The organism is Micromonospora sp. DSM 45708 (genome assembly GCF_039566955.1).
Lineage (GTDB): Bacteria > Actinomycetota > Actinomycetes > Mycobacteriales > Micromonosporaceae > Micromonospora.
This window is the reverse complement of sequence record NZ_CP154796.1, coordinates 2331867-2791685: the sequence shown is the minus strand read 5'-3', so window position 1 is coordinate 2791685 and position 459819 is coordinate 2331867. Positions and strand designations below refer to the sequence as shown.

Below are 459819 nucleotides of genomic sequence, written 5' to 3'. Positions count from 1 at the left end.
CCCGGGCCGGCTCGTGCACGTCCACGAAGCGCAGGTTGGTCCGCAGCTTGCGGACCGCCTCGGCGCGGACCGAGGTGGCCGCGTCACCGACGATCAGCGGGGCGGCCTTCGCGCCGGCCTCGAACGGGATCTCGCCCAGCAGCGGGCTGCCGGTCACCCGCTGCAACGCCACGGCGTCGCGCATCCGTACGTCGGCCATGCCGCGCAGCACGGCCAGCGCGGCGCCGGCCAGCAGGCCGAGCAGCCCGCCCAGGGCCAGGTTGCGCGCCGGTCGCGGCGAGACCGGGCTGGAGGTGACCCGCGGTCCGCTGACCATTTCGATCTTGATGGGCGGCGCCTTGCCGTCCGGCGGGGTCTCCACCTTGCGCACCAGCTCGACGAACTTGGCCGAGAGCGTCTCGGTGGTCTTGAGCGCCCGGTTCTGGTCGGTGTCGGTGAACGTCGCCCGCAGCAGCACCGTGCCGGTCGTGGTGGACGTGTTGATCCGGCTGCGCACCTGGTCGGCGGTGAGCCCGAGTGGCGCGTCCGCGACCACGCTCTGCGCCAGCCGGTCGCTGGTGAGCAGGTCGCCGTAGGACTTCACCCGCTGCTGGAGGAAGAGGCTGCCCTGGTAGGCGTCGGTGACCCCCTGGCTGGGCGTGGTGACGAAGAAGGTCACCGAGGCCTGGTACCGCGGCGCCGCACGGACCGTCAGGAAGGCGGCGGCAGCCACGGCGAGCATCACCGTGACCAGCACGATCCACCAGTGGCGTCGAACCAGGCGCAGGTAGCCGACAACGTTCATTCCGCATCCCCTCCCGACACGCCGGTCTGCCGATGAAACTGCACGAAAGCCCCCTAAAAGCCCCAGTAGCCGTGCCAGGATCGAATCGCCCATTCACCACGTTAGGTGACCAGACGAATGTAAACGACTGGACATGCACGGACGACGCAAACCCGCTCATTCCAGATGGACGCAGAGGGCAACCATGGAACGTGAAGCCACCACCGCGCCGGACGCCGTGCGACCCCACGGCAGGGCCACCCACCGCGCCGCCACTCTCTCCCTGTTAACGCTGGACACGGCCGCCTGGTGCGGAGGATTTCTCGGCGCCGCCTGGACCCGCTACGAGTTCGACCTGACCACCGCCGCGACCGGTCGCGTCCTCACCGTCGCGCTCGCCTGCGCCGCGCTCTACGCGCTGCTCACGCTGCTGCGCTCCCGGCTCTACGGGCGCTATCCGATCGGCAGCGCCGGAGACGCCCGCGGGCTGGCCGGCACCGTCGCGATCACCGCCGCGGTCACGCTCGCCGGCGTGCTGCCCTGGACCGAGCGGCCGGTCCCGGCGACCACCCCGCTCGTCGGCGGCGCCGTCGCGTTGGTGCTGATGGCGGCCGGTCGCGGACTGTGGCGGTTCCACGCCGACCGGCACCGCCCGGCGGCGCGGCACGCCGACCGGTGCCTGGTCTACGGCGTGGACGCGGCCAGCGAACGGCTGGTCCGCGTGCTGCTGCACGACCCGGACAGCAGCTACCGGCCGGTGGGTCTGCTCGACGACGCCCCGGAGAGCCGCGGGCTCCGGCTGGAGGGGCTGCGCGTGCTCGGCGGGCGGGAGCAGGTCGGCGCCGTGGTCCGGGCCACCCAGGCCCGTACCGTCATCTTCTCCATGACCGGCGGCGACCCGCAGCTACTGCGCGACGTGCGCACCCGCACGCTGGAGGCCGGAGCCACGTTCAAGGTCCTGCCCCCGGTCCGCGAGGTGCTCGACCGCCCGGTCGACGCCACCGCCGTCCGCGATCTCCAGCTCACCGACCTGCTCGGCCGCGCCCACCGGGTGTCCGAGCTGACCGTCGAACGCGGCGGCCTCGCCGGCCGGCGGGTGCTGGTCACCGGCGCCGGCGGCTCGATCGGCTCGGAGCTGTGCCGGCAGATCGCCCGCTGCGAGCCGGACGAGCTGATGATGCTCGACCGGGACGAGTCGGCGCTGCACGCGCTCCAGATGTCCCTGCACGGTCGGGCGCTGCTGGACGGCCCCGAACTGATCCTGGCCGACATCCGGGACGCCGAGGGCATCTCCCGGGTGATCGCCGACCGGCAGCCCGACGTGGTGTTCCACGCGGCGGCGCTGAAGCACCTGACCCTGCTCCAGCGGCACCCCGGCGAGGCGATCAAGACCAACATCTGGGGCACCCTGAACGTGCTGGAGGCGTGCCGGGACGTCGCCGAGTTCGTCAACATCTCCACCGACAAGGCGGCCAACCCGACAAGCGTCCTCGGCTACTCCAAGCGGATCACCGAGCGGCTCACCGCCCACCTGGCCGCGCAGCTCGGCGGCACCTACCTGAGCGTCCGGTTCGGCAACGTGCTCAGCAGCCGGGGGTCGGTGCTGACCGCGTTCCAGGCGCAGATCCGGGCCGGCGTGCCGATCACCGTCACCCACCCGGACGTGACCCGCTACTTCATGACCGTGCAGGAAGCCGTCCACCTGGTCCTGCAGGCCGCCACCATCGGCCGCGGCGGCGAGGCGCTGGTGCTCGACATGGGCGAGCCGGTCCGGATCGCGGACGTGGCGCGGCGGCTGTCCGCCGAGGCGGACCACCCGGTGAACATCGTCTTCACCGGGCTCAGGCCGGGCGAGAAGCTGCACGAGCACCTCTTCGGCGCCGACGAGTCGGACAGCCGGCCGTTGCACCCGTTGATCTCCCACGTGCCGGTGCCCCCGCTGGACCCGGACGAGATGCGCTCGCTGGACCCGTACGCCGACCCGGACGAGCTGATCAAACGGATGGCGGCGTTCTGCGAGACGGTCGGCGCGGTCCTGCCGGCGCTGCCCGGCCAGCGCTGACCCGCCGCCGGCGGTGCGTGGGGCGGCGCCCCGGCCCCGCTCCGCTCGCCGCCGCTCCGGCGGACCGATAGGGTGGGCGACGGTGTGCCGGGAAGCCTGGTCGGCGATGGATCCACCGACCCCTGCTCCCGGACGGACACCGCATGCCCCATCACGCCCCGCGCTCCTCCCGCCTGCTGGAACGCCGCTCCTGGCCGGAAGCCCGCTTCCTGGCCGACGTGCTGCGCACCGAGACGGTCGGTGGCGGGCTGCTGCTGCTCGGCGCGGTCCTCGCCCTGGTCTGGGCGAACTCGCCGTGGCGCGCCGCCTACGCCGCGCTGGGCGACTGGGTGCCCTGGCCCGGCGGCGCGGCGCTGCACCTCGACCTGGGCCTGGCCTCCTGGGCCGCCGACGGGCTGCTGGCGATCTTCTTCTTCGTGGTCGGCCTGGAACTCAAACGTGAGTTCGTCGCCGGGGACCTGCGGGACCCCCGGCGGGCCGCGTTGCCGGTGGTCGCCGCCGTCGGCGGCATGGTGGTGCCGGCGCTCGTCTACCTGGCGGTGACCGCGGGCGCCGGTGGCGCGGGACTGCGCGGCTGGGCGATCCCCACCGCCACCGACATCGCGTTCGCGCTCGCCGTGCTGGCCGTGATCGGCTCGCACCTGCCGGCGGGGCTGCGGGCCTTCCTGCTCACCCTCGCGGTCGTCGACGACCTGCTGGCCATCACCGTCATCGCGGTGTTCTACACCGCCGAATTCCACCCGCTGCCGCTGCTCGGGGCGCTGCTGCCGATCGCCGGGTTCGCGCTGCTGGTGCAGCGGCGGCGCACCTGGTGGTGGGCGCTGATCCCGCTGGCGGTGACCGCCTGGGTGCTGGTGCACGCCTCCGGCGTGCACGCCACGGTGGCGGGCGTGCTGCTCGGCTTCACCGTGCCGGTCCTGGCCGGGCGGCGCGGTGAGCCTGGGCTCGCCGAACGGCTGGAGCACCGCTGGCGGCCGATCTCCGCCGGCCTCGCCGTACCGGTCTTCGCGTTCTTCGCCGCCGGGGTCCCGCTGGTCGACGTGGACCTCGGCGCGGTCGTCCGGGACCCGGTCGTGCTCGGCGTGGCCGGCGGCCTGGTGCTGGGCAAGGTGATCGGCGTGTTCGGCTCGACGTTCCTGCTCGCCCGGTTCACCCGTGCCGAACTGGACGAGGAGATCACCTGGGCGGACCTGGTCGGGCTGGCGTTGCTGGCCGGCATCGGGTTCACCGTGTCCCTGCTCATCGGGGAGCTGGCGTTCGGCCCGGGGAGCCCCGAGGACGAGCGGGTCAAGGCCGCGGTGCTGGCCGGTTCGCTGATCTCCGCCGCCCTGGCCGCCGTGGTGCTGCTCCGGCGCAACCGGGTGCACCGCCGGATCAGTGAACGGGAGAGCCGGGACGACGACGGCGACGGCATCCCGGACGTCTACCAGGAACGGCCGGCCTGACCCGCACGCGCCGGCCGCCGCCCCGGTCGGGGCGGCGGCCGGCGTACGACGGCGATCAGCGGCGCCGCTCGGCGGGGCGGTCGGCGTCCTCGGTCTCCTCCAGCGCGTCGGCGAACGGCTCGGTGAGGTCGTCACCCGGAACCGCGACCCGCTCGGCGCGGTCCTGCTCGTCCGCGCGACCGCCGGCCGGTGGCTCCGGCGCCGTGGCGCCCCCGGCGAAGCCGTACTCGTTGGGCTCGTCGTGCCTGCTCATGCGCGGAACCTCCCGGTCGTCCGTTTCGGTGGTGTGCCGGGCGGCGCACGTCGCACCGCCGCGGCGTCACCTCCGGTACTTACCCATCGTGGTGATTCCTGATCATCCGAGCGCCGCTCAGCTCAGCTCCCGGATTGCCTCGAAGACCAGCCAGAGACCACAGATGGCGAACAGCACGGCCGCGCCGTACCGGATGGTCCGCTCCGGCAGGTGCCGGCCGAGCATCCGGCCCACCAGGATCGCCAGCGCGTCCGCCGCGACCATGCCGAGCGTGGACCCGAGCCAGGTCCCGAACCAGCCGTACTTGGTGGCCAGCGTGATGGTCGCGAGCATGGTCTTGTCACCCAGCTCGGCCAGGAAGAACGCCACGCCGACCGCGATGATCGCCGACTTGTTGCTGCGTTCGGCCTTCCGCTTCTCCTCCTCGGTGAGCTTGTCGCCGCGCAGCGTCCAGGCGCCGAAGCCGAGGAACGCCAGACCGGCGATGAGCGAGATCCAGCCCGTGGGCAGCACGCTGTTGAGGCCGACCCCGATGGCCACCGAGGCCAGGTGGACGATCGCGGTGGCGATGGTGATGCCGATGAGCACCGGCACCGGACGGAAGCGCGTGGCGAACGTCAGCGCCATGAGCTGGGACTTGTCACCCAGCTCGGCGACGAAGATGACGCCGAAGCTGACCACCAGCGCGACGAGGAAACCCTCCATGTGAACCTTCCCGATCAAGCCGGGAGGAGAGACAGGGGCACCCTCGACCCGGCTGCGACAGCCTGAGTCGAAGGTCTCGCCCGCCCCGGGGACCGGGGCCGCGTGGCCGGATGCGGAACGCACCAGTGTGTCGACCACGACATTGGGGGCTACTCCCCTTCGCGCCGACCAGCCTAGCCGATCACCGCCGGCCCCGGTCGCCGGGTGTGACAGGGGTCGCGCCGGCCCTCACGCCGCCTGGGCCAGGCTCACCCCGAACAACCCGTCCGGGTCGGTCCAGAACGCCTGCCGCGCGAACCCGGCGCGGTCCAGCTCGGCGGCGATGCCCGCCGGCCGGAACTTGGCCGAGACCTCGGTGCGCAACTCCTCCCCGGCGGCGAACGCGACGTCGGTGTCCAGCACCCGCACCCGGGTCGGACGCTCGGCGCGCAGCCGCATCTCGATCCACTCCCGGTCCGGGTCCCAGACCGCCACGTGGCGGAACGCCGCGACGTCGAAGTCCGCGCCCAGCTCCCGGTTGATCACCCGCAGCACGTTGCGGTTGAACTCGGCGGTCACGCCGGCGGCGTCGTCGTAGGCCGGGACGATCACCCCCGGGTCCTTCACCAGGTCGGTGCCGATCAGCAGCCAGTCACCGGCCTCCAGCGCCGCGCGCATGGCGGTGAGGAACCCGGCCCGCTCCGCCGGCAGCAGGTTGCCGATCGTGCCGCCGAGGAACGCCACCAGGCGTCGGCCGCCGGTGGGCAACCGGTCCAGGTGGCGGGTGAAGTCGCCGACGATGCCCCGCACCCGCAGCCCCGGGTACGCGGCGGCGATCTGCTCGGTGGACCCGCGCAACGCGCTGACCGAGACGTCCAGCGGCACGAACGTGCCCAGGTCGCCGTGCCGGGTGAACGCGTCCAGCAGCAGCCGGGTCTTCTCCGACGAGCCGGAACCCAGCTCGATCAGCGTCTTCGCGCCGGTCATCGCCGCGACGTCGTCCGCGTGCGCGGCCAGCACCGCCCGCTCGGCCCGGGTCGGGTAGTACTCCGGCAGGCGGGTGATCTCCTCGAACAGCTCGCTGCCCCGGGCGTCGTAGAACCACTTCGGCGGCAGCCACTTCGGCGACGCGGTCAACCCGACCCGGACGTCCTCCCGCAGCGCCCGGTCGAGGTCCTGCTCCTCCAGGTGGATCTCCAGCGGCTCCGCGCCCATCAGGTGTCCTCTCTGCCATCGGTGGATGAGATCGCTGCGGCCGTGGCCAGCTCGTGGACGTCCAGCCCGGCCGCCGTGGCCAGCACCAGCCGCCCGTCCGGCACCGCCTGCCAGCCGGGGTCGTCGTCGAACGGTTCGGAGGCCAGCAGCACCGAACCCGGGCCGCGCCGCACCGACAACGCGTGCCCGGCCACGCTTGCCGCCACCGTGACGCCGTCGGTGAGCAGCAGGTTCAGCCGCGAGCCGGGCGCCGCGGCGGCCACCGCCGCGACGGTGTCGGCCACCGCGTCGCCGAGCGCCGCGCCGGCCCGCAGCCGATGCCGGACCAGCGCCCAGACCACCGCCGAGTCGGTCGGCACCTCCAGCGTGAGCAGGTCACGGACGGGCAGCCCGGCGGCGAGCGGGACGAGGCTGTCCGGCCAGCCCCGGACCACGCCGTTGTGGCTGAACAACCAGCGCCCCTCCGCGAACGGCGCGGCGGCGGTCTCGTGCAGCGGCATGCCGACCGTCGCCGAACGGACGGCGGCCAGCACCGCCCGGGCGGACGTCACGGCGGCCAGCTCCGGCAGCGTCGTGTCACTCCACATCGGCTGGGCCCGCCGGTAGCGGACCGGGTCGGCGCCGTCCGGGTACCAGCCGACGCCGAAGCCGTCGGCGTTGATGGTGCCGCCGCCGCGCATGTCACGCGGCGCCCAGGACTGCCGCAGCAGCCCGTACGGCGGTTCGTGCAGCAGGCTCCGCAGGGTGACCGGGGGGCCGAGATAGGCGAGGTGACGGCACATCCGGCCGGTTCACTCCCCCTGGCCGGCGTCGCGGGCGCAGCGGAAACCGCTGAAGATCTGCCGCCGGATCGGATAGTCCCAGTTGCGGAACGTGCCCCGGCACGCCGACCGGTCGGTGCCGAACGAGCCGCCGCGCAGCACCCGGTGGTCGGCGCCGAAGAAGACCTCCGAGTATTCCCGGTACGGGAACGCGGTGAAGCCGGGATACCCACGGAACGTGCTGGCGGTCCACTCCCAGACGTCGCCGACGAGCTGGTGCACGCCCAGCGGCGAGGCGCCCTCCGGGTAGGCGCCCACCGGCGCCGGCCACAGGTGCCGCTGGCCCAGGTTGGCGTGCGCGGTCCCCGGGTCCTCGTCGCCCCACGGGTAGCGGCGGGAGCGGCCGGTCGCCGGGTCCCACCGGGCCGCCTTCTCCCACTCCGCCTCGGTGGGCAGCCGCTTGCCGGCCCAGGCCGCGTACGCCTGCGCCTCGTACCAGCAGACGTGCACCACCGGCTCGTCGTCCCGCACCGCCGACCAGCGGCCGAACCGGCGGTATGCCCAGCCGTCACCGTCGCGCCGCCAGTGCAGCGGCGCGCTCAGCCCGGCCTCGACCCGGTGTTGCCAGCCGGCCTCGCTCCACCAGCGCGGCTGGTCGTACCCGCCGTCGGCGATGAACGCGCGGTACTGCCCGTTGGTGACCGGCGCCGCGTCGATGCGGTACGCGGGCAGGTCCACCGTGTGCGCCGGGCGCTCGTTGTCCAGCGCCCAGGGGTCGGTGGAGGTGCCCATGGTGAACGGCCCGGCCGGCACCAGCACCTCGCCGCCGACGCCGACGCGCGGTTCCGGTGGCGGTGGCGCGTGCAGCACCGGGGCGCCGGCGCGCAGCTGGTGGGTGGCGAGCATCGTCTCGTCGTGCTGCTGCTCGTGCTGCACGATCATGCCGAACGCGAAGCCCTCCTCGACCAGCCGGCGGTCGGTGAACCGGATGCCGTCCAGCAGGTCGTACACCTTGTCCCGGACCGTCCGCACGTACGCGCGGGCCTCGGCCGGGGGCAGCAGCGGCAGCGACGGACGGTCCTTGCGGGGCTGCTTGAACGCGTCGTAGAGGTCGTCGATGTCGCGGCGCACCGGCTCGCGCCCCCCGACGTCGCGCACCAGCCACAGCTCCTCCTGGTTGCCGACGTGCGCCAGGTCCCAGACCAGCGGCGACATCAGAGTGGAGTGCTGCCGGACCAGGTCGTCGTCGTCCACCGCGTCGGTCAGCAGCGCGGTGCGGGCACGGGTGCGTTCCAGCTCGGCCGCGATCCGGACGCGCAGCCGCTCGGCGTCCGTACCCGGTCGCTCGGTCGTGGTCACCGCTGTCCCCTCTCCGCGGCGGCGTGCCGCCGCCGGATCGCTCGGTGCGTCTCGTCGTACAGGCCGGCCGGCAGGTCCAGCGCCGGCAGGGCGGCCAGGGCCAGGTCGAACAGGGCCACCGCGGCGGTGGCCAGCGCGGGGTCGGCCAGCCCGTGCCGGGCCGCGTCGTGCCACCGGTCGGCGACCGGACCGGCCGCGGCGAGCGCGTCGCCCGTGGTCGTCCGGTCGGCGAACAGCGCCGCCAGCACCGCCAGCGGCACCGTCCAGGCCCGGCCCGGCTGGGCGTCCAGGTAGCGCAGTTCCAGGTAGCCGCGTGGGCGTACCGGCGGGAAGAGCGTGCTGACGTGGTACTCCAGGTCGTCGGTGGTGGGTGGGCGGGGCAGCGCGCCGGCCAGCCAGTCGGTGAAGGTGACGTCCGCCGGCGGGGTCCAGTCCGGTCCGTCGCCGCGGACGCACAGCAGCGGCGCGGCGAGCGCGTAGTCGGTCCAGGCCGCCACCGGGTCACGGTCGGCATCGGCCGGCGACCAGACCGGACGGGTACGCGCCGGATCGATCGCCAGCCAGGCGGCCATCCGCGCGGACACCCAACCGGTGGGCCGGCCGGCGTGCCGGTCGGCGGTGGCGAACGCGGCCAGCAGCGGCGGCCCGACGGCGTGCGCGGCGGCCCAGCGCTGGGCGACCTGGTCGGGCTCACCGGCGTCCAGGCAGACCTGGAGCCCGGCCGTGCTGTACATCATCGCCCGCCCGGCCGGTCCACGCCTGTCGAAGACGTCCCGCATCGCGCGGTAGCGGGCGGTCTCCACGGCCGGTCGGGGCGGACGCCACGGGTCCATGCCGGTACGGCCCAGCACGAGGCCGGCGGCGTCCAGTCGGGTGCGTAGCTGCGTGACGTCGGCCTCGGTGGCCAGGATGAGCGCGGCGACCGACGGTCGCGGCGGGGTGGAGATCTCCACCTGCCCGCCGGGCTCCACGGTCACGGTGCCGCCGCGCCGGAGCTCGTCGGTCGGGCTGGTGGGGTCGAGGGTGACGGGGCTGTGCCGTCCCAACGCTGCGCGCAGTCGCTCACGGTCGACCGGTCGGGTCGGGTCCGCGGCGTCGTGCACGGTCCATTCCAGTTCGACGCCGGTGAGCGTGGGTGGGCCGGTCTTGAAGCAGATGCGGGCCAGGTGCCCGCGGGCCGCGGCCTCGTCCCCCAGGACGGTGGCGCGATCCAGTTCCGGCGACATCACCATGTGGCGGCTCCTCTCCCCGGGGGTGGGCGACCACACCGTCGCCCTGGGCCCGGCCGGTACGGCGCGGGTCCGCGCGTCCTCCATCCTCTGTCTAGCAGACCGAATCCGCGCGCCCGGGGAGATGAATATTTGTCCGGAATCTGGTTGCGCCGGGCGGCTCAGTCCTGGTCGCCCGGCCCGGGCTTCCGCTCGTTGTCCGCCGACTTCTTCGGCGCCGCCGGCGTCTTCGGGGACGGATCCGCCGGCGTCTTCGGGGACGCCGCCTTCGGGGACGGCGCCGCCGGCACCAGCGTCCGGCAGTAGCTTTCCACCCGCTCGGGCCCGCCCGCGGCGGCCACCAGGTCGGCGAAGCCCGGGGTGGTGAGCGCTCTGGCCCGTTGCCGCTCCGGCTTGGCCAGCCAGGCGCGGCAGTGACCGACGAGCGCGCCGTCGACCGGCGGCGGCACGGCGGACCGGCTCCCGGACGGCGTCACGGGCGACGACGCCGCACCGGAGGTCGCGCCGGACGAACCGGTGGGCGCCGACCGCGACGGCACGGCGGCGGTCGGGGCGGGATCCGCCGTGGTCGGGGTCGGCGGTACCACCGGTGCCGGGCTCCGGTCCAGCCGCACGGCGGCGAACGCCACCCCGGCGACCGCGGTGGCGGCGAGCCCGGACAGCGCGGCGACGACGCGGAGCCGACGACGCGGACGGGACGCCGGAGCCGGCGCGACGACCGCCGGCGTGGCCCGGGCGGCCCGGAAGGCGGCGAGCGCCCGTTCCTCGCCGTCGAGTTCGCCCGGGGTGGCCGGGGCCGTCGCGGCGGCGAGCAGCCGGGTCAGCGGGTCGGCGTCGGTCGGCGGCACGGCGTGCGCGGTGTCGAGCAGCCGGTCGGATTCCGCCCGGTCGGCGGGCCGGTCGGACCGGCGAGATGTCATGCCGTCTCCCCTCACGTCAGCCCTCCGCCGGCTCGGCCTCGGGCGCGTGCGGCACCTGGCTGTCGGTACGGGGCCGGGGCAGGACCGCGCCCGGCGGGTCCTCCGGCGCGGCGCGCTCCAGCAGCGCGGCCAGCCGGCGCAGCCCGCGGTGCGCCGCCGTGCGCACGGCGCCGGCCCGCCGGCCCAGCACCCGCCCGGCGGTCTCCGCGTCGAGGCCGATGACGGCCCGCAGCATCACCGCCTCGGCCTCGGCCGGTGGCAGCGTACGGATCAGCGCCAGCGCGCTCTCGGTGCCGAGGGCCTCGCCGGCCCGGTCGGCGGTGTCGGCGTCCCCGGCCAGGTCGTTGAGGGCCTGCACGGGCACCGGGACCACGGGCCGGCGCCGTTGTCGCCGCAGGTGGTCCATGGCCCGGTTCCGGGCGATGGTGACCGACCAGGCGCGGAACTCGCCGCCGGTGAACGAGGGCAGGTCCCGGGAGATCTGGAGCCAGGTTTCCGAGGCCACGTCCTCGGCGTCGCCCCCCACCAGCGTGGTCAGGTAACGCAGCAGGGCCGGTTGCAGGCTGCGGTAGAGGAATCGGAACGCCTCCTCGTCGCCGGCCTGGGCCGCGGTGACCGCCTCGTTCAGCTCTCTGGTCACGGTCGCCACCCGGACCCCGCGGGCGCGGGGCGGGCATCCGTCGACGCGGCAGACCACACCGCCATCCGCACCCCCGGCCCCCGCTGAACTGATCGGCGCCGGGCCGAGCCCGGGACGCACGTTGGACGCTGCCGCGCGGTACGGCCGGCGGCGGGACATACCGTACCGGCGTCGCGGGGTGGGCGGGAGCCGGGCCGACGCCAGGGGCGCGACCGGACGGCGGCAAGGAACGGACGGGCCAAAAAAACGAGAGAAATGTCTATCGCCGGTGGCGGCGTGTCGGTGTAACGGACGCCACCATCGCGTCGCTGCCCCCTGCGGAACGGGGGCGCGCCCGCGCCCGGCAGAGCGGACAGCCGCCGGTAGATCGGCATTTTCTGGCCCATCGTACCCGGCCGGTCACGGTCAGCCCACCGCCGCCACGGCCCTCGATCGTTCGGCCGACCGGGGCGGGGCCGCTCGCCGCCGGGCATCGGAGAGATCGCCGGAAATACTCCGCGACCGCTGTGGGTACGGTATGGAGATGCTCACCTCCGACGTCGTACTCAGCGGTCGGTACCGCCTGGATGACCGTGTCGCCACCGGCGGCATGGGCGACGTCTGGCGGGCCAAGGACCTGGTGCTCGGCCGCCAGGTGGCGGTCAAGGTGCTGCTTCCCGCGCTGGTCCGTGACCCGGACTTCATCGCCCGGTTCCGCTCCGAGGCGCGGATCATGGCGTCGCTGCGCCACCCCGGTGTGGTCCAGGTCTTCGACTGCGGCGAGGACGAGCTGCCCGACGGCAGCCGGGCCGACTACCTGGTCATGGAGTTCGTCGCCGGCGAGCCGCTGTCCCGGCGGATCGAGGACGCCGGCCACCTCGAGGTCGCCGAGACCATGTCGATCGTCGCGCAGGTGGCCCAGGCGCTGCACGGGGCGCACGGCCGGGGCATCGTCCACCGCGACGTCAAGCCGAGCAACCTGCTCGTGCAGGACGACGGCACCGTGGTCCTGGTCGACTTCGGCGTGGCCCGCTCGACCAACGTCACCAGCATCACCAGCACCAACGCGGTGCCCGGCACCGCCCTCTACATGGCGCCCGAGCAGGCCGCCGGCCGGCCGGTCACCGGCGCGACCGACGTCTACGCGCTCGGCGCGGTGGCCTACTGCTGCCTGACCGGCAGCCCGCCGTTCACCGGCGACAACCCGCTCCAGGTCGCCGTGCGCCACCTCGACGACGAGCCGCCGGAGCTGCCGGCGGAGATCCCGGCGCCGGTCCGCGAGCTGGTGGCCCGGGCGCTGGCGAAGGACCCCGCCGACCGCTACCCGAGCGCCGCGGCGATGGCCGACGCGGCCCGGGCGGCGCGTACCGACTCGCCCACCGCGACGGTGCCGGCGGCGCTGCGCGGCGCGGCCGGGCCGGGGCACACCCGCGACGAGCAGCCGGTGACCCGGCCGGCGGCCGTGGTCGCGCCGCCGCGCCGCCCCGGCCGGCGCGGCGCGCTGGTCGGCGCGGCGGGCGCGGTGCTGGTGGCGGTGACCGCCCTGGGCGCGCTGCTGGCCGCCGCCCGGGAAGCGGACGCGCCGGCCACCCGGATCGACTCCACCCGGCCCGCGGTGGCGCCGAGCAACTCGGTCGCGGACACCGCGGTCACCGGGGGGCCGTCGGCGGACGACGAGGACTACACCTACCGTCCGGTCGGTCCGAACGAGCGGCCCTCGGCCTCGACCTCGGTGACGCCGAGCGCCTCGCCCAGCGCGTCGACCGAGCCGAGCCCGTCGCGCACGCCGTCGACGGCGCCGACCGCGCCGAGCACCGCGCCGACCACCAGCTCGCCCCCGGTCGAGACCACCGCGCCGACCGAGACCACCACCACGACGACCGCCCCGGCCGACGGCGGCGGTGACGCGGGCGGGCAGCCGGTCGGCCGCCCCTGATCCACCACCGTCCCGGCGGGCCGGTCCCCCCACGCCGACCGGCTCGCCGGATGCCGGTGGTCAGTCCGCGCCGAGCGCCGCCACCACCGGCCGGGCCAGCGCGCGCCGGGCCGGCAGGACGGAGGCGAGCAGCGCGGCCAGCACCGCCACCGCCACGATCAGCCCGAGCCGCCCCCACGGCAGCACCACGGTGAAGTCGCCACCGACGCGGGCCACCACCGCCATCGCGCCGGCCGCGACGGCGATGCCCAGCGCGACGCCGAGCACGGTGCCGACCAGCGCGGTGAGCACCGCCTCGACCGCGAGCGCCGCCCGCATCCCGGCGCGGCTCAGGCCGACCGCGCGTAGCACGGCGGTCTCCCGGGTCCGCTCCACCACCGACAGGCTCAGCGTGTTGGCGACCCCCACCAGCGAGATGACCACCGCCAGGCCGAGCAGCGCCGTCACGAAGCCCAGCACCAGATCGACGGTGCCGGTGAGCATCCGCTTGTAGGCGGCCTGGTCCAACACGTTGACCGTCGGATAGCGGGTCACCACCGACTCCACGACGGACCGGGCGACGTCCGGGCTCACCCCGTCCGCCGGGTCGACCTCGGCCAGGTAGCCGCGCTCGGCGGGGAACAGGCCGCGGAAGTCGCCGTCCACCAGGTCCACCACGTGCCCGGCCGGCACCGGGCTGCCGGCCGACGCCGGCCGGTCGTCCGCCACCACCGCGGCGACCCGGAACGGCCGGCCGGCCACGGTGACCGTCGCGCCGACCGTCCAGCCGCGGGCGGCGGCCAGCTCGCGGTGCACCAGCACCGAGCCCGGCCCGAACGCGCCCGGATCGCCGGCGTCCACGGCGGACAACGTCCGCCCGACCAGCGCCGGGTGCGCGGCCCGCACCTCGACGCCGTCGGTCACCCGGCTGCGCTGCTCGTGCACCACGCCCAGTTCCGGCCGGGCGGCCAGCTCGTCGACGAGCCCGGCCGGCAGCTCCCCACCGATGCCGGTGACCAGGAAGTCCACCCCGACCCGGGCGTCCACCGCGCGCTCGATGCCGACCTTGACGCTGCCGGCGCCGACCACGAACGACGAGACCAGCCCGATCCCGATGACCATGGCCGTGGCGGTGGCCGCGACCCGGCGCGGGTTGCGCACCGCGTTCGCCACGGCCAGCGCCGCCGGGGCGCCGACCAGCGCGCCCAGCGGCGCGCCCAGCACCCGGACCAGCGCCGGCACCAGGACCGGACCGAACGCCACGATGCCGCCGAAGGCCAGCAGTCCACCGGCCGCCACCAGCGGCACCTGCCCGGTGGCCCCGGCGCCGAGCAGCGCCGCCACGCCGGCGGCGAGCACCAGCGCCCCGACCGCGAGGCGGACCCGGCCGGCCGGGCGGGCCGGCCGGGTCGCCGCGTCGGTCAACGCGGCCACCGGCGCGACCCGGGTGCCCTGCCAGGCCGGCAGCGCGGCGGACAGCACGGTGAGCAGCACGCCCAACCCGAGCGAGAGCAGCACCGTGCGGGCCGTCACGGTGATCCCGCCGGCCACCGGCGCCCCGGCGCCGCCCAGCAGCGCGCCCAGCGCGGCGGACAGCGCCGTGCCGGCCAGCACGCCGACCGCCGAGGCGAGCAGCCCGGTCAGCGCCGCCTCGGCCAGCGTGGCGCGGTAGACCTGTCCCCGGGTCGCGCCGACCAGCCGGAGCAGCGCGGTGCGCCGGGAGCGTTGGGCGAGCACGATGGCGAAGGTGTTGGCGATCACGAAGCCGGCCACCACCACCGCCACCGCCGCGAACGTGCCCAGCAGCAGCTCGAACTGCCGCAGGTCACGGACCGCGTCGGCGACCGCCGCGTCGAGCACGGCCGCGCGGTCCCGGACCGGCACGCCCGGCCCCACCACGGCCCGGACCCGGTCGGCCAACGCCGCGACGTCCACCCCGGGCCGGGCGGCGACCATGATCCGCCCATATCCGCGCCCGTCGCCGACGGTGAGGGCGTCCGCGCCGGTCAGGCCGATGAACGGGCCGCCGACGTCGCGGGTGGTGTCGGCCACGTCGACGGCGCCGACAAGCGTGTACGGCCGCGCCGCGCCGCTCGCGCCGCCGATCCGGACCGGTGCGCCGAGCACGAACCGCTGCCCGGCGACGGTCCGCTCGTCGAGCACCAGCTCACCCGCGCGCTGCGGCAGCCGCCCGGCGACCACGTCGTACGACTGAAGGGCCGGTTCGGTGGGGATGGCGGCGAGGACCGCGTACCCGAGCACGGGCCGGCCGTCCGCGCCGACCACTCCGGCGGTGCCGGTCAGCTCCCCCGCGGCGGCGGCCACCCCGTCGACCCGGCGGACCCGGTCGACCAGGGCCGGCGGCAGGGGCCGGGAGCCGGCGTACGCGGCCAGGTCGGTGTGCCTGTCGAACGCGCCGGCCCGCTCGTACGCCCCGGCCCGCATGCCGTCGGTGAGCATGAGCGTGCCGGCGACGAACGCGACACCGAGCACGATCGCCAGCGAGGAGAGCAGCAGGCGCAGGCCCTCGGCGCGTACCTGGCGCAGGGTCAGCCGCAGCATCCCGTTCACCGCCCCACCGGCGCCACGGCCGGGTCGAGCCGGCCGAGCGCGTCGCGGACCTGGCCGGTGGTCGGCCGGTGCAGTTCGTCGACGAGCCGGCCGTCGGCCAGAAAGACCACCCGGTCGGCGTACGCCGCGGCGGCCGGGTCGTGGGTGACCATGACGACGGTCTGGCCGAGCATGTCCACCGCCTCGCGCAGCAGCCGCAGCACCTCGGCGCCGGAGCGGGAGTCGAGGTTGCCGGTCGGCTCGTCGGCGAAGATCACCCAGGGGCGGGTGACCAGCGCCCGGGCCACCGCGACCCGCTGCTGCTGGCCGCCGCTGAGCTCGGCCGGCCGGTGACCGAGGCGGTCGGTCAGCCCGACCGCGGCCACCACCTGCCGCAGCCAGGCCGGGTCGGGCCGCCGGCCGGCGATGGCCAGCGGCAGCACGACGTTCTCCTCGGCGGTCAGCGTGGGCAGCAGGTTGAACCGCTGGAAGACGAAACCGATCCGGTCCCGCCGCAGCCGGGTGAGCCGACGGTCGTCGAGCCGGGCCAGGTCCGCCTCGCCGATGCGGACCGTGCCGGCCGACGGCCGGTCCAGGCCGGCGAGGCAGTGCAGCAGCGTCGACTTGCCGGAGCCGGAGGGGCCCATCACGGCGGTGAACCGGGCGGCGGCCAGGTCGAGGTCGAGGCCGTCCAGGGCGACGACGCGGGACTGCCCGACGCCGTACTCCTTGCGCAGGTCACGGGCGGCGAGCGCGACGCCGGTGGTAGGGGTTGCGGGCAACGTGGTGCTCCTGTCGGACGCGGTCTGGTGACCCTTCCGACGCTATGGCCGGCACCCCGGCGCTGATCTCCACCGGCGTGCTCGACCTCGGTACGCCTGCGGTCGCCCCGCCCGGGCGGTCCGGTACGACCCGAGGCGTACGCCGGGTCAGCCGCCGGGCGTCACCAGCCCGCTCTCGTACGCCAGCACGACGGCCTGGACCCGGTCGCGGAGCTGGAGCTTGGCCAGGATCCGGCCGACGTGGGTCTTCACGGTCGCCTCGGCGACGTGCACCCGGGCGGCGATCTCGGCGTTGGACAGCCCCTGCGCCACGAGCAGCAGCACCTCCCGTTCGCGCTCGGTGAGCTGGGTCAGCCGCGGGTCCTCGGTCGGGTCCGGGCCGAGCTGCCCGGCGAACCGGTCGAGCAGCCGCCGGGTGATCGACGGCGCGACCACCGAGTCGCCCTCGGCGACCACCCGGATCGCGGCCAGCAACTCCTCCGGCGGCACGTTCTTGAGCAGGAAGCCGCTCGCCCCGGCGCGCAGCGCGGCGAACGCGTCCGCCTCGGTGTCGAACGTGGTGAGCACCAGCACGCGCGGCCGGCCCCCGTCCGACCGGGCGCAGATCCGCCGGGTCGCCTCCACCCCGTCCATGGTGGGCATGCGCAGGTCCATCACCACCACGTCGACCTCGACCCGCTCCAGCACCCGCAGCGCGTCCGCGCCGTCGATGGCCTCGCCGACCACCGTCAGGTCCGGTTGGGAGTCGAGCACCATCCGGAAGCCGGCGCGCACCAGCGCCTGGTCGTCGACGATCATCACCCGCACGGTCATGCCGCCGTGCTCCCTTCCTCCGTGCCGGCCGCCGCGGGCAGCGGCAGCCGGGCCTCCACCCGCCATCCGCCGGCCAGCGTGGGGCCGGCGGCGAGGCTGCCGTCGTACACCCCGACCCGTTCCCGCATGCCGACCAGGCCGTGCCCGCCGGACGGCGCCGGCCGGACCACCGGGCGACCGCGCCCGTCGTCGACGGCCCGGACCGCGACGGCGTCGGCGGCCCAGTCGAGCGTCAGCTCGACCGACGCGCCCACGCCGGCGTGCTTGAGCGCGTTGGTCAGGCTCTCCTGCACCACCCGGTAGACGGTCAGCTCCAGGCCGGGCGGCAACGCCACCGGCGTGCCGGCGCCGCCGCAGTCGATCCGGAGCCCGGCGGCGCGGAACCGGTCGAGCAACGCGGGCAGCTCGACCAGCGCGGGACGCCGGTGCGCCGGCTCGTCCGCCATCGCGGCCGGTTCCGGCCGGCTGGGTTCCCGGAGTACGCCGACCAGCCGCCGCATCTCCTCCAGCGCCTGCCGGCCGGTGTCCGCCACCACCTTGGCCGCCTCGCGCGCGGTCGCCGGGTCCCGGTCCAGCGTGAACCGCACACCGTCCGCCTGCACGATCATGACGGCCATGCTGTGCGCGACCACGTCGTGCAGCTCGCGGGCGATCCGGGTGCGTTCCTCGGCCACCGCGGCCCGTGACTCGGCCTCCCGCTCGCGTTCGGCCGTCGCGGCGCGCTCCTCCAGGCTGAGCACGTAGAGCCGCCGGGTGCGGACGTTCAGCCCGACCAGCCAGACCGCGCCGGTGACCAGGCCGTAGTAGAGCGCGCCCGCCCACCAGGGCGACGGCCCGGGCCAGGAGAGCGCGGAGAGCAGCACGCCGATCGCGGCGCCGATCCCGGCCAGGATGCCGTCGGAGGACCGGTCGGCGTACTTGACCACGCTGTAGAGCGCGATCAGCACGCCGATGTCGTAGCCCAGCGGCCCCCAGCCGACGATCACCTGGGCCAGCGCGAGCGCGGCCACCACGACGGCGACCGCGGACGGGTGGGTGCGCCGGAAGAACAACGCCGCCGCCATCGCCACGCCGACCGCGAACGCCGGCCTGCCGCCCTGCTCGGCCAGGAGGCCGAGCACGGCGAACACGACGACCAGCCCGGAGACGGCGGCGTCGAACGCGACGCCGCGCACCGGACGGCCGAGGATCAGGCGGTCCACGGTCACCCAGCGTACGGGGCGGGCCGGCCGTGCTGCCGGGCCCGGTCAGCGGGTGAGGAGGGCCCGCATGCGGGTGATCTCGGTCGACTGCTCGACGGCCACCGCGTTGGCGAACTCCTGCATGGCCTGGTCCGCGCCGACCTTGAGCAGGTCGGTGGACATCACCACCGCGCCCTGGTGGTGGGCGGTCATCATCTGCACGAAGAGGCGGTCGAACGCCGCGCCCCGGGCGGCGGTGAGCTGCCGCATCGCCTCGGCGGACTGCATCCCGCGCATGGTGGCGTGGTCGTGCCCGGTGACCTCGGCGGGCAGGTCGCGGGTGCTGAGCCAGGCCCGCAGCACGCCGACCTCCGGCCCCTGGGCGGCCCGGATCCGGTCGGCGACGGCGCGGATCCGGGGGTCGGCGGCCCGGTCGGGGGCGAGCGTCGCCATCTCCAGCGCCTGCTCGTGGTGCGGGATCATCATCCGGACGTACCAGACGTCGAGGCCGTTGAACCGCGGCGCCGCGTTGCGGACCTGCCCGCCGTCGTGGGTGGCGGCCGGCTCGCCCGGGCGTCCCGGCACCAGCACCGGCGGCGCCGAGCCGGTGGCGGCCGGCGTGGTCGGGGCGGCGGCGGCCGGGCTGGGCCGCGCCGCCGCCGGACGGGTGTCGTCGCGCCCGGCCAGCGCCAGGCCGCCGAGCACCAGGAGCGCGACGAGCGCTGTGACGGGAAGCCACACGCGTGCCTGCCGGCCGGTCATACGAGCCTCCCTCCGGTCGAGGTGACAGCGATCCTATCCGGAGCGTAAAGTTCCTCGATGTGACCGGCGTCACATTGATGACGGTCGCCGATCGGTAAGGTGTGGCGAATCATCATCCCCTTTCGAAGGGTGTTGCCGATGATCAACATCCATATGTCCCGTGTCCGTACCGTCAGCCTCGCCGCCGCCGGCCTGCTGCTCGCCGGCGTGGTCGCCGCGCCGCCGAGCAGCGCCCAGGAACTCCCCCGCGCCCAGGCGGCGCCGGCCACCGCGGACAACGTCGTCCCCGGTGTCGACGAGATCTCCAGCAGCCCCAACCTGCGCCAGGTGGCCAACCTGCCGAAGCAGGCGCCGTTCGACACCACTGCCGCCCTGGGCACCGACATCGCCTTCCAGGGCCGGTACGCGTTCGTCGGCAACTACGACGGCTTCGTCATCTACGACGTGTCGCGGCCGAGCCGGCCGTCGATCGTGTCGCAGGTGCTCTGCCCCGGCTCGCAGAACGACATCTCGGTCAGCGGCGACCTGCTGTTCGTGTCGACCGACTCGTCCCGCACCGACGACTCGTGCGCCAGCACCGCCCAGCCCGCCTCCGTGAAGGAGTCCTGGGAGGGCATCAAGATCTTCGACATCCGCGACAAGCGCAACCCGCGCTACATCAAGTCGGTGGAGACGGCGTGCGGCTCGCACACCCACACGCTGGTGCCCGGCAAGGACCGGCGCGACGTCTACCTGTACGTCTCGTCGTACAGCCCCCGGGCCGAGTTCCCCGACTGCCAGCCGCCGCACGACTCCATCTCCATCGTCAAGGTGCCGGTGAAGAGTCCCACCTCGGCCTCGGTGGTCGCCACGCCGAACCTCTTCCCGGACGGCGGCTACCCGGGCATCCCGGGCGAGAAGTCCGCCACCACCGGATGCCACGACATCACCGCGTACCCGTCAAAGGACCTGGCCGCCGGCGCCTGCATGGGTGACGGCATCCTGCTCGACATCAAGAACCGGGAAGCGCCGCGCGTGATCGAGCGGGTCACCGACACCGAGAACTTCGCGTTCTGGCACTCGGCCACGTTCAACAACGCCGGCACCAAGGTCGTCTTCACCGACGAGCTGGGTGGCGGCGGCGCGGCGACCTGCAACGAGGTGGTCGGGCCGAACCGCGGCGCGGACGCCATCTACGACATCACCGGCCGCGGTGACGCCCGCAAGCTGGCGTTCCGCAGCTACTACAAGATCCCCCGCGTCAACGCGGACACCGAGAACTGCGTGGCGCACAACGGCTCGCTGATCCCGGTGCCCGGCCGCGACATCATGGTCCAGGCGTGGTACCAGGGCGGCATCTCGGTGTGGGACTTCACCGACTCCCGCACGCCCAAGGAGATCGCCTACTGGGAGCGCGGCCCGCTGGACGCCACCCAGTTGCGCACCGGCGGCTCCTGGTCGGCCTACTGGTACAACGGCCACATCTACTCCAGCGACATCCAGAAGGGACTGGACGTGCTGGAGCTGCGCGACCCGCGTACCTGGCTGGCCCAGCTGGTCCGGGTGCCCGAGCTGAACGCGCAGACCCAGGCGGGTTACCTGAGCTGGTGACCTGACGACGGCCGCACCGGGCCCGGCATCCCCGAGGGATGCCGGGCCCGACCATGTGAGGGGACCCGGCACCATGACCATCGACCAGCGGACCGCCGTACCGACGGACGCGCAGATCCGGGCGTTGCACGAGCGGCACGCGCCGACGGAGGAAGCGTTCCACCTCGTCTGGACGCACTGCCGGATCGTGTGCGAGGTGGCGGAGCAACTGCTGGAGCGGCACGACGCGGGCCTGGACGTCGCCCTGGTGCGGGCCGGCAGCCTGCTGCACGACATCGGCGTCTACCGCCTCCACGACGCCGCCGGCCGGTTCGACCGGGCGAACTACGTCCGGCACGGCGTGCTGGGCCACGCGTTGCTGCGGGAGGCGGGTCTGCCCGAGACGCTCGGCCGGTTCTGCTCCCGGCACACCGGGGTGGGGATCACCCGCGAGGACGTGCTCCGGCAGCGGCTCCCGCTCCCGGTCGCGGACTGGACACCGGTCACCGGCGAGGAGGTGCTGGTGATGTACGCGGACAAGTTCCACAGCAAGACGACCCCGCCGACGTTCGTCTCCGCCACCTCGTACTCGGCAGCCGTACGGCGCTTCGGCGCGGACAAGGTCGCCCGGTTCGCGGCGCTCGTCGAGCGGTTCGGCGAGCCGGACCTGGCGGTGCTCGCCCGCCGGCACGGGCACCCGGCCGGCTAGCTCATCGGCAGCCGGTAGTCGCGCACGCCGCCGCCCGCGGTCACCAGCCGCACCTCGCCGCTGCGCAGCCCGTACGTCACCGACCAGCGGGTGTGCGACTGGCGGACCGCGTCGAGCAGGCGCAGCGCGCCGGCGGAGTCGATTTTCCCGCCGGCCCGGTCCAGCTCCCGGGCCAGCACGCCGTACCGGTGGTCCTGGCGCAGCTCCCGATCCGGCACGCCGACGGCGGGCACGTTGGTCAGCGCCTGCCAGGGACCCCGACGCCGGTCGACGCGCAGTTTCCCGTCGACGAACTCGACCACCGCGGACGCCCCGGTGGCGTCCGCGAGCAGGTAGTGCAGCGGCGGGCCACCGTCGAAGTCGAGGTTGTACCGCTCGAACACGGCGACCGCCTCGTCCACCGTGGCCGCCGCGTCGAGCACCAGGCGCAGGATGCGCACCGAGCCGACGGTGGGCCGCCCGGCCACCGGCTCGGCCCGCGCGCCGTCGTCGGCGGCGAGCCCCACGGCGAGACCACGCTCGTTCATCCCGTCGAACGGCAGCAGCGGCGCGTCGAGCAGCCGTCGGTCACCGGCCGGGTCGGCGGGGACGCCCAGGTAGGAGATGTCCACAAGTGAGATCGAGGCGTACCCGTCCGGCGGGTCGGTGCGCAGCACCAGCGCCGGGTTCGGCTGCCAGTCGAAGTTGCGGGCGAACAGCGGCCGGTCCCGGTCGGCGAGCGCGGCGAACAGCGAGCAGCCGAACGGGCTCGGCGGCGTGCTGTCGGCCACCCCGGCGGTCGGGTCGTAGTCGCCGACGTAGGTCATCTCGTACAGCGGCAGGTCGTCGACCTTGCGCAGGCTGGCCAGCGTGCGCTCGGCCTGGCCCGGGTCCTGGCGGGACGCGGTCGGCGTGCCGGCGTCGGCCGGGCCGGCCGGTGGGCGGCTCTCCCCGCAGCCGGTGCCGAGCAGCAGCAGTGCGAGACCGGTGGCGATGAGCGTCCTCCGCATGCCCGCGACGCTAGAAGAGGGACGCCCGGATGTCCATCACGGGCCGGGGCGGGAATCCGGGCCGGACGCGGAGGGCCACGCCGTCGGCGCAGGCCCGCGTCCACGCGCAGCCCGGGCAGGCGCCGGAAGAGGGGCGCCGCCCGGGGCCCCGGTGGTCAGCACCCCATCTCGGCCTCGTACGCCCGCCGGTACCGGCGACGGGTCGAGGGCGCGAGGCAGAGGTGCCAGGCCTGTCCCTCGTCGACCACGTTGATCTCGCCGGCCTCCTGCCGGCCGAGCAGCAGCCCGGCCAGGGCGGTACGCGCGCCGAACCGCTCGTACCAGTCCAGCTCGACGTCGGCCGCCCAGCCCAGGCAGTGCCCGCTGGGCACCATGGCGGCGTACCCCAGGCGGCGCAGCCGGTACTGGTGCTCGGCGCTGCGCGCCAGGCTGGTGACCCAGAGCGGCGGCGTGCCGGGGCGGGTGACCGTGGCGAACTCGCGGGCCAGGTCGTTGAGGAAGGCGACCAGCTCGCGGCGGGACCGGCGGAACAGCAGGCCGGCGGTGCGCGGGCCGGCGTCCGGACGGACCCGTCGCCGGAGCGCGTGCAGCCCGCGCCCCAGCACCGTGGCGGGCTGCTCGCGGTAGCGGAACTCCAGCAGCCCGCGGCGGCGCAGCCACTCCAGGTCGACCAGCTCGGTGCTGGTGCGCACCTGGTCGTCGGTGCGGAACGTCGGGCTGTCCCGCCACCACAGCACGTCGATGCGAGACAGCAGGAAGATCCGGACCAGGGCGGTCAGGTCGTGCGCCGAGCCGCGCGCGTCGGGTTGGTGGCGGGCCATCTCCAACAGCAGCGTCTCCCGCGCGCCGACCAGTCCCTGCGGGGTGGCGGCCAGGACCGCGGCGATGGCCGGCTCGCGCAGCCGCTGGTCGAGCAGCACCTGCCGGGCGGTGACCGAGGGCGCGTCCGCCAACGCGCCCACCTCGACCAGCAGGTCCGCCACCGCCATCCGGTAGGCGGCCAGGTCGGGCCCGGCGCCCCGCCGGTCGCCGGCCGGCAGTCGGCGGGTGGGAGCGGGCGATGCGGCGGTGGGGCCGGGCTGGCGACCGGGGCTACGGCTGGGCACTCGCATGTCTCCGTCCCCTCTCCTCGGGACACGGCGCAACTGAGTCTGCACCACACGTAATCACTCGCGGCGGGACCGCCGGGGGCAATGCGCCCACTCTCCTCCGAACGGTTCTTTACAACGTTGTATCCAGCGCTGTACAAACGTGTGCACCGCAGTGACCTCCGTCTACTCCGAGGCAGGCCCGATGCGACACCTCCACCGCGGCGGCGTGCTCGCCGCCGTACTCACCCTTGTGCTCGCCGGCGCGGCGCCCGCGCCCGCCGCCGGGCCCGACCGCTACGCGAACCCGGTCTCCGCCGGATTCGCCGACACCTTCGCCGACCCGGTCGTGGTCCGCGGCGACGACGGAACCTGGTACGCCTTCGGCACCTCCGACCCGCTGCGCGAGGGAGAGGGCCGGGCCCACCGGGTGCCCATCGCCCGCTCCGCCGACCTGGTCGACTGGAGTTACGTGGGGGACGCGTTCGACGCCGACCAGCGGCCCGCCTACGCCGCGGCCGGCTCCGCGTTCTGGGCGCCCGACGTGCGCCGGATCGGCGGACGCTGGGTGATGTACATGACCGTCACCGACACCACCGTCTCGGACGACACGTTCGACACCGCGGTCGGCGTGGCCACCGCGCCGAGCCCGGCCGGGCCCTGGACGTTCGTCGACACGCCGGTGGTCGCCCCGCGCCCCGGCGCCGGTGGCGGCTACCTGTGGACCATCGACCCGAGTCAGCTCACCGGCGCCGACGGCCGCTCCTACCTCTACTACGGCAGCTACTACGGCGGCATCTCGGTCACCGAACTGTCCCCCGACGGGCTGCGCGCGGTCGGCACGTCGACCCCGGTCGCGGTCGACAACAAGTTCGAGGGCGCCTACGCGCTGCGCCGCGACGGCTGGTACTACCTCTTCGCCTCCACCGCGAACTGCTGCGCCGGCCCCGCCACCGGCTACTCCGTCCAGGTCGGCCGCGCCCGTGACCCGCGCGGCCCGTTCGTCGACCGGGAGGGCCAACGCCTCGACGTCTCCCGGGCCGGCGGCACGCCGGTGCTGACCCAGAACGGCAACCGGTGGATCGGCACCGGTCACAACGCGGTGCTCACCGACCTGTCCGGACAGGACTGGATCGCCTACCACGCCATCGACCGGGCCGACCCGTACCTGGACGAGCCGTTCGGCGTCAACGAGCGGCCGATGCTGCTGGACCGCCTCGACTGGGTGGACGGATGGCCCACCGTCAACGCCGGCGCCGGCCCGTCCGACGGCGCCCGCCCCGCGCCGGTCACCAGCGGTCGCGTCGACGCCCGTTTCGGCACCGCCGACCTGGGTGACTGGCGGACCGAGTCCGGCTCGTGGCGGGCCGCCGGCGGCGTGCTGACCGGCACCGGGACGCTCGCCTCGCGTACCGGGACCGGCGGTGACCTGCGGGTCGAGACCGACCTGCGGCTGACCGGCGCGACCACGGCCGGGCTGCGGCTCGGCACGGTGGATGTCCGGGCCGGCGACGGACGGCTCACCGCGGGCGGGGCCGCCGTCGCGCTGCCCGCCGGCACCGACCTGCGCGACCGGCACAACCTCGCCGTCGAGGTACGCGGCCAGCAGCTCGTCGCCACGCTCAGCCCGTCCCGGCTCGGCGACCCGGTCGCCCGAGTGTCGCTGCGGCTTGCCCGGCCGGTGACCGGCCGACTGGCGCTGCGCGCCGAGGGCGGCCCGGCCGAGTTCGACAACGTCAGCGCCGCCCGCCTGTACCGCCCGGTCCGGCACGAGGTCGCCCCGCCCCGGGTCGGCCCGGTGCTGCGCGGCTACTCCGACGAGTTCTCGGGCGGCCTCGACCCGGCCTGGCGGTGGGTACGCCAGGACCCGGCCGCGACCGTGTCCGACGGCGCGCTGCGCTGGCCGGTCCAGGACGCCGACCTCTCCGGCACCGGCAACACCGCCGGGGTGCTGCTGCGCGACGCGCCGACCGGTGACTACCTCGCCGAGACCAAGGTGACGCTCGACCTGGGCGAGGAGAGCGTCCGCAACTACCAGCAGGCCGGCCTCGTCGCGTACGTCGACGACGACCGGTTCGCCCGGCTGACCCAGGTGGCCATCTGGAACACCCGGCAGGTCGAGTTCGGCTACGAGCTGCCCTTCGCCGGCCAGCCGGTCTACGGCGGCAGCATCGTCGGTACCCCGGGCACCACGACCTGGCTGCGCCTGGCCCACCACGTCGACCGGGTCACCGGCGAGCACGAGTTCCGCGCCGGCTCCAGCCGGGACGGGAAGCACTGGACGTGGGGCGCGGTGTGGACGTTCCCGGCCGACACGACGCCGCGGATCGGCCTCGTCGCCCACGGCGGCGCGACGCCGTCGGTGACGGCGGAGTTCGACTACCTCCGCTTCCACCGCTGACCGCCTCCGGGGCCGCCCCGGACCGGGGCGGCCCCGGGCTCAGCCGCCGGGTCGCGGGCAGATGGCGGTCAGCTCGGTGACGGTGCGGGTGTCGCCGTCATAGCTGCGGGCGGCCACGAACGCCCCGGCCGCGCGGTCCGCGCCGGCGACCGCCCGGGCGCGGCGGCGGTCCGCCCCCCGGAAGCGCAGCGCCAGGCTCAGGTGCGGCACCCAGCGACCGGGCAGGTGCCACGGGTGCGGGCCGGGCGCCCCGGCGAGCACGTCCCAGACCGCGCCGTGCAGCGCGATCAGCTGCGGCGTCGGACGGACCAGCCAGACCAGCGGCGCGCTGCCGTCGAGCACCGCCACCCGGTCGAGCCGCACGGACAGCGGCAACGCGGCGTCACAGAGATCGGCGAGGCGCTGCTCCACGCCGGGCGGGAACTCGTCGACCGAGGCGAGCGTCAGGTGCGGCCGGTTCGTCGGGTGCGTGTTGCGGGCGAGGCTGGGCAGGCCGGCGGCGGCGAGCCGGCTCCAGGCTGCCCGCACCGTGGCGTCCAGCTCGGGTGAGCAGAGCAGTTCCACCGTCCGCACGGGATCAGGCTAGTCCCCGAGGGGAGGCCGGAACGCCCCGTACCCGATGGCCGGACCGCACGTGTCACAGCCAACCGGCCTCCCGGGCCCGCCGGACCGCCTCGGACCGGTCGGCGGCGCCGAGCTTCTGCACGCAGGCGCTCAGGTGGTTGCGGACGGTCCCGGCGGCCAGGTGGGTCCGGCGGGCGATCACCGCGACCGGGGTGCCCAGTTCGGCCAGCCGGAGCGTCTCCAGCTCGCGCGGCGTCAACGGGCACGCGGGCAGCGTCAGCGCGTCGGCGGCGAGCGCCGGGTCGACGTAGCGCGCGCCGGAGTGCACCCGGCGGATCACGTCGGCCAGCGCGCCGCCGGGAGCGCCCTTGGCGAGGAAGCCGCGCGCCCCGGCGGCCAGCGCCGGCCGGAGCTGGGCGGGCCGACCGTGACCGGTGAGGATCACCGGGGCGCAACCGGGCAGCAGGCGGGTCAGTTCGGCGGCGACCGCCAGGCCGCCGGGCGGCGGCATCTCCAGGTCCAGCACGGCGACGTCCGGGCGGTGGGCCAGCGCGGCGGCCAGGGCGGCCCGCCCGTCGGCGGCGTGCGCCACCACCTCGATGTCCGGTTCCAGGTCGAGCAGCGCGGCCAGCGCGAGCCGGATCAGCTCCTCGTCGTCGGCCAGCAGCACCCGGATCACGGCGTCACCGGCACGGTCGCCACCAGGCTGAACACGCCGTTCTCGGCGGACGCCCGGACCCGGCCACCGGCGGGGGCCAGCCGGTCGGCCAGGCCGCGCAGGCCGCCGCTGAGCCGGTCCGGGCCCGCGCCGAGGACGCCGTCGTTGCGGACGGTCACCGTCACCAGGCGGTCCGCCCGGACGATCTCGATCCGGCACCAGCCGGCCCGGCTGTGCCGCAGCACGTTCGTGCCGGCCTCCCGGACCACGGCGGCCAGGTCGGCGGCGAGCGGGCCGGGCAGGTCGGCGTCCGGCGGCACCACCGTGCAGCGCACCCCGCTGGAGCGCAGCACCTCCCCCACCGCGACCGCCTGCTCGGCCAGGTCGACGGCGCGGTAGCCGTGCACGGCCGCGCGGACCCGGGTCAACGCGGACGCGGCGAGCCGCCGCGCCTCCGCCGCCTCCCGGCCGGCCCGGGCGGCGTCCACCGGCGCCAGCCGCTCGGCCAGCTCCGCCTTCAGCGCGATCACGGTGAGGTCGTGGCCGAGCAGGTCGTGCACGTCGCGGGCGAAACGCAGCCGCTCCTCGGCGGCGGCGAGCCGGGCCCCGGCGGCCTGCCCCTGCCGGGCCTCGACCAGGAGGTCCCAGAACCACACCTGGACCCAGGTGAGCCCCGCGATCCCGGCACCCACCCCGCCGGTGACCAGCAGCGCCGTGGGCAGCGGCCCACCGGTCCCGGCGGGTGACCGCGGCGGCGACGGCGACCACCCCGACCGCCGCGACGCCCGCCACCGACGGCCGGAACAGCAGCGGCGCCATGCCCACCAACGACGCGCCCAACCAGGCCCAGGTGGGCCAGACGCCGGCCGCCACCGGGCCGACCAGCGGAAGGCTGAGCAGCGCGGCCACCACCAGCGCGACGTGCCGGCGACGCCGGGCCGCGGTGGCCAGCCACGGGGTGACCGCCGCGTGCAGCACCGCCACCTGGGCGACCGTGAAGCCGAGCAGCCCCACCACGCCGAGCGCCGCCCGCAGCGGGTCCGGCTCCCGGGCCAGGCCGACGGCGGGCAGCAGCACCGTGGTCCACACGTTCGTGGCCAGCGACAGCAGGGTGACCCGTCGGGCCCGGCGCAGCCACTGGTCCGCCGAATCGACCGTCATGCCCGCCGATCCTAGGGCCCGGACCCGCCGGTCGGCCCGGCCGAACGTCACGGCCGACCCGTGCGTTGCGCACGGTTCCCCGGTGACGGATGCGTCTGCCCCGGTGCGCCCGCCGCGGGCAGGGTCGGGGCATGACGGAGATGACGGTGGACGTACCCCGGTCGCGGGCCGGGTGGACGCGGGCCCGGCACCTGGCCGGGATGGTCGTGGCGATGGTGGCCGGCATGGTGCTGCTCGGCCCGCTGTGGCAGGCGGGCGGGCAGGCGTTCGGCGGCGCGGACGTGCTGGCCCGGCCGGACGTGGCCACGCTGGTGATGGCGACGGACATGTCGCTGGGCATGGTCGCCTGGATGTGGCACCGCGGCCACCGGTGGACCGCCACGCTGGAGATGACGGCGGCCATGTCCGTGCCGGTTCTCCTGCTGCTCCCGCCCTGGTGGGCCGGCCTGGTCGACGACCACGTGCTGATGCTCGGCGGGCACCTGCTGATGCTGCCGGCGATGGTGCTGGTGGGGCTGCGGCACGATCCCGCGCCCGTCGCCGCGCCGCGCCGGCATCCGGTGGCGACGGCCGTGGCGCGACGCTGGCCGGCCGGGCTGGCGCTGCTCATGACGGCCGACCTGTGGTTCGCGCCGAAGGCGGTCCCGCCCTGGACGCTGCTGGTGCTTCCGGCCGGCTACCTGGTCCTCGGCACCTGCCGGCGGCAGTGGGCCGACCGGCGGCAGCTCGCGGTCCAGCTCGCCGGGCTGGCCGGCTGGGGCGGGCTCGCGGTCGTGGCGACGGTCGCGCCGGCGGGCGTCGCCGGGGTGCTGGTCGGCCTGGGGTGGCTCGGGCACGCCGGCTGGGACGTCCGGCACCACCGCACCGGCCGGGTGGTCCCCCGCGGGTACGCGCAGTGGTGCGCCGTGCTGGACGTCGCGGTGGGGATCACCACGCTGCTGGCGGTCCTGTCCCGGTGACCCGGCCGGGGCACGGGCCCGGCCGGGTCACCCGGAGGGGACGGCCCGGGGTGGCGCGGCGAACGTTTGCGCCGGTCGCCGCGACCCGCCTCGGGGGGTGATGAAAGGCTTGCCACATGGACGCCGCACCGACCCCGACCGACCCCGCCATTCCCGCCCACGCCGAGGACGCCACCGCCTTCGCGGATCTCGGGCTGCGCACCGAGCTGCTGGGCGCGCTGGCCGCGCTCGGCTACGAGGAGCCGACCCCGATCCAGCGCGAGGCCATCCCGCCGTTGCTGGCCGGCCAGGACCTGCTGGGGCAGGCGGCGACCGGCACCGGCAAGACCGCCGCGTTCGCGCTGCCGCTGTTGCAGCGGATGCCGGCGACCCGCCCGGACGGGGACCCGGTGTCGCTGGTGCTGGTGCCGACGCGGGAGCTGGCCGTGCAGGTCTCCGAGGCGTTCCACCGCTACGGCAAGGAACTGGGCGCCCGGGTGCTGCCGATCTACGGCGGGCAGCCGATCGGCCGGCAGTTGCGGGCCCTCGACCACGGGGTGGACGTGGTGGTGGCGACGCCCGGCCGGGCGCTGGACCACATCGCCCGGGGCACGCTGCGGCTGGGCTCGCTGGCCACGGTGGTGCTGGACGAGGCGGACGAGATGCTCGACATGGGCTTCGCCGAGGACATCGAGGCGATCCTGGAGCACGCCCCCGCCGGCCGGCAGACGGTGCTCTTCTCGGCCACCATGCCGGCCCGCATCGACGGACTGGCCCGGCAGCACCTGACCGACCCGGTGCGGATCCGGATCGAGCGCGAGCGCCAGGTGGCCGGCGAGGCGCCGCGGGTGCGGCAGAGCGCCTACATCGTGGCGCGGGCGCACAAGCCGGCCGCGCTGGGCCGGGTGCTGGACGTCGAGTCGCCCACCGCGGCGATCGTGTTCTGCCGCAGCCGCGAGGAGGTGGACCGGCTCACCGAGACGATGAACGGTCGGGGCTACCGGGCCGAGGCGCTGCACGGCGGGATGAGCCAGGAGCAGCGGGACCGGGTGATGGGCCGGCTGCGCGCCGGCACCGCGGACCTGCTGGTCGCCACCGACGTGGCGGCCCGCGGGCTGGACGTCGAGCAGCTCACCCACGTGGTGAACTACGACGTCCCGTCCGCGCCGGAGGCGTACGTGCACCGGATCGGCCGGGTGGGCCGGGCCGGCCGGGAGGGCGTGGCGATCACGCTCGCCGAGCCGCGCGAGCACCGGATGCTGAAGACGATCGAGCGGGTCACCGGCCAGCGGATCACGGTGGACAAGATCCCGACGGTGGCCGACCTGCGCACCCGGCGGTTCGAGCTGACCCAGGCCGCGGTGCGGGAGTCGCTGCTCGAGGACGACCTGGAGCCGTTCCGGGCGGTCGTCGAGTCGCTGACCGACGAGTTCGACCTGATGGAGGTCGCGCTCGCCGCGGTGCGGTTGGCGCACGAGGCCACGCTGCCCGGCACCGCCGACGAGGAGGAGATCCCGCAGGTCGCGGTCCGTCCGAACCGGGAGGGTCGGCCCGGGTCCGAGAGTCGGGACCGGCGCGGTGGCGTACGCTCCCGCGCCGCCGGCACGGCCCAGGTCTTCATCGGGTTGGGCCGACGGGCCGGGGTACGGCCGCAGGACCTGGTCGGCGCGATCACCGGGGAGACCCGGGTGAGCGGGCGGGACATCGGCTCGATCGAGATCGCGGACCGGTTCTCGCTGGTGGAGGTGCCGCAGGGCATGGCCGACGAGGTGATCCAGGGTCTGCGGGGCAGCACCATCAAGGGGCGCAAGGCCACCGTCCGGCGGGACCGGGACGGTGAGGGCGACGGTGGCGGCGAACGCCGCTTCGATCCCCGGGACCGGCGCGACCGCCGGTAGGCGGCGGCCCACCGCGCCGGCTCGGCCCGACGGCGGCCCGGACGATCCAGCCGGACTCATCTCGCGTTGCGGACCACGAACCCCGCCGCCCGACGGGGCGACGGGGGTTCGTGGGGACCGGTCAGGCCGCGGCGAGCGGCTGACCGCCGAGGCTCTCCGCGTCGACCTCGGCCGGACGCAGCGCCAGCGCGAGCACGTCCGCCACGTCGGCGAGCGGGTGCACGGTCAGCGCCTCACGCACCTCGGCCGGCAGGTCGTCCAGGTCCGGCTCGTTGCGCTTCGGGATGATCACCTCGGTCAGGCCGGCCCGGTGCGCGGCGAGCAGCTTCTGCTTCACGCCGCCGATGGGCAGCACCCGGCCGGAGAGCGTCACCTCGCCGGTCATCCCGAACTCGGGCCGGACCGGCCGGCCGGTGGCCAGGGACGCCAGCGCGGTGACCATGGTGATGCCGGCGCTGGGGCCGTCCTTCGGCACCGCGCCCGCCGGGAAGTGCACGTGGATCCGCCGCCCGGCGAGGGCGTTCGGGTCGATGCCGAGGCGTCGTCCGTTGGAGCGCAGGTAGGAGAGCGCGATGTGCGCCGACTCCTTCATGACGTCCCCGAGCTGACCGGTGAGGGTCAGACCCGGTTCGCCCTCCATGCTGGTGGCCTCGATGAAGAGCACGTCCCCGCCGGCGCCGGTGACGGCCAGGCCGGTCGCCACGCCGGGCACGGCCGTGCGCTCGGCGGACTCCGGGGTGAACCTGGGCCGGCCCAGGTAGCGAACCAGGTTGCCGGTGTCGACACGGACCGGGGCCGGGTCGGACGCCAACGCCACCGTCACCTTGCGCAGGATCTTCGCCAGCGCGCGTTCGAGCTGCCGGACGCCGGCCTCCCGGGTGTGCTCCCCGGCGATCAGCGCCAGCGCCTCGTCGGCGACGGTCACCTCGTCGGCGGTCAGCCCGGCCCGCTCCCGCTGCCGGGGCAGCAGGTGGTCCCGGGCGATGGCCACCTTCTCGTCCTCGGTGTACCCGTCGAGCGTGACGAGTTCCATCCGGTCCAGCAGCGGGCCGGGGATGCTCTCCACCACGTTGGCGGTGGCGAGGAACAGCACGTCGGACAGGTCGAGGTCGACCTCGAGGTAGTGGTCGCGGAAGGTGTGGTTCTGTGCCGGGTCGAGCACCTCCAGCAGGGCCGCCGCCGGGTCGCCGGCATAACCGACGGCCAGCTTGTCGACCTCGTCGAGCAGCACGACCGGGTTCATCGAGCCGGCCTCGCGCAGCGCCCGCACGATGCGGCCGGGCAGCGCGCCGACGTAGGTGCGCCGGTGACCGCGGATCTCGGCCTCGTCCCGGACCCCGCCGAGCGAGACGCGGACGAAGGTGCGGCCGAGCGCCCGGGCCACGGACTCGCCCAGGCTGGTCTTGCCGACGCCGGGCGGGCCGGCCAGGGCGAGCACCGCGCCGGAGCCGCGTCCGCCGACCACACCGAGGTTGCGCTCCGCGCGGCGGTTGCGCACCGCGAGGTACTCCAGGATGCGGTCCTTCACGTCGGCCAGGCCGGCGTGGTCCGCGTCGAGCACCGCCCGGGCCGCGGCCAGGTCGGTGTGGTCCTCGGTACGCGTGTTCCACGGCATCTCCAGGACCGTGTCCAGCCAGGTACGGATCCAGCCCGCCTCGGGTGAGGCGTCGCTGGCCCGCTCCAGCTTGCCGACCTCGCGCAGCGCCGCCTCGCGAACCGTGTCCGGCAGGTCGGCCGACTCGACCCGGGCGCGGTAGTCGGCGGAGCCGTCCGGCTCGTCCTCGCCGAGTTCCTTGCGGATCGCGGCGAGCTGCTGCCGGAGCAGGAACTCCCGCTGGGACTTCTCCAGCCCCTCGCGGACGTCGGTGTTGATCTGCTCGGTGACCTCCTGCTCGGCCAGGTGCTCCTTCACCCAGCCGACCAGCAGCTCCAGCCGGGCGGTGACGTCCGGCGCGGCGAGCAGTTCGGTCTTCTGCGCCAGGCTGAGCCAGGGCGCGTAGCCGGCCGAGTCGGCCAGCTCGGAGAGGTCGGTCATCCGCTCCATGGCGTCGATGACCTGCCAGGCGCCGCGCTGCTGGAGCACCGAGGTCATCAGCGCCCGGTACTCGCGGGCCAGCTCGCGGGCGCGGCCGGCCGGAGCGGGCTCGTCGAGGGTCGTCGCCTCGACCCAGAGGGCCGCGCCGGGACCGGGCACGCCGGAGCCGATGCGGGCGCGGGCGATGCCGCGCACCACGGCCGCCGGCTCACCGCTGGGCAGCCGGCCCACCTTCTCGATGGTGGCGACCACGCCGACGGAGCCGTACTCGCCGTCGATGCGGGGCACCGCCAGCAACGTCTTGTCGCCGGTGGCGCGGGCCGCGTCGACCGCGGCCTGGGTGGTCGGGTCGAGGGTCACCGGGACGACCATCCCGGGCAGCAGGACGGCGTCGGTCAGGGGAAGTACCGGAAGAGTTGCCATCGAACACCTGCCATCACGTTGGTTGAGCGTGTCTGACTCAAGTAACAAACCGTGGCCCTTGTTCCAGCATGTGACCCACGCCACGTCCGTCCACCGTCGGCCCTATTGCCGGTCCATCGTTTACACGACCCGCCGAATGCAAAGTGTCGGTTATTGTTGCGGAATTACCACCAGGTAGGCCAAACTCTTAGCCACACCCCGCCCGACACAGGGAGTAATGGCGATGGCAAGGAAAGTAATCACCGTTCTGACGGACGACCTCGACGGCGGAAAGGCCGATCGGACCGTCGAGTTCAGCCTGGACGGCGTGGCATACACGATCGACGTCTCCGACGAGAACGCGGGTGTCCTGCGTAAAGCGCTGGACCCGTACATCAACGCTGGCCGGCGCATCGGCCGCGGACCCGTCGACGCCGGCCGCGCGGCCCGACGCACCACCCGGCCGAGCACCTCGGGAATGGACCGCGAGCAGAACCGCGCCATCCGCGAATGGGCCGCCAAGAACGGCTACGAGATTTCCGAGCGCGGACGCATCCCGGTCTCCGTGGTGGAGGCGTACAAGAGCCGCTGAGGCCTGCGGTTCACCGTCGGGCGCCACGGGGCCACGCTGGGAATCAGCGGGGCCCCGACCGACTTTCTTGGTCGACAATTTTCATCCCGCAGCATCAGCACGGCATCAACTTTCTCGGCGCGCCGGTGCGTACCCCCGGCCGCCGCGGATGCCCACCGGCGACGACCGGTCCGGCGCGCGGGTCCCGTGGCCGGTACCGGGGCCGCCGCCCGAGCGGCCCGGCCCGGCCCGCCACACCGTCCGCCGGCACCGGCATGCCAACCGCCGGGCGGTCGGGCGTGTCACCCCTGCGGCGTGCTTCCGTGCCGGGCGGCGAGCGACGTGCCGCGCGGCCGACGCGATAGCACCAACGACCCAGTTCGAGCGGCCCCACCGACGCCAGCGCCCGACAAACCGGCCGGAGCCGCCCGGGGGTGTGCCCGGGCGGCTCCGGCCGTCGGCGTACGGGTCAGTTGACCTGGATGCGCACCACGTCGATGGCGGGGGTCTGGTTCGCCCGCTCCATCATCGGGATCCGGTGCGAGCCGTCACCGGCCCAGACCGAGCACTGGGCCAGGCCCGAGTCCGGCAGGCCCGGGATCTGGATCAGCACGTCGTCCGGCTGGTTACCGCCCCGGCCGTCCTCGGTGGCGACGAAGAAGGCCGGCACATCCTGCGGGTTCGGGGGCTGCCGGGTGCTGCCGAGCATCCGGCAGGCGGTGTGGAAGTGGCCGCGGACCAGGCCCTGGTCGTTGAGCAGCGAGCTCTCCAGGTAGTACCCGCCCTGCCCGGCGGCGAGGAAACGGTCCCGCACCAGGTTCTTCGTGGTGACCCGGAGCGTGAACGGCTGGTTGCGCTGCACCTGGTTGGGGAACTGCGTGATGAGCAGCGACGGGTTGTTCGCCGCGGCGCCTACCTCGCCGAACGCGGTGCTCACGCAGCGGTTGCCGTTCTGGAAGCCGTCGTGCGGCTGGAGGCGGCTGTCGGCGCAGTCCTTGGCCAGCACGTTCAAGCCGTTGTTGCCCCCGTTGTTCTGGCCGCCGCCGTTGTTGTTCCCGCCGTTGTTGTTGCCGCCGTTCTGGCCGCCGGTGTTCCCGCCGTTCTGGCCACCGTTGTTGTTGCCGCCGTTGTTGGCCCCGCCGTTGTTGCCGCCGTTCTGCGCGTTGTCGGCCAGGGCGCACGGCGCGAGCTTGTCCAGGCCCTGCGGACGCTGGCCGCCCCGCCCGATGGCGGTGGCGATCCGGTTCAGCGTCGCGGTCCGCTTGTCGGCGAGCGGCCGGAGGATCGCGTTGTTGATGAAGTCGCCACCGTTGCGGCCGTCCGCCGCGAGCCGCCGGTTCGCCTCAGCGATCTGGCTGTCCAGCAGGGCGAGGTTGCGGTCCACCTCGGCGCGCGCCCGGGCGGGCACCTGCGGCAGCTTGCTCTTGACGTCCGGGCAGGTCACGGTCGGGGTCCCGGCGCCGGCGCCGCCCCCCTTCGTCTGCTGGCACTCGGCCGCCGACATCTGGCCGTCACCCCAGTGGTTACGGACCCAACGGCCGTTCTGCCAGGTCCGGGTGGTGCTGCCCTGGCCGCCCGGAGCGGTCGCACCCGCACTCGGGGCCACGCAGGACGCCGAGGCGGCGCGGGTGGTCGTCCGCCGGTCCTGGGCGGACGAGATCTGGGTGACGGCGACGATGCCGCCGAAGACCGCGAGCGTGCCGACCACGGCCAGCACCCGCTTGCTCCGCGCGTTACCGGATGACCGGCGCGCCCGTGTGGACCTGCGCATCGAATTGCTCTCCTTCTCGATCCGGTAGTTGACTGGTGATCCCGGGCGGAATTCTTCGGGGTGAGATCACTGCGACGTCGGAGTCGCGCGTCAATGGCCGACGGTGCCCTTTCCGCACCGTCTCCGCGCCGTCCGGGCGCGGCGGCAGATCTGCGTCCATTCCCGCTTAGGTACGGAGCGTCGACGGCGAAGGTTCAACCGGAGATCAGAAAAAATCGGCGGACCGGACGGCGGCCGGAACGGGTCGGTCAGTCGACGCAGAGGTGGTCGAAGGCGAAGCCGCCGTCGAAGGACTCGCGCCGGGCGGCGAGGCGGCGTACCTGCTCGCGCAGTTCCGTCCGGTCCACCAGGGACGGCTCGTCGGCGGCCGGGGCACGTAGCCGCTCCCCCAGCGCCGTCACGGCCAGATCCTCGGCCAGCCGACCCGGGTCCACCCCGCACGAGAAGCCCCGGGACGTCAGCCGCACCCGCTCCACCCGGCAGCGACCGGGCCGCACCTCGACCCAGCTCCAGCCCTCGGCCGGGCCACCGGTCCACCGCACGTGCAGGCCGCGCACGATCGGGTCGGCGAGCCGGCCCGCCACGTACGCCTGGACCGCGTCGGCACGGGCCACCGCGCCGAGGTCGTTGACCGGGCCGCGCCGGCCGTCCGGCAGCCGGCCCTCGATGTCGCGGAACCCGACCGTGTCCCCGCTGTCCGGCCCGGTGCCGGCCGCGTAGGCGCGGGCGTCGAGCACGTACTCGACGAACCGGCGGACCTGCTCGCCGCCGAGCGTCGGTGACTCGACCCGCAGCAGCGGCAGGCCCACGGCGTCGCAGACCGCGTCGGTCAGCCGTTCGGCGCGACGGGCGGGCGACCCGTCCGGCGCGGGCGCGGCGAACCGCACGGCGAACCGTGGCCGGCCGGTGTCGGCGGCGCACACCACCAGGTCGAGGCCGGTCCGGCCGGCGGTGCTCCACTGGCTGCCGGTGACGCCCGGCGGCCGGCCCTGGACCAGTTCACCGAGCCGCCGGTCGGCGTACCCGACGTGGCCGGCGCGGGACAGTCGCGGTGGCGTGGCGGGCGGGATCGGCCGCAGCCAGGAGGCGGCCACGCTGCCGGTGCTGGTCATCTCGCACAATCCGTCCGTCGCTCGGTCGACGTCCGAGTGTATGGCGTCGATCATGGCGATCGCCTCGGCGGTGCGGCGGAATCCGGGCACCCGTCGGGCGGTGCGCGGTCGGGGCGGGCCCTCTAGGCTCGGCGGGTGCACAGCGGACGGACCCCGGAGCGATTCACCAAACGCAGCCTCGTCGCCGTATCCCACGCCATCGAACGTGCGGCGCTGGCCGAGGCGGAGGACGGCCCGTTGGTCGTGTTCGCGCTGTTCCAACGGCTGCCGTACTTCGCCCGGGAGCGGGAGATCTACCGACGGATCGCCGACCGGGCCGCCGCCACGGTGGTCGCCATGGTCGGCGGCCCACCGCCGGACCTGCCCGACCGGGTGTACGGCGTGGCGCTGGACGAGGCGGAGGAACTGGCGCGGGAGTGGAGCGTGGTGGCGCTGACCCCACGCTTCGGCGGCACGCTGGTCGCGTACGACCGGGCCGAGGTCGCGCCCGCGCCGACGTTGGAGGCCGGCCGGCTCTTCGACGGCCGCTGGGGATTCCGCCGCGACGCGGCGCTGCACGAGGTCATCCGGCTGCGCGAACAACTCGCCGAGCGGCTGCCCGGCCCGGCCCGCGCCGCGCTCGACGAGGCCATCGCCCGGGTACGGGACATCCCGGCCGGCCCGGGTGAGTCCCGGGCCGAGGCGGCGCTGCGGCTGCTGGCCCGGCGTGGCGACCGGAGCACGCGACCGGTCGAGCCGACGGACGGGATGCTCGACGAGCCCGCCCTGCGCCGGTGGACCGGCGCCGACGGGGTGACCGCCTCCGGCACGCTGCCGGTGGCGCTGGTCGGCCTGCGGGTCGACGAGCCGGCCGGCGCACCGGAACGCTTCGGCCGGCGCAGCACCGCCCGGGAGAGCCAGGCCGTGCTCGGCGCGGTCACCGGCGTGCTGCGACCGGTGGACCGGGCGGTGCGCGTCGCCGACAACGAGTTCCACCTCGTCCTGCCCGCGCTCGGCGAGCCGGAGGCGTTGGAGGTGGTGGGCCGGCTGCACGAGGCGATCTCGGCGTTGGCCCGGTCGTACCCGTTCGTCGCGTACACGATGCACGCCGCGGTCGCGGTGACCACCCGACGGCCGCTGCCGACGGCGGACCTGCGGGCCGCCGTGGAGTGGGCGGTGCGGGAGGGGGTGCCGGTGGCGGGCCTGCCGCCGGAGCCCGCGCCGGCCGGCGCCCGCTGACCGGTCGGCGGGCGCGGCGGCCACGGCCGTCGGGACGAGGGGAGCACGTCGTGCGGGTGGTGTCGCTGGTGCCGTCGCTGACCGAGGCGGTCGCGGCGACCCGGCCGGAGGTGCTGGTCGGCGCCACCGACTGGTGCACGCACCCGGCGGGGCTGGACGTCCCCCGCGTCGGCGGGACGAAATATCCCGACCTGGATCGCGTTCTCGCCCTCGCGCCCGATCTGGTGCTGCTCAACGAGGAGGAGAACCGGCTGGCCGACGCGGAGGCGCTGCGCGCGGCCGGCGTGCCGGTACGGGTCACGTTCCCGCGTACCGTGCCGGAGGCGCTCGACCAGCTCGGCGCGCTGGTCGAGGCGCTCGGCGTGCCGGCCGAACCGTCCTGGCTGCGGGCGGCCCGCCGGGCCTGGGCCGCGCCGCCCGTCCCCGAGCACGTCCGGACCGCGGTGGTGCCGGTGTGGCGCCGCCCGTGGGTGGTGCTGGGCCGGGACACGTTCGCCGGGGACGTGCTGCGCCGGCTCGGCGTGGCCAACGCCTGGGCCGACGACGCCGAACGCTATCCCCGCCCGACGCTCGACGCGCTGCGCGCCCGGTCGCCGGAGCTGGTGGTGCTGCCGGACGAGCCGTACCGGTTCACCATCGACGACGGGCCGGAGGCGTTCCCCGGGGTGCCGTCGGCGCTGGTGTCCGGCCGGCACCTCACCTGGTACGGCCCGTCGCTGGCCGAGGCGCCGGCACTGCTCGCCGCGCAGCTCGCCACGCCGGTCTGAGGCGGCACCCCGGTCAGGCGACCGGGGTGGCGTGCACCGGGTCCAGCTCCATCAGGGTGGTGTCGTCCACGTCGTACCCGACGGCGTTGTGCACCGCGACCACGCCGGCGACCTGACCGGCCAGCCGGCCGGCGAGTTCGACGGCGCTGCGGCGGTCCAGCCGCCCGTCCAGGGTGACCTCGCCGCCGCTCACCTGGACCGTGACCAGGCCGTCCCGGACGGCGAGCACCCGACGCAGCACCTCCTGGACCACGTCCTCGCGGATTTCCGCGTCGGTGCGCAGGTGCACCCGGAGCAGGTCGCCACGGGTCACGATGCCGGCGAGCCGGCCGAGGTCGTCGAGGACCGGCAGCCGCTTGACCGCCTCCCGGTCCATCAACCGGGCCGTGGCCGGCAGCGACGCCCGCTCGTGGGTGGTGACCGCCGGCGCGGTCATCAGGTCGCGGTAGGGCGTATCCGCGCCCACCGTCGCGACGTCCCTGGTCATCACGTCGGCCACCTGCCATGTCCTCATCACGACCTCCTCGCACCGGGCCTCCACCGGCGACGCTAGGCCGCCGGTGGACGGCGCGGCAGAGGCGGTGGACCGGTCGCGGGCGGGTCGACCGGACCGGGTCGGGACGGGACCAAGGACCCGGTCCGGAGGGCCCCGACGGCCCTGCTCCCGATCACCGGGCGGGAGTGGAATGGAACTGCCACCGGGAAGCGCGGTGCGAGGCACAGAAGGGACGTGGACACCATGACCGCGACAATCGAGCGGACCCCCGCCGACACCATCGCTCCGGCGGTCGAGACCCCCCGCCAGAAGGCCACCCGGTACGTCTGGGCCGGGCTGCGGATCGCCCTCGGCTGGATCTTCCTCTGGGCGTTCCTGGACAAGATGTTCGGCCTGGGCCACGAGACTCCGGGGAAGAACGCCTGGATCAACGGTGGCAGCCCGACCAAGGGCTTCCTCGGCTTCGGCGTGGCCGGCCCGTTCGAGGGCGTCTACCACGACATCGCCGGCGCGGCCTGGGCGGACTGGCTGTTCATGCTCGGCCTGGTCGGCATCGGTGTGGCCCTGCTGCTCGGCATCGGCACCCGGATCGCCGCCGTCGCCGGTGGGCTGCTCCTGGTGCTGATGTGGACGGCGGTGCTGCCCCCGCAGAACAACCCCTTCCTGGACGACCACCTCATCTACGCGGGTCTGCTCGCCGGCCTGGCCCTGGTGGGCGCCGGCAACACCCTCGGCCTCGGCCGGACCTGGGCGAAGCTCCCCCTGGTCCAGCGCTTCCCCTGGCTGAGGTGAGCGCGGGTCGCGCGAGGCGGGCGTCGCCGGCAGGCGGCGCCCGCCTCGTCGTGCGTCCCGGCTCCGGTCGGCGGCGCGGCCCCCGGGTGGGTACCGGCGCGTATCGGCCGGTCGCGATCCGGCAGGATCGACGGTGACCACACCGTCAGCACCGAGGAGACCCGCTCATGGAGAAGCCCGAGGTTGGCCCGATCGAGGGCACGCCGCCCGCCGATCTCGTCATCGAGGACATCACGGTCGGCGACGGCCCGGAGGCGCGCGCCGGCCAACTGGCCAGCGTGCACTACGTGGGCGTGGCCCACTCCACCGGCCGCGAGTTCGACGCGTCGTGGAACCGGGGTGAGACGTTCGAGTTCCCGCTCGGCGGCGGCCAGGTCATCGCCGGCTGGGACCAGGGCGTGGTCGGCATGAAGGTGGGTGGCCGGCGGCGGCTCACCATCCCGCCGCACCTGGGCTACGGCGCCCGGGGCGCCGGCGGCGCGATCAAGCCGAACGAGACGCTGGTCTTCGTGGTGGACCTGCTCGGCGTGCGCTGAGCCTTCCACCGGCCACCGGGCCGTCGGCGGGATGCCGGCGGCCCGGTCCCGCGGACCGTCTCACACGTCGCGCCGGGCGGTCAGGCCGCGACGCAGGTCAGCAACTCCCTCGCGGAGCCCGACCGGCGCACCGGGACGACCCGGTGCAGGCCGGTCACCCGCAGCACCCGGGCGACCACCGGCTCAGGATCGACGAGCACCAGCTCACCGCCGCGCGCCCGGACCCGCAGGTGCGCCGCGGCCAGCGTGCGCACCCCGGCGGCGGAGAGCAACCGCACGCCGGACAGGTCGACCCGCACCACCGGCCGCGCCGGCGCCGCCCACAGCGCGGCCCGGAACGCCGCCACGGTGGCGATGTCGATCTCGCCCACCGGGCGCAGCTCGACCACGTGGTCGAGCACCTCCGTCGCCACGTGGAAGCGGTCGTCTGTCATACCGGCAAACCTACCCTCGCCCACCGACAGTTTCCGCTGCTCGGCACCAGGGTTCCGGGTAGCGCCCGGGTGCCGACCCCGAGCCGTCTCAGGGGCATCCCGCAGCCGCCCGCCGGCCGGGTCGAGCGGCCCGCCGGACGTTCCCGGCCAGCTCGGGGCGGGCCGGCGGACCGGACACGCCGGAGCGGACTCCCCCGCGCGGCGCCGGCCGGGCCACAATGAGTCGATGGCCGTTCCCCGCCCGCGCGTCCCCCTGCTGATCCGCCCGGTCCGCGAGCCGGCCACCGTGCCGCCGCCGCTGGCCGGGGCCTGGGCCGCCGCCGACACCCGGCTGGACCGGGCCGACCTGCTGCCGCTGCCCGAGGGGGGACACGGCCCGGAGGACGTGGTGATCGACACCGGGGGGCGGGCGGTCAGCGGCGACGAGGACGGCCGGCTGTGGTGGTGGCCGGCGGACGCGCCGGCCGGCACCCGCCCGACGCTGCTCGCCGAGACCGGCGGCCGGCCGCTCGGCATCGAGCTGGACCCGGTCGACGGCGGGCTGTTGGTCTGCGACGCGTACCGGGGGCTGCTGCGGGTCGACCCGGCCGGGACGGTGCACGAGCTGACCGGCACCGCGCCGCCGGTGCACCTGGCGGACAACGCCGCGGTCGCCCGGGACGGCACCGTGTTCTTCACCGACAGCTCCGACCGGTTCCCGCTCTCGCACTGGAAGCGGGACCTGCTGGAGCACCGGCCCAACGGGCGGGTGCTGGCGTACGACAGGCGCACCGGGCGCACCGACGTGGTGGCCGACGGGCTCTACTTCCCCAACGGGCTGGCGCTCACCCCGGACGAGTCGGCGCTGATGCTGGTCGAGACCGCCACCCATCGGCTGCTGCGGGTGGAGTTGCCGACCGGGCGGGCCACCGTGCTGGCCGACCTGCCGGCGTACCCGGACAATGTCTCCGCCGTCGGCGACGGGACGTACTGGATCGCGCTGCCCAGTCCCCGACTGCCGATCATGGAACGGTTGCTGCCCCATCCCCGGGTCCGGCAGCTCGTCGCGCTGCTGCCCGGGGCGGTGCAGCCGCAGCCGCGCCGCTACGGGCTGGTGGCGCTGGTCGACGGCGCCGGGCGGGTGCTGCGGACGCTGCACGGACCCAGCGGCACGTACCCGATGGTGACCGGCGTCCGGCAGCACGGCCGGCAGCTCTGGCTGGGCAGCCTGACCGCGACCGGCGTGGCCCGCGTCGACCTGGACTGACGTCGGCGTGGGGCCGGCCCACGCGGACGCGGGCCGGCCCGTGGCCGTTCCTCCCCGGTTCAGCCGCCGCTGTTGCTCGCCGACGGGGTGGGCGCGGGCGCCGACCCGCCGGCCACCGCGCCCGGGTGCGGCGTCGGGCTGCGTGTGGGCTTCAACCCCGCCGGTACGGGCAGCGCGCTGCCCTTGGCGAACTCGTCCCAGCTCACGTTCCAGGCGGTGAAGCCGTTGCCCTGCTGGAGCTTCACCTCGGTGCCCTTGACGGTCACCAGGTCACCGACCTGCGTGACCCCCATCAGCCAGTCCGCCCCGGCCGCGGAGACGTTGGTGCAGCCGTGTGAGGTGTTGTTGTAGCCCTGCTCCCCCTCCGACCACGGCGCCGAGTGGATGAACTCGCCGCCCCAGGTCAGACGCTGGGCGTCGTCCACGTCGACCACGTAGCCGCCGTCCGGCTCACCCCGGGTGTCGAACGTGGTGTGCTCGTGCTTCTCCATGATCACCATGGTGCCGCTGGAACTCGGCGTGCTCGGCTTGCCGAGGCTGACCGGCAACTTCCGGAGCACCTTGCCGTCCTGGTAGACCGTCATCTGCTTGGTGGCGTTGTCGATGTCGAGCGACACCTGCCGGCCCACCTTCGCGGTCACCACGCGGTCGGCGTCGCCGACCGCCTCCTTCCCGATCGGCAGCCCCTCCAGCGCGCTGCGCACGCTGATCCGGGTGCCGGGCTTCCAGTGGTCCGGCGCCCGGTACTCGGCCTGCTTGCCGTCCGCCATCCACGACCAGGTGCCCGGCTGCGGCGGGTCGGTCCGCACGAACAGCCGCCGCTGCACGTCCGCCCGCGCCTGTTCCGGAATGGGCGGATCGAAACCGAGTACGACCGGCATCGCCGTCCCGTACGTCTGCTTGTCCTGGAGATACAATTCGCTCGTGACGGCCGGTTTGGTGGATTTGGCCATGGTCGTGAACGTCGTCTTCTGCGTCGTGGTCTTCCCGGAATCGCCGGTCACGGTCACCTCGGCCGTGTACGTCCGGGAATTCGCCAGCGGCTGGTCCGGCACCCAGCCGGATCCGTCCTCCCGCGCCTGGGCCGGCACCGGGTGGCCCTTGTCGTCGGTCAGCTTGACGCCGGTCACCTTGCCGTTGCTGACCCTCGCGCCCACCTCCGCGCTGATCGGCACGTCGCGGGCCCGGTCGACAGGCGTCACCGTGACCGACGGCGGTGCCGCCCCGGCCTGCTTCACCACCGACTTCGGGCCGGCGGTGCACGCGCCGACCGCGAGCGGCGCAACCGCGACGGTCATCGCGAAAAGTGTCAGTCGCCGCCTCACAAACATATTCCGTCCCCCATTTCGGCACCCCCTCGCCCACATTCTGTAGGCCCACCGTCACGGTGTTGCGCCTTCGGCGGAATTGCTCGGAAACGGCTGCGCGAAATGGGTGGGCGGCTGCCGGATCGGGAGCCCACGTGCCCGACGACCGGTATCGGCCGGCACGGGAGCCGCAACAGATTCTGGTACGACATGGGCGTGACGGTGCCGGCGACTCGGACGGTCCGGCGCCGGCGCGGATCGGACGGCCGCAGCCCCGGGTAGGGGCTGCGGCCGTCCGGCTCAGACGTTCGCGACCAGCAGGGCGGGGCGTTCGACGCAGTCGGCCACGTGGCGCAGGAAGCCACCGGCCACGCCACCGTCGCAGACCCGGTGGTCGAAGGTGAGGCTGAGCTGGGTCACCTTGCGGACCGCGAGCTGCCCGTCGACCACCCACGGCTTGTCCACGATCCGGCCGACGCCGAGCAGCGCCGCCTCCGGATGGTTGATGATCGGCGTCGAGCCGTCCACCCCGAACACGCCGTAGTTGTTGAGCGTGAACGTGCCGCCGGTCAACCGGGCCGGGGGCAGCGTGCCGGCGCGGGCCGCCGCCGTGGTCTCGGCGAGCGCGGCGGCCAGCTCCCCGGTGGTCAGCCGCTGGGCGTCGCGCAGCACCGGCACCACCAGCCCCCGGTCCGTCTGCGCGGCGATGCCCAGGTGCACGCCGGCGGACTGCACGATCCGCTGACCCTCGGTGTCGACGCGCGCGTTGAGCTGGGGGTACCTCCGTAGTCCGCTGAGGCAGATCCGGGCGAACAGGGCCAGGATGCTCACCGGCGCGTCCGGGGTGGCGGCGTTGATCGCGGCCCGGGTCTCCAGCAACCCGGTGGCGTCCACGTCGACCCAGATGGTCACCTCGGGGATCTCCCGGCGGCTCCGGGAGAGCTTGTCGGCGATCACCTTGCGGATGCCGGTGAGCGGGACGACCACGTCGCCGTCGTCGGCCGGGACGAGCCCGACGTGCGCGTCCGGCACGGCCGCCAGCCGGGCGACCGGAGCCGCCGCCGGGGTGGCCAGAGCCGTTTCCACGTCCACCCGTCGGATCACGCCGCCCGGCCCGGTGCCACGTACCGACGCCAGATCGACCCCGTGCTCCCTGGCCAGCCGCCGCACGATCGGCGAGATGACCAGCGGCGCCGGAGCCGGGCCGCCGGTCCGCGCCGGATCGGGCGTCCGGTCCGGCGACGCGGGCGGGCCGGCCGGGACCGACGAGCCGGCCACCGTCCCGGGGTCGGTCCCGTCCGGCGAGCCGACCGCGGGACCGGGGCCGGGCTGCGCCGCGGCCGGTGTGCCGGGTTCGGGGGCGAGCGCCAGGCGGGGCCGGCGACGCCGCCGGCCCGGGCCGCCGTGCCCGGTGCCGTACCCGATCAGGACGTTGCCCGAGCCGGCCCGCTCCTCCTCGCGGTAGGTGGCGTGCGGGTCGGGCGCGTCGTCGCCGTCGAGCGGGGCGATGGTGATCAGCGGCTGGCCGACCGGACGGACCTCACCCGCCGCGCCGTGCAGCGCGACGACCCGTCCGGCGTACGGGCAGGGCACGTCGACGACGGCCTTGGCGGTTTCCACCTCGACCACGCTCTGGTCCACGGTGACCACGTCGCCGACCGCGACCCGCCACTCGACGATCTCCGCCTCGCTGAGCCCCTCGCCCAGGTCGGGCAGGAGGAAGTCGCGGGTTCCCACGGTGGCGGTCACGCCGTGCTTGCCGGGCAAGCCCTCACGGCCCTCGCTCCGCTCGGTGCGTTCACTCATGCCGTGCCGACCGGGCATGCCCTCACGGCCCTCGCTCCGCTCGGTGCGTTCGCTCATGCCGCCACCCACCGGGAGTCGGGCTGGTCGTCCCACTGCAACCGGGCCACGGTGTCCAGCACCCGGTCCACCGAGGGCAGGTGGGTGTGCTCCAGCATCGGCGCCGGGTAGGGGATGTCCAGCCCGGACACCCGCAGCACCGGCGCGTGCAGCGCGTGGAAGCAGCGCTCCTGCACCCGGGCGGCGATCTCGGCGCCGACGCCGGCGAAGCCCTGCGCCTCCTGGATCACCACGCAGCGGCCGGTGCGGCGCACCGACGCGGTCACCGTGGCGTCGTCGAACGGCACGATGCTGCGCACGTCGACCACCTCCAGGTCCCAGCCCTCCTCGCGGGCCGCCTCGGCGGCGGCCAGCGCCACCGGCACCGCCGGGCCGTACGCGACGAGCGTCGCGTCGGTGCCCGGCCGGCGCACCACGGCGGTGCCGATCGGCGCGGTGCGCGCCGGCAGCTCCACCTCCGCGCTTCCGAAGTAGAGCTTCTTCGGCTCCAGGAACACCACCGGGTCCGGGTCGTCGATGGCGGCACGCAGCAGCGAGTACGCGTCGTCGACGGTCGCCGGCGTGACCACCTTCAGGCCGGGGGTGTGCGCGTAGTACGCCTCGGACGAGTCGCAGTGGTGCTCCACGCCGCCGATGCCGCCGGCGTACGGGACCCGGATGACGATCGGCACGCTGAGCGCGCCGCGGGTGCGGTTGCGCAGCTTCGCCACGTGCGAGGCGATCTGCTCGAACGCCGGGTACGCGAACGCGTCGAACTGCATCTCGACCACCGGCCGCAGCCCGGACATGGCCAGACCGACCGCGAAGCCGACGATGCCGGCCTCGGCGAGCGGGGTGTCGAAGCACCGCTTGTCGCCGAAGCGGGCCTGCAACCCGTCGGTGATCCGGAAGACGCCGCCGAGCTGGCCGACGTCCTCGCCGAAGACGAGCACCCGCTCGTCGTCGAGCATCGCGTCGGCGAGCGCGGCGTTGAGCGCCTTCGCCATGGTCACGGTGGCCATCAGGCGTCCCCCTCCTCGTCGCGGGCCGCGGCCAGCTCGGCCCGGACCAGTTCCCGCTGCTCGACGAGTTGCGGCGTCGGCTCGGCGTAGACGTGGTCGAAGAGGCTGAGCGGGTCCACGGTCGGCTGGGAGTCCATCCGGCGGCGCAGCGCGGCGGCGTACGCCTCGGCCTCCTCGGCGACCGCCGCGACCGCGGCGTCGTCGAGCACGCCCCGGGCCCGCAGGTACGCCTCCAGCCGGGCGATCGGGTCGCGGTCGCGCCACGCCTCGACCTCGTCGGCGTCCCGGTAGCGGGTCTGGTCGTCGGCGTTGGTGTGCGGTTCCATCCGGTAGGTGTGCGCCTCGACCAGGTACGGGCCCTTGCCGGCGCGGGCGTGCCCGACGGCGCGGTTCAGCACCGCCAGCACGGCCACCGGGTCGTTGCCGTCGACCTGCTCGCTGGGCACGCCGTAGCCGACGCCCTTGTACGCCAGGCTCGGCGCGGCGGTCTGCCGGGACAGCGGCACGCTGATGGCGTACTTGTTGTTCTGCACCAGGAAGACGACCGGCGCCTTGAACACGGCCGCGAAGTTGATCCCCTCGTGGAAGTCGCCCTCGCTGGTGGCGCCGTCGCCGATGAACGTCAGCGCCACGGTGTCCCGCCCCTGGTACGACTCGCCGTAGGCGAGACCGGCGGCGTGCACGCACTGGGTGGCGAGCGGGGTGCACTGCGGCGCGGTACGGGTGACGGCCGGGTCGTACCCGCAGTGCCAGTCGCCGCGCAGCAGCGTGAGCACCTCGACCGGGTCGAGGCCGCGGGCGGTCAGCGCCATCGACTCCCGGTAGGTGGGGAAGACCCAGTCGGAGTCGCGCAGCGCGAGCACGCCGCCGACCTGGCACGCCTCCTGGCCGCGCGCGGACGGGTAGACGGCCAGCCGGCCCTGCTTGGTCAGGGCGGTGGCCTGGGTGTCGAAGCGACGGCCGACGACCATCCGGCGGTACATCTCGTGCAGCGTCTCGACCGGCGGCGCCGGGTAGTCGTCGCGGGCCGGCAGCGCGGTGCCGTCCGGGTCGAGCAGCCGGACCGGCTCGGGCCGTGGCAGCAGGCCGGCCGACGGGTCGGGTGCGGCCGGGGTGGCCGGTCGGCGGGTACGCGGGGATGCCCTGCGGACCGCCTGGGGTGTGGTCGTCACGGCGGGGACCTCCTGGACGTGTGGTGGCCCTATGCTCCTGCTCATGGATGATTGACTCAACATCCGCGATGAACGCGGGACGGATGGCACGGGAGGATGAGCGGAGTGAGCCAGGAGACCGGCGCCACAGCGGGCACGGCGACCGGAACGGGACGTTCGGTCGGGCCGCTCGACGAGGTCGACCGGCGGATCCTGCGCGAACTGGTGGCGGACGCCCGGCTCTCCATCCGGACGCTGGCCGAACGCGTGCACGTCTCGCGCACCAACGCGTACGCCCGGGTGGAGCGGCTGCTGCGCGACGGCGTGCTGACCGGCTTCACCGCGCGGGTGGCGCCGGAGCCGGCCGGGCTGGGCACGTCGGCGTACATCGCGCTGACCATCGAGCAGAACACCTGGCGGGAGGTCTCCGCCGAGCTGGCCCAGGTGCGTTACATCGAGCACGCGGCGCTGCTCAGTGGCGAGCACGACGTGCTGGCGCTGGTCCGCGCGCCGGACAACGCCACGCTGCGGGACGTGGTGCTGGACCGGGTGCAGAGCATCGCCGGCGTGCTCTCCACCCGCACCTGGCTGGTCTTCGAGGAGTTCGACGGGACGCTGAGCCCCTGGGCCTGACGGCTCAACGCTCCGGCGGCGGCTCCAGGCCCTCCCGGTCGGCCAGTTCCAGCAGCGGTTCCAGCGAGTGCCGGCGAGCGTCCAGGCCGGCGTGCGGGTCGCCCCGGTCGGCGAAGCGGGCCGGCATGCTGAGCACGTCGAAGTCCTCCGGCCGGGCGTCGTCCAGCTCGGCCCAGTCCAGCGGCGCCGAGACCAGCGCCCGGGGCGTGGGCCGGATCGAGTACGCCGACGTCATGGTGTGGTCGCGGGCCATCTGGTTGTAGTCGACGAAGACCGGCCGGTCCCGCTGGTCCCGCCACCAGGTGGTGGTGACCAGGTCCGGCCGCCGGCGCTGCATCTCGAGGCCGAGCGCCAGCACCGCCCGCCGGCACTCCCCGAAGCTCCAGCGCGGCTCGATCGACAGGTAGACGTGCAGGCCCCGACCGCCGGTGGTCTTCGGGTAGCCCTCCAGGCCCAGCTCGGCGAGGAACGCCCGCACCTCGTGGGCCACCGGCACCACCTGGGCGAACTCCACCCCGGGCATCGGGTCCAGGTCGATGCGCAGCTGGTCGGGGTGCTCCACGTCGGCCTTCGACACCGGCCACGGGTGGAACCGCAGCGTGCCCAGGTTCGCCGCCCAGATCACCACCGCCAACTCGCTCGGCGCCACCTCGTCGGCGGTCCGTCCGCTGGGGAACGTGATGTGCGCGGTGCGCACCCAGTCGGGCGCGCCGGCCGGCAGCCGCTTCTGGTAGAACGCGTCGCCTTTGTTGGTCTGCCGGGTGGCGATCGTCGCGCCCTCGAACACGCCGCGCGGCCAGCGTTCCAGCATGGTGGGCCGGTCCCGCAGCGCGCGCAGGACGCCGTCACCGACGGCGAGGAAGTAGCGCACCACGTCCAGCTTGGTCAGCCCGCGCTCGGGAAAGTAGGGCTTGTCGGGGTTGGAGACGCGGACCAGCCGCTCCCCCACCCGGATCTCCTCGGCCGCCGCGGTCGCCACGCAGACCACCGTAGGGCACCGACCGGCGTCGCGCGGGCAACTGCTCAGGTGATCAGCGGGGCCGGTGCGGTTACCGGGCGCGGGGCCCGGGTACCGGGAGCCGCATGGCGGAGTTGGCGGCACTCTGGATCGTGCGGCACGGCGAGAGCACCGCGAACGTCGCGGCCACCGCGGCCGAGACGTCCGGCGCCGAGCTGATCGACCTCACCCACCGGGACGCGGACGTGCCGCTGTCGCCCACCGGCGAGGAACAGGCCCGGGCGACCGGCCGGTGGCTGGCCGGCCTGCCCGCGGAGCGCCGGCCCGCGGTGGCGGTGGTGTCGCCGTACCTGCGCGCGGTGCGCACCGCCGAGCTGGCGCTGGCCGGCACCGGGGTGCCGATGAGCCGCGACGAGCGGCTGCGCGACCGGGAGCTGGGCATCCTCGACGGGCTCACCGGGCACGGCGTGCGCCGACGCCACCCGCAGGAGGCGCGGCGACGGGACCGGCTCGGCAAGTTCTACTACCGGCCGCCCGGCGGCGAGTCCTGGACCGACGTGGCGCTGCGGCTCCGGACCCTCCTCGGTGACCTGCGCCGCGACCACGAGGGCGGCCGGGTGCTGCTGTTCGGCCACGACGCGCTGGTCTTCCTGCTCCGCTACCTGGTGGAGGGGCTCACCGAGGCGGAGCTGATGGCGCTCACCCGCGAGCACGTGATCGCCAACTGCTCGGTCACCGGCTGGCGGGCCGACGGCGCCGGCCGGCTCGCGCCGGAGATGTTCAACGACGTGACCCACCTGCACCGGCAGGGGGCGCGGCCCACCAGGGAGGACGAGATCCATGCCGAGCCGGTCTGACGTGATCACCCCCGCGCTGCTGCGGGACTGGGCGCTGCCCGTGCCCTCCGGCGGCAAGGAGGCGCGCGGCACGGTGCTGGTGGTCGGCGGGTCCCGGTTCACGCCGGGGGCGGTGCTGCTGGCCGGCGTCGCCGCGCTGCGCGCCGGCGCCGGCGTGCTCCAGCTCGCCGCCCCCGAGTCCACCGCCACCGCGCTGAGCATCCAGGTCCCGGAGGCACTGGTAATCGGCCTGCCGGAAACCGGCGAGGGTGCGGTCCGGGGCGACCCCGGCGACGTGCTGGGCGGCCTGGTCGCCGACGCGGACGTGGTGGCGGTCGGCCCCGGGCTGACCGACATCGACGCCACCCGGGAGCTGCTGCGCCTGGTGCTCGACGCGGCCGGCCGGGAGACGGCCCTGGTGCTCGACGCGTACGCGCTCGGCGCGCTCAGCCACGAGCCGGACCTGCTGGTCGGCTCCGGCCGCAGGGTGGTGCTCACGCCGAACCTCACCGAGGCCCGTCACCTGCTCGGCCGTGACCCCGGCGACGACCTGGACGCCGAGGCGGTGGAGCTGGCCGGCCGGTACGACGCGGTGGTCTCGCTGTACGGGCACATCGCCACCCCGGACGGCCGGGCCTGGCGGGAGGAGAGCGGCGACGCCGGGCTGGGCACCTCCGGCAGCGGCGACGTGCGGGCCGGGCTGCTGGCCGGGCTGCTCTCCCGCGGCGCCGACCCGGCGCAGGCCGCGTGCTGGGCGGCGTTCGCGCACGCGGTCAGCGGGCAGCGGCTGGTGCCCCGCTACGGCCGGATCGGCTTCCTGGCCCGTGAGCTGCTCGACGAGATCCCGTACACGATCGCGACGGTCTGACGGCCGACACCCGGCGACGGGGGTGTGTGTAACACCACACGGCGTTCCGGCGCTGGTCCGGTGAAGGGCGCGCAGTCTGCCCGCCCTCCACCGGATCGGCCCCCTGGGAGTACGTGTGAACAACCTTCGTCGCAAGACACTGGCCGCCGCGTCCGCGGTGACGCTCGGTGCCGGTCTCGCCGTCACCGGCGGCCTGGCGCCGGCGGCAGCCGCCGGACCGGAGACCTCCTACCTGGTCCTCGCCCCGCAGGGCGCCACCACCGGCAAGGCCGCCGCCCGGGTGGCCGCCGCCGACGGCACCGTGGTGGCCAGCTATGACCAGATCGGCGTGCTCGTCGCCCGCTCGACCAACCCGGACTTCGCCGCCCGGGTGGCCGGCGCGGGCGTCGAGTCGGTCGCCTCCACCGCCGGCCTGGGCACCGCCCTCGACGAGGGCGAGACCGTCGAGGTCTCGGCGGCGCAGCTCGCCGACGCCACCGGCGACCCCACCAAGGAACCGCTCTACGGCCAGCAGTGGGACATGGACATGATCCACGTCCCGCAGGCACACGCGGTGACCACCGGCCGCCCGGACGTCGTCGTCGGCGTCCTGGACAGCGGCATCTCCAGCACCCACCCGGACCTGGCGACCCAGATCGCCAAGGACAAGAGCACGTCCTGTGTCGGCGGCGTCACCGACACCACCGAGGCGGCGTGGAACCCGACCAACAGCGACCACGGCACGCACGTGGCCGGCACCATCGCCGCGGCGATCAACGGCGTCGGTGTCACCGGCGTCGCGCCGGGGGTCAAGGTGGCCGCCGTCAAGGTGGTCAACAACGACGGCTACATCTTCCCGGAGGCCGCGGTCTGCGGGTTCCTCTGGGCGGCCGACCACGGGATGCGGCTGACCAACAACAGCTACTACATCGACCCGTGGGAGCTGAACTGCCGCAACGACGCGCGGCAGCGCCCGGTGTGGCAGGCCGTGCAGCGGGCGATCCGCTACTCGCAGTCCAAGGGCGTGCTGAACGTGGCGTCCGCCGGTAACTCGAACTACGACCTCGCCCACAAGATCACCGACACCGGCAGCCCGAACAACGGGACGCCGGAGGAGCGCGAGAACCTCACCAACGCCTGCCTCGACCTGCCGGCCGAGGCGCCCGGCGTGGTGACCGTCGCCGCGGTGGGCCCGACCGGCGCGAAGAGCTACTACTCCTCGTACGGGCAGGGCGTGATCGACGTGACGGCGCCGGGTGGCGACACCCGGTTCCGGACCCAGGGCGCGCGCTCCACGTCGACCGACGGCATCCTGTCGACCACCTTCAACACCGTCACCCGCACCAACGGGTGGGGCTACAAGCAGGGCACGTCGATGTCCGGCCCGCACGCCACCGGCGTCGCGGCGCTGGCGCTGTCGGCGCACCCGGGCATGACCCCGGGTCAGCTGTCGTCGTTCCTGGAGCGCACGGCGACCGCCCAGCCCTGCCCGGCGGGCGTCTACAACCCGGTCCCGCTGATCCCGACGGGCCCGAACGCCTACGACGCGACCTGCTCCGGCGGGGCGCGTAACGGGTTCTACGGCGCCGGCGTCGTCGACGCGTACGCCGCGGTGAAGTAACCCGCCGCACCCACGGACCGGGCCCGGCGCGATCGCCGGGCCCGGTCTGTTTGTCCTGGTCGGACGCCGGGTAGGGGGGCATCATCAGTCGACCTAGGAGGTAACCCGGTGTCCACCGACGCGATCGTCCTGCTCAAGGAGGACCACAAGGAGATCCGCCGCCTGTTCACGGCGTTCCAGGATGCCGAGGACGGGCCGGCGAGCCGGCGCGGGAAGATCGTCACGCAGATCCTCGAGGCGCTGACGGTGCACACCTACCTGGAGAACGAGGTGATGTACCCGGAGGTCCGCAAACTGGTGCCGGACGTCGAGGACGACATCCTCGAGTCGTACGAGGAGCACCACGTGGCGGACGTGCTCTGCCTCGAGCTGGCCGCCATGGACGCCGACGACGAGCGGTTCGTCGCCAAGACGACGGTGCTGATCGAGAACGTGCTGCACCACGTCGAGGAGGAGGAGCAGGAGTGGTTCCCGAAGGTGCGCGAGGCGCTCGGCCGTAACCAGCTCCAGGAGATCGGCCAGCGCATGCTGGACCTGCGGCCGACGGCGCCGAAGACGCCGACCGCCCCGAAGGCGCTGAAGAAGGCGCGGGACGCCGTGGACGCCTGACGCGCAGGTGAGAAGGGGCCCCTGCTCGACGCGAGGCGTCAAGGAGGGGCCCGTCCTTACACCCGGGCCGGCCGAGCCCCGCAGGTCCGGTCCGGGGCGGACCGCTAGGATCGGCACGGGCCGTGACTGGCGCGTGGAGATGGAGCACCATCGGGGAGCGGCCTCGTCATGAGGACGCCTGCCGAGCGCCTGGGCCTTCCGCACGTCACCAGGAGGTCGCATGTCGCACAACGCCGAGTCCACCGCCTTCCGCAGCGCGCTGGAGGTGATCCGCGCCGTCGAGCCGCGGGTGGCGGACGCCATCGGGGCGGAGCTGGCCGACCAGCGCGAGTCGCTGAAGTTGATCGCCAGTGAGAACTACGCCTCCCCCGCGACGCTGCTGGCCATGGGGAACTGGTTCAGCGACAAGTACGCCGAGGGCACCGTCGGGCGCCGCTTCTACGCCGGCTGCCAGAACGTGGACACCGTCGAGGCGCTCGCCGCCGAGCACGCCCGGGAGCTGTTCGGGGCCGCCCACGCGTACGTGCAGCCGCATTCCGGCATCGACGCCAACCTGGTCGCGTTCTGGGCGATCCTGGCCGACCGGGTCGAGTCCCCCGCGCTGCGCAAGGCGCAGGTCCGGCACGTCAACGACCTGACCGAGGCGGACTGGTTCGCGTTGCGCCGGGAGCTGGGCGACCAGCGGATGCTGGGCATGTCGCTGGACGCCGGCGGCCACCTCACCCACGGGTTCCGGCCGAACATCTCCGGCAAGATGTTCGACCAGCGCAGCTACGGCACCGACCCGGCCACCGGGCTGGTCGACTACGACCGGGTCGCCGAGGCGGCCCGGGAGTTCCGGCCGCTGGTCCTGGTCGCCGGCTACTCGGCGTACCCGCGGAAGGTCAACTTCCGGATCATGCGGGAGATCGCCGACGAGGTCGGCGCCACGTTCATGGTCGACATGGCGCACTTCGCCGGCCTGGTCGCCGGCAAGGTCTTCACCGGCGACTTCGACCCGGTGCCGCACGCGCACATCGTCACCACCACCACGCACAAGTCGCTGCGCGGGCCGCGCGGCGGCATGGTGCTCTGCGGCCCGGAGCTGGCCGACCAGGTCGACCGCGGCTGCCCGATGGTGCTCGGCGGCCCGCTGCCGCACGTGATGGCCGCCAAGGCGGTCGCGCTGGCCGAGGCGCGGCGTCCCGACTTCGCCGACTACGCCCAGCGGATCGTGGACAACGCGCAGGCGCTCGCCGACGGGCTGCTGAGCCGGGGCGCGACGCTGGTCACCGGTGGCACCGACAACCACCTGGTGCTCATCGACGTCTCCGGCTACGGCCTGACCGGCCGGCAGGCCGAGCAGGCGCTGCTGGACTCCGGCATCGTGACCAACCGCAACGCCGTGCCGCAGGACCCGAACGGCGCGTGGTACACCTCCGGCATCCGGATCGGCACGCCGGCGCTGACCACCCGGGGGCTGGGCGCCGCCGAGATGGACGCGACCGCCGAGCTGATCCACACCGTGCTCACCCGGACCACCGCCGGCACCGGCCCGGACGGCGGCCCGTCGAAGGCGAAGTACGTGCTGGACCCGGCGGTGGCCGAGCAGGTCGGCAAGCAGGCCGCCGACCTGCTCACCCCGTTCCCGCTCTACCCCGAGGTCACCCTGGGCTGAGCCGCTGTCATCCGGCAGGGGCCGGCACCCGGCGCGGGTGCCGGCCCCTGCCGTCAGCGCAGCGGGCGCTTGAGGTGGTAGCGGTGCACCTCGGTGCTGCCCTGCACGTTGTTCACGTCCTCGGCGGCGGTCACCAGCTCCCAGCCCTCGCGGCCGACCCGGTTGAGATGCGCGACCGCGGTGTCGCCGTACGCGGTGACGTCGGTGCGGGACCCGTCCGGGCCGTACCAGACGAACGAGACGTGGAAATTCCGGCCCTGCCCCTGATAGCGGCGGACCAGCAACGCGTACTCCCAGGCAACCATCCGTCCATTATCAACGGACAGCGGGTCGCCGGGGAACACGGGTGGTGCCGGAACCGCGACCCTGCGGCGTCAGGCCGGTGCGCCCACCGCGGCCGTGGTGTCCGCGACCAGCGCCGCGAGCCGGTCCAGGCCCACGTCGATCTGCGCCGGGGTGACCGCGCTCACCGACAGTCGCAGCGCGTTCACCGGCGTGCCGGCGTCGTAGAAGTGCGCCATCGGCGTCCAGAGCACGCCGTACTCGCGGGCCGAGCGGTGCAGCAGCGCGTCGTCGACCGGGAACGGCACGGTGACCACCACGAAGAAGCCACCGGCCGGCACGGTCCAGCGCACCGGCCCGCCGGCCGGGAAGCGGCGGGCCAGGCCGTCGACCAGGTGGCGCAGGTTGCGGGCGTACGCGGCCCGCTCCCGGACGTTCGCGGCCACCAGCGAGCAGTCGTGCGCCAGCAGCGCGCCACCGATCACCGCCTGGCTGATCGGCGACGTGTTGACCGTGACCATGCTCTTGATCTTGGCGAGCTGGTCGGCGAGCGGACCCACCGTGCCGTCCGCGCCCCCCACCCGCTGGTCGGCGACCACGTAGCCGACCCGGGCGCCGGGCAGCACCGTCTTGGCGAACGAACCGAGATAGACCACCCGGCGCGCGGTGTCCAGCGCCTTGAGCGTGGGGCGACGGTCCACGCCGGCGGCCGGGAACAGGCCGTACGGGTTGTCCTCGATCAGCAGCAGCTCCTCCTCGGCGGCCAGGTCGAGCAGCCGGCGGCGCTGCGCGGTGTCCATGCTCACGCCGGACGGGTTCGCGAAGTCCGGCATCACGTAGCAGGCGCGCGGGCGCAACCCCTCGGCGCGGGCCCGGCGCACCCCGGCCCGCAGGTCGGCCAGGTCGACGCCGTCCGCGCCACCGGCCACCGGACGTACCGGCAGGTCGACCAGGCGGGCCGCGCCGGTCAGCCCGACGTACGTGGGCGCCACCGCGAACAGCACGTCGGCCGGGTCGGCCCGCAACGCGCGCAGCACCAGGAACATCGCCTCCTGGCAGCCGACCGTCACCACGATCGTCTCCGGGTCGACGGTGAACCCCTCGTCGACGGCGAGGTGGCGGGCGATCAGGTGGTGCACGATGCCCTTGGTCCGCCCGTACTGCAACAGCGTCCGGTCCACCTGGGCCGGGCTCAGCCCCAGGTCGTCGGCGAGGTGCGCCCGGAACCGGTCCAGGTGGCCGGGCAGCAGCGCCGAGTCGAAGAACTCCTCGTACGGCCGACCGGCGGCCAGCGACACCGCGTCGGGATAGTGCTGCGCCACCTCGTTGAGGAAGTTCATCGAGTTCAACGCCGGGTCACCGACGCTGCCGTGCAGCGCCTCGACGGTCAGGTCCACCGGTTCCACGTCAGGCTCCGATCCGAGTACGCAGCCGCCGGGCCGAGGCCGGGTCGGGGCAGCCGCTGAGGATGAGCGCGTCCCGCAGCTCGGCGGCGAGCAGCGCCAGGGCGGCCTCCGCGCCGGCCCGGCCGCCGGCCGCGAGCGCCCAGAGCAGCGGCCGGCCGACCAGCACGCCGGCCGCGCCGAGCGCGAGCGCGCGCAGCACGTCGACGCCGCCGCGGATACCGCTGTCCAGCAGCACCGCGCACCGCTCCCCCACCGCGTCGACCACCTCCGGCAGCACACTCACGCTGGCCGGGGCGGCGTCGAGCTGCCGGCCGCCGTGGTTGGAGACCACCACCGCGTCCACGCCGGCGTCCGCCGCGCGGACCGCGTCGCGCGCGTCCAGGATGCCCTTGACCAGCAACGGCACCGGGGTACGCGCGCGCAGCCAGGCCAGGTCCGCCCAGCTCACCGCCGGCGCGAAGACCGCGCCGGTGTGCACCGCCACCGCCGAGACGCCGGGCGTGCCCCGGTGGGCCAGGTCGTCCCGACCGCCGGGCAGGTTGGCGGCGGTGACGTGCGCCGGCAGCGTGAAGCCGTTGCGCACGTCGCGCAGGCGCCGGCCGAGCACCGGCACGTCCACGGTGAGCAGCACCGCCGCGCAGCCCGCGCCCAGCGCCCGGTCGAGCAGGTCCGCCACCAGGCCCCGGTCGCGCAGCCAGTAGAGCTGGAACCACACCGTCCCGCCGGCCGCGGCGACCTCCTCGATCGGCGTGCTGGACAACGTGCTGGCCACGTAGGGCACGCCCGCCGCGCCGGCCGCCGCCGCGAGCGCCGGCTCGCCGTCGGCGTGCAGCAACCGCTGGTACGCCATCGGCGCGACCGCCACCGGCAGCGCGGCCCGGCCCCCGGGCAGCGCCGCCTCGGTGCTCGGGACGTCCACGCCGGCCAGCATCCGGGGCAGCACGGCCACCCGGTCCAGCGCGGCCCGGTTGGCGGCCAGCGCGGTCTCGGCGCCGCTGCCGCCGTCGACGAAGTCCCACACGTCGGCCGGGAGCACCGCCCGGGCCAGCCCGGCGAAGTCGGCCAGGCTGGCCGGCGGCACGAAGGCCGGCCCGGCCACCGGGGTCGGCGGGTCGACGCTCCGCTCAGCCATGGACGCCGGCACCCGTCGCGCTCGCGGCCGGATCTCCGCCGACCGGTGTCGAACCGGCCGACCAGCCGACGGCCGAGGCCCGACCGGCCGACTCCCCCGCCGTCGACGCCGGACCCGCCGACCCGCCGCCCGCCGACGCCGGACCGGCCGGGTCGAGGTCGAAGCGCCGGCGCAGGAACGCGGCCACCCGGTCCTGGGCATCGCGGCCGGCGTCGAACACGCCGGGCATGGCGAAGAAGCCGTGGATCATGCCCGGGTAGTCGGCCGTCTCGGTCGGCACGCCGGCCCCGCCCAGCCGCTCGGCGTACCGCGCGCCCTCGGCCCGCAGCGGGTCGTTCCCGGCGGTGACGACAAGCGCCGGCGGCAGGCCGGACAGGTCCTCGGCGAGCAGCGGCGAGGCCAGCGGATCGGACGCGTCCGCCGGATCGGTGAGGTAGTGGCCGCGGTACCACGCCACCGAGTGCCGGTTGAACAGCAACGGGTCCTCGTCGTCGGCCGGGCGCCGGCCGGGACGCTGGTCGGTGTTCGGGTAGACCAGCACCTGGGCGGCGAGCCGGGGCCCGCCGTCGGCGCGGGCCAGCAGCGTCACCGCGGCGGCCAGGTTGCCGCCGGCGCTGTCCCCGCCGACCGCCAGCCGGCCCGCGTCGATCCGGAACTCGTCGGGGTGCGTGGCCAGGTGACGCAGCGCGGCGTGGCAGTCCTGGACCGCGGCCGGGAACGGGTGCTCGGGGGCGAGCCGGTAGCCGACGGTCACGGTCTGACAGCCGGCGAGGTTGACCAGCCGGCGGCAGATCCCGTCGGCGGTGTCCACGCTGCCCAGCGTCCAGCCGCCGCCGAAGAACCAGACCAGCGTGGGCAGCGGACCGTCGCCGGCCGGCCGGTGCACCCGCACCGGCAGCGGCCCGGCCGGGCCGGGCACCTGGGTGTCGCGTACCTCGGCGACCGGCTCGACCGCGCCGGCGCCGGCGCGGATCGCGGCGAGGTCGGCGGCGCGGGCCTCGGCGAGGGTCTGGGTGTAGAGCGGCACGACGCCGGCTGCCGCCCGCGCGGCCCGCCACGCGACCACCTGCGGATCGAGCGTCATCCGGCCTCCCCGGTGGTGACGAAGAGCTTGTCGATGCCGCGCAGGAAGAGGCTACCGCTGTAGCTGTACGGCTGGGTGACCGCGAGCCGGGGGAAGCGGGCGAACAGCCGGGGCAGCGCGAGCCGGCCCTCCAGCTTCGAGACCGCGGAGCCGAGGCAGAAGTGCAGTCCGACGCCGAAGGCCAGCGACGGTGGACCGTCCCGGTACGGGTCGAAGCGGTCCGGATCGGGGAAGCGCGCCGGGTCCCGGTTCGCGGCGGCGATCAGCAGCAGCACGTTGTCGTCGCGGGCGACCGGCACGCCGTCCAGGTCGGCGTCGGCCGGCGCGGAACGGGCCAGGAAGTGCACCGGGCTCTCCATCCGCAGCACCTCGTCCACGCAGCCACGGGCGAGCGCGTCGTTCCCGGGCAGCGCGGCGGTCACCTCCGGATGGGCGAGCAGCAGCGGCAGGCCGTTGCTGAACATGTAGACGGTGGTGACGAAGCTGGCGTTGAACAACACGATCAGGTTGCTGATCAGCTCGTCCTCGGTGAGGTCGACGCCGCCCGCGTCGAGCACCTCGACCAGCCCGCTGATCAGGTCCTCGCCGGGGGCCCGGCGGCGGTGGGCGATCAGGTCCCGGTAGTAGGCCCGCAGCTCCTCGGCGGCCTGGTTGGCCCGGGTCAGCCGCTCCGGCGTCTTGCCGGCGACGTCCATGTACTCGTCGATCCAGTCGACCCGCTGCCGGTACCAGGCCAGATCGGCGGCGGGCAGACCGATGAACTCGGCCATCACCAGCGCCGGGACCGGGTACGCGAAGTCGGCGACGAAGTCCACCTCGGTGCCGTCCGCGCCGGCCTCGGCCATCGCGTCCAGGCGTTCGGTGACGATCCGCACCACCACCGGCTCCAACGCGCCCAGCCGGCGCGGGGTGAACGTCTTGGCGAACACCGCGCGCATCCGGGTGTGGTCCGGCGGGTTGACGAACATCATCGAGGTCAGGAAGGTACGCAGGATCTCCTGCTCCTCCCAGCCGGGCGGAAAGCCCTTGTACCACCCCGGATCGCGCAGGATCCCGTCGACCACGTCGTACCCGCCGGCGACGGCGGTGACGGTGCTGTGCTCGGCACGGGTGGGAATGGCGTTGATCGGCCCGTGCACGTGCAGGTCCGTGTAGAAGGGATAGGGGTTCTGCCGGCCCTGTTCGCTGTACAGGCCGGTCAGGATCTCGCTGACATCCACGGCGGTTCTTCCTCCCCAGGAAAAGGCGGCGGGGGCGGCCGCCGTGTCGACGCCGCCCCCGCCCGGTGTCACAGCCCGAGCAGCCGCAGGGGGACGGCGTTCGCCATCGCCTGCGCGCCCGCGTCGTTCGGGTGGATGTGGTCCCCGGCGTCGTACGCCGGCAGCAGCCGGCTGGGCTGCGCCGGGTCACGCAGCACGGCGTCGAAGTCGAGCACGCCGTCGAACTCGGCCCGGCCGGCCCCACGCAGCCAGGTGTTGACGGCGTTGCGGGTGGCGTCCTTCTCCTCGGTCCACACGCCCGGCCCGCCGTTGCCCTCGTACGGGGTGATGGTGCCGACCAGGCTGGTCAGCCCGCGCGCCTTGACCTGCTGGTTGAGCTGGCGCAGCGAGGCGATGATCGCCTCGGCGCTGTCGCCGTTCATCCAGATGTCGTTGATGCCCAGGTGGGTGATGACGGTCCGGACGCCGGTCTGCGGGAACACGTCCTCGTTCAGCCGGGCCAGCGCGTTCGGGCCCAGCTCGTAGTAGCCGGGGAACCCGCCCGCGCCGGGCTCCGGGCCCTCGTGGTTGAGCCGGTTGCCGGCCAGGCTGAGGTTGAGCACGCCCGGCGTACGGACCTCCGGGCGGGCCTCGATCAGCCGCGCGGCGAGCAGATCCGGCCAGCGCTTGTCGGCGTTGACCGTGCTGCCGTTGCCGTCGCCGATGGAGTCGCCGAGCACCACCACCGAGCCCGGCGCGACCTTGCGCTCCACGTCGATGCCGGAGAGGAACATCCAGCAGCAGTTCGGCTTGATGGTGAAGCCGGCGCCGCCGGCCGCGGTGGTCAGGTCCGTGGCGCCGATGAAGTTGGTGACCCGGGACTGGCCGTGGAACGTGACCGGTCCGGTGAGCACCGGGAAGTACAGGGTGACCACCAGGTCCTCCTGCTCGGCCACCGGGTAGGCAAGCGCGTCGCTGAGCAGTTCGGCGCCCTTGTTGATGGTCGCCGACGTGCCGCCGGAAAACGTCAGTTCCCGGACGCTGGCCGGGTCGACGTCGGACAGGTCGTCGACGGTTGCGGTGTTCGGCCGGGCGACCGTGGCGTGCCCGACCTTGACGGCCTGCTCGCCGTAGAGGTTGGTGAGCCGGACCCGCAGGCGCGGGCCGCCCACCGTGGTCTGCACCGTCATCCGGATGCTCTGGTCGTTGAGGCCGGTGTTGGTCAGCCCCACGGTGTTCCCTCGGGTCACCGCGGCGGCCCAGCTCCCCGCCCACTCGGCGCGCCCGTGCCCGGCGCGGTCGGTGTCGGTGGGGCCGGCGCTCGCGGTGACCGCCGGGGTGCCGGCGATCAGCAGCGTTGCGGCGGAAGCTATGACGTGCCATCTCTTCGGGGTCGGCATCGATCCTCCATGTTCGCCCAACCCCGGGCGCGGCGCGGTCGGCGCCACCTGCCCGGGCGATGGACCGGAAACTAGCCGCCGCTGGTGACGAGCGTCAATCAACCTGATCGACATGATCAAATGCCCACGGGATGCCGGGCCCCGACGTTCGGCTCTGTCCGCCGTGGACCGCCGCTGCCTAGGCTCGGAACCGGCGGCGGTGCGGTCGCCGACCCGGCACCCGCCGTCCGAGTACCGGCCCTGACCCGGGCCGGGCGCCGCTCGCGGACGATGATGGGGGCTGCCCGATGACCGACCGGCCGAACTACGTGCACGAGGCGCTGGAGTTGTTCGCCGGGTTCGGCGACCGGGAGGCGCTGGTCGGCGGTGACCGCCGGCTCACCTACCCGCAGGTCGCCGCCGAGGTGCGCGGCCTGGCCGCCGCGCTGCGCCGGCACGGCGTACGCCCCGGCGCGGCGGTGCTGGTGATGCTCGGCAACACGATCGAGGGTCCGCTGCTGCACCTCGCGCTGCACCTGCTCGGCTGCCGCGCCATGTGGGTCGCCCCGGTCACCTCCCGCCGCGAGATCGACGAGTTCGTCGCGCTGGCCGCGCCGGAGGTGTTCGTGCACGATCCCCGCGATCCGGAGTCCGGGCAGGTCGCGGCCGGCCTGGTCGGCGTACCGGTGCTCTGTCTCGGCCCCGGCGGCGCCGGACCGGACCTCACCGCGGACGGCGACGCCGACGACCCGACCGACCTGCCGGCCTCCGGGCCCGCGCCGGAGTCGTTCCTCCAGACCAGCGGCACCACCGGCACGCCCAAGCTGGTGCACCACCGGGAGAGCTTCTACCGGCAGGTGCTGGCGCTCGCGGCCGGCATCCGGGCCGCCGGGATCCCGCTGCTGCGGCACCTGTCACACTCCCCGATGTGGCTGGCCAGCGGCCAGATCACCACGCTTGTCAACCTGTTCACCGGCGGGGTGCTGTTCCTGCGCGAGCGGTGGGACCCGGCGGCGTTCATCGCGACCGTGGACGCCGAGCGGCTGACCTCCACGTTCGTCACCCCGCCGATGCTCTACGAGGTGCTCGACCATCCCGACCTGCCGGGCGCCGACTTCTCCGCGATGGTCATGTTCAACGTGGGCGCCGGACCCGCCGCGCCCGCCCGGCTGCGCCAGGCGATCGCCCGGTTCGGCCCGTGCCTGCGCATCGTCTACGGGCTCAGCGAGGCGGTGGTGATCTGCGCGCTGCCCGGGCTCACCGACGATCCGGAGCACCCGGAGCGGCTGCGCTCCTGCGGCCGGCCGTACGGGGACGTGACGGTCGAGATCCGCGACGCCGACGGGCGGGTGCTGCCGGCCGGCGTCGACGGTGAGGTGTGGGCCCGCACGAAGCTGAGCTTCGTCGGCTACCACGGCCAGCCGGAGCTGACCGCCGAGACGCTCGTCGACGGCTGGGTCCGCACCCGCGACATCGGGCACCTCGACGACGACGGCTACCTCTACCTGGTCGACCGGTTGCAGGACCGGATCCTCACCCGGCAGCGGAGCTGGCCGATCTACTCCCGCCCGATCGAGGACGTGCTCGCCGGCCACCCCGAGGTCCGCGCCGCCGCGGTGATCGGGGTGCCGGACCCGGTGGCCGGGGAGCTGCCGCACGCGTACGTGGTGCCGGCGCCGGGCGCGTCGGTCACCGGCGACGACCTGATCGCGCTGGTCACCCGGGAACTGAGCGAGACCTGGGCGCCCGGCGCGGTGGAGTTCGTCGACGCGTTGCCGCTGAACCGGTCCGCGAAGGTCGACAAACGCGCGCTGCGGGTCCGGTACGCACAGACGCACCCGGCCGACGCGGACCCGATCGGCAGTCCGGCGTGAACCCGCGCCGGGAGTTGTACACCCTGGTCGGCGCCGACCTGCTGTCCAACCTCGGCACCCGGATCTCGGTGGTGGCCATCCCCTGGCTGGTGCTGGAGACCACCGGCAGCCCGACCCGGATGGGCCTGGTGGCCGCCGCGGAGACGCTGCCGTACATGCTCTCCAGCGCGCTGGCCACCCCGTGGGCGGACCGGTTCGGCGTCCGCCGGACCTCGGTCTTCGTGGACGCGGCCAGCGCGGTCGCGATGGCGGTGGTGGCGCTCGCGCCCTGGCTCGGCTTCGGCACGCTGCTGGTGCTGGTGGCGATCGCCGGCGGGCTGCGCGGCATCGGGGACCGGGTCAAGCACGTGCTGTTCAAGCCGGCCGCCGAGCGGGCCGGGGTGCCGCTGATCCGGCTCACCTCCGCCTACGACGGGCTGGCGCGGGGCATGACGCTCTTCGGCGCGGTGCTGGGTGGACTGCTCATCGACTGGGTGGGGCTGACGCCGGCGATCTGGGTCGACGCGGCCACGTTCGCGGTCTGCGCGCTGCTGATCGGCGTGCTGGTCCGGCCGCCCGCGCCGACACAGCCGGCGCCCCGGGAGCCGTACCTGCGGGCGCTGCGCGGCGGCTTCGCGTACCTGCGCACCGACCGGACGCTGCTGATCATGCTGACCGTGGTCTCGGTGTCCAACATGTTCGCCAACGCCAGCGTCGCGGTCTGGATCCCGCTCTGGGTCAACCAGGTGCTCGGCGACCCGGCCGGGTTCGGGCTGCTGCTGGGCGTCTTCTCGGCCGGGGCGCTGCTGGGCAACCTGCTGTTCACGCTGGTCGGCACGCGGCTGCCCGGTCAGGCGGTGTTCGCGCTGGGGTTGGCGCTCAGCGGCGCGCCCCGACTGCTGGCGCTGGCGCTCAGCGACGACCTGGTGGTGGTGCTGGTGGTGACGTTCCTGTCCGGGATCGGGATCGCGGCGGTGAATCCGCTGCTCGGCGCCGCGCTCTACCAACGGGTGCCGGCGGCGTTGCAGACCCGGGTGCTGGGTATCTCCGGCTCGGTGGCGTTCCTCGGCCTGCCGGTGGGCGCGCTGCTCGGCGGCTGGTCGGTGGCGCTGCTCGACCTGACCCCGGCGCTGCTGGCGATGTCGGTGGCCTGCCTGGTGCTCACCGTGGCGCCGCTGCTGTTCCTGCGGTCCGGCGCCGGCCGGTCGGCGCCGGAACCGGTCGCCCCCACGCCGGCCTGACCGGCGAGGCCGGTGGGTGGGTCGAGCGCGGTCGCGCGCGCTCGGGGCCGCCCCCGCCATGCGCGAACCGCTACTCTCTGGCTGCCACGGGCGAGGTCCGCGGCGGTGAACGGGGGAAGTCGAGAGTGCACCGGCGCGGCGGCGCTCCGGTGTGTCCTGCGCCTGGCGCAGCGGACGGTCAACACCGTCCAGTGGTCGACGTCTCTCCCGGCTCGTCGGCAGGTGCGGCGGGCCGGTGGCCTGGCCAGTGCTCGAAGGACGGGAAAGAGGAGTATGAGCGTCATCCGAAAGCGTCGCACCCGGAACGCGGCGGCGTTTGTCGTCGTGGCCCTGACGACGAGCTTGGTCAGCGGCGGGGCCGCCCGGGCGGTCAGCGGCGTCAGCCCGGTGCCGGAGGGCAGCTACGCGTTCACCGCGAAGATCCAGAACGACCTGCGGGCCTGCTCCGCGGTGCTGGTCGAGCCAACCTGGGTGATCACCACCGCGAGCTGCCTCGCGGAGCCCGGCCAGCCGCTCGTCGCCGGCCCGCCCACCCGGCGCACCACCGTCACGGTCGGCAGGACGGACCTGAGCACCACCGCCGGGCACGTCCTCGCCGTCACGGCCGTGCTCCCCCACCCGACCCGCAACGTCGCGCTCGCCCAGTTGGAGAAGCCGGCGGACGGGGTGCCGCCGGTCACCATCGGCGCGTCCGCCGCCCAGGGCGAGGAGCTGCTGGCCGCGGGCTTCGGCCGTACCGCGACCGAGTGGGTGCCGGACAAGCTGCACGCCGGCACGTTCACGGTCACCGGCGTCACCGCCGACGCGCTCACCGTCGACGGCAGCGCCTCCGCCGCCAGCCTGTGCAAGGGCGACGCCGGTGGCCCGCTGCTGCGCACCGGCACCGGCCAGCCGCAGGTGGTCGCCCTGCACGACAGCTCCTGGCAGGGCGGTTGCCTGGCCGAGACCGACACCCGGCGCACCGCCACCGAGGTGCGGGTGGACGGCCTCGCCCCGTGGATCGCCGCGAGCACCAGGAACAACTACGTGGCGCTCTCCCCCGGCGCGCTCCTGCTGGACACCCGCAACGCCACCGGCGCGCCCGCCGGGCTCCGCGGCGCGGACAGCACCACCGACTTCCCCGTGCTCGGCGTCGGCGGGGTCCCCACGACGGGGGTGTCCGCCGTCCTGGTCGACGTGACCGCGGTCAGCCCGACCGCCAACACGTTCCTGACGATGTTCCCGCAGGGTTCCGCCCGGCCGGCCACGTCGTCGCTCAACGCCTCGATCGGTGAGGTCATCTCGACGACCCAGATCGTGCGGCCGGGTCCGGACGGCCGCGTCGCGGTCCACAATCGCGCCGGTACCGTCCACATCGTCGTCGAGGTGCACGGCTACTTCACCACCGGGGCGGGCGGCGGGCTGGTCGCCGTGCCGCACAACCGGGTGGTCGACACCCGGGACGGGACCGGCACCACCGTGGGGAAGATCCCGAACAACGGCGCCAAGACGTTCACGTTCACCGGCGACGTCGTGCCGAGCGGTGCGACGAGCGTGTTCCTGGACGTCGCCGTGGTCGGCTCGACCGGTGCCGGCTTCCTCCGCGCCCACCCCGAGGGCGGCACCGACGGGACCAGCGCCCTCGACTACGTCGGCGGGGTCACCTCGCAGGGCATCGCGGTCAAACTCTCGTCCGCCGGAAAGGCCACCTTCGTCAACCGGGGGCCGGCGGTCGACCTGGTGATCTCCGTGCAGGGCTACGTGACCGCCGACCCGACGCGCGGCGCCGACCTGCGGACCGCACCGGCGATCCAGGTCGTGGACACCCGGGCCGACAGCGGCACGCCGATCAGGGCACGGGGTGACCTGTTCGTCAACCTGGCCGACCCGGTGGGCGTCTCGCCCGACGCGGTGGGCGGTGCCCTGCTCTCCGTCACCGTGGTGGGTCCGACCGGCTCGGGTTACCTGACCGTCGAGTCGGGCGAGGGCCCGTTCGCGTCCACTCCCGAGGGACCGGTCGTGACCAGCCAGTCGGTGGCGAACTTCGCCGCCGGCCAGCTCCCCCGCACCACGATGGTGCTGGTCAGGGTGAACGACAACGATCTGCGCAGCGCGACCAGGAACGTCCGGGTACTGAACGTCAGCGGCGGCACGGTGCACGTCATCGTCACGCTGCACGGCTGGTTCAACCGGCCGCCGGCCGCCGGCGCCTGAGCCGACGGCACGACCCCACTCCGCCGCCCCGACCGTCCGACCGGTCGGGGCGGCGGAGCGCTTTCCCCGCCACGACCGCTCGGCTAGCCTCCCGGTCATGTCATCGACGTTGACCGAGGCCACGGATCCCTGGTGCCTGCGCCCCGGCGAGGCCACCGACCTGCTGCGCGACCATCCGTGGCACCGGTTCGTGGTGCTCGGCGACAGCGTCGCGGAGGGCCTGTGCGAGCCGCTCGACGGCTACCCGGACGTGCAGTGGGCCGACCGGGTCGCGGCCGAACTTCGGGCCGTGCGGCCGGAGCTGGCATACCTCAACCTGGGGCGGCGCGGGCTGCGGGCGCACGAGGTGCGGGCCACGCAACTGGCCGACGCGCTGGCGTTCGGACCGGACCTGGCGCTGGTGGTGTGCGGTGGCAACGACGCGTTCCGGCCCGGCTACGACCCCGACGCGGTGGACGTGGAGCTGGCCGCGATCATCACCGCGTTACGTGACGCCGGGGCGGACGTGATCACGGTGGGCATGTTCGACGTCTCGCACAGCCCTGCGGTGCGGGACACGCTACGGGCCGGGCTGGGCGCGCGGATGCGCCGGCTGGCTCGGCACACCCGCGCGGTGGCCGAGCGCCTCGGCACGCTGCACGTGCACCTCACCGACCATCCGCTGGTCGCCGACCCGTCGCTGTACAGCGGCGACGGCCGGCACGGCAGCGCCCGCAGCGACGCCGTCGCCACCGCCGAGACCCTCCGCGTGCTCGCCACCCACCACACCCGGCGCGCACCCGCCGCGGACGGGTCGCGACCCGGACCGGTCGCCGGCGACTGACCGACTGGGCGTCATGGCCGCCCCTGACCTCCGTCCCGGGCGTGGCGCCGACCCATCAGCTCGCACCGCCGGGGCCGGGCCGTCGGGCTGTCGGATCGCCGGCCCGCCGGCAGGGCGACGCTCGCCGCTGGTGGCGGGCCGGTTCCGCGAATACGGCCCGGCCGGATGATCGACTTCCGCTGCCCGGCTCTGCCCACGTGACACCAACGGGCGCTGCGGGGTTGGCCGACCCCGCGCCGCACGGTCCTCGCCGCCGGCGACGGTCAGGCGTACGAGCGCCTTACGAGCTGAGGGCGTAAACGACTCAGAACTGCGTGACCCGCGACCCGCAGCGACCTGCCCGATGCCCTCGCAACCCGCGACACTCGTGCTCTCCAACCACGCCGGACCGGAATCAGAGTCCACGGCTCGGTGATCAAGGAGTTGGCGTCGGGTTCACCGGTGCGCGGGGACACGAACTCCTTGATCACGTCATCGGGGCGGGGCAGGGCGGGGCAGGGGGCGGGGGCGGGGGTTAGGGGTGGTGGGCGGGGGTCAGGAGGCCGGTGAGCAGGGCGCGCAGGGTACGGGTGAACAGGTCGCCGTCGGGCGGTGTGGTGGCTGCGCCGGCGAACGCGGCGGCCAGATGGGGGTACGCCGCCATGTCCACGTGGTCGAACGTGACCGCGCCTGTCGCCGCCGCGCTGCGGGCGAAGAGCGAGACGACGCCGGTGACCATGGCGATCGCCTCGAACTTCGCGGCGGCCCCGGCCGGCACCGGTTGCAGGATGCGCAGGCAGGCGTCGAAGTGGGCGAGCGTGTTCGGCCCGGGCGTGGCGCGCCGGCCGAGCGCGTCGGCCAGCCACGGGTGGCGCCGGTGCAGCGCGAGCTGGCGGCGGGCCAGCAGCAGGAACTGGTCGACCCAGCCGCCGCCGTCGGTCGGGTAGGGCCGCAGCTCCCCCACGCACCTGTCGACCATCAGGTCCAGCAGGTCGTCGCGGGACGACAGGTGCCGGTAGAGCGAGCCGGCGGCCATGTCGAGCGCGCCGGCCACCGCCCGCATCGACACGGCGTCCAGCCCGCCGGTGTCGGCGAGCGCGACCGCCGCGGCGGCGATCTCGTCCCGGCTGTGCGTCGGGGTGGGCCCGCGGCTGCCGCGTGGCGGCCGGGTCCAGATCGACGGTCCGGTGGATCCGCCGTCGGCCGGGTTCGGGGATGCGCCGCTCACCACCCCACTGTAAACTGCAAACAGCGTTCGCAGTTTCAGGGGGTCGGAGAGGAGCGGTCATGCAACGGATCACGGCGGCGGACGGCGCGGAGATCGTCCTGCACTCCAGGGGCACCGGGCCGGGGCTCGTGGTGGTGCACGGCGGCGGGGTGACGATCGCGGAGTACCGTCGACTGGCCGCGCGACTCGCCGAGCGGTTCACCGTGCACCTCTACAACCGCCGGGGGCGGGCGGACGCCCCAGCCCGGCGCGAGCCGTACTCGGTGGAGCAGGAGATCGACGACCTCGGCGCGGTGCTCGCGCACACCGGCACCCGATGGGCGGTCGGGCACAGCTACGGCGCGTTCATCGTGCTACGCGCCGCGCTGCGACTGCCGCTGGAACGGATCGCGGTCTACGACGCCCCGCTGCGACTGGCCGGGCACGGCATGCCGATGGCGTTCCTCGAACCGGCCGAGGCGGCCGTCCGGGCCGGACGGACCGCCCGGGCGCTGGCCATCGTGGGCGCCGGCGTCGACCCGCAGAACCCGGCGTCGCGGCTGCCGCTGCCGGTCCGGACCGCGATCACCCGACTCTTCCTGCGTACCGAGGTCGGGCGCACCATGGGCGCACTGGTCGGGATGACGCTCGCCGAGTCACGCCAGATCCTGGCGCACGACGGGCCGGCCGAGCAGTACGCCGGCGTCACCGCCGACACGCTCCTGATCAGCGGCGCCCGGGCCGCGCCGTTCTTCACCGAGACCAACGAACTGCTGGCCGCCGTCCTCCCGCACGCCCGCACGCTGCGCGTGCCCGGCAGCGCCCACAACGGCATCGCCGTGGCGCCGCCCGCCCTGGTCACCCCCCTGACCGCCTTCTTCACCACCCCCGGCGATCATGAGGTTGGCGGCGACACGTCCGACGCCGGGCACCGCTAACTTCATGATCACCGGGGTGGGAGTCGGTCAGTCGGTGAGCAGGATGCCGGACATCAGGACGCCCCGGGCCAGGTTGAGGACGCCCTCGCAGCCCGGGTAGCCGACCCTGGCCAGGGCACCGGAGGCGGTGCGGTCGAACAGGTACGGCGCGAGGCTGTACGGGACGTCGGCGGTGACCGTCTCGCCGGTCTCGACCCGCACGAAGTCCATCGCCACCCGGTCCGCCTCGTGGTAGCGCTGGAGGATGTGTCCGCCCGCGTCGATCGCGGCCCGCACCCCGTCCTCCCAGGCCACCGCGCTCAACTCCGGCCCGATGAGTACGCCGTGCCCGGCCGACCCGCCGGCCGGCTTGGCGACCAGGTCGGCCTGCGCGGCCAGCGCGTGGTCCAGGTGGTCGGCGGTGAGCGCGACGGTGTGCGGCACGTACCGGCGGACCAGCACCCGGTCGGGCTCCGGCAGCAGGTCCAGGTCGGCCCAGAGCCAGGCGTAGTTCAGCTTGTTGCTGAGCAGCCAGGCCGCACTGCTGACGAACATCGGCAGCGTGCCGGCCGCCAGCGCGCCGGCCACCGCGTCCAGGCCGGCGCTGGGCGTGACCCGGTTCGGCACGAACAGCCGGAACAGCGCGTCCACCGGGGCGCCGTCGACCACCAGCCGCCGCTCGGCGTCCAGCGTGGCGACGGCGACCGGCGCGATCACCAGGTCGATGCCGAACGGCCGGGCCTGGTCGACGAGCGGCGAGAGGATCCGGATGAACGTCTCCGGGTCGTCCAGCCCCGGATACTCCGCCTGGAAGTCCATCAGCAGCGCCACCCGTGCGCCGTCGGGCAGCCCGAGCGTGTCCCGGATGGCGACGAACCGCTGATCCAGCAGGGACGGCGCGGGCCGCGCCCGGTCGAGCAGGCCGGCGTCGCGGTACAGCTCCGCGTACCGCTGGATCACGGTGTCGGCGTCGAAGCCGCCGCCGAGGCTGCTGTCGATGTTGTACTCCACGATGCAGGGCACGCCGCCGGAGAACAGCACGTCCGGCCGGTACGCGGCCAGCAGCCCGTCGTGCAGTTCCTCGTCCGGGTCGAGCAGCCGGGTCTCCCCCTCCGGCACGTCGAGCAGCCGACGAAGCTCACCGGCGGTGCCGGCCCGCCGCCGGCACGCCTGGAGGATGAGCTGGGCGATCCGGTCGCAGACCTCGTTCAGCTCGCGGAACGCGTCCGCGGTGAGCACCGGCGGGCGGGCCAGCCGCCACTGCGTGTTGTAGGTGGCCCGGCCGTGGAAGATCTTCTCCCAGGCGCCGGCGCCGGCCGTCACCATGGCCGACCGGGTGGACTCGGGCAGGTCGGTCCACGCCGCGCCCAGCGGCGGCCACGGGTAGTTCGGGTCCATCGTTCATCCGTCCTTGAGGGTCAGTTGGATGGCGGCGGTGAGCTGGTCCCGGCCGGGCTGCACGGCCCGGTCCAGGGCCGGCGCGAACGGCAGCACCGCGCCGTCGGGCCGGGTGACCCGCCTCGGCGGGGCGGCCAGCCGGACCCGCTCCACCACTGTCGCGATGATCTCCCCGGCGATGCCGCAGGAGCGGTTGCCGTCGTCGACCACGACGAGGCGTCCGGTACGGCTCACCGACCCGACGAGTCCGTCCCAGTCGAACGGGTACAGCGTGCGCGGGTCGAAGACCTCCACCGACGCCTGGCCGGCCAACTCGTCGGCGACCGCGAGCGCGTCGTGCACCAGGTGCCCGACCGCGACCACCGTGACGTCGTCGCCGGCCCGGCGGACCACGCCCCGGCCCAGCGGCACCGGCGCCGGCTCGGTCACGTCCTCCCGCAACTCCAGGGCCCCGGCCGGGGCGAAGACCACCACCGGGTCGTCGCAGCGGATCGCGGAGACCAGCAGCCCGTACGCGTCGGCCGGGGTGGCCGGCACCACGGTGGTCACTCCGGCGTGGGCGAACAGCGCGTACGGGTGGTCGGAGTGCTGCCCGGCCCAACCGGTGCGGGAACCGGAGCCGGGCACCAGGTAGGTGACCGGCACCGCGCACTGGCCGCCGGTCATCAGCGGGAACTTGTGCGCGTGGTTGACGATCTGCTCGAAGACCAGGAACAGCAGCGACGGGATCTGGAACTCGACCACCGGGCGGGCCCCGGCCAGCGCCGCCCCGGTGGCGAAGCTGGTGAACGCCTGCTCCGACAGCGGGGTGTCGCGCACCCGCTCCGGGCCGAACTTCTTCACCAGGCCGGTGGTGACGTTCGCGGCGGCCACCCGGATGTCCTCGCCGAGCACCACCACCGACTCGTCGCGGGTCATCTCGTCGGCGAGCGCCCGGGTGAGCGCCCTACGGTAGGAGAGCCGGGGCATCAGCCACCTCCGGTCCGGGCGGTCAGCCCGCTGGCGTACAGGTGGTCGAGGGCGGTCGCCGGGTCCGGGTGCGGGCCGGCCAGCGCGAAGTCGACGGCGGCGGCCAGCACCGCCTCGACGGAGGCGTCGATCTCGGCCCGCGCCGCCGGGTCCAGCCGCGCACCGGCGATCTCGACCGGGTCGCGGGAGCGGCCGTCGGCCACCTCCTGCGGCGGCCGGTAGTCGAGGCGTACCCGGTGTTCGAACGTGTGGTGGGCGTCGAACCGGTAGGTGTGCGCCTCGATCAGCTCGGGCCCGCCGCCGGCGCGCATCCGCGCGACTGCGGCGGCGGCGGCCTCGCGTACCGTCTCCGGGTCCTGGCCGTCGACGGCGGTCGCCGGCATGCCGAACGCCTCGGCCCGCCCGGCGATCGTGCCGGCCACCGCGCCGGCGACCGGCATGGTGGTGGCGTAGCCGTTGTTCTCGCAGACGAACAGCACCGGCACCCGCCAGAGCGCGGCCAGGTTGAACGCCTCCAGCAGCATCCCCTCGTTGACCGCGCCGTCGCCGAAGAACGTGGCGCCGACCAGGTCGGCGCCGCGCCGCCGGCGCTCCCACACCGCTCCGGTGAGGATCGCGCCGGCGGCCCCGACGATGGCGTTGGCGCCGAGCACGCCGACCCCGAAGTCGGCGGCGTGCATCGACCCGCCGCGGCCCCGGTTGAGCCCGGTGACCCGGCCGCACAGCTCGGCCAGCATCCGGGCCGGGTCGGCGCCCTTGGCCAGCACGTGCCCGTGGCCACGGTGGGTGCCGGTGACCAGGTCGCCGGCCTCCAGCGCCGCGCACACCCCGGCGGCGATCCCCTCCTGGCCCAGGTACGGGTGGATGCCGCCGACGATCTCCCCGGCGTCGACCAGCTCGATCGCGCGTTCCTCGAAGCGGCGGATCAGCCGGACCGTCCGGTAGAGCGCGGCCGGGTCGGGGCCGGTCACGCCGGACGGCCCTCCTTGATCGCGGCGAGGATGTCGTCCCAGAGCCGGGCCCGGGCGGCCAGCGCGTCGTTCACCGTGTCCGCGCACTCCTGCCACTTGGTGTCGTCGTCGCCGCACAGGTCGGCGAGCATCTGCATGGCCATCGGGGTGTGCTGCTCGCCGTCGACCTCGATGTGCCGCTCCAGGTAGTCGACGAACGTGTTCAGCCGGTTGCTGCGCTCGTTGACGGCGACGACCTGGGTGAACATCTCCGGGATGAGATCCTCCCGGCCGAACGCGAACGCCGCCGCCTGGCAGTGCACCGGCGTGGTCTCGATGATCCGCCAGGTGGTGCCCGCGAACGCCGCCGACGGCGCCGGCACCCCGGCCTCGCCGAACGCCTCGGTGACCGGCCGTCCGGCGCGCAGCAGGTCGACAAGCTTCTCCACCGCGCCGGTGTCCGCGCCGGCCTCGGTCATGCCGCGCACGTAGAGCTCGAAGTGGCTGATGTAGCCCTCACCCAGCTCGTCGCTCTCCTCGACCATGACGATGTCGTTGATCAGGCGGCGGCTGCCGGTCGGGCCGGTCGGGATCCACGGGACCGTGACGCAGGTGAGCTGGCGCTGCAACGACTTCAGCAGGGACATGAAGTCCCAGACCGCGAAGACGTGGTGCTCCATGAACGTGACGAGCGCCTCGTGCGTGTCCAGGTTGGCGTAGAGCGGGTGGTTGACCACCACGTCGCGGCGTTCGGTCACCGCCCGCTCCAGCCGCTCGATCCCCGGGTGCGTCTTCCCCCAGTCGTACCGTGACATTGTCAGCCTCCCTGCTGGGCGCGGTCGCGCCAGATGACCGGGCAGTAATCGGGGTCCGCGTAGTCCGGCCGGCCCTCGTGGGTGCGGCGGACCAGCACGTCGTGGTTGTACGCGGCGAGCGTGCCGTCGGAGAGCGGATACTCCCGCCAGGCGTTGTCGCCGTCCTGCAAATGCAGCGAGATCGCCCGTCGGGGGCGTCCGCTGACGTTCGCACCGCTGCCGTGGTAGGTGCGGCAGTGGTGGAAGCTCATGTGTCCCTTGGGGATCACCATGGGGATCTTGCGGATCTCGGCGTGGTTGAACGCCGCGTTCTCGGCCAGCATCGCCTCCAACTGGCTGCGGTCCCGGTCGGCGAAGTGCCGCACCACCGTGTCGTCCGCGCCGATCTCCCGCCACCGGTGCGAGCCGTCCACCATGGTGATGGTGCCCATCTCCTCGCCGCAGTCGTGGAACGGGATGAACGCGGTGAGCATGCGCTCCGACGACGAGGACGCCCAGTAGTGCTTGTCGAAGTGCCAGGGCACGATGTTCGACGGCTCGCCGGCGATCGGCGGCTTCCAGATCAGCGTCGACTGGAAGATCCGGATCTCGGTGGCCCGGGCCAGCCGGGCCGCGACCGCCCCGATCAGCGGCTTGCGCAGGATGCGGGAGATCCCGTCGTGCTCGTGGTGGACGTAGTCGTTGTGCCGCTGCACGTCGCCGCGCGACGGCTCCCAGTAGGCCAGCTTCGGCGGGCGCGCCGGCAACCGCCGGTCGCGTTCCCCGGCGTAGTAGCGGTCGGTCGCCGCCACCAACTCGTCCACCTCGTCGTCGGTGAACAGCTTCTTCGACAGGTACCAGCCGTGCTCGGCGTAGTGCCGGACGTCGTCGTCGGAGGGCAGCAGCGCCTCCTCCTCGGCGGTCAGCCCGGGATCGATGGTGGTCATGCCGAGCCGGCCGGGCATGGCCTCACGGCCCTCGCTTCGCTCGGTGCGTTCACTCATGCCGTCACCCCTCCGGCCGCGACGACGGGGGTCGCCCCCGCCGCGGCCAGTTCACGTTCCTTGGCCTCGTAGAGCGCCTTGATGTTGCCGCTGCCGAAGGTGCGCGCCCCGCGCCGCTCGATGACCTCCAGGAAGAGCGTGCGACGCACGTGCATCGACTCGGTGAAGATCTGCAGGAGCTGGCCGTCGTGGTCGGAGTCGACCAGGATGCTCAGCTCGCGCAGCCGGTCCACCGGCGCGTCCAGCCGGCCGACCCGCTGTTCCAGGTCGTCGTAGTAGGCGCCCGGGGTGCGGGCGAAGCGCACCCCCCGGCCGGCGAGCGCGCCGACCGTGGCGACGATGTCGTCGGTGCGCAGCCCCAGGTGCTGCACGCCGGCGCCGGCGTGCCAGCGCAGGAAGTCCTCGATCTGGCCCGGACGCGCGCCGGTGTCCGGTTCCAGCAGTACCAGCGTGACCTGCCCGGACCGGCTCTGCACCACCTTGGAGTTCATCGCCTGCCCGGCGACCTCGACGTGCTCGGTGAAGATGTGCGCGAAGTCGAACACCTTCTCGTAGTGCGCCACGGTGGCGTCGAGCTGCCCGGGCGGCACGCAGACCGCCAGGTGGTCGACCTCGGCCAGCAGCGCGTCCCCGTCCGGCGCGGCGACCGGTTCGATCGCGCCGGGCAGGAACACGCCGCGGTCGCCGCGCCGCTCGACGAGGCGGTGCAGCACGTCGCCGAAGCCGCCGACCTCCGCGATCACCACCTCGGCGTCCGCGCCGGTGTAGGCGCGCGGCGGGGTCACCCCGGTCGCGCCGCGGGCCACCAGCTCCGCGTACGCCCCGGCGGCGTCGTCGACCGCGAGCGCGACCACGGCGATGCCGTCGCCGTGCCGGTGCACGTACGTGGCGGCCGGGTGCTCGGCGGACAGGCCGGTGGTCAGCAGCAGCCGGATGCCGGCCTGCGCCAGCAGCAGGGAACGCTGCCCGGCCAGCCCGGTCTCCGGTCCGCCCTGGCCGCGCAGCCGGAACCCGATCGCGGTGTCGAAGTAGAAGGCCGCCTGCCGGGCGTCCCCCACGTAAAGCTCCAGATGGTCTATGCCGTTGATGTGCATGGGCTTCCCCCTGTTCCCCCCGTGGTAGCGACCCGGGCACGTCGCCCGGGAATGGAGTCCGGTCAGTCCGCGTCCGGGGTGGCGATCCGGCGCAGCAGCAGGCTGACGTTCTGGCCGCCGAACCCGAACGAGTTCGTCAGCGCGTGGTCGGTCCGGGTGGGCCGGGGCACGGCGCGGACGTGGTCCGCCTCGCACTCCGGGTCCGGGTCGTCCAGGTGGTAGGTGGGTGGGAGCAGGCCGCGCCGCAACGCCAGCGCGGTGGCCGCGGCCTCCAGCACGCCGGACGCGCCGAGCAGGTGCCCGGTCAGCGCCTTGGTGGAGCTGACCGGCACGCCGCCGACGCCGAACACGTCGGCCAGCGCGACCGTCTCGGCGACGTCGCCGAGCTTCGTGCCGGTGCCGTGCGCGTTGACGTAGCCGACGTCCGCCGGCCCGATCCCGCCGGCGGCGAGGGCCCGGCGCATGCACGCGGCGGCGCCGGCGCCGTCCGGCCGTGGCGCGGTCGGGTGGTACGCGTCGGTGTTGGTGCCGTAGCCGGCGACCTCGGCGTAGCCGGTGACGCCCCGGGCGGCGGCGTGCCCGGCCCGCTCCAGCACCAGCAGCGCCGCGCCCTCGGCGAGCACGAACCCGTTGCGGCGCTTGTCGAACGGCCGGCTGGCCTCGGTGGGCTCGTCCCAGCCGCGGGCCAGCGCCCGGGCGTTGCCGAACGTGTCGGCGAACGTGCCGAACAGCGGCGCTTCGCTGGCCCCGCAGACCACCACGTCGGCCTCGTCGGCGCGGATCAGGCGTACCCCGTCGGCGACGGCCTGAGCGCCGGAGGCGCAGGCCGTGCCCACCGACGAGCTGTAGCCGCGGATGCCGTGCGCGATGGCGATCCGGGCCGACGGCATGTTCGGCAGGATCCCGGTGAGCAGGTACGGGCTGACCGCCGCCCGGCCGCGTTCGGCCCGGGCCACGATCTGGCGTTCCAGCGTGGACATGCCGCCGACCCCGCCGACGATCACCGCGATCCGCTCCGGGTCGACGTCGCGCCCCACCTCGATGCCGGCGTCGGTGAGCGCCTCGGCGGCGGTGAGCAGCGCGAGCAGCACGACCCGGTCGAGCACCTTCGTCTCCGGTCCGGAGGCGACGCTGCGCGGGTCGATGTCCGGCAGCACCCCGGCCACCTCCAGGCTGTCCCGCGCCGGGTGCCCCTCGGGGGGCCGGCGCAGGCCGGAGCGGCCGGTGAGCAGCGCGTCGAACGTGTCCGTCACGCCGCGACCGGCCGGCGTGAACAGCCCCATGCCGGTGATCACGGCGGTCATGACGGCGCCTCGGTCAGGTAGCGCTCGCGCAGCGCCACCTTGCGGACCTTGCCGGTCACGGTGACCGGGATGTCCTCGGCGCGCACCGGCACCACCCGGCGCAGCGTGGCGGCCACGTCGGGCCCGAGCGCCGCGCGGATGCGGGCGGTGCGGTCCTCGCCCGGGTCGGCGCCGGCCGCCAGCTCCAGCAGCACGTCGGTCGTCACCTGGTCGCCGTCGGCGACGATGACCACCGTGCAGTCGGTCACGTCGGCGCAGGCGGCGAGGATCCGCTCCTCGGACAGCGCGGTGAAGAAGCGCTTCCCGCCCGCCACCTCGACCGAGTCGACCGCCCGGTCCAGGTGGTAGTAGCGGCCGTCGTCGTCGGCGTACACCAGGTCGCCGGTGAGGTACCAGCCGCGCAGCCGGAACCGGTAGGTGGTGACCGAGTCGTTCCAGTAGCCGCGGAACAACGACGGCGAGTCGATGCCCAGCCAGCCGACCTGCCCGGCGGGCAGCTCGTTGCCGTCCGCGTCGAGCACGGCCACCCGCGCGAACCGGTACGGGCGGCCGACGCAGCGGCCGTAGCGGTCGGTGTCCACGGTGTGCGTGATGTGGAACATCGAGTGGCCCATCTCGCTGGAGCCCAGCCCGTCGATGAAGACCGAGCCGGGCACCCGGGTCACCCCGTCGCGGGTCACCACGTCCCGCGAGCCGACCGCGACCAGCCGGCGCACGTGCGGCTCGTGCGAGCAGTCACCGGTGTTGAACCACAGCCGTACCGAGTCCAGGTCGTAGCCGGACAGGTCGAAGCGGGCCAGTTCGGCCCAGGTCATCGAGAAGCCGAAGACGCCGTCCGGCCGCCACCGCTGGATCGCGTCGAGCACCCGTTCGCCGCCCTGCTCGGAGAGCAGGTACATCTGCGCCCGGTTGCCCAGCGCCTGGTTGACCATGAGCACGGTGGCGGTGTGCGGGGCGGGCAACGCGTTGAGGATCCGGGTGGTGCCCTGGGCCTGCGGCATGGACAGCAGGTGCCGGGTGGCGGCGAAGAGGCTGGCGTGCGAGTGCAGCACCGCCTTCGGCACGCCGGTGGTGCCGGAGGTGTGCGTGATCACGATCGGGTCCTCGGGGTGGTGCCGGTAGTGCGCGGGCGCGGCGGCCGGGTCGCCGGCACCGGCGTGCGCCGGCTCACCGAGCAGCGGGGCGCCCAGGTCGTGTCCGGCCAGCGCGGCGGCGTGGTCGGCGTCGGCGAGCACGCCGGCGGCGCGCAGCCGGCGGATGTACTCGGCGGCGATCTCCGGGCGCAGCCGGCCGTTCATCAGCGCCGGGATGGCGCCGAGGCGGGTCAGCGCCAGGAACGACAGCACCATGTCGGCGGCGGTGCCGGCCCAGACCGCGACCGGGTCGCGCGGCTTCACCCCGCGTTCGTGCAGCCAGGCCGCCCGGGCGGTGACCATCCGGTCGAGTTCGCCGAGGGTCAGCGGGGTCTCGGCCGGGTGGCCGTCGACAGCGGTGTCGAAGGTGAGCCCCGGCCCGTCCGGGTCGGCGCCGTGGGCCAGCACCCGGGCGAGCACGTTGCCCGCGCCCAGTTCGGTGTCGGCGGCGAGCACGCCGCGTAGACCTTTCGTCCTCATTGAGGTGTCTCCTCCCCCAGCAGCACCGCGGTCGCCTCGCCCGGCGCTCCGTCCGGTGCCGGTTCGATCAGGATCAGCAACGCCTGCGCGGCGTCGCCGTCGTGGCACAGCAGGTCCACCTCGGCCTCGCCCTCGGCCCGTGGGTCCCCGGTCGGGCTCAGGCACACCACCGGCCCGTCCAGTCCCCAGCGCGCCGCCACGTGCCCGGCCACGCTGTTCGGCACCGACTGGAAGAAGAACAGCGGACCGACCCGCCCGCCGCCGGCCACCGTCTCCCGCACGTGCGCCGCCCCGGCCGTGTCGCCGCCGGCGCTGACCAGCACCACCGCCGTCCGGTTGTCGGCCGGCAACGGCCCGGAGCCGTACCGCCGCCCGAGGCACCGCTCGGCGACGGCCACCACCAGCGGATGGAAGGGCGAGTGCACGAACCCCGGCACCCCGGGCGGCGCGCCGTCCCCGTCCTCCGGCCAGCGCGCCTCGGCCAGCACCGCCCACACCGACTGCCCCGCGGTCACGGGGCACCCACCAGCAGTGCGGTGTTGGCGCCGCCGAAGGCGGCGTTGAGGGTCAGCGCGTACGGGGTCGGGGCGGGCCGGGGGGCGTCGCGGATGACGTCGAGCGGGCAGTCCGGGTCCGGGGCCAGCCAGCCGGCGGTGGGTGGCAGCTTGCCGTGCCCCAGCGCCAGCACGGTGACCACCAGTTCGAGCAGCCCGGACGCCTCCAGCGCGTGCCCGTGCACCGACTTGGTGGCGCTGACCGGCAGCCGCCGGGCGAGGTCGCCGAAGACCCGGGTCAGCGCCGCCGCCTCCGAGGCGTCGCTGAACGGCGTGCCGGTGGCGTTGGCGTTGACGTAACCGACCGCGTCCGGGGGCAGCCCGGCACGGCGCAGCGCCGACTCGACCGCCCGGGCCAGCCCGAGCCCGCCCGGATGCGGCTGGCAGGCGTGGTAGGCGTCCCCGGCCCGGCCCCAGCCGGCCACCGTGGCCAGCGTCGGCGCGCCCCGGCGGGCGGCGACGTCGGCCGACTCCAGCACCACCGCGGCCACCCCGTCACCGAGCAGCAGCCCCTTCCGGCCGGCGCTGAACGGGCGTACCGCCCCGTCGGCGGCGAGCGCCCGGCCGGCGTCGAAGAGCGCGTACTGGTCGGGTTCGACCAGATAGCCGGCCGCGACCACGACCCGTTCCAGGTCGCCGCGCCGGATCAGCGCGGCGGCGTCGGCGACCGCGGTGCTCGCCGAGACGCAGGCGCTGGTGTAGACCCGGGTGGGCCCGCCGAGGCCGCAGCGGTCGGCCAGGTGACCGGCGAGCGCCGGCACCGGTGGCCCGAGCCGCCCGCCGTCCGCCGCGCCGGGCACGTCCGACGCTTCCGCCGGCCGCCCGGGTACGGGCAGCGAGTGCGGCCCGCCGTGGGTGGCCAGGAACAGCGCCGTGCCCGCCCGGTCGGCCGGGTCCAGCCCGGCGGCCCGGCCGGCGCGGTCGACCGCGTCGGCCAGCTCGTCGGCGAGCGTGCCGACCTCCGGCAGGGTGGCCGCCACGGTGACCCGGCGGCCGGTGGTGTCGAAGCGGCGCACCGGGCGGAACGCCGGGGCGCCGGTGAGCACCCCGGACAGCAGCGCGTCGGCGCCCCTACCGAGGGCGCTGACCGCGTGCATGCCGATGATCCGTACGGGGCCCCGCTCAGCCATCTGCGGGAGCGGTCAGCGAGGCGCGGAACACGGTCAACGCGTCGTCGACGGTGCGGACGCCGGCGACCTGGTCGTCGGTCAGGTCCAGCCGGCGGTCGAACCGCTGCTCGACGAGGTGCACCAGCCAGGCCAGTTCCATCGAGCCGAGCCGGTCCGGCACCTGGTCGGCGGGCTTCGAGGTCAGTTCGGCGAGCATGTCCACCAGGTCAGCTCGCCCCAGGTCGGGCTGACCGGACATCAGGAGTTGTCGCTGTTCGTGGCCGCCCGGTCGGCGACCATGGTGGTGAACTCGCCGACCGTCATCAGGGCCAGCTTCTCCGACTCGTCGTCGGCGAACTTCAGCCCGTACCGGTCCTCGACCCGGACGGCGAGGTCGGCCAGCGCCAACGACTCCAGATCGACGCCGGAGGGGCCGAGGGTGGTGCCGTCGTCGAGGTCCTCGACGTCGTAGTTCATGTCGGCGAGCTGGTCGATGACGAAGGTGCGGACCTCGTCGCGCATGGGTGGGACCTCATTTCCGTGTAACCAGTTACCGGTGCCCGGTCGGGACACCGTGTCCGGGTGGTCCGGCCGTGCCGCCGGCGTCCAGCGGGAGCTGACGCGGCGGCTGCTCCGGCGCACGGGTGGCGCGCCGACCGGCCGGTCCGGGGCGGGGATCGGGGTGGGCCGGGCGCCCGGCGGACGCCCGGTGGGGGTGGTGCTCGCGCAGCGGGCCGGTCACGTGGCCGCGTCCCGCAGCGCCGGGGCGGAACGGACCAGCTTGCCGGTGGTGGTGCGGGGCAACTGGTCGAGCAGGTGCAGGGCGCGGGGCCGTTTGAAGCCGGCCAGCCGCTCGGCGATCAGGCGGTCCAGCGTCTCCTCGGTCGTCGCGCCGTCGGTCTGCACGTAGGCGCTGATCCCGTCGTCCCAGACCACCACCGCGGCGGTCACCCCGGGCAGGCCGGCGACGGTGGCCTCCACCTCGGTCAGGTCGACCTTCAGGCCACCCACCGACACCTGCGAGTCGAGCCGGCCCCGGATCGTCACCAAGCCGGTCGCCGGGTCGACCACGCCGGCGTCGCGGGTGTGCAGCCAGCCGTCGGCCCAGCGGGTCGGGTCGGCGAGCCCGACGTACGGGTTCGCCGGGCAGCTCACCCACAGCTCGCCGTCCTGCTCCCGGACCCGGATGCCCGGGGCCGGCGCGATGGCGGGACGGTTCCGCCCGTACAGGTCGGTGCCGATGACACCGACCTCGGTCATCCCGTACATGTTGCCCAGCGGGACGCCGTAGCGGTCGGTGAAGGCCCGGGCCACCGCGGCGGGCACCAGCTCGCCGCCGGTGGTCATGCGCGCGAACTGGAGCAACGGGCCGGAGGGCACGGTGGAGGCGAGCAGCCCGATGTGGAACGGCACACCGAGCACGGTGGCCGGGGTGTCCTGGGCGGCGATCGCGGCGAGCACGGCGTCGCCGCTGAGCCGTTCCGGCGGGCACAGCTCGACGCCGGCGTGCAGACCGTAGAGCAGGCCGCCGACCAGGCCGAGCACGTGCACCATGCTGGGCAGCAGGATGATGCGCTCGCCGGGCCGCGCCACCCCGTCGATCTCGGTGTAGCGGCGGACCTCGGCGACCAGGTCGGCGGCGGTGCGGCCGATCACCTTGGACGGGCCGGTGGAGCCGGAGCTGAGCTGGATCACCGCGTGCGGGCTGCCAGCCGGACGGTCGGAGTACGCGGTGACGCCGGCGGTGACGTCGACGAAGACGCGCAGCGCGCCGCCGCCGGAGCGCACCGGCGCGACCACCACCTGCGGGGTGAGCCGGCGCAGCGCCCGGTCGACCTCGTGGTCGGTGAGCCGGTGGTCGAGCAGCACGGCCTGGGCGCCGGCGCGCCAGGTGGCCAGCAGGTGCGCCACGTACGCCAGCGACGGGGGCAGGCGCAGCGCGACCGCGCCGCCGGCGCGCAGCCCGGCCTCGGCCAGCCGGGCCTGCGCCTCGCCGACCAGCCGGCGCAGCGTGCCCCGGTCGACCGGGTCGGGCAGGCGGAGACAGACGTCGCTGTCCCGCCCGGCGAGCAGGATGTCGTCCACCCAGCCCGTCGTCGATACGGCATCTTGCGCCCCGGTCACGACCCGCCACCGCCCAGCCTGAAGATGGGCGGGAACCCGCCCGAGAAGAATGCCCTTCGCGTTTGCTTCCCGGAACACTACGAGGGCCTTCTCGGCATCACCAGATGCAAATGGCTAGATCCAAAACAGCGGCTGGGTGGATTGCTCAGGCTCGATCGGACAGGCAGGATCGGGCGCACGCCGGCACAGTGGCCCGCCGGCCGCGCCGCCGTGCGCGACCGCCGCCGCGGAGCGCGGGGCGGGTCAGCGCTCCACTGTCGGCGGCGGCGCGGCGCCGCGCAGCACCAGCGCGCTGTTGAACCCGTCGAAGCCGCGCGCCCCGACCAGCGCGATCCGGCTGCGCGGCCGGCGCGGTTCCCGCAGGTACGTCAGCTCGCACCCGGGCGCGGGCTCGTCCGGGCCGACGGAGGCGGGCAGCACGCCGCGCTGGAACGCGAGCAGCGCGGTGGCCGCGTCCAACGCCGACCCGCCCTGGTGGGCCCGGCCGGTCAGCGGCTTCTGCGTGGTCACCGGCGGGGTCCGGTCGCCGAACACGGCGCGCAGCGCGGTCGCCTCGGCCCGGTCGTACGCCGGCACCCCGAGCGCGTCCGGCCAGATCACGTCCACGTCGTGCGGACGGACCGCGGCCCGGTCCAGGGCCAGCCGCAGCGCGCGGGCGTAGTGGGTCGGGTCGGGGCCGGCCTCGACGTCGGTCGGGGCGGCGTCGTGGGTGGCCGCCCAGCCGGTGATCTCCCCGTAGATGCGGGCGCCCCGGTCCAGCGCGTGGCCCAGTTCCTCCACCACGAACACCGCGCCGCCCTCGGCCGGCACGTAACCGCTCGCCGCGGCGTCGAACGGCCGGTACGCGCGCGCCGGGTCGGCGACGTCGCTGAGCAGGCCGGAGCGGAGCTGGCAGGCGAGCGCGTACGGGCTCAGCGGGCACTCGGTCGCGCCGGCGATCACCACCGGCGTGCCGCGCCGGACGGTACGCACCGCGTGCGCCAGGCTGTCCAGCCCACCGGCCGACTCGGAGACGGTGACGCCGGACGGCCCCTTGAACTGGTGGCGGATGGACAGTTGCCCCACGCTGGCGGCGTAGAACCAGGCGATCGACTGGTACGCCCCGACGGTGCGGGTCGACCCGCCCCAGAGCCGTTGCAGCTCCCGCTGGCCGAACAGGTTGCCGCCGGACGAGCTGGCCAGCGTCACCGCCCAGCGGTACGGGTCGGGCGAGACCTCCGGCAGCCCGGCGTCGGCCAGCGCCAGCCCGGTGGCGACGAACCCGAGGTGCGTCCAACGGTCGGTCTGCACCCGGGCCCGGGTGCCGACGAACCCGGTCGGGTCGAAGTCGGCCACCTCGCCGGCCACCCGGGTCGGGTAGCCGGCCGGGTCGAACAGCGTGATCGGGCCGGTACGCCGGGTGCCGGCGAGCACGGTGGCCCAGTGCGCGTCCGCGCCGACGCCGCTGGGCGCGACCACGCCGATGCCGGTCACCACCGCCCGGGCCGTCACGGTGTCGTCCTTGTTCGCGACTGCGGGGCTCGCAAACCCGGCTCACTCCTCACGCTCACGATGCCGTCCTTGTTCCGCGACCGCGGGGCTCGCAAACCCGGCTCACTCCTCGCGCTCACGATGGGGTCACCGCCAGTCGGCGGAACACCATCGCGGACTGGAAGCCGCCGAAGCCGCTGCCCACCGAGAGCGCCACGTCCACCGGCACCTCGCGGGCCTCGTTCGGCACGTAGTCCAGGTCGCACTCCGGGTCGCGGGTGACCCAGTTGGCCGTCGGCGGAACGACGCCGTACTCGATGGCCATGGCGCAGGCGGCCATCTCGATCGAGCCGATCGCGCCGAGCGAGTGCCCCACCATCGACTTGATCGAGCTGATCGGCACCCGGTACGCCGCCGGGCCGAGCGCCCGCTTGAACGCGGCGGTCTCGTGCCTGTCGTTCTGCCGGGTGCCGGAGCCGTGCGCGCTGACGTACGACACGGCCGACGGGGCGAGCCGGGCCTGACGCAGCGCGTCGGTGATGGCGACCGCCATCTCCGCGCCGTCCGGGCGCAGGCCGGTCATGTGGAAGCCGTTGCTGCGGCTGGCGTAGCCGGCCACCTCGCAGTAGACATGCGCGCCCCGGCGCCGGGCGTGCTCCGCCTCCTCCAGCACCAGCACGGCCGCGCCCTCGGCGAGGACGAACCCGTGCCGGTCGGCGTCGAACGGCCGGGACGCGTGCTCCGGGTCGTCGTTGTCCGGGCTGGTGGCCCCGATGGCGTCGAACGAGGCCACGGTGACCGGGGAGATCGGCGAGTCGGCGGCCCCGGCCAGCACCACGTCCGCCTCGCCGTCGGCGACGAGCTGGTGGGCGTACCCGATCGCGTCGATGCCGGAGGTGCAGCCGGTGGAGATCACCTGGGCCGGGCCGTGCAGGCCGTGCCGGCAGGCCACGTCCGCGGCCAGGCTGCTGGGCACCAGCGCCTGGTAGAGGTACGGCCCGCCGAGCGCGTGGTCGACCAGCCAGTGCCGTCCGGAGTCGCTGACCCGGACGTACTCCTGCTCCAGCGCCATGGTGCCGCCGACGGCGGTGCCGAGCACCACGCCGGCCCGCTCGCGCTCGGTGTCGGTGAGCGTCAGGCCGCTGTCGGCGAGCGCCTCGGCGGAGCAGGCGAGCGCGAACTGCACGTACCGGTCGGCGCGCTGCCGCTCGGCGAGCGTGATCCCGGCGGCGTCCGGGTCGAAGTCGCACTCGGCGGCGATCTGCGAGCGGAACGGCGACGGGTCGAAGAAGCTGATCCGCCGGGTGGCGGTCCGCCCCTCGGTGATCGTCTTCCAGAACCGGTCGCGGGTGGCGCCGCCGGGCGCCACCACCCCGACGCCGGTGACCACGGTGCGCCGGCCGGTCACGACGGCTCCCGTGGCGGTGGGGCGGCGCTCTCGGTGTCGACGTGGCCGAGTTCCGGGCGGGGGGCGAGCGGGCCGAGGTGGAAGACCACCTCGGCCGGCTCGTCGCCGGTGTTGCGCAGCCGGTGCCGGACGTCCTTCGGCACGTACAGCGCCTCCCCGGCGGCCACCGGGACCGGCTGGTCGTCCAGGTCGACGGTGATCGCGCCGCGCGCCACGTAGAGGAACTCCTCGCTGTACGGGTGGTAGTGCTCGGCGATCCGCTCCCCCGACGCGAGCACGGCCACCCCCATGAACCCCGAGGTGCTGCCGACGGTCTTCGGGCCGAGCAGCACCCGCAGCTCGCCGCCGCGCCGCCGGTCGGCGGGGACGTCGTGGACGGAGACCCGGGCGGTGGTGGTGTCGGTCATCGCGCGCCTCCCGCGTACGCCCGCTCGATCTTGTCCTTGATCACGGCGAGCTGGATCGCGCTGTTGGTGTTGATCCGCGCGGTCATGCCGGCGTTGTCGACCGGCGCGGTGGGCTTCATGGCGAAGTCCTGCGTCCAGGTCATCCGCGTGCCGCCGGGGATCTCCTCGTAGCGCCAGTGGATGCGCATGTACTCGAACGGCCCGGTCTCCACCCGCCGGGCGTGCACCTGGCGGGTGGTCGGGTCGGCGGTGCGTTCGCTGACCCAGCTCCACGCCACCCCGTTCTCGTCCGGGTGCATGGTGAGCCGGAAGCGGACCGTGTCGCCGTCGCGGTGCAGGATCTCGACCACCGCGTACTCGGTGAACAGCTCGGTCCACCGGGCCACGTCGTTGGTGACGTCCCAGACCAGCGGCAGCGGCGCGAGGACGTCCACCGCGTTCTCGGTGTGCCCCGGCGGGTCCGCGCGGCGGGCGACCAGGTCGGCGACGCCGGCGATGCTGAGCGCGCCGGCCTGCTCGGGGATCTTCACCCGCCACCTGTCGGCCACCACCGCGGCGAGTTCGAGCAACGCCAGCGAGTCCATGCCCAGCTCCTCCAGACTCGCCGCCGGTGTGGTGGCGGCGGCGGCGGGGTCCAGGCCGCAGTGCGTCACCAGGATGTCGGTGATCTCGCTGGTGAGTGGTCGGTCGGGGGCGACGGTCATGGGTTCCTCCAGGTGGTCGGGCCGGTGGCGGGAACGGCGGGAACGGGGGTACGGCCGGCCCGGTCGATCCCGGGACGCGGATCGGGCACGGCGGCCCGCACCGCCGGTGTGCCGCCGCTGTCACTGCCGGCGATGCTGTCGCCGGCGGCGATGCTGTCGCTGCCGGCGATGCTGCCGCTGGCGGCGATGCTGCCGCTGCCGGCGATGCTGCCGCTGCCGGCGATGCTGCCGCTGCCGGCGGTGCTGTCGCTGTCGCCGGTGCTGTCGTGGTTCGGGGCGAGCAGGCGCTCGACCAGCGCGGTGGTGTGCCGGGCGGCCCGGAACGCCGGGTCGCGCAGCACCCGCCGGCCGAACGGGATGGTGGTCCGCACGCCGGGGCCGGCCACGTCGAACTCGGCCAGCGCGCGGTCGAGCCGGTCCAGCGCGGCCGTCCGGTCCGGTGCCCAGACCGCCACCTTGGCCAGCAGCGAGTCGTAGTGCGGGCTGACCAGGTAGCCGGCGTGCCCGTGGGTGTCGACCCGGGTGAACGGGCCACCCGGCGGCCGGAACCGGTCCAGCCGGCCGGGGGCGGGCGCGAAGTCGCGGTCCGGGTCCTCCACGTTGACCCGGCACTCGATCGCCACCCCGTGCAGCCGCACGTCGGACTGCCGCAGCCGCAGCGGCGTGCCGGCGGCCACGTGCAACTGCTCCTGCACCAGGTCGACACCGGTGACCATCTCGGTGACCGGATGCTCCACCTGGATCCGGCAGTTGATCTCCAGGAAGTGCGCGCGTTCCGCGTCGTCCACCAGGAACTCGACGGTGCCGGCACCGGTGAAGCCGACCGACAGCGCGCCGCGCAGCGCGACCTCGGCGAGCGTGTCCAGGGTGGACGGCCGCAACGCGGGCGCCGGCGCCTCCTCGATCAGTTTCTGGTGCCGGCGCTGCACCGAGCAGTCCCGGGTGCCCAGGTGCACGCCGTTGCCGTGGTTGTCGCAGAGCACCTGCACCTCGACGTGGCGGGCGTCGGAGAGGTACCGCTCGACGTACACCCGGTCGTCGCCGAAGGCGACCTGCGCGGCGGCGCGGGTGCGGGCGTACGCCCGGGGCAGCTCGGCGGCGGAGCGCACCACCGTCATGCCGCGTCCGCCACCGCCGGCCGCGGCCTTGACGATCACCGGGTAGCCGACCTCGGCGGCCACCGCCTGGGCCTCGGCGACGGTCGGCAGCGTGCGCACGCTGCCCGGCGGCAGCGGCAGGCCGGCCCGGCTCATCAGCGCGCGGGCGGTGGACTTGTCCGCCAGCGCGGCCATCACCTGCGGTGGCGGACCGACGAAGACCAGCCCGTTCTGCGCGCAGATCTCGGCGAAGTCGGCGTCCTCGGAGAGGAAGCCGTAGCCGGGATGGACGGCCTGTGCGCCGGTCTGCCGGGCCGCCTCGACGATCGCCGCGGCGTTGAGGTAGCTGCGGCGGCTGGCCGCCGGCCCGATCCGGACCGCCTCGTCGGCCAGCCGGACCGGCAGCGAGTCGGCGTCGGCGCTGGAGTGCGCCACCACGGTCCGCACGCCCATCTCCCGGCAGGCGCGCAGCACCCGTAGCGCGATCTCCCCGCGGTTGGCGATCAGCACCTTGTCGAACATCAGGCGTCCTGTCCGGTCACCGGGTCGAGGGCGATCAGCGGCTGGTCGTACTCGACCGGCTTGCCGTCCTCGACGAGCACCTCGACCACCCGACCGGCCTGGCCGGCGGTCACCTCGTTCATCAGCTTCATCGCCTCCACGATGCCGATCACCTGACCCGGCCGGACCAGGTCGCCGACCGCGACGAACGGCATCGCGCCGGGCTCGGGGGCGCGGTAGAACGTGCCCACCACGGGTGCCCGCACGGTCGGCCGCTCGGCCCCGGGCGTCACCTGCGCGACGGTGCGCGGCACCGGCTCACCGGCCGGGTCCCCGCCGGTGCGCGGCGTCGGCGGCACCGGGTCGTGCCACTCCACCTCCAGCGCCGCGTCGCCGCTGCGCAGCCGCACCCGGCGTACCGGACCGGCCAGGTCGGCGACCAGCTTGCGGGCCTGCCGGCGCAGCCCGTCCAGCACCTGCTCGGCCCCGGCGTCCGCCATCACGCCACCTCCGGCCGGCCGTCGACGGCTGCCGGCGCGATCCGGCCCGCCGGCTCGGCGGCGTGGCCCGGTGCGGTCACGGCCGACGGCTCGGCGGCGTACGCCGGTGCGGTCGCCTGTCCCCGTTCCGCACCGGTCCCGGTCGCCGGCTCGGCGGAGCGGGCCGCGCCGAAGCGGCGGAACCGCTGCCGGCGGCGGCGTACCAGCGTGGCCGGCGGCACCGTGAGCAGCGGGGCGAGGTTCGCCGCGACCGCCCGGCCGAGCAGCTCGGCCGCGCCCGCCGGGTCGCCGTGCGCGGCCGGGTACGGCTCCGGCACCAGTTCGTCGACCACGCCGAGCCGGCACAGGTCGGCGCCGGTGAGCCGCAGCGCCCGGGCGGCCTGCGGGGCGGCGGCGCTGTCCGGCCAGAGGATCGCGGCGCAGCCCTCCGGGCTGATCACCGAGTAGACGGCGTGCTCCAGCATGAGCACCCGGTCGGCGACGGCGAGAGCCAGCGCGCCGCCGCTGCCGCCCTCGCCGGTGACCACCGCGACGACCGGGGTGGGCAGCACGCTCAGCGCGAGGATGTTCTCCGCGATCGCCGCGGCCTGGCCCTGCTGCTCGGCGGCCACCCCCGGGTCGGCGCCCGGCGTGTCCACGAGCGTCACCACGGGCAGCCGCAGCCGGGCCGCGAGGCGCATCAGCCGCAGCGCCTTGCGGTGCCCGGCCGGGCTGGCCATGCCGAAGTTCCGGGCCACCAGCTCGGCGGTGGTGTGTCCCTTCTGGTGGCCGATCACCATCACCGGCCGGCCGTCGAGCCGGGCGACGCCGCCGACGATCGCCGGGCAGTCCGCGCCCAGCCGGTCGCCGTGCAGCTCGACGAAGCCGTCGAATGCGGTCTCCAGGTAGTCGAGCGTGGTCGGTCGGCCGGGGTGCCGCGCGGTGCGTACCGTCTCCCACGGATCACGGGCCGGCCGGGCGACGGCCGGTGACCCGGCGGCGGCCGGACGCGGCGCCGGGGTGGGGGGCCGGCGGGCGGCCCCGGCGGCGGCGAGCAGCGCGGCCAGCCGCCCCCGCAGCGCGTGCCGGGGCACCACCATGTCGACCTGTCCGTGCCGGAGCAGGTACTCGGCGGTCTGGAAACCCTCCGGCAGCACGGCGCCGGTGACCTGGCGGATCACCCGGGGGCCGGCGAAGCCGAGCCGGGCGCCACTCTCCGCGAGCACCATGTCGGTGTTGGTGGCGAACGAGGCGGCCACCCCGCCGTACGTGGGATCGGTGACCACGCTGACCGTCAGCAGGCCCGCCTCGCGCAGCCCGGCCAACGCCTGGCTGACGGTGGCCATCTGCATCAGCGCCAGCGCGCCCTCCTGCATCCGCGCCCCGCCGGACGCGGTGACCAGCACCAGCGGAACGCCGTCGGCCAGCGCCCGCTCGGCGGTCCGGGTGATCAGCTCGCCAACCGCGCAGCCGAGGCTGCCGCCGAGGAAGCGGAAGTCCATCACCGCCAGCGCCACCGGATGCCCGCCCAGCCGCGCGGTGCCGCAGAGCACGGCCTCGTCCAGGCCGGTGCCCGCGCGGGCCGCGCCGAGCCGGTGCGGGTACGGCAACGCGTCGACGAAGTTGATCGGGTCGACCCGCACCGCCCGGTCCGGCAGCGGGACGAACGAGTCCGGGTCGACGAGCTGCGCCACCCGGTCCGGCGCGTCCAGTCGCGCGTGTGCGCCACACTCCGGGCAGACGTCCAGGTTGCGGCGCAGCCGCTTGCGGTAGAGCAGCGAGGCGCAGCCGTCGCACCGGGACCAGAGCTGCTCGTCGCGGGGCGCGGTGGTGGTCATGACCGCCGCCCGGCGTCGTACCGGTAGAAGCAGTGCGCCATCGCGTCGCGGGGCGAGCGCCAGGTCGGCAGGTACGGCGAGATGTAGGGCCGCAGCCGCTCGCTGATCCGGACGAACTCGGGATGCCCGCGGGCGTCCTCCACCGCGCCCTGCGCCGGTGTCTCCGTCTCCAGCAGGTGCACGTAGAGGTCGTGCAGCCGGTAGAGGGACCGGTGCCGCACGCCGACCAGGCCGGGCAGCTCGGTCGCGTCGGACTCGGCGAAGATCTCGGCGACCCGGTCCTCGGCGGTGGGCACCACCTTCGCGACGATGAGCGAACGGTCCATTCGCGGCCTCCCCTGGTGCGTCCCGGTGCGCGGCGGACCGGTCACGCCGCACGGATGACCCACGGTGCCGCGCGTGCCGTCAACCGGGCGTCAACCGGGCCCCATCGGGCGGCAAAAATGGTGACGCTGCGTTGACGCAACCTGTGCGTCAGCTATGTGAAGATCGACTGACGCTCTCCATTGGCGACACTTATTCGCAGATCACAGGCCACTTACGAATCCGTTACGGAGGGTCAACGAAGCCCTCGGCCGTTGACTCAGAGTAACAGACGGGGATATTCTCCGTTCCGGTCGACCCGGCCACGGACACCACATCCGGCGACCGCGGCGGAGACGTTCCGACATCGGCGTCGCGGGCGGAAGATCCGGGCAGACAGGACGGTCGGGACTCAGGGTTCCGGTGCTGGGGGGTGCGCCGTGTCCGGTGGATCGAGGATGCCGACGGCGGGAGATCCCACCCCCCGCGTGTCGTTGCACCTGCTCGGTGGTTTCCAACTGCTGCACGACGGCGTGCCGGTGGTGGTGCCCCGCGGGCTGCAACGGGTCATCGCGCTCATCGGGCTGCGCCCGGCCGCGACCCGTAGCCACCTCGCCGGGCTGCTCTGGCCGGAGACCCCCGAGGAACGGGCGCTCTCGTCGCTGCGTACCGCGCTGTGGCGCCTCCGCCAGGACCCGTGCTGCCCGCTGCGCGCCGACGGCGACACGGTCCGCCTCGGACCCACCGTCCACCTCGACGTGGACGAGCTGGTCGAGGCCGCCGCCCGGGTCCGCGACGGCGTGGCGCCCCGCGGCGCCGCCGGCACCGGCCGGCACGACCTGCTCCCCGGCTGGTACGACGACTGGGTGCTGCTGGAACGCGAACGACTGCGCCAGCTACGCCTGCACATGCTGGAGGAACTCGCCGGCAACCACCTCACCGCCGGCCGCCACGGCGAGGCGCTCGAGGCGGCGCTGGAGGCGATGGCCGCCGAGCCGCTGCGCGAGACACCGCACCGCCTGGTCGTCCGCATCCACCTGGCCGAGGGCAACGCGTTCGAGGCGGTGCACGCGTTCTACGTCTACCGGGACCTGCTCCTGCGCGAGCTGCGCCTGGAACCCTCCCCGGCCATGACGGCCCTGCTCGACGACACGCTCGCGCCGATCCGCCGGGCCAGCCGGCCGGATCCGCCGCCGCGACCCGGCGGCCGGAGCACCGCCGCCGTGCCGCGCGGCCCGACGCCGCACCCGCGCGGCACGACGTCACCACCCCCATCACTGCCCAGGGGTACGCCGTGACGGCGAGGTGACACCCGCGCCGGCATCGTGGGACCCGCGACCGCCGCCGTCCGGCCGGTGGTCCACGCGGCAACAGGGCGACGGAAGGGGTCTGCGATGAGTCGACTGTTGGTGGTCAGCCGGATCGTGCCCGGATCACAGGGCCGGGTGGCCCAGATCTTCGCCGAGTCCGACGCGACCGAGCTGCCCCGGCTCACCGGGGTCCGGCACCGGTCGCTGTACTACCTCCACGACCTGTGCGTCCATCTCATGGAGACCGTCGACGTCGCCCCGGACCCGACGGCCGACCTGCGCGACCACCCGCTCTATCAGCGCGTCAACGAACGGCTCTCCGCGCACACCACGCCGTACCTGCCGACCTGGCACTCGCCCCGCGACGCCGTGGCCGGCTGCTTCTACAGCTGGGACACCGCCGACGCCCCCACGCCCGACCGGATCCACTGACCGGACCGGGCCCCGGACGGGGCACCCCGGGACCGCGCACGGCACCAGGTCCCGGGGTGCCTCCCGCACCCACGGTCATCCTCCGGCCACCCGCCGGCAGGATCGATCCCACCGTCGACGCCCCACCGCCGACCTGCCTGTCGTGCCGCGCGCACGTGTGCAAAGCTGCCCCGAGCTTTCTCGCGACCGTCGTGCACGTACATAGAAGGAGGTTGGCCATGCCGTCGAGCTTCGGGCAGTGGCTGCTCGTGATCCTGGCCCTGCTCATCGGACTGGGCGTCGGCTGGCTGGTGAGCGGCCGGCGGGCCGGCGCCGGCGCCCCGACGCCCACCGTGGACAACACCACCGCCCCGGCCCCGGTGACCGCCACCGTCGACGAGCCGCAGCCGGCCGCCGTGGTCGACGAGACGCCGGCCGCCGCCGCCGTGACCGACCGACCGACCCCGGCCGACACGGATGCCCCCGCCCCCGCGACCGTCGCCGACGCCGACGCCGACGCCGACGCCGCGACTGTCGAGTCCGAGCCGGTCGTGGCCACCGCTGCCGGTTCCGCCGACGAGCCGGTGACCGTCCCGACGCCCGCCACCTCGACGGAGCCGACGACGGCCGACGAGCCGACGACGGTGACGCGGGTGGACGCCGTTGAGCCGGCCCTCGACGCGGCGACGCCGGAACCGGCCGACACCGCTACCGCGCTGACCGAGCCCGTCGGCGCCACGACCGGGCCCGTCACCACCGAGCCCGTCACCACCGAGCCGGAGCCCGTCACCACCGAGCCGGAGCCCGTCGCTGCCGAGCCCGAGCCTGTCGCCGCCACGCCCGCACCCGTCGCCGTCACGCCGGCGGCCGTCACCGAGCCCGTCGGCACCACGGCCGCGCCCGTCACCGCCGCGACCGAGCCGGAGCCCGCGGCGGACGAGCCGGCCGTCGCGCCGGTCGTGCCGGCGCCCCGGGCCTCGGTCGAGAACGACGCGCCGACGCGGGCCGACACCGATGCGCCGGACGACTTCCGCCGCATCCAGGGCATCGGGCCGAAGCTGGCCGCCGCCCTCCAGGACGCCGGCATCCGCACCTACGGTCAGCTGGCCGGGCTGGACGAGGCCGCGTTGCGCGAGACCGTGAAGGCCGCCGGCCTGCGCGCCGCGCCCGGCCTGGCCACGTGGCCGCAGCAGGCCAAGGTGCTGGCCGGCGCCCGCGCCGAGGCCGACAGGGTGCTGCCGGCCAGCGCCGAGTAGTCCGTACCGTTGCGGGCCGGTGGTGACCGATCGTCGCCACCGGCCCGACGTGCTGGTGGTCCTGATGTTCGGCGCGCTGCTGACGACCGCCGCCATCCCGGAGGCTGGTCTTCGCCGGCAGGTACGTGGCGATCCATCTCGGACGCTGCCTGTTCCTCCTGCCGGCGGGTTCCGCGACATCCCCAGACCCGCCGCCGGACCATCCGGGTCTTCGTCTGGTCCGCGGTGTCGGCGGTGCCCTGGCTGGTCGGCGCGGTCGCGGCGCACGGCGCCGCCCGGACGTGGTTCTGGGCCTCGGCGCTGGCCGTCGACTACGTCGGGTTCCGGCTGGCCTACCCGGTGCCCGGCCTGGGGCCGGTGCCAGAGGCCCGGCGCAACGTGACCGCCGAGCACCTCGCCGAGCGCCACCAGCAGTTCTTCACCATCGCGCTTGGCGACGCGGTGCTGGTCTCCGGCACCCTGTTCAGCCTGCACCACTCCGGCGTACGCCTCCGTCGACGCCATGCTGGTGCTGGCCGCAGTGGCCGGGGCCGACCACCGGCGCAGCCGGGGTCGCCCGCCGGAGGAGCCGGCGCCACCGCACCGAGTCACCGGGCCGGTAATCGGAATCGGCCGTACCGGGACCGGGACGCCGTTTGGCGGATCACCCGCGCGGGGTACATGCCCTCCACCTCGAATCCACCACAACCCCGTGGAGGCAACTGATGCGCGGCACCTCGATAGTCGGCGTCCTGGTCGTGATCTGGCTCATCATCGGCGCGATCGCCGCCGGCCAGCGCGGCTACTACGGCAACGACGACACCAACTGCGCGGAGGCGGGCACGATCCTGGTCACCATCGTCGCCGGCCCGTTGAACTACATCGGCGCCAACCCGAAGATCGACTGCAAGCTTCCGGAGCCGTCCAAGTAGGTCCGCCGCACGTCGCACTCTCCCGGCCCGCGCCCGCTCGGCGAGCGCGGGCCGTTTCGTGCCCCGGGCGACGCCGCTCTCCCCCGCTATGCCGTCCTAGGAGGCTGGGTTTTCGGCGCGGGCGTGAGAAGGGTTGCCCTCTCGACCGGAGGCGTTCACCGGGGCCCCTCCTTCAACCTCAACCGCCGACGTGGATGCCGGGCCGGCGGGTGGGGTCCGGCTCGGACTTGCGGATGATCTCCCGGACCACCGGCGGCGTGTCACCGCGCCCCAGGATCAGGTAGCGCAGCAGGTGGGCGATCGGGTTCCCCTCCGACCACTCGAAGTGGCAGTGCGGGCGGACCCCGGTGGCGTCGCGCAGCGCGAGCAGGATCGCCGCGATGGCGTTCGGCGCGGCCGGGCTGCGGGCCCGCAGGATCCGGTACCCGCCGATCTCCACCCCGTGCACCCGCAGCACGTGGCTGAACTGCGACGGGTCGCTGACGTCGATCTCCAGGAAGATCACGTCGGCGGCGCCGGGAACCGGATTCATCGACCGCTGCGCCCGTTCCTTGACCCGGTACTCCTTCACCGACCCGCTCTGCCGCTTGTTGGCGATGACGTGCAGCCGCCCGTCCCGGGCGACGGACTCGTCGACGAACCGGCGGGCCGGGCCGTCGAACTCGATCCGCTCGGCGCGCAGCTCGGTGGTCCGGGTGACCCGGGAGATCAACGAGACCGCGACGATCCCGGCGATGAAGAAGCCGGAGATGGTGATGCCGTCCGGCTTCGCCACCACGTTCTCCGCGAGCGCGTACAGCAGCACGGTGGTGAGCAGCGCGAACCCGGCCGCGGCGAGCCGGTGCCGGGCACGCGCCGCCGAGATGGTCACCGCGATCGCGCCGGAGACCATCATGGCCAGGATGCCGGTGGCGTACGCGCCGGCCTGGGCGTTGACGTCGGCGGAGAACGCGACCGTGATGGCGATGCTGATCGCGGTGTAGACCAGCACCACCGGACGGACCGCCCGGCCCCACTCCGGCGCCATCCCGTACGACGGTAGGTAGCGGGGCACGATGTTGATCAACCCGGCCATCGCCGAGGCGCCCGCGAACCAGAGGATGAGCACGCTGCTGACGTCGTAGACGGTGCCGAACACCTCGCCGAGGCGCTCGTGGGCGAGGAACGCCAGCGCCCGCCCGTTGGCCGCCCCGCCCGGGGCGAACGCCGCCGGCGGGATCAGCACCGTGGTGACGAACGTGGTGGCGACCAGGTAGACCGACATGATCAGCGCGGCGGTGGTGAGCAGCCGACGGGTGCTGCGGATCCGGGCGGCGAGCCGGCGCTCCGGGTCGGCACCGTCGCCCCGGACCAGCGGCATCATGCTCACCCCGGTCTCGAAGCCGGAGAGCCCCAGCACCAGCAGCGGGAACGCGAGCACGCTGGTGGCCAGCACATCGCCGGCACCGCCGACCCGGGTCAGCCGACTGGTCCAGTCGGTGAGCAGCCCCGGGTCGGCGGCGACCTCGGCGAGCCCGGCGACCACCACCACCGCGTTCAACGCCAGGAAGACCGCCACCAGCGGGATGGCGACCTGCACCGCCTCGCTGAACCCGAGCAGGAAGACGCCGCCGAGCACCAGCAGCAACACCACCGTCACCAGCACCGCGGCGGTGGTGCCGTGCGGGAACGACGCGGGCAGCACCGGGTTCTCCAGCAGGTGCACGCTGGCGTCGGCGGCGGAGAGCGTGATCGTGATGATCCAGGAGGTGGCCACGAAGCCGAGCAGCACCAGCACGAAGATCTTGCCGCGCCAGAACGGCAGCAACCGCTCCAGCATGGCCACCGAGCCCTGCCCGTGCGGGCTCTCCCGGGCCACCCGCCGGTACATCGGCAGCATGCCGAGCAGCGTCAGCGCCACGATGAGCAGGGTGGCCAGCGGGCTGAGCGCGCCGGCCGCGACCGCGGCGATGCCGGGCAGGTAGGACAGGGTGGAGAAGTAGTCGACGCCGGTCAGGCACATCACCTGCCACCACGGGTGGGCCCGCGCCTGGTGCTCCCCGACCTCCGGGCCGACCGGCTCGACCCGGTGCTGGAACAGCCAGCGGTGCAGCCGGTCGGCCGGGGCCGCCGGCCGGGCCGGCGCGGCCACCCGCTCCGGCAGCGCGCCCCGGGCACGGCCGGCCCGGTCGTCGGGCTCGGCGTGCCGGCCGGCCCGGGCCGCGGCGGCGGCGTGCGCCTCGCGGCGGCGGTCCCGCGTACGCCGGGGCTGCTCCCCGTCCCGTGCCTGCGCCATGACCCGACGGTAGGCGGTACCCGGGTCGCGCCCCGGCGGAATGCCGGATCGGGGGAACGGACGAACCGGACGGCGTCCCCGCGTCCCGCGCCCGGACGGCGGGACGCGGGGACCCCCCGTCCCGGCTACTGCAGGAACGCCCCGAGGGGCGACAGCAGCAGCCGGCCGAGCAGCGCGGCGTTGTCGTCCAGCCGCGTCCGCTCACACTCACGGGCGTCCGGGTCGTGGCGGCAGTGCCAGATCTTCTGCGCGTTGCGCCACGCCACGTTGCGGGTGTACTCCACCAGCTCGCCCTGGTACCAGTCGTCGATGTCGCCGTTCACCATGTCGATCATGAGCTGCCAGTGGTCCAGGTAGCCCCGGCGCAGCTCCGGGATCCGCTCGGCGAAGATCTTGTTGATCTCCAGGTAGTCGTGGTGCTGGTCGCTGCCGTCGACCGGCTCGGACTCCAGGCTCTCCAGCGTCGTCACCAGCGCGAACGGCAGGTCGTAGTTGATGTGCGCGTTCACCCCGGCGGCGGCCGACGGCAGCGGCCGGGCGTCCGGGCCACGCATCCGCTTGAACAGGCACGACCAGGCCCGCGGCGTGCTCGGGCTGGAGTCGGTCCAGAACCGCAGCGCCTCGAAGTAGCGGGCGGCGAACTCCACGTCGAGCCGGGCCAGGAACGCCGGATCGACGAAGCGGTCCTCGTACAGACCGTCGAGCACCGTGCTGGTGATCACCAGGTAGAGCCGGTTGAAGTCGGCGAGCGGGCAGCTCGCCTCCAACGGCGGGAGCCGGACCAGCAGGTCCTGCAACTTGGTGAGATGGTCGACGACCGCCGGCACGTCGGCGGGGTGGTCGGCGAGCAACCCGACGATGTCCTGGTGCACGGGACCCCAGACCGGTTCGGTCATCTCTCCTCCACGATGGTCGGCGCCCCCACGACGCCATCCGATTCCGCGGGACAGCCTGCCAGCCGCGGTACGTGGGTGGGATCAGTAGAACGACGTATTGCCGGCGTCCGTCTATCCCGGACGGTTACGCAGGAAGATGGCGCTGGCCTGCACCCGCGTCCGGACCTGGAGCTTGTCGAAGATGTGCGACACGTGCACGCCGATGGTCCGCTCGCTGATGAACAGCCGCTGGCCGATCTCCTTGTTCGTCAGCCCCTCGGCGACCGCGGCGAGCACCTCCCGCTCGCGCGCGGTCAGCACCGCCAGCTCGTCCACCGCGGGCACGACGGGCGCCGCGCGTGGCCGGGGCACCGGCGCCGGCGCGTCGTCCAGGGTGACCCGGGCCCGACCGGCCAGGGTACGGATCTCCGCGCTGAGCGGCACCGCGCCGAGCGCCTGCGCCGTCGCGTGCGCCTGGCGCAACAGCTTGCCGGCCGTCGCCATCCGGCTGCGTCGGGACAGCAGCGCCTCGGCCTGCCGCAGGCGGGAGTACGCCGCCGGGTAGGGATGGTGGCGCCGGTCCCACTCGGTGGCGGAACGGCCCCACAGCTCCGGATCGCCCCGACCGTCGTCGAGCCGGCTCAGCTCGGCGTCGCAGAGCGCCAGGAAACCGTCCGCGACGTACCGCACCGGGGCGCCCGCCTGTGCGCTCTTGCGGGTCACCCGGTCGACCACCTCGCGCAGCCGGCGCACCGCGTTCGGGTCCACCTCGACCGTCCGGCTGGCCGCCGCCTCCGCCTCGGCCCGCAGCCCGTGCCAGGCCAGCGTGGCCAGCACGATGACGTCGTCGGAGCGGCTCTCGGTCAGGCCCCGCTGGACGGCCTGCCGGGCCAGGTCGTGCCGACCCTGCCACATGGCCAGCCCGGCGCGCAGGATGAGCATCGGCAGCACGTGCCGGGCGCCGCCGCCGGCCAGCACCGTGGCGACCGCCTCCAGGTCACGGTCGGAGGCCTCCACGTCGCCGTACCCGACGGAGAGCCGGCACCGGGCGAGCAGCAGCTCGACCGCGTCCGCGCCGGACGGCCGGTGCCGCAGCGCGGCGGCGACGACCTTCTCCGCCTCGGCCCACTGCCCGACCCGGAACAACCCGTTCGTCGCCACGGCCAGCAGCCGGGTCTCCCAGGTGCGGCCGAGGCCCAGCTCGGCGACGCGCTCGGCGCCGCGGCGGGCCACCACGACGCCCTCCTCCAGGATGTTGAGCGGCCCGGTGAGCAGCTCCGCCAGGTGCAGGTACGCGCAGGCCACGTCCTCCGGCCGGCCGGAGGACTCGGCGGTCTCCAGCGCCCGGCGCATCACCGCCAGCCCGTCCGCCGGGTCCCCCAGGAAGGCCTCGCTGAAGCCGAGCGCGGAGCTGGCCAGCACCACCTCGGAGGCGCAACCGGGCACGCCGGCGGCCAGCTCGAGCGCCTCCCGGGCCTGCTCGCCGGCCTCGGCGTAGCGCCCCAGGTGCAGCAGCAGCTCGGCCCGGCGGGCGGCGGCGGTGCACCGCTCGTGCGGCGTGCAGTCGGTGGAGGCGAGCACCCGCCGGTACTCCTCCTCGGCCGGCGCGGACCGACCGGCGGCGGCCAGGTAGCGGGCCCGCCGGATGTGCAGCGCGCAGATCTGCGGGCCCGCCGGATCGGCCGCCAGCTCCGCCAGCAGGGTCAGCGCCCGGGCGTGTTCGCCGCTGTGGTGCGCGGCCTCCGCGGCGTGGCTGAGCAGCTCGGCGCGGTCCACCTCGACGGGTTCCGGCCGACCGCCGTCGGACGGCACCACGGCCGGCGTGGCCGCCAGCGTCAACGCGGTGGACCAGTGCCGGTGCGCCTCGGCGTACCCGTGCAGCCGTTCCGCCTCGCGGGCCGCGGCCATCGCCGCCGGCAGCGCCCGGGCCGGCTCGCCGGCCTGCCGCCAGTGGTGGGCCAGCCGGGCCTGGTGCAGCTCGGCCGGGGCGGCGGTGAGCGCCTCGGCGTAGCGGCGGTGCAGCGCGGCCCGCTCGGCGGGCAGCAGCTCGTCGGCCAGGATCTCGGCGACCAGCCGGTGCCGAAGCCGGTAGCCGTCGTCGGCGCCGACCAGCAGGCGGTGCGCCACCGCCTCGCGCACCGCGTCGAGCAGCTCGTCCTCGGGCAACCGGACCACCTGCGCCAGCAGCCAGTGCTCGACCGGCTCGACGCCGGCGGCGACCGCCTGCACCACGGCGTGCGCCGGCTGGGGCAGCGCATCGACCCGGCCCAGGAAGACCTCGCGCAGCGTGTCGGAGAGGCCGTCGCGGCCGTCCCGCCGGTCGCGGGCCAGCTCCTCCACCACGAACGGGTTGCCGCCGCTGCGCTGCCACATCTGGTCGGCGGCCTCCGGTGGCAGTGGCGCGCCGACGATCGCGGCGGCCAGCTCGTCCGTGCCGGCCCGGTCCAGCGGGAGCAGGTCGACCACCTGGACGGAGCGCAACCGGCGCAGCTCGGCGAGCACCCGGCGCAGCGGGTGCGCGCCCCGCAGCGACTCCGCGCGGATCGCGGCCAGCACGGACAGTTGCAGGTCGCCCAGGCCGGCGAGCAGATAGAGCAGGAGCTGGCGGGTGCTCCGGTCGACCCACTGGAGGTCGTCGAGGACCAGCACCAGCGGCCGGCCGCCGGCCACCAGGTGCAGCCCCTGGGCGACCCGTTCCAGCAGCGCGCCGGCACCGTCCGGGCCGGGGGTCTCCTCGTCGAACACCTGCAACAGCCCCCGGACCGCCGAGGTGGTGCGCGCCTCGGCCAGATCGGCGTCGAGCCGCCGCAGCGCCTGGCGCACCGGGTGCAGTGGCGAGGCGTCACCGATGTCGAGACAGGAGCCGGTCAGCACCAGCGCGCCGGCCTGCCGCACCTGCTCACCGACCTCGCTCAGCATCCGGGTCTTGCCCACCCCGCTCTCGCCGGTGAGGAAGACCGCCGCGGTGTGCCCCGGGGCGACGTCGTCGAGCAGCGCCGAGCGCAGCGTCGCCACGGTCCCGGCGCGGCCGACGAGCGGTGCGGTGTCCACGTCGCTGGCCATGGAACGCAGCCTAGTCACAGGTCCCCGCACCGTTCTACGGCCTCAGGGGCCCACTCGTACTCCTCGCGTCGACAACACGACTAACGGTTGCGCGTGGTCGACATACGTCGTCCTACCGATCCCCCGAGGGCCCGGTGGTGAAAGTGTCCGGAGGTCGTCGGGCACCGGACCAGGGAAAGGGTGGGTGCAATGGTGATCACCACGCCCGTGGCGAGTCGGGAAGCCGCCCGCGCGGCGCACTGGCCGGTACCGGAGGAGCGCCGCACCGTCACGGTGCTCTTCGTCGACATCGTCGGCTCGACCGGCCTGGTGGAACGGCTCGACCCGGAGGACGTGCGGACGCTGCAACGGGTCTACTTCGGCACCGTGTCCGGCGTGCTGCGCCGGTGGCGGGGCGTGGTGGAGAAGTACGTCGGCGACGCCGTGATGGCGCTGTTCGGCGCGCCAGACTGCGACGGCTTCGACGCGTACCGGGCGGTGCGGGCCGGGCTGGAGATCCAGGCGGCGCTGGACCGGCGGTCGCCGGTCGACGCCCGGCTGCGGGTGCGGGTCGGCGTGGCGACCGGCGAGGTGCTGGTGGACCTGACCGGCGCCCGCGACGGCGGTCACGGCGCGGCCAGCGGCGCGGTGATCACCACCGCCGCCCGGCTCCAGGAGTACGCGCCGCCGGGCGGCGTGGTCGTCTGCCCGGTCACCCGGCGGGCGGTCGCCGGCCTGGTGGAGCAGCGTCCACTCGCCACCGTGACGATGGCCGGCAAGACGCTGCCGCTGGACGTCTGGCGGGTGACCGGGGTGTCCCCGTACCGGCCGGCCCGACACCGTGGCCCGCTGGTGGGCCGCCGGCGCGAACTGGCCGGCGCGGCCGACGCGGTGACCCGGGCGCTGCGCGAGCGCCGTCCACGGTGGATCACCGTGAGCGGGCCGCCCGGCAGTGGCCGCAGCCGACTGCTGCACGAACTGACCCGCGCCGTGACGCAGGTGGACGGCACGGCGGTGCGCTGGTGCGTGGCGCACTGCCCCCCGTACCCGGACGGGGACCTCGCGCCCCTGGCCGACCTGGTCCGCGCGCTGCTCGCACCGGGCGCGACCGGCCGGCCGGCCACCGTACGCGCGCTGCCCGGCTCGGCCCCGGGCGCCGCCGGGTGGGCCGCGACCAGCCCCGCGCTGGCCGCGTTCCTCGCCGCGCCGCGCGACGCCACGGCGGCGGCGCGGGCCGTGGTGGCCGTCCGCGAACTGCTGCTCGACCGGGCCGCCGGGAGCCCGGTGGTGGTGGCGGTGGACGACCTGGACCGGGCCGCGCCGGCGCTGCACCGGTTCCTGGGCCAGTTGTTCACCGCGGCCGGCGACCGGGGGCTGGCGCTCGCGGTGGTCACCACCCACGGCTCCGGCCGCGCCGACCCCCGGCCGGCGCCGGCCGCCCGCCCGTCGCGGATCTGGCTGCCGCCGCTGGGCGCGCGGGACACCGGCCGCCTGCTGCGGCACCTGCTGGACCGGGCCGGCCGGCCCGCCGCGCTGGCCGCCGCGCTGCTGCCGCTGGTCGGCGGCAACCCGGCCGTCGCGAGCGCCTACGCCGTGGGGGACGAACCAGCCGGGGTGCCCGCCCCGGTCCGCCGGCTGGTGGACGCCCGGTTGGACCGGCTGGACGGCGCGCAGCGCGCGGTGCTGATGGCGGGCGCGGTGGTCGGCGGCACGCTCGCCGCGTCGACCGTCGAGCGGATGCTCGCCTGGCCGGCCGGGCAGGCCGGACCGGTGCTGCGCGCGCTGGCCGCGGCCGGCCTGCTCCGCCGCGCCGGCACGGTCCCGGTCCCCGGCCCGGGAGCCGGCGGGGACGCCGGCACCGGTTCCACCGCGCCGAACGGCGCGCGCGGATGGACCGGTTCGGACACCGGAGCGGGTGGGGGCGGTCGGCGCACCGACGTCCACCCGCGCGGCAGGGGCGGCGCGTACGGCTGGACGATCGTCGAGCCGGTGGTGGCCCGGGTGGCCGCGCACCGGTTGCCGCGGGCGGTGCGGGCGGACTTCGTCCGCCGACTGACCGGCGGTGCACCGGTGACGGCGATCCGCACCGGCGGAACCGTCGCCATCCGGTCCGGCGCCGCCGTCGGCCCGGGGACCGGCGCGGGCGTCGCCGCCCGACCTGACATCGGGACGGAGTCCGGCAGCGGGCGGGGGGCCCGCAGCCGGACCGGCGCCGGCGTCGGGTGGGGGGCCCGCACCGCACCGGGGGCCGCCGTGGGGACGAGGGCCGCCACCGGCACAGGGGTGGTCGTCGACACAGGGGCCGCCGTCGGCTCGGGGACCGACGTCGCGGACAGGGGGGTCGGCGGTCGTCGGGGCGTCGGCGTGGGGCGCCAGCGGGCCGATCGGCCCGACGAGGCTCCCGCCGCGCGCCCACCGGCGCCGGTAGGGACCGGCGTCCCCGGACGGGGCGCCGAGGAGCGGGCGACCTGTCCGCTCGGGGCGGGACGGTCGCGCCGGTCGGGTGGAGGGGCCCGACCGGCGCCCGTCCCGCCGCCCGGGCCGGACGGGGCCGGCGCCCGCCGGTCGGCGGCACAACGATCGGGGTACGCCGACCCGGCCGTGACCCGGGCCGAACCGTCGAGGACGACCACCCGGCAACGGGACGCCCCGGTCGACGCCACGGTTGACGGCGGGCGACGGGACGCCCCGGTCGACGGCGGGCGACGGAGCGCCCCGGTCGACGGCGGGCGGAACGGGCCGGGTTCCCCGACACGGATCAGGCCGGTCGGCGCGGCTCGGACCGCGCCGACCGGCCGGGCACCCGGCCCGCCCGGACGAGCGGAGCCCAACCGGCGGACAGCGGCGTCGCCCGACGCCACGCTCGGGTTGGCCGCCTGACGGGTCGCGCCCGGGTCGGAGCGGGCACGGGGCCACTCCGGCCCGGGCGGCGACCGGACACGGCCGCACCCGGCCGGCGACGGCTCGTCGGGCGGGTCAGTACGGGGCGAGGAACGTGCGGACCCGCTGCTCGGCCACGGCGGCGGCCGGCGCGTCGAAGTCGGGCGAGTCCGGGTCGGTGAACAGGTGCCCGGAGCCCGGGTAGCGGTGCACGACCACCTCCGCGCCGGCCGCGGTCATCGCCTGCCGCCACTCGTCCACGTCGGCCGGCGGCTCGTACTCGTCGGGGTCGGCGAGGTGCAGCCGCACCGGCAGCCCGGGACGCACCGAGTCCGGCCCGCCGCCGGTGCCGTGCATCAGCAGCAGCGCCGCCGCCCGGGGCCGCTCGGCCAGCAGCGCGCCGGCGATGCCGGCCCCCATCGAGAATCCGGCCAGCACGGTCTCGGCGGGCAGCGCGGCGACCGCCCGGCGGGCGCGGTCCAGCACCGTCCCGTGGCCGATCGTGCCGAGCAGGGCGAAACCCGCCTCCACCGTCGCCGCGGCCGGCGCCTCGTACAGGTCGGGGGTGGTCACCAGGTGTCCGGCGGCGCGCAGCCGGTCGGCGGCGGCCAGCACGGCGGGCCGCAACCCGTGGACGGAGTGCAGGAGCAGTACGTGGGCCATCCGCCCATCGTCGCGGGTACGGGCGCGGGCCGGCGGCGGCGCGCCGGGTCAGTCGCGGGCGATGACCCGGCTGCGCCCCCGGAACTCGGCCACCACCTCGTCGCCGCGTCGCACGGTGACGTCGTAGATGCCGCTGCGGCCGTGCCGGACCCGCTCGGTGGCGTACGCCTCCAGCACGTCGCCCTCGCGCACCGGGCGCAGGAAGCTGATCTCGCCGCCGGCGGCCACGGTGGCCGGGCCGTGGCTGTTGCAGGCCAGCGCGAACGCGGTGTCGGCGAGCAGGAAAACGAAACCGCCGTGGCCGATCGCATGGCCGTTGAGCATCGCCGGGGTGACCCGCATCCGGGCCACCGCCGCGCCGTCGCCGGCTGAGACCAGCTCGACGCCGAGCCCCTTCGAGGCCACGTCGGCGTCGAACATGTCGTGGGCCGCGGTACGCCCGCCGTGGTCCGTCATGTCAGCGCTCCCGCCGCTGGTCGACGATGCGGCGCATCTTGCCCATCGAGCGCTCCACCCCGTCCGGCTCGATCACCCGGACCGCCACGGAGACCCCGATGGTGTTCTTGACCTGCTCGACCAGGGCCGCTCCGGCCCGCTCCGCGTCGGCCACGGCGGCGTCGGCGCGGCGCTCGACGTGGACGGTGAGGGTGTCCAGCCGTCCCTGCCGGTCGAGTACGCACTGGAAGTGCGGCGACAGCGCGGGGGCGCGCAGGATCAGCTCCTCGATCTGGGTCGGGAAGACGTTCACCCCCCGGACGATCATCATGTCGTCGGTGCGCCCGGTGACCTTCTCGATCCGCCGCATGGCGCGGGCCGTGCCGGGCAGCAGCCGGGTGAGGTCGCGGGTGCGGTAGCGGATCACCGGCATGGCTTCCTTGGTCAGCGACGTGAGCACCAGTTCACCCCGCTCGCCGTCGGGCAGCACGGCACCGGTCACCGGGTCGATGATCTCCGGGTAGAAGTGGTCCTCCCACAGGTGCAGGCCGTCCTTGGTCTCCACGCACTCGACCGCCACGCCGGGGCCCATCACCTCGGACAGGCCGTAGATGTCCAGCGCGTGCAGGTCCAGCCGCTGTTCCAGCTCCCGACGCATGTCCTCGGTCCACGGCTCGGCCCCGAAGATGCCCACCCGCAGCGAGGTGGCGCGCGGGTCGACGCCCTGGCGTTCCATCTCGTCCACGATGGCCAGCATGTAGCTGGGGGTGACCATGATGACCTCCGGTTCGAGGTCACGGATCAGCATGACCTGCCGTTCGGTCATGCCGCCGGACACCGGGATGACCGTGCACCCCAGCTCCTCGGCGCCGTAGTGCGCGCCCAGGCCGCCGGTGAACAGGCCGTACCCGTACGCGACGTGCACCCGGTCGCCGCGCCGGCCGCCGGCGGCCCGGATCGAGCGCGCCATCAGCGTGGCCCAGGTGTCCAGGTCGGCGCGGGTGTAGCCGACCACGGTGGGGCGTCCGGTGGTGCCGGAGGAGGCGTGCAGCCGGGCGATCCGCTCGCGGGGCACGGCGAACATGCCGAACGGGTAGTTCTCCCGCAGCTCGGCCTTGGCGGTGAACGGGAAGCGGGCCAGGTCGCCCAGGTCGCGGACGTCGTCGGGGTGCGCGCCGGCGGCGTCGAACGCGCGCCGGTAGTGGGGCACGTGCGCGTACGCGTGCCGCAGCGAGTGGCGCAACCGGTCCAGTTGGAGCGCCCGCAGCTCGTCGACGCCGATCCGCTCGACGGGATCCAGCTCGTCCGGACGAGGGGTGCGGTCCTGCACGGTTGCCTCCTGCGCGACAGGCCCGACGCCGCCGCGCCGGGCGGGAACCCGCTCACCGTACGCCCGTACGGCCCTACCTGCCAGGTCAACGCACCTCCCCCGCCGATCTTGCGGTTGCCGCCCGCCGCCCGGACGGCCGGTACCGCAAGATCGCCGAGGAGGCGCGGGGGGTGGGATTATGCTCGGGCTGGTGGGAGCACCGTGACACGACCGCCCGAGTCCCGCGTCGATCCGGACGTCGATCTCCGGGTACCCGCCGACCGGACGGAGCTGACCGCGCACCGGGCGGCGGTGCTCGGCGTGATCGCCGCCGGCGGCGTGCTCGGCGCGCTGGCCCGCGCCGGCGCGCAGGCCGCCGCGCCGCACCCGCCCACCGGGCTCCCCTGGGCCACGTTCGGCGTCAACGTCACCGGCTGCCTGCTGATCGGCGTGCTGATGGCGGTGCTCACCGCCCGACCGGCCGGGCCGCTGGTCCGGCCGTTCCTCGGCGTCGGGGTGCTCGGCGGGTTCACCACGTTCTCCGCGTACGCGGTCGACGCGCAACGCCTGGTGACGGCCGGCACGCCGGGCACGGCGCTGGTCTACCTGGCCGCGACCGTGCTCGCCGCGCTGCTGGCGGTCGCCGCCGGGGACGTGGTGACCGGCCGGCTGCTGGCCGCCCGGCGCGGGGAGGCCCGGTGACCGTCCTGTGGATCGTGCTCGGCGCGGCGCTCGGCGCCCCGCTGCGCTACCTCACCGACCGGGCGGTGCAGGCCCGGCACGACTCGGCGTTCCCGTGGGGCACGCTGACCGTCAACGTGGCCGGCTCGCTGCTGCTCGGCGCGGTGCTGGCGGTGCCGGCCGACCCCGCGGTGACCGCGCTGGTCGGCACCGGCTTCTGCGGCGCGCTGACCACCTGGTCCACGCTCAGCTACGAGACGCTGCGGCTGGCCCGCACCGGCGCGCGTCTCCACGCGTACGCGAATGTGCTGCTCAGCGTGGTCGCCGGGCTCGGCGCGGCTTTCGTCGGGTACGCGCTGGCCGCCGTGTTCACCGGCTGACGGGGCAGCCGGTGGGGGGCGGGCGGCGATAGCATCCCGCCATGGAGCTGCGCCACCTGGCCGACCGGGTCTGGTTGTTCCCCGGTGACCCCGACCCGGGCGCGGTCCGGCCCGCCGTGGCGGTGGTCGCCGACGATCGCGGCAGCGTGCTCGTCGACGCCGGTCACAGCCCCGCGCACGCCCGGGAGATCCGGGCCGGGATCGCCGCCGCCCGCCTGCCGGAGCCCCGTTGGCTGGTCTACACCCATCACCACTGGGACCACGTCTGGGGCGCCTGCGCCTGGCCGGGCGTGGAGATCGTCGGGCACGAGGCCGGTGTCGCCCCGCTGCGCGCCGAGGCGGCCCGCCCGTGGAGCCACCGGCACCTGCGGGACCGGGTCCGCGCCGAGCCCCGGCTCGGGCCCAGCTACCGGGCCCGGGCGCTCGCCGTGGACGACTGGGACGGCTTCGCGGTGCTGCCGCCGTCCCGCACGTTCACCGACGAGCTGATGCTGCCCACCGGCGTGGTGCTGCGGCACGTCGGTGGTGGGCACGCGCCCGACTCGACGGTGGTGCTGGTGCCGGACTCCCGGGTGCTGCTGCTCGGCGACTGCTGGTACCCGCCCCCGCTGCACGAGCGCACCCCGACCGACGGGCCGGATCTGGAGCTGGCCCGCAGCCTGCTCTCCGAACACGTCGAGTGGTACGTCTCCGCGCACGACGAGCCGCTGCGCCGGGACGAGGCCCACGCCGCGCTCGGCGGGTGAGCGGGTGTCCCGCCACGCACCCGGTCAGCGCGCGTGACGTTCCGGGTGCGCCCGGTTCCAGGCCCGCATCCGCTCAGGGTAGCCGGTGCGGGCCGCCTCGTAGAGCGGCACCGCGTGCCGGCGGGCGATGGTGCCGGCGACCCGGGGCGAGCCGGTGCGGCGGCGGATCCACTCGCCGTCGTGGGCGATGGCGACCACCGTGGTGTCGGTGGCCGTGGTTTCCGGCTCCAGGTAGAACTCGACCCCGCACCGGCTGGTCACGAACGCCTCCAGCTGCGCCAGGTCCTCCCGGTTCGCCTCGCGGTCGAGCTTCGTCGGCGTTGTCGGGTCGGCGGCCCGTCGGCTGAACCAGCCCATTCCCGCCCCCTCTCCTCGGCGTCGGGTCCAGTGCAGCACGCGCGCCTGGCAGGGGCCTGGGAGCGGAGTGGGAGTCGGCTGAGCCGCGCTCAGCGGGCCGGCCGGTCGGCCCCGGCCGGCGTGCGGAGCACCGGCACCAGCGCGAGCGTGGGCAGCAGGAGCAGCGGCACCAGGCCGAGCGCGTTCAGCACGCCGAGGTGGTCGCCGAGGAAGCCGAGCAGCGGCGGCCCGGCGAGGAACGCGGTGTAGCCGATCACCGCGACCACGCTGACCCGGGCCGGGGCCTTCTCCTCGTCGTCGGCGGCGGCGCTCATCCCGACCGGGAACCCGAGCGACGCGCCGATCCCCCACAGCGCCACGCCGACCACGGCCAGCGGACCGGAGCCGGCCAGCACGGCCAGGGCGGCGCCGGCGGCGGCCAGCCCGATGGTGCCGAACAGCACCGGCACCCGTCCCCAGCGGTCGATGGCGATCGTGCCGAGGGTCCGGCCCAGCGTCATGCCGACCACGAACACCCCGAACACGGCGGCGCCGACCGCCTCGTCGACGCCGTACCCGTCGACGAACGCCACCGCCAACCAGTCGTTGGCGCTGCCCTCGGTGAACGCCATGACCAGCACCAGCAGGCCGACCAGCAGGGTGCGCGGCTCCCGCCAGGCGGCCAGCAGCGCCCGCCGCCGGGCCGCCGACTCGCCCGCGTCGGTCGACTCGGCCGGCGCGGACAGGAACGCCCGCGCGCCGAGCAGCGTGCCGGCCAGGATCAGCACCGCCAGGACCGGCAGGTGCACCTCGATCGGTACGCCGAGCCGGGCCGCTCCCGCGCCGAGCCCGGCCCCGGCCACCGAGCCGAGACTCCAGGCGGCGTGGAAGCGGGGCATGATCGTACGGCCGAGCCGCTTCTCCACCGCCGCGCCCTCGACGTTCATCGCCACGTCGCACAGGCCGGAGCCGAAGCCGAACGCGGCGATCCCGAGCCCGACGCCGACCGCCCAGCCGGCCAGGCCGGTGGTGAGACCGGCGACCGTCATGCCGAGCGCGACCAGCACGGTCGCCACCACCACCGTGCGGGCCGGGCCGATCCGCTGGGTGACCAGACCGGCGGCGGGCATGGCCAGCAGCGCGCCCACCGACATGCAGAGCAGCAGCAGGCCGAGCCGGCCCGGGCTGAATCCGAGCGCCTCCCGGACCGCCGGCACCCGGGAGAACCAGCTGGCCACCGCGAGTCCGTTGAGGGCGAAGACGACGGCGACGCCGGTGCGGGCGGCCAGCACCGGCCGGGAAGCCGGTGGCCGTGACGCGGCCGGCGCGTCGAGGGTGTTGCTCACGGTGCGGTCGTCCCTTCCCCGGATGGTCCGACGACCATCGCACACCTGAGAGCGCTACCACCACAAGCGCTCCCACCCCTTACCGTTCCCGACCCGGACCGGGCATGATGCGCATATGGGTACGCCGACCACACGACCCGCCACGCTCGACGACGTGGCCCGGGCCGCCGGGGTGTCCCGGGCCACCGCCTCCCGGGTGCTCGGTGGCTACGGGTTCGCCTCCGCGCAGGCCCGGGCCCGGGTGGGCGCCGCCGCCGACCAGCTCGGCTACGTGCCGGACGTCACCGCCCGGGCGCTGGTGCGCGGCGCCGGGGTCCGGCTGGTGGTGGCCGTGGTGGGCCGGGACGACGCGGTCTTCGACGACCCGTACGTGCACCGGGTGGTGAGCGCCGCGTCGCGGGTGTGCGCGCCGCACGGGATCGGGGTGGCGCTGGAGTGGCTGCCGCTGGACGACCCGTCCGGCCTGGGCCGGCTCGGCGCGGACCGGGGCGTCTGCGGGGTGATCCTGGTCAACACGACCCGGGCGGCGCTGGACGCGGTGCCGGCCCGGCTGCGCGGCCGGGTCGCCTCGATCGGCCAGGGGTCGGACACCGTGCCCTCGTTCGACGTGGACAACGCGGCCGGCGCCGGCGCGGTGCTGCGCCACCTGTACGCCACCGGCCGCCGCCGTATCGTCATGGTGACCGGCCTGCGCTGGTTGACCTGCGCGGAGCGGTCGGTGACCGCGTACCGGGAGCTGATGCGGGAGGCGGGGTCGCCGGAGCGGCTGGTGACCGGCGACTTCACCGCGGCCCGGGGCGGCGCGGCGGCGCTGGCGGCGCTGCGCCGGTGGCCGGACCTGGACGCGGTCTTCGCGGCCAGCGACGCCACCGCGTTCGGGGTGATCGCCGCGTTGCGCGGGCACGGCCTGCGGGTGCCGCACGACGTGGCGGTGGCCGGCTTCGACGACCTGCCGTACGCGGCGATGAGCAGCCCGGCGCTGACCACCGCGACCCACCCGGTCGACCGGATCGCCGCCGCCGCGGCCACCGCCGTGCTGACCCGGGCGCCGGTCGCGCCGAGCACCGCTTTCGCGTCGACGCTGGTGACCCGGGAGAGCGCCTGAGCGGTGGCGGTCAGCGCTCCGGCCCGGTGACCGCCGCGTCGACCCGGCCGAGCACCGTCGCGTCGTCGTCCACACCCACGCCGCGCAGCAGGTCGATGGCGGTGGCCCGGACCGGCCCGATGATCAGCGCGAGCGGCAGCGTCGGACCGGCGGCGAAGAGCCGGCCGACCGACCGCACCGCCGCCAGCGCCGCCGTGTCCGCCCGGGCGGCGTGCCCGTCGGCGACCTCCTCCTGCCCGCCCAGGTCGGCGGCGAGCGCGTCGCCGGCCGCGCGGACGGCGTCGGCCAGCGTGCGGACGGCGGCGCCCAGGTCGGTCGGGACGGGCGCGTCGCCGCGGGTGACCGTGACCGCGGCCCGGGCCAGCACGCGCACGTTGCGCACCGCGTAGTCGATCTGCCGGATCGAACCGGCCACGGAGCGCAGCCGGCCGAGGTGCCGGCGACGCCGGACATTCAGCCGGAGCGCCTCGCCGGCGGCCTGGACCGCGTCCCGCAGGCGGTCCACCCCGGCGTCGGCCTGCCGGGCCCGTTCCAGCGCGGCCAGCGCGGCCTCGTCGTCGGCGTGGTCGAGCGCGTCGGCGATCTCGTCGAGCACGCCGGCCAGCTCCGCGAACGTGTGCCGGAACTCGGCCACCAGCGGGGCGAGCGGCCGACGGGCGTCGACGAGCTGACTGGCGACCACCGCCACCGCGCCGCCGATCAGCGCGTCGACGAACCGGAACGGGATCAGCGCCTCGGTCGGCGGCGAGACCACCACCAGGTAGAGCGCGGAGACCGCGGCCTGCACCACGGTGACCGAGCTGGCCCCGACCGCCACCGCCAGCGCGACGGTGAGCAGGATGACGGTGAACACCGTCCAGGTGGTGCGGGGACCCAGCGCCTGCACCACCAGGTCGGCGACGAGCACGCCGGCGGCCACGCCGAGCACCACCTCGACCGCCCGGCGCATCCGCTGGCCCCGCGCCTGACCGAGCACGATCAGCGCGGCGGCGGGCGCGAAGAACGGCTGCGGGTGCCCGACCAACCGGGTGGCGAGCATCCAGGCGACGGTGGCGGCGAGCGTCGCCTCGACCACCGGCAACCAGCCCCGCCGCAGCCGCCCGGCCGCCGCCCGCACCGCCGCCGCGCTCCGCCGCCGGCCACCGCGTACCCCGCCCATCCCGCCTCCCGTCCCACCCGGCCCCTATCCTGCGGGACCGGCCCGCATCCCGCGTCGCGATCTTGCGGTTCCGGCCCGCGCTTCGGGTCGTTCACCCGGTTTGTCGGGGCGGAACCCGCAAGATCGACGCATCGGGTGTGGTCGACCCTGGGCGACGCGGGAGCGGCCCGGCCGGCGCGCCGGCCGGGCCGCTGGTGGTCGCGGGCATTCCGGTCTTCTGGATCACGTCGGCGGAGCCGGCGCCGGGAAAGGCGGAGTGACAACCTTTCAGGATATCGATCGCGTACGTTTTCGGGGTCGTCCGAAGGGGAGCGGGGGCCGGTAAGATCGGCGACAAATCGGCGGCTGATCGCTGACTGCCGAGCCCGCCCCGACCGCCCACACTGAACGCATGAATACGAGACTCCGCCGCAGCCGGGCATTCCGCCTCGCGGTGTGTCTCGCCCTCGTGGCGACGCTGAGCGGATGCATGCAGCTCCACCTCGGGTTGACCGTGAGCACCGACGACACGGTCTCCGGCCAGCTCCTGCTGACCGCCGAGAAGTCCGTGCTCACGCAGCGCAACCCGGACGTCGCGGCGGCCTTCGCCGAACTGCGGCAGAACATTCCCACGCTTCCCGCCGGCACGGAGAGCCGATACGAGGACGCCAACTTCTACGGCATCCAGATCACCTACCGGAAAACACCGCTGTCACAATTCACCAGCGAGAGCGTGAATCTTGTCCGGGACGGCGATCTCTATCGCTTCTCCCTTCCGCTGGACCCGAAGAAATACGGCGGAAAGGTGGCCGAACAGGATCCACGGAATCAGCAGGCCTTCATGACCTTGATGGCGTTCGAGATCTCCGTGACGTTTCCCGGTCGGGTGCTCGACAGCAACGGCACGGTCAACGGACGCTCGGTGAGCTGGAAGGTCGTCGCCAACCAGCCCAAGCCGGCCGAGTTGCGGGCCGTCGCCGAGGCGCCGCCACCGCCGGCCACCACCGCTGCCGCCGCCGTGACCGGTGACGGTTCCCTGCCCTGGCTGCCGCTGGTCGCCGGCGCGGTCGCGCTGCTGCTGGTCGTCGCCGTGGTGATCGTCCTGCTGCTGCGCCGTTCCCGGGGCGGCCCGGCGGTCCCGGCGGAAACGCCGTCCGCACCCGCCCCCGCGCCGGCCGGACCGACCGCGCCGACGCCCCCGGCCGACCGGCCGACCTGAGTCTCCCGGCCGCGCCGGCCGGCCCGGGACCTCCCGGCCGCGCCGGCCGCCCGGTTCCCACCAACCGCGCCGACGACCTCCGGGCCGACGGGCCGCGACCGACCGACCGGCGGCACCCCGCCGGTGCGCCACCACCGACCGGGGCGGGCACCCGTGACCGCCGCACCATCCCACCCGAGACCGCACCACCGCACCGTCGAAAAGGGGGATCGCCGTGAACGATCTCTTCACCTGGGCCGCCCTGGGCAGCCTCACCGGCGCCAGCGCCGCCACCCTGCTCGCCACCAACGTCATCGGCGGCCTCATCGGGCCGAGCGGCGACAAGGCGCGCAAGTGGATCGCACTGGGCTTCGCGCTCCTGCTGTCGTACCTGACCGCCGCGTTCGCCGACGCCGCCGGTCCGGAGAAGTGGATCATCGCGTTCTTCAACGGTCTGGTCGTCTTCTCCGCCGCGCTCGGCGTCAACCAGCTGCCCCCGGGCAACCGGCAGGCGACGCCCACCCAGCTCGCCCAGGGGCGCGAGCCCCGCTTCGTCCGCTCCTGGGTCTGAGAGAGGTGACCGTCATGGTCTTCGGCATCCTCAGCGCCGCCGCGCAGATCGTCTTCGGCGCGGTGCTCGGGCAGGCCGCCGCCGGCACCGTCGGCCTGCTGGTCGGCGCCGTCGTCGGGCTGCTCGTCGGCGCGCCCTTCGGCTGGGCGACCGCCTCGGCCGGCACCTACGGCGCCGACGCGAAGGGCGTCCTCCGCTTCGTGGTCGACCACACCTGGAGCCTGCTCAACACGTTCGCCGGGGCGCTCTACCTGGCCCTGCACCTGGTCGTCGGCCACCAGCTCGACCGGGCCGCCTCGGCCGGCAGCGGCCGGGTCAACGTGGTCGAGGGCGTCTCGCCCCGCTACGCCACCACCATCGGCACGGTCTGCGCCGGGTCCAGCCCCGGCATCCAACGGCACGAGGACGTGCACGTGTTCCAGGCCCGGCTGCTCGGCCCGCTCTACCTGCCACTGGTCGCGCTCAACTACGTGCTGTTCACCGTCGCCCCGGTGTGGCTGCTCTGGCACGACCACACCAACGCGCCGATCAACCGCTTCACCCGCTACTTCGAGATCGGCGTCTACCCGCACGTCTGGAACGAGGCCATCGCGTACCGGATCCAGGGGACGCCGCCGCGATGACCGGCGCCATCGAGGCGGCCGTCGCGGACGTCGCGGCCTGGCTGACCGGGACGGCGGGTGAGCCCGTCCCGGTCGGCCCGCCCCACGACGACCCGGCCGGCGGGCTCACGGTCTGGCCGCTGGAGCTGCGGCCGGCCCGGCAGACCGCGGCCGGCGGCGCGGCGCGCGAGCCGTACCGCTTCGTGGTCCGGCTGCTGGTCAGCGGCGGCGGGCCGGCGGCGGTGCCGGCGCTGGACCGGGTGCTCGCCGCCGCCACCAGCGGGACCGGCCGGGCGGAGCTGGTGCTGGCCGCCGGCGACCCGGCGCTGTGGCGGGCGTTCGGCGTGCCGCCCCGGCCGGCGCTGCTGCTCGACGTGCCGGCCCGGATCGACCGGCCGGCGCCGACCGCGCCGCCGGTGCGCCAGCCGCTGCGGCTACGGCAGCTCGGCATGCGCACGCTCGACGGCCGGGTGGTCGGGCCGCAGGACCAGCCGCTCGCCGCGATGCGGGTGGAGCTGGTCGGCACCGCGCAGGCCACCGAGACCGACACCGCCGGCCGGTTCCGGCTGGTCGGCGTGCCGCACGATCCCGACACCCCGAACCGTCCGGTACGGATCCGGCTGATCGGTCGGGGGCGCGTGCACACCGCCGAGTTCGACCCGGCCGCCGACGCCCTGATCGTCGTGCCCGCCCCCGCCTGACTCCGAGGAGGACCGATGCCCACCTACTTCTCCCCCGGCATCTACGTCGAGGAGGTGCCCTCCGGGGCCCGCCCCATCGGCCCGGTCGGCACCAGCACGGCCGCTTTCGTCGGGGTCGCGCCGGACCGCACCGCCCACGTCGACCGCCCGCTGGCGGTCAACAGCTGGACCGAGTTCCTGCGGCTCTACGCCGACGGCGAGCACCTGGAGAGCACCCCGCTGGCCCGGGCCGTCTTCGGCTTCCTGGACAACGGCGGCACCCGGTGCTGGGTGGTCAACGTCGGCGAGGGCGGCCAACTCACCGGCACCGGTGGGCGGCGCGGCGGCCTGCAACTGCTGGAGGCGATCGACGAGATCGCCATCCTGGCCGCGCCCGGCTACCACGACCCGGTGTCGCACGAGGCGCTGATCAGCACCGCCGAGCGGCTGCGCACCATGGTGGCGATCTGCGACCCGCCGCCCGAGGTCACCGACGTCTCCCGGCTCACCCGGGTCGCCACGCCCGGCAAGCCCACCACCGGCAAACCCGCCGAGGGTACGCCGAAGGACAGTGACGACGACGCGCCCGGCACCGGCGGCGACCGGCCCCGGCAGTCCGACTTCGCCACCTTCTACTTCCCCTGGATCCGGGTCCGCGACCCGCTCGGCGGCGACCTGGTGCTCACCCCGCCGAGCGGGCACGTGGCCGGCATCTGGGCCCGCACGGACGCGCTGCGCGGCGTGCACAAGGCGCCGGCCAACGAGCCGGTACGCGGCGCGGTGGACCTGGCGTACCGGGTGACCCGGCCGGAGCACGACGTGCTCAACCCCAAGGGCGTCAACGTGATCCGGTTCTTCGCCGGCGAGGGCATCCGCCTCTGGGGCGCCCGTACGCTCGCCGCCGAGGCCAGCGAGTGGCGCTACCTGAACGTGCGGCGGCTCGCCATCTCCATCGAGCAGGCCATCGCCAACGGCACCCGGTGGATGGTGTTCGAGCCGAACGACTTCACGCTGTGGCGCTCCATCCGGCGCGACATCGGCGCGTTCCTGACCCGGGTGTGGCGTGACGGCGCGCTGCTCGGCCGCACGCCGGAGGAGGCGTTCTTCGTCAAGTGCGACGAGGAGACCAACTCGGCCGACGTGCGCGACGCCGGGATGGTGGTGGCGCACATCGGCATCGCGGTGGTCAAGCCCGCCGAGTTCGTGGTGTTCAAGCTGAGCCAGTGGGCCGGCGGCACCGAGACCGAGACGATCGGAGGCTGACATGCCGACCACGGCCACCCCGCAGCCGGGCGCGCCCGTCGACCCGTACCGGGCGTACCACTTCAAGCTGCTCATCAACGGCATCACCAACGGGCACTTCACCGAGGTCAGCGGCTTCGAGGTGGCGATACCGTCGCTGGCGTACCGGGAGGCCGGCAACGAGCGCATCCGCGCCGTCCCCGGGCAGGTCGAGTACGCCCCGGTGACGCTCCACTTCGGCCTGACCAACGCCCGGGAGCTGTGGGACTGGGTGAACGCGGCGGCGAAGGGCACGGTCAACCGGCGCAACGTCTCCGTGGTGCTGCTCGACCCGGCCGGCACCGCCGAGGTGCTGCGTTGGAACATGATCAACGCCTGGCCGACCCGGTGGCGGGGCGCCCACCTGAACACCCTCTCCCAGGAGATCGCCATCGAGGCGCTGACCCTGGCGTACGAGGGCCTGGAGCTGGAGTCCGGCAGTGCGACCGCCCCGGCGACCGCGTGACCGGCTGGCCCGCGCGCTGCGGGCCACCGCCGACCGCCTCACGGACCCGCCGCCCGCCGCCCGCCGGGCGCCCACCGTGCCGTCGGCGGCCCTGCCGTCGCGCCGCCCCGGCGAGCCGCCCGAGCACTGGCTCCGCCTGGTGGCCGCCCACGCCCCCGGCCTTCTCCGGGACCTCCCCCACCCCGCGCCCCCCGGCGATGATCAAGGAGTTGGCGTCGGTTCCGACCGCGCGACCGACCCGAACTCCTTGATCACCGACCGTGCCGCGTGGGCCGGGACGGGGTGGGGCCGGGTGTGGCGGGGGTGGCGGGGGTGGCGGGCACGCCTGACCGGCGGCGTCGACTCCCGGCGGCTCGGCTCGGCGGGATCTCGGTACGAAATGGCCCCCCTGCGGGCCGCTTCCTACCAAGATCTTCAGGGCCTCTCGAATGTTGGGACGGGCATCCCGTCCCGTGGCAGCACGGGGGGCGGTGGACGGTGGCCCCACGGCTTACCTTTCGCGGCGGACATCGGCTCCGACACGGACGGCGAGACGGCGTGGACCGACCGGGAGTCGTACCCCGCTCCGAGTGAGGCGAACGCCGGACCGGGCCGGGAGCCGACGGGCCGGGGTCCGGCCGGCACGCAACCGACGGGCCGGGGCTTGCCGCCGGCCTGGGCCGACCCGACCCGGGCCGCGTCCCGGGCCACGTCCGGGGCGGTGTCCTCCGGCCTCACGGCGGATGCCGGATCCCGCGCTGCCGGATTCCGCGCTGCCGGATTCCGCGCTGCCGGATTCCGCGCTGCCGGATTCCGCGCTGCCGGATTCCGCGCTGCCGGATTCCGGGCTACCGGGTCAGCCGCACCTGACGCGGCGGCTTCCGGAGCCTCAGCGGCATTCGGCGGCGGCGCCCCGACACGTCCCGGCACACCGAGGCGCGACGATGCCGCACAATCGGCCGCCACCGGATGGCCGGGTGACACCGGATGGCCGGGTGACACCGGATGGCCGGGTGACACCGCAGGCTCGGCCGGCGCACCGGAACGGAGCAGCGCGCCGGGACACGCCACATCGAGCAACGGCGGCACGCCCGGTCACGACGGCATCCCCGGGTCGAGCGCCGCAGCCGGGTCGGCCCGCGCGGCCGGGTCGACCGGGGCCGACCGGTCGGGGCGGCGAGCACGGCGTGCGGGATGGCCCGACCAGGACACGGACCGGGTGGACGGACCCGGTGGGAGCGGGCCGGACTGGTCGCGGGCGCCGGGCCGACACGCGGCGGCCGGCTCCCGTCGTGGCGGCCGGGAGCCGGGCGACGCCACCGCCGGACCCGCGGAGGCGGCGCGTCCGCTCTCCCGCACACCGCAGAGATCGGTCGACGGGCCCGACCCGGTACGCGGCGGCGGGTATCCGGTGCCGCTGTCGTGGCGGGGACCGCACCCGGCGACGGGGCCGACGGCGCACGACGCGGACCTGCGCCGTCCGGTCGACCCGTGGCCGGCCCTGCCGGACGGGACCGGCGCGGGCCGGGCCGGCGCGGGGCGACCGTCCGGGGTGGGGCGGCCGGCCGGTGCGAGCGGGACGACCGAAGCGGGCACGGCACACCGGAGCCCGTGGCCGGCGCTGCCGGACGAGCCGTCGCCCCGGGCGTCGGCCGCGCGGGGCGCCCTGTTCCGGGACGCCCGGCTGGACCGGGAACAGGCGGGTGGCTGATGGAGCGCGTCGCCTTCCTCGTGGACGAGTCCGGCACCCGGGTCGACTGCCTGCTCAACCCGGAGAGCGTGCAGGTCACCCGGCTGGCCGGGGTACGCCCGCGCGGCGGGCCGGACGGGTCGCTCACCGGCGCCGGCCTGGCCGACGACCCGCTCGTCTTCACCGGCGGCGGGCGCACCGAGCTGGTGCTGGACCTGCTCTTCGACATCGACTTCGTGGAGTCCCCGGCCCGTCCCGACGACGTCCGCGCGCTGACCCGCCCGCTGTGGATGCTCGCCGAGAACTCGGCGGTCGAGCACGGCTGGCCGCGCCCGCCGCTGGTCCGGCTGGTCTGGGGCAAGACCTGGAACGTGCCGGGCGTGATCGCGGCGATCGCGGAACGCTTCGACGCGTTCACGCTCACCGGCACGCCCCGGCGGTCCTGGCTGCGGCTGCGGCTGGTCCGGGTGGCGGAGAGCGCCGAGGCGGCCCAGGCCGGCTTCGAGGCGGAGCTGGCCGCCGCGAGCACCCCGACCGTGACGCCCGGGTCGGCGGTGGTGGCCGCCGCGGACGGCGCGGCCGAGCCGGGCTGGTCGGGGGTGCGCTTCGACCTGCTCGCCCACGACGCGTTGGGTTCCCCGCTGCGGTGGCGGCTGCTCGCCGAACACAACCGGATCACCGACCCGCTCACGGTGCCGGCCGGCACCGTGCTGGCGGTGCCGGCGGGCGGCGTCACCGCGCCGCCGCCGGACGCCACCACGACGGGAGGTGCGCCGTGACCGGGCCCGGCGCGACCACCCCGGGGGCATGCCACGCCACGACCGGGAGCGTGCGGTGAGCCGGGCGGCGGCGGTGAGCGTGGACGGCCGGCCGCTGGCCGACCCGGCGCGGCTGCGCGGGGTCCGGGTCGCCGCCCGGCTGGACCGGCCGACGCAGTGCGAGCTGGTGCTGGCCACCGCGCCCGGCGCGGGCGCCCTCGACCCACCGGTACGCCCCGGCGCGACGCTCGACGTCCGCCTCGACGGCCACCCGGACGCGTTGTTCACCGGCGAGGTGACCGCCGTCGAGGTGGAGTACGCGGGCGACGGCGCCGCGTTGCTGCGGATCCGGGCGTACGACCCGCTGCACCGGCTGCGCAAACGGCAGGAGCTGCGGGTGTTCGAGTCGGTGACGGCCGCCGAGCTGGCCGGGGCGCTGTGCGCGGGGCTGGGACTGGAGGTGGTCGCCGAGGCCGACGGGCCGCGCCTGGACCGGCTGCTCCAGCACCGGCACACCGACCTGGAGCTGCTGTGCGAGGTGGCCGGGCGGGCCGGCCTGCATCTGGGCGTGGACGGCGACCGGCTGCGGCTGCTCACCCTCGACGGCCACGGCGAGCCGGTGCCGCTGACGCTCGGCGGGACCGTGCACGCGCTGCGGATCACCGAGAACCTGGACCGGGCCGGCGCGGAGTGTGCGGCGCTGGGCTGGCACCCGCAGCGCGCCGAGCCGCTCGGGCAGCGGGCCGGCGAGGCGCGCAGCGGGCGGCGGATCCCGCTGCGCCCGGAGCCGGGCGACGTCGGCGCGGGCGGGGTGCGTACCGCGGTGGACCAGCCGGGGCGCAGCGACGACGAGTTGGCCGCGCTGGCCCAGGCCGGGTTGGACGCGCGGGTCGCCGCGCTGGTCACGGTCGAGGGCACGGCCGAGGGCGACCCGGCGTTGCGGCCGGGCCGCCGGATCGCGCTGGCCGGCGTCCCGGAGCCGGTGGCCGGCGTGTACGTGCTGACCGAGGTGGTGCACACGGTGGACGCGGACGGGCACCTGACCCGGTTCTCCACCGTCCCGCCCGAGCCGCCGCCGGTCGCGACGCCGCCGGCGGCGACCGTCACGCTCGGCACGGTCACCGCCGTCGACGATCCGGACGGGCTGGGCCGGGCCCGGGTGACGCTGCCCGCGTACGGGGACCTGGACGCCGGCTGGCTCGCCGTGCTGTGTCCGGGCGCCGGCCGGGGCAAGGGGATCGTCGCGCTGCCCGACCCGGAGGACACCGTGCTGGTGGCGTTGCCGGGCGGCGAGCCGGCCTCGGGCGTGGTGCTCGGCTCGCTGTTCGGCGCGGTCGAGCCGTACGACGCGGGGATCGTCTCCGGCCGGTCCCGCCGCTGGTCGATGCGGACCGGCACCGGCCAGTCCATCGTGATCGACGACGACGGGCGCACGCTGCGGCTGGCCACCGACGCGGGCAGCTTCATCGAGCTGCGTCCCGAGCTGACCACCGTGCACGCCGCCGGTGACCTGGTGCTCTCCGCGCCGGGCCGGGCGATGGTGGTGCGCGCGAGGACCGTCGACTTCCTGCACGCCCCGGCGGTCGAGGACGCCGAGACCGCCGCCGCCCAGGCCCGTACGCTCGCCCGCGCCTCCGGAGGTGGCTGATGCGCTGGATCCACCGCGACTCGCTGATCACCTGCGGCCACGACGGGCGGGTGGCGAACCGCCCGTCGCAGCACTGGGTCACCGTGCGGGGCGTGCCGGTGCTGGTGCGGCCCGACCCGGAGGGGCGCGGCGTCACCGCCTGCCCGAACTACGGCCCGACGGTCAAACCGTGCCTGCACACGATGACCGTGACCGTGGGCTACAGCGCCTGGGTGCGGGTGGACCGGCAGCCGGTGGTGCTGTCGCACCTGGACGGCCTCACCGACGGCACGCCGCCGGGGACCGTGCACCACCAGGTCCGCGACCCGCGGCAGATGTTCCTGGGGGCGGACCGGTGAGGGCGTTCCGGTTCGTCGGCGCCGGCTTCGACGCCGGCCGCGCCGGCGGCCTCGCGTTGACCGCGGCCGGCGGGCTCGCCATGACCGAGGGCGACGAGGCGGTACGCCAGGCGCTGTGCCTGCTGCTGTCCACCACGCCGGGTGAGCGGCTGATGCGTCCCGGGTACGGGTCGCGGCTGCACCGGCTGGTCTTCGCGCCGAACGACGACACCACCGCCGGCCTGGCCATCCACTATGTCCGGCAGGCGATCCGGCGCTGGGAGCCGCGGGTGGAGGTGCTCGACGTGGACGCCGGCCCGGACCGGGACGACCCGTGGCGCCTGGTGATCCGGTTGGACTACCGGGTGCGGGCCAGCCTCTCCCCCGGCCAGCTCGTGTTCTCCGTCGACCTGCTGCCGCCCGACGACGAGCCCGGCGACGACCCGGGCGACCGGCCCGCCGGCCGGCCCGGTGAGGAGATCACGCCATGACGCTGCCGGTGCCGCACCTGGACGACCGCGCCTTCCTCGACCTGGTCACCGAGGCCCGGGAACGGATCCGCCGCTCCTGCCCGGACTGGACCGACCTGTCCGCGCACGACCCGGGGATGGCGTTGCTGGAGGCGTTCGCCTACCTGACCGAGGTGATGATCTACCGGCTGAACCAGTTGCCGGAGAAGGCGTACGTGGCGTTCCTGAACCTGCTCGGCGCGACCCGGCACCCGCCGGCGGCGGCCTGGGCGGACGTGCGCCTCACCCGCACCGGCCCCGATCGCGGCCCGGTGCGGGTGCCGGCCGGCACCCGGGTCGCCGCCGCCCGCGGCGCCGACCCCCGGCCGGTCGTCTTCGTGACCACCGAACCGGCCCTGCTGCCCGCCGGCGAGACCGAGGTGACGGTATGCGTGCACCACTGCGAGCCGGTCGAGGCCGAGCTGCTGGGCACCGGCACCGGCCAACCGGGGCAGGCGTTCCGGGCCGCCCGCGCGCCGCTGACCCGCACCACCGAGGCGCTGGACCTGCTGCTCGGCGTGGAGGTGCCGGCCGGCTCGGTGGAGCTGGGCGCCGCGGCGCGCGAGCACGAGGGGCGCACGTACGAGATCTGGCGGCCGGTGGACAGCTTCGCCGGCGTCGGCCCGCAGGCCAAGGTCTACCTGGTCGACCGCGCCTGCGGGGTGGTCACGTTCGCCCCCGCGCTGGACCTGCGCCCGGAGGCCGGAGAGCCGGCCGGGGCGGACGCCGCAGGTCCGGCCGGCCCGGCCGTCGAGGGGGCGGCCGGGGCGGCGACGGCGGTGGCCGAGGTGACCACGGTGGCGGCGGTGCCGCCGGCCGGGCGGCAGGTGCGGCTCTGGTACCGGTGCGGCGGCGGGCCGGCCGGGAACGTGGCCGCCGGCGTGCTGACCAGCCTGCGCGACCCGCTGCCGGGGCTGCGGGTGACGAACCCGCTCCCGGCCACCGGCGGCCGGGAGCTGGAGGCGCTGGAGTCGGTGCTGGCCCGCGGGCCGTACGAGTTCTTCGCCCAGCAGCGCGCGGTCACCGCACGCGACTTCGAGGTCCTCGCCACCGGCTCCGGCGCGGTGGCACGGGCGCGGGCGTTCACCCGGGCCGCCGTCTACAGCTTCGCCCGGCCGGGCGAGGTGGAGGTGGTGCTGGTGCCGTACGTGCCGGCGGCGGCCCGCCCCGGCGGCCGGCTGCCGGTGGCGGTGCTGCGCGAGCACGAGGTGGAGGAGGCACGCCGCCGGGTCGAGGCCGACCTGGAGCGCCGCCGCGCGCTGGGCACGGCGGTGCGGGCCGGCTGGGCCCGCTACAAGGCGGTCTCGGTCCGGGCCCGGGTGGTGGTGCGCCGCGAGGAGGACGTCGACGCGGTCCGCCGCCGCATCCACGACCGGCTGCACCAGACGCTCAGCCCGCTGCCGACGCCGCTCAACCCGACCGGCTGGGCGTTCGGCGAGCCGCTGCGCGCGTCGAACGTCTACCGGATGCTGGAGCACGCCGAGCCGGGCGTGCGGTACGTCGAGTCGGTGCGGTTCGTGGTCGACGAGGCGCCGGACGCGCAGGTCCGGACCGTCGCGGTGGACCGGTACCAGCCGGACACCTGGTACGCCGGGCGTGGGCCGGTGCTGTTCCGCTCGACCGACGCGGGCGCGGGCTGGGAGCCGGCCGGCCGGTTCGACGACGAGACGGTGGTCCGGGTGGCGCCCGCGCCCGCCCCGGTCCGCCCCGGCGTGGTGCCCCGGGCCGGTTCGGTGGCGGTGGTGACCGCCCGCGACGCCGGTGGCTCCCGGGTGCGGCTGAGCACCGACCTGGGCGAGACGTGGACGCTGCTCACCGACCTCGACTCCGGCGTGCGGGACCTGGCCTGGATCGACCGGGACGGCTCCGGCGCGCTGCTGCTGGCCACCGACGCCGGCCTGTACGAGGTGCCGCTGCTGCCCGGCGCGGTGCCGTTGCAGATCCTGGTCGACCCGGCCGACGCCGACCGCGGCTTCTACGCGGTGAGCTCGTTCGTCTCCGAGCGCGGCGCGCCCGGCGTGGCGGTCGCCGCGCAGGCCGGCTTCGGCGTCTACCTGTCCGTCGCGGCCGGCCGCCCCGGCACGTTCACCCACGTCGGCCTGGCCAACGTGGACAACCGGGTGCTGGCCGTGCAGTACGACGGCCCGGCCACGCTGCTGTGGTGCGGCGCGGGCGAGCCCGACCCGAAGAAGCCCGGCCAGGGCGCCCACCGCACCCGGCTGTTCGAGTCCGACGTGCAGTGGCAGTCGATGTCCGCCGGTTGGATCGGCGGCACCTGCCGGGACCTGGCGTTCAGCGGTCCGATGGCGTTGGCGGCCACGCAGAGCGGCGGCGTGGTGCGGCTGGACACCCTCGCCGGGCAGCCGCAGTGGCGGCCGGTGATGGTCAACTGCGGGCTGCCGCTGCGGGACCGGACCCGGTTCTCGCCGGTGGACGCCATCGCCGCCACCGCGCCGGCCGACCCGTCCGGCGCCGGGCGGCTGGTCCTGGCCGGCGGTGAGCGCGGCGTGTACCGCAGCGGCGACGGCGAGGACTGGGTGGCCAGCGCCAACCAGTCCACCGCCGACGTGGTCACCGTTCCCGGCACCTGGCTGCTCTGCTCCGGCGAGCACGACATCGAGGTGGTGCGGCAGGATGCGCCGAACGGCGATTGAGCGGCTGCTGCCGGCCGCGTACCAGCGGGCCGCCGGCCCGGGCAGCGTGCTGGGCGCGCTGCTGGACGTGATGGAGGCGCTGCACGCCCCGGACGAGGCGGTGCTCGCCGACGTCGACGCGCTGTTCGGGCCGTACCGGACGCCGGACGGGTTCGTGGCGTACCTGACCCGCTGGGTGGCGATGGATCACGTGGTCGCCGCGCCGCGCGTCGACGCGCCGCTGCCGCTGCCGCTGGGCCGGCTGCGGGACCTGGTCGCGCACGGCGCGCTGCTGGCCCGCTGGCGGGGCACCCCGTACGGGATGCGCACCGCGCTGGAGCTGGCCACCGGGGTGACCGGGTTCGTGCTGGACGAGCCGGCGGACCGGCCGTTCCACCTGGTGGTGCGGGTGCCGACGGCCGCCGCGGACCGGCTGGCGCTGATCGGCCGGATCGTCGAGGCGGAGAAACCGGCCGCGGTCACCGTCGAGGTGGTCGGCCCCGCCGACGACCCACCCCCGCCCGGGCCGGTACGCGCGGCCGGCCGGGCGCACGTGCCCCCACCCCCGCCCCACGAGCCGCCCGAGGAGCCGTCATGACCACCGAATGGACAGTCGTCGCCGCCGCCGGACAGTTCACCCTGGACGCCCGCAACGCCGGGGAGCTGACCTTCACCGTGTCGAACCCGGGACCGGCGCCGGACACCGTGGTGTTCGACGTGGCGCCCGGCGAGGGCAGCCAGCGGGCCTGGTTCACGGTGACCGAGCCGCAGCGGGTGGTGCCCGGCCAGGGATCGGTGTCGGTGCTGGTCCGGCTCGCGGTGCCGCCCGGCACCCCGCCCCGGCGGTACGACATGACCGGGTTCGCGTACTCGGCGAACACCGCCCCGGAGGAGAGTTCCCGGTCCAGCGGCCGGGTGACGTACGACGTGCGGGCGGTCGCGCCGCCGAAGCGTACGCCGTGGCCGTGGTTGGCCGCCGCGGCGGTGCTGCTGCTGGTGGTGACCGGCGTGGCGGTCTGGCTGGTGACCCGCCCGGAACAGACGTCGCCGCCGCGGCCGGCGGCGGTGACCGTGGAGGCGGAGACGCTGGTGGCCGCCGCCGAGGTCCGGTCCACCACCGCCGCGAAGGCCGAGGTGGTGGCGCAGGAGAACTGCTGCGACGTGACGTGGTCCGGCGACGCGCAACTGTTCTTTCTGGGCCGGGCGGTCGGCGACCGGGTGACCGTGCCGGTGGACCTGCCGGCGGACGGCACCTGGCGGTTCTCCACGGTGCGCACCACCTCGTTCGACTACGCGAACACCATCTGGCTGGTCGACGGCCGGCAGGTGGGTGACACGTTCCTCGGCTTCACGCCGACCGTGGTGCGCACCGACGACGTGGAGGTGGGCACGCTGGAGCTGACCCGGGGCACGCACCGGCTGACGCTGGTGGCGGTGAGCCGGACCCAGGGCACCGACCGCTACTTCGCCGGCGTCGACCAGATCCGGTTCACCCCGGTCGGCCGAGCATGAGCGGTCGGCAGAAGCTGCTGGTGGTCGCGCTGGCCGGGCTGCTGGTGGTGCTCTACGTGGTGGCGGTGGCCGGGCGGCCCGACGGCCCCGGTGACCCGGCTGCCGGGGCGGGACCACTGGCCCGGCTGGGACGCGGCGCCGGCACGGTGGACCCGGCGACGGTGGGCGTGGCGTGCGGGCCGCCGGCCACCGACCCGACCACCACCGCCGACGGGGTGGTGGTCGCGTTCGGCGCCACCTGCCGGCTGCGCGTCGCCGACCCGGGCGCGCTGCGCACGCTGGTGCTGCGCGGCGCGACGCCGTTCGAGGTGACCGCCCGCGCGCCCGGCGACGCGGACGTCACGGTCACCGACGAGGTCACGCCGGGGCCGGACGGCGCGACGGTGGCGACGGTGGCGGTGGACCGGGAGACCGAGGTGCTCCTGCGGTGCCCGGGAGGTGGCGGGTGCACGGTCACGCTCGCCCGGTCCTGACCGGGCCCGACCGCCGGGAGGCGCGACATGGGTGAGCTGCGGAAGCCGTTCCTGCTGCTGGCGCTGCTGGCGGTGGCGCTGGTGGTGGGCGTGGAGCTGGGCGCGGCGGCGCTGACCGGCGGCGGGGACGCGGGCGCCGCGCTGCGGGACAGCGCCGGCGGGCTCGGCGTCGAGCTGGGCGACGTCGGCGCGGTGGCCGAGCCGTCCGGCCGGGGCACCGGCTACCTGGCGCTGATCGACGTGGTGGCGCTCTGGACCACCGGGCTGTTCGCGCTGAGCCTGGTGCTGCCCGACCGGGTCCAGGGCCGGGTGCAGGGCGCGGCCACGCTGGTCTTCTCGGTGGTGCTGCTGGTGGTGTCGCTGGTGCTGCTGGTCGTCGCGTTCGTCGAGCTGACGGTGATGGTCTCGCTGTTCCTGGCGGTCCCGTTCGGCACGCTGGCGTACCTCGCGGTGTGGGGGTTCTTCCCGGTCGGCGACGCGGCCGTGCTGCTCGGGCTGGCGCTGCTGCTCAAGCTGGTCTGGGCCGGGCTGCTGCTGGCCGCACAGCCGCGCTTCCTGCGCAACAGGGGGCTGGTGCTGCTGGCGTCGACCACGCTGCTGTGCACCGTGGTGTTGCAGTTCCTGCACGGCCTGGTGCCGGTGATCCTGGTCAGCGTCGTCGACGACCTGGGCGCGGTGGTCTTCGCGGTGGTGGCGGTCATCTGGGCGCTGGTGCTGCTGGTCGGCTCGATCCCGGCGATCGTCAAGGCGGTGCGGACCACCGTGACGACGTCCGGCCGCACCGTCAGCTGACCGGGTCGCCGGTGGCGAGCGCGGCCAGGCGTGGGAGCTGCGCCGGGTCGGTGAGCGCCGAGCCGACCGCCACCACGCGTACGCCGGCGGCCAGGAAGTCGCCCGCGTTGCCGGCGTCGATGCCGCCGGTGGCCACGAACCGCGCCTCCGGCAGCGGCCCGGCGACCGCCCGGAACCAGGCCGGGCCGAGGCTGACCGCCGGAAACGCCTTGAGCCAGACCAGGCCGTGGTCGAGCGCCCGCTGCGCCTCGGTCGGGGTGGCCACGCCGGGCAGGTGCGGGATGCCGTAGCCGCGCGCCGTGTCCGCGACGGTCAGGTCCAGGCCGGGGGCGACGGTGAACGCCGCCCCGGCGCTCATCGCCTGGCGGACCTGGGCCGGGGTGCGGACCGTGCCGGCGCCGACGAGCCGGTCCCGGCGCCGTCCGGCGGTGACCGCGGCGCGCAGCGCGGGCACCGCCCCCGGGGTACGGATCGGGACCTCCACCACGCCGATGCCGAGATCCCAGGCCAGCTCCGCGAGCCGGACCGTCTCCTCCGGCGGCAGGTCGCGCAGGATCACCATGACCCGCCCGTCGCCGAACAGCGGTGCGAAGTCGTGCTCGATCATGTGCCGCTCCCTTCGTCGCGGCGCCTCGCCGGCACCGCCCAGTCCCGGTCCGTCAACGCCAGCGCCCGGGCGATCCCGGCCGGATCGGGCGGCGGCGCGGTGTCGCCCGACGCGGCCAGCACCGGCGCGGCGGTGAGATGACCCAACCGCAGGCAGGCGCGCAGGTCGAGATCGCGCAGCAGCCCGGCGAGGAAGCCGGCGGCGAACGCGTCCCCGGCGCCGACCGGCTCCACCACGTCCACCGGGGGCGTCGGCACGAAGACCGCCGGCCCGGTACGCGGCAGCGCGGTCGCGCCGACCGGCCCGTCCTTGACCACCACCAACTCCGGTCCGGGCAGCAGGTCGCGGACGGCGGCCGGGTCGGCGCTGCCCCAGAGCGTCGCCGCCTCGTCCAGCCCGACGAGCACCACGTCGGCGCGGTCGGCCAGGTCCCGCAGCACCGGGGCGGCCCGGTCGGCGGGCCAGAGCGCGGGGCGGTGGTTCACGTCGAACGTGGTCCGGGCGCCGGGCAGCGCCCGCCCGGTCAGCGCGTACGCGAGCAGCTCCCGGCAGGAGTCGGAGAGCGCGGCGGTGATCCCGGACAGGTGCAGCAGCCGCACCCCGGCCAGCCGCGGGTCGGTCAGGTCCGGCACGCCGAGCCGGCTCGCCGCGGATCCGGCGCGGTGGTAGTGGACCCGGGTGCCGGCCGGGCCAGGGTCCTTGAGGTAGACGCCGGTCGGCGCGGCCGGGTCGACGGTGACCGCGCGGACGTCCACCCCGGCGGCGGCGATCTCGGCGACCACCCGGCGGCCGAACGGGTCGTCGCCGACCCGGCTGACCCAGGCGGCGCGGTGGCCGAGCCGGGCCAGTCCCATGGCCACGTTGGACTCCGCGCCGCCGACGCCGACCGCCAGCCGGTCGGCGTGCTCCAGCGGCCCGCCGTCGTCGGGCGCGAGCACCACCATGGTCTCCCCCACGCAGGCGACCTCCGGTCCGCTCACGGCACGGCCTCCAGCCGCCGCTCGACCTCGGCCCGGTCCAGGTGGCCGTCGACGACGAGCACCCGGTGCCGGTTGCGGCGGGGTCGGTCGGCGGCGACCACCGCCGGCCGGTCGAACGCGTACGCGACGCAGACGCCCGGGTACATCGCGGTACGGACGAACCACCTGTCGCCCGGCCCCAGCCCGCTGAACACCAGCGTGTACGCGCCGCCGCCCGGCGCGGTGCCGGACAGCGCCAGCCAGGGCGCGGCCGAGCCGTTGACCGCCTCCTCGCCGGCCGCGTCCGCGGTGCACACCCGGGGTTCCGGGCCGCCGGCCGCCCGCCAGAAGAAGCCGCCGTAGCCGGCGCCGCCGGGGCGGCCGTTGGTGGCCGGGCTGCCCAGGTGGACGTCGGCGCCGGTGGCGGACGTGAGGGTGGCGGACAGGTCGAGCCACCAGGCGTCGTCCCCGGCCGGCGCGGCGGTGAGCCGGCGGTGCTCGCGCAGCAGCGTCCGGCCGTCGGCGTCCCGCCAGTCGAGGTCGTGGTCGAGCCGGTCGGCGGTCCGGTCCCGCCAGCCGGTGTGGGCGATGACGCCGTGGTCGTCGCGCCAGGTGTAGCCGGTGCCGCGCACGTACGTCCGGCCGCCCCAGAGGTTGGCGCCGGCCACGTCCTGCACGGCGAGGGACGCGCCGAGGTGCCACACGTGGTCGGCCGGGAGCGCGTCGGTGACCGGGGTGCCGGCGCGGGTCCGCACCGGGTGCAGGTAGGGCCGGGGGCCGTGGCGCGGGTCGAGGTCGGGGCGGACCACGTAGCGGGCCACCTCGACCCCGGCCACGACCAGGCGCTCCTCGCCGGGCTCGGCGTCGACGGCGGGTCCCGCCGCGGCGGCGTGGGGGCCGGCGGTCACGACGCCGCCGGCCCGAGCGTGGCGGGACGGGCGTCCGGCGGTTCCGGCGCACGCGCCCGGCGTCGGGCGTCCACCGCGTGCAGCGCGGCGAGGGCGTACCCGCCGAGGATCGGCACCGCCACCGGGGTGACCAGCGCGGCGAGCAGCGCGGCGAGCCCGCCGATCCCGGCCGCGGCGGCCCAGGCGCCGGGGTGCCGCGCGCAGGTGCGCGCCGTCGACCGGGCGGCGGGTCGCCAGCCCCGGCCCCCGGTGCGTCCGACCGCGACGGCGACCAGGCCGGCGTACCCGAGCAGCGCCGCGACCACGACGGCGGTGACCGCCAGGGCGGGCCCGCCGCCGGGCACCCGGCCGGTGGCCAGCGCCAGCAGGTCGACGGCGAGCAGCGCGGCGACCGCGAGCACGACGGCGCTGACCGCCGTGCCGGCGGGTACCGCGCGGCCGAACCGGGTCAGGTTGGTCCGGGCCGGCGGCCAGCTCCCGGTGACGGCCCGGTCGTGCAGCGCGGCGGAGGCGGTGGCGACGGCCGGGGCGAGCGTGAGCACCGGCAGCGACGCCACCGCCACGGCGAGGCCGAGCAGCGCCAGGTCGGCCGCCTCGGCCACGGTGTCCCGCCAGTCCCGGCGGGGGGCCTCGGCGTTCATCCCTTCAGCCCGCTGGTGTTGATGCCCTCGACCAGCATCCGCTGGAACGCGAGGAAGAACAGGAACACCGGCAGCAGGGACAGCACCGACATGGCGAACATCGGGCCGACCGCGCTCTGGCTGGTCGAGTCGATGAACAGGGTCAGCGCCACCGGGACGGTGTAGTCCTCCAGCGTGGACAGGTAGACCAGTTGCCGGAAGAAGTCGTTCCAGGTCCAGATGAACGAGAAGATCGCGGTGGTGACCAGCGCGGGGCGGCTCAGCGGCAGGATCACGTGCCGGAAGACGCCGTACGGCGACGCGCCGTCGATCTTGGCGGCCTCGTCCAGCTCGCGGGGGATGCCGCGCATGAACTGCACCATGAGGAAGACGAAGAACGCCTCGGTGGCCAGGAAGTGCGGGATGAGCAGCGGCAGGTACGGCCAGTCGCCGCCGACCAGGCCGAGGCTGCGGAACAGGATGTACTGCGGCACGATCAGCACGTGCCCGGGCAGCAGCAGGGTGCCGATCATGACGGTGAACCACGCCTTGCGCAGCCGGAACCGCAACCGCCCCAGGGCGTACGCGGCCAGCAGGCAGGACAGCGCGTTGCCGACCACGGTGAGCAGACTGACCAAGGCGCTGTTCAGGAAGAACCGGCCGAAGCTGACGTCGAAGTTCGTCCAGCCCTCGGCGTAGTTGCCGGGGGTGAACTCCTCCGGCAACAGGCCGATGTTGTTGACGATCTCGGCCGGTGACTTGACCGAGGTGCCGAGCATCCAGATCAGCGGATAGAGCACCACCGCCACGATCGCCACGAGCACCAGCAGGCGCAGCGCCTGCCGGTTGCCCGTCCGGTGGCGGGCCGGGGCGGCGGTCACGAGTCGTCTCCGTCCGAGTAGTGCACCCAGAACCGGCCGGTGCTGAAGAGCACGGCCGTGATGAGCGCGATGGCCAGCAGGAACACCCAGGCCATCGCCGAGGCGTAGCCCATCTCCAGGTCGGTGAAGCCGGCGATGTAGAGCTTGAGCGTGTACATCAGCGTGGAGTCGACCGGGCCGCCGGTGCCGTTGCTGAGCACGAACGCGGCGGTGAAGCCCTGGAAGCCGTGGATGGTCTCCAGCACCAGGTTGAAGAAGATCACCGGGGAGAGCATGGGCAGGGTGACGGCGCGGAACTTGCGCCAGGCGCCGGCGCCGTCGACCGAGGCCGCCTCGTACAGCTCGACGGGGACCTGCTTGAGCCCGGCCAGGAAGATCACCATGGGCGCGCCGAACTGCCAGATCGCCAGCACCATCAGCGTCTGGAGCGCCCAGTCCGGGTCGGCGACCCAGGGCAGCCCCTCGACGCCGAAGAGCGCGAGGAACGAGTTGAACGCGCCGTCCCGGTTGAACATGTTCACCCAGACGATGGCCAGCGCGACGCTGCCGCCGAGCAGCGACGGCAGGTAGAACAGACCCCGGAACAGTCCGACGCCGCGCCAGGTGCGGTTGAGCAGCAGTGCCACGCCGAGCGCGGCGGCCAGCTTCAGCGGCACGGCGACCAGCGCGAACGTCAGCGTGACGCGCACCGCGTGCCAGTACGACGGGTCGGCGGTGAACATCCGCTCGTAGTTGGCCAGCCCGACCCAGCGCACCTCGGACAGCGGGGTGAGGATGTCGTAGTCGGTGAAGCTCAGCCAGAGCGAGAGCAGCATGGGAAGCGCCGTGATGCCCATCAGTCCGATGAGCCAGGGCGAGAGGAAGACGTACCCTGCCAGGCCCTCGCCGAGCCGGGCCCGGCCGGCCCCGCGCCGCGTGGGGCGGGGGCCGACCGGTCCGGTTCGTGGGCTCCGGCCGGGCGCCGTGGTGAGGGCCACGGATCCGGATCCTTTCCGTCGAGGGGTCAGGCGATCGCGGCTTTGCAGGCGGTGACGAACTGCTCCGCCGCCTGGGCCGGGGTGGCGCGGCCGTACTGGGCGTTCTCGGCGGCCTTGGTCAGCTCGGACTTGACCTTGCTGTGTCCCTTGATCGGGACCTGCGGGGACGGACCGAACTTCTGCGCCAGGTCGGACTCGACCTGGATGGACTGCTTCATGGCCGGGTCGGTGGCGCTCTCACTGACCTTGGCCCGCAGGTCCATGTTCGACGGCAGGCCCCGGTCGGTGCCGAGCAGCGCGACCGCCTCCGGGTCGTTGTTCAGGAAGTTGATCACGTCGACCGCGACGTCGCGGTGCTTGCTGCCCTTGAACACCGACCAGTACATGGAGGCGCGGGCCCACTGGGCGCTCGGGTCACCCGGGTAGGCGACCACGCCCAGCTCGTCCTTGGTGTTCTTCTTCAGGTCCGGCATCTGGTTCGCCCAGACCCAGGAGGTGGCCGCCTTGCCGGTGACCACGAGCTGCTTGGTGATGTCGGTGGCGTTGCCCTGGTGGATGACGTCGGCGGTCGGGGTGGCGCCGGAGTCGCGGGCGCCCTTCCACAGCTCGAACCACTTCGTCACGTCCTCGACCGTGAAGCCGAGTTCCTTGCCCTTGTACAGGTCCTTGCCCTGCTGGCGCAGCCAGACCCAGAGCGCCTTGTAGTCGGCGCTCGGGTCCTGGGTGCCGGGGACCTTCGTCTTCTTCGCCACCTGCTCCGCCCAGGCGATGTGCTCCTCCCAGCTCATCCCGGTGGTCGGCTCCGGCAGCCCGTTCTTCGTCAGCAGCGTCTTGTTGTAGACCAGGCCCTGGGTGTTCTCCCCGGCGGCCACCCCGGCGAGCTTGCCGTCGACGACGCCGTACTCCAGCAGGCTCTTCGGGAACTTCGACACGTCGAGCTTGCCGGAGTCGCGGTAGCTGCCCAGGTCGAGTGTGGTGCTGCGACCGGCGTACTCGGCCAGGTAGTTGTCGTCGATCTGGAACAGGTCGGGCGGGTTGCCGCCGGCGGTCAGCGTGGCGAGCTTGTCGAAGTAGCCCTGGTTGGCCTGCCAGGTCTTCTCGAACGTCACGTCGGGGTGCTTCTTCGTGTAGAGGGCGAGGGCGTCCTCGGTGAGCTTGGCCCGGGCCTCGCCACCCCACCAGAAGACGGAGAGCTTGACCGGGCCGCCGTCACCGGCGGCGTCGTCGTCGCCGCAGCCGGCCGCGCCCAGCGCGAGCGGCGCGGCCAGCGCGACGGCGGCGAGACCACGGACGAATCGACGTCGGGACAGGAGGGTACGGTGGGTCCGCCCGGCGGGTGCGCCGGCGGTGGGGGACGTTGCGGGGTGCATCTGCGCTCACTCCTCGGCTGTGGGAGGCGACGACGTCACCGGTGGCCGTCCACGGGTCGCCCGGGTCCGCACCGCTATGCGGGCCCGGGCCACCTGCTCAGGCCCCGGCGCCGTCCCGACCGGGCTCGGGAACGGGCCCGGTCGAGTCGCGAACGACCAGTACGGTCTGGAGCATTACCTGTGCGGTGGTGCGACGGTCGCCGGCCGACGCGCCCCGGCCCCGCACGCCACGCGGCGCGTCGGAGTCGAGTTGCAGCAGCATGTCGACGGCCGTCCGGCCGGCGGCCGCGGTCGGCGTGGCCACCGTCGTCAACTTGGGGCGGGTGAGCCGGCTCAGCGCGATGTCGTCGACGCCGACCACGCTGACGTCCTGGGGCACCCGCAGCCCCAGCGCGTCCAGCCCTTCGATCAGGCCGATCGCCATCAGGTCGTTGTAGGCGAGCACGGCGGTGACGCCGCTGCGGCGTACCTGGTCGGCGAGCGCGCCGCCGCCGGTCTCGGTGGGTTGGTTGGGGCCGAGCAGGGTCAGCTCGGCGCCGCCGCCCCGGGCGGCTGCCGAGGCGGCCCGGCGCATCTCCCGGGCGGTCCAGGAGCCGCGCGGGCCGCCGAGCAGCGCGATCCGCCGGTGGCCGAGGCCGAGCAGGTGCTCGATCGCGGACCGGGCGCCCTGCCCGACGTCCATCATCACGCAGGGCAGGCCGGCGACCTGGCGGTTTATCACCACCACCGGGACCTCGCGGCTGACCTGCTCGATCAGGCTGTTGCTCATCCGGGGGCTGCACAGCAGCACGCCGTCGACCTGCTTGGCGAGCGCGTGGACCAGGTCCTCCTCGGCGACCACGTCCTCGTTGGTGTCGGCCACGAACACGTGGTAGTCGCGGTGCCGGGCCTGCCCCTCCGCGGCCTTGATCAGCGGCGGGAAGAACGGGTTGGCGATGTCGGCCACGATCAGGCCGATGTTGTGCGTCCGGCCGGTGATCAGGGCCCGGGCGGCCCGGTTGGGCCGGTAGCCGAGGTCCTCCGCACAGGCCAGCACCCGGACCCGGGTCTCCGGGTTGACCAGGTGCGGGGCCGAGAACGTGCGGGAGACGGTGGAGATGTGCACGCCGGAGGCCCGGGCGACGTCCCGGATGGTGGCTGGCACGGCGGGCTCCCTCGTCCGATGTGGTGGGGGTCACGGGTGTCGCCAATTAATGCAAACGGTTGCGCCGGTGTCAACGGTCCATTGTTACGGCTCGATTGCGGTACCGCTCCCGGGGAGTGCATAAAAACGCACCAATGCGGATTGATAGGGCGGGATGTCCATCGACCGTTGACGTCGTATCGGCCGGCGTGGTTTCTTCGGCTGCAAACCTTTGCATAACCGCGGGAGGCCGACGTCATGTCACCACCGGCCCGGAAACGGGTCCGCCACGCCCTGGTCGGCGCCGGGGCGCGCGCCGAGATGTTCGTCCGCGCGCTCGCGCTCGACCACGCCGACACCGCCGAACTGGTCGCCCTGGCCGACGTCAACCAGACCCGGATGGACGCGCACAACCGCTGGCTCGCCGAGCTCGGCCACCCGACGGTGCCCACGTACGCCGCCGGCGACTTCGCCGCCATGCTGGCGAAGGAGCGGGTCGACGTGGTGCTGGTGACGAGCGTCGACGTCACCCACGACGAGTACGTGACCGCCGCGCTGCGGGCCGGCTGCGACGTGGTCACCGAGAAGCCGATGACTGTCGACGCGCCCCGCTGCCGGCGCATCCTGGACGCGGTCGCGGAGACCGGCCGGCAGGTCACCGTCGCGTTCAACTACCGCTACAACCCGCTGCACGAGCAGCTCCGCCGGCTGCTCGCCGACGGCGCGGTCGGCGAGATCGGCTCGGTGCACTTCGAGTGGCTGCTGGACGTGCGGCACGGCGCCGACTACTTCCGCCGCTGGCACCGGGACAAGGCCACCTCCGGCGGCCTGCTCGTGCACAAGGCCAGCCACCACTTCGACCTGGTCAACTGGTGGCTGGACGCCCGACCGGTCGAGGTGTACGCGGCCGGCCGGCTGTTCTTCTACGGCGAGACCGGCCGCCGGCACGGCTACGCCCGCGACTACGAGCGGGCGCACGGCGCCCCCGCCGCCGACGACGACCCGTTCGCGCTGCGGCTGGCCGAGCACCCCCGGCTGCGCGAGCTGTACCTCGACGCCGAGGCCGAGGACGGCTACCACCGCGACCGCAACGTGTTCGCCCCCGGCGTGACCATCGAGGACGACCTCGCGGTGCTGGCCCGCTACTCCACCGGCGCGACCATGACCTACCACCTCACCGCGTACGCGCCCTGGGAGGGCTACCGGGTGATGGTCAACGGCAGCCGGGGCCGCCTCGAACTGGAGGTCACCGAGAGCGACCACGTCAGCCCCGGCGGCGCGTCCGCGCTCAAGGGCGCCGCGCTGCACGGCGACGAGGCCGCGGTGGAACGCGGCGCGGCCCGGCTCACGCTGCGACCGTTCTGGGCGCCGCCGGTGGAGATCGGAGTGGAGGGCTGGACCCGGCGCGGGCACGGCGGCGCGGACGCCCGGATGACCCGGGTGCTGCTCGGCGGCGAACCCGATCCGCTCGGCCGCGCCGCCACCGCGTACGACGGCGCGCTCGCACTGCTCACCGGCCTGGCCGCCAACCGCTCGCTGGAGACCGGCGCGCCCGTCCGGGTCGCCGACCTGCTCACCCTGCCCTGACCGAGGAGCCCGCTTCCGTGCCGATCATCTCCCCCAGCGATCTGCTGCTGCCCGCCGAGCCCGGCCAACGCGCGCTGGCCCGCGAGCTGTACGCCCTGGCGGCCACGCAGCCGATCATCTCCCCGCACGGGCACGTCGACCCGGCGCTGCTGGCCGAGGACCGCCCGTTCCCCGACCCGGCCCGGCTGCTGATCGTGCCCGACCACTACCTGACCCGGATGCTGCTCAGCCAGGGCGTGCCGCCGGCCGAGCTGGGCGTGCCGAGCGTCGACGGCAGCCCGGTCGAGACCGACGGGCGGACCATCTGGCGGCGCTTCGCCGCGCACTGGCACCTGTTCCGGGGCACGCCGTCGCGGCTGTGGCTGGAGCAGACGTTCCGGAACGTGTTCGACGTGGACACGCCGCTGGGCCCGGCCACCGCCGACACCGTCTACGACGCGCTCGCCGCCCGCCTCGCCGAGCCGGCGTTCCGGCCCCGGGAGCTGTTCACCCGCTTCGGCATCGAGGTGCTCGCCACCACCGAGTCGCCCCTGGACGACCTGGGCCGGCACGCCAAGCTCGCCGCCGACGGCTGGGGCGGGCCGGGCGGGCGGGTGGTCACCACGTTCCGCCCGGACGACGTGGTGGACATGGAGTTCGACGGCTGGGCGGCCAACGTGGACCGGCTCGCCGACGTCTCCGGCGAGGACACCGGCACGTACGCCGGCTACCTGGCCGCGCTGCGGCGGCGCCGGGCGGCGTTCATCGCGGCCGGCGCGACCTCGTCCGACCACGGGCACCCGACCGCGCGTACCCTCGCGCTCGACCCCGCGCAGGCGGCGGCGCTGTACGACAAGGGCCGGCGCGGCCTCGCCGACGCGGGCGACGCGGAGGCGTTCCGGGCGCACATGCTGCTGGAGTTCGCCCGGATGTCGCTCGACGACGGCCTGGTGATGCAGTTGCACCCGGGCGCGGTGCGCAACCACAACCGCTGGCTGCACGCCCGGCACGGCCGCGACGTCGGCGGCGACGTGCCGCAGGCCACCGACTACGTGCACGGGCTCGCGCCGCTGCTGGACGCGCACGGCAACGACCCGCGGCTGACCGTGGTGCTCTACACGCTCGACGAGGACACGTTCACCCGGGAGCTGGCGCCGCTCGCCGGCGGCTACGCCGCGCTGCGGCTCGGCGCGCCCTGGTGGTTCCTCGACTCGCCGGAGGTGCTGCGGCGGTTCCGGGAGGCGGTCACCGAGACCGCCGGCTTCTACAACACCGCCGGGTTCGTCGACGACACCCGCGCGTTCTGCTCCATCCCGGTCCGCCACGACGTGGCCCGCCGGGTCGACGCCGGTTTCCTGGCCCGCCTGGTCGCCGAGCACCGGCTGGACGGCGACGAGGCCGCCGAGACCATCGTCGACCTGGCGTACCGGCTGCCCAAGCAGGTCTTCAAGTTCTCCGGAGGGCGCTCATGACCAGGATCGTCGACGTCACGGTGCACGACGTGCGCTTCCCCACCGCCGCCAGCGGCGACGGCTCGGACGCGATCAACCGGGGCGACTACTCGGCCACGTACGTGGAGCTGACCACCGACGGCGGGCCGACCGGTGCCGGGTTCACGTTCACCAACGGCCGGGGCAACGAGATCACCTGCGCGGCGGTGCGGGCGCTCGCCCACCACGTACGCGGGCGCACGGTCGCCGAGATCGCCGCCGAGCCGGTGGCGTTCTGGCGCTCGCTCACCGCCGACGTGCAACTGCGCTGGCTCGGCCCGGAGAAGGGGGTGATCCACATGGCCACCGGCGCGCTCGTCAACGCGGTCTGGGACCTGCGCGCCAAGCTGGCCGGCAAGCCGATGTGGCGGTTCCTCGCCGAGATGCCCACCGACGAGCTGGTGGCCACCGTCGACTTCCACCACATCACCGACGCGCTCACCCCGGACGAGGCGGCGGCCATCCTCGACAAGGGCCGCGACGGGCTCGGCGACCGGCTCGCCGGGCTGGAGCGCGACGGCTTCCCCTCGTACACCACGTCGGTGGGCTGGCTCGGCTACCCGGACGAGCAGGTGCGCGCGCTGACCCGCGACGCGTACGCCCGGGGGTGGCGGGCGATGAAGATGAAGGTCGGCGGCCGGCTCGACGACGACCTGCGGCGGGGGAGGATCATCCGGGCCGAGATCGGCCCGGACGCGTTGCTGATGATGGACGCCAACCAGGTCTGGGACGTCGACGAGGCGATCGCCGCGATGCGGGTGCTGGTCGAGGTCGACCCGTACTGGATCGAGGAGCCCACTCACGCCGACGACGTGCTCGGCCACGCCCGGATCGCCCGCGCGGTGACCGAGCTGTCCGGCGGCCGGTGCCGCGTCGCCACCGGCGAGGTCGCGGCCAACCGGGTCATCTTCAAGCAGTTGCTCCAGGCCGAGGCGATCGGCGTGATGCAGGTCGACGCGTGCCGGGTCGGCGGCGTCGACGAGGTGCTCGCCGAGCTGCTGCTGGCGGCGAAGTTCGGGGTGCCGGTCTGCCCGCACGCCGGCGGCGTGGGGCTCTGCGAGTACGTGCAGCACCTCGCGGTCTTCGACCACCTGCGGGTGAGCACCGGCCTGGACGGCCGGATGGTCGAGTACGTGGACCACCTGCACGAGCACTTCGTCGACCCGGTCCGCACCCGCGGCGGGCGTTACCTGCTGCCCACCGCGCCCGGCTACAGCGCCGCCATGCGGCCGGAGTCGATCGCGGAGTTCCGCTTCCCGGAGGGACCGGCATGGCGCTGACCGTCGACACCGGCCGGCTCGGCCTGGCCACGCTGCGCCGGCTGCCCGAGGCGAGCCGGCCGCTGCTGCGCCCCGGCACCGTGCCGGCCGGCATCGTCCATCTCGGGCTCGGCGCGTTCCACCGGGCCCACCAGGCCGTGCACACCGAGGCGGCGGTCGGCGCGGCCGGCGGCGACTGGGGCATCGTCGGCGTCGCGCCGCGCAGCACCGACGTGGTCGAGGCGCTGGCCGCGCAGGACGCGCTGTTCAGCGTCACCACGCTGGCCGCCGACGGCGCGTCGACCCGGGTGGTCGGCGCGCTGGCCGGGGTACGGCACGCCGCCGCCGACCCGGAAGCGGTGGTGCGCCTGCTCGCCGACCCGGCGATCCGGGTGGTCACGCTGACCGTCACCGAGAAGGCCTACCAGCTCGACCCGGTGACCGGCGCGCTGACCGCCGACGCGGAACTGACCGCCGACCTGACCACCGACCGGCCGCCGCGCACCGTGCCGGGGCTGCTGGTACGCGGGCTGCTCGCCCGCGCCGCCGCCGACGCCGGGCCGCTGGCGCTGGTGAGCTGCGACAACCTGCCCGCCAACGGGCGCCGGCTGCGCTCGCTCGTCGACCAGTGCCTGGCGCTGGCCCGGGTGCCGGACGCGACGCTGGACCGGGTGGCGGCGCAGGTCACCTGCCCCGGCACCATGGTCGACCGGATCGTGCCGGCCAGCACCGACGAGACCCGGGAGACCGCGCGGCGCGCGCTCGGCGTGACCGACCTGGCGGCGGTCGCGGCCGAGCCGTGGTCGCAGTGGGTGATCGAGGACGACTTCCCCGGCGGCCGGCCCGCCTGGGAGCGGGCCGGCGCGGTCCTCACCGACGACGCCGGCCCGTGGGAGCGGCTGAAGCTGCGCGCGCTCAACGGCGTGCACTCGGCCACCGCGTACCTGGGCGCCCTCGCGGGCGCGGAGACGGTGCTCGACGCGCTGGCGCTGCCGCATCTGGACGCGGTGCTGCGCCGGCTGGTCGCCGAGGAGATCGCGCCGAGTTTCACCCCGCCGCCCGGCGTCTCCGTGCCCGAGTACGGGGAGCAGGTGCTCGCCCGGTTCGGCAACCCGGCGATCCGCTACCGCACCGCACAGGTCGCCTCGGACGGCTCGCAGAAGTTGCCGCAGCGGGTGCTGCACACGGCCGTCGACCTGCGGGCGGGCGGCCGGTCGGCGCGGTGGAGCGCGCTGGTGGTGGCCGCCTGGCTGCGGTTCCTGCACGGCCACACCGACGACGGTCGGCCGCTGCCGCTGGACGACCCGCTCGCCGACCGGCTGCGCGCGGCATTGGCCGCCGGTCGGCACACCCCGGCCGGCGTGGTCGACGCGGTCTTCGCGGTCCGCGAGGTCTTCCCCGCCGAGCTGGCCGCCGACGAGGAGTTCCGGGCGGACGTGACGGGCTGGCTGACCGCGCTGGACCGGCACGGCGTGCGGGCCACACTGGCCGGTGCGCGGTGACCGGCGGTCCGCCGCGCGCGGACGCGCGGGCCGGCGGCGGCACACCGACGGGTGTCCGGTGAGCGGCGACGCGCCGCCGCGGGTGGCGCTGGTCGGCGCGAACGGGCACGGCCGCTGGCACCGGCGGGTGATCGCCGCGCTGCACGGCGCCGGCCGGCTGCGGCTGGTCGCGCTGGTCGACGTGCGGCCCCCGGAGGAGGAACCGGACGCGCCGACGCCGCCGGGGACCGGGATCTTCACCGACCACCGGGCGATGCTGGCCGCGTCCCGCCCGGACGTGGTGGTGGTGTGCACGCCGCCGCACACCCACCTGCCGATCGCACGCGACGTGCTCGCCGCCGGCGCGGACCTGCTGCTGGAGAAGCCGCCGGTGCTCGACCTGGCCGAGCACCGGGCGCTTGTCGACGCGGCCACCGCCGCCCGCCGGGCCGTGCAGGTCAACTTCCAGGCGCTCGGCTCGGCGGCGCTGGCCGAGCTGACCGGCGCGCTGGCCGCCGGGCGGCTCGGCCCGGTCACCGGCATCGCCACCGTGGCGGCCTGGCAGCGTCCCGACGCCTACTACGCCCGCTCCCCGTGGGCCGGCCGGCGGTCGGTGGACGGCCGGCCGGCGCTCGACGGCGCGCTGGCCAACCCGCTCGCGCACGCGCTGATGCAGTGCCTGGCGGTGGCCGAGGCGGTGACCGGAGCGCCGGTGCGGCCGGCCCGGATCGAGGTGGAGCGCTACCGGGTCCGTCCGATCGAGGTGGACGACACCACGGTGCTGCGGCTGACCCCCGACGCCGGCCCGCCGGTGCTGGCCGCGCTCACGCTGGCCGCCGAGGAGCACGTCGCCGGTGACGTGCTGGTCACCGGCGAGCGGGGACGGGCGGTGCTGGAGTACCCGACCGACCGGCTGCGCCTGCCCGGCGACGCCCGCCCGCGGGCCGTGCCCGGCCGGGTCGGGCTGCTGGCGAACCTGCTGGACCACCGCGCCGTCGGGGTGCCGCTGATCGCGCCGCTGGCGCGTACCGGGCCGTTCACCGAGGTGCTGGACGCGCTGCGGGACGCACCCGCGCCGACGCTGCTCCACGGTGACCTGGTGCGCACCGTGGGCGACGGCCCGGAACGGGTGCGGGTGCTCCGGGGCGTCAACGCGGTGCTGCGGGACGCGGCGGAGACCGGCGTGCTGCCGTCCGAGGCGGGCGTGCCGTGGGCGGTCCGGCCGTACCTGGTGGACCTCGGTGTCGACATCCCTGACAGACAGGACGGAACACGTCATGCGTAGAAGAACGATCACCGCCGCGATCCTCGCCGCCGCGCTCGCGGTCACCACCCCCGGGCCGGCGTCGGCCGCCCCCGCCGGGCAGTGGTCGTCCCGCGCGGCGGAGCCGATCGGCCGCCAGGAGCCGGCGGCGAAGCTGCTCGGCCGTCAGGCGTTGCCGGCGAACGACGGCTGGGCCGCCGAGGGCGCCGGCACCACCGGCGGCGGGGCCGCCACCGCGGACCGGGTACGGGTGGTGCGTACCCGCGCCGAGCTGGTCGCCGCGCTCGGCGGCGACAACGCCACCAACGCCGCCGACGCCACTCCCAAGATCGTGTACGTGGCCGGCCCGATCGACGGCTTCGAAGGGCCCGACGGCACGCCGCTGAGCTGCGCCGACCTGGCCGACGCGGAGTACTCGCTGCCGGCCTACCTGGCCGCGTACGACCCGGCGGTCTGGGGCCGGGTGGACCCGAGCGGCCCGTTGGAGGCGGCCCGGGTCCGGTCGGTGGCCGCCCAGACCCGGCAGACGCAGATCAACGTCGGGTCCAACACCACCATCGTCGGGCTGCGCGGCGCCCGGCTCACCGGGCTGACGCTGATGATCGACCGGGTCGCCAACGTGATCGTGCGCAACATGGAGCTGGCCGACGCGCGGGACTGCTTCCCGGCCTGGTCCCCCACCGACGGCGAGGCCGGCAACTGGAACTCGCAGTACGACCAGATCTCGGTGCGGCGCAGCGAGCACGTCTGGGTGGACCACAACACGTTCACCGACGGCGACAACCCGGACGGCGCGCAGCCGAGCTACTTCGGCCGGCCCTACCAGGTGCACGACGGCTCGCTCGACGTCACGCACACCGCCAGCCTGGTCACCGCGTCCTGGAACCGGTTCGTCGGGCGGGACAAGCTGATGCTGATCGGCTCCTCGAACACGGTCGGCCCGGACGTCGACCGGCTCAAGGTCAGCGTGCACCACAACCTGTTCGACGGGGACCTCCAGCGGCTGCCCCGGGTGCGGTTCGGTCAGGTGGACGTGCACGAGAACCACTACCGGCTCGGCGGCCCGGGCTTCGAGTACGCCCTCGGCGTCGGCGTCCGGTCCGCCATCGTCGCGGAGCACAACTTCTTCACGCTGGCCGACGACGTCGACCCGGCGGACCTCATCCACGACTGGGGCGGCACCGCGCTCACCGAGCGCGGGAGCTGGGTGCGGCAGGGCGACGGCCGGGCCCGGCCGGTGGACCTGCTGGCCGCGTACAACGCCGCGCACGACCCGGACCTGGGCGGCGACGCCGGCTGGACGCCCACCCTGCGCGCCGCGCCGCCGCTGCCGACGCCGCTGGTCCCGCTGGTCGTCGGCGCGTGGGCGGGCGCCGGCCGGCTCCCGCTCTGACCGCTCCCCCACCCGCGACCCGGGCCGGCGTCCGCTCCCGACGGACGCCGGCCCGGCGACGTCCGTCGGGGTGTCGGCTGACACGCCGGCCCCGATGCGAGATGATCACCTCGACGGACCCGCCGTCGGTGGCATGAACCGACGGTCACCGGGGACAAGAGGGTGAGAAGCGGGCGGTGACAGCGCGAGTGGACGCCCAGGCCCGGAGACGGGCACGGGACGGAGGCCGGACGTGACGGGTGGGACATCCGGCCGGGTCCTCACCATCGACCTGCCGGCCGACCCCGGCCGGCTCGCGCCCACCCGGGAGCGGCTGCGCGGCTGGCTGCACGCGCACGGCATCGGCGAGTGGGACGTCGAGACGGTGCTGATCGCCACCGGGGAGGCCTGCGCCAACGCGATCGAGCACGGCTACCGGTTCGCCCCGGAGGGAATCACCACGCTCCGGGTCGAGCTGCGCGACGACCGCCTGGAGATCGAGGTACGCGACCGCGGCGTCTGGCGGCCGGCCGACAGCGGCGACGACAGCGACCGGGGCCGGGGGCGGTTGATCATGGCGCGGGTGATGGACGAGGCGACCATCGTCGGCACGCCGGAGGGCACCTGCGTACGCCTGGTCAAGCGGCTCACCGGTGGCGGCGTCGGCCAGCCGACATCCACGGCGAGCGAAGATCAGCTATAAGGGACGCATGGAGTTCCCCGCGTACCTCGCCACCATGCCGATGCATGCGATCACCGAGATCCATGGTGAACCCGGCCTGCTGGCCCGCTTCCGGCTGGAGGTCGCCGCGTTCGACGACGCGGCGCGCGACCGGTTGACCGAGGCGCTGGACCTCGCCGCCGACCTGCACCGCGACGACCGGCGGGTCCGCGAGCCGTACCTGAACCACCTGCTGCGGGTGGCGATCCGGCTGATGCACCACTACCAGGTGCGGGACGTGGACGTGATCGTCGCGGGGCTGCTGCACGACGCGGTCGAGGACCACCCGGTCGAGCTGGCCGGCCCGGCGGTGGACGGTGACGTGACGACCGCGGCGTTGGCCACGCTCGCCGAGCGGTTCGGCCCGCGGGTGGCGCGGCTGGTCGCGGCGGTCACCAATCCGGCGTACGACCCGGACCGGGACCGGGACGCGCAGTACCGGGAACACGTGGCGGCCAGCCTGGACCGGGAGCCCTGGGCGCGGGTGATCAAGGTGTCCGACTTCACCGACAACGGCGTCGGCGTGATCCACACGGTGGGTCCGAAGGTGCCCCGGTCGGCCGCCAAGTACCGCCCGCTGGTGCCGGTCTTCCGGGAGCTGATCGCGCGCCCGGACACGCCGCTGTCGGCGCCGGTCAAGCGGCACATCTTCGCTCAACTCGACCTCGCCGAGGAGCGCTTCAGCGCCATCCTCGACACCCCGACCTGACCCACCCCCACCCCACCCCACCCCAGGCACGGCCTCTTTCCCGGAAAGTGTGGCCATTCCCGGCGGATCAGCCACTCTTTCCCAGAAAGCGCGAACCGGAGGGGGTGGGGGCGCGGGGCGGGCGGGGCGGGTCAGGTGGGTTCGGGGGCGCCGAGGGCGGCGGCGACCCTGGCGCGCAGCGCGGGCAGCCGCTCCGGGTGCTCGCGCAGCACCACCCGCAGGGTGGCGTGACCGCCGGCGGCTGCCGCGCCGAGCACGTCGAGCAGCGTGCCGAGTTGTGCGGGCGGCTCGTCGGCGAGCAGGTGCGCCGCGTCCCGGACGACGAGGGTGAGCGGCCCGGAGTCGATCCGGTCGGCCAGGGCGTCGGCGAGGGCGTCCCAGTTGCGGCCGTACCAGTCGGGCAGCGGCAGCGCCTCGGCCAGCGTCTCGTGCAGGGCCGCCCGGGTGCGGGTGGCCGGGCCGGAGACCGGCACACCGGCCGGCTCGGGCGCCGGCCCGGCGTCGAGCGTGAGCCAGGCCGGCGGCTGCGGGGACGCTGCGCCCATCGGTCCGTCCTTTCCGACCGTGGGGGGCGGGGGGGGGGGGCCGGCCCCGACGGGAAATCAGAGTCGGTAGAAGTTGGCGTAGTGGTCGGGTGAGAACCAGGTCGTCCCGGTGCTCCTGTTCACCACGATCCGGTACGCGTCGCGGGCGGCGTTGCAGGCGCGCGGGTAGACGTCGTACTCGTAGTAGGTGGCGTTGGTGGGCAGTTGGCCCTCGCGGTTGTAGAACTGGCCGCCGGCGAAGTTGCACTGTCCGCCGCTCCACGAGTACCAGCCCCGGCTGGTCGGGAAGCTCTTCGCCGACCAGCCGGAGCGGGCCGTACGGGCATCCGCGCAGCGGGACAGCGTGCACGAGCTGTAGACGGCGGCCTCGGCGGGCTCGGCGAGTCGGGTGGAGACCGTGGCGGGGGCCACGAGCGCGACGGCGGCCATGGCGGTGACCAGGGCGGACGCGGCGAGGGCGCGGCGTACGCGGGTGACGGCGGCGCGGAACGGGGTCAAGGGATCCTCCTTGAGCGAGCCGACAGGGCATCGACCAACATCATTGGCTGGTCGGCGCTCAGTCTGCCGAGGATCCTGCCCGACGTACAGTCCCCGGCCGGCGACCGGGCCCCGAATGCCGGGTGAACACGCGGTGGCGGGTGCGGACGGGACGGCGAACCGACCCGCCCGCACCCGCCGCGTGCTCAGTGCGCGAACGCCTGGAACTCGGCGATCCGCACGTTCTGCGCCTGCGGGCTGGCCGTCGCGCAGTCGGTCGCCGCCCGCGGGTCGGCGTCCTGCTCACCGGCGTAGTCCGGCGCGCCGGTGCACTGGTTGGTCAGCACCTCGACGCGCAGGTGGGTGGCCCGGGTGCGGGGGATGTCGAACGAACGCAGGATCAGCTCCGGCGCCCGGGGGCGCGGCGCCACCGCCGGGAAGGCGTCCGGCCGGCTCGTGAACACCGGCCGGAAGTCGGCCGCGTCGGCGCAGGTCACCGTGCCGCTGGCCGTGCACGCCAGCACCCGGAACTGCCGCACCGCGGAGTACCGGCTCTGGGTGCCGGCGTCCGGGTCCCCGGCCACCGGCGGGCGCAGCATCGCGCTGACCTGCACCCGGCGTACCTGCTGGAGACCGCCGGCCAGGTCGACGGTGACCTGCCGGCCGGCCACCGGCGCGCCGAGCGAGGCCCAGTTGGTGGCCTCGTCGTCGTCCGCGACCGAGGTCAGGTTGATGCCGTCGCCGGCGACCGTCGCGCCCGCCGCCGTGGAGGCCAGGTTGGGCGTCAGCAACACCGACAGCGTGCGGTTCTGGCCGGCCCGGACCGTCACCGGGCCGATCCGGGTGTGCCCGTGACCGGGCGCCCGGACCACGAACTCGTACGTGCCGGGCACCAGGTCCACCCGGTCGGTCAGCGGGGTGGCCGCGTCGGTGTCCGCGACCGGCACCGCCCGCGCCTGGTAGCGCCCGACGAACAGCTGCGCGCCCGCCACCGGTCCACGGTCGCCGAGCGGCAGGAGCCGCAGCGAGCCCTCCGAGGCGTACGGCGAGGTGAAGCCCGGCGTCGGATCGGCGTCGGCGTTGCCGACGCTGGCCGCGGTCTCGCCGAGGCCACGCGCGGCGAACGCGTTCCAGAGCAGGTCCTGGTTGGCCCCGCCGAAGCGGATCCGGTCGGCGGCGAGCATCGCGTCCCGGGCGTCGACCATGCTGACCTGGCTGACCGCCATCAGCAGGAACGAGTCGACGACGAGCTGGATCCAGCGCCGGTTGCCCGGGCAGGCCGTCACGTCGCGGGCCCCGGTCGCGCACGCCTTCTGCACGGCCGGCGTGCCGGCGCCCCAGCGGCGCATCATGGCCGCCCGGATGTCGGTGTTGGTGGCGCTCCACACCTCGCCGGACGCGTGCACCTGGAGGCCGGTCACGTCGTAGTCGACCGACGAGTAGTTGAGCGGGCTGGCGCTCATGTTGTAGTTGCGGATGCCCGCGTTCGGGTCCTGGGTGGTGTACTCGCCGATGGTGAAGCCACGCCGGCCGGGCGCGGCGTACCCGTGCTCGTAGAGGTACTCCATGGCGAGCTGGTCCGACCAGCTCTCGCTCATGCCCTGCGGGGAGCTGACGCCCGCGCTCGGGCCGGCGATCATGCGGTTGGTGACCGCGTGGCCGTACTCGTGGGCGATCACCGACATGTCGAAGTCACCGTCCACGCAGGGCGCGTAGAACGAGCCGGCGACCGGCTGCCACAGGTACATGTTGGTGGTCGGCGCGACGCCGTCCGGCGGGGTGATCTGGTTGGCGTTGTTGCGGGCCGGGAACGTCGGCGGGCCGCCGCTGACGCCGCCGGCCTGCGCGTTGCCCTGCTCGGCGTCGCCGCCGAGACCGCCCCGGCCGAGGTTGTCCTGTTGCAGGTTCCAGGTCTCCTCGGTGAAGCCCAGGTGGTAGGTCCAGTCGTGCATCCGGTTGTGCATCCCGAACAGGTTCGCGCGGGCCGCGTCGATGTCGTTCGCCTGCGGCGAGGTGAACACCTCCGGGTCGCAGCGCCGCTCCTGCCACTGGTTCGTCCACGGGTACGCGTAGACGCGGTCCGGTCGCGGCGTGGCGGTCTCGGTGCCGACGCTGAACGGGTCGTTGCTGAACCAGTTCTGCACCGCGATCGCGTTGTTGCCCTTCGTCGTGGTGGTGGACGCCCCGGTGCCCGGGTCCACGTCCCACGCCGGGTGTCCCGGCACGCCGACCACCTCGCGGCAGCCGGCCGCCGGCGCGGCACACCAGCGCACCCGGGTGTCGACGGAGGACCTGTCGACGCGCGGCGAGTTCGGGAACACGTCCCAGGACGCGTGGTCCGCGTCCTGGTCGATCAGGTCCTCGCGGACCAGCACGCCGCCGTCGCGGGCGTCCACGTAGGTGGAGTAGGCGGCCGGGTCCGCGCCGGTGGTGTCCGCGCCCAGCACGACCTCCCAGGCCGCGCGCGGCCCCCGGTCCGCGGTGGGCACCGCGACCAACGAGGTACGCAGGACCCGCGCGTCGGCGCGGCCGGCGTCCGCGATGGCGGCCCTGCGGGCCTGCGCGGCGTCGATCGTGGCCGGCGCCGGCGCCCCGGCGTCACGGGCCAGTGACGAGCTGACGTGCCAGACCGCTCCGTCGCGTACGCCGATCGCCAGCATGCCGTCGACGGCGGCCGGCAGGCCCCCGAAGCGCTGCCGGAACAGCACTGTCGCGCCCGCCCCCATCGGCGCCACGGTCAACTGCTCCAGCGCGGCGGCGGCCTCGGCGGTCAGCCCGAGCACGTCGGAGTTCGCCGCGACGTAGGCGCGGGCGGCGGCGGCCGGGTCGGCGGGCAGTCCGGTGGCGAGCGGCTTGCCGGTCGAGGTGAGCGTGGCCGGCGTACCGAAGTCGGTCCAGCGGACCCGCGCGCCCAGCGCGGCGACCCGGTCCCGCTGCCGCGCGGTGACGGCGACGCGTCCCGTCCGGTTGTCGGTGGCCTTGGTGTCGTGCCGGTCCCCCGGCAGGTGGTCGGGTACGGCCCCGGTGCGGGCCTGGTCCCGGGGTGCGGCCTGACCGCCGGCTCCGGCGGTCAGGACCATGCCGGCTGCCATGAGCAGCGCGGTGGTCCCCGTCAACGCACGCGATGGTGTGCGCACGGTCCCTCCTGTCATCGTCGAACGGCGATGTCCGTTCCGCCATCCGACCAGGATGATCGACCGGCCGACACCCGCCGAACATCCATTAATGGCAGTGCGTCGATGCCTGTGGGTGCCGGTCAGCGCGGCTGCTGGCCGATCAGGGTGCAGACGGCCAGGTACACCTCTCGACGGCGGATCTGGTCCTTCCGCTCGACCACGAACACGAGGTCGCCCCGGCGGGTCCGCAGCAGGACGCCCGGGAGCATGTTGGACGCCCCCAGGAGGCGGCTCACCGGATGCCTGACGTTGCGGTCGGCGACGGCTCCCGCGATCCCGGTCATGTGGAACTCGTCCTCGCGCACCGACAGGACGTCGCCGGCGGCGAACCGGTCCGTCACCAGCCGCCCGCCGGCCATCAGGCTGCGCGTCACGACGAGGTGCTCGGCGAAGACCCGCATCACCGCGTGGATCCGGCTGGCGTCGGGGCGGGCACCGAGGCCGGCGGTGAACCCCTCGAACGTCACGAGCGGCGCCCCGTCCCCACCTCCGGGGGCGGTTCGCAGTTTCCGCTTGCCCCGACGGGCCGCCATGACGCCGAGCAGGATCGGAGCACCTCCGATCAGCAGACACAGCAGGAATCCGAGCGCGGGACTGTTCCGGCTCATGGGTGTTCCCCTCTCCCCCGACGACGGAACGGAACCTGATCCGACCACGAGGGACGGTCGGCGGGATCGGTTGCCGGGCCGCAATCAACGGTGCGGACGCCCGCCACCGCGCCTGATCGGCCGAGTCGAGCGACCTTGACGGCGACTCGGCCCGCCCGATCAGGCGGCCCTGACGACCGTGTCCGGGCGCCGAGGACCGTCAGGCAGACGGACGGGCTCGATCGTTGGAGTCTGCCGGCCGGCCCGGTTCTCGGTCCCGCGGGCTGCGGGACGCCAAGGCCGCCGGTTGCGGTCGACCAGGTTTCGGGAGCAGGTGCGAGGTTTCCCCACACGCTCATCGATCCCCCGCCCGCCGATTCCGTCCGGCTGACCACGCTATCGCTGGTTTCCCGAGGTGCGATCACCGGGACGCGAAGCCGATCGGACGGCGGCGTACGCCTCCGGGTCGAGGCGTTGCACGGGAACGCACAGCGCAATTCCGAAGAACGTGCCGGCAACGATGGTCCCTTATCGTGCCCGCATGATGATCCCGACCGAACCGATCGGCAGCATCCCCCGCTCGCCCGAGCTGCTGGCCGCCGCCGCTGACCACGCGGCCGGCCGGATCGGCGCCGACGAACTCGGGACGCGGTACGACGAGGCGGTGCGGGACACGATCACGAGGCTGGTGGCGCTCGGGTCGCCGGTGGTGACCGACGGCGAGCAGCGCAAGCCCAGCTTCGCGACGTACCCGCTCGCCGGGCTCACCAACGTGGCGCCCGACGGCGTCGTGATCCCGTTCGCGGACGGCCACACCCGGCAGCTGCCGAGGCTGACCGAGGGGCCGTTCCGGTACGCGGTGCGGTCGGTGGAGTACCTGCGAGGCGCGCAGCGGTACGCGACGGTGCCGGTCAAGCAGGCCGTCATCGCGCCGTCCGCGCTGAGCCTGCTGTACCCGGCGGACGGCATCGCCGGGTACGACCGGGAGGCGTTCCTCGACGACCTCGTCAACGAGGCCGAGGCGGACATCCGTGCGGCGCTCGACGCCGGCGCGGACTCGGTTCAGCTCGACTTCACCGAGGGCCGGCTGTCGGTGAAGCTCGATCCGTCCAAGGGGTTACTTGAGTCGTTCGTGGCGCTCAACAACCGGGTACTCGACCGGTTCACTGACGCGCAGCGGGCACGGATCGGGGTACACACCTGCCCGGGCGGCGACCGCGACTCGACGCACAGCCTCGACGTGGACTACGCCGAACTCCTGCCGAGCCTGTTCGCGCTCAACGCGGGCCGGTTCTACGTGCAGCTCGCGAGCGAGCCGGACCCGAAGCGGGTACTGGCAACGATCGCGGCGCACGCCCGGCCCGGACAACGAGTTTTCGTCGGCGTCACGGACCCGATCGACCCGCAGGTCGAGACTCCCGCGCAGGTGCGCGACCGGGTACTCCTGGCCGCCGAGCACCTTGGGCCCGAGCGGCTGGGTACGTGCGACGACTGCGGGTTCGCGCCGTTCGGCGATGACGTGTCGACGTCTCGGGAGACGGCATTCGCGAAGGTACGGGCCCGGATCGAGGGCACGGCCCTGGCCGCGGAGAGGCTCTGACCGTCCGCGACGGTCCGCACCGAACTCTCCGCGAACAGGACCGGATTCCCGGTCAGTCCTGCGTGCAGGCGAACAGCGTCCAGGCGTCGACCTCGGTCGGGTTGAGCGGCCGGGCCCCCGGAAGGTAGGCGGACAGGTCCCGGAAATCAGCGGTCGCGTTGTGGACGCACACCGCGAGCGCGCCGTCGAGCAGGTCACGTACGGCCTGCGCCTCGGGCGCGGTCACGTCCTCCAGCAGCGGACTCCACACGTCGAGCGTGAACACCACGTGGCAGGCGCCCTGGTCGGCCTTCACCACGCAGTAGTAGCGCCCGGTGTCGGCCAGTCGGTTGCGGATGTTCGCCCAGCTCATCGCGCCGGAGATGTCGGCGACGTCCGCGCCGGGCGCGCACGCCATCTGGAAGAACCAGCGGGTCGGGTCGCCCTGGACCACCGCGCCGTAGACCAGGACCAGCCCGCCGTGGTGGTACACCACGAAACCCTGCACGTCGGGAGTGAGGGTGAGGAAGTCCGGCGTCCACACCCGGTCGTACTGCCGCTCCGCGAGCGACCTGAGGAATTCGATGGTCCGTCCGGCGGCCCGGCGAGCTTCCACGCCCATGCGTTCAGTCCCTCCCCGCGCCCGGCCCGGCGGACGTCGGCTTGTCGGCACGCAACCCCGCCATGACGGTGGTGACCGGCACGGCTCCGGCGATCAGCATTCGCCCCCCACGGGAATGACCGCAGCCGTCGGTGGCGCCCCACCACCGAGCGGTTTGCGGAAGCCTCACGCTACGAAGCGCGACGTAGCGGAATCAAGACATCACCCTGAGATCACCGTCTGGTTTGGACGGTCGGTCCCGTGGACGGGACCGACCGCATTGGGAACGTTAACAGATTCGGCGGCAAGTCCCGTCGATCGGACTACGCGACACGTCGTCCGATCGGACGAACGCGAGCGACGGGTCGCCCGCGCGGCTGCCCACTCCGGCCGTACCCGGTTGTTAGGTTGACTCCGAGACACCCCCTCACCCGACCGACCCGCCGCCCCACGACGGCCGGGCGGCCGGCTGTCGCCCGGCGGAGAGGGGTGCGATGACCGCGATGCCATCGGGCGCCGACCCGACCGGCCGGCGACCGACGCCCGGCGCACCTGTCGACGGCTGGCGGCGACGCTGGGCCGGACGGGCCCGGACGCTCGGCGACGCGGCGCGTCGGCGCGGCCGACGGTTCTGGGCCGGCGCGCAGCCCACACTGCGGCACCTGTGGTGGACCGAGGAGCCGGCGACGCCGGTGACCACCATCGACCGGCGGCGACCGGAGCCGCTGGTGGTGCCGGCCCAGGGCCAGGTCTACGTGTTCGGGGTCCGGGCCACCTTCACCTGGTCGTCGGAGACCGCCCGGCCGGAACTGTTCGGCTGGTACGTCGACTATTTTCAGCCGCAGGCGACGCAGCGGCTGCACCGGCTGGCGGTCCGCTGCGCGGCGGAGGTGCCGCCGCACCGTCCGCGCGACCTGCTCGTCGCGCTGACCGCGGCGCTCGCCGAGCACGATCCACCACCCTGGGCGTACGCGCGGGGCGACGTGACGTTCACCTGCGAGCCGGACGTGACCGTGCATCTGGACGAGCGGGTCCGCCGGCTGCTCCAGCCGTACTGGGAGCAGCGCATCGCGCTGGAGTGCGAACGCGACCTGGCCCGCCGACGCGCCGAGTACGCCGAGGAACGCCACCGGCGCGACCCGCCCCCACCCGACGCGCCGGAGCGACCGCCCGGCAGCACGGGGCGCGCCGCGGCCCGACCCGCGCCGCCCCGACGCGGCCCACGGCCGGACGCCCCGGCGGAGATGTTCATGCCGCTGGACCCCCTGCTGCCCCCGCCCACCCCACGCCCGGCCCCGGGTCAACGCTCCCACCCACCCCACGCCGAGAACCCACCCCCGAGCCCTGAGCCCTGACCCCACCCCCAGCGATCTTGCACTTGCGGCCCCGGGAAAGTCGGACTTGCTCTGATATGGGAGGGCAGCAACTGCAAGATCAACGAAGGCCAGGGACGGGGCGGGGCGGGGCGGGGGTTCAGCCGACCAGGGTGGCGTAGCGGCCCTGGTGGTCGAGCAGGGTGGTGTGGGTGCCGGACTCGACGATGCGGCCGTGGTCGAGCACGGCGATCCGGTCGGCGTCGCGCACGGTGGAGAGGCGGTGCGCGATGGTCACCACGGTCCGGCCCCGGGCCAGCTCGTCCAGGGCCCGCTGCACCGCGCGCTCGGTCTCGGTGTCCAGCGCGCTTGTCGCCTCGTCGAGCACCAGGATCCGTGGGTCGCGCAGCAGCGTCCGGGCGATGGCCAGGCGCTGCTGCTCGCCGCCGGAGAAGCGGTGGCCACGGGAGCCGACCATGGTGTCGTACCCGTCGGGCAGCGCGGCGATCAGGTCGTGGATGCGGGCGGCGCGGGCGGCGGCCTCGATGTCGGCGTCGGTGGCGTCCGGCCGGGCGTACCGCAGGTTGTCGCGCACGGTGGCGTGCAGCAGGTACGTCTCCTGGCTGACCACGCCCACGACGGCGGCCAGGTCGGCCAGGCGCAGGTCGCGCAGGTCGACGCCGTCGATGGTGATCCGTCCGGCGTCCGGGTCGTGCAGGCGGCTGATCAGGGCCGCGAGGGTGCTCTTGCCGGAGCCGGTCTCGCCGACCAGGGCCAGGCTGGTGCCGGCCGGGACGTCCAGGGTGACGCCGGCCAGCGCGGCGGTGTCGCTGCCGGGGTAGCTGAACGTGACGTCCTCGACGCGCAGGTGGCCGCGGACCGTGGCCGGGTCCAGCGGCGTCGGGCGGGTCGGCTCGGCGACCTCCACCGGCAGGTCGAGGTATTCGAAGATGCGGGCGAACAGCGCGAGCGAGGCGGTCAGCGTGACGCCGACGTTGAGCAGGCCCATCAGCGGGCGGAACAGGTTGCCCTGCAACGCGGTGAACGCGACGAGCGTGCCGATGGTGAGCGTGCCGGCGGTGCCGGGCAGGCCGGCGCCGAGGTAGATCACGGCGGGGATGGCGGCGAAGACCACGGTCATGGCGGCCATCCGCCAGCGGCCGGCCAGTTCGGAGCGCAGTTCCAGGTCGACCAGGCGGGCCGAGGAGGCGGTGAACCGGTCGACAAGCGCGGCGCCGGTGCCGAGCGTCTTGGCCAGTCGGACACCGCTGACCGACAGCCCTTCCTCGATGGTCACGGTGAGGTCGGCCAGTTCGCGCTGGCGCCGGGCGGTGATCTCGCGGCGCAGCCGGGCGACCCGGCGGGTGAGCCAGAGCGCGGGCGGCAGCACGATCACCGAGACGAGCGTCAGTCGCCAGCTCAGTGCCACCATCGCCACGGTGGTGGCGACCACGGTGGTGAGGTTGGCGGCGATCGAGGTGGCGGTGGAGGTGACCACCGACTGCATGCCGCCGATGTCGTTGGTGATGCGCGACTGCACCTCGCCGGTGCGGGTGCGCACGAAGAAGCCGATCGACTGCCGCTGGAGGTGGGCGAAGACGTCGGTGCGCAGCCGGTGCATGACCTCCTGGCCGACGCGGGTGGAGATCCAGGTCTGGACGACGCCGAGCACGGCGGTGACGGCGGCCACCGCGATCATGGCCGCGACCAGCCAGGCCAGCAGCGTCAGGTCGCGGTCGGGCAGGGCCCGGTCGATCACGGTACGCAGCAGGAACGGCGAGGCCATCGCGATGATCGACGACGCCACGATGATCGCCACCACGGCGGCGAGCGGGCCGCGGTGGGCGGTGAAGAGGCCGCCGATGCGGCGTAGCGACACGTCGCGGGCCTGGGCCTTCTCGGCGGGGGACGCGGTTCGGCCGGCTCCGCGGCCGTCGGGGATGCGATCCAAGGGGGTGCTCCTTCGTCGGGTAATGCTGAGGTTACCTCATCATGAGGGAACAACCCGATCGGCTGTTACCGTATTCCGGGTGAGCGGCAGCGACGAGGAGAGCCTGGCCGAGGCGTTCTGGGCGGTGGCCCGGCGGCTGCGCCACCAGACCAAGGGCGCGCTGGAGCCGTGGGAGGTCAGCCCGGGGCAGGCGCGGGCGCTCGGCGTGCTGCTGCGGCACGGCGCGTTACGCCCCGGCGCGCTCGCCGAGCACCTGCACATCGCGCCCCGCTCGGCCACCGAGGTGGTCGACGGCCTCCAGGAGCGCGGCCTGGTCGAGCGGCGGCCCGACCCGGGCGACCGGCGGGCCACGCTTGTCGCGCCCACCGCCGCGGGCGAACGGGTCGGCGCCGCCATCCGGGCGGCCCGGGCCACCGAGGCGGAACGGTTCTTCGGCGTGCTCGACCCGGGCGACCGGGCGGAGCTGACCCGCATCCTGCGCCGGCTGCGCGACGGGTAGCGTCACCCGCCGGCCCTGCCCACGCGCCGACGCCGCCCGCCGGCCCGGCTACCGACGCCGCCCGCCGGCCCCGGCTACCGACGCCGCCCGCCGGCCCCGGCTACCGACGCCGCCCGCCGGCCCCGGCTACCGACGCCGCCCGCCGGCCCCGGCTACCGATGCCGGCCGCGGTGGCGACGCAGCCGGCCGACCGTGGCGCTACCCGGCGAGCCGGTCGCGGCGCCGGCGCAGGAACGCCCGTTCCGCGTCGTTGCCGGTGCCGGCGATCGCCGCGTCGTACGCGGCCCGCGCCTCGGCCGGCCGGTCGAGGCGGCGCAGCAGGTCGGCCCGGACGACGTGCCACACGTGGTACCGGGCCAGGTCGAGCCGGTCCACCTCGGCCAGGGCGGCGGCCGGTCCGCGTACCTCGGCCAGCGCGACCGCCCGGTTGAGCGCCACCACCGGCCCCGGCGCGCACGCCGTCAACCGGTCGTAGAGCGCGAGGATCTGACCCCAGTCGGTGGCGGCGGCGGTGGCCGCGTCCGCGTGCACCGCGTTGATCGCGGCCTGGATCTGGTACGGGCCGGGCCGGTCCCGCCGCAGGCAGCGGCGCACCAGGTCCTGACCCTCGACGACAAGCGTCCGGTCCCACCGGCTGCGGTCCTGTTCCGGCAGCGTCACCGGCACCCCGTCCGGGCCGGTGCGGGCGGCCCGCCGCGCCTCGGTGAGCAGCATCAGCGCGAGCAGTCCGAGCGCCTCCGGCTCGTCCGGCATCAGCGTCACCAGCAGCCGGCCCAGCCGGATCGCCTCGGCGCCCAGCTCGACGCGGCCCAGGTGCTCCCCCGCGCTGGCCGTGTGCCCCTCGTTGAAGATCAGGTAGACCACGGCCAGCACCCCGCGCAGCCGGTCCGGCAGGTCGGCGTCGCGGGGCACCCGGTACGGGATCCCGGCGTCCCGGATCTTGGCCTTGGCCCGGACCAGGCGCTGCGCCATGGTCGGCTCCGGCACCAGGAAGGCCCGCGCGATCTCGGCGGTGCGCAGGCCGCCGAGCAGACGCAACGTCAACGCCACCCGGGCGGCCGGGCCGAGCGCCGGGTGGCAGCAGGTGAAGATCAGCCGCAGCCGGTCGTCGGGCACGGGTCCCTCCTCGGCGGGCGGGTCGGCGGCGTACAGCAGCGCGGCCTGGGCGTGCCGGGCGGCGCGGGTGGACTCGCGACGCAGCCGGTCGATCGCCCGGTTGCGGGCGGTGGTGACGATCCAGCCGGCCGGGCTCGGCGGCGGCCCGTCGACGGCCCAGCGGCGCACCGCGACGGCGAACGCGTCCTGGACCGCCTCCTCGGCGAGGTCGATGTCGCCGAGGAGACGGACCAGGACGGCCACCGCGCGGCCGTACTCGGCCCGGAAGACGCGTTCGACAGCGGTCATCCCTCGCCCTGGAACGGCCGGACCTCGATCGGCAGCGTGGTGGCGCGGGCGTAGCGGCGGCCCCAGTCGAGCGCCGCGTCCAGGTCGGGCGCGCGGATGATGGTGACGCCGCCCAGGTACTCCTTGCCCTCGACGAACGGCCCGTCGGTGACCAGCACGTCGTCGCCGGTTGCCCGCAGCACGGTGGCGGTCTCCGGCGCGTGCAGGCCGTCGCCGAACACCCAGCACCCGGCGTCGCGCAGCTCCCGGCCGATGGCCTCGACCTCGCGCATCACAACCCGGCCAGGAACGCCGGGTCCGGGCGCTGCGCGCCGGCCGGCTGGTACATGCTGATCAGGTACTGCTTCACGGGTTCCTCCTCCGCACCGGCGACCCCTGTCGCCCTCCACCCTTCACACGAACGGCGGACGCCGGTCTCGACACGCCGGGCGCGCGGGATTCCGGCCCGGATCCGGGTATGCCCGGCCGTGGGCGACGGCCGGGTGATCGTGGTGGGGGCGGGGTTCTCCGGGTTGGCCTGCGCGCTCGCGGTCGAGGCGGCCGGCGCGCAGCCGCTGCTGCTGGAGGCCCGGGACCGGGTGGGCGGCCGGACGCTGAGCCGACCGCTGCCCGACGGTGGCTGGCTCGACCTCGGCGCGCAGTGGATCGGCCCCACCCAGGACCGGATGTACGCGCTGGTCGCCGCGTACGGCCTGGAGACGTTCCCGTCGCCGGCCCGGGGCGCGACGACGCTGGTGCTGGACGGTCGGCCGGTGGCCGGACCGCCGGCCGGCCTGGCCGGGCTGCTCGACACGCTGGACGCGCTGGCGACCGGGGTCGATCCGGTCGCGCCGTGGCGGGCCGCCGGGGCGGCGGAGTGGGACCGGAGCACGCTCGGCGGCTGGCTCGCCGCCACCGCGCCCGACCCGGTCACCGCCCGGTACGCCGGCCGCCTGCTGGCCGGTGGGCTGCTGGCCGCCTCGCCGGGCGAGGTGTCGCTGTTGCAGATGCTGTTCTACCTGCGCAGCGGCGGCGGCGTCGGGTCGCTGCTCGGCATGGCCGGCGGCGCCCAGCAGGACCGGATCGTCGGCGGGCCGGCGGCGCTGGCGCAGCGGATGGCCGCCGCGCTGCCGCCGGATCGGCTGCGCCTCGACGCGCCGGTGGACGCGATCGCCCAGGACGCCACCGGCGTACGGGTCCTCGCCGGCGGTCAGGTGCACCACGGCGACGCGGTGGTGGTCGCGGTGGCCCCGGCGCTGGCCGGCCGGATCCGGTACGACCCGCCGCTGCCGGCGCTGCGCGACGGGCTGACCCAGCGGATGCCGATGGGCGCGGCGGTCAAGGTGCACGCGCGCTATCCGGAGCCGTTCTGGCGGGCCGACGGCCGCTCCGGGGTGGCCACCACGGACACCGGGCCGCTCACCGAGACGGTGGACAACTCGCTGCCCGGCTCGCCGGGCGGGGTGCTCACCGCGTTCAGCTACGGCGCGCAGGCCCGGGCGCTGCGTCGGCTGTCGGACGGGGCGCGCCGGGCCGCGTTGCGGGACGCGCTGGCCACGCTGTTCGGCCCGGCCGCCGCCGACCCGGTGGACCTCGTCGAGTACGACTGGTCGGCCGACCCGTGGACCCGGGGCTGCTTCTGCGGCATGGTGACGCCCGGCTCCTGGTGTGACTACGGCCCGGAGCTGCGGGCGCCGGTGGGCCGGGTGCACTGGGCCGGGACGGAGACCGCGACCCGGTGGAGCGGCTATCTGGAGGGCGCGGTGACCGCCGGCGAGCGCGCCGCCGCCGAGGCGCTCGGCACCCTCGACTGAACCCGAAATTCAAAGAAAATCTTCGATGCGTCTCTTGAAAAGTTTCTCCACCCTGTGACCTAATGTTGACAGTTCCTTTCGGTACTCCCGCCGCCGCGAGGCGGCAACCCCCAGGGAGGAAAGATGCACCGTCACCTGCGATCGGCGCTGCGCGCGGCCGGCGCCGCCCTGCTCGCCACCGTCACCGCCGCCGCCGCGGCCCTGATCGGCGCCGCGCCCGCCCACGCCGCCCCGGCCGGGCTGCCCGGCATGGACGTCTCCAGCTACCAGGGCAACGTGAACTGGTCCGGCGCCTGGGCCAACGGCGCCCGGTTCGCGTACGTCAAGGCGACCGAGGGCACCTACTACACCAACGCCTACTTCGCCCAGCAGTACAACGGCTCCTACAACGTCGGGATGATCCGCGGGGCCTACCACTTCGCCCGTCCGGACACCACCACCGGCGCGACCCAGGCGAACTACTTCGTCGACCACGGCGGCGGCTGGTCGCGGGACGGCAAGACGCTGCCCGGCGCGCTCGACATCGAGTACAACCCGTACGGCGCCACCTGCTACGGGCTGAGCCAGGCGTCGATGCGGAGCTGGATCGCCTCGTTCGTCAACCAGTACTACGCCCGGACCGGACGGTGGGCCACCATCTACACCACCACCGACTGGTGGAGCACCTGCACCGGCAACACGTCGCAGTTCGCGGCCAACAACCCACTGTGGATCGCGCGGTACTCCAGCAGCGTCGGCACGCTGCCGGCCGGCTGGGGCACGTACTCGTTCTGGCAGTGGTCCTCCTCCGGCGTGTTCCCGGGTGACCAGAACGTCTGGAACGGCACGCTGGACCGGCTCCGCGTGCTGGCCTGCAACGGCACCTGCTGACCCCACCGGCGGGGCGGGTCGCTGCGGCCCGCCCCGCCGCCGTGTCCGAACCCGACGAGGAGGCCCCGATGTCCGTTCCTCTCCCCCGGCGGGCCGTGCTGCGCGGCGCGGTCCTGCTCGGCGCCGCCGCCGGCGCCGGCGCGCTGACCCAGGTCGGCGCCGACCGCGACGCCCGGGCCGCCGCCACCCGGGTCGACCAGCCGACGATCGCCAACTGCGCGACCTGGAGCGCCCGCCCCCCGTCGTCGCCGGTGAGCGTGGTGCAGAGCCGACCCAACAAGATCATCATTCATCACACCGCGTTCCCGAACACCACCGACTACAGCCTCGCCCAGGCCTACCGGAACTCCCGCGACATCCAGAACCTGCACATGGACAGCAACGGCTGGCTCGACTCCGGGCAGCACTTCACCAACAGCCGGGGCGGCTACCTGACCGAGGGCCGGCACGGCAGCCTGTACGGGCTGCTGCACGGGCAGAGCATGGTGCAGGGCGCGCACTGCGTCGGGCAGAACAGTCAGGCCATCGGCATCGAGAACGACGGCATCTACCTCGACGTGCAGCCGCCGCAGGCGCTCTGGGACAGCCTGGTCTGGTTCTGCGCGTTCACCTGCCAGCAGTACGGCATCGCGCCCACCGAGATCTACGGGCACAAGGACTTCAACTCCACGCAGTGCCCCGGCCTGCTGCACGACCGGCTGCCCGAGCTGCGGCGTACCGTCGCCAGCCGACTCGGCGCCTGACGGTCCCACGCGGGGCGCCCGGGTGCGACGGGCGTCCCGCGTCACGGCATCGGCGGCGTCCGGCCCGCTCCGACGCCGGTGTCGCCGTCGGGGCGGGCTGTCGGCCCCGGCGGCGCGGCCGGTGCCGAGGCCGCCGTCGCACCCGCCGGACCAGCAGCGCGCAGGTCGATGAGAGTTCGACGAGAATGCAGTCCTCGCTTATATAAGCACGATCTGATATAAAGAGGTCGTGCACGCCTTCGACGTCCTCGGCGACCCGGTGCGCCGCCGCATCCTGGAGCTGCTCGCCGACGGCGAGCAGCCGGCCGGCGCACTCGGCGAGACGGTGCGGCGCGAGTTCGGCATCAGCCAGCCGGCGGTCTCCCAGCACCTCAAGGTGCTCCGCGAACACGGCTTCACCGTCGTGCGCGCCGAGGGCACCCGCCGGCTCTACGCGGTGGACCCCGGCCCGCTGCGCGAGATCGACGCGTGGCTGGCCGGGTTCCGCCGCTTCTGGACGCCGCCGCTGGCGGCGCTCGCCACCGAGCTGGCCCGGGGCCGCCGCGAACGGCGGCTGCGCGAGGACGATTCCGACGACGAGAGGACCAACCCATGATCGACGTGACCGGGCAGATCAGCGCCGTCGAGCGCCGGATCGGCGACCGTACGCTCCCCGCCGGGCAGGCGCGGGTGCTCACCATCAGCCAGACGTACGACGCGCCGGTGGCCGACGTCTTCGACGCCTGCACCAATCCGGAGCGCATCCCCCGCTGGTTCCTGCCGGTCTCCGGCGAGCTGAGCCCCGGTGGCCGGTACCGGCTGGAGGGCAACGCCGAGGGCACCGTGCAGCGGTGCGACCCGCCGCACGGCTTCGCCGCCACCTGGGAGTTCGGCGGGGAGGTCAGTTGGATCGAGGTGCGCCTGAGCGACGCCGGCGCCGGCCGTACCCGCTTCGAGCTGGAGCACGTCGCCCACGTCGACGACCAGCGGTGGGCCGAGTACGGCCCGGGCGCCGTCGGCATCGGCTGGGACCTCGCACTGGTCGGGCTCGCCTCCCACCTCGGCGCCGAACACGTGCCGGCCGGCGCCGGCGTCGACCCCGCGGCGGCGGCCGGGTGGATGGGCTCCGACGAGGGCCGCCGGTTCGTCACCGAGTCCGGCGCACGGTGGACGGCGGCCAGCGTGGACGCCGGCACCCCGGCCGACCAGGCGCGCGGCGCGGGCGAGCGGGTCGTGGCCTTCTACACCGGCGCCGCCACCCCGTGACCGGCGTGCGGAATGTCGGTGGGGGCGGGCAGGATGCGGGGCATGCCGATCCGATCCGTCGCCGACCTGACCGCCGTGCTCGACGCCGGCCAGCCGGTGAGATACCTGCACTTCTGGGGGCACCGGCCGCAGCGTGACGGCAGCGTCGGCGCCGGCTGCCTGAGCCAGTGGTGGCCGGCGGCGTTCACCGTGGACGGTCGCGAGTTCGCCACCGCCGAGCACTGGATGATGTGGCACAAGGCCACCCTCTTCGACGACCACGAGGTCGCCGCGCGGGTGCTCACCGCCACGCACCCGCACCGGGCCAAGGCGCTCGGCCGGCAGGTGCGCGGCTTCGACGAGGCCACCTGGGCGGCCCGCCGCCGGGAGATCGTGGTGGCCGGCAGCGTGGCCAAGTTCGGCCAGCACGACCCGTTGCGGCGGTTCCTGCTCGGCACCGGCGACCGGGTGCTGGTGGAGGCGAGCCCGACGGATCGGGTCTGGGGCATCGGCCTGACCGCCGACGATCCGCGCGCCGCCGACCCGGCGACCTGGCGGGGCGAGAACCTGCTCGGCTTCGCCCTGATGCAGGCACGCGAGCAGTTGGCCGGCCCGGCGTGACGGCGGCCGGACCGACCCCGACGCCGAGGTCCGCCGGGACGCGCCGCCGGGCGGCGCGTCCCGGCGGCCCGCGGGTAACGTGCGCGGCGTGACCGCGTACTCGCACTGCTCGTTCTGCGGCGCGGCCTACCCGGCGGGCGCCGGGTGGCCACGCGTCTGCCGGGCCTGCGGCGAGACGGTGTGGCGCAACCCGCTGCCGGTGGCGGTGGCGGTGCAGCCGGTCCGCACGCCCGACGGGCTCGGCGTGGTGGCCGTCCGCCGGGACATCGAGCCGGCCCGCGGCGAGCTCGCGCTGCCCGGCGGCTTCATCGAGTACGGCGAGGAGTGGGACGAGGCGCTGGTGCGGGAGCTGCGCGAGGAGACCGGGCTGCTCGCCGAGGCCGGCGAGGCGCGGCTGTTCGCGGTGCACGGCGCGCCGGCCGGCGGCGCCATGATGGTCTTCGGCGTGCTGCCCGAGCGGCCGGTCGGCGACCTGCCGCCGTCCGCGCCGACCGAGGAGGCCACCGAGTGGCTGGTGCTCGTCGAGCCGGTCGAGCTGGCGTTCTCCACGCACACCCGGGTCCTCGCCGACTTCCTGGCCGGCCGGCACCCGCGCTGACGCCACGTTCACGAGCGTCCGCCGTGGCGGTCAGCCCCGGGCCGGCACCGGTCGGGGTGCGAACGGCACGCCGACCGACGCCTCGACGGTCGGCTCGCCGTCCGGGTGCCGCCACAGCCCCCGTCGGCGCAGGATCGGCAGCACGCCCTCGCCGAACCAGTACGCCTCCTCCAGGTGCGGGTGGCCGGAGAGGATGAACTCGTCGATGCCGAGCGCGTGGTACTCGGCGATCCGGTCGGCGACCTCGGTGTGGCTGCCGACCAGCGCGGTGCCCGCGCCGCCCCGGACCAGCCCCACCCCGGCCCACAGGTTGGGCGCGATCTCCAGCCCGTCGCGGGAGCCGCCGTGCAGGTCCAGCATCCGTCGCTGGCCCTCGGACTCGCTGCGCCGCAGCCCCTCCTGCACGGCCCGGATGTCGTCCTCGGCGATGCCGTCGAGCAGGCGGCGGGCCTGCGCCCACGCCTCGTCGGCGGTGTCCCGGCTGATCACGTGCAGCCGGATGCCGTACCGCAGCTCGCGGCCGGCGGTGGTGGCCAGCCCACGGATCCAGTCCAGCTTGCCGGCCACCTGCGCGGGCGGCTCGCCCCAGGTCAGGTAGACGTCACTGTGTCGGGCCGCCACCGGCCCGGCGGCGGCAGACGACCCACCGAAGTAGACCGGCGGCACCGGGTCCGGCAGCCGGCCCAGCCGGGCGCCGGAGACGCGGAGGTGGGCGCCGTCGTGGTCAACCGTCTCGCCACGCCACAACGCGCGCACCACGTGCAGGAACTCGTCGGTACGCGCGTACCGGGCGTCCTTGTCGAGGAAGTCGCCGTACGCCCGCTGTTCGGTGGACTCGCCGCCGGTGACCACGTTGAGCAGCAGCCGGCCGCCGGAGAGCCGCTGGAAGGTGGAGGCCATCTGCGCGGCGAGCGTGGGTGAGAGCAGGCCGGGCCGGAACGCCACGAGGAACCTCAGCCGCTCGGTCACCTGGGTGAGCATGGCGGTGGTCAGCCAGGCGTCCTCGCACCAGGCGCCGGTGGGGGTCAGCGCGCCGACGAAGCCGAGCTGTTCGGCGCTGCGGGCGATCTGGCCGAGGTAGGCCACGTCGGCTTGGCGCACACCCCCGGCGGTGCCCACCGGCACGCCGTGCCCACCGCCCACGATGTCCCGGCTGTCGCCGTAGGTCGGCAGGAACCAGTGGAAGGTGAGCGACATGGTGGCCTCCGGCGCGGGTCGGGCGGGCCGTCTCCTGAGGGATGGGACGACCGCGCCGACAGACTACCCATAAAACCTATCGGGTTGGTAGGTTGCTGACGCCCGCCGACGTGCCGGGCCCCACCCCTCCCGAGGAGTCGTCATGCGTACCCCGTCGAGACCCCGCCGCCGGGTGACCGCGCTGCTCACCACGCTCGTGCTGCTCGTCGCCGCGACGCTGACCGGCTGCGGGGGCGAAGCCGCCGACGCCCGCGACGGCGACGGCGGACCGCTGCGGATCGGCTACCAACGCTTCGGCGGACTCAGCCTGGTCAAGGCGCGCGGCACCGCGCGCAACGTCACCTGGTCGCTGTTCGAGAGCGGCCCGGCGCTCACCGAGGCGCTCAAGGCCGGCTCCATCGACATCGGGCAGGTCGGCGAGGCCCCACCGGTCTTCGCCGCCGCCGGGAAGATCCCGTTCTCCGTGATCGGCACGTCCGAGCCCATCCCGCGGGGCGAGGCGGTGCTGGTCAAGGCGGACAGCCCGTACCGGAGCTTCGCCGACCTGCGCGGGCGGACCGTCGCGCTGAACAAGGGCTCCAACGTGCACTGGCTGCTGGTGAAGCTGCTGGAGGCGAACCGGATGACGCTCGCCGACCTCAACGTGAAGTACCTCAAGCCGGCCGAGGGACGACCCGCGTTCGACAACGGGCAGGTCGACGCGTGGATCATCTGGGATCCCTACTTCGCGCTGGCCGAGCGGCCCGGCGTGCGGGTGCTCGCCGACGCCACCGGCCTGGCCGGCAACCGGGAGTACGTGCTGGCCGCGCCCGACGCGGTGCAGCACCGCACCGACGACGTCCGGGCCTTCCTGGACACCTACCGCGAGACCACCGACTGGGGCATCGCCCACCCGGCGGAGCGGGCCGCCGTGCTCGCCCCCGAGCTGAAGATCCCGCTGGACGTAACCACCCGGGCGCTGGCCCGCAGCGCCACGCCGCTCGCGCCGGTCAACCCGGACATCGGCCGCGAGTTGCAGGCCATCGCGGACAGCTTCGTGGCGCTGAAGCTGGTGCCGGGACCGGTGGACATCGCCGGCCGGGTGGACGACCGGTTCACCGAGGCGTTCCGGTGACCGGCCCGGCGCTGGCCGAGGCGCCCACCCCGGTCGTACCGTCGCCGGCGCCCCGACGACCGCGCGCCCGCACCGCTCGGCGGTGGTGGCGGCTGGTCAGTCCGGTCGTGCTGGTGCTCGGCTGGGAGGTCGCCGCGCGGGCCGGCCTGCTTTCCCCGGAGAAGCTGCCGGCGCCGAGCACGGTGCTGGCCACCGGCGCGCGGCTGGTCGCCGACGGCACACTCGGCGTGCACCTGCTCGACTCGCTCACCCGCGCCGCGCTCGGCCTGCTCATCGGCGGCGGCCTGGCGCTGGTGCTCGGCGCCGCGGCCGGGCTGCTGCGGCTCGGCGACGACCTGGTCGACCCGCCGGTGCAGATGGCCCGGATGCTGCCGCACCTGGGCCTGGTCCCGCTGCTCATCATCTGGGTCGGCATCGGCGAGTCGCTGAAGGTCACGCTGGTCGCGCTCGGCGCGTTCTTCCCGATCTACTTCAACCTGTACGCCGGCATCCGCGACATCGACGAGCGCCTCGTCGAGGCGGCCCGCACCTGCGGCCTGGGCGCCGCCGCCCGGCTGCGGCACGTGGTGCTGCCGGGCGCGCTGCCCGCGCTCTTCCTCGGGCTGCGGCTGGCCATCGGCGCGGCCTGGCTGAGCCTCGTCGTCGGCGAGCAGGTCAACGCCCAGACCGGCGTCGGCTTCCTGATGATGGAGGCCCGCGAGTTCAGCCAGACCGACGTGGTCGTGCTCGGCCTGCTCGTCTACGCGCTGCTGGGCCTGGCCTCGGACCTGCTCATCCGGTACGCGGAGCGGAGGACGCTGACGTGGCGACGCGGGTTGCGCGCGACCTGACCGGGCCGGTGCTCACCGCACGCGCGGTGACCCGGTCCTTCGGCCCCGCCGTGGTGCTGGCCGGGGTCGACCTCACCGTCGCCACCGGAGAGACGGTGGCGCTGCTCGGCGGCAGCGGCTCCGGCAAGAGCACGCTGCTGCGCGTGCTCGCCGGGCTGGACGACGACGCCGGCGGCACGCACCTGGTGCACGGCGCCGCCGCGGTGGTGTTCCAGGAGCACCGGCTGCTGCCCTGGAAGCGGGTGGCCGACAACGTCGCGCTCGGTCTCACCGGCCGGGACGTCGGCGCCCGGGTGGACCGCGCGCTGGCCGAGGTCGGGCTCGCCGACCGGGGCCGGGCCTGGCCGGCCGAGCTGTCCGGCGGGCAGGCGCAGCGCGTCGCGGTGGCGCGGGCGCTGGTCCGGGAACCGGACCTGCTGCTGCTCGACGAGCCGTTCGGCGCGTTGGACGCGCTGACCCGGCTGCGCATGCAGGGGCTGCTGCGCCGGCTGCGCGCGCAGCACGGCTTCGCCGCGCTGCTGGTCACCCACGACGTTGAGGAGGCGCTGCTGCTCGCCGACCGCGTCCTGCTGCTCGACGGGGGCGTGATCGCCGAGGAGGTCCCGGTGGACCTCGGCCCCGCCCCGCGCCCCGACGACCCGGCCCTCGGCGCGCTGCGCCGCCGGCTGCTCGACCGCCTCGGCGTCCCCACCTCCTGACCATGATGGAGCCTCGATGACCCGCTGGACCCCGGACCCGACCTTCTATCCCTCCCCCACGCTGGCCGCCGCCGCGCCCGCCGAGAAGCTGGCGTACGTGGCCGCGTTCGACCGCGCCGGGCAGCAACCGGACGCCATCGCGGTGCTGGACACCGACCCGGACTCCGACACGTACGGTCGGGTGGTCGGCTGGACCGAGCTGCCGCACACCGGCGACGAGCTGCACCACTTCGGGTGGAACGCGTGCAGCAGCGCGCTCTGCCCGACCGCCCCGCACCCGCACGTGGAACGCCGCTACCTGATCGTGCCCGGCCTGCGCTCGTCCCGCATCCACGTGCTGGACACCAAACCGGACCCGCGCCGACCCGAGCTGGTCAAGGTGATCGAGGCGAAGGAGCTGGGCGAGCGGGCCGGCTACTCCCGCCCGCACACGGTGCACTGCGGGCCGGACGGCATCTACGTCTCCGCGCTCGGGGGCGCCGACGGCGAGGAGGGGCCGGGCGGCATCGCGGTGCTCGACCACACCACCTTCGAGGTACGCGGCGCGTGGGAGGCCGACCGGGGGCCGCAGTTCCTGGCGTACGACTTCTGGTGGCACTACACGCAGGACGTGCTGGTCACCAGCGAGTGGGGCACCCCGTCGATGATCGAGGACGGCATCGTCGGTGAGCTGCTGCTGGGCCGTCGCTACGGGCACGCGCTGCACTTCTGGGACCTGGCGAAGCGCCGGCACGTGCAACGCGTCGACCTCGGCGACGCGTACCAGATGCCGCTGGAGCTGCGCCCCGCGCACGACCCGACGAGGTCGTACGGCTTCGTCGGCGTGGTGATCAGCGTCGAGGACCTGTCCGCCTCGATCTGGCTGTGGCACCGCGACGGCGACGCCTGGGCGGTGACCAAGGTGATCGACATCCCGGCCGAGCCGGCCGACGCGGACGACCTGCCCGAGCTGCTCAAACCGTTCGGGGCGGTGCCGCCGCTGGTCACCGACATCGACCTGTCGGTGGACGACCGGTTCCTGCACGTCTCCTGCTGGGGCACCGGCGAGCTGGTCCGCTACGACGTCAGCGACCCGTTCCACCCGGTGCGGGTCGGCTCGGTACGGCTGGGCGGCATCGTGAACCGCACCCCGCATCCGGCGTTTCCGGACGAGCCGCTCGCCGGCGGCCCGCAGATGGTCGAGATCAGCCGCGACGGTCGCCGCGTCTACGTCAGCAACTCGCTCTACGGGGCGTGGGACGACCAGTTCTATCCCGACGGGGTGGGCGCCTGGGTGGCGAAGCTGGACGTCGACGAGGAGCACGGTGGCCTCGTGCCCGACCCGCGGTTCTTTCCGCGCGGGGAGGAGTTCCGCGGCCGGCGGGTGCACCAGACCCGGTTGCAGGGCGGCGACGCCTCGTCCGACTCGTACTGCTTCCCGTGACCGGCGCGACCTGGGCGGCACTGGCCGGCCTCGGCGCGTTCCACGGCCTGAACCCGGCGATGGGCTGGCTGTTCGCGGTGGCCCGGGGCCTTCAGGAGCGTCGTCGGGCCGCGTTGCTGGCCGCCCTGCCGCCGATCGCGGCCGGGCACCTGGCGTCGGTGGCGGTGGTCGCCGCGCTGGTCAGCGCCACCCGCTCGGTGACGGCCGGCACGGCGGTCACGGTCGGCGGCGGCGTGCTGCTGGTCGGGTTCGGGCTGTGGCGGCTGCTGTCCGACCGGCACTTCCGCTGGGCCGGAATGCGGCTGTCGGCGGCCCAGCTCACCGCCTGGTCGTTCCTGATGTCGGCGGCGCACGGCGCGGGCCTGATGCTGCTGCCGGTGCTGCTCGCCGAGCCGGCGGTCGGCGGCGGGCCGCACGCCGGGCACCTGGCCGCCGCGCCGGCCGGCGCGCTGACCGGGCTCGCCGCGGCGGCCGTGCACACCGGGGCCATGCTCGGTGTCGCGCTGGCGGTCGCGCTGCTGGTGTACGAGGTGCTCGGCGTGGGCGTGCTGCGCCGGGCCTGGTTCAACGTCGACCGGCTGTGGGCCGGCGTACTGGTGGCGGCCGGTGTGGTGACCCTGCTCGGCGCAACCTGACGCAAGTCCTACTGATTTAATAGGAAAGGCAGCGTCGCCCAGCCCCGGAGGTCACCCCGTGAGCCGTTTTCCGTCCCCCGCCGAAGTCGTCCACGACGCCGAACGGAGCCGGCAGTGGCTCGCCGGTGCGGCGCACGGCGCGGGCGTCGACCGCGACGCGCTGCGGGAGCTGGGCGCGGCGATGGCCGCGGTCACCGCCGCCGCCGCGGAGCGCGAGCCGGTCGCGCTGACCGCCGTCCCGGTCGGCGTCGACCCGCCGATCGCCAAGCCGCTGCCGCCGGAGCTGCTGCGGCGGTTGGACACCAACGCCGAGATGCGCTGGTCGGCGATGGCCGGCCAGGGATACGTGGTCCCGACCGACCGCTTCTTCGTCCGCAACCACACCGTGACCCCGCGGCTCGACCCGGCCACCTGGCGACTGTCGTTGTTCGGCGACGGGCTGCACGGCGCACCGACCCGGACCGCGCCGGTGGAGTTCAGCCTCGACGAGCTGCGCCGGCTGCCGGCCGAGGAGAGCACCGCGCTGGTCGAGTGCGCCGGCAACGGGCGACGGTTCTTCGCCGCCCAGCAGGGCGAGCCGGCCCCGGGCGTGGCCTGGGGGCTGGGCGGCGTGGGGGTGGCCCGCTGGCGCGGCGTCCGGCTCGGCACGGTGCTGCGCCGGGCCGGCCTGCGCGACGACGCGGTGGACGTGATGCCCGAGGGCCTCGACCCGCACTACGTCACCGGCGGGATCGACCTGGGCCGGGTCCGCCGGCCGCTGCCGGTCGCCAAGGCGCTCGACGACGTGCTGCTGGCGTACGAGATGAACGGCGCGCCGCTGCCGGCCGACCACGGTTTCCCGGTGCGGGTGGTGGTCCCCGGCTGGATCGGCATCTCCTCGATCAAGTGGGTGGGGCCGGTGGAGGTCTCCACCACGCCGCTGTTCTCACCGTGGAACACCCAGTTCTACCGCCTGTTCGGCCCCGGCCACCCCGCCGACGGCACCCTGCTGGGCGCGCAGCCGGTGAAGAGCGCGTTCGAGCTCGCCTGGGACGCCCGGGTGCCGGCCGGCGCGGAGCTGCTGCTGCGCGGCCGGTCCTGGTCCGGCAACGGCCCGATCGAACGGGTCGAGGTGGACACCGGCGACGGGTGGCGCGCGGCCGACCTGGTGGCCGCCGACCGGGGCGGCCCCTGGCAGCGCTGGACCGTCCGCTGGCGCCCACCGACCGCCGGCCGGCACACGCTGCGCGCCCGCGCCACCGACCGCACCGGCGCCGGCCAGCCCGAGCGGGCCGACCCGAACACGCTGGCCTACCTCTTCGACGCCGTGGTGGCGCATCCGGTCACGGCGTGCTGACGACCAGGTAGCCCGGCGGGACGGTGTCGGTCAACCACACCCCGTTCGCCGACCGGTAGAACAGGTATCCGTGGTCGGCCATGGTGGCGGCGTCGACCGTGAGCACGACCACCGCGCCGGAGCGCCGCGCGCCGACCCGCCGGGCCGTCGCCACGTCCGGCGACAGGTGTACGTGGTGCCGGCGCCCCCGCCGCAGCCCCTCGGCCCGGATCGCGTCCAGCACCCCGTCGGCGGTGCCGTGGTAGAGCCGGCCGGGCGGCGACGCCGGCGTCAGGCCGAGGTCGACCGGGACCGAGTGGCCCTGGTTGGCGCGGATCCGGTCGGCCCCGTCCGGGCCGGGCGCCACCGCGAAGCGCTGCTTGTCGTTGTCGGCGACCACGGCGTCCAGCTCGACGCGGCTGATCCGCATCGCGGCGAGCAGGTCGGTGACCGGCACCCAGCCGGCCCGGTCGAGCGCCAGGCCGAACCGGTCGGGACGGTGACGCAACGCCAACGACATCCGCCTGCTCACCCGGACCAGATCACGGTGCTCCATCCGGACAGTGTGGGCGCTCGGCCGCACCGCGTCGACCGGGTTCGGCGGACGGCGGCGAGGGTTCAGCGGACGGCGGCCGACTTCGGGTCGGCCATCAGGCCGGTGGCGTCCACCACCTCGAAGTCGCTGCCGCGCAGGCGGTCCAGCGCGTGCAACGCGTCGTTGTCCCAGCGCGGATCCGGTGCGCCGGAGACGTACCAGGCCGAGCCGTGGTCGGCCACGATCAACCCGTGGCGGCGCATCGCCTCGGCCACCGTCCGGGCCTGCCGGGGCAGCCCGGACAAGTCGACCGAGCGCTTGAGCCGCAGCCGTTGACCGAGCTGCGGCAACGCGGGGTCGGTGGCCGACGAGGCGGAGTGACCGGCTGGCCACGTCCAACCGGTCCGGGTACGCGGCACGGTCACCCGGATCGCGTGGTCGATCCGACCGGCGGCCACCTCCTCGTAGCGGACCAGCCCGGCGAGCACGGACAGCCCGGCGGCATCGGCGGAGGTCCAGCCGGCCGGCCGCATCCGATTCGCCCGCAGGTCGAAGACCGCGCCCGAGCCGGCCCGCCAGCCGGCGTCGGAGCGGTGCGCGTCGAACAGCTCGTACGCGCGGCAGGCCGCCCGGTCCCAGACGATCACGTGCCGGTCGCCGGTGCCGGCCGGGCCGCCCTCGACCTTCGCGTCGGGCGGGATCGGGTACGGCCCCGGGTCGCTCTCGTCGGCGTACCCGAAGGTGACCGGGACCTTCCGCTGCCCGGCCGCGACGACGGTGACCGGGATGCCGACCGGCGCACCCGCCCACTGCCCGGAGCCGAAGTCGGCGTGCACCGTCGCGCCGGCCCCGATCGCGCCGATCATCGCGCTGGACCGGGCGTGCACGGGCAGCCGGGAGACGTCGGCGTGCCAGACGTTGTCGGCCGGGAACACGGTGCACGGGCGGGCCGGGGCGCTCGGCCGGTCGCCGATCCCGGCCCGGGCGGCCGGCACGGGCGACGGTGCTGTCGAGGCGGACGGCGCACCCGGCGTCACGCCGGCGGACCCGGGCGCGGCGGTGGACGCGGCGGGATCGGCCCCGGACGCGGAGCAGCCGGCGGTGAACAGGGCCAGCACGACGACGGCGACGCGGCGGGGGCGGGGGCGGGGCATCCCGACGATCCTGCCCCACGCGTGAGCTGGAGGTCAACGCTCGACGGCCGGCTCGACGGTGCCGGCCAGGTAACCGGCCGCCTGTAGCTCGAACAGCTGCCGGTAGGGGCCGTCGGAGGCCATCAGCGTGCCGTGGTCGCCCTGCTGGACGAGGCGACCGTGATCCAGCACGAAGATCCGATCGGCGTGCCGCACGTTGGCCAGCCGGTGGGTGATCAGCACGACGGCCCGTTCCGGGTGCCGCCGCAGGTGCGCGAAGAGGGCGTGCTCGGCGCGCGCGTCCAGCGCGGCGGAGGGCTCGTCGCAGATCAGCAGCCGGGCGTCGCGGTAGAGGCTGCGGGCGGCCACCAGCCGCTGCCACTGCCCGCCCGACAGGTCCTGACCGTCCTTGAACTGCCGGTCCAGCAGCGTGTCGTACCCGAACGGCAGCTCGCTGATCATGTCGTGCGCGGCGGCGTCCCGGGCGGCGGCCTCCACGGTGGGACCGGGCCGCCCGCCCCGGTCGTGGCGACCGACCCGGATGTTCTGCCGAGCGGTGAACGGGAACTTCCACCAGTCCTGGCTCATCACCGCGACCTGGGCGGCGACCTGGCGCGGGTCCAGCTCGGCGATGTCCACCCCGTCCCAGCGGATGGTGCCGTCGGTGGGCCGGTAGAGGCCGGCGATCAGCTTGGCCAGCGTGGTCTTGCCGGAGCCGTTCTCCCCCACCAGCGCGACCACCTCGCCGCGCCGGACCGTGAGGCTGACCTCGTCGACGGCGACGCCCTCGGTGTCCGGGTACCGCAGGCTGACCCGGTCGAGCTCCATGCGGTCGAACCCGTCGACCGGCCGCTCGCCACCGGCCGGGACCCGCCGGTCGGCCCGGTCGAGGAAGTCCCGGTAGTCCTGGTAGTAGAGGGCGTCCTCGTAGAGCGAGTTGGTGGCGAAGATCGCGGTGCGCAGGCTGCCACGCGCGGACTGGAGGGCGAGCAGCGCGGTGGCCGCCGCCGCGAGCGCCACCACGCCCCCCATGAGCAACGCGCCCAGCACGAGGTAGAGCCCGAACGTGGCGATTCCGGTGGCGGACAGGCCGACGCCCCGGGTGATCGTCTGAGCCCGGGCCAGACGCAGCTCGGCCCGGGTCTCCAGACGCGTCATCAGGCGGTACTCCGAGAGCAGGAAGTCGCGCATCTGGTAGGCGCGGATCTCGGCCGCCGTGTGCCGGTTGGCCATCAGGTCGGCGAGCATCCACTTGCGGCGGCGCCGGGTGATCCGGGCGAGCCAGTCGACGTGCTGCCGGCGGGCCATCCGCACCGCCGTCACCGCCTCCGGCGCGGCGGCGACGAGCAGGCAGGGCAGCAGCGACGGGTGGATGACGGCCACCGCGACGGCGGTGGCCACCACCCCCACCACGCCGGTGACCAGGTTGACCGTGTCGTCGACCAGGGACCCGGCCTCGGCCAGCCCGCGGTCGCGGGCGCGGTCCATCTCCTCGGCGAACCCGGCGTCGTCGAAAGCGGCCAGCTCGACCGCGGAGGTGGTCTCGAACAGCCGCCGCTCCACCGCGTAGTTGATCTGCGGGATGAGCCGGGCCTGCGCCCATCCGGCCGCGACGGTCAGCGCGCCCCGCGTGGTGACGGCCGCCGCGGCCAGCACCAGGGCGGGCAGCGCCGCCCGGATCCGGGCCGGCGTCGGACCGGCCGCGAAAAGCTGCTGGAGCACCCCCGTGGTGGCGAGCAGGCCGAGCGTGGTGAGCACCCCGGCGGCCACGTTGAGGCCGAGCGACGCCGCGGTGTCCCGGCGGCTGGTCGCCCAGGCCAGACCGACCGCCTCGCGGACCAGCGCGGGCAGCCGACGGGCCACCGACCAGAAGCCGGTGTGGGCCAGCTCGGTGGCCCGGTGCATCCAGTGCGGATCGACCAGCTCCGGCAGCGCCGACTCACCGGCCGGCTCGTCCGGGTCGGACGGGGGACGAGGGTGGACCACTCCTGGCATGGCACCTCCCACACGGGGACCGGGCAGCAGGATATTACTTTCGGCAATCGACAGGTGTCAGCCGGTGACCGGCGTGTCGAACGGACGTTCCAGGCTCGTGTCGGGCTCGACGCGGCGTGGGACGCGCCCACCAGGTGGGCGATGTCGGGTCGCGTCGCGGTAACCGGCCCCGGATGGCAGGCTGGTGGGGTCGCCGGCGAAGGCCCGCCGACCGCCCGTCGTGAAGGAGAAGATCGACCCGATGGCTGTGGACGTCACCACCACCGACGAATGGCAGGCGCTGCGCAAGCACGCCGAGGCGATGCGCGCCACCCACCTGCGCGACCTCTTCGCCGCCGACGGGCAGCGGGGCGAGCGGCTCACCGGCGAGGTCGCCGACCTGTACGTGGACTACAGCAAGAACCTGGTCACCGACGAGACGGTCGCGTTGCTCACCGCGCTCGCCGAGCGGGTCGGCCTCGCCGACCGGATCACGGCCATGTTCGCCGGCCGACACATCAACGTCACCGAGGACCGGGCCGTGCTGCACACCGCGCTGCGCCTGCCCCGGGACGCCACGCTGCGCGTGGACGGCCAGGACGTCGTCGCCGACGTGCACGCCGTGCTGGACCGGATGTCGGCGTTCGCCGACCGGGTGCGCTCCGGCGGGTGGCGCGGCCACACCGGCGAGCGGATCACCACCGTGGTCAACATCGGCATCGGCGGTTCCGACCTCGGCCCGGTGATGGCGTACGAGGCGTTGAAGGCGTACCGGGACGCGGGGATCAGCTGCCGGTTCGTGTCCAACATCGACCCGACCGACATCCACGACAAGACCGCCGACCTGGACCCGGCCCGCACGTTGTTCGTGGTGGTCTCGAAGACGTTCTCCACCCAGGAGACGCTGGCCAACGCCGACCAGGCACGACGCTGGCTGCTCGCCGGCCTGGACGCCGACGACGACGCCGTCGCCCGGCACTTCGTCGCGGTCAGCACCAACGAGCAGCGGGTCCGCGACTTCGGCATCGACCCGGAGAACATGTTCGGCTTCTGGGACTGGGTGGGTGGCCGGTACTCGCTGCCGTCGGCGGTCGGGCTGTCGGTGATGCTGGCGATCGGCCCGGACCGGTTCCGCGAGATGCTGGCCGGCTACCACGCCGTCGACGAGCACTTCCGCTCCACCCCGGTCGAGCGCAACGTGCCGGCGCTGCTCGGGTTGCTCAACGTCTGGTACACGGACTTCCTCGGCGCGGAGACCCACGCCGTGCTGCCGTACGCGCAGTACCTGCACCGGTTCCCGGCCTACCTCCAGCAGCTCACCATGGAGAGCAACGGCAAGTCGGTACGCGTCGACGGCTCGCCGGCCACGTACCCGACCGGGGAGATCTTCTGGGGCGAGCCCGGCACCAACGGTCAACACGCCTTCTACCAGCTCATCCACCAGGGCACCCGGCTGATCCCGGCGGACTTCATCGCGTTCAGCCGACCCAACCACGACCTCGGCGACATGCACGACCTGTTCATGTCGAACTTCTTCGCCCAGACCGCCGCGCTGGCCTTCGGACGGACCCGCGAGCAGGTGGAGGCCGAGGGCACCGCGGCCGAGGTGGTGCCGCACCGGGTGATGGCGGGCAACCACCCGACCACCTCGATCCTGGCCCCGAAGCTCACCCCGGCGACACTGGGCCAGCTCATCGCGCTCTACGAGCACATCGTCTTCACCGAGGCCGCGGTCTGGGACATCAACGCCTTCGACCAGTGGGGCGTGGAGTTGGGCAAGGTGATGGCCAACCAGCTCGCGCCGAAGCTCACCGGGGCGGACCCGGACCTGGCCGAGGTGGACACCTCCACCGCGGAGCTGATCCGCCGCTACCGCGCCGAGCGCGGCCGGAGCTGACCTCCACCGACGACGCCCGGGTGGCCCCGACCGCCCGGGCGTCGTCGTGACCTGCGGCTACGCGCACCCGCCATTCGGTTGCACCGAATTGCTCGACTGCTTACTCCCCGACAGTGGCCACATTTTGCCTCGTCTCGCCTTGACCCCTCGTGCCGGCCGCCGCAACCATGGACGAGCCGACGTCGATTCGCAGTTTCGACGACGGCGCGGCGGACCACCCGAGCAGTGGACGCCGGTTCGCAACGGGGGCTCGACGGGGAACAGCTTTCCGCACGTCACCGGTCCGGACGGCATTCCGGACGTGCTGACGCGCGCCCATTTCTCCCGCACCCGTGATCCGTTGCGGAACGGCATTGCCGCCGCCATTCGACAACGGATCACGACGGGGGAAATCGTGGATCAGATCCTGTACTGGAACGAGGTGGCCCTGGAGGCGAACCGGGTCACCCACACCACGGGCGACGCCACCGAGGCGCAGTCGCAGGGGCCGGTGGGCAGCGCCCGCGCGCTGGCCGTCGTCCACCTGGCCATGCACGACGCGTACGTCGGTCTCACCGGGGCGTACGAGCCGTGGCTGGGCGACCGGCTGCCGGAGCCACCGGCCGACGCCGACCCGGACAGCGCCGTCGCGGCGGCGGCCCGGACCACGCTGGCCGCCCTCCACCCGGCGCAGCGGGCGTTCTTCGAGTCTCGGCACCTCGCCGCGGGCCTGGTCGCCGGCAAGCACGACGCGGCCGGGCACGCCTACGGCCGGCGGGTCGCCGAGGAGGTGCTGCGGCTGCGGGCCGCCGACCCCGGTCTCGGCGAGGACGGCTACGTGCCGTCGCTGGCGCGTCAGCACCACCGCGTCGACCCGGACAACCCGGGGCAGGGCTATCACGCGCCCTTCTACGGCGCGCGGTCACACTGCTTCGCGGTGACCACCCGCCACCAGCTCGACGCACCGCCACGCCCGGGTGACCGGGCGTACGAGCGGGCGCTGCGCCAGGTACGCGGCAAGGGCATCGCGCCGCACCTGACCGGCACGCTGCCGGACCGGCTGCCGCGCCGCACCGCCGCCGAGACCGCCGTCGGGCTGTTCTGGGCCTACGACGGCGCCCGTGGCATCGGCACCCCGCCCCGGTTCTACAACCAGATCGTCCGCGCCGTCGCCCGGGCCCAGGGCAACGACACGGCCCGCAACGCGCGGCTCTTCGCGCTCGTCAACGCCGCGATGGCCGACGCCGGCATCCTCTGCTGGACGGAGAAGTACCGCCACGACCTGTGGCGTCCGGTGCTCGGCATCCGGGAGCACGACAGTTCGCTGGGGCCGACCGCCACCGGTGACGCCGCACTCGACCCGGCCGGGGACATCGGCTGGTTGCCGCTGGGCGCGCCGAACACCAACAGCGTCGGGGAGAAGAACCGGACGCCGAACTTCCCGGCGTACCCCTCCGGCCACGCCACGTTCGGCGCGGCGGCGTTGCAGACGGTGCGCCGGTTCTACGGGCGGGGCGGGCGCGGCGCGGACGACCTCGCCGACGGGCTGGAGTTCGTCTCGGACGAGCTGAACGGCGTCAACGTGGACAACACCGGTGCCGTCCGGCCGCGTTGGGCCCGCCGCTTCCCGGACGGGTTGTGGCAGATGATCGAGGAGAACGGCCTGAGCCGGGTGTACCTGGGCGTGCACTGGTCGTTCGACGCGTTCGCGCTGGACGACGACGGCCGGGTCGACCTCGGGCAGAACGTCGGCGGGGTGCGCCTCGGCCTGGAGGTGGCCGACGACCTCGCCGCGCACGGGCTGCGCGCCGGCGCCGCCGCCGGCCCGGTCGCGCCCTGACCCGGCCCGGCAGCCCCGAACCACACCGGGGAAACCCGGACCGGGCCGTCGGACATGGACCGGCCGGATGGACCTGGACCGCGGCGGCCATCGAGCCGCCGTTCGGACAGCCGTCGTGCCGCGCGCCACGGGGGGTGCGCGCGGCACGGCGGCGCCGCCGAGGTCGGACGCCGCGCTCCCGGGCGGACCGGCGTTCCCGGGGCGGCGTTCCCGGGCGGACCGGCGTTCCCGGGGCGGACGTGTGGTGCGGACGATCCGGGCGACGGCGCGCGTGGCGCCCGGGCCGCGGGCGTCGGTCGAGCCGGCCGGTCAGGGGCGCAGCAGGTCGGCGTGGGCGGCCCTGAGACGGGTGAGCGCCGCGTCGCCGGCCGGCGCGCGCCGATCCAGCTCGGCCCACGCCTCGGCGAGCGCGTCGGTGAGGGCGCGCAGCTCGGCGGCGTGCCGCCGGCTGGACTGCCGGTGCAGCTCCTCCAGGCGGCGGGCCCAGCCGGCGCTGATCGCGGCGACCCGCTCCGCGTCGGCCCGGGCCTGGGCCCCGGTGCGGGCGGCCGGGGCGGGCACGATCGCGGCGATCGGGCGGGGGTCGCCGTCACGGGTGACGACGGTGACGGTGTCGGTCAGCTCGGCGAGGGAGACGAGTTGGGTGAGCCGGGTGCGGACCTCGCGCAGCGGCAGGGCGCGCGGCTGGGGGGACCGGTCGGCCAGTGCGGGGACAGCCATGGACACATGTTGACGTCCGGGTACGACAAGAACCCGCTCAGGCGGTCCACTCCGGCGCCAGCACCGACCAGACCTCCATGTCGGCGCGGCCCTCCGGCACCGGCGCGGCGCCCCGGAGCACACCGTCACGTCGCATGCCGAGCCGGCGGGCCACCGCGACGCTGCGCTCGTTGCCGGCCCGGGTCACCCACTCGACGCGGTGGATGCCGCGCTCCCGGACCGCCCAGTCGATGACCACCCGGGCGGCCCGGGTGACCAGGCCCTGGCCCTGGGCCTCCGCCTCCAGCCAGCAGCCGGCCTCGCACACCCCACGGGCGGCGCTCAGCGACACCAGCAGCACGCCGCCGACGAGCGTGCCGCGCTGCCAGATGCCCCAGATCCCGCCGTCGTCGCGGGCCCACCGGTCGGCGTACGCCTGGAGGACCCGACGGGCCGACTCGGCGTCGGTGGCCACGAAGGACGCGCCGACCCAGGGTGCGATGTGCTCCCGGCAGCGGTCGAGGTTGGCGAGGAACTCGTCGGCGTGCCAGGGCTGCAACGGTCGCAGCTCGGCGTCGTCGGTCAGGGCAAGCGCGAACATCCGTGCAACCTACCCGGTCGGGCGGGCGGCCCGCCCGCCGGTTTCGCCGCTCAGGGCCGCATCTCGTACGCGCCGGCCAGGTCGGCCACCCGCTGCCACACCCGGGCCGTGCGGTCGGCGTCGACCACCGGGCGGCGGACGTGGGCGAGCGCCCAGGCGGCCTGCTCGTCGGTGGTGGCCGGCTTGCCGTGCAGCTCGGTGGCGTAGCCGGAGAAGTCCCGGACCAGCACGTCGAAGATCTCGCCGAGCAGGTCCGGATCGAGGCCGGTCAGCTCCGCCTGTTCCAGGACGAGCTGCCCGTAGACCACGAGCGCGAAGAGCTGGCCGATGGTGAGCAGGAAGTCCAGGTCGCGCTGCTGCGTCTCGTCCGGCGCGTGTGCGGCGAGCAGCGCGACCAGGCCGTCGGCCTGCTCCCGGAACCGGGCCACGGTGGGCAGGTGGGCGTGCGCGTCGTACGCGGCGCGCCAGTCGTGGAAGCGGATCGCGCCGAGGCCACGGGCCGGGCCCTGCCGGAACAGGAACGCGTCGTCGGTCGCGTCGCGCCGGGTCGGCACCGCCGGGTGGGGCTGCGGCCGGAACAGATAGTTCGGCATGAACTTGAGGATCAGCGCCAGGTTGACGTGCACGGTGCCCTCCAGCTTCGGCAGGCCACGGATGTCCTTGGCGGCCTTGTCGAAGTAGGTGTCGGCCTCGAAACCCTTGGCGGCGATGACGTCCCAGAGCAGGTCGATCACCTTCTCGCCCTCGGTGGTGACCTTCATCTTGGTCATCGGGTTGAACAGCAGGTACCGCCGGTCGTCCGGGCCGGCCGAGCGGAAGTAGTCGACCGCCCGGTCGCTGAACAGCTTCATCGCGACCAGCCGGGCGTACGCGTCGGTCAGCTCGCGGCGCACGTGCGGGAAGTCGGTGACCCGCCGGCCGTAGAGCACCCGGCCGTGGGCGTGGGTGACCGCCTCGTACATGGCGTGCTCGCAGATGCCGACGGACGCGGTGCAGAGGTTGAACTTACCGACGTTGACCGTGTTGAGCGCGGCGTCGAACGCGGCCGGGCCGGTGTGCAGCACGTCCTCGGCGCGCACCGGGTAGTCCTCCAGCCGGAACTCGGAGACGTACATCTGGGCGGCGACCACGTTGCGGACCAGCCGGTACGCCGGGTGCCGGCTGTCGGCGGCGAAGAACACGTACCCCTCGGGGCCTTCGACGTCGGCGCGCCGGCCGAAGACCGAGACCAGGCCGGCGACGTTGCCGTTGCCGATGTAGTACTTGCCGCCGGTGGCCCGGAAGCCGCCCGCGTCGTCGGGGGTGAGCAGCATGTCGGTGGCGTAGATGTCGGCGCCGTGCGGCCGTTCGGAGAGGCCGAACGCCATCACGTGGCCCTGGTCGAGCAGCTCGGCGGCGCGGGCCCGGGCGGCGGCGTTGCCGCTCTGCCACACCGGCCCGAGGCCGAGCACGGTGACCTGCCAGGTGTACCAGTAGCCGAGCCCGTAGAAGCCGAGGATCTCGCTGAGCGCCGCGTTGCGGGCGGTGTCCCAGCGCTTGTCGGCGTCGCCGCCGCCGTCGGCGGACGGGGTGAGGAACGTGGCGAAGAGCCCTTCCCGGGCGGCGAAGTCGAGGAAGTCGGCGTACCACTCGCGGGCGTGGTAGCTCTCGACGAGCGCGCGCTTGCCCCGCGTCTCGAACCAGTCGATCGTGGCCCGCAGCAGCCGGCGTGACGTGTCGTCCAGGTCGGCGGGGTCGTAGCGGTGCGGGTGGAACAGCAGCGGGTCGCTCACGTGGCGGGCCTTTCCGGGTCGGGGTCGAGGGCGCGGAGGGTGGCCAGGACGTCGTCCAGCCAGGTCAGCACCATCCGCTCGTACGCGATGCCGCCGCGCAGCACCACGTGCTGGAGCGCCGCGCGGGCGTCGGGTGCGACGGCGTCCGGGAAGTCGCGGCGTTCGCCGGCCAGGTAGCCGGCGAGGACGCCCTCGTGGTCGGCGCGGTAGCGCTCGACCTCGGCGACCAGGGTGGCGCGGCCGGCGGCGTCGTCGAACGCGGCGCCGCGGATCTTGACGGCCAGTTCGTGCCGGACCGCCTCCGGGCGCACCGGGGCGTGCAGCCAGCCGACGAGCGCGGCCCGGCCGGCCGGGGTGACCGACCAGACCGTCTTGTCCGGCAGGCCCTCCTGGCCGACCTCGACGCCGGTGATCCGGTCGTCCCCGGCCATCTGCTTGAGCACACGGTAGATCTGCTGGTGGGTGGCGGTCCAGAAGCGGCCGATCGAGCGGTCGAAGCGACGTGCCAGCTCGTAGCCGGAGGCGGGTTGCTCCAGCAGCGAGACGAGGATGGCGTGCTCCAGCGACATGCCGGCCATCTTGCTATGCACTTTGTTGCATAGCAAGACCCTAGCCGGGCAGGTACTCCCGCACGGCGGCGAACTGCGCCACGGTCAGGTAGGAGGGGTTCGACGCCTGCGGCTGCCGGAAGACCTCCGCGCCGGCCAGCCGGAGGTCGGCCCGCAGCACGGCACGGCGCACCCGGAACGGCTCGTCGAGGACGGTCAGGTCCAGCGGCAGCGTCCACGGCCCGCCCGGCTCCCCCGGACGCGGCACGCCGGCCACCCGGCCCACGCCCCACACGCCGTACGGCGCCCGGCCCCGACTGCCGCTGGCCCAGAACACCACCGGCTGGCCGGCGCGCATCAGCCGGACCCGGTAGCCGGGACGCACGCACCAGCCGGTCACCCGCGGATCGGCGGCGAACCGGGCGGCCAGGTCCACCTTCTCCGCGTTGCCCTTGATCAGCCAGGCGCCGAGATCGTCGAGGGTCACCCGCGGGGAGGTCATCCGGCCATTCTGCGTCCCGGCGGCCGGAGCCGCCCGGTAAGGCACGGCCGTGAGGGTGGTCATAACGGCTGGACGACCGGCGCACCGGTGCTGCTAGCCTTTCGGCAGGTCATGAGCGCCAGCGTCAAGCCCCGGCTCGCTGGCCGGCAACCCTCCGCCACGGTGGGGTGCTCCGGGTGAGGACCAGGCGCCGGCGACAGCCGGCGCAAGCGTGGCCTGGCACCCAGGTCAGCACCAACCGGCCAGGGAGACCCGATGTTCGCACCGCCCCTCGTTCCGACCCGCCTCATGCTGGTCACGCGCCGCCACGTCGACCTGATGCGGGTGTGCAGCGACCGCTGTCGCGACGCGCGCTGAACGAGCGCTCCACCCTTCCCCGATCCACCCCTTCCGGCTCCGCCGTGCCCGGCGGCGCCGGCACCGGCACGCGTCCCGCGTGTCCATCCACACTGGAGAGAGATCGTGCGTATCCGTACCGCCCTGACCCGCGTCGCCGCGCTCGGCGCCGCCGCCGCGCTCGCCGCCACCGCGCTGACCGCCTGCGGCGGCGGTGACGCCGCCGACCGGACCCACAACCCGTACGGCCTGCTCCAGCCCGGTGTGATCCGGGCCGGCACGCTCACCGACGCCCCGCCGAACGTCTACCTCAAGGACGGCGAGTTCACCGGCTTCGACAACGACCTGCTGCGCGCCGTCGCCGGCAAGGTCGGCCTGACGGTGGAGTTCGTCGGCACCGACTTCTCCGCCCTGCTCTCCCAGGTGAACAACCGCAAGTTCGACGTGGGCAGCTCCTCGATCACGGTCACCGAGGCGCGGAAGAAGACCGTCGACTTCGGCAACGGCTACGACTTCGGCTACTTCGGCCTGGACGTGCCGGCCGGCTCCGCGATCACCGGCTTCGACCAGCTCGCCGGCAAGCGCGTGGTGGTGGTCCAGGGCACCGTGCAGGACGACTTCGCCACGAGGCAGAACCTCGACCCGGTGCGCGTGCCCGACTACAACGGTGCGGTCAACCAGCTCAAGGCCGGCACCGCCGACGCCTGGATCGCCCCGGCCGAGATCGGTGACAAGTCCGCCGCCGACAGCAACGGCCGGATCAGGGTCGCCGCCAAGCAGCTCAGCCCGGCCCCGACCGCGTACGCGGTGGCGAAGGGCAACGACAGGCTGCGGGAGGCGCTGAACAAGGGCCTCGACGAGGTGATCGCGGACGGCACCTGGAGCCGCCTCCAGGAGCAGTACTACCCGGGCCGGCCGATCCCGGCCGACTTCACGCCCGGCAGCGGCTCGGTGGCGGCGCCCTCGCCGTCGGCCGCCTCCTGAGCGGACAGCCGGATTCGAGCGGGGCGGACGGAGGAACGATGGATCCACTGCGCACCCTCTGGGAGACGTTCTTCGACGGGGACTCGATGCGCGAGGCGCTGCCCGAGATGCTGACCGTCGGGCTGCCCAACACGCTGATCCTGGCGGTCTCCGCCGCCCTGCTCGGCTCGGTGCTGGGCATGCTGCTGGCGGTCGCCGGCATCTCGCGTACCCGCTGGTTGCGGTGGCCGGCCCGGGTCTACACCGACGTGTTCCGCGGCCTGCCGGCCGCGGCCACGATCCTGCTCATCGGCGTCGGTCTGGCGCCGCTGGGCATGGAGGTCTGGGGGCCCAACCCCTACCCGCTCGGCGTGCTGGCGCTGTCGCTGATCGCCGCCGCCTATCTCGGCGAGATCTTCCGGGCCGGCATCCTGAGCGTGGAGGCCGCCCAGTTGGAGGGCGCCCGGGCGCTCGGCTTCTCCTGGGCCGAGTCGATGCGGCTGGTGATCATTCCGCAGGGCGTACGCCGGGTCCTGCCCGCCTGGGTCAACCAGCTCATCGCGTTGATCAAGGATTCCAGCCTGGTCTACTTCCTCGGCCTGCTGGCCAGCCAGCGGGAGCTGTTCCGGATCGGCCAGGACTACGCGGCGAACACCGGCAACCAGTCCGCGCTGCTGCTGGCCGGCCTGTTCTACCTGCTGCTGACCGTGCCGCTGACACACGCCGTCAACTGGCTGGACCGGCGGCTGCGCCAGGGCCGCCCGGCCGCCCCGCCACCCGAGCCCGACACCGACCTGACGCCGGCCGGCGTCACCCCGAACGGAAGGGACCCGCGATGAGCACGGACACCGTCACCTCGGTCAGCCTCGCCGTCCGCGACGTGCACCTGGCGTTCGGCGCGCACCGGGTGCTGCGCGGGGCGGACCTGGACGTGGCCCGGGGCGGCACGGCGTGCGTGATCGGACCGTCCGGCTCCGGGAAGTCCACCCTGCTGCGCGCCGTCAACCGGCTGATCGAGCCGGACCGGGGCGACGTGCTGCTGGACGGGCGCAGCGTGCTGCGCGACGACCCGGACGCGCTGCGGCAGCGGATCGGCATGGTGTTCCAGCAGTTCAACCTCTTCCCCCACCTGAGCGTGCTGCGCAACGTCACGCTCGCGCTGCGGAAGCTGAAGAAACTCGACCAGGACGAGGCGGTGGCGGTGGCCCGGGCCCAGCTCGACCTGGTCGGGCTCGCCGCGAAGGCCGACGCCCGGCCGGCGCAACTCTCCGGCGGTCAGCAGCAGCGCGTGGCCATCGCCCGCGCGCTCGCGCTGCGCCCGCAGGTGATGCTCTTCGACGAGGCCACCTCGGCGCTGGACCCGGAGCTGGTCAAGGGCGTGCTCGCGGTGATGGCGGATCTCGCCGCCGCCGGCATGACCATGGTGGTGGTCACGCACGAGATGGGCTTCGCCCGCACCGTCGCCGACACGGTCGCGTTCATGGACGCCGGTGTGGTGCTGGAGGCCGGGCCGCCGGCCGCCGTGTTCGAGGCGCCTGAGCATCCCCGGCTGCGGCGGTTCCTGTCCCAGGTGCTCTGATCAGCCCTTGACGGCGCCGATCAGCACCCCCTTGATGAAGTGCCGCTGGATGAACGGGTAGACCGCGACGATCGGCGCGACGGTCAGCACCACCACCGCCATCTTGATCGCCTCGGTCGGCGGCATGGTCACCCCGCTGGCCGCGCCGGAGGTGTGCGGCGCCTGCCCGGCCAGCAGGTAGCTCTGCAACACCCGCTGGATCGGGTACATGTCGTTGCGGTCGATGAACAGCAGCGCGTCGAACCAGACGTTCCAGTAGCCGACCGCGTAGAAGAGCCCGACCACGGCGACGACCGCGCGGGACAGCGGCAGCACGATGCGGCCCAGCGTCCGGAAGTCACTGGCCCCGTCGATGCGCGCGCTGTCCAGCAGCTCCTGCGGGATGCCCTGGAAGAAGCCGCGCACCACCACCAGGTTGAACACGCTGATCGCGGACGGCAGCACCAGCGCCCAGATGGTGTCCTTGAGCCCGAGCCCGGTGACCACCAGGTAGCGCGGCACGAGCGGCGGGTAGACCAGGAACGGGATCAGGAAGTACGCCAGCAGCCAGCGGTGCCCCAGCGTGCCCGGCCGGGACAACCCGTACGCGGCCAGCACGGTGACGGTCAGCGCGATCGCGGTGCCGCAGACGGTGACCAGCGTGCTGATCCACAGTGCCCGGGTGACCGCGCCGCCGGCGAAGATGGTGGCGTAGGCCGAGGTGTCGATGCCCTTCGGCACCACCACCAGGCCGCCCGCGTCGGCGATCGTCCGGCGCGACGAGAGGCTGGTCACCAGGACCACCCAGAGCGGGAAGAGGACGCCGAGCACCAGCAGGGTGAGCAGGGTGGCCTTGAGCGCCTGGCCGACGCGGGTGGGGCGTTCCTCCCACACCGGGCGGTGGGGCCGCGCGCGCGGCGGCCGTCGGATGATCACGGTCATGACTTCGAGTAGATCCCTCGTTCGCCGAGCAGGTGCGCCACCCGGTTCGCGGCCAGGATCAGCACCAGGCCGACGACGGCCTTGAACAGGCCGGCCGCCGCGCCGTAGCCGTAGTTCCCGGTGGCGATGGAGAAGTGGTAGACGAAGGTGTCGAGCACCTCGGCGGCCTGCCGGCCGACCGCGTCGCGTTGCAGCAGGAACTGTTCGAAGCCGACCGAGAGCGCGTCACCGAGGCGCAGGATCAGCAGCAGCACGATCACCGGACGCAGGCCGGGCAGCGTGATGTGCCAGAGCCGTCGCCACCGGCCGGCGCCGTCCGCGGCGGCGGCCTCGTAGAGGCTCTGGTCGATGGTGGACAGCGCGGCGAGGAACACGATGGTGCCCCAGCCCACGTCCTTCCAGACCGCCTCGGCGGTGACCAGGACGATGAACGTGTCCGGGTTGGTCATCACGTTCCACGGCTGCACACCGGCGTCGCGCATGGTCTGGGCCAGCAGCCCCGCGCCGCCGAGCATGGCGACGAAGAAGCTGATCACCAGCACCCAGCTGAAGAAGTGCGGCAGGTAGACGATGGTCTGGACGAGGCCGCGCAGCCGGCTGGAGAGCAGGTTGTGCAGCATCACCGCGAGCAGGATCGGCAGCGGGAAGAAGAACACGAGCTGGAACCCGGTGATGGCGAGCGTGTTGCGGAACGCGTCCCAGAACGCCGGGTCGTCGAAGAGGAGCTGGAACTGGCCGAAGCCGATCCAGTTGCTGTGCGTGAACGCCTGCCACGGATTGTCGCCCAGGTACGGGTTGTAGTCCTGGAACGCGATGACGTTGCCGGCGATCGGCAGGTAGCTGAAGATCAGCAACACCAGGAAGCCGGGCGCCACCATGGCCAGCAACTGCCAGTCGCGGCGCAGCCGGCTGCCCAGCGGCACCCGGCGACGGCGGGGCGTGCGGGCCGGTGCGACCGGGTCGTCGGGTCGGGCCCGCTCGGGCCCGACCGCGACGGCCGGCTCGCTCACTTGGCCGCCTTGGGCAGCGAGTCGGCGAGCAGCTTGCGGGCTTCCTCGCCGCCGTTGGTCTTCCACTCCGCGACGATGGCGTCCACGTCGCCGAGCGGGCGTCGACCGCGCAGCACGTCGGTGAACTTGTCCTCCGTCGGCACCTGGTTGGCCTTGTAGGCGGCCGGCATCTCCAGCTTGACCCCGGCCCAGGGGTTGCGCTCCAGGAACTTGACCATCTGGTTGGAGTAGTTCAGCACGTCCGGCACGTAGCGGGGGGTGTCCGGGTACGGCCCGATGGTGGGGTTGCGACCGCTGATGAAGAAGTACTGGTTGGCGATCTCCTTGAACGCCAGGTCGGTCTTGACCGGCCCGTTCGGCGACTTGGTGTGGTGCTTGCCCTCGACGCCGAAGTCCCGGAGCTGGGCCTCCTGGCTGCCCAGCGGCGCGGAGCACCAGTTGATGACGCGCAGCAGCTCCTGGACCCGCTCCTTGCCGAGGCCCTTCCTGACGAAGGTGAACGAGATGGGCTTGTCCTCGCCCCAGACCAGCGGGTCGCCGCCGGTGGCGGAGAAGATCGGCACCGGCTGGATGTTCAACTTCGGGTTGGTCTTCTGGTGCTCGGCCTGGGCGCCCTGCCAGAAGCCGATGCCGTCCTGCTTGAACACGATGGCGCCGTTCTTGGCGAACAACTGCTTGGCGTCCGCGCCGCGGCTGGCCACGATGTCCGGGTGGACCAGGCCGTCCTTGTAGATCTTGGCCATCACCTCGAGCGCCTGGCGGAACTCCGGCGTCTCGTACTTGAACTCCGGCGTCCCGTCGGAGCGCAGCCGCCACCCCTGGTTGGCGCCGGGCACCCGGTGGAACATCTGGATCATGGCGAAGACGTCGTCGAAGGCCCACACCTTGCGAGCCGGGTCGGTGACCTGCCTGGCCGCGGTCAGCAGCTCCTCGAGGTTGGTCGGCACCCCCAGGCCGCGCGCGTCGAGCAGGTCCTTGCGGGCGAACAGCGCCCAGGGGAACGGCCCGTCCGTGGGATTGGGCACGGACATCAGCCGCTCGTTCCACACCGCCTGGCGCCAGGCCCCGGTCGGGAAGCTGGCCAGCATCGGGTACGCGTTCGCGGCGTCGCCCCGGAGGTGGTCGGTGAGGTCCTCGAAGAGCGCCTTGATCGCCTCGGCGAAGCGCGGGATCTTCTCCACCTCCCAGCTCGGCACGCAGAGCAGCTCCGGCACGTCGCGGGCGCTGAGCATGGCGTTGAGCTTGTCGGCGTAGGTGGCGCCGTCCTGGATGGTGAAGTTGACCGGCGTGCCCAGCTCGGCGTTGACGGCCTGGAGGTAGGCGCTCTGCGCGATGCCGGGCGGCGCCGGGCCCCAGGCGGGCGTCATCGCGGTGATCTGCTTGCCGCTGGTGCCGGGCCTGTCGGTGATGGCGTCGACCAGGGTCGCCGGGTAGCTGGTGTATCCGTCGGGCACCGGGCGGGTGCCGACGATGTCGGGCTTGATGGCGCCGGGCGGGTCCTTTCGCGTCGGCAGCAGGCCGGAGACGGCGTCGAGCTGCTGTGCGGCGCCGGAGCCGGCGGGCTTCTCGGAGCATCCGGCGAGCAGCGGGCCGCCGGCGGTGGCGGCCACGCCGAGGCCGACCAGGCCGAGGAAGCGGCGGCGGGAGGCGCCCGGATCGGTGTGGTGCACGCTCATCGATACCCCTTCGGGAGGGATGGATTCGTATGGATGAGCAACAAACTAATCTCGACCGTGAGCTTGCACAAGAGCGAACCGGAGCGGCGGTGGTCAGGCCTGGCAGCGGTCGGAGAGCGCGTAACGGGTGAGCACCACGTCGCCGATCTGGCGTACCTCGATCACCCGGGCCCGGCGGCCCGGATGCCAGGGGAAGCGGCCCTCCCCGACGAACCGGGGCGCCCGGCCGTCCCCCACGAAGAACGGCGCGACCACCAGGTGCAGTTCGTCGGCGAGACCGGCGGTGAGGAACTGGCGGTGCATCGTGCCGCCGCCCTCCACCATCAACCGGCCGACCCCGCGCCCGGCCAGGTCGGCGACGACCGCCTCCGGGGTGACCGGCTCACCGGCGTCGACCACAGTGGCCACCGCGCCGACCTGCTCCCGGGCCTTGTCCACCACCCCGCTCGGACAGTAGACCAGCTTGACGCCGTCGCCGACGGTGAAGAAGCGGGCCACCGGGTCGAGGTCGCCGCTGCCGGTGACCGTCACCTTCACCGGGGACGGGGGCAGGCCCCGCGCCACCCGCTCGGCACGCCGCCGATCGCTGCGCACCAGCAACCGGGGATCGTCCCGGCGGACCGTGGCCGCGCCCACCATGATCGCGTCGCACCCGGCCCGCGTCGCGTCGACCCGGTCCAGGTCGTCGTCGTTGGAGAGCAGCAACCGCTCCGTGGTCGCGTCGTCGATGTAGCCGTCGATCGACATCGCGCAGCTCAGCAGCACGAACGGGCGGGTGGTCACGGCACGAACGGCAGGTCGAGGGCGTGGTCGGCGCGGGTGACCTTGGCCGCCAGGTAGTCGGCGTTCGCCGGGGACAGGTGCACGCCGGTGACCACCCGGTCGGCCACCGCGACGCCCAGCCCGTCGAGCTGTGCCGCCTTGTCCGGGTTGTTGCTCAGCAGGGCCACCCGGTCCACGCCCAGCGCGGCGAGCATCTGCGCGGCCACCGTGTAGTCCCGCTCGTCGGCGCCGCGACCGAGCGCCAGGTTCGCCTCGTACGTGTCCAGGCCGTCGTCCTGGAGGGCGTACGCGTCGAGCTTGGCGTACAGGCCGATGCCCCGCCCCTCCTGACGCAGGTAGAGCAGGTAGCCACCGGCCTCGGCGATGCGCTCGACCGCCTCGCGCAACTGCGGGCCGCAGTCGCAGCGCTGGCTGCCGAACACGTCACCGGTCAGGCACTCGCTGTGCGGGCGGACCAGCGGCGGGTCGGCCTCGGCGTACCCGCCGAGCCCGAACGCCAGGTGCTCCCGGCCGTCCACCAGGCCGTGGAACGTGTGCACCAGGGCGGTGGTGGCGTATCCGTCGGGGAACCGAAGCGGGACCGTGACCCGGGTCCGGACCGTCGCGCTGGGCAGGGTTTCGTCCATGGTTCTCCTCCGTCCGGTCGCCGGGCTGACCGACGACGCAACCTCGCACCTCACCGTAGGCGGGATCACCGACAGTTGCCGGTCGGGCGCAGTAGCAGCACCACGGCACCGGGGAGGCTGGCCACCAGCACCAGCGCGCCGTAGACGGTGCCGGTGGCCACGCCCTGCGCGGCGGTCAGGCCGGCCGCCGCGAACGCCCAGGCGGCGACGCCCTCACGCGGACCGAAACCGCCCACGTTGAGCGGCAGGGCCATGGCCAGCAACGCGAGCAGGGTCAGCGGCAGCAGGCGGGACAGCGGCGCGTCGGCCCCCGCGGTGCGGGCCGCCACCACGAACGTGGCCAGGTGGCCGGCGAACACCACGGTCGAGGCGATCACCACACCGGCCCAGGTCCGCGGCGCCAGCAGCCCGGAGCGCACGTCGGCCAGCGCGGTACGCGCCGCCCGGGCGACGCGGGACGCCCCCGAGCGGGGCACCGCGCGGGCCGCCAGCACCAGCGCCACCGCGGTCACCACCCCGACGGCGGCCAGCGCCGGCAGGTACCGGCGGACCGGGGACGGGAACGCGGCCAGCACCCCCACCGCGATGACCACCTGCACCACCTGGCCGGCGGCGCGCTCCCAGACCACCGCGCGGACCCCCCGGGCCACGTCCCCGGCGTCCCGGCCGTGCCGGACCGCCCGGTGCACGTCGCCGAGCACGCCGCCGGGCAGGGTGGAGTTGAGGAAGATCGCCCGGTAGCAGTGCGCCACCGCGGCGCGCATCGGCAGCCGTACGCCCAGCCCGCCGGCCACCAGCGACCAGCGCCAGGCGCCGCTCACGGTGGTGACCACGCCGATGCCGAGCGCGGCGGCGAGCGCCGGCGCGTCGATCAGCCGCAGCCCGGCCAGGAACGGGCCGGTGCCCACGAAGGCGACCAGCGCGGCGAGCACGGCCAGCCCGGCGGCCGGCCGCAACCAGGCCCGGCGGGTCCAGGCCCAGCGCACCCGGGCCGGGCGCGGCCGGACCGGTACGGGCGCGGCGACGGCGACATGTGACAAACGGTCCTCCCTCGTTCCCACCGGATGTCACGTGTCGGCGGGCCGTTCGGTTCAGCCGGCGAGCAGGTCGGCGTGGTGCAGCGCCACCTCGACCCGGCCGGCGGCGGCCTCGGCGAGCCGCCACTCGGTATACGTCCGCGCGGGGCCGATCAGATGCGGGCGTTCCTCGACGGCCGCGTCCACCCAACCGGTCAGCCACTCGGCGGTCAGCGCGGCCTGCTCCGGCCCGAGCCGCCACGGGGTGGACCGCACCGTCACCTCGACGCCGCGCCGTTCGAACGCGGCCACGGTGGCGTCCACCGCGTCCGGCCCGAGCAGGGCCCGCCCGTCGACGGTCCGTCGCTGGTGGGCGTTGAACGCGTCGGCCAGCTCGGCGTCGAGCGGATCCGCCGGGGTGAACTCCGCGCGGCCGGACACGGTGAGCGCGAACAGCGTCGGCCGACCGGCGCAGGCGTCCGCCATCCGGTCGATCTCCTCGGCGGTGAGCATGTCCAGCAGCGCCGACGCGGTGACCAGGTGGGCGTCGGCCAGGTCGGCGCGGGTCAGCCGGGTGATGTCCGAGCCACGGGTGGTCACCGTGACCGCTGCGCCGTCGGCGGCGGTGAGCCCGCCGCCGGTGGCCAGCGCCAGCAGGTGCGCGTCACGTTCGTGCAGCACCCAGTGCTGCGGGCCGGGCAGCCGGGGGGCGAGCCAGCGGGCCATCGAGCCGGTGCCGCTGCCCAGGTCGTGCACGACCAGCGGACGTCCGGCGGGCAGCCGGTCGCGGGCCGCGTCGGCCAGCTCGACCGAGCGGGCGACCGCGTCGGCGGGCTCGCGCAGTCGCAGCCAGTCCGCGAAGTCGGGCGGGAGTGAGGTGGTCATGCCGCGGTCGCCTCCTTCAGCGCCGTCGCCAGCCGGTCCACGGTGACCGGCCAGCCGGTGAGGGTGTCCCGCCGCTGCCGGGCGGCGTGGCGCAGCCGGTCCCGCAGGCCGGGGTCGGTGAGCCAGCGGCGCAGCGCGTCGGCGGTCGGACCCGGGTCCTCCGGTGGCACCAGCAGGCCGGGCCGGTCGCCGCCGGGGGCGTACCCGAGCGTGGCCGGCAGGCCGCCGGTGTCGCTGGCCAGCACCGGTACGCCCCGGGCCAGCGCCTCGGTCACCACCATGCCGTACGTCTCCCGCCGGGAGGGCTGGACCAGCAGATCGGCGGCGGCGTACGCGCCGGCCAGCTCCGTCGTGGCGCGCGGGCCGAGCAGGCGGACCCGGTCGGCCAGCCCGGCCCCGGTGAGCTGCCGGCGCAGCCGGGCCACGAACGCCGGGTCCCGGTCGAGCGGGCCGATCCAGTCGCAGGTCCAGTCCAGCCCGGCGACCCCGGCGAGCGCGGCGGCCAGCACGTCGTGGCCCTTGACCGGGGTGACCGCCGCGACGCAGAGCAACCGGCCACCGCCGGGCGTGCCGGGGGCGACCGGCGCCGGGTCGACGCCGGGCGGCGCGACCGTCACCCGACCGGGGTCGAGCGGGTACCGGTCGAGCAGCCGCCGGCGGGTCCACTCGCTGGTGGCGACCACCGCGGTCGCCGCGTCGAGGGCCCGCCGCTCGGCCTCGTCCTCGATCGGCAGGTGCACCAGCACCACCAGACGCAGGCGCGCGGCGTGCGGGGCGAGCACGTCCGGCACGGTCGAGGCGACCAGGCCGTCGAGCAGCACTGTCGCGCCGCCGGGCAGCCCGGCGAGCAGCCCGGCCAGCGCGGACCGCTCCCGGTCCCCCGGGTGCGGCCAACGGCCCGGCACCGGGTGCTCACGCACGGTCCAGCCGAGCGCCGCCAGCCCCCGGCAGGCGTGCCGGTCGTAGGCGTTGCCGCCGCTGGGGTTCGCCGGATCGTCGATGTCGCCCGGCAGCACCACGTGAACGGCGGTCATCCGGTCACAGCGACCGCTCGTAGCTCGCCCAGGCGACGTGCGACTCGTGCAGCGTCACGGTGATCCCGGCCAGTTCCCGGGCCCCCTCCCCCAGCCGGCCGGCGTGCACCGCGTCGGCGAGCCGGTCGGCGACGGTGCGGGCGAGCACCTCGGTGGTGGTGTTCACCCCGGCGAAGGCCGGCTCGTCGTCCAGGTTGCGGTAGGTCAGCTCGCCGAGCACGGCCCTGAGCTGCTCGGTGGCCAGGCCGATGTCGACCACGATCCCGTCGGCGTCGAGCTCCGGCCGGCGGAACGTGGCGTCGACGACGAAGGTCGCGCCGTGCAGCCGCTGGGCCGGGCCGAACACGTCGCCGCGGAAGCTGTGGGCGACCATCATGTGGTCCCGGACGGTCACGCTGAACACGTTCACTCCTCGCCGTAGGTGATGAGATGACAGAGCGCCGGCAGCTCACCCGAGGCGAGCCGGTCCAGCACGTCGGGCAGGTCGGTGAACCGGGACCGGCCGGTGAGCAGCGCGTCGAAGGCCGGGTCGGTCAGCAGGTCCAGGGCGACGGCGAGCCGGTCGGCGTAGCTGCGGTCGGCACGCCGGGGCGAGACGGTGCCGACCTGACTGCTGCGGATGCCGAGCCGTCGGGAGTGGAACGCGCCGCCGAGGGCGAGGGTGACCGGGCGGTCGCCGTACCAGCTCAGCTCCAGCACGGTGCCCTCCGGGCGGAGCAGCTCCAGGCCGCGTTGCAGCCCGTCGGCGCTGGCGCTGGCGTGCACCACCAGGTCACGCTCGCCGGTCGCGTCGGCGGGCGAGGCGAAGTCGACACCGAGCGCCTCGGCGACCCGGGCCTTTCCCGGGTCGGCGTCGACCAGCTCGACCCGGACGCCGGGAAAGCGGGCCAGCAGCGCGGTCACGCTGCACCCGACCATTCCCCCGCCGATCACGGTGACCCGGTCGCCGACCAGCGGCGCGGCGTCCCAGAGCGCGTTCACCGCGGTCTCCACGGTGCCGGCCAGCACCGCACGGGCCGCCGGCACGCCGTCCGGCACGACCACCACCGACCCGGCCGGGACCACGTACGCGGTCTGGTGCGGGTACAGGCAGAACACGGTCCGCCCGCGCAGCTCCGCCGGGCCGGCCTCGACCGTGCCGACGTTCAGGTAGCCGTACTTGACCGGCGCCGGGAAGTCGCCGTCCTGGAACGGCGCGCGCATGGCGGCGTGCTGGTCGGTGGGGACCCGGCCGGTGAAGACGAGCGTCTCGGTGCCCCGGCTGACGCCGGTGAACCGGGTGCGGACCAGCACCTCACCGGCGCCGGGCGGGTCGAGGCGGACCGGCCGGATCTCGCCCTCACCGGGCGCGCGGAGCCAGAACGCGTGGGCGTCGACGGTCATGGATCCTCCTCGTCTCCCGCACTTCGACCGAGTTGTCGATCATAGACACGGGAGCGGGGCGGCCAGGGTTCGAACCGCCCGGCCCCACCGGCCGCTCAGGCGGCCCGCCGCTGCTTCCCGGCCGGCCGGCCGTCCGACCCGCCGTGGTCGGCGCGACGGCTGGCGTCCCCGGCCAGGCGCATCGCCCGGCGGGCGACGGTCAGCGGCTCGCAGGGCGCCGGAACGCCGGCGCAGAGCAGGCTGGAGCACCGGCCGCCGGCGTCCGGCCGGTGCGCGGCGGCGACGTCGTACGCGCTGCGCCACAGCAACGGGTCGGTGACGCCGCGTGGCAGGACGGCGTCCTGACTGGACCTGGTCCGGATCGTGTCGGGCACCGGTGTTCCCCTTCCGTCGTCACTCCCGGTATCAGTGACCCGGTGAGTCGACGTCAAACCTCTCACCTGCGTGCCTGTGCCGGCCAGCAATACATCTCACGTCCCGGTCGGGGCGAGCGGGAGCCGGCGAGCCCGCGTCGCCGGTGGCCGGGTGCTCCGGGTCGTGCCGGGCGCGGTGTCCGTGGCCCCATCAGTCGGCGCCCGCCTGTCCGGCCCGGGGGAGCTTGCCCTGCCAGGGCCAGCGGCCGTCCAGCTCCACCTCCAGCGAGAAGCTGAGGAACGTCCGGACCGCCACGATCAGGGCCAGCACGCCCACGCTGGTGAAGGTGGGCGACACCGCGACCGTACGGATGATGTCGCCGCCGACCAGGAACTCCAGGCCGAGCAGGATGGCCCGGCCGACCCCCTGCCGGTACGCCCGGTAGTGCGCCACCACCTGCCGGGTACGACCGCAGCGCACCGCGAACACCACCGTGGCGACCGTGACGCCCACCGCGATGACCAGTACCCCGATCAGGTCCAGCAACGCGCCGATGTGCTGAATGATCTCCTTGGTCGGCACCCGACACCCCCGTACGCCTCGGTCCCAGCCTGGCGTACGGGGGTGCGGCGGAGGGCGGTTTCCGGCCGGCTCAGTCCTGCGCGCGCCAGCGGTAGAAGACGGTGGCCACCTGGTCCTGCGGGCCGTGGCAGAGGTCCGGCCGGTACGGCTCGACGTACGGGCCGAGCTCCCGCCGCACCTTGTCGAACGTCGGCGTGTCGGCGTGCTGGTCGCGGGTGGCCTCGGCCGCCGAGGACTCCTGCTCCAGCAGGTGCACGTAGACGTCGTCGATCGAGTAGAGCCAGCGCCCGGTGACGCCCAGCTCGGCCGGGAGCGATCCGGCGTCGGACTCGGCGAACACGCGGGCCACGTCCGGCTCGGCGCCCGGCTTGATCCGTCCGACGATCACGGTCAGCGTGGTGTCGTCCGGCGGCTCCCCCTCCGGCGCCCAGTGGTAGAACTCCTTGGCCACCGAGTCCGACGGGTTCTTCCAGTACCGCGGGTACGGCGTCACGTACGGGCCGATCTCCTCGGCGATCTTCTGGAACGCGGGCAGCCCGCGGGTCTGCCCGGAGATCCTCGGGTCCTGCTCGCGCTCGATCACGTGCAGGTACAGGTCGTGGTGCGACAGCAGGTACCGGCCGATGACGCCGAGATCCTGCGGTCGGGTGATCTGGTCGTAGTGACCGAAGACGTTGCCGACGATCTCGTCGCTGCCGGGGACCATGTGGCAGACGATCACGTTCCGGAAGACCATGACGTGCTCCTTGGCTGGGTGGGCGGGCTAGGCGGAGAAGGTGACCGGCAGTTCCAGCAGGCCGCGGAAGGGCGAGGCGGCGGGCAGCCGGCGCACCTCGGCGAGCGGCACGGCGAGCCGCAACCCGGGCAGCCGGCGCAGCAGCGCGGAGAGCGCGAGCAGCGCCTCCATCCGGGCCAGTGAGACGCCCAGGCAGTAGTGCACGCCGTGGCCGAAGCCGAGGTGCGGCCCCCGGACCCGGCGCAGGTCGAGCCGGTCCGGATCGGTGAAGTGGGCCGGGTCGTGGTTCGCCGCGTTGATCGCCACCCCGACGATCGACCCGCGCGGGATGCGTACCCCCTGGTACTCGACGTCCTCGGTGGCGACGCGCGGGCTGGCCACCGGCAGCGGGCCGTCGAACCGCAGCAGTTCCTCGATCGCGGTGGGCAGCAGGCGCGGCGTGCTGCGCAGCAGTTCCCACTGCTCGGGGTGGGTGAGCAGGGCCAGCACCGCGTTGCCGAGGAAGTCGGCGGTGGTCTGGTGGCCGGCGAACAGCAGCAGGAACGTGGTGGTCACCAGCTCCGCCTCGGACAGCGTCCGGTCCCGGTCGACGGCCCGCACCAGCTCGCCGATGATGTCGTCGGCCGGGTCGTCGCGCTTGTCCCGGACCAGGTCGGTCAGGTAGTGGTGCAGCTGCGCCTGGGCCTGCTGCACCGCCGCGCGTTCCTCCTCCGGCGGCCGGCGGGTCGAGCCGGAGGTGCGGATGACCTGGGTCCAGTCGAGCACCCGGTCGTGGTCGGCCGGCGGCACGCCGAGCAGCTCGCAGATGACCGTCATCGGCAGCGGGATGGCGAACTCCCGCATCAGGTCCGCCTCGCCGCGCGGCACGATCTTGTCGATCAGGGCGTCGACGACGGTGGCCACCCGCGGTCGCAGCGCCTCGATCCGCCGCGGCGCGAACGCCTGCGACACCACGCGGCGCAGCCGGGTGTGCTCGGGCGGATCGGAGTTGAGCATGTTGCGGTTCAGCCCCTCCGAGTTCGGGCCGAAGATCCGCAGGAAGTGCCGGTCCGGGCCGTAGAGGTCCTTGGACAGCCGCGGGTCGGTCAACGCCGCGCGCGCGTCGTCGAAGCGGGTGATCAGCCAGGAGTCGAAGCGCGGCGACCCCACCGGGCAGACCGGCCGCTGCGCGCGCAGCCGGGCGAAGGTGGGATAGGGATCGGCCGCGAACGCGTCCGTGTACAGTTCGCCGGCCGGTACCACATCCTCGGTCATCGGGCCTCCTCTGGCTCGCCGGTCACGCTGTGCAGGACCTGGTAGGTGTGCCGTTCCGCGGACTCGCGCAGCTCCCGGACCACGCGCAGCAGCCGGTCGCGGTGCGCGCTGCGGCCGAACGCGTCCAGCCGCTCCCGATCGGCCCAGTCGCTGATCACCAGATAGCTGCGCGGGTCGTCGGCGTCGCGGACCAGGTCCTGGTGCAGACAGCCGTCAAGCGCGCGGATCTCCTCGGCGGCGGTGCGCCACTCCGCCTCGAACCGCTCCTCGCAGCCCTCCCGGGTCCGCATCGCCAGCACCGTCCGGACCCGGCTCACCGGAGACCGCCGAACACCAGGCCCAGGTGCTTGCGGAGCGCGTCGGGGTCGACCGGGGCGCCCCGGAACCCGACGTGGCCGTCCGGGCGGATCAGGTAGAGCCCGGTGCCGGCCAGGCCGTACCCGGCGCGGAACCGCCGGTCGGCGTCGCGCAGCACCGGCGGGTCGGCCAGGTGCGGTTCGGCGACGTCCGGGTCGAGCAGCAGGTACGCGTCCAGCTCCCCGCCGGCCTGCCGCCGGGCGTCGGCGCAGAGGTCGGCGAAGCCGGCCAGCTCCGCCGCGGTGGCCGTGGCATCGGCGTAGAGCAGCAGCGTGTGCCCGGTGCCCCGGGTCAGGTCCCGCAACCGCAGCGGGTGGCCGACGCCGCGCCGCCGCAGTCCCTCGACGTCCGGCGCGCGGTCACCGGGGCGGGGTGCGTCGCCGAGCGCGGCCGGGTCGGCGACGGTCTCCCCGACCAGCGGGCTGCCGGCGTAGCTGAGCAGCAGGGACATCTCCTGGAGGAACTGCCGTTCCAGGTCGGCGCGGTCCAGCTCCTCGGTGCCCGCCATCCGCACCGCGCGGCCGACGATCTCCTCGCCCTCGGGCCGCCGCTCGGCCTCGTAGCTGTCCAGCAGTCCGGGGGCGGCGTGCCCGCGGACCGCCAGGGCCAGCTTCCAGGCCAGGTTCCAGGCGTCCTGGATGCCGGTGTTCATGCCCTGGCCGCCGGCCGGTGGGTGCAGGTGGGCGGCGTCGCCGGCGACGAAGACCCGACCGTGCCGGTAGCGGTCGACGATGCCGTGACTGATCCGGAACACCGACGACCAGCGCAGGTTCGTCGCCCGGGTGCCGGGCGGGGCGAGCCGGTCGAGGGCGGCCTGCACGTCGTCGAGCGTCGGCGAGGCGAGTTCCTCGCTGAAGCCGGGCGGGGCGTCCTGCCCACCGGTCTGCGCGAAGAACCGGGGCGGGGCGAGGGTGGCGATCCGGTACCGGCGCTCGCCGCGCAGCGGGACACAGACCAGCATCCCGTCCATCTGTCCGTCGGTGGTGTGCAGGAACCGCAGCAGGTGCCCGTCCGGCATGTCCCAGTCCACGTCCACGTCGACGAGCATGAACAGTTGCGGGAAGCGGCCGAGCCCGCCGGTGAAGGTGAGGCCGAGCCGCTCCCGGACCCGGCTGTGCGCGCCGTCGCAACCGACCAGGTACGCCGCGCGGACGGTCTCGGTGCCGCCGTCGGCGGTGCGGACGGTGGCGGTCACGCCGTCGGTGTCCTGGGTGAAGTCGACCAGTTCGGCGCCGCGCCGGGGGCGCACCCCGAGCGTGGCCAGCCGCTCGGTGAGGATCCGTTCGGTCTCGTACTGCGGCAGGCCGAGGTGGGCGTACGGCAGGCCGGGCAGCTCCCAGCTCATCCGGTGCGTCTGGACGCCGTTGACGAAGACCGTGTTGCCGGTGAGCCAGATGCCGGCGTCCATCGCCTCCCGGACGACGCCCTGCTCCTCCCAGATCTCCATGGTGCGGCAGTGCACGCCGATCGCCTTGTCGGCCTGGTCGGGCGGGGTCGCCAGCCGGTCGATCACCCGGCAGTCGACGCCGCGTCGGGCCAGCTCGACGGCGGCGGTGAGCCCGGTGGGGCCCGCGCCGACGACCAGTACGTCCGTTGTCCTCTGCACGTCGGCCTCCGTGTCCGTGGTGTGGTGTCGCCGGTCGTCCACGTCGGGCACGACGTGGAAGAGACGGCGTCGGATGTCGAGAAGGAACGGCGCGATCGGCCCGGCCTGCGTCGAGGCGTGCGCCGGGTCGGCGATCCAGTCGAGGAACCCGGCCGCGTCGTCCCATTCGGCGAAGATGTGGTGCACGTCCGACCCGGGTTCGCGGAGCAGCCGTTCACGCCGGTAGCCCGGCACGGCCGCCATCCGACGCACCACCTCGGGGTAGCCCCGGTGGAACTCGGCGAGGCGGGCGCACGGGACGACCAGCTCCACGTCGACGTAGACCGGCCCGTCACCGTCGGTGTCCTCGGTCATCGTCGGATAGTCGGGCGGGCCGCCCGCCTCGGTCAGCGGCCGGAGCAGCTCGGCCAGGCGCGCCGCCACCGGCCCGTCCCGGTACGCGCGCAGCGCCGCCTCGTCGGCCCACTCGGTGACCACGACGAAGCCGTACGGGTCCAGGGCGTCGCGCAGCAGCTCGTGCCGGAGGCTGCCGGGCAACGCGCTGAGCTGTCCGGCGACCGTCTCCCACGCCGGCCCCACGGCGGGCTCGCACCCGGGGCGCGCACGTCTGAAGAGCATCGTCCTGACCATGCCGCCCCCTCGCGCCGTGTCGCCTCGTGCCGCGACCCTGCCGCAGGTCGCGTCAACCAGCCGTCACGGGCGCCGGTCGGGGTGTCGTCGTCCGGTGACGCCCCGGGGACGGTGCGCCCGCTCCTACCGGTCCGCCTCGGTGCGCGGCCTCGTCGCCGGCGACCAGGTCACGTCGTAGCGCGGGACGGACACCGCCTCGGCGAACGCGGTCGCGGCGGCGGGCGAGTCGGCGATGCGCCAGTCCGCCTCCTTGTCCACCTCGAACCAGATCAGCCCGATCAGGTTCCGGTAGCGGGGCAGCGAGCCGAAGGTCTCGCGGATCCACCGTGCCTTGCGGGCGTCGACGTCGGAGGCGCCGGTCTCGGTGACGACGAGCGGCTTTCCGGTGACGGTGCGGATCTCGGTGATGGTCGGTCCGAAGATCTGGTCGAACGACCAGTAGGTCTTGGTGAACGCGCCGGTGCCGTAGTAGCCGGTGACGCCGACCCAGTCGACGTAGTCGTCGCCCGGGTAGAGCCCGCCCAGCCCGGCGGTCGTCTTGTCCCATCGGGCGTTCGGGCTCCACACCCAGGCGACGTCGGTGGCCCCGGCCGCGGTGAAGACGTCGTGCACGTGCCGCCAGGCGCGCACGTAGTCGCCCGGGTGGTTGCCGTTGGCCCGCTCGCTCCACGGGTACCAGTCGCCGTTCATCTCGTGCGCGAACCGGATGGCGATCGGGTAGCCGAGCGACCGCACCCCCTCCGCCCAGGACCGCAGGTAGCCGTCGAAGTCGCCGCGGGCGATGCGGTCCAGCCGGTAGTCCGGCTGGGTGGACCGGAGCCGGTCGACCTGGCGGGCGGTCAGTCCGGTGCGCCGGGCCGCCTCGTCCACGGTGTGGTCCCAGGGCTCCCAGCCCAGCATCGGCATCATGCCCCGGTCGGCGATCCGGTCGAAGAGGCTCCGGTCGAAGGCGGCGGACGCCCAGCTCGCGCCGAAGAGCAGCACCTGCGGCGCGCGCCCCGCGGCGGTGGCGAAGCGGTCCACGGCGGTGAGGTCGTACGGGCCCTTGTCGGTCATCACCCCGACGAACGCCCGGCCGGCCGGTGGGAAGACGCCGGCGGCGGGACCGGACGTGGTGGTCGCCGGGGCGTCAACCGGCGACGCCGGAGCGTCGGCCGGCGACGCCGCCGCCCGGGGCGGGGCCGGCGCCGGGTCGCGCCGGACGCCGGGCGCCACCACGAAGGCGTACGCCAGCAGCAGCACGCCGGCCAGCGCCAGCCCCACCCGGGGCACGGTCAGCCTCAGCACGGCGCACCACCGCCGACCGCCGCCGGCGCCGGCGCCGGGGTCGGCGCCGACCGTTCCGGGGCCGGCTCGTCCCGGCCGGCCCGGACCCGCTCCGCCCAGGCGATCAACGGCGGCGCGAGCCCGGTGACCAGCGTCAGCGCCGGCCAGACCCGCAGCAGCGGGTGGTCGTGGTCCAGCGCGAAGCTGGCCCCGAGCAGGCCGGCGGCTGCCGCCGCCCAGCACAGGTGCAGCCGGAACGTGCGGGGCGACTCGGCGGTGCGCAGCGCCCCCTTGGCGGTGACCACGAAGCCGAGCCGGCGGCGCAGCAGGGTGCCCACCGCCGCGGCCAGGTAGACCGGCCCGGCGAACAACGCGAGCGCCATGCCGACCATGCCCACCTCCTCCCGCTCGTGCGGGGCGATGTTGAAGCGACGCAGCCAGAGCCACAGCAGGAACCAGGTGCCGATGGTGGTGCCCCACAGCGCGGCCCACACCTGCGGGTCGAGCCGGCCCGCGTCGACGCCGGTGAGCAGGTACAGCGCGGTGGCGGCGTTGCCCAGCAGCAGGCTGACCGCCACGCTCGGGTAGTAGAACTGGAGCAGGCGGTACTGCCAGCGGCGGCGTGCCGGCAGGTCGCGCGGCGCGCGCAGCTCGCGGCGGAGCAGGATCTCGCAGATGCCGGCCGCCCAGCGTCGCTGCTGGTTGAAGTAGTCGGCCCAGGAGGTCGGCCCCTCCCCCAGCGCCACCACGTCCGGGGTGTAGACGCCTTTCCACCGGCGGCCGGTGGCCGGGTTGACGGCGGCGTGGATCCGGATGCTGGTGAGGTGGTCCTCGATGATCGAGTCCTGGTAGCCGCCGATGGTCCGCCAGGCCGCCGGCCGGTAGAGGTGACCGGTGCCGGTGAGCAGCGGCGCGTCCAGCCCGTTGCCGCCCCGGGCGATCAGGCCGTTGTAGAGGTACTGCTGCACCGAGGCGCCGTGGGCGACGAAGTTCTGGTGCATGTTGCCGTACACCTGGGGGGTCACCACGAACGCGACGTCGGGGTCGCGGAAGTAGCCGAGCGTGCGTTCCAGGAAGTGCGGCAGCGGCACGTGGTCCGGGTCCACGTTGGCCACCACGTCGTAGCGGTGCTCGTGCTCGGCCCGCCAGGCGTTGTGGTTGCCGGACTTGGTCCGGGCCCGGAACTCGCCGCGCGGCTGGTTGTACTCCGGCCGCCCCCGCCGGGTGAAGTGCCGTACGCCCAGCCGCGCGGCCATCGCCCGCACCGCCGGGTCGTCCCCCTCGTCGAGGATCCACACGTCGACCTGCCCGCAGTAGACGATCTCGCGGAGCCGGCGCAGCGTGCGCTCCGCGACGTCGAGCGGCTCCTTGCTCGGCACGATCGTGGTGAGCAGCGCCACCCGGAGGCCGACCGGCGGATCGACCGGCACGGGATCCTTCGCGTGGAAGGCGAACACGCACACCACCACGTTCTGCGCCAGCCGGATCAGTTCGACGCCGACGACCACGCAGAACGCGAGCCGGGCGGCGAGCGTCGACCAGCCGCCCGGGCCGACGACGCCCGCTCCGGGCACGTGCTGTGGCAGCAGCAGCCAGCCGACGAAGAGCAGGCCGGCGGCGCTGTTGACGAACACCAGCAGGGTGAGCACGGACCGCGCGGCGACCGAGGCGGCGGGGCGGAGTTCGACGGGTGCGTCGGGTCGCCGGGGCGGGCGCAGCGGCCCGGCCGTGGCGCCGCAGCGGGCGTACGCCAGGCGGGCCCGGATGTTGCGCTGCCGGCGGTCGGCGCCGGGTGGGACGGGCGGCCCGGGCGGGGCACCCACCCGTGGGCGCTCGCCCGACGGCACCGGCCGGGTGGCGCGGGACAGGCGTGTATCGGCGGCGACGGCCAACGTTTCCCCCATGGTCTGCATCGGGCTCGCCAGGAACCCGGACCGATGCTAATCGGACAACCAGGTGAGAAAGACGCGAATCAGGGCGATGTCCGCCGTTGGTCGGTCAGCAGGACCACCGTGAACCCGGCCGGCCGCCAGACCCGCTCCGGGCGGTACCCGGCCCGCAGGCCCCGCGCCGCCGCGCCGACGCCGGTCACCCACGGGGTGGTCGGGTGACCGGGCTGGATCAGCCACAGCCGGCGCGGGACCACGTCGCAACCGTCGCAGTCGGTCCCCGGCCGGGTGGCGAGCACGTCGACCGGCCGGCGGTCGACGGGCACGTACCGGGCCACCAGCGTCCGCGCCGCCGGATCGTCGTAGAGCACGCCGTCCCCGCGCCGCCCCAGCCCGTCGATGATCGCCGCGACCCGGCGGGGGTCCTGTCCGTGCCCGTCGGGTCCCCGCACGGCCACCTGGGCCGGCGCGCCCACCAGGGCGACCGCCGCCAGCCCGGCCACCGCCCCGCGGGCGCGCAGCCGGGACAGCGCCACCGCGGCGAGCACCGCCCAGGCCGGCACCGTGAAGAGCAGGCCGGCCGGCGACCAGACCGGGACGACCCGCGCCACGAGCAGCAGACCGAGCGCCGGGACCAGCGCCCACGCGGTACAGATCGCGGCGGCGTACCGGAGCGGGAGACTGAACAGCGCGAGCCCGGCGAGCACCGCGCCGAGCGCGGCGACGCCGAACAACTCCCGGGGCGTGGCCGCCAGGACGCCCGGATCGACGCGGACGCCGGGCGGGAGCAGCCCGCCGTCGTCCCGCGCGCCGGACCAGAGCAGCGCGGCGACGCCGAGCACGCCCGGCGTCGCGGCGGCCCACCAGCGGCCGGCCGTCGCGCGCCGGAACGCCAGCACCACCCACCCGTGGCCGGCGAGCAACAGCACCGCCCCGGCCTGGCACAGGCCGAGCAGGACCACCGCCCCGGCGTACGCCGTGAGCCGCCGCGCGGTCGGTCGCTCCAGGACCGGCAGCAGCAGCCAGGTGGCCAGCACGGCGGCGAACAGCGCCGCCGCGTGCGGTTGGGCCTCCTGCGCGTACCGGGTCGAGGACGGCAGCACCGCGAGCAGCGCGCCGGCCAGCACCCCCGTGCCGGGGGCGAACATCCGCGCGGCCAGCGCGCCGACCAGCGCCACGGCCGCGGTCATCGCCAGCAGCGACGGTACGCGCAGCGCGACGTCGCCCGCGCCGAACAGCTCCACCCAGCCGCGCATCAGCAGGTGGTACGGCGCCAGCGTCCGGTCACCGGTCCACGCCTCGCGCCACGGGGACGTGGCGGCGCGCCAGGTGGCCAGCTCCTCGGTCCGCAGCCCCGGCGTCCCGAGCCCGGCCCCGCCGAGCCCGCCGGTCAGCAGCGCCGGCAGCAGCCACGCGGCGATCCGCCACCGGTTCGCGCCGGCCGCGACGCGGGCGGCGGCCCGGCGCGGGCGTGGTGGCCGGTCCTCCCCCCACGGGTCCTCGACGTCGGCCTCGGCCGGCCCGAGCCGGGGCAGGACCATGGTGTCCGCGTCCATCATCGTGACTCACGCATCCCTGCGGGCCGGCACCGGGAGCCCCACCGTGCGGGGGCTGAACGACCTCCGGAGCCTACGGAGTCCACCTCCGACGAAAGTCCGTTTTGCGGCGATTTACCCACCCCGGGGCAGCGCCACGGCGGTGGCGGGGCGCGCGCCGGACCCGGCACGACCACCGCCGCCCGGGGTGCGGGACCCGCCGTGGGCCGGTCCGCCGGTCGGCCCCCGTGGACGACCGGCGGACCGGACGTCAGCTCAGGGCCGTGGTCGTCCAGCGCGCGGACGCGTTGGTGACCGGGACCGTGGGCCCGGTCAGCGTGGTGGACGCCTGCGCGTCCCGCCGCACGCTCGTGCCGACCCACACCTCGACCTCACCGGGCTCCACCACCCGGGTCAGCGTGCGGTCGGAGAACGCCAGGCGGGTGGTGGGCACCGTCAGCGCGACGGTGACCGACTGGCCCGGCTCCAGGCGTACCCGCCGGTAGCCGAGCAGCTGCGCCACCGGCCGGGTCACCGAGGCCACCAGGTCACGGCCGTAGAGCTGGACCACGTCGTCGCCGGCGACCGCGCCGGTGTTGGTCACCCGCACCGTGACGCGCAGCGCGCCGTCGGTCGGCGCGGTCGCCGGCACCGCCAGATCGGTGTACGCGAACGTGGTGTAGGACAGGCCGTGCCCGAACGGCGCGACCGGCAGCGCCGGCAGGTTGGTGACCTCGCTGCCCTGGCCCAGCGCCGGGTGCAGGTAGGAGTACGGCTGCGCGCCGGCCGACCCGGGCAGGCTGACCGGCAGCCGGCCGGACGGGTTGACCCGACCGGAGAGCACCCCCGCGATCGCGGCGGCGCCCTCCTCACCGGGGAAGAACGCCTGCACCACGGCCGCGCAGCGGGACAGCGCCCAGCCGACCGCGTACGGCCGGCCGGTGACCAGCACCAGCACGACCGGGGTGCCGGTCGCCAGGACCGCCTCGACCAGCTCCCGCTGGACGCCGGGCAACTCCAGGTCGTCCCGGTCACAGCCCTCGCCGACCGTGCCCCGCCCGAAGAGGCCGGCGTGGTCACCGACGACCAGGACGGCGACGTCGGCCGCGGACGCCGTGGCCACCGCCTCGGCGAAACCGGACCGGTCGTCGGTGTCCACGTCGCAGCCGCCGGACCAGGTGACGCGGTCGGCGCCGAACTCGTCGCGCACCGCGTCGAGGACCGTCGGCACCTCGATGCCGGTCTCCACCCCGGAGTGCTGGACCAGCACGTGGTTGAGGAAGGAGTAGCACCCGAAGAGCGCGCCCTGCCGGTCCGCGTTCGGGCCGACGACCGCCACCCGCCGACCCGCCGCCAGCGGCAGGACGCCCTGGTTGGCGACCAGCACGACGGACTCCTCGGCGAGGCGGCGGGCGATCGTCCGGTGCGCCGGCGAGTCCAGGTCGACCGCGCGCGGCGGCTCGTCGGTGAACGTCGCGTCGAGCAGGCCGAGGTCCTGTTTCTGCCGCAGGACCCGCAGCACCGCCCGGTCGACGAGCGCCTCGTCGACGGCGCCGGCGCGCACCGACTCCCGCAGCGTCAGGTAGGCGTCCCCGGTCGGCAGCTCGACGTCGACGCCCGCGGTCAGCGCCTGCCCGGCCGCCTCCGCGTGGTCGCCCGCCACGTGGTGCAGCAGGTTCAGGAAGGCGACGCCGTAGTAGTCGGCTACCACCGTGCCGTCGAAGCCCCAGCGGTCCCGCAGCACGCCGGTCAGCATCGTCGGGTCGGCGGCCACCGGCACGCCGTCGATCTCGGCGTAGGAGTGCATGACGCCACGGGCGTCACCGTCGAGGATCGCCATCTCGAACGGCGGGAACAGCACGTCGGCGAGCTCGCGGGGACCGGCGTGCACCGGGGCGAAGTTGCGGCCGGCACGCGACGCGGAGTAGCCGGCGAAGTGCTTCAACGTCGCGTGCACACCCTGCGACTGGAGGCCGCGCACGTAGGACGTGCCGATGGTGCCGACCAGGTACGGATCCTCGGCGATGCACTCGTCGACCCGGCCCCAGCGCGGGTCCCGGATCACGTCGAGCACCGGGGAAAGACCCTGGTGGACGCCCAGCGCCCGCATCGAGGCCCCGATCGCGGCGGCCATCTCGGTGACCAGGTCGGGGTCGAACGCGGCGCCCCAGGCCAGCGGCGTGGGGAAGGTGGCCGCCTTCCACGCCGACAGGCCGGTGAGGCACTCCTCGTGGACGATCGCCGGGATGCCCAGGCGGGTGCCGGTCACCAGGCCCCGCTGGAACTGCCACAGCCAGGCCGCGCGCGCCGCCGCGTCGACCGGACGGGTGCCGTAGACGCGGGTGAGGTGACCCAGCCCGTGCCGGGCGAAGTCCTCCAGCCGGGCGGCGGCGGCGAACTCCCCCTGTAGGGGCGCGACCGCCTCGCCGTCCTCCTTCTCCCAGAACCCGACGAGCTGCGCGATCTTCTCGTCGAGCGTCATCCGGCCGAGCAGCTCGCGTACGCGTGTCTCGCCGGCGTGCCCGTCCGGGCCCTCCTGGGCCGGTGCCGGCCCGTCCACCACCGCGTGGACCTCTGTCATGGTGTGCCTTTCCCTCGGTTGTGCTCGTACCGCTGCCGCTCAGCCCTTGACCGCACCCTGCAGGCCACCGACGATCTGCTTCTCGGCGAGCGTGAAGAAGAGCAGTGCCGGCAGCATCGCCAGCGAGGTGAAGGCGAGGACGCCCGCGGTGTCGGTGGTGTACTGGCTGGAGAAGTTCTGCACCCCCAGCGGCAGGGTGTGCAGGTTGACGTCGCCGAGGACGAGCAGCGGCAGCAGGAACGCGTTCCAGCTCGCCACGAACGCGAGGATCCCGACGGTGACGAGCGCGGGCCGCGACAGCGGCAGCACGATGCGCCAGAGGAAGCCGAGCCGGTCCGCGCCGTCGATCGCCGCGGCGTCCTCCAGCTCCCGGGGGATGGCGGCCAGGAAGGGCCGCAGGATGACGATCGTGATCGGCAGCGAGAAGGCGACCTGCGGGAGGATCACCGCGTAGTAGGAGTTGATCAGATTCAGGTCCCGCAGCATCAGGTAGAGCGGCAGGATGGCCGCGCCGGCCGGGAAGAGCAGGCCGAGCGTGAAGAAGGTGTTGAGCGCCTCCCGGCCGCGGAACCTGTAGCGGGCGATCACGAACGCCGCGCACAGGCCCAGCACCACCACGCCGAGCGTGGTGCCCAGCGCGATCACCGCGCTGTTGAACGCCTGCCGCCAGAAGTCGCTCTGGGTCAGCACCCGCGCGTAGTTGTCCCACACCCACGGGTCGGGCAGCCCGGCCGGGTCGTCGACGATCTGCGGCGTGGTGCGGAAGCCGCCGACGATCACGTAGACGATCGGGGCGATCGACACCGCCGCGACCGCGAGCGCGAGCGCGTACGTGAGCGGCGTGCCCCAGGAGATCGGCCGGCGGCCGGCGGCCGGGGACAGGACGGAATTCGCGGTCACGGTCAGTTCGCCCTTCTCGTGATGGCGCCCTCGATGTCGCGGCGGAGCAGGAAGCGCTGGAACAGCAGTGCCGCCACGAAGGAGATGACGAACAGGATCACGGCCACCGCGTTGCCGTAGCCCCACAACCGGGCGAAGAAGCCGTTGTCCACCATGTACGTCGCCATGGTGGCCGACGCGCCGAGGGAGCGCACCGCCGGCACCGAGGTCACCCAGACCACGTCGAAGACCTGGAGCGAGCCGATCACCGACAGGAACATCCAGATCCGGATCGTCGGGCCGAGCAGCGGCAGCGTGATGTGGCGCTGGGTCTGCCACCAGCTCGCGCCGTCGATCGCGGCGGCCTCGGTCAGCTCCTCGGGCACGTTGGACAGGCCGGCCAGCAGCAGGATGATGGCGAAGCCGACGTACTTCCAGGTGAGGACGAACAGCAGCGTCCAGATGACCACGTCGAGGTCGGCGAGCCACGCCTGCACCAGGCCGCCCAGGCCCAGTGCCCGCAGCAGCTCGTCGGCCGTGCCGTCGCCGGTCAGGATCAGCTTCCACATGATGCCGACGGTGACCTCGGCGAGCACGTACGGCACGAAGGCCAGCAGCCGGAACGCGCCGCGCCCGCGGAAGCGGCGGTTGAGCAGCAGCGCGACGCCGAGCGCGAGCGGACCCTGGACCAGCAGCGACCCGAACACGACGATCGCGTTGTTGCGCAGCGCGTCGAGGAAGATCGGGTCCTGGAAGGCGAGGACGTAGTTCTTGAAGCCGACGAACTCGGTGGGTGGGCCCACCCCGCGCCACCGGAACAGGCTGTAGTAGAACGCGAAGCCCATCGGCACCAGCACGAACGTCACGTAGACGACGAGCGCCGGCGTGGTGAGCCCGACGATCTCGTACCACTTGCGGCGGGTCTCGGCCCGACGGGAGGAGGCGCGTCCGGTGGGCCGGGAGCCCGCCGGCGGCGCGGTGACGCCGCCGGCGGGGAACCGGGTCTGGTCGGTGGAGGTCACTTGCTCGCGGCCGCCTTCATGGCGGAGACGACCTTCTCCGGCGTGCCGTTGCCGGCGAAGATGGCGACGATGGCGTCGTTCATCGCGCTGCCGACGGTGCTGCCGTAGGCGGTGTCCAGCCAGAGCTGCACGTAGGTGGCCTCGGACGTGGCCGTCAGGATCGACTTCAGCGCGGGGTCGGTCACGCCGTCCGCCGCGCCCTTGGCGACCGGGAGGCCGGTGCCGGTGGCGGCGTAGCCCTTCTGCACCTCGGGGCTCACGAGGTACTTGAGGAACTCGACGCACTCCGCCGGCGCCTGCTTGGCGCAGGCGAACCCGTCGCCGCCGCCGAGGGCCGCCTTCGGGTCACCGGCGGACCCGGAGATCGCCGGCACCGGGAACCAGCCGAGGAACTTGCCGAGCTTCGCCTTGTCGGTGGCGACCGTGTCCAGGGTGCCCCGGTTCCAGTCGCCCATCAGCTCCATCGCGGCCTTGCCGTTGGCGAGCAGGCCGTTGGCGCTGGTCGGGTCGTTCTGGCCGGGCGTGGCGATGAAGTTGTTCTGGAACGGCTTGGTGTCGATGAAGGTCTTGAGGTCCTGGCCGGCCTTGACGAAGCACGGGTCGTCGAAGTTCCGGTCGGTGGACGCCTTCTTCAGCGTGTCGACGGAGCAGGCGCGCAGCGCGAAGTTGTACCACCAGTGGGCGGCGGGCCACTTGTCACCGGCGCCGAGGGCGATCGGCACGACGTTGATCGCCTTGAGCTTGGTGACCGCGGCGTTGAGTTCCTCGAAGGTGGTCGGCGGCGCCGAGATGCCCGCCTTCGCGAACATGTCCTTGTTGTACCAGACGCCCTCGATGCCCATCCGGTACGGCAGGCCGTACTGCTTGCCGTTGACCTGCCAGATCTCGGCCGCGGAGCCGATGTCGGCGACCTCGGTCTTGACCTGGTCGGTGATGTCCTTGAGGTAGTCGGCCTCCACCTGTTCGCGCATCTCGCCGCCGCCCCAGGCCTGGAAGACGTCCGGCGGGTCGTTGCTCAGCAGCGCGGCCGGGAGCCGGGTGCGCTGGAGCTGGTTGGTCTCGATCGCCTCGATCTCGATCTTGACGGTCGGGTGGGCGGTGGAGAAGTCCTTGGCGACCTTCTCCCAGTACGTCTTGCCGGGGCCGTCCTGGGAGGCGTTGTGCCACCAGGTCAGCGTCACCGGGTTCTTGTACAGCTCGCTCTCCGGAGCCGCCTTGTCGTCGTCGCCACCGCCGCTGCATCCGGCGGCGACGAGGGCGCTGGTCATCAACAGTGCCAGCACGGCACCGGCGCGGCGTTTCATCGCCATTAGATGTCTCCTCGACCACTCAGTCGGGTTACCTGTCGGGGAGTGTTACAGCCACGTAACTCGATGTCAATCGGTATCGATAACGTTTTCGAACCGTCGCGACGCAGCCCCGCGAGCCCTCTATCATCGTCGGCGTGACCTTCCCGCAGCGCGTCAAGATGTCGGACGTGGCCCGCACCGCCGGCGTCTCGGTGGCAACCGTATCCAAGGTTGTCAATGGGAGGTACGGCGTCGCCCAGGCCACCGTCGAACGCGTGCGGCAGGTCATCCACGAACTCGGGTACGAGGCCGACCTGGGCGCACAGAGCCTGCGCAGCCACCGGACGAACGTGCTGGGCATCCTGGTGGCCGAGTTCGAGCCGTTCTCCACCGAGCTGCTCAAGGGCGCCTCCCGTGAGGTGGCCGGCAGTGGCTACCAGTTGCTGGCCTACTCCAGCGGCGACGGCGAGGGCGCCGCCATCGGGTGGGAGCGTCGGTCGCTGGCCCGGCTGTCCGGGACGCTCATCGACGGCGCGGTGATCGTGACGCCGACCGTGGTCGAGACCAAGCACGGCTTCCACGTCGTGGCCGTCGACCCGCACACCGGCCCCTCCGGCCTGCCCACCGTCGACTCGGACAACTTCGCCGGCGCGGTGCTCGCCACCAACTACCTGCTGTCGCTCGGCCACCGCCGGATCGGGCACATCAGCGGGCGACCCGACCTGGAGTCGGCACGCCTGCGCGAGGCCGGCTTCCGCCAGGCCATGGCCGACGCCGGCGTGGCGGTGGACGAGCGGCTGGTCCGCGTCGGCGGCTTCCGGATCGAGGGCGCGGCCGGCACGGCGGCGGAACTGCTCGCGCTCCCCGACCGGCCGACCGCGATCTTCGCCGGCAACGACCTTTCGGCGATCTCCACGCTTGACGTGGCCCGGAGCATGGGCATCCCGGTGCCGGACGACCTGTCGGTGATCGGCTTCGACAACGTCCCCGAGTCGGCGCTCGTCGACCCGCCGCTGACCACGATCCGGCAGCCGCTGCAACGGATGGGCGCCGAGTCGCTGCGCCTGCTGATCGACCTGATCGCCGGCGTCGAACGCGACGCGCACATCCGGCTGCCCACCGAGCTGGTCGTGCGGGCCTCCTGCCGCCCGCACGACTAGGCCACCGTCAGACGGGCGTACGCGACCACTGCTGGTTGGCGCCGGTGTTGCACGGATACTGCTTGAGCACCACGCCGTCCGCGGTCGACAGGGCCGGCACGTCCACACACTTGCCGCTGTGTCGGGCCCGGAGCTGGAACCAGCCGCCGTTGGCCACCATCTGGAACTGCTGGTTCGCGCCGCTGCCGCAGGTGTACTGGATGAGCTCGGCGCCGTCGGCGGTCGAGGCGCCCACCACGTCGAGGCACCTGCCGCTGTGCCGGCTGACGAGGCGCCACCAGCCGCTGCCGGCGTCGACGAACTGCCACTGCTGCCACGCGTTGCCGCCGTACGTGTACTGGCCGACGCGCGCGCCGTTGTCGGTGTTCGGCGCCTGGACGTCCATCGCCTTGCCGCTGTGGCGCACGGTGATCCGGTAGAACGTCCCGGTCGTCGGCGGCGGCGTGGTGGGCCCGCCGACGGTGTCGCCCCACCCGTAGCGGATCCGGTCCGCGCCGGAGGGGTTGCGGACGGTCAGGTCGAGGTTCGTGCCGCTGCCGCTGAGCGAGAACATCGAGTACCAGTCGTAACCGATGGTGCCGGGCTTGCCCCCGAGGGCCGGCCAGTAGGTGCCGCCCATCCGGTTGTCGCGCATGACCTGGGCCATGGCGCGGATGTGGCGCACGAAGTTGTCGGTGCTGGCGGCGTCCGCGTAGTCACGGCCGTCGTTCATGGGCGCGCCGAACTCGGTGGCGACCGCGCGGGAGGCGCAGTTGCCGAGGCGGGTCTGGATGTGGCTCCGGAAGGCGTCGTAGCTCATCGCCTCGTAGAAGAACGCGTAGTGGTGGAAGGAGAACAGCGTCGCGGCGAAGCGGGGGTCGTTGCAGACGTCGCGCAGGTCCTGGCTGAAGCCGGTGCCGCCAATCAGCACCCGACCGGGCACCGCCGAGTAGTGGTAGCTGAGCCAGTTGGCCGCGACGTCGCGCCACTCCGCCGAGCTGTAGCCGTGCGGCTCGTTCATCGGCTCGAAGTAGACGTTGGGGTTCGCGCCGTACGTGTTCGTCACCGTGGACCACATCGCGTTCCACGCGGCGAGGTTCGTGATCCGGCCGCCGGAGGCGGCGCCGTCCTCCCAGTAGGCCAGGATGACCTTGAAGCCCCGCGCGGTGGCGGCGTCGATCGCGCCCCGGTAGGCCTCCCACCAGGCCGTTCCCACGGTGTGGGTGTTGACCGGCAGCCGGACGGTGTTGACGCCCATGGTGGCCGCCATGTCGTCGTAGAGGGCGTTGGCCTTGGCCCGCACGGTCGCGTTGCTGTCGGACATGCTCAGGCCCTGCACGACGAGCGGCCCGGTGCTGAAGTTGTCGCCCAGCACCGCCCAGTTCATGCCCCGGAACTGGTCGGTGGCGGCGGCTGCCGGCGACGAGGCGACCACGACGCCACCCACCAACGCGGTCATGGCGCCCACCAGCGCGACCAGCAACCGACGAAGCAACCGACTGCGCCTCACCTCGGCCATGCCTCAACCTCCATATACAGACAATCATCTATGTTCGCGCTAACATCGGCGGGTGTCAAGACATCGGGGCGACGCGGCGATTGACGGAGCCACATCGACCGCCGTAATGTTCCGGCCGAGTTTCGGAAAAGTTCCCGGAAGTTTCGCCCGCTTGCCGGAAGGACACCCATGAAGCCGAGCCGCTGGATCGCCGCCGGCCTGGTCGCCGTGGCGACCGCCGCCGCCCTCAACGCCGTCCCCGCCACCGCCGGACGCCCCTACGACCCGGCCGCACAGAGCCTGGGCGACCTGGCCAAGCGCCACGGCCTGTACGTGGGCACCGCGGTCGACATGGCCGCGCTCGACAACACCGCCGAGCCGCGCTACCGCGAGCTGGTCGGGTCCGAGTTCTCCACCGTCACCGCCGAGAACGTGATGAAGTGGGAGAGTCTGGAACCCACCCGGGGCACCTACGACTGGGCGCCGGCCGACGAGCTGGTCGCGTTCGCGCGCCAGCACCACCAGCGGGTCCGCGGCCACGTGCTGGTCTGGCACAACCAGTTGCCGGCATGGCTGACCAGCGGCGTCGAGGACGGCTCCATCGACACCGCCGAGCTGCGCCGCATCCTGCGCGACCACATCACCGCCGTGGTCCGCCACTTCAAGGGCCGGATCTGGCAGTGGGACGTGGTGAACGAGGCGGTCAGCGACCCCTGGGACACCCCGTCCACGCTGCACTACAAGGGCTTCTGGGCCGAGCACCTCGGCCCCGGTTACCTCGCGGACGCGTTCCGCTGGGCGCGCGCCGCCGACCCGGACGCGCTGCTGTTCTACAACGACTACAACATCGAGGCCTTCGGCTCCGGCAACCCGGCGGACGACAAGACGCAGTTCGTCTACGAGATGGCGCGGGACCTGCGGGCCCGGGGCGTACCGATCGACGGCGTCGGCAGTCAGGGCCACCTGGGCACCCAGTACGGCAACTACGACACGCTCCAGGTCGCCGCCGCGCTGCGGAAGTTCGCCGGGCTGGGGCTGGCGACCGCGTTCACCGAGGTGGACGTGCGCAGCCAACTGACCGCCGGGGTGCGGGCCGGTGACTCCGCCGAGATCAACCCACGGTTGCAGGCGTCCGCGGCCAACTTCAGCACGCTGCTGCGCGCCTGCCTGGCCGAGCGGCACTGCCTGTCGTTCACGCTCTGGGGCTTCACCGACAAGCACTCCTGGGTGCCGGGCGCGTTCTCGGACCCGCCGGAGGGCCTCGCCACCGTGTACGACGAGAACTACCAGCCGAAGCGGGCGTACCAGGAGCTGAAGGCCGACCTCATCTTCTCCGGGCCGCCGTTCGTGCTGCCCCGCGTCCCGCAGCAGCCGCGCCGCTAGGCGGTGTCTTCAAAGGATCTTGGTGTCGGATGATGTAGCGCGTGGGTCGTCGCTACGAGTTGTCTGAGGTCGAGTGGGAAACGCTGTCGCGGTACCTGCCGTCAGCGGTGACCGGTGGTCGGCCGCGGGTCGATGACCGGCGGGTGCTCAACGGGATCGTGTGGAAGATCCGGGCCGGGGCGGCGTGGCGGGACGTGCCCGCCCGCTACGGGTCCTGGCAGTCGATCTACACCCGTTTCCGCAGGTGGGCTCTGGACGGCACATTCGAGCGAATGCTCGCCGGGGTCCAGGCCGACGCGGACGCGTCCGGGGACATCGACTGGCTGGTGTCGGTCGACTCCACGATCGTGCGAGCTCACCAGCACGCAGCCGGCGCTAAAGGGGGCGCCGGGAATCGGACGAACCACAGGATCACGCCCTCGGTCGAAGTCGAGGTGGACTGACCACCAAGATTCACCTCGCCTGCGACGGCCTCGGCCGGACCCTGGCGTTCGTGCTCTCTGGCGGCAACGTCAACGACTGCACCCGCTTCGCCCACGTCATGGCTGCCATCCGAGTCGAACGGGTAGGAACCGGCCGGCCTCGGGTCCGCCCGGACCACGTCATCGCCGACAAGGGCTACAGCTCCAAGGCCATCCGGTCCGAGCTACGCCGACGAGGCATCGGGCACACCATTCCCGAGCGCGCTGACCAGCAGGCCAACCGCCGCCGACGAGGCAGGCGGGGCGGCCGGCCACCGGCCTTCGACAAGCAGCTCTACAAGCGGCGCAACGTCGTCGAACGCTGCTTCAACCGGCTCAAGCAATGCCGCAGCGTCGCCACCCGCTACGACAAGACCGCGACGTCGTACCAGGCCACCGTCACCATCGCCGCGCTACTGCAATGGTTGTAACTCTTTGAAGACACGGCCTAGGCCCGGCTCACGCCGCCCGCCGGCGGCCGAGTTCCGACTCCAGCCGTCCGATCAGCGTCTTGCGGGCCCGGCCACCGCGCTCCCGGCGCAGCGCCGCGTCGAGCTGGCGGGTGTCGAGGTCCCGCACCAGCTTCACCGCCTGCGCCACCGGCAGCTCGTTCACCTGCTCCGCCGCGGTCGCGTCCCGGCGGGCCCGCTTCGCCGGGCCGGTGTTGGAAACGTACTGCCGGCCGGTGCGGGACGCGCGCCGCTTGCGGCGGTCGGTTTCCCGCCGTTCCTGCTCGGACAGCTCCTCCCAGGCCTGTCTGGGCAGGTAACGGCGGGTTTCGCCGTCGTGTCGCGCACGCGTGTCGCCCTCCCGGGTCTGCCACTGCTCACCACCCCAGCGTTGCAGGGAACGCTGCCGTGCGTCCTTCGGGCCCTCGAAGCCCCCGCCGCGCTTCTTGTACTCGTTGGTCAGCAACTGCGACTTGCGGGCCGACCACTGCCCCGGCCGGCCACCCTTGTCGGAGGCCTTGATCTCCTCCTTCAGCCGTTCCCGGAGTTCCGGCTTCGTGTACTTCGCCATGACCCGGCGTTACCCGGACCGGGCGGGGCCATGCCCCTCAGGCGGCGGCCCGGTAGACGAGGTCCATCGTGTCGGCCCGGCCGGACCAGGCCAGCCGCAGGTGCCAACAGCCGGCCGCCGGCAGGTCGACGGTGGACGGCCCGGGGCCACCGGCCACCTCCCGGGTGACCCGGGTGCCGACACCGTCCAGCGTCGCGGTGATCACCAGCGTGGTCGACGCCGTCGGGTCGGGCGAGGCGGACGTCGGACTCCCCACCCAGAGGATCTTGTTGGTCGGTCCCTCGTGGCGGGCGTACGTCAACGGGTGCCCGAACAGGATCGCGACGATCTCCCCCCGGTCACCGAGAACATGCGGCATCCGCGTGTCGCCGCTGAACCCGGCGTCCGCCCAGTCCGGCAACCGGTCGGTCGCCACCGCCGCGCGGCAACCCGTCGCGGCGGGGGCGGCGGACGTACCGGCCGGGGCGGCGCCCGGCGGCGGGGCCGGCCGGCCCGCGCTCGTGCAGCCGGCCAGCAACAGCACCGGCACCACCAGAACCATGCCCGGACGGGACATCCGACACCCCCGATCGACGACGTGCTCTCCACCAGCAGGACACCGCCCGCGCCGGCCGGGTTCCCGGCTCACTCCAGCGAGCCCGCGACGTCGAGCGCCTCGCCCTGGGTCAGGTCGCCCTCCAGCCGGTAGCTCACGCCGCCCTCCTGCCAGATCAGCGTCGCCGCGCTCAGGCGCGCGGTGGCCACCCGCACGCTCCCCCGCCGATCGACGTACGCCAGCGCGTGCGGACCGCCGACCCAGATCGCGAAGTTGCCGTGCACATGCGTGAACGTCACGTCGGCGCCGGCCGCCTGCTTGTGGAACACGGTGTCGAGCGCGCCGTCGAACGCGTCCAGCCGCAGCGTTCCGCCCCGGTAGAGCAGGCTGGCCACCCGGTGCGCGCCCATGCCGTCCGGGTCGGCGACCAGCACCCGCTCGGGGGCGCCGAGCCGGGTCGGCACCCGGATCGGGAACCGGACCTGCCGCTGGGCCTCGGCGAACGCGACCGGACGCTGCGCCGGCAACGGCGACGGGGTGCCGGTGGACGGCGCGGGCGGGCCCGACGTGTCGATGACGACGCCGGAGAACCGCAGCAGCCCGGTCACCGCGTCGGCGACGGCGGCCCGGCCCGGCGGCAGCGCTGCCACGAGCAGGGCCGCGAGCACGGCGGCCAGCCAGTACCGCCACCGCCGACGTGGTGGCGCGGCGAGGCGGGCGCGGACCCGGGCGGTCACGTCCGGCGGCACGGCCGGTTCCAGCCAGTCGGTCAGGTCGCGCAGGTCCCGCTCCAGGTCATCCACGGCGCACCGCCTCGTGGTCGAGCAGGCCGCGCAGCTTGGCCAGGGCGCGGTGGGCCCGTGACTTCACGGTGCCCCGGGGCAGCCCCAGCACGGTGCTGGTCTCGTCCTCGGTGAGGTCGAGCAGGTAGCGACAGGCGATCACGTCGCGGTCCCGGGCCGGCAACCGGCGCAGCGCCCCGACCAGCGCGGCCCGGCGTTCGGCGGCGAGGACCGCGTCGAGCCCGTCCCCGGCGGTCGCCTCGGTCGCCGGGTCGGCGGCGGCGGCCCGCAGCGCCAACCCGTCCCGCCGGCCGCGCGAGCGGTGCAGGTTCCGGCTCTCGTTGGCCACGATGGCCAGCAGCCAGGACCGGAACGACGCCTCCCCCCGGTACCGGGACAGCTTCCGGTACGCCTTCACGAACGCCTCCTGAATGACGTCCTCCGCGTCCGGCCCGGCGCCGAGCAGCGCCGCCGTCCGGTACGCGGACGCGGTGTGCCGGGCGACCAGGAGGTCGTACGCCTCCCGGTCACCGGCGCGTACGCGGGTGACGATCTCGTCGTCGTCCAGGACAACCTCCACCTCGGTCCACTTCCCTGACACCGCTCGCGCCGGTCGGGTTCCCGCCCGAGTTTGGCCGGCGGCCCGGGCGGAAAGAGTGGCGGGATGAGCTGGGCCAGAAGAGCCGTACCCGCCGCCGTCGCCGCGCTCGCCGCACGGGACCTGCTGCAACGTGACCACGCGCTGCGCCGCAACTTTCCCGTCCTCGGCCGCGCCCGCTACCTGATCGAGTCGATCGGGCCCGAGCTGCGCCAGTACGTCGTGGCCGGCAACGACGAGGAACGGCCCTTCACCCGCGACCAGCGGCGCTGGGTGTACGCCTCGGCGAAACAGGAGAACAACTACTTCGGCTTCGGCACCGACAACGACATCGAGCACACCCGCGGCTATCCGATCATCAAGCACCGCACGTTCGGGCGGGCCGTGCCGCCGTCGGCGCCCGGCGCCGGGCACGACGTGGCGCTGCCGTGCGCCAAGGTGCTGGGCGCGGCGCGCGGGCGGGCGCGGGCGTTCCGCCCGGAGTCGGTGGTCAACATCTCCGGAATGAGCTTCGGCTCGCTCTCCGGCAACGCGATCGAGGCGTTGAACCGGGGCGCCGCGCTGGCCGGCTGCTTCCAGAACACCGGCGAGGGCGGCCTGTCGCCCTACCACCGCAAGGGCGGGGACCTGGTCTTTCAGCTCGGCACCGCCTACTTCGGCTGCCGTGACGAGCAGGGCCGGTTCAGCCTGGACCGGCTCAAGGACCTGGTGGCGGACGCGCCGGTGCGGGCGTTGGAGATCAAGCTCAGCCAGGGCGCCAAGCCCAGCCTGGGCGGCCTGCTGCCGGCCGCGAAGGTCTCCGCCGAGATCGCTGCCACCCGGGGCGTTGCGGCCGGGCAGGACTGCGTCAGCCCGTCGCGGCACGCCGAGTTCTCCGACTGCGACAGCCTGCTGGACTGGGTGGAGCTGCTGGCCGCCGAGACCGGCCTGCCGGTCGGCATCAAGTCGGCCGTCGGCGACCAGGGCTTCTGGGAGGAGCTGGCCACGCTGATGCGCGACACCGGCCGCGGCGTCGACTTCGTGACCGTCGACGGCGGCGAGGGCGGCACCGGGGCCGCCCCGCTGATCTTCAGCGACTCCGTGTCGCTGCCGTTCCAGCAGGGCTTCTCCCGCGTCTACCGGACGTTCGCCGAGCACGGCCTGCACGAGCAGGTGGTGTTCGTCGGCGCGGGCAAGCTCGGCCTGCCGGACAACGCGGTGGTCGCGTTCGCGCTCGGCGCGGACATGGTCAACGTCGGCCGGGAGGCGATGCTGGCCATCGGCTGCATCCAGGCGCAGAAGTGCCACACCGACACCTGCCCGACCGGCGTCGCGACCCAGAACGCCTGGCTGGCCCGGGGCCTGGACCCGGCCCGCAAGTCGGTGCGGGCCGCCAACTACGTCCGGACGCTCCGCCGGGACCTGGTCAAGGTCGCCGAGGCGTGCGGCGTCGAGCATCCCGGCCTGATCGGCACCGACTCGGTCGAGATCGTCGACGGCCGGACCGCCGCCACGCCGCTGGACCAGGTGTACGGCTACCGGCCGGAGTGGGGGCTGCCGTCGGCCGCCGACCGGGCGGAGATCGTCCGGCTGATGACGGCCGAGGCGCCGCGCGGCGGCAGCGCGCCGCCGTCGGCCACCGCCGTCGGTTAGGACGCCGGGCGGAGGACCGCAAGGCGTACGCGGACCGGTCCCGCTCGGCCCGGTGGCTGGAGAGCGTGCACCAGGCTCCCGCCGCCGGGGCCGGTTGAGCACCGGTCGGGCGGGCCGGTAATCCGCTGGGGCCGGTCCGGGGTACGGCGTAGCGTGCGCCGTATGGCTGTGGACACCCGGCCGGCGCCGCGCGCCGGCCGCCTCCGGCTGCTGCCGCTGGCCCTGCTGTTCCTGACCGTCGGCACCTCCGTCTCCGTGGTGATGCCCTTCCTGTCGCTGTTCCTCAACACCGAGGTGCGGGCCGGTCCGGGGCGGGTCACGGTGTTCCTGGTGGTCGCGCCGCTGGCCGGGGTGGTCGTGGCCGTGCTGGTCGGGCGGCTGTCGGACCGGTGGCCGATCCGGCGCCGGCTGCTGATCGGCGCGGCGCTGGCCGGGATGGTGGGCACCGGCCTGATCGCGTTCGTCCGCGACTACTGGATCCTGATGGTGCTGACCGCGACCGTCATGGCGCTGGCCAACTCGCTGTTCCCGCAGTCGTTCGCCTACACCCGCCAACTGCTCGACCGCGACAGCCCCGGGCGGGCGGCGCTCGGCGTCAGCGTGATGCGTACCGTCTTCTCGCTGTCCTGGGTGGCCGGGCCGCCGCTGGCCGCGATCCTGCTCTCCGTCGGCGGCTTCCGGCTGGCCTACGGCACCGCGGCGGCCATGTACGCGCTGGCCGCGTTGATCGCCACGCTCCGGCTGGAGGAGCTGCCGGTGCCGCCGCGGCCGGCCCCGGACGAGCCGGTCGCCGGCCCGCCGGACGCGTCGCGGTGGCGGTTGGCGCTGACCGTGGCCGCGTTCACCATGTTGCAGTGCCCGCTGACGCTCGGCGTGCAGGTGCTGCCGTTGTTCATCGGCCGGGAGCTGCGCGGTGACCCGGCGGACGCGGGCCTCGTGCTGGGCCTCTGCGCCGCGCTGGAGATCCCGCTCATGCTGGGGCTGGGCGCGCTCACCGCGCGGGTCCGGCTACGGCCGTTGATCCTGCTCGGCGCCGGCTGCGGCATCGCCTACTACGCGGTCGCCGCCGGGGCGACGAGCGTGCCGGTGCTGCTCTTCGCGCAGCCGGTCAACGCGCTGTTCATCGCCGCGGTCTCCGGTGTCGGCATCTCGTACGTGCAGGATCTGCTGCCGGGCCAGCCCGGCCGGGCCACCACGCTGTTCACCAACACGTTCCCGATCGGCGCCATGCTCGCCGGCCCGTTGCTGGGGCTCTCCGCGCAGGTCGGCTTCCGCTGGGCGTACGCCATGGCCGCGACGTTGTGCGCGGCCGGAATGCTGGTGCTGGTGCTGACCCGGCCGGGGGCGGACGGTCAGCGGCGGTGGGCCAGGACCACGTGGTCGACCAGCTCTCCCGGCTGACCGTCGGGGCCGGTGGCGGTCCGCCGCGTCGCGCCCAGCCGCTCGATGCTCCAGCCGTCCGGGTCGAGGTCGATCGCGCTGAGGATCTGCTCCGGGCTGGCGAAGCGGGGGTCGTCGGCGTCGAGCCCGGACCACGGCGGTGGTGCGCCGTGCTCGACGACGAGCAGCCGGCCGCCGGGCGCGACCGCCCCGGCCGCCCGCGGGAGCACCTCCTCCCGCGGCAGGACCAGCGGGGACTGGAAGAACTGCGCCGACACCAGGTCGAAGCGGCCGGCCGGGAAGTCCCGGGTCACGTCGTGCCGGGCGGTGGTGATCCGGTCCGCCACGCCGGCCCGGGCGGCCTCGACCGCGAGCCGCTCCAGCGCCACGGTCGAGACGTCCACGGCGGTGACGTGCCAGCCCCGGGCCGCCAGCCAGACCGCGTCGCCGCCCTCCCCGCTGCCCAGGTCGAGCACGCTGCCCGGCGGCAGGTCGGCGGCCACCTCGGCGAGCACCGGGTTGACCCGGCCGCTCCAGATCCGGTCCGACTGCCCGTACCGCTCGTCCCAGAACCGGGCCGGGTCGGTGTCCGCCGGCGGGTCCTGGTGGTGCTGGTGGTGGTGCCCGGTCATGCCTGCCTCCTTCGCCGCCGGGCGCTTCGGCGGCCCGGCTCCGCCATCGTGCGCGCGCAGGCGAACCAGTGGCAAGAATCCTTGCCGTTCCGGCAAAAAGAAGCGGGACGGGGCCGCCGGTCGCCCGGCGGCCCCGTCCGTGCGCGAACGCGTCAGGCGATGCTGACGCCGTACACGCTGAGCGCCTCGGTCACCGGCTGGAAGTAGGTGGTCCCGCCGGAGGAGCAGTCACCGTTGCCGCCGGAGGTCAGGCCGATCGCGCTGCTGCCGCTGAACAGCGAGCCGCCACTGTCGCCCGGCTCGGCGCAGACGTTCGTGCGGATCAGGCCGGAGACGCTGCCCTCGGCGTAGTTCACCGTGGCGTCGAGCGCCTCGACCGTGCCGCCGTGCAGGCCGGTGGTGCTGCCGGAACGCTGCACCGACTGCCCGACGAACGCGTCGGCCGCGCCGGTGATGGCCTGCGTGCTGCCGTTGTAGAGCGAGACGCTGCCCTCGGCCGCGCCGGCGTCCGTGTGCTGCACGATGCCGTAGTCGTTACCGGGGAAGCTGCCGGTGCCACCGGTGCCGAGCTGGCTGCTCTGCCCGGAGTCGGCGTACCAGTTGGCGGCGATCGCGGTGCAGTGCCCGGCGGTCAGGAAGTAGGAGGTGCTGCCGCTGCGCACGTTGAAGCCGAGCGAGCAACGTCCGCCGCCCTGGGCGTAGATGGCCTCGCCGCCGGCCGTCCGGGTGCCGAGCGTGCCGGCCTCGCGCTCGATCCGGATCGTGCCGTCGAGCTGCTTCGCGACGGCCCTGACCCGGTCCAGCTTCGCGCCGGTGACGGTGCTGTCGACCGAGACGACGACCTGGTTGGTCGCCGGGTCGGTCCACCAGGCGGTGCCGGGGATGCGGGCGGACTTGTCGAGCGCCGAGGTGGCGCGGGCGAGGTCGTCCGCGCCCCGGGTGACGAGCTTCGGGGTGGCGCCGGCCGCGCGGACCTTCTGGGCGGCGGCGGCGTCGGTCACCGTGACGACCATGGCGCCGGCGGCGTCGGCGTACGTCCCGGCGGAGCGGTCGCCGAGTGCGGCGGCGAGCGCGGTGGCCTTCTCGGGGGTGGCGGACGTCTCGGGTGCGGCGTGGGCGGGTGCGCCGGCCAGAGCGCCGACGACCAGTGCGCCGGCCACCGTGAGGGCGGTGGCGGAACGCCGTGATGACCCGGAGAGTCGCATATGGATACCTCCTGGAGCTGAGCACGGGCGGCCTTTCGGCAGCCCCGGGCAGCCGTTCGGCCGGTGAGGCGCGACCGATCGGGCTTCGTCGAAGTTGTCACACGTTTGTCATTGATGGCAAGAGTTCCGCTTGCGCCGACTAGCCCCGATCTCAGCACTTGGGTCGGGTAGGACCGATCGACGACGACTCGGGCGGTTGGCGGCATTCACGCGCGTCCTTACTGGTCAGTAACGCGATCCGCGTCACCCTCGCCGGTCCCCTGCCACGGGCCGCCGACCAGATGCCGGGACGAGATCGACACCCCGCAAAATCACGCCTCCCTCCCACGCCCCCGCCACCCACCCACCCGCCCACGGACGCCTGATTCACGGAAAGAGTGGCTATTCCGGCGGCAATGGCCACTCTTTCCGTGAATCTGCGAGCGGCGGGGGCGGGGGGCGCGGGGGCGGAGGCGCGGGGGGCGCGGGGGGCGGGGCGGGGGTACGGGGCGGGAGCGCGGGGGGCGCGGGCGCGGGGCGGGCGCGGGGGGCGGGCGCGGGGGGCGGGCGCGGGGGGCGGGCGCGGGGGGCGGGCGCGGGGGCGCGGGGGCGGGGCGGGGCGGGGGTGCGGGGCGGGGCGGGGGTGCGGGGCGGGAGCGGGGTGGGAGGGATGGGGAGGGGGCGGGAGGATTAGCGGGGCGGGGGTGGGGGCAGACATTCGTCATCGACCACGGATCGAGGGAGCTGACGACATGGCGAAGGGTGACATCGACACCTACCAGCAGGACGGGCAGTGGAAGAACCGCCCGGAGGGCAACGAGCGCGCCAGCAGCCGGCACGACACGAAGGCCGAGGCGGAGGCCGCCGGCCGGGAGATGGCGGCCGAGCGGGGCACCGAGCACGTGATCAAGAAGCAGGACGGCACGATCGGCGAGAAGAACACGTACCCGCGCAGCCGCGATCCCCGGGAGATCCCGGGCTGAGCCGCCCTCCCGACCGCCGGACAGCGCCGGACCCACTCGGGTACGGCGCTGTCCGGCGTATTGCCATAAAAAGTTTTGTGTGGTTCCTACAACGGTCGCCGCTCAGGGTTCGGCGATTACGACATGGCGCCACCCGCGGACAGAAGGAAAGGTGAGGCAAGCCGGGGGGCACCGCCGCCACCCGGCGTAACACCGTGGGTCTACCGAAGGGGACGGTCACGTGTTCACCCGTGTCGCCATCGTCAACCGTGGTGAGGCCGCCATGCGGCTCATCCACGCGGTCCGGGAACTGGCCGCGGAGACCGGCAGCCGGATCGAGACCGTCGCGCTCTACACCGACGTCGACCGCACCGCCACCTTCGTCCGCGAGGCGGACGTCGCCTACGACCTCGGGCCCGCGTCCGCCCGCCCGTACCTCGACCTCAAGGCGCTGGAACGCGCGCTGGTGGAGACCCGTGCGGACGCCGCGTGGGTGGGTTGGGGTTTCGTGGCCGAGGACCCGGCCTTCGCCGAGCTGTGCGAGAAGGTCGGCGTCACGTTCGTCGGGCCCAGCGCGGACGCGATGCGCAAGCTCGGCGACAAGATCGGCGCCAAGCTGATCGCCGAGGAGGTCGGCGTGCCGGTCGCGCCGTGGAGCCGCGGCGCGGTGGAGAGCCTGGAGGCGGCGGTGGCCGCCGCGGCGGAGATCGGCTACCCGTTGATGCTGAAGGCGACCGCCGGCGGCGGCGGGCGCGGCATCCGGGTGGTCCGCAGCGACGCGGAGCTGGCCGACGCGTACGAGCGGACCAGCCAGGAGGCGGCACGGGCGTTCGGCAGCGGCGTGGTGTTCCTGGAGCGCCTGGTCACCGGCGCCCGCCACGTCGAGGTGCAGGTGATCGCGGACGGGCAGGGCACCGCGTGGGCGCTCGGCGTCCGGGACTGCTCGGTGCAGCGGCGCAACCAGAAGGTGATCGAGGAGTCGGCCTCGCCGCTGCTCGACGCGGCGCAGGTCGCCGAGCTGAAGGCGTCGGCGGAGCGGCTGGCGGTCGCGGTCGGCTACCGTGGCGCGGCCACGGTGGAGTTCCTCTACCACCCCGGCGACCGGCTCTTCGCCTTCCTGGAGGTGAACACCCGGCTCCAGGTGGAGCACCCGATCACCGAGTCGACCACCGGGTTCGACCTGGTGAAGGCGCAGTTGCACGTCGCCGGCGGCGGTCGGCTCACGGGCGAGCCGCCGGCCGAGCGCGGGCACGCCATCGAGGCGCGGCTCAACGCCGAGGACCCGGACCGCGACTTCGCCCCCTCCCCCGGGCGGATCACCCGGCTGGACCTGCCGGCCGGCCCGGGCATCCGGGTGGACACCGGGGTCAGCGAGGGCGACACCATCCCGGCCGACTTCGACTCCATGATCGCCAAGATCATCGCGTACGGCCGGGACCGGGACGAGGCGCTCGGCCGGCTGCGCCGCGCGATGGCGAACACCATCGTGGTCATCGAGGGCGGGGCGACCAACAAGAGCTTCGTGCTGGACCTGCTCGACCAGCCCGAGGTGATCGACGCCAGCGCGGACACCGGCTGGATCGACCGGGTCCGCGGCGAGGGCCGGCTGGTCGCGCACCGGCACTCCGCGGTGGCGCTGGCCGCCGCCGCGATCGAGGCGTACGAGGAGGACGAGACCGCCGAACGGCAGCGGCTGCTCTCCACCGCGGCCGGCGGGCGGCCCCAGGTGCAGCACCGCAGCGGCCGGCCGCTGGACCTGAAGCTGCGCGGCGTGAGCTACCGGATGCGGGTGGCCCGGATCGGCGCGCACCGGTTCCGGGTCGGCATCGAGGTCGGCGGCGACGCGCGTACCGCCGACGTCGAACTGGACCGCTTCGACCGGCACACCGGGCAGATCGCCGTCAACGGCGTCCGCTACCGCCTGCTCACCGGCACCCACGGGCCGGTCCACCTGGTCGAGGTGGACGGCGTCACGCACCGGATCAGCCGCGACGAGGGCGGCGTGCTGCGCTCCCCGATGCCGGCGCTCGTCGTCGCCACGCCGCTGGAGGTCGGCGCGGAGGTCGAGGCCGGCGCGCCGGTGCTGGTGCTGGAGGCGATGAAGATGGAGACGGTGCTGCGGGCGCCGTTCCGGGCCCGCCTGAAGGAGTGCGCCGTCGCGGTCGGCTCCCAGGTGGAGGCCGGCGCGCCGCTGCTGCGCCTGGAGCCGGTCGCCGAGGAGGACGCCGAGTCCGCCGCGGCCCCGGTCGAGGCGACCGTCGAGCTGGATCTGCCCGCCGCGCCCGCGGACGTCCCGGCGCGGACCCGGGCCGAGCGCGGCCACGAGGACCTGCGCGGGCTGCTGCTGGGCTTCGACGTCGACCCGCACGACGAGCGTCGCGTCCTCGACGACTACCTCGACGCGCGGCGGGCGGCCACCGAGGCCGGGCACCGGCCGCTGGCCGAGGAGCTGGAACTGGTCGACATCTTCGCCGACCTGGCCGAGCTGAGCCGCAACCGGCCCGGCGGGGACGACGGCCCGGGCGGGCACCTGCACAGCGCCCGCGAGCACTTCCACACCTACCTGCAGAGCCTCGACGTGGAGCGGGCCGGGTCGCCGGAGCCGTTCCGGGCCCGCCTGGCCAAGGCGCTCGGCCACTACGGCGTCACCGAGCTGGACCGCTCCCCCGCGCTCGAGGCCGCGGTGTTCCGGATCTTCCTGGCCCAGCAGCGGGCCACCGTCGACGCCGGCGTGATCGCCGCGCTGCTGCGCTCCTGGCTGCGCGAGCTGCCGCCGGACGAGGCGTTGCGCGAGCCCGCCGGCCTCGCGTTGGAGCGGCTGATCGCGGCCACCCAGGTCCGCTTCCCGGTCGTCGCGGACCTGGCCCGGGGCGTGGTCTTCGCCTGGTTCGCCCAGCCGCTGCTGCGCCGCAACCGGGCCCGGGTGTACGCGCGGGTCCGGTCGCACCTGCGTCACCTCGACCTCCACCCGGACGCGCCGGACCGCGACGAGCGGGTCGCCGAGATGGTCCGCAGCACCGAGCCGCTGGTCCGGCTGCTCGGCCAGCGGCTGGTCCGGGACAACCTGGACAACGCGACGATGCTGGAGGTGCTGACCCGCCGCTACTACGGCAACAAGGCGCTCACCGGCGTCCGCACCCGTACCGCCGGGGGTTGCGTGTTCGTGGTGGCCGACCGCGCGGAGTCGAGCGTGGTGTCGGCCGCGGTGCGGTTCGACGCGCTCGGCGACGCGCTGCGCGGGCTGGCCGAGGTCGCCGCGGACTGCGCGGCCGTCGACGCGGACGTCTACCTGGCCTGGGAGAACCAACCCGAGGACTTCGACGCCACGGCCGCCGCGCTGCTCGACGTGATCAACGCGCACCCGCTGCCGGACCGGGTGCGCCGGCTCACCACCACGGTGGCCGGTCGGGGCGGCGCGGTCATGCACCACCACTTCACGTTCCGCCCGGACGGGACCGCGATGGCCGAAGAGCGGCTGATCCGGGGCCTGCACCCGTACATCGCGCAGCGGATGCAGTTGGAGCGGCTGCACCGGTTCGACCTGACCCGGCTGCCGTCGCTGGACGAGGAGGTCTACCTCTTCCAGGCGGTCGCCCAGGAGAACCCGACGGACCAGCGGCTCGTCGCGTTCGCCCAGGTCCGGGACCTGACCGAGCTGCGCGAGCAGGACGGCCGGCTGGTGGCGCTGCCGACCACCGAGGACGCGGTCACCGCCTGCATCGACTCGATCCGTCGGGCGCAGTCCCGGCGGCCGTCGAAGGTCCGGTTCCCCACCAACCGGATCGTCATCTACGTCTGGCCGCCGAGCGAGCTGACCCGTGAGGAGATGGAGCGGATCGCCGCCCGGGTGCGCCCGACCACGGTCGGCGCGGATCTGGAGGAGATCCTGTTCATCGGGCGGCAGCGTGACCGCCGGACCGGCGAGCTGACCAAGGTCGGCGTGCGGATCACGTTCGACGTCACCGGGCAGGCCCGGCTCACCGTGGGCGAGCCGCCGACCGAGCCGGTCGAGCCGCTGGACGACTACCGGCTCAAGGTGCTGCGGGCGGCCAGCCGCAACACGGTCTACCCGTACGAGCTGACCGGGCTGCTCGGCGAGTTCACCGAGCACGACCTGGACGCCGACCACGTGCTGGTGCCGGTGGACCGGCCGAAGGGGCGCAACACCGCCGCGATCGTGGCCGGTGTGGTCCGTACGCCGACGCCGCGGCACCCGGACGGCGTGACCCGGGTGGTGCTGCTCGGCGACCCGACCAAGTCGCTCGGCGCGCTGTCGGAGCCGGAGTGCCGGCGGGTGATCGCCGCGCTGGACCTGGCGCAGCGGATGGGTGTGCCGCTGGAGTGGTACGCGCTCTCGGCCGGCGCCCGGATCTCGATGACCTCGGGCACCGAGAACATGGACTGGGTGGCCGCGGCGCTCAAGCGGATCGTCGAGTTCACCCAGGCCGGCGGCGAGATCAACATCGTGGTGGCGGGCATCAACGTCGGCGCCCAGCCGTACTGGAACGCCGAGGCGACGATGCTCATGCACACCAAGGGTGTGCTGGTGATGACGCCGGACTCGGCGATGGTGCTCACCGGCAAGCAGTCGCTGGACTTCTCCGGCGGCGTGTCCGCCGAGGACAACTTCGGCATCGGCGGCTACGACCGGGTGATGGGCCCGAACGGTCAGGCGCAGTACTGGGCGCCGGACCTGCCGGCCGCCCACGGCGTGCTGATGGCGCACTACGACCACACGTACGTGGCGCCGGGCGAGGACGCGCCGCGCCGGGCCACCACCACCGACCCGGTGGACCGGGACGTGTCGACGTTCCCGCACGCGCTGGCCGGCAGCGACTTCACCACCGTCGGTGAGATCTTCTCCGCCGCCGCGAACCCGGACCGGAAGAAGCCGTTCGACATCCGTACCGTGATGCGGGCCCTCGCGGACCAGGACCACCCGGTGCTGGAGCGGTGGGCGGGCATGGCCGACGCGGAGACCGCGGTGGTGCAGGACGTGCACCTCGGCGGCATCCCGGTGTGCCTGCTCGGCATCGAGTCCCGGTCGGTGCCCCGGCACGGCTTCCCGCCCACCGACGGCCCGGACACCTACACCGCCGGCACGCTGTTCCCCCGGTCGTCGAAGAAGGCGGCGCGGGCGATCAACGCGGCCAGCGGGAACCGTCCGCTGGTGGTGCTGGCCAACCTGTCCGGCTTCGACGGCTCGCCGGAGTCGATGCGCAAGCTGCAACTGGAGTACGGCGCGGAGATCGGCCGGGCGATCGTGAACTTCCGCGGCCCGATCGTGTTCTGCGTGATCTCGCGCTACCACGGCGGCGCGTTCGTGGTGTTCTCCAAGGCGCTGAACCCGGCCATGACGGTGCTGGCGATCGAGGGCTCGTTCGCCTCGGTGCTCGGTGGCGCGCCGGCCGCCGCCGTGGTCTTCGCCGGCGAGGTCGCCGCGCGCACCGCCGCCGATCCCCGGGTACGCGAGCTGGAGAGCCGGGTCGGGGCCGCCGCCGGCACCGGGCGCGCGACGCTCACCGGGGAGCTGGACGAGCTGCGGTCGTCGGTGCGGGCCGAGAAGCTGGGCGAGGTGGCCGCGGAGTTCGACCGGGTGCACAGCATCCAGCGTGCCGTCGAGGTCGGTTCCGTGGACGCGGTGATCCGCGCCGCCGAGCTGCGTCCCCGGGTCGTCGCGGCGATCGAGGCGCACCTGGGCTGACCCGCGTCACGCCGACGGCGGCGGACGGGCCTCGGGCCCGTCCGCCGCTTCGCGTGTGGCGGTGCTTGACCGGGCCGAACCGTGCGTGATGTGCTCACCCACGTCAGCTTATTGGAAACGGTTGTCGTTTCCGGAAGTGGAGGAGACATGTCGCTCACCGTTCCGCCCGCCCTGCTCCGTGCCGCCGAGTCCGGCCCCGTCGACGAGGAGGCGTTCGTCGCCTGCGTCCGCGACTCCCTGCCGTACGCCTGGGAGACCGTCGGCCGGGTGGTCGCCGACCTGGCGACGTCCGACGCCGACTTCGCCGACAACGTCGTCCCGCCGCCGGGTGAGACCGAGCGCGGGCAACTGCTGCGCGCGCTGGCCAGCGACGCGATCCGCGCCGGTCTGGAGCGCCACTTCGGGGTGCGGCTGGCGTTCCAGAACTGTCACCGGGTGGCGGCGTTCCGGCCGTCCGCCGCCGGCTCCGAGGCGTACCGCCGGTTCACCTCCAGCCGCGGTCAACTGCTGAACCAGTCCCCGACGCTGCGCAACTGCTGACCGCGAACCCAATGGCGGGCCGGCACGCCCCGCCGGCTCGCCACCGGTCACGCCGTACGGGTCGGCGCCGGGTCAGCCGTGGCCGCGCACCAGGGGCAGGAACACCTCGTCCACGATCTCGACGAGCACCTCGTCGGGCACCGAGGGGACGCCGCGCATCGCGTACTCGGCGCGGAGCAGCATCATCGGCGCCGTCGCCACCCGGGGCCGGACGGCCGCCGCCGGCGCCTCGCCCCGGGTCGCGGCCCGTTCCAGCATCCCGAGCCACGCGCGGTCCATGGTGTCCGCGCCGGACCGCTCCCGCATGAGGGTGAGCAGCTCCGGGTCGTCGGCCGCGGCGGCGAGCAGGCCGCGCAGGATCGTCCCGTGCGGCGAGGCCCACGTCTCGTTGGCCCGCCGGAGCATCTCCAGCGCGTCGCCGCGCAACGTTCCGGTGTCCGGGTTCGGCATGGCGGCGTCGGACAGGTGGCGGTACGCCGCGATGCCCAGCGCCGCCCGGTGCGGCCACCGGCGGTAGATGGCGTTCTTGTTGGTTCCGGCGCGGGCGGCGACCCGGTCCATGGTCATCCCCGCGTATCCGGACTCGCGTAGTTCCGCCGCGGCGGCGTGCAGGATCGCCCGTTCCAGTTCCTCGCCCCGGCGCCTCGTGCCCATGGCTTGCAGGGTACTCGACGTACCCTATAGGGTACGCGACGTACCTTGGAACCAGGGAGGGAACGCGTGATGCGCGTCTTCGGCATGAACTACGACACCGGCTTCGTGAGCGCCGGGTCCACCACCCACGAGCCGTTCGACCCGGAAACCGTCCGGCGCGACCTGCGGGTCATCCGCGACGAGCTGCACTGCGACGCGGTGCGGATCACCGGCGGCGTCCAGGACCGGCTGGAGCTGACCGCGCGGCTGGCGGCCGAGGCGGGGCTGGAGGTGTGGTACTGCCCGTTCACCAACGGCCTGGACCGCGACGGGCTCATGGCGTTCGTGCTCGACGGCGCCGAACGGGCCGAACGGCTGCGGCGCGAGGGCGCCACCGTCGTCTACCTCACCGGCTCCGAGATCTCCATGTTCACCGACGGGTTCCTGCCCGGCCGCGACCTGACCGAGCGCCTGGCGCTGTTCACCGATCCGATGCGGATGCGGGAGGCGGTCCCGGTCGCGCGGGCCGCGGTGCGCGACTTCCTCGCCGAAGCGGTACCCGCCGTGCGGGCGCGCTTCGGTGGTCCGGTCGGATACGCCTCGATCCCGCTGGAGGACGTCGACTGGACGCCGTTCGACCTCATCGCCAGCGACGCCGGCTACCGCGACGCCACCAACGCGGCGGCGTTCCCGCAGAGCCTCGCGGCGGCGGTCGGACAGGGCAAGCCGTACGCCGCGACGGAGTTCGGCTGCTGCACGTACCGGGGCGCCGCCGACGTCGCGGGCGCGACGGAGCCGGTGACCTACGACGAGCACGGCCGGGCGGCGACGCTCACCGCGACGCTGGAGCGCGACGAGGAGGGCCAGGCCCGCTACCTCGTCGACCTGCTGCGCGACTACGAGGCGGGCGGGGTGGAGGCGGCGTTCGTCTACACGTTCGCGAACCGGCACCTGCCGACCACCGACGATCCCGAGCACGACTACGACCTGGCGGCCCGGGGGATCGTGCGCGTGCTGCCGGACGGCTCCTGGACGCCCAAGGCCGCCTTCCACGCGCTCGCCGAGTACGGCCGCGCCCGCGCGGCGGGCCGGCCCGCCGGCTGAGCATCCGGCCCCGGCACTCCGGCATCCCACGAGCGGGGCGCCGCCGCCGGGCCGGAACTGGCACTGTGGACGAATGACGGACATCGATGCCCGCCGGCCCCACCCCTTCTACCAGGACGCCGACGGCGTCAACCGGCCACCCGGCCCGCACAAGCACCCCGACTACGCCCGGTTCGCCGCCGGCTCCGGCGTGGTGCCGATCGTGCGCCGGGTCGGCGGCGAGCCGGTGCCGGCGTTGCTGATCTGCCGGTACGCCGACGTGCGCGAGGTGCTGCGCCGGCAGGACGTCTTCTCCCGGGCCGCCGCCGCGTACGCCGACGAGGTCGACGTGGCCGGCACCATGCTCGGCATGGACGGGGCCGAACACGCCCGGGTGCGCGGCACCGTGAAGGACGCGTTCACCCGGCCGGCCGTCGACGAGCTGCGCGACGCGGTACGGGCCGCGGCCGAGGAGCGGCTGGCCGCGATGGTGGGCCGGGGCGCCCCGGCCGACCTGGTCCGGGACTTCGCGGTCCCGTTCGCGCTGGACGTGATCTGCGACCTGCTCGGGCTGCCGGCCGACGACCGGATGCGGTTCCGCCGGTGGGGCGACATGTTCCTCGGCGCGGGCGACCTGAGCCGGGAGGAGGCGGCCCGGTCGGCCGAGGAGATGGGCGGCTACCTGTGGGGCCAGCTCGAACAACGACGCGGCCGGCCGGGCGACGACCTGCTCGGCCGGATCGCGACCGCCGCCGCCGACCAGCCGGTGGACGTCCAGATCAAACTGCCGATCTCGCTGGTGGTGGGCGGGTGGGAGACCACGGCCAGCTCGATCGCCACGTTCGTCCACGTGCTCCGGACCGAGCCGTACGGGCCGGAGGGCACCGGTTGGTCGTACCTGGTCGCGCACCCGGACCGGTTGGACGGCGCGGTCACCGAGCTGGAGCGGCTGCACTCCACCGCCAACGGCGACGAGATGCCGAGACGGGTGATGGCGGACGTGACGCTGCCCAGCGGCGCCCGACTGGCCGAGGGCGACATCGTGGTCCCCTCGCACGACGCCGCCAACCGCGACCCGGCGGTGTTCCCGGACCCGGAACGGATGGACTTCGACCGGACGCCCACCCCGCACCTGTCCTTCGGGCACGGCCCGCACTACTGCATCGGGGCCCACCTGGGCGCGCTGGAGGTCCGCACCGCGCTCGGCCTGCTGCTGCGGGAGCTGCCCGGCCTGCGCCTCGCGGTGCCGCCGGACGAGGTGCCGTGGAAGCCGGGCCACGCCATCCTCGGTCCGGCCGGGTTGCCGGTCACCTGGTAGTCGCGATGAGACGCACGCGACACGCGGACCCGACATCTGGTGTTGCCCACCGGCCATCACCGCCATATATGGTGTCTCCGCAGCTGGTTCGGCCGCGCCCCCGGGCGCGGTCGAGGCAAGAGGGAACCCGGTGGAAATCCGGGACTGCCCCGCAGCGGTGAGTGGGAACGACCGCCGTCATCAGCACTGGGCCACCGGCCTGGGAAGCGACGGCCAGTAGGTGACCTCGTGTCAGGCCCGCGAGTCCGAAGACCTGCCAGCGCGCCGTGCGCCACCGCGCGCGGCGGTCGAAGGTCGCGCGGGACGACCGACGCCAGCAGCCGGGCCGGCCCTGCGTGCCGTGTCCGTTGGCGTTCCCCCGCCGGCCGAGGCCATCGGTGACAGCGAGGGAGAGGTCATGACGGTCGTGCAGGAGAGTCCCCGGTCCGGTGCCGCCGGGCCGGAGCAGCGCCGGCTGGCGATGCGGGTCCGCAAGCGTGACGGCGACACCGAGCCGGTCGACGTCAACCGGATCGTGCGGGCGGTCGAGCGTTGGGTCGCCGACCTGGACGAGGTCGATCCGCTGCGGGTCGCCACCAGGACCATCAGCGGCCTCTACGACGGGGCGAGCACCGCGGAGCTGGACCGGTTGTCGATCCAGACCGCGGCGGAGCTGATCGGCGAGGAGCCGCAGTATTCCCGGTTGGCGGCCCGGCTGCTGGCCGCGTACGTGGACGAGGAGGTCCGCGGGCAGCAGGTGACGCGCTTCAGCGAGTCGATCGCGTACGCGCACGGGCTGGGCCTGATCGGCGACGACACCGCCGCGTTCGTGGCCCGCCACGCCGACGCGCTCGACGACGCCGTGGACCCGGCCGGTGACCTGCGGTTCGAGTACTTCGGACTGCGTACGGTGGCGGACCGCTACCTGCTGCGGCACCCGGAGTCGCGGCTGGTGGTGGAGACCCCGCAGTACTGGCTGCTGCGGGTGGCCTGCGGGCTGTCGCACACCCCGGCCGAGGCGGTCGGCCTCTACCGGCTGATGTCCAGCCTGGCCTACCTGCCCAGCTCCCCCACGCTGTTCAACTCGGGCACCCGGCACACCCAGATGTCGTCGTGCTTCCTGGTGGACTCGCCCCGCGACGAGCTGGACTCCATCTACGAGCGCTACCACCAGGTCGCGAAGCTGTCGAAGTTCTCCGGCGGCATCGGCATCTCGTGGTCGCGGGTGCGTGGCCGGGGCGCGCTGATCCGGGGCACGAACGGGCGGTCGAACGGCATCGTGCCGTTCCTGAAGACGCTCGACGCCGGGGTGGCGGCGGTGAACCAGGGCGGCCGGCGCAAGGGGGCGGCCTGCGTCTACCTGGAGCCGTGGCACCCGGACGTGGAGGAGTTCCTGGAGCTGCGGGACAACACCGGCGAGGAGTCCCGGCGTACGCACAACCTCAACCTGGCCAACTGGATCCCGGACGAGTTCATGCGCCGGGTCGAGGCCGACGACGACTGGTCGCTGATCGACCCCTCCGACGCGCCGGAGCTGCCCGACCTGTACGGCGAGGCGTTCGACGCCGCGTACCGGGCGGCCGAGAAGAAGGCGGTCCGCACGGTCCGGGCCCGTGACCTGTACGGGCGGATGATGCGCACGCTCGCGCAGACCGGCAACGGGTGGATGACGTTCAAGGACGCCGCGAACCGGCTGTCCAACCAGACCGGCGAGCCGGGCGACGTCATCCACCTGTCCAACCTGTGCACCGAGATCCTGGAGGTCAACGACGACGCCGAGACCGCGGTCTGCAACCTCGGCTCGGTGAACCTCGGCGCGCACGTCACCGCCGACGGCGTCGACTGGGAGAAACTGCGGGCCACGGTGCGCACCGCGGTGGTGTTCCTGGACCGGGTGATCGACATCAACTACTACCCGGCCGCGCAGGCGGCGGCGTCGAACCCGCGCTGGCGGCCGGTCGGGCTCGGGCTGATGGGCCTCCAGGACGCCTTGTTCACGCTGCGCCTGCCGTTCGACTCACCCGCGGCGCGGGAGCTGTCCACCCGGGTGCAGGAGGAGATCCTGCTGACCGCGCTGGAGACCTCCGCCGGGCTGGCCGAGCGGTTCGGGCCGCATCCGGCGTACGACCGGACCCGCGCCGCGAAGGGCGACCTGCACCCGGACCTGTGGGGCGCGACGCCGACCCAGGTCGACCGGTGGGCGGCGCTGCGGGCGCGGATCGCCGCGCACGGGCTGCGCAACTCGCTGCTGGTGGCCATCGCGCCGACCGCCACCATCGCCTCGATCGCCGGCTGCTACGAGTGCATCGAGCCGCAGGTGTCGAACCTGTTCAAGCGCGAGACCATGTCCGGCGAGTTCCTCCAGGTCAACACGTACCTGGTGCGGGAGCTGAAGGCACGTGGGCTGTGGACGCCGCAGGTCCGCGACCGGATCAAGCGGGCCGAGGGCTCGGTGCAGGGCATCACCGAGCTGCCCGCCGAGGTGCGGGAGCTGTTCCGGACCGCGTGGGAGCTGCCGCAGCGGGCGCTGATCGACCTGGCCGCCGCGCGGGCGCCCTACGTCGACCAGTCCCAGTCGTTGAACCTGTTCCTGAGCGCGCCGACCATCGGCAAGCTCTCCTCGATGTACCGGTACGCCTGGAAGGCCGGGCTGAAGACCACGTACTACCTGCGGTCGCGTCCGGCGACCCGGATCCAGCAGGCCACCGTCGCGCCGGTGCTCGCCCCGCTCGGCACCGACGACGCGGCGTCGGCCTGTTCCCTGGAGAACCCCGAGAGCTGCGAGGCCTGCCAGTGACCACGATGCCCGAGATCCGCCCGATGCTGCTCGACCCGGGCATGGACCTGACCCTGCGTCCGATGCGCTACCCGCACTTCTTCGACCGGTTCCGGGACGCCATCCGCAACACCTGGACCGTCGAGGAGGTGGACCTGCACGCCGACCTGGCCGACCTGGAGAAGCTCTCGCCGGCCGAGCGGCACCTGGTGTCCCGGCTGGTGGCGTTCTTCGCCACCGGCGACACCATCGTCGCCAACAACCTGGTGCTCAACCTCTACCAGCACGTCAACTCGCCGGAGGGGCGGCTCTACCTGTCCCGCCAGCTCTTCGAGGAGGCGGTGCACGTCCAGTTCTACCTCAACCTGCTGGACACGTACGTGCCGGACGAGCGGGAGCGGTTCGCCGCGTTCGCGGCGGTGGAGAACATCCCGTCGATCGCCCGCAAGGCGGAGTTCTGCTTCCGCTGGATCGACTCGGTCCACGAGTTGCGGGAGCTGCGCACCCGGTCCGACCGGCGGGCGTTCCTGCTCAACCTCATCTGCTTCGCCGCGTGCATCGAGGGGCTGTTCTTCTACGGCGCGTTCGCCTACGTCTACTTCCTGCGCTCGCGGGGGCTGCTCAACGGGCTGGCCTCCGGCACCAACTGGGTGTTCCGCGACGAGTCGATGCACATGGCGTTCGCGTTCGACGTGGTGGAGACCGTCCGCGCCGAGGAGCCGGAGCTGTTCGACGCCGAGCTGGAGCGGCAGGTCCGGGACATGCTCGCCGAGGCGGTGGAGTGCGAGGCGCAGTTCGCCGAGGACCTGCTCGACCAGGGCGTCTCCGGGATGTCGCCGGCCGACATGCGCGCGTACCTGGAACACGTGGCGGACCGGCGGCTGGCGGCGCTGGGCATCGCGCCGATGTACGGCAGCGGCAACCCGTTCGCGTTCATGGAGTTGCAGGACGTGCAGGAGCTGTCGAACTTCTTCGAGCGGCGGGTGTCGGCGTACCAGGTCGGGGTGACCGGCAGCGTCACGTTCGACGACGACTTCTGACCCGCGTCCCGTCCCGGCCGCCGTCCGCGGCCGGGACGGGGCCGTCCCGGATACGCGCATGCGCGTATCGCCCGCGCCTCCCCCGATCCGCACAGTTGTCTGCGCCGATCCCCGCCGGGGCGTCGGCGGACGAGGGGGGAAACGCACCATGAAACGGATACGTCGACGGCTGCGGCCGTTGCTGGCGGCGGCACTGGCCACGGTGGTCGGCGTGGCGTCCGCCGCCGCGTTGCCGGCCGCACCGGCCGCGGCGAGTTACGGCTCCACGGTCACCGTCACGGCCGACGAGATGCACACCACGGAGTGCCTGGACCGGGTCTGGCTGGTCGTCTGCGACCCACCGGAGCTGTTCGGCGTCGCGATCATCACGCAGGACGACGGTCAGCAGCAACGCTGCGAGATGGCGCTGCCGGCGGCCCCCGGCACGGACATCGTCGGCCCCCGCACGGTCTGCGCCGGGCGGTCGGTCACCGGCAACTTCCGGGTCAACTTCGAGCTGTGGGAGGACGACTCCACCGAGGGCGGCAGCCGCGAGCAGGCCGACCTGAACCCGGGCACGGCGAAGGACTGGGCGACGACGAACCTGCTCGGCGGCCGGGCCGGGGTGTCCCGGTGGACCACCAGCGGCGGGCCGTCCCGGGCGATCTTCACGGTGACGGTGGCGGCCCGGCCCACCAACGTCGCCATCTCGTCGCCGCCGCCGACCGGCACGCCGCGCGAGTTCGACCCGCGGCTCGGTGAGCGGCTGATGATCAGCGGCTCGCTGTCGGTGCCGTCGGCGTTGCGGTTCACCGTCACGTCGCAGGCGACCGGGGCGTCGTTCGTGCTGGCCGAGGCGCCGTTCTACGGTGGCGCGTTCAACGTGGACTGGGACGGGCGCTGGTCGGACGGGTCGTACGCGGCCCTGGGCGGGTACACGATCACGGTGGCCGACCCGGTCGACGCCGCTTCGGCCCGGACCACCCAGGCCCGGGTCGTCCAGCGGGTCAACCTGGCGTTCACCGCCATGACCAGCCAGCCGGCCACGAACTGGCAGTACCGCAGCGGCCCGATCGTGGTGAGCGCGGTGGCGACGGCCGCCGGCACGTTCCGGATGCGGGTGCTGCGCGGCGGCGTCGAGGTGTTCCGCAGCGCCGACCAGCGCCGCGCCGCCGGCCCGATCTCGTTCTCCTGGACCGGCCGGCACGCCGACGGCTCCTGGGCCACTCCCGGCAGCTACGTGTTCACGCTGGAGGGCACCGCCGACGACGGGCGGACGTTCCCGGCCGCCTCCCGTACCGTGCCGGTGAGCGACCCGCCGCCCGGCCTGGAGGTGTACGCGCTGGCCGAGCCGGGCGTCCCGGCGGTCAACCCTCAGGCCGTGCCCGGCACGTCGATCCGCGCCAAGGTGGTCGCCACCGACCACACCGCCCGGCCGGCGGCCCGGATCACGGTGGAGATGAGCCCGGCCGGCTGGATCGGACGCCCGGTGACGCTCGCGCCCCGCGTGGTGAAGACCTGCGAACAGGCAAGCGAGTGCCAGGCGGTGATCCCGGCGGACATCCTGGCCGGCGCGGCGGTCGCCTACCGGGTGACCGCGAGCGAGGCGGACGGGGTGCCGGAGGCGCGCACGGCGACGGCGGACTGGCGGATCACCGACCTGAACCCGCCGGCGCCGTCGCAGACGCCGGAGGTGACCCTGGTCCCGCTGTGGCGGGCCAGCGTGCCGGCGGTGGTGGACGCGGGCGGGCGGGTGAACACCCGGCCGTTGAACCAGACCATCGACGTGGCGTACGCGCCGGGCACCGGCTACGACACCACCACGCTGGACGGCGCGCGGCAGTTCGGCAACGCGGTGGACGACAACGCCTGGCAGTTGCTGGGCATCCGCTCGCGGGTGTTCCCCAGTTCGGTCGGCACGCACTGGTCGCAGGTGGGGATCTGGGTGCAGAACGTGCCGGTCGAGGTGACGGTCAGCCCGGACGGCGACGCGTTGTGCCGGCGCGGCGCGTTCAGCCCGGTCAGCTTCGCCGAAACCAACGGCGTGCTGCACACCGTCAACTGCCGGGACAACGCCTCCGGCGCCGTGTTCAGCGCCGACTCGCCGATCGTGGGCTGGCACGAGCTGCACCACAGCGCCTACCACGAGGGCGACGAGTACTGCTGCGACGGCGGCTACTGGTACGGCGAGGGGAAGAACACCTACCACTCGTTGACGGACTGCCGGCGGGCCGGGTCGGACGCGGGCACCTGCAACGAGATCACCGACGGCGTGACCCCGACCGGTTGGTGGCGCAGCGACGGCCCGATGGCCGACGTCATGATCGACAACTCGGTCGAGCGGGCCGACGACATCCGGGCCGCCGAGGCGACCTTCGCACGATGCGGGAGAGGGCAATGCTGAACCGACGTCTCCGTACCCTGGTCGTGGCCGCGCTGGCGCTGCCGTTCCTGGGCGCCGTGGCGGTCGCCTCGCAGGCCGCGCCGACGGCGGCCGGCGCGGCGCCGGTGGTGCCGGCGCCGACCGTCGACCCGGCGGACCCGACCACCGGCACGCACCTGCGGCTCGGGCTGCGCGTGTCGGCGCGGGCCGCCAGCCCGAACCTGCTGGAGATCGACCGTGGCTTCGCCTCGTCGCTGCGCGACTCCGGCGGGCCGTTCCAGCTCGTGGTGCGCGACGCCGCCGGGACGGTGCTGGACACGCTGGCGCTCGACGACCCGCTGGCGCTCCGGGTGTACGACAGCAAGCGGAACGCGCACGACACGCCCCGGGTCAAGGAGGCGGACGTGGTGGTGGACCTGCCGGTCGGTGACACCGCGGCCGTGGTGGACGTGGTGCTGGCCGACCGGCGGATCGGCCAGGTCGAGATCGGCTCGCTGATCCGGGCCTGCCAGGGCGCGCCGCTGCCCTGCGCCACCAGCTAGGACCGCCGGCCGGGCACCTCCAGGATGCCGAGTTCGACCGCCTTCATGACGGTGGCGACCGGCCCGGAGGTGCCCAGCTTGCGGTGCACGTGTTCCAGGTGCTTGCGGACCGTGCCGGCGGCCAGGCCCAGCCGACGCGCGGTCGCCGGCACGGTCAGCCCCTCGGCGATGCCGCGCAGCACCTCCACCTCCCGCCCGGTGAGCGTCGCGCCGCCGGGGAGGGCGACACCGGCGGGCAGGCAGGCGCGCCGGTGCACCGGGATCAGCGCCGGTTGCAGGCGGGTGAGCAGGTCCATCTCGCGCGCGTCGAAGGCGCGGTCGCGGTTGAACTGGTACCAGCGCAGCACCGGGGCCGGACCGACCACCAGCGCGACCGTGTGCGCGCCGATGCCGCGCGGCGCGAGCACCTCCCGGTAGAGCGCGTGCTGCCGCCACTGCCGCTCCGACAGCACGTCGGTCACCTGCGCCGGTGGCCCCGGGTACGGGTGCGAGCGGTGGACGGTCGGCGCGAACAGCGGGTGGGCGGTCACCTGGTGGTGCATCCGGTGGACCAGCGCCCGGTCCACCGGCCGGTCGGCGGCGAGGTCGGGCAGGCGCAGCGTGGCCAGGTCGAGTTCGGCGTAGGTGGACAGTTCGCTGTCGAGCCGGCGGCCGACGGCGGCCAGCACGGTGTCGACGAGCGCGGGGCCCCGCAGCGCCCCGATCCCGGTCGCCATCTCGCGTATCCACGCCTGGTCCGCCGCGGCGGTGGTGGGAAGCGTCACGAGCGGGACCCTAGGAGTCGACCCGGGATTCCCACGTCGGCAAGCCGACACCGGTCACCTTCCCAACACCGCGCCGCCCGGCGGGTGACAAGGAGGGGGCCCCGCTTGTCGCATTCTGCATAAGCGGGGCCCCCTCCTCACGCACCTACTTCAGGAAGCGGTCGAGCGCCGCCTCCATGGTGCCGCTGTCCGGCGCCGCGTACGACTTCATCGTCACCTTGTTGTAGGAGATGAAGCTCGGGCAGCGGGCGGCCGGCGCGGTCACGGTGCCGCCGTCGCCGATCTTCTCGCCGGTCTTCGCCGCGTGGAACGTCAGCGTGTACCGCGAGGAGATGTAGTCGACCGTGACGGCCTTGCCGTCGCTGGCCTTGTACTGGCATTTCTTCGGCGTGCCCTCGCTGCCGTCGACCATCTTGAGGCAGCCGATCACCGACACGGTGGCGAAGTCCGCCGACTTGGCGTAGTACGGCTTCTCCGAGCTGAAGGACTTCTGCGACCAGTACGACGGCCGGTCCGGGGAGTTCGAGAAGACGTACGCCTTCGCGTTCGCCGGGGTGGTGTACGGCGCGGCGTTGAGGATCGCCCCGCCGTCGCAGACCGCGGACATCTCGCTGGAGTAGCGGGCGGTCAGCGCGTCGTTGTTGGACGGCTCGTCCGGCCCGGTCGACTCCGGCGCGGACTCGGTCGGGCCGGGCGTCGTGGCACCGGGGCCGGGAGTCGTGCTGCCGGACGCGATCGGCGTCGGGTCGTCCTTGTCGTCGCCGCCGAACGCGACGTAGGCGAGCCCGCCGCCGCAGCACAGCAGCGTGAGCGTCACCGCCCCGGCGGCGAGGCCGACGATCAGCCCCTTCTTCGACTTGGCCGGCGGCGGGACCGGCGCGAACGGGGCCGGCTGCCCGGGATAGCCGGGCTGCGGCGGGTACGGCGCACCCGGCTGCGCGCCGAACGGCGCGCCGGAGGCCGGCTGCGTGCCGTAGGGCGCGCCGGACGCGGGCTGCGCGCCGTACGGGGCACCCGACGCCGGCTGCTGGCCGTAGGGCGCACCGGAGGCCGGCTGCTGGCCGTAGGGCGCGTTGGGGTCGGGCTGGTTGCCCCACGCTCCGGCGTTCGGGTCCGGATAACCTCCGTAGGGAGGGTGATTGTCACTCATCTGAGGTTCTTCCACCTGTCGTCCGTGGTTCCGGCGATCAACCACCCGCAGCGTAATGACGGCTGCAAATCCGCGATCACCGACGCTCGATCGGTCTTCACCACCGGTGCCGGGGCCGTTCCGGTGCGTGCCCGGCGGGGCGCACCGCCTGTTCGACGACCGCGCCCCACCAGGCCGAATCCGTTGCGGGGCAACAAATATCGTCTCCGGTGCCGGTCACCGGGGGCGTCGAAAAATGTGATGCAACCTACATCGTCGGCGCGGTCAGCGTGGGACCGGCACCGTGTCCCGGGCCAGCGCCAGCGCGCCGTACAACGCCGAGTCGTCGGCGAAACGGGAGCGCACCACGTCGGGCGGGTGCGGCAGCGCCTCGGTCAGCCGGTCGACAAGCATCCGCCGGATCACCGCGCTGCGCGTCACGCCGCCGACCAGCACGATCCGCTGCGGATCGAGCAGCAGGCAGCAGGTCACCAGCGTCCGGGCCGCCTCGTCGACCCGGGCGGCCAGCGCGTCGCGCGCCGCGCCCGGCGCCTCGGCGGCGGCGGCGAGGCCGGCGGCCCCGTCCGGCACACCGAGGTCGGCGGCGAGCCGGTCCAGCGCCCGGCCGGAGAAGTCCAACTCCAGCATCGTGCCCGGCCAGGGCGCGCCGGCCACCGCGTACCCGATCTCGCCGGCCGCGCCCCGATGGCCGGGCAGCACCGCGCCGCCGACCGTCACGGCCGCCGCGATGCCGGTGCCGATGCCCACCACCAGCCCGGGGTCGACACCGCGCAGCGCGCCCAGCCGCAGCTCGGCCAGGGCGGCGGCGTTCAGGTCGTTGTCCACCGCGACCCGGGGCACGTCCAGCGCGTCACGGACCGCGTCGGCCAGCCGCAGCCGCTCCCAGCCCGGCACGTTGGGCGCCAGGTCGATGCCGTCCGGACGGACCACGCCGGGCGACGCCACGCCCGCGGCGGCGAGCGGGCCACCGACCTCGCCGACCAGGTCACCGGCCAGCTTCAGTGCCCGGGACAGCGCCTGTGACGCGCCCTGCTCGGCGTGCGTGGGCACCCGGCGGTGGGCCAGCAGCCGGCCGTCCGCGTCGGACACCCCGACCGCCATCTTCGTGCCGCCGAAGTCGATGCCGAGCAGCAGTCCCGGACCGCGCGTGCCGGTGACGGACGGGTCGGGCAGCCGCACGGTCACCGGGCCCCCAGCTCGGCGGCCACGGCGTCCAGCATGTCGTCGGCCTGGCGCAGCAGCCCCCGCACGGCGCTCAACCGGTCGGCGACCGGGTCGAGCGCGGCCGAGAGCACGCCCACCTGGGCGCGGACCGCGCGGGCGCCCGGCCCGTCGGCCTGCGCCCGCTGGAGCACCAGCTCCGGGCGGACGGCGGCGGCGATCAGGTCGGCGACCGCCGCGTCGTCCAGCTCACCGGCGATCCCGTCCGCCGCGGCGCGGACGCCCTCGGGGGTCCAGGTGTCCGGCCCGCCGGCGCGCACCAGCCGGCCCACCACCGAGTGCGCGGCCCGGAACGGTACGCCGTGGCGGGTCAGCGCGTCCGCCGCCGCGGTGGTGGTCGCGCCGGAGGCGACGATCTCCTCCCGGCTCGGCGGGTTCAGCGGCGCGATCTCGGCGAGGAAGCCACCGGTCAGCGCGAAGAACCGCTCGGCCCGGTCGTTGCTCTCCCAGAGCCGCACCTGCACGTCGGTGGTGGCGTTGTTGGAGTCCTCCCACCAGGCGGCGCCCACGTTGTTGAGCACCGAGGCGGCGTCCGCCGCGGCCTGCCCGGCGTACGAGACGAGGTGCTCCAGCACCACCGGGTTGCGCTTCTGCGGCATGATGCTGCTGCCCTGGGTGAAGTCCCCCGGCGTGGTGACCCACTGCCAGCTCAGCCAGTCCATCAGCGTGCGGGCCAGCCGGGCGCCGGTGGCCAGCGCCCGCGCGTTCAGTGTGCCGACCCGGACCAGGTGGTCGGCGCCGGCCACCGCCTCGTACGAGTTGGTGACCAGGCCGGCGAAGCCGAGCAGCTCGGCCACCCGGGCCGGGTCGATGTCCAGGTCGGTGCCGGCGAACGCGCAGGAGCCCAGCGGCGAGACGTTGAGCTGGTCGATCACGTCGGCGTACGCGGCGGCCTGGCCGGTGAGCGCCTCGGCGTAGCCGGCCAGCGCGTGCCCGATGGTGGTGGGCTGGGCCGGCCGGCGGTGGGTGTAGCCGGTGATGACCACGTCGGCGTACCGGTCGGCCTGGGCCAGCGCGGTGCGGCCGGTGTCCAGCACCCGCTGGAGCACCTCGACGAGCTGGTCGCGCAGCAGCATCCGGAACACGCCGGCGTCCAGGTCGTTGCGGCTGCGGGCGAGCTGCACGTCCAGTTCGGAGGTGGGGATGCCGCACGCCGCCGCGAGCCGCTTCTCCAGCAGGTAGTAGGTGTCCTCGAAGCTGCCGTCGTACGCCGGCAGGGCGGTGGTGTCGGCGCGCAGCTCGGCCAGGCCGCGCAGCAGCCGGGCGCCCCGGTCGGCGGGGATCAGCCGCTGCTCGGTCAGCATCACCACGTGCGCCTGGCTGGCGCGCACCATGGCCGGGTAGAGGTGCCCGACGTGGTGGTCGTAGGTCGGGGCCAGGTGGTGGCGCTGGTAGGTGGTCAGCGTGCTCATCGGGTTTCCTTCCGGTTCGCGGTCAGGCCGAGCAGCCGCTCGGCGTTCCCGGCGAAGATCGCGCGCAGGTGGTCCTCGGGCAGGCCCAGCTCGTGGCAGACGCGGAGCTGGTCGTCGAGGTAGCGGGTGACGTAGCCGCGCGGGAACCAGGACGAGTCGCTGCCGTAGACGATGCGCTGCGGCCCGATCGTCTCGTAGCAGCGGCGGAACAGGTCCTCCAGCGTGAGCCGGTACGGCATCCAGCGCACCCACTGGTTCGAGCCGGACGTGTCGATGGAGATGTTGGGGCAGCCCCAGGCGGCGAAGAACAGCTCCTGCACGTGCTGGACGCCGAAGTGCGGCACCACCACGTTCAGCTCGGGGAACCGGCGGGCCATCCGGACCAGCTCGTCCGGGCCGCCGTACCGGCCGACGGACAGACCGCCGGCGCTGCCGTAGTGACCGATGTGGATCAGCACCGGCACGCCGAGACGCTGGGCGGTGGCCCAGAGCGGATCGAGGTCGGCGTGGTCGAGCGGGCCGCGTAGCAGCGGCGCGAACAGCTTCAGCCCGCGCAGCCCCCGCTCGGTGACCGCGCGCTCCAGCTCGGCCGCCGCGTCCGGACCGTACGGGTCGTGGTGGGCGAGGCCGAGCAGCAGGTCGGGGTGCCGGTCGACCACGTCGGCGAGCGCGTCGTTGCCGCCGCCGGTGACGAAGACCGCCCGGCGCACCCGCACCGCGCGCAGCTCCTCGGCCCACCGGTCCGCCTCGTCCTGCCAGCGCTCGGCCGGGGGTTCCGGGTCGGGGAAGCTCCAGGCCCGACGCCACTGCCGGGCGTACGGCGCGGACCCGGCGGCCCGCACCTCGCGTTCGTGCGTGCCGCCCGGGTGCATCCCGGCGGCGTCCTCGCAGGCGTGGATCGTCTCGTCGGCGCCGATGCGGAAGTGCAGGTGGAAGTCGACGACGTCCAGTCCCCGGTCGACGGTCACACGTCCTCCTGAGGTAGCGGGTCGGCGGTGGGCGGGGCCGGCATCGGGGCGGCCACCCAGGCGGCCACGATCTCGCGCAGCCGTGCGCCGGCCGTGGCGCGCACCGTCCGGCCGGCCTGCTCGGTGGCCCGCGAGACGTGCCCGGACCAGCCCTGCCACGGGTCGGGTCGCGACTCGACGAGCACGTACGGGTGGGTCACCGGCAGCTTGGGGCGCGGCGGCAGGTCGCCGGCGGCGTCCAGGCGTACCGTCTCCGGCGCGAAGCCGAGCACGCCGGACGTCTCGTACGCGCCGCCGTGCCCGCGGGCGACCACGTCGCCGTAGAGCGCGCCGGTCTCCGCCGGGGTGACCAGTTGGAACCAGTTGACCAGCAGCAGGCTGGCGGTGCGCCGCCCGGAGACCCACTCCATGGCGGCCCGCACGGTGGACATGTTGGCGTCGTGGCCGTTGACCACCAGCAGCCGGGGGAAGCCGGCCGCCACGATGCCCTCGATCACGTCGGCGAGGTAGCCGACCGCGATCTCCGGCCGGATCGCCACCGTGCCGGGCCAGGGGCGGGTCTGCCCGGGGCAGGCCGCGTACGCGACCGGCGGGAACAGCACGCCGCGTGGGCCGGGGCCGGGCGCGGCGCTCTCGGCGGCGAAGCCCTCGGCGAGGATGAGGTCGGCGCCGAGCGGCAGGTGCGGCCCGTGCCACTCGACGGCGCCGACCGGCAGCACCGCGAAGTCCGCCGCCGCGACGACGTCGGCCAGTTCGCCGCCGGGGATCTCGGCGGCGGGCAGCAGCCCGCCGCCGGCCGGCCACAGATCGGTCACGCCGTCCACTTCGTCGCCTCCCGGGCGGCCCGGCCGCCGTTCTGCAACCGGCCGGAGACCACCATCACCACAAAGATCAACACGACCTGGAGCATGCCGTACGCGGCGGCGGTGCCGACCTCGAACGAGTACATCCGGTTGTTGATCTCCACCGAGATCGGCGCGGTCTCCGACGTGTAGATGAGCACCGAGGCGACGAACTCGCCGACGCCGTTGACGAACGCGAGCAGCGCGCCGGCCAGCACGCCCGGCAGCATCAGCCGCAGGGTGACCGTGCCGAACGCCCGCGCCCAGGACGCGCCGAGGTTGCGGGCGGCCTCCTCCAGCGACGGGTCGAGCTGGGCCAGCGTGGCCGAGCTGGACCGGAACACCAGCGGCAGGAACCGCACGAAGTACGCCAGCGGCATGATCCAGAACGTGCCGATCAGCACCTGGCCGAAGCTGAACGCGTTGCCGGTGCTGAACGCCGAGATCAGGTTGATCGCCACCACCGTGCCGGGCAGCGCCCAGGCCAGCATGACCGCCACGTCGAGCAGGCCACGCCCGCGGAAGTCGAGCCGGCGCACCGCGTACGCGATGAGCACGCCGACCACGACGCAGCCGACGGTGGCCAGCAGGCTCATCTGGAGCGAGTTGACGATCGGCCGGTACGCGTCCGGGTCGGAGAAGATGGTGACGAAGTTCTGCATCGTGTAGCCGGACGGGATCACCTCGGTGGTCCACGTCCCGTCCTCGGAGAACGCCACCAGCGCGATGGTCGCCACCGGGGCGAGCAGCACCACCACGGCGAGCAGCGAGGCGGCCAGCGCCAGCCAGCGGGCGAACGGGTTGGTCAGCTCGCGGCGGTGGCTGGCCACGCCCTTGGACTGGGAGCGGTAGCTGCGCCGTCCCTCGTACCAGCGCATGCCGAGCAGGAACAGCACGGACACCACCGCGAGCACCGACGCGTAGGTCGAGGCCATCGGCAGGTCGCCGTTGGTGCGGTTGATGTAGATCTGCATGGTCATGGTCCGGTCCACCCCGAACAGCAGCGGAGCGGTGTACGACGCCAGCGAGGTCATGAAGACCAGCAGCGAGGCGGAGACCAGCGCCGGGGTGAGCATCGGCAGCAGCACGGTCCGCCACACCCGTACCCGACCGGCGCCCAGGTTGTAGGCGGCCTCCTCCACCGACGGGTCCATGCCCATCAGCGCGGCGGACGTGGCCAGGTAGAAGAACGGGTACATGGTGAACGTGTGCACCACCAGCACGCCGGCGATGCCGCTGAACGGCAGCACCGGGTTCTCGGTGCCGAAGAGCTGTTGCAGCGCCCGGGGCAGGATGCCGGTCTCGCTGTAGAGGAGCTGGAACGAGATCGCCCCGATCAGCGGCGGCAGCGCCGCCGGCACCAGGATGATCGCCTCGATGAGCCGGCGGCCGGGGAACGAGAACCGCTTCAGCAGGAACGCCATGGCCACGCCGACGACGCCGCACAGCAGCACGCTCGCGGCGGAGATCATCAGCGAGGTGAGCAGCGCGGAGCGGGCCACGCCGTCGCCGGTGAGGAAGCTGGCCCAGTTCTCCGGCCCGTCCACCCCGACGCTCTCGCCGAAGGTGGCGAGCATCGGCTGCACCACGTAACCGAAGAGGATCAGCACCAGCGGGAACACCAGCAGGTACGGGAACCAACGCGAGTTGGCGCCGACCAGCGGGCGGCGGGACCGCCGGCCCGGGGGCGTGGGGTCCTCGGTGATCGGCGGGACGGTGGCCGCGCTCGGGGTCGCGGGGATGGTGCTCATGCACCCACCACCCACATCCGCTCCGGCGGCAGACGCAGCCCGACCTGGTCGCCCACGGCCAGCCCGGCCGGGACGTCGATCGCGGCCACCTGCACCGGCTCGCCGGCCACGTCCACCAGCAGGTTGGTGGCCATGCCGGTGAACTCCAGCTCGGTGACCCGGCCGGGCAGCGCGCCCTCGTCGGTGGCCGAGCCGAGCGTGATGTGCTCGGGTCGCACGCTGACCAGCGCGGTGGCGCCCTCGCGGAGCCCGTGCTCGGCGGGCGCGGCGACCGGAACCTCCCAGCCGCCGGGCAGCGCCACCGTCACCCGCTCCGGGCCGGCGGTCACCACCGGCAGGCTGAGCACGTTGCTGCGGCCGATGAACCGGGCCACGAACGAGGTGGCCGGCCGGTGGTAGATCTCCTGCGGCGTGCCGACCTGCCGGACCCGGCCGGACTCCATCACCGCGATCCGGTCGGACATGGCCATCGCCTCGGCCTGGTCGTGGGTGACGTAGAGCGCGGTGGTGCCGCTGTCCTTCTGGATCCGGCGGATCTCGACCCGGGTCTCCTCGCGCAGCTTGGCGTCCAGGTTCGACAACGGTTCGTCGAGCAGCAGCGTACGCGGCCGGATCACCAGCGCCCGGGCCAGCGCGACGCGCTGCTGCTGGCCGCCGGAGAGCTGGTCGATGCGCCGGTCGCCGTACCCGGCCAGGTGGACCTGCCCGAGCGCCTCGTCGACGCGGCGCTTCGACTCGGCCCGGCCGACCTTGCGGATCTTCAGGCCGTACGCCACGTTCTGGGCGACGCTCAGGTGCGGGAAGAGCGCGTAGTTCTGGAACACCATGCCGGTGTCGCGCTTGTTCGGCGGCCGGTTGGTGACGTCCTCGGTGCCGAACCGGATCCGGCCCGAGCTGGGGAAGTAGAAGCCGGCGACCATGCGCAGGGTGGTGGTCTTGCCGCAGCCGCTCGGGCCGAGCAGGGTGAAGAACTCCCCCGCGCCGATGCGGAGGTCGACGTCGTCGACCGCCGCGGTGTCGCCGGCACGCGGGAAGCGCTTGCTCACCGACTCCAGCGTGACATCGATCATGATGTCTCTCCTTGCGTCCGGTAACCGGATCGGACCGGTGACGGGGTGGGTGGTGCGGAGGGCGACGGCGGGACGCCGGGTGCGCGCGGCATCCGGCGTCCCGGCCGGTCAGCCCTTGTTCTTGATCTGGCTGTTCCAGTGGTTGATCCACTCGGTCTCGTTCTTGCCGATCACGTCCCAGTTGACGTCCAGCGGCTTGAGGTTGAGCTGGGCCAGCCACTCCGGCTTCTCCGCGATGTCCACGGCCGGGATCTGGTAGTAGTCCTTGGCCAGCTCGGCGCGGAGCGAGTCGTCGAAGAGGAACTCCAGGAACTTCTGCGCGCCCGCGCTGTTGCCGCCCTTGACCTGGGCCAGGCCGTCGACCAGCACCGGGGCGCCGGAGGCCGGCATCACGTAGCCGAACGGCATGTTGGCCTGGTTGGCCTGGAGCAGGATGTCCTGGAGGTTCCAGGCGCTCAGCGTGCCCTGCTGGCGGGACAGCTTCAGGTAGAGGTCGGTGGGGTTGGCGGCGTACGCACCGGTGTTGGCGTCGAGCTTCTTCAGCCAGTCGTAGCCGGGCTGCGGGTTGCTGCCGTCCGGCGACTGACGCACGATCATTGAGGCGTAGATCGACCGCATGGTGCCGGACGCCGCCACGTCCCGGATGATGATCTTGTCCTTGAACTCCGGCTTCAGCAGGTCGTCCCAGTCCTTCGGGGCCTGCTCCGGGGTGAGCGCCTTGTTGTTGTACATGATGACCTCGGGCAGCAGGATCTCGCCGAACCACCGGCCCTGCGGGTCCTTGTACTTCTCGTCCATCTTGCCGGCGAACGACGGCTGCCAGCCGGTGAGCAGGTCCTCGGACGCGCCCGACGCGAGACCCTGCTGGGTGCCGCCCCACCAGACGTCGGCCTGCGGGTTGGCCTTCTCCGCCCGGACCCGCTCCAGGATCTCCTGGGCGCCCAGGTTGAGCACCTCGACCTTGCCCTTGTACTCGGGGTACTTGGCGGTGAACTTGTCGACGACGAAGGTGGTGACCTTCTTGTCGCGGGCCGTGTAGATCGTCAGCTTCTCGACCTCGCCGGAGCCGGAGCCGGAGTCACCGGAGCCGCCGCCGCAGGCGGTGCCGGCGGCGAGGACGGTGGCGAGCGCACCGGCGAGCAGGAGTCGACGTCTCATGGGGTACCTCCGAGGGGTGTTGTGGGGGGTGGAGCGGTCAGGGGGCGGGTAGCAGGGTGGACAGGCCGGACGCGGCGGCCGAGAGCGCGTAGCTGACCGCGCCGTGCAGCACCGCCTGGTCGCCGAGGACCGCGCGGCGGACCTCGGTCGGGCTGGGCGCGCCGGCGGACACCAGCGCCTGGAGCCGGTCCACGGCGGCGTCGTCGAGGTCGGCGGCGGCGCCGCTGAGCAGCACCCGGCCGGGGTCGATCACGCAGGCGCAGGAGACGATGAGCCGGGCCCAGGCGGTGAGCACCTCGGCCAGGTACGCGGCGGCCCGCTCGTCGGCGGCGGCCAGCTCCACCAGCGCCCGGACCGGCGCGGCCGGCCGGCGGCCCGGGGCCAGTGCCACCACCCGCTCGGCGATGGCACCGGCCGACCAGCGGGCCTCGAACGGGCCGATGCCGTCGTGGCCGCGGTCGGCCGGGTCGAGCGGCAGGAAGCCGACCTCGCCGGCCGCGCCGCCGGAGCCGCGGCGGACCTGCCCGTCCAGCACCAGCCCGGCGCCGATACCGTCGGCGACGTGCAGCAGGAGCAGGTCGGCGACGTCGGTACCGGCGCCGGCCGCGTGCTCACCGGCGGCCATCAGGTTCACGTCGTTGTCGACCACCACCGGCACGCCGAGCCGTCGCTGCACCGACTCCCCCACCGGGCGCGCCTCGACCAGCCCGACCGAGGGGGCGAGCCGCACCGCGCCGCCGGTGGAGACGCCGGGCGCGGCGATGGCCACGCCGCGCAGCGCGGGCAGCCCGTCGCCGGCCAGTTCCGGCACGGCGGTGCAGATCAGGTCGACGATGTCGCCGGTACGCCGCACCGTGCGGTGGGCGATCACCGCGCCGTCGCTGTCGGCGATCTCGCAGCTGATCCGGGCCGGTTCCAGCGCGACGGCGGCGACCAACTCGGCGCGGGGGTTGAATTCGAGGATGGCGCGGGGGCGACCGGCGCGGGAGGCGCCGGGGCCGCGCTCGATCAGGTATCCCTCGGCGATCAGGTCCCGGACCAGCGGGGTGAGCGTGGCGGGGCTCAGCCCGGTCAGCTCGGTCAGCTCGGCACGGGACAGCACCCGGGCCGAGCGGGCGGCGGAGATCACGCTGCTGCGCTTGATCTCCTTCGACCGCTCCCGGCTCACCGGGCTCGTCGGTGGGGTCACCACGTCTGTCACACTTCCTTCCTACGGCGAACGAAGTATTGCGTCAAGTAACGATCTGATCTCGCAGGCTCGGCACCCCGGCCTGCGAGCTGGACAAATGGCGGCAATGAGCGCGTCGGGGAAGGCCGGGGTCCGCCGATGCCACCACCTCGACACCCCCTGAACCGCCACCTTTAGTTCGCGTGACGAAGAAATGACTCCGCACCCGTCGTCCGAGCGCCCTGATGACCCTGCCATTGTGGACGGTCGTGCCTCCGGCCGGGGCGTCGACCAGCCGCCCCGACACCTACAGTCGGGCCATGCGCACCGACCCGGCCGGGACCCCCGAACCAGCGGCAGGGCCGGAGCGCGCGCCCCTCCGGGCCGCCTACCCCGGCACCTTCGACCCCCTCACGCCCGGGCACCTGGACGTGGTGGACCGGGCGCGCGGGCTCTTCGACGAGGTGGTCGTGCTCGTCGCGGTCAACGGCGACAAGCAGCCGGGCCGCGACGAGGAGCAGCGGGCCGCCGCCGTACGGGCCGCCCTGCCGGCCGGGTGGACCACGGTCACCGTGGCGACCTGGCGCGGATTGACCGCCGGCTACTGCCGCCACCACGGCGTGGGAGTGATCGTGCGCGGCGTGCGGAACAGCACCGACCTCCAGGCCGAACACCGGCTCGCCGCGATGAACGAGTCGCTGGGCATCCCCACGGTCTTCCTGCCGGCGCGGCCCGAGCTGGCCGCGATGTCGTCCACGGCGGTCCGGACAGCGGGATAGGCCCACGCGGCCCACACCCCCGACCACCCCTTAATGAGCACGTCACATATTGACGGACATCACCGGCATCGGCAGACTCCCGACCACCACCACCCCCGATCCCGCTCCCGGGAGGGCGCCATGAACCGTCCCCATCTGCCGCTGAGGCGTACGGCCGCACGACTGGCCGCGCTCGCCGCGGCCACCGCCGGCGTGCTGCTCGCCGTCACCGCGCCCGCCAACGCCGCCGTGCCCGCCGGGCGCTACGTGGCGCTCGGCGACTCGTACACCGCCGGACCGCTGATCCCCACCCAGGTCGACCTGAACTGCCTGCGGTCCAACCGCAACTACCCGACGCTGGTCGCCGCGTCCGCCGGGTCGTCGTCGTTCGCGGACGTGAGCTGCTCCGGCGCCACCACCGACGACATCCTGTACGGCGGCGACGGCCAGCTCGGCATCAACGTGCCGCCGCAGCTCAACGCCGTCACCTCGACCACGGCGCTGGTGACGGTGCAGATCGGGGGCAACGACATCGGGTTCTCGGGGATCATCAGCGACTGCGCGGAGGCGAGCGTCAGCAGCCCGCTCGGCTCGCCGTGCAAGGACCGGTTCACCGCCGGCGGCACCGACCAGCTCCGGGCCCGGATCGCGGCCACCGTGCCGAAGGTGACAGCGGTGCTGCGCTCGGTGCGGCAGGCCGCGCCGAACGCCCGGGTCGTGGTGCTCGGCTACCCGGCGATCCTGCCGGACAGCGGGTACGGCTGCTGGCCGGTGGTGCCGATCGCCTACCAGGACGTGCCGTACCTGCGCGGTGTCGAGAAGGCGCTGAACACCATGCTGGCCGACACCGCGGCGGCCAACGGCGCGAGCTACGCCGACGTCTACACGCCGTCGATCGGCAAGGACGCGTGCAAGAGCAGTGGCACCCGCTGGGTCGAGGGTCTGGTGCCGCAGAACTCGGCCGCGCCGTTCCACCCGAACGCCCGGGGCGAGCAGGGCATGGCCACCGCGCTGCTGGCCCACCTGAACTGAGCCGATCCACCCGGGCGAGCCGGTCCCGCCGAGCGGCGGGACCGGCTCGTTGCCGTTCGACCGCAGGTCACCGAGGCTCCGTGGATGGCAATTCCTTTCAGCCAAAAGACTGGGGTTGAAGGGTATCGACAGAACGGCCGGCGTCGGGATAGCGTGCCCGCACTCACATCCGTCGATCGATTGGATGCCGAGCACCGTCGCCGAAGGAGCGCCATGCCCACGTCCCGATCCGTCCGTCTGCGGCGCCGAGGTCTGCTCGGCATCCCGGCCCTGGTGGCCGCCGCGCTGACCGTGGTCGCCCGTCCCGGCGCGGCCGTCGCCGCACCGAAGGCGGAGTGCCTGGCCGATCTGCTCCAGGAGCGGTGATGGCCACCATTCCCTGGCTGGTGGACGTGCTGCGGGCCGCCGGCGTGCAGGTCGTCGTGGAGGGTGACTGGCTCAACCGGGCCCGCCCCGGCTCGTTCGACCCGATCGGCGTGCTCTGGCACCACACCGCGGCCACCTCCAGCGCCACCAACCCGCACCCGGCGCTCAACATCTGCATCAACGGTCGCCCCGACCTGGCCGGCCCGCTCTGCCAGGCGCTCGTCGACTACCACGGCGTGTTCCACGTGATCTCCGCCGGCCGGTGCAACCACGCCGGCGTCAGCGGCGGCAGCGGGCCGATCCCGGCCGGCGACGGCAACACGTTGATGATCGGCTGGGAGATCGACTACAACGGTGTGGACCAGCGGATGACCACCGCGCAGTACACCGCCAGCATCGCCGCCACCGCCGCCGTGCTCACCCGGCTCGGCAGAGACTCCAGCTATGCCCGTGGGCACCGGGAGACCAGCACCACCGGCAAGATCGACCCGTCCTTCATCGACCTGAACACGATGCGGGCCGACGTCGCGGCGAAGATGTCCGGCGGTGGCGGCGGCTGGTCCTCGGTCGTGGACAACGCGACCGCCGGCCGGTTCTCCGCCAGCGGCAACTGGGGCGTCTCGTCGTTCTCCGGGCAGCGCTACGGCGCCGACTACCGCTACGCCGACCCGGTCGCCGCGAGTGACGCCGCCTGGTACAGGTTCAACATCCCGCGCACCGGCAACTACCGGGTCGAGGCGTGGTGGCCGGCGAACTCGGGCTACAACGCCTCGACGCCGTACGTCGTGGCCACCACCACCGGCAACCGGACCGTCTACGTCGACCAGCGGGCGACCGGCGGGCAGTGGCGCAACCTCGGCACGTTCACGCTGGCGGCCGGCGACGCCGACCGGGTGGCGGTCAGCCGGTGGAGCTCCGCCGCCGGCCTGGTCATCGCCGACGCGGTCCGGCTCACCGAGGTCTGACCGCGCCACCGGCCGGCCTGCGCCCAACGCCGTGGTGGCGGTGCCGGGCACGCCCGGCACCGCCACCCATCGGGAACGGGTCGATCAGGCCGCGCCGTGCCACGGTGCGGCCCGACGACGCCGACTCCACACCGTCAGCGTGATGCCGGTCAGCAGCACCAGCCCGCCGACGACGGAGAGCGGCAGCAGGAACGAGCTACCGGTGATCGGCAGCTTGCCGTGGTGCCACGGCCACGGGCCGGGCTTGGGGTGCGGGCCGGGGCCCGGCTTGATCTTCACCTGGACGCAGAACGTGTCCTCCGGTGAGACGGGCGCCGGGCCGGACGGCGGCGTTCCGGTCGCGGTCGCGGTGTCGGTGATGCAGCGCTCCCCGGCGTCCGCCCGGGAGACGGTGTAGGTCGCCGTACAGGTGATCGTCTCCCCCGGCGCCAGGGTGACCTCACCGTTGGGCGTCCCGTCCGGCCCGCAGGTGATCGGCCCGAGGTTCGCCGGGTCGGCCGGCGGCGCCAGCGTGTCCGTCACGGTCACCCCGGTCAGGGTCACCGAGCCGGTGTTGGTGACCTGGAATCGGTACTCCACCTGCTGGCCGACCTTGTGCACCTCGGTCGGGTCGGCGGACTTCGTGACCGTGATCGCCGCGCCTCTGGTGACGGTCACCGTGGCCGAGGCCGGATCGGACCGGACCGGGGCGGGCGGCTCCTGGCCGGGGACGGTGGGTGGCGTGCCGACGGCGACCGCCGTGTTCGTGACCTCTCCGGCCCTGAGGTCGGCCTCGGTGACCGCGTAGGTCGCGGTGCAGGTGGTGCTCTGCCCCGGCACGAGCGTGGAGTCGGCGCAGGTGGTCGCCGAGGGCCGACCGCTGCCGGAGAAGGCCGTCTCGTCGATGGTGACGTGGGACAGCGTGGTGTTGCCGGTGTCGGTGACCACGTAGCGGTAGGTGACCACCTCACCCGGACGGGACACCGTCTCCGGCGTCACGCTCTTGGTGAGCGCGATCCCCGGGTGCAGGATCGGGATGTCGTTCGTCGACGGCCCGGAGACCGGCGGCGGGCCGGTGGGCGGGGTGCCGGTCGCGGTCGCGGTGTCGAGCAGCGACGCCTGGGCGAAGTCCTCCACCGAGACGGTGTACGTGGCCCGGCACTCGACGGATTCACCCGGCGCCAGCGTGACGGTGCCGTTCGGCACGTTGTCCGGGCCGCACGTGATCACGGTCTGGTTCTCGCGATCGGCCGGTGGCAGCAGGGTGTCGTTCACCGTGACCCTGGTCAGCGTGAAGCCACCGGTGTTGACCACCCGGTAGGTGTAGGTGACCTGCTGGCCGGGTTCGGTGATCGCCACCGTGGGGGACGACTTGACGACGTCGATGCCGGACTCCGGGTCACCGACCGGGACCGTGAGCGTGGCCGGGTCGGAGTCGATCGGCGTGGCGCTGCCGGCCGGGGTGCCGTGCGCGGTCGCGGTGTCGCTGAGCGAGCCGTGGTCGATATCGGCCTGCGACACCGTGTACGTGGCCGCGCACGTGGTCGACGCGCCCGGCGCGAGCGTGGTGTCCGCGCAGGTGATCGGGCCCAGGTTCGCGTTCGACGACGGCGGCGTCTGCACGTCTGTCACGTTCACGTTGGACAGCGTGAGCCCGCCGGTGTTGACCACCACGAAGCGGTACGGCACCTGCTGTCCGGGCGCGGTGACCACCGTCGTGGTGGACGTCTTCTCCACGCTGGTCGAGGGGGTCACCGCGGCGGCCGGGATGGTCAGGGTCGACGGGTCCGAGTCGATAGGGGTCTCACCGCCGACCGGGGTGCCGTGCGCGGTCGCGGTGTCGCTGAGCGAGCCGTGGTCGAGATCGGCCTGCGACACCGTGTACGTGGCCGTGCACGTGGTCGACGTGCCCGGCGCCAGGGTCGTCACCGGGCAGGTGATCGGGCCCAGGTCCGCGTTCGACGACGGCGGCGTCTGCACGTCCGTCACGTTCACGTCCGACAGCGTGACGCCACCGGTGTTGGTCACCGCGAACCGGTACGGCACCTGCTGGCCGGCGACCGTGACGGTCGTCGTGGTGGAGGACTTCACCACCGTGATCGCCGGGGCCTCCGGCGTCGCCGCGATCGTCAGGGTCGACGGGTCCGAGTCGACAGGCGTGGCGCTGCCGGCCGGCGTACCGTGCGCGGTCGCGGTGTCCGACACCGAACCGAGGTCGAGATCGGCCTGCGACACCGTGTACGTGGCCGCGCACGTGGTCGACGCGCCCGGCGCGAGCGTGGTGTCCGCGCAGGTGATCGGGCCCAGGTTCGCGTTCGACGACGGCGGCGTCTGCACGTCCGTCACGTTCACGTTCGACAGCGTCAACGCGCCGGTGTTCGTCACCGCGAACCGGTACGGCACCTGCTGGCCGGCGGCCGTGATGGTCGTCGTGGTGGAGGACTTCACCACCGTGATCGACGGATCCACCGGCGCCACGTCGATCGTCAGGGTCGACGGGTCCGAGTCGATCGGCGTCGTGGTTCCCGACGGCGTGCCGTGCGCGGTCGCCGTGTTCGACACCGACCCGTGGTCGAGATCGGCCTGTGACACCGTGTACGTGGCCGTGCAGATCATCGACACACCGGGCGCGAGGGTGCTCGTCGGGCAGGTGGTCGGCCCGAGGTTCGCGTTCGACGACGGCGGCGTCTGCACGTCCGTCACGTTCACGTTCGACAGGGTCAGGCCGCCGGTGTTCGTCACCACGAACCGGTACGGCACCTGCTGGCCGAGGGCCGTGATCGTCGTGGTGGTGGAGGACTTCTGCACCGCGATCGACGGGGTGAGGACCTCGGCCGGGATGGTGAGGCCGCTGGGGTCGGAGACCACCGGCGTGCCGCCGCCGGCCGGGGTGCCCCGCACGGTGGCCGAGTCGGAGACGCCGCCGTGGTCCAGGTCGGCCTGGGTGACCGTGTACGTCGCCGTGCAGGTGGTGGACGCGCCCGGGTCGAGCGCGGTCACCGGGCAGGTGATCGGGCCCAGGTCGGCGTTCGACGACGGCGGCGTCTGCGTGTCGGTGACGGTGATGCCGGTCAGTGCGACGCCGCCGGTGTTGACCACCCGGAACGAGTACGGCACCTGCTGCCCGACGGAGCCGATCAGCGCGGTGGTCGACGACTTGACCACGGCGATGCTGGCCGGCGTGCCGCCGTTGCAGGTGAGCGTGGTGCTGAACGGGAAGTAGTGGATCTCACCGCCCTCGTGGTCGAGGGTTCGGGTGATCACGCTGCCCTCGGTGTTGCTGGCCGACAGGTCGGTGAAGTCGGCGTTGGGGGCGTAGATGCTGCCCTCGACCGTGCGCGCCCCGGCGGTGAGCGTGAGCCGGGTCGCGGTCGGGAAGTTGATCAGGACGTACTGGGCCTGCTGGCCGCCGATGCCGGAGAAGTTGGGCGCGGTCCAGTCGAACGTGTTGCCGACGCCGGTGGTGTCCACGTTGATCAGCAGCGGTGTGGTCGCGGTGGGCTGGTCGCGGAAGGTGAGCGTGTCGATGTTGTTCAGGTCGGCGGCGCCGATGTTCAACACGTTGGTGACGCCGCTGGTCAGGTTGATCACCGCGTTGCTGCCCGGCGGGATCGGCCGGGGCAGCACCTGGCCGTTGGGATTCGTGAGCACCACGCTGTTCTCGCAGCCGGCCAGCCCGGTCGAGGTGGAGCGGAACGACGCGAACGCGTCGGTGAAGTTGACCGGCGAGGTGGGGCCGACGTTGGCGGGCGCCTGCCGGACGGTCAACTCCACCCGGGGGAAGGCGTCGTAGTTGTTCGTCGGCAGGATCCGGGTGTTGACCGCGGCGCCGTTGTTGTCGGTGTCCCGGACGAACGTGCCGGTGAGGTTCCCGACCTTGGCGTACCCCTGGGACAGCACCTGGAGCCGGGTGCCGGGCACACTGGCGGCGAAGTCGACCCGGCCGCCCACGACGAGCGCGGTCGGGCGGCTGTCGCCGGGCACGACGAACGAGCCGGCGGTGTTGTTCGCGAGCTGGTAGTTGCCGAAGGCGAGGTCGCCGCCGACGGCCATGGTGCCGTCGTTCTCGTTGGTGACCACCCGGGAGTTGCCCTCGGTCATCACCCCGAAGCTCTGTGCCGGCGCGACCGGGTTGACCGGCCCGACGGCCCGCACCGCCTGCTGCGGCGGCGGTTGGCCCGGGGCGGCCGACGCGGCCGTCACCGGGAACGGCGCGGTGAGCGCCGCGACGGCCACGACCGCGGCGGCTCTCCACCACGTACCGCTGAACCTCTTGATCATCATTCCCCCGCTTGTCCGATTTGGGGGGATATTAACTATCTGAATGCCTACCGAACGCGGCTATCGGAAATGTGAGCGCCGGACTCGAACCGCTCCCGCGTGAGGAACGCCAACTGGGCGCGCTTCTCCGGCATGTCGATCTCGTCGGCGAACGCGAAGCCCTCCGTCCGCAGTCGACGCAGCGCGGCCTCGTTACGCACGTCCGGCTCGACCACCACCCGCCGGGCGGCCGGGTCGCGCAGCAGGAACCGGATCAGCGCCGGGACGACGGCCGAGGTGAGGCCGCGCGCGTAGCGCCGGGGCGGGTTGAGCAGCAGGTGCATGCCCACGTCGCCGGGCCGGACCGGGTAGCGCTCCCCCACCGGGTCCGCCTCCGGCCGGTAGGTCTGGAACAGCCCGACCGGCTCGCCGTCCAGCATGATCAGGTACGCGTGGTGGGTGTCCAGCCCGTCCAGGAAGGCGTAGACCGCGCGCACCTCGTCGCACGTGTGCGCGCCCATGCCCCAGAACCGGTTGCGGGGCAGCGTGACCCAGCCGTGCAGCAGCTCGGCGTGCCGGTCGGGCCGCACGGGCGCCAACGCCAGCTCACCGAGGTCGGGGGCGTGCTCCAGGGGAATCGTCATGGTGTCGTCCTTCGGAAGAGGGCCGGCGGGCACCGGGATCAGCGTCCCGGCGGCCCAGTGCGGGAACTGGTCGGTGAAATGCGGGTCGCCGGGTCGCCCGGACGCGCCGAACGGGACGATCCAGCGGCTGGCCGCCCGGTCGGTCAGGTCCCAGACGTAGCGGGCGACCGGCCCCCGCCAGCAGGCGGCGGAGAGGCCGGGAACACTGGAGGTGGCCAGCACGCAGTCGGTGTCCCCGCCGAGCGCCGCCCGCTCCCGCATCGCCGCGACGGCGGCCGAGGTCTCGGCGGCCACGCCCAGGTGCAGCGGGTGCGGCAGATGCCGGCGGCCCCACGGCTCCGGCGGCGGCCCGGCGGCCACCTCGACCAGCGCGTCGACCCCGAGCGACACCACGTCGACGCCGGGCCCGTCGACGAGGTGGTCCAGGGCCAGGCCGATCCGGGTCGCCGGGTCGGTCCAGGGGGTGAACAACTCGTCGTACCCGGACGGCTCGTGCAACGCCCGCAGCGACGGGTGGGCGACCAGCCGGCGGGCGAACGCGGCGCGCCAGGCCGCGTACGCCCCGGCGTCGGGCGAGTCGGCCGCCATCTCGCGGTTCCAGGCCAGCAGCCGGTCGCACAGCGCGCGGGCCGGCGCGCCGAGCCCGACGGCGTCGAGCCGGCGCAGCAGCCGGTACGTCGGTGTCGCCGGGAGGCGGGCGTCGGTGTGCACGGTGGACGCCTCGACGCCGTCGGCGAGCAGGGCACGGATCCGCCGGGCGCGGTGCGGCGGCGCGAAGTCGACACCGTGCGCGGCGACGTCCGGGCGACGGTCGTTGGCGCAGACCGCGACGCCGTCGCCCGCGCGACCGTCACCGTCGCCGTCTGACGCCCCGGCCGCGCGACCGGCACCGCCGGCCGCCACCGTCTCGTCCACCATCGGCAGGTAGTCGCCGCGCCAGTGGTGGCGCGGCTCCCAGCCGGGCACCGGCTCGCGGCGGCAGCGGTCGTCGCGTACCGGGACCAGGCCGGCGACCAGGCGACGGACCGTGCCGCCGGTGTCGGCGGCGAGCACGCTGTTGACCGGCTCGACCCAGGCGCGCAGCGCGTCCGCGACGTCGCCGGTGTGGCGGGCGCGCAGCAGCGGCAGCAGCGCCTCGACGCCGAGCCGGGCCTCGACGCGGCTCGGTGTGCGCAGGCTGAGTGCCTCGCCGGTGACCCGGTCGTGGTCGACGACGGGACCGCGCGGCGTCTCGACGATCTCGACGCGTTCGACGGGCCCGCCGCGTACCTCGATCTCCTCGACGTGCCGCGCGACCGGCACCCAGCCGGAGGCGTCGCGAGCCAGCAGCCGGTCGCCGTCGCGGCGGAGCTGTTCGCGGTAGAGGTCCTGGTAGTCGGCCATCGCGTTGGTGACGGCCCAGGCGACTCCGCCGGTGTGACCGAAGTGCGGCAACCCGGGTACGCCGGGGAAGGCGAGCCCGACGGCGTCGAACTCCGGGCAGGCGAGCCGGATCTGCTGGTAGACGCCGGGCAGTTCGAGCAGCCGGTGCGGGTCGCCGGCGATCAGCGGGCCGCGTCCGGTGGCCGGGTCGGCGGGCAGCGCCCAGGCGTTGCTGCCGGCGGACGCCGGCCCCTCCACCGCGAACCGGCCGACCGCCTCCGGGCCGAGCGTGCGGGCGACGTGCGCGTGCCAGAGCTTGTTCGGGAACGTGGAGAACAGCGCGTGCTGGACCAGGAACACGCCGAGCGGCGTCCACGGATGCCACGGCTCCGGCGCGCTGCCGGTGGCGGTGAACTCGGGCGCGGCGGCGGCGCCCTCGTCGAGCCCGTCGTTGACGCCGTCGACGTACGCCGCGAGCCATCGGCGGGTGGCCGGGTCGAGCCGTTCGTGGCAGCGGCGGGCGGTGTCGTCCAGGCGCGCGCGCCGGGCGAACCGGTCCCAGGGCAGCTCCGCGGCGCCGACGTGGGCGGCGAGCCGGCCCTCGGCCCGCCACCGTTCGACGCTGAGCTGCCAGGCCCTGTCGTACGCGGTGACGCGTCCCTGGAGCCGCGCGAGCGCGTCCACGTCGTCGGCCCACAACTGCGGTACGCCCCACCGGTCGCGTTCGACACGCATCCGACCACCCCTCCTTGATAGTTAGGTGAGCCTAACCTAATCTGACTGCCGCGTGGCCGTCGCCGCGCCCCTGTCCGCACGACCACCGGGAAGTCGCATGAGTTCGACCGTCGGCGCAGCGCGCGCCCACCTGTTCCACGACGGCACCGTCGAGCGGTACCGGGACGTGCTGGCCCGCGGCGTCGACCGGGTCGCCCGCCGGGTCGCCGAAGTGGACCGGCCGGGCACCGGCGTCCGGCCGGAGGCGCTGGCGTCACTGGTCGGCGGCATCGACCTGGACCGGCCGCTGGGCGACACCGACGCCGCCCTGGACGAACTGCACGACGTGTGGCTGCGTGACGCGGTCTGGTTCCACCACCCGCGCTACCTCGCGCACCTGAACTGCCCGGTGGTCATCCCGGCGCTGCTCGGCGAGGCGGTGCTCAGCGCCGTCAACTCCTCGTTGGACACCTGGGACCAGAGCGCCGGCGCGACGCTGATGGAACGCCGCCTGATCGACTGGACGGCCGGACGGATCGGCCTCGGCGCCACCGCCGACGGCGTGTTCACCAGCGGCGGCACCCAGTCCAATCTCCAGGCGATGCTGCTGGCCCGGGAGGAGGCGTACCGGCGGGAGGTGGGCTCGGTCGCCCCCCGGCCGGCCCGGCCGGAGGTGCTGGCCCGGCTGCGCATCATCACCTCGGCGGCCGGTCACTTCAGCGTGCAGAAGGCCGCCAAGCTGCTCGGCCTCGCCGCCGACGCGGTGCTCACCGTGCCCACCGACGCCGGCCGCCGGATGCGCACCGACGAACTGGCCCGCACCATCGACCGCTGCCGGCGCGACGGGCAGGTGGTGATGGCGGTCGTCGCCACCGCCGGCACCACCGACTTCGGCACCATCGACCCGCTGCCGGAGATCGCCGACATCTGCACCGCCGCCGGCGTCTGGCTGCACGTGGACGCCGCGTACGGCTGCGGGTTGCTGGTCTCCCCCACCCGCCGGCACCTGCTCGACGGCATCGAGCGGGCCGCCTCGGTGACCGTCGACTACCACAAGTCGTTCTTCCAGCCGGTCAGCTCCAGCGCGCTGCTGGTGCGCGACGGCCGGACGCTGCGGCACGCCACCTGGCACGCCGACTACCTCAACCCGGCCCGCGCGGCCGAGCAGGGCATCCCGAACCAGGTCGACAAGAGCCTTCAGACCACCCGGCGCTTCGACGCGGGCAAGCTGTGGCTGACGCTGCGCATCATGGGGCCGGACGCGATCGGCGCGCTGTTCGACCGCGTCGTCGACCTGGCCGCCGACGCCTGGCGGCACCTCGACGCCGATCCCCGCTTCGAGGTGGCGGCCCCCGCCCAGTTGAGCACCGTGGTCTTCCGGTACGTGCCGCCCGGCGCGCCGCCGCACCTGGTGGACGAGGCGAACCTGCACGCCCGCGAGGCGCTCGCCGCCTCCGGCGCGGCGCTGGTCGCCGGCACGAAGGTCGACGGGGCGCACTGGCTGAAGCTGACGCTGCTCAACCCGGAAACCACCGTGGACGACGTGGTCGCGGTGCGCGACCTGATCGCCGAGCACGCCGCCTGGTACGCCCGCACCGCGGCCACGCTGTCCCCGGTCGGCTGAGGAGAACCATGTCGACGTACGACTTCATCGCTGTCGGGCTGGGCCCGTACAACCTCGGTCTGGCCTGTCTCACCGCGCCGATCGACGACCTGGACGGGCTGTTCCTGGAGGCCCGCGACGGCGTCGACTGGCATCCCGGGATGCTGCTCGAATCGGCCCGGTTGCAGACGCCGTTCCTGGCCGACCTGGTCACGCTCGCGGACCCGACCTCGCCGTACTCGTTCCTGAGCTATCTCAAGGAGATCGGCCGGCTCTACCCGTTCTACATCCGGGAGAGCTTCTTCCCGCTGCGCGCCGAGTACAGCGCCTACTGCCGCTGGGCCGCCGGCAAGCTGGCGAACCTGCGCTTCCGGCACACCGTCACCCGGGTCGAGTACGACGGGACCGACGACCGCTACGTGGTGCACGCCGACACGCCGGACGGACCGGTCACCCACCGCGCCCGGCACCTGGTGCTGGGCACCGGCACCCCGCCGCACCTGCCGCCGGCGTGCCAGGGCCTGGGCGGCGACCTGATCCACAACTCGCGCTACCGGGAGCACCGGGCGGCGCTGCGGGCCAAACGCAGCATCACTATCGTCGGCAGCGGCCAGAGCGCCGCCGAGATCTACCACGACCTGCTCGGCGACATCGACACGTACGGCTACCAGCTCACCTGGGTGACCCGCTCGCCGCGGTTCTTCCCCCTGGAATACACGAAGCTGACGCTGGAGATGACGTCACCGGACTACGTGGACTACTTCCACGCGCTGCCGGAGGAGACCCGCTACCGGCTGGAGGCCGCGCAGAAGCCGCTGTTCAAGGGCGTCAACGCCGACCTGATCAACGACATCTACGACACGCTCTACGCCAAGAGCCTGACCGGCCCGGCCCCGACCCGGCTGCTCACCAACACCGAACTGGTCGACGCCGCGTACGCCGACGGGCGTTACCGGCTCGGGCTGCGCCACACCGAGCAGGACCGCGCGTTCACCCTGGACACCGACGGTCTGGTGCTGGCCACCGGCTACCGCCACCGGGTGCCGGAGTTCCTCGCGCCGGTGCGCGACCGGCTCCGCTTCGACACGCACGGCCGCCTCGACGTGGCCCGCAACTACAGCGTCGACCGCACCGGCCGGGGCGTGTTCCTCCAGAACGGCGGCACCCACACGCACAGCATCACGTCACCCGACCTGGGCATGGGCGCGTACCGCAACTCGTGGATCATCCGGGAGCTGACCGGCCGGGAGCACTACCCGATCGAGAAGGCCATCGCGTTCCAGGAGTTCGGGGTGCCGGCATGAGCGAACGCACCGAGCGCAGCGAGGGCCGTGAGCGCATGCCCAGCCGACACAGCATGAGCGAATGCACCGAGCGCAGCGAGGGCCGTGAGCGCATGCCCAGCCGACACAGCATGAGCGAATGCACCGAGCGCAGCGAGGGCCGTGAGCGCATGCCCAGCCGGCACAGCATGAGCGAATGCACCGAGCGCAGCGAGGGCCGTGAGCGCATGCCCAGCCGGCACAGCATGAGCGAATGCACCGAGCGCAGCGAGGGCCGTGAGCGCATGCCCAGCCGGCACAGCATGAGCGAATGCACCGAGCGCAGCGAGGGCCGTGAGCGCATGCCCAGCCGGCACAGCATGAGCGAATGCACCGAGCGCAGCGAGGGCCGTGAGCGCATGCCCAGCCGGCACAGCATGAGCGAATGCACCGAGCGCAGCGAGGGCCGTGAGCGCATGCCCAGCCGGCACAGCATGAGCGAATGCACCGAGCGCAGCGAGGGCCGTGAGCGCATGCCCAGCCGGCACAGCATGAGCGTGTTCACGCGGATCGACGCGCGGCTCGGCCTGTTCGCGCTGCGCCCGCTGGACCCGGACGCCGACGCGCCGCTGCTGCACCGCTGGGTCACCCACCCGAAGGCGGCGTTCTGGCTGATGGGCGACGCCGACGTGGCCGCCGTGGCGCGGGAGTACCGGCGGATCGCCGCCCACCCGCACCACGACGCGTACCTCGGGTCCTGGCGTGGCCGGCCCGCGTTCCTGGCCGAACGGTACGACCCGGCCCGGGTGGAGCTGGTCGGCCTCTACCAGCCGGAGCCCGGCGACGTCGGCATGCACTTCCTCTGCGCGCCCACCGACACGCCCGCGCACGGCTTCACCCGCGCCGTCATCACCACGGTTCTGGCGTGGCTCTTCGCCGACCCGGCCACCCGCCGGGTGGTGGTGGAGCCGGACGTCCGCAACCACGCCGTGCACGCGCTCAACGCCGCCGTCGGCTTCACCGTCGTCGGCGAGATCCGCAAGCCGGAGAAGGACGCGCTGCTCAGCGTCGTCACCCGGGACCAGTTCCGCGACGCCACCGAAGGAGACCAGCCGGCGTGAACCCGATCGCATCCGTCGACCACCTGACCCCCGAGACGTGGGCGACCGCCAACCGGTTGCTGGTCCGCAAGGCGCTCGCCGAGTTCGCCCACGAGCGCCTGATCACCCCCGAGCCGGCCGGCGACGGGTGGTGGACCGTGCGCGGCGACGACGGCACGGTGGAGTACCGGTTCGCCGCCGAGGTGCTCGCGCTGGACCACTGGCAGGTCGACGCCGCCAGCATCACCCGGCACCGCGACGGCCGGGAGCTGCCACCCGACGCGGTCGACCTCTGCCTGGAGCTGCGCGGCGCGCTCGGGCTCACCGACGCGGTCCTGCCGGTCTACCTGGAGGAGATCACCTCCACGCTCGCGGGCACCGCGTACAAGCTGGGCCGACCGGCGGTCACCGCCGCCGAGCTGGCCGCCGCCGACTTCCAGACCGTCGAGACCGGCATGACCGAGGGACACCCGTGCTTCGTGGCCAACAACGGGCGGCTCGGCTTCGGCGTCCACGAGCATCACCGGTACGCCCCGGAGGCCGCCGCCCCCCTCCGGCTGCTCTGGCTCGCCGCGCACCGCGACCACACCACGTTCACCAGCGCCGACGACCTGGACTACGACACGCTGGTCCGGGCCGAGCTGGGCGCGGAGACGCTCGCCCGGTTCGCCGCCACGCTGACCGGGCTCGGCCTCGACCCGGCCGACTACCTGCTCATCCCGGTGCACCCGTGGCAGTGGTGGCACCGGCTCGCCGTCACGTTCGCCGGTGAGGTGGCCGAGCGTCGGCTGGTCTGCCTCGGCGAAGGGCCGGACGACCACCTGGCCCAGCAGTCCGTCCGGACCTTCTTCAACGTCACCGACCCGACGAAGCACTACGTGAAGACCGCGCTGTCGGTGCTGAACATGGGCTTCCTGCGCGGGCTCTCGGCCGCGTACATGGCGGCGACGCCGGCCATCAACGACTGGCTGGCCGCGCTGATCGCCGGCGATCCGGTGTTCGCCCGCGCCGGGCTGACCATCCTGCGGGAGCGGGCCGCGATCGGCTACCGGCACCGGCAGTACGAGGCGGCGACCGCGCCCGGGTCGCCGTACCGGAAGATGCTGGCCGCGCTCTGGCGGGAGAGCCCGGTGCCCGGCCTGGCCCCGGGCCGTCGGCTGGCCACCATGGCGTCGCTGCTGCACGCCGACCGGGAGGGCCGCCCGCTGGCCGGCGCGCTGATCGCGACCTCCGGGCTGACGCCGGCGCGGTGGCTGCGCCGCTACCTGGACGCCTACCTGGTGCCGCTGCTGCACAGCCTCTACGCCTACGACCTGGCGTTCATGCCGCACGGCGAGAACGTCATCCTGGTGCTGCACGACGGCGCGGTGGAGCGGGTGGTGTTCAAGGACATCGCCGAGGAGATCGTGGTCATGGACCCGGACGCCGACCTGCCGGAGCGGGTCCGCCGGGTGCGGGCGAGGGTCCCCGACGAGGAGAAGATCCTGGCCATCTTCACCGACGTGTTCGACTGCTTCCTGCGACACCTGAGCGCCACCCTGCACACCGCGGGCGTGCTGGACCAGGACGACTTCTGGCGCACGGTCGCCGAGTGTGCCACCGGGTACGCCGAGACGGTGCCGCACCTGGCCGAGCGGATGCGGCGGCACGACCTGTTCGCGCCGGAGTTCCCGCTGTCCTGCCTCAACCGGCTCCAGCTCCGGAACAACCAGCAGATGGTGGACCTGACCGACCCGTCCGCCGCGCTCCAGTTCGCCGGCCCGCTGACCAACCCGATCGCCCGCTTCGCTGGGTAGACCCGAGAGCTTGGTAAGGAGCGTCCCCGGGCGGTTGCGTCGCCGTGTTCGTCGATCCGGTAGCCGCCATCACGTTTGTCGTGGGCACCTCGGTCGCCCGTCCGCGCGAGCAGAGGTCCGAGAACGCCCGCGACCATCACCGGACGAGGGCGGGGCGGGTCAGCGGTGGACCGGCATGGCCAGGGAACGGTCGCAGTGGGACCGGTCCTCGGGCAGGTGGGAGGCGAGCACGACCGTCGACTCCGGGCGGCGGTCCAGCGCGGCCCAGAACAGCGCCCGCGCCTGTGCGTCGAGGGAGCGGCCGGGCTCGTCCAGCAGGACCACCGGCGGGTCGCCGAGCAGGGCGCGGGCGACGCTGACCCGGGCCCGCATGCCGGCCGAGCAGCGGTTCGCCGACTCCCGGGCGTACCCGGTGATGGCGAACTCCTCCTCGACCCGGGCGACCGCCTCGGCGGCCCGGCGGGTGGGCAGGCGCATCCGGGCCACCAGCATCAGGTTGGCGTGCGCGGAGAGCCCGCCGCAGAGCGTCTGCTCCGGGGCGAGCGCGACGCCGACCAGGCGGCGGGCGGCGGCGGAGCCGGCCGGGTGGCCGGCGACGGCGGCCCGGCCACGGCTCAGCGTGAGGACGCCGGCCAGGCAGCGCAGCAGCGTGGTCTTGCCCGCGCCGTTGCCGCCGGTGAGCAGCAGCCGGGTGCCGGGCGCGACCTCCAGATCGAGGCCCGAGAAGATCGCGCGCCGTCCGAAGGCGCGCCCGGCGTCGTCCAGTCGCAGCATGACCCGTCGATCCTAGCGAGCCGCGCCCGGGTGAGACCCGCGAACGGGTCGCGCGCCGGGACCCGGCGGCAGGGACCGGTACGGAAACCGCACGGGCCGGCCGGATAGCGACGGCCGGCCGCACCGGGGGCACTCCGGGCAGCGGGAAGTGGTATATCGGAGATAGCCCACTGTCGATTAATGTGAATCCGACTCGGAAGGCGCGTTCGATGTCACCGCTGCTCCGTCCCCGCGACCGGACCGCACTGGACACCACCCCGGCGGCTCCTGGACACCACCCCGTGTCCGTCGGGGCGCCGCGGTGACCGCCACCGCCGGCCTCGCGGTGCGCTGCCTCGCCCTGGACGCCCTGGCGACGGCCACCAGCGATCTGCTGCGCCGCCACGGCGTCGACTGCCTGCTGCTCAAGGGCGCCGGCCTGGCCCGCCGGCTCGGCGTCGACCGGGTCTACGGCGACGTGGACCTGCTCGTCGCGCCGGCGACCCTCACCGCCGCGCGGGCCGCCCTGCACGCCGCCGGCTACCACCCGACGCTGCCGCCCGAGCCGTACGACGTCGCGGCGCCCTGGCACGAACAGCCCTTCACCGCGCCCGGCACGCTGCCGCTGACCGTGGACCTGCACCGCGGCTTCGCCGGCGTCGGCGATTCGGACGCGCTGTGGCGGTCGCTGCGCGGCACGGCGGAGCCGCTCGACCTGGCCGGCGGGCGGGTCCTCGTCCCCGACGAGGCCGGCGCCGCGCTGCTGGCCGCACTGCACGCCGCCTGCCCGGGGGACAGCGACAAACCCGCGTTCGACCTGGACCGCGCGCTGGCGGTGCTGCCGCCGCCCGCCTGGGCCGCGGCCGGTCGACTGGCCACGCGCTGCGACGCCGTCCCGGCGTTCACCGTCGGAATGCGGCTGCGGCCGGCCGGCGCGGTGGTCGCCGACCGGCTCGGTCTGTCGGCCGCCGCCGAGCCGGCGTCGATGTGGCTCGCCGCCCGCCGGGCCACCCCCACCACGGTCGGGCTGGCCGGCGCGGTGGAACTGCCCGGCCCGTGGCTGCGCCGGCTGCGCCTGCTCGGCCGGCTGGCGCTGCCGCCACCGGCGTACCTCCGGCAGGCCGACCCGGCGGCCCGCGGCGGCCGGTGGCACCTGGCGCGGGCGTACGCCCGCCGGACCTGCCGGCACGTCCGGTGGCTGCCCCGGGGGGTGCGGGAACTGCGGACCGCGCGGCGACGTCATGGCTGACCCGGTACGCGCGCTGCACGCCCTGGCCGGGGTGACCCGCCGGCACGGGCCACTCGGCCTGGCGCTGGTGGCGTGGACGCTGCTGGCCTGCCGACGGGTCCGCCGGCAACTCGCCCGTGGCGGGCTGGACGCGGTGCGCCTGCCCGCGCCGCCGCCCGGCGGCACCGACGCGCTGGTCCGGCGCGCGCTGCGCCGCGGCGGCGGCAACTGCCTGGAGAGCGCGCTGGTGCGCCAGCGCTTCCTCGCCCGGCGGCGGGTGCTGCGGACCGTGGTGATCGGGGTCAGCGCGCCGGACGCCGGCTTCCACGCCCACGCCTGGCTCGACGGCGACCCGGACCCGCACCGGCACGAGCTGGCGGAGATCCTGCGCCGGCCCGTCCCGCCCGCCTGGCTGCCCTGACCAAGGGTCAGACCCGTTCGAGCAGCCCGGCGGCCTCCAGGTCGGCCAGGAACGACCGCACGTCGGCAACGGCCCGCTCCCGCTCCACCTCGGCCTGCCCGACCAGCACCTCGGCCAGTTGGGCGGTGGTGGCGCCGGCCACCAGGTACGGCCACAGCGAGGTGGCGGCGCGGTCCAGCGCGAAGTAGACGGACTGCCCGATGTCCAGCAGCACCGTCTCGTCGCCGGTGGTCCGCCACGCGACCCGGTCGCCGCGGACCCGGTACAACACGGACGGTTCGCTCGTCATCTCGGCGCCTCCAGATCGGGTCGTCCCTCGCTGGCCGACAGGCCGGCCAGCCACACCTGCTGCACCAACGCCGCGGTCCGCGAGTCGAACCGCCAACGCGACCACTCCCGGCGCAGCGCCGCGACGTCGACCAGCGAGTCGTCGACGCCGCTGCCGTCCCAGGCACGTACCAGCTCGCGGGTGGCCGACCGGAGGAACACCTCGTCGAAGGCGGCCTTGCGACGCGGCGCGATGATCACCGGGGGCAACGCGGCGTCGGCGATCGCCACGAGCAACTCCGGTCGCGACGGGGACCGCAGCCGGCCGTGGCGGGTCGCGAGCGCGGCGGCGAACCGCTCGTCCAGCAGCGGCGTCACGGCCAGCACGTCGTGGTCGGCGGCGATCGCGGCCAGACCGATCCGGCGCATGGTGAGGTCCCGGCGGCGCAGGTGCCAGGCGATCCGTGCGGCCAGCCGGCGCGGCTCGGCGCGCTGCTCGGCGGCGAACGCGCGCCGCGCCTGCCGGGTCACCTCCGGGCGCAGCCAGGGCAACGGATCCGGTGGGCGGCGTCGCAGGCCGGCCCGGAGCCGGCCCAGTCGGCCCCGCAGCGGGCCGGGACGCCGCCGCCAGCCGGCGAGGATCTGGTCCCCGCCGACGCCGGTGAGCAACGCGCCGCCACGGGCCAGCTCCACGAGCGGCAGGTGCAGGTGCCGGTTCGGCGGGTGCACCTGCCCGTACCGGGTCAGCAGCCGCCGGGCGACCGGCCCGACCAGGTCCAGGTCGTCGCCGGCCTGGAGGATCTGCCACTGCCGGGTCAGGTCCAGCTCCGCGATGATCCTGGCCTGCCAGGGCGTCTCCTGGGCGCGGGCCGCGTCGGTGAACCGCCAGGTGACCGGCACCGGGTCGGGCAGCCCTTCCCGCCGCGCCACCCGGGTGGCGATGGCCAGCACCAGCGAGGAGTCCAGGCCGCCGGAGAAGCTGACCAGGCAGGGCGGCCGGCGCAGCGCCGGCAGCACGGCCCGTTCCAGGGCCACCAACGGCGGCAGCGCCGGGCCGGACCGGGCGGCCGGGGCCGACGCGGCCGGGTCCAGGCCCAGCACGATGCCGTACGCCACGTCGCGACCGGTGGGACGCGGGATGAGGTCAGTCACGGGTGAGCACCCCTCTGCGTCGGGCCAGCCACAGCGCGCGGTCGAAGATCCAGGCGGAGAGCGGCAGCAGCACCGCGGTGACGCCGGCGAGCGTCCCGGCGGCCGGGCGCCAGTCACCGCCGGCGAGCGCGGCCCGCAACCCGTCCAGCGCGACCCGGGTCGGCAGCACCGCGCACACCGGGTGCAGGACGCCGGGCAGCGCCGAGGTCGGGAAGTAGGTGCCGGACAGGAACGACAGCGCCACCACCGCCAACCGGGCCGCCGGGTCGCCGTAGCCGACCGCCACGGTGAGGCCCATCAGCGCCATCCCGAACGGCAGCGCGCCCAGCGCGGCGAGGACGAGCATCACCGCCGCTGCGGGCCAGGACGTGTCGGTGACGCGCAGGCCGAGGACGCCGGCCAGCAGGCCCAGGTAGAGGCCGGCGCGCAGCAGCGCGAACCCGAACGGGTACGCGACCAGCCCCAGCGCGAGCGACCAGCCCGGCACCGGCTGCGCCGCCCACAGCTCCAGCAGCCCGTCCCGTTGCTCGGCGGCCACCCGCGTGACCACCTGCACGATGGCGGACTGGAGCACCAGCAGGAACACGATGCCCACCGCCACGAAGTCGAAGTAGCCGCCCGGGCCGGTGAAACCGGCGCCCGGGTGCGGGACGAGCACCCGGGACACGAACAGGAAGACCAGCAAATTCAGCACGCCGAACACCAGGTCCAGCAGGAACGGCATGCGCAGTCCGCGGCGTCCGGTCAGGTCCCGGCGCAGCAGCGCCGCCACCGCGCGCCCGGCGACCCGCCAGCGGGACGGCACGCCGCCGGCAGCCGGAGTGCCGGGTACGGCGACCGGCGCCTCGACGCCCCTCATCCGCACCTCCTCCGGTGTGCCCACCCGACCGGTCCGCGACCGCGCGGGGACCGGCCGACCGGGGTCGGCATCGTCGCCTGACTCCGACCGGCCGGCCGTCTGTCGCCGGGCCGGGGACAACGGCTCGGACAGGCAGACGGTAGAGCCGGGGACCGGCACCGGCCGGGACGCCCGAACAGTCAGCTACCCGACAATTTCGCTTGACGCGTTCCGTAACCACATCGTCGTCATCTTCCGGATCGGACGGCCTCCGACCGGGTAAGTCGAGTGTGGAGCCGATGACTTGTTGCCGGCCGGTGAACCGGTCCGGCGCATCGCGTCGCGCCGGTGTTCGCTAATCGACCAGCGAATTGCGGAAAGCGGACTGACGGGTTCCTCCGGCGTGTCGCACCCGAACCGAACCGTCCGTGTCGAACCGTTGCCGCCCGGCAAGTGATCCGTTCATCCAGGCGTACGAGCCCCGGACCGGCGCAGTGGGAGGTGGCACGTGACCGGGCAGCGGACAGGCCGACCGGGCAGACCGGAGTCGGCCGACAACGACGTGGCGGCCAACCCCCACCCCGGCGACACGCCGCGCGCGGCGGAAGTGACGGCGCCGACGGAGCGGGATCGGTGACGGACGACCGTCCGGCACGGCGGTTCGAGCTGTCCACCCGGGACCCGGACGTCGCCCGTCGGGCCATCACCGAGGTGTGCGGCGAGCACAACCCACACTTCCGGGGCACCCGACGCGACTTCCACTTCGCGTGGCGGGGCGTGCAGGCCGGTCCGCTCGGCCTCACCCGGGCCGCGCACTCCATGGACGCCCGGACGGAAGCCGGGCCGTACCCCGACTTCCTGGCCCTGCACGTGGTCCGGGGCCGGTTCCGGTTCGTCGACGGTGACGAGGAGCTGCTGATGCCGGCCGGCGGCGTCGGCCGGTATCCGCTGCGCCGGTCGGTGCTGTACTGGACCGACTCGGTGGCCACCACGGTCCGGCTGCCGATGGGGCTGGTGACGCGCGTCGCGGCCAGCCGGGTGGAGGCGGCCCCGCACACGTTCCGTTTCCTCGGTCTCGCGCCGGTGTCGCCGGCCATGGCCCGGGCCTGGGCGCACCTGTCGGCGTTCCTGTACGGGATGTCCGCCACCGGCGACGACGGCCTCGACCAGCCGCTGGTCCAGGCGACGCTGGCCGACCTGACCGCCACCACCGCGCTCACCGTCTTCCCGAACACCACCATGACCGTCGGCTACGTGCCACAGCCCCGCCGGGTCGCGCCCCCGGTCGTCCGACGCGCGCAGGCGTACCTGGACGAGCACGCCGCCGAGCCGGTCACCGTGGCCGAGGTCGCCGCCGCCTGCGGCGTCGGACCACGCGGACTCCAGGCCGCCTTCCAACGGCACCTCGGGTACAGCCCGCTCACCTACCTCCGCCAGGTCCGTCTCGCCCGCGCCCACCGCGACCTGCTCACCGCCGACCCAACCGGCGGCGAGACGGTCGCCGGCATCGCCCGCCGCTGGGGCTGGACCAGCCCCGGCCGCTTCGCCGCCGCCTACCGCGACATGTACGGGCGGCAACCGCGCGAGACGCTGCGCGAGTGACCGGGACGACCCGTTGCGGATCGGAGGCTCACGCGTTCATACCGGAAGGAGTTCCCCGACCGGACGGAGACACGGTCCCATGACGACCGGAACGGGCACGGCGGTGCGACGGTACGAACTGGTGACCGGGGACCCGGATCTCGCCCACCACACCATCGCCCAGGCGTACGCCGAACACCGGCCACGCTTCGCCGGCTCCCGGCGCGGTTTCCGCTTCGCGCTGCGCACCGTGCAGGACGGGCCGCTCGGGCTGGACCGGATCGTGCACTCGATGGACGCCCGGGCCCGCACCGGGCCGTACCCCGACTTCATGACCGTGCACGTGCTGCGCGGCCGGTTCCGGTTCACCGACGGCGACGAGGAGTGGCTGGCCCCGGCCGGCGCGGTCGCCCGCTACCCGCAGCGCCCGTCGGTGCTGGGTTGGACGGACGTGGTCGGCACCATGATCCGGCTGCCGCACCAGCAGGTGGCGCACGTCGCGACGACCCGGACGGAGACCACGGCGGCGAACTTCCGGTTCCTCGGCCTCGCGGGCACGGGCCTGGCTGGACGAGCACGCCGCCGAGCCGGGCGGGGCCGAGACGGTCGCCGGCATCGCCCGCCGCTGGGGCTGGACCAGCCCCGGCCGCTTCGCCGCCGCCTACCGCGACGCGTACGGCCGGCCACCGCACGAGACGCTGCGTGGGTGACCGGTCAGGACTCGGCCCGACCGGCCCGCCAGTAGCCCATGAACGCCACCGCCCGGCGGTCGAGCCCACGGTCGGTGACCAGGTGCCGGCGCAGGCCCCGGATCACCGCCGCCTCCCCGGCCAGCCAGGCGTAGAGCGCGGCGCCGTCGGGCCGGTCCGGCACCTCCCAGAGCACCTCCCGGTCGACGTCCACCTCGACCGGCGGCGGGCCGGCCGGCGACCCGGTCGGCGTCGGCAACAGCCGGGCGGCGAGGTCCGTCACGGCCGGGGTGAGCCGGCTGCCGTGCGGGGTCCCGCCCCGGGGCAGCCAGCTCACGGTCACGCCGGCCGGGACGCGGCACGGCAGCTCGTCCCCCGCCTCCGGCACCTCCACCACGGCGTGGCCGTGCGCGTCGGCCGGCAGCCGGTCCAGGATCGCGCAGATCGCCGGCGCGGCGGTCTCGTCGCCGGCCAGCAGCAGCGTCGCGCCGGCCGGCGGCCGGAACTCGACGCCGCCGTGCCCGCCCGGCCAGCCCGCGTCCGGGCCGACCAGCGCGAGCCGGTCCCCGAGCCGGGCCCGCCGCGCCCACCGGGTGGCCGGGCCGCCGTCGCCGTGCAGCGCCACGTCCACGTCGATCTCGTACGCCGCCGGGCGGGCCGCCCGGACCGTGTAGGTGCGGATCGGGCTACGCCGGTCCGCCGGCAGGTCCCGCCACCGCTGGTACCAGTCGGGCCCCTCGGGCAGCTCCGCCGCACCGCCGTCGACCAGCGGCAGCGCCAGCTTGATCCGCTGGTCGTAGCCGTTGTCGGCGAACCGGTCCAGGTCCGGTCCGGTGAACGTGACGCGCAGGAACGACGGGCCGAGCCGGCGCAACGCGCGGACCTCGACGGTGAACACGCGCCACGGCGCGGCGGCCAGGGTGCTGGTCATGGTGACTTCCTCTCGGGCTCAGCTGACGCCGGCGGCGGCGCGGGAGCGCCACAGCAGCCAGACGAAATAGGGGGTGCCGATCAGCGCGGTGACCAGGCCGGCCGGGACCTGCGCCGGGGCGATGACGGTGCGACCGAGCGTGTCGGCGAGGCTGACCAGCGTGGCGCCGAGCAGCACCGCCACCGGCAGCACGCGGGTGTGCCGGCCACCGACCAGCGCCCGCGCGGCGTGCGGCGCGACCAGGCCGACGAAGCCGATCACGCCGACCGCCGACACGGCGGTGGCGGTGAGCAGCGCCGCCAGGCCGAGCGCGACCAACCGGGCGCGTTCCAGCCGGACGCCGAGCACCCGGGGCGTGTCGTCGTCGAGCGCCAGCAGGTCCAGCTCCCGGCGTACCGCGGCCACCACTCCGACGGCGACCAGCAGCGCCAGCGCCACCGGCAGCACCTGGGGCGCGGTACGCCCGTAGGTGGAGCCGGACAGCCAGGTCAGCGCCTTGCCGGTGTTCCACGGGTCGGAGGAGACCACGATGAACGTGATGACCGCGGCGCCGCCCTGCCAGACCGCGAAGCCGATCAGGACGAGCCGGTCGGAGTTCAGCCCGCGCCGGCGGGCCAGCCCGTAGACCAGCGCGAACGCGGCCACCGCGCCGAGGCCGGCCGCGCCGGAGAGCGCGAGCACGCCGGCCGCCGGGGCGAACGTCAGCAGCGCCACCGCGCCGATCCCCGCGCCGCCGGTGATGCCGAGGATGCCGGGCTCGGCGAGGGGGTTGCGGCAGACCGCCTGCACGGTGGTGCCGGCCAGCGCGAGCGCGGCGCCGGCCAGCAGCGCCGCCGCGACGCGCGGCCAGCGCGCGTCCAGCACGAAGGTGTACGCCGGCCCGGTGCGGCCCTGGACCCAGTTGACGATGTCGCCGAGCAGCACCCACGTGTCCCCGGCCAGCATGCCGGCCACCAGCGCCGTGGCGACGGCCACCGCGCAGACGGTGACGACGGCGCCGTGGACGGCGCGGGAGCGGACGGCGGCGTGGCCGGCGGGGGGCTGCCGGGTGGGTCCGGCGTCGCGGTGCCGGCGGGCCAGCCAGACCAGCAGGACCGCGCCGAACAGCGTAGTGACCACGCCGGTGGGCACCTCCACCCCGGCCTGCCCACCGAGCACGGCCCGCAGCAGCACGTCGGAGCCGAGCACGATGATCACGCCGACCATGCCGGCCAGCGGCATCAGCACCCGGTGCCGGTGCACCTCCGGCACCCACCGGCCGAGCAGCCGGACGATCACCGGCGCGCCCAGCCCGACGAAGCCGATCGGCCCGGCCAGCGTGACCGCGGCGGCGGAGAGCAGCACCGCGAGCAGCACCACGACGAGTCGGGTCCGGCGCACGTCGAGCCCGAGCACGGTGGCGGTGTCGTCGCCGAGGGCGAGCAGGTCCAGCCGGTGCCCGAGCGCGACGAGCAGCAGCGCGGCGATGACGATCACCGGGCCGAGCTGGGTGAACGCGACCAGGTCGCCCTGCACGAGCGAGCCGTTGCCCCAGGCGAACAGCCCGATGGTGGCCTGTTCGAACAGCAGCAGGAGCAGCATGGTGAGCGAGGCGAGCGCCATCGCGGTGGCCGAGCCGGCGAGGATCAGCCGGGTGGTCGCGGTCTGGCCGCCGGCGGACAGCAGCATCACCAGCGCGGCGGCGGCCAGCCCGCCGCAGAACGCCAGCCCACCGGCGGGCAGCGCCGGCAGCGCGATGCCGAACGCGGCGGTGGTCACGATCGCCAGGTGCGCGCCGGCGTTCACGGCGAGCGTGTCCGGCGAGGCGAGCGGGTTGCGGGTGGTGGACTGGAGCGCCGCGCCGGCGAACCCGAGCGCCACACCGACCGCCAGGCCGGTGAGCAGACGCGGCAGCCGGGAGGCGACCAGCACCCGGGCGGTCTCGTCGTCCGCGCCGGTGAGCAGCCGGAGCAGGTCGAGCGCGCCCACCGACGACGTGCCCTGGGTGAGGTGCACCGCGGTGATCGCCACGAGCAGCGCGGCGGCGAGGAGGAACGCGCCGGCGACCCGGCGGCGGGCGGGGGGCGACCCGACCGGGGCCGGCCGGGTGGCCGGCTCCGGTACGACGGTGGCGATCATCGCCGGCTCAGGCCGTGTAGACGGCGACGAGCTGGTCGACGTACTGCTTCGCGGACAGGGTCCCGCCGAACGTCCAGATGCCGTTCGGCATCTTGTGCAGCTTGTTCTGCTGCACGAACGGCAGGGAGCGCCAGATCGCGTTGCCGGCGAGGCCGTCGGCGAAGACGTCCTGACCGTCCGAGGCGTTGTAGAAGAAGTGCAGGTCCTGTCCCTTGAGGACGCTGAGCCCCTCGACGTCGGTCTGGCCCAGGCCCCACATCTCGTCGGTCTTGCCGGTCCAGGCGTTCTTGAGGCCGAGCTGGATGCCGAGCTGGGAGACGAGCGCGCCCTGACCGAACATGCGGATGGAGACCGTGCTGCCCTCCTTCCAGCCGTCGGCGAAGGCGAACTGCCGGCCCGCCGCGCCGGCGTCGGCGATCTTCTTCCGGCCGTCGGCGAGCGCGGCGTCGAATTCGGCGAGCAGCTTCTCGCCCTGCGCGGTGCGGCCGGTGGCGGTGGCGATCATGGTGAGGTCGGACCGCATCCGGGCGAGGTTGTCGGTGGCGTCACTGCCCTTGGTGACCAGCACCGGGACGTACTTCTCCAGTTGGGTGACGATCGCGGCGCCGCGCTCGGCCTCCATCACCACCAGGTCCGGCTGGAGCGCCACGACGGCGTCGACGCTCGGCTCGCCCCGGGTGCCGACGTCCTTGACGCCCGGGTCCAGCGGCGCGGCGGTGACCCAGGTGGCGTACCCCTTGGGGTCGGCCACGCCGACGGGCATCACGCCGAGGCCGACGAGCATCTCGACCTCGCCCCACTCCAGGCCGACCACCTTGGTGGCCGGGTTCTTCAGCGTGATCGCCTTGCCGCGGCTGTCGGTGACGGTGACCGGGCCGGTGGCGGCCGGGCCGGAGGTGGACGGGGCGGCGGCGGGCGCCTCGGTGGTGCCGCAGCCGGCGATCAGCAGCGCGGTCGCGGCGGCGGCCAGCAGGGTCAGACGGGTACGCAACATCGGTTTCTCTTCCGTGGCAGGAATGGGTTCAGCGGGCGGCACGGGTGGTGTGCCGGCCGACGGGACGGGTGGAGAGCAGGCCGGTGGCCGGGTCGGCGGTGACCTCGACGCGGATGCCGTACGCCTCGGTGAGCGCCGCCTCGGTGAACACCTCGCGTGGGGTCCCGGCGCCGCGCACCCGGCCGGAGTGCAGCAGCACCACGTGGTCGGCGACGGCGGCGGCCTGGTTGAGGTCGTGCAGCACCACGCCGACGGCCACGCCGGCGGTGTCGGCGAGGTCCCGCATCAGGTCGAGGATCTCCACCTGGTAGCGCAGGTCGAGGAAGGTGGTCGGCTCGTCCAGCAGCAGCACGGCGGTGTCCTGGGCCAGGCAGGTGGCCAGCCAGACCCGTTGGAGTTCACCGCCGGACAGCGCGTCGACCGGCCGGTCCGCCATGGCGTCCACGCCGGTCACCGCCATGGCCCGGTCGATCGCGGCCGGGCCGTCCGGGTCGCCGGCCCGCCACCGCTGCCGGTACGGGTGCCGGCCGTAGCCGACCACGTCCCGGACGGTGACGCCGCTCGGGGTGGGGCGGCTCTGCGCCAGCAGGGTGACCCGGCGGGCGAAGTCGCGCGCCGACAGCGCGCGGGCCGGGGTGCCGTCGGCGAGCACGATTTCGCCGTGCTGGAGCGGGTGCAGGCGGGCCAGCCCGCGCAGCAGCGTGGACTTGCCGCTGCCGTTGGGCCCGACCAGCGCGGTCACCGCCGCCGGCCGCAGCGTGATGGCCGCGTCGTGCACCACGGTGGTGCCGTGGTAGCCCAGGCGCAGCGCACTGCCCCGCAGGCCGTCGGCCCGCATCGTTCCGCTCGTCACGAAGGTTAGGCTAACCTAACCAGCGATCATGTTGTCAAGCCGGTCCCGGGCGCTCCCCCGTCGGGACGCACAAGATCTTGGTACGGGCATGTCTTCCGAGGGCGTGCCCGTACCAAGATCCGTGAGGTCCGCTCACGCGTCCGCCGGCACCGGCGGTCACGGGACGGGTCAGAGCGAGACGACCCGCCCGCCCAGCGTGACGACCAGACGACCGTCGGAGGCGAAGGACCAGCCGAGCGCGCCCGAGTAGGTGGCGCAGCGGGAACCGTTGGCGCCGGACCAGAACTGGTTCGAGCCGTCCACGTTGCCGACCGTCTTGTTGTTCGACCCGCTGCCGCTGCGGCAGGACGTGTTGGTGCGGAAGACCGAGGTGCCGGCGTCGAACGAGAAGTTGCGCTCGGTGTTGTCGATGCTCAGGTTGTTCGAGATCGTCATCGAGCCCGGGTTCCGGTTGTAGGTGAACCCGTGCTTGCCGTTGCGGTACGCGATGGTGCGCCGGACGGTGTGGTTGACCACGATGTCCTCGCCCCCGAGCTTGAAGCCGTTACGGTCGCCGTTGCCGTTCTGCGTGCCGTTGCTCAGCGTGCCGTTGTTGTAGGAGAGGAGTCCTCGATGGTCACCGGCCCGATCGCGCCGGTGTCGGTCTTCGTGTAGAGGTCCCAGCCGTCGTCGATGTTGTGGTGGGACACCGCGTACCGGAAGACGTTGCCGTTGCCGACGGTGAGCTTGGCGGCGAACCCGTCGGCGTCCTCGCCGTCGGAGTCGGCGTTGTCGTGCGACTCGACGCTGACCATGAGGTTGTTCGCCGGCCACTGGTCACGCGGCGTGCTGGAGGCGATGCGGGACAGTTGCAGGCCGCTGTCGCGGTTGAACCGGGTCACCGTGCGCTCGATGATGTTGTTGCTGCCGCCGACGAAGATGCCGTTGTCGGACGGTGCACGATCCGGCCTTATCCGTCCCCGACCGGTCCGGCGCTCCCTGCCCGACCCGGTCTGCCACCGGCCCGCGACGCTGGCCCGAAGCTACCTGCGCGCGGTGGCGTCGAGCGCCCCGACCGTCGAGCGCACCACGGCGCGGACCGCGCCGGCGACCAACAGGCCGAAGCCGGTCGCCATCACCGGCAGCCCGATCCCGAACGGCAGTTCCGCGATCCAGTTGATGCTGCCGCGCTCCCGCAGCTCGGCGAAGCTCGCCGCGACCACGGTCAGCGCGAACGTCCACGCGCCCACGGCCGCCGTCAAGGCGGTCAGCGCGGCGCCCGGGTACGCCCGCGCCCAGCCGCCGGCCACCAACGCCACCACCAGCCAACCCAGCGTCAACAGGGTCCAGCCGCCGCCGGTGCTCAACGACGCGTAGGCCCAGCCGGAGAAGGACCAGGAGTAGCCGTCCCCGGCGCGGAACCACGGGGTCAGATAGCCCACGGTGGCCACCAGCGCGCCGACCACGACCACGGCGTCCGGCGCGAACGATGGTCTGCTGTCCTGCGTCGTCACGCCGGCCACCGTAGCCGACGCCCGCCACCACCGGTGACGGCCACGGGTGGTGCCTGCGGTACCCCCGTCGGGCAGCAGGCGGGATGGAGCGCGGCACCCGGTTCGCCAAGGCTGGAAGCCGTAACGGAAGCCGTGCCGAAGAGGAGTTCCCGATGACCCGCCGAACCCGTCCGCTCGCCGCCGGCGCGCTGGCCGTGCTGACCGCCACCGCCCTGGGCGTGCCCGCCGCGTCCGCCGCACCCACCCGGACCGACCGGCCCGACGTGCTCCAGCAGCACCTCGACCGGCTGGTCGCGGACCAGCACTTCCCCGGCGCGCTGGCCTCCGTGCGCGGCGCCGACGGCCGGGTGCGCGACCGCACCGCCGGGGTCGGCGACCTGCGGACCGGTCGCGGCGTGCCCACCGACGGCCGGGTGCGCATCGGCAGCAACACCAAGACCTTCACCGCGGTGGTCGTCCTCCAACTCGTCGGCGAGGGCCGGATCGACCTGGACGCCACCGTCGAGCGCTACCTGCCCGGCCTGGTGCGGGGCCACGGCAACGACGGGCGGCGGATCACGGTACGCCAGTTGCTCCAGCAGACCAGCGGCCTGCCCGACTACGACGACGTGCTGTTCACCGCGCCGCAGGACCTGGTGGACCGCGCGCACGCGTACCTCGAACCGCGGCGGCTGGTGGACGCGGCGCTGACCCGGCCGCGGCGTCACGCCCCGGGCACGACGTGGGAGTACAGCAACACCAACTACGTCCTGGCCGGCCTGATCGTCGAGCGGGTCACCGAACGCCCGATCGGCGAGGAGATCACCCGGCGGATCATCGCGCCGCTGCGACTGCGCGACACCTCCTGGCCGGCGGCCGGGGACCAGCGCCTCACCGGCCGGCACCCGCAGGGCTACGTGGCGGTCGCGCCGGACGCGCCGTGGGTCGACGTGACCGAGATGGACCCGTCCCTGGGCTGGTCCGCCGGGCAGCTCATCTCGACACCGGGCGACCTGCGGACGTTCTTCGAGGCGTTGCTGGCCGGCCGGTTGCTCCGACCCGCGCAGCAGGCGGCCATGATGCGCACGGTCGACGCGCCCGGGTTCGAGCCCACCGGGGGCTGGGCGTACGGCCTGGGGATCGCCCGGCACGACCTGCCGTGCGGTGGCCACGCCTGGGGGCACGGCGGCGACATCCAGGGCTTCGAGACGCGCAACCTGGCCACCACGGACGGACGCGGCGCGGTGGTCGCGGTGACCGGGCTCCCGACGTCGCCGGAGATGCTCGAGGCGGTCACCGACAGCGTCGACGCGGCGCTCTGCGCCCGCTGACCCGGCACCGTCACGGCCGGCGCGTCGCTCAGGCGGCGCGCCGGCCGTCGTTGAGGTAGCGCAGCACGGCGGTGACCCGACGGTCCGCGCGGTCGTCCGGCGGAAGCTGGAGCTTCGCGAAGATGTTGCGGATGTGCTTGTGCACCGCGCCCTCGGTGACGAACAGCCGCTCGGCGATCGCGGTGTTGCCGAGGCCCTCCGCCATCAGCGCCAGCACCTCGTGCTCGCGCGGCGACAACTGCGCCAACGCGTCGTCGGCGCGACGGTTGCGGGCCAGCAGCTGCCCGACCACCTCCGGGTCGATGACGCTGCCGCCGGCCGCGACCCGGTGCAGCGCGCCCAGGAACTCCTCGACCCGCCCGACGCGTTCCTTGAGCAGGTACCCGAGGCCGGCGGCGCCGACCGAGAACAACTCGGTGGCGAACGTCTGCTCGACGTACGCGGACAGCACCAGCACCGCGAGGCCGGGCCGGCGGCGACGTGCCTCGACCGCGGCGACGATGCCCTCGTCGGTGTGGGTGGGCGGCATCCGCACGTCGACGATCGCCACGTCGGGCCCGTGCGCGTCCACCGCGGCCAGGAACCCGTCCGGGTCGCCGGCGGTGGCCACCACGTCCAGGTCCTCGGCCCGCAGCAGCAGCGCCAGCCCCTCGCGCAGCAGCGCATCGTCCTCGGCGATCACGATCCGCATGGCAGCTCCACGTGCATTGTCGTCGGTCCTCCCCGGGGACTGGTCAGCGTCATCCGGCCGTCGTACGCCTCGACCCGCCGCCGGATGCCGGTCAGGCCGGAGCCACGCGTCTCGTCCGCGTCGCCGTGTCCGTCGTCGGCGACGGTCACCAGCAGCCGGTCCCGCTCGCGGCGCACCGCGACGTCCACCGCGCCCGCGCCGCTGTGCCGGACCACGTTGGTCAGCGCCTCGGCCACCACGAAGTAGGCGGTGGCCTCGACCGCGACCGCGCACCGCACCGGGACGTCGACGGTGAGCCGGCACGGCACCGCGCACCCGCCGGCCAGGCCGGCCAGCGCGCCGACGAGCCCCCGGTCGTCCAGCACCGGCGGCAGGATGCCGCGCACCACCGTCCGCAGCTCGCCGAGCGCCTGCTCCGCCGCCTGCTGGGCCCGTTCGAGGATCTCGTCGGCCCGGGTCGGGTCCCGTCGGACGGCCCGCCGCGCGGCGCCCAGCAGCACGTTCACCGCGACCAGCCGGTTCTGGGTGCCGTCGTGCAGCGACCGTTCGATGCGGCGCAACTCCACCGCGTGCGCGTCCAGCGCGGCGGCCCGGGTGACGGTGAGCTCGGCGACCCGCAGCGACAGGTCGACCCCGGGCGGCGGGGCGAGCAACCAGCGGCCCGGCCGGGCCTGGGCGCGCGCCAGCGCCGGGCCGAACGCGACCGCGGCGATCAGCCACGCCACCCCGGCCAGCCCGACCAGGAGCGCGTCGGGCAGCCCGTCGATCCGCCACCAGAAGACCCCCGGCGCGCCGTCCTCGGGCCGCAACAGCCGGAACCACAGTGGAAAGGTGAGGTCCTGCGCGGCGTAGAGCGGCAGCGCGAGACCCAGCAGCCCGATGCCGAGGCCGAGCACCGCGTGCAGCCCCACCCAGCCCAACTCCCGCCGGACCACCGGGTCGCGCAGCGCCGCGCGCGGGTCGGCCGGGGACCGTCCGACCTCGGGGAGCGGACCGCCCCAGCGGGACAACCGGGCGCGTTCCCGGTCGGCCACCGAACGCACCGCGCGCAACGCGCCGGGGACCAGCAGCAGCCCGACGCCGACCAGGCAGGCGACGGCGACGGCGAGCACCCAGAGCAGCGCGCCCCACGCCAGCAGCGCGGTGCCCGACCCGCCGACGAGGTGCGCCCACGCGTCCACCGAGGCGCGGACCCGCCTGCGCACGTACCCCATCGGTCCCACCCCCGGCCGCCACGATAGGTCACGGCGGCGGCGGCCGGCAGCGCCGGCGGCGGGAAGTAGCGCCTGCTGTACCACTCAGGTCGCGTCGTGCAGGCGGCCGTCGCGCATCTCCACGGTCCGGCCGGCGGCGGCGAGGTGGTCGCGGTCGTGGGTGACCAGCACCGTGGCGGTGCCCCGCTCGCGGGTGAGCCGGCCGATCAGGTCGATGACGGCGGCGCCGCGCTCGTGGTCGAGCGCGCTGGTCGGCTCGTCGACAAGCAGGACGACCGGGTCGTTCATCAGGGCGCGGGCGATGTTGACCCGCTGACGCTGGCCGCCGGAGAGCTGGTGCGGGCGCCGACCGGCCTGGGCGGCGAGCCCGACCGCGTCGAGCATCTCCCGCGCCCGGTCCCGGGCCCCGGCCGGCGACCGGCCGGCGAGGGTGGCCATCACCTGGAGCTGCTCGGCGGCGGTCAGCGACGGCAGCAGGTTGGGCTGCTGGAAGACGATGCCGATCGCGCGCCGGCGCAGCGCGGCGAGCGCGCCGCGGCCCATCCCGGTGGTGGCGACGCCGTCGACGTGGACGGCGCCGGCGTCCGGGGTGACGAGCGTGGCGGCGACCGCGAGCAGGCTGGACTTGCCCGACCCGGACGGGCCGACCACGGCGGTCAGGTCGCCCTTCGCGACCGAGAGCGTCACGTGGTCGAGCGCGGTGAGCCGGGTCTCGCCGTCCGGGTAGGTGAGCGTGACGTCGGTCAGGTCCAGGCTCATCGGGCGCTCCCCAGCGCGGTGAGCGGGTCGACGGCGGTGATGCGGCGCACGGACAGGGCGGCGCCGAGCATGCCGAGGACGATCGTCACCGTGGCCGGGACGGCGACGGTGGCGGGCGTCAGCACGAACGGCACGTCCGAGCCGGAGACGAGCGCGCCGAGCGCGGCGGCCAGGGCGGTGCCGAGCGCGGTGCCGCCGACCAGCAGGACGCCGGCCTGCCCGAGCGCGTCGGTGAGCAGGGCGGCGGTGGAGGCGCCGAGGGCCTTCAGGACCGCGACGTCGCCGCTGCGCTGGATCGTCCACACCGTGAAGAAGGCGCCGATGACCAGGGCGGAGATCGCGAACAGGAAGCCGCGCATGAGCTGGAGCGAACCGTTCTCCGAGCGGTACGAGCCGATCGCGGCCAGCGAGTCGCCGGTGCGGACGGTCCGGGTGCCGGCGGCCCGGTCGGTGGCGGCCACGTCCACGCCGGCGTCGGTGCGCAGCGCGATCACGGTGGCGGTGCCCGCGTCGGCGTTGCCGGTCCGCCGCCACTGCTCGAGGCTGGTCCACACCACCGGGGTGTGACTGAAGGAGGCATCCCCGCGGACCGCCGCCACGGTCAGCTCCCGGCCGGCCACGGTGAGGCGGTCGCCGGCACGCAGGCCCAGGTCGGTGGCGGCCGGGGTGGACAGCACCACCGTGTGGTCGTCGAGGTCGCCGGGGGCGAGGCGGGAGCCGGCCCGGACGCCGAACACGGCGACGGCGGCGCTGCGGCCACCGGCGGTGACCCGGGTGGTGCCGACACCGAGCGGCTCGGCGGCGGTGACGCCGGGCGTGTCGGCCCAGCGCTGCCACTGCCGTTGGGTGACTGTCGAGTCGGCGTACGACGGCTGCGGGCCGCCGAAGGCGATCCGGTCGGCGGGCAGACCGGTGATCGCGGAGGTGTTCTGCCGGCCCAGTCCGGCGGTCAGCCCGGACAGCAGGCCGACCAGCAGGGTGATCAGCACGATGACGGTTCCCATCAGGGCGAAGCGCCCCTTGGCGAACCTGAGGTCTCTCCAGGCGACGAACACGGACGGCCCGTTCCTCTCGACGGCGGGGTGGGTCGCTTCCACGGTCGTCGCCGGGTGGTGGCTCGGGCATCCGGCGGCGGACGGCACTTCCCGGGCGGAACGGCGGTGGACCGGTTACAACTTTCGACAGATCCCCGCTGACCTGCGCCTCCTCTAGGCTGGGAGGGCCGTGACCGCCGTTCCCGCCCTGACCTCCACCGCCCGCGTACTGGCCTGGTGCCTGCACCTGCTGGCGGGGGTCCTCTTCGCGCTCGCCGGGCTCCGGGCCGTCGTCACCGGGCAGCCGCACGCGCCGGTGATCGCCGCGGTCGCGGCGGCGGGCCTGCTGACGTACGCGGCCGGGGCGTTCCTGCCCGGCGTCCGCCGCTCCCGACGGGCCGCCGCCTGGTGGCTGGCGGCGGTCGGCGTCGGGTGGCTGGCGCTGACCGTGCTGACCGTGGACGGGCTGTGGATCGCGTTCCCGCTCTACCTGCTGCAACTGCACCTGCTGCCCCGGCGTGCCGGGCCGGTCGCCGTCGCGGTGACCGCCGTGACGGCCGTCGTCGCCTTCGCCGCCCACCGCGGCGCGGTCAGCGTGGCCGGCACGGTCGGTCCGGTGCTCGGCGCCGCGGTCGCGGTGGCGGTGGTCCGGGGCTACCAGGCGCTCTACCGGGAGAGCGAGCGCCACCGGCGGCTGGTCGAGGAGCTGACCGCGACCCGCGCCGACCTGGCCCGGGCGCAGCACGAGGCCGGGGTGGCGGCGGAACGGGAGCGGCTGGCCGCCGAGATCCACGACACGCTGGCGCAGGGCCTGACCAGCATCCAGTTGCTGCTGCGCGCCGCCGGTCGGGTGCTGCCGGAGCGGCCGGACACCGCCGCCCGCCACGTCGAGCAGGCCCGGCAGGCGGCGGCGGACAATCTCGCCGAGGCCCGGCGCTTCGTCGCCGCGCTCACCCCACCGGCGTTGGACGACACCACACTGGCCGGCGCGTTGGAGCGTCTCTGCGCCACCACCGGCGCCCGGCACCGGCTCGCCGCCCGGTTCGCGGTCACCGGGGCCCCGGTCCCGCTGCCGACCGCGTACGAGGTCGCGCTGCTGCGCGTCGCCCAGGCGGCCCTGGCCAACACCGTGCGCCACGCCCGGGCCAGCACCGTCGAGGTGACGCTCGGCTACCGCGCCGACCGGGTGACCCTGGACGTGACCGACGACGGCGGCGGTTTCGACCCCGGGCGGCTGCCGGCTCCCGGGCCCGACGGCGGTGGGTTCGGCCTCGCCGCCATGCGGGCGCGGACCCGCGCGCTCGGCGGCGCCCTGACCGTGGCCGCCGCCCCCGGCCGGGGCGCCACCGTGTCGGCCCGGCTCCCCCGCACCCCGCCCGGCGGGCGTCCGTGACCGGCACCCCGGTCCGGCTGCTGATCGCCGACGACCACCCGGTCGTCCGGGCCGGGCTGCGGGCCGTGTTGGAGACCGAACCGGGCCTGGTCGTGGTGGCCGAGGCGGCCACCGCCGAGGAGGCGGTGGCCCGCGCCGCCGGCGGCGACGTCGACGTGGTGCTGATGGACCTGCGGTTCGGCGCCGGCCCGAGCGGGGTCGAGGCGACCGCCGCCATCACCGCCCGGCCGCACGCGCCCCGGGTGCTGATCGTCACCACCTACGACAGCGACGCGGACACGCTGCCCGCGATCGAGGCGGGCGCGACCGGCTACCTGCTCAAGGACGCCTCGCCGGACGAGCTGGCCGCCGCCGTGCGGGCCGCCGCCGCCGGCCGCACCGCGCTGGCCCCGGCCGTCGCGGACCGGCTGATGAACCGGCTGCGCACGCCGGACACGGCGCTGACCCGGCGGGAGACCGAGGTGCTCGGCCTGGTCGCGGACGGGCTGTCCAACCAGGCCGTCGGCCGACGCCTGCACCTGACCGAGGGCACCGTCAAGTCGCACCTGTCGCGCATCTACACCAAGCTGCGCGTCGACTCCCGCACCGCGGCGGTCGCCGCCGCCACCGACCTCGGCATCATCCGCCGCTGACCGGCCGCGGGGTTCCGCGGCCGGCCGGCGGCGCGGGGGTCAGGCGTCCCGGCGGCGCAGCACGACCAGGGCGGCGCCGAGCAGCGCGACCAGCCAGACCACGAGGACGGCCGCGCCGGCGCCCGGGGAGAGCAGGTCACCGCCCCCGCCCACGCTCATGACCGCCTGCCCGGCGTTGGACGGCAGGTACGGCGAGATCCGTCCCGACCAGCTCTCCGGCAGCAGCGACACCACTCCCGGCACGACCAGCAGCAGCGCGACCACGCTGGTCAGCGCGCCGGCGGTGGTGCGCAACAGCGAGCCGAGCGCCGCGCCGAGCACGCCGACTGCCGCGAGGTAGCCGGCCGTGCCGAGCACCGCGCGCGGCACGCCGTCGTCGGCGAGCGAGATGCCCTGGTCGCCCAGGATCGCCTGCCCGCCGAGGAAGGTGAGCAGCGTGGTCGGCACCAGCACGGCCAGCGTGACGCCGGCCAGCACGACGACCTTGCCGGCGAGCACCGGCCAGCGGGCCGGCACGGCGGCGAGGGACGTCCGGATCATGCCGGTGCCGTACTCGCCGGCGGCCAGCAGCACGCCGAGCGTGCCGACGAGCAGTTGGGCGAGGTTGACGCCGCCGAGGCTGGCGCCGAGCGGGTCGAGCGACGACGGCCCGCCGGGCGGCGCCGGGGTGCCCGGCTCGATCGTGGCGTCGGCCAGGAACGTCGAGAAGCCGAGCCCGAGCGCGGCGAACACCGCCACGGTCGCGGTCAGCATGATCAGCGACGAGCGCAGGGACCGGAACTTGATCCATTCGCTTCGGACCACCCGGGGGACGGTGATCCGGGCGTCGGTCGGGACGGTGGTGGCGGGTGGGGCCGCGGTGGTCATCGGTCCGCTCCTTCGGTGGCGCCGGCGTACTCGACGGCGTCACGGGTCATGGTCATGAACGCCTCTTCGAGCGACGCCTCGGTGGGGGTCAGCTCGTGCAGGGTGAGTCCGGCGGCGGCGGCCCGGTCGCCGATCGTCTCGGGGCGCAGCCCGCTGACGTCCAGCACGCCGGGCTCGCCGCCGGTGATGGTGACGTCCGGACCGGCCAGCAGGTCGCGCAGCGCCGTGGCCTGGGGCGAGCGCACCCGTACGGTGCCGTGGGAGGCCCGGCGGGTGAACTCGGCGAGCGACACGTCGGCGATCAGCCGGCCCCGGCCGACCACGATCAGATGCTCGGCGGTCTGGGCCATCTCGCTCATCAGGTGCGACGAGACGAAGACCGTCCGGCCCTCGGCGGCGAGGCCCTTGAGCAGGCCACGGATCCACCGGATGCCGTCCGGGTCGAGGCCGTTGACCGGCTCGTCGAGCATCACCACGGCCGGGTCGCCGAGCAGCGCGCCGGCGATGCCCAGCCGCTGGCCCATGCCCAGTGAGAAGCCGCCGGCCCGCCGGCCGGCCACCTCACGCAGCCCGACCAGGTCGATCACCTCGTCGACGCGGCGGCGGCCGATGCCGTGGGTGGCGGCCACGGCGAGCAGGTGGTTGCGGGCGGACCGGCCGGTGTGCACCGCCCTGGCCTCCAGCAGCGCACCGACCTGACGCAGCGGGTCCCGGTGCTCGGCGTAGCGGCGGCCGTTGACCCGCACGGTCCCGGAGCTCGGCGCGTCCAGGCCGAGGATCATGCGCATGGTGGTGGACTTGCCGGCGCCGTTGGGACCGAGGAAACCGGTCACCGCGCCGGGCCGCACGGTGAAGGTCAGGGCGTCGACGGCGAGCTTGTCGCCGTAGCGTTTGCTCAGGTCGTGGGCTTCGATCATGTGCTCAACCCTGGCCCGCGTACCCCGGCCGGCGCGTCGGCCGGACGCGGACACCTGCGCGTACCGCGACCGCGGTACGTCAGCGGTCCGGCTACCGCGCCGGCGGGTCGGCCCGGACCAGCCCGCTCTGGTAGGCGATCACCACCAGTTGGGCCCGGTCCCGGGCGTCGAGCTTGGTCATCGCGCGGTTGACGTGGGTCTTCGCGGTCAGCGGGGAGACCACCAGCCGCTGGGCGATCTGCTCGTTGCTCAGCCCGGCGGCGACCAGCGTGACCACCTCGCGTTCCCGCTCGGTGAGCGCCCGCAGCCGCTCCGGGGTGGCCCCGGGCCGCGGGTCGGGCTGGGCCAGGAACCGGGCGATCAGCCCTCGGGTGGCCTTCGGGGACAGCAGCGCCTCCCCGGCCGCGACGGTACGGATCGCGTCGAGCAGCTCGGCCGGTTCCACGCCCTTGCCGAGGAAGCCGCTGGCGCCGGCGCGCAGCGCCTCGAAGACGTACTCGTCGACCTCGAACGTGGTCAGGATCAGCACCCGTACGCCGGCCAGGTCCTCGTCGGCGGTGATCTCCCGGGTGGCGGCCAGGCCGTCGAGTTCGGGCATCCGGATGTCCATCAGCACCACGTCGGCGCGGGTGGCGCGGGCCCGCTCGACCGCCTCCCGCCCGGTGGCGGCCTCCCCCACCACGCACAGGTCCGGCGCGGAGTCGACGAGCGCGCGGAAGCCGGCGCGGATGAGGGTCTGGTCGTCGGCGAGCAGGACCCGGACGGTCATGCCACCTCCTGCGGGATCGGGGCGGGCAGTTCCGCGCGGACCCGGAAGCCGCCGGCGGGCCCGGCGCCGGCGTGGAACGCGCCGCCCACCGCCTCGGCCCGCTCCCGCATCCCGAGCAGGCCGAGACCGGTGCCGGGGTCACCCGGTCCGCTCGGGCCCGGCCCGTCGTCGCGGATCTCCACCACCACGCCGGTGGCGGTGTAGGCCACCCCCACCGTGACGGTCGCGCCGGGCGCGTGCCGGTGGGCGTTGGTCAGCGACTCCTGGACGATCCGGTAGGCCGCCACGTCGACCGCGCCCGGCAGCGGCCGGGGCCGGCCGGTCAGGGTCCAGCGCACCGGCTGCGCGGCGGCGAAACCGTCGACGAGGGCGTCGAGACGGCCCAGGCCGGGCGCCGGCTCGGTCGGCGCGTCCGGCTCACCGCGACGGAGCAGGCCGAGCAGGACGGCCAGCTCGTCCAGCACGGTGCGGGCCGCGGACCGGACGTGCCCGAGCGCCTCCTCGGCCGCGTCGGGCCGCTCCCGCAGCAGGTGCCCGGCCACCCCGGCCTGCACGTTGATCAACGCGATCTGGTGGGCCACCACGTCGTGCAGCTCCCGGGCGATCCGCAGCCGCTCCTCCACCACCCGGCGGCGGGCCTCCTCCTCGCGGGTCCGCTCGGCCCGCCGTGCCCGCTCCTCCAGCACCGCCACGTAGGCCCGCCGGCTGCGTACCGCGTCGCCGGCCGCCACCGCGACGCCGAACCAGAGCAGCAGCACCACGACCGCCGGGTCCAGCCAGCCCACCCCGAGCGCGACGACCGCGCCGCCGCCGAGCACCAGGCCGCTCGCCGCGCCGGCCGCCACCGCGGTCCGTCGGTCGGTCCGGGTCGCCACCGTGTACGCGGCCAGCGCCACGGTCAGCACGAACGGCCCTCGCGCCTGTTGCACCAGCAGCGCGGTCGCCGCCGCGGCGGTGACCAGGACGAGCACCGGTAACGGATGGCGGCGGCGCAGCACCAGCGCGCCGCAGCCGGCCAGCGCGAGCAGCACCGCGCCGACCGTCAGCGGGTCGCGCGGCGGGCCACCGGGCGGGTTCACCGGGAGCAGGCTGACCACGAAGAGCAGCGCGGCCAGCAGCGCATCGGTCACGGTCGGGTGTGCCCGGGCCATCCGACGCCACCGCGCGAGGCGTCCCATGCGGTCACCGTACGACACCGGTCGGGTGGGCGCCCCGACGGGACGGATCCCGTCGGGGCGCCCACCCCTGCGCGCCGCCGTGGTCACTCCGCCGCGCGGTCGGCGCCGAAGTACTCGGGCCGGCTGACCCAGGCGTCGCTGACGAACATCACGCCGGGCCGCTCGGCCAGGATGTCGCGCAGGCCGGTGACCACCGGCTCGGCCCGGCCGTGCGGGAGCACGGCGATGACCATGACGAGCCCGGCCCGGTCGTTGAAGAGCAGCCGGCCCTCGTGGGTGCCGTGGTGGCCGAAGCCGGAGACGCCGCTCAGGCTCGTCCAGCCGCTCACCCCGGAGGCGTGCAGCAGGGTGCGGACGGCGTCGGCGTCGTCGGCGCGCGTGACGACCTCCACCTTGACCATGCGGGTCAGTCCCAGTTCGTTCATGCCGTGTACTCCTTCTCCGCCGCGGGCGCCGGGTGGCGCGCGGGCGGCTCGGGGGCGAGGTGCGCGGCGGGCAGCGCCCGCCACGATCCGCCCGGCGCGGGCTCGGACCACTCGCCGGTGCGGGGGTCGACGACGGTCAGCGACAGCCACCCGCCGTCGACCAGGTGGCGCAGCCCGGGGTTGCGGCCCAGCACCGCGTCGACCAGGTGGTGCGGGGCGCGGATCACGGCGAGCAGCCGCAGCGGCTCGTGCGCCGGTCGGGTGCCGTCGGCGACCGACTGGAGCGGGAGGCCGACGCGCAGGTCACCGCCGGAGCCGGAGAGGACGCCGAGCGCGTCGCCGAGGACGGTGTGCACGGTCTTGGTGCCCGCGCCGAGCCGCTGCGGATCCACCGTGGAGAAGTAGTACTGGAGGTTGATCCAGGCGGCCACCACCAGCGGACCGGTCATGATCGTCTCCAGCGCCGCCGCGTCCCGGTCGGCGGCGCAGTCGTAGGAGTGCAGGAACGTCCGGCAGCCGAGGTCGACCCCGGCGGTCAGCTCGCGGGGCGCGGCGATGAACGCGGCGTTGCCGGCCAGCGCCCACTCCGGGCGGACCTGCGCCCAGTCGCCGGCGCGCCGGGGCAGGCGGCGCGGACGCGGCCGGCCGGGCAGCCGCGCGGCCCGCTCCACCCGCAACCGCGCGCCCGCCTCGGCCAGCCGGCCGGACAGCTCCCCGACCGCCGGTCGCAGCCCGGCGGGGACCGTGTCCACGTCGAACAGGCGCACCTCGTCGGTGACGGTGTCGTGCTCGCCGGCCAGCACGTGCGTGCCGTCGGGCAGGTGGATGCCCCGGTCGGCCAGGGCGGCGCGCACCTCGGGCCGGTTGAGCACCCCGGCGACGAGCCGCGCGCTCACCCCGCCCCGGTTGCCGCCGCAGGCGCCGCAGTCCAGCGCGGCGGCGTACGGGTTGTTGGCGCTGGTGGCGCCGTGCCCGCAGAGCAGCACCAGCGGCGCGAAACCGGTGGTGAGCCCGATCGTGCGCAGCGTCGCCTCGGCGTAGTAGACCTGTTCGTCGAGCGTCATCGCGGCGGCCAGGTCGACGGCGGTCGGTGCGGTGTGGTCGTGGACCGGCGCGAACCGGCCCGGCGCGGCGGCGCGCACGAGCAGGGCGGCGGTGGCGAGCACGCCGGCGACCTCGACGAAGGCGAACGCGCCGACCGGGTTCGCCTTGGCGGCGGCGTAGGCGCGACGCCAGGCCTGGCGCGAGCGCCGGACCCGCACCGCGTGGCCGGCCCGCGCCGACGCCGGTGACTCCTCGACCGTGGCCACCGGTCGCATGAGGACCGGGCAGCGGTCGCGTCCCCGCCGGGCGCCGGCGGTCACGGTACGCACCGGCAGGCCGAAGAAGCCGGCGAAGCCGTACGTGTCGACCGGTCCGGTCGCCTCCAGGTGCCGACGCAGGCCCTCGCTGCGTACGTCGATGCAGAACACCGCCTGGGCGAGCACCGGCGGGCCGGCGGCCGGCCGGCGCTCGCCCCGGTCCAGCCGGTGGCGCAGTCGGCGCCGGTACGCGTGCTCCGCGGCGGCGAGCCACACCTCGGCCTGCCGCGACGGTGTGAGCTGGCACGCGACGTCCCGCAGCACGGCCACGGTCTCGCCGGGCAGGCACGCCAGCGCGGCGACGTCGACGTCGAGCGCGCCGGCCAGCCGGGCGAGGGCCTCCGGCGTGATCCCGGCCGACCTCGGCAGCGTGGTGGGTGTCGCGGCGGCTACCGCGTCCAGCACCGGGGGCAGTTCCAGGTGGCGCTGGGCGGCGGCGCCGGCGAGCGCGTACTCGTAGGTGAGGCGTACGGCGAGCAGGTCCAGCGGGCTCAGTGCCGGCCCCGGTCCCCGGTGGGCCTGCGCCCAGCGGGCGTGCCCGGCCCACCCGGGCAGCCGGAGCAGGGACCGGGAGAGGTAGGTGGACCAGGCCACGGGTGGCACCCCGACCGCGCGCAGGAGCACCGCGACGGCCTGCTCGGGCGCGGGGGGCAACGCGTCGACGAGGGCCGCGAGGCCGGTGACGCCCCACCGGGCCAGTGCCGGGTCGGCGCCGGCCATCCGCCGCCAGCGCGCCCAGCAGCCCTCGTCCGCCGGGCCGGGCACCGGCCAGAGCGCCGCCGGGCGTCCGCTGTGCGCCGCGCACCAGGCGGCGACCAGGTCGTCGACGTCGGCGGCGATCCGGGTGCCCAGCGCCCGGTCGAGCGTTTCGGCAAGGGTGCGCGGTCCGGCCTCGTGCGGGAGGCGGGGTCGGGGTCGCGCGGGCAGGTCGGCGAGCCGGCGGCGGGCCACCGCGAGCAGGTCGGCCGGCGGCGGCGGCCCGTCGTGCACCGGGTGGCCCAGCACGGTGAGCTGGAGGTCGGTGACGTCGATCCGCCGGTGACCGACCACCACCGACCCGGCACGCGGTGGCGGGGGGAGCACGGCGGTGAGGTCGGCCGGCGTGATCCGGCCGGCGCGCAGTCGCCGGCGGTACTCGGCGGCCGGCAGGTGGGTCCGCGCGTCGGCGAGGCCCCGCAGCTCGGCGGTGGCCCGGGCGAACGGCACGCGTTCCCGGCCGGAGAGGGGGTTCACCGCGACGAAGGAGTCCAGGGGTCCGACCGCGCCGACGTGGTCGGCGGCGGCGGTCGCGGCGGCGACGACCCGGGCGCCGTCCGAACGGTCGAGCAGGCCGGGACGCGGCGTCGTCAGCGCCGCGGGGGTCGGCCCTCCGGGTGGGGCCGACCGACGGGCCCGCGGGTTCGCGCCGCCGTCGTGCCAGGCCCACCACCACAGCGTGGCGCTCGGCCGACGCCGCAGGACGACCCCGGCGACGGCCACCACGGCGAGCACGGACGCCACGGCGCCGACGCCGAGCAGGCTCGTCCCGGTCGGCAGCGCCAGCCAGCGGCTGACGGCCCGCCCGGCGACGAGGTGTCCGCCGGCCAGCGCCGCCACCGCGACGGTGAGGGTGAGGGCGGTCCGGGCCGGCAACGCGCGGTCGGCGAGGCCGGACCACACGGCGGCGAGCGCGGCGGCGGCGACCAGCGCGGCGCCGAGGGCGCCGCTGACGGTCGCGCCGAGCAGCAGCTCGGTGGCCAGCACGGCGACGACCACCGTCGCCGCGGCCAGGACGCGGGACCGGGTGGGCGGCGGGCCCGCCGGCCGTGGCGCGCCCGCGGCACGGGCCTGCGCCTGGAGCGTGCCGCCGGCGGAGAGGAACGCGTACGCCTTGTAGACGGCGTGCCCGACCAGGTGCACGGCGGCCAGCCCGAACGCGCCGAGCCCGCACTGGGCGAGCATGAACCCCATCTGCGCCACGGTGGACCGGGCGAGGGTGCCCTTGACGTCGGTGCGCACCGCCGCGAACAGCAGCCCCGAGACGGCGGTGACGAGGCCGACGAGCACCATCGCCGGCATCATCCCGGGCGCGGCGGTCACCACCGGCGCCAACGTGATCATGAGGAACCCGGCCACGTTGACCATTCCGGCGTGCAGGAACGCCGAGACCGGGGTCGGCGCGTCCAGCGTGGACGGCAGCCAGCGGTGTGCCGGCACCTGCGCGGACCGCACCGCGCCGGCCACCAGCAGCAGCGCGCCGGCGACGGCCAGCAGCCATCCGGGCCGGTCGCCGGCCTCGGCGCGTACCGCGTCCAGGTCGGCGTCGCCGGTCGGCGTGACCAGCAGCGCGAGGCCGGCGACCAGCGCGGCGTCGCCGACGAGGAACAGTCGTCGGGTCCGGCGTGCGGCGGCCCGTACCCGGGGCTGGTCGCGGTAGTGGCCGATGAGGCCGATCAGCAGGTGCCCGGCCGCGATCCAGCCGACGGCCAGCTGCACCAGGCTGGGGGCGGTCGCCATCACCAGCGTCGCGGTGGTGGCCGCCGCCACCCGCGCCTGGAGCGCGCGGGCCCCCGGCTCGCCGTCAAGGTAGCGGCGCGCGTAGCCGGCGACGACCGCGGCCAGCCCACAGACGAGCAGTACGAACAGCGCGCCGAACCGGTCGACGCGGACGCCGACGGAGAACGCCGGCCCGAACGTGTCGACGCGGATGAGCACGCCTGGTAGGGCCGGGTCGGTCGCCACCCGGACCAGCAGCGCGGTGGCCGCCACCGCGCCGAGACCGAGCAACGCGCCGACCAGCCGGGCTGCCCGGCGTGGGTCGGGCACCGCCAGCGCGCCGAGCACCGCTGACGCGGGTCCGATCAGGACTCCCAGGACCAGTGCGACGTCCATCGCCACCTCCTTCAGACAAGCGCACTCTATTACACGATTTCTAATTCGTGTATCGTGAGACGCATGACAGCGGCTCGTCACGAGGAGCAGTGATGGACATGACCGGATCCCCGCCGCGGGGGTGGCCCCTCAGCCCGAGCTTCGCCCTCGCCCGGCTGCGCGCGGGACACCACCGTTTCCGGGTGGGGGCGGCGCCCACGCCGTCCACCCCGGCCGGAGCCCCGGTGGCGGCGGTCCTCTCCTGCGCCGATCCGCAGCCGGAAGCGGCGACGGTGTTCGGCGGCGCCGACGTGTTCGCGGTGCGCGCCGCCGGCCTGAGCGCCGGGCCCTCGGTGCGGGGCAGCCTGGAGTACGCGGTCGGCCACCTCGGCGTACCCCTGGTGGTGGTGCTCGGCCACACCGCCTGCTCGCTGCCGCACGGCAGCGGACCCGAGCGGGTGCGCGCCACCCTCGCCGCGCTGCGCCGGCACTCCCCCCTGCTCGATCAGGCGGTGCGGTCGGGCCGCTGCGGCCTGCACGGCATGATCTGGCACGACGCGGAGCGGACCCTCGTCGAGGTGCGCCCCGGCGCCCCGCCACCGGCCCGACGCCTCGGCCGCCTACGGCCACCGAACCGGGCGCAGGCCCGGCTGCCCTGAGCGGGGTCGGGACCGCCCGGGGGCCGGGCCGGCAGCCGCGCTACGCCCGCGACCGGCCGAGCGCGTCGATCAGGCCCGCCAGCAACGCCACCCGCGGGACGACCGAGTCGAGGTCGAGCCACTCCCCCGGGCTGTGATCGGCGCCGCCGACCGGGCCGAGCCCGTCGAGCACCGTCGCGCCGGCCTCGGCCAACAGGTTGGCGTCGGCGCAGCCGCCGGTCGCGGTGTGCGACACCGGCACGCCGAGCCCGGCACCCACCTTCGCGGCCAGCTCGGCCAGCCGACGCCCGGCCGGGTCCGGCTCCCACGGCGGGGTGGGCGCCTGCACGGTCAGCTCGGCGTGCACCCCGGACACGACCGGCGCGGCGACCAGCCGGCGGATCTCGGCGAGCGCGGCCTCGTACTCGCCGGTGCGCCAGGCGCGCAGGTCGACAAGCATCCGGGCCCGGTCGGCGACCACGTTGGGCCGGCCGCCGGCCTCCAACGCGCCGACGTTCACCGTCACCCCGGGCCACCGGCCGTTGAGCTGGTCCAGCGCCACGGTCAGCCGGGCGGCGGCGAGCAGCGCGTTGGCGCCCCGCTCCGGTTCGATGCCGGCGTGCGCGGCCCGCCCGCGCAGCGTCACCGCGAGGTCGGCGACGCCCTTGCGGGCGGAGACCAGGTCGCCGTTGTCGCGGGCACACTCCAGGCAGAGCGCCACGTCGGCCTCGGCCCCGAGGGTACGCAGCAACGGCCGGCTGCCCACCGACCCGATCTCCTCGTCCGGCGTGCAGACCAGCACCAGTTCGCCGTAGTCGTGCCGGTCCAGCGAAGCGAGCACCTCGACGGCGGCGAGTCCGGCGAGCACGCCGCCCTTGTCGTCGCTGACCCCCGGCCCGTACGCCCGGCCGTCCTGCACCCGGAACGGGCGGGCGGCGGCCGTGCCGGGCGGGAACACGGTGTCCAGGTGACCGGCGAGCAGGATCCGGCGGGTACCGGCGCCCCGGCGGCGGGCGGTCAGCACGTCGCCGAGCGGCCGGCCGGCCGGGTCGGCGACCGGTTCCCGCTCCACGGCCAGCCCGGCGGCGAGGCACCAGCCCTGCACCAGGTCGGCGACCTCCCGCAGACCGTCGACCTGGCCGGAGCCGGAGTCGAGCGCGACCAGTCGGGCGAGCCGGTCGTGGTAGGCGGTCAGCCGGTCACCGGCGGCGCGCAGCAACGGGTCCATCAGAGCACCTTGTCGAGGAAGGCGCGGGTGCGCTCGTGGCGGGGCCGGCCGAGCACCTCGTCCGGCGGGCCGGCCTCGACCACCACGCCGTCGTCGAGGAACGCGACCTGGTCGGCGACCTCGCGGGCGAAGCCCATCTCGTGGGTCACCACCACCATGGTCATGCCGTCGGCGGCGAGGCCCTTCATCACGTCGAGCACCTCGCCGACCAGCTCCGGGTCGAGCGCGGAGGTGGGCTCGTCGAAGAGCATCAGTTTCGGGCGCATGGCCAGCGCCCGGGCGATCGCCACCCGCTGCTGCTGGCCGCCGGAGAGCTGACCCGGGTAGTGGTGCGCGCGCTCGGCCAGCCCGACGCGGTCGAGCAGCCGCATCGCCTCCTCGCGGGCCCGCCCGCGCGGGGTGCGCAGCACCCGCACCGGCGCCTCGGTGACGTTGCCGAGCGCGGTGAGGTGCGGGAACAGGTTGAACCGCTGGAACACCATGCCGATGTCGCGGCGGCGCACGGCCACCTCGCGGGCCTTCAACTCGTGCAGCTTGTCGCCCTGGCGGCGGTAGCCGACCAGCTCGCCGTCGACCCGGAGCTGCCCGCCGTCGATGCGCTCCAGGTGGTTGACGCAGCGCAGGAACGTCGACTTGCCGGAGCCGGAGGGGCCGAGCAGGCAGGCCACCTCGCCGGGGGCCACGGTCAGGTCGATGCCCTTGAGCACCTCGACCGGGCCGAACCGCTTGGTCACGCCCTCGGCCAGGACCATCGCCGTCATCGCACGCCTCCCCGGGCGAAGCCGCGGCCGAACCGCCGCTCGACCAGCCACTGGCCGGCGGAGAGGAGGCTGACCAGGGCGAGGTACCAGATCGCCGCCACCAGGAGCAGCGGGATCACCTTGTAGTTGTTCTGGTAGACGCTCTGCACGGCGGTCATCAGGTCCCGTCCGGCGATGATCGACACGAGCGCCGTCGACTTGAGCATGGTGATGGTCTCGTTGCCCATCGGCGGGATGATCACGCGCATGGCCTGGGGCAGCACCACCCGGCGCAGGGTGAGCGTGGGTCCCATGCCGAGCGCGGCGGCGGCCTCGGTCTGCCCGTCGTCGACGGCCAGGATGCCGCCGCGGATCACCTCGGCCGCGTACGCCATCTCGTTGAGCGACAGCGCGAGCACGGCGGCGACGGTGCCGGTGACCACCACGCTGGTGGGGCGGTCGAACAGGACGGTGCCGGTGAACGGCACGGTGAGCGTGATCCGGGGGAACAGCGCGCCGAGGAACCCGAAGAAGATGATCTGCACGAGCAGCGGGGTGCCGCGGAAGACCCAGATGAACGTCCAGGAGACGCCGCGCAGCACCGGGTTGTCGGAGAGCCGCAGCACGGCGAGCAGGACGCCGCCGGCGGTGCCGAGCAGCATGGCGAGCAGCGTGAGCCAGAGCGTGGTGACCACGCCGTCGAGCACGTAGTCCTGGAACAGGTAGTGGGCCACGGTGCCGGGTTCGAGGTTGGGGCTGGTCAGCAGCGCCCGCAGGAACAGCGCGGCCAGCCCGGCCACGACCAGCGCGGTCAGCCAGCGGCCGTAGTGGCGGACGGGGACGACCCGTACCGTCGGGGGTTCGGTGGTGGTCATCGTGGGAGTGCCTCCGGCAGGGGTGCGGCGGTCGCCGGGCGCCCTTCGGGCCCGCCCTCACGGAGTCGAAGAGGGCGCCCGGCGACCGCGGTTCGGGGGGGTGGTCCGCCGGGTCAGTCGATGGCCTGGTCGACGGTGGCCTTGTCGATCGCGATCGGGGTCTGCTTCCAGCGGGCCAGGATCTTGCCGTAGGTGCCGTCGTCGATCAGCGACTGCACGGCGGCCCGGTACGCCTCGGCCAGTTCCTTGTTCGCCTTGAGGAACCCGAAGCCGTTCGGGCTGGCCAGCCAGCCGTTGGGCGAGGACGGGTCGTCGACCAGCTCGGCCTTGCCGGCGAGCGAGCCGGCGGTCTCCACCAGGTTGACCCGGGTGGCGGCGACCACCTGCACGTTGCCGGCGATCAGCGCCTGCACGGCCTGCGGGTTCTCCGGGTACTCCTTGACCTCCAGCGGCCGGCCGGCGCAGCTCTCCTTGGCGTACGTGGCCAGGTTCTTCGCCTGGTTGCTGGCCTTCTGCACGGCGACGGTGCGTCCGCAGAGGTCGGCCACGGTCCGCACGCCGAGCGGGTTGCCGGCGGCGACCAGGAACCCGGTGCCGGAGGCGGAGTAGTCGACGAACGTGGCGACCTGCTGGCGTTCCTTCTTGTCGGTGATGCCTCCGGCGATGGCGTCGTACTTGGCGGCCTGGAGACCGGGCACCAGGCCGTCGAACGGCTGCTGGGTGAAGGTGGCCTTGAGGCCGAGCCGGGCCGAGGCGGCCTGGAACAGGTCGTGGTCGAGGCCGACGAACTGGTCGGTGCGGCCTTCCACCTTGAAGTCGATGAACGGCTGGTAGGGGGCGTTGGTGGCGACCGTGACGGTGCCGCGACCGCGCACGTCGGACGGGACCTTGGCGGCGACGGCCTTGTCGGTCTCGACCGGGCCGACACCGTCGATGGTGACCGAGACGGGCGTGATCTCGTCGGTGGCGTCACCGGTCGCGGCGGAGCCGCAGGCGGCGGTGGCGGCGAGCAACACCGTGGTCGCGCCGACCAGGGCGAGGGATCGGATACGCATGGGGGAAGTCCTTCCGGGGGCCGGAACAGCCAGCCCCCGGACTGTAACTCACGTTACGATCTCGGTGGGGTTACAGTTTTTTGTAACGGACGTTTCAGTGGTCGCCGAACGCCTGCTGCGCCCCCTCCATCGCCTTGAGCCGCGCGCCGGCCACCGGGCCGAGCCTGTCGATCAGCGCCGCGACCAGCGTCTCCACCAACGCCAGCGTGGGCACGAAGCTGTCGTACGGCGACGGCGACTCGACCCGCGCGGGCAGCACCACCTCGGCCAGCCCGGCCACCGGCGACAGCCACCGGTCGGTGAACAGCACCACCCGCGCGCCCCGGGCGGTCACCTCCCGGGCCAGCGCCAGCGTCGACTCCTCGTACCGGCGGAAGTCGAAGAGCACGACGAGATCCCGCTTGCCGACGTCGACCAGCAGGTCCGCGCGCTCCACCGGCCCGGGGGGCAGCAGCCGGCTGTTGCCCCGCACCTGCATCAGGTGCAGCACCAGATAGTGGGCCACCAGCGCGGAGAACCGACCACCGGCCGCGGTGACCCGGAACTGCTGGTCGGCCAGGAGGCGCACGGCGGCGTCCAACTCGCCCTGGGGCAGGTCGGCCAGCGTGCCGGCCACCGCCTCCGGCAGCGTCGCCGCGGCCCGGGGCAACGCGCCCGCCGGTGGCGTCCCGCCGTGCTCGGCGGCCCGGTAGGCGGTCAGCGGCGACGTCTCCCGCTCCGCCAGCTCGTCGCGCAGCGCGCGCTGGAACTCCGGGTACCCGCCGAAACCGAGCCGGGACAGCAGCCGCAGCACGGTCGGTGCGCTCACCTCGGCGCGTTCGGCAAGCGCCGCCACCGTGCCCAGGCCGGCGGACGGGTAGGCGGCGAGCAGGGCGCGGGCGACCCGGCGCTCGGCCGGGCTGCACTCGCCGAGCCGCCCGCGGATCAGCGCCGCGACGCCCACCACGTGCGGTTCGTCGACAGCATCGGAGTTCGGCACGAGCAGAGCGTAACGGCCCGTCGGTCCGTGGGCGGGCGGGCGTCGCCGCCCGCCCACGAACCCCGTCCCGGTCAGGACTTCGTGACCGCGCAGGCGTAGTCGGCCGTGCCGGAGCCGGCGTACGCCTCCAGGTCGAGGTGGTAGGTGGCCGAGCCGGAGGCGGTCCGGGTCAGCGTGACCGACTCGTCCGTCCCGGCCCCGTCGTTCACCGACCGGGTCAACGTGCTGCCGGTGGCGCTGAGCAGGTAGAGGTCCGCGTCGTACGCGGACGGCACCGCGCAGTTGACGGTCAGCGTCTGTCCACTACCGAGCGTCAGTGCGAAGTAGTCCCGGTCGGAGGCGCTCTTCATGTCCCCGGTGATCGTGGCCGGGAACGTCAGCCCGGAGACGTCGTTGGCGGCGGTCCGGGAGTCGTTCGGCTCCACCTCGGCGTAGGACGACCCGCCGGACGGCGGCGGCGTGGACGAGCAGTCGGTCACCGGCGTACCGCTGTAGAGGCTGGCGTCCGGCACGCCGGCGCGCACGCTGCGCAGGTAGTAGCCGCAGGTGGGCCGGTTGGCGAAGTCGTAGCTCTGCCCGTCGGTCAGCTTCCAGATCTTGACGCCGGTGTAGGTCAGCGGCTGCCCGGACACCGCCACCTCGGGCTGGTGGTCGCCGAGCACCACGTACGCGCTCGGGCCGCTGAGCGTGGCCCGGCCGGCCCGGTCGACGTAGAGCGAGGCACCCTCCTCGACCCCGACGCCCCACGCCTTGCCGCCGGAGACCAGCCCGTCCTTGACCGCGCGGGCCACGAACGCGATGGTCCGGCCCATCCGGTCCCGGGTGACGAAGTGCGAGTCGTTGATGGTGCCGGCGTAGTTCGGCCAGCGGAACATGCCGGTGGTGAACGTCAACGACCGGTCGTACGGGTTGGCCAGCGCGGTCGCCGAGGTGGCGCTCGCGGTGCAGGCGTCGTAGACCACGTCGCTGTTGACGTGGTGGCCGGCGCTGCCGCCGCCGACGCCGCCGCCCTTGGCCACCACCGACTCCACCGACGCCTCCAGCGCGGTGCCCTTCCAGGCCACGTAACGGCACTGGTCGCCGCCGGCGAAGTAGACGAACTCGGCGTTGCGGATGTCCGCGTTGACCTGGCTGTTGTTCCCGTCGGCGGCGGCGGTGAGGGTGAGCGTGGTGCAGGAGTTGACGCCGGCCAGCGGCGTGATCACGTCGCATTCCGGCGTGCCGGTGCCGGAGCCGGCGACCACCACCACGTCGATCGCGCCGGTGCCGCCGCGGATCGCGTCGACCGCCTTCGTCATGGTGGCGGTGACGATGCCGCCGGAGCCGTTCATGGTGTACGCCGGGCCGGACCAGCTCGCCCGGGCGGCGTCGGTGGCGCTGCCCTGGCGTACCCGGGTGACCTGGGCGTGCGCGGCGGTGACGCCGAGCGGGACGACGGTGAGGAGCGCGGCGGCGGACGCCGTCACGGCGAGCCGGCGAGCGTTGCGGGAAGGGGACATGGGCACCTCCGAGGGGCCACGAAGCGATGAAACAGAAGTTACATCCATTAAGTTCACTGCTCAATACGTAACTTCTGTTACATCGAGATGACGGTGGCGCCGGACGCCCGCCCGACGCCGCCGCACCACCGCGTCAGACCGGTCGGATGCCGACCACCACGTCGGTGAACGTGGTCGCCGTCGCCCCCCGGTACGCCGCGAAACCGGCGCCCCGGGTCAGCCGCGCCGCCCACACCGGGTCCTTCTCGTACGACGTGCCGCTGACCGTCACGCACCCGGTGCGGGCGGCCAGCCCGTCCTCGACCAGCCCGACCATGGCGTAGTCGTAGAAGACGTCCTCGGACGGCGTCGCGGTGCACGGTCCGGCCACCGGCCGGACGCGCGGCTTGCCGGCGGCCGGCACGAGCCGCCAGCGCGGCGCGTCGTACGCGTCCCCGGCGGTGAGCCGGCTCCACCGCACACCCTCGATCCCCCACACCCCGCCGTGGTCGGTGACCCGGGCCCGGCGCAGGTCCAGCACGCCGACGCCACGCTGCCCGAGCACCCGCAGCGACTGCCGCCGGCCGCCGACGCCGGTCACCTCCAGCGCGGTGTTCTCGTCCAGACCGAACACCCGCTTGTGCCCGGTGTCCGAGGCGAGGCGGATCGACCGTGCCTCCCGCCCCCGGCGGGAGAAGTGCGTGTCGACCAGCCCGGCGGTGAAGAACCCGAACCCGCCGCGCGGCAGGTAGCCGAGCACGTCCGGGTCGTCGAAGTAGCCCGGCTTCGCGCCGTCGCGCAGCCCCGGCTCGGTGGAGCCGCCGGTGATCATGTCGCGGCCGGCCATGATCTGCGCGCCCGCGCTGGTGCCGGCGACCACCGCGCCGCCCCGCAGCTTGCGCCGGATCGCGGCCAGCGCCGCGCTGTCCCGCTGCGCCGCCCCCCGGGTCATCGTGGTGACGTAGCGGTACTGGTCGCCGCCGCCGAGGAAGAAGCCGGTCATCGACTCGACCTGCCGGACCACCGCCGGATCGTCGGCCGCGCCCGGGTGGTCCAGGTCGATCGGGATCCACCGGGCGTCGGCCACCCCGTAGGAGCGGAACAGCTCGGCGTAGTAGTCGCCGTTGCAGACACTGTTGTTGCACTCCGGCGTGCCGGCGTCGGGATCCTCGGCGGGCACCGGCGCGCCCGCGGTGAGGATGCCGATCCGGGCCCTGCCGGGACCACCGGCCAGCCGGACGATGTCGTCGTAGATCTCCCGGTTGTCGTCGGCGAGCGCGCCACCGACCAGCACCAGGCTGCCGCCGTCGCGGTGGGGGTGGGACGCGGTGGCCGAGGCCGGGACCGCGGCCACCGGCACGCTGAGCGCGACCGCCGCACAGGCGCCGACCCCCAGGGTCAGCAGGCGGTTCAAGGGCATGGTTGCTCCTCACAGAACCGTGAGGGCGGACCGCGCCCCAGAGCGTACGGCATCGGTGACGCGTCGACAATCATGAGAGCGCTAACATCGTCGCTCGTTGATCTCAGGCCCCAACCAGACGTTGACAGTCGACTATGTAAACGCCACGCTAGGGACGATTGTTAGCGTTAACTTGTTCGTCATCTCCGTCGGAGGAGGATCGATGGACCCCACCCCCACCACCCGCCGTCACCGCCTGGCGGTCGCGCTCGCACCCCTGGCCCTGCTGGTCGCCGTGACCGCGTCCGTGGTCGGCTCCGCCGCGCCCCCCGCGCGGGCCGCCGGCACCGGCCCCTGCGACATCTACGCCGCCGGCGGCACGCCCTGCGTGGCCGCGCACAGCACCACCCGCGCGCTCTACGGCGCCTACGCCGGGCCGCTCTACCAGGTGCGTCGCGCGTCCGACAACACCACCCGCGACATCGCCCCGATCGCCGCCGGCGACGTCGCGAACGCCGCCACCCAGGACGCGTTCTGCGCCAACACGAGCTGCCTGATCAGCGTCATCTACGACCAGTCCGGCCGCGGCAACCACCTGACCCAGGCCCCGCCCGGTGGGTTCTCCGGCCCGGCGGCCGGCGGCTACGACAACCTCGCCGACGCCACCCTCGCCCCGGTCACGCTGAACGGCCGCAAGGCGTACGGCGTGTTCGTGGCGCCCGGCACCGGCTACCGCGACAACACCACGAACGGCATCGCCACGGGCGACCAGCCCGAGGGCATGTACGCCATCTTCGACGGCACCCACTACAACGGCGGCTGCTGCTTCGACTACGGCAACGCCGAGACCAACAGCCGCGACAACGGCAACGGCACCATGGAGGCCATCTACTTCGGCAACATCAAGGTCTGGGGCTACGGCACCGGCAACGGTCCCTGGGTGATGGCCGACCTGGAGAACGGGCTGTTCTCCGGCGTCAACCCCGGCTACAACGCCAACGACCCGTCGGTGAGCCACCGGTTCCTGACCGCGATCGTCAAGGGCGAGCCGAACCACTGGGCCATCCGGGCCGGCAACGCCCAGTCCGGCGGGCTGTCCACGTACTACGACGGCAAGCGGCCGAACGCCTCCGGGTACAACCCGATGAAGAAGGAAGGCGCGATCATCCTCGGCATCGGCGGCGACAACAGCCACGGCTCCGCCGGCACGTTCTACGAGGGCGTGATGACCTCCGGCTACCCGACCGACGCCACCGAGAACGCCGTCCAGGCCAACATCACCGCCGCCGGCTACGCGGCGACCACCGGCGGCAGCCGGCAGAACGTCGAGATCGTCGGCAGCCAGTCGGGCCGCTGCGTCGACGTGCCCAACGGCAGCACCACCAACGGCACCCAGGTGCAGCTCTGGGACTGCTGGGGCGGCACCATGCAGCGCTGGACCTACACCGCCGCCCGGCAACTCCAGGTGTACGGCAACAAGTGCCTCGACGCCGAGGCGTCCGGGACCACCGCCGGCACCCGGGCCATCATCTGGGACTGCAACGGCCAGGCCAACCAGCAGTGGAACCTCAACAGCAACGGCACCATCAGCAGCGCCCAGTCCGGGCTCTGCCTCGACGCCACCAGCCAGGGCACCGCGAACGGCACCAAGGTCGCGCTCTGGACCTGCAACGGCGGCGCCAACCAGCAGTGGAACCTGCGCAACTGATCCGTCGGCCGGGCGGGCGACGGCCCGCCCGGCCGACTCCGTCTTCCCGTCCCGGAGGCTTCGCATGCCCGCTCCCCTCATGAACCGCCGGATGCTCCTGCGCGCGACCGGCGCGACCGCCGTCGCGGCCGGCGCCGGCGCCGCCGTCGGCTCCCTCACCGGCGGCGGCACGGCCGGCGCCGCCCTGGCCCCGGCCCGCCCGGACATCGGCGTCTCCGCGTACGCGTTCGACCCCGGCCAGGTACGGCTGACCACGAGCCGCTGGTTGGACAACCAGAACCGCACGCTGTCCTACCTGCGTTTCGTCGACGTCAACCGGCTGCTCTACAACTTCCGCGCCAACCACCGGCTCTCCACCGCCGGGGCCGCCGCCAACGGCGGCTGGGACGCGCCGACGTTCCCGTTCCGCACCCACATGCAGGGCCACTTCCTGACCGCCTGGGCGCAGGCCTGGGCGGTGACCGGCGACACCACCTGCCGGGACAAGGCGGTCACCATGGTCGCCGAGCTGGCGAAGTGCCAGGCCAACAACGGCGCGGCCGGCTTCAACACCGGCTACCTGTCCGGCTTCGCAGAGTCCGACTTCACCGCGCTGGAGGCACGGACGCTGAGCAACGGCAACGTGCCCTACTACTGCATCCACAAGACACTGGCCGGCCTGCTCGACGTGTGGCGCCTGATCGGCAGCACGCAGGCCCGCGACGTGCTGCTGGCGCTCGCCGGCTGGGTCGACTGGCGCACCGGCCGGCTCACCTCGGCCCAGATGCAGGCCATGCTCGGCACCGAGTTCGGCGGCATGAACGCGGTGCTCACCGACCTCTACCAGCAGACCGGCGACGCCCGGTGGTTGACCGCGGCGCAACGCTTCGACCACGCCGCCGGGTTCAACCCGCTCGCGTCGAACTCCGACCAGCTCAACGGGCTGCACGCGAACACCCAGGTGCCCAAGTGGATCGGGGCGGCCCGGGAGTACAAGGCCACCGGCACCACCCGCTACCGCGACATCGCCACCAACGCCTGGAACATCACCGTCGGCGCGCACACGTACGCCATCGGCGGCAACAGCCAGGCCGAGCACTTCCGCGCGCCCAACGCCATCGCCGGTTACCTGCGTAACGACACCTGCGAGGCGTGCAACACCTACAACATGCTCAAGCTGACCCGGGAGCTGTGGCAGCTCGACCCCGACCGGGTCGCGTACGTCGACTTCTACGAGCGGGCGCTGCTCAACCACATGATCGGCCAGCAGAACCCGGCCGACAGCCACGGCCACGTCACGTACTTCACCCCGCTGAACCCGGGCGGTCGACGCGGTGTCGGCCCGGCCTGGGGCGGCGGCACCTGGAGCACCGACTACAACTCCTTCTGGTGCTGCCAGGGCACCGGGCTGGAGACCAACACCAACCTGGCCGACGGCATCTACTACCACAACGGCACCACGCTGACCGTCAACCTGTTCCTGCCCTCGGTGCTCACCTGGAGCCAGCGCGGCATCACGGTCACCCAGAGCACCTCGTACCCGGTCTCCGACACCACGACGCTCACGGTCACCGGCTCGGTGGCCGGGTCGTGGACGATGCGGATCCGGATCCCGTCGTGGACCACCGGGGCGACCGTCAGTGTCAACGGCACGGCGCAGGGCATCGCCACCACGCCGGGCAGCTACGCTGTCCTGACCCGCGACTGGGCCGCCGGGGACGTGGTCACGGTCCGCCTGCCGATGCGGGTGACCACGGTCGCCGCCAACGACGACGCGGCGGTCCAGGCGGTCACGTACGGCCCGGTGGTGCTCTCCGGCAACTACGGCAACACCACGTTGAGCGCGCTGCCGACGCTGGACGTCGCCTCGGTCACCCGGACCGGCAGCGGATCCCTGGCGTTCACCGCCACGGCGAACGGCGCCGCCGTCAACCTCGGGCCCTTCTACGACGCGCACGGGTTCAACTACACGGTCTACTGGCGGGCCGGTCCGGGCAGCGGCGGTGGCGGCGAGGCGAGCTTCCGACTGGCCAACGCCGCCAGCGGGCTCGTGCTGGGCATCCAGAACATGTCCACCGCCGACGGCGGGCTCGCCCTCCAGTGGGGCGACACCGGCACCGCCGACCACGACTGGCAGCTCCTGGTCGACGGGTCGGCGCTGAAGCTACGCAACGTCAACAGCGGCAAGGTGCTCGGCGTGGAGAACATGTCCACCGCCGACAACGCGCGGATCCTCCAGTGGGCCGACAACGGCACCGCCGACCATCTCTGGACGGTCGTCGACGTCGGCGACGGCACCCACAAGCTGCGCAACGTCAACAGCGGCAAGCTGCTCGGCATCTCCGGCGGCTCGACCGCGCAGGGCGCGACGGCGGTGCAGGACCCGGACAACGGCAGCGCGGACAACCAGTGGCGTTTCCTGCCCAACGGCGCCCGCCGGCTCCAGAACCTCGGCAGCGGGCTCGTGCTCGGCGTGCAGGACATGTCCACCGCCGACGGCGGGCTGGTCATCCAGTGGGGCGACTCCGGCACCGCCGACCACCTCTGGACCGCGCTCGTGGACACCGGCGGCTACCTGCGGCTGCGCAACTCGAACAGCGGCAAGGTGCTCGGCGTCGAGGGCGGCTCCACCGCCGCCGGCGCGCGGATCGTCCAGTGGGCCGACAACGGCGCCGCCGACCACCGCTGGCGGCTGCGTCACGGCGGGAACGGCTACTTCCGCGTCCAGTGCGCGAACGGAGGCCGGGTGCTCGGCCTGAACGGCGGCTCCGGCAGCCAGGGAGCGCAGGCCGTGCTCGGCGACGACACCGGCGCCGCGCACCAGCGCTGGCGCTTCGTCTGAGATTCGGGGTACGCGACGGGACGCCCGCCCCGCGCGTACACCCGTGGTGACGCCGTCGCCGCCGGGCCGGGCGACCCGGCGGCGACGGCTCGACCCCGCCGCGCGAGCCGGCTGACCGGACGGGCTCGGCGGACGGCCGGTCGGCAGCCGTCGGTGCCCCTGCCGCCCGACGGGCTCGGCGGACCTCCCGATCGGCAACCCCTCGGCGTCCCTGTCGAGCTGAGAGCACCAACGAGTCAGCCGGCCAAGCTCCGGTCGCCCAACGTCACGCGTCGTCACTTCGTCGCGTCCTCCGGACGGCGGGGGTCGGCCGAGCGAGGGCTGAGTCATTCGTGCTCTCAGCTTGACAGGGCGGACGGCGGGCATGGTCGCCCGGCGCGAGGCGGGGCCGGGTCAGGTCCAGAACGCGCAGCGCAGCGAAACGGCTCAGCGTCGCAAAAACGGGTCAGCGCCGCGAGAGGGCTCAGCGCAGCGGGAAGGGCTCAGCGCAGCGGGAAGGGCTCAGCGCAGCGGGAAGGGCTCAGCGCAGCGGGGGTGGGCCGACGCTGCGGCGCGGGACCAGCGTCGGCGCGATGGTCTGCCGCAGCGGCCCGACGCTGGCGGACTCGATCTGGGTCAGCAGCAGATCGAGGCTCGCCCGGGCCACCGCCCCGAAGTCGGGTCGCACGGTGGTCAGCGGCGGGATGAAGTAGGCCGCCTCGGGCACGTCGTCGAAGCCGACCACGCTGATGTCGTCCGGCACCCGTCGACCGTGCTCGTGCAACGCGCGCAGCACGCCGAGCGCCAGGTGGTCGTTGGCGGTGAAGACGGCGGTGACCTCCGGCATCCGGGCCAGCATCTGACCGCACCGGTAGCCCGCCGCGGCGGACCAGTCCGCCGGGACCAGCGGCGGCACCTCGGCGCCGGCGAGCCGCAACGCCTCGCGCCAGCCCTCGATCCGGCCGGCGCTGTCGAACCAGTCCGACGGGCCGGACACGTGCCAGACCGTGCGGTGCCCGGCGTCGAGCAGATGCTGGGTGGCGGCCCGGGCACCGGCCACCTGGTCGACCGTCACCAGTGGGATCGGCCGGCGCGGGTCGCCGTCGACGGTCACCAGCGGCACGTCGTGGGGCAACCGTTCCAGCGCTTCACCGGCCGACTCGACCGGCGCTATCACCACGATGCCGGCCACCCGGTGCGCGAGGTGACGCTCCACCGCGGCCGAGATGGACCGGTGGTCGAGGTCGCTGACGCTGCCGACGCTGACCGCGAAGCCGGCCTCGGCGGCGGTCTGCTCCAGCGCGGCCAGCAGCGAGGCCGGGCCGTAGAGCGTGGTGTTCTGCGCGACCACGCCGATCACCTGGGACCGGCCGGTGACCAACGCGCGGGCCGCGCGGTTGGGTCGGTAGCCGAGTTCGGTGATCGCCGCCTGGACCCGTAGTCGGGTCTGCTCCCGCACATTGGGATGCCCGTTCAGCACCCGGGAGACCGTCTGGTGCGAGACGCCGGCGAGGCGTGCCACGTCCGTCATCGCAGGACCGCGCACGGCCACCTCACTTTCGCCACTGCCCACGTGGCCGAACCGGGTCGACGTCGACCGGGCCGGCCCGGGTGGCGACAGTCTACGCCAGTTGTCCCACCGGCCACGGGACGGTCGATCCACCGTTCGCGTCATCCTGTCGGATTATCGGGGAATTGACGCCGAGCCCATTCTCATTTCGTGGCGACCGGCGGGAAGCCGCAGCTCCGGGCCCGTACCCAGGGCCCCCAGCGGGGCATTTCCGGCGAGCGCCGGCGCCCCCGGGCCGGGCAATTCTTCGACACCTCAGGGGTGCGGAAAATGGTGACCCGCGTCACGGCTCGGAGAAGAAGACACAAACGGGTGGTGGGGGGGCGGGGGGGGGGGGGCCCCCCCACCACCCGTCACGGTGCTGCGGCGGCGGTCAGAACCCGCGGGCGAGCCGGTAGTACGCCTGGTTCCAGCGCAGCTCGTCGGCGAAGCGGTGCGCCTCGGTGTCGCCGTCGATGATCGCCAGCTCGGTACGCGTCATCGCGGCCAGGTCGCGCAGCTCCTCCACGCCGACCGCCTGGGAGAGCACGGTGTGGTGCGGCGCGCCCGCCGTGATCCACGCCTCCGCCGAGCCGGACAGGTCCGGTCGGGGCCGCCAGACCGCACGGGCCACCGGCAGCCGACGCAACGGCTGCGGCGGCGGCACCACGTCGACCACGTTGGCCACCAGCCGGAACCGCTCCCCCATGTCGGCCATGCCGAGCACCACGGCCGGGCCGGACGCCGCGTCGAAGACCAGCCGGACCGGGTCCTCCCGCCCACCGATGCTCAACGGGTGCACCTCCGCCGTCGGCACGTCCGCGGCGATGCTCGGGCACACCTCCAGCATGTGCGCGCCGAGGACCAGCTCGTGCCCGACCGACAGGTCGTAGGTGTAGTCCTCCATGAAGGACGTGCCGCCCTCGACGCCGACGGCCATCGCCTTCAACGTCCGTACCAGCACGGAGGTCTTCCAGTCCCCCTCGCCGCCGAACCCGTAACCGTCGGCCATCAGCCGCTGCACCGCGATGCCGGGGAGCTGGCGCAGGCCGCCCAGGTCCTCGAAGTTCGTGGTGAACGCGCGGAAGCCGCCGGCGTCCAGGAACGTGCGCAGACCCAGCTCCTGGCGGGCGGCGTAGCGCAGCGAGTCGTGCCGGTCGCCGCCGGGGCGCAGCGCGGCGTCCACCCGGTAGGTGTCGTCGTACTCCTTGACCAGGTCGTCCACCTGCGCGTCGGCTACCTGGTCGACCGCGTCGACCAGGTCGTTGACGCCGTAGGTGTTGACCGAGACGCCGAACCGCAGCTCCGCCTCGACCTTGTCCCCCTCGGTCACCGCGACGTCGCGCATGTTGTCGCCGAACCGGGCCAGCCGCAACGTCCGCATCGACGACCAGCCGACCGCCGCGCGGGCCCAGGCCGCCACCCGACCGACCACCCGCGGGTCGGTGACGTGGCCGGCGACCGTCTTGCGGGCCACCCCGAGCCGGGTCTGGATGTACCCGAACTCGCGGTCGCCGTGCGCGGCCTGGTTCAGGTTCATGAAGTCCATGTCGATGGTGTCCCACGGCAGCGCCACGTTGGCCTGCGTGTGCAGGTGCAGCAGCGGCGTCTGCAGCGCGTCCAGCCCGGCGATCCACATCTTCGCCGGCGAGAACGTGTGCATCCAGGCGATCACCCCGACCGCGCCCTGCACGGCCGCGTCCCGGCACACCGCCAGAATGTCCGCGCTGGAGGTCAGGACCGGCTTCCAGCACACCCGGACCGGGATGTCCGGCGAGGCGTCCAACCGGGCGGCGATCTCCCGGGACTGGTCGGCGACCTGTCGGAGCGTGTCCTCGCCGTAGAGGCCCTGACTGCCGGTGAGGAACCAGACCTCGGGCTGGGGGTGAGTTGCCATGTTGTTGCCTTCCGCGCTAGGAGCCGTCACTTGAACCGGATGCCGATGAGGCGCTGGAGGAGGATGAACGCGAACAGCAGCCCGCCGATCACGATCTTCGTCCACCAGGAGTTGAGGCTGCCGTCGAACGTGATCAGCGTCTGGATGACGCCGAGCACCAGCACGCCGAGAACAGTGCCGAAGACGTAGCCGGACCCGCCGGTCAGGACGGTCCCGCCGATCACGACCGCGGCGATCACGTCCAGCTCCATGCCGACGGCGATCAGCGGCGCGCCGGAGAGCGTGTAGAACGACAGCAGGATGCCGCCGATCGCCGAGCACAACCCGCTGATGGTGTAGACGGCGATCCGGGTGCGCCCGACCGGCAGTCCCATCAGCAGCGCCGACTGCGCGTTGCCGCCGACCGCGTACACGTTGCGGCCGAACCGGGTGTACGCCAGCACGTACGCGGCGACCAGGACCACCGCGAACGCGATCAGCACACTGATCGACACGAAGTTCCCGGCCGGATTGCCGATGCGCTCCTGGGACATGCCGGTCCAGAAACCGTCGGTGATGGAGATCGAGGCGCCGCTGATGAACGTGCACATGCCCCGGGCGAAGAACATCCCGGCGAGCGTGACGATGAACGGTTGGATGTCGAAGAAGTGGATCGCGCAGCCCATCAGGAACCCCAGGATCGGGCCGATGAGCAACGCGATGACGAGCACCAGGGCCGCCGGCACCCCGTCGCGCAGCAGCGCGGCCGACACCATCGCGGTCATCGCGACGACCGCGCCGACGGACAGGTCGATGCCGCCGGTGAGGATCACGAACGTCATGCCGACCGCGACCACGAGCACGAAACCGTTATCGATGAAGACGTTGAAGACGACCTGGACGTTGGAGAAGGCGCGGTACTGGGACACCCCGATGCCGTACATGACCAGCAACAACGTGAGGGTGGCCAGGACCGGGACGTGCCGCCGGGACAGGCTGGGCCGCCAGGACCGGCGGGTGGTCAACGACGTGCTGGTCATGCCGGCACCTGCTCCTTCTCCCGCTGCGGGGTCGCCGGGCCGGGCTCGACGCCGCGTCGGCGGCGACGGAACCGGGCCCGGAACGCCGGGGCCTGCACGAGGCAGACGGCGATGACGACGACGGCCTTGAAGAGCAGCGACGTCTGCGGCGAAATGTTCATGGCGTACACCGTGGTGGTCAGCGTCTGGATGATCAGCGCACCGAGGACGGTGCCGCTGAGCGAGAACCGGCCACCGGCCAGCGAGGTGCCGCCGATGACCACCGCGAGGATCGCGTCGAGTTCGATCCAGAGCCCGGCGGCGTTGCCGTCCGCGCTGGACACGTTCGCGGTGACCATGAAGCCGGCGAGCGCGGCACAGGCGGCGCTGACCACGTAGACGAGGAAGACGATGCGCCGGGACCGGATGCCGGCCAGCCGACTGGCCTCGGCGTTGCCGCCGACCGACTCGACGATCAGCCCGAGCGCGGTGCGCCGGGTGAACGCGGCCACCAGCAGCGCGGCGGCCAGCGCGATCAGGATGGCCAGCGGCAGCGTCAGGAAGTGCCCGAGCCCGATGGCCCGGTACGGGCCGGAGTTGATCGTGATGATCTGGCCCTCGGTGACGAGCTGGGCGATCCCGCGGCCGGCCACCATGAGGATCAGCGTGGCGATGATGGGCTGGATGCCGATCACCGCGACCAGCACCCCGTTCCAAGCGCCGAGCACCAGCGCGACGCCGAACGCCAGGGCCAGCGCGGTGAGCACGGTGGACGGGCTGTTCGGGTCGGCCGCCTCGCTGATGTGCAGGCAGGCGATCGCGCCGCTGATGGCGCAGAGCGAGCCGACGGACAGGTCGATGCCGCCGGTGGCGATGACCAGGGTCATCCCGAGCGCGACGAGGATCAGCGGCGCGCTCAACCGGAGGATGTCGATCGGGGTGCCGTACAGGTGGCCGCTCTTGACCTCCACGGCGAGGAAGCCGGGCCGGTAGACCGTGTTCGCGAGGATCATGACCACGAGCACGAGGGCCGGCCAGAACAGGCGGTGCCCGGTCAGCGGGCGGAGGCGGTCGGTGAGGGTGTTCATCGGTTCACCTCCTCCCGGGGGGTTCCGCTGGCGATGGTGCGCATGACGCGGTCCGCGTCGAGCGTGTCGTCGTTGGTGAGCTGGGCGACCATCTCACGGTCCCGCATGACCGCGACCCGGTGGCTCAGGCGCAGCACCTCCTCCAGCTCGGCGGAGATGAACAGCACCGCCATGCCGCCGTCGGAGAGCTGCACCACCAGTTTCTGGATCTCGGCCTTGGCGCCGATGTCGATGCCGCGGGTGGGCTCGTCGAGGATGAGCAGGCGCGGCTCGGTGATGAGCCACCGCGCCAGCAGCACCTTCTGCTGGTTGCCGCCGGAGAGGTTGCGCACCGGCAGCTCCGGGTTCGCCGGCCGGATGCTGAGCGCCTGGACGTACTTCTGGACCAGCTCGTCCTGCCGGCGACGCGGGATCGGCCGCAGCCAGCCGCGCGCGGCCTGCATCGCCAGGATCATGTTCTCCCGGACCGACAGCTCCGGCACGATGCCCTCCGCGCGGCGGTTCTCCGAGCAGAAGCCGATGCCCCGGTCGATGGCCTGGATCGGGGTACGCAGCGGCGCCCGGCCGCCGTCGACGAGAACCTGACCGTGGTCGGCGCGGTCGGCGCCGAAGAGCAGCCGGGCCACCTCGGTGCGGCCGGAGCCGAGCAGGCCGGCCAGGCCGACCACCTCACCGGCGTGGATGCGCAGGCTGAACGGGGCGACCGCCCCGCGCCGGCCCAGCTCCGCGGCGTCCACCAGCGGTGCCCGCCCGTCCGGCGCGACGGTGGCGCGCTTCTGCTGCTCGTCGAGGCGCTCCAGCACGTCCAGCTCCTGGCCGATCATCTTCTCCACCAGGCTGAACTGGGGCAGTTCCTCGGTGCGGTACTCCCCCACCAGGGTGCCGTTGCGCAGCACCGTGATGCGGTCGGCGATGCCGTAGACCTGGTCGAGGAAGTGCGTGACGAACAGGATCGCGATCCCCTCGTCCCGGAGCTGGCGCATGATCCGGAAGAGCTGGGCGACCTCGCCGGCGTCCAGGCTGGAGGTCGGTTCGTCGAGGATGAGCACCCGGGCCTGCACGTCGATCGCCCGGGCGATGGCGACCATCTGCTGCACGGCGAGCGAGTACGTCCCGAGCGGCGCGGCGACGTCCAGGTCGAGGTCGAGCCGGGCCAGGAGCGCCCGGGCCCGGCGACGCATCTCGCCCCACCGCACGGCGCCCAGCCGGCGGGGCTCCCGGCCGATGGAGATGTTCTCCGCCACCGACAGGTTCGTGCAGAGGTTGACCTCCTGGTAGACGGTGCTGACGCCGGCCGCGGCGGCCTGCATCGGACCGGAGAAGGACACCTGCTCACCGGCGAGCGTGACGGTGCCGGCGTCGGTGCCGTAGACGCCGGTCAACACCTTGATCAGGGTCGACTTGCCGGCGCCGTTCTCGCCCATGAGGGCGTGGACCTCGCCCGGGAACAGCCGGAAGTCGACGTCGTGGAGCGCGCGCACCCCGGGGAAGGTCTTGCTGATTCCGGTCATGGTCAGGACCGGACGGTCACCCGTCATGCCATCGGACCTCTTCTGAAACGGTGGTGGCACGGAGGCCGCCGTCGGTGCGACGGCGACCCCCGGTGTGGGGCTCAGTACTTGCGGTTGGGCAGCGCTTCCTTCGCCGTCGCCTGCGTGAAGGTGGTCTCCTCGGTCTCGATCCGGGGCGGCACCTCCTCGCCGGCCTTGACCTTCTTGGCCAGGTCCATCAGCTGCGGGCCGAGCAGCGGGCTGCACTCGGCGATGAAGTTGAACTTGCCGTCCGCGAGCGCCTGCATGCCGTCCTTCACCGCGTCCACGGTGATGATGGTGATGTCCTTGCCGGGCACCTTGCCGGCCGCGGTGATCGCCTCGAGCGCGCCCAGGCCCATGTCGTCGTTGTGCGCGAAGAGCACGTCGATCTTCGGGTTGGCCTTCAGGAACTGCTCCATGACCTGCTTGCCGCCGGCGCGGGTGAAGTCACCGGACTGCGACGCGACGATCTTCAGGTTGGGGTTGGCCGCGATGGCCTCGCCGAAGCCCTTCTTCCGGTCGTTCGCCGGCGCCGAGCCGGTCGTGCCCTGAAGCTCGACGATGTTGACCGGACCGGTGGCCGCCTTCTTCTGCTCCACCAGCCACTCACCGGCGAGCCGGCCCTCCTTGACGAAGTCCGAGCCGAGGAACGTCTTGTAGAGCGACTTGTCGGCCGAGTCGACCGCGCGGTCGGTCAGGATCACCGGGATCTTGGCGTCCTTGGCCTCCTTGAGCACGGTGTCCCAGCCGGACTCCACCACCGGCGAGAAGGCGATGACGTCGACCTTCTGCTGGATGAAGTTCCGGATCGCCTTGATCTGGTTCTCCTGCTTCTGCTGCGCGTCGTCGAACTTCAGCTCGACACCGGCCTGACCCGCCGCCTCCTTGATCGAGGTGGTGTTGGCGGTCCGCCAGCCGCTCTCCGCGCCGACCTGGGAGAAGCCCAGGACGAGCTTGTCGCTGCCGCCACTGCCGGAATCGCCGCCGGTGTCGCTGTTGCCGCACGCGACCATGCCGCCGGCGAGCAGCACGCCGGTCAGGACCGCGATCACCGTGCGGGCGGTACTCCTGGTTCGCATTGTTCTCCTCGGGGTGGGGTGATCCGGACGCGCGACCGGCGGGACCGGGGCGACCGGTTGTGGTGGTGGGATGAGGTGGTGCTGGTCCGGGTCACCCGGCGGGCGGGCGCTGGCCGTACACGTTCTGGTAGCGGTCGTGAAGCGAGTCGACGTCGGCCGACGCGATCGGCAGCGGCGGCCCGAGCGCGCGGGCCAGGTGCGCGGTACGGGCGACGTCCTCGCACATCACCGCCGCCTTGACCGCCGCGCGGGCGTCCTTGCCGATGCTGAACACGCCGTGGTTGCGCATGAGCACCGCGGGCGACCGGTGCCCGGACAGCGTGCTGACGATGCCCTTGCCGATGTCGTCGCCGCCGATCAGGGCGAACGGGCCGACCGGGATCTCGCCGCCGAACTCGTCGGCCTGCGCGGTCAACCAGCACGGAATCGCCTCGCCCCGGGCCGCCCAGGCGGTGGCGTAGCCGCTGTGCGTGTGCACGACGCCGCCGACCTCGGGCATCGCGCGGTAGACGTAGGCGTGCGCGGCGGTGTCGCTGGACGGCGAGCCACCGCCGTCGACCACGACCCCGTTGAGGTCGCAGACCACCATGGTGTCGGCGGTCAGGTCGTCGTAGTCCACCCCGCTCGGCTTGATCACCATCAGGTCCTGCCCGGGGACCCGCGCCGAGATGTTGCCGGCGGTCCAGGCGACCAGACGGTAGCGGGTCAGCTCGCCGTGCAGGCGGGCCACCGTCTCGCGGAGCGCGGTGACCTGCCGGGCGACGTCGGGGTTCATCCGACCACCTCCAGGGCCGGGTCGGCGGGCGTCGCGGCGGCGTCCACCGCCGCGTTCCGGATCGCCCGCAGGCGGAGCATGACGTCGTTGGCGCCGCGACCGAAGTGGTCGTGCAGCGCCCGGTACTCGGCGTAGAGCGCGTCGTACGCCCGCACGTTGTCCGGGATCGGCCGGTAGACGGCCTCGTCCACCCGCCCCATGGCCGCCGACGCCTCGTGGATCGACGGGTACGCCCCAGCGGCGACGGCCGCGTGGATGGCCGACCCGAGCGCCGGCCCCTGGGCGGAGCCGATGATGCCCAACGGCCGGTTGGTGACGTCGGCGTAGATCTGCATCAGCAGGCGGTTCGAGGTGAGCCCGCCGGCCACCACCAGGTCGTCGACCGGCACGCCCGCCTCGGCGAACGCCTCCACGATCATCCGGGTGCCGTACGCGGTGGCCTCCAGCAGCGCGCGGTAGACGTCCGGCGGCCGGGTCGCCAGCGTCAGCCCGACGACCAGCCCGCTGAGGTCGTGGTTGACCAGCAGTGAGCGGTTGCCGTTCCACCAGTCCAGCGCCACCAGCCCGTGCGCGCCCACCGGCTGGGCGGCGGCCAGCTCGGTGAGCCGCTCGTGCGAGTCGAGGCCGGCCGGGGCGGCGTGCCGCACGAACCAGCCGAAGATGTCCCCCACGCCGCTCTGCCCGGCCTCGTAGCCCCAGGCGCCCGGGCTGATGCCGCCGTCGACCACGCCGCACATGCCGGGGACCTCGGCGGGGTGGGTGCCGTTGAGCACGTGGCAGGTGGAGGTGCCCATGATCGCCACCAGCCGGCCGGGGCGCAGCGCCTGCGCGGACGCGGCGGTGACGTGCGCGTCGACGTTGCCGACCGCGACCGCGATGCCCTCCGGCAGCCCGGTCCAGGCCGCGGCGCGGGCGCCGAGCACGCCGGCCCGGTCACCCAGCGGCAGCAGCGGGCCGTCCAGTTTGGTCACGAAGTCGGTGAAGCCGGGGTCGAGCGCGGCGAGATAGTCCGGCGAGGGGTAGCGGTCGTCCTGCCGGATTCCCTTGTAGCCGGCGGTGCAGGCGTTGCGCGTCTCCGTCCCGCACAGCTCCCAGACGATCCAGTCGGCGGCCTCGATGAAGCGCTCGGCCCGCCGGTAGACCTCGGGATCCTCGGCCAGGATCTGCAACCCCTTGGCGAACTGCCACTCGGCGGAGATCTTGCCGCCGTAGCGGCCGATCCACGGCTCGCCGCGCTCGTGCGCCAGCGCGTTGATCCGGTCGGCCTGCGGCTGCGCGGCGTGGTGCTTCCACAGCTTGACCCAGGCGTGCGGCCGGTGGCGCAGTTCGGGGACCTCGCACAGCGGGGTGCCGTCGGCGAGCGTCGGCAGCACGGTGCAGGCGGTGAAGTCGGTGCCGATCCCGACCACCCGGGCGGGGTCCACCCCGGCGGCGGCCAGCGCGACCGGCACCGCCTCGCGCAGCACGTCGCGGTAGTCCTCGGGGTCCTGTAGGGCCCAGTCGGGTGGCAGTGCCGGGCCGCCGTCGGGCAGGGCCGTCTCGATCACCCCGTGCCGGTACTCGTGCACCGCGGTGCCGAGTTCGGCGCCGTCCCGGACCCGCACCACGAGCGCCCGCCCGGACAGCGTGCCGAAATCGACCCCGACCACGTACCGGTCGGCCGCCTCCACGTCGCTCATCTACACCTCCGCCGTGTCACGGAGTTAGTGTTAGCGCTCACATATACATCCGTCAAGACACCTCCGCGCAACGGCTGCGTAACGGAGACGGCGACGGCGCTCCGCTCCCCACGACCGGCACGGGGACCGGCCCGCCCAGGCCGGCGGGAGATCCACCACGGACGTCGGCGGCCGGCGGCCGACACCCGGGCCGGGCCCATTGTTAACGACAACAACGGGCCGCCCGCCGATCCATGATCTGGTTCGTCCGTCGGCAGTCCGGGCGGACGACACGAAGGCCCCACCCAGCGGCCCCAGAGGCGCTCTCAACGGCTGTTTTCCGGCCCGGCCACGCATCGGGCAGCCGCCCCGGCGGCCGGCGTACGGCGGCTCCAGTGATTTACGCGCTCTTATGTCAGCGATAACATCGGCGACGTCGCGCCACCCCTGGCGGACGACTCGCGACACCGCAGCGAGGCGGCAGCCGCCGCCGCCCCCGGCCGTCGCCCACCACCGGTACGCGGTGCGGAGCGGGTGCCCGCGGACGCGGCACCGGCCGGCGGTGGACCCGGACGGGAACGACGGAGAACGGCCGGCCGGACGGCGCCCCCCGTCCGGCCGGCCGGCTCAGCGACTGCCCGCCGCCCGGCGCTTGTTCCAGATGTCGAACGCCACGGCGGCGAGCAGCACCAGCCCCTTCACCACCGACTGGACCGACTGGTCGATGCCCATGAGCTGCATGCCGTTGCTCATCACCGCCATGATCAGGCCGCCCACCATCGCACCGACCACGGTGCCCACCCCGCCGGTGACCGCCGCGCCGCCGATGAAGGCCGCCGCGATCGCGTCCAGCTCGAACATGTTGCCCGCCGCCGGCTGGGCCCCGTTGGAGCGGGAGGAGTAGATCACGCCGGCCACCGCGGAGAGGAAGCCCATGTTGACGAAGACCCAGAAGTTGACCGTCTTCACCCGGACGCCGGACAACGTCGCCGCCGGCAGGTTGCCGCCGATCGCGTAGACCTGGCGACCGAAGACGGTACGGCGGGTGAGCAGGCCGTAGACGAGCACCAGCACGGCCAGGACGATCAGCACGATCGGCAGGCCACGCGCGTGCGCGAGCTGCCAGGCGAACCACATGACGACGGCGCCGACCACCGCCACCCGGAGCACGAAGAGCGGGAACGACTCCACCGGCTGCTCGTGGCGGACCCGGGCCAGCCGGGTCCGGAACACGCTCGCCGCGTACCCGACCACCGCGAAGACGCCGATGAACAGCGTGAACGCGTCGAAGCCCTGCCCGCCGAGCAGGCCGTTGAGGAAGCCGGCCGCGACCCGCTGGTACTCGGCCGGGAACGGCGACAGCGAGATGTTGTCCAGCACCCGCAGCGTCAGGCCGCGGAACAGCAGCATGCCGGCCAGGGTGACGATGAACGCCGGGATGCCGGCGTACGCGACCCAGAGACCGTGCCAGGCGCCCACCGCGACGCCCACGGCGAGCGCGGCGAGGATGCCGACCCACCACGGCATGCCCTCCCGGATCACCAGCACGGCGGAGACCGCGCCGGTGAGCGCCACCACCGACCCGACGGACAGGTCGATGTGCCCGCCGATGATCACGATGACCATGCCGATGGCGAGCACCAGGATGTAGGAGTACTGGAGCACGATGTTGGTGAGGTTGCCGGGGCTGAGCGAGACGCCGTCGGTGAGGACCGCGAACAGCGCGACGATCACCACCAGGGCGATGTAGATGCCGCTCTGCCGCAGGTTGCCCAGGATCAGCGTCCGTGGGTCACTGGTCCCGGTGTGCAGGGTGGCCGCCGCGCCGGGGTCGGGCGCGTCGACCTTCGGGGAGGTGGCGGGCTTCGTGCTGGTCATCCGACGAGATCCCTGTCCTTGGTCATGAGTTCCATCAGGTTCTCCTGGGTGGCGTCGCCCACCGGCACCTCGCCGGTGATCCGGCCGGCCGCCAGGGTGTAGATGCGGTCGCACATGCCGAGCAGTTCGGGCAGCTCGGAGGAGATGATGACGACGGCCTTGCCGTCCGCCACCAGGCGGTTGACGATCGTGTAGATCTCGAACTTCGCCCCGACGTCGATGCCCCGGGTCGGCTCGTCGAGGATCAGCACGTCCGGGTCGGTGAACAGCCACTTCGCCAGCACGACCTTCTGCTGGTTGCCGCCGGAGAGCTTGCCCACCACCGACATGACGCTCGGCGCCTTGATGTTCATGTCGCGCCGGCCCCGCTCGGCGACCTTGATCTCCTCGTTGCCGTCGATCCAGCCGTTGCGCGCGAGCTTGCCGAGGCCGGCGGCCGAGATGTTGCCCCGCACGTCGTCGATCAGGTTGAGGCCGTAGTGCTTGCGGTCCTCGGTCGCGTACGCGATGCCGTTCTCGATCGCCTCGGCCACCGTGCGGGGCCGCACCTGGAGGCCGTTGACGAAGATCCGGCCGGTGATGTCCCGACCGTACGCGCGGCCGAACACGCTCATCGCCAGCTCGGTGCGGCCGGCGCCCATCAGCCCGGCGATGCCGACCACCTCGCCGGCGCGGACGGTGAGCGAGGCGTGGTCCACCACCAGCCGGTCCTGGGTCGGGTGGCGGACCGTCCAGTCCTCGATCCGCAACACCTCGGGGCCGGGCGTCGACGTCCGGGTCGGGTAGAACGCCGCGAGGTCGCGACCGACCATGCCGCGGATGATCCGGTCCTGGGTCGCCGTGCCGTCGCCCATGTCGAGCGTCTCGACCGTACGGCCGTCCCGGATCACGGTCGTCGAGTCCGCGACCGCGGTGATCTCGCCCAGCTTGTGCGAGATCATGATGCAGGTGATGCCCTGGTCGCGGAGCCGCCGCAGCAGGTCCAGCAGGTGCGCCGAGTCGACGTCGTTGAGCGCCGCGGTCGGCTCGTCCAGGATGAGCAGCCGCACCTTCTTGGACAGCGCCTTGGCGATCTCCACGAGTTGCTGCTTGCCCACCCCCAGTTGGTGCACCGGGGTCACCGGGTTCTCGTGCAGCCCGACCGACCGCAGCAGCGCCGCGGCCTCCGCGTTGGTCCGGTGCCAGTCGATCAGCCCGCCGCGACCACGACGCTCGTTGCCGAGGAAGATGTTCTCGGCGATCGACAGGTACGGCACCAGCGCCAGCTCCTGGTGGATGATGACGATGCCGTGGGACTCGCTGTCCCGGATGCCCCGGAACCCGACCGGCTCGCCGTCGAGGACGATCTGCCCGTCGTAGCTGCCGGTCGGATACACCCCGGACAGCACCTTCATCAGGGTGGACTTCCCGGCCCCGTTCTCGCCGCAGATCGCGTGGATCTCGCCGCGCCGGACGGCGAGCGAGACGTCCTGGAGCGCGGCCACTCCGGGAAAGGTCTTCGTGATGTTCCGCATTTCGAGGATGTGATCGCTCATGGAAACCGTCCTGCTCGTGGCCGTCGCGTCGGTGCGCCGGCGGGCCCGGCGACGGGGTGCGTCACCGGGCCCGCCGGGAAGCGGCTCAGCCCGCCCGGCCGGCGGCGACCTCCTGGGCGGTCAGGTAGCCGGAGTCGATCAGCACCGACTTGATGTCGTCCTTGTAGACGGTCTGGACCGGCAGCAGGAACGCGGGCACGACCTTGACGCCGTTCTCGTACGCCTTGGTGTCGTTCGCCTTCGGCTCCTGCTTCTTCAGGAACGCCTCGGCGGCGACCACGGCCTGGTCGGCGAGCAGGCGGGTGTCCTTGAAGACGGTCGAGCTCTGCACCCCGTCGTTGATGAGCTTGACGGAGGCGACCTCGGCGTCCTGGCCGGTGACCACCGGCATCTTCTTGGCCCCGCCGCGGTAGCCGGCGTTCTGGAGGGCGGTGATGATGCCCCGGGACAGGCCGTCGAACGGCGACAGCACGCCGTCGACCTTGCTGCCGTCGTTGTAGCTGGAGGTGAGCAGGTCCTCCATCCGCTTCTGCGCGGTCTCCTGCTGCCAGCGCAGGATGGCCACCTGCTCGATCTTCGTCTGGCCGGACTTCACCTTCAGCGTGCCGGCGTCGAGGTAGGGCTTGAGCGTGTCCATCGCGCCGTTGAAGAAGAAGTGCGCGTTGTTGTCGTCGAGCGAGCCGGCGAACAGCTCCACGTTGAACGGGCCGGCCGCGCTGCCCTTCGCGCCGTCCTTGTTCTGCAACCCGAGGCCGACCAGGAGCGCGTTGGCCTGCGCCACGCCGACCTTGTAGTTGTCGAAGCTGACGTAGAAGTCGACGTTCGGGCTGTTGCGGATGAGCCGGTCGTAGGAGATGACCGGGATCTTCGCCGCCGCGGCGGCCTGGAGCTGACCGCTGAGCGCGGTGCCGTCGATCGGGGCGATCACCAGCACGTCCGCGCCCTGCGTGATCATCTGGTCGATCTGCTGCGACTGGGTGGGGATCTCGTCGCCGGCGTACTGCAGGTCGACCTTGTAGCCCTTGGCCTGGAGCTTCTCCTTCACCGCGTTGCCGTCGGCGATCCACCGCTCCGAGGTCTGGGTCGGCATCGAGACGCCGATCGTCAGGTCGCCGGGCTTGGCGGAGCTGGTGTCCCCGCCGCCGCCGGCACCCTCACCGCTGCATGCGGCCAGGCTGACGGCGATCGCGACGCCGCCGAGCGCGGCCAGAAATCGTCTGCGCACGAGCTTCCTCTCCCCTGCGTACTCACGGACCCACAGATAACCTCCTCGGAGTGTTAACGCTCACAAGATTCACCGTCAACCGATGACGCGAAATGCGCATGTCTCGGTCTCGTAACAAGGCGCGGCCAGGACCGGTGCGATTCATCCCTTATGTGCGACCCTCCCGGCGGTCCGGCCCCACCGCCATCGCATCACAACCAGTCACGCATTTCAATCCCCGAAGGGCGCGGGCCAGGGCCGGGACGGGACACGGCCCGGGACCTGCGGTGAGCGATAACAGGGACCGGCGCATCGAGGCAGGTCAGCACCCGGTTCCCCCGGGCGGGCCGGTGGACACGCTCCGGCGGTGCGACGACGCGTCGTCGCACCGCCGGAGCGGACGTGGGCTCAGCCGGCGGTGCAGGTCGGGGTCAGCCCCGACGCGCTGCCGTTGCCCTGGAACCCGAACTCGGTGCTCTGACCAGCCCCGAGCTGGCCGTTGTAGTCCACATTGACGAACCGCACCGTGCCGGTGGCACCACTGGCGGTCGCACTCCACGTGTTCGTCACACTCACCCCACCCGGCAACGTCAGACTCACCGTCCAACCCCGCGTACCAGCCGAACCCGCCGTCACCTTCACCGTCGCCACGAACCCACCGGTCCACGAGTTGAGCGACACCGACGCCGAACACCCACCTGTCCCCGGCGGCGGCGTCGTCGGGCTCGGCGGCGGCGTGGTCGGGCTCGGCGGCGGCGTGGTCGGGCTCGGCGGCGGCGTCGTCGGGCTCGGCGGCGGCGTGGTCGGGCTCGGCGGCGGCGTGGTGGGGCTCGGCGGCGGGGTGGTCGCCCCGGTGCCGTCGAAGCCGAGGAAGCGCACCGCCTGGGCGGCGTCGAACGGGATCGAGTGGCCGTAGCCCTGGAAGCTGATCGCCTCGACCGGCGGCGTCCCACCGGTGCCGCCGTAGCGGGTCCGGGTGGCGCTGGCCTGCGGGTAGTCAGTCATGCTCGGGGTCTGCGAGACGCCCAGCACGTTCGTCCACTGCTTGATCTGCTCGCCGAAGTTGACGTAGCTCAGCGTGGTGTCCGTGGTGCCGTGCCAGATCTGCATGCGGGGACGCCGGCCGGTGTAGCCGGGGTACGCGTTGCGGACCAGGTCACCCCACTGCTGCGGGGTCTTGGTGATCCGCCCGCCGGAGCACTCGCTGTTCCACTCCGAGCCGTTGGTGGTGGCGAAGCAGCCGAACGGCACGCCCGAGGAGCTGACCCCGGCGTGGAAGACGTCCGGGTACACGCCGGCCATCACGTTCGTCATCATGGCGCCGGACGAAGCGCCGGCGACGCCGATGCGGGCCGGGTCGACCGGGTAGCGGCCCGTCACGTAGTCGATCATCGACTTGAGACCGACCGGGTCGCTGCCGCCACCGCGCCGCAGCGCCTGCGGCGAGGAGACGTCCCAGCACTTGCTGCTGCGGGTCACCGACGGGTAGATCACGATGAACCCGTAGCGGTCGGCCAGCGGGCTGTAGCCGGAGCCGGTGTGCATGGCCGGACCGCTGCCGGTGCAGTAGTGCAGGACCAACAGCAGGGCCGGCCGGGCCGGGAGCCGGTCCGGCACGTACAGGTGCATCTGTAGGTTTGTCGGGTTGGTGCCGAAGTTGGTCACCTGGGTGAGCGCGGCGGCGGACGCCGGGCCGGCGGCGGTGACGACGGCGACCGCCGTCGTCAGGGCCGTCGCCAGCACGGCCGCGAACAGCGCGATCTTCGCTCTCATCGGCGTTTCCTCCAAGGCGGGGGGACGGGGCTTCAGGCCGCCGGCCCGGCCCCACGGTGCTCGCGGGGCCGGGCCGGCGACGGGCTCAGCCGGCGGCGCAGGTCGGGGTCAGCCCCGACGCGCTGCCGTTGCCCTGGAACCCGAACTCGGTGCTCTGACCGGCCCCGAGCTGGCCGTTGTAGTCCACATTCGCGAACCGCACCGTGCCGGTGCTACCACTGGCGGTCGCACTCCACGTGTTGGTCACACTCGCCCCACCGGGCAACGTCAGACTCACCGTCCAACTCCGCGTACCAGCCGAACCCGCCGTCACCTTCACCGTCGCCACGAACCCACCGGTCCACGAGTTCAGCGACACCGACGCCGAACATCCACCCGTCCCGGGCGGCGGCGTCGTCGGGTTCGGCGGCGGCGTGGTCGGGTTGCCCGGCGTCGTCGGCGGGGGCGTGGTCCCACCGGCGTTGAGCGCGTTCAGCACCGAGGTGTACGCGGCCTTCTTGTTGCCGGCGCAGTCGAAGAGCAGCGCGTTGTCCGAGCCGCGCCACGAGTCGCAGTCCCGCACGCCCCACACCGTGATGCCGGTGCAACGCGACACCGCCATGCAGGACCGGGTGACCGTGCCGAAGATGTTCGCCTGGTTGCCGCCGGTCGTCACGTCCAGCTCGGTGATCTGCACGTCCACGCCGAGGTCGGCGAAGCGCTGGAGGTTGGCCTGGTAGTCGCCCGGGATCGTGGTGCCCAGGTGCGACTGGAAGCCGACGCAGTCGATCGGCACGCCCCGGGACTTGAAGTCCCGCACCATGTTGTAGACGCCTGTCGACTTCGCGTTGATCCCGTCGGTGTTGTAGTCGTTGTAGCAGAGCTTCGCGCCCGGGTCGGCGGCCCGCGCGGCCCGGAAGGCCGCCTCGATCCAGTCGTTGCCGGTGCGCTGGAGGTTCGAGTCGCGGCGCCCACCGCTGCCACCGTCGGCGAACGCCTCGTTCACCACGTCCCAGGCGTAGATCTGGCCCCGGAAGTGCGTGGCGACCTGGGTGACGTGGTTGATCGCCGCGTTGCGCAGCGCGGTGCCGGACAGGCCCTGCGCCCAGCTCGGCTGCTGGGCGTGCCAGAGCAGGGTGTGGCCGCGCACGCTCATCCCGTTGGCCCGGGCGTGGCTGACCAGCCGGTCACCGCCGGTGTAGCTGAACCGCCCCTGCTGGGGCTCGGTGGCGTCCCACTTCATCTCGTTCTCGGGCACCACGGAGTTGAACTCGCGGTTCAGCACCGTCACGTACGTGTTGTCGGACAGCTTGCCGGTGGCGACCGCGGCGCCGAAGTAGCGGCCCTTCTCGGCCGCCGACGCGCCCAGGGTCGTGCCGGCGCTGGCGTGCGGGGCCAGCGCCACCGCCATGCCGGCGGCTAGCGCGCCGGCCAGCAGGCCGGTGGACAGCAGGGCTCTCGTGGGTCTCATGCGGATTCCTCTTCCGGGTTGCAGCGGTGGTGGTGCGACACCTCGTCCCGCTTCGGTGGCGGCGACGAGGGTCCGGCCAGCGCGGCTCGCCCGGTGAGCCTTGCGGTGCCTGTGCCCTGCCATCGACTGTGAGCGATAACATGCGGCGCGTCAAGACGCGGGAGGGAGACGGCTCCGGTCGGGGTGCCGCCGGTCAGCGGTCGCCGGCGGAGCCGGCCGGGCGCGCGGGGAGCGGCGCCGGCCAGCCCGCCCCACCCGACAGGACCGGCGCGGTGCCGGCCCGGCCCGGCTCGTCGGCGAGCAGCCGGGCGGCGAACTGATGCACGGTGCGCAGCATCGTGTAGGCGGGACGCGCCGCGTGGTGCCGCGCCGTCAGCAGCGACTTCGCCACCAGCCCGTCGAGCACGACCCGGGTACGCGGTCGCCACCAGGGCGCGGCGCCGCAGACCCGGTCCACCTCGTCCAGGCCGAAGCGCCGGGGCAGCCCGCCGAGGCGGACGAAGCACCAGCGCTCGGCCGGCGTCAGGCGGTCGAGGCTGCGGTGCAGCGCGGCGGACAACGATCGCGGGGACGCCGGCTGCCCGGGCCGCCGTGGCGGTTCCAGCGTGGTGAGTGGATCGTCCAGGTGGTGCAGCAGCTCGTCCAGGCTCTCGTCGGCCATCCGTTCCGCGGCCAGCTCGACGGCGAGCGGCAGCCGGTCGACCAGCCCGCAGATGGCGGCCACCGTGCCGACCTCCCCGATCCCCAGCTCGAAGCCGGGCCGGGCCTGGGCGGCCCGGCGGGCGAACAGCTGCACGGCGGGCATGCCGCGGTGCCCGTCCGGGCCGGTGGTCAGCGCCGGCAACGGCGGCAGCCGCCACACCGACTCGTAGGGCAGGCCGAGTGGCTCGCGTGAGGTGACCAGCACCCTGACCCGACGCCCGACCTGTACGACGTCGTCCACCAGGCCGGCGCAGGTGTCGGTGAGATGGTCGACGTTGTCCAGCACCAGCAGCAGGTGCCGGTCGACCAGCAGCCGGGGCACGGGCACCGGGTCCGGGCCGGGCCGGCGGATGCGTCGACGGATCGCCCGCACCGCGTCGGCGGGGGTACGGGCCGCGGCGAGGTCGACCGTCAGGACGCCGTCGGCGTACCCCCCGCCGACCCGGTGCGCGACGGCGGCGGCGAGCGCCGACTTGCCCCCGCCCGCCGGCCCGGCCACGGTGACCACCCGCTGCTCGACGAGCAGGTCGGACAACGCCGCGAGGTCGACCTCCCGGCCGATCAGGTCCGCGCCGCCCCGGGCCGGGTCCCGCCCGGACGGTCGCCGGTGCACCGCGCCGCCGGCCGGCAGCGGCGTCACGGGCCGGCCGGTGACGGGACCGCCCCGCAGCTCACGGCCGGCGGCGGCCAGCTCCGGACCGGGCTCGATGCCCAGCTCGGCGTTGAGCCGGGTGGCGATCTCGACGTACCGGTCCCGGGCGGTCGCCCGGCGGCCGGTCCGCGCCAGCACGGTGACGTACCCGGCCTGCACGGCCTCGTGCAGTGGCTCGGCGGCGGCGAGCCGCGCCGCGCCGGCCAGCACCTCGTCCGGCCGGTCGAGGTCCAGACCGAGACGGACCAGATCGAGGCAGGCGTTCACCCACTCCCGGCGGAGCGCGGCGACGGTCTCCGCCCCCGGCAGCAGTGCGCGCAGGTCGGTCAGGTCGGGATCGGACCAGCCGGCGACCGCGGCGGCCAGCAGTGCGAACGCGGTCGCCGCGTGGCCGCGGCGTGCCAGCACGCGGGCCGCCTCGGTGAGCCGACGGAACCGGGGCAGGTCGACCTGGTCCGGGTAGAGCTGGAGGCGGTACGCCCGGGGCGAGGAGACGATGACGTTGGTGCGGGCGTGCCGGGGCGACCCGGGCTCCAGCGCGCGACGTAACCGCGCCACGTAGGTGTGCAGGAGGCGGCTCCCGCTGGGCGGCGGACTGTCGCCCCAGAGCGACCGGGCGAGCGTCTCGATCGGAAGGTTCTCACCGACGTGGAGCGCCAGCACCGCCAGCAACGCGCGCTGCTTCGACGGCCCGAGAGCCACCGGCGTGACGCCGTCGTGGACCCGGACCGCGCCGAGCACGGTGACGGAGAAGTGCCGTTTCACCGACCGGTGGTCCTTCCCCTGACCTCTCCCTGTCTGCGTGTCAAGAATGCTGCATACCGCGCCTGCAAGGCTTCTTCATGTTTGCCGGCCCTGGCGCGGAACCTTCGGCGGCCCGGACGCGGACCGAGGGGAGCACCCACGTTCCCTCTCGGGCGTCCCGTTCCCCGCACCGTGCCACGGCTCCAGCTTCCGGGAGGATCGTCGATGACCACTCTCACCAGTCCCACCGCCCACCGCCCGCTCACCGGGGGACGCCACCCGGTCGCCGCGGTGGTGGCCGTGGCCGGGGGCCTGCTGCTCGCCATGCTCTGGTCGTTCGAGCTGGTCGACCACGTGATCGGTGACTCCGTCGCCAACTCCGTGCTCGGCACCGACGCCAAGCAGACCGTGATCGGCGGGTCCGCGGCCGGCGCCCTGTTCGCCTTCGTCTCCGGCTTCGCCGGCACGTTCACCGCCTGCAACATCGCCGTCTTCGGCGCGCTGCCGGACGTCGCCGGTCGGGCCGACGGGTCGCGTCGGGGCCGCGTCGCCGCCGTGCTGGCGCCGCTGGGCTGGTTGGCGGTCGGGCTGGTGTCGGTGGCCGCGGTGTACGGCTTCGTGGCCGTGCTGATCGGGTCCCGGCTCCCCCAGCTCTCCACCGCCACCGTCGGCTCCGGCTTCCCGGTCCGGCTGGTGCAGGCGTCCGTGGTGTTCGGGCTGATCGGCCTCGCGTTCGCCGCGCTCGGCCTGGCGGCGCTGGGGCTGCTCCCCGACCCGTTCGCCGGCCGGCCCACGGCCCGCCTGGTGACGCTCGGCGCCCTGGTCGGCGGTTTCCTGGTCGGGCGGCCGTACCCGCTGTTCCACAAGCTGCTGGAGCAGGCGGTGGACAGCCACAACCCGTTCTACGGCGCGCTGGCGCTGGTTCTCCAGTCGCTGGGCAACATCCTGGTGATGGTCGTGCTGGCGCTGCTGCTGGTGCTGGGCACGCGCGGCGGCGTGCAGCGGTGGCTGTCCCGGCCCGGCCGGGCCGGCCTGCTGGTCGGCGTCGCGCTGCTGGTGCTCGGCGCGTTCCTGGTCTTCTACTGGGACGTGCGGCTGCCCGCCCGGTTCGGTTACGGCTGGTTCCCGACCATGCCCTGGAACGCCTGATGCTCGTCGTCCCGGTCGCACCCACCGGCCGCGGCCACCGCAACGGTGCGCAGCAGCCGGTAGCGGGGACCGGCCGGGCCCGGTCCCGGCTCCAGCAGGGAGTCGCCGGCCAGCCGGTCGAGCACGGCGCCCACCTCGGCGGCCGGGACGACACCGGCGCAGCGCGCGACCGCGTCGTCGTGGGAGAAGCACCGCTCCCCCTGGCCCAACCGGGCCAGGCACGCCCGGTCGGCCGGGCGCAGCGGGGCCAGGCTGCGCCGCAGTGCCGAGGCGAGCGACCGGTGGTGCCGCGGGTGTCCCCGCCGCCGCGGTCGCAACAGGTCGAGCGGGTCGGCGACCCGCCGGAGCACGCCGTCGAGACTGTCGGTGTAGAGGCAGGCGGCGGCGAGTTCCACTGCCAGCGGCAGCCCGTCCAGCTCGCGGCAGATCCGGGCCACCGTCGGACCGTCGGCGGGCGACAGCCGGAAACCGGGGCGTACCAGCCGGGCCCGGTCGACGAAGAGACGCACCGCCGGGTTCGCGGCCAGCGCGTCCGCGTCCGCCGGCCCGGGCACCGGTAGGGGACCGAGCCGGAACACCGCCTCGCGGGCGAGCCCGGGTCGTCGGCGGGAGGTGACCAGCAGGGCCGTGCGGGGGCAGCGGCGCAGCACGTGCTCGATCATCTCCCCGGCGTGCGCGCCCAGGTGCTCGACGTCGTTGAGCACCAGCAGCATCCGGCGCTCCCCCACGGCGTGCAGCGGATCGGCGGTGGCCGTCAGCTCCAGCGTCTCGGCGAGCAGGCGCAGCACCGCGCCGCAGTCCGGCGCCTCGGCCGCGTCGACGGCGGCGACGCCGTCCGGGAACGCGGCGGCGACCCGTTCGGCGACCGCCAGCCCGGTGGCGGACTTGCCGCAGCCGGCCGGGCCGACGATGGTCACGTGCCGGTGCGCCACCAGCAGCGTGGCGCACCGGGCGACCTCGGCGTCGCGGCCGATCAGCGGTCCGATGGCCGGCCCCGGCCCGCGCCAGGCGGGCGGCCGTCCGGTCTGCGGCCGGGTCGGGGGGCGGGTGTGCGCCGGCGCCGGTTCGTCCCCGGCGCACAGCAGCGCGGCGTGCATGCGGCGCAGTTCCGGCCCGGGCTCCACGCCCAGCTCGGCGCGCAGCCGGGTCCGGACGTCGAGGTAGTGGTGCGCGGCGGCGGCCCGCTGGCCGCTGTGCGCGAGCACCTCCAGGTAGCGGGCCTGCACCGCCTCCTGCAACGGCTCGGCGGCGGCGAGCCGCTCGACCACCGGCAGCACCTGCGAGGTCCGGCCCAGGTCGATCGCCACCGAGGCGTGCAGCAGGCCCGCGTCGACCCAGTCGCCGCGCAGCGCGGTGACGTGCCGCGGACTGGCCAGCAGGCCGGCGAGGTGGGCGAGCGTGGGGTCCTGCCACAGGTCGAGCGCGGTGGCGAGCAGCTCGAACGCGTCGTCGAGCGCGCCGACCGCCCGCCGGCCGCGGGCCCGGCCGAGCAGTTCCCGGAACAGGGACGCGTCGACGTCCTGCGGGGGCACGTCGAGCCGGTAGCCGCCGGGCACCGACGCGATGACGTTGGTGCGGGCCCGTGGCGCGGTGTCGGGCTCCAGCACCTGGCGCAGCCGGGCGACGTACGTCCGGATGAGGTGTGCGCCGCTGGTCGGCACGTCGTCGCCCCAGAGCGCCTCGGTGAGCGCGCCCAGCAGGACCGGCTGCCGGGGTTGCAGGGCGAGGTAGCCCAGGACCGCACGTTGACGGGAGGGACCCAACGGGATCTCCGCCGTGCCGCGGAGCGCGGCGACCGGGCCCAGCACCTTGATCCGGACAGTGTCCACGGCAGCGGCCATGTACGCCTCCCCCCACCGGCAGGCTAGGCGACCGGCAGGAGGCTGTCCATGACGGAATGCCACCCACAGGTAACCCACCGCACACATTCCCACTCCTGCGCACCACAGGAGTGCGTCGCCCTCGTCGTGTCGGGGCCACCTGTTACGGTTCCGCCGCCCTTGCCGCTGCCGCACCGGAGGTTGGTGTGATCAATTCGCACGTCTCGTCGTTCGCCGGGTTGCCGGTCCTGCCGTTCACACCGGGCATGGCGCTGCCGGACGATCCGGCCGCCGTGGCCTGGCGGTTGGAGGTCGAGGAGTTCGACGCCGACCCGGCGGAGTTCGCCGGCCTGGTCCGCGCCATGCTCGACGAGGTGCCGGCCGAGGCGGTGCGCGCCGTGGTGGTGGGCGAGTGGGGCGCGGCGTACGAGCGCGCGCTGCCGGTGGAGCTGCTGGCCGACGCCGCGTCGCGGTGGACCGGGCTGCGGGCGTTGTTCCTGGCCGACCTGGTCGGCGAGCAGTGCGAGATCTCCTGGCTGTCCCACGGGGACGTCACCCCGTTGCTGGCCGCCTACCCGACGCTCGAGGTGCTGTGGATCCGCGGCGCCCAGGGCCTGCGGCTGGAGCCGGTCCGGCACACCGGGCTGCGCGAGCTGCGGATCGAGTCCGGCGGCCTGCCGGCTGAGGTGGTGCGGGCGGTCGCGGCGTGCGACCTGCCGGCGCTGCACCGGCTCGACCTGTGGCTCGGCGTCTCCGAATACGGCGGCGACGCCACCGTGGACGACCTGGCCGCGCTGCTGACCGGCGACCGGCTGCCGGCGCTGCGGCACCTCGGGCTGTGCAACGCGGAGCACGCCGACGCGATCGCGGCGGCGGTGGCCGACGCGCCGGTGGTCGGCCGGTTGGAGGTCCTCGACCTGTCCATGGGCGTGCTGGGCGACACCGGCGCGGCGGCGTTGCTGGCCGGTCAGCCGCTGACCCACCTGCGCCGGCTCGACCTGCACCACCACTTCCTGTCCGAGCCGGTGGCCGCGTCGGTGGTCGCCGCGCTGCCGGGCGTCGAGGTCGACGTCGCCGACGCGCAGACCGCCGACAAGTACGACGGCCGGTACTACTACTTCACCGCGGTCGGGGAGTGACCGGCGGCGGTCGCCACCGGCAGCCGGCGGTGGCGTGGTGACATGCGGCTGACCGTGGTGGGCAATCCCGCGAACCGCCGGGTGGCGCTGTTCACCCGGGCGGTGCGCGCCGCGGCCCTGCCCACCCCCGACGTCCTGCCCTGGGCCGACGTGCTGACCGGGGCCGCGCCGCCGCCGGCCGCCGACGCGCTGGTGCGGGTCGACTCCCCGGGCGAGGACCCGCTGGTCGACCGGCTGCTGCGGCGCTCGCCCACCGCCGCCCGGCACGGCGAGCTGATCGGCCTCGCCGACGCGTACGCCGGTCTGGTGGCCGGGCTCGACCGGGTCGCCGCCGGCGGCGCGGAGCTGCTGAACCGGCCGGCGGACGTCGCGGTCCTCTGCGACAAGCGGCTTTGCCACGCGGTGCTGTCGGCGGCCGGCGTGCCGGTGCCGCCCGCGCTGCCGCCGGTCGGCGGCTATGCCGCGCTGCGTGAGGCGATGGCGGCGACCGGTTGGCGACGGGTGTTCGTCAAGCCGGCGCACGGGTCCTCCGCCGCCGGGGTGCTCGCGGTCGCGGTCGGCCCGCGCGGCGTGCAGGCCGACACCACTGTCGAGCCCACGCCGGACGGGTTGTTCAACTCGTTGCGGGTGCGCCGCCACACCGACGAGGCGACGATCGCCGCGATCGTCGACCGGCTGGCCCCGGACGGGCTGCACGTCGAGCGGTGGCTGCCCAAGGCCGGCCTGCGGGACCGGGTGGTCGACGTGCGGGTGCTGGTGGTGGCCGGACGGCCGACGCACACGGTGGTGCGCGCCGCCCGGGGGCCGCTGACCAACCTGCACCTCGGCAACGCCCGGGGCGACCTGGCCGAGCTGCGGGCCGCGGCCGGGCCGGCGGCCTGGTCGGCGGCGATGGAGAGCTGCGAGCGGGTCGCCGCCTGTTTCCCCGGCTCGCTGCACGTCGGCGTCGACCTGATGTTCCTGGCCGGGTGGCGGCGGCACGCGGTCGCCGAGGTGAACGCGTTCGGCGACCTGCTGCCCGGCGTGTTGGCCGACGGGCGGGACAGCTACGCCGAGCAGGTGCACGCGCTGACCACCGGCCGGTGGCGGCGGTGGCGGGCGGGGGTGGCCGCGTGCGCGGCCTGATCGGCAGCCACGACCTGCTCCTGGTCACACTGGACACGCTGCGCCACGACGTGGCCGCCGAACTGGTCGCGGCGGGGCGGACGCCACGGCTGGCCCGGGCGCTGCCCGGCGGGCGGTGGGAACGGCGGCACTCCCCCGCCAGTTTCACCTACGCCGCCCACCACGCGTTCTTCGCCGGTTTCCTACCCACTCCGACCACACCGGGGCCGCACGAGCGGCGGTTCGCGGCGGCGTTCCCCGGCAGCGAGACCGCCGGCGCGGACACCTGGGTGTTCGACGCCCCGGACCTGCCGACCGCGCTCGCCGCGGTCGGCTACCACACGCTCTGCCTGGGCGGGGTCGGGTTCTTCAACCGGCGCAGCCCGCTCGGCGCGGTGCTGCCCGGCCTGTTCGCCGAGGCGCACTGGGAGCCGGAGTTCGGCGTCACGTCCCCCACCTGCCTGGACGCCCAGCTCGACCGGCTGGCCGAGGTGCTCGCCCGGGTGCCGGCGGCCCGGCCGCTGTTCACCTTCCTCAACGTCGCCGCGCTGCACCAGCCCAACCGGCACCACCTGCCCGGCGCGCAGGCCGACAGCCGGGCCAGCCACGCCGCCGCCCTGGAGTACGTCGACGGCCGGATCGACCGGCTGTTCCGGCTGGTCACCGGCCGGGGCCGGCCGGTGTTCACGATCATCTGTTCCGATCACGGCACCGCCTACGGGGAGGACGGCCACACCGGCCACCGGATCGGCCACGACGTGGTGTGGACCGTCCCCTACGCCGACTTCACCCTGCATCCGGGAGAATGGTGACCAGCACCGATCCGAGCCTCGACGGCTCCGCCTACCAGCAGTACCTCTACGCGTACCCGCACAAGACCTCCTACCGGCCGCTGCGGCCCCGGCCCCGGCTGGCCGACGTGTGGCGCACCGAGGCGCGCGACGCGCTCTTCCTCTACCTGCACGTGCCGTTCTGTGAGATGCGGTGCGGCTTCTGCAACCTGTTCACCCGCGCCAACGCGCCTGCCGAGCAGGTCACCGCGTACCTGCGCCAGTTGCGCCGGCAGGCCGAGCGGGTCGCCGGGGCGCTCGGCGACGACGCCGGTTACGCCCGCGCGGCGTTCGGCGGCGGCACCCCCACCTACCTCACCGCCGACGAGCTGACCGCGCTGTTCGCCGTCGCCACCGACACGCTCGGCGCGCGCCTGCCGGGCGTGCCGCTGTCGGTGGAGACGTCGCCGGCCACCGCCACGCCGGACCGCCTCGCGGTGCTCGCCGCGCACGGCGCCACCCGGGTGAGCATCGGCGTGCAGAGCTTCCTCGACGTCGAGGCCCGCGCCGCCGGTCGGCCGCAACGCCGCGCCGAGGTGGAGGCCGCGTTGGCGGCGATCCGGGACGCGCGGATCCCGTCGCTGAACATCGACCTGATCTACGGCATCGACGGGCAGACCGCCGGCACGTGGCGGCAGAGCCTGGACGCGGCGCTGGCCTGGCGGCCGGAGGAGCTGTTCCTCTACCCGCTCTACGTCCGGCCGCTGACCGGCCTCGGGCGGCGGGCGCACGCCCGCGCCGACTGGGACGCCCAGCGCCTCGCGCTCTACCGGCAGGCGGTGGAGACGCTCGGCGCGGCCGGCTACCGGCAGGAGTCGATGCGCCAGTTCCGCCGCGCCGACGCACCGGCTCCGGACGGCCCGGGCTACTGCTGCCAGGACGACGGCATGGTCGGGCTGGGCTGCGGCGCCCGCTCCTACACCTCCGCGTTGCACTACTCCTTCGACTACGCGGTGAGCGTCACCCAGGTGCGCGCGGTCCTGGACGACTACCTGGGCCGGCCCGCCGACGACTTCGCGTACGCCGAGTTCGGTTTCCGGCTGGCCGGCGCGGAGCAGCGTCGCCGCTGGCTGCTCACGTCGCTGCTGCGCGCCGACGGCGTGGACGCCGACGCCTACCGGGCCCGCTTCGGGCGCGGGCCGGTCGACGACTTCCCGCAGCTCGGCCGGCTCGTCGAGCGGGGCTGGGCCACCGACGGCGGGCTGCGGCTGACCGCTGCCGGGCTGGCCCGCTCCGACGCCGTCGGCCCGTGGCTGACCTCCGCCGAGGTCCGGCACGCGATGACCGGGTACGCGCTGCGGTGACCCTGTCGATCCTCTACCGTGGCCCGCTGGCGAGCTGCAACTACGACTGTCCCTACTGCCCGTTCGCGAAGCGGCACGACCCGCCCGAGCTGCTACGCGCCGACCGGGCGGAGCTGGCCCGGTTCACCGGCTGGGTCGCGGCGACCACCGACGTACGGCTGTCGGTGCTGTTCACGCCGTGGGGCGAGGCGCTGACCCGGAGCTGGTACCGGGAGGCGATGGTGTCGCTGTCGCACCTGTCGCACGTGGACCGCGTGGTGGTGCAGACCAATCTCGCCGCCCGCGTCGACTGGTTGGCCGACGCGGATCCCGGTTCGGCAGCGCTCTGGACGACCTACCACCCGGGGCAGGTCGAGCGGGCGCGGTTCCTGCGCCGCTGCGCGCGCCTGGGCGAGCTGGGCATCCGGTACTCGGTCGGGGTGGTCGGCCTGCCCGAGCACCTCGACGAGGCGCGGGCGTTGCGGGCCGCGTTGCCGCCGGCCGTCTACCTGTGGGTCAACGCGGCCGAGGGCCGTCGTTACGACGCCGAGGAGGAGGCGACCTGGACCGCGCTGGATCCGCACTTCGGCTACAGCGTCCGGCCGCACCTGTCGCTCGGCCGGCCCTGCCACGCCGGTGAGACCGCCGTCTCGGTGCTCGGCGACGGCACGGTCCGCCGCTGCCACTTCATCCCCGCCCCGATCGGCAACCTCTACGACGGGTCGTGGCGGGCGGCCCTGAAACCCCGGGCGTGTGGCGTCGCGGTCTGCGACTGCCACATCGGGTATGTCCACCTCAAGCCGCTCGGCCTGCGTGACGTCTTCGCCGGTGGGGTGCTGGAACGCATCCCCGCCGTCTGGCCGCCGGCGGCCTCGACGCGTCGCGCTGACGGCTGGCCGAAACGGCTCCGCCCATTGACAGGAAACCGATGTTAACGAAAACATTGACGGGTTCCTCTTCGAGAGGACACCGGGAGCTCAGCGCATCGCACCGCCGCCGGTCCAGGGCAGACCGGCGCTGCTCGGGACAGCCGACCGAGGGACGGCAGGGGTGTCGACAACCGGCCGTTCCTGGCGCGCGGCTTGCATCAACGAATGATGTGAGCGCTAACTCCACCTCGGTCGGTCGTCGCCACCCCCACTCACGGACCGGGAGGTCCCCGTGCGTCTCACGCACCATTCCCGCCGCCGGGCGGCGTTGGTCGCCGCCGTCACCACACTCACGCTCACCACCGCCGGCCTCACCGCCACCCAACTCCCCGCCGCCGCCGCCACCGGCTGCGCGGTCACCTACACCGTCTCCTCGTCCTGGTCCGGCGGGTTCGGCGCGAACGTCTCCGTCACCAACCTCGGCGACCCGGTCAACAGCTGGCGGCTGACCTGGAACTTCACCGCCGGCCAGACCGTCACCCAGTACTGGAACACCACGCTCACCCAGACCGGCGCCGCCGTCACCGCCGCCAACGTCTCCTACAACGGCACCATCCCCACCGGCGGCAGCACCAGCTTCGGCTTCAACGGCTCCTGGACCGGCAGCAACCCGGCACCCACCAGCTTCGCCCTCAACGGCACCACCTGCACCGGCGGCGTCACCACCCCACCACCCACCACGACCCCACCGCCCACCACCCCACCACCCACCACGACCCCACCGCCCACCACGCCACCGCCGGGCGGCGACGGGCCGTGTGACATCTACGCCGCCGGCGGCACCCCCTGCGTCGCCGCGCACAGCACCACCCGGGCGCTGTTGCGCGCCTACGGCGGCCGGCTCTACCAGGTCCGCCGCGCCTCCGACAACACCACCCGCGACATCACCACGCTCACCACGGGCGGCCCCGCCAACGCCGCCGCGCAGGACTCGTTCTGCGCCAACACCACCTGCGTCATCACCTGGATCTACGACCAGACGACCCGCGGCAACAACCTCGGCTATCAGGGGCCCGGCGGCATCGGGGGCGCGGTCCAGCCGGCCGTCGCGAACCGGGAGTCGGTCACGGTCGGCGGCGCGAAGGCGTACTCGCTGTTCATCCCCGGCAACAGCAGTTACTGGCGGGACGGTCACCTGACCGGTGTCCCCACCGGCAGCGCGCCCGAGGGCATGTACATGGTCACCAGTGGCACGCACGTCAACAGCGGCTGCTGCTTCGACTACGGCAACAGCGAGACCAGCCGGCGGGCCGACGGCGCCGGCGCGATGGACGCGATCAACTTCAGCACGAGCTGCTGGTTCGGCGGCTGCTCCGGCAGCGGCCCCTGGGTCCAGGCCGACCTGGAATGGGGCCTCTTCCCCGGCGGCAGCTCGTCCTGGAACCCCAACCAGCGCGCCTTCACCAGCAAGTTCGTCACCGCGACGCTGAAGAACAACGGCACCTCACGGTTCGCCATCAAGGGCAGCAACGCCCAGTCCGGCAACCTCTACACGCTCTACGACGGCTCGCTGCCACCCGGCTACAGCCCGATGAAGAAGCAGGGCGCGATCATCCTGGGCAGCGGCGGCGACTGCTGCATCGACAACCGGAACCAGAGCGTCGGCACGTTCTACGAGGGCGCCATGGTCGCCGGCTACCCGTCGGACGCGACCGAGAACGCGGTCCAGGCCAACGTCGTGGCCGCCGGCTACCGCTGAGCCGATCCGGCCGCCGCCCGATCCCACGGGGGGCGGCCGGATCACGGGCGGACCGGTCGCCCTTGGACGGGACGCCGCACGCCGGGCGGGCGCGGGACGGGCGGTAGGCTGCGGGCGGTCGTCGGGTGTCCGAAGGGGAACTGCGTGACAGGCGTGTCGGTTCGCGGGGCGGTTGCGGCCTGCGGAGGCCCGGAGTGAGCGAAGGGCTGCGTCCCGGTGACCCCGTCCGGCTCGGTGGGTACGAACTGCTCGGCCGGCTCGGCGAGGGTGGCATGGGCAGCGTGTTCCTGGCCCGGTCGCCGCAGGGCCGGCGGGTGGCGGTCAAGGTGGTCCGCGCCGAACTGTCCCACCACGACGAGTTCCGGGGCCGGTTCCGCAGTGAGGTGAACCGGGCCCGACAGGTGCCGTCGTTCTGCACCGCCGAGGTGCTGGACGCCGACCCGGACCACGACCCGCCGTACCTGGTGGTGGAGTACGTCGACGGGCCCAGCCTGGTGCAGGTGATCCGGGAGAAGGGGCCGATGACGGCGGCCGGCGTGCACGGCATCGCGGTCGGGGTGGCCACCGCGCTCACCGCCATCCACGGCGCCGGCGTGATCCACCGGGACCTGAAACCGGCAAACGTCCTGGTCGCGCCCGGCGGGATCAAGGTCATCGACTTCGGCATCGCCCGTGCGTTCGAGGCCACCAGCCAGCACACCCGGACCAACCAGATGGTCGGCACCGTCGCGTACATGGCCCCGGAGCGGTTCGAGACCGCGTCCGGCCAGCGCACGGGCCCGGCCGCGGACATCTTCGCCTGGGGTGCCGTGGTCGCCTTCGCCGCGACCGGTCATACTCCGTTCGAGGGTGAATCCGCCACCGCCACCGCGATGCGGATCATGACCCAGCCGCCGGACCTGACCGGTCTGGACGGGCCGCTCCGGGAGCTGGTCTCCCGCGCGTTGGAGAAGGATCCGGCCGATCGGCCCACGGCCCGGGAGCTGCTCGACGGCCTGTTGACCGCGGCCCACCCGGCGGGCGAGTCCGCCGGTCGGACCTCGGGCCCGGGTGCGCCGGCCGGCGCCGGCGCGAAACCCGCGGCCCTCCCCGGAACGGGCGGCGGCTCCGGAACGGGAGGCGGCTCCGGGACGACGGGCGGCGGCTCCGGGACGACGGGCGGCGGCTCCGACGGCACGGACCAGACCGGCCCGGCGGGCTCCGGCGCGGACACGAAGCGTCGCCGCCGACTCATCGGGCTGGCCGCCGGCGCGGCGGTGACGGCGGTGCTGGTGCCGGCCGCGATGTTCGGCCCGGACCTGGTGCGTGACCGGTCCGGCTCGACGCCAACCGGCTCGCCCGGCGCCGGCACGCCGTCCGCGGCGGCGGCGACCGGCGGGCCGACCACCGGCGGCACCCCCTCCGCAACGCCGACGTCCCGCGCCCCGGGCGGGTCGCCGTCGGCGGCGGCCGACCGCACCCGGGCCATGCTGGCCGGGCAGCGACGGCTCCTGCTGCACGTGGTGGAGATCGACCGGGACCTGTCGCTGCCGTTCGACGGCACGCTCACGGTCGGCGACGGCACCGGCCGGGACGCGCTCTTCGTGCTCGAGCCGGTCGGTGTCGACTACATGATCAGGTCGGTGAACCCGGACATCGCGCACCGTCCGTGCCTCGGCGTCAAGCTCGACGCCGAGGGGTACGCGTCCCTGGTGGGCGCCGAGTGCGAACCCACCGGGGCCACCGTGTTCGGGATCTCCCGCGAGGGCAAGGACGACAAGGGCCGCACCTCCTACTCGATCATCAACGAGAAGTACGGCCTGGTGCAGTGGGACGACACCGAGAAGGAGATCTACGTCCAGGAGATGGGCGACGCCCCGATCGACACCACGTTCAGCCTGGTCGACCGGGGCGCCGCCTGATCCGGGTCAGGGCAGCAGCTCGACGTACCCGCCGGAACCGTGCACGCGGATCCGCTGCCCGTCCCGGATCAGCCGGGTGGCCCGCTCCACGTTCACGACGGCCGGCAGGCCGTATTCCCGGGCGATGACCGCGCCGTGGGTCATCGGACCGCCCACCTCCGTCACCAGTCCGGCCACGGCGACGAACAGCGGCGTCCAACTGGGGTCCGTGTGGACCGTGACGAGGATGTCGCCCGGCTCGAGGTCCGCGCCGGCCAGGTCGAGGACGACCCGGGCCCGTCCCTCCACCGTCCCGGCCGACACCGGCACGCCGGCCAGGGCGCCGCTCGGCACGTCGTCGCGCCGGTACGCCCCGTGGACGGCTTCGCCGTCGGAGGTGAGCACGCGGGGTGGCGTGAGCGCCTGGTGGGACCGGAACGTCTCCTTGCGCTCGCGGATGAGCCGCGCGTCCACCCGGCGCGTCCGCACCGCGTCGCGGAACTCCTCGAAGGTCAGGAAGAAGACGTCCTCCCGGTCGGGCAGCACGCGGTCCCGCACCAGCCGGTCGGCCTCGGCCATCAGCGCCTGCTTGTAGACGAAGTAGCGGCTCACGATGGCGTACTTCGGGTATTCCCGATAGCCGATGAAGGTGCGGACCCGGTCGATCATCCGCTGGGTCTCGTCGGCCTTCCGGTCCCCGTCCGGCAGGGCCCGGAGCCGGTCGAGCACCTCCCCGGCCTTCCGCTGCACCGCCTGCCGGCCCTGCGCGAAACGCCGTCCGGCGGCGCCCGGCGCGAAGTTCCGGACGTGGTCGAGGATCAGCGGTACGAGGGTGGCCGGACGTTCGCTCCACCGCGGTCGGGTGATGTCGATCTCGCCGACGCAGCGCATGCCGTACCGGTCGAGGTAGTCCTGGACGGCGTCGTGTGCCTCGCGCCCGCCCGGAAGCTTCGGCAGCTCGTCCAGGAAGCCGTCGTCGTCCGCGGCGTCCCGCAGGAACGCCACCACCTCGGGGTGGGGGCGGATCACGTCGGCGACGTCGAGCAGCGCCAGCCCCATCTCCGAGGTGACGTTGCCGGGGGCGGACAGCGTGAGCGTGTCGGCCGCGTTCCGCTCGCCCAGCCACTCCCCCAGCTTGTCGTTGAGCCACCAGGTGGCCTCCATCCCGGCCATGATCGCCTGCATGTTCACCGGATCGGCGAGGGCCCGCTTGTGCTCCGGGAACGCCTCCTCCACCAGGAAGTCGAACAGCGCCGGCCCGGTCCGGGTGCCGATGTCGCGCCGCAGCGCGGCGATGCTGGCCCGGCTGCGCTCGATCAGCGCCGTGACGACCGCCGGATCGGTCTCGATCGTCGCCGGCGGCAGGCCGGGCGGCGGACCCGAGGGGCCGTCGTCCGACGACGTCGCCACGACGTCGCCGCGTTCCAGGATCGTCTCCACCGCGTCCCTGGTCAGCGGATCCGATCTCGTCATCAGGTCCAGGAAGGCGGCCCGGCCGGTCGGCGTGGCCAGGTGTCGGGTGGCGTCGACGAACAGCCGGCCACCGGCCTCGTGCATCGGCGCCATGGCGGTGAGCTGCCACATCGACAGCCCCAACGGCTTCATCGCGTCGGTCATCATCTGCTGGTGCCCGACCGAGAGGTAGACGTGGTTCTCCCCGTCGTCGACCACCGGGACCGGGAACAGCGTGGTGATCGGGCGGCTCTGGAGGATGTGGGCAGCGCCGTCGGCCAGGGCCCACTCCACGTCCTGCGGGCCGCCGAAGCGTGCCTCGATCCGCCGCCCGAGCCGGACGAGTCGGACGAGCTGTGCGTCTGTCAGCGCGGGCTGTTCCCGCCGGTCCGGATCGACCGCCTCCACCCGCGTCCCGCCGCCCGGCACGGGGCGGACGGCCCGAAGCTTGGTGGCGATGGTCCGGGAGACGACCCGGTCGTCCCGCACCGTGAACACGTCCGGTGTCACCAGACCGGAGACCAGGGCCTCGCCCAGCCCGAACCCGGCGTCCACGGAGGCGACCTTCCGGTTCCCGGTGACCGGGTCGGCGGTGAACAGGATGCCGGCCGCGTCCGGGAGGACCATCCGCTGCACGACCACGGCCATCTGCACCGTACGGTGATCGATGCCGTTGCGCAGGCGGTAGGTCACCGCCCGCTCGGTGAACAGCGACGCCCAGCACCGGCCGACGCGGACGAGGATCTCGTCCGCGCCCACCACGTTGAGGTAGGTGTCCTGCTGGCCGGCGAAGGAGGCCGTCGGCAGGTCCTCCGCGGTCGCGCTGGACCGCACGGCGTAGGCGGCGTGCGCGCCGAGCCCGGCCAGCGCCCGGGTGACCGCCGCCGCGACCTCGCCCGGCACGGCCGCCTCCTCGACGACGCGGCGGAGCTCGGCGCTGACCGTGCGGATCGCCCGCCGGTCGTCGGGGCGCAGCCGGCAGAGCCGGTCGAGTGGCTCGCCGAGCGCCGGCAGATCCGCCAGGGCACGCCGGTACGCGTCGGTGGTCACGCAGAAGCCGGCCGGCACGCTCACCCCGTCGATCCGTGACAGCGCCCCGAGGTGCGCGCCCTTGCCACCGACGGTCGCGATCTGTCCCTCGTCGATCTCGTCGAACCCGACCACGTAGTGTCCGGCCATCATCGTTCCCCGTTTCCCCAGCTCATCAGCGTCCGGCCGACGATTCTGCGGCAGCACCCGGGTCTTGCCACAAGCCCCCGGGTGCGATATACGTTAGAAGTGGCAGGGAGCGCGTCTCCCTGCCATCGGTGTTTTCCGACCCTTTTCCCGCTCGACCTCGGCCGCCGCCGCGACGCCGGCGGCAGGTCCCGCCAGCCCGCGAACGACCCCCGTGCCGTACCGGAACCTCGGCCCCGCCGTGCCGCGGCGACCGGGCGTGCGGCGACGCGGGATTGTGGCACTCCTGACGGCGGTCGGTGGCATGGCGGGGACGCCATGGGGGCAAGACCGGAGCGGAGAGCTACTCTGAGGGCCGTTCGGGCGACGTGATGACGGTTGCATCCGGATTTGTCGCCCCAGGGTGGCGCCTCGACCTGGACGAGCGGATCTGCTGCGGTGAGGGAGACTCGGGCGATGACCGGCGCTGGCACCGACCCGCGGACACGTGCCGACGTGTTCGCCGTCGACGGTGAGATCGGCCCGGACCTGGCCCGGGTCGACTGGTCGACGCATCCGCTGGGGCAGCCGGACGCCTGGCCGCAGAGCCTCCGGACGTCGGTACGCATCCTGCTCTCCTCCCGCTTCCCGATGTGGATGGCCTGGGGCCCCGAGCTGACGTTCTTCTGCAACGCCGCCTACCGCCGCGACACGCTGGGCCGCAAGTACCCGTGGGCGTTGGGCCGGCCGGCCAACGAGGTGTGGGCCGAGATCTGGGACGACATCGGTCCCCGCATCGACACCGTGCTGCGCACCGGCGAGGCGACCTGGGACGAGGGGCTGCTGCTGTTCCTGGAACGGTCCGGCTACCGGGAGGAGACGTACCACACGTTCTCCTACAGCCCGCTGCGCGACGACGACGGCACGCTGGTCGGGATGCTCTGCGTGGTGAGCGAGGAGACCGAGCGGGTCATCGGCGAACGGCGGATGGCCACGCTGCGGGACCTCGGCTCCGACCCGAGCGTGATCCGCACCGAGCAGGAGACGCTCGCCTTCGCCAGCCGCCAGCTCGGGCGCAACCCGCACGACCTGCCGTTCACGCTGACGTACCTGTTCGGCGACGAGGGCGACGCGCGGTTGGCGGAGGCGACCGGGTTCGGCGCCGGCCACCCGGCGGCGCCGGCCACGCTGTCGCCGGGCGACTCCGACGCGGTCTGGCCGGCGCACGCGGTGACCGAGGGGGACCTGGTCCGGGTGCCGCTGGACGCCGCCGCGTTCGACGGTCTGCCGACGGGCGCCTGGCCGGACCCGCCGACCGAGGCGCTGCTGGTGCCGCTGCGCCAGCAGGGCGACACGCCGTACGGGTTCCTGGTGGCCGGGCTCAACCGCTACCGGGCCCTCGACGACGGCTACCGCGGGTTCGTGGAACTGACCGCCGGGCACGTGGCGACCGGGATCGCCAGCGCCCGCAGCTACCAGGCCCAGCAGCGGCGGGCCGAGGAACTCGCCGAGCTGGACCGGGCGAAGACCGCGTTCTTCTCCAACATCAGCCACGAGTTCCGCACCCCGCTGACGCTGATCATGGGACCGGTGGACGAGCTGCGCGGCCGGCTGCGGGACGCCGACGGGCCGATCCGCGAGGAGCTGGAGGTCATCCGCCGCAACGGGCTGCGCCTGGGCAAGCTGGTCAACAGCCTGCTCGACTTCTCCCGGATCGAGGCGGGCCGGATGCAGGCCCGCTACCAGCCGGTGGACCTGGCCGCGGTGACCGCCGACCTGGCCAGCGTCTTCCGTTCGGCGATCGAACGCGCCGGCCTGACCTTCGAGGTCGACTGCTCACCCCTGCCCGAGCCGGTGCACGTCGACCCCGGCATGTGGGAGAAGGTGGTGCTCAACCTGCTCAGCAACGCCCTGAAGTTCACCTTCGACGGCACCGTACGGGTCGTGCTGCGCGCCGAGCACGGGCAGGCCGTCCTGCGGGTCGCCGACACCGGCATCGGCGTCGCCGAGGAGGAGATGCCCCGGCTGTTCGAGCGGTTCCACCGCATCGAGAACGCCCGGTCCCGCTCCGACGAGGGCAGCGGCATCGGGCTGGCCCTGGTCAAGGAGCTGGTCACGCTGCACGGCGGCACCATCGCCGCCAGCAGCACGGTCGGCCGGGGCACCGCGTTCACGGTCCGGCTGCCGTTCGGTCATGCCCACCTGCCGGCCGACGCGATCGCCCCGGCCGGCTCCAACCGCATGCCGGTCTCCGCCGAGCCGTTCGTGCAGGAGGCGCTGCGCTGGCTGCCCGGCGACCCGACGGCCGGGATCGTCCCGGACGACCCGGCGCCGGTCGAGGGCCCCGCGCCGGCCCTGCCGGGACAGGTCCCGGCACGGGTCCTGGTCGCCGACGACAACGCCGACATGCGCGAGTACCTCACCCGTTTGCTGCGTTCCGCCGGGCACCGGGTGCGGGCCGTGGCCGACGGGCAGGAGGCGTTGGAGGCGGCCCGCACGCACACGCCGGACCTGGTGGTCAGCGATGTGATGATGCCCCGGCTGGACGGCCTGCAACTGGTGGCCGCGCTGCGGGCCGACTCCCGGACCGCCGGCACTCCGGTGCTGCTGCTGTCCGCCCGCGCCGGGCAGGAGGCCTCCATCGAGGGGTTGGAGGCCGGTGCCGACGACTATCTGGTCAAGCCGTTCCCGGCCGCCGAGCTGCTGGCCCGGGTGCGGGCGAACGTGGAGCTGGCCCGGCTGCGCAACCACCACGCCCGCTGGCGCACCGCGCTCGTCGACTCCCTCCAGGAGGCGTTCTTCGTCTGCGACCAGGCCGGCGCGGTCGTCGAGATCAACGCGGCCTTCACCGACATCCTCGGCTACGGGCCGGAGAACCTGCCCTACCTGCCGGTGCAGCCGTGGTGGCCGGACCCGGAGGCCGAGCCCGAGGCACACCGTCAGGTGTCCGCCGCGTTCTCGGTGCTGATCGGCCAGGCGAAGGGCACCTACACCGTGCCGGTGACCCATCGCGACGGGCACCGGCTCTGGATCGCGACCGCGTTCAACCAGGTCGACGACCCGGACACCGGACGCCGGGTCATCGTGGGCACGTTCCGCGACGTCACCACCGAGCACTACGCCGTGCAGCGGGAAACCGCCCTGGCCGGGCTGAGCCTGCGGCTGTCGCGGGCGGACGATCTCACCGACGCCCTGCACGGGGTGCTGGACGAGATGCGCAAGCTGTGGCGCGCCGCCGACGTGGTCACCGCCGTCTTCGGCGACTCCCCCGGGCCCGACGTCACCGCGACCGATCCCCTGCTGCGGTGGGACAAACTGCCCGACGAACGCCAGCAGGCGCTGCTGGCGTTGCGGGACACGCCGCTGCTGACCCCGGTGGCGACGCCGGCGCACGGCGCCGGCATCGCGCTGGAGCATCCGGAGGGCACCATGGCGCTCTGGATCGACCTGGGCGAGAAGCGGCCCTTCACCGAGCAGGACCAGACGCTGCTGGCGTTGCTCGCCGGCCACGTCGCCCAGGGCCTGCACCGTGTGCACCAGATCGACCAGCAACGCGAGACCGCGCTGGCCCTGCAACGGGCGATTCTCGGACCGTCCCAGCTGCCCGCCGGCTTCGCCGTGCGCTACGCTCCGGCGTCGCTTCCGCTCAAGGTCGGCGGCGACTGGTACGACACGGTCGAGCTGCCGGACGGACGGATCGCGATCGTGGTCGGCGACTGCGTCGGCCACGGCCTGCGGGCCGCCACCGTGATGGGTCAGTTGCGCAGCGCCTGCCGGGCGCTGCTGTTGCAGGACGCCAGCCCGGCCCAGACGCTGATGGCCCTGGACCGGTTCGCCGCCCTGCTCCCGGGCGCGCAGTGCGCGACCGTCCTCTGCGGTGTGCTGGACCCGGCGACCGGCCGGCTGCGCTACTCCAGCGCGGGACATCCACCGGCCGTCGTGGTGCATCCCGACGGCACGCCCGAGTTCCTCGACCAGGGCCGGTCGCGGCCGCTCGCGGTCCGCACCGGGCGGGACCGTCCGGAGGCCGAGACCACCGTGCCGGCCCGGGCCACGCTCATGCTCTACACCGACGGCCTGGTCGAACGCCGCCGCCAGCCACTGACCGCCGGCATCGACCGGGTCACCGCGGCGATCCAGGAGGGCCGGGGCATCCCGGTCGAGGCGCTGGCCACCGAGGTGATGATCCAGCTCACCCCGGAAGGCGGGTACGACGACGACGTGGCTCTGCTCCTCTACCGCCACCCCGGGCCGCTGGAGTTGGACTTCCCCGCCGAGTCGTCGCGGCTGGCCGAGGTGCGCACCGCGTTGCGCGGATGGCTGGACCGGTGCGGGCTGGCCCCGGCGTACTCCTACAACGTCCTGGTGGCCGTCGGTGAGGCGTGCGCCAACGCGATCGAGCACGGCCACCGGGACAGTCCCGGCGGGCGGATCCGGCTGCGCGCCGCCGCCACCGCCGACGCGCTTCGACTGAGCGTCACCGACAGCGGGCACTGGCGGGACCGGGACCGGCCGTCGGACCCGCACCGGGGCCGCGGGCTGGCGCTCATGCGTGCTCTGATGGACTCCATCACGGTGACCCCCGGGGCCACCGGCACCACCGTCGACATGCAGGCAAGGATCATCCGATGAGCACGGCCCTGACGCTCACCACCGGCAGCGACCCCGACGGGGGGCGCGTACTGACCGCGGTAGGCGAGATCGACATGAGCAACGCGGCCACGTTCGCCGCCGCGCTCGACGACGCCGTCCGACCCGACGGCGACCCCCTCGTGGTGGACCTGACCGCCGTGGAGTATCTCGACAGCGCCGGCCTGGCCGTGCTGTTCCCGCACGCCGAGCGCATCGCCCTGGTGGCCAGTCCGCTCCTGGAGCCGCTGCTCACCATCTCCGGTCTGGCCGACCTGACCACCGTGCGGAGCGGCTGAGACTCCGACCGGGGCGCCCATGTCGTTCAACTTTATGGGCATCGATGTTAGCGTTAACGCAGGTGGTGGCGTTAGCGCAACATTCATAAGATGTATGGCGCTCGGTTTTGATCCCTTACCGCGAACATGGGCGTTGACGTCCCGCAGCGGTAACGCCTAACGTCGGATGTCTCATCAGTGTGAGCCCCCTCACCCCACCACCGCTTTCGGAGGGATCACCATGTCCCGTCCCCACCTCACCCGCCGTTCGCTCCTGGCCGCACTCGGCGCCGGCGGAGCCGCGGTCGCCGTCGGCGGCGTCCTCCGCCCCGGGTCCGCCGCCGCCGCCATCCCCGGCCCCTCCAGCTACGCCGAGACGTGGGCGTCGGTCGGCCAGCACCCGGCCGCGCCGGAGTGGTTCCAGGACGCCAAGTTCGGCATCTACTTCCACTGGGGCGCGTTCAGCGTGCCGGCGTACGCCAACGAGTGGTACCCGCGCAACATGTACAACAACGGCTCGAACGAGAACAACCACCACAAGTCCGTCTACGGTGACCCGTCGGCCTGGCCGTACCACAACTTCATCAACGGCGCGAACGACCGGTCGGGCCGGTTCGTGCAGTTCGCGCCCCGACTGCGTTCGGCCGGCGGCAACTTCGACCCCGGCGAGTGGGCCCAGTTGTTCGCCGACGCCGGCGCGAAGTTCGCCGGGCCGGTGGCCGAGCACCACGACGGTTTCTCCATGTGGAACAGCCAGGTCAACGAATGGAACTCGGTGGCCCGCGGGCCACGACTGGACCTGCTCCGCCTGCACACCGAGGCGATCCGGGGCCGCGGCCTCAAGGTCATGGTCGCCATGCACCACGCGTACAACTTCACCGGCTTCTACCAGTGGGCGCCGCAGCAGTCCGACGCCAGCCTGCGCAAGCTCTACGGGCAGTTGGGCACCGCCGCGGAGGAGCAGCTCTGGTACGACAAGCTCCGCGAGGTCATCGACCAGGCCCAGCCGGACATCATCTGGCAGGACTTCAACCTCAGCCGGATCAGCGAGGCCCAGCGGCTGCGCTTCCTGGCCTACTACTACAACCGGGCCGTCGCGTGGAACAAGGAGGTCGTCGCCACCTACAAGGACGGCCTGGACCTCGGCGGCACCGTCTTCGACTACGAGCGCGGCGGTCCCGCCGCGCTGCGCCAGCCCTACTGGCTCACCGACGACAGCATCAGCAGCTCCAGCTGGTGCTACACGGTGGGCATCGGCTACTACTCGCTGAACCAGATGCTGCACTCGCTGCTCGACCGGGTCAGCAAGAACGGCAACATGGTGCTCAACATCGCGCCGATGGCCGACGGCACCATCCCCGACGGGCAACGCACCATCCTGCTCGGCATCGGCGACTACCTGCGCCGCTTCGGCGAATCCGTCTACGCCACCCGGGCCTGGACGACGTACGGCGAGGGCCCCACCCAGATGGGCGGCGGCTCCTTCAGCACCCCGCGCGCCGGCACCGCCCGGGACATCCGGTTCACCCGCAGCAAGGACAACCGGGTGTTGTACGCCACGTTCCTCGGCTGGCCGGGCAGCACGGCCACCATCACCACGCTGGCGTCGGGCCGGATCAACCTCGGCACCCTGACCGGCGTGCAACTGCTCGACACCAACGCCGGCAGCTACGTCAACCTGCCGAACCGTACCCAGGACACCACCGGCCTGCGGATCACGATGCCGTCGGCCGGCGCGCCGTTCAACGCGCCCGCGTACGTGGTCAAGCTGACGTTCAGCGGCCCGATCCCGGCCCTCAGCGGCGGCTCGACCACCTGGCAGCGGATCACCAACGTGACGAACGGTCTGGTGCTCGACAGCGGCGGCAACGTCGCCTCCGGCTCCCCGCTGAAGCAGTGGAGCTGGGACGGCAGCACGAACCTCCAGTGGCAGCTCGTCGACCTGGGCACCGGGTACCACCGGATCGTCAACCGGACCAACGGCATGGTCGTCGACGGCTTCGGCCAGACCACCAACGGCGCCGCCGCCCAGCAGGCGTCCTGGAACGGCGGCACCAGTCAGCAGTGGCAGCTCACCGACCAGGGCAACGGGCGGTACCGGATCGCCAACCGGGCCACCGGCCTGGTGCTCGACGGCGGCGGCCAGGTCGCCTCCGGCTCCCCGGTCAAGCAGTGGAGCTGGGACGGCAGCACGAACCTGCTCTGGACCCTCACCACCGTCTGAATCCCCGACGCCACGTCCGGCGCGTGCGCGTCACGCACCCCTGGCGGTGCCGGCGGCACGCGTCGGACGACGTCCCGACATGGAGGACCACGATGACCCGTAGGGCTCTGCTGGGGCTGAGCGTGGCGCTGACGCTCGTCGCCTCGGCCACGCTCGCCGCCGGCTGCGGCGACGGTGTGGGCAAGCACACCGGCGCGGGCGGGGCCGCCCCGCTCGTCGGGGTGGACTACCCACGATCCGACACCGACTTCTGGAACTCGTACATCACGTACGTGCCGACGTTCGCCGACGAGCTGGGCGTCGAGCTGAAGACCACCAACTCGCAGAACGACATCGCGAGCCTGATCTCGAACGCCCAGACCTTCATGAGTCAGGGGGTCAAGGGTGTGGTGATGGCCCCGCAGGACACCGCCGCGATCGCGCCGACCCTCCAGCAACTGGCCGCCAGGAAGATCCCGGTGGTCACCATCGACACCCGCCCGGACACCGGTGAGGTGGCGATGGTGATCCGCGCCGACAACCGCGCCTACGGCACCAAGGCGTGCAAGTTCCTCGGCACCAAGCTCGGCGGCAGGGGCAAGGTGGTGATGTTGCAGGGCGGCCTCGACTCGATCAACGGCCGGGACCGGACCGAGGCGTTCCACGAGTGCATGCGCGCCGACTACCCGGGCATCACGGTGTTCGGCGAGGCGACCGACTGGAAGGCCGACGTGGCGGCCTCCAAGCTCCAGACCCGGTTCGCGTCGGACCCGGACCTCAAGGGCATCTACATGCAGTCCTCGTTCGCGCTCTCCGGCACGCTCCAGATCCTCAAGCAGCGCGGCCTCCAGGTCCCGGCGGGCGACCCGAAGCACGTCTTCGTGGTCTCCAACGACGGCATCCCGGAGGAGCTGTCCGACATCGGCCGGGATCTGATCGACGCGACCGTCAGCCAGCCCGCCGACCTGTACGCCAGGTACGGCCTGGAGTACGTGAAGGCCGCGATCGACGGCAAGACGTTCCAGCCCGGTCCGACCGACCACGACAGCACGATCATCCAGGTCCGGAAGGGGCTGCTGGAGGACCAGCTCCCCGCGCCGCTGGTGACGAGGGACGGCGCGCCGGTCGCGGGCGAGCCCACCCTGAAGTTCGACGACAGGTCCCTGTGGGGCAACAACGCATGAGCGTCCGCCCCCGAGCCTCGACCGACGCGCCGGCCGGCGACCTCCGGCCGGTCGTGGAGGCCGTACGCATCACCAAGCGCTTCGGGTCGACGACCGCCCTCTCCGACGCCGGCATCGTGGTCCGGCCCGGCGAGACGCACGCCCTGGTGGGCCGCAACGGCGCCGGCAAGTCGACGTTGGTCGACATCCTCACCGGCCTCCAGGCGCCGGACGACGGGGCGGTGGCCTTCGACGGCCGTCCCGCACCGCCGCTCGGTGACCGGGACGCCTGGCGGCAGCGGGTCGCCTGCGTCTACCAGAAGTCCACGATCATTCCCACGCTCACGGTGGCGGAGAACCTGTTCCTCAACCGGCACGACCGCGGTCCCGGCGGGCTGATCCGCTGGTCGCGACTACGTCGGGCGGCGCAGGAACTGCTGGCGACCTGGTCGGTCGAGGTGGATGTGCGGCAGCCCGCCTCGGCCCTGTCGGTCGAGCAGCGGCAGTTCGTGGAGATCGCCCGGGCGTTGTCGTTCGGCGCCCGGTTCATCATCCTCGACGAGCCGACCGCGCAGCTCGACGGCGCCGGGATCAACCGCCTGTTCACCCGCATCCGGGACCTGCGCGCCCACGGGGTGACCTTCCTGTTCATCAGTCACCACCTCCAGGAGATCTACGAGATCTGCGACCAGGTGACCGTCTTCCGCGACGCCCGGCACGTCGTCACCGCACCGGTGGCCGAGCTGAGCCGTCCGGCGCTGGTGGCGGCCATGACCGGGGAGGACGTGACCATGCCCGAGGCCGACCATCCGCCGCCGCCGGCCGACTCCCCCGTACTGCTGTCCGTGCGCGACCTGGTCACCCCGTCCGGCGCCGAGCTGTCCCTGCGGGCCCGGGCCGGCGAGGTGGTCGGCATCGCGGGCGGCGGCGGCAGTGGCAAGGTCGAGGTGGCCGAGGCGATCGTCGGCCTGACCCGCCGCGCCGGTGGGACGGTCGCACTCGAGGGGCGCGTGCTGCGGTCGGGCGACGTGCCCGACGCGCTCGACGCCGGTGTCGGTCTGGTGCCGCAGGACCGGCACCGCGAGGGCCTGGTGCCGCTGTTGTCCATCGCGGAGAACGTCACGATGACCGTGCCGGGGCGCATCGCGCGGCGGGGGCTCATCTCGCCGGGGCGTCGGGACGCCGTGGCCCGCACCGCCATCACCGATCTGGCCATCAAGGCGGCCGGACCGCACGTGCCCGTCGCCGACCTGTCCGGGGGCAACCAGCAGAAGGTGGTGATGGGCCGGGCGTTGGCCAACGACCCGAAACTGTTGGTGCTCATCACTCCGACGGCCGGCGTCGACGTCCGGTCCAAGCAGACCCTGCTGGGTGTGGTGGAAGAGGTGCGCCGCCGGGGCGCCACCGTGCTGATCGTCTCCGACGAACTCGACGACCTGCGGATCTGTGATCGCGTCCTGGTCATGTTCTCCGGGCGGGTCGTCCGCGAGTTGGCCCACGGCTGGCACGACAACGAGCTGGTAGCCGCCATGGAAGGGGTGGATCTCCACCATGTCTGAGACGCTGTCCACCACGACGTCGCCGCCGGCCGGGGCGTCCCCGCCGGCCCCGCCGTCGCCCTCCGCCCGGAGTCTGGTCGTCACCCGCCTGCGGGGCCTGGCCCTGGTGCCGGCGATCATCGCGGTCGCCGTCGTCGGTTCGCTGGTGAATCCGGTCTTCCTCAGCGCCGACAACCTCCTCAACGTGCTCCAGAGCATGTCGGAGATCGCCATCCTGGTCCTGGCGCAGACCATCGTGCTGATCACCGGCAAGATGGACCTGTCGCTGGAGTCCACCTTCGGTCTGGCCCCCGGCATCGCGGCCTGGCTGGTCGTCGACCCGGCGCTGACCCGCGGTCTCGGGCTCGACGTGCTGCCCGACGGCCTGGCGGTGCCGGTGGTCCTGCTCGTCGGCGCCCTGGTCGGCGCCGTCAACGGGCTGCTGATCGTCCGCTTCGGCCTCAACGGCTTCATCGTGACGCTGGGCATGCTGATCGTCCTGCGCGGACTGCTCACCGGGATCTCCGGTGGTCAGACGTTCTTCGCGTTGCCGGACTCGATGACCTACCTCGGCTCGGCCACCTGGTTCGGCGCGCCGGCGTCCATCTGGGTGTCGCTGCTGTTGTTCGCCGTCGGGATCGTCGTGCTCGGTCACACCCGCACCGGCCGGGCGTTGTACGCCATCGGCGGCAACGTCGACGCGGCCCGCGCGGCCGGCATCCGCACCGACCGGGTGTTGTGGGCCGCCCTCGTGGTGGCGAGCACGCTCGCCGCGCTCGCCGGGTTGCTGATCAGCGGGCGGCTCGCCGCGGTGCCGGCGGCGCAGGGCAACGGCGCCATCTTCCAGGTGTTCGCGGCGGCGGTCATCGGCGGGGTCAGCCTCAACGGCGGCAAGGGCAGCGTGTTCGGCGCCTTCACCGGCGTGCTGCTCCTCTTCATGATCATCAACGTGCTCACGCTCGCCGGCGTGCCCGCCCAGTGGACCAACTTCCTCAACGGCGCCGTCATCCTGGTCGCCCTGACGGTCTCCCGGATCACCGGGGGCAGGGCACAGACCTGACGCCACGGCCACCCCGGCGTCGCCGACGAGCCGGCCCACTTCGATCGACCAGGAGAACCGTTGTCCGAGCACATCACATCCGTGGAGACCATCGACGTACGGTTCCCGACGTCGCGCCACCGCGACGGGTCCGACGCGATGAACCCGTTCCCGGACTACTCCGCCGCCTACGTCATCCTGCGCACCTCGGCCGGCGCCGAGGGACACGGCCTCGTGTTCACCGTGGGACGGGGCACCGAGATCCAGGTCCGGGCGCTGCGGTCGCTGGCCCCGATGGTGGAGGGCCAGCCGGTCGACGCGCTGGTTGCCGACCCGGGGGCGCTCGCGCGCCGGCTGGTCGGCGACAGCCAGATCCGCTGGCTGGGCCCGGAGAAGGGCGTCGTGCACATGGCCGCCGGCGGCCTGGTGAACGCGGTCTGGGACCTCGCCGCCCGGCGGGCCGGCAAGCCGTTGTGGAAACTGCTCGCCGACCTCACCCCGGAGCAGCTCGTGGCGCAGGTCGACTTCCGCTACCTGCGCGACGCCCTCACCGAGGACGAGGCGCTGGCGCTGTTGCGGGCCGCGGTCGACGGGCGGGCGGACCGGGAGCGCCGCCTGCTGGCCGAGGGCTTCCCCGCGTACACCACGACGCCGGGCTGGCTCGGTTACGACGACGACAAGCTGGCCCGGCTCTGCGCGGAGGCGGTCGAGGCCGGGTTCCGGCTGATCAAGCTCAAGGTGGGCGGGGACCTCGCCGACGACGTACGCCGGTTGGGCATCGCCCGCCGGGCCGTCGGCCCGGACGTGCGCATCGCGGTCGACGCCAACCAGGTGTGGGGGGTGCCCGAGGCGATCCGCTGGATGCGCGAACTGGCCCCGTTCGACCCGTACTGGATCGAGGAGCCGACCTCACCCGACGACATCCTCGGGCACGCCGCCGTACGCTCGGCGGTCACCCCCACGAAGGTGGCCACCGGCGAGCACGGCCACAACGCCGTCATGTTCAAGCAACTGTTGCAGGCCGACGCCGTGGACGTGGTCCAGATCGACGCGTGCCGGGTGGCCGGGGTCAACGAGAACCTGGCCATCCTGCTGCTCGCGGCCAAGTTCGGCGTCCCGGTCTGCCCGCACGCCGGCGGGGTGGGGCTGTGCGAGCTGGTACAACACCTCGCCATGTTCGACTTCGTCGCCCTCACCGGCAGCACCACCGACCGGGCCATCGAGTACGTCGACCACCTGCACGAGCACTTCGCGGATCCGGTACGGATCAGCAACGGTCGCTACCTCGCGCCCCGCGCCCCCGGCATGAGCGCGGAGATCCTCGCGCCCTCGCTGGCCGACTACCGGTTCCCCGACGGCCCCGGGTGGGCGACGTCGACGGCGGAAGCCGCCCTCCGGTGATCATCGACGCGCATCACCACCTCGGGCAGCCCGACCGCGGATACCACTGGCTCGACGACCCGGCGCTGGCGGCGATCCGCCGCCCCTTCACCCCGGCCGACCTGACCGCCGCGCTCACCTCGACCGGCGTGGACGGCACCGTGCTGGTGGACCTGGCCTCCGAGGCTGCCGCGTACGTCCACGGCACGGTGCTCGCGGTCGACGGGGGCTGACTCGCCCGCTGACACCCCGACCGGGTGCGGGGCGTGTCCACGGCGGCGCCCCGGCCGGGTCGGGCGGGACCCGGCCGGGGCGTCGGGGTGACTAGCGCACCGTCCAGCGCTGGTTCGCGGCGGCGGTGCAGGTCCACAGGATGACGGTGGTGCCGTTGGCGGTGGCGGCGCCGTTGACGTCCAGGCAGAGGCCGGACTGCTGGTTCCGGATGGTGCCGTCGGTGTTGCGGGTCCACCGCTGGCCGGCGCCGCCGGTGCAGTCCCAGATCTGCGCCTTCGTGCCCGCGCCGGCGTTGGCCGGTGCCTCCAGACACTTGCCCAGCGCCTGGATCGCGTCCCCGCTGAACGTCCACCGCTGGTTGGCGGCGCCGTTGCAGTCCCAGATCACCGGCTGGGTGCCGTTGGCGGTGTTGCTCTGCGGCACGTCCAGGCAGCGGCCGGACGCGGCGCTGACGAGCGCCCCGCCGGTGGTCGGGGGCGGGGTGCCGGTGCCGCCGCCGCTGACCCGGTAGACGACCGTGCCGTGCCCCGGGACAGTGGCCGAGATGGCGCCGGAGGTGGTGCTGGTCGCGTTGGTCCACGCGTCCAGCAGGGTGAACGACGTGCCGGTCTTGCCGATGGCGGCGGCGGTCGTCGAGATCGTCGTGCTGGCGCTGCCCTGGTTGAACAACGCGACCGCGACGTCGCCGTTGGCCAGTCGCTTGGCGAGCACCCGCCGGGTGCCGTCGAAGGAGACCTGACTCGCCTGGAGGGCGAGCGGGTCCTGGCTGATGCCGATGAGGTTCGCGTTCTTCAGGATCGTCTGCGTGGCCGCGGTCATGTTGCGCAGGTCGTTGCCGGCGATCAGCGGCGACGCCATCACCGCCCACAGCGCGAAGTGACTGCGCATCTCCGTGTCGGTCATCCCACCGCGACCGACCTCCAACATGTCCATGTCGTTGAACGCGCCCGGCTTCGCCCGCCCCGCCAACGGCACCGTCACGTCGACGATGTTCTGGATGCCCATCGGGTAGCCGTTGGTCTGACCGGTGTTCCACGCGTTGGTGATGTCCTCCGTGGTCCGCCACATGTTCGCCACGTCACCCCAGTCCCGCTGCGGACCCGTCTTGGAGTGGACGCTGTTCGAGTTGATGCTGTAGACGATCGGCCGGCCGGTGGCGGCGAGGGCGTCGCGCATGATGTTGAACACCCGGACCTGGTCGTCGATCGTGCCGCTCGGCGAGCACCAGTCGTACTTGAGGTAGTCCACCCCCCAGGCCGCGAACTGACGGGCGTCCTGGGCCTCGTGCCCCTGGGCCCCGGTCGAGCCGGGATAACTGTTGAAGTACTGCGCGCACGTCTCGGTCAGCGGGCCCTGGTAGATGCCGAACTTCAACCCCCGGGCATGGATGTAGTCGCCGAGCGCCTTCATCCCGGACGGGAAACGACTCGGATCACCCTGAAGATTGCCCGCCGAGTCCCGGTTCTGGTTCATCCAACAGTCGTCCACCACGACGTACTGATAGCCGGCGTCCCGCATCCCGGAACTGACCATCGCGTCCGCCATCTGCCGGATCAACGTCTCGTTGATGTTGCAGCCGAACGTGTTCCAACTGTTCCAACCCATCGGTGGCGTACGGGCCGCGCCGTTGTCCAGCGCCGAGGCAGTGGACGGGCGCAGGCCGACCATGGCGCCGGCCAGCAGCAGTCCGGCCGCCAGGACGGCGGTGGCTCGGCGGCGGGCCGAGGTGAGGTGTCTCATCGGTCATCCTCTCCGCGGCGGTGGTACGCCCGCCGCAGGCGTGGTCCGGTGGTGGTCGGGGCAGGTCGCGGGGTGGTCAGGTCGAACCGGCGGACGGTGGCCGCGCCGCCGAGCGCCTGGGTCGCGTAGTTGAAGATCCCGAAGCGGTAGCCCATGAAGAACTGCCAGGCGTTGTTCAACGTCAACGCGTTGCCCAGCGGGACGAAGTTCGTCCCGTCGGTGCTGTAGGAGAAGGACGCCTGCCGTCCACTGCCGGGTCTGATGTCGGCCTTGGCCCGCAGCCAGATCCGACCACCGCTGACCGGCGCGCCGGCGATCTCCGTGCCGGTGTTCGTGGTGCGCCAACCGCTGTCCATGGTCAGGTTGTTGGTCATCACGACCCGGGTCGCGCCGTTGTCCCGGCGTACACCGATCCAGGCCGACGAGTCACGGAGCATGGCCAGACCGGTGCGGTCGCCGTCGCGCATCGTCGAGTAGTCCAGCTCGACGGTCGCCGTCGAGGTCGGTCCCTGGATCCGCCGGGTCACCGTGTTGCGCGCGCTGTAGAGGTCATTGGTGACGGTCGCCGTCTGGAGCCGCAGCCCGTCGCCGACCGACCACCGGGTGTTGTCCGGGTTGTGGTTCCACTCCCACTGGTGGCTGAGCGTGGTGCCGGTGAAGGTGTCCGCGCCGGTCATCGGTTGCACCGGGCGGGTCGGCAGTGGCGACGGGTAGGAGCTGCCCCAGCCGCCGTTGACGGTCTGGATCTGGGGCCAGCCGTCGCTGGTCCAGGTGATCGGGGCGAGGGCGGGCACCCGACCACCGGGGTACGCGTCCACGAACGCCATGTAGTACCACTGGCCGTTCTGGGTCTGCACCAGGCCACCCTGGTGGGGCACGCCGCCGCCGGCGATCGGGCCGGGCATGTTGAGCAGCACCTGGCGCGTCTCGTACGGCCCCCACGGGCTGGTGGAGCGGAGGATGTACTGACCGTTGGCGGGTCGGGTGACGAAGATGTAGTAGTAGCCGTTGCGCTTGTAGAAGCGGGAGCCCTCCAGCGTGCCGATGGACGAGGGCGTGGTGTAGACCTGCTGGGTGCGCACCTGGCTCAGGCCGTCGGCGGACAGTTGCGCGACGCTCAGGGTGGTGTTGCCGTAGGCGACGTACATCGTGTCGTTGTCGTCGATGAGCAGCCCGGCGTCGTAGTAGCAGTTGTTGATCTCGGAGCGCTTCTGCCAGGTGCCGCTGACCGAGGTCGAGGTGTACACGTACGACTTGTTGAAGTCGATGCACCCGATCCAGTAGAACGTGCCGTTGCTGCTGCGGTAGTTCAACGTCGAGGCCCAGATGCCGTTGACGTACGCACGGGCGCCGTTGAGGTCGTACTTGGTCCCGAAGTCCAGGCGGGGCACCGAGTGCCCGGCGATCTCCCAGTTGACCAGGTCGTAGGAGCGCAGCACGGGCGCGCCCGGCGAGTAGTGCATGGTCGACGAGGACATGTAGTACGTGTCGCCGACCCGGATGATGTCGACGTCGGCGAAGTCCTGCCAGACCACCGGGTTGGTGTACGTCGACCCGCCGGGGGTGCCGCCGTCGCCGAGCTGGACCAACTGCCACTGCTGGTTGTTGCCGCCCCAGTCGGCGTACTGGACCACGTTCGCGCCGTCCGCGGTCGAGGCGTTCTGCACCTCCACGGCCTTGCTCGAGTGCCTGGCGATCAGCCGCACGTAGCCGCCGGCGGAGTCGGCCAGCCGGAACTGCTGGTTGGTGGCGTTGGCGTCCGACCACTGGATGATGCCGGCGCCGTCGGCGGTCGAGGCGCCGGAGACGTCGAGCACCTTGCCCGAGTGACGCGACCGCAGCCGGTAGTAGCCGCCGCCGGAGTCGACGAACTGCCACTGCTGCCAGGCGCCGTCGTTACGGGACCACTGGGTCACCCGGGCCCCGTCGTTCGTCGCCTGGTTGTACACGTCGAGCGCCTTGCCACTGTTGCGGTTGACCAGCACGTACCACGCGTTGGTGTCGACGGATGCCGCCGACGCGCCCGACGGCGTCACCGCGACGATGCCGGCGCCGAGCAGCACCGCCAGCGCCGCGGCCACGACGCGCGACCACCGGCCGCCGCGTCCCGCCCGGGCCGGGAGTCTATCGATTCGCACCATGCTCCTCCTTCGTTCGGGCCGGCACGCGGTGCGGGGATCGACCGGCAGCTCGCTTTGTTAGCGCTAACACCATGCCGCCCGGTCGAGAGGGGGCGCGCGCCCAGGCCGGGTGGCACTCCCGACGGCCGATGATGCGCCGTGATACCGGAGCGGCACACATCGACTGTGAGCGATAACACGACGGACGTCAAGTCGTCACAATCATCAATGCCGTCCCGGGGGCATCAGGAGACACCGCCGCCGGACACGCGGCCCCGACATGGCGTCGCCCCACCCGCCCGGTGCCGTACCGGCACCCCGGTTGACGGGCTGGCAGCGACCGCTGCCCATGCTGGTCGACCGCTTCTGCTGGTGGTGCCGCACCACCGCGCCGACCAGGCCGCCGGGGCGCGTCAATGTAGTGTTGACAGGTGACTCCGGACGTGGCGCGGTTGGCTGAGATCGGGCCCGCGCGGGCCCGGCTGGACGAGCAGGAGCTGGAGCTGATCGACCGGGCCCGGCACGACGGCGCGACCTGGGCCGAGATCGCCGGCGCGCTGGGGCTGAGCAGCCGGCAGGCCGCCGAGCAACGCCGGCAACGGCTCCTGGCGGCCCGCCGGTCCCGGCTGGGGCGGCTCGACCGGGCCTGGTCGACCGAGGTGGTGGCGCTGCGGGCCGCCGTCTCCGACCTGCACCGCTGGATCGCGACGGACCGGGCGTGGGACGGCCGGTTCCGGCGCGCGGCGCTGGTGCGCGACACGGCCGCGTCCGCCCTGGACGCCGCCCCCGGGCCGCTGTACGCGCTGGCCGCGTACCTCGTGGCGGACCTGACCGGCGTCGGGCCGCGACTGCCGGCACCGGCCCGGAGCGCGGCGGACCGCATCGCCGCCGCACTGTCAACAAAGGATTGACGTCGCCGGACAGCATTGCCCGCGTCCCGCTCAAGAACTGAGGATGTGAGTCATCCCCGCTCAACTCTGGAGGACGACTCATGCGCCGCAACGCCGCGCTATTCGTGGCCATCTCGCTGCTGTCCGGGCTCGGCGGCGGCGCCATGGCCCTGGTCGCCGGCATCTGGGTGCTGGACCTCACCGGCTCCACCGGGCGGGCCGCGCTCGCCGGGCTCTGCGTGTACGTGCCGGTGCTGGCCGGACCGTGGCTCGGCGGGCTGCTGGACCGGGTACCCCGGCGACCGTTGGTCATCGGCGTCAACCTGGCGCTGGCCGCGGCCCTGCTCTGCCTGCTCGCGGTACGCGGGCCGGGCCAGACCTGGCTGATCTTCGTCGTCGCGTCCGCCTACGGGGTCGCCTACGTGCTGATCGACGCCGGCGAGACGGCACTGCTGCCGGTGGCGCTGTCCCCGGCGCGGCTCGCCGACGTCAACGGCTGGCGGTCCAGCGCCCAGGAGGGCATGAAACTGGTGGCGCCGCTGGCCGGCGCGGGGCTCTACGCGTGGCGGGGCGGGCACCCGGTGGCCGTGCTCAGCGCCACCGCGCCGGTGCTCGCCGCGCTCCTCTACGCCGCGCTGCGGTTGCCCGCCACCGGCGCCGCCCCGACCACGGCCGACCCGCCGGCGTCGCCGCCCGGCCCGGCGGCGGGACACCCGCACGGCCTGCGGGCAGGGCTCGCCGCCCTCCTCGGCCGGCGGGCGGTGCGCGTACCCGTGACGCTCGCCGCCGTGTCGATCGCGATGTCCGGCTTCACCACCGCGGCGCTCTATACGGTGGTGACCGCGGAGCTGGCGCTGCCGTCGACGTTCCTCGGCGTGCTGGCCGGCGCGCAGGGCGGCGGTTCGGTGCTCGCCGGCCTGGCCGTGGGGCGGCTCGTCGACAGGTGGGGCGCGGTCGCGGTCGGCGTCGCCGGCACCGCGCTGTTCGCCGCCGGCTGCCTGGGTCGGTGCCTGCCCTGGTGGCCGGCCACCGTCGCCACCTCGGCGGTGATCGGCGTCGGCCTGCCGTGGACGCTGGTCGCCGCCGTCACCGCGATCCAGACACACACGCCACCGGCGCTGCTCGGACGGGCGTCCGGCACGGCGAACACGCTGATGTTCGGGCCGATCACGCCGGCCATCCCGCTCGGCGCGGCGGCCGTGCACCTCGGCGGCCGGCCGCCGCTCGTCGCCGCCGCCGTGACGTGCCTGGTCGTGACGCTGGTGGCGGTCGCCGGACGCGGGCGGCGACCGCGCTGCCTCTCGCCGGCCTGACCGGTGGGCGCGGCCCGTCCCCGAGATGCGGGGGCGGGCCGCGCCGCGCGGTCAGCGCCAGGTGTCGGTGGCGGTACGGGTCCCGCCGGCCGGCGTGGTGAAGCTCCGGTTCGCGCCGGACTCCCAGGTCACCGACCCGTCCGGGTTCTTCTTGACGTACTTGTACTCGACCGCGGTGTTCGGCGGCAGGTCGACGGTGGCCCGCCAGACCGGGTAGGTGGCCGGGGAGAGCGCGACCGCGCCGGCCGGGTTCCACCCGCCCAGCGCCGCGACGTTGCCGACCACGAAGACGTTCTGGCCGTAGACAGTGGTCGCGGTGACCGCGAACGAGGTGGCCACCGCCGTCGAGACGGTGTCGCCGCGGAACGTCTCGGTCACCGCGTACGTGCCGGTGGCCGGCGTGGTGAGGGTCCGGTTCGCGCCGGACTCCCAGGTGGCCGCGCCGGCCGTGGTCACCTTGACGAACTTGTACTCCACGCTGGTCGACCGGGGCAGGTCGACGGTAGCGCGGTAGACGCCGCCGCCCTGCGCGGTGAGGCGGACGCCGTTCGCCGGCGTCCACGCCCCCAGCTCGGGGACGCTGCCGACCACGTACACGTCCTGGCCGGCGGTCGGGGTCGCGTTCACGGTGAACGTGGTGGCGACCCGGTCGGTGGGGCTGGTGGTCGGGCTGGCCGTCGGGGACGCGGTCGGCGACGGGCTCGTCCCGGGCCGCGCGCCGACGTGGAGCGCGACCGCGCCGTTGGCCGGGACCGTCACGGTGGCCCGGCCGCCGGAGACGGTGACCGTGCCGCCGGTGCAGCCGGCGGCGGTGGCGCTGCCCGCGATGACGTCGCAGTACCCGCCGTCGGCCAGCCCGGTGGTGAAGGTGGCGGTGGTGGCGGTGCCGGAGTCGTTGATGCCGATCCACGCCCGGTCGCCCCGGTGGAAGCCGATCACGTTGTTGTTCACGGTGGTGAAGTCCGAGACCGTCCTGACCGGGCGGGCCGCGTTGGCCCAGCCGACCATGCCCTTGATGCCGGCGCTGCGGGTCAGGCAGTTCCAGGCCGCGCCGCAGACCGTGTCGGTGACGCGCCCGGTGCCGTCGCTCGGCGGAGACTGGTTCCGGTTGGACCAGGTGAAGCTGTCGTAGACCGACGGCTTGCCGTGCGGGTACGCCAACGCGAAGTAGGAGGCGAGCACGTAGTCACTGCCGTTCTGGTACGACAGCACCACCCCGTCGCGTTCCAGGTCGTGGTTGGTGACCATGGCGAAGACGTTGGCGCTGGGCGCGTCGAGGTTCCAGTTCGGCACGTTGGCCAGCGAGGAGATGGAACCGAGGAACGCCGAGCGGATGCCCTTGGCGTACCCGAAGTCGAGCACGTCGCCGTTGCCGGTGAACGCGCGGGCCTGCAACGCCGGGTTGCTGGCGCCGTCGAAGATCTCCTGCGCGACGTACGGGCGCCGGCCCTCCGCCACGGTGTTGTTCAGCTTGCCGAGGATCGCGGCGAAGTCGTCCTTCTTGACGTGCTTGACCGCGTCCACCCGGAAGCCGTCGACGCCGAGGCCGATCAGGTCGTTCAGGTACCCGGCGATCTTGTTGCGGACCGTCTCCTTCTCGGTGTAGAGGTCCGACAGGGACAGCAGCTCACAGCTCGTCACCTGGGCCTCGTTGTTCCAGTCGCTGATGCCGCCGGAGGTCGGGCAGTTGTCCCCCGGCCGGTGGAAGTCCCCGCCGCCGTAGGGCACCGCCGGGTAGCTGTAGCCGGTGAACTCGGTGCCGGCGTACCCGCGCGTGCCGGCCGGGTTGTTGGTGCCGGCCATGTGGTTGACCACCGCGTCCACGTAGACCCGGACGCCGGCGGCGTGGCAGGCGGTGACCATGGCGGCGAACTGCTGCCGGTTGCCGAACCGGCTGTCCAGCTTGTACGACACCGGCTGGTACACCTCGTACCAGGGGTGCGCGCCGTCGGGGCTGTTCGGCAGGCTGACCGACTCCTGCGGCGGGGCCACCTGCACCGCGCCGTACCCGGCGGGGCCGAGGTGGTCGGTGCAGGCGGCGGCGACCGAGGGCCAGTTCCATTCCCAGAGGTTGGCGGTCACCTCGCTGTCGTTGAGGACGGTGGCGGCACGGGCGGGCGTGGCGGCGGTGGTGGCGGCGACGACGACCGCCGTGCCGCCGGTCGCGACGAGCGCGGCGGCGAGCAACAGGCGGACGGCGCGGCCACGCGGGTGTGGCCTGGCGGATTCCATGGCAGGGGTACCTCTTCCGGTGCTCGAAAGGGTGCGCGTGGGGTGGACGGCCATCCAGGTAGCGAACACCATGCGGGATTCATGAAAGTCTTTGCAAGGCCTTGCGGCAAACTTTTCGAAACCGGTCCGCAACATCGACCGCCCCGAACCGCCCAGGAGCAGGTCAAACGCTCCCCGGACGCGCCCGTGACCGGATGGCAAGAATTCCAACGGTGTGAGACCCCGGCACGACGGTTGATCGGAGCCGGCATGATCGGGGGCAGCCACACCGCCTCCCGCACCCCGAAGGGACCCGTCATGGCACACGCCCAGACCACGCCCGCCCGCGGACCGGCCCGGCGGCTGCTGCCCGCGCTGGCGGGGCTCGCGCTACTGGCCGCGGCCACCGGCTGCGGCGGCGCGGACGAGGCGGTGAGCGGCCCGACGAGCACCGGCTCGCCCGGCACCTCCGCTCCGGCGAGCCCGTCGACCGGCCCGAGCCGGGACGGCGGCACGACAGTGGACGGACGGATCGTCCCCGCGGTGGCACCCGGACTCGGCTTTCCCGACGGCAGCAAGGTCGACACCGTGTTCGGCGACCCGGCCTCGGCGACGGTGATCCTGACCGCTCCCCCGCCGGAGCAGGTGCTCATCCACTACCGTCAGGCCGGCCCGGCGGCCGGGTACCCGGTGGGCACCGACACCGCCGGGACGCTGCACCTCGCCGGACGCGGCTGGACCGTCGCGGTCATCACCAGCTCCCGGGACACCACCGTCACCTTCGCCCGCGCGCAACCGGCCGGGACGACCGCGCCGCCCCGGCCGGACGACACCGAGGTTGCGCTGACCGGCCGGGACCTGGGCGTGACGAACCTGCCGTTCAACTTCCGCTTTCCGCCGGGCAGCCGGCTGCGCGACCTCTCCGACACCACCGCCGGGGCGCGGCTCACCCTGGTCGAGCCCGCCCCGGAGCGGGTGCTCGCGTTCTACCGCGACCACCTGCCCCGGGGTTTCTTCGACGTCACCGGCGACCGCACCGTCGACGGGACCACCACCATCACGTTCGACAAGGACGACGGCGAGTGGACCGGCACCATCGAGGCGACCGACGACGTGGTCACCATCACCACTGTCCACCACCGGTAGCGGCCGACGGCGCGCAAGCCGTGTCGATGGCGCACGCCCACTGGCCGGACGTGATCCTCATGGACGTCCGGATGCCCCGCGTCGACGGGCTCACCGCCACCCGCCGCATCCGGTCCCGCCCGGGCGCACCGGAGATCGTCGTCCTGACCACGTTCAACGCCGACGAGTACGTGCTCGACGCGCTGCGCGGTGGCGCGTGCGGGTTCCTGCTCAAGGACACCCCGCCCCGGGAGATCCTCGCCGCGGTCCGCACCGTCGCCCAGGGTGCGGCGATCCTCTCCCCCGCCGCGGTCCGTCGACTTGTCGACCACATCGCGGACCCGGCCGCGGGGATCCGTCGGACCCGTGCGCGGGACCGGCTGGCCGCCCTCACCGACCGGGAACGGGACGTGGTGGTGCTCATCGGCGAGGGTCGGTCGAACGCGGAGATCGCCGCCGGGCTGGGCATGAGCGTGCCGACCGTGAAGGGACACGTGTCGCGGCTGCTGGCCAAGCTCGACCTGAACAACCGGGTGCAGCTCGCCCTGCTGGTGCATGACGCCGACCTCGCCTGACCGTCGGCCGACCGCCCGGGTTGTCGCCGCGGCACGCCGTTCTGGGGTCGGGAAAGCACGGCGGCGAGGCGGGAACCGGCCGTCACGCTCAACCGATCGGGGACGCCTCCCCGCCAAGATAACGACTCAGGAGGTCGTAGGCGTGGGGTTCCAGGTCCCACTGGTCGATCATCCGGATCGCGAGATCGATTCGGCCGGGATGATGACGGGCGAAGCTCAGCAGGTTGACGATGCTGCTCGACGAATCGATCACGCTGGCCCGGAACAGCTGCGTGTAGGGCAACAGCAGGAGAACGACCGCAGACCGTTCGCGTCGCGGCATGCGCATGAACCGCGTGGTCGACACGCGTGGGGCGAGTAGCGCGATCTCGTCGCGTACCGCCGAGTAACCCAGCATGTGTGACGCCGAGGACGTCAGCCAGGGCCACGGCTGGGAGAGCATGAGCTCGTAGAGCTCGGGCAGCCTCCACCCGAGGTAGTCCCGGAACGCGTCGCCCTGGTCGACGGTGAGCGCCAGTGCCAATAGAACTTGCGCATTCGACGCCAGTCCGACCTGACCGACGAGGGTTTCCTCGTAGAGGATCTGGAGGCCGTGCTCCCGCAGTTCCTCCGGTCCGGGGTCGAACAACGCCTCCCAGCGACGTGCCCCGGGTGGTAGCAGCACGTCCCCCATACGCGACGTGATGTGCTCAGCGGTTTCGTTGCCCTGGCGGGAGAAGGTTCTGAGGAATGCGAGAAGGAAATCGGGAGTGTTCTCGGACCAGTCGACGTTGGTGGCCGCCGAACGTTCGAGCAGGGCATCGATGACGTATGTCGCGACGCGACTGGCGTTCTCGGGCAGCGAAACCGTCAGAAGATCCGACAATGGTCCGTCGACGGCGCGGACGGCGGCGCGGGGCACCGGATCCAGAAAGCCGCGTCGGACCCCCGCCGGTACCGCGCACGAGCGGTCGACCGCACGCGTGCACAGGCCCTGGAGCGATAGGTTGTTCAGGGTCAGATGACTGGTAAGCCGGGCCGCGAAGCTCAGCCGGGTGCTTTCCGTCTCCTCGGCCTTGTCGCTCACCAGGTGACTCACGAACCGGTTGGCGCCGCCGTTGTTGTTGCGATCCAGTATCTGCACCGCCAGTTCGCTGACCACCGACCACGACGCGTCACCGATGCGCGGGCGCAGCTCCTGCCAGGTAGCCTCGACCGTCTCCGTCTGACGGACGAGTCGAAGGGCGGCGAAATATTCTAGGAATGTGCTGTGCGTAAATCCGTACAACTGCTCGTGATGAGCCGTCCCGATCTCGGTGAGTACCCACGCCCGGCCGGCGCAGAACGCAAGGAAGTCCTCGGCGGCGGCGGCCGCTTCGTGATCGGTCGCGTAACGCTCTTCGCGCAGGTACCGCGTCAGGAAGTGGAGGATCTCTCGCTTCCGCAGGGCTTGGCGTCGCAACGGATCACGGAATAGTTTCCAGGCGAGTTCGGCGATCGCCGGCCGGACGTCCACCACGTATTTCAGGGGCACCGAGATCTCGCGGCGCTTGTCCCAGCGCTCGAACAGCAACTCGGCGCACTGTTCGTAGATTTCCGTACGGTGCCGTGGGATGTAGTGCTTCGAGGCGTAGAGCGAGCAGAGCAGCGACAGCAGGAGCGGATTGCGGCGTAGGTCGTCCACCGAGTCCGTCTCGGCGATGAAGCCACGCGCCATACGCTTCTGCTGGACCGGCGTCGACTCGCCGTCGAGCGCGAACCATCGCGAGGCGTACTCCCCGCACTGTGCCACGGTGAACGGCTGCACGCGGGCCCGGTGAAAAAGAAGCGGATTCAGTGGCGCGTCACCGTAGCCGATGATACGCGACGTGACGACCATCCGGGTCGCCGGATAGCGGTGGGCGAATCCCTCGACCAGTTCACCGAAGCGACGCCGGGCCTCGGCCGTGCGGAGTTCGTCCACCCCGTCGACGATGACGAACGCGTCACCGGAGCTGAGTAGAAACTCCAAGCCGTGCTCGGGTGGTGTCATGCTGTATGGGCTGCGGGACGTCGAATCCAGGAAGTCGGTGAGCATGCGCCCGCCGTCGAGCATGTGCGCGTGATCGCGCACGACCAGCAGGAACGGGACCGTGCCGGCGAAGCCGGGGACGCGATCGGTGGCGAGGTCGAAGGCCAGTTTCGCGGCGAAGGTCGACTTACCGGCACCGGGATCACCCAACACGACCAGTCGGCTGAAGGTCGACAGCAGCTCATGGCCGTCGACCGCCCGGCGGGAATCGCCGACCGAGCCGAAGGTGGGTTCGACGTGGAGGCCGGTGTAGTCAGCCTCCGGTCCACTCGCGAGATGGACCAGACGTAGTTTGGAACGCAGCGCGGCGACCTGAGCCCGAAGCCGCTGGCTGTATTGGTAGACCGTCGAGAGTTGGCGCAGGTACGCCGCGAAGTCGTTGTCCCGCAGGTACTGGCAGGCCAGGTGGACGACCGGGCCGGCCGCCTTCGGCTGGTCGCCCGCGCCTATTCGGCCGGCCGCCTCCGCAACGACCACGTTCAGCGCTTGAAGGAAGATCTCGGCACCGACCCACACGTCTGCGCGATCCATGTCGATGACGCCCAGGCGGCTGCGGATGTCATGCAGCAGTTCGACGCGCCGGCCATCATCCCAGCCCGTCGCCTGCCACGAGAGGACCTGGTGCGCCAGGAATTCGAAGTGCGTGGACCCGATGAACTCATATAGCTGATTCGCCGTCGCGGGAGTCAGGCGTTCCAGAAACTCCGCTATCGTCTTCTGGGCGACCGGGTGCTCGAATTTCTCGGCGGCTCGTTTGAGACGCAGCGGCTTCAGGACGGTGGCACCGAGATATTTCGCCGCTTGCATACTGGCATTGGCAAAGACGCTCTCGACCGACACCCGAGCGATTATGCCATCGGGCAACCACCTCGTGCCCTGTGTGGACAGTTCCTTACACCCGACGAGCCCCGGTCGATCCGTGACGGATCGGCCGGGGCTCGTCGGTGCGCGGTGGATCAGGCCAGGTCGAACCGGTCCAGCTCCATCACCTTGGTCCAGGCGGCCACGAAGTCGGCCACGAACTTCTCGCGGGCGTCCTCGCTGGCGTAGACCTCGGCGATCGCGCGCAGCTGCGAGTTCGAGCCGAAGACGAGGTCGACCGCGGTGGCGGTCCACTTCACCTGGTCGGTCGCCACGTCCCGGATCTCGTACACGTGCTCGCCGGACTCCGCCGCCTTCCACCGGGTGCCCGGGGAGAGCAGGTTGGCGAAGAAGTCGTTGGTGAGCACGCCGGGGCGGTCGGTGAGCACACCGTGCGCCGTGCCGCCGACGTTGTTGCCCAGGGCGCGCAGACCGCCGACGAGGACGGTCATCTCCGGCGCGGACAGGCCGAGCATGTACGCCCGGTCGACGAGCAGCACCTCCGGCTCGGTCTTCTCGCCCGCCCGCAGGTAGTTGCGGAACCCGTCGGCGCGCGGCTCCATCACCCGGAACGACTCGACGTCGGTCTGCTCCTGGGTGGCGTCGGTGCGACCCGGGTGGAACGGCACCGTCACCTCGACGCCGGCGTCCCGCGCCGCCTTCTCGACCGCGGCCGAACCGGCCAGCACGATCAGGTCCGCGAGCGAGATCTGGGCGCCGCCCGCGGCGTTGAACTCCCGCTGGATGTCCTCCAGGGTCGCCAGCACGGTCGCGAGCTGCTCGGGCTGGTTGACCTCCCAGTTGCGCTGCGGCTCCAGCCGGATCCGCGCGCCGTTGGCGCCACCGCGCTTGTCGGTCGAGCGGTAGCTCGCGGCCGAGGCCCAGGCGGTGGAGACGAGCTGCGCGGTGGTGAGGCCGGAGTCGAGCACCTTTGCCTTCAGCGCGGCGACGTCGGCGTCACCGACCAGCTCGTGGCCGGCGGCCGGCACCGGGTCCTGCCAGAGCTGGGCCTCCGGGACCCACGGGCCGAGGAAGCGGCTGACCGGGCCCATGTCGCGGTGCAGCAGCTTGTACCAGGCCTTGGCGAACGCCAGCGCGAACTCGTCCGGGTGCTCCAGGAAGCGGCGCGAGATCTTCTCGTACGCCGGGTCGACGCGCAGCGACAGGTCCGTCGTCAGCATTGTCGGCTTGTGCTTCCTGGCCGGGTCGTGGGCGTCCGGGATGATCGCCTCGGCGTCCTTGGCGACCCACTGCTTCGCCCCGCCCGGGCTGGTGGTGAGCTCCCACTCGTAGCCGAAGAGGATCTCGAAGAAGCGGTTGCTCCACTCCGTCGGCCGGTCGGTCCAGGTCACCTCGAGGCCGCTGGTGATGGTGTCCCCGCCCTTGCCGCTGCCGTACGTGCTCAGCCAGCCCAGGCCCTGGTTCTCCAGCGGGGCGCCCTCGGGCTCCGGGCCCACGTGGTCGTCGGCGGGACCGGCGCCGTGGGTCTTGCCGAACGTGTGGCCACCGGCGATGAGGGCGACGGTCTCCTCGTCGTTCATCGCCATCCGGCGGAACGTCTCGCGGATGAAGTGCGCCGCCGCGGCCGGGTCCGCGTTGCCGCGGGGACCCTCCGGGTTGACGTAGATCAGGCCCATCTCGGTCGCGCCGACACCGGCCGCCATCTCCTTCTCGGAGGCGTAGCGCTCGTCACCGAGCCAGGTGTCCTCCGGACCCCAGAAGATCTCCTCGGGCTCCCAGACGTCCTCGCGGCCGAAGCCGAAGCCGAAGGTCTTGAACCCCATCGACTCCAGGGCCACGTTGCCGGCCAGCACCAGCAGGTCGGCCCAGGAGATCTTCTGGCCGTACTTCTGCTTGACCGGCCAGAGCAGCCGGCGGGCCTTGTCCAGGTTGGCGTTGTCCGGCCAGCTGTTCAGCGGGGCGAACCGCTGGCCGCCGTCGCCGGCGCCGCCGCGGCCGTCCTCGATGCGGTAGGTGCCCGCCGCGTGCCAGCTCATCCGGATCATCAGGCCGCCGTAGTGGCCGAAGTCGGCCGGCCACCACTCCTGCGAGGTGGTGAGCACCTGGACGATGTCCCGCTTGAGGGCCTCGACGTCGAGCTTGGCGAACTCCTTGGCGTAGCTGAAGTCCGCCCCCAGCGGGTTGCCCTTCGCCGAGTGGGCGTGCAGCACCGACAGGTCGAGCTGGTTGGGCCACCAGTCCCGGTTGGTGCGCGGACGACCGCCGGTCTTCGGGGTCGGCGAGTCGATCGCCGGGTTCTCGCTCTCGCTGCCGTGCGCGGTCACGGAGTCGTGCGCGACCGGGCAGCCGGCCGCCTCCTTGGCGTCCACGCCCTGGGCGCTGACGGGCCCGTTGTCCTGGGTCTCGCTCATCTGTTTCCTTCCGAACTGGCGGATCACTGGCCGAACTCGTGGATCACTGGGCGGTGCGGTCGGTCGCGCAGCCGGGGCAGGTGCCCCAGTAGACGACCTCCGCCTCGTCGACCACGAAGCCGTGGTCGTCCGAGGCGGTGAGACAGGGGGCGTGACCGACGGCGCACTCCACGTCGGCGATCGCGCCGCAGGAGCGGCAGACGACGTGGTGGTGGTTGTCTCCCACCCGCGACTCGTAGCGGGCGACCGCGCCGGCCGGCTGGATGCGCCGGACCAGGCCGGCGTCGGTGAGCGCGCGGAGCACGTCGTAGACCGCCTGGTGGGAGACGGTCGGCTGACCCGCCCGGACCAGCGCGATCACGGTGTCGGTGTCGACGTGCGGGTGGTCCCGCAGCGCGGCGAGCACCGCCAGGCGGGGCCGGGTCACGCGCAACGAGACCGCCCGCAACTGGGTCTCGAAGTCGGGCGTCACCCGAGGAACACTAGTCCAGTGTTTTGGAATCAATCAAGTTTCCGCCCCGGTGTGTCGGCCGGCACACGCGAAGGTGGGGGCGCCGCCAACGCGGCACCCCCACCGGACGGACCGGCTCAGCCGGCCGAGCAACTCGCCGTCGGCGTGTTGTTGTTGCCGTTCTTGTAGAGCGTGATGCCGAAGCTGTTGCCACTGCCGTTGGGGCGCGCCGTGAGCGTACCGCTGGTGCCGCTCACCGAGGCGTTCCAGCTGTTCTGGAGCGTCTGACCACCCTGGGTCTGGATGTTGACCGTCCAGTTGCTGCTGCCGCTGACCGAGAACGTCACGTTGAACCGGTCGCTCCAGTCCTCGGCCCGGCTGACGCTGACCGTGCAACCGCCGTTGTTCGGCGGCGGGGTGGTCGGAGTGGTGCCGGAGCCGCCGATCGTGATGTTGGAGTTGCCGCTGCTCTGGTAGCCCTCGGTGGCCAGGATCTGGTAGTCGTGGCTACCCAGGTTCATGCCGGCGCGGGCCCACGCGTCGAAGTGGTTGCCGGCGGTGATCGTGCCACCGACCCGCTTCGACTGCCGCACGCTCCAGTACTGGTAGAACGTCCGGGTGCCCTCGATCGAGGGCGCGTTGACGCGCTGGGTGCGGTAGATGTCGTAGGTGCCGCCGTCGCTGGTCACCGTGCCCATGTAGCCGCTGCCCGGCGGACGCCAACTGCCCCAGCTGTCGACGATGTAGTACTCGACCAGGGGGTTGCGGGTCCACCCGTACAGGGTGAGGTAGGCGTTGCCGGACGGGTTGAAGCTGCCGGAGTAGCTGACCGTCCGGCGCCCGCCGGGGTTCCAGCCCTTGCCGGCGACGAAGTTGTTGATGCCGCTCCACTGGGTGCTGTACTGACCGCCGTCCCCCATGGTCATGGAGACGTTGCCACTGTCCTTCCAGAAGGAATAGAAGTAGCCGTTGTGGGTGCCGGTCGAGTTCGACGTGACGGTCTGGTCGGCGTAGGCGGGGCTCGACAGGACCGCCGTCGTCCCGGCGGCGGCGAGCGCCACGGCGCAGGCGCCGCCGAGGAGCGTCCTGAGGCGTCCGCGCCTGCGGCTGCCCGAGCGGACGGGGGCGTCGTTCATGGGCGTGTTCCCTCCCTGTGGTGGCGGGGCGCGCGACCGGCGGGTGGCAGCACCACCACCGGCCGACGAATATCGATCGCCATCGAGGCAAGTCGATGGCCACAGTATTGGAGGCGTCGTTCACGGTGTCAACAACTTCCGGAAACATCATGGAAACCGGCGGTGGCGCGAGGGGGTCGTCGACACCGCGTATGCGCTGGTGAAAGCCAGTGTGAAGCGCTTCGACACGCGGCGTCACGAGCCGGGGCCCACGATCCACCGACCGTCACCGGGCATCGATCACCGAAACTTTCGGAGCTTTTCCGGACCAGAAGATCAGGACATCGAATGATCATCGAGAATCCGGCGGTCACCGCCGGCGTGCACTGCGAGACCACCACGCTCGGGGTGCTGACCCGCCACGCCGGCCTCGACCTGTCCGAGCCGATGCTGTTCGGCCTCGGCGAGGGGCTGGGCTTCGTCTACTGGGACGCCCGGGCCATGGACGTGCCGTTCCTCGGCGGTCGCACCAGACCGATGTGCGTCACCCGGGCCGTGGCCGGGCACCTCGACCTGACCCTGCGGGTCCGGGAGACCACCTCACCCCGCCGGGCCTGGCAGGACGTGGCCGCCGCGCTCGACGCCGGACACCCGGTCGGCCTGCAACTGGACTCCTACCATCTGGACTACTTCACCACGAAGGTCCACTTCGGCGGCCACACCGTCGCGATGTACGGCTACGACGACACCCATGCCCACCTGGTCGACACCGCGCAGCAGGGCGGCGCCGTGACGACCACGCTGGAGAGCCTGGCGCGGGCCCGGGACGAGCGCGGACCGATGACCGCGCGCAACCGCTCGTACACGATCTCCGCCCCCGGCGGGCGACCCGAGCTGGAGGCGGCGGTGCGCGCGGCGGTGCGCGCCAACGCGGACGCGTTCCTGCACCCACCCATCGCCAACCTCGGGCACCGCGGCATCGCCACCGCCGCCCGGCGGATCACCCGGTGGATGGACCGCGCCACCGACCCGGCCCGCGACCTACCGCTGGCCGCGACGTTGATGGAGCGCGGCGGCACCGGCGGCGCGCTGTTCCGCGCGCTCTACCGCGACTTCCTGGCCGAGGCCGCCGCCGCGCTCGACGACGACGTGCTCCGCCGCGCCCACCGGCGCTACGCCGACATCGCGCCGCGGTGGACCGAGGTCGCCCACCACCTCGCCACCGCCGGAGAGACGGGCGACGCCGCGCACCTCACCCGCGCCTCGGCGCTCCTCACCGACCTCGCCGAGCGCGAGCGTCTCGCCATGGAGACACTCGCCGACGCCTGACCGGCCGCCAACGTTGAACCACGCGGTTCAGTGTCGTACGCTGAACCACGTGGTTCAGCAAGAGACTCTCGACCGGGTGTTCGCCAGCCTGGCCGACCCCACGCGGCGCGACATCCTGGTCCGCCTCGGCGCGGGCCCGGCCACCATCAGCGAACTCGCCGAGCCGACCGGGATGAGCCTCACCGGCATGAAGAAGCACGTCCAGGCGCTGGAGAACGCCGGGCTCGTGGTGACGCGGAAGGTCGGTCGGTCCCGGCAGTGCCGGCTCGCCGACGCCCCGCTGGACGACGCGATGGCCTGGATCGCCTTCTACCAGCGGCTCTGGGCACGTCGCCTGGACGGCCTCGACGCCTACCTCACGCTCCGGCCGGACCCGGACAACCCGACCCGACACGACCCGAAGGACCGTGACACATGACGTTCGACATGCGGATAACCCGGCAGCTCCCCGCCCGCCCCGAGGAGGTCTTCGACGCCTACACCGACGCCGAGAAGCAGCGGATCTGGTTCAGCATCCTCGACACCGAGCCCGGCATCGTCGAGATCGAGGTCGACCTGCGGGTCGGCGGGAAACAGACCGCCGTGTGGGGGCCCTCCCCCGACGCGCTGTTCCGCGAGACGCAGACGTTCCTGGAGATCGACCGGCCGCACCGGCTCGTCACCGAGTCCACCGGCAGCGGCCCCGACGGCGTCACCCTGACCACCCGCATCGAGGTCACGTTCGCCGACTGCGACGGCGGCACGCTGATGACCGTGGTGCAGAGCGGCTTTCCGACGCCGGAGCTACGCGACTTCTTCGCCGGCGAGGTCATGCCCGGCGCGTTCGACCGTATCGAGGCGTACCTGACGCGCGAGCCGGGACGGGAGCCGGCGCGCGGCTGACCCCGCGTACCCGGGAAGGGGCCGGCCGGATCGTCGCGACCGTCGTCAGGAGGCGGAACCGGCTCCGGCCGCCGCCCGCAGGGCGTCCCGCGCGCCGCGTGGCCGACGGCCGAGGAGTTCGCCGAGCAGCGGGTCGACGCCGGCGAAGAAGCCGTCCCGCGCGGCCTGGTAGAAGCCCAGCAGGAAACGCGTCCGGTGCTCCGGCAGCCCGGCGGCGACCTGCGCGGCCGTCCAGTCCGCCTCGTCCGTCGGCTGGTAGCGGACGGTCCGCCCCGACAGCTCGGAGGCCAGCTCGGCGATCTCGGCGAAGGTCGGCGCCGCGGGCGCGGTCAGGGTCGTCGGGCCGTCGTACGCGCCGTCGGAGGCGAGGATCACGGCCGCTGCCTCGGCGGCATCCTCGCGGGCGGTCCAGGACACCGGTCCGTCGCCGGGCACGGCGATCACTCCGGTCTCGCGCCACGGGCCGGCGAACCACGGGAGGCTGTGGGCGTAGAACCCGTTGCGCAGCGAGGTCCAGGGAATCCCGGAGGCGGCCAGGAGCTGCTCGGTGGCGAAGTGGCTCCGTCCGGGGGTGAACGGGTTGTCCGGTGCGGCGGCCTGGTGGCTGGTGTAGACGATCCGTCTCACCCCGGCGGTGAGCGCGGCGTCGATCGCCGCGCGGTGCAGGGCGGTCACGTCCGCGACCGGGTCGTTGGCGGAGACGAGCAACAACTGGTCGGCACCGGCGAACGCGGTCGGCAGGGAGGCGGGGTCGGCGTAGTCGCCGCGTCGGACCTCGACGCCTCGCCGCGCGAAGCGCTCCGCCTTCGCGGTGTCGCGCACGGCGACCACGATCTCGCTCTCGGGCAGACGGTCGAGCAGGTGGTCGACGGTTGCGCCGTTGAGGGCCCCGGTCGCCCCGGTCACGATAATCATTGATTCGCCTTTCGCGTTATCAGCGGAAACACGACGACCGTAGCGCCTGCTGCCGTCGATAACAAGCGAGTGTTATCGTTGATTCATGAGCGATGGGGTCAAGAGCCGGGCGGACACCCGGGCGGCGATCGTCGACGCCGCCGCGTGGCTGTTGCGCCGCAGCGGGCCCGGCGCCGTCACCACCCGGGGCGTCGCGGAGCGGGCCGGCGTCCAGGCCCCGACCATCTACCGCCTGTTCGGCGACAAGGACGGCCTGCTGGAGGCCGTCGCCGAGCAGGTACTGGCCACGTTCGTCGCGGACAAGGCCGCCGCCGTGGCGGCGGCCACGGCGGCGGACGTCGACCCGCTCGACGACCTGCGGACGAGTTGGCACAGACAGATCGAGTTCGGTCTCGACAACCCGGCCGTGTTCCGGCTGCTGAACGACCCGGAACGCGCCACCGGCTCACCGGCCGCCCGCCTGGGCCGACAGATCCTGGAGACGCGCGTCCACCGGGTGGCGGCGGCCGGCCGACTCCGGGTCCCCGAGCCGCACGCGGTCGACCTCATCCACGCCGCGGGCGTCGGAATCGTCCAGACACTGCTGGCGACCCCGCCGCAACGACGGGATCCCGCCCTGGCCGACACGATGATCGACGCCGTCCTGGGCCGCATCGTCACCGACGCCCCGGCCGCGGCGCCGGACGGCCCGCGCGCGACCGCCGTCGCCATGCGGGCCGTCGCGCCGCGACTGCGGATGCTCAGCAGCGCCGAGCGTCACCTGCTGGTGGAGTGGCTCGAGCGCGTCGCAGAGGCGCCCACGGCGGCCGAGCGGTAACGCGCGGTCCGGCCCCCGTACCGGGTCACCCGTCAGCCCGGCGGCGCGGCGCAGTCGTCCGCACGCACCCCGGCGAGCATGTCGGCGGTGGTGTGCGCCCGGACGTCGGGCGGCGTACCGCCGGCATGCCGCCCGACGACCGCCCGGACGTGACGCTCGGCGGGTTCGGCCAGGCCGTCGTAGACGGCCGCGAACAGGTCCCGGGCCGCCTGCCGGGGCCAGCCGGCCGGCAGGAGTTCCCGCGGCAACCGCGGGTCGAGCGTGGGAAACCGCCGGTACGTCTCCATCACCACGGTGCGGGCCCGCACCGCCGCCGCGCCGTCGATCGAGCCGGGCGCCGACGCCAGCGGGGTCCACCGGCGCAGGAACTCGTCGTACTGCCGGCCGATCGCGTCGACGTCCCAGGCCTCGATGGGGGCCCGCTGGCCGATCGCGTCCAGCTCGGCCTGCCGGGCCCGGAAGACCGTGACCGCGCCGAGGGTGAGCTGGGCGAGCCGGGACCGGGCCGGCGGGGTCAGCTCGTCCGGCGAGATCCACAGCCCGTCGTAGAGCGGCGCGTAGCCGAGCCAGCGAAGTTGGCCGCGCAGCGCCCGACGTTGCGCGCTGTGGTCCTGCGGCAGCGAGAACGCGACGAGCGTCCAGCACCCGTCCCACGGCGTGGCGGCCGTGGTGGAGGTGAGGATCCAGTGGCCCCCGGCGGAGAGGTCGGCGGCCACGGTGGGGCCGAGTCGGTAGGAGCTGTGCCGGCCGTGCCGGCTGCGCTCCAGCACGCCCCGGCGGGCCAGCCGGCTGATCGCGGTCCGGGCCCCGGCGCTGCTCACTCCCGCCTCGGCGAGCAACGCCACGATGGCGGCGGACGGGAGCGCGGCGCGGGTACGCAGCGTGTAGTCCGCCAGCAGCGTCACCGCGACGCCCTGCGGCGAGGGCCCGGCCTGACGCCGGGGCAGACGCACCGAGGTCCCCCCGTCGTCGGGATAGATCTCCTCGATGTCGAACGCGCTGGCCACGGGCACTCCGGACTCGACTCGGGGGCGGGACCTCGACTGTAGACGGAGATCGTCGACGGAATGCATCGTTGGGCGTCGATTGACACTTGTCGGACCGGCGGGAACACTATGTGCTACCCGACACGGAGCCGGGCAGGGCGCACCACCCACGACCTCAACCTGCACAGGTGATCGAAGGAGTCTCCGTGAGAATCAGAGCGAAGGTGCTGCTCGCCGTGGCCGCGACGCTGGCGGCGGCCGGACTGGTGGTCCCCACGATCCAACCCGCGTACGCGGCGTCGCTGACCGAGGTGACCAGCTTCGGCGACAACCCGGGCCGGATGCGCATGCACGTCTACGTCCCGGACGCCCGCCCGGCCCGGCCGGCGACCGTGGTGGCCATGCACGGCTGCGGCGGATCCGGCCCGGGCTTCTACTCCGGCAGCGAGTTCGCCTCACTGGCCGACCGCTACGGATACATCGTGATCTATCCGACCGCGACCCAGCAGGCCGGCTTCGGCAACTGCTTCGACACCTGGTCCGACGCCGCCAAGCGCCGCGGCGGCGGCAGCGACCCGGTGTCGATCATCTCGATGATCCGCTGGGTCCAGCAGCAGTACGGCGCCGACCCGGACCGGGTCTACGCCACCGGCAGCTCGTCCGGCGGCATGATGACCAACCACATGCTGGCGCTCTATCCCGACGTCTTCAAGGCCGGCGCGGCGTTCATGGGCGTGCCCTACAACTGCTTCGCGGGCGCGGCGGACTACCCGCCCGGGTCCAGCCAGTGCACGGGCGGCAGCATGAACCGGACGCCGCAGCAGTGGGGCGACGCGGTCCGCCAGGCGTACCCCGGTTACACCGGCCCGCGCCCCCGGGTGCAGCTCTGGCACGGCACCGGTGACACGCTCGTGCCGTACTCGCTGTTGCAGGAGTCGATCGAGCAGTGGACGAACGTGTTCGGGCTGAGCCAGACCCCCACCTCGACCGACACGCCGCAGGCCAACTGGAACCGGCGCCGCTACGCCGACGCCACCGGCACGGTCCAGGTGGAGGCGTACAGCATCCAGGGCGCCGGGCACACGCTGCCGGCCGCCGGCATGGCCGCGACCGCTCTCGCGTTCTTCGGCCTGACCAGCACGCCGAGCCCGACCACGTCGCCCAGCCCGACCACGCCGCCGCCCAGCCCCACCACGCCACCGCCCGGCCCGACCACGCCGCCGCCGGGCACCGGCGCCTGCCGGGTGAGCGTCGACGTCAACGCCTGGAACTCCGGGTTGACCGAGAACATCACCATCACCAACACCGGCAGCGCCGCCGTGAACGGATGGTCCCTGGCGTTCACGCTCCCCGGTGGTCAGGTCATCACCTCGGGCTGGAACGCGTCCTACTCCCCCGCCTCCGGCCCGGTGACGGCCCGGAACGTCGCCTACAACGCCGCCATCCCGGCCACCGGGTCGACCACCATCGGATTCCAGGCCACCCACAGCGGTAACACCGCAAAGCCGACCTCGTTCACCCTCAACGGCGCGCCCTGCACGCTCGCCTGACGAGGTCGCCCACCCCCGTGCGCGCTGGTTCCCGGAAAGCGTGGCCATTCAGGCTCGAATGGCCACGCTTTCCGGGAAAGCGGCGGTGCCGGAGGGGGCGCGAGGGGCGTGGGTCAGGGCAGCGGGGTGCCGCGCGCGACGATCCAGAGGTCGTACCACTCCTCGCGGGTCAGCTCCGGGTCGCGTCGGGCGGCGTCCCGGCAGGCCCGGATGCGGGCGGGGCGGGCGGTGCCGATCACCGGCGCCACCCGCGCCGGGTGCCGCTGGATCCACCACAGCACGATCGCCTCCGGCGTGGTGCCCTTCGCGTCGGCCAGCGCGGCGACCCGCTCGGCCGCCGCCCGGTCGGTCGGCGTGCGGGGGGCGCCGGTGAAACGCCCGCGGGCCAGCGAGCCCCACGCCTGGAGGCCGATCCGGTGCGCCCGGCAGTGCTCCAGGGTGCCGAGTGGGAAGCCGGTCCCGGTGGACTCCGCGGTGTTCACCAGCACGCCGGCCTCGACCCAGTCGCGCCGGCCCAGGCTGATCTCCAACTGGTTGGCGACGAGCGGCACGTCGAGGGACGCCTGGAGATGCGCGATCTGCGGCGCGGCCATGTTCGACACGCCGAACTGCCGCACCAGGCCCTGCCGGTGCAGCGAGGTCAACGCGCCGGCCACCTCGTCCGGGTCGGCCAGCGGGTCCGGCCGGTGCAGCAGCAGGACGTCGATCACGTCGGTCTTCAACCGGGTCAGGCTCTGCTCGACGCTGCGCTCGATGTGCGTGGCCCGCAGGTCGTACCGGCCCGGCCCGTCGTCGCCGGACAGGCGGATTCCGCACTTCGTCTGGATCAGCATGCGGCGGCGCAGCTCCGGCGCGCGGGCCAGGACCTCGCCGAAGACCGCCTCCGACTTGCCGTTGCGGTAGATGTCCGCGTGGTCGAACGCGGTGACGCCGATCTCCAGGGCGGCCTCGACCGCCGCCTCGGCCGCCGCGATCTCCGGTGCGCCGTACGGTTCGGCGTCCCACCCGCCGCCCAGCCCCATGCAGCCGTAGATCAGTCGGTGGTCGCGGATGTCGGCGCTCGCCGGGGGGAGGTTCTGGTCGTCGGCCATGACTCGTGGATAGCACAGGATCGGATCATCGGCGCGCCGAGGACCGTGACCGTACTTTCGACCGGTTCGGCGCGGGCCCGGACTTTCCTAGCCTGGTGCCATGACCGACACGCGTCGACCGGCCGGCCTGCTGCCCGATCTCGGCCTCGCCGTGGTGTTCGTCCTCGGTCTGGCGTTCACCGCCGTCATGCTCGCGGACAGTTGGGGCCCCCGGTACGCCGTGCTCGACGCGACGGTCGGGGCGACCGCCTGCCTGCTGGCCCTGCTGCGTCGCCGGGCCCGCGTCCGTACGGCGGCGGCCGGTCTCGGCGTGGCGGCCGTCGCCGTCGCCGTCGCCCACCTCACGGGCCTGCCGCAGGAACCCGGCCCGGTCACCGCGCTCGCGCTGGCCGTGCTGGTCGGCTCCGTGATCCGGACCCGACCGGTGCGGACCGCCGCCGCCGTCGGCGGCGCGGGCCTGCTGGTGATCGTCGGCAGCCTGCTCGCGTCGCTGGACGACAGGCACGGCTTCTCCGCGGTGCCGGTGCTCGCCACGCTGTGCTGGCTGGCCGCCGTCGCGGTCGGTGTCGCGCTGCGCCTGGCCGACGCCCACGGTCGGGCCACCACCGAGCGGGTACGCCGGGACGAGCGCCTCGCGCTGGCCCGTGAGCTGCACGACGTGGTCGCCCACCACGTCACCGGAATCGTCGTGCAGGCCCAGGCCGCCCAACTGGTCGGCGCGAAGCGGCCGGAGAAGCTGCCGGAGATGCTGGCCGGGATCGAGCTGTCCGGCACGGACGCGCTCACCGCGATGCGCCGGGTGGTCGGGTTGCTCCGGGACGCCGACGACGCGGCGCCCGCCTCGCCCGGCCCGGAGCAGCTCACCGAGCTGGTGGCCCGGTTCGACCGGCACGGCCCGCCGGTGCGGCTCCGGCTGCCCGCCGACGGCCACGGGTGGCCGCCCGCCAGTGACCTCGCCTGGCCGCCGGAGGTGACCACCACGGTCCACCGGATCGTGCAGGAGGCGCTGACCAACGTGTCCCGGCACGCCCCGCACGCCGCTTCGGTGACCGTCACCGTCGACCGGAACCCCGAGGGGGTGTCCGTCGAGGTGGTGGACGACGCGCCGCCGGCGCCCGCCCGGGTCGCCCACCGGGGCGGCTACGGCCTGGTCGGCATGCGCGAGCGTGTCCGGACGCTGGGTGGCACGCTGACGGCCGGGCCCCGTGACGGCCGGGGCTGGTCCGTACGGGCCACGCTCCCCCTCCCGGGCCGGACCGCACGATGAGCATCCGGGTGCTGATCGCCGACGACCAGGCCATGATCCGGGGCGGGCTGCGGCTCATCCTGGAGGACCAGCCGGACATCACCGTGGTGGGCGAGGCGTCCGACGGCGTCGGGGCGGTGGCCGAGGCCCGCCGGCTGCGCCCGGACGTCTGCCTGGTCGACGTCCGGATGCCCCGGCTGGACGGCATCGAGGTGACCCGCGCGCTGGCCGGCCCGCCGAACCCGCTGCGGGTCATCGTGGTGACCACCTTCGACCTCGACGAGTACGTCTACGGCGCGCTGCGCAACGGCGCGGTCGGTTTCCTGCTCAAGGACGCCGGGCCGGCGCTGCTGGTCGAGGCGGTCCGGGCCGCGCACAACGGCGACGCGCTGGTGTCGCCGTCGGTGACGCTGCGGTTGCTCAGGCACGTCACGGCCACGGCCCGGCCGGCGTCGGCCCGACCGGCGGCGCGGCTGTCCGCGCGGGAGCTGGAGGTGGTCCGGGCGATCGCACGCGGGCGGACCAACCAGGAGGTCGCCGCCGAGCTGTTCATCTCGTTGAGCACCGTGAAGAGCCACGTCTCCGGCATCCAGAACAAGCTGGGCGCCCGCAACCGGGTGGAGATCGCCGCCTGGGCCTGGGAGAACCGGATCATCGAGGGCACCTGACCGCCGGGCTCCCGGCGCGGGAGCCGTTCGGTCCGGACCGGCGCGCGCGGCCGGCGGCACGAACGCATACCCGCGAGTCATGATCATGACTCGCGGGTATGCCGCTCCTCCGTGGTCGTTCCTCCGCCGCGGTGACCCACCGTCACCGGCGGCGACGAGGGCTACACTTCCGCCGACGGGCGCTGCCGCCCGTTCGACGCCGCGCGACCTAGCTCGGACGTCGCCGGAGCCGCCGGAACGCGACGGCCGTCAGCAGCCCGGCGAGCAGCAGGTAGCAGCCCGACTCCAGCCACTGGAACGCCCAGTAACGGCCGTTCGGCTGGTAGGCCACGTCCACGTGCAGGTCCTGGTCGGCCAGGCACACGGCGGTGTCGCCGAACGGGCCCTCCGGCGCGCCGGTCCTCGGCGGGTCGGTGAAACACGCGTCGAAGACCGTGGTGTCCAGCGGCTCGCCGGTGCGGGTGCGCAGCTCACTCACGTCGGTGACCCAGGCATCCGGCACGCTCAGTCCGCGTACCACCGGCGCGCCGGTGATGCTGCCCAGCCCCCGGGCCTGGTTGATGGCCTGCGCGGTCATCGGCAGCGTGGTGTGCTCCGCCGGCAGGAGGTGCGGCCGGAGCAGGTTCGGCACCAGGAACTGGAGCACGACGAACGCCAACGCGGTCAGCGCCATCGCCGGCACGGTACGGCGCACCAGCAGCCCGACGAGCGTGCCGAGCACGACGGCGAGCGCCGCGTACGCCACCGGGGCGACGTGGCGGGCGCCGAACAGGATGGTGCTGAAACGGTTGCCCGCGACCTGGTCCACCGGGCCCATCGCCCAGGTCGCCAACGCGGCGACGGCGCCGGTCACGGCCATGCCGGCCAGCCCGACCACGGCCAGCTTGACGGCGAGCCAGCGCCGCCGGGTCACGCTCTGGTTCCAGGCCAGCCGGTGGGTGCCGGTCTCCAGCTCCCGGGCCACCAGGGGCGCGCCCCAGAACATGCCGAGCAGGCCGGGGACGGGTGCCAGGAGCGCGGCCAGGTACAGCGAGGTGTTCTCGTAGTCGGCGGCGAGCTGGCTCAGCCGGGGGCAGTCGGCCCGGCCGGCGCACTGCGCCCGGTAACCGTCCTCGGCGTCCCGGACGTCCAGGCCGAGGTGGAGCAGGTAGACGGCGACCAGGGCCAGCGCGACGACGCCGACCAGCGCCGGCACGCGGAACTGCCGCCAGGCGAGCCAGATCATCGGACGACCTCCCCCGTCGCCCGGCTCAGGTAGCCCAGGACCAGTTCCTCCAGCCCGACCGGCTCGACGGTCCACGACGTACGCGGCAGCGGCCCGTCGGCCCGTACCACGGCCCGGCTGTGCCGCTCGGTGTGCCGCATCTCGACGACCTCGACCCCGGCCGGCAGCCGGTCCAGCTCACCGCGCGGGGCCACCAGCAGGTGGTGCCGGGCCAGCAGGTCGGCCACGTCGCCGGCGACCTGGACCCGGGCCCCGCACAGCACGACGAGGTGGTCGCAGACCCGCGCCACGTCGCCGAGCAGATGAGAGGAGAGAACCGCGCCGGCACCCAGGTCGGCGACGGACTCCATCAGGTTCCGCAGGAACCCGTCCCGGGCCAGCGGGTCCAGCGCGGCGGCCGGCTCGTCGAGGATCAGCAGCTCGGGACGCTTGGCCACGGCGACGGTGAGCGCCAACTGCGCCCGTTGGCCGCCGGAGAGCCGGCCCGCCTTCTGCTTCCGGTCCAGCCCCACCTGGGCGATCCGCCGGTCGGCCAGCGCCGGGTCCCAGGTCGGGTTCAGGCGCGCGCCCATCCGCAGGTGGTCGGCGACGGAGAACGTGCCGTACACCGGGGTGTCCTGGGCGACGAACCCGATCCGGGCCAGGTGCGCGGCGTTCGCCGCCGGCGGTGAGCCGAGCACCCGCAGCGTGCCCGCCGTCGGCGTGGTCAGCCCGCAGGCGAGATTCAGCAGCGTGGACTTGCCGGCGCCGTTCGGGCCGACCAGCCCGACCACCCGGCCCCGGGGAATGTCGAGGTCGCAGTCGACGAGCGCCGGCTGGCGGCCGTACCGTTTGGTCAGGCCCCGGGCCTGGATGGCGAGTTCGGAAAGTGACATGACCCGATCCTGCGGACCCGGGCCGTCGCCGGCATCGGTCCGCCGGAGGGCCGGCCGCCCCGGCCGTCGTCCTTTCGGCCGGTTTCCCGGCCGGCCGCTCAGTCGTCGCGCTCGACCCAGGGACGCTCCTTGGGCCGGTGCCCGCCAGGCTTGCACCCGGCGAACGGGCCGTGGGGACTGCGCAACGTGTCCATGGTCGGCCAGAGGTGGTTCTGGTGCCACACCGCCGGGTCGGACGGCCCCGCGCGCGGACCGGTCCGCTCCTGCCAGGCCAGCCAGAGCCCGTGCAGGTACGCGATCGCCTCCGGGTGTTCCCGCCACCGGGGACACCAGGGCGAGCCGGAGGTGACCTCGCCGCCGTACACCGGGAGCAGCAGATCCTCCACCCAGTGGCTCAACCGGCGCAGTTCCTCGGCGTACTCCGCACCGTCCAGGTAGAGGATGAAGAACGGCCGGGACGGCGGCTCCCCGCTCAGCACGTCAGCGTCCCCTCGTCGCCGACGTCGACGCCCAGCGCGGCGGTGAACCGCCGGTACGCCTCGACCCGCGCCCGCACCTGCGCGGCGTTGCCCCCGCCGCACTCCAACGCGCCGTTGATGCTCCGGACCGTTCCGCCGAACCCCGCGCCGCCGGTGATCGCGGCGTGCGGCGTGGTCGTGCCCGCGCCCCGCTGGGTCATCCAGAACCAGAGCGCGGTCCGCCACGCCACCGACGGGTCGGTGGCCACCAGGTCCGGGTTGCCGAGCAGGTCGAGCCCGAGCGCGTCGCCGGCCGCCTTGTAGTTGGTGTTCCAGCTGAGCTGGATCGGTCCCCGCCCGTGGTAGGCGCTCCGGCCGGCGGGGCAGCCGTAGGGCTGGCCGCCGTCACAGTAGGTGCCCCAGGCGGCCCGGTCGATCTCCTCCACGTGGACCAGGCCGCCGGACTCGTGGTCGACGTTGGCCAGGAACGCCGCCAGTTCCCGTTTGCGGGTCCGCTCGTCGCCGGTGCCGGCGAACGCGGGGAACGTCGCCATCGCGTCGGTGAGCCCGGCGTACGTGTAGAAGGGGTTGCGGCCGGGGAACATGTCGCCGAACGCCTTCGCGGTCAGCAGCGAGCCGTCGTCGTCCGGCGCCACGCGCTTCTTCGCCCCGCCGCCGGCGGACACCGACGGCGTCGGCGAGGCGGTGGACGTGTCCGTCCCGCCGATCGTGTAGCGGGCGAACAGGCCCCGCACCCGGAACGGGTAGCTGTCCAGCACGATGACCGGCATGCCGCCCTGCGCCTCGACCGCCTCCGGGCCCATCTCCCAGGCCATCAACGTCAACGTGAGGTGGTCACCGACCACCTTCCCGTCGTCCAGCATCCGCTGGGTCTCCTCGGCCAGGTGACAGAACCACCGGGCGTGGGCGTGGACCGAGTCCTCCGGGTCGAGCGCCGACGCCTCCCCGCTGTCGTCGTCGTCCTCGCCGTACCGGTCGAAGACCTCGGGCGTCAACTGGGACAGTCCCTTGCGGCCCTGCGGCCCTTCCTTGTCCGCGTCGAAGTCGGACGCGTACTCGATCTGGGCGGCGAGGATCACGGGCGTGAGCAGGTCGCACTCCCGGGCGGCGGCCCGGATCGGCGCGACCAGCGCCGCGTCCGGCACGCCCGACTCCCGGAACCCGCCCCGGCCGTCACCGCCGGCGAGTTCGACGAGGACGCTGCCTCCGGCGCCCGGGCCGAGCGTGCTGTCCGGGTCCGGCGAGTACGAGGTCATCTGCGACCCGCTGAGCAGGATGATGACCACCAGCACGATCAGCGCCAACGCCGCCATCGCGGCCAGCGGGAGCATGCCGACCACCGAGATGAGCAGCCAGGTGAGCTGGGTGGCGCCGAACCGGTTCGTGGCCGTCTGCTGCGCCGCGTGTGCGGCCCGCATCGTCGACACCGCCGTCACCCCGCCCGCGGCTGTCCGGCCGCCGCCGCCCGCGCCCGTTCGGTGACGGCGTGCGCCTCGGCCTTCGCCGCCGCCGCGATCGGGGCCGCGTCCGGCTCCTTGTACCAGGGGCGCAACCGGATCACCGCCGGCCGCACGCCGGTCGCCAGCAGCAACGCGGTCCCCTTGGGCAGCGCCCGGATCCGGTCCGCCGGCAGCACCTGCTCCTGCCGGTACGACACCGACCGGGTGGCGCCGTCGCGGGAGCGGGAGTAGGTGGGCGTGCGGACGTCGTGCTGGCCGATCAGGCGGGCCACCTTGTCCACGAAGTCGGCGTCGTCCAGACCGGCGCCCAGCAGCTTGACCGTGGCGGCGCCCCACAGCGCGTCCATCCCCGCGTCGCCCCAGACCCGCACGCCCTGCCGGTAGCTCTGCAACAGCGTCACCACGCTGATGCCGCGCGAGCCGAGATGGCTGTAGAGGTCGGGCAGGTCGGCGATGCGACACACGTTGGCGGCCTCGTCCAGCACCGCGGTCATCGGCGGGTCCAGCCGGCCGCCCATCCGCTCGGCGGCCACCACGCCGGCCCGGACCACGGCGTCCGCCAGCCCGGCGATCACCCCGGCGGCCGACCCGCCGCCGTCCTTGGACAGCAGGTAGAGCGTGTCCCGGCCGAGCACGTGCTCCTCCGGCACGAACTCCGGCAGGTCCGGGTCGGGGCTGACCCAGGCCATGATCTCCGGGTCGAGCAGGCAGGCGACGCACTGCCGGGACGTCTCGTAGATGCCGTCGCGGGTCTGCACGGCGCCGCGTACGGTGCCCTGGAGCTGGTCGGCCATGGCGTCCAGACCGGCGTCGCGGAGCAGGTCGACCGGGGTACGGTCGCCCGGATCGGCGAGCCAGGACAGCATCTCGCCGACCGTCGCGCCGCCGTGCGAGGCGGCGAGGAAGAGCGCGGTGAGCGTGTTCTGCGCGGCGGCGATCCAGAAGTCCTTCTTGGACGCGTCGTCGTTGACCGAGCTGACGAAGTGACCGGCGAGCCGCCGTGCGCCCTCCAGCGTGCGGCAGCCGCCGAGCATGTCCCACCACATCGCGCGCTCGGCGTACGCGATGCCCTGCGGGTCGAACGTCCACACCCGGCCGACCCGGGCACGCGCCTGCCGGGTGACGGTGAAGACGTCCGCCTTGTTCGAGGTGAGCAGCACCGCGCCGGGGGCGCGCAGCACCCGGGGCACGGCGATGCCGGTGGACTTCCCGGCCCGGGGCGCCATCAGGTCGAGTTCCACGTCCTCGTACGACGACCGCAGCTCCGGCCCGGACGGCAGGAGATCCCCGAGCAGGTTGCCGGTGTCGTCCGGCCGCAGGCGGGGGACGTCCCGCAGCGACGGGCGCAGTTCGCGGGCCCGGGCCTCGGCCGCCCGGCCGGTCATGGCCCGCAGGTCGGCGGCGCTGGCCAGCTTCGACGGCTGGCCGAGGCGCCGGGCCACGGCCCGGACCGCCGTCGCCACCGGCACGGCGGCGACCGGGAGCAGCACGGCCGCGCCGCCGTAGACCAGCGCCGACGGTACGCCCGGCCACACCGCCCCGGAGGCGCCGCCGAGCAGGTTCAGGTAGGTGGCGAGGTCGAACGGGGGTGGCCGCCAGCCGTACCCGCCGACGGCGGCGGCGAGCGTGCCACCGAGCCACAGCAGCACGAAGGCGGTGAGGTTGATCAGCGCGAGCGCCGGGATCAGCCACGCCAGCAGGTCGCTGCCGGCCCCGCCGCGCCTCACCGGGCCCCCGGGCCGGCCATGTCCGGCCGGGAGCCGGCGGTGACCGCACGCACCACCGCGGCGCGTTCGGCGAGCATCCGCTCCGCGTCGCCGTTGGCGATCCACCGCGTGTTGGTGTCGTGCAGGTGTCGCTCGGCGTCGGTGATCGCGACCCGGATGGGGATGCCCGGCCGCCCGCCGACCTTGATCAGGAACCGGCCCCGGCCGGGTGGTTCCTCGTTGCCGCCGTCCTGGGCCCAGCCGGCCGGCGAGGACCACGACGAGACCAGGTCGATCTCGCGCCGGGACAGCCCGACCACCCGGCCCAGTTCCTCCATCTCCGCCCTCGGCAGGCCGGCGCAGGCGACCATGCCGGCACGCTCGACGAAACCCCGCGCCTTGGCCTTGTCGGCCTCGTTGCCCAGCGCCTCGGCGTCCTTCAGGGTGTGGGTGATCTTCGCGTCGGCGAGCCCGAGCGAGCGGTTCAACCGGGTGAGCGCGTCGATCCGGTCCACGATGCCGGAGGCCGCGCGCAGCGGGCGCCACAGCTCGTCGAGGACGGTGAAGAACCAGCGCCGGGGCGCCAGGCCGGCGTCCGCCAGCGCGTGCGACGCGGACACCGTTCCCAGGCCGTCCGACCAGGCCGCGAGCATCGCGGCGGCGGTCAACTGCCCGTCCGCCTCGCCGATGCGGGAGATGTCGATGCAGACCGCGGTGGCGTCCGGGTCGATCCGGGTGGCGGTCTCCGAGGCGAACGTGTCGCCGAGCGGGCCGTCCAGGATGCCGAGCAGCGACCGGTGCAGCGGGTCGACCGCGTCGCGGTACCGGGACTCCTGACCCCGGTCGAGCGTGACCTGCCGGACCTGCGGCGGCCCGGACTCCAGCACCGCGAGCAGGTCCGGCAGCCGGTACGTCCGGCCCGGCGGGGTGCGCTCGCGCAGGTGCCGCAGGCAGGCCGAGAGCACCGACTGCTCGTGGTCGCTGATCGGCGCTCCGCGCACGATGGTGAGCAGCGCGGCCACCATGTTCAGCACCCGACCGTGGGACTCGGCGGCCAGCGCCTCGCCGGCCTGCCCGCCGATCCGCGCCGCCGCCGCGCCCATCGCGCCCGGATCGAGCACGTTGAGCCCGCCGACGCCCCGGGCGATGGAGATGACCTGCCCGCCCAGCGCGCGCACGGTGTCCGCGTAGTCGGGCTTGAGGTCGCCGAGCACCAGCGGGACGACCCCCTGCCCGGCCAGGCCGATCAGCATCCGGTTGATCAGCGTGGACTTGCCGAGCCCCGGCATGCCGAGCATGAACAGCGACGGGTTGGAGATGTAGCGCGCCCGGGTGAACCAGTTGAGCGGGTCCCCGCAGACCGTGGCGCCGGTGCTGATGTGCTGGCCGAGCGGGACCCCGGTCATCGGCGCGCCCGAGCCGGACGCGAACGGCCAGAGCCCGCACGCCTGCACGGTGGTGGCCCGCCACATGGTCGGCGGGTCCAGCGTGGCCACCCGGCCGCCGCCCACGACCGGCGAACCCCGGTGCGGTACGCCGTCGGCGCGGTCGGCCCGGGCCAGCCGCTGCCGGTACCGCTGCTCGGCCGCCTCCTCCGCGGCCCGCCGCCGACGCGCCCGCCGCAGCGCCCGGGGCGTCTGCCGGCCGGTTTCGTCGGGCTCCCGGTCCTGCGCGTCCACGGCGGGGACGACCAGGCCGGACATCGCGGTGACCGGCCCGGACGTCCCACGCGGCCAGCCCGCGCCGAGATCCGGCACCCGTGCGCCGTCGGTGCCGGTCACAGCGCCTCCTGGAGGTCGTGCGGGACGATCGACTGCTCCCAGGGCAGGATGCCGACCGGCAGCGCGCAGGTGAACGCCGCGGCCTGCATCCGGTCCGCCGGCCGCATCGCGATCCGGGTGGCGCCCAGCAGGTTCCGCATCGTCACGTTGGCGTCGCGCACCTCGGCGGCCGAGTCGACGGTCAGCGTCACCAGCATCGAGAACTCCACCAGGCCGGCGCCGGAGGCCTCCTCCGCCGCGGTCTGCTCGGCCGCCTGGATCTCCGCGACGGCACGCGCCCGGACCAGGCCCTTCGTGGAGTTCGCCATGAACTGGGCGGACCGGCGGTCGGACTCGACGATCCGGGCGGAGGTCGCCGGGTCGATCGGCCGGTAGATCAGCGCCACCCGCTTGCGACGGATGCCGGCGGCCGGGTCGAGCAGGCTGCGCAGGATCCCGGAGCGCACCACGCCCCGGGGCGCCATGGTCAGCAACCAGCTCCGGGACACCCCGGAGTCGTGCTGGTAGGCGCCGACCGTCTCGACCGCCGCGGCCGGCCCGGCGTCGTCCCACTCCAGCCCGGTGCCGCCGTGCTGGGCGCGGACGTCGAGCACCTCGGCGGAGACGGCCGGGTCGTACGCGACACGGACGACCTCGGCGATCCGTTCCGCCGACAGCGGCTCCGCCGACCCCCCGCCGGCGGCCACCAGCCCGTTGAGCACCCCCTGGAGGCGCAGCGCCAGGTCGGCGAGCATGGTGTCGTCGTCGCGCCGGCCACCGCCGGGCGCCGAGTAGGTGAGCGTCAGGTAGGTGTTCATCTCCGACGACGCGTCCGGGTAGGAGCGCACCACCTCCTCCATCACCGCCCGGGCGGCGGGTGGCGCGTTCGGGGAGAGCCGGCCCAGCACCTCGGTGGCGAGCCGGGTGCCCGGGTCCGGCGCGGTCTCCACCACCACCGAGGCGCCGCGCAGTCCCGGCTCGTGCGCCAGCCGGGACAGCCACTCGCCCCACAGCGCCACCCACGTGTCGACCTGGTCCGGGTCGACCAGCGACCCGCCGTCGGGCTCGCAGCTCAGCACGATCGTGTACTGGTGGCGGTTGCGGTGGTGCAGCACGCCGAACGGGCGGTCGTACGGGTCGCGTCCCTCCAGCATGGTCACCCGGCTCAGCAGGCCGGGCGGGCGGAACCGTCCACCCGGTCGGGTGGACAGCGGCCCGGAGACGTAGACGTGCTGCCGCTTGGACTTCCGGCGCAGCCACCCGACCCGGACGCCGGCCATCTGGAAGACGTTGCGGCCGTCCTGGGTGCGGATCGCCAGCGGCGCCAGCGTCAGCGCGAACGGGAGCCCCACCACCAGGGCCGCGTCCAGTGAGATCATGGACGCGATCAGGACCAGCACGAGACCGCCGAAGAGGCCGATGGTGCCGATCAGGCCCAGCGAGCCCAGGCCGGCCTTGCGGGGGCGGCGCCAGTTGCCGTACGTCGGTGTCTTGATCTGTTCGGTTGCCGTGCTCATGGTGGTCCTCCTGGTCCGGCCTAGTCTCGGTCGGGGTTCGGCAGCGCCCCGTCGGCGATGCCGGCGGCGTGCCGGTGGGTGGCGGCGAGGGCGCCGGCGCTCTTCTGCACGGTCCAGGCGGCGGCGCCGACCGCGCCGCTGACGGCCCGGCCGGCCGTCGACACGACGCGGCGTCCGCCGCCACCGGTCGATCCGCCCCCGGTCGGCGGCGGGCTCTCCGGCGCGGGTGGGCTCCCGGACGCCGGCTCACCCCCGGACGCCGGCGGGCTCTCCGGCGCCGGCGTGCTCCCGGACGCGGTGCCGCCGGCCGGCGGCGCGCTCTCCGGCGCGGGTGGGCTCCCGGACGCCGGCTCGCCTCCCGACGCCGGTTCCCCGCCGGTCGCCGGCTTGCTCCCGGACGCCGACCCGGCACCGCCGGCGCCACCACCGCCGGACCCGCCCTCGCCGGTGGACGCGCCGTCGGGTGTCGACGCCCCGTCCGCGTTCGACGCGCCGTCGGCCTTGCCCGCGCCGTCGGCCTTGCCCGCGCCGTCGGCCTTACCCGCACCGTCGGCCTTGCCCGCACCGTCGGCCTTACCCGCACCGTCGGCCTTGCCCGCGCCGCCGCCCCGGGCCGCCGCGCCGGTGGGCGCACCGCCACCGCCCGACGCCCGGGCCGCGCCGCCACCGCCGGCACCGCCGGCGATCCGCTTCGCGCCGCTCGCGACCGCGCCCGCCGCGGCGGCGCCGGCGGCGACGCCCGCGCCCACACCGTCGGACGAGCCGAGCGCCGCCATGGCCGGTACGACCAGGCGCATCAGCGCGGGCAGCGCCACCGCGGCCATCAGCAGGATGGCGGCGCCGGCCAGCTTGTAGTGCTTGGCGTCACCGTCGACCGAGCCGATCATGACCGCACCGGAGTACATGATCAGCCCGACCACCGGTTTGAACGCCAACCAGGCCACCATCCAGGCGATGTGCTTGCGCCACCACCCGCCGCCCGACTCGGTCATCGACGCGGCGGCGGCCAGCGGCAGCGTGCCGGTGAGGAGCACCATCGCGCCGAGCCGGAGGTACATCAGGATCACGTGGATGCAGCCGGCGACCAGCAGCAGCAGCCCGATGATGATCAGCAGGAACGCGGTGAGCCCGTCCGTGCCGCAGTTGGCGATCAGTTTGAGTTGCGCCTTGATGCCCTGGTCGTACAGGTGGTCGCTGTAGCGGTCGGCCTCGGTGGCGAGCAGGTTGAGCACGGTCCACGCGGCGCCCACGGTGAGCACCATGCGGACCAGGCCCAGCAACGCCGTCCACAGCGCCTGCCCCCGGCGCAGCAACGCCATCCGGAACGCCGCAGCCAGCAACGACGCCACCGCGATGGTCACCACGAGCCAGTCGGTCTGCATGTGGATCTGGTCGTTGATCTTCTCGTCGCCGAGCGTCGGCACGTCGCCGAGGTTGGCGAACAGCTCCACCGCCGCGCCCATGATGGCGCTGGCGATGTCGCTGAGGATGCCGTCGATGCCACGCTCGAAGAAGCCGACGACCTGCCCGATCTCCCCGATGTAGACGGCGTCGCCGGTCGCGCACTCGGCCATCTCAGCGCTCGTTCCACAGCAGGAAGCCGGCCAGCGAGACCACCGGGGTGACCGGGCCGTACAGACCGCCGGAGGTCAACGGGCGCAGCCGCCAGTCGACGCCGTTCCAGTCCGCCGTGTAGTCGACCGAGAAGTACCGCGAGGTGGCCTGCCGGACCAGCACCCGCACCACCGCCGTGCCGGGCGTGTAGCGCACCACCAGGAACCCGGCGAGCCGGTTGGAGGTCTGCGGCGGACCGCCGTCCGGCAGCGACTCGCGCATCGCGTCGAAGTAGTCCCGACCGAGGCCGGGCACGAGCTGCTGCCGGCTGACCGCACGCCAGTCCGGGCCGCTCATCTGGCGGGAGATCGTGTGCACCGCCAGCACCGCCCCCATCGGGGTGTGCGCGAAGCACCACCGCAGCGGACCCGTGGTGCGCAGCGGTCCCGCCGAGGCGGAGAACGGGGTCGCGGCGCCGTTGAGCGGACGCCAGACGACGTCGTCCGGCGCCTCGGTCGGGAGCTGCTGCGGGGTGTCCACGGTGCGGCAGCCCTGCGGTCGCGAGCCGTCCGGCCCGAGGCCGCCGATCACCGGCCCGGTCGGGGGCGCGGCCCGGGAGCCGGTGTCCCCGCCCCCGTACACCGCCGCGCCGATGCCGACGCAGATCGCCAGGACGAGGAACGCCGCCGACACCTGCCACCGGCGCTGCCCCCAGAACGGCCCGTCCTCCGCCGGCTCGGACGCGTGTCGCACCCGCACCGTCAGTTCCCCTCGCCCTGGCCGCCGGTGCCGAAGACCCAGGTCACGATCGGCCCCGCGGTGGCGACCAGAATGCAGCCGCCCAGCACCATGCCCAGCCGGCTCATGTGCTCCGAACTCTCGCCCCGCTTGTGCGAGATGGCCATCACCGCGCCGGTGATCAGCACGCCGAGGACGCCGGCCGCGGTGCCCGCCCAGGCGACCAGGCCGAGCGCCTGCTCGACCTTGGTGGCGAGTTGACCCGGCACCACGTTCCCGCCGGTGTTCGGCTGCGGCACCCCGCCGCCGCCGGCCGGTTCCGGGTTGGGCGCGAGGCGGATGCCGAACGGGATCCGCACCAGACCGCTGTAGTAGAGGTCGGAGAGGGCCATGGGTGCTCCTTCGGAGTCGGAGGGGTCGATCAGCCGGCCGGCGGCCGGTGGGGTGGTCACTGGCTGAATCCGAGCGCCTGGACGAGCGGCCCGGCGGTGGTCGCGAGCAGGCACGCCGCCATCACGAACGCGATCTGCCTGGTGTACTCGGTCCGCTCCTCCAGCGCGCCGCGTCGCAACTGCGACGCCAGCGTCATGCCGGTCAGCAGCAGGCCGATCACGGCGGCGGCGCTCACGCACCACGCCATCAGGGAGAGCAGTTGCACGACCGGCGCGTCCGGGTCGTCCACGGCCACCTGGTACGGCTCGATGGCCGGAGCGGAGAAGCTCTTCTTGTTGATCGCGTTCTCGCACTGGAACTTGCCCGCGTACAGGGCGCCCTTGAGCGTGCACGAGTGCGAACCGGTGATCTCCAGGTCGTCCTTGGTCCGCGAGTGGCCGCTCAGGTCGACGAGCATCTCCACGTCCATCCAGACCGTGTCGCCGTCGGTGTACTCGGCGGTCAGGTCGAACGAGCCGTCCGTCGAGCCCTTCTTGCCGGAGCAGACGCGGTCGCCGTGTCCGGCCGGGTAGGTCTTCACCGTGGTGGTGGTCTTCAGGCAGATCTTGTAGAGGAACGCGGCGCCGCCGCCGTCGACGGTGACCGTGTAGCTGCCCGCGGCCACCGCCGGGGTTGGCGGCGCGAGCGCGAGCAGCGCCAGGACCAGCGCCGTCACGGCCGACACCGCCCGGCCCGGCCGGCTCACCGCGCCCCCCGACCGGGGCGGGCGGTCACCAGGTCGGCCAACCGGGCCAGTTGACGCGGGGGCCGCTGCGGCTCCACCCCGATCCGGTACGACGGGATCCACGGCACCCGGTGCACCGGGGCGATGGACCGCAGCAGCCGGATCCGGCCGAGCAGCGGCGCCGGCAGCCGGCCCGGCGCGTCGGCGATCAGCACCACGCCCACCAGCCACATCCCCGCCGGGTGCCGGCCCTCCCGCATCGCGTTGAGCGCGCGGGAGACCGCCCGCATCCCGTCCAGGTTGGTCCGGCCGAGCACCGCGACCCGGGCCGGCTCACCGAGCGCCGGGTCCGGCCAACGGCAACCGATGTCGGTGCCGCCCAGCAGGCGGGTCAGCGTGCTGGCGCCGGCGCCGCCGTGTGCGCCGATCCAGCCGATGCCCTCGTCCGAGAGGACGTCGGGCTGTCGGGCCGGACGCCCGTCGCGTTCCCGGGACCGCCGCAGCATCACCGGCTGGCTCATCGTCCGTCTCGCCTCCGTTCCCGCTCACCGTCGCGCTTGCCGGCCGCACTACGACGCGACCGGCCACCCGGTTCAGCGCGGATCGCAGGTTTTTTCCGGGACCCGTCGCTGAACCGGGGCCGGCGCCGGCCCGTAGTCGGTGCGCCGCGATCGGTGGGAGGAGGCGGCCCGCGGCGCCGGCGACGGCCGGCTGGACAGCCACGAACAGCGCTCGAAGGAGTCACGATGTCCGACCCCAGGTACGGCTACGAGCCGGACCCGCTGCATCAGTCGCAACGCGCCCAGACGTTCTCCACGGCGCCCGAGGCCGAGACGGAGACCATGGACCGGCACTACAGCCTGCCGGTCAACCCGTACAGCCAGACGGCGTACGCGTACCAGACGGCGTCCAGCTCCACGGCGCCCCCGCAGTTCACCGACTCGTTCAACGGTGGTCGCCGGGTGTCCCCACCCGCCGCCCCGTCCCGGTCCGGGCGTAACTCGACGGCGCGCGGCTCCGGTGCGGCCCGGAACTCCGCCGCCGCCGACCACCAGGTGGACCGGCTCCGGCGCCGGTCGACCTACGTCGCCACCAACCCGGACGCGCTCGTGCAGACCGCCATGCAGGTGGGGGCGGTCACCACGCCGGAGCCGGTCGAGCCCCGGCGCGGCAGCCAGGTCCGTCCGGCCAACCCGAACCGGCCGACCGAGAGCGAGGCCCGGCAGGGCGCCAAGAACGCCGGCTTCAAGGGGTTCACCGACTTCAAGAAGTTCATGGACACCTACCTGCCGCCCGGCGCGGAGTTCACCGCCGGCTCGTTGAGCGCCATCTCCGGCGTCCTCGAGGGGTGGGCCGCGCGCGGCACGCAGATCAGCGCGTCCGCCGTCACCGCCCTGAAGTCCGGTGTGGAGTTCATCGACGCCGCACAGAACGGCGACTGGACGAAGGCCGCGGTCCATGCCGGGAACCTCAGCGGTCTGGGCCTGAGCATCGCCGGCACGGCCGCCAACGCCACCTCGCTCACCGCGGCCGGCGGGTTCGTCACCGCCGGCGCGGCACTGACCAACGCGGCTGTCGACCAGCGACGGTCGGCGATCCAGCAGCAGTCGCAGAACGTCGACCTGGAGCGCGGGCGCACCAGCCCGGGGTCGACCAACGCCCCGGCGGCGAGTTCGTCGGGCGCGGCGCAGGGTCAGGCGCCGGCGCGCGGTCGCTGACCGGAGCACGCGACGTGGGCCCGGGTGGTTCGCACCCGGGCCCACGTCGGGTCAGCGGTCGGCCTCTCGCCAGTTCTGGTTGCTCTGGCTGGCGGCGCACTCCCAGATCTGCAACGGCGCGCCGTCGTCGGAGTTCCAGTCGCGCACGTCGAGGCACTTGCCGGAGTGCGGGTTGCGCAGCAGCCCACCCTCGGCCACCCAGACCTGCGCCGGCCCGCCGTTGCACCACGCGAGCTGCACCTTGGCCGCGTTGTCCCGGGACGCCCACGCCACGTCCATGCACTTGTCCAGCACCTTCAGCGTGTCACCGGGGCCGCGGGTGAACCGTTGGGCCGGGGTGCCGTTGCAATGCCAGAGCTGCAACCGCACCCCGTCGGCCGACTCGCCGCCCGGCACGTCGACGCACTTGTCCGCGTATCCGCGCAGCGCGAAGCCGGAGCGGACGACCGTACGCTTCGCCGGTGGCGCCGGCGAGTCGCCGCCGTTGCGGAACGTCACCACGACCTCCGCGCAGCCCGGGCAGTTGTAGACCGTCTCGTTGCCGGCGACCCGGTCGTGGGTGGACCAGAGGTAGGCGCGCGGGCCGAACGGGAGCAACGCGGCGGTGTACGCGCTCTCGGCGTCCCGGTTCGGGTTGACGCAGTTGATCCGGTCACCCCGGGCCGGGTCCCGGACGGCGTGCACCTCCGGGCAGGCGGCGAGCATCTGGCCGGCGGAGCAGTCCCACCGCGCGCAACTGCCCGCCTTCTCCGGTCGCGGGGCGCCGGGCGCGTCGATCGTGATCGTGGTGGAGACCGCGTCGACGTAACTGACGTTGTACCAGGGCGCGGCCGGGTTGTTCCGGTCGAAGTTGAACTCGGCCAGGCTGACCGGCTCCGCGCCGCGCTCGCACCGGTCGGCGAAGGCGCCGCAGTCGCCGACCAGGCACCGGAACGCGCCGTTCGGGTCGCCGTCGCAGCGCTGGCGGGCGAAGAACCGGCCCCGCCAGTGGCCCGGCTCGCCGGCGTCCGGAATGACGACGGTGCTCCTCTCACCGGGCCGCAGGGTGGGCAGGCCGGTGATCGGCCGCGAGCCGTCCCCGCTCTCGCCCGCGCCGATCCACAGCGTCTCCGCGGTGCCGTTGACGAACGTCACCCGTTCCCCGGTGGCGGCGGTGGCCGCACCGCCCGGCACGCCCACGACCAGCCCCGATACGAGCAGCACGACGGCGAGCAGGGCGGCCCTCCTGCGCGTCGGCCGCCCGCGGGTCGACGATCCGGTGTTCACTACTGCCATGTAGCCCTCCCTTGGCCTGGCGGGGACACGTCGCGTCCCCGGACGGGTGCGCAGGCGCACGGCCACACGACGGTGCGGGAGAGCCTTCGGTTCAACGGTTCGCGCGGCGAATCGAGGAGTCCGGCCACGTGGCGCGCCGAGCCGGTCCGCCGGCCGCACCACGCCCGGGGGCGCGGGCACGCCGACGCCGGATCGTCCTCAGCGGGAGATCGGCGCGGTGACGACGGAGGTGCCGTCGGTCAGGCCCACACCGACGAAGGAGAGCTGGTCGACGGGGGGCGACAGCTCGCCGGTCACCTCCTGCGGCCCGTTCGAGGCGGTCCAGTCCCGCACCGGGTGACTGACCCCGTCGCGGGTCACCGCGAAGAGCCGGTAGCGCAGCCCGGGCCGCAGCCCGGTCGCGGTGATCCGGATCGTGGAGCCCTGCCCCTCGTGGGTGGTGATCGACACGGACAGGCTCGCGCCCTGGCCGGGCGCCTCCCCGGTCGCGGTCAGCACCACGTCGTCGCGCCCGCCGCCGCCGACCGCGGCCACGATCCCGCCGGTGAGCACGGCCAGCGCCACGGCTGCCGCCCCGGCCCAGAGCAGCAGCCGGCGACGGGCGGACCGCACCCGGGGGCGGCCACCCCCGGGCCGGTCACCGGACGTCCTCCCCGGACCGGTCGGGCCCACGCCACCCGACGCGCCACCCGGACGGGCACTCCGCCGGCCCGCCGGCGGGCGACCGGTCCCGGTGCCCGGGGCCGTCGTTTCCGCGACATCGGGACGGGGCACCCGGCCCGGCGGGAGCGTGCCCTCCGGTCCCGGCGCGGAACGCGGCGGCGGAACGGAGGCGGGCGGCGCGACGGAAGCGGGTGGCAGGACGGAAGCGGGTGGCAGGACCGCGGCGGGGGGGACGTCGAACTCGGCCCAGTCGGCCGCGTCGAGGCCGCCGAGCCCGCTTGTCGTGCCGCCCAGGTCGGCGGCGGCGGAGAGGCACTCGTCGCAGCCGGCGAGGTGCGCCTCGAACGCGACGCGATCGGTCTCGTCGAGCGCGCCGAGCAGGTAGAGCGCGAGCGCCTCGTGCTCGGACGTGGGGTGTTCACCGCCGGTGCGCATCACACCCCCCTTCCCGACCCGACGAGGGGTGCGCCGGAGCGACGACCCGGGTCACCGCGCCGGTGCCGGGATCGGACGAGGAGTCGCCGGGACGTGACATCAGGCCGACTCGATCGGGCCGATCGCCGCGTGCAGCGCCCGCACCGCGTAGTACGTCCGGGACTTTACCGTACCCTCGGGTATGCCGAGCCGCTCCGCCGCCTCCGCGACCGAGGCTCCCTTGTAGTACATCTCGATCAGGACCGCACGGTGCTCCGGCTTGATCTGCCGCAGCGCCAGGCGGACGGTGTGGGCGCTGACCACCCGGTCCATCTCGTCGTCGGGCGACGTGAGCCGGTTGAGGTCCGGCACGGCGACCTCGGGCGGTCGGGCCTGCCGGGCCCGGCCGGCGTCGACGGCCACGTGCCGGGCGACGGTGTAGAGCCAGGGGGCGATCCGGCGCGGCTCCTCGGCCAGCGTGCCGAGGTTCCGCCAGGCCCGCAGGAACGTCTCCTGCACGAGATCCTCGGCCAGCTCCTGCCGACCGAGCACCAGGCGGGTGACGAAGCGCAGCAGCGGCTCGCGGTACTGCTCGTGGATCCACCGCATCAGGCTCTCGGGGGAACCCTGACCGACGGCCTCGCCCGGAACTCCGGGCTCCACCGCCTCGTTGGGCACCGCCGACACCGAACGCCTCCCCCTGACGTGTCGGGCGTGCCCGCCCGGCCGGCCCGGCGCCACGACACCGAGCCCCTCTGGGGGAAAAGGATAACCGTACTCATCGGACGCCGCCGCGGGCCGGCGGACGGCGACCAGGGTGGCGGCGCTCACCGGACGCGGCCCGACCGGCGGACGGCCGCACCGCGCGGGCCGGCCCCGCCCACGACGACGCTGGTCAGCCCCGCGCCGGGCGAATGGTGGCGAGTCGACATCGAGCACTCCGATCGACGGTCCGGCGGCGTCCGGCGGCGGATATCGGTCCGTCCGGCGCCGGACACGTTGACGGCCCGGTGCGCCGGTCGGTTCAATGACGGCCGGACCGGAATCGGAATGATTCCGGTCGGGTGAACCGAGGACGTCGCGCATCCGTCACGCCTGGCGACGTCATCACCGGAAGGGAAGTCCCGTGACACCCGATCTTCCTGGCCTCCGATCCCGGCTCGCCCGGATCCCGCGTCGTGCCGTCGCCGCCATCGCGGCCGGCCTCGCGGTGCTGTGCATGGTGGTCGCCTCCGTGAGCTGGGGCATCGCCACGGCTCGCGACGACAAACTGACCGGTCGCAAGGTCTCCGCCGAGCACCTGACCGCCATCCGGGCCGCGGCCCGCTCCTGCCCCACGCTGACCCCGGCCCGGCTGGCCGGGCAGCTCATGACCGAGTCCGGCCTGGACGGACGCGTCGGGAAGACCACCTCGGGCGGTCGCGGCTTCGCCGGCCTGGACGACGACCGGTGGAAGTCCTGGGCGCCGTGGCCGGGCGCGGACCGCACCGACACCGCCGCCAACATCCTGGCGCTGGCCCACCAGATGTGCGACCTCAGCGGGCAACTGCGCCTGGCCGCCGTCCCCGGCGACCCGTGGCGGCTGTCCCTGGCCGCGTTCCACACGGACCTCGACCGGGTACGCGAGGCGAAAGGCGTCCCGTCCGACGCGGTCACGTACGTCGACGACGTCAGCCGCTACGCGGCGTACTACGGCGAGCTGACCGCGTTCGGCGGCTCCGGCACCACCCGCCCGGACACCGCGCGTCAGCAGCCCCGGGCGGTGCCGGCGAACTACGTCCGGCTCGTGGTGCGGGCCGGCTCGGTCTGCCCGGAGGTGCCGCCCGCCGCGGTGGCGGCCCAGCTCATGGCGATGTCGGGCTTCGACTCGAACCTGCTCGGCGACGACGGCCGGCGGGGCGTCGCCCAGTTCCTGCCCGAGGTGTGGCGGGCACACGGACCGGCGGGCGCCTCACCGTGGGACCCGCAGGTGGCCGTCCCGGCGGTCGGCGTCGCGGTCTGCGCGCTGCGTCGCGACCTCGCCGGCCTCGACGGCGACCCGGGCCTGCTGGCGCTGGCCGCGTACCGGAACGGCCCGACCGCGGTGCGCCAGACCGGCGGCGAGCTGGACGACGACACGCAGGCGTTCCTGCGCCGGGTGAAGGAGTTCACCGACTTCTACGCGCTCGACGGCCGGCTGGAGGCCGCGCCGGCCGGCGCGAGCCCCTCCCCCTCCCCCTCCGCCACGCCCCGGTCGCCCGGCCCGACGCCGACGACCAGGCCACCCGCGCCACGGCCCAGCGCGTCGCCGTCGACCCGCCCGCCGGCCAAGCCGGAGAAGCCGGCCCCGCCGAAGCGCCCGACCGGCGCGAAGCAGCTCGTCGGCGCGGAGACCGGGCTGTGTGCCACCGGCGGCACCGGCGACGGCGTACACGTCGTCCTGCGGCCGTGCCAGGAGCACCGGCTGCACTGGTGGACGTTCGGGTCCGACAAGACCGTCCGGGTCAACGGACTCTGCCTGGACGTGGCCTGGGGTGAGAAGCGCGACGGCGCGCCGGTGCAGACCGCCAACTGCAGCGGCAACCCGGCCCAGAAGTGGGAGTGGATCGAGCGGGACGGCCGGCGGTCGCTGTTCAACCGGGAGACCGACCGCTGCCTGGACGTGAACGGGCACGGGGCGGATGCTCCGCTGAACGCGTGGACCTGCGTGTTCAACCCGAAGCAGACCTGGTCGCTGCGGTAGCCATCCGATGGTCGGGCCCCTTGTCGACGGACGTCCGTCGACAAGGGGCCCGACTCATGTGCCGGTCAGCCGGCCCAGCGGCGGCGACGCAGCCGGTAGACCAGGAAGCCGCCCGCGCCGAACAGCAGCGCGAACCCCAGGAGCACGGCGACCAGCGTGCCCCCGCCCCGGCCCGCCTGCGCGGCGGCCGGAGCCTGACCGTCCACGGCCGGGGCCACCGAGGCCGCCGGGTTGATCATGCCGGAGCCGTAGCGCCTGTCGCCCTCGGCGACCTGCCCGCCCACCGGTTCGGCGGTGGCGCGGATGCGCTCCTCCACCTGGGCGGCGGTGAGGTCGGGCTGGGCGGCCCGGATCAGCGCCGCCTCACCGGCCACGAACGCCACCGCGAACTCGGTGCCGGTGTTGCCGACCACCTTGCCGCCGCCGACGCCGAGCGTCGCCACCTCGATGCCGGGCGCGACCACCTCGACCGTTCCGTCGACGTACTTCTCGGCGAGCTGGCCGCCCGCACCGACGCCACCGGTGAGCACCAACGCTCCGCCGGGGCCGCCACGCGGCGACGGGAGCGTGGTGGGCCTGACCGGCGCCCCCGCCACCACCAGCACGTCGTGCTCCAGCGCGGTGGCCAGCGACGCCGCCACCGCCGGGTCGGCCAGGTCGACCCGGGAGCCGAGCGCCACCACCGAGGCGCCGGTGCTCACCGCCACCTCGATGGCCGTCGCGGCGTCGGCCGGCCGGGCGTCGCCGGAGGACCGGACCATCCGCACCGGCACGATGGTGGCGTCCGGCGCCAGCCCCACCGGGCGGTCGTCGACGCTGTCGTCGGCGGCGATGATGCCCGCCATCGCCGTACCGGAACCGAGGCAGTCCTCGTCACCACGTCCATTACCGACGGTGACGTCCGCGCCTACCGCGACCCGGCCGCTGAGCTGCTGGAGGCCCGCGTCGACCCCGGTGTCGACGACCGCGACCTTGACCCCGTTGCCGCGGGTCATGGTCCACGCGCTGTCCGCCGCCATCCGTAGCTGCGCCCACTCCGACCGGCCGCTCGACGCGGTGGTGGCGGTGCACTTCACGTCCCGGCCGGCACCGGTGGGCGAACGGGAGGGCGTGGGACTCCCGCTCGGTGACGGGCTGCCGTCCGGCCGTGCGCCCGGCGAGCGGGTCGGCGTGGGACGGGTAGACGGCCGGCGGGCGGCCGGCAACTGTCCGTACTCGACGCCCTCGCCGGCGGCGTCCCACGGCAGCACCAGGTGCCATCCCGCCCGCAGGGTGCCCGGCTCGGTCAGCCGGGCGCCGTCCGGCTGGACCCGACCGGTGTTGAGCTGGTAGATCTCGGCGGCCCGCTCACCGCTGCCCAGGAAGCGCCGGGCGATCTCGGTGAGATTCTCCGGCTGGCCCTGGTACTGCGCCGCGACCACGTAGAACTTCACGTACGGCTCGGTGTCCGGCCCGGACCGGGCGGCCGAGGGCCGTGGCACGGCCAGGATCGCGCAGCCGACCATCACCACCACGAGCAGTCGAGCAAGGATGGAGTGCTTCGCCAGCACCGGGGTCCCCTTCCGTCACCGCGGCCCAGACCGTTCGGCCGTCACCGTCTATTGCGGATCAGCGCCGACTTCGTTCAAATCAATCTGAACCAGATTTCCATGGCGCTCGTCATGGAGACCGCCGAGGGTACCGGCCCTCGATGTCGAACGGCTCCGGCCGGCGGCGGGACGACGGTGTGACGAAGGCGGGGCGGCGGTGACAGGGCTGACACGGACCGCCGCCGTGGGCGGCCGGGGACTCGACCGGGTGCCGACCACCCGCCGCTTCGACCCGCGCCGGCACCGGCGGGTGCCCGGCCTGCTCGATCTGTGGCTGGTGTGCGGCCCACGGGGGAAGCCGGCGCTGCCCACCGCACCGGACCGCCCGCTGGACGCGCCCGCGCTGGCGGACCTGGTACGGCGTACCGGGGACGCCGCGGACGACGTCCGGATCCTCGCCGACGACGGCGCCCGCCACGCCGAGCTGTTCACCGAGGTGGCCGGTCTGCTCGGGCACGACGTGCTGGTCAGCCCGGACGGCGCGGACATCCGGCAGGTGCTGCCCGGCCGCGTGCCCGACGCCGACGACGGCCCGCTGCACGCGCTGCCGCTGGACCGCGTGACCCGGCAGCCGATGGACTGGCTGGTGCTGCAACCGCCGGACCTCGCCACCCCGCTGCCCGGCTGGTTCGCGGTGGAGGACGGGCTGGTCCGGCCCCGCACCGGCGTGGTCAACCTGCCGCTGGCCACCGGTGTGGCGCTGGCCACCCGGGCCGACTTCGTGGCCCGCCGGGCCACCGCCCACCGGCTCGGCGCCACCGCGACGGAGCTGGTCACGGTCTCCGTCACGGCCCGCTCCGGCGGCTTCCTGATCGGCGACTACAGCGGCACCCAGCAGGTCCGCGACGCCGGCCACCTCGCCGCGCTCCTCGGTGAGCTGCCACTCTACGGCGCCGACCTGCGGCTCTGGCTCACCTGGCCGTCCGAGCCGGACGAGCAGGCGAAGCTCGCGGCCCAGGCCGCCGAACTGGCCGAGACCACCGGCGCCACGGTCTGGACACCGCCGCCGGGCGGACGCGCCGAACTCGTCGCCGACCACCGCCACCTGCGCGCGCTCGACGCGGCGGGCGGCGTCGCGGCATGGCAGGCCCACCGCCCCCGGTACGCCGACGGCCCGCCGGCCGTCCACGCCACAGCGGACGGCCTCCTGCTGCCCCGCCCGCAGCGGCAGCGCATCGTGGTGACCGCCGCCGCCACCGACGACGAGGAACCGGCGGTCGACCCGCCCTCCGCCGACCTGCCCGACGACCACGGAGCCGGCGTCCCGGAGTCCTCGGCCCGTCCCCCGCTGGCCGCCGAGCAGCGCCGCGCCGGCCGGTACGGGCCGCCCTGGCTGCGCCCCGGCCAGCAGGTCACGGTCGAGGCGTTCGACGCGTACGTGCCGGTCACCGGCGACCTGGAGCGGGCCGTCGCCGACGGCGTACCCAGCGCGGAGCTGTTCCTGGTCGGCTACCTGGACCCGCGGTCCGCGCCGGACCGGGCCGACCTGCTGCGGGTACGGGTCGAGCCGGGCGGCGCGATCCCGGTGCAGGTGCTGCGCTCCCACGTCCCGGCCCGCCTCCAGTACCTGCTCGGGGCCCCGGACACCTACCTGCTGCCGGCCGGCCGGCTGGACCGGGCGCGGGTGCGGGGCGCGTTCCGGGCCACCGACGACGGCCGGCTGCGCGCCGTCGACGGGCTCGACGGCGGGGCGCTGCGCATCCGGTCCGCGCCGACGAGCGCGTCGAGCGCCGGACTGCCGCACGACGTCAGCCGGTGGCCGGCACACGGCACCCGGCGGGCGTACGCGCTGCTGCCGGCACACTCCCGCGGCCTGGCCCCGGGTTGGCTGCCGCTGTCCCGGCGGCGGCCGGCGGCCCGGGCCGGCCGGCTGCTCGTGGAGGTGCGGGTGCCGCGCGGCCGTACGCTCGACGTCGTCGCCACCGCCGACGCCCTCGCCGCGTTGCCGCTGGCCCGTGGCCGCGCGGAGCGGCTGCGGCAGGCGGGCGTCGAGTTGATCCTCACCAGCCGCTCCTACGACCGGGTCCGGGTGGACCGGGTCCACCGGGCGCGGGACGGGGTGTGGGAGGCGGTGCCCGGCGTGGCGGCCGGCCCGCTGCCCGTGGTGATGCGCGGTGTTCAGTCCACCCCGGTGGCCACGTCGAACTGAAGCGACCAGCGGCCGGCCGGGACCGGCCCGAGCACCACCGGCACGCACCGTCCGGCGGTGGCGGCGGCGAGGCCGCGCGCGCCCGCCGGTGACGGGCCCGCGGTGAACACCACGGACGGCGCCGGCAGGTCCTCGCCCGGCCCCGGCGGCTCGGGCAGGCCGGGCAGCCGGTGGCAGCCGTCCGGCGGTTCGGCGCCCAACGCCTCCCCCACCACCGCGACGCCGACTCCGGCGGCCGACAGCCGTCCGGCGAGGGTCACCGCGGCGCGGCCACAGACCGCCGCCGGCCCGACCAGCGTGAGCACGTCGGGCACCCGGGCCAGGTCCACGTGCAGCCGCCACGGGCCCCGACGTCCCAGCACCAGCGGCAGGACGGCCGGCGGCGCCTCCTCCCCCGGGCCCAGCCAGGCGTACGGCGGCACGCCCCGCCCGGCCGCCACCCCGACCAGCCGTACCCGGGCCGGGCCGACGTCGGTCTCCAGGTCGGCGGTGAGGTACGGCGCCTCGTCCGCGGCGGGCAGCGGCGGGCGCGGCACCTCCGGCGGCGTGCCGGTGCCCGTGTCCGTGCCGGTGCCGGGGTCCGTGCCGGTGCCGGTGCCGGTGCTGGTCCCGGTGGCCGTGCCGGTGCCGTGGCTGGTGGTACGGCCGGTCTTCGGTGGCACGGCGGGCCCGGGGGACGGCGTGACCGGGGACGCCGGCGTGGGCTCGACGGCCCGACCAGGTTCGAGGGAGCGGTCCGGCGCGGCGGACGGCGTGGCCGCCGAGCGCGGGTTCGGCGCGTCGGCCGGGCCCGCGACCGACGCCGGGGACGCGACCGACGCCGGGGACGGGGACGGGGATGGGGATGGGGCCGACGCGGCGGACCCGGCGGCGGAAGGGCCGTCCGGCGACGGGTCCGGTGAGGGCGCGGGTCGGGAGGGGGCGGCGCCGGCCGGCCGGCCGGGGGCCACCGCCGGGGGTGCTCCGGGCTTATCACCGGTGGGCCGGCTGGCCGCCGTCGCGGCGTCGTCCGCTGCCGGCGGCGCCGGCTCGGCCGGCACGCGGTCACCGGGCGCGGGCGTGTGGTGCCGCTCGGGCGGCCACGGCCCGTCGTCACCGGCCAGGGACACACCGCGACCGGCGCGACGCGGGCGCAGCAGCACGATCGCCACCACCGCGAGCAGCACCGACAGCACGCCCGCGCCGACGCGGATCACCATCGGGTCGACCCCGCCGCCCGGGGTCCGGCGTCCCCCGGGCGGCGGGGCGGCCACCTCCGTGGCGACCGGCGGACGCGCCGCCGCCTTCGTGGTGGCGGGCGCCCGGGTCGACGGTGGTACGCGGCTCGGTGGGGCCGAGGTACGGTCCGGCGTGGACGGCGCGGGGGCCGGCGACCGGGTCGCCGGCGGGGCGGAACGGGTCCGGGTCCGGGGCAGCGGGCCGATGCGTACCCCCTGGCCCTTGGCGTCCCGGGGCAGCACGAGCAGCCAGCCCGGGTTCAGCACCAGCCCGTCGGTGAACGTCTCTCCGTCCGGCTGGGCGCGGCCGGTGTTCAGGTCGACGATCTCCCGGTAGCGGTTGCCGTTGCCGAGCGTGCGCAGCGCGATGGCGTACAGGTATTCCCGCTGTCCGTCGACCGGCGGACCGACCACGTAGTACCGTCCGGTCTCCGCCGGCGCGGCGTGCGCCGGGCCGGTCGGCACCAGCCAGATCCCGACCAGCACCAGCACCGCCTGCACGGCCCACCGCATCCGCACGCGTCGCCCTCCCTCTCCTGCGCCATCCTGCCGTCGGGCTCACTACGGACCGGATCGCCGGCGGTTCAACGGCGATCGTGGCCGGATCGCGCGACGGGCCGGCGGGCCGGCGTCACGGGGCGCTGGAGGCGGCGGTGAGCAGCGCGAGCCCGCCGCAGCAGAGCGGCACGATGACGGCCAGCGCGACCAGCAGGATGCTGTAGTTCGACCACATGCCGAACCGCGTCACGTCGGTGCCGTGGCCGTCGTGCACCCGGTTGCGCCAGCCGCCGAACCGGAACGCCAGGTGGTGCGCGGCGCCCGGCTGGGCCAGCACCGACGTGGTGATGATCGGGATGCCCATGAAGTCGGTGTACCGGACGTCGTGCGGGCCGGCCGGGACCGCGATGTGCCAGGTTCCCTCGCCGGGAATCGGCACCGACCGCCGGTCGATCTTGAAGCGGCTGGTCGTCGGCGCGGGCACCAGGTAGGGCCCCCGGTTCACCGAGACGACGAGCACCGCGCAGCCCGGCGGCGGCGCGATCGGATGGGGATAGGCGACCAGGGGCGTGACCGCGCCGGGCATCGGCGGGTACGGCTGCGAGGGGAGGTAGGACACGGCTGACGATTCTGGCACGGCGGCGCACCCCCGCTCCCGCGCGCCCGCCTCCGTCCACCGGGTGGCGCGGTCAGCCCAGCTCGATGACCGGCCGGGTGAGGATCTCGTCGGCGTAGCCGTCGGCGGAGGCGAGCCAGCGACCGAAGTCGTCATCCCGGTAGGCGGTCGCCAGGGTGAGCCAGCCGAGGAAGAATCCGCTGCCGCCGCAGGTCGCGCCGCCGCCGTCGCCGCCGCACACCACGGTCCGCTCGGTCGTCGCCTCGTGCCGGTACGGGTCCTGCCCGATCGCCAGGCCCCACCGGTTCTCCTCGCGGTGCGGCCCGGTGCGGTGGTCGAAGGGGTAACCGTCGGCAGGGTGGTCGTCACCCCAGCGGAAGAGCGTCGTCGCGCCGGCCCCGCACGCCCACTCCCACTCGTCCGGGGTGGTCGTCCGCAGGCCCAGACGCGCGAGCCCGGCCATCGCCTCGTCGTACGAGACACGTCGGATCAGCCGGGCCCGCGTCACCCGCCCGGCCCGGTCGAGCTCGACGTGCAGCCCACCGTCCGGCCCGACCCGCCGCACGCCGCCGATCCCCGGCTCCGCCGACGCGACCAACTCGCGCACCCGGGGATCGTCCGGCGCCAACGGAATGCCGCAGGGGTCGAACGCGTCCACCGCCACCAGCATCGCCGGCATCTCCACCACCCGCTCCGGCGACGTCATCGCGTCGACGAACTCGGGCAGGGGCGGCAGGCCGTACTCGTCGGCGCTCTCCGCGTAGTCGGCCACCTGGGCGGCGTCCGGCCGGAACCGCGAACCGTCGTACCCGAGCGTCGGTCGCCCTCCCGGGACGAGCGCGAACCGCGTGCCGTCCCGGTCGAACCGGGCCTGCCGGTGCGACCACCCGACGCCGGCGGGGACCGCCGGGCCCAGCAGCGTCAGGCCGTGCCGGTCCGCGATCCCCGCCGCGACCCGGTGTGCGGCGTCGTCGGACATGGCGTTCCACTCGGCGGACGTGAGTGCGGCGTAGGACACGGCACGAGGATAGGGCCCGCACGCCGACCGCCCGCCCCGGCCTCAGCCCGCGGCGGACGCGCCGGCGTCGGCCAGCAGTCGCTGGCGCATCAGGAACTTGCGGACCTTGCCGGTCGGACCCATCACCACGTCGTCGTCGGGGACGGTCACCACCCGGCGCAGCGTCGCGGCCACCGCCGGGCCCAACGCGGCCCGGACCCGGTCGGTGCGGTCCAGCGCGGGGTCGGCGTCGTCGGCGAGCAGGAGCAACACCTCGGTGACGGTGGCGCCGTCGTCCCCGGCGGCGGCGATGACGGTGCAGTCCCGCACGTCCGGGCAGTGCGCGAGGATGCGTTCCTCGGACAGCGCGGTGTAGAGCCAGGTGCCGCCGCCCAGGTCGACCGCGTCGCTGGCCCGGTCGACGTGGTGGTAGTCGCCCTTCGGGTCGCGGTACATCAGGTCGCCGGTCAGGTAGTAGCCGTTCAGCCGGGTCCGGTACGTGGTGACCGAGTCGTTCCAGTAGCCGATGGCCAGCGTCGGCGACTTCAACCCGACGTGCCCGACCTGCCCGTCCGGGACCTCCTCGCCGGTGGCCACGTCGAGCAGGGCGATCTCGGCGAACGGGTACGGCTTGCCGACGCAGCGGTCGTAGCGGTCGCTGCCGAGCCGGTGGGTGATCCGGAACGCGCCGTGCCCCATCTCGGTGGAGCCGAGCATGTCGACGAACTTCGAGCCGGGCACGTCGACCGGCCCGTCGGGGCTCCAGGCGGGATGGCTGCCGACGGCGACCAGCCGGCGCACGTGCGACTCGTGGGCGCAGTCGCCGGTGTTGAACCAGTTGCGTACCGAGCTGAGGTCGCGGGTGGTCAGGTCGACGCGGGCCAGCTCGGACCAGGTCACGGCGAAGCCGAACACCCCGGTCGGGCGCCACCGCTCGATCGCGTCGAGAACGGTCTCCGCGCTGCGCGCGAACGGGCCGCCCTGGGCCGAGAGGCAGAGCAACTGGTAGCCGTTGCAGAGCGCCTGGTTGAGCGTGATGATGCCGGCGGTGTGCGCGGCCGGCAGCGCGGACAGCTCCCGCACCTCGCCGTGCGGCCGGGACTCGGTGAGCCGCACCGCGCGGATCGCGGCGAACAGGCCGTGGTGCGAGTGGACGATCGCGGCCGGCACCCGGGTGGTGCCGGAGGAGTGGGTGATGACGACCGGGTCCTCGGGATGGTGACGGTGGTGCGCCGGCGCCTGCGCCGGGTCGCCGGTGCCGGTCTCGGCGGCGTCGCCGAGGACCGGCACACCGAGGTCGTACCCGCGCAGCGCGTCGTGGTCGGTGTCGACCAGCACGCCGACGCCGCGCAGCCGTCGGACGAACTCGGCCGCCAGCTCGACCGGCATGTTGCCGTTCATCAGCGCCGGGATCGCCCCGAGCCAGGTGAGGGCCAGGAAGTTGAGGAACACGTCCGGCGCGGAGGTGACGTAGACCGCGACCGGGTCGCGCCGGCCGATGCCGCGACCGGCGAACCAGGCCGCCCGGGCGGCGACCCGCTCGGTCAGGGTGGCCAGCGACAGCGGCGTCCAGGCGGGGATGCCGTCGACGTCGACGTCGAACGTCACCCGGGGCGTCCGCATGTCGGCGCCGTGCTCGGCCAGCCGGAGCAGCACGTTGCCCGCGCCGAGTTCCTGGTCCGCCGCCAGGGTCGCCCGGAAGTTGTCGGCACCCAAGAGTCGTCTCCTCACGTGACACGCTCACCGAAGCCGCGCCCCCGCCGCGCCAGGACACGATCAGGCTAGAGGGCCGGACACGGCGAGACAATGGTCGATGTCCGGACGGTCAGGAGACCTCGCGGTTGAACAGGTGCGACGACCAGAACAGGCTGGCGGCGGCCAGCCCGGTCATGATGAGCGCGCCCTGCCAGACCACGGTCTGGAAGATCTGGCCGGCGAACAGCGCCCGCATGCCGTCGGTGGCCCAGGCGAACGGATTCCAGAGCGCCGCCCGCTGGATCCACATCGGGGCGAGCACGAGCGGGATGAGCACGCCGGCCAGCAGCGAGATCGGTTGGCCCACGGTGTTCACCAGCACGCCGAGGCTGTTCTCGTTGCGGACCAACAACGCGATGTCGTACGAGATGGACGTGCTCAGCAGCACCATCACGGCCAGCAGGGCGTACGAGACGAGCAGGTTGGCCAGGTGCACGCGCAGCCCGAACGGCAGCGCCACGAGCGTGATCACGACCGCCTGCACCACGTTGAGGCACACGTGCATCAGGGCGCGGCCGAGCAGCAGGGCGGTCCGGCTCACCGGGGTCACCCGGCACCGTTCGATGATGCCGGCGCGCAGCGCGCTGAGCAGCCCGTAGCCGGCGAACAGGCCACCGAAGAGACCCATCGCCACGAACAGGCCGGGCACGTAGATGCGGTAGGCGTCCGCGTACGAGGAGGCGCCCCGGTCGACCATCACCACCTTGAGGAACGGCGCGAACAGGATGAGGTAGGTGATGGGCTGGGCCAGGCTGAACGCGACCATCACCGGGTTGCGCACCATCAGGCCGGCCTCCTGCTGGAAGATCAGCCAGGTGTCGCGGACGAGTCTCACGGTCATTCCTCCAGCGAGCGGCCGGTCTTGGCCAGGAACACGTCGTCGAGGCTGGGCCGGCGGGTCTCGATCGCCCCCGGCTCGATGCCCCGGTCGTAGAGCGCCCGCATGATCTGCGGGATGGCCGTGGCGGCGCTGTCGACGTAGAGCCGCAGGGTGCCGTCGACCGGCTCGGACCCACGGACGTAGGGCGCCTCGGCCAGCACCTTCGTCGCGGCCGGCAGGTCGCCGCCGGCCGGGTCGGCGAGGTCGGTGGCGGCGAACTCGATCGCCACCACGTCACCGGAGATCTCGCGTTTGAGCGCCGACGGCGTTCCCTCGGCCACGATCCGGCCGGCGTCGATGATGGAGACCCGGTCGCACAGGCTGTCCGCCTCGTCCAGGTAGTGCGTGGTGAGGAAGATCGTCATGCCCTCCTCGCGCAGCCGCCGGACCTCCTGCCACATCCGGGCCCGGCTGGGCGGGTCGAGGCCGGCGGTGGGCTCGTCCAGGAACATCACCTGCGGCGAGTGGATGACACCGAGCGCGACGTCGAGCCGCCGCCGCTGCCCGCCGGAGTACGTCCTGATCCTGCGGTCGGCGAAGTCGTCGAGCTGGAACGCGCGGATCGCCGCCGCCGCCAGTTCCTGCGCCACGCTCTTGGACCGGCCGTGCATCCGGGCCTGGAGGATCAGGTCCCGGCGGGCGGTGGAGTCGTCGTAGGTGCCGCTGGCCTGCGCCACGAACCCGATCCGGTGGCGCACCTGGGCCGGCGACCGCAGCAGGTCGACGCCCGCGATCGTCGCCGTGCCCCCGCCGGGGCGCAGCAGCGTGGCCAGCATCCGCAGCGTGGTGGACTTGCCCGCGCCGTTGGGGCCGAGAAAGCCGACGATCTCGCCGCGCCGGACCGCGAAGTCGACGCCGCGGACCGCCTCGACCGTGCTGGCGCCGCGACCGCGCCCCACCCGGAAGGACTTGCGTAGGCCGGTGGCCTCGATCATCGAGCCTCCTCGTGCGGCGACGACGCGGGCCGGCCCGCGTCGCGGGCCGGCCTGTCCCGACGGTGCCCGTGCGAGGGGCGCCAGGTCAGGCTAGTGCGACCACGGGCGCGGGACAACGGTCGATGCGTTGCGGTTCGGTGCGGCCCGTCGTCACGGCGTCGCGGCCAGCGCGGCGAGGTGCGCCGCCGCCGCGCCGGCGCCGCCGGCCACGGCGAACGAGTCGCGTACGCGGCGCGCCCCGGCCCGGTACGCCGGGTCGTCGAGGACCGCGGTCACCGCCTCGGTCAGTTCCGCCGGGGTCGCCTCGCGGAAGTCGACCTCGCGGCCGGCGCCGGCCCGGGTGACCTGGCGCGCGATGGTCGGCTGGTCGTGCCGGATCGGCGCGACCACCACCGGCACGCCGTGCGCCAGCGCCTCGGAGACGGTGCCCAGCCCGCCGTGCGAGACCACCGCGTCCAGCCGGGGCAGCAGCTCCAGCACCGGCACGCGGGACGCGACCAGCACGTGCGCCGGCGGGTCGGGCAGCAGGTCCGCCGGGGCGGTGACGATCACCTGGAGCCGGTCGGCGAGCGGCGCGGTCGCGGCGGTCATCCGTTGGTAGAAGTCGCGGGCCAGGTGCTCGGCCATCGTCCCGACGGTGACCAGCACGTGCCGCCGCCCCGGCTCCCAGGCGTCCCAGTCGAAGTCGGGCGCGTTCGGCCGCCGCCCCAGCGCCGGCCCGGTCAGCACGCACCGCGCCGGCATCGGTGCCGGGCCGGTCAGCGCCGTGGTGGTCAGCCCGATCACCAGGTACGGCGAGAAGCGCAGGTCGAACGTCTCGTCGGCGGGCAGGTCGGTCATCGCCCACACGTGCCTCACCTGGGCTGCCACCCAGTCGGTGAACTCGGGCATCTCCGCCGTCGGCGGGGTCAGTTCCAGCACACCGACGCAGAACGTCGCCCAGGGCACCCCGTGCCGGTGCGCGGCCAGCGCGCCGGCCAGCGCGTACTGGTCGGCGACGACGACATCCGGCCGGTACTCCGCGACCGCCCGCTCGGCGGCGTCCCGGATGAAACGGTTGGCCGGCAGCACGTGCCCCTCCCAGAGGCTGCGCACCGAGGCCATCCCGGACTCGCCGTCCGGGCGGTACCAACGCTTCCCGGTCGGGAACAGCGTGGCGTCCGGGCCGATCAGCGGACGCAGGTCGCTGCGGGGCCCGCACCAGGCCACCTCGTGTCCGGCCGCCGTCAACGCCTGACCGATGGCGAGCGGGGCGTTCAGATGGGAGACCACCGGCAGCACCACGAAGAGGAAGCGAGCCACGTCGATATGATGCCATGCGCGTTGACATCCATCGACGCCGTTGATCTGATCCTTCCCGTGACGGTGTGCGGATGACGGCTATCGACGCCGTCTCGGTGTTCCTGCCGACCCGCCGCGTCCCGGTCGAGAGCCTGGCCGCGCCGCTGGGCCTGACCGAGATGCAGATCCGGCTGTTCCGGCGGTTCCACGGGCTGACCGAGGTGCGGCGCGACCCCGACCTGTCCCTGGCCGACCTGCTGCGGCAGGCGATCGGCGGCCTCACCGCGCTGCGCGGCGCGGAGCACCGGGTGCGGTTCGTGGTCCACGGCCGGGCCTTCCCGGTGGTGGCGCCGTACCCGGTCAATCCGCTGCACGACGTCTGCCGGGCGCTCGGCCTGGGACACGCCCTGGCGTTCACGCTGACGCAGCAGTCCTGCGCGAGCGCGTTGGCGGCGGTCGAGGTGGCCGGCCGGCTGCTGGCCGCCGAGCCGCACCCGCCGGGCGACGAGCCGCTCGCGCTGGTCCTCACCGGGGAGAAGGCGTTCACCCGCGACGCCCAGTTCATCCCGGAGACGTCGGTGTTCAGCGAGGGCGCGTCCGCGTGCCTGGTCAGCGCGCACGGCCGGCGGGACCGGCTGCTCGCCTACGCCAGCGCGCAGCGGGGCGAGTTCGACGTGGCCGGCGGCGCGTCCCCGGCCCGGTTCCAGCGCGAGTACCGGCCGGCGCTGGCCGAGGTGATCGGTCGGGCCCTGGCACGGGCCGGCACGACGCTCGCCGACCTGCGGCTGATCCTGCCGCACAACGTCAACCTGATGACCTGGAAGCGGCTGGTCAAGCTGATCGGTTTCCCGCTGGACCGGGTGCTGCTGGACAACGTCACCGGCGCCGGGCACGTGTTCTGCGCGGACGCGTTCGTCAACTACCGCACCGCGCGGGAACGCGACCTGCTGCGGCCGGGCGACCGGTACCTCGTGGCGGCCGTCGGCGCCGGGGACGGGGCCACCTTCGCCGCCATGGTGTTCGAGCACTGACCGGGGAGCGTCATGGGCACCGACCTGCACCTGATCCGGGCCGCGCGCCGGGAGTTCACCGGCCCGGCGGCACTGCTCGAGGATCCCGTGCTGCGCGAACGTGCCGGCGAGTACCTGACCGACCTGGTGCGCCCGTACGGCCTACGGGTCGACGCGGCAGCGCGGGGCCAGTCCTACGGGGAGATGGCCGCCGAGCTGATCGGGGCGCTCGTGCCCGAGGACGAGCCGGTCGACCTGCTGGTGCTGGCGTTCGCCGTGCACGACGCGCTGCCCGGCCGGGCCACCGCGGCCTACCTCAGTCACGTCTGCCCCGGCACGCCGATGTCCTTCGCGCTCTGCGACCAGGGGTCGGCGGCGGCGTTCACCGGGCTGCGGATCGCCGGTGCCCACGCGTACCGCCGGACCCTGCTCCTCGTCGTCGAGCAGTCCGTGCTGCCGTACGACCCGGGGGTTGCCGTGGCGGACCGGCACCGGGCGGTGGCGCTGCTGCTCGGCGACGGCCCGGCCGACGACAGCGCGCGGGTGACCTCGGTCCGGCAGCACGCGGACGTCGGGCCGGACGACGTGGCCGCCCTGGCGGCGGCCGAGTTGCGCGCGCTGGACGCCGGGCGCGCGGACGTCTCGGTGGTACTCGGGCCAGATCTCGCCGGGGTCGCGGCGGGCGGGAGCCCGGTGACGGTGGTGCCGCCGGGGCAACCGTCCACTGGCGTGTGGTGGGCGTTGCTGGACCGGCTCGTCGACGGCCCGGAGCGGCCCCGTGTGGCGGTGGCCGCCGACTACGACCCGGACCTGCGCTACCTGTGCCTGGTGGCGACCGCGACCGACCAACCGTGACCGACGGCGGGGCCCGCGGAGGGCGATGTGCGCGGCCGGTCACCGGACACCCGGTCCGACGCACACCCGTGGGACGGCTTCCTGCCGGCCGAGGATTCAGTCGTGCCCCCGGATCCGTCCGAGCCACTCGGCGGCCAACCGGCGTCCGTCCGGGAGCCGGTCGTCACGATCCCAGCGCCACGTGGTGGCCACTGCCAGCGTGAGCGTCCGGCATGCGCGCAACAGGTCGTGGTCGACCCCCGGATAGTGCCCGGCCACCTCCTCGGGCGCGTGGGCGAGATCGAACTCGACCGGCCCCCGGCAGCAGGTCTCCAGATCGGTGAACAACGGCCCCGTCCTCGTCGACAGCAGGTTGCCCGGGTGTGGCTCGCCGTGCAGGATCTGCTCGGCACGGGCGCGTTCGGTGACGGCGTGGCGAAGCGTCCGCAGGGTGGAGTCGAGAAGCTCACGGTCCGCGTCGACGAGGTCGGGCGTGCGGTCCCGGTCGGCCACCAACCGCTGTGCCCGCTCGACCCGGTCCGTGAAGTGCGGCGCCGGAAGGTCCAGGTCGCGCAGTCCGGCGTGCAGCCGGACGAGCGTCGCGGCGTAGTCCGCCGGCGAGATCGTGCGGGTCGACGGCTCGTAGTAGCGCCATAGCGTGACCACGTACCCCTCGTGCTCGTAGACGCGTGGCGGCACGCGCGGGTCGAGCACCGCCACCGGACTTTCCCCGCCGGCCAGTCGTCGCGCGATCTCCAGCTCGAAACGGGCGGCGTCGTGGTCCGTCACCGGTGACACCCGGGCCAGCACGTCGCACGGCAGCAGGCGCAGCGTGATCCGGTTCGATTCGTGCAGGATGATCGCGTTCCGGCTCGGCAGGTCGAGCGACGACGCGACCGACCGGGCCACGGCCACGGCATGCGTCGTCGCCACCTCAGCTCCCGGACGGCGGAATCTCGCCCGCGACCGGCCGGCCCTCGACCGTCGCAATCGGCGGGGCGGCACAGTGGGTGGCCGGGTGCCGCGACGATCGGGCACGGCGGATGAGCGTGCTGTCGAGGCCGAGCGGGACCGGTGGCACAGGTCGACCCTAGGCGCCGGCCGGGCGGCGGTCGAGCCGTTTGCGCGATGGTCCGCGCTCCCCGAGCCGCTTGCACCCGGCCGGCACGCTCGTCAGGTTTGGCCGAGGAGCGGGCTCCCGTCGCTGAACGTCCACGTCGGATACCGCCCGGCCAGGTAAGCGCGGTGGCCGTCCCAGTCGGCCGGGCGCAGCAACCGTGCCTGCGACAGGTGCAGCCGGTCCTCGGCATCCTGCTCATAACCCCAGGCCGGCGCTGAACTCGACGGATGCCGTACACACCGGCATGCCCCGTTCGCGTTCGGTCTTTCCGAGGGCCACCGGGTCGGCGTTCGGCACGACCTCCACCATCACGCGCCCGCGCTCGCCGCCGAAGTCGAAACGAATCTCCATCGGGCCATTCTCACCGGTCTGCCCGGGGCTCGACTGCCGCTCCCTCCGCACGCGGGATCACCGGTCGCACCTGCTCCGGTGAAAGCCTGCTGGCGAAAGTCGCCGGCTGTCGATCACCCGGCTCGCTTCGATCACCCGGAGTGGCCGGGGCGGGTCACCGACCTCGCCCAAGGCCAGGCAGTCCTCCGCGCCGTACCCGCGTGTCGCGGCCGGGCCCGAACTCGATGTCGTCGGTCGGCGGCTTGTCGTCCAACTCCGCCATCGCGAGTTCGACCCGATCCGCGCGGATCCGGACGTCGCGTCGCTCACGTCGTTCCGCGATCTCGTCACTCGGCTGATGCGGGCGCCCGTGCCGCTTGACACTCATAGCAAGCAAGTGTGACAACGCGGCGGCATGCCCTCAAGAGCCGAACATCCGATGGTCCGTGGCCTCAGGGCTGTTCGTCGTCCCCGCCACGGGGCTGGTTCGGCCGGTACCGCCTGATCCAGGCTTCGACGTCGGCGCGGTCCCACACCCGGACCTTGCCACTCGCCACCGTGTCGATGGGGTCCGGGAAGGTGGACCGGTTCGTGATCTCGGTCGCCCGCGTGCGCGACACGCCACCGAGCATGTCCGCGATATCGGAGAGCGCCACAAGCCTCACGCCGTGACCGTATGCACGTGATTGGCGTACACGTTGCCACTTCCAACCTTGACGGTGTACACGTTGCAAGGGAGGCTGGTGGGGCACGTCCGGTGAGCGGTCCGGGTACCTGAACGGGGTTCGGTGCCCGGATCTGCATGTCTCGGGAGACAGCATGATCGAGAGAGAAACACCCCGGTCGGAGTGGGTGCCGGAGCTGGCTAAGCTGATCATCCGGCGGCATTGGATCTTGGGTTACTGCCATCGGTGCCACGACCGGACGGACGGCTGTCCGTCCCTGCGCTGGGCACGCGCCCGCCTCACGGCGCGGCGGTCGGCCGGCGACGCGCGGTCTCCGCGCTGACTCAGAAGCCCTCGTCGAGCGCCGCCCGGACGAACGCGCAGAGCCGGTCGTTCGCCTCGTCCGAGCCGACCGTGATCCGGACACCGGCGCCGGGCAGCGCCATCACCAGGATGCCGGCCGCCCGGGCCCGGTCGGCGAACGGCACCGCCCGCTCCCCCAGCGGCAGCCACACGAAGTTGGCCTCGCTGGGCGCCACGGTGAGCCCCAGGCCCCGCAACGCGTCGGTCAGGCCGGCGCGCGCCGCCACCAGGTCCGCGCACCGCCGGGTCAGCTCCGGCGTGACCTCCGGCGCCAGGCTCGCCACGGCCGCCGCCTGGGCGAGCGCGTTCGGGAAGAACACCGCCCCGGTCAGCGCCGCCGCCGGGAGCAGCCGGGGCGGCACCACGGCGTACCCGACGCGCAGCGCGGCCAACCCGTACGCCTTGGAGAAGGTGCGCAGCACGCAGACGTTGTCGTACGCCCGGTACAGCTCCATCCCGTCCGGCGCGTCCGGGTCGGTGACGAACTCCCGGTATGCCTCGTCCACGATGACCGGCACGTCGGCCGGGATCCGGTCGAGGAACGCGCGCACCTCGGCGCGGCGCAGCGCCGCCCCGGTCGGGTTGTTGGGGTGGCAGAGCAGCACGCAGCGGGTCCGGTCGGTCACCGCGTCCGCCATCGCGGGCAGGTCGTGGTCGTAGCCGTCCAGCGGCACCGGCACCGCGGTCGCGCCGGCGTTGCGGACGATCAGCGGGTAGCCCTCGAACGACAGCGCCGCGTGGACGACCTCCGGCCGGGGGCCGAGGGACTGCACCAGGTGCTGGCACAGCCCGGCCGAGCCGGGGCCGACCAGGATCGACTCCGGCCCCACCTCCAGTCGCGCCGACAGCGCGGCCACCAGCGCCGACGAGGTGCGGTCCGGGTACCGCTGGAGGGTCGCGGCGCCGTCGGCGACGATCCGCCGGACGCCCGGCAGCGGCGGGTACGGCGTCTCGTTCATCGACAGGTCGACCGGCGGGTGCGTCCCGACGGCGGTGGCAGGGGTCATGATCGCTCGCTTCTCGACGGGGCCGGCGGGGACGGGACGCGGGCCTGCCGGTCGGTGAGCAGCCCGAGCTGGTAGAGCCGGTCGACGAGGGAGAGCGGCCGGACGTCCGTGCCGGAGAGGTTGCCGGCGGTGAGCCCGAGCAGCCTCGGGTTGGCGGCGGTGCGGCGCATCATCCGCGCGCCGAGCAGCTTCGGCAGCCCGGAGACGCTCGTGATCATCCGGGAGGCGTTGTGGCTGACGGTCGCGACGTGGTCGAGGCGGGGCCGGCGCGCCGCCTCGAAGGCCCGCAGCGCCCGGTCCACCGCGGCCGGAGCCGGCGCGTCGCCCTCGGCCGCCAGGCTGGCCGCGAGCGTCTCCGCGTCGCCCAGGGAGCTGTTCACGCCCTGCGCCGCCATCGGGTGCACCGCGTGCGCCGCCTCGCCGACGAGCGCCAGGCCGGGCACGGCCAGGCGGTCGGTGCGCAGCCGGTAGACCGCGAGGAGTTGACGGCGGTGCAGGCTGGCCCGGATCGCGGCGCCGATCGGCCGGACCGCCGGCACGTCGGCGAGCAGCCGGTCGCACCACGCGCCCAGGTCGGCCCGGCCCCGGAACTCGTCGCCCGTCACCTGGACGTAGAGGCGGCACCGCCGGCCCGGCAGCGGATAGACCAGGCACAGGCCGCGCCCGGTCCGGTACGCGGTCACCTCGTCGGCCACCTCGGCGTCGGCCACGTCGAACGCGACCAGGCCGTGCGGGTACTCGCGGCGCTCGACCGCGACGCCGGCCGCCCGCCGCAGCGGCGAGGACATGCCGTCGGCGGCGACCACCAGCGGCGCGCGGACCTCCCGGTCGCTCCCGTCGCCGGACACCTCGACGCCGGTCACCCGCCCGCCGTCGCCGGACAGCAGGCCGGTCACCCGCCGACCCCACCGGACCTCCACGGTGGCGGGCAGTCCGTCGGCGAGCACCGCGCGCAGGTCGCCGTAGTCGGCGCAGAGGATCTCCCGGTACGCGCCCGGTAGGCCGGCGTAGTCGAGGCAGAGCAGCGGATCGCCGTCCGGGTCCCGGATGGCCAGCCGCCCGACCGGGCGGGCGCCGGTGGCGCGCAGGGCGTCGAGGACTCCCCACGAGTCGAGGATGCGGACGGTCTCGGGCTGGAGGATCTCGCCCTTGGCGATCGACGCGGGGGTGCGCTGGCGGTCGAGCACGAGCACCCGCAGCCCGAGCGCGCCGAGCGCGCGGGCGCTCGCCAGGCCGCCGGCGCCGGCGCCCACCACCACGACGTCGGGGCTCATCGGGCGACCGCGCCGGGCGCGACGTCCGGCCGCCCGGCGGTGGCCCGGCGGTACTCGCCGAGGGCGCGCAGCGCGACCGCCTGGGTGATCACCGCGTTGGGGTAGCGCATGTGGTGGCGGATGTAGTTGCAGACCCGGGCCGCCGGCCATCCGCCGTCCGGGCCGGCCGCCGCCACCAGCCAGGCGACGCCCCGCTCCACCGCCGCGTGGACCTCGGGACCGCCGGCGGCGAGCAGGCCCTGGACGGCCCACGACGTCTCCTCGACCGAGCCGGCCGTGCCGTCGCCCGGACCCCACGACCCGTCCGGCAACTGGGTCCCGCGCAGCCATCCGACCGCACGCCGCACCACCTCGTGCCGGGCGTGACCGACGCGCGACAGCGCCGCCACCACCACGGCCGTGCCGGAGGTGTGGTCGCGGTACCAGAGATTCTCGAACGTGCCGTCGGGCGCCGCCCGGGTCAGCAGCCAGGCCGCCGCCCGGGCGATCGCCGGGTGGTCGTCCGGGTGGCCGGCGTCGTGCAGCGCGAGGATCGCCTGACTGGTGATGGCCGGGCAGGGGCCGTCGTTCGCGAGCTGCGTGTCGCGCACCCACAGGCTCCACGAGCCGCGGCTGTCCTGCCGGCCGACCAGCCAGGCCAGGCCGGTACGCAGCACCGGGTCGGCGGCGGCGTCGGGGTAGCCGGCGAGCGCCGACAGGATCTCCGCGGACTCCAGCGTCACCGGCCAGCCGCCCACGTTGGAGTAGCTCCACCCGCCCGGCGGCACGTCCAGCACCTCGAACGCGGTGGGCTTCTGGGTGGCGTGGAAGACGTCCCGGGTGGCCCGCAGCCGCGGGTCGGCGGCGTACCCCGCAGCGACCAGGCCGGTCACCGCGTACCCGGACCGGGTCAGGTCCAGGTTCGTCACGGCGTCCCAGGCGCCGTCGGGGCGGACCGCCCGCCGGAGCCAGCCGACCACCGCCTCGGCGATGTCCGGCGCCTCGCCGCTGCGGGCCAGCCCGAGCAGCACCAGCGCGGCCGGCCACGGGTCCTCGCTCAACGCGCCGGTGCGGCCCTCGTGGTCGAAGATGGAGCGCAGCAGGCGTACCGCCACCGGGCGGGCCCGGCGCAGCGTGGCCCGGCGCAGGCGGCCGGTGGGCAGCAGGTCGGCCTGCATCAGGGCGAGACCGACGAAGGGCGCGGTGCGGAACGACAGCCGCCGGCGACGGACCCGGTCGAACAGCACGATCTCCAGCGGCAGCCGCCGCAGCGGACCGGCCTCGGCGGTCATCCCGGCCATCGTGAGCAGTTGGCGGCAGAGCAGCGAGATGGCCCGGTCGGTGACCGCGTCGACGCCGCCCAGGGCGGCCAGCCGGGCCCGGCCGGCGGCGATCGCCTCGGCGCTGGCCGCCGGGTCGCTCAGCGCCAGCGCCGCGACCGCGACCGCGGTCGGCACCACCTCGCTCTCCGCGCCGACCACGCCGCCCCAGCCGCCGTCGTCGTGCTGCTGCCGGCGCAGCCAGCCGGTGCCGGCGTCGACGAGGTCGGCGCTGCCCACCGGGTCGGCGGCGTGCAGCGCGGCCACCGCGCCGGCGGTGCCCAGCACCGAGGCCGGCGGGTCGTCGCCGAAGACGCCGTCGGGGCGTCGGCGGCGCAGCAGCGCCTCGGCGCCGGCGGTGATCGCCCGCCCGACGGCCTCGGCGGTGACAGCGGTCATGGCGCGTCCTCCAGGGACAGTCGACGGGGGGTGGCCAGGGCCAGGTCGGCGGGGGCCGGCCCCAGTTCGTGCCGGGCGCGCATGCCGCGCTGCGCCCACCAGGTCAGCGCCACCATCGGCAGCGCGAGCACGAGCTGCACCGCGACGCCGAGACCGAGCCCGACCACGGCCGAGGCCAGCACGACCCGCTCGACGACCAGGACGGAGTGGGCCCGCAACGCCACCACGACCGGCATGCCGGTGCGGTGCGGCAGCAACGGCGTCAGCGCGGCGACGCCCACCACGCCGACCACGAGCAGGGTCACCAAATAGGCGGGCCGCCCGCTCCGGTCGGCCAGCAGGCCGGCGGTGACGGCGGCGGTAAGCGTCACGGCGGAGAGCGCCAGCACGGTCCGGACCGCGTACGGCACGCCGTGCCGCACCGGCAGCGTCTCGTAGCCCCCCGCCCGGTCGCCGTCGATGTCCCGCAACGCCCCGACGAGGTTGGACATGGCGTCGTGCGACCAGAACGCGACGGTCAGCGCCAGCAGCACGGGCAGGACCGGGGACGGGTCCGCCGGCAGCCCGACGGCGAGCGCGCCGTAGAGCAACGCGACCGCGCCGAGCCCCCCGCGCACCAGGTTGCCGGCGAACCCACGGGCCTTGAACCAGCGGCTGTACGCGACGATGCCGCAGCCGGCCAGCAGCGCCGCCGTCGTGGTGCCCCAGCCGCCGGCCACGGCGAGGACCGCGAGGACGGCGAAGCAGGCGAAGCCGCACGCCAGCGCGGTACGCGCACCCAGCCGGCTGGACGGGATCGGCCGGTGCGGCTTGCTGCCGGCGTCCAGCTCACGGTCGAACCAGTCACCGAGGTAGTGGCCGCCGAGCCAACCGGCGGTGGGCGCCGCCCAGGCCGACAGGAGCCGCCACGGATGGTGGGGTCCGTCGACCACCGCCGCGCCGCCCAGACCCACCAACCCGACGTACCAGAGCGTGTAGGGCCGCCAGGTTTCCACGTGCGCCCGCAGCGCCCGGGCGGCCCTCACGCCATCTCGCTCGTCATCCAACGCGCGATGCCGGCCAGCACGTCCGCGCTCGCGGAGGGGGCGAGCACGCCCAGTTCGGCCCGGGCCCGCTCGGCGTGCTCCACCATCCGCCGGCGGGCGCCCTCCACCGCGTCGACGTCGCGGAGCAGGGCGGTGACCCACTCGACGTCGCCGGGGCCGGCGCCGCGCCGGTGCAGCACCGCCATCAGCTCGACGCGGGCCTCGTCGGTGGCCGCGTCGTACGCCAGCAGCAGCGGCAGGGTCGGCCGGCCGTTGTTGAGGTCACTGGTCGCCGGCTTCCCGGTCTGCTCCGGAGTGGCGACGTAGGACAGCAGGTCGTCGCGGATCTGGAACGCCGTGCCGAGGTGCTCGCCGTAGCGAGCCAGCGCGGACGCCACGTCCGGCTCCGCGCCGCCGAGCAGTGCGCCGATGTGGCACACGGCGCGGAACAGCGACCCGGTCTTGAGGCGGATCATCTCCGGGTACCACCGGGCGCCCGCGTCCAGGTCGCCGACGAGCTGGGCCTCGATCGCCTGGCCCCGGCACAGGTCCTGCCCCGCCTCGGCCAGCGCGGCGACCGCGGCGACCACGTGACCTGGCGGGACCCCGCCGCCACCGTCCACGATGGCCTGGAACGCCTGGAAGATGAGGTGGTCGCCGGCCACGATGGCGTTCGGGATGCCGAACGCGACCGCGACCGCCGGCCGGCCGCGGCGCATCGTGTCGGCGTCGATGATGTCGTCGTGCACGAGCGTCGCGACGTGCAGGTACTCCGTGCCGAGCGCGGCGGCGAGCACGTCCCGGGGTGACCCGCCCACCGCTTCCGCGGCGTGCAGCGTCATCATCGGGCGGAGCAGCTTGCCGGGTGGCAGCAGCGCGTACCGGGCGATCGCGGCGGGCTGCTCGGTCGTCTCCGGCCAGCGCCGGCTGAGTTCGGCGTGCAGCAGCCGTCCCGATTCGCTTCGGGCCAGGTCGTCGATGAAGGGCGGATATCTCGTGAAGCCAGCAACCGTCATGACGCGTCGACCCTTTCACGAAGGCTCGGCTAGTCGCCACGCGAGACGTTACCGGCCGGAACTCCCACGAACAACCATTGATAAATGTGCCGTGCCATGGGTGGGTGCGAATACGATGACGATATTCTTCGGCAAATTGGACGATGCGCAGTCAAATCGTCGAGGGCCCGGCGCACCGGTGGGTAAGGGACGCGGCGGCCCGGTCGGTCAGGCCGCCGCGAACTCCATCAGCGTGAGCCCGTCGGGGCCGTCCCAGGTGCGCCGGGGCGCCAGACCCGCGGCGGCGGCCAGGGCGGCGTGCTCGTCCGCGCTCCGCTCGCGACCGCCCACCAGCACCAGCATCCGCAGGTCGTACGGGGACAGGTGCGGCACGTGCGGCACGGTCGGGAGCACCTCGATGACCAGCACCCGACCGGTGGCGCCGGCCGCCTCCGCGCACCGGCGCAGGATCGCCGTCGCGTGGTCGTCGCTCCAGTCGGTCAGCGCGCGGGACACCACGTAGACGTCCGCGCCGGCCGGCAGCGGGGCGAAGAAGTCCCCGACCACGCCCGTCGCCCGGTCGGTGAGGCCATGCTCGGCGAACGTCGCGGCGGCGGTCGCCACCGGCTCGCTCCGGTCGACGAGCGTGCCGCGCAGGTGCGGATGGGCGCACAGGAGTTCCCGCAGCAGCCCGCCGGAGCCCCCGGCGACGTCGACCACGTGCGTCACCTCGGCCCAGGGGTAGCGCGCCGCCACCTCGGGGGCGGTGAACCGCTGCTGGCTGAGCATCAGCGCGTCGAAGTAGGCGCGGTGGTCCGGGTGGGCGTCGAGGTCGGCCCAGAAGTCCCGGCCGTGCACCGACCCGTAGCCGGGCCCGCCGGTGCGGATCGCGTGCGGCAACCCGGCGAAGGCCAGGTCCATCCGCGCGCCGAGGCCGCCGAGGTCCAGGTCGGCGCCGTGCCCGCCGCCGTCCCGGTCGAGGAGCAACTCACCCACGTCGGTCAGCGCGAAGACGTCCGGCGACACCTCGACGAACACGCCCCGGTGGGTCAGGTAGCGCAACAGCCGGCCGAGCGCGCCCGCGTCCGCGTCGCACGCCGCGGCCAACGCGTCCAGGCCGTTGACGCCGGCCGCGATCCGGTCCGGCACGCGCAGGGTCACCGCCGTGCGCACCGCGAACGGCGTCGCCAGATCGGTGAGCCGGTCGAGCCGCGCAGCCGCGTCCCCGTCGACGCTTGCATCGATCGTCACGAGTGTCCTCTCCCCCACCCGCGGGCCCGGATCATGGCCCGCCGGCCCCGAATGATCCCAAGCCGGCCGCGGGCCCGTCAACGACGACGCTGGCAAGGACATTCACGATCGTGGAAGAATGCGGCGACGGGCCGTCGCGCGCAGACCGGAGGACCATCGATGACCACTTCCACCGCCGTCGACGTCCGGCTCGTCGCCGGCGCCCTGGGGGCCCAGATCCACGGCATCGACCTGAACACGCTCACCGACTCCGGCTTCGCCCTGGTCCACGACCTCCTGCTGAAGCACCAGGTGGTGTTCCTGGCCGGCCAGACCCGGCTGACCCCCGAGGCGCACGTCGCGTTCGGCCGCCGCTTCGGCGAGGTCGAGCTGCACCCGTACCTGCCCCGCCTGGAGGGGCACCCGGAGATCGTCGTCATCGACTCCACCGACGGCGGCAAGGTCGACGTCTGGCACACCGACATGACGTTCCACCAGAGCCCGCCGATCGCGTCGATCCTGCACCTCATCGAGCTGCCGGAGGTCGGCGGCGACACCATGTGGACCAACCAGTGCCGGGTCTACGAGGCGCTCTCCGCGCCGCTGCGCGACCTGCTCGACGGGCTCACCGCCATCCACGTCATCCGGATCGGCACGGAGTTCACCAGCCGCGCGGAGCACCCGGTGGTGCGCGTGCACCCGGAGACCGGGCGCCGCTCGCTCTACGTCAACCGGCTCTTCACCTCGCACATCCCGCAGCTGACCCGCACCGAGAGCGACGCGCTGCTGGAGCACCTGTTCCGGTTCTCCGAGAGCCCCCAGTTCACCTGCCGGTACCGCTGGCAGGTGGGCGACGTCGCGGTGTGGGACAACCGGGTCACGCAGCACTACGCGATCAACGACTACGACGGTCTCCGGCGCGGGCAGCGCATCACCGTGCTCGGTGACCACCCGACCGGCAACCCGCCCCGGTGGGAGCACTACGCGCCGGCGCCGGGCGAGCGCTACTGGCCGGACCGGGTCAACGCGGTGGAGAGCTACTGACCGCGTCGCTCACCAGGTGATCGGGAACGACGCGATGCCGCCGTTCATCCGGTCGTGCCGCCACGGGATGTCCTCGATCGGCACCGCCGGCGCCAGCTCCGGCATCCGGTCGAGCAACACCCCGAGGGAGAGTTCGACCTGCATCCGGCCCAGCGCCGTGCCGAGGCAGAAGTGCGGCCCGAACCCGAAGGTCAGGTGCGGCACGCCCGGCGTCCGGTCGATGTCGAAGACGTTCGGGTCGGGAAAGTGCCGGGGGTCGCGGTTGCCGGCCCACGGCAGCGCCATCACGCACTCCCCGGCCCGCATCGCGACGCCGCCGAGCACCAGGTCCTCGCGCACCACCTGGACCCGGAACATGCTGCTCACCGACGTGTACCGGAGGATCTCGTCGGTCGCGGCGGGCAGCTTCTCCGGGGCCGCGCGCAGCTTCGCCAACTGCTCCGGGTGCTGGAACAACGCGCGCAGGCCCGCGCTCGTGGAGTTGATCTCCAGGCCGCCGAGCAGCACCCCCATCGCCAACTCGACCAGCTCGGCGTCGACCAGCTCGTGCGCGCCCTGGCCGAGCACCCACGCCGAGAGCAGGTCGTCGCCGGGCTCCGCCCGTTTCCCGGCGAGCTGCCCGGCCAGGTAGGCCCGCAGCTCCGCCTGCGCGTCGGCGGCGCCGGCGGAGCCGTACGCGGTGATCGAGTTGAGGCCGGAGATCCAGGCGTAGAAGCGGGGGCGGTCGTCGACCGGCACACCGAGCACGTCGCACACCACGTGCACCGGCAGCGGCGCCACCAGCCCGGCCACCAGGTCGGCGGGCCGGGGACCGGCGAGCATGGCGTCGACCAGACCGTCCACCAGCCGCCGTACCCGGGGACGGAACGTGTCCATCCGGCGCGCGGTGAACGCGCGGCTGGCCACCCGGCGCACCGCCGCGTGCGCCGGACCGTCCATGTTCAGCTCCCGCGGACCGGCGACGTCCGACGTCGCGGTCGCGCCCAGCGGGAGCCGGGAGAACCGGGGGTCGGCCAGCACCGTGCAGCAGTGCTCGTAGCTGAGCACCAGCCAGGCGGGCCGGCCGTCGGGCAGCCGCACCCGGCTGACCGGGTCGCTGACGACCATGTCGAGCAGCTCGTCGGGCAGGTCGCCGGTGAACGGCGCGAACGGATAGGGGCGCGGCCCGGAATTGACGGCCGGGGCGTGGTCCACGTCGGACATCGGGTAAGACTCCAACACGTGTTAGTCCGGCGTCAATATCTATTGACGGCGTCGGCGACCTTCCGCCTACGGACGTCCATCGCCTAGCATCTGTGGTCCGGGACTGCCGTTTCACGTGCGGATTGGTCGGATTTGACTGCGCCTTTGCGAATTCTGATGTCGACGTGGGGCTGGCGGTCGCATTTCTACAGCCTGGTTCCGCTCGGTTGGGCGCTCCAGGCGGCCGGGCACGAGGTGCGGGTGGCCAGCCATCCCTCGATGGCCGCGACGATCAGCGCGGCCGGGCTCGCCGCCGTCCCGCTGGGTGAGGACGTCGACTTCGCCGAGGCGTTCGCGGGGCGGATCGGCGCGGTGGGTGACCTGGACCGGCCCGGCGCCCAGCCGGCGGACCGGCTGGAACCGGCGATCACGGCCGACGGCGGCGTGGTCCGGTTCGCCGACGCCCTGCTCGACGACCTGGTCGCGTTCGGCCGGGCCTGGCAACCGGACGTCCTGGTCTGGGAGCCGTTCAACCTGGCCGCGCCGGTGGCCGCCGCCGCGTTGGGCGTGCCCGGCGTGCTGAACCTGTGGGGTCCGGACTCCTCGGTGACGCTCCGGCTGGACCCGGAACCGGTGCTCGGCCCGCTCGCCGCCCGGTTCGGGCTCGCCGCCACCGACGTGTCGACGCACGGCGACCTGACGCTCGACCCGGCGCCGCCGCCGCTCCAGGCGCCGACGGCCCGCCCGGGCCGGCCGGTGCGCTTCGTGCCGTACAACGGCCCGGCCGTGGTGCCGCCCTGGCTGCACCGCCCGGCGACCCGGCCCCGGGTCTGCGTCACGGCCGGCACCATGATGGCCGGCGTCGGGCTGCACGACCGGCTGGACCTGACCGGCGTGATCCGCTCCGTGGCCGAGCTGGACGCCGAGGTCGTCGTGGTGGTCGAACCCCGGCAGCAGCGCGGCCTGGGCCCGCTGCCGGCCAACGTCCGGCTGGCCGACGCCCCGCTGGCGATCCGGCTGGTGCTGCCGACCTGCGCCGCGCTCGTGCAACAGGGTGGGGCCGGCACCACCATGACCGCGCTCGCGTACGGCGTGCCGCAGCTCATCCTGCCGCAGGTGAGCGACCAGCACTTCAACGGCGAACGGCTGGCCGCCACCGGCGCCGGCGCCTGGTTGGACCCCGGGCGGGCCGGGGGCGCCGCGGTGCGGGACGCCGTCGGCGAGCTGATCGGCGACGGCCCGGCGCGGGCCGCCGCCACGCTGATGCGGGACCGGATCCACGCGCTGCCCAGCCCCGCCGAGGTGGTGCCGGTCCTGACCGCCCTCGCCCGGCGTACCCGCACCTGACCGTTCGCCAGAGGAGTCGCAGATGACGCAGCCGCAGCCGGTCCCGTACCCGCTCGCTCCGGCGCCCACCATCTACCACCCGTCACCGGACTACACCCGGTTGCGCGAGACCTGCCCGGTGGCCCGCGTCGAACTGCCCGACGGGGCGTCGGCCTACCTCGCCACCCGGCACGCCGACGTCCGCCGGGTGTTCACCGACCACCGGTTCAGCCGGGCCGCCGCGGCCGGCCCGAACCGGCCGACCCGCGAACTCGGCTCGCTCGCCGAGGACTCGCTCATCGGCATGGACCCGCCCCGGCACACCACGATGCGCCGGGCGGTGTCGCACGCGTTCACCGTGCGTCGGGTCGAGGAGCTGCGCCCGACGGTGGCGGCGCTGGTGGCCGGCATGATCGACCGGATGGAGGCGGCGGGTCGTCCGGCCGACCTGATCACCCATCTCTCCGCGCCGCTGCCGATCTACGTGATCAGCAAGCTGTTCGGCATCCCGGAACACGACCAGGAGCGGGTACGGGAGTGGTCCGACGCGCTCGTCGGCGACTGGGACGCCGACCCGGCGGCCCCGCAGGCCGCGCTCGACGCGTTCCAGGAGATGATCGCCGAGCGCCGGCACCACCCCGGCGACGACCTGATGAGCGCGCTCATCGCCGCCTGGGACGCGCACGAGGACCTCACCGAACGGGAGCTGGTCTCGGTCACCGCCGGCATCTTCGTGGGCGGGCACGAGACCACCACCAACCAGCTCAACCTGTTCCTGCTGGTGCTGGCCCGCCACCCGGAGCAACTGGCCGGGCTGCGCGGCGACGACCCGGTCGCGGTCGCCCGCGCGGTCGAGGAGCTGTCCCGCTTCATCCAGCTCGGTGACAACGGCGTGCTGCTGCCCCGGGTGACCACCGAGGAGGTGGAGCTGGGCGGCGTACGCCTGCCGGCCGGCTCGGCGGTGATGCCGGCGATCGCGTCGGCCAACCGGGACGCCACGGTGTTCCCCGACGCGGACTCGCTGGACCTGGCCCGCGCGCACAACCCGCACCTGGCGTTCGGCGCCGGCCCGCACCACTGTCTCGGCGCGGCGCTGGCCCGGATGGAACTCCAGGAGGCGCTCGGCGCGCTGCTGCGTCGCCTGCCCGGCCTACGGCTCGCGGTCGACGAGTCGGAGCTGCGGTTCCGGCCGGGACTGGTGGTCCGCAGCCTGGAGTCGTTGCCGGTGACGTGGGACGACAGGTGACCGCCACGCGGCCGGTCAGCCGCCGACCGACCCGGGCCTGACCCGGGTCGGCGCCGCCGCGTCGAGCGCCGCCTCCACGGCGACCTCCTCCACGCCGCGCAGCAGACGCTCCGCCTGCGCCTCGGTGAAACTCGCGAAGTCGAAGATCACCTGAAGGTGCACGGTCCCCGGATGGTCCTCGACCGTGATGAACGCCTGCTCGGGAAGGTGGTCCAGCGGGCCGTCCCAGACCAGGAACGTCTCGGCGGCCCGGCGCCGGAACGTGTCCGCGGTCACCGGCTCGTCCCCGGCGTGGTCGTCGGCCGCCGCCCGGGTGGTCACCCGCCGGTCGTTGATCCGGCAACTCACACGCGCCGGGTAGCCGCGCTCCGCGTCCAGCCGGGCCTCGGTCTCGGCGAGCTGCGTCGGGTCGTAGTAGGCGTACATGCCGGCGGTCATCGAGGCCCGCCGGGCCCGGGACACCACCTCGTCCACGGTGGTGTCGGCGGTGTCGACGGTCAGCACGCCGTTCTGGCTGAGCGGGGCGATCGCCTCGGCGAAGCCCGGCCGGAACCGGTTGCCCACGATCAGCTTCGCGGTGAGCGGACTGACGCCGGTGGCCCGGCCGATCGCGACGGCGATCACCGCGAGCAGGACGCGCGAGGTGTCCGTCCGGGTCCGCCGGGCGACGGCACGCACCGCCAGGTACGCCGCGGGCGAGCTGAACCGGCCGTGCCAGTACCGGTGGCCCCGCCGGCCGCCGCCGGGTCGGGGCGGGCCGAACGTCAGCGGCGGGACGGACCGCAGGTGCGCCGCCCAGTGGTGCACGGCCCGGTCGCTGACCCGCCGCAACGGCGGCGTCTCCTCGCGCCGCCCGAGGTCGAGGATCTGCACGGTGCGCGGGTCGTGGCCACGGCGGACGGCCGGCCCGGCCAGCCCGAGGTCCGCCAGGAGCAGCGACGTGGCGGTCCCGTCGACCACCAGGTGGTCGAAGGTCAGCACCCGGTGCACCGGCGCGCCCCGGTGCCGGACCACCGCCATCCGCACCGACCAGTCGCGGTACAGGTCGTAGGGGGCCAGCAGGCGGGTGTGGCCGAGCTGGTAGGCGAACGTCGCCACGTCGGCCGGGTCGGCGTCGTCCGGCACGTCCACCACGTCGAGCACCGTCTCCCCGGAGGCGGACACGACCTGGCACGGGTCACCCCGCTCGTCGGTGCCGAGCCGCATCCGTAGTGCCGGGTGCCGGGCCAGCAGGTCGGCCAGCTCGGCCGCCATCTGCTCGACCGTGACGCCGGCCGGCACCGGATGGGCGCCGCTGACGTTGTGCGTCCACCCGGTCTCCCGCATGTCCTCAAGGATCGCCTTCTGACCCCAGGTCAGGGGCGCGGTGCCGGCCCCGGGCCCGGCGAACGGGACGGGGATCCGCACCTCGGCCGTCTGCGCGATCATCGGGCTATCAGAGCAACGCGCATCGGCACGTGTCAACGTCCGGACGGACCGTTACGCTGCCGTCCATGCCGGACCGCGTACGCGTCTGCGTCATCGCCGCCGACGGCTCGCCGGACGAGCTGGCCCGGTGCCGGGCGGTGCTCGGCCCCGACGAGCGGGCCCGCGCCGCCGCGCTCGGCGACCCGGCGTGCGCGACCGGTTCACGGTCGCGCACGGCGCGCTGCGCCACCTGGCCGGGCAAGCGGCGGGCGTCGCGCCGTCGGAACTCGCCTGGCGCCGGGGCCGGCACGGCAAGCCGACGCCGGCCGGGCCGGGCGCCGGACCGCACACGAGCCTGTCGTACTCCGGCGCCCTGGTCGCGGTGGCGATCAGCCGGCACCGCCCGGTCGGGGTGGACATCGAGCACCTGCCGTCGGGTCGGGACCCCGTCCCGCTGGCCGCGCGCTTCTTCCACCCGGCGGAGGCCCGGCACGTCGCCGCCGGGGCCGACGCCGGGGAGCGGGCCCGGCGGTTCACCCGGCTGTGGGTCCGCAAGGAGGCGTTGGTCAAGGCCGCCGGGGGCCGGCTCTGGCCCAACCTGGCGGTGGCGGTCCACGCGGACGACGTGGTCGCGTGCGTCGAGCCGGCCGGCGCGTACCGCCTCGCCGACCTGGTCACGCCGGCCGGCTACCGGGTGGCGGTCGCGCTGCCCGGTGACGCGCCGTACGCGGTCGAGTCCTACCCGTTGACACTCGCCGATGTCCTTTGCTCTGATGGGTCCATGCTGGAGCGCATGATCGATCCACCGGCCTCCCGGTGCTAGAACACGACACGTCGACCACGTCGCCGCTGCGCGACCAGGTGGTCGACAGCCTCACGGCGTTGCTGGGCCGCATGCTCAGGCCGGCCGCCCCGGTCACCGAACGGACCCAGTTGATGGACGACCTCGGCCTCAGCTCCTCGCTCGCCCTGGAACTGCTGCTGGAGCTGGAGGACGAGTTGGAGATCCAGATCGACGTGGAGGATCTGGACGAGGACCGGATGACCACCCTCGGCGACCTGGCGGACTACATCACCGCCAACTCCACCCCCCGTTGAGCACGGCGAACGGGCGCCGGCCGGCCCTGAGCGTGGTGGTGCCCGCGCACAACAACGCCTCCGCGCTCGACGCGACGCTGCACTCGCTCACCCGGCAGACCCTGCCGCGCGACGACTTCGAGGTGATCGTCGGCGACGACGGCTCCACCGTCGCACTGGACCCGGTCGTGGACCGGTACCGCGACCGGCTGGCCGTCGACCACGTCCGCAGCGACACCAACCGGGGGCGCAGCGCCAACCGCAACGCGGCGGCGGCACGGGCCCGCGCCGACACGTTGATGTTCCTGGACGCCGACACGGTGGCGCATCCCGGCCTGCTGGAGCGGCACCGGGACTTCCACGCCGACCGCGACGGACGGCCGGGAGTCCTGCTCGGCCAGCGGTACGACCTGGACTGGGCCGGCGCGGACGCGCTGCGCCGCGGCGAGCCGATCGTCCCGGCGATGCTGGACGCCGAGCGCGGCGACCCACGCCTGGAGGACACCGCCCACCCGCAGCGGATGCGCGACTTCCCGAGCGCGCCCTGGGTGCTCGGGCTGACCCACAACGCCTCGGTCGACCACGAGTCGTTCCGGCGGGTCGGCGGCTTCGACGAGGCCATGGTGAAGTGGGGCTTCGAGGACCTCGACTTCTTCTACCGGGTCTTCCACCTGCACGGGGCGCCACCCGAGCTGTTCCAGCTCGACGTCGACGCGTGCTCCTACCACCTGCCCCACTTCCGGCGGACCACCAACGGGCTCGCCTCGATGGACAACATGAAGTACCTGCTCCGCAAGCACCTGCGCTACGACGTCGAGGTGCTGTACGCGATCAACACGTTCGGCCGGCACCTGGGCCGCATCCGCCTCTACGGCGACGCGATCGACGCGTACCGGCGGGCCGGACTGGGCCGTCCGGCCGCGCTGCCCGCCGTGCTCCGCGACGAGCTGCCCTCCCGCCGGGCGTTGGTGATCGGCCACGGCGTGTCCACACTCGACGTCGGCGCCGGGTCGCACACGTTCGACCACGCGTCGCCGCCCGGCGACACGAACTCGCACCTGCTCGGCACCGTGCTCCAGCAGTTCAAGACCGGCGCGCTGGACCTGATCGTCAACGTCGACCTGTGGCGCTGCCTGCTCCCCGAGGACCTGCCGGCGTTCCTGACCCGGGGCCTGCTGAAGGCCGACCGGATCGAGCTGGTCGCCACCCACGCCGATGTGGACCAGCGGGCGCTGCTGCCGGTGCCGCTCGTCGCGGACCTCGACTACCTGGTCGACATGCTGCACCCGCACTTCGCCCTGACGGTGACGACGCACGACGCCGCCACCCAGATCACCGTCCGCTGACCCACCCCGTCCCCTCGGGGTCGCTTTCCCGGAAAGCGTGGCCATTCCGCTCGTGGTGGCCACGCTTCCCGGGAATCCGCGCGCGCAAAAAGGGGTGGGGGTGCGGGTGGAGGGGTGCGGGTCAGGTGGTGGGGTGGCCCAGGACGAGGCTGACGTTGTGGCCGCCGAAGCCGAACGAGTTGGACAGCACCGCGTCCACCGCGACCGCGCGGGGCTGCTCGCGGATGTGGTCGACGTCGCCGGCCGGGTCCGGGTCGTCGAGGTTGTGCGTGGGCGGCAGCAGGCCCCGCCGGAGCGCCTCGACGCCGATGGCCGCCTCGATGACGCCGGAGACGCCGAGCATGTGCCCGGTCACGCCCTTCGTCGAACTCAGCGGCGGCGGGTGCGCGCCGTAGACGTCGCGGAGCGCGGCCAGCTCGGCGGCGTCGCCGGCCTTGGTGCTGGTGCCATGGGCGTTGACGTACCCGATGTCGTCGAGGTGCAGGCCGGCGTCGCGCACAGCCATCCGCACGCAGTGCGCCGCGCCGGAGCCGTCGGGTCGGGGGGTGGTCGGATGGTACGCGTCGTTCGTCGCGCCCCAGCCGAGCACGTCGGCGTGGCGGCGGGCGCCCCGCGCGGCGGCGTGTGCGGCGCGTTCCAGCACCAGCACGCCGGCGCCCTCGCCGAGCACGAGGCCGTTGCGGCGACGGTCGAACGGCCGGCTCGCGGCGGTCGGGTCGGCCCAGCCACGGGCCAGCGCCCGGGCGTTGCCGAACGCGTCGGCGAACGTCGGGAACAGCGGCGCCTCGGCGCATCCGCACAGCACCACGTCCGCCTCGCCGGCGCGCAGGATGCGCAGCGCCTCCCCGACCGACTGGGCGCCGGCCGCGCACGCCGTGCCGATCGACGAGGTGTAGCCACGGATGCCGAACGTGATGGCGACGCGTGCCGCGGCCATGTTCGGCAGCGTGCCGGGCAGCATGTAGGGGCTGACGCCGAACCGGCCGCGCTCGGCCCGCTGCAACACCTGGTCGGCCAGCGTGGACAGGCCGCCGACGCCGGAGACCACGACCGCCACCCGGTACGGGTCGACGTCCCGACCGACCCGCAGGCCGGCGTCGGCCAACGCGTCCCCGGCCGCGCGCAACGCCATGACGATCGACCGGTCCACGACGCGGGACTCCGGGCCGGGCAGCACGGAGGCCGGGTCGATCGGCGGGGCGATCGCCGCGACGTCGACCACCCCGTGCACCGGATGGCCCTCCGGCGGCCGGGACAGCCCCGAGCGGCCGTCGCACACCGCGTCGAACACCTCGGCGGCGGTCGAGCCGACCGGGCTCACCAGCCCGATGCCGGTGATCGTCGCGCCCTCGCGCACGCTCAGTGCGCCGAGGCCGGTTGGATGCGCTGGGCCACCGTCCGGGAGAACTCGCCGAGCGTCATCATCGCGAGCATCTCGGCCTCGTCGTCGTCGAACGCCACGCCGAACCGGTCCTCCACCCGGACCGCCAGCTCGGCGAGGCCGAGCGAGTCCACGTCCAGGCCGGCCGGGCCGAAGACGGTGTCGTCGTCGACGTCGTCGACGTCGTACTTCATCTCGGTCAGGGCAGCGAGCAGGAACGCGCGGATCTCATCGGTCATGACCGGTGTGTCCTTTCCCCAGCGTGGAATCGACCTTACTCAATCGGCATGGTTTGGCAAGGTCCCGACCGGCCGGTGGACCGCCGGCCCCGGCGGCGTGAGACGCACCGGCAGGCTGTCGTACCCGCGCAGCATGAGCTGACGCCGCTCGCCGGGCTCGGCGGCGAGCGCCAGCGCCGGGAAGCGGTCCAGCAGGAGAGGCAGGACCAGCCGGCCCTCCGCCCGGGCGAGGGCCGCCCCGAAGCAGTGGTGCGGCCCGGCGCTGAACGCCAGGTGACGGTTGTCCACCCGGGACGGATCGAACACGTCCGGGTCGGGAAAACGACGCGGGTCCCGGTTGGCGGCGCCGGTCAACACCACCACGGTCCGCCCGGCCGGCACCGGCAGCCCGGCGACCTCGGTGTCCGCCGCGGCGTACCGGAGCGCGAAGTGCACCGGCGGCTCGTACCGGAGGATCTCCTCGACGTACGCCGGGGCGAGCGACGGGTCGGCGCGCAGCGCGGACCGCGCGTCCGGTCGCGCCACGAGCAGGACCAGACCGTTGCCGAGCAGGTTCGCGGTGGTCCGGAACCCGGCGTTGTACATGATGATCAGGTTGGCCAGCAGCTCGTCGGCGGAGAGCTGGTCGGGGTCGCGGTCACGGATCCGCACGAGCGCCGACACGAGATCCCCGCGCGGCCGGTCCCGGCGCGCGGCCAGCAGTTCGGTGAAGTACGCGGTCAACTCCGTCGCCGCGACGTTGGCGGCCCGCACCTCCCGCATCGACCGACGGCCGATCTCCAGCACCGCGTCGAACGTGCGCACCCGGGACGGGAACCAGGCCCGGTCCCGCTCCGGCACCCCCAGCAGCTCGCCGACGACGTCGCTGGGCAGGGTGAGCGCGAAACCGCCCATGAAGTCGACCGGCCGTCCGTCCGCGCCGGCCGCGGCGAGCCGGTCGAGCAGGCGGTCGGCGATCCGCGTGATCGCCGGCTCCAGGGCGGCGACCCGGCGTGGGGTCAACGCCTGGCCGAACAGGCGCCGGACCCGGAGGTGGTCGCCGGGCGCGGCGTTGAGCATCGACGTCTGGAGGATCCGGGTCACCGGGTGCTCGCGCCAGCGGGTGCCGGCCCGGTCCAGGAACTCCGCACCGAGCACCCGGAAGACCGGATCCCGCAGCACCCGGTGGACCGCCTGGTAGCCGTGGACGACCAGGGCGTGTGGTTCGCCGGGCCGGAACGCGACGGCCTCGCCCATCCCGTGCAGCCTCGCGTAGAACGGGTACGGGTCGCGCCTCACCTCCTCGCCGAGCAGATCGTCGAGGGAGATGGAGACACCCATGGCCGCTCCTCGGGACATCGATGCGCCTGACCATAGACTCGCCCCGTGGGGCTGTCCACGGTGTCAGGCCCGCCCCGTCACCGGCGCTGGTTCCTGCCCACGGACGGCGAGGATCGGGGCGCCGTACTCCTCCTTGGTCGTCTCGAACGTGTCCCGGAAGGACCGGAACCGCCGCCTCAGCTCGGCGGCGGACAGCGGCCCGTCCGACTCGCTGTGGAACACCCGCAGCGCCTTCTGCAACCGCACCGCCTGCTGGTGCCCGAGAAGCGACTGCTCGCGGTCCCGCAGGACCTGTTGGCCGAGCTGCCCGGCGGCGGCGACGAACCCGAGCACCGCCGGTACCCAGGCGGGCGCCGCCACGGCGAGCGCCATCGGCACCGCGAGCGCCGACAGGCCGGAGCCGAGGGCGAGACAGTGGTGCCGGATCGAGCGGACCCGGGCCACCCGCACCACGCCCGCGACGTGGTGCTGGGCCCAGCTCAGGTAGTCGCGCTCGGCCGCGGTCAGCTCGCCCGGCGGCTCGTACCGGCGGAAGGCCCGGGGGTCGGGCCGACTCTCCTCGGTCAGCAGCGTGGTACGGACGACCGTCAGGATCGTCACCAGGGCCAGCAGCCGGCGCATCGTCACCTCCGTCTCGGGGACCCCGCAGGGTAGGCCCCCGTGCCAACCGCGCCCGCCCGGTGCCGTACAGCGGGTCGATGACCATCCGGCGGGCGTACCGGGCGGTGGCGCCGCCCACGCTGGTCGCCCGGCTTGCCTGACCTCGACCGGCGGTGGCACCGGCCGTCCGTCAACCCGGTGGCCGGCCGAGCATCAGGGTGGCCACCAACGCCGGATGGTCCGTCGTTCCGCCCATGTCCACCGATCGGCGGCAACAGATGGCCACGTCGGTCGTCGCCATGATCTGCTGCCGGGCGCCGTCGTCGACGCGCCGGTAGCCCGACGGTACGCACGACCGCACGTCAGGTGCGCCTCCCGCGCGGAGGTTCAGGTCGCCGCCGAGCACGGTCGGGTCGTACCCGGCGCCGCGGCGGATCGCCGGCACCACGGCACCGAGCAGCTGCGCGCACTGGGCCAGCGCGACGGCGCCGTCGGTGTTCGCCAGGTGCGTGGTGCAGGCGTGCAGCGCGGCGGCGTGGAGGCAGAGCCACACCCGCTCCTCGGGGTCCGCGAGGTCCTGCGCCGGATAGGTCCCGCGGTACACGCCGGACCGGGCGTCGCGCGCGTCGAGCCGGGCCAGCAGCCCGATCCCGTACTGCTGGTCGTTGTCGCAGCGGGTGGCGGCGCGGCTGGGGCGGTCGCCGGCCGGCTGGAAGGCGCCGACGATCCGGCCGCCGGGGCGGGTGGCGGCGAGGGCGCGCTCCAGGGTGTCCACGTCGTCCCGGCAGATCTCGTTGAGCGTGACCACGTCGGGCTGCTCGGCGGCGAGCACCTCGGCGGCCCGCCGGACGGATCCGCCGGTGTAGCAGCCGGCACGCCCGCTGTTGCAGAGGTTCATCTGGAGCACCCGGAGGGTGCCCGGCCCGCTGCCGCCGGCGGTCGACGACCCGGCGGGCAGCCCGGCCACGACGAGCAGGAACACGAGGGTCAGCACCCGGCGCGGACGCCGGGCGACGCGGGGTGCTGGCGACTCGGGCAGCGGAACTCCGGCGGGGGGTGGCGGTTTCGGCGGGTGTCCGCGATCCTACGTGCCGACGCGACGACGGCGCCCCGGCCCGCACCGTCGCCGGCCGGCTCGACGGGCCCGGGGTTTCCGGTGGTGCGGTGGGCGGGCATGAATGCCCGCAACCGGTGGGAGGAGTGACGGCGGATGCTCGTGAGTGGTTACCTGGGTGCGGTGCTCATCGGCGCCCTCATCGGCCTGCTCGGGCGGCTGGTGCTGCCGGGCCGGCAACGGATCGGCGTCTTCGCCACGTTCGTCATCGGCGTCGGCGCGGCGGTGCTCGGCACGGTGGTCGCCCGTTGGGTCGGCATCGCCGACGACGCGCCGGTGCGGCTGTGGATGCTGCGGTGGGACTGGATCGTGCTCGCGCTACAGGTCGGCTTCGCGGTGGTCGGCGTCGCGGCGGCGAACGCGCTCACCTTCACCCGGCTCGCCGGCGGCGACGAGGAGCACCGCCGGCGGACCGCCCGCGGCAAGGCCGGGAGCTGATGCCGGCACCGGCCCGGATCCTGGTCTACGGCGTGTACGGCGCCGGCAAGTCCACAGTGGCGGCGCGGTTGGCCGAGCGGCTCGCGCTGCCCTGGTGCCCGGTCGACGACCTGCTGTGGCAACCCGGCTGGGTGGAGGTTCCGGTCGCCGAGCAGCGCCGCCGGATCGAGGCGGTCTGCCGGGCCGAGCGGTGGATCCTGGACGGGGCGTACCACGGGTGGCGGGACGTGGTGCTGGCCCGCGCCGACCTGGTGGTGGGCCTGGACTATCCGCGTGCGCTCTCCTTCTGGCGGTTGCTGCGGCGTACCGCCGGCCGGCTGGTCAGCGGCGAGGAGATCTGCAACGGCAACCGCGAGTCGCTGCGCAGCGTGCTGTCCCGGGACTCGATCCTGGTGTGGCACGTCACCGCGTTCGGTCGGGCCCGGCGGCGGATGCGTGCCTGGCAGGCCGATCCGGCCGGGCCACCGGTGCTGCTGTTCCGCAGCCCGGCGGACCTGGACCGATGGCTGGCCGGCCTGCCGTCGACCCTCCCCCACTGACCGCGCCGGCGTCGCCCCTCGGGTGTCGTCAGAACGGGAAACGGCCGCGACGCCAGCGCCAGTGGCCACCGGCCCGCAGGTGGTCGACGACCGCGCGTTGGAGCGCGGTGCGGCGCTCCAGCCGGTCGAGCGGCGTGGTCAGGGTGCGGAACACGAACCGCAGCACCTCGACGTCGGCGTCGATGCCCTCCGGCTCCTCGTACGGCTCCAGCTCGAAGCGCCGCTGGAACCGGACGATGTGCGAATCCTCGGGCAGGTGTTCCCGCAACTGGGGGTCGAGCAGCCAGGAGCCGCAGGAGAACTCGGTGTGGCGCTCCTCGGGGAAGTGGCGCGGGAAGAACGCCCGCGCCCGGTCGAGCGACGCGTCGACGGCCGCCGGGCTCAGCGGCCCCGCCTCGGGGATGTGCAGGCCGATGGTGTCGCCCCGCTGGTGCTGGAGCCGACCCAGCTCGTAGAGCCCGCCGCGGGCGTGCAGCGTCAGCCAGCTCTGCATGACCGGCCAGCCCTCGCCGGCCATCCGCCTGTCGATCGCCAGGTTGCGGCCCAGGTCGGCGAGGGTCGCCCGGGTCACCGCGTCGTCGATGCCGTGGTCACGGTGGTACGCGGTGACCACGTCGACCAGGGCCAGGTACGCGTACACGTAGAGGTGCCGCCAGGCCGGGCCCCGCTCGCGTGGCAGGGCCGGACCGGGCGGCAGCCAGTCGTGGCCTCCGAGATCGGCGCGCACCAGGGCGATCGAGCGGTCGAGCAGCCAGCGCAGCTCCGGGGTCCACAGCGGGGAGCCGGCGTCGGGCCAACCCGCCATGATCTCGGCGGCGTCGTCCGGCCGGACCCCGAGCCGGTCGAGGATCGCGGGCGCGTCGGCCCTGGCCGGCAGCGGCGCCGACGGCCGGTCGCCGGCGAGCCGGTGCACGCGTTCGACGTCCTCGACCGGCACTCCGAGCCGGCCGGCGATGTCGTCCAGATCCACCCGGACGACCCTACCGGCGGTGCGGTCGTCGGGACAGGCCCGTGCCCGGGCCGGTCAGGCCGGCTCCGGCACGCCGCCGGGCTCCCCGTCGTCGGGCATCGGCTCGGCCGGCGCCTCCGGCAGGACGTCCGGCGTGTCCGGGAGCAGCTCCCCCGGGTCGTCCGGCACGTCCTCGTGTGGATCGATCGGTGGGTACAGCTCGGGGTCGAGGTCGGGGTTCGTCATCGGCCAAGTATCCGACGACTTCGCCCCGACCGCCCGGGACGGCCGCCGGTCGTCAGTGCACGGCCACGACCGCCGGCGCGGGCTCCAGGTCGGCGAGCCGGGCCGGTCGCACCACGACCAGCAGCACCACCAGCGCCGCCACCATGCCGCCGGCCACCACCAGGGCCATCGCCACCGCGCCGGTGCCCAGCACGCCCACCAGCGGCGCGGCCACCGCGCCGACGCCGAACTGCACGGCGCCCAGCAACGCGGACGCGGTGCCGGCCGCCTCGCCGTGCCGGGACAGCGCCAGCGCCGGCGCGTTCGGCATCGCCAGGCCGGCCGCCGCCAGCACCAGCCACAACGACACCAGCAACGCGGGCAGCCCGCCGACGTCGGTCACGGCGAAGACCACCAGCGCCAGCCCGGCCAGCGTCCCCGCGCACAGGGCGGCGACCAGGATCCGCTGCGGCGGGAAGCGGCGCAGCAGCCGGACGTTGTACTGGGTCGCCCCGATCAGTCCCACCGCGCCCGCGCCGAACGCCAGCCCGAACTGCTGCTCGTCGAGCCCGTACCCCTGTTGCAGGACGAACGACGAGCCGGCCACGTACGCGAACAGCGCCGCCATCGCGAGGCCGGCCACCAGGACCAGGCCCACGAAGACGCGGTCGCGCAGCAGCGACGCGTACAGCGACCCGGTCGCGAGGACGCCGCCGCGCCGGCGACGCGCAGGCGGCAGCGTCTCCGGCAGGCCGAGCGCGGCGACCACGACCAGTAGCACGCCGAAGACGGCCAGCACGACGAAGACGCCGCTCCAGTCCGTCCAGCGCAGCACCCCGCCGCCGAGGGTCGGTGCGAGGATCGGCGCCGCCCCCATCACCAGCAGCAGCCGGGACAGCAGGGTGGCGAACGCCGCGCCGCTGAACAGGTCGCGGACCACGGCCATCGCGACCACCGCGGTGGCGGCGACGCCGAGGCCCTGCACCACGCGCAGCGCCCCGAGGACCGCGACGTTGGGCGCGACGACGCAGAGCGACGACGCGACGACGTGCAGGACGAGCCCGGCGATCAGCGGGCGTCGCCGGCCGACGGCGTCCGACAGCGGGCCGATCAGGAGTTGGCCGAGGGCAAGACCGGCCAGGGTGCCGGTGAGCGTGAGCTGGACCGCCGCCGAGGTGGTCGCGAAGTCCTCGACGATCGCCGGCAGCGCGGGCAGGTACATGTCGATCGTCAGGGGTCCCACCGCGATCAGCGAACCGAGGACCAGCACGAGCCGTAGCCGTTGCCCGCGGCTCATCAGGTCACCGGGCGTCAGGTCACCGGGCGTCGACAGCTTGTCGGCACGGACATCGGTCATCGGGGGGCCTCCGCCCGGTCAGGGCGCGGCCGGGCGGGGTTCGGTGCGGTAGTCACACCTCGATTCAAATGCGGCGGCGGCGACCTGATTCCCGCCTGGCCGAGAGGTAACGCGGGTCACTGCGGCCAGGGCTCGTAGACACTGTCTGCGGATGCTGGTAGACAGTCCACCTCGCCCTGCTCGCGGCCATCGCCCGGGAGGGATACCAGCAGCTCAGCGCGGAGGTCGCCGGGACGATCGGCGGCACCGAGCCGGATCCGTACGACCAGGTGCTCGCCCTGGGCCGGCTCTACCTGCGCTTCGCGCACACCAACCACGGCATGTTCGAACTCATGTTCCGGCACGACCTGCTGCGGGGCAACGGCATCGGTCTGCGGGACGCCAGCGAGGAACTCTTCGGCGTCCTGGTCGACCTGGTCTCCCGGGCCCGGCCCGACGCGGCCGACGGCCCGGAGCCGCCGGTCGTCGCCGGCGCGCTCTGGGCCAACCTGCACGGCATCGCCGAACTACGGCAGTGGGGCAGCCTCCAGACGATGGTGCGCAGCGACGATGTCGAGCCGCTGCTGCGCGCCGCGGTGGCGGCCCACCTCGGTCGGAGGATCACGTGCTGACGCAGACCGGCACCCGGCTGCTGCTGGCCCCGCTCGGCAGGCTGGCCTTCCGGCCGGTGGTCGAGGGGCGGGACAACGTGCCGCGGCACGGGCCGGTGATCCTGGCCGCCAACCACCTGTCCTCCATCGCTACCACGACCTGCCGTCCGACGGACAGCAACGGGCCGTCCGCCTCCTCGCCCGCCTGTTCCGGACGGGACGCACGGTCCGGACCCGGTCAGGTCGCCCGGCTCGACCGGTCCGCCGTCCCGGTCGCGGCGGCGCTCACCCGGTCGGACCGGCCCCCGCCGCCGGCCCCGGACCCGAGCCGCGCTTCCAGCGCAGCGTGACCGTCAACTGCCCCTGCACCCCGGTACGCGCGATCACGGCGCCGGCGTCGGCGGTCACCTGGACCCCGAACACGATCTCGACCTCGTCCGGCCGGTGGACCATCGACTGGAACTGGCCGAGCGCGGCGGAGGCGGCGTCGCGAACCTCCGACAGGGCCCGGTCGAACGTCGCTCCCGCCTCGCGGACCACCTTGCCCGCGTTGGCCGCCGGGGTCATCCCGGGCTTGCCGTCGACCTCGACCACCACCGAGCCGCCGCTCTCGAGGTCGAACCGCCGTAGTTCGGTCATCCGTCACATCCCCTGTCACTCGGCCGCCGGGTGGCAGCGCAGATCCATCCAATCGGTGCGGGCCACCGTGCCGGCCACCCCGTCGAGTTCCTTGAGCAGCTCGTCGAGGCGCTCGGGCTGGTGCAGGTAGACCAGGGCGGCCCGCTCGAACGCGGTCGCCACCGGCGCCGGCAGCAGGTCCGACCCGTCCCAGCACAGGGTTCCGGTGCCGAGCCGGGCCGCGACCCTGCCGGTGACCTGATCGGGATAGGAGTCCGCGGGCCCACGCCGGCTGAAGAAGAGCCCGCCGCTGGCGCGGCGCCAGACCTGCTGCGCCGACTCCGAGGCCAGGAACGCCATCAGCTTCCGGGCCGGTCCGGTGTCCCGCAACATGGCGGCGATGTCGTCGGACACCTCCTGCAACCCGCCGGTGTCCGCCGAGCCGATCGGTGGCGTGGGGAAGAAGTCGACGCGGTCCCCCGCGCTCTGCGGCGGTTTGCGGTACTCGCGGACCGCGAAGGACGCCTGGTGATCCAGGTGGCAGCCGCCCCGCGCGTCGAACAGGCCGGCGCCCGCCTCGGTCCACGTGGAGAACAGGCCGGCCCGCCTGGCCTCCGGCGACGAGGTGGCGCTCAGCAACTGCCCCCAGGTCCGCCAGGCGTCGCGCACCTGCGGGGAGTTCCAGGCCAGGTCGCCCCGGGTCCACGACTCGTACACCCGCTGCCCGGACCGGTGCAGCATGATGTCCTCGATCCAGTCGGTGCCCGGCCACCCCGAGACCGGTGGGGAGCTCAGGCCCAGGCACCACGGCACCCCGCCACCGTCCCGGACGGTCCGGGCCCGGTCGACCAGCTCGTCCCACGTCCTCGGCGGCTGCCGCAGGCCGGTGGTCGCCGCCCGCGCCCGGTCGTACCAGAACACGCTCTTGAGGTGGGTGGCGATGGCGACGGCGTACACCCGCGTCGGGGCGTCGTCCGACCCGGTCCGGGCGGCGAGGCGGATGAGCTGGCGGCCGGCGGCCGGGTCGTCGGTCAACCCGGTGACCCCGTCCAACTGTCGTACGGCGTCCTCGTTGACGTAGCGCTGAAGGTCGTTCAACCGGGGCAGGACCGCCACGTCGGGCGGTCGCTGCCGCTCGATCCCCGCCTGCAACACCTGGCTGACGTCCCGGTGCCCCTGGTACTCCGCCCGGATGCCGGTCTCCTCCTCGAACCGGGCGAGCACCGCGCGGAAGGTCGTCTCCTCGTCGCCGGTCCACGAGCCGAGCACCGTCACGCGTCCGGCCGGCTCGTCGTCGGCGCAGCCGATCAGGCCGACACCGGCCAGCAGCGTCAGGGCCAGGGCCAGCGCCGCCCGCGAAACTCCACCACGGCCGGTCACGACGCCCGGTATCCGTATTCCGCGAGGCGGGGCTGGAATCCGGTGAGGACCAGCACCACGATGCCGAGCGCCAGCACCGGCAGGACGTACTCCACCTGGCGGCTGTCGGCGGCCCGGCCGGCGCGGGCCACGGTCCTCGCCTCCGCCTCCGTCTCCGCCTGGGCCGCGGCGTCCGGATCCGGCGGTGGTCCCGGGGCGTTGCGGGCGTCCTGCTCGATCGCCGCCAGCACGGTGGCGCACGCCGACTCGCACTCTGCGCGCACCGCGTCGGCGAGTCGGATCGCCGCGTCGGCGCGTACCTCGTCGAGCTGGACCTGCCGGCCGTCGTGCACCGCCTGGAGGTCCCCTCGAACCTGGTCGAGCTGCCCGGCCGAGCGCAGGCTCAGCGAGGTCAGCAGCACCAGGCCCACCGTCGCCACGGTGGCCAGCAGGAGCGGGAGGTTCCAGGTCCGCCGGAACCGCCGGGACAGGTAGCCCTGCGCCAGCACCAGCAGCACCCCGAGCACGACCAGCGGCACCAGCCAGGCCAGGGCGGTGACCGGATCGCTCCAGCCGGTGTCCACCTGCTGGTCGAGGACGGCGAGTTGCTTGCCCCGCAGCGTGTCGAGCAGCCCCATGATGTCGTTGAGCAGGCTCGCCGCGTCCCGTAGCGCGACCGCACCGAGCGTGTGCAGGTCGGCCTCCCGGTAACGCGCGTCGGCCTGCTCGATCAGACCGGTGTACGTCACCAGGAGCGCCTCCACCGTCTGGATGTCCCGGGTCCCGTCGTCGCCGGCCGCGTTGTTCTCGGCGACCAGGGTGAGGTACTGGCCGGCGCCGGCGATCTGGCGCTGGTACTCCACGCCCGGCCCGCCCAGCACCACGCCGCCGACGGTGAGGTTCCGCACCGCCGCGGCGTGCGCCCGCAGCAACGCGTTCTGCGCGTCGTAGACGGCGAGGACCGCCGGGACGGAGCGGTCGGCGGCAGCGTCGGCCGTCCGGGCGACGCCGAGGAAGACCGCCAGGCAGCCGGCGAGCGCGAGCGCGGTGGCGGCGAGCAACGCCGCCCGCAGCCGCACCAGGGTACGGCGGGTGCCGCTCACCCGCCGAGCCGACGGCCCGGAGGAGCGCTCCGCCGTCACGCCTCCGCCCGCCCGACCGGACCCCTGTCGTCCAGGTCGTGGCTGCACCGCTCGCAGAAGGTCGCGTCCGACGGTGACCACCAGCCGCAGTTGCCGCAGAGCCGGTCCGCGTCCACCCGCCGCGGCCCGGGCGGCACCGACGGCGCGGGCGGGTCACCGCCGGGCACGACCTGGCTGGACATGACGGAGCTGACGATCACGTCGGTGCGGCTGAGATTCGGCCTGAGCCGGACCACACCGTCGGGCTCGATCTCGACGAGGTAACGCAGTTGCTCCAACGCCGCCTCGTCGCGCGTGGCCGTCGCCAGTTCGACCGCCCGGGCCCACTGCGCGTGCGCCCCGGTCAGATCGCCCCGGTCGTACGCGTCGCAGCCGGCGTCGATGGCGTGGCGCACCTGCTCCTGCCCGGTCACCTGGGAGACGCCGGGGTCCAGTCGGGCGGACTTGACCAGGTCGTCGGTCCAGTTCACCAGCACGGTCGCCGGCGCGGTGCGCGGCTCCCCGTCGACCATCAGGTCCACCCGGGCGGCCAGCCGGTCCTGGTCCAGCACCGCGTCCGGCGCCGTCACGTCGAGGCAGAGGTGGTACTCCCGGCGCTCGACGCCCCACGCTCCGGCGGCGAACTCCACCGTCCGGTCGTCGACGCGTTCCGCGTACTCGGTGAGGTCCATGACGGCCGGCCGGGCCTGCTTGACGAACGCCACCCGGGCGTACGGCAGCGTCCGCACGCGGATCCGCACGGCGGGCTGGAGCTTGGCCGTCGCGGCGCGGATCGTCTCCCGGAAGCCCGCCTCCAGCTCGGCCGGGCGGCGCACCGCCTCGGCGGTGCCGCTCAGCGCGGCGGCGATCCGCAGCAGGTCCCGGGGGCGCCATCCGTCCCCGACGCCCAGCGCGTCGCAGGTGAAGCGGCCGGCGCAGGTCCGCAGCACCCGGTCGAGTTCCGCCTCGGTCTCGTGCTGGTTGATGCCGTCGGTGAGCAGCAGCGTGTGACAGATCATCGACGGCTGCCGGGGCAGCAGGTCCCGCGCCGCCGCCAACCAGCTGCCCATCGCCGTGCCACCGGCGGCGGCGAGCCGGGCGACCACGGCCTTGGCCCGCTGCCGGGTCTGCGCCGACGCGGTGACCAGCCCCGGCTCCGGCGGATAGACCACGCGTGCCTGGTGGGTGCCCTCGACCACGGCGAACCGCACGCCGTCGGGCAGCACGTCGATCGCCGCGGCGGTGGCCCGTCGCGCCGCCGCGATCTTGGTCGGCGGGTCGGCCATCGACCCGGAGCAGTCGATCACCAGCACCTCGGCCAGCCGCGGTGGCTCGGGCCGGACCGGTCGCCCGTCGTCGCCGGTCGCCCACTGCCCGGTGACCGAGACGATGGCGTGCATCTGCGTGCCGCCGGCCGGCAGGTACCGGTTCTGGTTGACCTCCAGGCTGAACTCGATGCCGGTGTCCACCCGTGCCACGCTCCGTTCAGGTCGGTCGGTCACCATCGGGTCCGGGGCCGGACGGCGTTCGCCCGGTCGATCAGCACGTTGTGGTCCTCGACGCGGTGGGCCTGCTGGGCGAGGACCCGGTAGGACCCGCCCAGCAGGTCCCGCACGGTCCGCTCGGTCGGTGGCTCGCCCCACACCGCACCCCCGGCCAGGCCGGCCGCGCCGCCGGACCGGATCAGGTCCAGCGCCGCCTCCCGGATCGCCGCGGTCAGCCGGTCGCGCGACTCGCCGTGCCCTTCCCCGCCGTCGAGGTGCACCGACGCCAGCCGGTCCACGGCCTGGTTCAGCTCGGCGGCGGTGGGCGGCCCGCCGGGCAGCCGGGACGCGAGCACCCGCACCGCCGCGATCCGGGCCGCGTCGTGGTGTCGGGACAACGCGGGGACCTCGTCGAGCAGGGCCACGGCACCGGCGCGGTCGGTCACCGCCAGCCGGAGCCGGGCCAGCCCGAAGGCGGCGCTGGCCTGGAACGGGTCACGCCGCCAGACCGCGGCGTAGTAGCGGGCCGCCGGCCCGGCCTGGCCGCGCCGTTCGGCGCAGTAGCCGAGCGCGAGCTTCGGGGCGATCTCGCCCGGGATGTCGGCGTAGACGGCGTCGAACTGTCGGGCGGCCTCGTCGATCCGGTCGGCGGCGAGCGCCAGCAGCCCCTGGTGCCAGGCGATCCGCCAGTCCGTGCCCGCCCGGGCGCCGAGGATCGTCACGGCGGCGGCCAGCGCGGCGTGAGCCGCCGACGGATCGGCCAGGTCGAGGTACGCCCGACAGCGGCTCAGCTCGACCTCCACCGACGCGTGCGGCACCGTGGCGAGCTTGTTGAGCAGACTCTGCGCGTCCGGCGCCTCCACGGCGCCCAACTCGTCGACGGCCGGGTCGTCCGGGTCGGGCCGGGGCGCCGGCAGGCCGCGCGCCACCACGGTGGCGGCGGGACGGCCGTCGTCGAGCACCGCGCTGTCGTGCCCGCCCGTCCAGGTGTGCAGCGGAGGCACCAGCCCGAGGCCCGCGTCGAGCAGCCGGGCGGAGGGTCGGAACAGCGAGACCGGCTCGGCCTGTCGCCGGTCCGGCGCGCCCGCCATAATCTCCCGCAGCACGCCCAGGAGCTGCTCGGACATCTCGACGGCGGTGGCGAACCGCCGGGTCCAGTCCGGGTGGGTGGCCCGCGCGACGAGCCGCTCGAACGACTCGACCCCCAGTGCGTCGGGCGCCGCGCCCGGGGTGTCCGGCCCGGGCGTGCGGTGCTCGAACAACTGGGCCAGCGTCCGGCCGAGCGCGAACAGGTCGGAGCGTACGGTCGCGCCCCGGGTCTGGAGTTCCGCCACGCTGACCAGGAAGTCGGGCGAGCCGACGAGCCCGGCCGCGCCGCCGTCGTCGCGCCGGACCCCGCCCAGGTCGATCACCTTGACGCGGTCCGCGGTGCGCATCACGTTGTCCGGCTTCATGTCGGTGTAGAGCAGCCCTCGCCGGTGCAGGTAGTCCAGGGCGGCCAGGATCTCGTGGCCGTAGGCGAGGATGTGGTCCAGCGGCAGCGTGACGTCGGGTTGCCGGGGGTCCGCGGCGGCGACCAGCAGCTTGCGCAGCGACATGCCGTCGAGGTAGTCCATCACGATGTAGCCGGTGGGCCCGGCGACCGGATCGTCGTGGGTGGCGAAGTCGATGCTGCGCACGATGTTGGGGTGGTCCAGTGAGTTGAGGAACTGTCGCTCCTGGACCGCGGCGGCGAGGGCCCGCTCGTCGTCGGCGTGCAGCACGCCCTTCAGGGCCACCTCGATGTGATCCTGGTGGGCGTCCCGGGCCAGGTAGACCCAGCCCTGGCCGCCCCGCGCCAGGTAGCGCAGCACCTCGTAACGGCCCGCCACGACGTCCCCGGCGGACAGGCCGGGGACGAAGGTGAACGACGCCCGGCAGTGCGGGCAGAACCCGTGGTCGAGGCCGGGCCGGCCGCCCCGGCTGCGGCCCACCGGGTGGCCGTTGCGGCAGAACCGTGCCGCGTCCGGCACCCGGGGCGGCGCGCCGGCCGTGGCGTCGGAGGAGAACGTCAGGACCGGCAGGGACACGAGACCGGCCACGGTCCAGCTGTCCCCCGGGGTCGAGCGCCGGGGCACCGTGACCGCCGGACCGGCGACCGTCGGGTCCGGCGGCGCCTCCGGCTCGGGGGCCAGCCCGCAGACGTCGCAGTAGCCGAGGTCCGGCAGCACCGTTCCCGGGCAGCCCGGGGTCCGGGTGCACCGGCTCACGCCGCACCCCGGCCGGCCTCGATGCGGCCCAGCAGCGCCTCGCCGTACTCCCGGACCGCCGCCTCGGCCGCCGCCAGGTCGCACGGACCGTCGACGAACAACCCGTGCGCCCGGCGCTGGCCGGGGCCGAGGCCGGGATCCTCGGAGAGCCCGTGGCGCACCGCCATGGCGAGGAACGCGTCGAGCCGCCCCCGCAGCTCCGCCCAGTGGTCCCGCATCGCCACCAGCCGCTGCCGCACCGACTCGGCCTCACGCAACGCCCGGTCGGTCGTCCGCTCGGTGTCGGCGAGCCGGCCGGGAAGTGACGCGTCGCCCTGGGAGGCCGCGGCCCGCAGCGCGGTGAGACGGACCCGCAGCCGGATCGCCCGGGCCGGGACCGGCGGGGCGTCGGCGACCAGCGGCGCGACCACCCGGTACGCGGCGCGGGCGGCGTCCTCGGTGGACCGGAGCGCGGCGACGCGGTGCGCCAGCAGGGCGGTCCGCAGCGGGACCGACTCGCCGCGGAAGGTCAGCAGCATCCGCAGGTCACGCGCGGGCGCCTGGTCGACCAGGGGCAGCACCACCTCGGTGAGCAGCTTCTCCGGCTCGGCGGCGGCGTCGATGTTGTTGATGATCAGCGCGCGCGGGGGTGGTTCCGCGTCGTCGGGGCGTGGCCCGGCGGGCGCGCCACCGGCCGGGCCGGACCAGTCGGCGATCCGCTGGGACAGGTCTCCGGTGCTCCGGCCCGCCGCGTCCACGGCCAGGTCGATGCTGCCGATCGGCGGCGCGGCGATGTCGTCGTCCGGCCCGGCCGCCGGGCCGCCGGACGGCCGGAACTCCCGGCTGGACCGGACGGCCGCCCGACGCACCGCCGCGGCGGCGCCGGAACCCGGATGGACGGTCACCATGACCAGCACGTTGGCCGGCAGCCGGTGGCCGAAGAAGTCGGCGATGCGGCGGGCGGTCGACGGGTCCACCGGGGTCGGGTCGGGCAGCAGGAAGTCGAGGTCCACCGAGGGCTCCCCGGACACCCGGTCGCGGAGGGACGGCAGGTGGTGCACGATCGTCTCGACCGGGATCATCCAGGACAGGCCGCTGGCCGGCGCGCCGACCGCGACGGCCTCCCGACCGCCCTCGGCGTCGTCGTAGGTGCTGACCACCATGCCGACGACGTGCCCGGTGACCTCGTCGACCACGGCGGCGCCGCTGAACCCCTGGACGACCTGGGGCCCGGTGGCCGGGGAGTCCATCTGGACCCGTTCCCGGCCGGCTCCGGAGCGACCGCGGAGCCGGGCCCGCACGTAGGCGCCCTGCTCCAGCGTCTGCGGGTAACCGCAGATCACCACGCGACGGCCCCAGGACCGCAGCCGGCGCAGCGGCGCGAACGGGCCGTGCGGCAGCGGCGTCGCCAGCTCCAGCAGCGCGAGGTCACCGCGCCCGTCGACGGTCGGTGGGACCCAGCAGTCGGGCAGGACGCGTGCCGACGTGGTCGGGGCGCCGGGCTGGCCGACGAGGTCGACGTCGACCGGACCGGCGGGCGGGTCGGCCGCGCCGTCACCCCCGGCGATGACATGGGCGCAGGTCAGCACGTGCCGGTCGTCGACGGCCAGACCGGCGCCGAGGACCTCGCCGTGCGGGCCACGGATGCGGGCGGGCCACGGCTCGTTCCCGTGATTCACCGCCATTTTGCTCACGGTAGTCGATCGATGCGGGTTCCGTCGCCCCGCCGGCGGCTCTCACCGGGGCGGCGCGGCGGTGCTGTTCCGGAGCGTCAGGCTGGTCGCCAGCTCCAGACCGGTCCGCGGCGTCCGCTCGCCGCGTCCGAGCGCGAGCGCCAGCTCGGTCGCGGCCACGGCCATCTCGGCGAGCGGCTGGCGCACGGTGGTCAGTGGTGGGTCCAGCAGCGCGGCGATCGGCAGGTCGTCGAAGCCGACCACGCTCAGGTCGGCCGGGATCCGCAGGCCGAGTTCCCGCGCGGCCCGGTAGACGCCGACCGCCTGGAGGTCGTTGCCGGCGAACACCGCGGTCGGGCGTTGCGGCCGGTCGAGCAGGCGCAGCGCGGCGGCCCGCCCGCCCTCCGCGGTCAGGTCGGCGCGTGCCACCAGGTCGGCGTCGACCGGCAGGTGGGCGGCTTCCATCGTCGAGCGGTAGCCGTCGAACCGCGCGCGGCAGCAGAGGATCCGGTCCCGGCCGCCGATCATCGCGATCCGGCGATGCCCCAACCGGACCAGGTGCCCGGTGGCCGATCGACCGCCCGCCCAGTTGGTCGACCCGACGAAGGGCACGCCGTCGGGCAACTCGCCGGTGGGATCGAAGACCACGAACGGGATGCCGCGCGCCCGCAACTGGCCGCGTTGCTCGCCCGACAACTGCGCGACGGAGACGACGCAGTCCGGGCGGCGGGCGAGCGTGTCGTCGATCCAGTAGCGGACGCCGCCGCGCTCCGGCCCGAACTCGGTCAGCACCACGCCCACCCGGTGCTCGCGGGCCACCTGTTCGACGCCGCGGATGACCTCGACGCCCCACATGTGTTCGAGCTGGTCGAAGACGAGCTCCACCAGGTTGCTGCGGGTGGACGACGGGGGCCTGCGGTAGCCGTACCGGTTGATCAGCGCCTCGACCCGGGCACGCGTGTCGGAGGCCACGCCGGTCCGGCCGTTGATGACCTTCGACACGGTCGGAATCGACACGCCGGCGGTCTCCGCGATGTAGGAGATCGTGACCGGTCGGGCCGGAGCCCCTGCGGCGTCGGCCGGCCCGATGACCGGCTCGTCCGGCTCGGCGTGCGACAAGCTGGCTCCCTCCCCCGCCGGCCCCGCCCGTCCGGGTGGCCGCCCCTGCCCGGCCCAAGGATAGCCGTCCGTCCATGCGTGTCGGGCCACCCCGATCGTCGCCGGCACGCACCGGCGGCCTGGAAACTTTCTGTCCGGCTCCGCACGGTTTCCGGGTCGGATTCCCCGTGACCCGCGACGTGACGCGGGGCAGCGGTGCCACAGCCGCCTATTCATTGACCAACATCGAAGAAAAGCGTAGCGTTCGCTTCGAAACTTTCCAGGGAGCCGGAAAGTCACTGCCGCGGTGATTCCGCGGCGATCGGCGGAGGCAGAGGGCAGCGTCCGCGAGAAGCACTCCTGCACGCGATCGTTGCGGTGGCCGGGTGGCCCCCGGCCCCGCCGTCGCGCGCCCTCCACACGTCCGGAAACCGGTGGTCCCGGTGGGCCACCGGCCGCGCACGGACGGACAACGGCAAGGGAGAACACGATGACCCTGCGCACCCGAGACATCCGCCTCCGCGGCGGTCTGATCGCCGGTGCCGTGGCGGCCCTGCTGGTGGCGTCGACGACGGTGGCCGTGAGCGCCCAGGCGGCCGGCGGCTGCCGCGTGTCGTACGCGGTGCCGTCGCAGTGGCCGGGCGGGTTCACCGCCGCGGTCGAGGTGACCAACCTCGGCGACCCGGTCGACGGCTGGCGGCTGGCCTGGACGTTCCCGTCCGGGCAGCGGGTCACCCAGGCGTGGAACGCCACGGTCACCGCGTCCGGCGGCCAGGTCACCGCGACGAACGCCGCCTGGAACGCCACCGTGCCGACCGACGGCACCGTGTCGTTCGGCTTCAACGGCTCGTGGTCGGGCACCAACACCGCGCCGGCCGGCTTCACGCTCAACGGCGTCACCTGCACCGGTGACACCGGCGGCACGCCGTCGCCGACCGGCAGCCCGTCGCCCACCGCGTCGACGAGCCCGTCGCCCACCGCCACGGCCTCCCCGTCGACGCCGCCGACCACACCACCTCCGGCCGGCAACCCGATGGCCACGGTGGCCGCGATGCAACCGGGCTGGAACCTCGGCAACACGCTCGACGCCATCCCCGACGAGACCGCCTGGGGCAACCCGCTCACCACCCAGGCGCTCCTGCGCCACGTACGGTCGCAGGGCTACCGCAGCATCCGGCTCCCGATCACGTGGAGCAACCACCACGGCCCGGCACCCGACTACACCATCGACGCGGCCTGGCTGGGCCGGGTACGCCAGATCGTCGACTGGGCGCTCGCCGAGGACCTCTACGTGATGATCAACCTCCATCACGACTCCTGGCAGTGGCTCAACACCTACCCCACCGACCGGGCCGGCGTGACGAACCGGTACCGGGCACTGTGGACGCAGCTCGCCGCCACGTTCCGCGACCACTCACCGAAGCTGGTCTTCGAGAGCATCAACGAGCCGCAGTTCGCCGGCACCACCGACGAGCAGGGTGACATCGCGACGCGGGAACTCAACGCCGAGTTCGTCCGCCTGGTGCGCGCGTCCGGCGGGGCCAACGCCACCCGGCTGCTGGTCCTGCCCACGCTGCACACCAGCGGCGAGCAAGCGCGGCTGGACGCGCTGTCCGCCGGCATCGCCCAACTCCACGACCCCAACCTCGCCGCCACCGTGCACTTCTACGGATGGTGGCCGTTCAGCGTGAACATCGCCGGCGGCACCCGGTACGACACGAACGTGGAGCAGGACCTGGTCGGCACGTTCGACCGGCTGCGCGACACGTTCGTCGCCCGCGGCATCCCGGTCCTCATCGGCGAGTGGGCGCTGCTCTCCTGGGACCACACCCGACCCGGCATCATCGAACGGGGCGAGTTCCTGAAGTACCTCGAAGCGGTCGGCTACCACGCCCGTACCCGCAACCTCACCACGATGCTGTGGGACGCCGGGCAGTTCCTCGACCGTACCGCGCTGCGCTGGCGTGACCAGCGCGTGGCCGACATGATCAGGGCGAGCTGGACCAGCCGCTCCGGCACCGCCTCCGCCGACCAGGTGTACGTGCCGCACACCGGCGCGATCCCCAGCCGGGCGCTCACCCTCAACCTCAACGGCCTGTCGTTCCGCGGTCTCTGGCAGGGCGACACCCCGCTGGCCGCCGGCGCCGACTACACCGTCACCGGCACCACCGTCACGCTCACGCCGACGGCGCTGACCCGCCTGGTCGGCAACCGGGCCTACGGCGTCGACGCCACCGTCGAGGCCCGCTTCTCCCAGGGCGTGCCCTGGAAGATCGACGTCATCAGCTCCGATCCGCCCACCCAGACCGCGGCCACCGGCACGACCGCTTCCTTCACCATTCCCACCCGGTTCCGGGGCGACCAGCTCGCCACCATGGAGGCCACCTACGCCGACGGCAGCCCCGCCGGCCCGGCCAACTGGACGCCGTTCAAGGAGTTCTGGGGACACTTCCAGCCCGACTACACCGCCGACACGATCATCCTGAAACCGGAGTTCTTCGCCGAGGTGAACGACGGCACCGTCACGCTCACCTTCCACTTCTGGAGCGGCGCGAGGACCACGTACCGGATCACCAAGGCCGGCACCGCGGTCACCGGCGCCCCCTGACCGGCACGTCCGGTGCCGCGGTGGAGGCCGCGGCACCGGCGGGGCGGTCGGCCGAGGCCGGGCGCCGCCGGCGGTGCGCACCAGCCGGCTCAGGGCGGCGACCATCTGCGCTAACCTGGCCGGATGACCTCTCCGGCGACGCAGGCGCGGGGCCTGGAGACCCGCCGGCGGGTGCTCGACGCGGCGATGGCGGAGTTCGCCCGGCACGGCGTCGACGGCGCGCGGATCAACCGGATCGCGGAGCGGGCGCGGGCCAGCAAGGAACGCATCTACGCCTGGTTCGGCGACAAGGACGCCCTGTTCGACACCGTGATGGAGGTCGGGCTGGAGGAGTTGTCCCAGGTCGTGCCGATCACGCCCGACCTGGTGGACTACACGGTACGGCTGCACGACACGTTCGCCGCCCGGCCCGACCTGCAACGGGTCGCGGCGTGGGCGTGGCTGCACGAACACGGGCGCGTCGACCGGGTGTCGGAGAAGCGCGTGACGGGCTACCGGCACAAGATCGCGGTGATCCGGGACGCACAGCGGGCCGGGCTGGTCGATCCGGAGTGGCCGCCGCACCACCTGCTGGCCGCGTTGATCGCCGTGGCCACGTCCTGGCTCACCGCCCCGGTCGAGCTGCACCGGGCGCTCGGGCCGCGGCCCGACCCGGACGACGACGCCCGGACCCAGGTACGCCGCGCCGCGCAGCGGTTGGTCCGTCCCCCGGGGTGACGCCGCGCGGCCCGGCACCCCGAACGGGACGAATCGAACCACCCGGTTTGATATTGCCGCGACCGGTGCTATACCTGAACCGAACCAAGTGGTTTGGTTCAGGGGAGGTGGAGCGATGCGCGCGGTGCTGATGGTCCTGTCGGCGGCCGACCACTGGACGCTGCGGGACGGCACGCGACACCCCACCGGCGTCTGGGCCGAGGAGGTCGTCGAACCACACCGGCTCTTCTCCGCGGCCGGCTGGCGGGTCACCGTGGCGACCCCCGGCGGCGTGCCCCCGACGATCGACCCGCTCAGCCTCCGACCGCCCGCGACCAGTCCCTGGCGTGCGCGCCGGCACCGCCGCTACCTCGCCGCCCACACCCGGGAGTTCGCCCATCCGCGGAACCTGTCCGACGTGGACCCGGTCGACTACGACGCGGTCTTCTACCCGGGCGGGCACGGCCCGATGGAGGACCTCGCCGCCGACCCGGTCTCCGGCGCGCTGCTGACCCGGGCCCTGCGCGCCGGCACGCCGCTGGCCCTGCTCTGCCACGCCCCCGCCGCCACGCTGGCCGCGACCGGCGAGGACGGGACGTGGCCGTTCGCCGGCTACACCATGACCGGCCTGTCGAACCGGGAGGAACTCCTCAACCGGTTCGCCCGCAGGGCCCGCTGGCTGCTGGAGGACGAGCTGGTGGCGCGGGGCGCCCGCTACGTCCGCGGTCGGCTACCGCTGCGGCCGTTCGTGGCCGTGGACCGCAACCTCTACACCGGGCAGAACCCCGCGTCGTCGGCACGCCTCGCCGGCCGCGTGATCGCCGACCAGGAGGCGCAGCCCGCCCTCTCGGTCCGCGTCAGCCGCACCGTTGCGGCGTCCCCGGACCAGGCCTACGCGCTGGTCAGCGACATCACCCGGATGGGCGAGTGGAGCCCGGAGACGTACGCCGCCCGGTGGCGCGAACCGGGCCTGCGGTTCACCGGCAGCAACCGCATCGGTCCGCTCTACCGCTGGCGCATGACGGCGACCGTGACCGAGGCGGTGCCCGGCCGCGTGTTCGGGTTCACCACCGGTTGGCCGTCGTCGTCGACCTGGCGCTACGAGCTGGAGCCGGTCGAGGGCGGCACCCGGATCACCGAGTCGATGACCCGGGCGGCGCCCCAGATGGCGGCGGTCCGCGCGGTCCAACGCCTGGTCGGCGTCGCGGACCGGAGCGACCACCTGCGGGCCGGCATAGCGACCACGCTGGAACGGCTGGACGCGGCGCTGCGCCGGGAGAACGACGGGTCGGGCGCGGGCAGCGTTCCCCGGCCGACCCGACCGACGACAGAGGGGACCACCCGATGAGCGAGGGCGCCTGGCAGCCGTTCCGGACGCCGCTGCACTACCTCGGGCTGCCGCGAAGCGTGGCGCCGCCGATCTGGCGGGAACGGCGGGCCGTCGGCGAACTGGCCGCCCTGCGTGCCGCGCGTCCCGCGCCGCCGACGCCACCCGAGCCGCGGGCGCCGGTGCTGGTCGTGCCCGGCTTCGCCGCCGGTGACGACCGGGTGGCGCTGCTGCGGGACTGGCTGCGCGAGGGAGGCTGGGACGCCCGCCCGACCGGGCTCACCGACGGCCGCCGGTGCTCCAGCCGGGACCTGGCGGTCGTCGAGGAGGCCCTGGTCCGCGTGCACGCCGAGACCGGGCGGCCGGTCACCCTCGTCGGCCACAGTCGGGGCGGGATGTTCGCCAAGGCCCTCGCCGTCCGCCACCCCGAGCGGGTCCGCGCCCTGGTCACGCTCGGGTCGCCACTGACCGACCCGTTCGGGATCCACCTGGCGGTGCGACTGCTGACCATGTGGATGGCCACCATGACGCGGCTCGGCCGGCGGGACTGGGTGCGCAACTGCCCGTTCGGCGACTGCTGCCGCGAGGTCCACGACGACGTGCTGGCCCCCGCGCCGCCGGGTCTGCCGTTCACCTCGATCGCCAGCCGCAGCGACGGCATCGTGTCCTGGGCCGCCTCCCAGGACCCGGCGGCCCGCTGCGTGACGGTGGACAGCTCGCACGGCGGGATGGTCGCCCACCCGGGCGTGTGGACGGCGATCGCCGACGCGCTGGCCACCACCGGCGCCCCGGGCCGGTCCCGGATCGGGTAACGCGGTTCCCGAGGCGGCAGTGGCCGGACGCGGGCCGACCCGGGCGAGAACCGGGCGGCGCGGCGACGACGCGGGCACGGTGGCCGAGGCGGTGCTCAGCGGCCCGGACGCCTACCGGTACAGCGCCCACACGGCGGTCGAGCGACCGGGTCCCTCCGGCGACCGGTGCGCCGAGGACGGCGTCGACCCGGGCGGCCGGGCCGGTGCCGCAGTCGGAGCGGGCCGGCGTCCTCCCACGGTGGCTCAGGTGACGCGGATGGCCCCGGCCGGGCAGAGGTCGGCGGCGCGGCGCACCCGCTCGGCGCACTCCGCCGGCGGCGCGGCGGCCAGCAGCAGCACCAGCCCGTCCGCGTCGCCCTGGATGAACACCTCCGGCGCGGCGAGCACGCAGTTCCCCGAGCCGCAACAGGCGTCCCGGTCCACCTCCACCCGCACCCTCCGCTCCTCGCCGACGGGGCCGCCGGCGGCGGTCACCAGGTCACCGGCAGCGCGTCGAGACCGAAGACGATCGAGTTGTCCCGGGTGCTCAACTCCTCCGGGGCGGCCGTCACGCGCAGGTCGGGAAAGCGGCGGGCCAGCCCCGACAGCGCGATGCGCAACTCGGCGCGGGCCAGCGGCTGCCCGATGCACTGGTGCACCCCGAACCCGAAGGCCACCTGCTGGTGCGCCTGCCGGTACGGGTCGAACCGGTCCGGGTCGTCGAAGACCTCGTCGTCCCGGTTGGCCAGGGCGATCAGGGCGATCACGCCCTCGCCGGCCCGGATCGCCCGGCCGCCGATCTCGACGTCCTCGGTGGCCACCCGGAGCACCCCGGTCCGCAGGACGCTCAGGTAACGCAGCAGCTCCTCCACCAGATCCGCCGCCCGGTCGGGCTCGTCGCGCAGGAGCGCGTACCGCCCGGGTTCCCGGGTCAGCAGCAGGACACTCAGCCCGATCATGTTGGCGGTGGTCTCGTGACCGGCGACGAGCAGCAGCATCGCCATCCCGGCCAGTTCGTCCACATCGAGCTCCCCCGGCTCGACCCGTTCCCGGATCAGCCGGCCGAGCAGATCGTCCGGCCCCTGGGGCCGGGCCCGCTTGGCGTCGATCAGCGCCCGGAGGTAGTCACGCAGCTCCCCGAACTCGTGCCGGAGCCGTTCCGGCGGCATCCCTTGATCGAGCAGAGAGCGGCTGCGGGCCTGGAAGAAGTCGTGGTCGGCGTAGGGGACGCCGAGCAGGTGGCAGATCACCATGGACGGCAGGGACAGGGCGAAGGTCGACACCAGATCGGCCGGGGGCCCGGCGGCGGCCAGGGCGTCGAGCGACTCCTCGACGCTACGCCGGATCAGCGGCTCGATCCGACGGACATTCTTGATCATGAACTCGGCGGTCAGCATCCGGCGCAGCCGGGCGTGCTCGGTGCCGTCCATCCGGAAGAACATGCCCTTGCCCTCCTCGGGCGCCTGGGGCGGCAACGGGCGCAGCAACGGAAAGCCGGGGCGGTTGAAGTCGGCGCTGAAGGCGGGGTGCCGCAGCACTCGACGGACGTCGGCATGCCGGGTGACCAGCCAGGCCGCGGCCCCGGTGGGCAGGCGCACCCGTCTCACCGGGCCGACGTAGCGCTGGCGTTCGCCCTCGTCGAGTGGGGCGAACGGACCTCGGGCGGGGTTGACCGGCGGCCAGAGCGGCAGTTCCGCCTCCACGGCACCCATCATGTGGACCACCTCCGACGACAGCAGCGAGTAGTCACATCAGTGCGCCACGTTACTCATCGGCGAACGTCGACACAATCCCCCACCGACCGGTACCACCGTCGCCCAGAGCCGCCACCGCCACGTGGACGGTGCGGACTACTCGGACGGCCTGCCACGGGCCGGGCCGGCGGTCGGATAGGCGTGACCGGTCGGGGCAGGTCAGGGCGTCCATCGCACGCCCGGGTTCACCCGCCCGGACCAGTCGAAGACGGCCATGTTGTCCCACTGGTTCCCGGTGCCGTTGATGTCGGCCGGGTCCCAGCCGTTGCCGCGCACGGCGTACCAGGTCGGTTCCCAGTAGAAGACCCCGACGGCCCCGGCGTTGCGCGCCGTGTTCTGGACCCAGTCGAACTCCTGGGCCTGCCCGGACCAGGTCGCGGCGATGCCGTCGCAGGTCGCGTCGCCGATGGCGTTCGGCTCGCCGTCCGCGTCGTTGCGGGTGAAGGGGTACGCGGTCTCCACGATCACCACCGGCTTGCCGTAGCGACCGCGCAGGTCGACGATGTTCTGGTAGAGGTTCGCCAGCGTGCCGTGCCACATGCAGTAGTACGACAGGGCCGTGACGTCCCACTGCACGCCCTGGGCGCGGATGCCGTCGTAGAACCAGCGGGCGTTGGCGTTGCTGTCGGCGTCGGCGGTGTGGATCATCACCGGGATGCCGGCGCCGCACGCCTTGGTCGCGTTGTAGCCCTGCTTCAGCAGGCCGGCCAGCGGAGCGAAGTCGTTGTTGACGACCTTGCCCTCGTTCCACAGCATCCCGACGTTGATCTCGTTGCCGATCTGCACGCTGTCCGGCGGGGTGCCCTGCGCCCGGAGGCTGGCGCAGACGTCGTAGGTGAAGGCGTACACGTCGGTACGCAGTTGGCTCAGGCTGTGCCCGGCCCAGGCGGCCGGCTTGTACTGCTTGCCGGGGTCGGCCCAGGTGTCGGAGTAGTGGAAGTCGATGAGCACCTTCAGGCCCTTCGCCCTGGCCGCGCCCGCCTGGGCCAGCACCCTGCTCTTGTTGTTGTAGCCGCTGGCCGGGTTGTTCCAGACGCGCAGCCGGACGTAGTTGACGCCGACGGACTTCAGGATGTCCAGGGGGTCGCGGGCGACACCGCCGGCGTCGTAGTACTTCGCGCCCAGATCCAGGCTGCGCTGCAACGAGGAGACGTCGGCGCCCCGCATGGTGAGCGTGTTCGCCGCGGCGGCCGGCGCGGGCGTGCCGCCGAGCGTGGTGGAGACGGCGAGGATGCCGGCCGCGACGGCCGCGAGCAGGGCCCCGGGACGGGTGCTCACGGGACGTCCTCTCCGGAGCCGACGGCGCAGGGGGCGCCGTTCAGCGTGAAGCCGGTCGGCGGCGCGTCGCTGGCGCTCCACCGGCCCTGGACGCCGAAGGTCGCGGAGCCGTTCGGCGCGAGCACGCGGTTCCAGTCGACGTTGCGGGCGGTCACGGTGGCGCCGGTCTGCCCGACCGTGGCGTTCCACCCCGAGGTGACCTGCTGGTCGCCGGGGAAGCCGAAGGCGACGGTCCAGCCGTCGACCGGCGCCGCACCGAGGTTCTGGACCGTCACCGTGGCCACGAAACCGCCCTGCCACTCGGACTGGTTCCGGTAGGTCACCCGGCAGGTCGAGGGCGGCGGGGTGGGCGCCGTGGGCAGGGTGACCGTGTTCGACGCGATCGACACGTTGCCCACCGCGTCCCGGGCCCGGACGTAGTACAGGTTGCGCAGCGGCGTCGACGGCGGCAGCGACGCCGTGTACGTCGTACCCGGCACGGTGGCGACGAGCGTCGA

At 74.2% G+C, this 459819-nt stretch carries 397 protein-coding genes, 4 pseudogenes and 3 riboswitches (2 of these 404 running past the window's edge); of the genes and pseudogenes, 158 read left to right on the top strand and 243 right to left on the bottom strand.

The window, feature by feature from the left end:
* Nucleotides 1-784, bottom strand: the 5' portion of a protein-coding gene (locus VKK44_RS12280) for a tyrosine-protein kinase domain-containing protein (protein ID WP_343447056.1). Its footprint begins 671 nt before the window's first position; the window shows 784 of its 1455 coding nt (coding positions 1-784); the start codon lies at nt 782-784; the stop codon falls past the left edge of the window.
* Nucleotides 785-968: 184 nt separating this feature from the next.
* Here VKK44_RS12280 and VKK44_RS12275 point away from each other — a divergent pair, with 184 nt between their 5' ends.
* Nucleotides 969-2825, top strand: a complete 1857-nt coding sequence (locus tag VKK44_RS12275; protein WP_343447055.1) for a nucleoside-diphosphate sugar epimerase/dehydratase — start codon at nt 969-971, stop codon at nt 2823-2825.
* Between the two features lie 143 nt (nt 2826-2968).
* Nucleotides 2969-4270: a Na+/H+ antiporter NhaA gene (nhaA, locus tag VKK44_RS12270; RefSeq protein ID WP_343447054.1), complete on the top strand. Its 1302-nt coding sequence runs from the start codon at nt 2969-2971 to the stop codon at nt 4268-4270.
* A 55-nt stretch (nt 4271-4325) separates the two neighbouring features.
* Here nhaA and VKK44_RS12265 read toward each other — a convergent pair whose 3' ends face one another.
* From VKK44_RS12265 to VKK44_RS12230, 8 genes are all read right to left on the bottom strand, one after another.
* On the bottom strand, nt 4326-4523 hold the full coding sequence (locus VKK44_RS12265) for a hypothetical protein (protein ID WP_343447053.1): 198 nt from the start codon (nt 4521-4523) through the stop codon (nt 4326-4328).
* 117 nt (nt 4524-4640) lie between these two features.
* Nucleotides 4641-5228 (bottom strand): TMEM165/GDT1 family protein, encoded by a 588-nt coding sequence (locus tag VKK44_RS12260; RefSeq protein WP_343447052.1) that lies wholly within the window; start codon nt 5226-5228, stop codon nt 4641-4643.
* Nucleotides 5229-5456: 228 nt separating this feature from the next.
* Nucleotides 5457-6422, bottom strand: a complete 966-nt coding sequence (gene egtD / locus VKK44_RS12255) for an L-histidine N(alpha)-methyltransferase (RefSeq protein WP_343447051.1) — start codon at nt 6420-6422, stop codon at nt 5457-5459.
* On the bottom strand, nt 6422-7204 hold the full coding sequence (gene egtC / locus VKK44_RS12250) for an ergothioneine biosynthesis protein EgtC (protein WP_343447050.1): 783 nt from the start codon (nt 7202-7204) through the stop codon (nt 6422-6424). Before egtC ends, egtD begins: the two co-directional genes overlap by 1 nt.
* 9 nt (nt 7205-7213) lie before the next feature.
* Nucleotides 7214-8542: an ergothioneine biosynthesis protein EgtB gene (egtB, locus tag VKK44_RS12245; protein WP_343447049.1), complete on the bottom strand. Its 1329-nt coding sequence runs from the start codon at nt 8540-8542 to the stop codon at nt 7214-7216.
* Nucleotides 8539-9774, bottom strand: a complete 1236-nt coding sequence (egtA, locus tag VKK44_RS12240; RefSeq protein WP_343447048.1) for an ergothioneine biosynthesis glutamate--cysteine ligase EgtA — start codon at nt 9772-9774, stop codon at nt 8539-8541. The genes egtB and egtA overlap by 4 nt, the downstream gene beginning before the upstream one ends.
* A 158-nt stretch (nt 9775-9932) precedes the next feature.
* Entirely contained in the window at nt 9933-10691 is a 759-nt protein-coding gene (locus tag VKK44_RS12235; protein WP_343447047.1) for a hypothetical protein, read from the bottom strand.
* 16 nt (nt 10692-10707) lie between these two features.
* Nucleotides 10708-11331, bottom strand: a complete 624-nt coding sequence (locus VKK44_RS12230; RefSeq protein ID WP_343447046.1) for an RNA polymerase sigma factor — start codon at nt 11329-11331, stop codon at nt 10708-10710.
* A gap of 523 nt (nt 11332-11854) precedes the next feature.
* Between VKK44_RS12230 and VKK44_RS12225 the strand changes: the two genes are divergently transcribed.
* Complete coding sequence (locus VKK44_RS12225) at nt 11855-13246, top strand: serine/threonine-protein kinase (RefSeq protein WP_343447045.1); 1392 nt, start codon at nt 11855-11857, stop codon at nt 13244-13246.
* Between the two features lie 60 nt (nt 13247-13306).
* Here VKK44_RS12225 and VKK44_RS12220 read toward each other — a convergent pair whose 3' ends face one another.
* The 5 genes from VKK44_RS12220 to VKK44_RS12200 all read right to left on the bottom strand — a co-directional run bounded on the left by VKK44_RS12220 (nt 13307) and on the right by VKK44_RS12200 (nt 19313).
* Nucleotides 13307-15787 carry an FtsX-like permease family protein gene (locus tag VKK44_RS12220; RefSeq protein WP_343447044.1) on the bottom strand — a complete coding sequence of 827 codons (2481 nt, stop codon included), beginning with the start codon at nt 15785-15787 and terminating at the stop codon, nt 13307-13309.
* A gap of 5 nt (nt 15788-15792) precedes the next feature.
* Nucleotides 15793-16557, bottom strand: coding sequence for an ABC transporter ATP-binding protein (locus tag VKK44_RS12215; RefSeq protein WP_343447043.1), 765 nt, complete (start codon nt 16555-16557; stop codon nt 15793-15795).
* 147 nt (nt 16558-16704) lie between these two features.
* On the bottom strand, nt 16705-17370 hold the full coding sequence (locus VKK44_RS12210; protein WP_343447042.1) for a response regulator transcription factor: 666 nt from the start codon (nt 17368-17370) through the stop codon (nt 16705-16707).
* Nucleotides 17367-18578 (bottom strand): sensor histidine kinase, encoded by a 1212-nt coding sequence (locus VKK44_RS12205; RefSeq protein WP_343447041.1) that lies wholly within the window; start codon nt 18576-18578, stop codon nt 17367-17369. The genes VKK44_RS12210 and VKK44_RS12205 overlap by 4 nt, the downstream gene beginning before the upstream one ends.
* 39 nt (nt 18579-18617) lie before the next feature.
* The gene (locus VKK44_RS12200) at nt 18618-19313 is read right to left on the bottom strand and encodes a DUF305 domain-containing protein (protein ID WP_343447040.1); all 696 of its coding nucleotides are present in this window, start codon (nt 19311-19313) and stop codon (nt 18618-18620) included.
* Between the two features lie 153 nt (nt 19314-19466).
* Between VKK44_RS12200 and VKK44_RS12195 the strand changes: the two genes are divergently transcribed.
* On the top strand, nt 19467-20903 hold the full coding sequence (locus VKK44_RS12195) for an LVIVD repeat-containing protein (protein WP_458351663.1): 1437 nt from the start codon (nt 19467-19469) through the stop codon (nt 20901-20903).
* A gap of 73 nt (nt 20904-20976) precedes the next feature.
* The gene (locus VKK44_RS12190) at nt 20977-21591 is read left to right on the top strand and encodes an HDIG domain-containing metalloprotein (protein ID WP_343447038.1); all 615 of its coding nucleotides are present in this window, start codon (nt 20977-20979) and stop codon (nt 21589-21591) included.
* Here VKK44_RS12190 and VKK44_RS12185 read toward each other — a convergent pair.
* Together VKK44_RS12185 and VKK44_RS12180 are read right to left on the bottom strand one after the other, a co-directional pair.
* Nucleotides 21588-22580 carry a linear amide C-N hydrolase gene (locus VKK44_RS12185; RefSeq protein ID WP_343447037.1) on the bottom strand — a complete coding sequence of 331 codons (993 nt, stop codon included), beginning with the start codon at nt 22578-22580 and terminating at the stop codon, nt 21588-21590. The genes VKK44_RS12190 and VKK44_RS12185 overlap by 4 nt on opposite strands.
* A 155-nt stretch (nt 22581-22735) precedes the next feature.
* Nucleotides 22736-23692: a hypothetical protein gene (locus VKK44_RS12180; RefSeq protein ID WP_343447036.1), complete on the bottom strand. Its 957-nt coding sequence runs from the start codon at nt 23690-23692 to the stop codon at nt 22736-22738.
* Between the two features lie 181 nt (nt 23693-23873).
* Here VKK44_RS12180 and VKK44_RS12175 point away from each other — a divergent pair, with 181 nt between their 5' ends.
* Complete coding sequence (locus VKK44_RS12175; RefSeq protein ID WP_343447035.1) at nt 23874-26069, top strand: family 43 glycosylhydrolase; 2196 nt, start codon at nt 23874-23876, stop codon at nt 26067-26069.
* Between the two features lie 39 nt (nt 26070-26108).
* Here VKK44_RS12175 and VKK44_RS12170 read toward each other — a convergent pair whose 3' ends face one another.
* The 3 genes from VKK44_RS12170 to VKK44_RS12160 form a co-directional block, all read right to left on the bottom strand.
* Nucleotides 26109-26642 carry a 2'-5' RNA ligase family protein gene (locus tag VKK44_RS12170; protein ID WP_343447034.1) on the bottom strand — a complete coding sequence of 178 codons (534 nt, stop codon included), beginning with the start codon at nt 26640-26642 and terminating at the stop codon, nt 26109-26111.
* 64 nt (nt 26643-26706) lie between these two features.
* Nucleotides 26707-27312, bottom strand: a complete 606-nt coding sequence (locus tag VKK44_RS12165; protein ID WP_343447033.1) for a response regulator transcription factor — start codon at nt 27310-27312, stop codon at nt 26707-26709.
* Nucleotides 27309-27983, bottom strand: coding sequence for a sensor histidine kinase (locus VKK44_RS12160; protein ID WP_343447032.1), 675 nt, complete (start codon nt 27981-27983; stop codon nt 27309-27311). The genes VKK44_RS12165 and VKK44_RS12160 overlap by 4 nt, the downstream gene beginning before the upstream one ends.
* 600 nt (nt 27984-28583) lie before the next feature.
* Here VKK44_RS12160 and VKK44_RS12155 point away from each other — a divergent pair.
* Together VKK44_RS12155 and VKK44_RS12150 are read left to right on the top strand one after the other, a co-directional pair.
* Nucleotides 28584-29411 (top strand): hypothetical protein, encoded by an 828-nt coding sequence (locus VKK44_RS12155; protein WP_343447031.1) that lies wholly within the window; start codon nt 28584-28586, stop codon nt 29409-29411.
* A 116-nt stretch (nt 29412-29527) separates the two neighbouring features.
* The gene (locus VKK44_RS12150) at nt 29528-31288 is read left to right on the top strand and encodes a DEAD/DEAH box helicase (protein WP_343447030.1); all 1761 of its coding nucleotides are present in this window, start codon (nt 29528-29530) and stop codon (nt 31286-31288) included.
* A 121-nt stretch (nt 31289-31409) separates the two neighbouring features.
* Here VKK44_RS12150 and lon read toward each other — a convergent pair whose 3' ends face one another.
* Entirely contained in the window at nt 31410-33746 is a 2337-nt protein-coding gene (gene lon / locus VKK44_RS12145; RefSeq protein ID WP_343447029.1) for an endopeptidase La, read from the bottom strand.
* A 223-nt stretch (nt 33747-33969) separates the two neighbouring features.
* On the opposite strand from lon, the gene VKK44_RS12140 reads away from it, so the two are divergent.
* Nucleotides 33970-34317: a histone-like nucleoid-structuring protein Lsr2 gene (locus tag VKK44_RS12140; protein WP_343447750.1), complete on the top strand. Its 348-nt coding sequence runs from the start codon at nt 33970-33972 to the stop codon at nt 34315-34317.
* 448 nt (nt 34318-34765) lie between these two features.
* Here the strand turns inward: VKK44_RS12140 and VKK44_RS12135 are convergent, their stop codons facing one another.
* Both VKK44_RS12135 and VKK44_RS12130 read right to left on the bottom strand, forming a co-directional pair.
* Nucleotides 34766-36067 (bottom strand): hypothetical protein, encoded by a 1302-nt coding sequence (locus tag VKK44_RS12135; RefSeq protein WP_343447028.1) that lies wholly within the window; start codon nt 36065-36067, stop codon nt 34766-34768.
* A 248-nt stretch (nt 36068-36315) separates the two neighbouring features.
* Nucleotides 36316-37179, bottom strand: coding sequence for a PDDEXK family nuclease (locus VKK44_RS12130; RefSeq protein ID WP_343447026.1), 864 nt, complete (start codon nt 37177-37179; stop codon nt 36316-36318).
* Between the two features lie 135 nt (nt 37180-37314).
* On the opposite strand from VKK44_RS12130, the gene VKK44_RS12125 reads away from it, so the two are divergent.
* Nucleotides 37315-38397, top strand: coding sequence for a DICT sensory domain-containing protein (locus VKK44_RS12125; RefSeq protein WP_343447025.1), 1083 nt, complete (start codon nt 37315-37317; stop codon nt 38395-38397).
* Between the two features lie 50 nt (nt 38398-38447).
* Nucleotides 38448-39164 (top strand): helical backbone metal receptor, encoded by a 717-nt coding sequence (locus tag VKK44_RS12120; RefSeq protein WP_343447024.1) that lies wholly within the window; start codon nt 38448-38450, stop codon nt 39162-39164.
* Nucleotides 39165-39177: 13 nt separating this feature from the next.
* Here the strand turns inward: VKK44_RS12120 and VKK44_RS12115 are convergent, their stop codons facing one another.
* Nucleotides 39178-39678, bottom strand: a complete 501-nt coding sequence (locus VKK44_RS12115; protein WP_343447023.1) for a CBS domain-containing protein — start codon at nt 39676-39678, stop codon at nt 39178-39180.
* Between the two features lie 216 nt (nt 39679-39894).
* Between VKK44_RS12115 and VKK44_RS12110 the strand changes: the two genes are divergently transcribed.
* Nucleotides 39895-40452 carry a DoxX family protein gene (locus VKK44_RS12110; RefSeq protein WP_343447022.1) on the top strand — a complete coding sequence of 186 codons (558 nt, stop codon included), beginning with the start codon at nt 39895-39897 and terminating at the stop codon, nt 40450-40452.
* A gap of 167 nt (nt 40453-40619) precedes the next feature.
* Nucleotides 40620-40988 (top strand): FKBP-type peptidyl-prolyl cis-trans isomerase, encoded by a 369-nt coding sequence (locus VKK44_RS12105; RefSeq protein WP_343447021.1) that lies wholly within the window; start codon nt 40620-40622, stop codon nt 40986-40988.
* Nucleotides 40989-41068: 80 nt separating this feature from the next.
* On the opposite strand, the gene VKK44_RS12100 is transcribed toward VKK44_RS12105, so the two are convergent.
* Nucleotides 41069-41422, bottom strand: a complete 354-nt coding sequence (locus tag VKK44_RS12100) for an anti-sigma factor antagonist (protein ID WP_343447020.1) — start codon at nt 41420-41422, stop codon at nt 41069-41071.
* Nucleotides 41423-41648: 226 nt separating this feature from the next.
* Here VKK44_RS12100 and VKK44_RS12095 point away from each other — a divergent pair, with 226 nt between their 5' ends.
* Complete coding sequence (locus VKK44_RS12095; RefSeq protein WP_343447018.1) at nt 41649-42668, top strand: SMP-30/gluconolactonase/LRE family protein; 1020 nt, start codon at nt 41649-41651, stop codon at nt 42666-42668.
* A 59-nt stretch (nt 42669-42727) separates the two neighbouring features.
* Here VKK44_RS12095 and VKK44_RS12090 read toward each other — a convergent pair whose 3' ends face one another.
* The 4 genes from VKK44_RS12090 to pdhA all read right to left on the bottom strand — a co-directional run bounded on the left by VKK44_RS12090 (nt 42728) and on the right by pdhA (nt 48044).
* The gene (locus VKK44_RS12090) at nt 42728-43999 is read right to left on the bottom strand and encodes a L,D-transpeptidase (protein WP_343447017.1); all 1272 of its coding nucleotides are present in this window, start codon (nt 43997-43999) and stop codon (nt 42728-42730) included.
* 276 nt (nt 44000-44275) lie between these two features.
* Nucleotides 44276-45781: a dihydrolipoamide acetyltransferase family protein gene (locus VKK44_RS12085; protein ID WP_458351662.1), complete on the bottom strand. Its 1506-nt coding sequence runs from the start codon at nt 45779-45781 to the stop codon at nt 44276-44278.
* 53 nt (nt 45782-45834) lie between these two features.
* The gene (locus VKK44_RS12080; RefSeq protein ID WP_343447015.1) at nt 45835-46839 is read right to left on the bottom strand and encodes an alpha-ketoacid dehydrogenase subunit beta; all 1005 of its coding nucleotides are present in this window, start codon (nt 46837-46839) and stop codon (nt 45835-45837) included.
* The gene (gene pdhA / locus VKK44_RS12075) at nt 46839-48044 is read right to left on the bottom strand and encodes a pyruvate dehydrogenase (acetyl-transferring) E1 component subunit alpha (RefSeq protein ID WP_343447749.1); all 1206 of its coding nucleotides are present in this window, start codon (nt 48042-48044) and stop codon (nt 46839-46841) included. Before pdhA ends, VKK44_RS12080 begins: the two co-directional genes overlap by 1 nt.
* 63 nt (nt 48045-48107) lie before the next feature.
* On the opposite strand from pdhA, the gene VKK44_RS12070 reads away from it, so the two are divergent.
* Entirely contained in the window at nt 48108-48623 is a 516-nt protein-coding gene (locus VKK44_RS12070; RefSeq protein ID WP_458351638.1) for an Lrp/AsnC family transcriptional regulator, read from the top strand.
* 4 nt (nt 48624-48627) lie between these two features.
* On the opposite strand, the gene VKK44_RS12065 is transcribed toward VKK44_RS12070, so the two are convergent.
* Nucleotides 48628-49602 carry a DNA polymerase domain-containing protein gene (locus tag VKK44_RS12065; protein ID WP_458351637.1) on the bottom strand — a complete coding sequence of 325 codons (975 nt, stop codon included), beginning with the start codon at nt 49600-49602 and terminating at the stop codon, nt 48628-48630.
* 104 nt (nt 49603-49706) lie between these two features.
* Here VKK44_RS12065 and VKK44_RS12060 point away from each other — a divergent pair, with 104 nt between their 5' ends.
* The 5 genes from VKK44_RS12060 to VKK44_RS12040 all read left to right on the top strand — a co-directional run bounded on the left by VKK44_RS12060 (nt 49707) and on the right by VKK44_RS12040 (nt 55151).
* The gene (locus VKK44_RS12060; protein WP_343447012.1) at nt 49707-50438 is read left to right on the top strand and encodes a histidine phosphatase family protein; all 732 of its coding nucleotides are present in this window, start codon (nt 49707-49709) and stop codon (nt 50436-50438) included.
* Nucleotides 50422-51285, top strand: a complete 864-nt coding sequence (locus tag VKK44_RS12055; protein ID WP_343447011.1) for an NAD(P)H-hydrate dehydratase — start codon at nt 50422-50424, stop codon at nt 51283-51285. The genes VKK44_RS12060 and VKK44_RS12055 overlap by 17 nt, the downstream gene beginning before the upstream one ends.
* Before the next feature lie 115 nt (nt 51286-51400).
* Entirely contained in the window at nt 51401-52885 is a 1485-nt protein-coding gene (locus tag VKK44_RS12050; RefSeq protein WP_343447010.1) for a S8 family peptidase, read from the top strand.
* Between the two features lie 108 nt (nt 52886-52993).
* Nucleotides 52994-53494: a hemerythrin domain-containing protein gene (locus VKK44_RS12045; protein ID WP_343447009.1), complete on the top strand. Its 501-nt coding sequence runs from the start codon at nt 52994-52996 to the stop codon at nt 53492-53494.
* A 112-nt stretch (nt 53495-53606) separates the two neighbouring features.
* Nucleotides 53607-53696, top strand: a riboswitch (ZMP/ZTP riboswitch).
* Nucleotides 53697-53714: 18 nt separating this feature from the next.
* Nucleotides 53715-55151 (top strand): glycine hydroxymethyltransferase, encoded by a 1437-nt coding sequence (locus tag VKK44_RS12040; RefSeq protein WP_343447008.1) that lies wholly within the window; start codon nt 53715-53717, stop codon nt 55149-55151.
* A 53-nt stretch (nt 55152-55204) separates the two neighbouring features.
* Here the strand turns inward: VKK44_RS12040 and VKK44_RS12035 are convergent, their stop codons facing one another.
* From VKK44_RS12035 to VKK44_RS12010, 6 genes are all read right to left on the bottom strand, one after another.
* The gene (locus tag VKK44_RS12035; RefSeq protein WP_107160278.1) at nt 55205-55456 is read right to left on the bottom strand and encodes a hypothetical protein; all 252 of its coding nucleotides are present in this window, start codon (nt 55454-55456) and stop codon (nt 55205-55207) included.
* Between the two features lie 69 nt (nt 55457-55525).
* Nucleotides 55526-56839 (bottom strand): aminotransferase-like domain-containing protein, encoded by a 1314-nt coding sequence (locus VKK44_RS12030; RefSeq protein WP_343447007.1) that lies wholly within the window; start codon nt 56837-56839, stop codon nt 55526-55528.
* 1 nt (nt 56840) lies between these two features.
* Entirely contained in the window at nt 56841-57971 is a 1131-nt protein-coding gene (locus VKK44_RS12025; protein ID WP_343447006.1) for an alpha-hydroxy acid oxidase, read from the bottom strand.
* The gene (locus VKK44_RS12020) at nt 57964-59055 is read right to left on the bottom strand and encodes an alpha/beta hydrolase (RefSeq protein WP_458351636.1); all 1092 of its coding nucleotides are present in this window, start codon (nt 59053-59055) and stop codon (nt 57964-57966) included. The genes VKK44_RS12025 and VKK44_RS12020 overlap by 8 nt, the downstream gene beginning before the upstream one ends.
* Nucleotides 59052-60275: a cytochrome P450 gene (locus VKK44_RS12015; RefSeq protein ID WP_343447005.1), complete on the bottom strand. Its 1224-nt coding sequence runs from the start codon at nt 60273-60275 to the stop codon at nt 59052-59054. Before VKK44_RS12015 ends, VKK44_RS12020 begins: the two co-directional genes overlap by 4 nt.
* A gap of 68 nt (nt 60276-60343) precedes the next feature.
* Entirely contained in the window at nt 60344-61627 is a 1284-nt protein-coding gene (locus tag VKK44_RS12010; protein WP_343447748.1) for an SGNH/GDSL hydrolase family protein, read from the bottom strand.
* Between the two features lie 314 nt (nt 61628-61941).
* Between VKK44_RS12010 and VKK44_RS12005 the strand changes: the two genes are divergently transcribed.
* The 4 genes from VKK44_RS12005 (at nt 61942) to VKK44_RS11990 (ending at nt 67743) form a co-directional block, all read left to right on the top strand.
* On the top strand, nt 61942-63507 hold the full coding sequence (locus VKK44_RS12005) for a class I adenylate-forming enzyme family protein (protein WP_343447004.1): 1566 nt from the start codon (nt 61942-61944) through the stop codon (nt 63505-63507).
* The gene (locus tag VKK44_RS12000) at nt 63504-64727 is read left to right on the top strand and encodes an MFS transporter (protein WP_343447003.1); all 1224 of its coding nucleotides are present in this window, start codon (nt 63504-63506) and stop codon (nt 64725-64727) included. Before VKK44_RS12005 ends, VKK44_RS12000 begins: the two co-directional genes overlap by 4 nt.
* 273 nt (nt 64728-65000) lie before the next feature.
* Nucleotides 65001-66920 (top strand): trypsin-like serine protease, encoded by a 1920-nt coding sequence (locus VKK44_RS11995; protein WP_343447002.1) that lies wholly within the window; start codon nt 65001-65003, stop codon nt 66918-66920.
* A gap of 97 nt (nt 66921-67017) precedes the next feature.
* Entirely contained in the window at nt 67018-67743 is a 726-nt protein-coding gene (locus VKK44_RS11990; protein WP_343447001.1) for an SGNH/GDSL hydrolase family protein, read from the top strand.
* A 514-nt stretch (nt 67744-68257) separates the two neighbouring features.
* On the opposite strand, the gene VKK44_RS11985 is transcribed toward VKK44_RS11990, so the two are convergent.
* Nucleotides 68258-68950: a TetR/AcrR family transcriptional regulator gene (locus VKK44_RS11985; protein WP_343447000.1), complete on the bottom strand. Its 693-nt coding sequence runs from the start codon at nt 68948-68950 to the stop codon at nt 68258-68260.
* 59 nt (nt 68951-69009) lie between these two features.
* On the opposite strand from VKK44_RS11985, the gene VKK44_RS11980 reads away from it, so the two are divergent.
* Entirely contained in the window at nt 69010-69867 is an 858-nt protein-coding gene (locus tag VKK44_RS11980) for an alpha/beta fold hydrolase (protein ID WP_343446999.1), read from the top strand.
* Between the two features lie 27 nt (nt 69868-69894).
* Here VKK44_RS11980 and VKK44_RS11975 read toward each other — a convergent pair whose 3' ends face one another.
* The 21 genes and pseudogenes from VKK44_RS11975 to VKK44_RS11875 form a co-directional block, all read right to left on the bottom strand.
* A complete protein-coding gene (locus VKK44_RS11975; RefSeq protein ID WP_343446998.1) occupies nt 69895-71244 on the bottom strand; it encodes a hypothetical protein in 1350 nt (449 codons plus the stop codon).
* 3 nt (nt 71245-71247) lie between these two features.
* Nucleotides 71248-72213 carry an alpha-ketoacid dehydrogenase subunit beta gene (locus VKK44_RS11970; protein WP_343446997.1) on the bottom strand — a complete coding sequence of 322 codons (966 nt, stop codon included), beginning with the start codon at nt 72211-72213 and terminating at the stop codon, nt 71248-71250.
* Nucleotides 72213-73184 carry a thiamine pyrophosphate-dependent dehydrogenase E1 component subunit alpha gene (locus VKK44_RS11965; RefSeq protein WP_343446995.1) on the bottom strand — a complete coding sequence of 324 codons (972 nt, stop codon included), beginning with the start codon at nt 73182-73184 and terminating at the stop codon, nt 72213-72215. Before VKK44_RS11965 ends, VKK44_RS11970 begins: the two co-directional genes overlap by 1 nt.
* Nucleotides 73181-73978, bottom strand: a complete 798-nt coding sequence (locus tag VKK44_RS11960) for a DUF3050 domain-containing protein (protein ID WP_343446994.1) — start codon at nt 73976-73978, stop codon at nt 73181-73183. Before VKK44_RS11960 ends, VKK44_RS11965 begins: the two co-directional genes overlap by 4 nt.
* A 2-nt stretch (nt 73979-73980) precedes the next feature.
* Nucleotides 73981-74904 carry a phytanoyl-CoA dioxygenase family protein gene (locus VKK44_RS11955; RefSeq protein WP_343447747.1) on the bottom strand — a complete coding sequence of 308 codons (924 nt, stop codon included), beginning with the start codon at nt 74902-74904 and terminating at the stop codon, nt 73981-73983.
* Nucleotides 74905-74957: 53 nt separating this feature from the next.
* Nucleotides 74958-76055: a 4-hydroxyphenylpyruvate dioxygenase gene (hppD, locus tag VKK44_RS11950; protein WP_343446993.1), complete on the bottom strand. Its 1098-nt coding sequence runs from the start codon at nt 76053-76055 to the stop codon at nt 74958-74960.
* Between the two features lie 62 nt (nt 76056-76117).
* The gene (locus VKK44_RS11945) at nt 76118-77359 is read right to left on the bottom strand and encodes a beta-ketoacyl-[acyl-carrier-protein] synthase family protein (protein WP_343446992.1); all 1242 of its coding nucleotides are present in this window, start codon (nt 77357-77359) and stop codon (nt 76118-76120) included.
* Complete coding sequence (locus VKK44_RS11940) at nt 77356-78972, bottom strand: class I adenylate-forming enzyme family protein (protein ID WP_343446991.1); 1617 nt, start codon at nt 78970-78972, stop codon at nt 77356-77358. Before VKK44_RS11940 ends, VKK44_RS11945 begins: the two co-directional genes overlap by 4 nt.
* The gene (locus VKK44_RS11935) at nt 78969-79487 is read right to left on the bottom strand and encodes a hypothetical protein (protein ID WP_343446990.1); all 519 of its coding nucleotides are present in this window, start codon (nt 79485-79487) and stop codon (nt 78969-78971) included. The genes VKK44_RS11940 and VKK44_RS11935 overlap by 4 nt, the downstream gene beginning before the upstream one ends.
* Nucleotides 79484-80656, bottom strand: coding sequence for a beta-ketoacyl-[acyl-carrier-protein] synthase family protein (locus VKK44_RS11930; RefSeq protein ID WP_343446989.1), 1173 nt, complete (start codon nt 80654-80656; stop codon nt 79484-79486). The genes VKK44_RS11935 and VKK44_RS11930 overlap by 4 nt, the downstream gene beginning before the upstream one ends.
* Nucleotides 80649-80894 carry an acyl carrier protein gene (locus VKK44_RS11925; protein ID WP_343446988.1) on the bottom strand — a complete coding sequence of 82 codons (246 nt, stop codon included), beginning with the start codon at nt 80892-80894 and terminating at the stop codon, nt 80649-80651. Before VKK44_RS11925 ends, VKK44_RS11930 begins: the two co-directional genes overlap by 8 nt.
* The gene (locus VKK44_RS11920; RefSeq protein ID WP_343446987.1) at nt 80894-81157 is read right to left on the bottom strand and encodes an acyl carrier protein; all 264 of its coding nucleotides are present in this window, start codon (nt 81155-81157) and stop codon (nt 80894-80896) included. The genes VKK44_RS11925 and VKK44_RS11920 overlap by 1 nt, the downstream gene beginning before the upstream one ends.
* A gap of 216 nt (nt 81158-81373) precedes the next feature.
* Nucleotides 81374-82720, bottom strand: coding sequence for a class I adenylate-forming enzyme family protein (locus tag VKK44_RS11915; protein ID WP_343446986.1), 1347 nt, complete (start codon nt 82718-82720; stop codon nt 81374-81376).
* A gap of 282 nt (nt 82721-83002) precedes the next feature.
* Nucleotides 83003-84250 carry a beta-ketoacyl synthase N-terminal-like domain-containing protein gene (locus VKK44_RS11910; RefSeq protein ID WP_343446985.1) on the bottom strand — a complete coding sequence of 416 codons (1248 nt, stop codon included), beginning with the start codon at nt 84248-84250 and terminating at the stop codon, nt 83003-83005.
* A 115-nt stretch (nt 84251-84365) separates the two neighbouring features.
* Entirely contained in the window at nt 84366-85637 is a 1272-nt protein-coding gene (locus VKK44_RS11905; protein ID WP_343446984.1) for a beta-ketoacyl-[acyl-carrier-protein] synthase family protein, read from the bottom strand.
* Nucleotides 85634-86044, bottom strand: coding sequence for a cupin domain-containing protein (locus VKK44_RS11900; RefSeq protein ID WP_343446983.1), 411 nt, complete (start codon nt 86042-86044; stop codon nt 85634-85636). Before VKK44_RS11900 ends, VKK44_RS11905 begins: the two co-directional genes overlap by 4 nt.
* The gene (locus tag VKK44_RS11895) at nt 86041-86748 is read right to left on the bottom strand and encodes an SRPBCC family protein (protein ID WP_343446982.1); all 708 of its coding nucleotides are present in this window, start codon (nt 86746-86748) and stop codon (nt 86041-86043) included. Before VKK44_RS11895 ends, VKK44_RS11900 begins: the two co-directional genes overlap by 4 nt.
* Nucleotides 86745-88367 carry an acetyl-CoA carboxylase biotin carboxylase subunit gene (locus tag VKK44_RS11890; RefSeq protein WP_458351635.1) on the bottom strand — a complete coding sequence of 541 codons (1623 nt, stop codon included), beginning with the start codon at nt 88365-88367 and terminating at the stop codon, nt 86745-86747. Before VKK44_RS11890 ends, VKK44_RS11895 begins: the two co-directional genes overlap by 4 nt.
* Nucleotides 88367-88846: an acetyl-CoA carboxylase biotin carboxyl carrier protein gene (accB, locus tag VKK44_RS11885; protein WP_343446981.1), complete on the bottom strand. Its 480-nt coding sequence runs from the start codon at nt 88844-88846 to the stop codon at nt 88367-88369. The genes VKK44_RS11890 and accB overlap by 1 nt, the downstream gene beginning before the upstream one ends.
* 158 nt (nt 88847-89004) lie before the next feature.
* Nucleotides 89005-90663 (bottom strand): annotated as a pseudogene (locus VKK44_RS11880) (acetyl-CoA carboxylase carboxyltransferase subunit alpha); the annotation flags it as partial.
* Nucleotides 90660-90989, bottom strand: a complete 330-nt coding sequence (locus VKK44_RS11875) for a TcmI family type II polyketide cyclase (protein ID WP_343446980.1) — start codon at nt 90987-90989, stop codon at nt 90660-90662. The gene VKK44_RS11875 and the pseudogene VKK44_RS11880, both read right to left, overlap by 4 nt.
* 417 nt (nt 90990-91406) lie before the next feature.
* On the opposite strand from VKK44_RS11875, the gene VKK44_RS11870 reads away from it, so the two are divergent.
* The 5 genes from VKK44_RS11870 to VKK44_RS11850 all read left to right on the top strand — a co-directional run bounded on the left by VKK44_RS11870 (nt 91407) and on the right by VKK44_RS11850 (nt 94854).
* On the top strand, nt 91407-92264 hold the full coding sequence (locus VKK44_RS11870; protein ID WP_343446979.1) for an AfsR/SARP family transcriptional regulator: 858 nt from the start codon (nt 91407-91409) through the stop codon (nt 92262-92264).
* A 96-nt stretch (nt 92265-92360) separates the two neighbouring features.
* Nucleotides 92361-92708, top strand: coding sequence for a TcmI family type II polyketide cyclase (locus VKK44_RS11865; RefSeq protein WP_343446978.1), 348 nt, complete (start codon nt 92361-92363; stop codon nt 92706-92708).
* A gap of 218 nt (nt 92709-92926) precedes the next feature.
* The gene (locus tag VKK44_RS11860; RefSeq protein ID WP_343446977.1) at nt 92927-93943 is read left to right on the top strand and encodes a hypothetical protein; all 1017 of its coding nucleotides are present in this window, start codon (nt 92927-92929) and stop codon (nt 93941-93943) included.
* A 225-nt stretch (nt 93944-94168) separates the two neighbouring features.
* A complete protein-coding gene (locus tag VKK44_RS11855) occupies nt 94169-94648 on the top strand; it encodes a low temperature requirement protein A (protein WP_343446976.1) in 480 nt (159 codons plus the stop codon).
* Complete coding sequence (locus VKK44_RS11850; RefSeq protein ID WP_091574126.1) at nt 94648-94854, top strand: hypothetical protein; 207 nt, start codon at nt 94648-94650, stop codon at nt 94852-94854. The genes VKK44_RS11855 and VKK44_RS11850 overlap by 1 nt, the downstream gene beginning before the upstream one ends.
* Nucleotides 94855-95032: 178 nt before the next feature.
* Here VKK44_RS11850 and VKK44_RS11845 read toward each other — a convergent pair whose 3' ends face one another.
* From VKK44_RS11845 to VKK44_RS11835, 3 genes are all read right to left on the bottom strand, one after another.
* Nucleotides 95033-97129, bottom strand: a complete 2097-nt coding sequence (locus VKK44_RS11845) for an APC family permease (RefSeq protein WP_343446975.1) — start codon at nt 97127-97129, stop codon at nt 95033-95035.
* A 125-nt stretch (nt 97130-97254) separates the two neighbouring features.
* Nucleotides 97255-98025: a DUF5995 family protein gene (locus VKK44_RS11840; protein WP_343446974.1), complete on the bottom strand. Its 771-nt coding sequence runs from the start codon at nt 98023-98025 to the stop codon at nt 97255-97257.
* A 111-nt stretch (nt 98026-98136) separates the two neighbouring features.
* Complete coding sequence (locus VKK44_RS11835; protein ID WP_343446973.1) at nt 98137-101067, bottom strand: helix-turn-helix transcriptional regulator; 2931 nt, start codon at nt 101065-101067, stop codon at nt 98137-98139.
* A 189-nt stretch (nt 101068-101256) separates the two neighbouring features.
* Here VKK44_RS11835 and VKK44_RS11830 point away from each other — a divergent pair, with 189 nt between their 5' ends.
* On the top strand, nt 101257-103926 hold the full coding sequence (locus VKK44_RS11830) for an adenylate/guanylate cyclase domain-containing protein (RefSeq protein WP_343446972.1): 2670 nt from the start codon (nt 101257-101259) through the stop codon (nt 103924-103926).
* 96 nt (nt 103927-104022) lie between these two features.
* On the opposite strand, the gene VKK44_RS11825 is transcribed toward VKK44_RS11830, so the two are convergent.
* The 3 genes from VKK44_RS11825 to paaK are packed head-to-tail and all read right to left on the bottom strand — an operon-like array spanning nt 104023 to nt 106354.
* Nucleotides 104023-104589 (bottom strand): dienelactone hydrolase family protein, encoded by a 567-nt coding sequence (locus tag VKK44_RS11825; protein WP_343446971.1) that lies wholly within the window; start codon nt 104587-104589, stop codon nt 104023-104025.
* Nucleotides 104590-104637: 48 nt separating this feature from the next.
* Complete coding sequence (paaI, locus tag VKK44_RS11820) at nt 104638-105045, bottom strand: hydroxyphenylacetyl-CoA thioesterase PaaI (RefSeq protein ID WP_343446970.1); 408 nt, start codon at nt 105043-105045, stop codon at nt 104638-104640.
* Nucleotide 105046: 1 nt separating this feature from the next.
* Nucleotides 105047-106354 (bottom strand): phenylacetate--CoA ligase PaaK, encoded by a 1308-nt coding sequence (gene paaK / locus VKK44_RS11815; protein ID WP_343446969.1) that lies wholly within the window; start codon nt 106352-106354, stop codon nt 105047-105049.
* A 201-nt stretch (nt 106355-106555) separates the two neighbouring features.
* Here paaK and VKK44_RS11810 point away from each other — a divergent pair, with 201 nt between their 5' ends.
* Genes VKK44_RS11810 through VKK44_RS11800 form a run of 3 tightly spaced genes read left to right on the top strand, consistent with a single transcriptional unit; the run spans nt 106556 to nt 108140 of the window.
* Nucleotides 106556-107035, top strand: coding sequence for a FluC/FEX family fluoride channel (locus tag VKK44_RS11810; protein ID WP_343446968.1), 480 nt, complete (start codon nt 106556-106558; stop codon nt 107033-107035).
* On the top strand, nt 107032-107394 hold the full coding sequence (gene crcB, locus VKK44_RS11805; protein ID WP_343446967.1) for a fluoride efflux transporter CrcB: 363 nt from the start codon (nt 107032-107034) through the stop codon (nt 107392-107394). The genes VKK44_RS11810 and crcB overlap by 4 nt, the downstream gene beginning before the upstream one ends.
* Nucleotides 107395-107435: 41 nt before the next feature.
* A complete protein-coding gene (locus tag VKK44_RS11800; RefSeq protein ID WP_343446966.1) occupies nt 107436-108140 on the top strand; it encodes an MBL fold metallo-hydrolase in 705 nt (234 codons plus the stop codon).
* Between the two features lie 24 nt (nt 108141-108164).
* Here VKK44_RS11800 and VKK44_RS11795 read toward each other — a convergent pair whose 3' ends face one another.
* Together VKK44_RS11795 and VKK44_RS11790 are read right to left on the bottom strand one after the other, a co-directional pair.
* Complete coding sequence (locus VKK44_RS11795; protein WP_343446965.1) at nt 108165-108497, bottom strand: hypothetical protein; 333 nt, start codon at nt 108495-108497, stop codon at nt 108165-108167.
* A gap of 89 nt (nt 108498-108586) precedes the next feature.
* The gene (locus VKK44_RS11790) at nt 108587-109822 is read right to left on the bottom strand and encodes an MFS transporter (RefSeq protein WP_343446964.1); all 1236 of its coding nucleotides are present in this window, start codon (nt 109820-109822) and stop codon (nt 108587-108589) included.
* A gap of 115 nt (nt 109823-109937) precedes the next feature.
* Between VKK44_RS11790 and VKK44_RS11785 the strand changes: the two genes are divergently transcribed.
* On the top strand, nt 109938-110927 hold the full coding sequence (locus VKK44_RS11785) for a LacI family DNA-binding transcriptional regulator (RefSeq protein WP_343446963.1): 990 nt from the start codon (nt 109938-109940) through the stop codon (nt 110925-110927).
* A 10-nt stretch (nt 110928-110937) separates the two neighbouring features.
* Here VKK44_RS11785 and VKK44_RS11780 read toward each other — a convergent pair whose 3' ends face one another.
* Nucleotides 110938-112086 (bottom strand): FUSC family protein, encoded by a 1149-nt coding sequence (locus tag VKK44_RS11780; protein WP_343446962.1) that lies wholly within the window; start codon nt 112084-112086, stop codon nt 110938-110940.
* Nucleotides 112087-112477: 391 nt separating this feature from the next.
* Between VKK44_RS11780 and VKK44_RS11775 the strand changes: the two genes are divergently transcribed.
* The 16 genes from VKK44_RS11775 to VKK44_RS11700 all read left to right on the top strand — a co-directional run bounded on the left by VKK44_RS11775 (nt 112478) and on the right by VKK44_RS11700 (nt 127174).
* A complete protein-coding gene (locus VKK44_RS11775; protein ID WP_343446961.1) occupies nt 112478-113284 on the top strand; it encodes an LppM family (lipo)protein in 807 nt (268 codons plus the stop codon).
* 214 nt (nt 113285-113498) lie between these two features.
* On the top strand, nt 113499-113834 hold the full coding sequence (locus tag VKK44_RS11770; RefSeq protein WP_343446960.1) for a hypothetical protein: 336 nt from the start codon (nt 113499-113501) through the stop codon (nt 113832-113834).
* A gap of 14 nt (nt 113835-113848) precedes the next feature.
* Nucleotides 113849-114457, top strand: a complete 609-nt coding sequence (locus VKK44_RS11765) for a glycine zipper family protein (protein WP_343446959.1) — start codon at nt 113849-113851, stop codon at nt 114455-114457.
* Nucleotides 114454-115137, top strand: coding sequence for a peptidase associated/transthyretin-like domain-containing protein (locus VKK44_RS11760; protein ID WP_343446958.1), 684 nt, complete (start codon nt 114454-114456; stop codon nt 115135-115137). Before VKK44_RS11765 ends, VKK44_RS11760 begins: the two co-directional genes overlap by 4 nt.
* 15 nt (nt 115138-115152) lie before the next feature.
* Entirely contained in the window at nt 115153-116379 is a 1227-nt protein-coding gene (locus tag VKK44_RS11755; RefSeq protein WP_343446957.1) for a phage tail sheath family protein, read from the top strand.
* Nucleotide 116380: 1 nt separating this feature from the next.
* On the top strand, nt 116381-116863 hold the full coding sequence (locus VKK44_RS11750; RefSeq protein WP_281941795.1) for a phage tail protein: 483 nt from the start codon (nt 116381-116383) through the stop codon (nt 116861-116863).
* A gap of 1198 nt (nt 116864-118061) precedes the next feature.
* Entirely contained in the window at nt 118062-118553 is a 492-nt protein-coding gene (locus tag VKK44_RS11745; protein WP_343446956.1) for a hypothetical protein, read from the top strand.
* On the top strand, nt 118553-119311 hold the full coding sequence (locus VKK44_RS11740) for a CIS tube protein (RefSeq protein ID WP_343446955.1): 759 nt from the start codon (nt 118553-118555) through the stop codon (nt 119309-119311). Before VKK44_RS11745 ends, VKK44_RS11740 begins: the two co-directional genes overlap by 1 nt.
* A gap of 28 nt (nt 119312-119339) precedes the next feature.
* On the top strand, nt 119340-120938 hold the full coding sequence (locus tag VKK44_RS11735; RefSeq protein ID WP_343446953.1) for a phage baseplate assembly protein V: 1599 nt from the start codon (nt 119340-119342) through the stop codon (nt 120936-120938).
* Entirely contained in the window at nt 120938-121276 is a 339-nt protein-coding gene (locus VKK44_RS11730; RefSeq protein ID WP_343446952.1) for a hypothetical protein, read from the top strand. Before VKK44_RS11735 ends, VKK44_RS11730 begins: the two co-directional genes overlap by 1 nt.
* Nucleotides 121273-121746, top strand: a complete 474-nt coding sequence (locus VKK44_RS11725) for a GPW/gp25 family protein (RefSeq protein ID WP_343446951.1) — start codon at nt 121273-121275, stop codon at nt 121744-121746. Before VKK44_RS11730 ends, VKK44_RS11725 begins: the two co-directional genes overlap by 4 nt.
* A complete protein-coding gene (locus VKK44_RS11720; RefSeq protein ID WP_343446950.1) occupies nt 121743-124418 on the top strand; it encodes a putative baseplate assembly protein in 2676 nt (891 codons plus the stop codon). The genes VKK44_RS11725 and VKK44_RS11720 overlap by 4 nt, the downstream gene beginning before the upstream one ends.
* A complete protein-coding gene (locus tag VKK44_RS11715) occupies nt 124399-124995 on the top strand; it encodes a phage tail protein (RefSeq protein WP_343446949.1) in 597 nt (198 codons plus the stop codon). Before VKK44_RS11720 ends, VKK44_RS11715 begins: the two co-directional genes overlap by 20 nt.
* A complete protein-coding gene (locus VKK44_RS11710) occupies nt 124992-125909 on the top strand; it encodes a hypothetical protein (protein ID WP_343446948.1) in 918 nt (305 codons plus the stop codon). Before VKK44_RS11715 ends, VKK44_RS11710 begins: the two co-directional genes overlap by 4 nt.
* Nucleotides 125906-126382 carry a hypothetical protein gene (locus VKK44_RS11705; RefSeq protein WP_343446947.1) on the top strand — a complete coding sequence of 159 codons (477 nt, stop codon included), beginning with the start codon at nt 125906-125908 and terminating at the stop codon, nt 126380-126382. Before VKK44_RS11710 ends, VKK44_RS11705 begins: the two co-directional genes overlap by 4 nt.
* 27 nt (nt 126383-126409) lie before the next feature.
* Nucleotides 126410-127174 (top strand): hypothetical protein, encoded by a 765-nt coding sequence (locus VKK44_RS11700; RefSeq protein WP_343446946.1) that lies wholly within the window; start codon nt 126410-126412, stop codon nt 127172-127174.
* Here VKK44_RS11700 and VKK44_RS11695 read toward each other — a convergent pair.
* The 8 genes from VKK44_RS11695 to VKK44_RS11660 form a co-directional block, all read right to left on the bottom strand.
* Entirely contained in the window at nt 127167-127781 is a 615-nt protein-coding gene (locus tag VKK44_RS11695) for a bifunctional 4-hydroxy-2-oxoglutarate aldolase/2-dehydro-3-deoxy-phosphogluconate aldolase (RefSeq protein ID WP_343446945.1), read from the bottom strand. The two genes, VKK44_RS11700 and VKK44_RS11695, sit on opposite strands and share 8 nt — an antisense overlap.
* Nucleotides 127778-128761 (bottom strand): sugar kinase, encoded by a 984-nt coding sequence (locus VKK44_RS11690; RefSeq protein ID WP_343446944.1) that lies wholly within the window; start codon nt 128759-128761, stop codon nt 127778-127780. The genes VKK44_RS11695 and VKK44_RS11690 overlap by 4 nt, the downstream gene beginning before the upstream one ends.
* Nucleotides 128758-129648: a DUF6807 domain-containing protein gene (locus VKK44_RS11685; RefSeq protein WP_343446943.1), complete on the bottom strand. Its 891-nt coding sequence runs from the start codon at nt 129646-129648 to the stop codon at nt 128758-128760. The genes VKK44_RS11690 and VKK44_RS11685 overlap by 4 nt, the downstream gene beginning before the upstream one ends.
* Entirely contained in the window at nt 129645-130289 is a 645-nt protein-coding gene (locus tag VKK44_RS11680) for a hypothetical protein (RefSeq protein WP_343446942.1), read from the bottom strand. Before VKK44_RS11680 ends, VKK44_RS11685 begins: the two co-directional genes overlap by 4 nt.
* Nucleotides 130286-131047, bottom strand: coding sequence for a carbohydrate ABC transporter permease (locus VKK44_RS11675; protein WP_458351661.1), 762 nt, complete (start codon nt 131045-131047; stop codon nt 130286-130288). The genes VKK44_RS11680 and VKK44_RS11675 overlap by 4 nt, the downstream gene beginning before the upstream one ends.
* Nucleotides 131048-131145: 98 nt before the next feature.
* On the bottom strand, nt 131146-132126 hold the full coding sequence (locus tag VKK44_RS11670) for a carbohydrate ABC transporter permease (RefSeq protein ID WP_343446939.1): 981 nt from the start codon (nt 132124-132126) through the stop codon (nt 131146-131148).
* A 26-nt stretch (nt 132127-132152) separates the two neighbouring features.
* Entirely contained in the window at nt 132153-133496 is a 1344-nt protein-coding gene (locus VKK44_RS11665) for an ABC transporter substrate-binding protein (protein WP_343446938.1), read from the bottom strand.
* Between the two features lie 97 nt (nt 133497-133593).
* Entirely contained in the window at nt 133594-134640 is a 1047-nt protein-coding gene (locus VKK44_RS11660) for a LacI family DNA-binding transcriptional regulator (RefSeq protein WP_343446937.1), read from the bottom strand.
* Nucleotides 134641-134877: 237 nt separating this feature from the next.
* Here VKK44_RS11660 and VKK44_RS11655 point away from each other — a divergent pair, with 237 nt between their 5' ends.
* The 8 genes from VKK44_RS11655 (at nt 134878) to VKK44_RS11620 (ending at nt 144481) form a co-directional block, all read left to right on the top strand.
* Nucleotides 134878-136206 carry a Gfo/Idh/MocA family protein gene (locus VKK44_RS11655; protein ID WP_343446936.1) on the top strand — a complete coding sequence of 443 codons (1329 nt, stop codon included), beginning with the start codon at nt 134878-134880 and terminating at the stop codon, nt 136204-136206.
* 17 nt (nt 136207-136223) lie between these two features.
* Entirely contained in the window at nt 136224-137657 is a 1434-nt protein-coding gene (uxaC, locus tag VKK44_RS11650; RefSeq protein ID WP_343446934.1) for a glucuronate isomerase, read from the top strand.
* The gene (locus VKK44_RS11645) at nt 137654-138955 is read left to right on the top strand and encodes an enolase C-terminal domain-like protein (protein WP_343446933.1); all 1302 of its coding nucleotides are present in this window, start codon (nt 137654-137656) and stop codon (nt 138953-138955) included. Before uxaC ends, VKK44_RS11645 begins: the two co-directional genes overlap by 4 nt.
* On the top strand, nt 138946-140436 hold the full coding sequence (locus VKK44_RS11640) for a mannitol dehydrogenase family protein (protein WP_343446932.1): 1491 nt from the start codon (nt 138946-138948) through the stop codon (nt 140434-140436). The genes VKK44_RS11645 and VKK44_RS11640 overlap by 10 nt, the downstream gene beginning before the upstream one ends.
* A 58-nt stretch (nt 140437-140494) precedes the next feature.
* The gene (locus VKK44_RS11635; RefSeq protein WP_343446931.1) at nt 140495-141700 is read left to right on the top strand and encodes a Gfo/Idh/MocA family protein; all 1206 of its coding nucleotides are present in this window, start codon (nt 140495-140497) and stop codon (nt 141698-141700) included.
* Nucleotides 141693-143072 carry a pectate lyase family protein gene (locus VKK44_RS11630; protein WP_343446930.1) on the top strand — a complete coding sequence of 460 codons (1380 nt, stop codon included), beginning with the start codon at nt 141693-141695 and terminating at the stop codon, nt 143070-143072. Before VKK44_RS11635 ends, VKK44_RS11630 begins: the two co-directional genes overlap by 8 nt.
* A gap of 232 nt (nt 143073-143304) precedes the next feature.
* A complete protein-coding gene (locus VKK44_RS11625; protein WP_343446929.1) occupies nt 143305-143754 on the top strand; it encodes an ATP-binding protein in 450 nt (149 codons plus the stop codon).
* A gap of 7 nt (nt 143755-143761) precedes the next feature.
* Nucleotides 143762-144481, top strand: a complete 720-nt coding sequence (locus VKK44_RS11620; RefSeq protein ID WP_343446928.1) for an HD domain-containing protein — start codon at nt 143762-143764, stop codon at nt 144479-144481.
* Nucleotides 144482-144612: 131 nt separating this feature from the next.
* Here VKK44_RS11620 and VKK44_RS11615 read toward each other — a convergent pair whose 3' ends face one another.
* From VKK44_RS11615 to VKK44_RS11600, 4 genes are all read right to left on the bottom strand, one after another.
* The gene (locus tag VKK44_RS11615) at nt 144613-145026 is read right to left on the bottom strand and encodes a barstar family protein (RefSeq protein ID WP_343446927.1); all 414 of its coding nucleotides are present in this window, start codon (nt 145024-145026) and stop codon (nt 144613-144615) included.
* A gap of 57 nt (nt 145027-145083) precedes the next feature.
* Entirely contained in the window at nt 145084-145524 is a 441-nt protein-coding gene (locus VKK44_RS11610) for a ribonuclease domain-containing protein (protein WP_343446926.1), read from the bottom strand.
* A gap of 185 nt (nt 145525-145709) precedes the next feature.
* Entirely contained in the window at nt 145710-148619 is a 2910-nt protein-coding gene (locus VKK44_RS11605) for a M36 family metallopeptidase (protein ID WP_343446925.1), read from the bottom strand.
* A 140-nt stretch (nt 148620-148759) separates the two neighbouring features.
* Nucleotides 148760-149287, bottom strand: coding sequence for a hypothetical protein (locus VKK44_RS11600; RefSeq protein ID WP_343446924.1), 528 nt, complete (start codon nt 149285-149287; stop codon nt 148760-148762).
* 520 nt (nt 149288-149807) lie between these two features.
* Here VKK44_RS11600 and VKK44_RS11595 point away from each other — a divergent pair.
* Nucleotides 149808-150866 carry a cobalamin-independent methionine synthase II family protein gene (locus tag VKK44_RS11595; protein ID WP_343446923.1) on the top strand — a complete coding sequence of 353 codons (1059 nt, stop codon included), beginning with the start codon at nt 149808-149810 and terminating at the stop codon, nt 150864-150866.
* A gap of 52 nt (nt 150867-150918) precedes the next feature.
* Here the strand turns inward: VKK44_RS11595 and VKK44_RS11590 are convergent, their stop codons facing one another.
* On the bottom strand, nt 150919-151467 hold the full coding sequence (locus tag VKK44_RS11590; protein WP_343446922.1) for a hypothetical protein: 549 nt from the start codon (nt 151465-151467) through the stop codon (nt 150919-150921).
* 473 nt (nt 151468-151940) lie between these two features.
* Here VKK44_RS11590 and VKK44_RS11585 point away from each other — a divergent pair, with 473 nt between their 5' ends.
* Nucleotides 151941-152801, top strand: a complete 861-nt coding sequence (locus VKK44_RS11585) for a hypothetical protein (RefSeq protein WP_343446921.1) — start codon at nt 151941-151943, stop codon at nt 152799-152801.
* Nucleotides 152802-152919: 118 nt separating this feature from the next.
* Here VKK44_RS11585 and VKK44_RS11580 read toward each other — a convergent pair whose 3' ends face one another.
* The gene (locus VKK44_RS11580) at nt 152920-154710 is read right to left on the bottom strand and encodes an ABC transporter ATP-binding protein (protein WP_343446920.1); all 1791 of its coding nucleotides are present in this window, start codon (nt 154708-154710) and stop codon (nt 152920-152922) included.
* Between the two features lie 79 nt (nt 154711-154789).
* Here VKK44_RS11580 and VKK44_RS11575 point away from each other — a divergent pair, with 79 nt between their 5' ends.
* Nucleotides 154790-155209: a MarR family winged helix-turn-helix transcriptional regulator gene (locus tag VKK44_RS11575; RefSeq protein ID WP_343446919.1), complete on the top strand. Its 420-nt coding sequence runs from the start codon at nt 154790-154792 to the stop codon at nt 155207-155209.
* A gap of 198 nt (nt 155210-155407) precedes the next feature.
* On the opposite strand, the gene VKK44_RS11570 is transcribed toward VKK44_RS11575, so the two are convergent.
* Both VKK44_RS11570 and VKK44_RS11565 read right to left on the bottom strand, forming a co-directional pair.
* Nucleotides 155408-156613, bottom strand: a complete 1206-nt coding sequence (locus VKK44_RS11570; RefSeq protein ID WP_343446918.1) for an RNA polymerase sigma factor — start codon at nt 156611-156613, stop codon at nt 155408-155410.
* Nucleotides 156610-156885 carry a YciI family protein gene (locus tag VKK44_RS11565; RefSeq protein WP_343446917.1) on the bottom strand — a complete coding sequence of 92 codons (276 nt, stop codon included), beginning with the start codon at nt 156883-156885 and terminating at the stop codon, nt 156610-156612. Before VKK44_RS11565 ends, VKK44_RS11570 begins: the two co-directional genes overlap by 4 nt.
* A 195-nt stretch (nt 156886-157080) precedes the next feature.
* Between VKK44_RS11565 and VKK44_RS11560 the strand changes: the two genes are divergently transcribed.
* The 7 genes from VKK44_RS11560 to VKK44_RS11530 all read left to right on the top strand — a co-directional run bounded on the left by VKK44_RS11560 (nt 157081) and on the right by VKK44_RS11530 (nt 162462).
* A complete protein-coding gene (locus VKK44_RS11560; protein ID WP_343446916.1) occupies nt 157081-158406 on the top strand; it encodes a flavin monoamine oxidase family protein in 1326 nt (441 codons plus the stop codon).
* Between the two features lie 123 nt (nt 158407-158529).
* Nucleotides 158530-159276 (top strand): lysozyme, encoded by a 747-nt coding sequence (locus tag VKK44_RS11555; protein WP_343446915.1) that lies wholly within the window; start codon nt 158530-158532, stop codon nt 159274-159276.
* Nucleotides 159277-159344: 68 nt separating this feature from the next.
* Nucleotides 159345-160019 (top strand): peptidoglycan recognition protein family protein, encoded by a 675-nt coding sequence (locus tag VKK44_RS11550; RefSeq protein ID WP_343446914.1) that lies wholly within the window; start codon nt 159345-159347, stop codon nt 160017-160019.
* Nucleotides 160020-160248: 229 nt separating this feature from the next.
* A complete protein-coding gene (locus VKK44_RS11545; RefSeq protein WP_343446913.1) occupies nt 160249-160614 on the top strand; it encodes an ArsR/SmtB family transcription factor in 366 nt (121 codons plus the stop codon).
* Entirely contained in the window at nt 160611-161264 is a 654-nt protein-coding gene (locus VKK44_RS11540; RefSeq protein WP_343446912.1) for an SRPBCC family protein, read from the top strand. The genes VKK44_RS11545 and VKK44_RS11540 overlap by 4 nt, the downstream gene beginning before the upstream one ends.
* Nucleotides 161265-161276: 12 nt before the next feature.
* A complete protein-coding gene (locus VKK44_RS11535) occupies nt 161277-161864 on the top strand; it encodes an NADAR family protein (protein ID WP_458351634.1) in 588 nt (195 codons plus the stop codon).
* 88 nt (nt 161865-161952) lie between these two features.
* Nucleotides 161953-162462, top strand: a complete 510-nt coding sequence (locus VKK44_RS11530) for an NUDIX domain-containing protein (protein WP_343446910.1) — start codon at nt 161953-161955, stop codon at nt 162460-162462.
* 30 nt (nt 162463-162492) lie between these two features.
* Here the strand turns inward: VKK44_RS11530 and VKK44_RS11525 are convergent, their stop codons facing one another.
* Nucleotides 162493-163659 (bottom strand): LLM class flavin-dependent oxidoreductase, encoded by a 1167-nt coding sequence (locus VKK44_RS11525; RefSeq protein ID WP_343446909.1) that lies wholly within the window; start codon nt 163657-163659, stop codon nt 162493-162495.
* A 142-nt stretch (nt 163660-163801) separates the two neighbouring features.
* Between VKK44_RS11525 and VKK44_RS11520 the strand changes: the two genes are divergently transcribed.
* From VKK44_RS11520 to VKK44_RS11495, 6 genes are read left to right on the top strand one after another with little or no spacing between them, the layout of a single operon-like run.
* Complete coding sequence (locus VKK44_RS11520; protein WP_343446908.1) at nt 163802-164773, top strand: sulfonate ABC transporter substrate-binding protein; 972 nt, start codon at nt 163802-163804, stop codon at nt 164771-164773.
* Entirely contained in the window at nt 164770-165603 is an 834-nt protein-coding gene (locus VKK44_RS11515; protein WP_343446907.1) for an ABC transporter permease, read from the top strand. The genes VKK44_RS11520 and VKK44_RS11515 overlap by 4 nt, the downstream gene beginning before the upstream one ends.
* Entirely contained in the window at nt 165576-166301 is a 726-nt protein-coding gene (locus VKK44_RS11510; protein WP_343446905.1) for an ABC transporter ATP-binding protein, read from the top strand. Before VKK44_RS11515 ends, VKK44_RS11510 begins: the two co-directional genes overlap by 28 nt.
* 16 nt (nt 166302-166317) lie before the next feature.
* Nucleotides 166318-167724 carry a selenium-binding protein SBP56-related protein gene (locus VKK44_RS11505; protein WP_343446904.1) on the top strand — a complete coding sequence of 469 codons (1407 nt, stop codon included), beginning with the start codon at nt 166318-166320 and terminating at the stop codon, nt 167722-167724.
* The gene (locus tag VKK44_RS11500) at nt 167721-168359 is read left to right on the top strand and encodes a hypothetical protein (RefSeq protein WP_343446903.1); all 639 of its coding nucleotides are present in this window, start codon (nt 167721-167723) and stop codon (nt 168357-168359) included. Before VKK44_RS11505 ends, VKK44_RS11500 begins: the two co-directional genes overlap by 4 nt.
* Before the next feature lie 58 nt (nt 168360-168417).
* A complete protein-coding gene (locus VKK44_RS11495) occupies nt 168418-169695 on the top strand; it encodes a sulfite oxidase (RefSeq protein ID WP_343446902.1) in 1278 nt (425 codons plus the stop codon).
* Here the strand turns inward: VKK44_RS11495 and VKK44_RS11490 are convergent.
* The 3 genes from VKK44_RS11490 to VKK44_RS11480 all read right to left on the bottom strand — a co-directional run bounded on the left by VKK44_RS11490 (nt 169682) and on the right by VKK44_RS11480 (nt 173337).
* Complete coding sequence (locus VKK44_RS11490; protein WP_343446901.1) at nt 169682-170230, bottom strand: RNA 2'-phosphotransferase; 549 nt, start codon at nt 170228-170230, stop codon at nt 169682-169684. The genes VKK44_RS11495 and VKK44_RS11490 overlap by 14 nt on opposite strands.
* Before the next feature lie 62 nt (nt 170231-170292).
* Complete coding sequence (locus tag VKK44_RS11485) at nt 170293-171363, bottom strand: hypothetical protein (protein WP_343446899.1); 1071 nt, start codon at nt 171361-171363, stop codon at nt 170293-170295.
* Between the two features lie 33 nt (nt 171364-171396).
* Nucleotides 171397-173337, bottom strand: a complete 1941-nt coding sequence (locus VKK44_RS11480; protein ID WP_343446898.1) for an ABC transporter ATP-binding protein — start codon at nt 173335-173337, stop codon at nt 171397-171399.
* 241 nt (nt 173338-173578) lie between these two features.
* Between VKK44_RS11480 and pgi the strand changes: the two genes are divergently transcribed.
* Both pgi and VKK44_RS11470 read left to right on the top strand, forming a co-directional pair.
* A complete protein-coding gene (gene pgi, locus VKK44_RS11475; RefSeq protein WP_343446897.1) occupies nt 173579-175213 on the top strand; it encodes a glucose-6-phosphate isomerase in 1635 nt (544 codons plus the stop codon).
* 394 nt (nt 175214-175607) lie between these two features.
* Nucleotides 175608-177032, top strand: coding sequence for a vanadium-dependent haloperoxidase (locus tag VKK44_RS11470; protein WP_343446896.1), 1425 nt, complete (start codon nt 175608-175610; stop codon nt 177030-177032).
* Nucleotides 177033-177341: 309 nt separating this feature from the next.
* On the opposite strand, the gene VKK44_RS11465 is transcribed toward VKK44_RS11470, so the two are convergent.
* From VKK44_RS11465 to VKK44_RS11445, 5 genes are read right to left on the bottom strand one after another with little or no spacing between them, the layout of a single operon-like run.
* Complete coding sequence (locus VKK44_RS11465) at nt 177342-177752, bottom strand: type II toxin-antitoxin system Phd/YefM family antitoxin (RefSeq protein WP_343446895.1); 411 nt, start codon at nt 177750-177752, stop codon at nt 177342-177344.
* Nucleotides 177753-177789: 37 nt separating this feature from the next.
* Nucleotides 177790-178332, bottom strand: a complete 543-nt coding sequence (locus VKK44_RS11460; RefSeq protein ID WP_343446894.1) for a GNAT family N-acetyltransferase — start codon at nt 178330-178332, stop codon at nt 177790-177792.
* Nucleotides 178333-178382: 50 nt separating this feature from the next.
* Nucleotides 178383-180104 carry an acyl-CoA dehydrogenase family protein gene (locus VKK44_RS11455; protein ID WP_343446893.1) on the bottom strand — a complete coding sequence of 574 codons (1722 nt, stop codon included), beginning with the start codon at nt 180102-180104 and terminating at the stop codon, nt 178383-178385.
* Nucleotides 180101-180673, bottom strand: coding sequence for a PadR family transcriptional regulator (locus tag VKK44_RS11450; protein ID WP_343446892.1), 573 nt, complete (start codon nt 180671-180673; stop codon nt 180101-180103). The genes VKK44_RS11455 and VKK44_RS11450 overlap by 4 nt, the downstream gene beginning before the upstream one ends.
* Nucleotides 180674-180713: 40 nt before the next feature.
* Nucleotides 180714-181154: an EVE domain-containing protein gene (locus VKK44_RS11445; protein ID WP_343446890.1), complete on the bottom strand. Its 441-nt coding sequence runs from the start codon at nt 181152-181154 to the stop codon at nt 180714-180716.
* Nucleotides 181155-181261: 107 nt separating this feature from the next.
* Nucleotides 181262-181372, top strand: a riboswitch (SAM riboswitch).
* 244 nt (nt 181373-181616) lie between these two features.
* Between VKK44_RS11445 and VKK44_RS11440 the strand changes: the two genes are divergently transcribed.
* Genes VKK44_RS11440 through VKK44_RS11430 form a run of 3 tightly spaced genes read left to right on the top strand, consistent with a single transcriptional unit; the run spans nt 181617 to nt 184032 of the window.
* Nucleotides 181617-182474 carry an ABC transporter substrate-binding protein gene (locus VKK44_RS11440; protein WP_343446889.1) on the top strand — a complete coding sequence of 286 codons (858 nt, stop codon included), beginning with the start codon at nt 181617-181619 and terminating at the stop codon, nt 182472-182474.
* A gap of 38 nt (nt 182475-182512) precedes the next feature.
* Nucleotides 182513-183292 carry an amino acid ABC transporter permease gene (locus tag VKK44_RS11435; RefSeq protein WP_343446888.1) on the top strand — a complete coding sequence of 260 codons (780 nt, stop codon included), beginning with the start codon at nt 182513-182515 and terminating at the stop codon, nt 183290-183292.
* Nucleotides 183289-184032 (top strand): amino acid ABC transporter ATP-binding protein, encoded by a 744-nt coding sequence (locus tag VKK44_RS11430; protein ID WP_343446887.1) that lies wholly within the window; start codon nt 183289-183291, stop codon nt 184030-184032. The genes VKK44_RS11435 and VKK44_RS11430 overlap by 4 nt, the downstream gene beginning before the upstream one ends.
* Here VKK44_RS11430 and VKK44_RS11425 read toward each other — a convergent pair whose 3' ends face one another.
* From VKK44_RS11425 to VKK44_RS11315, 23 genes are all read right to left on the bottom strand, one after another.
* Nucleotides 184033-184953: a carbohydrate ABC transporter permease gene (locus VKK44_RS11425; protein WP_343446886.1), complete on the bottom strand. Its 921-nt coding sequence runs from the start codon at nt 184951-184953 to the stop codon at nt 184033-184035.
* Nucleotides 184950-185963 carry an ABC transporter permease gene (locus tag VKK44_RS11420; RefSeq protein WP_343446885.1) on the bottom strand — a complete coding sequence of 338 codons (1014 nt, stop codon included), beginning with the start codon at nt 185961-185963 and terminating at the stop codon, nt 184950-184952. Before VKK44_RS11420 ends, VKK44_RS11425 begins: the two co-directional genes overlap by 4 nt.
* Complete coding sequence (locus VKK44_RS11415) at nt 185960-187639, bottom strand: extracellular solute-binding protein (protein ID WP_343446884.1); 1680 nt, start codon at nt 187637-187639, stop codon at nt 185960-185962. The genes VKK44_RS11420 and VKK44_RS11415 overlap by 4 nt, the downstream gene beginning before the upstream one ends.
* A gap of 93 nt (nt 187640-187732) precedes the next feature.
* Nucleotides 187733-188422 (bottom strand): RibD family protein, encoded by a 690-nt coding sequence (locus VKK44_RS11410; protein ID WP_343446883.1) that lies wholly within the window; start codon nt 188420-188422, stop codon nt 187733-187735.
* A complete protein-coding gene (locus tag VKK44_RS11405; protein WP_343446882.1) occupies nt 188419-189048 on the bottom strand; it encodes a GTP cyclohydrolase II in 630 nt (209 codons plus the stop codon). The genes VKK44_RS11410 and VKK44_RS11405 overlap by 4 nt, the downstream gene beginning before the upstream one ends.
* Nucleotides 189049-189113: 65 nt before the next feature.
* Nucleotides 189114-190034 (bottom strand): lysylphosphatidylglycerol synthase domain-containing protein, encoded by a 921-nt coding sequence (locus VKK44_RS11400; protein ID WP_343447746.1) that lies wholly within the window; start codon nt 190032-190034, stop codon nt 189114-189116.
* A 105-nt stretch (nt 190035-190139) separates the two neighbouring features.
* The gene (locus VKK44_RS11395) at nt 190140-190949 is read right to left on the bottom strand and encodes an SAM-dependent methyltransferase (protein WP_343446880.1); all 810 of its coding nucleotides are present in this window, start codon (nt 190947-190949) and stop codon (nt 190140-190142) included.
* A complete protein-coding gene (locus VKK44_RS11390) occupies nt 190946-191983 on the bottom strand; it encodes a glycosyltransferase family 4 protein (RefSeq protein ID WP_343446879.1) in 1038 nt (345 codons plus the stop codon). The genes VKK44_RS11395 and VKK44_RS11390 overlap by 4 nt, the downstream gene beginning before the upstream one ends.
* A gap of 4 nt (nt 191984-191987) precedes the next feature.
* Nucleotides 191988-192386, bottom strand: a complete 399-nt coding sequence (locus VKK44_RS11385; protein WP_343446878.1) for a 6-pyruvoyl trahydropterin synthase family protein — start codon at nt 192384-192386, stop codon at nt 191988-191990.
* A gap of 2 nt (nt 192387-192388) precedes the next feature.
* On the bottom strand, nt 192389-193366 hold the full coding sequence (locus VKK44_RS11380) for a zinc-dependent alcohol dehydrogenase (protein ID WP_343446877.1): 978 nt from the start codon (nt 193364-193366) through the stop codon (nt 192389-192391).
* Nucleotides 193367-193461: 95 nt separating this feature from the next.
* On the bottom strand, nt 193462-193740 hold the full coding sequence (locus tag VKK44_RS11375) for a hypothetical protein (protein WP_343446876.1): 279 nt from the start codon (nt 193738-193740) through the stop codon (nt 193462-193464).
* Between the two features lie 190 nt (nt 193741-193930).
* Nucleotides 193931-194302 carry a DUF1622 domain-containing protein gene (locus VKK44_RS11370; protein ID WP_343446874.1) on the bottom strand — a complete coding sequence of 124 codons (372 nt, stop codon included), beginning with the start codon at nt 194300-194302 and terminating at the stop codon, nt 193931-193933.
* Nucleotides 194303-194372: 70 nt separating this feature from the next.
* Nucleotides 194373-195038 (bottom strand): TcmI family type II polyketide cyclase, encoded by a 666-nt coding sequence (locus VKK44_RS11365; RefSeq protein WP_343446873.1) that lies wholly within the window; start codon nt 195036-195038, stop codon nt 194373-194375.
* A 27-nt stretch (nt 195039-195065) separates the two neighbouring features.
* Nucleotides 195066-196292 (bottom strand): cytochrome P450 family protein, encoded by a 1227-nt coding sequence (locus VKK44_RS11360; protein WP_343446872.1) that lies wholly within the window; start codon nt 196290-196292, stop codon nt 195066-195068.
* The gene (locus VKK44_RS11355; RefSeq protein WP_343446871.1) at nt 196289-196609 is read right to left on the bottom strand and encodes a putative quinol monooxygenase; all 321 of its coding nucleotides are present in this window, start codon (nt 196607-196609) and stop codon (nt 196289-196291) included. The genes VKK44_RS11360 and VKK44_RS11355 overlap by 4 nt, the downstream gene beginning before the upstream one ends.
* Entirely contained in the window at nt 196606-198873 is a 2268-nt protein-coding gene (locus VKK44_RS11350; RefSeq protein ID WP_343446870.1) for an FAD-dependent monooxygenase, read from the bottom strand. The genes VKK44_RS11355 and VKK44_RS11350 overlap by 4 nt, the downstream gene beginning before the upstream one ends.
* A gap of 135 nt (nt 198874-199008) precedes the next feature.
* Complete coding sequence (locus VKK44_RS11345) at nt 199009-200172, bottom strand: glycoside hydrolase family 26 protein (RefSeq protein ID WP_343446869.1); 1164 nt, start codon at nt 200170-200172, stop codon at nt 199009-199011.
* Nucleotides 200166-202055, bottom strand: coding sequence for a glycosyltransferase family 2 protein (locus tag VKK44_RS11340; protein ID WP_343446868.1), 1890 nt, complete (start codon nt 202053-202055; stop codon nt 200166-200168). Before VKK44_RS11340 ends, VKK44_RS11345 begins: the two co-directional genes overlap by 7 nt.
* A gap of 68 nt (nt 202056-202123) precedes the next feature.
* Nucleotides 202124-203599, bottom strand: a complete 1476-nt coding sequence (locus VKK44_RS11335; RefSeq protein WP_343446867.1) for a glycosyltransferase family 39 protein — start codon at nt 203597-203599, stop codon at nt 202124-202126.
* A gap of 247 nt (nt 203600-203846) precedes the next feature.
* A complete protein-coding gene (locus VKK44_RS11330) occupies nt 203847-206156 on the bottom strand; it encodes a beta-xylosidase/alpha-l-arabinosidase (protein ID WP_343446866.1) in 2310 nt (769 codons plus the stop codon).
* 39 nt (nt 206157-206195) lie between these two features.
* Nucleotides 206196-207062: a carbohydrate ABC transporter permease gene (locus VKK44_RS11325; RefSeq protein WP_343447745.1), complete on the bottom strand. Its 867-nt coding sequence runs from the start codon at nt 207060-207062 to the stop codon at nt 206196-206198.
* On the bottom strand, nt 207059-208057 hold the full coding sequence (locus VKK44_RS11320) for a carbohydrate ABC transporter permease (RefSeq protein ID WP_107157348.1): 999 nt from the start codon (nt 208055-208057) through the stop codon (nt 207059-207061). Before VKK44_RS11320 ends, VKK44_RS11325 begins: the two co-directional genes overlap by 4 nt.
* Nucleotides 208054-209367 (bottom strand): ABC transporter substrate-binding protein, encoded by a 1314-nt coding sequence (locus VKK44_RS11315; RefSeq protein ID WP_343446865.1) that lies wholly within the window; start codon nt 209365-209367, stop codon nt 208054-208056. Before VKK44_RS11315 ends, VKK44_RS11320 begins: the two co-directional genes overlap by 4 nt.
* Nucleotides 209368-209501: 134 nt before the next feature.
* Between VKK44_RS11315 and VKK44_RS11310 the strand changes: the two genes are divergently transcribed.
* Nucleotides 209502-210506 carry a LacI family DNA-binding transcriptional regulator gene (locus tag VKK44_RS11310; RefSeq protein WP_343446864.1) on the top strand — a complete coding sequence of 335 codons (1005 nt, stop codon included), beginning with the start codon at nt 209502-209504 and terminating at the stop codon, nt 210504-210506.
* A gap of 7 nt (nt 210507-210513) precedes the next feature.
* On the opposite strand, the gene VKK44_RS11305 is transcribed toward VKK44_RS11310, so the two are convergent.
* Nucleotides 210514-212004, bottom strand: coding sequence for an RICIN domain-containing protein (locus VKK44_RS11305; protein WP_343446863.1), 1491 nt, complete (start codon nt 212002-212004; stop codon nt 210514-210516).
* Nucleotides 212005-212172: 168 nt separating this feature from the next.
* On the opposite strand from VKK44_RS11305, the gene VKK44_RS11300 reads away from it, so the two are divergent.
* A complete protein-coding gene (locus VKK44_RS11300) occupies nt 212173-213366 on the top strand; it encodes an endo-1,4-beta-xylanase (protein ID WP_343446862.1) in 1194 nt (397 codons plus the stop codon).
* Nucleotides 213367-213407: 41 nt separating this feature from the next.
* Nucleotides 213408-214258, top strand: a pseudogene (locus VKK44_RS11295) (IS5 family transposase).
* A 28-nt stretch (nt 214259-214286) separates the two neighbouring features.
* Here VKK44_RS11295 and VKK44_RS11290 read toward each other — a convergent pair.
* From VKK44_RS11290 to VKK44_RS11275, 4 genes are all read right to left on the bottom strand, one after another.
* Entirely contained in the window at nt 214287-214847 is a 561-nt protein-coding gene (locus tag VKK44_RS11290; RefSeq protein WP_343446861.1) for a DUF5872 domain-containing protein, read from the bottom strand.
* Between the two features lie 37 nt (nt 214848-214884).
* On the bottom strand, nt 214885-215388 hold the full coding sequence (locus tag VKK44_RS11285; RefSeq protein ID WP_343446860.1) for a hypothetical protein: 504 nt from the start codon (nt 215386-215388) through the stop codon (nt 214885-214887).
* Nucleotides 215389-215471: 83 nt separating this feature from the next.
* On the bottom strand, nt 215472-216185 hold the full coding sequence (locus tag VKK44_RS11280) for a hypothetical protein (protein WP_343446859.1): 714 nt from the start codon (nt 216183-216185) through the stop codon (nt 215472-215474).
* On the bottom strand, nt 216178-216744 hold the full coding sequence (locus VKK44_RS11275) for an RNA polymerase sigma factor (RefSeq protein WP_343446858.1): 567 nt from the start codon (nt 216742-216744) through the stop codon (nt 216178-216180). Before VKK44_RS11275 ends, VKK44_RS11280 begins: the two co-directional genes overlap by 8 nt.
* An 84-nt stretch (nt 216745-216828) precedes the next feature.
* Here VKK44_RS11275 and VKK44_RS11270 point away from each other — a divergent pair, with 84 nt between their 5' ends.
* Together VKK44_RS11270 and VKK44_RS11265 are read left to right on the top strand one after the other, a co-directional pair.
* Nucleotides 216829-218394: an FMN-binding glutamate synthase family protein gene (locus tag VKK44_RS11270; protein WP_343446857.1), complete on the top strand. Its 1566-nt coding sequence runs from the start codon at nt 216829-216831 to the stop codon at nt 218392-218394.
* 162 nt (nt 218395-218556) lie between these two features.
* Nucleotides 218557-219795 carry a sugar efflux transporter gene (locus VKK44_RS11265; RefSeq protein WP_343446856.1) on the top strand — a complete coding sequence of 413 codons (1239 nt, stop codon included), beginning with the start codon at nt 218557-218559 and terminating at the stop codon, nt 219793-219795.
* On the opposite strand, the gene VKK44_RS11260 is transcribed toward VKK44_RS11265, so the two are convergent.
* On the bottom strand, nt 219747-220406 hold the full coding sequence (locus VKK44_RS11260; protein ID WP_343446854.1) for an SAM-dependent methyltransferase: 660 nt from the start codon (nt 220404-220406) through the stop codon (nt 219747-219749). The genes VKK44_RS11265 and VKK44_RS11260 overlap by 49 nt on opposite strands.
* A gap of 152 nt (nt 220407-220558) precedes the next feature.
* Nucleotides 220559-221611 (bottom strand): S1 family peptidase, encoded by a 1053-nt coding sequence (locus VKK44_RS11255; RefSeq protein WP_343446852.1) that lies wholly within the window; start codon nt 221609-221611, stop codon nt 220559-220561.
* A gap of 731 nt (nt 221612-222342) precedes the next feature.
* Between VKK44_RS11255 and VKK44_RS11250 the strand changes: the two genes are divergently transcribed.
* The 3 genes from VKK44_RS11250 (at nt 222343) to VKK44_RS11240 (ending at nt 228796) form a co-directional block, all read left to right on the top strand.
* Nucleotides 222343-222573 (top strand): DUF2188 domain-containing protein, encoded by a 231-nt coding sequence (locus tag VKK44_RS11250; protein ID WP_089154306.1) that lies wholly within the window; start codon nt 222343-222345, stop codon nt 222571-222573.
* A 220-nt stretch (nt 222574-222793) separates the two neighbouring features.
* Nucleotides 222794-228256 carry an ATP-binding protein gene (locus tag VKK44_RS11245; protein WP_343446851.1) on the top strand — a complete coding sequence of 1821 codons (5463 nt, stop codon included), beginning with the start codon at nt 222794-222796 and terminating at the stop codon, nt 228254-228256.
* 147 nt (nt 228257-228403) lie between these two features.
* A complete protein-coding gene (locus tag VKK44_RS11240) occupies nt 228404-228796 on the top strand; it encodes an SCO5389 family protein (RefSeq protein ID WP_343446850.1) in 393 nt (130 codons plus the stop codon).
* Between the two features lie 72 nt (nt 228797-228868).
* Here VKK44_RS11240 and VKK44_RS11235 read toward each other — a convergent pair whose 3' ends face one another.
* Nucleotides 228869-229450 carry a TetR/AcrR family transcriptional regulator gene (locus tag VKK44_RS11235; RefSeq protein ID WP_343446849.1) on the bottom strand — a complete coding sequence of 194 codons (582 nt, stop codon included), beginning with the start codon at nt 229448-229450 and terminating at the stop codon, nt 228869-228871.
* Between the two features lie 69 nt (nt 229451-229519).
* On the opposite strand from VKK44_RS11235, the gene VKK44_RS11230 reads away from it, so the two are divergent.
* The 6 genes from VKK44_RS11230 to VKK44_RS11205 all read left to right on the top strand — a co-directional run bounded on the left by VKK44_RS11230 (nt 229520) and on the right by VKK44_RS11205 (nt 238529).
* Nucleotides 229520-230533: a hypothetical protein gene (locus VKK44_RS11230; protein ID WP_343447744.1), complete on the top strand. Its 1014-nt coding sequence runs from the start codon at nt 229520-229522 to the stop codon at nt 230531-230533.
* Nucleotides 230534-230606: 73 nt separating this feature from the next.
* Nucleotides 230607-231830, top strand: a complete 1224-nt coding sequence (locus VKK44_RS11225; protein WP_343446848.1) for a cytochrome P450 — start codon at nt 230607-230609, stop codon at nt 231828-231830.
* 67 nt (nt 231831-231897) lie between these two features.
* Nucleotides 231898-232105: riboswitch (cobalamin riboswitch) on the top strand.
* Between the two features lie 122 nt (nt 232106-232227).
* Nucleotides 232228-234606, top strand: a complete 2379-nt coding sequence (locus VKK44_RS11220) for a ribonucleoside-diphosphate reductase subunit alpha (protein ID WP_343446847.1) — start codon at nt 232228-232230, stop codon at nt 234604-234606.
* A gap of 5 nt (nt 234607-234611) precedes the next feature.
* Nucleotides 234612-235625: a ribonucleotide-diphosphate reductase subunit beta gene (locus tag VKK44_RS11215; RefSeq protein WP_343446846.1), complete on the top strand. Its 1014-nt coding sequence runs from the start codon at nt 234612-234614 to the stop codon at nt 235623-235625.
* A gap of 148 nt (nt 235626-235773) precedes the next feature.
* Entirely contained in the window at nt 235774-238008 is a 2235-nt protein-coding gene (locus tag VKK44_RS11210) for a hypothetical protein (protein ID WP_343446845.1), read from the top strand.
* On the top strand, nt 238002-238529 hold the full coding sequence (locus tag VKK44_RS11205; protein WP_343446844.1) for a hypothetical protein: 528 nt from the start codon (nt 238002-238004) through the stop codon (nt 238527-238529). The genes VKK44_RS11210 and VKK44_RS11205 overlap by 7 nt, the downstream gene beginning before the upstream one ends.
* Here the strand turns inward: VKK44_RS11205 and VKK44_RS11200 are convergent.
* From VKK44_RS11200 to VKK44_RS11155, 10 genes are all read right to left on the bottom strand, one after another.
* The gene (locus tag VKK44_RS11200) at nt 238526-239293 is read right to left on the bottom strand and encodes a helix-turn-helix transcriptional regulator (protein WP_343446843.1); all 768 of its coding nucleotides are present in this window, start codon (nt 239291-239293) and stop codon (nt 238526-238528) included. The two genes, VKK44_RS11205 and VKK44_RS11200, sit on opposite strands and share 4 nt — an antisense overlap.
* 145 nt (nt 239294-239438) lie before the next feature.
* Complete coding sequence (locus VKK44_RS11195; RefSeq protein WP_343446842.1) at nt 239439-240443, bottom strand: hypothetical protein; 1005 nt, start codon at nt 240441-240443, stop codon at nt 239439-239441.
* 264 nt (nt 240444-240707) lie between these two features.
* Nucleotides 240708-241628, bottom strand: a complete 921-nt coding sequence (locus tag VKK44_RS11190) for an ROK family protein (protein ID WP_343446841.1) — start codon at nt 241626-241628, stop codon at nt 240708-240710.
* Nucleotides 241625-243076, bottom strand: a complete 1452-nt coding sequence (locus tag VKK44_RS11185) for an argininosuccinate lyase (RefSeq protein ID WP_343446840.1) — start codon at nt 243074-243076, stop codon at nt 241625-241627. The genes VKK44_RS11190 and VKK44_RS11185 overlap by 4 nt, the downstream gene beginning before the upstream one ends.
* Nucleotides 243073-244044, bottom strand: coding sequence for an amidohydrolase family protein (locus VKK44_RS11180; protein ID WP_343446839.1), 972 nt, complete (start codon nt 244042-244044; stop codon nt 243073-243075). The genes VKK44_RS11185 and VKK44_RS11180 overlap by 4 nt, the downstream gene beginning before the upstream one ends.
* Complete coding sequence (locus tag VKK44_RS11175) at nt 244041-244859, bottom strand: creatininase family protein (RefSeq protein ID WP_343446838.1); 819 nt, start codon at nt 244857-244859, stop codon at nt 244041-244043. The genes VKK44_RS11180 and VKK44_RS11175 overlap by 4 nt, the downstream gene beginning before the upstream one ends.
* Complete coding sequence (locus tag VKK44_RS11170) at nt 244856-246637, bottom strand: ABC transporter permease (protein WP_343446837.1); 1782 nt, start codon at nt 246635-246637, stop codon at nt 244856-244858. The genes VKK44_RS11175 and VKK44_RS11170 overlap by 4 nt, the downstream gene beginning before the upstream one ends.
* Nucleotides 246634-247707 (bottom strand): ABC transporter ATP-binding protein, encoded by a 1074-nt coding sequence (locus VKK44_RS11165; protein WP_343446836.1) that lies wholly within the window; start codon nt 247705-247707, stop codon nt 246634-246636. Before VKK44_RS11165 ends, VKK44_RS11170 begins: the two co-directional genes overlap by 4 nt.
* A gap of 108 nt (nt 247708-247815) precedes the next feature.
* Nucleotides 247816-248865, bottom strand: a complete 1050-nt coding sequence (locus VKK44_RS11160) for an extracellular solute-binding protein (RefSeq protein WP_343446835.1) — start codon at nt 248863-248865, stop codon at nt 247816-247818.
* Between the two features lie 37 nt (nt 248866-248902).
* Nucleotides 248903-250066, bottom strand: coding sequence for an ROK family protein (locus VKK44_RS11155; protein WP_343446834.1), 1164 nt, complete (start codon nt 250064-250066; stop codon nt 248903-248905).
* Nucleotides 250067-250353: 287 nt separating this feature from the next.
* On the opposite strand from VKK44_RS11155, the gene coaD reads away from it, so the two are divergent.
* The 4 genes from coaD (at nt 250354) to VKK44_RS11135 (ending at nt 253154) form a co-directional block, all read left to right on the top strand.
* Nucleotides 250354-250812 carry a pantetheine-phosphate adenylyltransferase gene (coaD, locus tag VKK44_RS11150; RefSeq protein ID WP_343446833.1) on the top strand — a complete coding sequence of 153 codons (459 nt, stop codon included), beginning with the start codon at nt 250354-250356 and terminating at the stop codon, nt 250810-250812.
* 120 nt (nt 250813-250932) lie between these two features.
* Nucleotides 250933-251823 carry an SGNH/GDSL hydrolase family protein gene (locus VKK44_RS11145; RefSeq protein WP_343446832.1) on the top strand — a complete coding sequence of 297 codons (891 nt, stop codon included), beginning with the start codon at nt 250933-250935 and terminating at the stop codon, nt 251821-251823.
* Nucleotides 251824-252036: 213 nt separating this feature from the next.
* Nucleotides 252037-252189: a hypothetical protein gene (locus VKK44_RS11140; protein WP_281942069.1), complete on the top strand. Its 153-nt coding sequence runs from the start codon at nt 252037-252039 to the stop codon at nt 252187-252189.
* Entirely contained in the window at nt 252189-253154 is a 966-nt protein-coding gene (locus tag VKK44_RS11135; protein WP_343446831.1) for a golvesin C-terminal-like domain-containing protein, read from the top strand. The genes VKK44_RS11140 and VKK44_RS11135 overlap by 1 nt, the downstream gene beginning before the upstream one ends.
* Before the next feature lie 84 nt (nt 253155-253238).
* On the opposite strand, the gene VKK44_RS30990 is transcribed toward VKK44_RS11135, so the two are convergent.
* The 3 genes and pseudogenes from VKK44_RS30990 to VKK44_RS11115 form a co-directional block, all read right to left on the bottom strand.
* Complete coding sequence (locus tag VKK44_RS30990; RefSeq protein WP_458351633.1) at nt 253239-257417, bottom strand: DUF7507 domain-containing protein; 4179 nt, start codon at nt 257415-257417, stop codon at nt 253239-253241.
* Between the two features lie 44 nt (nt 257418-257461).
* A complete protein-coding gene (locus VKK44_RS11120; protein ID WP_343447742.1) occupies nt 257462-258037 on the bottom strand; it encodes a GNAT family N-acetyltransferase in 576 nt (191 codons plus the stop codon).
* Between the two features lie 30 nt (nt 258038-258067).
* Nucleotides 258068-260134, bottom strand: a pseudogene (locus tag VKK44_RS11115) (penicillin acylase family protein); the annotation flags it as partial.
* 97 nt (nt 260135-260231) lie between these two features.
* Here VKK44_RS11115 and VKK44_RS11110 point away from each other — a divergent pair.
* From VKK44_RS11110 to VKK44_RS11095, 4 genes are all read left to right on the top strand, one after another.
* Nucleotides 260232-261737, top strand: a complete 1506-nt coding sequence (locus tag VKK44_RS11110; RefSeq protein ID WP_343446830.1) for a pyridoxal phosphate-dependent decarboxylase family protein — start codon at nt 260232-260234, stop codon at nt 261735-261737.
* Nucleotides 261738-261745: 8 nt separating this feature from the next.
* A complete protein-coding gene (locus tag VKK44_RS11105; protein ID WP_343446829.1) occupies nt 261746-263020 on the top strand; it encodes a lysine N(6)-hydroxylase/L-ornithine N(5)-oxygenase family protein in 1275 nt (424 codons plus the stop codon).
* A gap of 509 nt (nt 263021-263529) precedes the next feature.
* Nucleotides 263530-264099, top strand: a complete 570-nt coding sequence (locus tag VKK44_RS11100; protein ID WP_343447741.1) for a GNAT family N-acetyltransferase — start codon at nt 263530-263532, stop codon at nt 264097-264099.
* Entirely contained in the window at nt 264096-265874 is a 1779-nt protein-coding gene (locus tag VKK44_RS11095; protein ID WP_343446828.1) for an IucA/IucC family protein, read from the top strand. Before VKK44_RS11100 ends, VKK44_RS11095 begins: the two co-directional genes overlap by 4 nt.
* Nucleotides 265875-266033: 159 nt before the next feature.
* Here the strand turns inward: VKK44_RS11095 and VKK44_RS11090 are convergent, their stop codons facing one another.
* Complete coding sequence (locus tag VKK44_RS11090) at nt 266034-266648, bottom strand: ABC transporter ATP-binding protein (protein ID WP_343446827.1); 615 nt, start codon at nt 266646-266648, stop codon at nt 266034-266036.
* A gap of 301 nt (nt 266649-266949) precedes the next feature.
* On the opposite strand from VKK44_RS11090, the gene VKK44_RS11085 reads away from it, so the two are divergent.
* Entirely contained in the window at nt 266950-267876 is a 927-nt protein-coding gene (locus VKK44_RS11085) for a nucleotidyltransferase family protein (RefSeq protein ID WP_343446826.1), read from the top strand.
* Nucleotides 267869-268276: a lasso peptide biosynthesis B2 protein gene (locus tag VKK44_RS11080; RefSeq protein WP_343446825.1), complete on the top strand. Its 408-nt coding sequence runs from the start codon at nt 267869-267871 to the stop codon at nt 268274-268276. Before VKK44_RS11085 ends, VKK44_RS11080 begins: the two co-directional genes overlap by 8 nt.
* Nucleotides 268277-268283: 7 nt before the next feature.
* Here the strand turns inward: VKK44_RS11080 and VKK44_RS11075 are convergent, their stop codons facing one another.
* The 3 genes from VKK44_RS11075 to VKK44_RS11065 are packed head-to-tail and all read right to left on the bottom strand — an operon-like array spanning nt 268284 to nt 270554.
* The gene (locus VKK44_RS11075) at nt 268284-268565 is read right to left on the bottom strand and encodes a PqqD family protein (RefSeq protein WP_343446824.1); all 282 of its coding nucleotides are present in this window, start codon (nt 268563-268565) and stop codon (nt 268284-268286) included.
* Nucleotides 268562-269695, bottom strand: a complete 1134-nt coding sequence (locus VKK44_RS11070; protein WP_343446823.1) for an asparagine synthase-related protein — start codon at nt 269693-269695, stop codon at nt 268562-268564. The genes VKK44_RS11075 and VKK44_RS11070 overlap by 4 nt, the downstream gene beginning before the upstream one ends.
* The gene (locus VKK44_RS11065) at nt 269688-270554 is read right to left on the bottom strand and encodes an ABC transporter permease (protein WP_343446822.1); all 867 of its coding nucleotides are present in this window, start codon (nt 270552-270554) and stop codon (nt 269688-269690) included. The genes VKK44_RS11070 and VKK44_RS11065 overlap by 8 nt, the downstream gene beginning before the upstream one ends.
* A gap of 612 nt (nt 270555-271166) precedes the next feature.
* On the opposite strand from VKK44_RS11065, the gene VKK44_RS11060 reads away from it, so the two are divergent.
* Both VKK44_RS11060 and VKK44_RS11055 read left to right on the top strand, forming a co-directional pair.
* A complete protein-coding gene (locus tag VKK44_RS11060; protein WP_343446821.1) occupies nt 271167-272135 on the top strand; it encodes an AraC family transcriptional regulator in 969 nt (322 codons plus the stop codon).
* A gap of 79 nt (nt 272136-272214) precedes the next feature.
* Nucleotides 272215-272859 (top strand): cupin domain-containing protein, encoded by a 645-nt coding sequence (locus VKK44_RS11055; RefSeq protein WP_343446820.1) that lies wholly within the window; start codon nt 272215-272217, stop codon nt 272857-272859.
* On the opposite strand, the gene VKK44_RS11050 is transcribed toward VKK44_RS11055, so the two are convergent.
* From VKK44_RS11050 to VKK44_RS11020, 7 genes are all read right to left on the bottom strand, one after another.
* Complete coding sequence (locus VKK44_RS11050) at nt 272829-273734, bottom strand: siderophore-interacting protein (protein ID WP_343446819.1); 906 nt, start codon at nt 273732-273734, stop codon at nt 272829-272831. The genes VKK44_RS11055 and VKK44_RS11050 overlap by 31 nt on opposite strands.
* 18 nt (nt 273735-273752) lie before the next feature.
* Nucleotides 273753-275852, bottom strand: coding sequence for an iron ABC transporter permease (locus VKK44_RS11045; RefSeq protein ID WP_343446818.1), 2100 nt, complete (start codon nt 275850-275852; stop codon nt 273753-273755).
* Between the two features lie 7 nt (nt 275853-275859).
* Nucleotides 275860-276846 carry an ABC transporter substrate-binding protein gene (locus tag VKK44_RS11040; RefSeq protein WP_343446817.1) on the bottom strand — a complete coding sequence of 329 codons (987 nt, stop codon included), beginning with the start codon at nt 276844-276846 and terminating at the stop codon, nt 275860-275862.
* A 28-nt stretch (nt 276847-276874) separates the two neighbouring features.
* Nucleotides 276875-277684 carry an ABC transporter ATP-binding protein gene (locus tag VKK44_RS11035; RefSeq protein WP_343447740.1) on the bottom strand — a complete coding sequence of 270 codons (810 nt, stop codon included), beginning with the start codon at nt 277682-277684 and terminating at the stop codon, nt 276875-276877.
* A gap of 183 nt (nt 277685-277867) precedes the next feature.
* Nucleotides 277868-278215, bottom strand: a complete 348-nt coding sequence (locus VKK44_RS11030) for a hypothetical protein (RefSeq protein ID WP_343446816.1) — start codon at nt 278213-278215, stop codon at nt 277868-277870.
* Nucleotides 278216-278277: 62 nt separating this feature from the next.
* Complete coding sequence (locus VKK44_RS11025; protein WP_343446815.1) at nt 278278-278580, bottom strand: hypothetical protein; 303 nt, start codon at nt 278578-278580, stop codon at nt 278278-278280.
* A 141-nt stretch (nt 278581-278721) separates the two neighbouring features.
* Nucleotides 278722-279192, bottom strand: a complete 471-nt coding sequence (locus VKK44_RS11020; RefSeq protein WP_343446814.1) for a hypothetical protein — start codon at nt 279190-279192, stop codon at nt 278722-278724.
* Between the two features lie 152 nt (nt 279193-279344).
* Between VKK44_RS11020 and VKK44_RS11015 the strand changes: the two genes are divergently transcribed.
* Nucleotides 279345-280502, top strand: coding sequence for a serine hydrolase domain-containing protein (locus VKK44_RS11015; RefSeq protein ID WP_343446813.1), 1158 nt, complete (start codon nt 279345-279347; stop codon nt 280500-280502).
* 28 nt (nt 280503-280530) lie between these two features.
* Here the strand turns inward: VKK44_RS11015 and VKK44_RS11010 are convergent, their stop codons facing one another.
* From VKK44_RS11010 to VKK44_RS10995, 4 genes are all read right to left on the bottom strand, one after another.
* Complete coding sequence (locus VKK44_RS11010; protein ID WP_343446812.1) at nt 280531-281193, bottom strand: response regulator transcription factor; 663 nt, start codon at nt 281191-281193, stop codon at nt 280531-280533.
* Nucleotides 281181-282407, bottom strand: coding sequence for a sensor histidine kinase (locus VKK44_RS11005; protein ID WP_343446811.1), 1227 nt, complete (start codon nt 282405-282407; stop codon nt 281181-281183). The genes VKK44_RS11010 and VKK44_RS11005 overlap by 13 nt, the downstream gene beginning before the upstream one ends.
* A gap of 84 nt (nt 282408-282491) precedes the next feature.
* A complete protein-coding gene (locus VKK44_RS11000; RefSeq protein WP_343446810.1) occupies nt 282492-283166 on the bottom strand; it encodes an ABC transporter ATP-binding protein in 675 nt (224 codons plus the stop codon).
* Nucleotides 283163-284170, bottom strand: a complete 1008-nt coding sequence (locus tag VKK44_RS10995) for an ABC transporter permease (protein WP_343446809.1) — start codon at nt 284168-284170, stop codon at nt 283163-283165. Before VKK44_RS10995 ends, VKK44_RS11000 begins: the two co-directional genes overlap by 4 nt.
* A 220-nt stretch (nt 284171-284390) precedes the next feature.
* On the opposite strand from VKK44_RS10995, the gene VKK44_RS10990 reads away from it, so the two are divergent.
* Both VKK44_RS10990 and VKK44_RS10985 read left to right on the top strand, forming a co-directional pair.
* A complete protein-coding gene (locus VKK44_RS10990; protein ID WP_343446808.1) occupies nt 284391-285593 on the top strand; it encodes a sensor histidine kinase in 1203 nt (400 codons plus the stop codon).
* Nucleotides 285590-286225 carry a response regulator transcription factor gene (locus VKK44_RS10985; RefSeq protein ID WP_343446807.1) on the top strand — a complete coding sequence of 212 codons (636 nt, stop codon included), beginning with the start codon at nt 285590-285592 and terminating at the stop codon, nt 286223-286225. Before VKK44_RS10990 ends, VKK44_RS10985 begins: the two co-directional genes overlap by 4 nt.
* A gap of 39 nt (nt 286226-286264) precedes the next feature.
* On the opposite strand, the gene VKK44_RS10980 is transcribed toward VKK44_RS10985, so the two are convergent.
* The 6 genes from VKK44_RS10980 to VKK44_RS10955 form a co-directional block, all read right to left on the bottom strand.
* Complete coding sequence (locus VKK44_RS10980; protein WP_343446806.1) at nt 286265-287092, bottom strand: ABC transporter permease subunit; 828 nt, start codon at nt 287090-287092, stop codon at nt 286265-286267.
* On the bottom strand, nt 287089-288009 hold the full coding sequence (locus tag VKK44_RS10975) for an ABC transporter ATP-binding protein (protein ID WP_343446805.1): 921 nt from the start codon (nt 288007-288009) through the stop codon (nt 287089-287091). The genes VKK44_RS10980 and VKK44_RS10975 overlap by 4 nt, the downstream gene beginning before the upstream one ends.
* Before the next feature lie 91 nt (nt 288010-288100).
* The gene (locus tag VKK44_RS10970; RefSeq protein ID WP_343446803.1) at nt 288101-288778 is read right to left on the bottom strand and encodes a response regulator transcription factor; all 678 of its coding nucleotides are present in this window, start codon (nt 288776-288778) and stop codon (nt 288101-288103) included.
* Complete coding sequence (locus VKK44_RS10965; RefSeq protein WP_343446802.1) at nt 288775-289956, bottom strand: sensor histidine kinase; 1182 nt, start codon at nt 289954-289956, stop codon at nt 288775-288777. Before VKK44_RS10965 ends, VKK44_RS10970 begins: the two co-directional genes overlap by 4 nt.
* Nucleotides 289957-290039: 83 nt before the next feature.
* Nucleotides 290040-290381 (bottom strand): DUF190 domain-containing protein, encoded by a 342-nt coding sequence (locus VKK44_RS10960; RefSeq protein WP_343446801.1) that lies wholly within the window; start codon nt 290379-290381, stop codon nt 290040-290042.
* Nucleotides 290378-294613, bottom strand: coding sequence for a putative inorganic carbon transporter subunit DabA (locus VKK44_RS10955; RefSeq protein WP_343446800.1), 4236 nt, complete (start codon nt 294611-294613; stop codon nt 290378-290380). The genes VKK44_RS10960 and VKK44_RS10955 overlap by 4 nt, the downstream gene beginning before the upstream one ends.
* Nucleotides 294614-294705: 92 nt before the next feature.
* On the opposite strand from VKK44_RS10955, the gene VKK44_RS10950 reads away from it, so the two are divergent.
* Nucleotides 294706-295251, top strand: coding sequence for a carbonic anhydrase (locus VKK44_RS10950; RefSeq protein WP_343446799.1), 546 nt, complete (start codon nt 294706-294708; stop codon nt 295249-295251).
* Between the two features lie 40 nt (nt 295252-295291).
* Here VKK44_RS10950 and VKK44_RS10945 read toward each other — a convergent pair whose 3' ends face one another.
* The 7 genes from VKK44_RS10945 to VKK44_RS10915 form a co-directional block, all read right to left on the bottom strand.
* Nucleotides 295292-296458, bottom strand: coding sequence for a M20/M25/M40 family metallo-hydrolase (locus VKK44_RS10945; protein ID WP_343446798.1), 1167 nt, complete (start codon nt 296456-296458; stop codon nt 295292-295294).
* Nucleotides 296458-297219, bottom strand: a complete 762-nt coding sequence (locus tag VKK44_RS10940) for an amino acid ABC transporter ATP-binding protein (protein ID WP_343446797.1) — start codon at nt 297217-297219, stop codon at nt 296458-296460. The genes VKK44_RS10945 and VKK44_RS10940 overlap by 1 nt, the downstream gene beginning before the upstream one ends.
* Nucleotides 297216-298073 (bottom strand): amino acid ABC transporter permease, encoded by an 858-nt coding sequence (locus VKK44_RS10935; protein WP_343446796.1) that lies wholly within the window; start codon nt 298071-298073, stop codon nt 297216-297218. Before VKK44_RS10935 ends, VKK44_RS10940 begins: the two co-directional genes overlap by 4 nt.
* Before the next feature lie 113 nt (nt 298074-298186).
* On the bottom strand, nt 298187-299128 hold the full coding sequence (locus tag VKK44_RS10930) for a transporter substrate-binding domain-containing protein (protein ID WP_343446795.1): 942 nt from the start codon (nt 299126-299128) through the stop codon (nt 298187-298189).
* 94 nt (nt 299129-299222) lie between these two features.
* Nucleotides 299223-300107 carry a MurR/RpiR family transcriptional regulator gene (locus VKK44_RS10925; protein WP_343446794.1) on the bottom strand — a complete coding sequence of 295 codons (885 nt, stop codon included), beginning with the start codon at nt 300105-300107 and terminating at the stop codon, nt 299223-299225.
* Between the two features lie 71 nt (nt 300108-300178).
* Nucleotides 300179-301606, bottom strand: coding sequence for a hypothetical protein (locus VKK44_RS10920; protein ID WP_343446793.1), 1428 nt, complete (start codon nt 301604-301606; stop codon nt 300179-300181).
* Nucleotides 301607-301739: 133 nt separating this feature from the next.
* Nucleotides 301740-303005, bottom strand: a complete 1266-nt coding sequence (locus VKK44_RS10915) for a cyanophycinase (RefSeq protein ID WP_343446792.1) — start codon at nt 303003-303005, stop codon at nt 301740-301742.
* A 202-nt stretch (nt 303006-303207) separates the two neighbouring features.
* Between VKK44_RS10915 and VKK44_RS10910 the strand changes: the two genes are divergently transcribed.
* A complete protein-coding gene (locus VKK44_RS10910; RefSeq protein WP_343446791.1) occupies nt 303208-304692 on the top strand; it encodes an arabinofuranosidase catalytic domain-containing protein in 1485 nt (494 codons plus the stop codon).
* A 64-nt stretch (nt 304693-304756) separates the two neighbouring features.
* Nucleotides 304757-307513: a beta-L-arabinofuranosidase domain-containing protein gene (locus VKK44_RS10905; RefSeq protein ID WP_343446790.1), complete on the top strand. Its 2757-nt coding sequence runs from the start codon at nt 304757-304759 to the stop codon at nt 307511-307513.
* A gap of 520 nt (nt 307514-308033) precedes the next feature.
* Here VKK44_RS10905 and VKK44_RS10900 read toward each other — a convergent pair.
* From VKK44_RS10900 to VKK44_RS10835, 14 genes are all read right to left on the bottom strand, one after another.
* Nucleotides 308034-309023: a LacI family DNA-binding transcriptional regulator gene (locus VKK44_RS10900; RefSeq protein WP_343446789.1), complete on the bottom strand. Its 990-nt coding sequence runs from the start codon at nt 309021-309023 to the stop codon at nt 308034-308036.
* A 412-nt stretch (nt 309024-309435) separates the two neighbouring features.
* Nucleotides 309436-310938 carry an L-arabinose isomerase gene (gene araA / locus VKK44_RS10895; protein ID WP_343446788.1) on the bottom strand — a complete coding sequence of 501 codons (1503 nt, stop codon included), beginning with the start codon at nt 310936-310938 and terminating at the stop codon, nt 309436-309438.
* 26 nt (nt 310939-310964) lie between these two features.
* Nucleotides 310965-311957 carry a galactofuranose ABC transporter, permease protein YjfF gene (gene yjfF, locus VKK44_RS10890; protein WP_343446787.1) on the bottom strand — a complete coding sequence of 331 codons (993 nt, stop codon included), beginning with the start codon at nt 311955-311957 and terminating at the stop codon, nt 310965-310967.
* Entirely contained in the window at nt 311954-313024 is a 1071-nt protein-coding gene (locus VKK44_RS10885) for an ABC transporter permease (protein ID WP_343446786.1), read from the bottom strand. The genes yjfF and VKK44_RS10885 overlap by 4 nt, the downstream gene beginning before the upstream one ends.
* Entirely contained in the window at nt 313021-314562 is a 1542-nt protein-coding gene (locus VKK44_RS10880) for a sugar ABC transporter ATP-binding protein (protein ID WP_343446785.1), read from the bottom strand. Before VKK44_RS10880 ends, VKK44_RS10885 begins: the two co-directional genes overlap by 4 nt.
* A gap of 74 nt (nt 314563-314636) precedes the next feature.
* Nucleotides 314637-315635 (bottom strand): ABC transporter substrate-binding protein, encoded by a 999-nt coding sequence (locus VKK44_RS10875; protein ID WP_343446784.1) that lies wholly within the window; start codon nt 315633-315635, stop codon nt 314637-314639.
* Between the two features lie 91 nt (nt 315636-315726).
* On the bottom strand, nt 315727-316410 hold the full coding sequence (locus tag VKK44_RS10870; protein WP_343446783.1) for an L-ribulose-5-phosphate 4-epimerase: 684 nt from the start codon (nt 316408-316410) through the stop codon (nt 315727-315729).
* Nucleotides 316407-318089 (bottom strand): ribulokinase, encoded by a 1683-nt coding sequence (araB, locus tag VKK44_RS10865; protein ID WP_343446782.1) that lies wholly within the window; start codon nt 318087-318089, stop codon nt 316407-316409. Before araB ends, VKK44_RS10870 begins: the two co-directional genes overlap by 4 nt.
* A 606-nt stretch (nt 318090-318695) precedes the next feature.
* On the bottom strand, nt 318696-319946 hold the full coding sequence (gene mmsB, locus VKK44_RS10860; protein WP_343446781.1) for a multiple monosaccharide ABC transporter permease: 1251 nt from the start codon (nt 319944-319946) through the stop codon (nt 318696-318698).
* Nucleotides 319943-321481, bottom strand: coding sequence for a multiple monosaccharide ABC transporter ATP-binding protein (mmsA, locus tag VKK44_RS10855; protein WP_343446780.1), 1539 nt, complete (start codon nt 321479-321481; stop codon nt 319943-319945). Before mmsA ends, mmsB begins: the two co-directional genes overlap by 4 nt.
* Before the next feature lie 85 nt (nt 321482-321566).
* Nucleotides 321567-322706, bottom strand: coding sequence for a multiple monosaccharide ABC transporter substrate-binding protein (gene chvE, locus VKK44_RS10850; protein ID WP_343446779.1), 1140 nt, complete (start codon nt 322704-322706; stop codon nt 321567-321569).
* Nucleotides 322707-323093: 387 nt separating this feature from the next.
* Nucleotides 323094-324458, bottom strand: a complete 1365-nt coding sequence (locus VKK44_RS10845; RefSeq protein ID WP_343446778.1) for an extracellular catalytic domain type 1 short-chain-length polyhydroxyalkanoate depolymerase — start codon at nt 324456-324458, stop codon at nt 323094-323096.
* A gap of 85 nt (nt 324459-324543) precedes the next feature.
* Entirely contained in the window at nt 324544-325908 is a 1365-nt protein-coding gene (locus VKK44_RS10840) for an endo-1,4-beta-xylanase (RefSeq protein ID WP_343446777.1), read from the bottom strand.
* A gap of 193 nt (nt 325909-326101) precedes the next feature.
* Entirely contained in the window at nt 326102-328027 is a 1926-nt protein-coding gene (locus tag VKK44_RS10835; RefSeq protein WP_343446776.1) for an AfsR/SARP family transcriptional regulator, read from the bottom strand.
* Nucleotides 328028-328231: 204 nt separating this feature from the next.
* Here VKK44_RS10835 and VKK44_RS10830 point away from each other — a divergent pair, with 204 nt between their 5' ends.
* Nucleotides 328232-329155 carry a hypothetical protein gene (locus VKK44_RS10830; protein WP_343446775.1) on the top strand — a complete coding sequence of 308 codons (924 nt, stop codon included), beginning with the start codon at nt 328232-328234 and terminating at the stop codon, nt 329153-329155.
* On the opposite strand, the gene VKK44_RS10825 is transcribed toward VKK44_RS10830, so the two are convergent.
* Nucleotides 329119-330996 carry an AfsR/SARP family transcriptional regulator gene (locus tag VKK44_RS10825; protein WP_343446774.1) on the bottom strand — a complete coding sequence of 626 codons (1878 nt, stop codon included), beginning with the start codon at nt 330994-330996 and terminating at the stop codon, nt 329119-329121. The genes VKK44_RS10830 and VKK44_RS10825 overlap by 37 nt on opposite strands.
* A 185-nt stretch (nt 330997-331181) precedes the next feature.
* On the opposite strand from VKK44_RS10825, the gene VKK44_RS10820 reads away from it, so the two are divergent.
* The 7 genes from VKK44_RS10820 (at nt 331182) to VKK44_RS10790 (ending at nt 339860) form a co-directional block, all read left to right on the top strand.
* Nucleotides 331182-332114, top strand: a complete 933-nt coding sequence (locus tag VKK44_RS10820; protein WP_343446773.1) for an STM4015 family protein — start codon at nt 331182-331184, stop codon at nt 332112-332114.
* Between the two features lie 42 nt (nt 332115-332156).
* Nucleotides 332157-333239 (top strand): STM4014 family protein, encoded by a 1083-nt coding sequence (locus tag VKK44_RS10815; RefSeq protein ID WP_343446771.1) that lies wholly within the window; start codon nt 332157-332159, stop codon nt 333237-333239.
* The gene (locus tag VKK44_RS10810) at nt 333227-334030 is read left to right on the top strand and encodes an STM4013/SEN3800 family hydrolase (RefSeq protein ID WP_343446770.1); all 804 of its coding nucleotides are present in this window, start codon (nt 333227-333229) and stop codon (nt 334028-334030) included. The genes VKK44_RS10815 and VKK44_RS10810 overlap by 13 nt, the downstream gene beginning before the upstream one ends.
* Entirely contained in the window at nt 334027-335352 is a 1326-nt protein-coding gene (locus VKK44_RS10805; protein WP_343446769.1) for an STM4012 family radical SAM protein, read from the top strand. Before VKK44_RS10810 ends, VKK44_RS10805 begins: the two co-directional genes overlap by 4 nt.
* Nucleotides 335349-336266, top strand: coding sequence for an STM4011 family radical SAM protein (locus VKK44_RS10800; RefSeq protein WP_343446768.1), 918 nt, complete (start codon nt 335349-335351; stop codon nt 336264-336266). The genes VKK44_RS10805 and VKK44_RS10800 overlap by 4 nt, the downstream gene beginning before the upstream one ends.
* 226 nt (nt 336267-336492) lie before the next feature.
* Nucleotides 336493-337959: an arabinofuranosidase catalytic domain-containing protein gene (locus VKK44_RS10795; protein ID WP_343446767.1), complete on the top strand. Its 1467-nt coding sequence runs from the start codon at nt 336493-336495 to the stop codon at nt 337957-337959.
* 194 nt (nt 337960-338153) lie between these two features.
* Nucleotides 338154-339860 carry a serine/threonine-protein kinase gene (locus VKK44_RS10790; protein WP_343446766.1) on the top strand — a complete coding sequence of 569 codons (1707 nt, stop codon included), beginning with the start codon at nt 338154-338156 and terminating at the stop codon, nt 339858-339860.
* Nucleotides 339861-339866: 6 nt separating this feature from the next.
* On the opposite strand, the gene rph is transcribed toward VKK44_RS10790, so the two are convergent.
* Nucleotides 339867-342470: a rifamycin-inactivating phosphotransferase gene (gene rph, locus VKK44_RS10785; RefSeq protein WP_343446765.1), complete on the bottom strand. Its 2604-nt coding sequence runs from the start codon at nt 342468-342470 to the stop codon at nt 339867-339869.
* A 453-nt stretch (nt 342471-342923) separates the two neighbouring features.
* Here rph and VKK44_RS10780 point away from each other — a divergent pair, with 453 nt between their 5' ends.
* The 8 genes from VKK44_RS10780 (at nt 342924) to VKK44_RS10745 (ending at nt 354909) form a co-directional block, all read left to right on the top strand.
* Nucleotides 342924-347078, top strand: a complete 4155-nt coding sequence (locus tag VKK44_RS10780) for a SpoIIE family protein phosphatase (RefSeq protein ID WP_343446764.1) — start codon at nt 342924-342926, stop codon at nt 347076-347078.
* On the top strand, nt 347075-347374 hold the full coding sequence (locus VKK44_RS10775; RefSeq protein WP_343446763.1) for an STAS domain-containing protein: 300 nt from the start codon (nt 347075-347077) through the stop codon (nt 347372-347374). The genes VKK44_RS10780 and VKK44_RS10775 overlap by 4 nt, the downstream gene beginning before the upstream one ends.
* A 220-nt stretch (nt 347375-347594) precedes the next feature.
* Nucleotides 347595-349577: an alpha-L-fucosidase gene (locus VKK44_RS10770; RefSeq protein ID WP_343446762.1), complete on the top strand. Its 1983-nt coding sequence runs from the start codon at nt 347595-347597 to the stop codon at nt 349575-349577.
* A gap of 92 nt (nt 349578-349669) precedes the next feature.
* Nucleotides 349670-350740: a sugar ABC transporter substrate-binding protein gene (locus tag VKK44_RS10765; RefSeq protein WP_343446761.1), complete on the top strand. Its 1071-nt coding sequence runs from the start codon at nt 349670-349672 to the stop codon at nt 350738-350740.
* On the top strand, nt 350737-352278 hold the full coding sequence (locus VKK44_RS10760; RefSeq protein WP_343446760.1) for a sugar ABC transporter ATP-binding protein: 1542 nt from the start codon (nt 350737-350739) through the stop codon (nt 352276-352278). Before VKK44_RS10765 ends, VKK44_RS10760 begins: the two co-directional genes overlap by 4 nt.
* Nucleotides 352271-353317, top strand: a complete 1047-nt coding sequence (locus VKK44_RS10755; RefSeq protein ID WP_343446759.1) for an ABC transporter permease — start codon at nt 352271-352273, stop codon at nt 353315-353317. The genes VKK44_RS10760 and VKK44_RS10755 overlap by 8 nt, the downstream gene beginning before the upstream one ends.
* 60 nt (nt 353318-353377) lie before the next feature.
* Entirely contained in the window at nt 353378-354697 is a 1320-nt protein-coding gene (locus VKK44_RS10750; protein WP_343446758.1) for an enolase C-terminal domain-like protein, read from the top strand.
* Nucleotides 354694-354909: a hypothetical protein gene (locus VKK44_RS10745; RefSeq protein WP_343446757.1), complete on the top strand. Its 216-nt coding sequence runs from the start codon at nt 354694-354696 to the stop codon at nt 354907-354909. The genes VKK44_RS10750 and VKK44_RS10745 overlap by 4 nt, the downstream gene beginning before the upstream one ends.
* A gap of 91 nt (nt 354910-355000) precedes the next feature.
* On the opposite strand, the gene VKK44_RS10740 is transcribed toward VKK44_RS10745, so the two are convergent.
* Complete coding sequence (locus VKK44_RS10740) at nt 355001-356650, bottom strand: glycoside hydrolase family 27 protein (RefSeq protein ID WP_458351632.1); 1650 nt, start codon at nt 356648-356650, stop codon at nt 355001-355003.
* Nucleotides 356647-358791 carry a family 43 glycosylhydrolase gene (locus VKK44_RS10735; protein WP_343446756.1) on the bottom strand — a complete coding sequence of 715 codons (2145 nt, stop codon included), beginning with the start codon at nt 358789-358791 and terminating at the stop codon, nt 356647-356649. The genes VKK44_RS10740 and VKK44_RS10735 overlap by 4 nt, the downstream gene beginning before the upstream one ends.
* A gap of 410 nt (nt 358792-359201) precedes the next feature.
* Between VKK44_RS10735 and VKK44_RS10730 the strand changes: the two genes are divergently transcribed.
* On the top strand, nt 359202-359681 hold the full coding sequence (locus VKK44_RS10730; protein ID WP_343446755.1) for a hypothetical protein: 480 nt from the start codon (nt 359202-359204) through the stop codon (nt 359679-359681).
* Between the two features lie 80 nt (nt 359682-359761).
* Nucleotides 359762-360973 (top strand): MFS transporter, encoded by a 1212-nt coding sequence (locus tag VKK44_RS10725; RefSeq protein ID WP_343446754.1) that lies wholly within the window; start codon nt 359762-359764, stop codon nt 360971-360973.
* A gap of 51 nt (nt 360974-361024) precedes the next feature.
* Here the strand turns inward: VKK44_RS10725 and VKK44_RS30985 are convergent, their stop codons facing one another.
* Nucleotides 361025-361981, bottom strand: coding sequence for a carbohydrate-binding module family 20 domain-containing protein (locus VKK44_RS30985; protein WP_458351660.1), 957 nt, complete (start codon nt 361979-361981; stop codon nt 361025-361027).
* A gap of 546 nt (nt 361982-362527) precedes the next feature.
* A pseudogene (locus tag VKK44_RS30980) lies at nt 362528-362836 on the bottom strand (alpha-amylase); the annotation flags it as partial.
* A 666-nt stretch (nt 362837-363502) separates the two neighbouring features.
* Here VKK44_RS30980 and VKK44_RS10715 point away from each other — a divergent pair.
* Nucleotides 363503-364330: a hypothetical protein gene (locus VKK44_RS10715; protein WP_343446752.1), complete on the top strand. Its 828-nt coding sequence runs from the start codon at nt 363503-363505 to the stop codon at nt 364328-364330.
* Nucleotides 364267-364884 (top strand): response regulator, encoded by a 618-nt coding sequence (locus tag VKK44_RS10710; protein ID WP_458351631.1) that lies wholly within the window; start codon nt 364267-364269, stop codon nt 364882-364884. Before VKK44_RS10715 ends, VKK44_RS10710 begins: the two co-directional genes overlap by 64 nt.
* An 88-nt stretch (nt 364885-364972) precedes the next feature.
* On the opposite strand, the gene VKK44_RS10705 is transcribed toward VKK44_RS10710, so the two are convergent.
* The 4 genes from VKK44_RS10705 to VKK44_RS10690 form a co-directional block, all read right to left on the bottom strand.
* Nucleotides 364973-367774 (bottom strand): NACHT domain-containing protein, encoded by a 2802-nt coding sequence (locus VKK44_RS10705; protein ID WP_343446751.1) that lies wholly within the window; start codon nt 367772-367774, stop codon nt 364973-364975.
* 116 nt (nt 367775-367890) lie between these two features.
* Complete coding sequence (katG, locus tag VKK44_RS10700) at nt 367891-370167, bottom strand: catalase/peroxidase HPI (RefSeq protein WP_343446750.1); 2277 nt, start codon at nt 370165-370167, stop codon at nt 367891-367893.
* Between the two features lie 43 nt (nt 370168-370210).
* Complete coding sequence (locus VKK44_RS10695; RefSeq protein ID WP_343446749.1) at nt 370211-370639, bottom strand: Fur family transcriptional regulator; 429 nt, start codon at nt 370637-370639, stop codon at nt 370211-370213.
* A gap of 116 nt (nt 370640-370755) precedes the next feature.
* Nucleotides 370756-371754: a glycoside hydrolase family 11 protein gene (locus VKK44_RS10690; protein ID WP_343446748.1), complete on the bottom strand. Its 999-nt coding sequence runs from the start codon at nt 371752-371754 to the stop codon at nt 370756-370758.
* A gap of 327 nt (nt 371755-372081) precedes the next feature.
* On the opposite strand from VKK44_RS10690, the gene VKK44_RS10685 reads away from it, so the two are divergent.
* The 3 genes from VKK44_RS10685 to VKK44_RS10675 are packed head-to-tail and all read left to right on the top strand — an operon-like array spanning nt 372082 to nt 373944.
* Entirely contained in the window at nt 372082-373062 is a 981-nt protein-coding gene (locus VKK44_RS10685) for a BtrH N-terminal domain-containing protein (protein ID WP_343446747.1), read from the top strand.
* A gap of 49 nt (nt 373063-373111) precedes the next feature.
* Entirely contained in the window at nt 373112-373480 is a 369-nt protein-coding gene (locus tag VKK44_RS10680; protein WP_343446746.1) for an ArsR/SmtB family transcription factor, read from the top strand.
* A complete protein-coding gene (locus VKK44_RS10675; protein WP_343446744.1) occupies nt 373477-373944 on the top strand; it encodes an SRPBCC family protein in 468 nt (155 codons plus the stop codon). The genes VKK44_RS10680 and VKK44_RS10675 overlap by 4 nt, the downstream gene beginning before the upstream one ends.
* Before the next feature lie 45 nt (nt 373945-373989).
* Here the strand turns inward: VKK44_RS10675 and VKK44_RS10670 are convergent, their stop codons facing one another.
* On the bottom strand, nt 373990-374859 hold the full coding sequence (locus VKK44_RS10670) for an SDR family oxidoreductase (protein ID WP_343446743.1): 870 nt from the start codon (nt 374857-374859) through the stop codon (nt 373990-373992).
* Between the two features lie 85 nt (nt 374860-374944).
* Here VKK44_RS10670 and VKK44_RS10665 point away from each other — a divergent pair, with 85 nt between their 5' ends.
* Nucleotides 374945-375676, top strand: coding sequence for a TetR/AcrR family transcriptional regulator (locus tag VKK44_RS10665; protein ID WP_343446742.1), 732 nt, complete (start codon nt 374945-374947; stop codon nt 375674-375676).
* A 32-nt stretch (nt 375677-375708) separates the two neighbouring features.
* Here the strand turns inward: VKK44_RS10665 and VKK44_RS10660 are convergent, their stop codons facing one another.
* Nucleotides 375709-376683, bottom strand: coding sequence for a PaaX family transcriptional regulator (locus VKK44_RS10660; RefSeq protein ID WP_343446741.1), 975 nt, complete (start codon nt 376681-376683; stop codon nt 375709-375711).
* A 185-nt stretch (nt 376684-376868) separates the two neighbouring features.
* Between VKK44_RS10660 and VKK44_RS10655 the strand changes: the two genes are divergently transcribed.
* Nucleotides 376869-378212, top strand: a complete 1344-nt coding sequence (locus tag VKK44_RS10655; protein WP_343446740.1) for an extracellular catalytic domain type 1 short-chain-length polyhydroxyalkanoate depolymerase — start codon at nt 376869-376871, stop codon at nt 378210-378212.
* Between the two features lie 113 nt (nt 378213-378325).
* On the opposite strand, the gene VKK44_RS10650 is transcribed toward VKK44_RS10655, so the two are convergent.
* A complete protein-coding gene (locus VKK44_RS10650) occupies nt 378326-379303 on the bottom strand; it encodes an aldo/keto reductase (RefSeq protein WP_343446739.1) in 978 nt (325 codons plus the stop codon).
* Nucleotides 379304-379403: 100 nt separating this feature from the next.
* Between VKK44_RS10650 and VKK44_RS10645 the strand changes: the two genes are divergently transcribed.
* Nucleotides 379404-380570 (top strand): sensor histidine kinase, encoded by a 1167-nt coding sequence (locus VKK44_RS10645; protein ID WP_343446738.1) that lies wholly within the window; start codon nt 379404-379406, stop codon nt 380568-380570.
* Nucleotides 380567-381217, top strand: a complete 651-nt coding sequence (locus tag VKK44_RS10640; RefSeq protein ID WP_343446737.1) for a response regulator transcription factor — start codon at nt 380567-380569, stop codon at nt 381215-381217. The genes VKK44_RS10645 and VKK44_RS10640 overlap by 4 nt, the downstream gene beginning before the upstream one ends.
* A gap of 208 nt (nt 381218-381425) precedes the next feature.
* On the opposite strand, the gene VKK44_RS10635 is transcribed toward VKK44_RS10640, so the two are convergent.
* From VKK44_RS10635 to VKK44_RS10580, 12 genes are all read right to left on the bottom strand, one after another.
* Nucleotides 381426-382442, bottom strand: coding sequence for an ABC transporter permease subunit (locus VKK44_RS10635; RefSeq protein WP_343446734.1), 1017 nt, complete (start codon nt 382440-382442; stop codon nt 381426-381428).
* The gene (locus VKK44_RS10630) at nt 382439-383317 is read right to left on the bottom strand and encodes an ABC transporter ATP-binding protein (RefSeq protein WP_343446733.1); all 879 of its coding nucleotides are present in this window, start codon (nt 383315-383317) and stop codon (nt 382439-382441) included. Before VKK44_RS10630 ends, VKK44_RS10635 begins: the two co-directional genes overlap by 4 nt.
* 98 nt (nt 383318-383415) lie before the next feature.
* Nucleotides 383416-383796 (bottom strand): DUF4913 domain-containing protein, encoded by a 381-nt coding sequence (locus VKK44_RS10625; protein WP_343446732.1) that lies wholly within the window; start codon nt 383794-383796, stop codon nt 383416-383418.
* A complete protein-coding gene (locus VKK44_RS10620; RefSeq protein WP_343447738.1) occupies nt 383790-385214 on the bottom strand; it encodes a glycoside hydrolase family 19 protein in 1425 nt (474 codons plus the stop codon). The genes VKK44_RS10625 and VKK44_RS10620 overlap by 7 nt, the downstream gene beginning before the upstream one ends.
* Nucleotides 385215-385228: 14 nt before the next feature.
* The gene (locus tag VKK44_RS10615) at nt 385229-386983 is read right to left on the bottom strand and encodes a type IV secretory system conjugative DNA transfer family protein (protein WP_343446731.1); all 1755 of its coding nucleotides are present in this window, start codon (nt 386981-386983) and stop codon (nt 385229-385231) included.
* Nucleotides 386980-388743, bottom strand: a complete 1764-nt coding sequence (locus VKK44_RS10610; protein WP_343446730.1) for an ATP/GTP-binding protein — start codon at nt 388741-388743, stop codon at nt 386980-386982. Before VKK44_RS10610 ends, VKK44_RS10615 begins: the two co-directional genes overlap by 4 nt.
* On the bottom strand, nt 388740-390239 hold the full coding sequence (locus VKK44_RS10605; RefSeq protein WP_343446728.1) for an SCO6880 family protein: 1500 nt from the start codon (nt 390237-390239) through the stop codon (nt 388740-388742). Before VKK44_RS10605 ends, VKK44_RS10610 begins: the two co-directional genes overlap by 4 nt.
* Before the next feature lie 20 nt (nt 390240-390259).
* On the bottom strand, nt 390260-391813 hold the full coding sequence (locus VKK44_RS10600) for a hypothetical protein (RefSeq protein ID WP_343446726.1): 1554 nt from the start codon (nt 391811-391813) through the stop codon (nt 390260-390262).
* 1 nt (nt 391814) lies between these two features.
* Nucleotides 391815-392552 carry a hypothetical protein gene (locus VKK44_RS10595; RefSeq protein WP_343446725.1) on the bottom strand — a complete coding sequence of 246 codons (738 nt, stop codon included), beginning with the start codon at nt 392550-392552 and terminating at the stop codon, nt 391815-391817.
* A gap of 2 nt (nt 392553-392554) precedes the next feature.
* Nucleotides 392555-392923: a hypothetical protein gene (locus VKK44_RS10590; RefSeq protein ID WP_343446723.1), complete on the bottom strand. Its 369-nt coding sequence runs from the start codon at nt 392921-392923 to the stop codon at nt 392555-392557.
* Nucleotides 392924-392979: 56 nt separating this feature from the next.
* Entirely contained in the window at nt 392980-393639 is a 660-nt protein-coding gene (locus tag VKK44_RS10585; RefSeq protein ID WP_343446721.1) for a hypothetical protein, read from the bottom strand.
* Between the two features lie 26 nt (nt 393640-393665).
* The gene (locus VKK44_RS10580) at nt 393666-394169 is read right to left on the bottom strand and encodes a hypothetical protein (RefSeq protein ID WP_343446720.1); all 504 of its coding nucleotides are present in this window, start codon (nt 394167-394169) and stop codon (nt 393666-393668) included.
* A 225-nt stretch (nt 394170-394394) separates the two neighbouring features.
* Between VKK44_RS10580 and VKK44_RS10575 the strand changes: the two genes are divergently transcribed.
* Nucleotides 394395-395366, top strand: a complete 972-nt coding sequence (locus tag VKK44_RS10575; protein ID WP_343446719.1) for a hypothetical protein — start codon at nt 394395-394397, stop codon at nt 395364-395366.
* 51 nt (nt 395367-395417) lie between these two features.
* Here VKK44_RS10575 and VKK44_RS10570 read toward each other — a convergent pair whose 3' ends face one another.
* From VKK44_RS10570 to VKK44_RS10560, 3 genes are all read right to left on the bottom strand, one after another.
* A complete protein-coding gene (locus VKK44_RS10570; protein WP_343446718.1) occupies nt 395418-396641 on the bottom strand; it encodes a ricin-type beta-trefoil lectin domain protein in 1224 nt (407 codons plus the stop codon).
* 198 nt (nt 396642-396839) lie between these two features.
* Nucleotides 396840-397739 carry a zf-HC2 domain-containing protein gene (locus VKK44_RS10565; RefSeq protein WP_343446717.1) on the bottom strand — a complete coding sequence of 300 codons (900 nt, stop codon included), beginning with the start codon at nt 397737-397739 and terminating at the stop codon, nt 396840-396842.
* Between the two features lie 99 nt (nt 397740-397838).
* Nucleotides 397839-398405, bottom strand: a complete 567-nt coding sequence (locus tag VKK44_RS10560) for a sigma-70 family RNA polymerase sigma factor (RefSeq protein WP_343446716.1) — start codon at nt 398403-398405, stop codon at nt 397839-397841.
* A gap of 439 nt (nt 398406-398844) precedes the next feature.
* Between VKK44_RS10560 and VKK44_RS10555 the strand changes: the two genes are divergently transcribed.
* Complete coding sequence (locus tag VKK44_RS10555; protein ID WP_343446715.1) at nt 398845-400440, top strand: ricin-type beta-trefoil lectin domain protein; 1596 nt, start codon at nt 398845-398847, stop codon at nt 400438-400440.
* 65 nt (nt 400441-400505) lie between these two features.
* On the opposite strand, the gene VKK44_RS10550 is transcribed toward VKK44_RS10555, so the two are convergent.
* Nucleotides 400506-401990 carry a S8 family serine peptidase gene (locus VKK44_RS10550; protein WP_343446714.1) on the bottom strand — a complete coding sequence of 495 codons (1485 nt, stop codon included), beginning with the start codon at nt 401988-401990 and terminating at the stop codon, nt 400506-400508.
* 196 nt (nt 401991-402186) lie between these two features.
* On the opposite strand from VKK44_RS10550, the gene VKK44_RS10545 reads away from it, so the two are divergent.
* A complete protein-coding gene (locus tag VKK44_RS10545; RefSeq protein ID WP_343446713.1) occupies nt 402187-404178 on the top strand; it encodes a hypothetical protein in 1992 nt (663 codons plus the stop codon).
* Here the strand turns inward: VKK44_RS10545 and VKK44_RS10540 are convergent.
* The 7 genes from VKK44_RS10540 to VKK44_RS10510 all read right to left on the bottom strand — a co-directional run bounded on the left by VKK44_RS10540 (nt 404148) and on the right by VKK44_RS10510 (nt 412378).
* Entirely contained in the window at nt 404148-405914 is a 1767-nt protein-coding gene (locus VKK44_RS10540; protein ID WP_343446711.1) for a hypothetical protein, read from the bottom strand. The two genes, VKK44_RS10545 and VKK44_RS10540, sit on opposite strands and share 31 nt — an antisense overlap.
* A gap of 112 nt (nt 405915-406026) precedes the next feature.
* On the bottom strand, nt 406027-406512 hold the full coding sequence (locus VKK44_RS10535; RefSeq protein WP_343446710.1) for a hypothetical protein: 486 nt from the start codon (nt 406510-406512) through the stop codon (nt 406027-406029).
* A gap of 70 nt (nt 406513-406582) precedes the next feature.
* Entirely contained in the window at nt 406583-407527 is a 945-nt protein-coding gene (locus VKK44_RS10530) for a hypothetical protein (protein ID WP_343446709.1), read from the bottom strand.
* A gap of 42 nt (nt 407528-407569) precedes the next feature.
* Nucleotides 407570-409222 carry a class I adenylate-forming enzyme family protein gene (locus VKK44_RS10525; RefSeq protein WP_343446708.1) on the bottom strand — a complete coding sequence of 551 codons (1653 nt, stop codon included), beginning with the start codon at nt 409220-409222 and terminating at the stop codon, nt 407570-407572.
* A 109-nt stretch (nt 409223-409331) separates the two neighbouring features.
* A complete protein-coding gene (locus tag VKK44_RS10520) occupies nt 409332-410096 on the bottom strand; it encodes an ABC transporter permease (protein WP_343446707.1) in 765 nt (254 codons plus the stop codon).
* A 2-nt stretch (nt 410097-410098) separates the two neighbouring features.
* Entirely contained in the window at nt 410099-411076 is a 978-nt protein-coding gene (locus tag VKK44_RS10515) for an ATP-binding cassette domain-containing protein (RefSeq protein ID WP_343446706.1), read from the bottom strand.
* 150 nt (nt 411077-411226) lie between these two features.
* Nucleotides 411227-412378, bottom strand: a complete 1152-nt coding sequence (locus tag VKK44_RS10510) for a glycosyltransferase (protein ID WP_343446705.1) — start codon at nt 412376-412378, stop codon at nt 411227-411229.
* Nucleotides 412379-412449: 71 nt separating this feature from the next.
* On the opposite strand from VKK44_RS10510, the gene VKK44_RS10505 reads away from it, so the two are divergent.
* Together VKK44_RS10505 and VKK44_RS10500 are read left to right on the top strand one after the other, a co-directional pair.
* Complete coding sequence (locus VKK44_RS10505; RefSeq protein ID WP_343446702.1) at nt 412450-413388, top strand: 3-oxoacyl-[acyl-carrier-protein] synthase III C-terminal domain-containing protein; 939 nt, start codon at nt 412450-412452, stop codon at nt 413386-413388.
* A 12-nt stretch (nt 413389-413400) separates the two neighbouring features.
* Complete coding sequence (locus tag VKK44_RS10500) at nt 413401-414222, top strand: 2-hydroxy-acid oxidase (RefSeq protein ID WP_343446701.1); 822 nt, start codon at nt 413401-413403, stop codon at nt 414220-414222.
* 96 nt (nt 414223-414318) lie between these two features.
* On the opposite strand, the gene VKK44_RS10495 is transcribed toward VKK44_RS10500, so the two are convergent.
* The 9 genes from VKK44_RS10495 to VKK44_RS10455 all read right to left on the bottom strand — a co-directional run bounded on the left by VKK44_RS10495 (nt 414319) and on the right by VKK44_RS10455 (nt 423928).
* A complete protein-coding gene (locus VKK44_RS10495; RefSeq protein ID WP_343446700.1) occupies nt 414319-415134 on the bottom strand; it encodes an aminoglycoside phosphotransferase family protein in 816 nt (271 codons plus the stop codon).
* 382 nt (nt 415135-415516) lie between these two features.
* Entirely contained in the window at nt 415517-415672 is a 156-nt protein-coding gene (locus VKK44_RS10490) for a hypothetical protein (RefSeq protein ID WP_343446699.1), read from the bottom strand.
* A gap of 431 nt (nt 415673-416103) precedes the next feature.
* A complete protein-coding gene (locus tag VKK44_RS10485) occupies nt 416104-416316 on the bottom strand; it encodes a helix-turn-helix transcriptional regulator (RefSeq protein ID WP_343446698.1) in 213 nt (70 codons plus the stop codon).
* A 344-nt stretch (nt 416317-416660) separates the two neighbouring features.
* A complete protein-coding gene (locus VKK44_RS10480) occupies nt 416661-417686 on the bottom strand; it encodes an aminotransferase class I/II-fold pyridoxal phosphate-dependent enzyme (RefSeq protein WP_343446697.1) in 1026 nt (341 codons plus the stop codon).
* Nucleotides 417683-418960 (bottom strand): FAD-dependent oxidoreductase, encoded by a 1278-nt coding sequence (locus VKK44_RS10475; protein ID WP_343446696.1) that lies wholly within the window; start codon nt 418958-418960, stop codon nt 417683-417685. Before VKK44_RS10475 ends, VKK44_RS10480 begins: the two co-directional genes overlap by 4 nt.
* Nucleotides 418957-420657 carry a prenyltransferase/squalene oxidase repeat-containing protein gene (locus VKK44_RS10470; RefSeq protein WP_343446695.1) on the bottom strand — a complete coding sequence of 567 codons (1701 nt, stop codon included), beginning with the start codon at nt 420655-420657 and terminating at the stop codon, nt 418957-418959. The genes VKK44_RS10475 and VKK44_RS10470 overlap by 4 nt, the downstream gene beginning before the upstream one ends.
* A complete protein-coding gene (locus VKK44_RS10465; protein ID WP_343446694.1) occupies nt 420654-421682 on the bottom strand; it encodes a UbiA family prenyltransferase in 1029 nt (342 codons plus the stop codon). Before VKK44_RS10465 ends, VKK44_RS10470 begins: the two co-directional genes overlap by 4 nt.
* Nucleotides 421679-422698, bottom strand: a complete 1020-nt coding sequence (locus VKK44_RS10460) for a polyprenyl synthetase family protein (RefSeq protein WP_343446693.1) — start codon at nt 422696-422698, stop codon at nt 421679-421681. Before VKK44_RS10460 ends, VKK44_RS10465 begins: the two co-directional genes overlap by 4 nt.
* A 207-nt stretch (nt 422699-422905) precedes the next feature.
* Nucleotides 422906-423928, bottom strand: a complete 1023-nt coding sequence (locus VKK44_RS10455; RefSeq protein ID WP_343446692.1) for a methyltransferase — start codon at nt 423926-423928, stop codon at nt 422906-422908.
* Nucleotides 423929-424087: 159 nt separating this feature from the next.
* Here VKK44_RS10455 and VKK44_RS10450 point away from each other — a divergent pair, with 159 nt between their 5' ends.
* Entirely contained in the window at nt 424088-424951 is an 864-nt protein-coding gene (locus tag VKK44_RS10450; RefSeq protein ID WP_343446690.1) for a TauD/TfdA dioxygenase family protein, read from the top strand.
* A gap of 9 nt (nt 424952-424960) precedes the next feature.
* On the opposite strand, the gene VKK44_RS10445 is transcribed toward VKK44_RS10450, so the two are convergent.
* Nucleotides 424961-426154, bottom strand: a complete 1194-nt coding sequence (locus VKK44_RS10445; protein WP_343446689.1) for a cytochrome P450 — start codon at nt 426152-426154, stop codon at nt 424961-424963.
* 156 nt (nt 426155-426310) lie between these two features.
* Here VKK44_RS10445 and VKK44_RS10440 point away from each other — a divergent pair, with 156 nt between their 5' ends.
* Both VKK44_RS10440 and VKK44_RS10435 read left to right on the top strand, forming a co-directional pair.
* Nucleotides 426311-427480, top strand: a complete 1170-nt coding sequence (locus tag VKK44_RS10440) for a nucleotide disphospho-sugar-binding domain-containing protein (RefSeq protein WP_343446688.1) — start codon at nt 426311-426313, stop codon at nt 427478-427480.
* A 22-nt stretch (nt 427481-427502) separates the two neighbouring features.
* Nucleotides 427503-428705, top strand: coding sequence for a cytochrome P450 (locus VKK44_RS10435; RefSeq protein WP_343446687.1), 1203 nt, complete (start codon nt 427503-427505; stop codon nt 428703-428705).
* Between the two features lie 15 nt (nt 428706-428720).
* Here the strand turns inward: VKK44_RS10435 and VKK44_RS10430 are convergent, their stop codons facing one another.
* Nucleotides 428721-430133 (bottom strand): condensation domain-containing protein, encoded by a 1413-nt coding sequence (locus tag VKK44_RS10430; protein WP_343446686.1) that lies wholly within the window; start codon nt 430131-430133, stop codon nt 428721-428723.
* A gap of 187 nt (nt 430134-430320) precedes the next feature.
* On the opposite strand from VKK44_RS10430, the gene VKK44_RS10425 reads away from it, so the two are divergent.
* Genes VKK44_RS10425 through VKK44_RS10415 form a run of 3 tightly spaced genes read left to right on the top strand, consistent with a single transcriptional unit; the run spans nt 430321 to nt 432535 of the window.
* Nucleotides 430321-430935, top strand: coding sequence for a 4'-phosphopantetheinyl transferase family protein (locus VKK44_RS10425; protein WP_343446685.1), 615 nt, complete (start codon nt 430321-430323; stop codon nt 430933-430935).
* Nucleotides 430929-431210: a phosphopantetheine-binding protein gene (locus VKK44_RS10420; RefSeq protein WP_343446684.1), complete on the top strand. Its 282-nt coding sequence runs from the start codon at nt 430929-430931 to the stop codon at nt 431208-431210. Before VKK44_RS10425 ends, VKK44_RS10420 begins: the two co-directional genes overlap by 7 nt.
* Nucleotides 431207-432535 carry a glycosyltransferase family 2 protein gene (locus VKK44_RS10415; protein ID WP_343446682.1) on the top strand — a complete coding sequence of 443 codons (1329 nt, stop codon included), beginning with the start codon at nt 431207-431209 and terminating at the stop codon, nt 432533-432535. The genes VKK44_RS10420 and VKK44_RS10415 overlap by 4 nt, the downstream gene beginning before the upstream one ends.
* Before the next feature lie 121 nt (nt 432536-432656).
* Here the strand turns inward: VKK44_RS10415 and VKK44_RS10410 are convergent, their stop codons facing one another.
* The 5 genes from VKK44_RS10410 to VKK44_RS10390 all read right to left on the bottom strand — a co-directional run bounded on the left by VKK44_RS10410 (nt 432657) and on the right by VKK44_RS10390 (nt 437069).
* Nucleotides 432657-433898, bottom strand: a complete 1242-nt coding sequence (locus tag VKK44_RS10410; RefSeq protein ID WP_343447737.1) for a beta-ketoacyl-[acyl-carrier-protein] synthase family protein — start codon at nt 433896-433898, stop codon at nt 432657-432659.
* Nucleotides 433895-434155: an acyl carrier protein gene (locus tag VKK44_RS10405; protein WP_107155127.1), complete on the bottom strand. Its 261-nt coding sequence runs from the start codon at nt 434153-434155 to the stop codon at nt 433895-433897. The genes VKK44_RS10410 and VKK44_RS10405 overlap by 4 nt, the downstream gene beginning before the upstream one ends.
* 39 nt (nt 434156-434194) lie before the next feature.
* A complete protein-coding gene (locus VKK44_RS10400; RefSeq protein ID WP_343446681.1) occupies nt 434195-435475 on the bottom strand; it encodes a cytochrome P450 in 1281 nt (426 codons plus the stop codon).
* A gap of 63 nt (nt 435476-435538) precedes the next feature.
* Nucleotides 435539-436096, bottom strand: a complete 558-nt coding sequence (locus VKK44_RS10395; protein WP_343446680.1) for a hypothetical protein — start codon at nt 436094-436096, stop codon at nt 435539-435541.
* A gap of 169 nt (nt 436097-436265) precedes the next feature.
* Nucleotides 436266-437069 carry an endonuclease/exonuclease/phosphatase family protein gene (locus VKK44_RS10390; protein WP_343446679.1) on the bottom strand — a complete coding sequence of 268 codons (804 nt, stop codon included), beginning with the start codon at nt 437067-437069 and terminating at the stop codon, nt 436266-436268.
* A gap of 216 nt (nt 437070-437285) precedes the next feature.
* Here VKK44_RS10390 and VKK44_RS10385 point away from each other — a divergent pair, with 216 nt between their 5' ends.
* Both VKK44_RS10385 and VKK44_RS10380 read left to right on the top strand, forming a co-directional pair.
* A complete protein-coding gene (locus VKK44_RS10385; RefSeq protein WP_343446677.1) occupies nt 437286-437627 on the top strand; it encodes a GlsB/YeaQ/YmgE family stress response membrane protein in 342 nt (113 codons plus the stop codon).
* Nucleotides 437627-438166 carry a P-loop NTPase family protein gene (locus tag VKK44_RS10380; protein WP_343446675.1) on the top strand — a complete coding sequence of 180 codons (540 nt, stop codon included), beginning with the start codon at nt 437627-437629 and terminating at the stop codon, nt 438164-438166. Before VKK44_RS10385 ends, VKK44_RS10380 begins: the two co-directional genes overlap by 1 nt.
* Nucleotides 438167-438194: 28 nt before the next feature.
* On the opposite strand, the gene VKK44_RS10375 is transcribed toward VKK44_RS10380, so the two are convergent.
* Genes VKK44_RS10375 through VKK44_RS10365 form a run of 3 tightly spaced genes read right to left on the bottom strand, consistent with a single transcriptional unit; the run spans nt 438195 to nt 440697 of the window.
* Nucleotides 438195-439136 (bottom strand): acyltransferase domain-containing protein, encoded by a 942-nt coding sequence (locus tag VKK44_RS10375; RefSeq protein ID WP_343446674.1) that lies wholly within the window; start codon nt 439134-439136, stop codon nt 438195-438197.
* A gap of 54 nt (nt 439137-439190) precedes the next feature.
* Nucleotides 439191-439361, bottom strand: a complete 171-nt coding sequence (locus tag VKK44_RS10370; protein ID WP_343446673.1) for a hypothetical protein — start codon at nt 439359-439361, stop codon at nt 439191-439193.
* 52 nt (nt 439362-439413) lie between these two features.
* Nucleotides 439414-440697, bottom strand: a complete 1284-nt coding sequence (locus VKK44_RS10365) for a multidrug effflux MFS transporter (RefSeq protein ID WP_343446672.1) — start codon at nt 440695-440697, stop codon at nt 439414-439416.
* 269 nt (nt 440698-440966) lie between these two features.
* Here VKK44_RS10365 and VKK44_RS10360 point away from each other — a divergent pair, with 269 nt between their 5' ends.
* On the top strand, nt 440967-441308 hold the full coding sequence (locus tag VKK44_RS10360) for a TetR-like C-terminal domain-containing protein (protein ID WP_343446671.1): 342 nt from the start codon (nt 440967-440969) through the stop codon (nt 441306-441308).
* Nucleotides 441302-441637, top strand: a complete 336-nt coding sequence (locus VKK44_RS30975; RefSeq protein WP_458351630.1) for a hypothetical protein — start codon at nt 441302-441304, stop codon at nt 441635-441637. Before VKK44_RS10360 ends, VKK44_RS30975 begins: the two co-directional genes overlap by 7 nt.
* On the opposite strand, the gene VKK44_RS10350 is transcribed toward VKK44_RS30975, so the two are convergent.
* From VKK44_RS10350 to VKK44_RS10320, 7 genes are read right to left on the bottom strand one after another with little or no spacing between them, the layout of a single operon-like run.
* Nucleotides 441573-441926 (bottom strand): CU044_2847 family protein, encoded by a 354-nt coding sequence (locus VKK44_RS10350; RefSeq protein WP_343446670.1) that lies wholly within the window; start codon nt 441924-441926, stop codon nt 441573-441575. The genes VKK44_RS30975 and VKK44_RS10350 overlap by 65 nt on opposite strands.
* Nucleotides 441927-441941: 15 nt before the next feature.
* Nucleotides 441942-443285: an ABC transporter substrate-binding protein gene (locus tag VKK44_RS10345; protein WP_343446669.1), complete on the bottom strand. Its 1344-nt coding sequence runs from the start codon at nt 443283-443285 to the stop codon at nt 441942-441944.
* The gene (locus VKK44_RS10340) at nt 443282-444367 is read right to left on the bottom strand and encodes a hypothetical protein (RefSeq protein WP_343446667.1); all 1086 of its coding nucleotides are present in this window, start codon (nt 444365-444367) and stop codon (nt 443282-443284) included. The genes VKK44_RS10345 and VKK44_RS10340 overlap by 4 nt, the downstream gene beginning before the upstream one ends.
* A 35-nt stretch (nt 444368-444402) precedes the next feature.
* Complete coding sequence (locus tag VKK44_RS10335; RefSeq protein ID WP_343446666.1) at nt 444403-445854, bottom strand: vWA domain-containing protein; 1452 nt, start codon at nt 445852-445854, stop codon at nt 444403-444405.
* A 29-nt stretch (nt 445855-445883) separates the two neighbouring features.
* On the bottom strand, nt 445884-448118 hold the full coding sequence (locus VKK44_RS10330; RefSeq protein ID WP_343446664.1) for a serine/threonine-protein kinase: 2235 nt from the start codon (nt 448116-448118) through the stop codon (nt 445884-445886).
* Nucleotides 448115-449782 carry a serine protease gene (locus VKK44_RS10325; protein ID WP_343446663.1) on the bottom strand — a complete coding sequence of 556 codons (1668 nt, stop codon included), beginning with the start codon at nt 449780-449782 and terminating at the stop codon, nt 448115-448117. The genes VKK44_RS10330 and VKK44_RS10325 overlap by 4 nt, the downstream gene beginning before the upstream one ends.
* Before the next feature lie 51 nt (nt 449783-449833).
* Nucleotides 449834-450889, bottom strand: a complete 1056-nt coding sequence (locus VKK44_RS10320; RefSeq protein ID WP_343446662.1) for a LacI family DNA-binding transcriptional regulator — start codon at nt 450887-450889, stop codon at nt 449834-449836.
* 469 nt (nt 450890-451358) lie between these two features.
* Here VKK44_RS10320 and VKK44_RS10315 point away from each other — a divergent pair, with 469 nt between their 5' ends.
* The 4 genes from VKK44_RS10315 (at nt 451359) to VKK44_RS10300 (ending at nt 456311) form a co-directional block, all read left to right on the top strand.
* The gene (locus VKK44_RS10315; protein WP_343446661.1) at nt 451359-453476 is read left to right on the top strand and encodes a cellulase family glycosylhydrolase; all 2118 of its coding nucleotides are present in this window, start codon (nt 451359-451361) and stop codon (nt 453474-453476) included.
* A gap of 123 nt (nt 453477-453599) precedes the next feature.
* Nucleotides 453600-454193, top strand: coding sequence for a TetR family transcriptional regulator (locus VKK44_RS10310; RefSeq protein WP_343446660.1), 594 nt, complete (start codon nt 453600-453602; stop codon nt 454191-454193).
* Nucleotides 454194-454308: 115 nt separating this feature from the next.
* A complete protein-coding gene (locus VKK44_RS10305; protein WP_343446659.1) occupies nt 454309-455520 on the top strand; it encodes an SRPBCC family protein in 1212 nt (403 codons plus the stop codon).
* Nucleotides 455517-456311: an alpha/beta fold hydrolase gene (locus VKK44_RS10300; RefSeq protein WP_343446658.1), complete on the top strand. Its 795-nt coding sequence runs from the start codon at nt 455517-455519 to the stop codon at nt 456309-456311. Before VKK44_RS10305 ends, VKK44_RS10300 begins: the two co-directional genes overlap by 4 nt.
* 243 nt (nt 456312-456554) lie before the next feature.
* On the opposite strand, the gene VKK44_RS10295 is transcribed toward VKK44_RS10300, so the two are convergent.
* The 4 genes from VKK44_RS10295 to VKK44_RS10280 form a co-directional block, all read right to left on the bottom strand.
* On the bottom strand, nt 456555-456785 hold the full coding sequence (locus tag VKK44_RS10295; protein ID WP_343446657.1) for a ferredoxin: 231 nt from the start codon (nt 456783-456785) through the stop codon (nt 456555-456557).
* Complete coding sequence (locus tag VKK44_RS10290) at nt 456782-458005, bottom strand: cytochrome P450 (RefSeq protein ID WP_343446656.1); 1224 nt, start codon at nt 458003-458005, stop codon at nt 456782-456784. Before VKK44_RS10290 ends, VKK44_RS10295 begins: the two co-directional genes overlap by 4 nt.
* Before the next feature lie 198 nt (nt 458006-458203).
* Complete coding sequence (locus tag VKK44_RS10285; RefSeq protein WP_343446655.1) at nt 458204-459322, bottom strand: glycoside hydrolase family 53 protein; 1119 nt, start codon at nt 459320-459322, stop codon at nt 458204-458206.
* Nucleotides 459319-459819 carry the end of a cellulose binding domain-containing protein gene (locus VKK44_RS10280; RefSeq protein WP_343446653.1) on the bottom strand. The gene runs 675 nt beyond the window's last position, so the window shows 501 of its 1176 coding nt (coding positions 676-1176); the start codon falls outside the window, past its right edge; the stop codon is at nt 459319-459321. Before VKK44_RS10280 ends, VKK44_RS10285 begins: the two co-directional genes overlap by 4 nt.

What these genes read in the sequence shown, in the direction of transcription:
- VKK44_RS12275 (WP_343447055.1), top strand. Translation starts at nt 969, where the DNA reads ATGGAACGTGAAGCCACCACCGCGCCGGACGCCGTGCGACCCCACGGC.
- nhaA (WP_343447054.1), top strand. Translation starts at nt 2,969, where the DNA reads ATGCCCCATCACGCCCCGCGCTCCTCCCGCCTGCTGGAACGCCGCTCC.
- VKK44_RS12265 (WP_343447053.1), bottom strand. Translation starts at nt 4,523, where the DNA reads ATGAGCAGGCACGACGAGCCCAACGAGTACGGCTTCGCCGGGGGCGCC.
- VKK44_RS12260 (WP_343447052.1), bottom strand. Translation starts at nt 5,228, where the DNA reads ATGGAGGGTTTCCTCGTCGCGCTGGTGGTCAGCTTCGGCGTCATCTTC.
- egtD (WP_343447051.1), bottom strand. Translation starts at nt 6,422, where the DNA reads ATGGGCGCGGAGCCGCTGGAGATCCACCTGGAGGAGCAGGACCTCGAC.
- egtC (WP_343447050.1), bottom strand. Translation starts at nt 7,204, where the DNA reads ATGTGCCGTCACCTCGCCTATCTCGGCCCCCCGGTCACCCTGCGGAGC.
- egtA (WP_343447048.1), bottom strand. Translation starts at nt 9,774, where the DNA reads ATGGTGATGTCGCCGGAACTGGATCGCGCCACCGTCCTGGGGGACGAG.
- VKK44_RS12235 (WP_343447047.1), bottom strand. Translation starts at nt 10,691, where the DNA reads ATGACATCTCGCCGGTCCGACCGGCCCGCCGACCGGGCGGAATCCGAC.
- VKK44_RS12225 (WP_343447045.1), top strand. Translation starts at nt 11,855, where the DNA reads ATGCTCACCTCCGACGTCGTACTCAGCGGTCGGTACCGCCTGGATGAC.
- VKK44_RS12220 (WP_343447044.1), bottom strand. Translation starts at nt 15,787, where the DNA reads ATGCTGCGGCTGACCCTGCGCCAGGTACGCGCCGAGGGCCTGCGCCTG.
- VKK44_RS12210 (WP_343447042.1), bottom strand. Translation starts at nt 17,370, where the DNA reads ATGACCGTGCGGGTGATGATCGTCGACGACCAGGCGCTGGTGCGCGCC.
- VKK44_RS12200 (WP_343447040.1), bottom strand. Translation starts at nt 19,313, where the DNA reads ATGACCGGCCGGCAGGCACGCGTGTGGCTTCCCGTCACAGCGCTCGTC.
- VKK44_RS12195 (WP_458351663.1), top strand. Translation starts at nt 19,467, where the DNA reads ATGTCCCGTGTCCGTACCGTCAGCCTCGCCGCCGCCGGCCTGCTGCTC.
- VKK44_RS12190 (WP_343447038.1), top strand. Translation starts at nt 20,977, where the DNA reads ATGACCATCGACCAGCGGACCGCCGTACCGACGGACGCGCAGATCCGG.
- VKK44_RS12185 (WP_343447037.1), bottom strand. Translation starts at nt 22,580, where the DNA reads ATGCGGAGGACGCTCATCGCCACCGGTCTCGCACTGCTGCTGCTCGGC.
- VKK44_RS12180 (WP_343447036.1), bottom strand. Translation starts at nt 23,692, where the DNA reads ATGCGAGTGCCCAGCCGTAGCCCCGGTCGCCAGCCCGGCCCCACCGCC.
- VKK44_RS12175 (WP_343447035.1), top strand. Translation starts at nt 23,874, where the DNA reads ATGCGACACCTCCACCGCGGCGGCGTGCTCGCCGCCGTACTCACCCTT.
- VKK44_RS12155 (WP_343447031.1), top strand. Translation starts at nt 28,584, where the DNA reads ATGACGGAGATGACGGTGGACGTACCCCGGTCGCGGGCCGGGTGGACG.
- VKK44_RS12150 (WP_343447030.1), top strand. Translation starts at nt 29,528, where the DNA reads ATGGACGCCGCACCGACCCCGACCGACCCCGCCATTCCCGCCCACGCC.
- lon (WP_343447029.1), bottom strand. Translation starts at nt 33,746, where the DNA reads ATGGCAACTCTTCCGGTACTTCCCCTGACCGACGCCGTCCTGCTGCCC.
- VKK44_RS12140 (WP_343447750.1), top strand. Translation starts at nt 33,970, where the DNA reads ATGGCAAGGAAAGTAATCACCGTTCTGACGGACGACCTCGACGGCGGA.
- VKK44_RS12135 (WP_343447028.1), bottom strand. Translation starts at nt 36,067, where the DNA reads ATGCGCAGGTCCACACGGGCGCGCCGGTCATCCGGTAACGCGCGGAGC.
- VKK44_RS12130 (WP_343447026.1), bottom strand. Translation starts at nt 37,179, where the DNA reads ATGACCAGCACCGGCAGCGTGGCCGCCTCCTGGCTGCGGCCGATCCCG.
- VKK44_RS12115 (WP_343447023.1), bottom strand. Translation starts at nt 39,678, where the DNA reads ATGAGGACATGGCAGGTGGCCGACGTGATGACCAGGGACGTCGCGACG.
- VKK44_RS12105 (WP_343447021.1), top strand. Translation starts at nt 40,620, where the DNA reads ATGGAGAAGCCCGAGGTTGGCCCGATCGAGGGCACGCCGCCCGCCGAT.
- VKK44_RS12100 (WP_343447020.1), bottom strand. Translation starts at nt 41,422, where the DNA reads ATGACAGACGACCGCTTCCACGTGGCGACGGAGGTGCTCGACCACGTG.
- VKK44_RS12095 (WP_343447018.1), top strand. Translation starts at nt 41,649, where the DNA reads ATGGCCGTTCCCCGCCCGCGCGTCCCCCTGCTGATCCGCCCGGTCCGC.
- VKK44_RS12090 (WP_343447017.1), bottom strand. Translation starts at nt 43,999, where the DNA reads ATGTTTGTGAGGCGGCGACTGACACTTTTCGCGATGACCGTCGCGGTT.
- VKK44_RS12085 (WP_458351662.1), bottom strand. Translation starts at nt 45,781, where the DNA reads ATGAGTGAACGCACCGAGCGGAGCGAGGGCCGTGAGGGCTTGCCCGGC.
- VKK44_RS12080 (WP_343447015.1), bottom strand. Translation starts at nt 46,839, where the DNA reads ATGGCCACCGTGACCATGGCGAAGGCGCTCAACGCCGCGCTCGCCGAC.
- VKK44_RS12070 (WP_458351638.1), top strand. Translation starts at nt 48,108, where the DNA reads ATGAGCGGAGTGAGCCAGGAGACCGGCGCCACAGCGGGCACGGCGACC.
- VKK44_RS12060 (WP_343447012.1), top strand. Translation starts at nt 49,707, where the DNA reads ATGGCGGAGTTGGCGGCACTCTGGATCGTGCGGCACGGCGAGAGCACC.
- VKK44_RS12055 (WP_343447011.1), top strand. Translation starts at nt 50,422, where the DNA reads ATGCCGAGCCGGTCTGACGTGATCACCCCCGCGCTGCTGCGGGACTGG.
- VKK44_RS12040 (WP_343447008.1), top strand. Translation starts at nt 53,715, where the DNA reads ATGTCGCACAACGCCGAGTCCACCGCCTTCCGCAGCGCGCTGGAGGTG.
- VKK44_RS12035 (WP_107160278.1), bottom strand. Translation starts at nt 55,456, where the DNA reads ATGGTTGCCTGGGAGTACGCGTTGCTGGTCCGCCGCTATCAGGGGCAG.
- VKK44_RS12025 (WP_343447006.1), bottom strand. Translation starts at nt 57,971, where the DNA reads ATGGCTGAGCGGAGCGTCGACCCGCCGACCCCGGTGGCCGGGCCGGCC.
- VKK44_RS12020 (WP_458351636.1), bottom strand. Translation starts at nt 59,055, where the DNA reads ATGACGCTCGATCCGCAGGTGGTCGCGTGGCGGGCCGCGCGGGCGGCA.
- VKK44_RS12005 (WP_343447004.1), top strand. Translation starts at nt 61,942, where the DNA reads ATGACCGACCGGCCGAACTACGTGCACGAGGCGCTGGAGTTGTTCGCC.
- VKK44_RS11995 (WP_343447002.1), top strand. Translation starts at nt 65,001, where the DNA reads ATGAGCGTCATCCGAAAGCGTCGCACCCGGAACGCGGCGGCGTTTGTC.
- VKK44_RS11990 (WP_343447001.1), top strand. Translation starts at nt 67,018, where the DNA reads ATGTCATCGACGTTGACCGAGGCCACGGATCCCTGGTGCCTGCGCCCC.
- VKK44_RS11980 (WP_343446999.1), top strand. Translation starts at nt 69,010, where the DNA reads ATGCAACGGATCACGGCGGCGGACGGCGCGGAGATCGTCCTGCACTCC.
- VKK44_RS11975 (WP_343446998.1), bottom strand. Translation starts at nt 71,244, where the DNA reads ATGGACCCGAACTACCCGTGGCCGCCGCTGGGCGCGGCGTGGACCGAC.
- VKK44_RS11970 (WP_343446997.1), bottom strand. Translation starts at nt 72,213, where the DNA reads ATGCCCCGGCTCTCCTACCGTAGGGCGCTCACCCGGGCGCTCGCCGAC.
- VKK44_RS11960 (WP_343446994.1), bottom strand. Translation starts at nt 73,978, where the DNA reads ATGTCACGGTACGACTGGGGGAAGACGCACCCGGGGATCGAGCGGCTG.
- VKK44_RS11955 (WP_343447747.1), bottom strand. Translation starts at nt 74,904, where the DNA reads ATGACCACCATCGATCCCGGGCTGACCGCCGAGGAGGAGGCGCTGCTG.
- hppD (WP_343446993.1), bottom strand. Translation starts at nt 76,055, where the DNA reads ATGCACATCAACGGCATAGACCATCTGGAGCTTTACGTGGGGGACGCC.
- VKK44_RS11945 (WP_343446992.1), bottom strand. Translation starts at nt 77,359, where the DNA reads ATGACCGCCGTGATCACCGGCATGGGGCTGTTCACGCCGGCCGGTCGC.
- VKK44_RS11940 (WP_343446991.1), bottom strand. Translation starts at nt 78,972, where the DNA reads ATGAGGACGAAAGGTCTACGCGGCGTGCTCGCCGCCGACACCGAACTG.
- VKK44_RS11930 (WP_343446989.1), bottom strand. Translation starts at nt 80,656, where the DNA reads ATGGCTGAGCGGGGCCCCGTACGGATCATCGGCATGCACGCGGTCAGC.
- VKK44_RS11925 (WP_343446988.1), bottom strand. Translation starts at nt 80,894, where the DNA reads ATGTCCGGTCAGCCCGACCTGGGGCGAGCTGACCTGGTGGACATGCTC.
- VKK44_RS11920 (WP_343446987.1), bottom strand. Translation starts at nt 81,157, where the DNA reads ATGCGCGACGAGGTCCGCACCTTCGTCATCGACCAGCTCGCCGACATG.
- VKK44_RS11900 (WP_343446983.1), bottom strand. Translation starts at nt 86,044, where the DNA reads ATGACCGACACCACCACCGCCCGGGTCTCCGTCCACGACGTCCCCGCC.
- VKK44_RS11895 (WP_343446982.1), bottom strand. Translation starts at nt 86,748, where the DNA reads ATGACCGTCGCCCCCGACCGACCACTCACCAGCGAGATCACCGACATC.
- VKK44_RS11890 (WP_458351635.1), bottom strand. Translation starts at nt 88,367, where the DNA reads ATGTTCGACAAGGTGCTGATCGCCAACCGCGGGGAGATCGCGCTACGG.
- accB (WP_343446981.1), bottom strand. Translation starts at nt 88,846, where the DNA reads ATGGCGGACGCCGGGGCCGAGCAGGTGCTGGACGGGCTGCGCCGGCAG.
- VKK44_RS11875 (WP_343446980.1), bottom strand. Translation starts at nt 90,989, where the DNA reads ATGGACCGTTCGCTCATCGTCGCGAAGGTGGTGCCCACCGCCGAGGAC.
- VKK44_RS11865 (WP_343446978.1), top strand. Translation starts at nt 92,361, where the DNA reads ATGAGTCGACTGTTGGTGGTCAGCCGGATCGTGCCCGGATCACAGGGC.
- VKK44_RS11860 (WP_343446977.1), top strand. Translation starts at nt 92,927, where the DNA reads ATGCCGTCGAGCTTCGGGCAGTGGCTGCTCGTGATCCTGGCCCTGCTC.
- VKK44_RS11850 (WP_091574126.1), top strand. Translation starts at nt 94,648, where the DNA reads ATGCGCGGCACCTCGATAGTCGGCGTCCTGGTCGTGATCTGGCTCATC.
- VKK44_RS11845 (WP_343446975.1), bottom strand. Translation starts at nt 97,129, where the DNA reads ATGGCGCAGGCACGGGACGGGGAGCAGCCCCGGCGTACGCGGGACCGC.
- VKK44_RS11840 (WP_343446974.1), bottom strand. Translation starts at nt 98,025, where the DNA reads ATGACCGAACCGGTCTGGGGTCCCGTGCACCAGGACATCGTCGGGTTG.
- VKK44_RS11835 (WP_343446973.1), bottom strand. Translation starts at nt 101,067, where the DNA reads ATGGCCAGCGACGTGGACACCGCACCGCTCGTCGGCCGCGCCGGGACC.
- VKK44_RS11830 (WP_343446972.1), top strand. Translation starts at nt 101,257, where the DNA reads ATGGTGATCACCACGCCCGTGGCGAGTCGGGAAGCCGCCCGCGCGGCG.
- VKK44_RS11825 (WP_343446971.1), bottom strand. Translation starts at nt 104,589, where the DNA reads ATGGCCCACGTACTGCTCCTGCACTCCGTCCACGGGTTGCGGCCCGCC.
- paaI (WP_343446970.1), bottom strand. Translation starts at nt 105,045, where the DNA reads ATGACGGACCACGGCGGGCGTACCGCGGCCCACGACATGTTCGACGCC.
- VKK44_RS11800 (WP_343446966.1), top strand. Translation starts at nt 107,436, where the DNA reads ATGGAGCTGCGCCACCTGGCCGACCGGGTCTGGTTGTTCCCCGGTGAC.
- VKK44_RS11795 (WP_343446965.1), bottom strand. Translation starts at nt 108,497, where the DNA reads ATGGGCTGGTTCAGCCGACGGGCCGCCGACCCGACAACGCCGACGAAG.
- VKK44_RS11785 (WP_343446963.1), top strand. Translation starts at nt 109,938, where the DNA reads ATGGGTACGCCGACCACACGACCCGCCACGCTCGACGACGTGGCCCGG.
- VKK44_RS11780 (WP_343446962.1), bottom strand. Translation starts at nt 112,086, where the DNA reads ATGGGCGGGGTACGCGGTGGCCGGCGGCGGAGCGCGGCGGCGGTGCGG.
- VKK44_RS11775 (WP_343446961.1), top strand. Translation starts at nt 112,478, where the DNA reads ATGAATACGAGACTCCGCCGCAGCCGGGCATTCCGCCTCGCGGTGTGT.
- VKK44_RS11765 (WP_343446959.1), top strand. Translation starts at nt 113,849, where the DNA reads ATGGTCTTCGGCATCCTCAGCGCCGCCGCGCAGATCGTCTTCGGCGCG.
- VKK44_RS11760 (WP_343446958.1), top strand. Translation starts at nt 114,454, where the DNA reads ATGACCGGCGCCATCGAGGCGGCCGTCGCGGACGTCGCGGCCTGGCTG.
- VKK44_RS11755 (WP_343446957.1), top strand. Translation starts at nt 115,153, where the DNA reads ATGCCCACCTACTTCTCCCCCGGCATCTACGTCGAGGAGGTGCCCTCC.
- VKK44_RS11750 (WP_281941795.1), top strand. Translation starts at nt 116,381, where the DNA reads ATGCCGACCACGGCCACCCCGCAGCCGGGCGCGCCCGTCGACCCGTAC.
- VKK44_RS11740 (WP_343446955.1), top strand. Translation starts at nt 118,553, where the DNA reads ATGGAGCGCGTCGCCTTCCTCGTGGACGAGTCCGGCACCCGGGTCGAC.
- VKK44_RS11735 (WP_343446953.1), top strand. Translation starts at nt 119,340, where the DNA reads ATGCCACGCCACGACCGGGAGCGTGCGGTGAGCCGGGCGGCGGCGGTG.
- VKK44_RS11730 (WP_343446952.1), top strand. Translation starts at nt 120,938, where the DNA reads ATGCGCTGGATCCACCGCGACTCGCTGATCACCTGCGGCCACGACGGG.
- VKK44_RS11720 (WP_343446950.1), top strand. Translation starts at nt 121,743, where the DNA reads ATGACGCTGCCGGTGCCGCACCTGGACGACCGCGCCTTCCTCGACCTG.
- VKK44_RS11715 (WP_343446949.1), top strand. Translation starts at nt 124,399, where the DNA reads ATGCGCCGAACGGCGATTGAGCGGCTGCTGCCGGCCGCGTACCAGCGG.
- VKK44_RS11710 (WP_343446948.1), top strand. Translation starts at nt 124,992, where the DNA reads ATGACCACCGAATGGACAGTCGTCGCCGCCGCCGGACAGTTCACCCTG.
- VKK44_RS11705 (WP_343446947.1), top strand. Translation starts at nt 125,906, where the DNA reads ATGAGCGGTCGGCAGAAGCTGCTGGTGGTCGCGCTGGCCGGGCTGCTG.
- VKK44_RS11700 (WP_343446946.1), top strand. Translation starts at nt 126,410, where the DNA reads ATGGGTGAGCTGCGGAAGCCGTTCCTGCTGCTGGCGCTGCTGGCGGTG.
- VKK44_RS11695 (WP_343446945.1), bottom strand. Translation starts at nt 127,781, where the DNA reads ATGATCGAGCACGACTTCGCACCGCTGTTCGGCGACGGGCGGGTCATG.
- VKK44_RS11680 (WP_343446942.1), bottom strand. Translation starts at nt 130,289, where the DNA reads ATGAACGCCGAGGCCCCCCGCCGGGACTGGCGGGACACCGTGGCCGAG.
- VKK44_RS11675 (WP_458351661.1), bottom strand. Translation starts at nt 131,047, where the DNA reads ATGCTCGGCACCTCGGTCAAGTCACCGGCCGAGATCGTCAACAACATC.
- VKK44_RS11665 (WP_343446938.1), bottom strand. Translation starts at nt 133,496, where the DNA reads ATGCACCCCGCAACGTCCCCCACCGCCGGCGCACCCGCCGGGCGGACC.
- VKK44_RS11655 (WP_343446936.1), top strand. Translation starts at nt 134,878, where the DNA reads ATGTCACCACCGGCCCGGAAACGGGTCCGCCACGCCCTGGTCGGCGCC.
- VKK44_RS11645 (WP_343446933.1), top strand. Translation starts at nt 137,654, where the DNA reads ATGACCAGGATCGTCGACGTCACGGTGCACGACGTGCGCTTCCCCACC.
- VKK44_RS11640 (WP_343446932.1), top strand. Translation starts at nt 138,946, where the DNA reads ATGGCGCTGACCGTCGACACCGGCCGGCTCGGCCTGGCCACGCTGCGC.
- VKK44_RS11630 (WP_343446930.1), top strand. Translation starts at nt 141,693, where the DNA reads ATGCGTAGAAGAACGATCACCGCCGCGATCCTCGCCGCCGCGCTCGCG.
- VKK44_RS11620 (WP_343446928.1), top strand. Translation starts at nt 143,762, where the DNA reads ATGGAGTTCCCCGCGTACCTCGCCACCATGCCGATGCATGCGATCACC.
- VKK44_RS11615 (WP_343446927.1), bottom strand. Translation starts at nt 145,026, where the DNA reads ATGGGCGCAGCGTCCCCGCAGCCGCCGGCCTGGCTCACGCTCGACGCC.
- VKK44_RS11600 (WP_343446924.1), bottom strand. Translation starts at nt 149,287, where the DNA reads ATGAGCCGGAACAGTCCCGCGCTCGGATTCCTGCTGTGTCTGCTGATC.
- VKK44_RS11595 (WP_343446923.1), top strand. Translation starts at nt 149,808, where the DNA reads ATGATGATCCCGACCGAACCGATCGGCAGCATCCCCCGCTCGCCCGAG.
- VKK44_RS11590 (WP_343446922.1), bottom strand. Translation starts at nt 151,467, where the DNA reads ATGGGCGTGGAAGCTCGCCGGGCCGCCGGACGGACCATCGAATTCCTC.
- VKK44_RS11585 (WP_343446921.1), top strand. Translation starts at nt 151,941, where the DNA reads ATGACCGCGATGCCATCGGGCGCCGACCCGACCGGCCGGCGACCGACG.
- VKK44_RS11570 (WP_343446918.1), bottom strand. Translation starts at nt 156,613, where the DNA reads ATGACCGCTGTCGAACGCGTCTTCCGGGCCGAGTACGGCCGCGCGGTG.
- VKK44_RS11565 (WP_343446917.1), bottom strand. Translation starts at nt 156,885, where the DNA reads ATGCGCGAGGTCGAGGCCATCGGCCGGGAGCTGCGCGACGCCGGGTGC.
- VKK44_RS11555 (WP_343446915.1), top strand. Translation starts at nt 158,530, where the DNA reads ATGCACCGTCACCTGCGATCGGCGCTGCGCGCGGCCGGCGCCGCCCTG.
- VKK44_RS11550 (WP_343446914.1), top strand. Translation starts at nt 159,345, where the DNA reads ATGTCCGTTCCTCTCCCCCGGCGGGCCGTGCTGCGCGGCGCGGTCCTG.
- VKK44_RS11540 (WP_343446912.1), top strand. Translation starts at nt 160,611, where the DNA reads ATGATCGACGTGACCGGGCAGATCAGCGCCGTCGAGCGCCGGATCGGC.
- VKK44_RS11535 (WP_458351634.1), top strand. Translation starts at nt 161,277, where the DNA reads ATGTCGGTGGGGGCGGGCAGGATGCGGGGCATGCCGATCCGATCCGTC.
- VKK44_RS11525 (WP_343446909.1), bottom strand. Translation starts at nt 163,659, where the DNA reads ATGTCGCTCACCTTCCACTGGTTCCTGCCGACCTACGGCGACAGCCGG.
- VKK44_RS11520 (WP_343446908.1), top strand. Translation starts at nt 163,802, where the DNA reads ATGCGTACCCCGTCGAGACCCCGCCGCCGGGTGACCGCGCTGCTCACC.
- VKK44_RS11505 (WP_343446904.1), top strand. Translation starts at nt 166,318, where the DNA reads ATGACCCGCTGGACCCCGGACCCGACCTTCTATCCCTCCCCCACGCTG.
- VKK44_RS11490 (WP_343446901.1), bottom strand. Translation starts at nt 170,230, where the DNA reads ATGGAGCACCGTGATCTGGTCCGGGTGAGCAGGCGGATGTCGTTGGCG.
- VKK44_RS11485 (WP_343446899.1), bottom strand. Translation starts at nt 171,363, where the DNA reads ATGCCCCGCCCCCGCCCCCGCCGCGTCGCCGTCGTCGTGCTGGCCCTG.
- VKK44_RS11480 (WP_343446898.1), bottom strand. Translation starts at nt 173,337, where the DNA reads ATGCCAGGAGTGGTCCACCCTCGTCCCCCGTCCGACCCGGACGAGCCG.
- pgi (WP_343446897.1), top strand. Translation starts at nt 173,579, where the DNA reads ATGGCTGTGGACGTCACCACCACCGACGAATGGCAGGCGCTGCGCAAG.
- VKK44_RS11465 (WP_343446895.1), bottom strand. Translation starts at nt 177,752, where the DNA reads ATGGCTGTCCCCGCACTGGCCGACCGGTCCCCCCAGCCGCGCGCCCTG.
- VKK44_RS11460 (WP_343446894.1), bottom strand. Translation starts at nt 178,332, where the DNA reads ATGTTCGCGCTTGCCCTGACCGACGACGCCGAGCTGCGACCGTTGCAG.
- VKK44_RS11450 (WP_343446892.1), bottom strand. Translation starts at nt 180,673, where the DNA reads ATGTCGCTGGAGCACGCCATCCTCGTCTCGCTGCTGGAGCAACCCGCC.
- VKK44_RS11445 (WP_343446890.1), bottom strand. Translation starts at nt 181,154, where the DNA reads ATGACCTCCCCGCGGGTGACCCTCGACGATCTCGGCGCCTGGCTGATC.
- VKK44_RS11435 (WP_343446888.1), top strand. Translation starts at nt 182,513, where the DNA reads ATGGATCCACTGCGCACCCTCTGGGAGACGTTCTTCGACGGGGACTCG.
- VKK44_RS11430 (WP_343446887.1), top strand. Translation starts at nt 183,289, where the DNA reads ATGAGCACGGACACCGTCACCTCGGTCAGCCTCGCCGTCCGCGACGTG.
- VKK44_RS11425 (WP_343446886.1), bottom strand. Translation starts at nt 184,953, where the DNA reads ATGACCGTGATCATCCGACGGCCGCCGCGCGCGCGGCCCCACCGCCCG.
- VKK44_RS11415 (WP_343446884.1), bottom strand. Translation starts at nt 187,639, where the DNA reads ATGAGCGTGCACCACACCGATCCGGGCGCCTCCCGCCGCCGCTTCCTC.
- VKK44_RS11405 (WP_343446882.1), bottom strand. Translation starts at nt 189,048, where the DNA reads ATGGACGAAACCCTGCCCAGCGCGACGGTCCGGACCCGGGTCACGGTC.
- VKK44_RS11395 (WP_343446880.1), bottom strand. Translation starts at nt 190,949, where the DNA reads ATGACCACCTCACTCCCGCCCGACTTCGCGGACTGGCTGCGACTGCGC.
- VKK44_RS11390 (WP_343446879.1), bottom strand. Translation starts at nt 191,983, where the DNA reads ATGACCGCCGTTCACGTGGTGCTGCCGGGCGACATCGACGATCCGGCG.
- VKK44_RS11380 (WP_343446877.1), bottom strand. Translation starts at nt 193,366, where the DNA reads ATGACCGTCGACGCCCACGCGTTCTGGCTCCGCGCGCCCGGTGAGGGC.
- VKK44_RS11365 (WP_343446873.1), bottom strand. Translation starts at nt 195,038, where the DNA reads ATGGTCTTCCGGAACGTGATCGTCTGCCACATGGTCCCCGGCAGCGAC.
- VKK44_RS11360 (WP_343446872.1), bottom strand. Translation starts at nt 196,292, where the DNA reads ATGACCGAGGATGTGGTACCGGCCGGCGAACTGTACACGGACGCGTTC.
- VKK44_RS11350 (WP_343446870.1), bottom strand. Translation starts at nt 198,873, where the DNA reads ATGCTCTTCAGACGTGCGCGCCCCGGGTGCGAGCCCGCCGTGGGGCCG.
- VKK44_RS11340 (WP_343446868.1), bottom strand. Translation starts at nt 202,055, where the DNA reads ATGGGGGAAACGTTGGCCGTCGCCGCCGATACACGCCTGTCCCGCGCC.
- VKK44_RS11335 (WP_343446867.1), bottom strand. Translation starts at nt 203,599, where the DNA reads ATGATGGACGCGGACACCATGGTCCTGCCCCGGCTCGGGCCGGCCGAG.
- VKK44_RS11330 (WP_343446866.1), bottom strand. Translation starts at nt 206,156, where the DNA reads ATGACAGAGGTCCACGCGGTGGTGGACGGGCCGGCACCGGCCCAGGAG.
- VKK44_RS11315 (WP_343446865.1), bottom strand. Translation starts at nt 209,367, where the DNA reads ATGGCGATGAAACGCCGCGCCGGTGCCGTGCTGGCACTGTTGATGACC.
- VKK44_RS11305 (WP_343446863.1), bottom strand. Translation starts at nt 212,004, where the DNA reads ATGGCCGAGGTGAGGCGCAGTCGGTTGCTTCGTCGGTTGCTGGTCGCG.
- VKK44_RS11300 (WP_343446862.1), top strand. Translation starts at nt 212,173, where the DNA reads ATGAAGCCGAGCCGCTGGATCGCCGCCGGCCTGGTCGCCGTGGCGACC.
- VKK44_RS11290 (WP_343446861.1), bottom strand. Translation starts at nt 214,847, where the DNA reads ATGGCGAAGTACACGAAGCCGGAACTCCGGGAACGGCTGAAGGAGGAG.
- VKK44_RS11285 (WP_343446860.1), bottom strand. Translation starts at nt 215,388, where the DNA reads ATGGTTCTGGTGGTGCCGGTGCTGTTGCTGGCCGGCTGCACGAGCGCG.
- VKK44_RS11270 (WP_343446857.1), top strand. Translation starts at nt 216,829, where the DNA reads ATGAGCTGGGCCAGAAGAGCCGTACCCGCCGCCGTCGCCGCGCTCGCC.
- VKK44_RS11265 (WP_343446856.1), top strand. Translation starts at nt 218,557, where the DNA reads ATGGCTGTGGACACCCGGCCGGCGCCGCGCGCCGGCCGCCTCCGGCTG.
- VKK44_RS11260 (WP_343446854.1), bottom strand. Translation starts at nt 220,406, where the DNA reads ATGACCGGGCACCACCACCAGCACCACCAGGACCCGCCGGCGGACACC.
- VKK44_RS11255 (WP_343446852.1), bottom strand. Translation starts at nt 221,611, where the DNA reads ATGCGACTCTCCGGGTCATCACGGCGTTCCGCCACCGCCCTCACGGTG.
- VKK44_RS11250 (WP_089154306.1), top strand. Translation starts at nt 222,343, where the DNA reads ATGGCGAAGGGTGACATCGACACCTACCAGCAGGACGGGCAGTGGAAG.
- VKK44_RS11240 (WP_343446850.1), top strand. Translation starts at nt 228,404, where the DNA reads ATGTCGCTCACCGTTCCGCCCGCCCTGCTCCGTGCCGCCGAGTCCGGC.
- VKK44_RS11235 (WP_343446849.1), bottom strand. Translation starts at nt 229,450, where the DNA reads ATGGGCACGAGGCGCCGGGGCGAGGAACTGGAACGGGCGATCCTGCAC.
- VKK44_RS11230 (WP_343447744.1), top strand. Translation starts at nt 229,520, where the DNA reads ATGCGCGTCTTCGGCATGAACTACGACACCGGCTTCGTGAGCGCCGGG.
- VKK44_RS11225 (WP_343446848.1), top strand. Translation starts at nt 230,607, where the DNA reads ATGACGGACATCGATGCCCGCCGGCCCCACCCCTTCTACCAGGACGCC.
- VKK44_RS11220 (WP_343446847.1), top strand. Translation starts at nt 232,228, where the DNA reads ATGACGGTCGTGCAGGAGAGTCCCCGGTCCGGTGCCGCCGGGCCGGAG.
- VKK44_RS11215 (WP_343446846.1), top strand. Translation starts at nt 234,612, where the DNA reads ATGCCCGAGATCCGCCCGATGCTGCTCGACCCGGGCATGGACCTGACC.
- VKK44_RS11210 (WP_343446845.1), top strand. Translation starts at nt 235,774, where the DNA reads ATGAAACGGATACGTCGACGGCTGCGGCCGTTGCTGGCGGCGGCACTG.
- VKK44_RS11205 (WP_343446844.1), top strand. Translation starts at nt 238,002, where the DNA reads ATGCTGAACCGACGTCTCCGTACCCTGGTCGTGGCCGCGCTGGCGCTG.
- VKK44_RS11195 (WP_343446842.1), bottom strand. Translation starts at nt 240,443, where the DNA reads ATGAGTGACAATCACCCTCCCTACGGAGGTTATCCGGACCCGAACGCC.
- VKK44_RS11185 (WP_343446840.1), bottom strand. Translation starts at nt 243,076, where the DNA reads ATGAGCACGCTGACCACCTACCAGCGCCACCACCTGGCCCCGACCTAC.
- VKK44_RS11170 (WP_343446837.1), bottom strand. Translation starts at nt 246,637, where the DNA reads ATGAGCACCATCCCCGCGACCCCGAGCGCGGCCACCGTCCCGCCGATC.
- VKK44_RS11165 (WP_343446836.1), bottom strand. Translation starts at nt 247,707, where the DNA reads ATGATCGATGTCACGCTGGAGTCGGTGAGCAAGCGCTTCCCGCGTGCC.
- VKK44_RS11160 (WP_343446835.1), bottom strand. Translation starts at nt 248,865, where the DNA reads ATGAGACGTCGACTCCTGCTCGCCGGTGCGCTCGCCACCGTCCTCGCC.
- coaD (WP_343446833.1), top strand. Translation starts at nt 250,354, where the DNA reads ATGCGCACCGACCCGGCCGGGACCCCCGAACCAGCGGCAGGGCCGGAG.
- VKK44_RS11145 (WP_343446832.1), top strand. Translation starts at nt 250,933, where the DNA reads ATGAACCGTCCCCATCTGCCGCTGAGGCGTACGGCCGCACGACTGGCC.
- VKK44_RS11140 (WP_281942069.1), top strand. Translation starts at nt 252,037, where the DNA reads ATGCCCACGTCCCGATCCGTCCGTCTGCGGCGCCGAGGTCTGCTCGGC.
- VKK44_RS11135 (WP_343446831.1), top strand. Translation starts at nt 252,189, where the DNA reads ATGGCCACCATTCCCTGGCTGGTGGACGTGCTGCGGGCCGCCGGCGTG.
- VKK44_RS30990 (WP_458351633.1), bottom strand. Translation starts at nt 257,417, where the DNA reads ATGATGATCAAGAGGTTCAGCGGTACGTGGTGGAGAGCCGCCGCGGTC.
- VKK44_RS11120 (WP_343447742.1), bottom strand. Translation starts at nt 258,037, where the DNA reads ATGACGATTCCCCTGGAGCACGCCCCCGACCTCGGTGAGCTGGCGTTG.
- VKK44_RS11110 (WP_343446830.1), top strand. Translation starts at nt 260,232, where the DNA reads ATGAGTTCGACCGTCGGCGCAGCGCGCGCCCACCTGTTCCACGACGGC.
- VKK44_RS11105 (WP_343446829.1), top strand. Translation starts at nt 261,746, where the DNA reads ATGTCGACGTACGACTTCATCGCTGTCGGGCTGGGCCCGTACAACCTC.
- VKK44_RS11100 (WP_343447741.1), top strand. Translation starts at nt 263,530, where the DNA reads ATGAGCGTGTTCACGCGGATCGACGCGCGGCTCGGCCTGTTCGCGCTG.
- VKK44_RS11090 (WP_343446827.1), bottom strand. Translation starts at nt 266,648, where the DNA reads ATGCTGCGACTGGACGACGCCGGGCGCGCCTTCGGACGGCGCGCGATC.
- VKK44_RS11080 (WP_343446825.1), top strand. Translation starts at nt 267,869, where the DNA reads ATGGCTGACCCGGTACGCGCGCTGCACGCCCTGGCCGGGGTGACCCGC.
- VKK44_RS11075 (WP_343446824.1), bottom strand. Translation starts at nt 268,565, where the DNA reads ATGACGAGCGAACCGTCCGTGTTGTACCGGGTCCGCGGCGACCGGGTC.
- VKK44_RS11065 (WP_343446822.1), bottom strand. Translation starts at nt 270,554, where the DNA reads ATGAGGGGCGTCGAGGCGCCGGTCGCCGTACCCGGCACTCCGGCTGCC.
- VKK44_RS11055 (WP_343446820.1), top strand. Translation starts at nt 272,215, where the DNA reads ATGACGACCGGAACGGGCACGGCGGTGCGACGGTACGAACTGGTGACC.
- VKK44_RS11050 (WP_343446819.1), bottom strand. Translation starts at nt 273,734, where the DNA reads ATGACCAGCACCCTGGCCGCCGCGCCGTGGCGCGTGTTCACCGTCGAG.
- VKK44_RS11045 (WP_343446818.1), bottom strand. Translation starts at nt 275,852, where the DNA reads ATGATCGCCACCGTCGTACCGGAGCCGGCCACCCGGCCGGCCCCGGTC.
- VKK44_RS11040 (WP_343446817.1), bottom strand. Translation starts at nt 276,846, where the DNA reads ATGTTGCGTACCCGTCTGACCCTGCTGGCCGCCGCCGCGACCGCGCTG.
- VKK44_RS11035 (WP_343447740.1), bottom strand. Translation starts at nt 277,684, where the DNA reads ATGCGGGCCGACGGCCTGCGGGGCAGTGCGCTGCGCCTGGGCTACCAC.
- VKK44_RS11015 (WP_343446813.1), top strand. Translation starts at nt 279,345, where the DNA reads ATGACCCGCCGAACCCGTCCGCTCGCCGCCGGCGCGCTGGCCGTGCTG.
- VKK44_RS11010 (WP_343446812.1), bottom strand. Translation starts at nt 281,193, where the DNA reads ATGCGGATCGTGATCGCCGAGGACGATGCGCTGCTGCGCGAGGGGCTG.
- VKK44_RS11005 (WP_343446811.1), bottom strand. Translation starts at nt 282,407, where the DNA reads ATGGGGTACGTGCGCAGGCGGGTCCGCGCCTCGGTGGACGCGTGGGCG.
- VKK44_RS11000 (WP_343446810.1), bottom strand. Translation starts at nt 283,166, where the DNA reads ATGAGCCTGGACCTGACCGACGTCACGCTCACCTACCCGGACGGCGAG.
- VKK44_RS10995 (WP_343446809.1), bottom strand. Translation starts at nt 284,170, where the DNA reads ATGGGAACCGTCATCGTGCTGATCACCCTGCTGGTCGGCCTGCTGTCC.
- VKK44_RS10980 (WP_343446806.1), bottom strand. Translation starts at nt 287,092, where the DNA reads ATGACCACCGCGGCCCCACCCGCCACCACCGTCCCGACCGACGCCCGG.
- VKK44_RS10975 (WP_343446805.1), bottom strand. Translation starts at nt 288,009, where the DNA reads ATGATCGAAGCCCACGACCTGAGCAAACGCTACGGCGACAAGCTCGCC.
- VKK44_RS10970 (WP_343446803.1), bottom strand. Translation starts at nt 288,778, where the DNA reads ATGACCGTCCGGGTCCTGCTCGCCGACGACCAGACCCTCATCCGCGCC.
- VKK44_RS10965 (WP_343446802.1), bottom strand. Translation starts at nt 289,956, where the DNA reads ATGGGACGCCTCGCGCGGTGGCGTCGGATGGCCCGGGCACACCCGACC.
- VKK44_RS10960 (WP_343446801.1), bottom strand. Translation starts at nt 290,381, where the DNA reads ATGAACGAACTGGGACTGACCCGCATGGTCAAGGTGGAGGTCGTCACG.
- VKK44_RS10955 (WP_343446800.1), bottom strand. Translation starts at nt 294,613, where the DNA reads ATGGACGTCGCACTGGTCCTGGGAGTCCTGATCGGACCCGCGTCAGCG.
- VKK44_RS10950 (WP_343446799.1), top strand. Translation starts at nt 294,706, where the DNA reads ATGGACATGACCGGATCCCCGCCGCGGGGGTGGCCCCTCAGCCCGAGC.
- VKK44_RS10945 (WP_343446798.1), bottom strand. Translation starts at nt 296,458, where the DNA reads ATGGACCCGTTGCTGCGCGCCGCCGGTGACCGGCTGACCGCCTACCAC.
- VKK44_RS10940 (WP_343446797.1), bottom strand. Translation starts at nt 297,219, where the DNA reads ATGACGGCGATGGTCCTGGCCGAGGGCGTGACCAAGCGGTTCGGCCCG.
- VKK44_RS10935 (WP_343446796.1), bottom strand. Translation starts at nt 298,073, where the DNA reads ATGACCACCACCGAACCCCCGACGGTACGGGTCGTCCCCGTCCGCCAC.
- VKK44_RS10930 (WP_343446795.1), bottom strand. Translation starts at nt 299,128, where the DNA reads ATGCGTATCCGATCCCTCGCCCTGGTCGGCGCGACCACGGTGTTGCTC.
- VKK44_RS10920 (WP_343446793.1), bottom strand. Translation starts at nt 301,606, where the DNA reads ATGTCCCCTTCCCGCAACGCTCGCCGGCTCGCCGTGACGGCGTCCGCC.
- VKK44_RS10915 (WP_343446792.1), bottom strand. Translation starts at nt 303,005, where the DNA reads ATGCCCTTGAACCGCCTGCTGACCCTGGGGGTCGGCGCCTGTGCGGCG.
- VKK44_RS10910 (WP_343446791.1), top strand. Translation starts at nt 303,208, where the DNA reads ATGGACCCCACCCCCACCACCCGCCGTCACCGCCTGGCGGTCGCGCTC.
- VKK44_RS10905 (WP_343446790.1), top strand. Translation starts at nt 304,757, where the DNA reads ATGCCCGCTCCCCTCATGAACCGCCGGATGCTCCTGCGCGCGACCGGC.
- VKK44_RS10900 (WP_343446789.1), bottom strand. Translation starts at nt 309,023, where the DNA reads ATGACGGACGTGGCACGCCTCGCCGGCGTCTCGCACCAGACGGTCTCC.
- araA (WP_343446788.1), bottom strand. Translation starts at nt 310,938, where the DNA reads ATGGCAACTCACCCCCAGCCCGAGGTCTGGTTCCTCACCGGCAGTCAG.
- yjfF (WP_343446787.1), bottom strand. Translation starts at nt 311,957, where the DNA reads ATGACCAGCACGTCGTTGACCACCCGCCGGTCCTGGCGGCCCAGCCTG.
- VKK44_RS10885 (WP_343446786.1), bottom strand. Translation starts at nt 313,024, where the DNA reads ATGAACACCCTCACCGACCGCCTCCGCCCGCTGACCGGGCACCGCCTG.
- VKK44_RS10880 (WP_343446785.1), bottom strand. Translation starts at nt 314,562, where the DNA reads ATGACGGGTGACCGTCCGGTCCTGACCATGACCGGAATCAGCAAGACC.
- VKK44_RS10875 (WP_343446784.1), bottom strand. Translation starts at nt 315,635, where the DNA reads ATGCGAACCAGGAGTACCGCCCGCACGGTGATCGCGGTCCTGACCGGC.
- VKK44_RS10870 (WP_343446783.1), bottom strand. Translation starts at nt 316,410, where the DNA reads ATGAACCCCGACGTCGCCCGGCAGGTCACCGCGCTCCGCGAGACGGTG.
- araB (WP_343446782.1), bottom strand. Translation starts at nt 318,089, where the DNA reads ATGAGCGACGTGGAGGCGGCCGACCGGTACGTGGTCGGGGTCGATTTC.
- mmsB (WP_343446781.1), bottom strand. Translation starts at nt 319,946, where the DNA reads ATGACCAGCACGAAGCCCGCCACCTCCCCGAAGGTCGACGCGCCCGAC.
- mmsA (WP_343446780.1), bottom strand. Translation starts at nt 321,481, where the DNA reads ATGAGCGATCACATCCTCGAAATGCGGAACATCACGAAGACCTTTCCC.
- VKK44_RS10845 (WP_343446778.1), bottom strand. Translation starts at nt 324,458, where the DNA reads ATGAGAGCGAAGATCGCGCTGTTCGCGGCCGTGCTGGCGACGGCCCTG.
- VKK44_RS10840 (WP_343446777.1), bottom strand. Translation starts at nt 325,908, where the DNA reads ATGAGACCCACGAGAGCCCTGCTGTCCACCGGCCTGCTGGCCGGCGCG.
- VKK44_RS10830 (WP_343446775.1), top strand. Translation starts at nt 328,232, where the DNA reads ATGACCACTCTCACCAGTCCCACCGCCCACCGCCCGCTCACCGGGGGA.
- VKK44_RS10825 (WP_343446774.1), bottom strand. Translation starts at nt 330,996, where the DNA reads ATGGCCGCTGCCGTGGACACTGTCCGGATCAAGGTGCTGGGCCCGGTC.
- VKK44_RS10815 (WP_343446771.1), top strand. Translation starts at nt 332,157, where the DNA reads ATGCGGCTGACCGTGGTGGGCAATCCCGCGAACCGCCGGGTGGCGCTG.
- rph (WP_343446765.1), bottom strand. Translation starts at nt 342,470, where the DNA reads ATGGCCGGACACTACGTGGTCGGGTTCGACGAGATCGACGAGGGACAG.
- VKK44_RS10780 (WP_343446764.1), top strand. Translation starts at nt 342,924, where the DNA reads ATGACCGGCGCTGGCACCGACCCGCGGACACGTGCCGACGTGTTCGCC.
- VKK44_RS10775 (WP_343446763.1), top strand. Translation starts at nt 347,075, where the DNA reads ATGAGCACGGCCCTGACGCTCACCACCGGCAGCGACCCCGACGGGGGG.
- VKK44_RS10770 (WP_343446762.1), top strand. Translation starts at nt 347,595, where the DNA reads ATGTCCCGTCCCCACCTCACCCGCCGTTCGCTCCTGGCCGCACTCGGC.
- VKK44_RS10765 (WP_343446761.1), top strand. Translation starts at nt 349,670, where the DNA reads ATGACCCGTAGGGCTCTGCTGGGGCTGAGCGTGGCGCTGACGCTCGTC.
- VKK44_RS10760 (WP_343446760.1), top strand. Translation starts at nt 350,737, where the DNA reads ATGAGCGTCCGCCCCCGAGCCTCGACCGACGCGCCGGCCGGCGACCTC.
- VKK44_RS10755 (WP_343446759.1), top strand. Translation starts at nt 352,271, where the DNA reads ATGTCTGAGACGCTGTCCACCACGACGTCGCCGCCGGCCGGGGCGTCC.
- VKK44_RS10740 (WP_458351632.1), bottom strand. Translation starts at nt 356,650, where the DNA reads ATGAGACACCTCACCTCGGCCCGCCGCCGAGCCACCGCCGTCCTGGCG.
- VKK44_RS10735 (WP_343446756.1), bottom strand. Translation starts at nt 358,791, where the DNA reads ATGGTGCGAATCGATAGACTCCCGGCCCGGGCGGGACGCGGCGGCCGG.
- VKK44_RS10725 (WP_343446754.1), top strand. Translation starts at nt 359,762, where the DNA reads ATGCGCCGCAACGCCGCGCTATTCGTGGCCATCTCGCTGCTGTCCGGG.
- VKK44_RS30985 (WP_458351660.1), bottom strand. Translation starts at nt 361,981, where the DNA reads ATGGTCGGCTGGGCCAACGCGGCCCGCCCGGTCAGGACGGTCTCGGAC.
- VKK44_RS10715 (WP_343446752.1), top strand. Translation starts at nt 363,503, where the DNA reads ATGGCACACGCCCAGACCACGCCCGCCCGCGGACCGGCCCGGCGGCTG.
- katG (WP_343446750.1), bottom strand. Translation starts at nt 370,167, where the DNA reads ATGAGCGAGACCCAGGACAACGGGCCCGTCAGCGCCCAGGGCGTGGAC.
- VKK44_RS10690 (WP_343446748.1), bottom strand. Translation starts at nt 371,754, where the DNA reads ATGAACGACGCCCCCGTCCGCTCGGGCAGCCGCAGGCGCGGACGCCTC.
- VKK44_RS10685 (WP_343446747.1), top strand. Translation starts at nt 372,082, where the DNA reads ATGATCATCGAGAATCCGGCGGTCACCGCCGGCGTGCACTGCGAGACC.
- VKK44_RS10675 (WP_343446744.1), top strand. Translation starts at nt 373,477, where the DNA reads ATGACGTTCGACATGCGGATAACCCGGCAGCTCCCCGCCCGCCCCGAG.
- VKK44_RS10670 (WP_343446743.1), bottom strand. Translation starts at nt 374,859, where the DNA reads ATGATTATCGTGACCGGGGCGACCGGGGCCCTCAACGGCGCAACCGTC.
- VKK44_RS10665 (WP_343446742.1), top strand. Translation starts at nt 374,945, where the DNA reads ATGAGCGATGGGGTCAAGAGCCGGGCGGACACCCGGGCGGCGATCGTC.
- VKK44_RS10650 (WP_343446739.1), bottom strand. Translation starts at nt 379,303, where the DNA reads ATGGCCGACGACCAGAACCTCCCCCCGGCGAGCGCCGACATCCGCGAC.
- VKK44_RS10645 (WP_343446738.1), top strand. Translation starts at nt 379,404, where the DNA reads ATGACCGACACGCGTCGACCGGCCGGCCTGCTGCCCGATCTCGGCCTC.
- VKK44_RS10640 (WP_343446737.1), top strand. Translation starts at nt 380,567, where the DNA reads ATGAGCATCCGGGTGCTGATCGCCGACGACCAGGCCATGATCCGGGGC.
- VKK44_RS10635 (WP_343446734.1), bottom strand. Translation starts at nt 382,442, where the DNA reads ATGATCTGGCTCGCCTGGCGGCAGTTCCGCGTGCCGGCGCTGGTCGGC.
- VKK44_RS10630 (WP_343446733.1), bottom strand. Translation starts at nt 383,317, where the DNA reads ATGTCACTTTCCGAACTCGCCATCCAGGCCCGGGGCCTGACCAAACGG.
- VKK44_RS10620 (WP_343447738.1), bottom strand. Translation starts at nt 385,214, where the DNA reads ATGCGGGCCGCACACGCGGCGCAGCAGACGGCCACGAACCGGTTCGGC.
- VKK44_RS10605 (WP_343446728.1), bottom strand. Translation starts at nt 390,239, where the DNA reads ATGAGCACGGCAACCGAACAGATCAAGACACCGACGTACGGCAACTGG.
- VKK44_RS10600 (WP_343446726.1), bottom strand. Translation starts at nt 391,813, where the DNA reads ATGGCCGAGTGCGCGACCGGCGACGCCGTCTACATCGGGGAGATCGGG.
- VKK44_RS10590 (WP_343446723.1), bottom strand. Translation starts at nt 392,923, where the DNA reads ATGGCCCTCTCCGACCTCTACTACAGCGGTCTGGTGCGGATCCCGTTC.
- VKK44_RS10580 (WP_343446720.1), bottom strand. Translation starts at nt 394,169, where the DNA reads ATGAGCCAGCCGGTGATGCTGCGGCGGTCCCGGGAACGCGACGGGCGT.
- VKK44_RS10575 (WP_343446719.1), top strand. Translation starts at nt 394,395, where the DNA reads ATGTCCGACCCCAGGTACGGCTACGAGCCGGACCCGCTGCATCAGTCG.
- VKK44_RS10570 (WP_343446718.1), bottom strand. Translation starts at nt 396,641, where the DNA reads ATGGCAGTAGTGAACACCGGATCGTCGACCCGCGGGCGGCCGACGCGC.
- VKK44_RS10565 (WP_343446717.1), bottom strand. Translation starts at nt 397,739, where the DNA reads ATGCGCACCGGCGGTGAACACCCCACGTCCGAGCACGAGGCGCTCGCG.
- VKK44_RS10515 (WP_343446706.1), bottom strand. Translation starts at nt 411,076, where the DNA reads ATGATCGAGGCCACCGGCCTACGCAAGTCCTTCCGGGTGGGGCGCGGT.
- VKK44_RS10505 (WP_343446702.1), top strand. Translation starts at nt 412,450, where the DNA reads ATGACGGCTATCGACGCCGTCTCGGTGTTCCTGCCGACCCGCCGCGTC.
- VKK44_RS10500 (WP_343446701.1), top strand. Translation starts at nt 413,401, where the DNA reads ATGGGCACCGACCTGCACCTGATCCGGGCCGCGCGCCGGGAGTTCACC.
- VKK44_RS10490 (WP_343446699.1), bottom strand. Translation starts at nt 415,672, where the DNA reads ATGGAGATTCGTTTCGACTTCGGCGGCGAGCGCGGGCGCGTGATGGTG.
- VKK44_RS10480 (WP_343446697.1), bottom strand. Translation starts at nt 417,686, where the DNA reads ATGACCCCTGCCACCGCCGTCGGGACGCACCCGCCGGTCGACCTGTCG.
- VKK44_RS10475 (WP_343446696.1), bottom strand. Translation starts at nt 418,960, where the DNA reads ATGAGCCCCGACGTCGTGGTGGTGGGCGCCGGCGCCGGCGGCCTGGCG.
- VKK44_RS10470 (WP_343446695.1), bottom strand. Translation starts at nt 420,657, where the DNA reads ATGACCGCTGTCACCGCCGAGGCCGTCGGGCGGGCGATCACCGCCGGC.
- VKK44_RS10460 (WP_343446693.1), bottom strand. Translation starts at nt 422,698, where the DNA reads ATGACGGTTGCTGGCTTCACGAGATATCCGCCCTTCATCGACGACCTG.
- VKK44_RS10450 (WP_343446690.1), top strand. Translation starts at nt 424,088, where the DNA reads ATGACCACTTCCACCGCCGTCGACGTCCGGCTCGTCGCCGGCGCCCTG.
- VKK44_RS10445 (WP_343446689.1), bottom strand. Translation starts at nt 426,154, where the DNA reads ATGTCCGACGTGGACCACGCCCCGGCCGTCAATTCCGGGCCGCGCCCC.
- VKK44_RS10440 (WP_343446688.1), top strand. Translation starts at nt 426,311, where the DNA reads ATGTCGACGTGGGGCTGGCGGTCGCATTTCTACAGCCTGGTTCCGCTC.
- VKK44_RS10435 (WP_343446687.1), top strand. Translation starts at nt 427,503, where the DNA reads ATGACGCAGCCGCAGCCGGTCCCGTACCCGCTCGCTCCGGCGCCCACC.
- VKK44_RS10430 (WP_343446686.1), bottom strand. Translation starts at nt 430,133, where the DNA reads ATGATCGCGCAGACGGCCGAGGTGCGGATCCCCGTCCCGTTCGCCGGG.
- VKK44_RS10405 (WP_107155127.1), bottom strand. Translation starts at nt 434,155, where the DNA reads ATGACCGATGAGATCCGCGCGTTCCTGCTCGCTGCCCTGACCGAGATG.
- VKK44_RS10400 (WP_343446681.1), bottom strand. Translation starts at nt 435,475, where the DNA reads ATGGGTGTCTCCATCTCCCTCGACGATCTGCTCGGCGAGGAGGTGAGG.
- VKK44_RS10395 (WP_343446680.1), bottom strand. Translation starts at nt 436,096, where the DNA reads ATGCGCCGGCTGCTGGCCCTGGTGACGATCCTGACGGTCGTCCGTACC.
- VKK44_RS10385 (WP_343446677.1), top strand. Translation starts at nt 437,286, where the DNA reads ATGCTCGTGAGTGGTTACCTGGGTGCGGTGCTCATCGGCGCCCTCATC.
- VKK44_RS10380 (WP_343446675.1), top strand. Translation starts at nt 437,627, where the DNA reads ATGCCGGCACCGGCCCGGATCCTGGTCTACGGCGTGTACGGCGCCGGC.
- VKK44_RS10370 (WP_343446673.1), bottom strand. Translation starts at nt 439,361, where the DNA reads ATGACGAACCCCGACCTCGACCCCGAGCTGTACCCACCGATCGATCCA.
- VKK44_RS10365 (WP_343446672.1), bottom strand. Translation starts at nt 440,697, where the DNA reads ATGACCGATGTCCGTGCCGACAAGCTGTCGACGCCCGGTGACCTGACG.
- VKK44_RS10350 (WP_343446670.1), bottom strand. Translation starts at nt 441,926, where the DNA reads ATGACCGAACTACGGCGGTTCGACCTCGAGAGCGGCGGCTCGGTGGTG.
- VKK44_RS10325 (WP_343446663.1), bottom strand. Translation starts at nt 449,782, where the DNA reads ATGGCGGTGAATCACGGGAACGAGCCGTGGCCCGCCCGCATCCGTGGC.
- VKK44_RS10315 (WP_343446661.1), top strand. Translation starts at nt 451,359, where the DNA reads ATGACCCTGCGCACCCGAGACATCCGCCTCCGCGGCGGTCTGATCGCC.
- VKK44_RS10310 (WP_343446660.1), top strand. Translation starts at nt 453,600, where the DNA reads ATGACCTCTCCGGCGACGCAGGCGCGGGGCCTGGAGACCCGCCGGCGG.
- VKK44_RS10305 (WP_343446659.1), top strand. Translation starts at nt 454,309, where the DNA reads ATGCGCGCGGTGCTGATGGTCCTGTCGGCGGCCGACCACTGGACGCTG.
- VKK44_RS10300 (WP_343446658.1), top strand. Translation starts at nt 455,517, where the DNA reads ATGAGCGAGGGCGCCTGGCAGCCGTTCCGGACGCCGCTGCACTACCTC.
- VKK44_RS10290 (WP_343446656.1), bottom strand. Translation starts at nt 458,005, where the DNA reads ATGATGGGTGCCGTGGAGGCGGAACTGCCGCTCTGGCCGCCGGTCAAC.